This is a genomic window from Microbacterium sp. Root553 (assembly GCF_001426995.1).
GTDB lineage: Bacteria > Actinomycetota > Actinomycetes > Actinomycetales > Microbacteriaceae > Microbacterium.
Genome location: NZ_LMFY01000001.1, coordinates 171,905 through 627,820 on the forward strand (window position 1 = coordinate 171,905; position 455,916 = coordinate 627,820).

418 protein-coding genes, 9 tRNA genes and 3 pseudogenes (2 of these 430 only partly in view) are annotated in these 455,916 nt (G+C 68.4%); 171 read left to right on the plus strand and 259 right to left on the minus strand.

Features of this window, described 5'->3' with window-relative positions; all coding sequences use genetic code 11:
- Together glmS and coaA are read right to left on the minus strand one after the other, a co-directional pair.
- Nucleotides 1–415, minus strand: partial view of a glutamine--fructose-6-phosphate transaminase (isomerizing) gene (gene glmS, locus ASD43_RS00735; RefSeq protein WP_056412265.1) — the beginning only. It extends 1,433 nt beyond the left edge of the window; the window shows 415 of its 1,848 coding nt (coding positions 1–415); the start codon lies at nt 413–415; its stop codon lies beyond the left edge, outside the window.
- A gap of 78 nt (nt 416–493) precedes the next feature.
- Nucleotides 494–1,438, minus strand: coding sequence for a type I pantothenate kinase (gene coaA / locus ASD43_RS00740; protein WP_056412269.1), 945 nt, complete (start codon nt 1,436–1,438; stop codon nt 494–496).
- Nucleotides 1,439–1,474: 36 nt separating this feature from the next.
- Between coaA and ASD43_RS00745 the strand changes: the two genes are divergently transcribed.
- Nucleotides 1,475–2,416, plus strand: a complete 942-nt coding sequence (locus tag ASD43_RS00745; RefSeq protein ID WP_056412272.1) for a Ppx/GppA phosphatase family protein — start codon at nt 1,475–1,477, stop codon at nt 2,414–2,416.
- Between the two features lie 30 nt (nt 2,417–2,446).
- On the opposite strand, the gene ASD43_RS17460 is transcribed toward ASD43_RS00745, so the two are convergent.
- On the minus strand, nt 2,447–4,705 hold the full coding sequence (locus tag ASD43_RS17460) for a helix-turn-helix transcriptional regulator (protein ID WP_157550654.1): 2,259 nt from the start codon (nt 4,703–4,705) through the stop codon (nt 2,447–2,449).
- Nucleotides 4,706–4,849: 144 nt separating this feature from the next.
- Between ASD43_RS17460 and ASD43_RS00755 the strand changes: the two genes are divergently transcribed.
- Nucleotides 4,850–6,076, plus strand: coding sequence for an MFS transporter (locus ASD43_RS00755; protein ID WP_162247465.1), 1,227 nt, complete (start codon nt 4,850–4,852; stop codon nt 6,074–6,076).
- 18 nt (nt 6,077–6,094) lie between these two features.
- Here the strand turns inward: ASD43_RS00755 and ASD43_RS00760 are convergent, their stop codons facing one another.
- The 5 genes from ASD43_RS00760 to ASD43_RS00780 form a co-directional block, all read right to left on the minus strand.
- On the minus strand, nt 6,095–10,345 hold the full coding sequence (locus ASD43_RS00760) for a DUF7927 domain-containing protein (RefSeq protein WP_235563982.1): 4,251 nt from the start codon (nt 10,343–10,345) through the stop codon (nt 6,095–6,097).
- A gap of 457 nt (nt 10,346–10,802) precedes the next feature.
- Nucleotides 10,803–12,161 (minus strand): phosphoglucosamine mutase, encoded by a 1,359-nt coding sequence (gene glmM, locus ASD43_RS00765; protein WP_056412284.1) that lies wholly within the window; start codon nt 12,159–12,161, stop codon nt 10,803–10,805.
- A 14-nt stretch (nt 12,162–12,175) separates the two neighbouring features.
- Entirely contained in the window at nt 12,176–12,661 is a 486-nt protein-coding gene (rpsI, locus tag ASD43_RS00770; protein WP_056412286.1) for a 30S ribosomal protein S9, read from the minus strand.
- 27 nt (nt 12,662–12,688) lie between these two features.
- Nucleotides 12,689–13,135 (minus strand): 50S ribosomal protein L13, encoded by a 447-nt coding sequence (gene rplM / locus ASD43_RS00775; protein WP_045253410.1) that lies wholly within the window; start codon nt 13,133–13,135, stop codon nt 12,689–12,691.
- A 180-nt stretch (nt 13,136–13,315) separates the two neighbouring features.
- Entirely contained in the window at nt 13,316–13,984 is a 669-nt protein-coding gene (locus tag ASD43_RS00780; RefSeq protein WP_056412288.1) for an endonuclease/exonuclease/phosphatase family protein, read from the minus strand.
- Nucleotides 13,985–14,198: 214 nt separating this feature from the next.
- Between ASD43_RS00780 and ASD43_RS00785 the strand changes: the two genes are divergently transcribed.
- The gene (locus ASD43_RS00785) at nt 14,199–15,515 is read left to right on the plus strand and encodes an MFS transporter (RefSeq protein WP_056412291.1); all 1,317 of its coding nucleotides are present in this window, start codon (nt 14,199–14,201) and stop codon (nt 15,513–15,515) included.
- Nucleotides 15,516–15,648: 133 nt separating this feature from the next.
- Here ASD43_RS00785 and ASD43_RS00790 read toward each other — a convergent pair whose 3' ends face one another.
- The 5 genes from ASD43_RS00790 to ASD43_RS00810 form a co-directional block, all read right to left on the minus strand.
- Nucleotides 15,649–15,984 carry a hypothetical protein gene (locus ASD43_RS00790; RefSeq protein WP_056412292.1) on the minus strand — a complete coding sequence of 112 codons (336 nt, stop codon included), beginning with the start codon at nt 15,982–15,984 and terminating at the stop codon, nt 15,649–15,651.
- A gap of 19 nt (nt 15,985–16,003) precedes the next feature.
- The gene (locus tag ASD43_RS00795; protein ID WP_056412295.1) at nt 16,004–17,329 is read right to left on the minus strand and encodes a hypothetical protein; all 1,326 of its coding nucleotides are present in this window, start codon (nt 17,327–17,329) and stop codon (nt 16,004–16,006) included.
- Nucleotides 17,326–18,174: a tRNA pseudouridine(38-40) synthase TruA gene (truA, locus tag ASD43_RS00800; RefSeq protein WP_056412298.1), complete on the minus strand. Its 849-nt coding sequence runs from the start codon at nt 18,172–18,174 to the stop codon at nt 17,326–17,328. The genes ASD43_RS00795 and truA overlap by 4 nt, the downstream gene beginning before the upstream one ends.
- A gap of 41 nt (nt 18,175–18,215) precedes the next feature.
- Nucleotides 18,216–19,757, minus strand: coding sequence for an APC family permease (locus ASD43_RS00805; protein ID WP_056412301.1), 1,542 nt, complete (start codon nt 19,755–19,757; stop codon nt 18,216–18,218).
- A gap of 99 nt (nt 19,758–19,856) precedes the next feature.
- On the minus strand, nt 19,857–20,222 hold the full coding sequence (locus tag ASD43_RS00810; RefSeq protein WP_045253415.1) for a winged helix-turn-helix transcriptional regulator: 366 nt from the start codon (nt 20,220–20,222) through the stop codon (nt 19,857–19,859).
- Between the two features lie 94 nt (nt 20,223–20,316).
- Here ASD43_RS00810 and ASD43_RS00815 point away from each other — a divergent pair, with 94 nt between their 5' ends.
- Complete coding sequence (locus ASD43_RS00815; protein ID WP_056412304.1) at nt 20,317–21,162, plus strand: SDR family oxidoreductase; 846 nt, start codon at nt 20,317–20,319, stop codon at nt 21,160–21,162.
- Between the two features lie 56 nt (nt 21,163–21,218).
- Here the strand turns inward: ASD43_RS00815 and ASD43_RS00820 are convergent, their stop codons facing one another.
- From ASD43_RS00820 to ASD43_RS00880, 13 genes are all read right to left on the minus strand, one after another.
- A complete protein-coding gene (locus ASD43_RS00820; RefSeq protein ID WP_056412306.1) occupies nt 21,219–21,593 on the minus strand; it encodes a hypothetical protein in 375 nt (124 codons plus the stop codon).
- Nucleotides 21,590–22,354, minus strand: a complete 765-nt coding sequence (locus ASD43_RS00825; protein WP_082539410.1) for an Asp23/Gls24 family envelope stress response protein — start codon at nt 22,352–22,354, stop codon at nt 21,590–21,592. Before ASD43_RS00825 ends, ASD43_RS00820 begins: the two co-directional genes overlap by 4 nt.
- Nucleotides 22,351–22,917: an RNA polymerase sigma factor gene (locus tag ASD43_RS00830; RefSeq protein ID WP_056412310.1), complete on the minus strand. Its 567-nt coding sequence runs from the start codon at nt 22,915–22,917 to the stop codon at nt 22,351–22,353. Before ASD43_RS00830 ends, ASD43_RS00825 begins: the two co-directional genes overlap by 4 nt.
- Nucleotides 22,918–23,043: 126 nt before the next feature.
- The gene (locus ASD43_RS00835; protein ID WP_056412313.1) at nt 23,044–23,496 is read right to left on the minus strand and encodes an Asp23/Gls24 family envelope stress response protein; all 453 of its coding nucleotides are present in this window, start codon (nt 23,494–23,496) and stop codon (nt 23,044–23,046) included.
- 182 nt (nt 23,497–23,678) lie between these two features.
- Nucleotides 23,679–23,849, minus strand: coding sequence for a hypothetical protein (locus ASD43_RS00840; protein WP_157550657.1), 171 nt, complete (start codon nt 23,847–23,849; stop codon nt 23,679–23,681).
- 158 nt (nt 23,850–24,007) lie between these two features.
- Nucleotides 24,008–24,081: transfer RNA gene (locus ASD43_RS00845), tRNA-Met, on the minus strand.
- Between the two features lie 34 nt (nt 24,082–24,115).
- Nucleotides 24,116–24,187: transfer RNA gene (locus ASD43_RS00850), tRNA-Thr, on the minus strand.
- Nucleotides 24,188–24,256: 69 nt separating this feature from the next.
- A complete protein-coding gene (locus ASD43_RS00855) occupies nt 24,257–25,471 on the minus strand; it encodes a M23 family metallopeptidase (protein WP_235563983.1) in 1,215 nt (404 codons plus the stop codon).
- A 151-nt stretch (nt 25,472–25,622) separates the two neighbouring features.
- Complete coding sequence (locus tag ASD43_RS00860; RefSeq protein WP_082539153.1) at nt 25,623–26,417, minus strand: inositol monophosphatase family protein; 795 nt, start codon at nt 26,415–26,417, stop codon at nt 25,623–25,625.
- The gene (locus ASD43_RS00865; RefSeq protein WP_162247466.1) at nt 26,414–27,433 is read right to left on the minus strand and encodes a hypothetical protein; all 1,020 of its coding nucleotides are present in this window, start codon (nt 27,431–27,433) and stop codon (nt 26,414–26,416) included. Before ASD43_RS00865 ends, ASD43_RS00860 begins: the two co-directional genes overlap by 4 nt.
- 78 nt (nt 27,434–27,511) lie before the next feature.
- Nucleotides 27,512–28,309 carry an enoyl-CoA hydratase/isomerase family protein gene (locus ASD43_RS00870; RefSeq protein WP_056412326.1) on the minus strand — a complete coding sequence of 266 codons (798 nt, stop codon included), beginning with the start codon at nt 28,307–28,309 and terminating at the stop codon, nt 27,512–27,514.
- A gap of 46 nt (nt 28,310–28,355) precedes the next feature.
- Complete coding sequence (locus ASD43_RS00875) at nt 28,356–28,847, minus strand: FBP domain-containing protein (protein ID WP_056412328.1); 492 nt, start codon at nt 28,845–28,847, stop codon at nt 28,356–28,358.
- A gap of 42 nt (nt 28,848–28,889) precedes the next feature.
- Complete coding sequence (locus tag ASD43_RS00880) at nt 28,890–29,597, minus strand: FadR/GntR family transcriptional regulator (protein ID WP_056412329.1); 708 nt, start codon at nt 29,595–29,597, stop codon at nt 28,890–28,892.
- A gap of 136 nt (nt 29,598–29,733) precedes the next feature.
- Between ASD43_RS00880 and ASD43_RS00885 the strand changes: the two genes are divergently transcribed.
- Together ASD43_RS00885 and ASD43_RS00890 are read left to right on the plus strand one after the other, a co-directional pair.
- The gene (locus tag ASD43_RS00885; RefSeq protein WP_082539154.1) at nt 29,734–31,143 is read left to right on the plus strand and encodes a GntP family permease; all 1,410 of its coding nucleotides are present in this window, start codon (nt 29,734–29,736) and stop codon (nt 31,141–31,143) included.
- Between the two features lie 10 nt (nt 31,144–31,153).
- The gene (locus ASD43_RS00890; protein ID WP_056418811.1) at nt 31,154–31,669 is read left to right on the plus strand and encodes a gluconokinase; all 516 of its coding nucleotides are present in this window, start codon (nt 31,154–31,156) and stop codon (nt 31,667–31,669) included.
- Nucleotides 31,670–31,743: 74 nt separating this feature from the next.
- On the opposite strand, the gene ASD43_RS00895 is transcribed toward ASD43_RS00890, so the two are convergent.
- The 3 genes from ASD43_RS00895 to ASD43_RS00905 form a co-directional block, all read right to left on the minus strand.
- Nucleotides 31,744–32,217, minus strand: a complete 474-nt coding sequence (locus tag ASD43_RS00895) for a heme-binding protein (RefSeq protein ID WP_056418815.1) — start codon at nt 32,215–32,217, stop codon at nt 31,744–31,746.
- Between the two features lie 142 nt (nt 32,218–32,359).
- The gene (locus tag ASD43_RS00900; protein WP_056412334.1) at nt 32,360–33,223 is read right to left on the minus strand and encodes an FHA domain-containing protein; all 864 of its coding nucleotides are present in this window, start codon (nt 33,221–33,223) and stop codon (nt 32,360–32,362) included.
- A 15-nt stretch (nt 33,224–33,238) separates the two neighbouring features.
- Nucleotides 33,239–33,505, minus strand: coding sequence for a hypothetical protein (locus ASD43_RS00905; protein WP_056412336.1), 267 nt, complete (start codon nt 33,503–33,505; stop codon nt 33,239–33,241).
- 682 nt (nt 33,506–34,187) lie between these two features.
- On the opposite strand from ASD43_RS00905, the gene ASD43_RS17080 reads away from it, so the two are divergent.
- On the plus strand, nt 34,188–34,523 hold the full coding sequence (locus ASD43_RS17080; protein WP_157550660.1) for a hypothetical protein: 336 nt from the start codon (nt 34,188–34,190) through the stop codon (nt 34,521–34,523).
- 62 nt (nt 34,524–34,585) lie between these two features.
- Here ASD43_RS17080 and ASD43_RS00920 read toward each other — a convergent pair whose 3' ends face one another.
- Complete coding sequence (locus ASD43_RS00920; RefSeq protein ID WP_157550663.1) at nt 34,586–35,077, minus strand: hypothetical protein; 492 nt, start codon at nt 35,075–35,077, stop codon at nt 34,586–34,588.
- 275 nt (nt 35,078–35,352) lie between these two features.
- On the minus strand, nt 35,353–35,634 hold the full coding sequence (locus ASD43_RS00925; RefSeq protein WP_056412347.1) for a hypothetical protein: 282 nt from the start codon (nt 35,632–35,634) through the stop codon (nt 35,353–35,355).
- A 364-nt stretch (nt 35,635–35,998) separates the two neighbouring features.
- On the opposite strand from ASD43_RS00925, the gene ASD43_RS17085 reads away from it, so the two are divergent.
- Together ASD43_RS17085 and ASD43_RS00935 are read left to right on the plus strand one after the other, a co-directional pair.
- A complete protein-coding gene (locus tag ASD43_RS17085; RefSeq protein ID WP_157550666.1) occupies nt 35,999–36,712 on the plus strand; it encodes a hypothetical protein in 714 nt (237 codons plus the stop codon).
- A gap of 12 nt (nt 36,713–36,724) precedes the next feature.
- Entirely contained in the window at nt 36,725–37,426 is a 702-nt protein-coding gene (locus tag ASD43_RS00935) for a hypothetical protein (RefSeq protein WP_157550669.1), read from the plus strand.
- A gap of 248 nt (nt 37,427–37,674) precedes the next feature.
- On the opposite strand, the gene ASD43_RS00940 is transcribed toward ASD43_RS00935, so the two are convergent.
- Entirely contained in the window at nt 37,675–38,283 is a 609-nt protein-coding gene (locus tag ASD43_RS00940; protein ID WP_056412356.1) for a hypothetical protein, read from the minus strand.
- Nucleotides 38,280–39,437 (minus strand): DUF4236 domain-containing protein, encoded by a 1,158-nt coding sequence (locus ASD43_RS00945; RefSeq protein WP_162247467.1) that lies wholly within the window; start codon nt 39,435–39,437, stop codon nt 38,280–38,282. Before ASD43_RS00945 ends, ASD43_RS00940 begins: the two co-directional genes overlap by 4 nt.
- Before the next feature lie 898 nt (nt 39,438–40,335).
- On the opposite strand from ASD43_RS00945, the gene ASD43_RS00950 reads away from it, so the two are divergent.
- From ASD43_RS00950 to ASD43_RS16835, 4 genes and pseudogenes are all read left to right on the plus strand, one after another.
- The gene (locus ASD43_RS00950) at nt 40,336–40,791 is read left to right on the plus strand and encodes a hypothetical protein (protein WP_056412362.1); all 456 of its coding nucleotides are present in this window, start codon (nt 40,336–40,338) and stop codon (nt 40,789–40,791) included.
- Nucleotides 40,792–40,821: 30 nt separating this feature from the next.
- Complete coding sequence (locus ASD43_RS00955) at nt 40,822–41,439, plus strand: RNA polymerase sigma factor (RefSeq protein WP_056412366.1); 618 nt, start codon at nt 40,822–40,824, stop codon at nt 41,437–41,439.
- The gene (locus ASD43_RS00960) at nt 41,436–42,422 is read left to right on the plus strand and encodes a hypothetical protein (RefSeq protein WP_056412369.1); all 987 of its coding nucleotides are present in this window, start codon (nt 41,436–41,438) and stop codon (nt 42,420–42,422) included. Before ASD43_RS00955 ends, ASD43_RS00960 begins: the two co-directional genes overlap by 4 nt.
- Before the next feature lie 338 nt (nt 42,423–42,760).
- Nucleotides 42,761–43,770 (plus strand): annotated as a pseudogene (locus ASD43_RS16835) (IS3 family transposase).
- A 324-nt stretch (nt 43,771–44,094) separates the two neighbouring features.
- Here the strand turns inward: ASD43_RS16835 and ASD43_RS00975 are convergent.
- Both ASD43_RS00975 and ASD43_RS00980 read right to left on the minus strand, forming a co-directional pair.
- Nucleotides 44,095–44,179: transfer RNA gene (locus ASD43_RS00975), tRNA-Tyr, on the minus strand.
- 86 nt (nt 44,180–44,265) lie between these two features.
- Nucleotides 44,266–45,195, minus strand: coding sequence for a carbohydrate kinase family protein (locus ASD43_RS00980; RefSeq protein WP_056412374.1), 930 nt, complete (start codon nt 45,193–45,195; stop codon nt 44,266–44,268).
- Between the two features lie 86 nt (nt 45,196–45,281).
- On the opposite strand from ASD43_RS00980, the gene ASD43_RS00985 reads away from it, so the two are divergent.
- Nucleotides 45,282–45,884 carry a hypothetical protein gene (locus tag ASD43_RS00985; RefSeq protein WP_056412377.1) on the plus strand — a complete coding sequence of 201 codons (603 nt, stop codon included), beginning with the start codon at nt 45,282–45,284 and terminating at the stop codon, nt 45,882–45,884.
- 84 nt (nt 45,885–45,968) lie between these two features.
- Here ASD43_RS00985 and rpoC read toward each other — a convergent pair whose 3' ends face one another.
- Nucleotides 45,969–49,844 carry a DNA-directed RNA polymerase subunit beta' gene (gene rpoC, locus ASD43_RS00990; protein WP_056412380.1) on the minus strand — a complete coding sequence of 1,292 codons (3,876 nt, stop codon included), beginning with the start codon at nt 49,842–49,844 and terminating at the stop codon, nt 45,969–45,971.
- Nucleotides 49,845–49,929: 85 nt separating this feature from the next.
- Nucleotides 49,930–53,433, minus strand: coding sequence for a DNA-directed RNA polymerase subunit beta (gene rpoB / locus ASD43_RS00995; RefSeq protein WP_056412383.1), 3,504 nt, complete (start codon nt 53,431–53,433; stop codon nt 49,930–49,932).
- Nucleotides 53,434–53,737: 304 nt separating this feature from the next.
- On the opposite strand from rpoB, the gene ASD43_RS01000 reads away from it, so the two are divergent.
- Nucleotides 53,738–54,115, plus strand: a complete 378-nt coding sequence (locus tag ASD43_RS01000; RefSeq protein ID WP_056412386.1) for a sigma factor — start codon at nt 53,738–53,740, stop codon at nt 54,113–54,115.
- Nucleotides 54,116–54,145: 30 nt separating this feature from the next.
- Here ASD43_RS01000 and ASD43_RS01005 read toward each other — a convergent pair whose 3' ends face one another.
- The 9 genes from ASD43_RS01005 to ASD43_RS01045 form a co-directional block, all read right to left on the minus strand.
- A complete protein-coding gene (locus tag ASD43_RS01005; RefSeq protein ID WP_056412390.1) occupies nt 54,146–55,855 on the minus strand; it encodes an ABC transporter ATP-binding protein in 1,710 nt (569 codons plus the stop codon).
- Nucleotides 55,852–56,802: an ABC transporter permease gene (locus ASD43_RS01010; RefSeq protein WP_045254698.1), complete on the minus strand. Its 951-nt coding sequence runs from the start codon at nt 56,800–56,802 to the stop codon at nt 55,852–55,854. Before ASD43_RS01010 ends, ASD43_RS01005 begins: the two co-directional genes overlap by 4 nt.
- Before the next feature lie 34 nt (nt 56,803–56,836).
- Complete coding sequence (locus ASD43_RS01015; RefSeq protein WP_056412394.1) at nt 56,837–57,841, minus strand: ABC transporter permease; 1,005 nt, start codon at nt 57,839–57,841, stop codon at nt 56,837–56,839.
- A gap of 343 nt (nt 57,842–58,184) precedes the next feature.
- A complete protein-coding gene (locus tag ASD43_RS01020) occupies nt 58,185–59,858 on the minus strand; it encodes an ABC transporter substrate-binding protein (RefSeq protein ID WP_056412398.1) in 1,674 nt (557 codons plus the stop codon).
- A gap of 180 nt (nt 59,859–60,038) precedes the next feature.
- Nucleotides 60,039–60,905, minus strand: coding sequence for a MurR/RpiR family transcriptional regulator (locus ASD43_RS01025; RefSeq protein ID WP_082539156.1), 867 nt, complete (start codon nt 60,903–60,905; stop codon nt 60,039–60,041).
- Between the two features lie 14 nt (nt 60,906–60,919).
- Nucleotides 60,920–62,434 carry a glycoside hydrolase family 3 protein gene (locus ASD43_RS01030; protein ID WP_056412404.1) on the minus strand — a complete coding sequence of 505 codons (1,515 nt, stop codon included), beginning with the start codon at nt 62,432–62,434 and terminating at the stop codon, nt 60,920–60,922.
- Entirely contained in the window at nt 62,431–63,264 is an 834-nt protein-coding gene (locus ASD43_RS01035; RefSeq protein WP_056412411.1) for a carbohydrate ABC transporter permease, read from the minus strand. Before ASD43_RS01035 ends, ASD43_RS01030 begins: the two co-directional genes overlap by 4 nt.
- On the minus strand, nt 63,261–64,238 hold the full coding sequence (locus ASD43_RS01040) for a carbohydrate ABC transporter permease (RefSeq protein ID WP_056412414.1): 978 nt from the start codon (nt 64,236–64,238) through the stop codon (nt 63,261–63,263). Before ASD43_RS01040 ends, ASD43_RS01035 begins: the two co-directional genes overlap by 4 nt.
- Nucleotides 64,239–64,252: 14 nt before the next feature.
- Nucleotides 64,253–65,545 (minus strand): sugar ABC transporter substrate-binding protein, encoded by a 1,293-nt coding sequence (locus tag ASD43_RS01045; protein WP_056412417.1) that lies wholly within the window; start codon nt 65,543–65,545, stop codon nt 64,253–64,255.
- A gap of 193 nt (nt 65,546–65,738) precedes the next feature.
- Between ASD43_RS01045 and ASD43_RS01050 the strand changes: the two genes are divergently transcribed.
- From ASD43_RS01050 to ASD43_RS01060, 3 genes are all read left to right on the plus strand, one after another.
- A complete protein-coding gene (locus tag ASD43_RS01050) occupies nt 65,739–66,599 on the plus strand; it encodes a spermidine synthase (protein WP_056412420.1) in 861 nt (286 codons plus the stop codon).
- Nucleotides 66,600–66,738: 139 nt separating this feature from the next.
- Nucleotides 66,739–67,266, plus strand: a complete 528-nt coding sequence (locus tag ASD43_RS01055; protein WP_045254706.1) for a hypothetical protein — start codon at nt 66,739–66,741, stop codon at nt 67,264–67,266.
- Between the two features lie 45 nt (nt 67,267–67,311).
- The gene (locus ASD43_RS01060; protein WP_056412423.1) at nt 67,312–67,800 is read left to right on the plus strand and encodes a SprT-like domain-containing protein; all 489 of its coding nucleotides are present in this window, start codon (nt 67,312–67,314) and stop codon (nt 67,798–67,800) included.
- A 903-nt stretch (nt 67,801–68,703) separates the two neighbouring features.
- Here the strand turns inward: ASD43_RS01060 and ASD43_RS01065 are convergent.
- From ASD43_RS01065 to ASD43_RS01105, 9 genes are all read right to left on the minus strand, one after another.
- A complete protein-coding gene (locus ASD43_RS01065; RefSeq protein WP_056412425.1) occupies nt 68,704–69,201 on the minus strand; it encodes a DUF3054 domain-containing protein in 498 nt (165 codons plus the stop codon).
- A gap of 92 nt (nt 69,202–69,293) precedes the next feature.
- Complete coding sequence (locus tag ASD43_RS01070; RefSeq protein ID WP_056412428.1) at nt 69,294–69,986, minus strand: 2-phosphosulfolactate phosphatase; 693 nt, start codon at nt 69,984–69,986, stop codon at nt 69,294–69,296.
- 75 nt (nt 69,987–70,061) lie between these two features.
- The gene (locus ASD43_RS01075; protein ID WP_056412431.1) at nt 70,062–71,534 is read right to left on the minus strand and encodes an ABC transporter permease; all 1,473 of its coding nucleotides are present in this window, start codon (nt 71,532–71,534) and stop codon (nt 70,062–70,064) included.
- On the minus strand, nt 71,531–72,292 hold the full coding sequence (locus ASD43_RS01080; RefSeq protein ID WP_056412434.1) for an ABC transporter ATP-binding protein: 762 nt from the start codon (nt 72,290–72,292) through the stop codon (nt 71,531–71,533). The genes ASD43_RS01075 and ASD43_RS01080 overlap by 4 nt, the downstream gene beginning before the upstream one ends.
- Nucleotides 72,293–72,401: 109 nt before the next feature.
- The gene (locus tag ASD43_RS01085) at nt 72,402–73,037 is read right to left on the minus strand and encodes a response regulator (RefSeq protein WP_056412437.1); all 636 of its coding nucleotides are present in this window, start codon (nt 73,035–73,037) and stop codon (nt 72,402–72,404) included.
- Complete coding sequence (locus ASD43_RS01090; protein ID WP_056412440.1) at nt 73,034–74,209, minus strand: ATP-binding protein; 1,176 nt, start codon at nt 74,207–74,209, stop codon at nt 73,034–73,036. Before ASD43_RS01090 ends, ASD43_RS01085 begins: the two co-directional genes overlap by 4 nt.
- Nucleotides 74,210–74,269: 60 nt before the next feature.
- The gene (locus tag ASD43_RS01095; RefSeq protein WP_056412443.1) at nt 74,270–75,061 is read right to left on the minus strand and encodes a class I SAM-dependent methyltransferase; all 792 of its coding nucleotides are present in this window, start codon (nt 75,059–75,061) and stop codon (nt 74,270–74,272) included.
- 75 nt (nt 75,062–75,136) lie between these two features.
- Nucleotides 75,137–76,297 (minus strand): AMP-binding protein, encoded by a 1,161-nt coding sequence (locus ASD43_RS01100; protein ID WP_056412446.1) that lies wholly within the window; start codon nt 76,295–76,297, stop codon nt 75,137–75,139.
- A gap of 25 nt (nt 76,298–76,322) precedes the next feature.
- Nucleotides 76,323–77,234, minus strand: a complete 912-nt coding sequence (locus ASD43_RS01105) for a 1,4-dihydroxy-2-naphthoyl-CoA synthase (RefSeq protein WP_056412449.1) — start codon at nt 77,232–77,234, stop codon at nt 76,323–76,325.
- Between the two features lie 85 nt (nt 77,235–77,319).
- Here ASD43_RS01105 and ASD43_RS01110 point away from each other — a divergent pair, with 85 nt between their 5' ends.
- On the plus strand, nt 77,320–78,297 hold the full coding sequence (locus tag ASD43_RS01110; RefSeq protein ID WP_056412452.1) for an o-succinylbenzoate synthase: 978 nt from the start codon (nt 77,320–77,322) through the stop codon (nt 78,295–78,297).
- A gap of 34 nt (nt 78,298–78,331) precedes the next feature.
- On the opposite strand, the gene ASD43_RS01115 is transcribed toward ASD43_RS01110, so the two are convergent.
- Nucleotides 78,332–78,955, minus strand: coding sequence for a TetR/AcrR family transcriptional regulator (locus tag ASD43_RS01115; RefSeq protein ID WP_056412455.1), 624 nt, complete (start codon nt 78,953–78,955; stop codon nt 78,332–78,334).
- A gap of 122 nt (nt 78,956–79,077) precedes the next feature.
- Between ASD43_RS01115 and ASD43_RS01120 the strand changes: the two genes are divergently transcribed.
- From ASD43_RS01120 to ASD43_RS01130, 3 genes are read left to right on the plus strand one after another with little or no spacing between them, the layout of a single operon-like run.
- Nucleotides 79,078–81,867 (plus strand): MMPL family transporter, encoded by a 2,790-nt coding sequence (locus tag ASD43_RS01120; protein ID WP_056412459.1) that lies wholly within the window; start codon nt 79,078–79,080, stop codon nt 81,865–81,867.
- Complete coding sequence (locus ASD43_RS01125) at nt 81,864–83,759, plus strand: YhgE/Pip domain-containing protein (RefSeq protein WP_056412462.1); 1,896 nt, start codon at nt 81,864–81,866, stop codon at nt 83,757–83,759. The genes ASD43_RS01120 and ASD43_RS01125 overlap by 4 nt, the downstream gene beginning before the upstream one ends.
- A 45-nt stretch (nt 83,760–83,804) precedes the next feature.
- Nucleotides 83,805–84,401, plus strand: a complete 597-nt coding sequence (locus ASD43_RS01130) for a 2'-5' RNA ligase family protein (protein WP_235563985.1) — start codon at nt 83,805–83,807, stop codon at nt 84,399–84,401.
- Nucleotides 84,402–84,416: 15 nt separating this feature from the next.
- Here the strand turns inward: ASD43_RS01130 and ccsB are convergent, their stop codons facing one another.
- The 5 genes from ccsB to ASD43_RS01155 form a co-directional block, all read right to left on the minus strand.
- Complete coding sequence (ccsB, locus tag ASD43_RS01135) at nt 84,417–85,400, minus strand: c-type cytochrome biogenesis protein CcsB (RefSeq protein ID WP_056412463.1); 984 nt, start codon at nt 85,398–85,400, stop codon at nt 84,417–84,419.
- Between the two features lie 4 nt (nt 85,401–85,404).
- Nucleotides 85,405–87,249: a cytochrome c biogenesis protein ResB gene (resB, locus tag ASD43_RS01140; RefSeq protein WP_235563987.1), complete on the minus strand. Its 1,845-nt coding sequence runs from the start codon at nt 87,247–87,249 to the stop codon at nt 85,405–85,407.
- Between the two features lie 37 nt (nt 87,250–87,286).
- Nucleotides 87,287–88,066 carry a cytochrome c biogenesis CcdA family protein gene (locus ASD43_RS01145; RefSeq protein ID WP_056412466.1) on the minus strand — a complete coding sequence of 260 codons (780 nt, stop codon included), beginning with the start codon at nt 88,064–88,066 and terminating at the stop codon, nt 87,287–87,289.
- A 16-nt stretch (nt 88,067–88,082) separates the two neighbouring features.
- Nucleotides 88,083–88,736 carry a TlpA family protein disulfide reductase gene (locus ASD43_RS01150; RefSeq protein ID WP_082539158.1) on the minus strand — a complete coding sequence of 218 codons (654 nt, stop codon included), beginning with the start codon at nt 88,734–88,736 and terminating at the stop codon, nt 88,083–88,085.
- Nucleotides 88,737–88,816: 80 nt separating this feature from the next.
- Nucleotides 88,817–89,221: a MerR family transcriptional regulator gene (locus tag ASD43_RS01155; protein ID WP_056412469.1), complete on the minus strand. Its 405-nt coding sequence runs from the start codon at nt 89,219–89,221 to the stop codon at nt 88,817–88,819.
- Nucleotides 89,222–89,279: 58 nt separating this feature from the next.
- Between ASD43_RS01155 and ASD43_RS01160 the strand changes: the two genes are divergently transcribed.
- Nucleotides 89,280–90,182 (plus strand): NAD(P)/FAD-dependent oxidoreductase, encoded by a 903-nt coding sequence (locus tag ASD43_RS01160; protein ID WP_056412472.1) that lies wholly within the window; start codon nt 89,280–89,282, stop codon nt 90,180–90,182.
- Between the two features lie 37 nt (nt 90,183–90,219).
- On the opposite strand, the gene ASD43_RS01165 is transcribed toward ASD43_RS01160, so the two are convergent.
- Both ASD43_RS01165 and ASD43_RS01170 read right to left on the minus strand, forming a co-directional pair.
- Entirely contained in the window at nt 90,220–90,849 is a 630-nt protein-coding gene (locus ASD43_RS01165; RefSeq protein ID WP_056412476.1) for a histidine phosphatase family protein, read from the minus strand.
- 1 nt (nt 90,850) lies between these two features.
- Entirely contained in the window at nt 90,851–91,225 is a 375-nt protein-coding gene (locus tag ASD43_RS01170) for a DUF5684 domain-containing protein (protein ID WP_056412479.1), read from the minus strand.
- A gap of 137 nt (nt 91,226–91,362) precedes the next feature.
- On the opposite strand from ASD43_RS01170, the gene aspS reads away from it, so the two are divergent.
- The gene (gene aspS / locus ASD43_RS01175; protein WP_056412483.1) at nt 91,363–93,144 is read left to right on the plus strand and encodes an aspartate--tRNA ligase; all 1,782 of its coding nucleotides are present in this window, start codon (nt 91,363–91,365) and stop codon (nt 93,142–93,144) included.
- Between the two features lie 80 nt (nt 93,145–93,224).
- On the opposite strand, the gene ASD43_RS01180 is transcribed toward aspS, so the two are convergent.
- Nucleotides 93,225–94,052 (minus strand): sulfite exporter TauE/SafE family protein, encoded by an 828-nt coding sequence (locus ASD43_RS01180; protein ID WP_056412485.1) that lies wholly within the window; start codon nt 94,050–94,052, stop codon nt 93,225–93,227.
- A gap of 25 nt (nt 94,053–94,077) precedes the next feature.
- Between ASD43_RS01180 and ASD43_RS01185 the strand changes: the two genes are divergently transcribed.
- The 6 genes from ASD43_RS01185 to ASD43_RS01210 all read left to right on the plus strand — a co-directional run bounded on the left by ASD43_RS01185 (nt 94,078) and on the right by ASD43_RS01210 (nt 98,949).
- On the plus strand, nt 94,078–94,593 hold the full coding sequence (locus ASD43_RS01185) for a GNAT family N-acetyltransferase (protein ID WP_056412487.1): 516 nt from the start codon (nt 94,078–94,080) through the stop codon (nt 94,591–94,593).
- A 131-nt stretch (nt 94,594–94,724) separates the two neighbouring features.
- The gene (locus tag ASD43_RS01190; RefSeq protein ID WP_056412490.1) at nt 94,725–95,870 is read left to right on the plus strand and encodes an ABC transporter substrate-binding protein; all 1,146 of its coding nucleotides are present in this window, start codon (nt 94,725–94,727) and stop codon (nt 95,868–95,870) included.
- Nucleotides 95,867–96,817 (plus strand): ABC transporter permease, encoded by a 951-nt coding sequence (locus ASD43_RS01195; RefSeq protein WP_082539411.1) that lies wholly within the window; start codon nt 95,867–95,869, stop codon nt 96,815–96,817. Before ASD43_RS01190 ends, ASD43_RS01195 begins: the two co-directional genes overlap by 4 nt.
- Nucleotides 96,814–97,608: an ABC transporter permease gene (locus tag ASD43_RS01200; RefSeq protein ID WP_056412492.1), complete on the plus strand. Its 795-nt coding sequence runs from the start codon at nt 96,814–96,816 to the stop codon at nt 97,606–97,608. Before ASD43_RS01195 ends, ASD43_RS01200 begins: the two co-directional genes overlap by 4 nt.
- A complete protein-coding gene (locus ASD43_RS01205; RefSeq protein ID WP_056412494.1) occupies nt 97,605–98,684 on the plus strand; it encodes an ABC transporter ATP-binding protein in 1,080 nt (359 codons plus the stop codon). The genes ASD43_RS01200 and ASD43_RS01205 overlap by 4 nt, the downstream gene beginning before the upstream one ends.
- An 85-nt stretch (nt 98,685–98,769) precedes the next feature.
- Nucleotides 98,770–98,949 carry a YegP family protein gene (locus ASD43_RS01210; protein WP_056412497.1) on the plus strand — a complete coding sequence of 60 codons (180 nt, stop codon included), beginning with the start codon at nt 98,770–98,772 and terminating at the stop codon, nt 98,947–98,949.
- An 88-nt stretch (nt 98,950–99,037) separates the two neighbouring features.
- Here the strand turns inward: ASD43_RS01210 and ASD43_RS01215 are convergent, their stop codons facing one another.
- From ASD43_RS01215 to ASD43_RS01225, 3 genes are read right to left on the minus strand one after another with little or no spacing between them, the layout of a single operon-like run.
- Nucleotides 99,038–99,793: an amino acid ABC transporter ATP-binding protein gene (locus ASD43_RS01215; RefSeq protein WP_056412500.1), complete on the minus strand. Its 756-nt coding sequence runs from the start codon at nt 99,791–99,793 to the stop codon at nt 99,038–99,040.
- A complete protein-coding gene (locus ASD43_RS01220) occupies nt 99,790–100,587 on the minus strand; it encodes an amino acid ABC transporter permease (RefSeq protein ID WP_045254737.1) in 798 nt (265 codons plus the stop codon). The genes ASD43_RS01215 and ASD43_RS01220 overlap by 4 nt, the downstream gene beginning before the upstream one ends.
- Nucleotides 100,588–100,621: 34 nt before the next feature.
- The gene (locus ASD43_RS01225) at nt 100,622–101,437 is read right to left on the minus strand and encodes a transporter substrate-binding domain-containing protein (RefSeq protein ID WP_056412504.1); all 816 of its coding nucleotides are present in this window, start codon (nt 101,435–101,437) and stop codon (nt 100,622–100,624) included.
- Between the two features lie 197 nt (nt 101,438–101,634).
- On the opposite strand from ASD43_RS01225, the gene ASD43_RS01230 reads away from it, so the two are divergent.
- Genes ASD43_RS01230 through ASD43_RS01240 form a run of 3 tightly spaced genes read left to right on the plus strand, consistent with a single transcriptional unit; the run spans nt 101,635 to nt 107,529 of the window.
- Nucleotides 101,635–102,324, plus strand: coding sequence for a hypothetical protein (locus tag ASD43_RS01230; RefSeq protein ID WP_157550672.1), 690 nt, complete (start codon nt 101,635–101,637; stop codon nt 102,322–102,324).
- A complete protein-coding gene (locus ASD43_RS01235; RefSeq protein WP_235563989.1) occupies nt 102,314–106,243 on the plus strand; it encodes a Pls/PosA family non-ribosomal peptide synthetase in 3,930 nt (1,309 codons plus the stop codon). Before ASD43_RS01230 ends, ASD43_RS01235 begins: the two co-directional genes overlap by 11 nt.
- Nucleotides 106,240–107,529, plus strand: a complete 1,290-nt coding sequence (locus ASD43_RS01240; protein WP_056412513.1) for a M1 family metallopeptidase — start codon at nt 106,240–106,242, stop codon at nt 107,527–107,529. Before ASD43_RS01235 ends, ASD43_RS01240 begins: the two co-directional genes overlap by 4 nt.
- A 16-nt stretch (nt 107,530–107,545) precedes the next feature.
- On the opposite strand, the gene ASD43_RS01245 is transcribed toward ASD43_RS01240, so the two are convergent.
- From ASD43_RS01245 to ASD43_RS01270, 7 genes are all read right to left on the minus strand, one after another.
- Nucleotides 107,546–108,175: a 4'-phosphopantetheinyl transferase family protein gene (locus tag ASD43_RS01245; protein WP_056412516.1), complete on the minus strand. Its 630-nt coding sequence runs from the start codon at nt 108,173–108,175 to the stop codon at nt 107,546–107,548.
- 55 nt (nt 108,176–108,230) lie between these two features.
- The gene (locus tag ASD43_RS01250; RefSeq protein ID WP_056412519.1) at nt 108,231–108,530 is read right to left on the minus strand and encodes a Dabb family protein; all 300 of its coding nucleotides are present in this window, start codon (nt 108,528–108,530) and stop codon (nt 108,231–108,233) included.
- The gene (locus ASD43_RS01255; protein WP_056412522.1) at nt 108,527–108,817 is read right to left on the minus strand and encodes a glutaredoxin family protein; all 291 of its coding nucleotides are present in this window, start codon (nt 108,815–108,817) and stop codon (nt 108,527–108,529) included. Before ASD43_RS01255 ends, ASD43_RS01250 begins: the two co-directional genes overlap by 4 nt.
- Nucleotides 108,814–109,116 carry a rhodanese-like domain-containing protein gene (locus ASD43_RS01260; protein WP_056412525.1) on the minus strand — a complete coding sequence of 101 codons (303 nt, stop codon included), beginning with the start codon at nt 109,114–109,116 and terminating at the stop codon, nt 108,814–108,816. The genes ASD43_RS01255 and ASD43_RS01260 overlap by 4 nt, the downstream gene beginning before the upstream one ends.
- An 82-nt stretch (nt 109,117–109,198) precedes the next feature.
- Nucleotides 109,199–109,297, minus strand: a complete 99-nt coding sequence (locus tag ASD43_RS16840) for a 30S ribosomal protein bS22 (RefSeq protein WP_003792170.1) — start codon at nt 109,295–109,297, stop codon at nt 109,199–109,201.
- A gap of 168 nt (nt 109,298–109,465) precedes the next feature.
- On the minus strand, nt 109,466–109,657 hold the full coding sequence (locus tag ASD43_RS01265) for a helix-turn-helix domain-containing protein (protein ID WP_042538977.1): 192 nt from the start codon (nt 109,655–109,657) through the stop codon (nt 109,466–109,468).
- 305 nt (nt 109,658–109,962) lie between these two features.
- Nucleotides 109,963–110,379, minus strand: coding sequence for an ArsR/SmtB family transcription factor (locus ASD43_RS01270; RefSeq protein WP_056412530.1), 417 nt, complete (start codon nt 110,377–110,379; stop codon nt 109,963–109,965).
- 101 nt (nt 110,380–110,480) lie between these two features.
- On the opposite strand from ASD43_RS01270, the gene ASD43_RS01275 reads away from it, so the two are divergent.
- Both ASD43_RS01275 and ASD43_RS01280 read left to right on the plus strand, forming a co-directional pair.
- On the plus strand, nt 110,481–111,911 hold the full coding sequence (locus ASD43_RS01275; protein ID WP_045254745.1) for a TrkH family potassium uptake protein: 1,431 nt from the start codon (nt 110,481–110,483) through the stop codon (nt 111,909–111,911).
- Nucleotides 111,904–112,575 (plus strand): potassium channel family protein, encoded by a 672-nt coding sequence (locus tag ASD43_RS01280; RefSeq protein WP_045254746.1) that lies wholly within the window; start codon nt 111,904–111,906, stop codon nt 112,573–112,575. The genes ASD43_RS01275 and ASD43_RS01280 overlap by 8 nt, the downstream gene beginning before the upstream one ends.
- 36 nt (nt 112,576–112,611) lie before the next feature.
- On the opposite strand, the gene ASD43_RS01285 is transcribed toward ASD43_RS01280, so the two are convergent.
- Both ASD43_RS01285 and proC read right to left on the minus strand, forming a co-directional pair.
- The gene (locus tag ASD43_RS01285) at nt 112,612–112,899 is read right to left on the minus strand and encodes a DUF1905 domain-containing protein (RefSeq protein ID WP_056412532.1); all 288 of its coding nucleotides are present in this window, start codon (nt 112,897–112,899) and stop codon (nt 112,612–112,614) included.
- A gap of 1 nt (nt 112,900) precedes the next feature.
- Nucleotides 112,901–113,740, minus strand: a complete 840-nt coding sequence (proC, locus tag ASD43_RS01290) for a pyrroline-5-carboxylate reductase (protein WP_056412535.1) — start codon at nt 113,738–113,740, stop codon at nt 112,901–112,903.
- Between the two features lie 60 nt (nt 113,741–113,800).
- Between proC and ASD43_RS01295 the strand changes: the two genes are divergently transcribed.
- Nucleotides 113,801–114,772, plus strand: coding sequence for a cation diffusion facilitator family transporter (locus tag ASD43_RS01295; protein WP_056412538.1), 972 nt, complete (start codon nt 113,801–113,803; stop codon nt 114,770–114,772).
- Between the two features lie 73 nt (nt 114,773–114,845).
- On the opposite strand, the gene tadA is transcribed toward ASD43_RS01295, so the two are convergent.
- Nucleotides 114,846–115,301, minus strand: coding sequence for a tRNA adenosine(34) deaminase TadA (tadA, locus tag ASD43_RS01300; RefSeq protein ID WP_056412541.1), 456 nt, complete (start codon nt 115,299–115,301; stop codon nt 114,846–114,848).
- An 81-nt stretch (nt 115,302–115,382) separates the two neighbouring features.
- Here tadA and upp point away from each other — a divergent pair, with 81 nt between their 5' ends.
- Entirely contained in the window at nt 115,383–116,015 is a 633-nt protein-coding gene (upp, locus tag ASD43_RS01305; protein WP_045254751.1) for a uracil phosphoribosyltransferase, read from the plus strand.
- Here upp and ASD43_RS01310 read toward each other — a convergent pair.
- The gene (locus ASD43_RS01310) at nt 116,000–116,968 is read right to left on the minus strand and encodes a LysR family transcriptional regulator (RefSeq protein ID WP_056412544.1); all 969 of its coding nucleotides are present in this window, start codon (nt 116,966–116,968) and stop codon (nt 116,000–116,002) included. The genes upp and ASD43_RS01310 overlap by 16 nt on opposite strands.
- Before the next feature lie 123 nt (nt 116,969–117,091).
- Between ASD43_RS01310 and ASD43_RS01315 the strand changes: the two genes are divergently transcribed.
- Both ASD43_RS01315 and ASD43_RS01320 read left to right on the plus strand, forming a co-directional pair.
- Complete coding sequence (locus ASD43_RS01315) at nt 117,092–118,081, plus strand: putative oxygenase MesX (RefSeq protein WP_056412547.1); 990 nt, start codon at nt 117,092–117,094, stop codon at nt 118,079–118,081.
- A 20-nt stretch (nt 118,082–118,101) separates the two neighbouring features.
- Nucleotides 118,102–119,157: a methionine synthase gene (locus ASD43_RS01320; protein ID WP_056418827.1), complete on the plus strand. Its 1,056-nt coding sequence runs from the start codon at nt 118,102–118,104 to the stop codon at nt 119,155–119,157.
- Between the two features lie 70 nt (nt 119,158–119,227).
- Here the strand turns inward: ASD43_RS01320 and ASD43_RS01325 are convergent, their stop codons facing one another.
- From ASD43_RS01325 to nadE, 3 genes are all read right to left on the minus strand, one after another.
- The gene (locus tag ASD43_RS01325; RefSeq protein WP_056412550.1) at nt 119,228–120,022 is read right to left on the minus strand and encodes a hypothetical protein; all 795 of its coding nucleotides are present in this window, start codon (nt 120,020–120,022) and stop codon (nt 119,228–119,230) included.
- 32 nt (nt 120,023–120,054) lie between these two features.
- Nucleotides 120,055–123,525 carry a TM0106 family RecB-like putative nuclease gene (locus ASD43_RS01330; RefSeq protein ID WP_082539159.1) on the minus strand — a complete coding sequence of 1,157 codons (3,471 nt, stop codon included), beginning with the start codon at nt 123,523–123,525 and terminating at the stop codon, nt 120,055–120,057.
- Nucleotides 123,526–123,596: 71 nt separating this feature from the next.
- The gene (nadE, locus tag ASD43_RS01335; RefSeq protein ID WP_056412554.1) at nt 123,597–124,415 is read right to left on the minus strand and encodes an ammonia-dependent NAD(+) synthetase; all 819 of its coding nucleotides are present in this window, start codon (nt 124,413–124,415) and stop codon (nt 123,597–123,599) included.
- 111 nt (nt 124,416–124,526) lie between these two features.
- Between nadE and ASD43_RS01340 the strand changes: the two genes are divergently transcribed.
- Nucleotides 124,527–125,084 (plus strand): phosphorylase family protein, encoded by a 558-nt coding sequence (locus tag ASD43_RS01340; RefSeq protein WP_056412557.1) that lies wholly within the window; start codon nt 124,527–124,529, stop codon nt 125,082–125,084.
- Between the two features lie 68 nt (nt 125,085–125,152).
- Here ASD43_RS01340 and ASD43_RS01345 read toward each other — a convergent pair whose 3' ends face one another.
- The 5 genes from ASD43_RS01345 to ASD43_RS01365 all read right to left on the minus strand — a co-directional run bounded on the left by ASD43_RS01345 (nt 125,153) and on the right by ASD43_RS01365 (nt 132,162).
- Complete coding sequence (locus ASD43_RS01345) at nt 125,153–128,227, minus strand: AAA family ATPase (protein ID WP_056412560.1); 3,075 nt, start codon at nt 128,225–128,227, stop codon at nt 125,153–125,155.
- Nucleotides 128,228–128,281: 54 nt separating this feature from the next.
- The gene (locus tag ASD43_RS01350; RefSeq protein WP_056412565.1) at nt 128,282–129,436 is read right to left on the minus strand and encodes an exonuclease SbcCD subunit D; all 1,155 of its coding nucleotides are present in this window, start codon (nt 129,434–129,436) and stop codon (nt 128,282–128,284) included.
- Nucleotides 129,437–129,545: 109 nt separating this feature from the next.
- Nucleotides 129,546–130,991, minus strand: coding sequence for an MFS transporter (locus ASD43_RS01355; protein ID WP_056418835.1), 1,446 nt, complete (start codon nt 130,989–130,991; stop codon nt 129,546–129,548).
- 329 nt (nt 130,992–131,320) lie between these two features.
- Entirely contained in the window at nt 131,321–131,788 is a 468-nt protein-coding gene (locus ASD43_RS01360) for a DIP1984 family protein (protein ID WP_056412567.1), read from the minus strand.
- Between the two features lie 65 nt (nt 131,789–131,853).
- Nucleotides 131,854–132,162 (minus strand): GNAT family N-acetyltransferase, encoded by a 309-nt coding sequence (locus tag ASD43_RS01365; RefSeq protein WP_056412570.1) that lies wholly within the window; start codon nt 132,160–132,162, stop codon nt 131,854–131,856.
- A 326-nt stretch (nt 132,163–132,488) separates the two neighbouring features.
- On the opposite strand from ASD43_RS01365, the gene ASD43_RS01370 reads away from it, so the two are divergent.
- The 6 genes from ASD43_RS01370 (at nt 132,489) to ASD43_RS01395 (ending at nt 136,785) form a co-directional block, all read left to right on the plus strand.
- Complete coding sequence (locus tag ASD43_RS01370; RefSeq protein ID WP_056412574.1) at nt 132,489–133,190, plus strand: winged helix-turn-helix domain-containing protein; 702 nt, start codon at nt 132,489–132,491, stop codon at nt 133,188–133,190.
- A 35-nt stretch (nt 133,191–133,225) separates the two neighbouring features.
- Complete coding sequence (locus ASD43_RS01375) at nt 133,226–134,185, plus strand: DNA-3-methyladenine glycosylase family protein (RefSeq protein WP_056418839.1); 960 nt, start codon at nt 133,226–133,228, stop codon at nt 134,183–134,185.
- 50 nt (nt 134,186–134,235) lie between these two features.
- The gene (locus tag ASD43_RS01380) at nt 134,236–134,433 is read left to right on the plus strand and encodes a hypothetical protein (protein WP_056412576.1); all 198 of its coding nucleotides are present in this window, start codon (nt 134,236–134,238) and stop codon (nt 134,431–134,433) included.
- A 67-nt stretch (nt 134,434–134,500) separates the two neighbouring features.
- Nucleotides 134,501–134,908, plus strand: a complete 408-nt coding sequence (locus ASD43_RS01385) for a VOC family protein (RefSeq protein ID WP_056412579.1) — start codon at nt 134,501–134,503, stop codon at nt 134,906–134,908.
- Between the two features lie 276 nt (nt 134,909–135,184).
- On the plus strand, nt 135,185–136,354 hold the full coding sequence (locus tag ASD43_RS01390) for an RtcB family protein (RefSeq protein ID WP_056412582.1): 1,170 nt from the start codon (nt 135,185–135,187) through the stop codon (nt 136,352–136,354).
- Nucleotides 136,355–136,506: 152 nt separating this feature from the next.
- Nucleotides 136,507–136,785 (plus strand): hypothetical protein, encoded by a 279-nt coding sequence (locus ASD43_RS01395; protein WP_056418843.1) that lies wholly within the window; start codon nt 136,507–136,509, stop codon nt 136,783–136,785.
- 2 nt (nt 136,786–136,787) lie between these two features.
- Here the strand turns inward: ASD43_RS01395 and ASD43_RS01400 are convergent, their stop codons facing one another.
- Both ASD43_RS01400 and ASD43_RS01405 read right to left on the minus strand, forming a co-directional pair.
- A complete protein-coding gene (locus ASD43_RS01400) occupies nt 136,788–138,242 on the minus strand; it encodes an MFS transporter (RefSeq protein WP_056412586.1) in 1,455 nt (484 codons plus the stop codon).
- A gap of 55 nt (nt 138,243–138,297) precedes the next feature.
- A complete protein-coding gene (locus tag ASD43_RS01405; protein ID WP_056412589.1) occupies nt 138,298–139,641 on the minus strand; it encodes a M20/M25/M40 family metallo-hydrolase in 1,344 nt (447 codons plus the stop codon).
- Nucleotides 139,642–139,697: 56 nt separating this feature from the next.
- Here ASD43_RS01405 and ASD43_RS01410 point away from each other — a divergent pair, with 56 nt between their 5' ends.
- Both ASD43_RS01410 and ASD43_RS01415 read left to right on the plus strand, forming a co-directional pair.
- Complete coding sequence (locus ASD43_RS01410; RefSeq protein ID WP_056412592.1) at nt 139,698–140,708, plus strand: FUSC family protein; 1,011 nt, start codon at nt 139,698–139,700, stop codon at nt 140,706–140,708.
- A gap of 102 nt (nt 140,709–140,810) precedes the next feature.
- The gene (locus tag ASD43_RS01415) at nt 140,811–141,077 is read left to right on the plus strand and encodes a glutaredoxin family protein (RefSeq protein ID WP_056412595.1); all 267 of its coding nucleotides are present in this window, start codon (nt 140,811–140,813) and stop codon (nt 141,075–141,077) included.
- Between the two features lie 7 nt (nt 141,078–141,084).
- Here ASD43_RS01415 and thrC read toward each other — a convergent pair whose 3' ends face one another.
- On the minus strand, nt 141,085–142,488 hold the full coding sequence (gene thrC / locus ASD43_RS01420; protein ID WP_056412599.1) for a threonine synthase: 1,404 nt from the start codon (nt 142,486–142,488) through the stop codon (nt 141,085–141,087).
- 190 nt (nt 142,489–142,678) lie between these two features.
- On the opposite strand from thrC, the gene ASD43_RS01425 reads away from it, so the two are divergent.
- Genes ASD43_RS01425 through ASD43_RS01450 form a run of 6 tightly spaced genes read left to right on the plus strand, consistent with a single transcriptional unit; the run spans nt 142,679 to nt 150,358 of the window.
- Nucleotides 142,679–142,963, plus strand: a complete 285-nt coding sequence (locus ASD43_RS01425) for a hypothetical protein (protein ID WP_056412602.1) — start codon at nt 142,679–142,681, stop codon at nt 142,961–142,963.
- Nucleotides 142,960–145,170 carry a glycogen debranching protein GlgX gene (gene glgX / locus ASD43_RS01430; protein ID WP_056412605.1) on the plus strand — a complete coding sequence of 737 codons (2,211 nt, stop codon included), beginning with the start codon at nt 142,960–142,962 and terminating at the stop codon, nt 145,168–145,170. Before ASD43_RS01425 ends, glgX begins: the two co-directional genes overlap by 4 nt.
- A complete protein-coding gene (treY, locus tag ASD43_RS01435) occupies nt 145,167–147,515 on the plus strand; it encodes a malto-oligosyltrehalose synthase (RefSeq protein WP_056412607.1) in 2,349 nt (782 codons plus the stop codon). The genes glgX and treY overlap by 4 nt, the downstream gene beginning before the upstream one ends.
- Entirely contained in the window at nt 147,512–149,272 is a 1,761-nt protein-coding gene (gene treZ, locus ASD43_RS01440) for a malto-oligosyltrehalose trehalohydrolase (protein WP_056412610.1), read from the plus strand. The genes treY and treZ overlap by 4 nt, the downstream gene beginning before the upstream one ends.
- A gap of 52 nt (nt 149,273–149,324) precedes the next feature.
- On the plus strand, nt 149,325–149,657 hold the full coding sequence (locus tag ASD43_RS01445; RefSeq protein WP_157550678.1) for an ArsR/SmtB family transcription factor: 333 nt from the start codon (nt 149,325–149,327) through the stop codon (nt 149,655–149,657).
- Nucleotides 149,645–150,358 carry a cation transporter gene (locus ASD43_RS01450; RefSeq protein WP_235563991.1) on the plus strand — a complete coding sequence of 238 codons (714 nt, stop codon included), beginning with the start codon at nt 149,645–149,647 and terminating at the stop codon, nt 150,356–150,358. The genes ASD43_RS01445 and ASD43_RS01450 overlap by 13 nt, the downstream gene beginning before the upstream one ends.
- Nucleotides 150,359–150,364: 6 nt before the next feature.
- On the opposite strand, the gene ASD43_RS01455 is transcribed toward ASD43_RS01450, so the two are convergent.
- The gene (locus tag ASD43_RS01455) at nt 150,365–150,967 is read right to left on the minus strand and encodes a response regulator transcription factor (protein WP_056412617.1); all 603 of its coding nucleotides are present in this window, start codon (nt 150,965–150,967) and stop codon (nt 150,365–150,367) included.
- Nucleotides 150,964–152,184, minus strand: a complete 1,221-nt coding sequence (locus tag ASD43_RS01460) for a sensor histidine kinase (RefSeq protein WP_056412620.1) — start codon at nt 152,182–152,184, stop codon at nt 150,964–150,966. The genes ASD43_RS01455 and ASD43_RS01460 overlap by 4 nt, the downstream gene beginning before the upstream one ends.
- A 154-nt stretch (nt 152,185–152,338) precedes the next feature.
- Here ASD43_RS01460 and ASD43_RS01465 point away from each other — a divergent pair, with 154 nt between their 5' ends.
- On the plus strand, nt 152,339–152,893 hold the full coding sequence (locus tag ASD43_RS01465; protein ID WP_056412623.1) for a hypothetical protein: 555 nt from the start codon (nt 152,339–152,341) through the stop codon (nt 152,891–152,893).
- 98 nt (nt 152,894–152,991) lie between these two features.
- Here ASD43_RS01465 and ASD43_RS01470 read toward each other — a convergent pair whose 3' ends face one another.
- Entirely contained in the window at nt 152,992–154,494 is a 1,503-nt protein-coding gene (locus ASD43_RS01470; RefSeq protein WP_157550681.1) for an Ig-like domain-containing protein, read from the minus strand.
- Here ASD43_RS01470 and ASD43_RS01475 point away from each other — a divergent pair.
- From ASD43_RS01475 to ASD43_RS01505, 7 genes are all read left to right on the plus strand, one after another.
- A complete protein-coding gene (locus ASD43_RS01475; RefSeq protein ID WP_157550684.1) occupies nt 154,481–154,669 on the plus strand; it encodes a hypothetical protein in 189 nt (62 codons plus the stop codon). The genes ASD43_RS01470 and ASD43_RS01475 overlap by 14 nt on opposite strands.
- 118 nt (nt 154,670–154,787) lie before the next feature.
- On the plus strand, nt 154,788–155,171 hold the full coding sequence (locus ASD43_RS01480; RefSeq protein WP_056412631.1) for a hypothetical protein: 384 nt from the start codon (nt 154,788–154,790) through the stop codon (nt 155,169–155,171).
- A gap of 284 nt (nt 155,172–155,455) precedes the next feature.
- Nucleotides 155,456–155,713, plus strand: a complete 258-nt coding sequence (locus ASD43_RS01485) for a hypothetical protein (RefSeq protein WP_157550687.1) — start codon at nt 155,456–155,458, stop codon at nt 155,711–155,713.
- Between the two features lie 2 nt (nt 155,714–155,715).
- Complete coding sequence (locus ASD43_RS01490; RefSeq protein ID WP_056412634.1) at nt 155,716–156,522, plus strand: ABC transporter ATP-binding protein; 807 nt, start codon at nt 155,716–155,718, stop codon at nt 156,520–156,522.
- 20 nt (nt 156,523–156,542) lie between these two features.
- Nucleotides 156,543–156,836 (plus strand): hypothetical protein, encoded by a 294-nt coding sequence (locus ASD43_RS01495; RefSeq protein ID WP_056412637.1) that lies wholly within the window; start codon nt 156,543–156,545, stop codon nt 156,834–156,836.
- On the plus strand, nt 156,833–158,287 hold the full coding sequence (locus tag ASD43_RS01500; RefSeq protein ID WP_056412640.1) for a hypothetical protein: 1,455 nt from the start codon (nt 156,833–156,835) through the stop codon (nt 158,285–158,287). The genes ASD43_RS01495 and ASD43_RS01500 overlap by 4 nt, the downstream gene beginning before the upstream one ends.
- Nucleotides 158,288–158,322: 35 nt before the next feature.
- Nucleotides 158,323–159,120: a hypothetical protein gene (locus ASD43_RS01505; RefSeq protein WP_056412643.1), complete on the plus strand. Its 798-nt coding sequence runs from the start codon at nt 158,323–158,325 to the stop codon at nt 159,118–159,120.
- A 3-nt stretch (nt 159,121–159,123) separates the two neighbouring features.
- On the opposite strand, the gene ASD43_RS01510 is transcribed toward ASD43_RS01505, so the two are convergent.
- A complete protein-coding gene (locus ASD43_RS01510) occupies nt 159,124–159,798 on the minus strand; it encodes a response regulator (RefSeq protein WP_235563994.1) in 675 nt (224 codons plus the stop codon).
- 305 nt (nt 159,799–160,103) lie between these two features.
- Between ASD43_RS01510 and ASD43_RS01515 the strand changes: the two genes are divergently transcribed.
- Nucleotides 160,104–161,162 (plus strand): sensor histidine kinase, encoded by a 1,059-nt coding sequence (locus ASD43_RS01515; protein ID WP_162247468.1) that lies wholly within the window; start codon nt 160,104–160,106, stop codon nt 161,160–161,162.
- Nucleotides 161,163–161,183: 21 nt separating this feature from the next.
- Here the strand turns inward: ASD43_RS01515 and ASD43_RS01520 are convergent, their stop codons facing one another.
- From ASD43_RS01520 to ASD43_RS01540, 5 genes are all read right to left on the minus strand, one after another.
- On the minus strand, nt 161,184–161,717 hold the full coding sequence (locus ASD43_RS01520; protein WP_056412648.1) for an MFS transporter: 534 nt from the start codon (nt 161,715–161,717) through the stop codon (nt 161,184–161,186).
- 159 nt (nt 161,718–161,876) lie between these two features.
- Nucleotides 161,877–163,517, minus strand: coding sequence for a dihydroxy-acid dehydratase (gene ilvD, locus ASD43_RS01525; RefSeq protein ID WP_082539162.1), 1,641 nt, complete (start codon nt 163,515–163,517; stop codon nt 161,877–161,879).
- 77 nt (nt 163,518–163,594) lie between these two features.
- Entirely contained in the window at nt 163,595–164,248 is a 654-nt protein-coding gene (locus tag ASD43_RS01530; protein ID WP_162247469.1) for a GntR family transcriptional regulator, read from the minus strand.
- 111 nt (nt 164,249–164,359) lie between these two features.
- Nucleotides 164,360–165,343: a D-2-hydroxyacid dehydrogenase gene (locus ASD43_RS01535; RefSeq protein ID WP_162247470.1), complete on the minus strand. Its 984-nt coding sequence runs from the start codon at nt 165,341–165,343 to the stop codon at nt 164,360–164,362.
- 216 nt (nt 165,344–165,559) lie between these two features.
- Nucleotides 165,560–166,870 carry an MFS transporter gene (locus tag ASD43_RS01540; protein WP_082539165.1) on the minus strand — a complete coding sequence of 437 codons (1,311 nt, stop codon included), beginning with the start codon at nt 166,868–166,870 and terminating at the stop codon, nt 165,560–165,562.
- Nucleotides 166,871–166,965: 95 nt separating this feature from the next.
- Between ASD43_RS01540 and ASD43_RS01545 the strand changes: the two genes are divergently transcribed.
- Nucleotides 166,966–167,646, plus strand: coding sequence for a haloacid dehalogenase type II (locus tag ASD43_RS01545; protein WP_056412657.1), 681 nt, complete (start codon nt 166,966–166,968; stop codon nt 167,644–167,646).
- A gap of 165 nt (nt 167,647–167,811) precedes the next feature.
- Here ASD43_RS01545 and ASD43_RS01550 read toward each other — a convergent pair whose 3' ends face one another.
- The 10 genes from ASD43_RS01550 to ASD43_RS01595 all read right to left on the minus strand — a co-directional run bounded on the left by ASD43_RS01550 (nt 167,812) and on the right by ASD43_RS01595 (nt 179,167).
- Nucleotides 167,812–168,324 (minus strand): Gfo/Idh/MocA family protein, encoded by a 513-nt coding sequence (locus tag ASD43_RS01550; protein WP_056412660.1) that lies wholly within the window; start codon nt 168,322–168,324, stop codon nt 167,812–167,814.
- A 17-nt stretch (nt 168,325–168,341) separates the two neighbouring features.
- Complete coding sequence (locus tag ASD43_RS01555) at nt 168,342–170,039, minus strand: phospho-sugar mutase (protein ID WP_056412663.1); 1,698 nt, start codon at nt 170,037–170,039, stop codon at nt 168,342–168,344.
- Nucleotides 170,036–170,869, minus strand: a complete 834-nt coding sequence (locus tag ASD43_RS01560; protein ID WP_056412666.1) for a purine-nucleoside phosphorylase — start codon at nt 170,867–170,869, stop codon at nt 170,036–170,038. Before ASD43_RS01560 ends, ASD43_RS01555 begins: the two co-directional genes overlap by 4 nt.
- Nucleotides 170,870–170,883: 14 nt before the next feature.
- Complete coding sequence (locus tag ASD43_RS01565) at nt 170,884–172,080, minus strand: adenosylhomocysteinase (protein WP_056412669.1); 1,197 nt, start codon at nt 172,078–172,080, stop codon at nt 170,884–170,886.
- A 65-nt stretch (nt 172,081–172,145) separates the two neighbouring features.
- Nucleotides 172,146–172,634 (minus strand): nucleoside deaminase, encoded by a 489-nt coding sequence (locus ASD43_RS01570; protein ID WP_056412672.1) that lies wholly within the window; start codon nt 172,632–172,634, stop codon nt 172,146–172,148.
- A gap of 33 nt (nt 172,635–172,667) precedes the next feature.
- A complete protein-coding gene (locus tag ASD43_RS01575; protein ID WP_082539167.1) occupies nt 172,668–173,969 on the minus strand; it encodes an ABC transporter permease in 1,302 nt (433 codons plus the stop codon).
- Nucleotides 173,966–175,261, minus strand: coding sequence for an ABC transporter permease (locus ASD43_RS01580; protein WP_082539168.1), 1,296 nt, complete (start codon nt 175,259–175,261; stop codon nt 173,966–173,968). The genes ASD43_RS01575 and ASD43_RS01580 overlap by 4 nt, the downstream gene beginning before the upstream one ends.
- Nucleotides 175,258–176,775, minus strand: a complete 1,518-nt coding sequence (locus ASD43_RS01585) for an ABC transporter ATP-binding protein (protein WP_056412675.1) — start codon at nt 176,773–176,775, stop codon at nt 175,258–175,260. Before ASD43_RS01585 ends, ASD43_RS01580 begins: the two co-directional genes overlap by 4 nt.
- A gap of 25 nt (nt 176,776–176,800) precedes the next feature.
- A complete protein-coding gene (locus tag ASD43_RS01590) occupies nt 176,801–177,877 on the minus strand; it encodes a BMP family lipoprotein (RefSeq protein ID WP_056418861.1) in 1,077 nt (358 codons plus the stop codon).
- Between the two features lie 243 nt (nt 177,878–178,120).
- Nucleotides 178,121–179,167, minus strand: a complete 1,047-nt coding sequence (locus ASD43_RS01595; RefSeq protein WP_082539169.1) for a LacI family DNA-binding transcriptional regulator — start codon at nt 179,165–179,167, stop codon at nt 178,121–178,123.
- Between the two features lie 338 nt (nt 179,168–179,505).
- Between ASD43_RS01595 and ASD43_RS01600 the strand changes: the two genes are divergently transcribed.
- On the plus strand, nt 179,506–180,912 hold the full coding sequence (locus tag ASD43_RS01600; RefSeq protein ID WP_162247472.1) for an MFS transporter: 1,407 nt from the start codon (nt 179,506–179,508) through the stop codon (nt 180,910–180,912).
- Nucleotide 180,913: 1 nt separating this feature from the next.
- Here the strand turns inward: ASD43_RS01600 and ASD43_RS01605 are convergent, their stop codons facing one another.
- The 5 genes from ASD43_RS01605 to ASD43_RS01625 are packed head-to-tail and all read right to left on the minus strand — an operon-like array spanning nt 180,914 to nt 185,558.
- Nucleotides 180,914–181,519, minus strand: a complete 606-nt coding sequence (locus tag ASD43_RS01605) for a TetR/AcrR family transcriptional regulator (protein ID WP_082539171.1) — start codon at nt 181,517–181,519, stop codon at nt 180,914–180,916.
- A 29-nt stretch (nt 181,520–181,548) separates the two neighbouring features.
- Nucleotides 181,549–182,535, minus strand: coding sequence for a glycoside hydrolase family 130 protein (locus ASD43_RS01610; RefSeq protein WP_056412691.1), 987 nt, complete (start codon nt 182,533–182,535; stop codon nt 181,549–181,551).
- A 14-nt stretch (nt 182,536–182,549) separates the two neighbouring features.
- The gene (locus tag ASD43_RS01615; RefSeq protein WP_442922185.1) at nt 182,550–183,389 is read right to left on the minus strand and encodes a carbohydrate ABC transporter permease; all 840 of its coding nucleotides are present in this window, start codon (nt 183,387–183,389) and stop codon (nt 182,550–182,552) included.
- Nucleotides 183,389–184,285, minus strand: a complete 897-nt coding sequence (locus ASD43_RS01620) for a carbohydrate ABC transporter permease (protein ID WP_056412697.1) — start codon at nt 184,283–184,285, stop codon at nt 183,389–183,391. Before ASD43_RS01620 ends, ASD43_RS01615 begins: the two co-directional genes overlap by 1 nt.
- Before the next feature lie 4 nt (nt 184,286–184,289).
- Nucleotides 184,290–185,558, minus strand: a complete 1,269-nt coding sequence (locus ASD43_RS01625; RefSeq protein WP_056412700.1) for an ABC transporter substrate-binding protein — start codon at nt 185,556–185,558, stop codon at nt 184,290–184,292.
- A gap of 261 nt (nt 185,559–185,819) precedes the next feature.
- On the opposite strand from ASD43_RS01625, the gene ASD43_RS01630 reads away from it, so the two are divergent.
- Genes ASD43_RS01630 through ASD43_RS01655 form a run of 6 tightly spaced genes read left to right on the plus strand, consistent with a single transcriptional unit; the run spans nt 185,820 to nt 194,563 of the window.
- Nucleotides 185,820–187,013 (plus strand): lipid-transfer protein, encoded by a 1,194-nt coding sequence (locus tag ASD43_RS01630; RefSeq protein WP_235563996.1) that lies wholly within the window; start codon nt 185,820–185,822, stop codon nt 187,011–187,013.
- On the plus strand, nt 187,010–187,834 hold the full coding sequence (locus ASD43_RS01635) for an SDR family NAD(P)-dependent oxidoreductase (protein ID WP_056412703.1): 825 nt from the start codon (nt 187,010–187,012) through the stop codon (nt 187,832–187,834). Before ASD43_RS01630 ends, ASD43_RS01635 begins: the two co-directional genes overlap by 4 nt.
- Nucleotides 187,835–187,858: 24 nt before the next feature.
- The gene (locus ASD43_RS01640; protein ID WP_056412706.1) at nt 187,859–189,163 is read left to right on the plus strand and encodes an MFS transporter; all 1,305 of its coding nucleotides are present in this window, start codon (nt 187,859–187,861) and stop codon (nt 189,161–189,163) included.
- Nucleotides 189,136–191,652, plus strand: a complete 2,517-nt coding sequence (locus ASD43_RS01645; RefSeq protein WP_082539173.1) for a glycoside hydrolase family 2 protein — start codon at nt 189,136–189,138, stop codon at nt 191,650–191,652. The genes ASD43_RS01640 and ASD43_RS01645 overlap by 28 nt, the downstream gene beginning before the upstream one ends.
- Complete coding sequence (locus ASD43_RS01650; RefSeq protein ID WP_056412713.1) at nt 191,649–193,103, plus strand: carboxylesterase/lipase family protein; 1,455 nt, start codon at nt 191,649–191,651, stop codon at nt 193,101–193,103. The genes ASD43_RS01645 and ASD43_RS01650 overlap by 4 nt, the downstream gene beginning before the upstream one ends.
- Complete coding sequence (locus tag ASD43_RS01655) at nt 193,100–194,563, plus strand: AMP-binding protein (RefSeq protein ID WP_082539174.1); 1,464 nt, start codon at nt 193,100–193,102, stop codon at nt 194,561–194,563. Before ASD43_RS01650 ends, ASD43_RS01655 begins: the two co-directional genes overlap by 4 nt.
- A gap of 4 nt (nt 194,564–194,567) precedes the next feature.
- On the opposite strand, the gene ASD43_RS01660 is transcribed toward ASD43_RS01655, so the two are convergent.
- Nucleotides 194,568–195,179, minus strand: coding sequence for a TetR/AcrR family transcriptional regulator (locus ASD43_RS01660; RefSeq protein ID WP_056412716.1), 612 nt, complete (start codon nt 195,177–195,179; stop codon nt 194,568–194,570).
- A gap of 184 nt (nt 195,180–195,363) precedes the next feature.
- Here ASD43_RS01660 and ASD43_RS01665 point away from each other — a divergent pair, with 184 nt between their 5' ends.
- The gene (locus ASD43_RS01665) at nt 195,364–197,163 is read left to right on the plus strand and encodes a carboxylesterase/lipase family protein (protein ID WP_162247473.1); all 1,800 of its coding nucleotides are present in this window, start codon (nt 195,364–195,366) and stop codon (nt 197,161–197,163) included.
- 24 nt (nt 197,164–197,187) lie between these two features.
- Here the strand turns inward: ASD43_RS01665 and ASD43_RS01670 are convergent, their stop codons facing one another.
- Nucleotides 197,188–198,096 carry an SDR family NAD(P)-dependent oxidoreductase gene (locus ASD43_RS01670; protein ID WP_056412721.1) on the minus strand — a complete coding sequence of 303 codons (909 nt, stop codon included), beginning with the start codon at nt 198,094–198,096 and terminating at the stop codon, nt 197,188–197,190.
- A 95-nt stretch (nt 198,097–198,191) separates the two neighbouring features.
- Here ASD43_RS01670 and ASD43_RS01675 point away from each other — a divergent pair, with 95 nt between their 5' ends.
- Entirely contained in the window at nt 198,192–198,647 is a 456-nt protein-coding gene (locus ASD43_RS01675) for a MarR family winged helix-turn-helix transcriptional regulator (protein ID WP_082539175.1), read from the plus strand.
- Between the two features lie 44 nt (nt 198,648–198,691).
- Here the strand turns inward: ASD43_RS01675 and ASD43_RS01680 are convergent, their stop codons facing one another.
- From ASD43_RS01680 to ASD43_RS01700, 5 genes are all read right to left on the minus strand, one after another.
- Nucleotides 198,692–200,464: a sensor histidine kinase gene (locus ASD43_RS01680; protein WP_157550693.1), complete on the minus strand. Its 1,773-nt coding sequence runs from the start codon at nt 200,462–200,464 to the stop codon at nt 198,692–198,694.
- A 113-nt stretch (nt 200,465–200,577) separates the two neighbouring features.
- A complete protein-coding gene (locus ASD43_RS01685; RefSeq protein WP_056412729.1) occupies nt 200,578–201,765 on the minus strand; it encodes an ABC transporter permease in 1,188 nt (395 codons plus the stop codon).
- Entirely contained in the window at nt 201,758–202,585 is an 828-nt protein-coding gene (locus tag ASD43_RS01690) for an ABC transporter ATP-binding protein (RefSeq protein WP_082539177.1), read from the minus strand. The genes ASD43_RS01685 and ASD43_RS01690 overlap by 8 nt, the downstream gene beginning before the upstream one ends.
- A complete protein-coding gene (locus tag ASD43_RS01695; protein ID WP_056412732.1) occupies nt 202,582–203,622 on the minus strand; it encodes an HlyD family efflux transporter periplasmic adaptor subunit in 1,041 nt (346 codons plus the stop codon). The genes ASD43_RS01690 and ASD43_RS01695 overlap by 4 nt, the downstream gene beginning before the upstream one ends.
- The gene (locus ASD43_RS01700) at nt 203,619–204,245 is read right to left on the minus strand and encodes a hypothetical protein (protein WP_157550696.1); all 627 of its coding nucleotides are present in this window, start codon (nt 204,243–204,245) and stop codon (nt 203,619–203,621) included. The genes ASD43_RS01695 and ASD43_RS01700 overlap by 4 nt, the downstream gene beginning before the upstream one ends.
- Nucleotides 204,246–204,360: 115 nt before the next feature.
- Between ASD43_RS01700 and ASD43_RS01705 the strand changes: the two genes are divergently transcribed.
- Nucleotides 204,361–205,044: a response regulator transcription factor gene (locus ASD43_RS01705; protein WP_200946547.1), complete on the plus strand. Its 684-nt coding sequence runs from the start codon at nt 204,361–204,363 to the stop codon at nt 205,042–205,044.
- Here ASD43_RS01705 and ASD43_RS01710 read toward each other — a convergent pair.
- Genes ASD43_RS01710 through ASD43_RS01735 form a run of 6 tightly spaced genes read right to left on the minus strand, consistent with a single transcriptional unit; the run spans nt 205,036 to nt 212,345 of the window.
- Nucleotides 205,036–206,343 carry a four-carbon acid sugar kinase family protein gene (locus ASD43_RS01710; protein ID WP_056412737.1) on the minus strand — a complete coding sequence of 436 codons (1,308 nt, stop codon included), beginning with the start codon at nt 206,341–206,343 and terminating at the stop codon, nt 205,036–205,038. The two genes, ASD43_RS01705 and ASD43_RS01710, sit on opposite strands and share 9 nt — an antisense overlap.
- 2 nt (nt 206,344–206,345) lie before the next feature.
- Nucleotides 206,346–207,314 carry a PdxA family dehydrogenase gene (locus ASD43_RS01715; protein WP_056412741.1) on the minus strand — a complete coding sequence of 323 codons (969 nt, stop codon included), beginning with the start codon at nt 207,312–207,314 and terminating at the stop codon, nt 206,346–206,348.
- The gene (locus ASD43_RS01720; protein WP_056412744.1) at nt 207,311–209,194 is read right to left on the minus strand and encodes a beta-L-arabinofuranosidase domain-containing protein; all 1,884 of its coding nucleotides are present in this window, start codon (nt 209,192–209,194) and stop codon (nt 207,311–207,313) included. The genes ASD43_RS01715 and ASD43_RS01720 overlap by 4 nt, the downstream gene beginning before the upstream one ends.
- Nucleotides 209,195–209,221: 27 nt before the next feature.
- Nucleotides 209,222–210,139, minus strand: a complete 918-nt coding sequence (locus tag ASD43_RS01725; protein ID WP_082539178.1) for a carbohydrate ABC transporter permease — start codon at nt 210,137–210,139, stop codon at nt 209,222–209,224.
- Nucleotides 210,136–211,068: a carbohydrate ABC transporter permease gene (locus ASD43_RS01730; protein ID WP_162247474.1), complete on the minus strand. Its 933-nt coding sequence runs from the start codon at nt 211,066–211,068 to the stop codon at nt 210,136–210,138. Before ASD43_RS01730 ends, ASD43_RS01725 begins: the two co-directional genes overlap by 4 nt.
- A gap of 2 nt (nt 211,069–211,070) precedes the next feature.
- Nucleotides 211,071–212,345, minus strand: a complete 1,275-nt coding sequence (locus ASD43_RS01735) for an ABC transporter substrate-binding protein (RefSeq protein WP_082539180.1) — start codon at nt 212,343–212,345, stop codon at nt 211,071–211,073.
- A 146-nt stretch (nt 212,346–212,491) separates the two neighbouring features.
- Here ASD43_RS01735 and ASD43_RS01740 point away from each other — a divergent pair, with 146 nt between their 5' ends.
- The 3 genes from ASD43_RS01740 to ASD43_RS01750 are packed head-to-tail and all read left to right on the plus strand — an operon-like array spanning nt 212,492 to nt 215,248.
- Entirely contained in the window at nt 212,492–213,508 is a 1,017-nt protein-coding gene (locus ASD43_RS01740; protein ID WP_056412748.1) for a LacI family DNA-binding transcriptional regulator, read from the plus strand.
- Entirely contained in the window at nt 213,505–214,386 is an 882-nt protein-coding gene (locus tag ASD43_RS01745; protein WP_056412751.1) for an MBL fold metallo-hydrolase, read from the plus strand. Before ASD43_RS01740 ends, ASD43_RS01745 begins: the two co-directional genes overlap by 4 nt.
- Nucleotides 214,376–215,248 carry an SMP-30/gluconolactonase/LRE family protein gene (locus ASD43_RS01750; RefSeq protein WP_056412756.1) on the plus strand — a complete coding sequence of 291 codons (873 nt, stop codon included), beginning with the start codon at nt 214,376–214,378 and terminating at the stop codon, nt 215,246–215,248. The genes ASD43_RS01745 and ASD43_RS01750 overlap by 11 nt, the downstream gene beginning before the upstream one ends.
- Before the next feature lie 21 nt (nt 215,249–215,269).
- Here ASD43_RS01750 and ASD43_RS01755 read toward each other — a convergent pair whose 3' ends face one another.
- Nucleotides 215,270–216,073, minus strand: a complete 804-nt coding sequence (locus tag ASD43_RS01755; RefSeq protein ID WP_056412759.1) for an alpha/beta fold hydrolase — start codon at nt 216,071–216,073, stop codon at nt 215,270–215,272.
- A 276-nt stretch (nt 216,074–216,349) separates the two neighbouring features.
- On the opposite strand from ASD43_RS01755, the gene ASD43_RS01760 reads away from it, so the two are divergent.
- From ASD43_RS01760 to ASD43_RS01770, 3 genes are read left to right on the plus strand one after another with little or no spacing between them, the layout of a single operon-like run.
- On the plus strand, nt 216,350–217,690 hold the full coding sequence (locus tag ASD43_RS01760) for a cation:dicarboxylate symporter family transporter (RefSeq protein WP_056412761.1): 1,341 nt from the start codon (nt 216,350–216,352) through the stop codon (nt 217,688–217,690).
- Nucleotides 217,687–218,580, plus strand: a complete 894-nt coding sequence (locus tag ASD43_RS01765) for a LysR family transcriptional regulator (RefSeq protein WP_056412765.1) — start codon at nt 217,687–217,689, stop codon at nt 218,578–218,580. Before ASD43_RS01760 ends, ASD43_RS01765 begins: the two co-directional genes overlap by 4 nt.
- Nucleotides 218,577–219,800 carry an alkaline phosphatase family protein gene (locus ASD43_RS01770; protein ID WP_056412768.1) on the plus strand — a complete coding sequence of 408 codons (1,224 nt, stop codon included), beginning with the start codon at nt 218,577–218,579 and terminating at the stop codon, nt 219,798–219,800. Before ASD43_RS01765 ends, ASD43_RS01770 begins: the two co-directional genes overlap by 4 nt.
- Before the next feature lie 164 nt (nt 219,801–219,964).
- On the opposite strand, the gene ASD43_RS01775 is transcribed toward ASD43_RS01770, so the two are convergent.
- The 6 genes from ASD43_RS01775 to ASD43_RS01800 form a co-directional block, all read right to left on the minus strand.
- Entirely contained in the window at nt 219,965–220,963 is a 999-nt protein-coding gene (locus ASD43_RS01775; RefSeq protein ID WP_235563998.1) for a nucleoside hydrolase, read from the minus strand.
- The gene (locus ASD43_RS01780) at nt 220,914–221,738 is read right to left on the minus strand and encodes a ribokinase (RefSeq protein ID WP_327043705.1); all 825 of its coding nucleotides are present in this window, start codon (nt 221,736–221,738) and stop codon (nt 220,914–220,916) included. The genes ASD43_RS01775 and ASD43_RS01780 overlap by 50 nt, the downstream gene beginning before the upstream one ends.
- A gap of 8 nt (nt 221,739–221,746) precedes the next feature.
- On the minus strand, nt 221,747–222,652 hold the full coding sequence (locus tag ASD43_RS01785) for a nucleoside hydrolase (protein WP_056412776.1): 906 nt from the start codon (nt 222,650–222,652) through the stop codon (nt 221,747–221,749).
- Between the two features lie 28 nt (nt 222,653–222,680).
- Complete coding sequence (locus ASD43_RS01790; RefSeq protein ID WP_056412779.1) at nt 222,681–223,544, minus strand: carbohydrate ABC transporter permease; 864 nt, start codon at nt 223,542–223,544, stop codon at nt 222,681–222,683.
- Nucleotides 223,541–224,392, minus strand: coding sequence for a carbohydrate ABC transporter permease (locus ASD43_RS01795; RefSeq protein ID WP_200946548.1), 852 nt, complete (start codon nt 224,390–224,392; stop codon nt 223,541–223,543). Before ASD43_RS01795 ends, ASD43_RS01790 begins: the two co-directional genes overlap by 4 nt.
- Nucleotides 224,393–224,472: 80 nt before the next feature.
- A complete protein-coding gene (locus ASD43_RS01800) occupies nt 224,473–225,765 on the minus strand; it encodes a sugar ABC transporter substrate-binding protein (protein WP_056412785.1) in 1,293 nt (430 codons plus the stop codon).
- 156 nt (nt 225,766–225,921) lie between these two features.
- Here ASD43_RS01800 and ASD43_RS01805 point away from each other — a divergent pair, with 156 nt between their 5' ends.
- Nucleotides 225,922–226,950, plus strand: coding sequence for a LacI family DNA-binding transcriptional regulator (locus tag ASD43_RS01805; RefSeq protein ID WP_056412787.1), 1,029 nt, complete (start codon nt 225,922–225,924; stop codon nt 226,948–226,950).
- A gap of 27 nt (nt 226,951–226,977) precedes the next feature.
- Here the strand turns inward: ASD43_RS01805 and ASD43_RS01810 are convergent, their stop codons facing one another.
- Complete coding sequence (locus ASD43_RS01810) at nt 226,978–227,838, minus strand: alpha/beta fold hydrolase (protein WP_056412791.1); 861 nt, start codon at nt 227,836–227,838, stop codon at nt 226,978–226,980.
- Nucleotides 227,839–227,924: 86 nt separating this feature from the next.
- Here ASD43_RS01810 and ASD43_RS16845 point away from each other — a divergent pair, with 86 nt between their 5' ends.
- Nucleotides 227,925–228,422: a CGNR zinc finger domain-containing protein gene (locus ASD43_RS16845; protein WP_082539186.1), complete on the plus strand. Its 498-nt coding sequence runs from the start codon at nt 227,925–227,927 to the stop codon at nt 228,420–228,422.
- Nucleotides 228,423–228,607: 185 nt separating this feature from the next.
- On the opposite strand, the gene ASD43_RS01820 is transcribed toward ASD43_RS16845, so the two are convergent.
- Both ASD43_RS01820 and ASD43_RS01825 read right to left on the minus strand, forming a co-directional pair.
- On the minus strand, nt 228,608–229,192 hold the full coding sequence (locus ASD43_RS01820) for a TetR/AcrR family transcriptional regulator (protein WP_056412796.1): 585 nt from the start codon (nt 229,190–229,192) through the stop codon (nt 228,608–228,610).
- 5 nt (nt 229,193–229,197) lie between these two features.
- Complete coding sequence (locus ASD43_RS01825) at nt 229,198–229,665, minus strand: nuclear transport factor 2 family protein (protein WP_056412800.1); 468 nt, start codon at nt 229,663–229,665, stop codon at nt 229,198–229,200.
- A 252-nt stretch (nt 229,666–229,917) separates the two neighbouring features.
- Between ASD43_RS01825 and ASD43_RS01830 the strand changes: the two genes are divergently transcribed.
- The 3 genes from ASD43_RS01830 (at nt 229,918) to ASD43_RS01840 (ending at nt 232,626) form a co-directional block, all read left to right on the plus strand.
- On the plus strand, nt 229,918–230,799 hold the full coding sequence (locus ASD43_RS01830; RefSeq protein WP_056412803.1) for a helix-turn-helix domain-containing protein: 882 nt from the start codon (nt 229,918–229,920) through the stop codon (nt 230,797–230,799).
- 411 nt (nt 230,800–231,210) lie between these two features.
- The gene (locus tag ASD43_RS01835; protein WP_200946549.1) at nt 231,211–231,669 is read left to right on the plus strand and encodes a MarR family winged helix-turn-helix transcriptional regulator; all 459 of its coding nucleotides are present in this window, start codon (nt 231,211–231,213) and stop codon (nt 231,667–231,669) included.
- Nucleotides 231,670–231,750: 81 nt separating this feature from the next.
- On the plus strand, nt 231,751–232,626 hold the full coding sequence (locus ASD43_RS01840; protein ID WP_056412805.1) for an NmrA/HSCARG family protein: 876 nt from the start codon (nt 231,751–231,753) through the stop codon (nt 232,624–232,626).
- 142 nt (nt 232,627–232,768) lie between these two features.
- On the opposite strand, the pseudogene ASD43_RS17660 reads toward ASD43_RS01840, so the two are convergent.
- Nucleotides 232,769–232,942: pseudogene (locus tag ASD43_RS17660) on the minus strand (PfkB family carbohydrate kinase); the annotation flags it as partial.
- Nucleotides 232,943–232,954: 12 nt separating this feature from the next.
- Here ASD43_RS17660 and ASD43_RS01845 point away from each other — a divergent pair.
- Nucleotides 232,955–233,761: a substrate-binding domain-containing protein gene (locus ASD43_RS01845; RefSeq protein ID WP_056412808.1), complete on the plus strand. Its 807-nt coding sequence runs from the start codon at nt 232,955–232,957 to the stop codon at nt 233,759–233,761.
- Nucleotides 233,762–234,348: 587 nt separating this feature from the next.
- Here ASD43_RS01845 and ASD43_RS17090 read toward each other — a convergent pair.
- Genes ASD43_RS17090 through ASD43_RS17280 form a run of 7 tightly spaced genes read right to left on the minus strand, consistent with a single transcriptional unit; the run spans nt 234,349 to nt 240,175 of the window.
- Nucleotides 234,349–235,245, minus strand: coding sequence for a hypothetical protein (locus ASD43_RS17090; RefSeq protein ID WP_157550703.1), 897 nt, complete (start codon nt 235,243–235,245; stop codon nt 234,349–234,351).
- Nucleotides 235,242–236,228: an ATP-binding protein gene (locus ASD43_RS01855; protein ID WP_056412814.1), complete on the minus strand. Its 987-nt coding sequence runs from the start codon at nt 236,226–236,228 to the stop codon at nt 235,242–235,244. The genes ASD43_RS17090 and ASD43_RS01855 overlap by 4 nt, the downstream gene beginning before the upstream one ends.
- A gap of 6 nt (nt 236,229–236,234) precedes the next feature.
- On the minus strand, nt 236,235–237,356 hold the full coding sequence (locus tag ASD43_RS16855; RefSeq protein ID WP_162247475.1) for a Mu transposase C-terminal domain-containing protein: 1,122 nt from the start codon (nt 237,354–237,356) through the stop codon (nt 236,235–236,237).
- A gap of 43 nt (nt 237,357–237,399) precedes the next feature.
- The gene (locus ASD43_RS01865; RefSeq protein ID WP_082539188.1) at nt 237,400–238,260 is read right to left on the minus strand and encodes an IS3 family transposase; all 861 of its coding nucleotides are present in this window, start codon (nt 238,258–238,260) and stop codon (nt 237,400–237,402) included.
- The gene (locus tag ASD43_RS01870) at nt 238,257–238,556 is read right to left on the minus strand and encodes a helix-turn-helix domain-containing protein (protein WP_056412821.1); all 300 of its coding nucleotides are present in this window, start codon (nt 238,554–238,556) and stop codon (nt 238,257–238,259) included. Before ASD43_RS01870 ends, ASD43_RS01865 begins: the two co-directional genes overlap by 4 nt.
- 57 nt (nt 238,557–238,613) lie before the next feature.
- Complete coding sequence (locus ASD43_RS01875; RefSeq protein ID WP_056412824.1) at nt 238,614–239,444, minus strand: helix-turn-helix domain-containing protein; 831 nt, start codon at nt 239,442–239,444, stop codon at nt 238,614–238,616.
- Between the two features lie 50 nt (nt 239,445–239,494).
- Nucleotides 239,495–240,175, minus strand: a complete 681-nt coding sequence (locus ASD43_RS17280; RefSeq protein ID WP_162247476.1) for a TnsA-like heteromeric transposase endonuclease subunit — start codon at nt 240,173–240,175, stop codon at nt 239,495–239,497.
- Nucleotides 240,176–240,643: 468 nt separating this feature from the next.
- On the opposite strand from ASD43_RS17280, the gene ASD43_RS01885 reads away from it, so the two are divergent.
- From ASD43_RS01885 to hrpB, 3 genes are all read left to right on the plus strand, one after another.
- On the plus strand, nt 240,644–241,072 hold the full coding sequence (locus ASD43_RS01885) for a MarR family winged helix-turn-helix transcriptional regulator (RefSeq protein ID WP_056412828.1): 429 nt from the start codon (nt 240,644–240,646) through the stop codon (nt 241,070–241,072).
- A 234-nt stretch (nt 241,073–241,306) separates the two neighbouring features.
- A complete protein-coding gene (locus tag ASD43_RS01890; protein ID WP_056412831.1) occupies nt 241,307–242,917 on the plus strand; it encodes an SPFH domain-containing protein in 1,611 nt (536 codons plus the stop codon).
- 266 nt (nt 242,918–243,183) lie between these two features.
- Nucleotides 243,184–245,730, plus strand: coding sequence for an ATP-dependent helicase HrpB (gene hrpB, locus ASD43_RS01895; protein ID WP_056412834.1), 2,547 nt, complete (start codon nt 243,184–243,186; stop codon nt 245,728–245,730).
- 45 nt (nt 245,731–245,775) lie between these two features.
- Here hrpB and ASD43_RS01900 read toward each other — a convergent pair whose 3' ends face one another.
- Nucleotides 245,776–246,531 (minus strand): AAA family ATPase, encoded by a 756-nt coding sequence (locus ASD43_RS01900; RefSeq protein WP_082539189.1) that lies wholly within the window; start codon nt 246,529–246,531, stop codon nt 245,776–245,778.
- A 63-nt stretch (nt 246,532–246,594) separates the two neighbouring features.
- The gene (locus tag ASD43_RS01905; RefSeq protein ID WP_056412838.1) at nt 246,595–248,097 is read right to left on the minus strand and encodes an L-serine ammonia-lyase, iron-sulfur-dependent, subunit alpha; all 1,503 of its coding nucleotides are present in this window, start codon (nt 248,095–248,097) and stop codon (nt 246,595–246,597) included.
- Nucleotides 248,098–248,214: 117 nt separating this feature from the next.
- Between ASD43_RS01905 and ASD43_RS01910 the strand changes: the two genes are divergently transcribed.
- On the plus strand, nt 248,215–248,541 hold the full coding sequence (locus ASD43_RS01910; protein WP_056418891.1) for a hypothetical protein: 327 nt from the start codon (nt 248,215–248,217) through the stop codon (nt 248,539–248,541).
- Nucleotides 248,542–248,618: 77 nt separating this feature from the next.
- On the opposite strand, the gene ASD43_RS01915 is transcribed toward ASD43_RS01910, so the two are convergent.
- On the minus strand, nt 248,619–250,349 hold the full coding sequence (locus ASD43_RS01915) for an L-aspartate oxidase (RefSeq protein WP_200946550.1): 1,731 nt from the start codon (nt 250,347–250,349) through the stop codon (nt 248,619–248,621).
- Between the two features lie 72 nt (nt 250,350–250,421).
- Here ASD43_RS01915 and ASD43_RS01920 point away from each other — a divergent pair, with 72 nt between their 5' ends.
- Complete coding sequence (locus tag ASD43_RS01920; protein ID WP_056412844.1) at nt 250,422–251,354, plus strand: LysR family transcriptional regulator; 933 nt, start codon at nt 250,422–250,424, stop codon at nt 251,352–251,354.
- A 24-nt stretch (nt 251,355–251,378) separates the two neighbouring features.
- Here ASD43_RS01920 and ASD43_RS01925 read toward each other — a convergent pair whose 3' ends face one another.
- The 3 genes from ASD43_RS01925 to ASD43_RS01935 are packed head-to-tail and all read right to left on the minus strand — an operon-like array spanning nt 251,379 to nt 254,549.
- Nucleotides 251,379–252,920, minus strand: a complete 1,542-nt coding sequence (locus ASD43_RS01925) for a tripartite tricarboxylate transporter permease (RefSeq protein WP_056412846.1) — start codon at nt 252,918–252,920, stop codon at nt 251,379–251,381.
- Between the two features lies 1 nt (nt 252,921).
- On the minus strand, nt 252,922–253,554 hold the full coding sequence (locus ASD43_RS01930; RefSeq protein ID WP_056412850.1) for a tripartite tricarboxylate transporter TctB family protein: 633 nt from the start codon (nt 253,552–253,554) through the stop codon (nt 252,922–252,924).
- On the minus strand, nt 253,554–254,549 hold the full coding sequence (locus ASD43_RS01935) for a tripartite tricarboxylate transporter substrate binding protein (RefSeq protein ID WP_056412855.1): 996 nt from the start codon (nt 254,547–254,549) through the stop codon (nt 253,554–253,556). The genes ASD43_RS01930 and ASD43_RS01935 overlap by 1 nt, the downstream gene beginning before the upstream one ends.
- A 151-nt stretch (nt 254,550–254,700) precedes the next feature.
- On the opposite strand from ASD43_RS01935, the gene ASD43_RS01940 reads away from it, so the two are divergent.
- Together ASD43_RS01940 and ASD43_RS01945 are read left to right on the plus strand one after the other, a co-directional pair.
- Complete coding sequence (locus ASD43_RS01940; protein WP_082539191.1) at nt 254,701–255,969, plus strand: ATP-binding protein; 1,269 nt, start codon at nt 254,701–254,703, stop codon at nt 255,967–255,969.
- Complete coding sequence (locus ASD43_RS01945) at nt 255,966–256,706, plus strand: response regulator (RefSeq protein WP_056412859.1); 741 nt, start codon at nt 255,966–255,968, stop codon at nt 256,704–256,706. The genes ASD43_RS01940 and ASD43_RS01945 overlap by 4 nt, the downstream gene beginning before the upstream one ends.
- Before the next feature lie 90 nt (nt 256,707–256,796).
- On the opposite strand, the gene ASD43_RS01950 is transcribed toward ASD43_RS01945, so the two are convergent.
- Together ASD43_RS01950 and ASD43_RS01955 are read right to left on the minus strand one after the other, a co-directional pair.
- Nucleotides 256,797–256,869 (minus strand) — tRNA-Arg (locus ASD43_RS01950).
- 65 nt (nt 256,870–256,934) lie between these two features.
- Complete coding sequence (locus tag ASD43_RS01955) at nt 256,935–257,516, minus strand: asparagine synthase (protein ID WP_200946551.1); 582 nt, start codon at nt 257,514–257,516, stop codon at nt 256,935–256,937.
- A 127-nt stretch (nt 257,517–257,643) separates the two neighbouring features.
- Between ASD43_RS01955 and ASD43_RS01960 the strand changes: the two genes are divergently transcribed.
- Nucleotides 257,644–258,483 carry an SDR family NAD(P)-dependent oxidoreductase gene (locus ASD43_RS01960; RefSeq protein ID WP_056412864.1) on the plus strand — a complete coding sequence of 280 codons (840 nt, stop codon included), beginning with the start codon at nt 257,644–257,646 and terminating at the stop codon, nt 258,481–258,483.
- A 5-nt stretch (nt 258,484–258,488) separates the two neighbouring features.
- On the opposite strand, the gene ASD43_RS01965 is transcribed toward ASD43_RS01960, so the two are convergent.
- The 9 genes from ASD43_RS01965 to ASD43_RS02005 all read right to left on the minus strand — a co-directional run bounded on the left by ASD43_RS01965 (nt 258,489) and on the right by ASD43_RS02005 (nt 266,460).
- Nucleotides 258,489–259,352 (minus strand): hypothetical protein, encoded by an 864-nt coding sequence (locus tag ASD43_RS01965; RefSeq protein ID WP_235564000.1) that lies wholly within the window; start codon nt 259,350–259,352, stop codon nt 258,489–258,491.
- A 10-nt stretch (nt 259,353–259,362) separates the two neighbouring features.
- Nucleotides 259,363–259,608, minus strand: a complete 246-nt coding sequence (locus ASD43_RS01970) for a hypothetical protein (RefSeq protein WP_056412868.1) — start codon at nt 259,606–259,608, stop codon at nt 259,363–259,365.
- Between the two features lie 73 nt (nt 259,609–259,681).
- Nucleotides 259,682–261,919 carry a heavy metal translocating P-type ATPase gene (locus ASD43_RS01975; protein ID WP_056412870.1) on the minus strand — a complete coding sequence of 746 codons (2,238 nt, stop codon included), beginning with the start codon at nt 261,917–261,919 and terminating at the stop codon, nt 259,682–259,684.
- Between the two features lies 1 nt (nt 261,920).
- On the minus strand, nt 261,921–262,130 hold the full coding sequence (locus tag ASD43_RS01980; RefSeq protein ID WP_056412873.1) for a heavy-metal-associated domain-containing protein: 210 nt from the start codon (nt 262,128–262,130) through the stop codon (nt 261,921–261,923).
- A gap of 91 nt (nt 262,131–262,221) precedes the next feature.
- Nucleotides 262,222–262,839 carry a GntR family transcriptional regulator gene (locus ASD43_RS01985; RefSeq protein ID WP_235564001.1) on the minus strand — a complete coding sequence of 206 codons (618 nt, stop codon included), beginning with the start codon at nt 262,837–262,839 and terminating at the stop codon, nt 262,222–262,224.
- Nucleotides 262,840–263,023: 184 nt separating this feature from the next.
- Nucleotides 263,024–263,665, minus strand: coding sequence for an NADPH-dependent F420 reductase (locus tag ASD43_RS01990; RefSeq protein ID WP_056412879.1), 642 nt, complete (start codon nt 263,663–263,665; stop codon nt 263,024–263,026).
- Between the two features lie 79 nt (nt 263,666–263,744).
- Nucleotides 263,745–264,683 carry a GNAT family N-acetyltransferase gene (locus tag ASD43_RS01995; RefSeq protein ID WP_056412882.1) on the minus strand — a complete coding sequence of 313 codons (939 nt, stop codon included), beginning with the start codon at nt 264,681–264,683 and terminating at the stop codon, nt 263,745–263,747.
- 23 nt (nt 264,684–264,706) lie between these two features.
- Entirely contained in the window at nt 264,707–265,141 is a 435-nt protein-coding gene (gene sufU / locus ASD43_RS02000) for a Fe-S cluster assembly sulfur transfer protein SufU (RefSeq protein ID WP_045254805.1), read from the minus strand.
- Nucleotides 265,138–266,460: a SufS family cysteine desulfurase gene (locus tag ASD43_RS02005; RefSeq protein WP_056412885.1), complete on the minus strand. Its 1,323-nt coding sequence runs from the start codon at nt 266,458–266,460 to the stop codon at nt 265,138–265,140. The genes sufU and ASD43_RS02005 overlap by 4 nt, the downstream gene beginning before the upstream one ends.
- Before the next feature lie 82 nt (nt 266,461–266,542).
- Between ASD43_RS02005 and ASD43_RS02010 the strand changes: the two genes are divergently transcribed.
- The gene (locus ASD43_RS02010) at nt 266,543–267,190 is read left to right on the plus strand and encodes a LysE family translocator (protein ID WP_056412889.1); all 648 of its coding nucleotides are present in this window, start codon (nt 266,543–266,545) and stop codon (nt 267,188–267,190) included.
- A 9-nt stretch (nt 267,191–267,199) separates the two neighbouring features.
- Here ASD43_RS02010 and ASD43_RS02015 read toward each other — a convergent pair whose 3' ends face one another.
- A complete protein-coding gene (locus ASD43_RS02015; RefSeq protein ID WP_082539192.1) occupies nt 267,200–268,000 on the minus strand; it encodes a DUF1206 domain-containing protein in 801 nt (266 codons plus the stop codon).
- A complete protein-coding gene (locus ASD43_RS02020) occupies nt 267,997–268,446 on the minus strand; it encodes a winged helix-turn-helix transcriptional regulator (protein ID WP_082539193.1) in 450 nt (149 codons plus the stop codon). The genes ASD43_RS02015 and ASD43_RS02020 overlap by 4 nt, the downstream gene beginning before the upstream one ends.
- A 90-nt stretch (nt 268,447–268,536) precedes the next feature.
- Between ASD43_RS02020 and ASD43_RS02025 the strand changes: the two genes are divergently transcribed.
- A complete protein-coding gene (locus tag ASD43_RS02025) occupies nt 268,537–268,929 on the plus strand; it encodes a nuclear transport factor 2 family protein (protein ID WP_056412891.1) in 393 nt (130 codons plus the stop codon).
- Between the two features lie 88 nt (nt 268,930–269,017).
- Here ASD43_RS02025 and ASD43_RS02030 read toward each other — a convergent pair whose 3' ends face one another.
- Together ASD43_RS02030 and ASD43_RS02035 are read right to left on the minus strand one after the other, a co-directional pair.
- Nucleotides 269,018–269,650 (minus strand): GyrI-like domain-containing protein, encoded by a 633-nt coding sequence (locus tag ASD43_RS02030; RefSeq protein ID WP_056412895.1) that lies wholly within the window; start codon nt 269,648–269,650, stop codon nt 269,018–269,020.
- 75 nt (nt 269,651–269,725) lie between these two features.
- Nucleotides 269,726–270,910, minus strand: a complete 1,185-nt coding sequence (locus tag ASD43_RS02035) for an ROK family transcriptional regulator (protein ID WP_056412899.1) — start codon at nt 270,908–270,910, stop codon at nt 269,726–269,728.
- A gap of 86 nt (nt 270,911–270,996) precedes the next feature.
- On the opposite strand from ASD43_RS02035, the gene xylA reads away from it, so the two are divergent.
- Nucleotides 270,997–272,184 (plus strand): xylose isomerase, encoded by a 1,188-nt coding sequence (gene xylA / locus ASD43_RS02040; protein ID WP_056412901.1) that lies wholly within the window; start codon nt 270,997–270,999, stop codon nt 272,182–272,184.
- Nucleotides 272,185–272,189: 5 nt separating this feature from the next.
- Entirely contained in the window at nt 272,190–273,476 is a 1,287-nt protein-coding gene (xylB, locus tag ASD43_RS02045) for a xylulokinase (protein ID WP_056412906.1), read from the plus strand.
- Between the two features lie 105 nt (nt 273,477–273,581).
- Here the strand turns inward: xylB and ASD43_RS02050 are convergent, their stop codons facing one another.
- From ASD43_RS02050 to ASD43_RS02060, 3 genes are read right to left on the minus strand one after another with little or no spacing between them, the layout of a single operon-like run.
- The gene (locus ASD43_RS02050; RefSeq protein WP_056412909.1) at nt 273,582–274,643 is read right to left on the minus strand and encodes a Gfo/Idh/MocA family protein; all 1,062 of its coding nucleotides are present in this window, start codon (nt 274,641–274,643) and stop codon (nt 273,582–273,584) included.
- Nucleotides 274,640–275,398: a cupin domain-containing protein gene (locus tag ASD43_RS02055; RefSeq protein ID WP_056412912.1), complete on the minus strand. Its 759-nt coding sequence runs from the start codon at nt 275,396–275,398 to the stop codon at nt 274,640–274,642. The genes ASD43_RS02050 and ASD43_RS02055 overlap by 4 nt, the downstream gene beginning before the upstream one ends.
- Entirely contained in the window at nt 275,395–276,525 is a 1,131-nt protein-coding gene (locus ASD43_RS02060) for a Gfo/Idh/MocA family protein (RefSeq protein WP_056412916.1), read from the minus strand. Before ASD43_RS02060 ends, ASD43_RS02055 begins: the two co-directional genes overlap by 4 nt.
- A 98-nt stretch (nt 276,526–276,623) precedes the next feature.
- On the opposite strand from ASD43_RS02060, the gene ASD43_RS02065 reads away from it, so the two are divergent.
- From ASD43_RS02065 to ASD43_RS02075, 3 genes are all read left to right on the plus strand, one after another.
- Complete coding sequence (locus tag ASD43_RS02065; protein ID WP_056412919.1) at nt 276,624–277,616, plus strand: LacI family DNA-binding transcriptional regulator; 993 nt, start codon at nt 276,624–276,626, stop codon at nt 277,614–277,616.
- Between the two features lie 14 nt (nt 277,617–277,630).
- Entirely contained in the window at nt 277,631–278,566 is a 936-nt protein-coding gene (locus tag ASD43_RS02070) for an NAD(P)-dependent oxidoreductase (RefSeq protein ID WP_056412922.1), read from the plus strand.
- Between the two features lie 64 nt (nt 278,567–278,630).
- The gene (locus ASD43_RS02075) at nt 278,631–279,248 is read left to right on the plus strand and encodes a TetR/AcrR family transcriptional regulator (RefSeq protein ID WP_056412925.1); all 618 of its coding nucleotides are present in this window, start codon (nt 278,631–278,633) and stop codon (nt 279,246–279,248) included.
- A gap of 124 nt (nt 279,249–279,372) precedes the next feature.
- Here ASD43_RS02075 and ASD43_RS02080 read toward each other — a convergent pair whose 3' ends face one another.
- Nucleotides 279,373–280,497 carry a Gfo/Idh/MocA family protein gene (locus ASD43_RS02080; RefSeq protein WP_056412929.1) on the minus strand — a complete coding sequence of 375 codons (1,125 nt, stop codon included), beginning with the start codon at nt 280,495–280,497 and terminating at the stop codon, nt 279,373–279,375.
- The gene (locus tag ASD43_RS02085; protein WP_056412932.1) at nt 280,494–281,318 is read right to left on the minus strand and encodes a sugar phosphate isomerase/epimerase family protein; all 825 of its coding nucleotides are present in this window, start codon (nt 281,316–281,318) and stop codon (nt 280,494–280,496) included. Before ASD43_RS02085 ends, ASD43_RS02080 begins: the two co-directional genes overlap by 4 nt.
- A gap of 158 nt (nt 281,319–281,476) precedes the next feature.
- Between ASD43_RS02085 and ASD43_RS02090 the strand changes: the two genes are divergently transcribed.
- Nucleotides 281,477–281,872 carry a VOC family protein gene (locus tag ASD43_RS02090; RefSeq protein ID WP_056412936.1) on the plus strand — a complete coding sequence of 132 codons (396 nt, stop codon included), beginning with the start codon at nt 281,477–281,479 and terminating at the stop codon, nt 281,870–281,872.
- Between the two features lie 48 nt (nt 281,873–281,920).
- Here ASD43_RS02090 and ASD43_RS02095 read toward each other — a convergent pair whose 3' ends face one another.
- Both ASD43_RS02095 and ASD43_RS02100 read right to left on the minus strand, forming a co-directional pair.
- Nucleotides 281,921–282,895, minus strand: a complete 975-nt coding sequence (locus ASD43_RS02095) for an NAD-dependent epimerase/dehydratase family protein (RefSeq protein ID WP_056412938.1) — start codon at nt 282,893–282,895, stop codon at nt 281,921–281,923.
- 61 nt (nt 282,896–282,956) lie between these two features.
- Complete coding sequence (locus ASD43_RS02100; RefSeq protein ID WP_056412941.1) at nt 282,957–283,997, minus strand: aldo/keto reductase; 1,041 nt, start codon at nt 283,995–283,997, stop codon at nt 282,957–282,959.
- A 228-nt stretch (nt 283,998–284,225) separates the two neighbouring features.
- Between ASD43_RS02100 and ASD43_RS02105 the strand changes: the two genes are divergently transcribed.
- The gene (locus ASD43_RS02105) at nt 284,226–286,847 is read left to right on the plus strand and encodes an excinuclease ABC subunit UvrA (RefSeq protein ID WP_200946552.1); all 2,622 of its coding nucleotides are present in this window, start codon (nt 284,226–284,228) and stop codon (nt 286,845–286,847) included.
- 37 nt (nt 286,848–286,884) lie between these two features.
- Here the strand turns inward: ASD43_RS02105 and ASD43_RS02110 are convergent.
- The 9 genes from ASD43_RS02110 to ASD43_RS02150 all read right to left on the minus strand — a co-directional run bounded on the left by ASD43_RS02110 (nt 286,885) and on the right by ASD43_RS02150 (nt 296,062).
- Nucleotides 286,885–286,973, minus strand: a tRNA-Ser gene (locus ASD43_RS02110).
- Nucleotides 286,974–287,046: 73 nt separating this feature from the next.
- A complete protein-coding gene (locus ASD43_RS02115) occupies nt 287,047–288,054 on the minus strand; it encodes a LacI family DNA-binding transcriptional regulator (protein ID WP_200946553.1) in 1,008 nt (335 codons plus the stop codon).
- A gap of 43 nt (nt 288,055–288,097) precedes the next feature.
- A complete protein-coding gene (locus ASD43_RS02120; RefSeq protein WP_056412946.1) occupies nt 288,098–288,775 on the minus strand; it encodes a hypothetical protein in 678 nt (225 codons plus the stop codon).
- A 2-nt stretch (nt 288,776–288,777) separates the two neighbouring features.
- Nucleotides 288,778–289,719 (minus strand): carbohydrate ABC transporter permease, encoded by a 942-nt coding sequence (locus tag ASD43_RS02125; protein ID WP_056412949.1) that lies wholly within the window; start codon nt 289,717–289,719, stop codon nt 288,778–288,780.
- Complete coding sequence (locus ASD43_RS02130; protein ID WP_056412952.1) at nt 289,716–290,717, minus strand: carbohydrate ABC transporter permease; 1,002 nt, start codon at nt 290,715–290,717, stop codon at nt 289,716–289,718. Before ASD43_RS02130 ends, ASD43_RS02125 begins: the two co-directional genes overlap by 4 nt.
- Before the next feature lie 67 nt (nt 290,718–290,784).
- The gene (locus ASD43_RS02135; RefSeq protein WP_056412955.1) at nt 290,785–292,080 is read right to left on the minus strand and encodes an ABC transporter substrate-binding protein; all 1,296 of its coding nucleotides are present in this window, start codon (nt 292,078–292,080) and stop codon (nt 290,785–290,787) included.
- A 163-nt stretch (nt 292,081–292,243) separates the two neighbouring features.
- Nucleotides 292,244–293,170, minus strand: a complete 927-nt coding sequence (locus tag ASD43_RS02140) for a hypothetical protein (protein WP_056412958.1) — start codon at nt 293,168–293,170, stop codon at nt 292,244–292,246.
- Nucleotides 293,167–294,258 (minus strand): Gfo/Idh/MocA family protein, encoded by a 1,092-nt coding sequence (locus tag ASD43_RS02145; protein ID WP_056412961.1) that lies wholly within the window; start codon nt 294,256–294,258, stop codon nt 293,167–293,169. Before ASD43_RS02145 ends, ASD43_RS02140 begins: the two co-directional genes overlap by 4 nt.
- Before the next feature lie 28 nt (nt 294,259–294,286).
- Nucleotides 294,287–296,062, minus strand: a complete 1,776-nt coding sequence (locus tag ASD43_RS02150) for an ABC transporter ATP-binding protein (protein ID WP_056412964.1) — start codon at nt 296,060–296,062, stop codon at nt 294,287–294,289.
- Nucleotides 296,063–296,128: 66 nt separating this feature from the next.
- On the opposite strand from ASD43_RS02150, the gene ASD43_RS02155 reads away from it, so the two are divergent.
- The 6 genes from ASD43_RS02155 to ASD43_RS02180 all read left to right on the plus strand — a co-directional run bounded on the left by ASD43_RS02155 (nt 296,129) and on the right by ASD43_RS02180 (nt 303,353).
- The gene (locus ASD43_RS02155; RefSeq protein WP_056412967.1) at nt 296,129–297,094 is read left to right on the plus strand and encodes a serine hydrolase domain-containing protein; all 966 of its coding nucleotides are present in this window, start codon (nt 296,129–296,131) and stop codon (nt 297,092–297,094) included.
- 124 nt (nt 297,095–297,218) lie between these two features.
- Nucleotides 297,219–297,605 carry an L-rhamnose mutarotase gene (locus tag ASD43_RS02160; RefSeq protein WP_056412970.1) on the plus strand — a complete coding sequence of 129 codons (387 nt, stop codon included), beginning with the start codon at nt 297,219–297,221 and terminating at the stop codon, nt 297,603–297,605.
- On the plus strand, nt 297,602–298,768 hold the full coding sequence (gene rhaI / locus ASD43_RS02165) for an L-rhamnose isomerase (protein ID WP_056412975.1): 1,167 nt from the start codon (nt 297,602–297,604) through the stop codon (nt 298,766–298,768). Before ASD43_RS02160 ends, rhaI begins: the two co-directional genes overlap by 4 nt.
- Nucleotides 298,769–298,856: 88 nt before the next feature.
- Nucleotides 298,857–299,711, plus strand: coding sequence for an alpha/beta hydrolase (locus ASD43_RS02170; protein ID WP_056412977.1), 855 nt, complete (start codon nt 298,857–298,859; stop codon nt 299,709–299,711).
- Nucleotides 299,708–301,744 (plus strand): bifunctional rhamnulose-1-phosphate aldolase/short-chain dehydrogenase, encoded by a 2,037-nt coding sequence (locus ASD43_RS02175; RefSeq protein ID WP_056412980.1) that lies wholly within the window; start codon nt 299,708–299,710, stop codon nt 301,742–301,744. Before ASD43_RS02170 ends, ASD43_RS02175 begins: the two co-directional genes overlap by 4 nt.
- A 211-nt stretch (nt 301,745–301,955) precedes the next feature.
- Nucleotides 301,956–303,353, plus strand: a complete 1,398-nt coding sequence (locus ASD43_RS02180; RefSeq protein WP_056412983.1) for a rhamnulokinase — start codon at nt 301,956–301,958, stop codon at nt 303,351–303,353.
- A gap of 112 nt (nt 303,354–303,465) precedes the next feature.
- On the opposite strand, the gene ASD43_RS02185 is transcribed toward ASD43_RS02180, so the two are convergent.
- Nucleotides 303,466–304,509: a M24 family metallopeptidase gene (locus ASD43_RS02185; protein ID WP_235564002.1), complete on the minus strand. Its 1,044-nt coding sequence runs from the start codon at nt 304,507–304,509 to the stop codon at nt 303,466–303,468.
- A gap of 83 nt (nt 304,510–304,592) precedes the next feature.
- Between ASD43_RS02185 and ASD43_RS02190 the strand changes: the two genes are divergently transcribed.
- The 5 genes from ASD43_RS02190 (at nt 304,593) to ASD43_RS02210 (ending at nt 309,959) form a co-directional block, all read left to right on the plus strand.
- A complete protein-coding gene (locus ASD43_RS02190) occupies nt 304,593–305,597 on the plus strand; it encodes a LacI family DNA-binding transcriptional regulator (protein ID WP_056418910.1) in 1,005 nt (334 codons plus the stop codon).
- Nucleotides 305,598–305,679: 82 nt separating this feature from the next.
- Nucleotides 305,680–307,008, plus strand: coding sequence for a Gfo/Idh/MocA family protein (locus ASD43_RS02195; RefSeq protein WP_056412987.1), 1,329 nt, complete (start codon nt 305,680–305,682; stop codon nt 307,006–307,008).
- Nucleotides 307,005–307,928, plus strand: a complete 924-nt coding sequence (locus ASD43_RS02200) for an NAD-dependent epimerase/dehydratase family protein (RefSeq protein ID WP_056412990.1) — start codon at nt 307,005–307,007, stop codon at nt 307,926–307,928. Before ASD43_RS02195 ends, ASD43_RS02200 begins: the two co-directional genes overlap by 4 nt.
- 10 nt (nt 307,929–307,938) lie before the next feature.
- Nucleotides 307,939–308,838, plus strand: coding sequence for a 5-dehydro-4-deoxyglucarate dehydratase (locus tag ASD43_RS02205; protein WP_056412993.1), 900 nt, complete (start codon nt 307,939–307,941; stop codon nt 308,836–308,838).
- Entirely contained in the window at nt 308,835–309,959 is a 1,125-nt protein-coding gene (locus ASD43_RS02210; RefSeq protein ID WP_056412996.1) for a mandelate racemase/muconate lactonizing enzyme family protein, read from the plus strand. The genes ASD43_RS02205 and ASD43_RS02210 overlap by 4 nt, the downstream gene beginning before the upstream one ends.
- Before the next feature lie 55 nt (nt 309,960–310,014).
- Here the strand turns inward: ASD43_RS02210 and ASD43_RS02215 are convergent, their stop codons facing one another.
- Complete coding sequence (locus tag ASD43_RS02215; protein ID WP_056413001.1) at nt 310,015–312,303, minus strand: glycoside hydrolase family 3 C-terminal domain-containing protein; 2,289 nt, start codon at nt 312,301–312,303, stop codon at nt 310,015–310,017.
- A gap of 93 nt (nt 312,304–312,396) precedes the next feature.
- Between ASD43_RS02215 and ASD43_RS02220 the strand changes: the two genes are divergently transcribed.
- Nucleotides 312,397–312,978, plus strand: coding sequence for a TetR/AcrR family transcriptional regulator (locus ASD43_RS02220; protein WP_056413006.1), 582 nt, complete (start codon nt 312,397–312,399; stop codon nt 312,976–312,978).
- A 49-nt stretch (nt 312,979–313,027) separates the two neighbouring features.
- On the opposite strand, the gene ASD43_RS02225 is transcribed toward ASD43_RS02220, so the two are convergent.
- The 4 genes from ASD43_RS02225 to serS form a co-directional block, all read right to left on the minus strand.
- Nucleotides 313,028–314,275, minus strand: a complete 1,248-nt coding sequence (locus tag ASD43_RS02225; protein WP_056413009.1) for an LCP family protein — start codon at nt 314,273–314,275, stop codon at nt 313,028–313,030.
- Between the two features lie 52 nt (nt 314,276–314,327).
- Nucleotides 314,328–314,412: transfer RNA gene (locus tag ASD43_RS02230), tRNA-Ser, on the minus strand.
- Nucleotides 314,413–314,453: 41 nt separating this feature from the next.
- A complete protein-coding gene (locus ASD43_RS02235) occupies nt 314,454–315,275 on the minus strand; it encodes an HAD family hydrolase (RefSeq protein ID WP_056413011.1) in 822 nt (273 codons plus the stop codon).
- Nucleotides 315,272–316,555, minus strand: a complete 1,284-nt coding sequence (serS, locus tag ASD43_RS02240; RefSeq protein WP_056413014.1) for a serine--tRNA ligase — start codon at nt 316,553–316,555, stop codon at nt 315,272–315,274. Before serS ends, ASD43_RS02235 begins: the two co-directional genes overlap by 4 nt.
- A 73-nt stretch (nt 316,556–316,628) precedes the next feature.
- Here serS and ASD43_RS02245 point away from each other — a divergent pair, with 73 nt between their 5' ends.
- Nucleotides 316,629–317,627, plus strand: a complete 999-nt coding sequence (locus ASD43_RS02245; RefSeq protein WP_056413017.1) for a diacylglycerol/lipid kinase family protein — start codon at nt 316,629–316,631, stop codon at nt 317,625–317,627.
- 36 nt (nt 317,628–317,663) lie between these two features.
- Here ASD43_RS02245 and ASD43_RS02250 read toward each other — a convergent pair whose 3' ends face one another.
- The 3 genes from ASD43_RS02250 to ASD43_RS17365 all read right to left on the minus strand — a co-directional run bounded on the left by ASD43_RS02250 (nt 317,664) and on the right by ASD43_RS17365 (nt 320,182).
- Nucleotides 317,664–318,401 carry a hypothetical protein gene (locus ASD43_RS02250; RefSeq protein WP_056413020.1) on the minus strand — a complete coding sequence of 246 codons (738 nt, stop codon included), beginning with the start codon at nt 318,399–318,401 and terminating at the stop codon, nt 317,664–317,666.
- Between the two features lie 50 nt (nt 318,402–318,451).
- The gene (cls, locus tag ASD43_RS02255; protein WP_056413025.1) at nt 318,452–319,912 is read right to left on the minus strand and encodes a cardiolipin synthase; all 1,461 of its coding nucleotides are present in this window, start codon (nt 319,910–319,912) and stop codon (nt 318,452–318,454) included.
- Between the two features lie 96 nt (nt 319,913–320,008).
- Entirely contained in the window at nt 320,009–320,182 is a 174-nt protein-coding gene (locus tag ASD43_RS17365; RefSeq protein ID WP_188042417.1) for a hypothetical protein, read from the minus strand.
- 112 nt (nt 320,183–320,294) lie between these two features.
- Here ASD43_RS17365 and ASD43_RS02260 point away from each other — a divergent pair, with 112 nt between their 5' ends.
- Nucleotides 320,295–321,413, plus strand: coding sequence for a DUF4192 family protein (locus ASD43_RS02260; protein WP_056413028.1), 1,119 nt, complete (start codon nt 320,295–320,297; stop codon nt 321,411–321,413).
- Here the strand turns inward: ASD43_RS02260 and lysS are convergent.
- Nucleotides 321,406–322,932 carry a lysine--tRNA ligase gene (gene lysS / locus ASD43_RS02265; RefSeq protein WP_056413030.1) on the minus strand — a complete coding sequence of 509 codons (1,527 nt, stop codon included), beginning with the start codon at nt 322,930–322,932 and terminating at the stop codon, nt 321,406–321,408. The genes ASD43_RS02260 and lysS overlap by 8 nt on opposite strands.
- A gap of 81 nt (nt 322,933–323,013) precedes the next feature.
- Between lysS and ASD43_RS02270 the strand changes: the two genes are divergently transcribed.
- Nucleotides 323,014–324,816 carry a DUF2207 domain-containing protein gene (locus tag ASD43_RS02270; protein ID WP_056413033.1) on the plus strand — a complete coding sequence of 601 codons (1,803 nt, stop codon included), beginning with the start codon at nt 323,014–323,016 and terminating at the stop codon, nt 324,814–324,816.
- A 1-nt stretch (nt 324,817) separates the two neighbouring features.
- Here ASD43_RS02270 and ASD43_RS02275 read toward each other — a convergent pair whose 3' ends face one another.
- The 10 genes from ASD43_RS02275 to hpt all read right to left on the minus strand — a co-directional run bounded on the left by ASD43_RS02275 (nt 324,818) and on the right by hpt (nt 333,501).
- Nucleotides 324,818–325,522: a DUF2520 domain-containing protein gene (locus tag ASD43_RS02275; RefSeq protein WP_056413036.1), complete on the minus strand. Its 705-nt coding sequence runs from the start codon at nt 325,520–325,522 to the stop codon at nt 324,818–324,820.
- Nucleotides 325,515–327,482 carry a PH domain-containing protein gene (locus ASD43_RS02280; protein WP_056413038.1) on the minus strand — a complete coding sequence of 656 codons (1,968 nt, stop codon included), beginning with the start codon at nt 327,480–327,482 and terminating at the stop codon, nt 325,515–325,517. Before ASD43_RS02280 ends, ASD43_RS02275 begins: the two co-directional genes overlap by 8 nt.
- Complete coding sequence (locus ASD43_RS02285) at nt 327,479–328,075, minus strand: PH domain-containing protein (RefSeq protein WP_056413041.1); 597 nt, start codon at nt 328,073–328,075, stop codon at nt 327,479–327,481. The genes ASD43_RS02280 and ASD43_RS02285 overlap by 4 nt, the downstream gene beginning before the upstream one ends.
- On the minus strand, nt 328,011–328,508 hold the full coding sequence (locus ASD43_RS02290; protein WP_056413044.1) for a DUF3180 domain-containing protein: 498 nt from the start codon (nt 328,506–328,508) through the stop codon (nt 328,011–328,013). Before ASD43_RS02290 ends, ASD43_RS02285 begins: the two co-directional genes overlap by 65 nt.
- On the minus strand, nt 328,505–329,044 hold the full coding sequence (gene folK, locus ASD43_RS02295) for a 2-amino-4-hydroxy-6-hydroxymethyldihydropteridine diphosphokinase (protein ID WP_056413047.1): 540 nt from the start codon (nt 329,042–329,044) through the stop codon (nt 328,505–328,507). Before folK ends, ASD43_RS02290 begins: the two co-directional genes overlap by 4 nt.
- Nucleotides 329,041–329,427, minus strand: coding sequence for a dihydroneopterin aldolase (gene folB, locus ASD43_RS02300; protein ID WP_056413050.1), 387 nt, complete (start codon nt 329,425–329,427; stop codon nt 329,041–329,043). Before folB ends, folK begins: the two co-directional genes overlap by 4 nt.
- Before the next feature lie 4 nt (nt 329,428–329,431).
- Complete coding sequence (gene folP / locus ASD43_RS02305; RefSeq protein ID WP_056413053.1) at nt 329,432–330,232, minus strand: dihydropteroate synthase; 801 nt, start codon at nt 330,230–330,232, stop codon at nt 329,432–329,434.
- Nucleotides 330,229–330,831 carry a GTP cyclohydrolase I gene (gene folE, locus ASD43_RS02310; RefSeq protein ID WP_056413056.1) on the minus strand — a complete coding sequence of 201 codons (603 nt, stop codon included), beginning with the start codon at nt 330,829–330,831 and terminating at the stop codon, nt 330,229–330,231. The genes folP and folE overlap by 4 nt, the downstream gene beginning before the upstream one ends.
- A gap of 3 nt (nt 330,832–330,834) precedes the next feature.
- On the minus strand, nt 330,835–332,835 hold the full coding sequence (gene ftsH, locus ASD43_RS02315) for an ATP-dependent zinc metalloprotease FtsH (protein WP_056413059.1): 2,001 nt from the start codon (nt 332,833–332,835) through the stop codon (nt 330,835–330,837).
- Nucleotides 332,836–332,949: 114 nt separating this feature from the next.
- A complete protein-coding gene (gene hpt / locus ASD43_RS02320; RefSeq protein WP_045254858.1) occupies nt 332,950–333,501 on the minus strand; it encodes a hypoxanthine phosphoribosyltransferase in 552 nt (183 codons plus the stop codon).
- Between the two features lie 134 nt (nt 333,502–333,635).
- On the opposite strand from hpt, the gene ASD43_RS02325 reads away from it, so the two are divergent.
- Nucleotides 333,636–334,169, plus strand: a complete 534-nt coding sequence (locus tag ASD43_RS02325; RefSeq protein ID WP_056413062.1) for a DUF937 domain-containing protein — start codon at nt 333,636–333,638, stop codon at nt 334,167–334,169.
- Between the two features lie 60 nt (nt 334,170–334,229).
- On the opposite strand, the gene tilS is transcribed toward ASD43_RS02325, so the two are convergent.
- Nucleotides 334,230–335,216, minus strand: a complete 987-nt coding sequence (tilS, locus tag ASD43_RS02330; protein ID WP_056413065.1) for a tRNA lysidine(34) synthetase TilS — start codon at nt 335,214–335,216, stop codon at nt 334,230–334,232.
- A gap of 77 nt (nt 335,217–335,293) precedes the next feature.
- On the opposite strand from tilS, the gene ASD43_RS02335 reads away from it, so the two are divergent.
- Nucleotides 335,294–335,935: a TMEM175 family protein gene (locus ASD43_RS02335; RefSeq protein WP_056413066.1), complete on the plus strand. Its 642-nt coding sequence runs from the start codon at nt 335,294–335,296 to the stop codon at nt 335,933–335,935.
- Between the two features lie 88 nt (nt 335,936–336,023).
- The gene (locus tag ASD43_RS02340; RefSeq protein WP_045254862.1) at nt 336,024–336,515 is read left to right on the plus strand and encodes an inorganic diphosphatase; all 492 of its coding nucleotides are present in this window, start codon (nt 336,024–336,026) and stop codon (nt 336,513–336,515) included.
- Between the two features lie 73 nt (nt 336,516–336,588).
- On the opposite strand, the gene ASD43_RS02345 is transcribed toward ASD43_RS02340, so the two are convergent.
- Complete coding sequence (locus tag ASD43_RS02345) at nt 336,589–337,968, minus strand: peptidoglycan DD-metalloendopeptidase family protein (protein ID WP_056413069.1); 1,380 nt, start codon at nt 337,966–337,968, stop codon at nt 336,589–336,591.
- A 209-nt stretch (nt 337,969–338,177) separates the two neighbouring features.
- Between ASD43_RS02345 and ASD43_RS02350 the strand changes: the two genes are divergently transcribed.
- The 3 genes from ASD43_RS02350 to ASD43_RS02360 all read left to right on the plus strand — a co-directional run bounded on the left by ASD43_RS02350 (nt 338,178) and on the right by ASD43_RS02360 (nt 338,495).
- Nucleotides 338,178–338,250: transfer RNA gene (locus tag ASD43_RS02350), tRNA-Glu, on the plus strand.
- 29 nt (nt 338,251–338,279) lie between these two features.
- Nucleotides 338,280–338,353, plus strand: a tRNA-Asp gene (locus tag ASD43_RS02355).
- A 69-nt stretch (nt 338,354–338,422) separates the two neighbouring features.
- A tRNA-Phe gene (locus ASD43_RS02360) sits at nt 338,423–338,495 on the plus strand.
- 44 nt (nt 338,496–338,539) lie between these two features.
- Here the strand turns inward: ASD43_RS02360 and ASD43_RS02365 are convergent.
- The 3 genes from ASD43_RS02365 to ASD43_RS02380 all read right to left on the minus strand — a co-directional run bounded on the left by ASD43_RS02365 (nt 338,540) and on the right by ASD43_RS02380 (nt 343,465).
- Nucleotides 338,540–339,691 carry a tyrosine-type recombinase/integrase gene (locus ASD43_RS02365; RefSeq protein WP_235564003.1) on the minus strand — a complete coding sequence of 384 codons (1,152 nt, stop codon included), beginning with the start codon at nt 339,689–339,691 and terminating at the stop codon, nt 338,540–338,542.
- Nucleotides 339,692–339,968: 277 nt separating this feature from the next.
- Nucleotides 339,969–341,119 (minus strand): IS3 family transposase gene (locus ASD43_RS02370; RefSeq protein ID WP_157550709.1). Its coding sequence is split into 2 segments (ribosomal slippage): nt 339,969–340,852 and nt 340,852–341,119, totalling 1,152 coding nucleotides; the frame shifts between segments, so codons are not numbered across the junction.
- 165 nt (nt 341,120–341,284) lie between these two features.
- Entirely contained in the window at nt 341,285–343,465 is a 2,181-nt protein-coding gene (locus ASD43_RS02380) for an acyltransferase family protein (protein WP_082539195.1), read from the minus strand.
- Between the two features lie 574 nt (nt 343,466–344,039).
- Here ASD43_RS02380 and ASD43_RS02385 point away from each other — a divergent pair.
- From ASD43_RS02385 to ASD43_RS17095, 4 genes are read left to right on the plus strand one after another with little or no spacing between them, the layout of a single operon-like run.
- Complete coding sequence (locus ASD43_RS02385; protein WP_056413077.1) at nt 344,040–344,306, plus strand: hypothetical protein; 267 nt, start codon at nt 344,040–344,042, stop codon at nt 344,304–344,306.
- Nucleotides 344,303–344,542, plus strand: a complete 240-nt coding sequence (locus tag ASD43_RS02390; protein ID WP_056413078.1) for a zeta toxin family protein — start codon at nt 344,303–344,305, stop codon at nt 344,540–344,542. The genes ASD43_RS02385 and ASD43_RS02390 overlap by 4 nt, the downstream gene beginning before the upstream one ends.
- A complete protein-coding gene (locus ASD43_RS02395; RefSeq protein WP_056413081.1) occupies nt 344,488–345,165 on the plus strand; it encodes a zeta toxin family protein in 678 nt (225 codons plus the stop codon). Before ASD43_RS02390 ends, ASD43_RS02395 begins: the two co-directional genes overlap by 55 nt.
- A gap of 13 nt (nt 345,166–345,178) precedes the next feature.
- Nucleotides 345,179–345,574 (plus strand): hypothetical protein, encoded by a 396-nt coding sequence (locus ASD43_RS17095; RefSeq protein WP_157550715.1) that lies wholly within the window; start codon nt 345,179–345,181, stop codon nt 345,572–345,574.
- On the opposite strand, the gene ASD43_RS17665 is transcribed toward ASD43_RS17095, so the two are convergent.
- From ASD43_RS17665 to ASD43_RS16870, 3 genes are all read right to left on the minus strand, one after another.
- Complete coding sequence (locus tag ASD43_RS17665; protein WP_442922189.1) at nt 345,501–345,794, minus strand: ParB family protein; 294 nt, start codon at nt 345,792–345,794, stop codon at nt 345,501–345,503. The two genes, ASD43_RS17095 and ASD43_RS17665, sit on opposite strands and share 74 nt — an antisense overlap.
- Nucleotides 345,770–346,153: a plasmid mobilization protein gene (locus ASD43_RS02400; protein WP_162247478.1), complete on the minus strand. Its 384-nt coding sequence runs from the start codon at nt 346,151–346,153 to the stop codon at nt 345,770–345,772. Before ASD43_RS02400 ends, ASD43_RS17665 begins: the two co-directional genes overlap by 25 nt.
- 96 nt (nt 346,154–346,249) lie before the next feature.
- Complete coding sequence (locus ASD43_RS16870) at nt 346,250–347,515, minus strand: DUF3631 domain-containing protein (protein ID WP_157550717.1); 1,266 nt, start codon at nt 347,513–347,515, stop codon at nt 346,250–346,252.
- A 287-nt stretch (nt 347,516–347,802) separates the two neighbouring features.
- On the opposite strand from ASD43_RS16870, the gene ASD43_RS17100 reads away from it, so the two are divergent.
- Complete coding sequence (locus ASD43_RS17100) at nt 347,803–348,534, plus strand: hypothetical protein (RefSeq protein ID WP_157550720.1); 732 nt, start codon at nt 347,803–347,805, stop codon at nt 348,532–348,534.
- 293 nt (nt 348,535–348,827) lie between these two features.
- On the opposite strand, the gene ASD43_RS02415 is transcribed toward ASD43_RS17100, so the two are convergent.
- The 5 genes from ASD43_RS02415 to ASD43_RS02435 form a co-directional block, all read right to left on the minus strand.
- Nucleotides 348,828–350,009 carry a serine hydrolase domain-containing protein gene (locus tag ASD43_RS02415; RefSeq protein WP_056413090.1) on the minus strand — a complete coding sequence of 394 codons (1,182 nt, stop codon included), beginning with the start codon at nt 350,007–350,009 and terminating at the stop codon, nt 348,828–348,830.
- Between the two features lie 15 nt (nt 350,010–350,024).
- Nucleotides 350,025–350,876 carry a carbohydrate ABC transporter permease gene (locus ASD43_RS02420; protein ID WP_056413093.1) on the minus strand — a complete coding sequence of 284 codons (852 nt, stop codon included), beginning with the start codon at nt 350,874–350,876 and terminating at the stop codon, nt 350,025–350,027.
- A complete protein-coding gene (locus ASD43_RS02425) occupies nt 350,873–351,712 on the minus strand; it encodes a carbohydrate ABC transporter permease (protein WP_045254866.1) in 840 nt (279 codons plus the stop codon). Before ASD43_RS02425 ends, ASD43_RS02420 begins: the two co-directional genes overlap by 4 nt.
- A gap of 174 nt (nt 351,713–351,886) precedes the next feature.
- Complete coding sequence (locus ASD43_RS02430; RefSeq protein ID WP_045254867.1) at nt 351,887–353,224, minus strand: ABC transporter substrate-binding protein; 1,338 nt, start codon at nt 353,222–353,224, stop codon at nt 351,887–351,889.
- A 152-nt stretch (nt 353,225–353,376) separates the two neighbouring features.
- Entirely contained in the window at nt 353,377–354,603 is a 1,227-nt protein-coding gene (locus ASD43_RS02435) for an alpha-L-fucosidase (RefSeq protein ID WP_052677788.1), read from the minus strand.
- Nucleotides 354,604–354,776: 173 nt separating this feature from the next.
- Between ASD43_RS02435 and ASD43_RS02440 the strand changes: the two genes are divergently transcribed.
- Nucleotides 354,777–355,808, plus strand: coding sequence for a LacI family DNA-binding transcriptional regulator (locus tag ASD43_RS02440; protein WP_045254868.1), 1,032 nt, complete (start codon nt 354,777–354,779; stop codon nt 355,806–355,808).
- Nucleotides 355,809–356,040: 232 nt separating this feature from the next.
- Nucleotides 356,041–358,107 carry a BNR repeat-containing protein gene (locus tag ASD43_RS02445; RefSeq protein ID WP_056413096.1) on the plus strand — a complete coding sequence of 689 codons (2,067 nt, stop codon included), beginning with the start codon at nt 356,041–356,043 and terminating at the stop codon, nt 358,105–358,107.
- Between the two features lie 201 nt (nt 358,108–358,308).
- Here ASD43_RS02445 and ASD43_RS02450 read toward each other — a convergent pair whose 3' ends face one another.
- Genes ASD43_RS02450 through ASD43_RS02460 form a run of 3 tightly spaced genes read right to left on the minus strand, consistent with a single transcriptional unit; the run spans nt 358,309 to nt 362,322 of the window.
- A complete protein-coding gene (locus tag ASD43_RS02450) occupies nt 358,309–359,817 on the minus strand; it encodes a sulfatase family protein (RefSeq protein ID WP_056413099.1) in 1,509 nt (502 codons plus the stop codon).
- A 26-nt stretch (nt 359,818–359,843) separates the two neighbouring features.
- Nucleotides 359,844–360,905 carry a LacI family DNA-binding transcriptional regulator gene (locus ASD43_RS02455; protein WP_056413102.1) on the minus strand — a complete coding sequence of 354 codons (1,062 nt, stop codon included), beginning with the start codon at nt 360,903–360,905 and terminating at the stop codon, nt 359,844–359,846.
- A gap of 4 nt (nt 360,906–360,909) precedes the next feature.
- Complete coding sequence (locus tag ASD43_RS02460; protein ID WP_056413106.1) at nt 360,910–362,322, minus strand: MFS transporter; 1,413 nt, start codon at nt 362,320–362,322, stop codon at nt 360,910–360,912.
- A 130-nt stretch (nt 362,323–362,452) separates the two neighbouring features.
- Here ASD43_RS02460 and ASD43_RS02465 point away from each other — a divergent pair, with 130 nt between their 5' ends.
- From ASD43_RS02465 to ASD43_RS02475, 3 genes are read left to right on the plus strand one after another with little or no spacing between them, the layout of a single operon-like run.
- Nucleotides 362,453–362,809 (plus strand): YidH family protein, encoded by a 357-nt coding sequence (locus tag ASD43_RS02465; RefSeq protein ID WP_056413109.1) that lies wholly within the window; start codon nt 362,453–362,455, stop codon nt 362,807–362,809.
- On the plus strand, nt 362,806–363,159 hold the full coding sequence (locus ASD43_RS02470) for a DUF202 domain-containing protein (RefSeq protein ID WP_056413111.1): 354 nt from the start codon (nt 362,806–362,808) through the stop codon (nt 363,157–363,159). Before ASD43_RS02465 ends, ASD43_RS02470 begins: the two co-directional genes overlap by 4 nt.
- A gap of 8 nt (nt 363,160–363,167) precedes the next feature.
- The gene (locus ASD43_RS02475) at nt 363,168–364,043 is read left to right on the plus strand and encodes a formylglycine-generating enzyme family protein (RefSeq protein ID WP_056418920.1); all 876 of its coding nucleotides are present in this window, start codon (nt 363,168–363,170) and stop codon (nt 364,041–364,043) included.
- A gap of 28 nt (nt 364,044–364,071) precedes the next feature.
- On the opposite strand, the gene ASD43_RS02480 is transcribed toward ASD43_RS02475, so the two are convergent.
- The gene (locus ASD43_RS02480) at nt 364,072–364,575 is read right to left on the minus strand and encodes a hypothetical protein (protein ID WP_056413114.1); all 504 of its coding nucleotides are present in this window, start codon (nt 364,573–364,575) and stop codon (nt 364,072–364,074) included.
- A 131-nt stretch (nt 364,576–364,706) separates the two neighbouring features.
- On the opposite strand from ASD43_RS02480, the gene ASD43_RS02485 reads away from it, so the two are divergent.
- Nucleotides 364,707–365,357 carry a hypothetical protein gene (locus ASD43_RS02485; RefSeq protein WP_157550723.1) on the plus strand — a complete coding sequence of 217 codons (651 nt, stop codon included), beginning with the start codon at nt 364,707–364,709 and terminating at the stop codon, nt 365,355–365,357.
- An 85-nt stretch (nt 365,358–365,442) separates the two neighbouring features.
- On the opposite strand, the gene ASD43_RS02490 is transcribed toward ASD43_RS02485, so the two are convergent.
- A complete protein-coding gene (locus ASD43_RS02490; protein WP_056413120.1) occupies nt 365,443–365,829 on the minus strand; it encodes a cupin domain-containing protein in 387 nt (128 codons plus the stop codon).
- 105 nt (nt 365,830–365,934) lie between these two features.
- Between ASD43_RS02490 and ASD43_RS02495 the strand changes: the two genes are divergently transcribed.
- The 3 genes from ASD43_RS02495 (at nt 365,935) to ASD43_RS02505 (ending at nt 369,066) form a co-directional block, all read left to right on the plus strand.
- On the plus strand, nt 365,935–366,993 hold the full coding sequence (locus ASD43_RS02495; RefSeq protein ID WP_082539198.1) for a cation diffusion facilitator family transporter: 1,059 nt from the start codon (nt 365,935–365,937) through the stop codon (nt 366,991–366,993).
- Nucleotides 366,994–367,102: 109 nt separating this feature from the next.
- Nucleotides 367,103–367,822, plus strand: coding sequence for a GntR family transcriptional regulator (locus tag ASD43_RS02500; RefSeq protein WP_082539199.1), 720 nt, complete (start codon nt 367,103–367,105; stop codon nt 367,820–367,822).
- Nucleotides 367,823–367,914: 92 nt separating this feature from the next.
- Nucleotides 367,915–369,066 carry an ROK family transcriptional regulator gene (locus tag ASD43_RS02505; RefSeq protein WP_056413125.1) on the plus strand — a complete coding sequence of 384 codons (1,152 nt, stop codon included), beginning with the start codon at nt 367,915–367,917 and terminating at the stop codon, nt 369,064–369,066.
- A gap of 9 nt (nt 369,067–369,075) precedes the next feature.
- Here ASD43_RS02505 and ASD43_RS02510 read toward each other — a convergent pair whose 3' ends face one another.
- Complete coding sequence (locus ASD43_RS02510) at nt 369,076–370,416, minus strand: aspartate aminotransferase family protein (protein WP_056413129.1); 1,341 nt, start codon at nt 370,414–370,416, stop codon at nt 369,076–369,078.
- 22 nt (nt 370,417–370,438) lie between these two features.
- Complete coding sequence (locus ASD43_RS02515) at nt 370,439–371,500, minus strand: phosphotransferase (protein ID WP_056413132.1); 1,062 nt, start codon at nt 371,498–371,500, stop codon at nt 370,439–370,441.
- 130 nt (nt 371,501–371,630) lie between these two features.
- Between ASD43_RS02515 and ASD43_RS02520 the strand changes: the two genes are divergently transcribed.
- Genes ASD43_RS02520 through ASD43_RS02540 form a run of 5 tightly spaced genes read left to right on the plus strand, consistent with a single transcriptional unit; the run spans nt 371,631 to nt 376,005 of the window.
- Nucleotides 371,631–372,305, plus strand: coding sequence for an HAD-IA family hydrolase (locus tag ASD43_RS02520; protein WP_056413135.1), 675 nt, complete (start codon nt 371,631–371,633; stop codon nt 372,303–372,305).
- Between the two features lie 34 nt (nt 372,306–372,339).
- Entirely contained in the window at nt 372,340–373,617 is a 1,278-nt protein-coding gene (locus ASD43_RS02525; protein ID WP_235564143.1) for an NAD(P)/FAD-dependent oxidoreductase, read from the plus strand.
- Between the two features lie 3 nt (nt 373,618–373,620).
- Entirely contained in the window at nt 373,621–374,724 is a 1,104-nt protein-coding gene (locus ASD43_RS02530) for an alanine racemase (RefSeq protein ID WP_056413141.1), read from the plus strand.
- Nucleotides 374,725–374,755: 31 nt separating this feature from the next.
- A complete protein-coding gene (locus ASD43_RS02535; protein WP_056413144.1) occupies nt 374,756–375,268 on the plus strand; it encodes a RidA family protein in 513 nt (170 codons plus the stop codon).
- Entirely contained in the window at nt 375,265–376,005 is a 741-nt protein-coding gene (locus ASD43_RS02540; protein WP_056418923.1) for an SDR family NAD(P)-dependent oxidoreductase, read from the plus strand. Before ASD43_RS02535 ends, ASD43_RS02540 begins: the two co-directional genes overlap by 4 nt.
- A gap of 97 nt (nt 376,006–376,102) precedes the next feature.
- Here the strand turns inward: ASD43_RS02540 and ASD43_RS02545 are convergent, their stop codons facing one another.
- The 6 genes from ASD43_RS02545 to ASD43_RS02570 all read right to left on the minus strand — a co-directional run bounded on the left by ASD43_RS02545 (nt 376,103) and on the right by ASD43_RS02570 (nt 385,422).
- Nucleotides 376,103–377,605, minus strand: a complete 1,503-nt coding sequence (locus ASD43_RS02545; protein ID WP_082539202.1) for an aldehyde dehydrogenase family protein — start codon at nt 377,603–377,605, stop codon at nt 376,103–376,105.
- Nucleotides 377,606–377,643: 38 nt separating this feature from the next.
- Nucleotides 377,644–378,921, minus strand: coding sequence for an NAD(P)/FAD-dependent oxidoreductase (locus ASD43_RS02550; protein WP_235564144.1), 1,278 nt, complete (start codon nt 378,919–378,921; stop codon nt 377,644–377,646).
- Between the two features lie 85 nt (nt 378,922–379,006).
- Nucleotides 379,007–380,521, minus strand: a complete 1,515-nt coding sequence (locus ASD43_RS02555; protein WP_056413146.1) for an ABC transporter substrate-binding protein — start codon at nt 380,519–380,521, stop codon at nt 379,007–379,009.
- A 132-nt stretch (nt 380,522–380,653) separates the two neighbouring features.
- Entirely contained in the window at nt 380,654–382,567 is a 1,914-nt protein-coding gene (locus ASD43_RS02560; RefSeq protein ID WP_082539203.1) for an ABC transporter permease subunit, read from the minus strand.
- A 20-nt stretch (nt 382,568–382,587) separates the two neighbouring features.
- Nucleotides 382,588–384,237, minus strand: coding sequence for an ATP-binding cassette domain-containing protein (locus ASD43_RS02565; RefSeq protein WP_056413149.1), 1,650 nt, complete (start codon nt 384,235–384,237; stop codon nt 382,588–382,590).
- A gap of 129 nt (nt 384,238–384,366) precedes the next feature.
- On the minus strand, nt 384,367–385,422 hold the full coding sequence (locus ASD43_RS02570) for an isocitrate/isopropylmalate dehydrogenase family protein (protein ID WP_056413151.1): 1,056 nt from the start codon (nt 385,420–385,422) through the stop codon (nt 384,367–384,369).
- Nucleotides 385,423–385,582: 160 nt separating this feature from the next.
- Between ASD43_RS02570 and ASD43_RS02575 the strand changes: the two genes are divergently transcribed.
- Together ASD43_RS02575 and ASD43_RS02580 are read left to right on the plus strand one after the other, a co-directional pair.
- Nucleotides 385,583–386,866, plus strand: coding sequence for an aminotransferase family protein (locus ASD43_RS02575; protein ID WP_056413154.1), 1,284 nt, complete (start codon nt 385,583–385,585; stop codon nt 386,864–386,866).
- Nucleotides 386,863–388,353: an NAD-dependent succinate-semialdehyde dehydrogenase gene (locus ASD43_RS02580; RefSeq protein ID WP_157550726.1), complete on the plus strand. Its 1,491-nt coding sequence runs from the start codon at nt 386,863–386,865 to the stop codon at nt 388,351–388,353. Before ASD43_RS02575 ends, ASD43_RS02580 begins: the two co-directional genes overlap by 4 nt.
- Nucleotides 388,354–388,356: 3 nt before the next feature.
- On the opposite strand, the gene ASD43_RS02585 is transcribed toward ASD43_RS02580, so the two are convergent.
- The gene (locus ASD43_RS02585; RefSeq protein WP_056413157.1) at nt 388,357–389,067 is read right to left on the minus strand and encodes a GntR family transcriptional regulator; all 711 of its coding nucleotides are present in this window, start codon (nt 389,065–389,067) and stop codon (nt 388,357–388,359) included.
- Nucleotides 389,068–389,144: 77 nt separating this feature from the next.
- Here ASD43_RS02585 and ASD43_RS02590 point away from each other — a divergent pair, with 77 nt between their 5' ends.
- Entirely contained in the window at nt 389,145–390,404 is a 1,260-nt protein-coding gene (locus tag ASD43_RS02590; protein WP_056413160.1) for an MFS transporter, read from the plus strand.
- On the plus strand, nt 390,397–390,747 hold the full coding sequence (locus tag ASD43_RS02595; protein WP_056413164.1) for an ArsR/SmtB family transcription factor: 351 nt from the start codon (nt 390,397–390,399) through the stop codon (nt 390,745–390,747). The genes ASD43_RS02590 and ASD43_RS02595 overlap by 8 nt, the downstream gene beginning before the upstream one ends.
- Before the next feature lie 118 nt (nt 390,748–390,865).
- Here ASD43_RS02595 and ASD43_RS02600 read toward each other — a convergent pair whose 3' ends face one another.
- Nucleotides 390,866–391,330 carry a BLUF domain-containing protein gene (locus tag ASD43_RS02600; RefSeq protein WP_056413166.1) on the minus strand — a complete coding sequence of 155 codons (465 nt, stop codon included), beginning with the start codon at nt 391,328–391,330 and terminating at the stop codon, nt 390,866–390,868.
- On the minus strand, nt 391,330–391,584 hold the full coding sequence (locus ASD43_RS02605; protein WP_056413171.1) for a hypothetical protein: 255 nt from the start codon (nt 391,582–391,584) through the stop codon (nt 391,330–391,332). The genes ASD43_RS02600 and ASD43_RS02605 overlap by 1 nt, the downstream gene beginning before the upstream one ends.
- A 110-nt stretch (nt 391,585–391,694) precedes the next feature.
- Here ASD43_RS02605 and ASD43_RS02610 point away from each other — a divergent pair, with 110 nt between their 5' ends.
- The 3 genes from ASD43_RS02610 to ASD43_RS02620 all read left to right on the plus strand — a co-directional run bounded on the left by ASD43_RS02610 (nt 391,695) and on the right by ASD43_RS02620 (nt 394,078).
- Complete coding sequence (locus ASD43_RS02610) at nt 391,695–392,132, plus strand: hypothetical protein (protein ID WP_056413174.1); 438 nt, start codon at nt 391,695–391,697, stop codon at nt 392,130–392,132.
- A 62-nt stretch (nt 392,133–392,194) separates the two neighbouring features.
- On the plus strand, nt 392,195–392,818 hold the full coding sequence (locus ASD43_RS02615) for a GntR family transcriptional regulator (RefSeq protein WP_162247481.1): 624 nt from the start codon (nt 392,195–392,197) through the stop codon (nt 392,816–392,818).
- Nucleotides 392,819–393,157: 339 nt separating this feature from the next.
- Nucleotides 393,158–394,078, plus strand: coding sequence for an AEC family transporter (locus tag ASD43_RS02620; RefSeq protein ID WP_056413180.1), 921 nt, complete (start codon nt 393,158–393,160; stop codon nt 394,076–394,078).
- On the opposite strand, the gene ASD43_RS02625 is transcribed toward ASD43_RS02620, so the two are convergent.
- Entirely contained in the window at nt 394,059–394,817 is a 759-nt protein-coding gene (locus tag ASD43_RS02625; protein ID WP_056413183.1) for a DUF2071 domain-containing protein, read from the minus strand. The two genes, ASD43_RS02620 and ASD43_RS02625, sit on opposite strands and share 20 nt — an antisense overlap.
- Before the next feature lie 67 nt (nt 394,818–394,884).
- Between ASD43_RS02625 and ASD43_RS02630 the strand changes: the two genes are divergently transcribed.
- From ASD43_RS02630 to ASD43_RS02655, 6 genes are all read left to right on the plus strand, one after another.
- On the plus strand, nt 394,885–395,397 hold the full coding sequence (locus tag ASD43_RS02630) for a hypothetical protein (protein ID WP_056413186.1): 513 nt from the start codon (nt 394,885–394,887) through the stop codon (nt 395,395–395,397).
- A 154-nt stretch (nt 395,398–395,551) separates the two neighbouring features.
- On the plus strand, nt 395,552–396,979 hold the full coding sequence (locus ASD43_RS02635; RefSeq protein ID WP_056413188.1) for a hypothetical protein: 1,428 nt from the start codon (nt 395,552–395,554) through the stop codon (nt 396,977–396,979).
- Nucleotides 396,980–397,123: 144 nt separating this feature from the next.
- A complete protein-coding gene (locus ASD43_RS02640; RefSeq protein WP_056413191.1) occupies nt 397,124–398,026 on the plus strand; it encodes an ABC transporter ATP-binding protein in 903 nt (300 codons plus the stop codon).
- Nucleotides 398,023–398,856: an ABC transporter permease gene (locus ASD43_RS02645; RefSeq protein WP_056413194.1), complete on the plus strand. Its 834-nt coding sequence runs from the start codon at nt 398,023–398,025 to the stop codon at nt 398,854–398,856. The genes ASD43_RS02640 and ASD43_RS02645 overlap by 4 nt, the downstream gene beginning before the upstream one ends.
- 55 nt (nt 398,857–398,911) lie before the next feature.
- Nucleotides 398,912–400,108 (plus strand): sensor histidine kinase, encoded by a 1,197-nt coding sequence (locus ASD43_RS02650; RefSeq protein WP_056413198.1) that lies wholly within the window; start codon nt 398,912–398,914, stop codon nt 400,106–400,108.
- A complete protein-coding gene (locus ASD43_RS02655) occupies nt 400,105–400,728 on the plus strand; it encodes a response regulator (RefSeq protein ID WP_056413200.1) in 624 nt (207 codons plus the stop codon). Before ASD43_RS02650 ends, ASD43_RS02655 begins: the two co-directional genes overlap by 4 nt.
- A gap of 72 nt (nt 400,729–400,800) precedes the next feature.
- Here ASD43_RS02655 and ASD43_RS02660 read toward each other — a convergent pair whose 3' ends face one another.
- From ASD43_RS02660 to ASD43_RS02675, 4 genes are all read right to left on the minus strand, one after another.
- The gene (locus tag ASD43_RS02660; RefSeq protein WP_056413203.1) at nt 400,801–401,919 is read right to left on the minus strand and encodes a fatty acid desaturase family protein; all 1,119 of its coding nucleotides are present in this window, start codon (nt 401,917–401,919) and stop codon (nt 400,801–400,803) included.
- Between the two features lie 167 nt (nt 401,920–402,086).
- Complete coding sequence (locus tag ASD43_RS02665) at nt 402,087–402,371, minus strand: hypothetical protein (RefSeq protein WP_056413206.1); 285 nt, start codon at nt 402,369–402,371, stop codon at nt 402,087–402,089.
- A gap of 246 nt (nt 402,372–402,617) precedes the next feature.
- Entirely contained in the window at nt 402,618–403,616 is a 999-nt protein-coding gene (locus ASD43_RS02670) for an intradiol ring-cleavage dioxygenase (protein WP_056413209.1), read from the minus strand.
- Between the two features lie 90 nt (nt 403,617–403,706).
- Entirely contained in the window at nt 403,707–404,837 is a 1,131-nt protein-coding gene (locus ASD43_RS02675) for a low temperature requirement protein A (protein ID WP_056418932.1), read from the minus strand.
- A gap of 352 nt (nt 404,838–405,189) precedes the next feature.
- On the opposite strand from ASD43_RS02675, the gene ASD43_RS02680 reads away from it, so the two are divergent.
- From ASD43_RS02680 to ASD43_RS02710, 7 genes are all read left to right on the plus strand, one after another.
- Complete coding sequence (locus ASD43_RS02680) at nt 405,190–406,722, plus strand: sugar transferase (RefSeq protein WP_056413212.1); 1,533 nt, start codon at nt 405,190–405,192, stop codon at nt 406,720–406,722.
- A gap of 96 nt (nt 406,723–406,818) precedes the next feature.
- Entirely contained in the window at nt 406,819–407,967 is a 1,149-nt protein-coding gene (locus ASD43_RS02685) for a DUF1972 domain-containing protein (protein ID WP_056413216.1), read from the plus strand.
- A complete protein-coding gene (locus tag ASD43_RS02690) occupies nt 407,964–409,079 on the plus strand; it encodes a Gfo/Idh/MocA family protein (RefSeq protein WP_056413219.1) in 1,116 nt (371 codons plus the stop codon). Before ASD43_RS02685 ends, ASD43_RS02690 begins: the two co-directional genes overlap by 4 nt.
- 2 nt (nt 409,080–409,081) lie before the next feature.
- On the plus strand, nt 409,082–409,981 hold the full coding sequence (locus ASD43_RS02695; protein WP_235564004.1) for a hypothetical protein: 900 nt from the start codon (nt 409,082–409,084) through the stop codon (nt 409,979–409,981).
- A complete protein-coding gene (locus tag ASD43_RS02700) occupies nt 409,978–411,138 on the plus strand; it encodes a glycosyltransferase family 4 protein (RefSeq protein WP_056413221.1) in 1,161 nt (386 codons plus the stop codon). Before ASD43_RS02695 ends, ASD43_RS02700 begins: the two co-directional genes overlap by 4 nt.
- Before the next feature lie 168 nt (nt 411,139–411,306).
- Complete coding sequence (locus ASD43_RS02705) at nt 411,307–411,921, plus strand: DUF4352 domain-containing protein (RefSeq protein ID WP_056413224.1); 615 nt, start codon at nt 411,307–411,309, stop codon at nt 411,919–411,921.
- 64 nt (nt 411,922–411,985) lie between these two features.
- Entirely contained in the window at nt 411,986–416,701 is a 4,716-nt protein-coding gene (locus ASD43_RS02710; RefSeq protein ID WP_162247482.1) for a LamG domain-containing protein, read from the plus strand.
- 78 nt (nt 416,702–416,779) lie between these two features.
- Here ASD43_RS02710 and ASD43_RS17105 read toward each other — a convergent pair whose 3' ends face one another.
- The 8 genes from ASD43_RS17105 to ASD43_RS02750 form a co-directional block, all read right to left on the minus strand.
- A complete protein-coding gene (locus tag ASD43_RS17105; protein WP_056413230.1) occupies nt 416,780–419,320 on the minus strand; it encodes a right-handed parallel beta-helix repeat-containing protein in 2,541 nt (846 codons plus the stop codon).
- Nucleotides 419,321–419,485: 165 nt separating this feature from the next.
- A complete protein-coding gene (locus ASD43_RS02720) occupies nt 419,486–420,109 on the minus strand; it encodes a CDP-alcohol phosphatidyltransferase family protein (protein WP_082539212.1) in 624 nt (207 codons plus the stop codon).
- 89 nt (nt 420,110–420,198) lie between these two features.
- Nucleotides 420,199–425,532 carry a PKD domain-containing protein gene (locus ASD43_RS17615; protein WP_056413236.1) on the minus strand — a complete coding sequence of 1,778 codons (5,334 nt, stop codon included), beginning with the start codon at nt 425,530–425,532 and terminating at the stop codon, nt 420,199–420,201.
- Between the two features lie 110 nt (nt 425,533–425,642).
- Nucleotides 425,643–426,281: a hypothetical protein gene (locus tag ASD43_RS02730; RefSeq protein WP_157550732.1), complete on the minus strand. Its 639-nt coding sequence runs from the start codon at nt 426,279–426,281 to the stop codon at nt 425,643–425,645.
- A gap of 56 nt (nt 426,282–426,337) precedes the next feature.
- Nucleotides 426,338–427,615: an O-antigen ligase family protein gene (locus ASD43_RS02735; RefSeq protein ID WP_056413240.1), complete on the minus strand. Its 1,278-nt coding sequence runs from the start codon at nt 427,613–427,615 to the stop codon at nt 426,338–426,340.
- A complete protein-coding gene (locus ASD43_RS02740) occupies nt 427,599–428,924 on the minus strand; it encodes a hypothetical protein (RefSeq protein ID WP_056413243.1) in 1,326 nt (441 codons plus the stop codon). The genes ASD43_RS02735 and ASD43_RS02740 overlap by 17 nt, the downstream gene beginning before the upstream one ends.
- Nucleotides 428,925–428,983: 59 nt before the next feature.
- Nucleotides 428,984–430,192 carry a lipopolysaccharide biosynthesis protein gene (locus ASD43_RS02745; protein WP_056413246.1) on the minus strand — a complete coding sequence of 403 codons (1,209 nt, stop codon included), beginning with the start codon at nt 430,190–430,192 and terminating at the stop codon, nt 428,984–428,986.
- Nucleotides 430,193–430,241: 49 nt separating this feature from the next.
- Nucleotides 430,242–431,417, minus strand: coding sequence for a glycosyltransferase (locus ASD43_RS02750; protein WP_056413249.1), 1,176 nt, complete (start codon nt 431,415–431,417; stop codon nt 430,242–430,244).
- 172 nt (nt 431,418–431,589) lie between these two features.
- Here ASD43_RS02750 and ASD43_RS02755 point away from each other — a divergent pair, with 172 nt between their 5' ends.
- Complete coding sequence (locus ASD43_RS02755; protein WP_056413252.1) at nt 431,590–432,051, plus strand: adenylyltransferase/cytidyltransferase family protein; 462 nt, start codon at nt 431,590–431,592, stop codon at nt 432,049–432,051.
- Nucleotides 432,052–432,118: 67 nt separating this feature from the next.
- Here ASD43_RS02755 and ASD43_RS02760 read toward each other — a convergent pair whose 3' ends face one another.
- Nucleotides 432,119–432,511, minus strand: coding sequence for an SIP domain-containing protein (locus ASD43_RS02760; RefSeq protein WP_056413255.1), 393 nt, complete (start codon nt 432,509–432,511; stop codon nt 432,119–432,121).
- Nucleotides 432,512–432,620: 109 nt separating this feature from the next.
- On the opposite strand from ASD43_RS02760, the gene ASD43_RS02765 reads away from it, so the two are divergent.
- The 3 genes from ASD43_RS02765 (at nt 432,621) to ASD43_RS02775 (ending at nt 436,123) form a co-directional block, all read left to right on the plus strand.
- On the plus strand, nt 432,621–432,881 hold the full coding sequence (locus ASD43_RS02765; RefSeq protein ID WP_056418942.1) for a glutaredoxin family protein: 261 nt from the start codon (nt 432,621–432,623) through the stop codon (nt 432,879–432,881).
- A 49-nt stretch (nt 432,882–432,930) separates the two neighbouring features.
- Entirely contained in the window at nt 432,931–434,310 is a 1,380-nt protein-coding gene (locus tag ASD43_RS02770) for an MFS transporter (protein WP_056413257.1), read from the plus strand.
- A 61-nt stretch (nt 434,311–434,371) separates the two neighbouring features.
- On the plus strand, nt 434,372–436,123 hold the full coding sequence (locus ASD43_RS02775) for an aldehyde dehydrogenase family protein (RefSeq protein ID WP_157550735.1): 1,752 nt from the start codon (nt 434,372–434,374) through the stop codon (nt 436,121–436,123).
- A gap of 29 nt (nt 436,124–436,152) precedes the next feature.
- Here the strand turns inward: ASD43_RS02775 and pip are convergent, their stop codons facing one another.
- Both pip and ypfJ read right to left on the minus strand, forming a co-directional pair.
- Nucleotides 436,153–437,115 carry a prolyl aminopeptidase gene (pip, locus tag ASD43_RS02780; RefSeq protein ID WP_200946556.1) on the minus strand — a complete coding sequence of 321 codons (963 nt, stop codon included), beginning with the start codon at nt 437,113–437,115 and terminating at the stop codon, nt 436,153–436,155.
- A 10-nt stretch (nt 437,116–437,125) separates the two neighbouring features.
- The gene (gene ypfJ / locus ASD43_RS02785; protein ID WP_056413261.1) at nt 437,126–438,010 is read right to left on the minus strand and encodes a KPN_02809 family neutral zinc metallopeptidase; all 885 of its coding nucleotides are present in this window, start codon (nt 438,008–438,010) and stop codon (nt 437,126–437,128) included.
- 63 nt (nt 438,011–438,073) lie between these two features.
- Here ypfJ and ASD43_RS02790 point away from each other — a divergent pair, with 63 nt between their 5' ends.
- On the plus strand, nt 438,074–439,063 hold the full coding sequence (locus ASD43_RS02790; protein WP_056413264.1) for a malate dehydrogenase: 990 nt from the start codon (nt 438,074–438,076) through the stop codon (nt 439,061–439,063).
- Nucleotides 439,064–439,115: 52 nt separating this feature from the next.
- Nucleotides 439,116–439,586: a recombinase family protein gene (locus ASD43_RS02795; RefSeq protein ID WP_056413266.1), complete on the plus strand. Its 471-nt coding sequence runs from the start codon at nt 439,116–439,118 to the stop codon at nt 439,584–439,586.
- Nucleotides 439,587–439,703: 117 nt separating this feature from the next.
- On the opposite strand, the gene ASD43_RS02800 is transcribed toward ASD43_RS02795, so the two are convergent.
- The 3 genes from ASD43_RS02800 to eccCa all read right to left on the minus strand — a co-directional run bounded on the left by ASD43_RS02800 (nt 439,704) and on the right by eccCa (nt 444,466).
- Complete coding sequence (locus tag ASD43_RS02800) at nt 439,704–439,994, minus strand: WXG100 family type VII secretion target (RefSeq protein WP_045254914.1); 291 nt, start codon at nt 439,992–439,994, stop codon at nt 439,704–439,706.
- 19 nt (nt 439,995–440,013) lie between these two features.
- On the minus strand, nt 440,014–440,325 hold the full coding sequence (locus ASD43_RS02805) for a WXG100 family type VII secretion target (protein WP_045254915.1): 312 nt from the start codon (nt 440,323–440,325) through the stop codon (nt 440,014–440,016).
- Nucleotides 440,326–440,476: 151 nt separating this feature from the next.
- Nucleotides 440,477–444,466: a type VII secretion protein EccCa gene (gene eccCa / locus ASD43_RS02810; protein ID WP_056413269.1), complete on the minus strand. Its 3,990-nt coding sequence runs from the start codon at nt 444,464–444,466 to the stop codon at nt 440,477–440,479.
- 84 nt (nt 444,467–444,550) lie between these two features.
- Here eccCa and ASD43_RS02815 point away from each other — a divergent pair, with 84 nt between their 5' ends.
- Together ASD43_RS02815 and ASD43_RS02820 are read left to right on the plus strand one after the other, a co-directional pair.
- Nucleotides 444,551–445,906, plus strand: a complete 1,356-nt coding sequence (locus ASD43_RS02815) for a hypothetical protein (protein ID WP_056413272.1) — start codon at nt 444,551–444,553, stop codon at nt 445,904–445,906.
- Nucleotides 445,903–447,567 (plus strand): FHA domain-containing protein, encoded by a 1,665-nt coding sequence (locus ASD43_RS02820; RefSeq protein ID WP_056413275.1) that lies wholly within the window; start codon nt 445,903–445,905, stop codon nt 447,565–447,567. The genes ASD43_RS02815 and ASD43_RS02820 overlap by 4 nt, the downstream gene beginning before the upstream one ends.
- Before the next feature lie 162 nt (nt 447,568–447,729).
- On the opposite strand, the gene ASD43_RS17580 is transcribed toward ASD43_RS02820, so the two are convergent.
- From ASD43_RS17580 to ASD43_RS02865, 10 genes and pseudogenes are all read right to left on the minus strand, one after another.
- Entirely contained in the window at nt 447,730–449,124 is a 1,395-nt protein-coding gene (locus ASD43_RS17580) for a hypothetical protein (RefSeq protein ID WP_056413278.1), read from the minus strand.
- Nucleotides 449,125–449,135: 11 nt separating this feature from the next.
- Nucleotides 449,136–449,501: a hypothetical protein gene (locus ASD43_RS02830; protein WP_157550738.1), complete on the minus strand. Its 366-nt coding sequence runs from the start codon at nt 449,499–449,501 to the stop codon at nt 449,136–449,138.
- A 130-nt stretch (nt 449,502–449,631) separates the two neighbouring features.
- A complete protein-coding gene (locus ASD43_RS02835; protein WP_056413284.1) occupies nt 449,632–450,222 on the minus strand; it encodes a hypothetical protein in 591 nt (196 codons plus the stop codon).
- A 13-nt stretch (nt 450,223–450,235) separates the two neighbouring features.
- The gene (locus tag ASD43_RS17130; protein WP_157550741.1) at nt 450,236–450,385 is read right to left on the minus strand and encodes a hypothetical protein; all 150 of its coding nucleotides are present in this window, start codon (nt 450,383–450,385) and stop codon (nt 450,236–450,238) included.
- A 914-nt stretch (nt 450,386–451,299) separates the two neighbouring features.
- Nucleotides 451,300–451,489 (minus strand): annotated as a pseudogene (locus ASD43_RS17670) (DUF2510 domain-containing protein); the annotation flags it as partial.
- 232 nt (nt 451,490–451,721) lie between these two features.
- Nucleotides 451,722–452,348, minus strand: a complete 627-nt coding sequence (locus ASD43_RS02845) for a DUF2510 domain-containing protein (RefSeq protein WP_082539217.1) — start codon at nt 452,346–452,348, stop codon at nt 451,722–451,724.
- Between the two features lie 46 nt (nt 452,349–452,394).
- The gene (locus ASD43_RS02850) at nt 452,395–453,156 is read right to left on the minus strand and encodes a hypothetical protein (protein ID WP_149423968.1); all 762 of its coding nucleotides are present in this window, start codon (nt 453,154–453,156) and stop codon (nt 452,395–452,397) included.
- Nucleotides 453,153–454,016: a hypothetical protein gene (locus ASD43_RS02855; protein ID WP_056413297.1), complete on the minus strand. Its 864-nt coding sequence runs from the start codon at nt 454,014–454,016 to the stop codon at nt 453,153–453,155. Before ASD43_RS02855 ends, ASD43_RS02850 begins: the two co-directional genes overlap by 4 nt.
- A gap of 33 nt (nt 454,017–454,049) precedes the next feature.
- Nucleotides 454,050–455,777, minus strand: a complete 1,728-nt coding sequence (locus ASD43_RS02860; RefSeq protein ID WP_082539218.1) for a type VII secretion target — start codon at nt 455,775–455,777, stop codon at nt 454,050–454,052.
- A 16-nt stretch (nt 455,778–455,793) separates the two neighbouring features.
- A protein-coding gene (locus ASD43_RS02865) for a hypothetical protein (RefSeq protein ID WP_149423970.1) crosses the window boundary here: on the minus strand, nt 455,794–455,916 show its final stretch. Its footprint extends 621 nt past the window's final position; only the last 123 of its 744 coding nucleotides appear in the window; its start codon lies beyond the right edge, outside the window; the stop codon is at nt 455,794–455,796.

The window sequence follows — 455,916 nt, forward strand, 5'->3', positions numbered from 1 at the left end:
ACTCGCGGCCGAGGAGAGCGGCCGCGACCTCGGTGTCGGTCTCGCTGCGGAAGCGCACGCCGTCGGCGAGCAGCTCGTCACGCAGGACCGCGAAGTTCTCGATGATGCCGTTGTGGATGACCGCGAGCCGGTCGTCGTCCGCGAGGTGCGGGTGCGCGTTCTCGTCGGTGGGGCCACCGTGCGTCGCCCAGCGGGTGTGCCCGATCCCGGTGCTTCCGTCGGGAAGCGGGGCGTCGGCGAGGGAGTCGCGCAGCATCGCGAGCTTGCCGGCCTTCTTTCGCATGCCGAGCGATCCGTCGCGGTCGATCACGGCGACGCCGGCGGAGTCGTAGCCCCGGTACTCGAGACGGGCGAGGCCCGCGAGAAGGATCTCCTGGCTGGGCCGCGGGCCCACGTATCCGACGATTCCACACATGGGGTCAAGAATAAGCGCGGGATTTTGCGAAGGTGCCGAACGAACCCGCGGTTTCCGCGCCGACGCGGATGCCGCCGCTCAGAGCTTGCGCAACAGCACGCTCTCGACGCTGTGGTCGACGCCCTTGTTGAGCACCAGGCGCGCACGGTGCTTGGTCGGCATCACGTTCTCGACGAGGTTCGGCATGTTGATCTCGTTCCAGTATCCGAGTGCCGTGGTGATCGCCTCGTCGTCCGTGAGGTGCGCGAACACGTTGAAGTACGACGACGGGTTCGAGAAAGCCCCCTGGCGCAGGGCGAGGAAGCGGTCGACGTACCACTTCTCGATGTGCGAGGTGTCGGCGTCGACGAAGATCGAGAAGTCGAAGAGGTCGCTCACCGCGACGTCGTTCGGCGAGGCAGGCGGCTGCAGCACGTTGAGCCCCTCGACGATCACCACGTCGGGACGACGCACGACCACGCGGGCATCGGGCACGATGTCGTAGCGCATGTGCGAGTAGAACGGGGCGCGCACCTCGGCGGCGCCGCTCTTGACCTCGGTGAGGAAGTCGATGAGGGCTCGGCGGTCGTAGGACTCGGGGAACCCCTTGCGATCCATCAGGCCGCGGCGCGCGAGCTCCGCGTTCGAGTAGAGGAAGCCGTCCGTCGTCACCAGCTCGACCCGCGGCGTCCCCGGCCAGCGGCTCATCAGCTCGCGCAGCAGACGGGCGATGGTGGACTTGCCCACGGCGACCGAGCCGGCCACGCCCACCACGAACGGCGTGGTGGTGTCGTCCTCCTGCAGGAACGAGCTCGTCGCCGCCCCCAACCGCTTGGTCGAGGTCGCGTAGAGGCTGAGCAGGCGACTCAGCGGCAGGTAGACCTCGCGCACCTCGGCGAGATCGAGTCGATCGCCGATGCCGCGCAGCTCCACGACCTCGGTCTCGGTCAGCGGCTGGTCGAGCCCCGCGGCCAACCGCGCCCATTCCTCACGGCCGATCTCTCGGTACGGAGACAGCGGCAGCGTGGGATCGGCGGTGGTCACGGATACATCGTAACGGCGCGGCAGTAGTCTCTACCCGTGCGCCTCGGAGTCCTCGACATCGGTTCCAACACCGTCCACATGCTCGCCGCCGACGTCCGGCCCGGAGGGCGGCCGCTCGCGACGACCAGCGACCGCTCCGTGCTGCGGCTGATGCGATACCTCACGCCGGACGGCTCCATCTCTGAAGAGGGCGTGGCGGCTCTCGAGTCGGCGGTCGCGCAGGCTCGTCGGGTCGCCGAGGCCGAGAACGTCGACGAGCTGCTGGCGACCGCGACCAGCGCCGTGCGCGACGCACGCAACGGCACCGAGGTGATCGCCCGGATCGAGCGGGCGCTGGGCCAACCGCTGCAGGTCCTCGACGGCGAGACGGAAGCCGCGCTCACCTTCCTCGCGGTCCGCCGCTGGTTCGGGTGGTCGGCCGGCCAGCTGCTGCTCCTCGACATCGGCGGCGGATCGCTGGAGATCGCCGCGGGCGACGACGAGGTGCCGGATGCCGCAGCATCCGTCGCCCTCGGCGCGGGGCGGATGACGGTGCAGTTCCTGCCCCACGATCCCCCCGGCGAAGACGACGTCGAGCGCCTCCGGGAGCATGCGGCATCGACTCTCGCCGAGGTCCTCCCGCGGTTCACCGCCCTGCCCCGGCCGGACCACGTGGTCGGCTCGTCGAAGGCGATCCGCTCGCTCGCCAAGCTCGCCGGATACCCGGTGCCGGGGTGGTCGGGCATCCAGCGCATGGTGCTGCCCCGGGCGTCGCTGGGATCGTGGATCCCCCGACTCGCGCGCCTCCCCGCGACCGCGCGTCAGGAGCTGCCGGGGATCACGGCCGACCGCACGTTCCAGATCGTCGCCGCCGCCGTCTCCCTGCACGCCGCGATGACGGCTCTCGAGGTCGACGAGCTCGAGGTGTCACCGTGGGCGCTGCGCGAAGGGGTGCTGCTGCGCTACATCGAATCGCTCCCGTGGGGCGCCCCCTCCTGATCACGCGGTGATCATCGGCCCCCGGTCAGCTCAGGACTCGAACAGCCCCTGCCCCATCGCGACGGCGATGGCCTCATCGCGCGACGACACCCCGAGTTTGCGATACAGCGACCTGCGCTGCGATTTCACGGTGTTCTCCGAGACGTGCAGGCGCTCGGCGATCTCGGCCACGCCGGCGGTGCGTCGGAGCTCGGTGAGGACCACCCGCTCTCGCGCGGTCAGGCGGGGGACGACGGGCCGCGCACTCAGGCGCGGCGTCGCGACATCGATCATCTCAGGCCCGAACAGCGCCCTGTCCTCGGCGGGGACGAGGAGGAACGGCGTCCGGAGGCCGTAGGCGTCGGCGATCGCCCTGGCACGGCGCGCGGCCGTCGCGGCCTCCTCGGGCCGACCCGATCGTCGGAGGATCAGCGCCTCCAGTGCCGCGAGGTGCGCCCGCGCCTCGGGCGCCTCGACCTCGATGCCCGCGAGCCTGCGCTGGGCACGCTCGTGGCGCCCGTCGAAGATCTCGACCCTGGCGACCCCGAGAGTGATCATCGCCGCATCGCCGCCCTGGTCGACCAGTCTGCGGGCCGACGCCATGTCGCCGGCTGCGAGGGCGAGCGCGGAGTCGGTGAGGTCGAGCAGTCGCCGCTGGGACCGCGGCTTCCGTCGTCCTCTGCGGCGCCGGAGCGCTCGGAACTCCTCGAGTCCGACCTCGGCACGGCCGAGGCGGATGTCGAGGAGCGCGCGCAGGTGCGCGAGCGTGGGCCAGTGCTCGACCGTCTCGATGATGTGCCAGACGCTGTTGAGGGCGGCCTCGGCGCCGTCGAGGTCGTCGCGCTCGAGGGCGATCTTCGCTTCGGCGATGCGAAGCGGGGTGCCCTGGTACTCGTCGAGCAGTGCCTCGGGCCACGACCGGGCCGCGGCGATGTCCACCCAGGTCTGCGCGGCGACGAGATCGCCGGAGGAGACGTGCACCATCGCGGCCCCGCCGATGGCGACGAGCTGTCCGCTGGGTCGACGCGCGGTCGCGAACGCGCGCTCGAACTCCGCGAGCGCATCGTCGAGCCGATCGCCGTACATCAGGGTGATCGCGCTGTGGGAGTGCAGGTCCTCGACCAGGCCGTCGATCCTGCGCAGCTCGTCGGGCGAGAGGCCGCGGAGGATCCTCGCGGCAGTCAGCGCCGCGTCGACGCCATCGTCGCCCAGCCCGAGGAGACGGCGGACGACCGCCTCGATCACACGCAGCAGCGCACGCTCTGCGCCGTCCGCCGGCGCCCGCCTTGCCCCGATCAGCGCCATGCCCATGAGCTCGACCGCGCGCAGCCGGTGCTCGCGACGGGCGTTGAAGATGAGCGCCTGAGCCATGGCGATCACCGGCCAGGTGCGGAGTTCGAGGATGCGGATGTCGCGCAGCGCGGTCGAGATCGACGCGCCGTGCGCACGGATGAGGGTGAGCCCGCCGCCTTTCAGAGCCGCGTCGACGAGGTCGAGCGACCCGGCCGCCGCGCCCTCCAGCAGGGCCCCGTACCACGCTCCCTGTGCGAGCAGGATGCGCCCTGCGCGGGCGTGCACCGACAGCGGATCGGGCATCGGGTGTGCCGCCGCGGTGGCCGCGCGCACCGGGGCGGAGAGGACGAAGAACGGATGCCCGGGGTCTCCCACCCACTCCCCCTGCCCTGCGGCTTCGGCGCGGTCGAAGACACCGGAGGATCCGCCGAGCGCGGCGACGACCTCGCGGGTGAGGACCTCGGGAACGGCGAGGTGCGCGTCGGGCGCGTCGAGGGGGTGGGGATGCAGGTCTCGCAGCGCGGCGCTCACCTGCTCGGCGCGCAGGTTCTTGAGCTGTCCGATCGCCCGCACGGCCGCGGGCAGCCCTCCGGTGACCCGGTGCACGCCCGCGGCGTCGAGCGGCGATCCGATCAGCGCCAGGTACGCACGGGTCTCCTCGGCGGTGAAGCGGAGCTCCCTGACGAAGTTCGCCTGCAGGGCGGCCGGAACCGCTCTCGGATCGTGCACGGCGGCGCGCAGCAGAAGCCGAGGGTCGGCGGCGAGCAGCCCCTGGATTCTCGTCCAGTCGTCGTCCGACAGAGTGTCGGCGTCGTCCACCAGGAGCACCTCTCCTGTCGGGGCGGGGATGTCGCCGGGGACTCCCCACTCCGCCGCGCGCCCCTGCGCCCACTGCCTCAGCAGGGTCGACGCTCCCGCGCCGACGGGGCCCACGGCCACCACCGCGCGTGAGGGGACCGACAGTGCCGCGAGCAGGCGCGGGCGCGCCACGTGCTGTTCCCACCTCCCCGATGACATCTGATCACTCTAGCTAGAGTGCTGAGGGGTCATGATGAAGGGAACGGCATGCCGCGCGAGCGCTCGAATCGGCCAGAGAGACGCACCGTCCTCCTCCTCGCCGCTGTCAATCTGGTGGGGCTGGGGTCGCTCACGACACCGATCATGGCTGGCATACCGCTGAAGATCGATGCACTGTTCAGCGCCGACCAGCGCGCCGGAGCTCTCGCCCTGGTGCTGGCGATCGGCGGTGTGTCCGCTCTGATGGCGAACCCGGTCTTCGGCGCCCTCTCCGATCGCACCCGCGGCCGTTTCGGGCGCCGCAGACCCTGGATGCTGGCCGGAGCGCTCGCGGGCATCATCGGCATCCTCGCGCTGTCGGCGGCGGAGTCGTTCGCGGCGATCATCGCGGCGTGGGTGTGCGTGCAGGTGGCGTTCAACGCCACTCTGGCGGCGGCCGCCGCACTGCTGGCCGACGTCGTGCCGGAGGATCGGCGTGCGGCCGCCTCGGGGATCTTCACCGCGGCCGCGTTCCTCGGCGTTCTGCCGCCGCTCGTGCTCACCGCCCTGCTGCCGCGCCAGGTCGATCTCATCGCGCTGATAATGCCGGCCCTGGCGATCGCCGTGGTCGGGGTCGCTCTGACGATCCGTGAGTCGGCCGCGGGCGACCGCGCGCGTGTCGATCTACGGGCGGCGTTGTCGCCGACCTTCGTCGCCCTCTGGCTGCAGCGGCTGGGCATGCAGTCCGCACTGGGCCTCACGACAGCCTTCACGCTGTACATGGTGATCGACCGCATGACGGGGGACGCCGTCGGCGCCACTCCCGTCGCCATGATCGCCACGCTGCTCGGCGGCGCGGGCATCGTCGTCGGTGCGAGCGTGGGCGGCGCCTGGGCGTCGAGGCGCGGGCGGTACCTTCCGTTCCTGGTCGCGGGCGCGCTCGGCCTCGCCGGTGGCGCGACGATCCGCGCCTTCGCGGACGCCCCGGTCGCGCTCTGGACGGCGACGACTCTGGGAGGACTCGCGGTCGGCGTCTATCTCGCGGTCAACCTGGCTCTGGCCCTGCGCGTGATCCCGCAGGGCCGAGGCGGCGCATACCTCGGCGTGCTCAACGCCGCCGAGACCATCCCCCAGATCTTCGGCCCCATGGTCGCCGCGATGCTCCTGCACGTGGGCGCCGGTGATCCGATCTCGGGCGCCTCCGACGACTACATGCTCCTCTATCTCACCGGCGCGGCGGTCGCGGTGCTGAGCATGGCGGCGATCCCGGCTCTGCGTCGGGCGGCTCGCGGCGGCTCCGCCCGGGATGGCTCCGACCTCGGGGACTCCGGCGCGCCGGATGCCGCCCCGTCCGATAACGCGAACGAGGGCGCCACCTCCTCTCGGAGATGACGCCCTCGTGAGCCGCGATCAGCCGCGAGCGATACGCCTGCGCGTCAGCAGCAGACCTCCCGCGAGCAGCAGCAGCACGCCCAGGACGACGACCCACGGCGCGAGCTCACCACCCGTGATCGCGAGCGCGGGCAGAACCGGGTTCACCGTCTCGCTCGACACCGGCGGAATCGGCGTTCCGCCGGGAGGCGTCGCGGTGGCCAGCGCCACATTCCTCAGCGTGTGGCCGTCCGCGCTCTGCGAGACGGTCACCGCATAGGTGATGGTCACGGTCTCACCCTCCGCGAGCGAGCCGACCCAGCGAAGCTGCGTGCCCTCGACCGTGGGGGCAGCGACCTCGTGGTCGCCGACCGTCGCCGTGATGCCTCCGGTGAGCCGCGCCGCGTTCAGCACTCCACTCAGGTCATCGGCGATGACCACCTCGTCGAGTCCCGTCTCGCCGGTGTTGATCCCGGTGAGCGTGTAGGTGACGAGGTCACCGGGCGCCACCGCCGATCCCGATCCGGGGTCCGACGTCTTCACGAACGAGAAGCCGGGCTGTGCGACCGGGTGCTCCGTCACCGCCGGCGGAGGCGTCAGCTCGACGCCACCCGGCGGGACCGCGGTTGCCGAGGCGACGTTCGTCAGCAGCTCGCCGCCGGCATCGCCACGCACCGTCACGGAGTAGACGATCGTGACACGCTCGCCGATGCCCAGGTCGCCGACCCAGGTCAGCTGCTCATCGGTGATCGAGGGCGCGGTCGCCGGCTCGCCGCCGACCGTCGCTGACACGTCGTCGTTGTACACGGCGTGCGCCAGCACTCCGGAGAGGTCGTCCGTCACCGTGACGGGGTCGAGCGCGGTCTGGCCGGTGTTGATGCCGGTCACCGTATAGGTGATGACGCTCCCCGGTTCGACGCGGGTCCCGGATGCCGGGTCCGCGCTCTTGACGATCGCGAACCCCGGCTCGTCGACCGGGTTGCTCGTCGTGGCGGGCGGCACCTCGATCGGGGTCCCTCCGCCGGGCGGGGTGACCTCTGCGCTCACGATGTTCTCGATCAGCTCTCCCCCGGCGTCACCGTCGACGGTGACCGAGTAGACGATCGTGACGGTCTGGCCGATCTCGAGAGCGCCGGTCCAGGTGAGCTCACCCGAGTCCGCCGTCGGTCGAGCCGCCTCGACTCCGTCGATCACCGCGGTGGCGTCGTCGTTGTATGCGGCGTGCGAGAGCACATCGGACAGATCGTCGACGATCGCGACGTCGTCGAGCCGGGTCTCCCCCGTGTTGACGCCGGTCACCGTGTAGGTGATGACGCTGCCGGGCTCGACCGAGGTGCCCGTCGCGGGATCCGCGCTCTTCGAGAGCGCGAAGCCGGGGAGGTTGACCGGGTTGGTCGTGGTACCCGGCGGCGGAGTGAGGGTGTCGCCACCCGGCGGGGTCGCCGTGCCGGTCGCGGAGTTCTCCAGCACCTCGCCCCCGGCATCCGCGGCGACGCGCACGGAGTACGTGATGGTGAGGACCTCACCGGCGGCGAGCGACCCCGACCACGTCAGCATGCCGTCGACCACCGAAGGGGCCGTCACCACCCTGCCGTCGATCATCGCGGTCGCGTCGGCGCCGTAGGTGCTGTGCGCGAGGACCTTCGAGAGGTCGTCGACGACATCGACGTCGAGCGACGTCTCACCGGTGTTCGCTCCGACGAGGGTGTACGTCAGGAGCTGCCCGGGATCGACCGCGGCACCGGATGCCGGGTCGACCGACTTCGCGAACGTGAAGCCGGGCTCGTTGACCGGGTGTTCGGTGGTGACGGTCGGCGGCACCAGAGGGGTCCGCGGCGTGGTCGGGCTGTCGGGATCGCTCGGGTTCTCGGGGATCTGCGGCGTCGCCGTGGCGGACACCGAGTTCGCGATGGTCTCGCCACCGGCATCCGCGTCCACCGTGACCGAGTAGGTGATCACGACGTTCTGGCCGGGCTCGAGGGTTCCGGTCCAGCGCAAGGTGGAGGCATCGATCTCGCCCGTTCCCCGGCTGGCGGCGAGGTCGCCGTTGTAGGCCGCGTGGGCGAGAGCACCCGCGAGGTTGTCCGTGATCTCGACCGGACGCAGCACGGTGCCGCCGGTGTTCGTCCCGGTGACGGTGTAGACGATGGTGTCGCCGGGATCGACCGTGGAACCCGTCTCGGGGTTCGCGGTCTTGCTGATCGTGAAGCCCGATCCGACGACCGGATGCTCCGTGACGACGGCGGGCGGCGTGATCGTGTCGCCGGGCACCTGAGGACCGTCGGGGTCCGCAGGGTCCGGGGTCGTCGGCGTCGCGGAACCCGCGACGGTGTTGCGCAGGACCTCGCCCGCGGCGTCGTCGTGGACCGTCACGGAGTAGGTGATGGTCACGGCCTGGCCGGGCTGCAGCGAGCCCGTCCACGTGAGGTCGGTGTCGGCGAGAGATGCCGCGCCCTCATCGAGCACGGTGTCGTCGATGCGGGTCACGATGTCGTCGTTGTAGTCGGCGTGCGCGAGCACGGCCGACAGGTCATCGGAGAGCTGTACCGGGTCGAGCACCGTGGCGCCCGTGTTCGTGCCCGTGACGGTGTAGTCGACGACCTGACCGGGCTCGACGATCGATCCCGATGCGGGGTCGGCCGTCTTCTCCACGGTGAAGCCGGGTACGGGGTTGCGGGTGGTCTGCGTGGGAGGGACGATCGGATCGAACGGCGCGGGAGGCGTGCCCGATGCGGTGACGCTGTTCTCGATGCTCGCGCCCTCCGCTCCCTCGTTCACGATCACCGAGTAGGTGATCGTGACGGTCTGACCGGCCTCGAGGGTGCCGATCCAGGAGAGCTGGTCGCTGTCGACGGTCGCCGCACCCGTCGTGATCTCGGTGCCGTCGACCGCGGTGACCACATCGTCCTGGTAGGTGGCGTTCGTCAGCACGCCTGCCAGGTCATCCGAGATCTCGACCGGATCGAGGACCGTGTTGCCGGTGTTCTCGGCCTCGACGGTGTAGGTGATCGTCTGACCCGCGGTCGCCACCGTGCCATCAGCCGGATCGGAGGTCTTGCGCAGCTCCAGACCCGGGGTGAGCAGGTCATTGACGAAGACGCAGGTGACGTCGGTGCCGAGGCTTCCCTCGGGCTGGACGACCGTGTTCGTCCCGCTGAGGGCGACCGAGGAGGTCGACCCGTCTGCGTGCTGCTGCACGCAGCTCAGCGAGCTCGCGTAGCGGTCGAGCTCGGCGCTGCCCGCCGCGGATTCCGACAGCGCGAACGAATCTCCCTGGTTGGTGAAGATCGGTCCGGCGTAGTCGGGCTGCAGACCCGTCGCCGCACCGGCGGTGGTGGCGTCGGTGCGCGGCACCTGGTATCCGTCCGGCGAGTCGACCCGCAGGCCGAACTGGTCGGTTCCCGCGGAGCGTCCGCCCGGCAGGTCCTTCTTCAGCGTCAGGGTGTTCGGGAACGTGCAGCTCGACATGTCCGTGGGCGAGAAGTCGCCGAGCGGGGTGCTGTTCACCGTCACGCCGCGGGGAAGGTCGACCTCGATGATGCGGTTGCCGCCGCCCGAGACCGACACGAAGATGTGGCCGAGGTTGCCGAAGGCGATGCCGTTGCCCTGCACGCCGTCGCCCATGAAGTGCACCTGCTTGGCGCCGATGACCGCCGTGCTCGGGGTCAGGGTTGTCGGGATGTCTGCCGAGTAGATGGTGTTGTCCGCGACCAGCACGAGCTGTCCTGATGCGCTGAACGCCATGTCGCCGTTGGCCCCGAACGCGCCGCTGCCCGTCGTGGGCCGCAGCTGACCGATCTGCACGTAGGTCTGCGGGGTGACGCTCTCGTCCCAGGCGTACAGGTTGATGCCGCCGTTGGTCGTGTTGCTCGCGAAGTAGTAGACGCCCGTCTCAGGATGGACCGCTCCGCGCAGGACCGCGGAGTTGAGCCGGAAGGTCGTCCTGGTCGTCTCGTTCGTCACGCGATCGTGCTTGGCGAGCGTCTTGTCGAACGAGCTGTTCGTGACCGTGTACGCGTAGCGTCCGCCGGCCGAGATGCCGAGTCCGTTGTCGGAGTGGTCGGCGCCGAAGCTCTCGGTGCTCAGCGAACCGCCTTCACCCTCCGCGCCACCGTCGAGGGCGACGTCGAACTCCCGCACCTGCGTGGAGCTCTGCACGAAGACCGCTCCCGGCGTGCACAGGAAAGGATCAGCGGCGGCGGCCGGAGCCGCGGTCACGGCAGCCCCGACGACGACGAGCGAGGATGCGAGGACCGCAGCGCTCGAGAGGAGGCCGACGGCCTTCCTCACTCGCCCGCGCCAGCGGCGCGCGTCCGGCGCGGCCTGCGGATCCGATGATGGGTGATGGTGCTCTTGCGCAGCACGGAATCTCACGTGTGTTCTCCCCTGGAAACGAGCCCGCGGCGTTCGCGCGCGCGGGTGAGGTCCAGGAGAGAACAGAGGGACGGTTGTCGAGCGCCGTCGGGTCGTCGACGCACTGCTGTCTTCCGGGACCTCCGCCAGACTGTCCGTCGCGGCGAGGGCAGATCGGCGAAATCCGGGCTTTTCACCCCGGACTTCACCCCGTGCCTCACCCGGGCGTCGCACCCCTGCGAATCGGGGTCACGACACAGGCGCACAGGCGCACGAAAGGCGCGCACGAATCGGGATCACGAATCGGGGTCACGACACACGCCCGCGGAACGGGCTTCAGACACCGGCGCTCGACACCGGCGCTCGGAGAGCCCGTGGAACGGGGCTCCGCGGGTCAGAGCGAGAGACGCTCCCGCACCACGTCGACCAGGCGCTCGGCGTAGGTGTGCGCCGAGTCGGCGTCCGCCGCTTCGACCATCACGCGCACGAGCGGCTCGGTGCCGGACTTGCGCAGCAGCACGCGGCCCGTCTCTCCGAGTTCGGCGACGACGTCGCGAACCGCGGCCTGCACGACCTCGTCGGAGTCGACGGCATCCTTGTCGACGCCGCGGACGTTGATGAGAACCTGCGGGTACACCGTCATGACGGCGGCGAGCTCGGCGATGGACTTCTTCTGCCGGGCCATCTCGGCGACCAGGTGCAGCCCGGTGAGCAGACCGTCACCCGTGGTGGCGTACTCGCTCATGATGACGTGTCCGGACTGCTCGCCGCCGAGCGCGTAGCCGCCCTCGTTCATGTCCTCGAGCACGTAGCGGTCGCCGACCGCGGTCTGCCGCACGGTGATCCCGTGCTCGCGCATGGCGATGTGCAGCCCGAGGTTGCTCATGACCGTCGCGACGAGGGTGTCGTCGGTGAGATGTCCGCGCTCCTTCATCGACACCGCGAGGATCGCCATGATCTGGTCGCCGTCGATGTGCTTGCCCTCGGCGTCCACGGCCAGGCAGCGGTCGGCGTCGCCGTCGTGGGCGATGCCGATGTCAGCGCCGAGACGCACGACGGCCTCGGCGAGGTTGTCGAGGTGGGTGGATCCGACTCCGTCGTTGATGTTCCACCCGTCGGGGTCCGCGCCGATGACGGTGACGTCGGCGCCGGCATCCCGGAACGTCTCCGGAGAGACGCCCGATGCCGCGCCGTTGGCGCAGTCGAGAACGACCTTGAGTCCGTTCAGGCGGTTCGGCAGCGAGCCGAGCAGATGCACGACGTAGCGGTCCTCGGCGTCGGAGAAACGGTCGATGCGACCGACGCCTGCGCCGGTCGGGCGCAGCTTCTCGCCGCCCATGGCGGCCTCGATGCGCTGCTCGACGAGGTCGGGGAGCTTTCTTCCGCCGCGCGCGAAGATCTTGATCCCGTTGTCTGGTGCCTCGTTGTGCGAGGCGGAGATCATCACGCCGAAGTCCGCATCACGATCGGCGACGAGGAAGGCGAGCGCCGGCGTCGGGATGACGCCGGCCTCGAGCACATCCACGCCGGAGGAGGCGAGACCGGCCGCGACGGCGGCCGTCAGGAAGTGACCGGAGACTCGGGGGTCGCGGGCCACGACGGCCGTGAGCCGCTTGCCTTCGGCCTTGCGAGCCTCCGCAGTACGGCCCTGGCCCAGGACGACGGCAGTCGCCTGGGCCAGGGTGAGCGCGAGGTCGGCGGTGAGGATGCCATTGGCAAGCCCTCGCACGCCGTCCGTGCCAAAGATCGGCATCGGAGCGGTGGACCTTAACGCTTCGAGTACTGAGGCGCCTTACGGGCCTTCTTGAGTCCAGCCTTCTTGCGCTCCTTGACGCGCGCGTCGCGCGAGAGGAAGCCGGCCTTCTTCAGGGTCGGACGGTTGTTCTCCTCGTCGATGCCGTTCAGCGAACGGGCGATGCCGAGACGCAGCGCGCCGGCCTGGCCCGAGGGGCCACCACCGGAGATGCGCGCGATGACGTCGTATCCACCGGCGAGGTTGAGGATCGTGAACGGGTCGTTGATCAGCTGCTGGTGCAGCTTGTTCGGGAAGTAGTCCTCGAGCGTGCGGCCGTTGACCGTGATCGTTCCCGAGCCGGGGACGAGACGCACGCGGGCGATGGCCTGCTTGCGACGGCCGACAGCGGCACCCGGGACGCTGAGCACGGGGCGGGGAGCCGCCTCGACTGCGTCGGTCTCGGGAGTCGACGTCGAGAAGTTCTGGGGGGTTTCGGTGGTGTCCTGGATGTCAGCCACGAGTATGTCCTTAAGTCTTTACGGCGCTTACTGGGCGACCTGGTCGAGGGTGTACGTCTTCGGCTGCTGCGCAGCGTGCGGGTGCTCGCCACCGACGTAGACCTTGAGCTTCGACAGCTGCTGACGGCCGATGCTGTTCTTGGGGAGCATGCCGCGGATGGCCTTCTCCACGGCTCGGACCGGGTTCTTCTCCATCAGCTCGGCGTAGGTGACCGACTTCAGGCCGCCCGGGTAACCCGAGTGACGGTAGGCCAGCTTCTTCTGGAGCTTCTGACCCGTGAGCGCGACCTTGTCGGCGTTCACGATGATGACGAAGTCACCCGAGTCGATGTGGTTGGCGAAGGTGGGCTTGTGCTTGCCACGCAGGAGCGTAGCGGCGTGCGAAGCCAGGCGGCCGAGAACGACGTCAGTGGCGTCGATGACGACCCAGTCACGCTGGACCTCGCCGGCCTTCGGAGTGTAAGTGCGCGTCACGATAGTGCTGCTTTCTTGTTCGAACGGAGAAGTTCGTGAATCCCACTCCGGGGTGGTTCCTCCCTACAGGGATGAACACGCCAGTGGAGGGCTCACGTTCGTTAGCACTCGGCAGTCGAGTACCAAAGAGACAGCCTACGTCATGCGGGGCGATCTCCCAAACCGAGCGAGTCTCGGCGATCAGTCGAACCGCGTGGTGACGAGGATCGGGCGATGGTCGCTCAGCCCCTGCGGCAATGTCGTCACGCGCTGGATCTCGAACCCGACCGAGGTCGCGAAGTCGTAGTGGCCGCGGAACACGCGGTACCGCGTGTACGTGTGATCGTCGCTCATCGTGAGCGCGTAGCCGTGCTCACGCACCGTCTTGCCGAGGTTCTCCTTGAACACCGGGTAGTTGTAGTCCCCGACCATCAGCTGGGGAAGCCCCTCGCCGAGAGTGGCGAGCTCGGTCAGCGCCGCGCGGATCTGGTGACGGCGCAGCGAGTTGAGCGCGGTCAGCGGCGCGGCGTGGAAGGACGCGGCGATGAACTCCCGGCCTGCGTCGATGTCGCGCAGCCTCGCCCCCAGCACGCGCTCGTGCGCGGGCTTGGCGATGCGGTCGTGCAGGGACTTCTTCAGCTCGATCGTCCGGATGCCCTGCAGGTGGAACTCGCTGGCCCGATAGAACATCGCCAGACCCAGCCTGTTCGCCTGGGTGGCGTCGGCGAGGATCAGGTCGCCGATGGACTCCGGAAGGTCGGCCACGTCGCATTCCTGCAGACACAGGATGTCGGGATCGTGCTCCGAGACGAGAGCCACGAGTTCACTCGCGGCTCTGTGCTTCTGCAGGTTGTAGGAGATGACCTTCATCGCTGTTCACGCTAGTGCGTCAGTCTTGGATTCCGGTGAAGATCATCGACCCTTCGCAGGAATGTCGTCTCCTCGTCACCTGCCCTCCGTGCGATATCTTGCATGCGTAAACATCCTATGTTTGACTTCGGCTCGATCCGCGAGAGCGGTCGTGAAGCCCGATTTCTCGCGGTATATCACCGCATCCGAAGCTGAAACATAGGAGTTGTAGCTGATGAACGTTTCGCAGACGGCACCAACGGACGCCCCTCTCGGGCGCGACAAGAACATCCGCCGCACCGCGTGGGCCGGGATCATCGGAAGTGTGGTCGAGTACTACGACTTCACTCTCTTCGGACTCGCGGCAGCCCTGGTGTTCGGCCCGCTGTTCTTCCCCGACGCCGACCCCGCGACCCAGATCATCAGCTCGCTGCTGACCTTCGCGATCGGCTACCTGGGCCGCCCCATCGGGGGCATCCTGTTCAGCCATTTCGGCGACCGCATCGGGCGCAAGCCCATGCTGGTGACAACGCTAATGCTGATGGGCGTCGCGACCCTGGCGATAGGCCTGCTGCCCACGTATGCGCAGGTCGGGCTGTGGGCGCCGGTGCTCCTCGCACTGTGCCGAATCCTGCAGGGCATGGGAGCCGGAGCGGAGTATGTCGGCTCACTCGTCATGATGGCCGAGTCCGGAGACCGCACACGTCTCGGCCTGCGCGTCGCACTCCCCGGGATGGGCGTGTTCGGCGGAATCGTGATCGCGACCGGCGTCTTCGCCCTGATCTCCCTGCTCCCCCAGGATGCGCTCCTGAGTTGGGGGTGGCGTGTCCCGTTCTTCGCGAGCATCGTCACCCTCGGCATCGGGATGTGGATCCGCACCGGCATCAACGAGACAGAGGAATTCCTCGCGGTCAAGGCGACAGGGCGCGTCGTACGGTTCCCCCTCGCCGAAGCCGTCCGACACCAGTGGCGCGAGATCCTCATCGGCTTCGGTGTCAACGGGCCGTACTTGGCGTTCTCCTCCCTGACCCAGGTCTACCTTTTGTCCTATCTCACGGGAACCCTGGGCTACCCGGCATCGTTCGGGCTCGTCGCCAACCTCGTCTCCTCCGCGCTCGCCATCGGGATCGTGCCCCTGGCCGGCCACCTCGGGGACCGACTCGGACGCCGCCGAGTATGGCTGTTCGGGTGCGGCGTCTTCGCGATCTTCGGCTCCCTCGCCTTCCCTCTGCTCGCGACAGGAAGCGAACTCGTCATCGTCCTGACGATGGTCCTCGGCATCTCCCTCGGCCTCGCCACCCTCTACGCCACCCAGGGCGCGATCCTCACGGCGCTGTTCGACCCTCAGTACCGGCTCTCCGCGGTGGTCCTCGTACGAGAACCCACCGCCGCCCTCATCGCCGGTCCCACCCCGGCCTTCGCCGCGTGGCTCGTCCTCACCGCAGGCGGTTCTGCGTGGCCGGTCACCATCTTCTTCCTCGTCACCGCACTCGTCGCAGCTGGAACCGTGCTCTTCGCCTGGAAGCAGCTGGGACGCGTCGAGTCCCGCTGAAGGCTCGACCATGACGCTGACTGCACGAGACACCGCATGATCACCTTCTCGACAGCTCCGGAGGCGCCCACGAACACCGTGACATGCGTGGAGAGATCGCGGAGCACATCCTGAGGCGCGGCGTGCAGCTCCCTCAGGGTCTCCTCGGTCTCCCGCTGTTCCCGCTCCTCGTCGAACGGCAGCCGCGGCGGCGCCACGGGCCCAGACGCGCGGACGCGCGCAGCAGTCCGCCCAGATGTCCGCGATGCAGACCGAGGCGGTCTTCGATGCCGTCGACGACACTCAGCGACTGCGCTCCCTCGGGCTGCCGATCGCCGGAGCGCCAGTAGCTCAGCGTCGCCATCGAGACCGGGTTGCCGTCGTCGATCAGCTGGCTCCGCAGGCGAGCGAGGGTGATGCCCCGTTCCGAGATCGCCGCGCGGAGAGCAGCGGCGAAACGGCCGCCCTGATCGTCGACCCGCTCCGTCATCGTTCCCCGGCGCCGTGTGTCATCGGCGCTCCCTGCGCTCTCTGCGCAGCCGCCGCTCTCGGCGCAGTCGCCGCTCCCGTGCGACCGCCGGCGTCTCGTCGCCGAGGGGGCCGACGTCGCCGGGGAACAGCGCGTCTCGCGCGAGCTGTCGCTCTCGGCATCCGCGTCGGGCATCGGCACCTCCGATGACCGGAGCGAGCACGATCAGAGTCGTCGAGACGAGGAGCACCGCCCGCGCGTCCATGCCCTCCCACTCCGCCCAGATCGCCCCCGTGCCCACCATGAGCCCGGCGGCTCCGACGGCCGACAGCCCCCGTTGCAGGCGGACCATCGCCCGAGCGCCCGAGAGCAGCGGTTCGACCAGACTCACGTCGACACGACGGGGTGCACCATCCGAGACCCACCGAGTCAGCGCCCGTTCCCGCGCGAACTGCAGGACGACTCCTCCGGCCCAGGCCAGGATGCCGAGGGCGGCGCACACCGCGATGGCCGCACCGCTCGCCAGACTCAGCACGTCGATGCCGTTCTCGATGGGCTCGTCCCAGTAGACCGGATCGCAGGTGCGGCACTGCTGCCGCATGAAGACCGAGAGCATGAACGCCGCGAGCGAGATGAGTGTCGCAGTGAGCAGGACGTTCGCGACACGAGCGAGCGCCCGCGCGCTCGGGGCCGAGAGCCAGCCGGGCACGACGGCCCGCATCGCGGCGTCGCGTCGGTCGGCGTCCGCCGCGACTGCCGCGGGGACGAGCCGCTTCCACCGGCCCCGTTGCTCGCCGATGCGCGCCGCGTCGCGCTCGACCCATCGTCGGCCGAGCCGCCGCACGGCCGCCGCACCCGACGCGAGCACGACGAAGACGAGAAGCACGACCCACATCACCGCATCCTCGCGGAGATCTTCGGCGAAGAGCACGGCGAGCGCACAGAGGCCGCCGATGCCCACGAAGGACCAGAACAGCGCCGTGCCCGTGCTCCGCAGCAGCCCAGCGGGCGCGTCGCGGAGCTCGAGGCGCAGGGAGCGCTGCGGCACGGCATCCGGATGCCGTCGCGCCGCCGCCTCGACGGCGCGGAGAGCCGCGAAGCGCTCGATGACGATCACGAACGGGACGACGATCGCCAGCACGGCGGCCACGAGCAGGAAGACGCCCATGCTCGCGCGGAACAGCGGGTCGAGGTCGATCTGCCAGTAGAGCGAAGACAGCGCCTCCTCCCCCACGATCCCGATCACGACGATGCCGACGAACGCGTAGAGCGTGCCGACGATCAGACCGATGCACGTGTCGAGCACAGCCCGCCAGAACGCCCATCCCGGTGACGAGACCTCGACGACGGCCGCAGCGGGTCTCATGCGCTCGTCCGGTCGCGGCGAGCGCGAGTCTGCTCCGCCCTGGTGGAGAGCAGCTCGTCGGCGGGGTACCCGACCTCGGTGAGCGTCAGGCCCCTCGCTGCCAGCACCTTGAATTCGCTGGTGCGGGTGAGCGCGTCGCGCAGCACGACGAGGTCGTCGACGTCGAGGCGGCCCTCGCCCACCGCCGCGCATGCGCCGACAAGCGCTCTGACCATGCTGTGACAGAAGGCATCGGCTTTGACCTCGGCGACCAGCACGCCCTGCGCATCCCTGATCCAGCGGTAGTCGAGCAGGGTGCGGATGGTCGTCGCCTCCTCGCGCGGCTTGCAGTACGCCGCGAAGTCGTGGAGTCCGATGAGCGTCCGCGCCGCAGCATCCATCGCGCTCTCGTCGAGGATGCCGCGGTGCGACGTCGTGTCATGGCGGCGAATCGGGTCGTAGGCGGCGGCTTCGTCGGCGAGCCGGTAGCGATAGCGCCGCCACACGGCGGAGAAGCGCGCATCGAACCCCTCGGGAGCGATCGAGCTGCGTGTCACGCTCACGTCGGAGTAGGCACTGAGGACACCGCGCATGCGCCGGGCGATGGAGGCCGCCGGATCCTGCGGGGTGCGGCCCTGTCGCGACTCGATGCGCGCCCACTGCTCCTCGTCGAGGTCGACGTGCGCCACCTGCCCCTGGGCGTGCACTCCGGCATCCGTGCGGCCGGCGACCACGAACTGCACGTCGGAGCCGACGATGCGCGCGAGCGCCGCCTCGAGGGTTCCCTGCACGGTGCGCAGGGTCGGCTGCTTGGCCCACCCGCGGAAGTGGGTGCCGTCATAGGCGATGTCGAGCCGGATGCGCACGGATAAAGCCTAGGCCGTAGCCGTTCGCCGCCCGATACCGGTCAGATTCCGCCGTCGATCGAGCGGATGAGATCGCCCGGCTCGTCCGGCACCATCACCTGGGTGTCGCGGTTGAGGCTCTCGCCACGGAAGAACCGCTTCGACCGCGGGAACAGGTACCAGGCGAACATGAGCACGAGTCCGATGGCGAGCGAGCCGATGCCGATCACGAAGGTGCCGCCGATGCCGAAGAGGACGGTGTAGCCGTAGTCGACGTCCCACATGTCGATGGCCGACTGCACGAAGGCGCCCGTGAGCATGAGGCCTCCGAGCAGCGGGAATAGACCCTTGAAGAAGAAGTCGCGCGCCGACGAGGTGAGGTCCTTACGGAAGTACCAGACGCAGGCGAAACCGGTGATGGCGTAGTAGAACGCGATCGCGAGTCCCAGCGACAGGATCGAGTCCTGCAGGATGTTGTCGCTGATCAGGGTCATCCCGACGTAGTAGGCCGAGGCGACGACACCCATGACGACGGTCGAGAACGACGGCGTCTTGAAGGTGGGGTGCACCTCCTTGAACTTCGCGGGCAGTGCGCGGTAGACCCCCATCGCGAGGGTTCCGCGTGCGGTCGGGAGGATCGTCGTCTGCGTGGAGGAGACCGCCGAGATGATCACGGCGACGACCAGCATCCAGCCGAACGGCCCGAGCAGGCCGTCCTTGATCGCGAGGAAGAAGTCGTCGGCATTGGCCTCGTTGCCCAGGCCCGTCCCCGTGTCGCCGAGTCCCGCGTACATCATCGCCGCGATCGTGACGCCCACGTAGGTGAACAGCAGGATGACGGTCGTCAGCAGTGCGGCACGCCCCGGGATCTTCTTCGGGTCCTTCGTCTCCTCGTTGAGGGCGAGACAGGTGTCCCAGCCCCAGTAGATGAAGAGCGCGAGCAGGATCGCCTCGGTGAAGCCCGACCAGTCGGTGAAGGCGAACGGGTTCAGCCACTCGAGGTCGAACGGCGTGGGATCGGGGGCCGTGCCTCCGAAGAACTGCCACAGCGCGGCCACGACGAAGATCGCCAGAGCAAGGTACTGGATGCCGAGAAGGATGTTCTGGATGCGTTCGCCGATCTCGACACCGCGCCAGCTCACCCACGTCATGGCGGCGATGAAGAGCACCGCGACGAGGATGATCCGCCAGTCGTTGTTCTCGAGATCGAATCCGATCAGCGACCAGAAGTACACCGACGCGATCTGGGCGAGGTTCGCGAGCACGACCATGCCGGCGACGGCGACGCCCCAGCCGCCCATCCAGCCCACCCAGGGACCGAACGCCTTCGTCCCCCAGGTGAACGTCGTCCCGCAGTCGGGCACCGCGTTGTTGAGCTCGCGGTAGGCGAACGCGATGAGGAGCATCGGCACGAAGGCGATGATGAAGGCGATCGGCGCCTGCGCTCCGACGGCGAGCACCACGAATCCGAGCGTCGCGACCAGCGAGTACACCGGCGCAGTGGACGCGAGACCGATGACGGTGGACCCCCACAGGCCCAGCGAACCGGTGGCGAGCCCCTTGCCGTCGGGGCGTTCGAGATGGATCGGCGTCGTAGCTGACATGCTCAGAAGATACGGCCGCCACGCTTATCGCGTCAATCGTTTTCTTCGCGCGACGATTTCCGATGGTGCGGTCCCGCTACCGCGACGGAATCGGTGGAACTAGGCCCGCCCCGTCATCGCGTCGGCATGATCGGCCACCCACTCGACGAGAGGGAGCATCCGCTGCATGAGATCACGTCCGAGCGGCGTCAGGCTGTATTCGACATGCGGAGGCACGGTCGGGAACGACTCACGATGCACGAGGCCATCGTCGGCGAGCGTGCGCAGAGTCGACGCGAGCATCTTCTCGCTGATCCCGCCCACCTCGCGCCGCAGCTCGCCCCAGCGCTGGGTGCCGTCCGACAGCGACGACAGCACGAGCACACCCCATTTGCTCATCACGTGGTCAAGGACGACCCGCGTGCTGCACCCGGGCTCGAAGACCTGCGGCGTGGATTCCCGGATCTGCGCATAACTAACCGTCACGTAGGTACCTTACATCAAAGTGGGTACCCACGATCTGGAATGCCCGGTCGCCTCCCCGAGGTTGATGCACGTGTCACCTACGAAAGGACACCCCATGACCATCCTCGTCACCGGCGCGACCGGCAATCTCGGACGCCTCGTCATCGCCAGCCTGCTCGAGCGCGGAGCGGACCCCCAGTCGATCGTCGCCGGCGCCCGCGACGTCGCGAAGGCCGCCGACCTGGGTGTGCGGGTCGCTCACCTCGACTACGCGGAGCCTGCGACGATCGCCGCCGCACTCGACGGCGTCGACTCGGTGCTGCTGATCTCGGGCTCGGAGGTCGGCCAGCGCACTGCCCAGCACCGGGCGGTCATCGACGCCGCGACGGATGCGGGTGTCACCAAGTTCGTGTACACCAGCGCCCCCAAGGCCACCACGAGCGACCTCGTGCTCGCACCCGAGCACAAGGCCACCGAGGAGCTCATCGTCGCCTCGGGTCTGCCGTCCGTGATCCTGCGGAACAACTGGTACACCGAGAACTACGCCGCGGACCTCTCCCGCGCATCCGAGACCGGCGTGCTCGCCGCCGGCGCGGGGTCCGGACGTGTGGCCTCGGCCAGCCGCAAGGACTTCGCCGACGCCGCCGCCGTGGTGCTGCTCGAAGACGGCCACCTCGGTCAGGTGTACGAACTCGGCGGCGACGTCGCCTGGAGCTACGACGATCTCGCCGCGGCCATCGCCGAGATCTCCGGCCGTGAGGTCGTCTACCACTCGCTGACGCCCGACGAGCAGCGCGAAGGCCTCCTGGCCGCCGGCCTCGACGAGGGCACGGCAGGATTCGTCGTCGCCCTCGACGCGGGAATCGCCTCCGGCGCACTCGGCGACACCGACGGCACCCTCTCCCGCCTCATCGGTCGGCCGACCACGCCGCTGGTGGACGGCCTGCGCGCGATCGCCTGAGACCGCCACGCAGCACGAAGGCGCCGGCCCCTGAGGGGTCGGCGCCTTCGTCGCATTCACACGAGCGCGGCGGTCTCCGGAAGACGAGAGGACTCGCGCGGATGCACGTAGGCGACGGTGAGCACGATCGCCGTGACGGCGAGACCGTCGGCGGCGAGCAGATCGGCCACGGCCGCCCGGACCGCACGCAATGTCTCGATCGCGTTCGCCGTGTACTCGATCCCGAGGGAGGATTCGACGCGCACGCCGCCCTCGCCGCCCATCACTGCGACGAGAGGCTCGTTCGCTGCGGTCACACCCAGCGCCGCAGCGCCGGTGCCCACCAGGTTCGAGACGAGCGAGCCCGCCCGGTAGACGTTCCGCACGCCGGGAGTGCCCAGCACGGCCGCCTGAACCCGCTCGGCGAGCCCGTCATGCACCATCGTCGTCATGATCTGTCCTCCGTCGAACGACTCACCCTCTGGACGTCACGCACCGTGACGTCGATCGCGGTCACCGTGAGATCCGTGTGGGTCTGCACCCGCTCTGCCACCTCTTCGCGAAGCCGCTCGACCGCCAGCGGGATCGACTCGCCGTAGAACGCGTTGACCTCGATCGAGATCCGGATCCGCGCACCGGGAGTGGTGACGTCGCCCTCCAGCTCGGAATGACCGACGAGGATGCCGGGGACCGAGTTCTCCGCCGATCTGATCAGGCCACGGACCGCGCCCTCGGTGATCCCGAAGTCGGACGCAGGGTCGGGATCGGCGAACGGGATACGGCGTCCGGCACGCGCGTCGAGCGCGATGCCGCTGAGGATCCGGTCCACCCAGCTGTCGTCGACCTCGGGCATCGCCGCGGTGTCGGCAGCGATGAGCTCGCCGCCGAGTCCGCGGAGCTGCTCGAGAGCGTCGAGAGCCAGCTGGCACCCCGGGGATCCCTCGATGGAGGGGTCGGTGGGCTCGCGCCCGGCCTCGAGGTAGTCCGTCAGCTCTTCGAGGGTGTGCCCGTCGAGATCGCCCGGCTCCAGTCCGAGTTCGCGCACTTCGACGTCGGGAGTGCCCTGGGCCTCGGGAACCTCGGGAACGCCCTGGTCCTCGGGAGTGTCGTGGACCTCGGGAACCTCTTGGGCCTCGGGAGCACCCTGGGCCTCGGGAGTGTCGTGGACCTCGGGAGTGTCGTGTTCGTGTTCGTGTTCGTATTCGTCGGTCATCGCCATGCCTCCATTCGCACGATCATGGATTTACGAGCTCGAGCGAGGAGGCCACGTGCCGTCGACACCGAGATGTCGAGCTCGGTCGCGATCTCGTCGTAGGAGTAGCCGCCCATCTCGCGCAGCACCCAGCATTCGCGCTGCGCGGCCGGAAGCTCCTGCAGGGCCGCGCCCAACGCCGCGACCCCGGCTCGCGCCTCGGCGACGCGGTCGGGCGAGGTCTGCGCGGGAGCGGACTGCTCGACATCATCGACGTCGACCGTGGGACGCAGCGCGCGGATGCGGTCGACGGCCTTGCGGCTCACGATGCGCATCAGCCAGCTCTTGACCTTGGACGGATCGTCGAGTTCCGAGAAACGCTGCCAGGCGGTCACGAACGCCTCCTGCACGATGTCGTCGACATCTGCCGAGGCGTTCAGCATCCGTTGTGTGTATGCGCGCATCATCGGGGTGTACCTGCGCACGAGCACTGCGAACGCGGCGACGTCGCCGTCCATCGCCCTGCTGGCGACGAGCCGGTCGTCCGCTTCTTCCAGCGCAGATCGAAATCGTTCCCCGACCATCTGGTGACCCCCTCGTGTGACCCCTGTGAGAGATTCGGAGCGGACCCGCGATCGGATGGGACCCCCGTCCCCCCGATCGCGCGGTCTCCGCGTCCGAACCCTCTCATCCGTCCGCTGCCCTGCGACTCAGAGCACACGCATGTCGGGCTCGGCGGGGACGTCGTCCTCGTCGTCCGACGGGATGTGCACGTCGTTGATCGTCACGTTGATCTCGACGGCCTGCTTGCCGACGTAGTCGGACATCGCACGGGCGACCGCGGCCCGGACGTCGTCAGCGACGGTGTGCAGCGCTGCGGGGTATTCGGCGACGATGGTGATGTCCACGGCGACCTGGGTCTCGCCCACCTCGACGCGGACTCCCTGCGTGAGGTCGGTGGAGTTGAGAGCGTCGCGGATGGCGCCGACCGCACGTGCCGCTCCGCCGCCGAGGGCGTGCACACCGTTGACCTCGCGCGCCGCGATTCCGGCGATCTTCGCGACGACGTTGTTCTCGATGATGGTCTCGCCCGTGGACGCGGCCTCGTTCGTCGTGGTGCCGGCCTGTGCCTTGGCCTGGGTTCCGTTCGTGACGTTCGCCATGATGCGCTCCTTCGTAGTCAGTGTTCCCGCCGCAGGGGCGGTTCGCAGTTCAGCGACACTACTAGGACGGATCCCGGGGACGATTCGTCACAAAGAAGTGCGGATCGTCTCTCCGACGGCTCCGAGAACACGGGCTGCCGGCGGGAGGAGCCCGCACCTCGAGGGGAACGGGCTCCCGGCGCTCAGGGGAGGTCGGAGACGTCGACCTCGTCGTCGTCTCCGTCCGCGCGCTGCTCCTCGCCGGGGGTCACGTAGTCCGGCTCCGGATCACGGTCGGTGGTCACGAAGTCGGCGTCGACTCCGATCGCGTCGATCCCTGCGTTGTCGTCGGGTGCTGCCTGCGGGTCTGACATGATCGCTCCGATCTGCTGCTGCGGAATGGGAGTGCCAGTCTCTCCGCGACGGCGGCGCCGCGGCATCCCCCTTGACAGGGGCGATCCGAGGATGGCGCGACGGCGGTTCTTCCCCCGGATACGCGAAAACCCCCGGCGAACCGGGGGTTTGTCTGATGTAGCAGGAGCGGGGCTTGAACCCGCGACCTCACGATTATGAGTCGTGCGCTCTGACCAGCTGAGCTACCCTGCCGCACCGCATCCGCATCGCAGATACGAACACCGTGAGCCCCGAGTCAGGATTGAACTGACGACCCCTTCCTTACCATGGAAGTGCTCTGCCACTGAGCTATCGGGGCGTGCTGCCCCTCGCGGGGCAACCACACGAGAATACCATCACAGTGGCGTCCTCATGAAATCGAGGTGGGTCAGTACGAGTACCGGCCCGCATTCTCGCGCAACCACGGCAGCGGGTCGATGGTGCTGCCGTTGATGATGATCTCGAAATGCAGGTGCGCACCGTACGAACGACCGGTGTTTCCGGTGTGGCCGACGATGTCGCCGACCTTCACGGTCTGGCCGGCCTTGACCTGGAGCGAGCCGTACTGCATGTGCGAGTAGTGGCTCGTGACGATCTGTCCGTCGATCACGTGGTCGATGTAGACGGTCACACCGTAGGCGCCGCCCTGCTCGGTGGCGATGCGGACGACGCCGTCGGCCACCGCCTGGATGGGAGCTCCCTCGCCGGGGACGAAGTCGATGCCCTCGTGCAGACGACCCCAGCGCATTCCGTAGCCCGAGCTCATGCCCACGCCCACCTTGAACGGCCACTGGATGGCTGCCTCGGGGTCGTTGGTGAAGACTTCGTTGGAGTAGTTGATGCCCTCTTCGGACGCCACCTGGATCAGCGACACCGTCGAGAAGCTGTCGGAGCGCGTGAGCGACTCGTTCTGCACGTCGGACGAGGTGACGAACGCCTGGATCTCGTCATCGGCGGCGCCGGCCTTCTGAGCCCCGGAGGCGGCCACGAGGGAGGTCGCTGCGAGGGTCGGGGATCCCTGCACCGCGGCGACGGCCTCGGCCGGGAGGGTCATGCCGACAGCGAGGAGTCCGGCGAGGCTCATCACGCCGACGGTGGCGCCGACGGCCAGGAACTTGCGTGCCTGAGGGCGACGGCGCGCGACGTGCACGGTGGGCTCGGCCTCATCGTCGTTACGGTCCGCTGCCGCGGCGGGCATCGGGATGCTGCCGGAGGCCACGGAGCGGAACGCGCGGGACGCGCTCTCGAAGGCGTCTTCTTCCTCCGACGACGGCGACGGGTCGCTCTCGTCGGATCCGTCGGCGTCACTCGCCTCGGCCTCGGCGGCCGGGACCGGCGCTTCCGGGGCGTCGACCGCGTGCTCGAGGACATCGTCGGTGTCGGGGATCTCGACGATCTCAGCCGACTCGGCCGCCGCTGTCGCTGCAGCGACGGCGGCCGCCGCGACGATGACCTCGGCGGTGTTCAGGCGTTCGCGGGCAGCGCGACGCGACGAAGGGTTCTGAGGAGCGACGGGAGCAGCCTCGGATGCGACATCCGGTACTCCGGCCGCGGGGGCCTCGACGGCCGTGGTGCGGGTGCGGCTGGAGCGCCGTGTGGGCACAGAGGCAGCCTGGGAATTCTCGAAGGGCAAAGCAGATTCTCTCGGTCAGACGTCAAGCTCGGGGGCGCTTTGGACAGTCATCGATTCGGGCCGATGAAAGTAACGATCGGATAAACCCTAGCCTGGTCCACCTGAGAATGCCATGAATCGTTCACTTTTCGTCCTCGAGGAGTTCCCGGATGCGGTCGTGCACTGCGATTCCGCCGGCGACGAGCATCGGTCGAGGGGACCCGCCGTCGTCGATCGAGACATGCCCTCCGGCCTCGGCGACGAGGAGCGCCCCGGCCGCATGATCCCAGGGTTTGAGGCCCCGCTCGAAGTATCCGTCCAAGCGGCCGGCGGCCACGAACGCGAGATCGAGCGACGCCGCGCCGGCGCGACGCAGGTCCCTGGCCATGGTCATGACGCGTCGCACCGTGGCGAGGTCGCCGTCATGTGTCGTGGGGTCGTAGCCGAATCCGGTGGCGAGCAGCGCGCCGGCCGGCGTCTCGGTCGTGACCGCGAGCCGCTGCTCTCCCAGCCACCCTCCGCCGCCACGCGCGGCCGTGAACATCTCACCGGATGCCGGCGCATGGATCGCGGCGGCGAGCGCCTCCCACTCCCCCACGACGGCCGCGCCGCGAACCGCGGCGATACTCACCGCGTAGGAGGGGATGCCGTAGGCGTAGTTGACCGTGCCGTCGATCGGGTCGACGACCCAGGTGATGCCGCTGCTGCCCTCGTCGGCATCGGACTCCTCACCGAGGAATCCGTCGTCGGGGCGGGCTGTCTGCAGCCGTGCACGGATGAGCGCCTCGACCTCACGGTCGGCGTCGGTCACGATGTCGGCGAGCGTCGACTTGGTGGCTGCCAGGTGCACGCCTTCTGCCCGCCGCCGACGAGCGAGGTCGCCGGCTTCACGGGCGACGTCCGCCGCCAGAGCGACGAGCTCCGTCTCGATGCTCACTGCGGGGGACGCGGCGGGGCCGGCGGGTAGGCCGAGGGGGCATCGGGGGCCGGCGGGTAGGCCGAGGGGGCCTGCGGGACCGGCGGGGCCGCGGGCCCCTGGGCGTACGGGTCCGGGGCGGTCGGGAAGGGCACGGTCGGGAACGCCTGCGGCGCGGGCGGCGCAGGCAACGACTGCTGCGGCTGTGCGTGCTGCGGGGAGGCGACAGACGGGTGACCGGTGTAGTAGGCGTTCCAGTCCGGAGAACCGTCGGGAAGGGCAGGCAGCGGGGTGCGCCCGTCGGCGTAGGTCGGCCACGCGGGAGCACCGCCCTGCGCGTGGACGATCGCAGCGCTCGCGGGCCGACGCGGTGCGAACAGGGCATTCAGGAGCGGGATGAGCGTGGTGCCCACGGCGGCGAGGATCGTCAGTGCGACGACGATGCGCCAGTACAGCTCGCCGTAGTCGAACGTGTGCGGGAAGGTGAGGAAGAAGATCAGCAGACCCACCAGGCCGCCGAGGAACACGATCGTCGCGATGTAGATGATGCGCGTGAACGTCGTCACGTGGCGCTGCGCCGCAGGGGTGAAAAGCCGCACGTGCAGCAGAGCGAGCTGCAGGATACCGATCACGAGCAGGAGCTGGAAGAACCGCTCGGCACCGGTGAAGTACTGATCGTCTTCGGGCAGCCAGATCTTGACGGCGCCGACGAGCAGCGCGACGATCCAGGTCACCATGCTCGACAGCGCGAGCCAGTCCGGGCGGTTCGGGGCGAGTCCGGCTTCGAGGATCGCGATGCCGGCGAACGCCGCGAGCAGGAGGATCGTGAGGAACGCACGTCCGATCAGACCGTCCTGGTCTCCGATCAGCACCCACACGACGCACACGAGCGCTGCGGCGATCAGTGCACCGATGGCGATCCAGATCGCTCCACGGATGAGGAGGGACATGTTCTTCTTCTCGACCAGCGCCGGGGGCTGCTGGGCGATCTCCGGTTGCGACATCGCGTTCCTCTCGTAGAGCGGGGTTGCGTTCATCCTTGCACGCGTCGGCGCTGTACCGGAGTCGGCGACGCGATCCGTGCACGCAGTCCCGGAGCGGGCCGACGGTGCAGGTCAGGTGTCTCTGCGCGCGGAGGCGGCGGCGAAGGCCGTGATCCGGGCCTGCGCGTCGGCGGTGCCCATCGAGGCGCCGATGGACCGCGCCTCCTCGCTCAGCTGCTCGACGAACGAGCGCTCGGGCTGCGAACGCACCAGACGCTTCGCCTGCCCGTAGGCGTCGGCGGCGCCCGCAAGCCAGAATCGTGCGACCTCCTCGGCGCGCGCACGCACCTTCGCCGCCTCCTGCGCTGCATCGTCGCCCGCGACGAGCTCGGCGACCAGACCCCACTCCACCGCCTCCTCCGCCGTCAGCAGGCGGTCCTGGAGCACGAGCTGCAGAGCACGCCGCTGCCCCACCGCCCGGGCCAGCTGGGCCGAGACGGAGAGGTCGGGGGTGAGGCCGATGTTCGCATACAGGCTGCCGAGGCGCGATCGCGCACCCACGACCGCGTAGTCGCTGCTGAGCAGGATGCCGAGGCCACCACCCGCCGTGGTGCCGTGTGCAGCAGCGACGACCGGCACAGCGGACTCGGTGAGGGCGCGGATGCCGGTGTTGATGACCTCGGCGAGGGCCGTGATCTCGGCCCCGGACCCCATGCTCGTCGCCATCTCGATGACATCGCCGCCCGTGCAGAAGGCGGGACCGGTCGCGTCGATGAGGATCGCCTTGACGTCGCTCCGTGTGGTGGCCTCCGTGGTGGCGTCGCGCCACGCGTGGGCCAGGTCGGAGTTGAAGGCGTTCAAGCGTGACGGACGGTTCAGGGTGAGCCGAGCCATCCCTTCGTCGACCGAGAACAGGATGGCATCGTTCATGGCTTCTCCTTCGAGCGCAGGACGTATGCCCCCAGGGTAATCGTGATCAGCGCTGCTCCCGCACGCGCTCGGCGAAGGCCTCCATGCGTCGTCGCGTTCCGTCCAGGCGGAAGTCCACCTGTCCTGCCGCTCGGATCTCATTGGGCGCCAGCGGATGCGCGAGCCGCACGTTCTCGTGGCAGGAGAGGTCGGCGCAGATGTAGGTGCCGATCGAGTCGCCGCGCGCTCCCGCCTCGCCTGCTCGGCGCGCCGAGAACAGCGACACCTGATTGCCGGGCTGCATCGTGTGGCAGATGTCGCACATGCCGGAGCGGGCCCTGGCGGGGTCGGACACACGCAGGACGATGCCGGAGACCACCCCGTCGTGCTGCGTCAGCAGGTACCCGCGGCGTCCGGCACTCGGATCGCGCCAGGCGAAGAAGTCGAGGTAGTCCCAGTCGATCAGAACGAAATCGAGAGGCATCTCCATGACCCGCAGCTCGTCGTCATCGGCGTTGACGAAGGCGGCACGGACGTCGGTCTCGGTGAGCGCTCGCATCCGTCCAGTCTAAGAACTCCGCGCGGCCGGGGCTCCGCGCCGCTATCCCGCGGCCTGCTGCATCGCGTCGTCGGCCTCGGAGACGATGTCGCGCATGGCCGCAGCGGCGGCATCCGCATCTCCGCTCGCCACGGCGAATGCGACGTCGCGATGCCACTGCACGGCGTTCCGGTCGGCCACGTGCGGCATCAGGTCGTGCGCGGTCCTCCCCCGCAGCACGGCCTCGACGGTTCCGCCGAGGGCTGCGAGCATGCTGTTCCCGGATGATTCGAGAAGGAGCCGGTGAAAGCGGACATCCGCCGACAGATAGCGCTCGTGGTCGGCGTCGTGATCCTCCTGGGCCATCGCCACGACGTGCGAGACCAGCTCGACCTTCTGCTCGGAGCTCGCCGTCTCCGCGGCGAGTCGGGCCGCGAGCGGTTCGATCACGGAACGCAGCTGGCTCAGCTCCCGGAGCTGCTCATCGCGGCCGGGACCCGCGAGGCGCCACGCGATGACCTCGGGGGCGTAGACGTTCCACTGAGCGCGGGGGCGCACCTCGACGCCGGACTTCCGCCGTACCCAGACCAGCCCGAAGGACTCGAGGACGCGGACGGCCTCCCGTGCCGCCGAGCGCGACACTCCTCGTTCCTGCGCCAGCTCCACCGTGAGCATGCGGGAGCCCGGCGGGTGTCGGCCATCGACGATGGCGCGACCGAGCTCCGAGACGAGTGCGTCATGCACGGGACTGGCGGGGCCGGGGGCGCTCATACCTCGAGTATGCACCGGACACCCCTTCACGTGCGTCGTGTGGATGCATTGTGGCTGATATGTTGCGCATTACGTGGTATGCGTGCTTATTATGTACGACATAAGGACGTAGACCACGCCCGGATCAAGGAAGCTCATGGCACTCATCACACCGGTGGCCCACGCGCTCGCGACGGCGGCCACCGACACCCCGACCCTGGATCGCCCGGCAGGGCAGCTGATCACGGCCGCCGTCATCGGCATCGCGATCATCATCGTCCTGATCACCTGGGTGAAGCTGCATCCGTTCCTCTCGCTCACCATCGGCGCGCTCGCCACCGGCGCGATCGCCGGAATGGACATCGCCGCCTCGGTCACCAGCTTCTCGGCGGGCTTCGGCACGACGATGGGCGGCGTCGGCATCCTGATCGCTCTCGGGGCGATCTACGGAAAGCTGCTCGCCGACTCCGGCGGAGCGGACCGCATCGTCGACACGCTCGTCAGCCGTGCGAGCGCCCGCTCGCTCCCCTGGGTCATGGGCCTCATCGGCGCGGTGATCGGCCTGCCGATGTTCTTCGAGGTCGGCCTCGTGCTGCTCGTGCCGGTGATCATCCTGGTCGCCCGCCGCTCCGGCCAGTCGCTCATGCGCATCGCCATCCCGACGCTCGCGGGCCTCTCGGCCATGCACGGGCTCGTCCCCCCGCACCCGGGCCCGCTCGCGGCGATCGACGCGCTCGGCGCCAACCTCGGCCTGACGCTCGCGTTCGGCGTGATCGTGGCGATCCCGGCCGTCATCATCTCCGGCCCGCTGTTCGCCCGCTTCGCCGCACGCTGGGTCGACGTCCCCGTGCCCGAGCTCTTCGTCACCGAAGAGGACGAGGGCGAGACGCAGCGTCGCCGCCCGTCGTTCGGCGCGACCCTGTTCAGCATCCTGCTGCCCGTGTTCCTCATGCTCGCGAAGGCCGTCGCCGACATCTCGGCCGCCGGGTCCGATGCGCCATGGAAGGTCGCGCTCGACTTCCTCGGCACCCCCGTCATCGCCCTGCTGATCGCCGTGCTCGCCGGCTTCTTCATCCTCGGCCGTGGAGCCGGCTTCGACCGCGCGAAGATCAACGACATCGTCGGTTCGTCGCTGGGCCCAATCGCCGGCATCCTGCTCATCGTCGGCGCAGGTGGCGGGTTCAAGCAGGTGCTCGTCGACACGGGCATCGGCAACGTGATCGCCCAGTTCGTCTCGGGATCCTCGGTCTCGGTGCTCGTGCTCGCGTGGCTCGTCGCCGTGGTCATCCGCATCGCCACCGGCTCCGCGACCGTCGCCACCATAACGGCGGCCGGCATCCTGCAGCCGCTCACCGAGACGCTCGACTCCCCGATGGTCGCGCTGCTCGTGCTCGCGATCGGCTCGGGCTCGGTGTTCCTCTCCCACGTCAACGATGCGGGCTTCTGGCTGATCAAGGAGTACTTCGGCCTCAGCATCCCGCAGACGCTCAAATCGTGGACGGTGCTCGAGTGCCTCATCTCGGTCACCGGCCTCGCCGGCGTCCTCGTCCTGAGCATCTTCGTCTGAGCGCGCCATGATGACCGTCAACGCACCCGTCCTCGTCTTCATGGGCGTCGCCAGCACCGGCAAATCCACGGTGGCCGCGATGCTCGCCGGCCGCCTCGGCTGGGCCTTCGAAGAGGGCGACGACCTGCACCCCGAGGCCAACGTCGCCAAGATGGCGGCCGGCCATGCGCTCAACGACGACGATCGGTGGCCGTGGCTCGATCGCATCGCCGAGTGGATAGACGAGCGCATCGCCGCCGGCGAGCCCGGCATCGTGACCTGCTCCGCTCTCAAGCGCAGCTATCGCGACATCCTTCGGCGCGACAACGTCACCTTCGTGCACTTCGCCGGCGACCGTGAGCTGATCCTCGAGCGGATGCTGCGCCGCCAGGGGCATTTCATGCCCGCGACCCTGCTCGATTCGCAGTTCGCGACGCTGGAAGCGCTCGGAGACGACGAGAGGTCGATCGAGATCGACATCGCGCTCACGCCGGCCGAGCAGGCGGCGCAGATCGCGTCGCGCCTGCGCCTGCATCCCGACTACTGACGCGCAGTCGTCCCGCCTCAGAGACGACACGGAAGCCCCGGACGCCCTCCCGCGTGCCCGGGGCTTTCTGCGCGTCAGCCGATGAGCAGTCCGAGGCCCCGGATGCCGGCCACCACCAGATCGTGGTCATCGGCGGAAGGAAGACCCGACACCGTGACGACGGCGACCACCCCCACCCCGTCGACGCGGAGGGGAACCGCCCCGCCCGCGATCGCATAGGTCGCAGGATCCAGCCACCCGGGCTCGTGCATGTCACGGCCGCCGTTCTCGATGCGCGCCTCGAGCAGAGCGGTGCTGGTCTCGAACCGCAACGCCGTCGCTGACTTCTTCGCGGCCCAGACGTCGTTGTCGCCCGTCGCACCGGGCAGGGAGGCGTGGAACAGGATGCCGGATGCCGTGCGCACGTCGACGGCGACGGGCAGGCCGTCGGTCAGAGCTCTCTCCGCGATCGAGCGCCCGAGATGCCAGGCGTCCCGGCGATCGAACCGGCGCAGTACGAGCTCGAGGTGCTCCGCCTCCAACTGCGCGAGCCTCGCGTGATCACTCATCGGCATGCCTCTCTTCTGGATGACTCGCTTCAGACTGTAGCCGCCCCCTCACGCAGCGCACGCCGAATCTCGAGCACCCCGATGACCGCCGGCAGCGTCGTCGTCGGGCTGTGTCGTGACGCGACGGCTCGCTCAACGCGACTCAGCCGAGCTCTCCGGACCCGTAGGGCCGCACGGGCTGCTGCTTCTGGAACGCGTACTCTCCGCCCTGTCGTCCTCCGAACGGGCGCCCGTGGTCGGCGAACTCCTCTCGGTAGTACGCCATCCGCCACGTACCGATCTCGATGCGAGACCCGGTCCGCAGGATCCTGGCGTCATCCTTGCTGTGCGGGAGATTCGGCCGGCCGCCGCCGGTCGGTGCATAGGAGTAGAGGACGTATTCGTCGTCATCGTTGTGCCGGACCTCGGCGTGACGAGCTTCCAGCCCTTCCAGACGTAGATCGGCGTCCGGCCCGGAGCCGATCACGGTGGTTCCGGGAAGAAGGTCGAACTCTCGCGGCCTGCTGAGGTTCCAGTCGCCGGAGCCGACCGCGAAGATCAGTCGGGGTCGGCCGGACCCGGGGAGATAGTGAGTGGTCGTGACCCGTCGACGAACGCCCCGGGACACGGTCGGTACGAGCGGGAACAGCGTCGAGGGAGGTGACGGCAGACGGAAGACATCTCCGCGTTCGCGGTGCTGCGCCTCGGACAGCAACGTGGCGAGGTGTCCGAGTTTGATGTGGGAAGACCCGGCGATCGCCCGCCCGACGGGCCCGGACTTCACGTCGCCGAGCTGAATGAGAGTCCCCCGCGGCCCTTCGACGCGTACGGTCAGACCGCGCCGCGCGAGCCCGTCGGCCAGCGGGCCGAGCTGAGTCAGATCGCGGCGGCTCACCCCGGCGAAACGGGGAGTCGCCTCGAAGGTGACGACGACCTCTCGGCCCGCGGCTCGGACGGTGAATCGCACCGGATCACCGCCGTCAGAGCTGGACTGCTCCACGGTGAGGTCGATATCGAGACGGAGCATCGGAATCGATGCCCCTCAGGCCGAGCCCGAGTCGCCGGAGGCACTGTCGCTGGTCGTCACTCGCAGAGTTCCGTTGAACTTCCAGGTCGCCCGCGGGGCATCCGGCCCGATGTCGCGGGGCACCTCGACAGTCATGTCGTCGAACGTGTAGTTGACTGCTGCGCCGCGACCCGTGAGATAGGACCACATCTCCCGGCCGAGGTCGGTCCAGTCGGTGATCGATGCACCGGTGGGCCCGGAGGCGGAGTCGAACAGTTCCGCGGGGTCAGTCGACTCGCTCATGGGATGCTCCTTTGCTAGATCCATGTCTGTGAATACGAGTATGCGCCTGGGCTCCATGGCTGTCCAGAGCTATCTGGACAGGGTTGAGAAAGGGTGTCGAGACGCCTTCCTGCGCCTTTCCCCGAGTGGCAGAGCCGGTGTGTCACACCTCAGTGAGATCTTCGAAGATGTAGTGCTCTGCAAGAACGGTCATTGCGGGGGCGGAGCAATGGTGAAGAGGAACAGCGACAACAGCGATGGGCCCACTGTCGCAAACAGCAGCACTCCGACCGCTACGACGAACCCGGTAAGCGAGAAACCAGTGCCCCGCAGCGAATCGTCCGCTTTGAGCGCCTTCCTCGACGCGAGGGCGAACCCGATCGCCGCGCACGCCAGAAGGGTGACTGATAGCCACCACCCGCTCGTGAGCACCGCCCCCAGCGCGAGAAGGCAGCTTGCGAAGGCGTTTCGGTCGTATCGGCCTTTTCGTTGTACTTCCACGTCGATCCTTCTTCGCGTGTGTCCAGCAGGCGATGGTCAGCCTGGCGGGCACACGCGCATCGCTCGCCAGGTGGTCGTCCAGCCCCCACCCGAGTTGACACGCAATCACAGGGAGAGGTCTTCCGGGAGGCTACCGGAGCTCCATGAGCCATGGACCGTCGCCAGGGCGGGCGGTGACGACGTTGAGCTCGCTCGAATCATCGTGAGCGACTTGTCGGACACCGCTCCTACGGCGACGTTGATCTCGCCGTTGCGGGTGTTCGAGATCGCACCCTCGCTCGCGATCCGCGCTATCGAAAACCCCATGCACACCGGGATCGCGTCGGATCATCCATCTGCTGTCGCCACTCTCAGCGATGAACACATCTGTCTCGAAATCTGTAGCTCGAAGCATCGAATCCACAGGCCAACGGCACCACACAGGTCACGCGACCATCCCCCTGAAGATGGACACGGCTACGGCTCGCTCATTGTCAGACACGCCCTAGACGAGGTGCTGCGCGATGCCGAGCATGATGCCTGGGCATGGCGTTACTGACGCGTCCCCGCGGCTGCCCGCGCGTCGTCCCGGTTGCGGCGGCATCAGATCCAATCCATCGGTCAAGCGGGCGATGCCTGAGAGACGCTTTGGATAGCGTCCCGGAGTTCCTCAGAGCGGTCGCTGCGGATAACCCGCGAGCCCTCGTTCGTCAGCGTCAGCCACACAGCGGAGCCAGAGGACCACAAGACGAATCGGTCCGAACCGACGATGCGCCACCCCAGGCCACCGGCCTGCGAAGGACTCACATCTGCGGCTTCGACCTTGTCAACGTCAGTGACGGGAATGTGCATGACACGGAACAGTGAGAGATGCGCATCGATGTGCGTTGCACTCACCGAGACCCTGGTTCGCCTGTCGAGGCCGATGAGTCCGGCCCCGAGGATCAGGATGAACCCGGCGATGAGGAGCCCGATGACCCACCCGCCGATCTCCTCTCCGTTGCCGACCACGACCGGCGCTGAGATCGCGGTGATGACGGCCAGGAACACCAGCGTCGATACTCCTGCGACTGCCAACCACCGCGGACCGATGAGGGTTTCACGAAACACCACGGGATACCTCCTCCGTCGAGTCTCCCTTGTGGCGATCGTCGTGCACCACATGTTCGCCCACCGCGGTCAGGGCCTCGTGAGTAACTATCCACTAAACAGCCACGCACGCGACAAAGCGCCTCACCTGAGGTACGGGAGTACGTCGGGCGTGATGTCCACTTCGACGCCCTCCGCTTCGTACTTCTCGAGTTGGCGTACAACCTGAGCTGTTCATTGGCGATACGGTGAATCCAGGCTTCCATTGACTCATCGGTGAGGCCGACCGACGTCTTGACCTAATCCAAGTCAATGGTGAAGAGCATCTCGTGCGCGCTCTTGTTCCGGAGCCGGTTGAAGCTCCGGATTGCTCGAATCAGAGGGACGTCCACGGCAGCGGTCGCTTCGGCCAAGGCCAACTTGTGTTCAAAGCGGGCGTTGCCCCAGTCGATAGCGTCCGGCCGTTCGAGCTTGGTGCGCGTCACATATTCGAGCAGAGCCTCGATCCAGAGATGACCACGAAGCAGCACACCCCTGTCATCCGCATCCCGCAGCGCGTCAACCAACTCGGCGAAGTGCACATTCGTTCAAGTCGGCGCTCTTGATTCCCACGCATCGAACGTAGAGGACAAGACATCATCACGCATCCAGCCAGGTAAAGCGGAGGCCCGCCTGCGAGCGCATATCTTGGCTGCACTCAGTCGCTCTGCTTCCGCAACGTCGCCGCGAGCGCCAGTCTCCAGTTTTCCTGCTGACTCCGCCGCGCGGATCCAGGTCTACGAAAAGTGTGTATGGATTTCGCCGGTGATGCAAAGGGCGATCCGGGTCCCCCGAAATGGGGGACAGACGACTTGAGGCCCTCGCTCGTAGCGTCAACGAAACGCGCAGGATGGCATCAGCGCACGAACCACGTGCACCACTCTTGCTCGCAGGAAGGACGAACTCATGAGTCCGAAGGTTGTTAGCAAAAAGGGAGCAGGTCTAGCCCTTGCACTTGCTCTGCTCGCCGGCACCACGGCCGCTCCGGCGAATGCGGACACAGATTCCCCTCAGGCCGGTCCACCACCCATTGATCTCACATCACAGCAGGAAGCGTCGATCCGCGCCGAGTTCCAGCGCTTCGGCGTCGACCCGTCCGACCAGGACGCACTCATCCACGGTCTGGAGACCGGAGAAGAGTGGGACAGCTCAACGGATGTCGCGCCAGCTTCAGTCTCGAACCAGGTCATCGACGGGATCGATTACACCATCAGTCGGTACGAAGACGGATCGTTCCTCGCAGCAGGACTCGAAGTCCCGCAGACCGCGAACCCGAACGCTCGTGCGATCCAGAGCTGCGCGACCTCGGGCACCAGTGCAGGTGTGGCATACCGAACCAAGTGCCTCATCATCGTCACGAACGGGGCGACCTCCGCGCAGTTCCGAGCGAGCATCTCCTGGTGGGCGTCCGGTACCTCCATCTACGACGTAGGCGCAGGGTTCGTGAACTCCGACGTAGGAGTGGTCAGCGCGGGCAACTTCTCCTCCTCTACCGCACCGGGGACCACGAAGTGGACACAGTTCAATTGGACCACCACCATTGACGGCTGGTATCAGGCGACCAGGTATGTCCGACTGACCCTCAGCACCGGTGGACCGTCCACCTCCTCGAACTACTAAGAACGGACCAGCATGTACAAGTGGAAGCGCGGTACAGCTCTCGTCACCGCAGTCGTAGCGGCTTTCGGGGCAGGTTTTATGCTCGCCCCTGCTGCAAGCGCAGCAACGCCTTCGGCGACCATCGAGCTCAGCCAGGACGACATCGACTACTACTACTCGGTCGCCGAGCGATTCGGAGTTCCCGCGGCGGTCCAGGAGTCCCTCCTGGAGAAAGTGAAGGCGGGGATTCCTCTCGACTCGTCGACCGGCGTGGCACCAGTCTCGACAGTGACGACCGAAGTCGACGGTTTCGAGCGCACCGTCGAGACCTTCCCGGACGGTTCAGTCATCGGGACAGATATCGAGATCCCGCAAGTAATCGAGGACGGAGTATCCGCTCGCGGCGTTGCAGGCTGCGTGACAGGCGCCAGCGCTGGTGTCTATTACGGACAGGACTGCTGGGTGTATTCGTCGTCGCTGACGATGGGCGCATCGTTCTATGCCAGCTACTCGCAGTGGTCGACTGGCTCAAGCGTGTGGAACTGGCACACACCTGAAGTCAACATCGTCGGTGGCACAGTCAGCAATCAGGTCTGGAGTCACGCCACCGGAACCAACAGCAGCATCACCCTCAAGTGGAACTCTCACATCGGCGGCATCGTCACCGTGGGGACTTGGTTGCGTTTGAACGCCAGCCCTGGTGGGATTTCACAGACCCGTGGTGGAACCTGGTAACCAAGAATCGAGAGTCTCATGACACACGCACTCCTAGTTCTCGCAGTCATCGTGGTTCTGGCCGCGGTTGCGGTCGGCTTCGTGTACCTCATCGTCCGTGCCACGCGTAACCGGCGATAGCAGAGAGCGCCTGCGGCTTCGGTATGCGGCAGCTGTCAAATCGGACAGCTGCCGCATACTCGAGCGCATCGGCCGTTGACAGCCGAGGACTAGTCGAAGTGCACCTTTCGCCTGATGTGGGTGACAGGTTAGATGGCGTGCGCGAAGTCCTGAACCGCGCGAGCGAGCCGCCACGCATATTCGAGGAACTGGCTTTGCAGCGGACTCCGCCCCGCGGACACTCCCTGGCTCGCCGTCAGCATCCAGAAGGTGCTCGCGTCCATGCTCGTCTCCCCCTTGCCGCCATGGTGCGCGGCGACGCCGTTGCGGACCTGACGGAGAGCGGTCATGAAGTCTTTGTCAGTGTTGATGGGTTTGAGTTCTTCTTTGAGCTTCTGCGAGGCAGCGAGATACTTCGCCGGTGACGCGTGCGATGGAGTGCCGGGCCGGCTGATCTCACGAATGGCGTCGCTGATACGCTTCGGGACCTTCTGCAAGGCCTCATGCAGGTGCAGGGCCAGATACTTCTCCCAGACGTACCTGTCGTCCGATGACACCATCAGTCTGTGGATGAGAGCCTTCGTCTCGTAGTCGATTAGCGCCAGGTAAAAGATGAGCTCGACCACTGGTCGATGCGATGCCCAGTCGGGGCGCTGCTTGAGCGTCAAAATTACGTGGGCGGCGTCCTGCGCTGCCTCACGTGCCGCGGCGACAGCATGCTGAAAAGCCGGCTCATCGAACTCGTCCTCGAAGGTCACCCTGCTGCTGCTTCCATACGGCGCAGCGTGTTTTCCAGCGCGGCGGCCGCGTCGGGACGCGAGCACTGCACTCTCCAGTTGAGTCCCTGCACGTTGGTCAGGTCGAGGTTGCTGTAGAGCATGATGGGGAGCACGGGATTGTTGGAAAAGCGACGGTCCGGTCCACCTTTCTTGTTGACGTACTGCCAGGTCTGTCCGACCTTCACTGAGTCGCGAGGGGTGACGCCGGGCGCTTCGATGAACTGCTGCTGCCGACCCTGCACACGCAGGTGCGCGTACGAGACATCCGTGTAGGTCTTCCCGTCACGGACGAGAACACGGTCGGGCAGAAAGTGAAGACTCGTCTTCCCCGCGATGACAGTGGGCACGGCCACATTAGTCGCGAGATTCTTCGGACCGCTCAACGATGCACTCGCGTCAACCTTCTGGACGATGTTGCTCGCGCCAGCGTTGCGCTTGTGCTGATGCAGGGTGTGCACCTGGCCCGATGCCACTGTCCGCCACAGCTTCGTTGCGTCGGTGAACCATCCCCAGTTCGTCACCAGCTCATCGAACTGTTGGGCGGCGGCGTCGTTCACGTCGTAGAACACGACGGCCTTCGTCTTAGCTGCGTCACGCAGGAACAACCACCAACACAAAGGGATGGCGAGGAGCCAAACGATGAGTCCGAACGGGAGGGTCGCCGCACCCAGGAGGGCGGCGGCCGCGAGGATCCACCATGCGAGACGGGTGTGACGCGCTGCCGCATTGAGTTGCTCGACGATCTCCCCACCACCGGTGGGCTGCATGTCGATGGTGGTCGCGCCCGTCACGTCTTCGAGTACGACCGCGCCCGGGTTGTATGGCACGTATGCGGGTGCCGAAGCGAGGCCGGCCCGCAAGCCGCCGGTCGGGGTAGAGCCGAGAGAGGTGCGGTAGTAGACCCCGTTCGCGCCCATGTGGACGTAGTTGCCGCGTGGCCCGGAACCCAGCCGAAAACCGGGGACTCCCACACTGACGCCCACACCCGACTTGCTCAGGTTGAAACGGAACGGACCCGCTTTGACACTCTTGCGAACGTAGAACCCCACGGTCGTCGTCTCCCCTGCTCCACAACGGTTGCGGCGCCTTTCACTTGACGTCACGCGGCCCAGGCTGACGACGAAGACAAGCACCTCAGAATCCCTCACCCAATGCGTGAAGAATTCTCATTATGGCGTTGCTGCGAGCACTCCCCGTTCACTGGGACGTCGCCTCGTCCACCATCATCGCTAGTTTGCTCAGAACCCGAATTCCTTACACACTTTCTTCGCCCACCCGCCGGCGCGAGTGCTCGCGTCATGATGAGTCCAGTGCGTGAGACATGGGGCACAGATGTACTTCGAAGTGAGCAACGACGCCGGCGGCCACCCGACATGGAAGCTGTTCGGCGAGAACCACGAGATGGTCGCGTGGGCTGGAGAGCTTCGCGAGCACGTACAACGCGCAGCGCGCCGCGCGCCGCGCGCGCATTCCGAGCGGCAGCAGACGTCGCCCTTTACGAGGTCTATCTCGATGGCGCAGCCAAGTACAGATGGCGCGCGCTCCGCGCAGACAACAAGGTGGCGGCCTCCGGCGAGGCGTTCGCCAACCGATACAACGCCGAACGCGCGACGGAGAACGTACGCTCCGGCGCGGGTCGTGCGACGGGTCTCTGAGAGAGGACACCCCGCGCTACTAGGCGCCTTACTGTTCTAGAGGTACTCGCTTGAGGTGACTGAGCCCTCTGATCTCGAACTAAGCGACGCAGTCTTCGGCGAATGAGCGCACCTGGGCGCAGAAATCGTCATGGTCGCCCTCGCGGGGGCTGTGCTGCTCACGGCGAGGACCCTGGACTAAGCCTCTCAGGAGCCTGACCCCGAGCGCTTCGGTGCAACGTTGCGAAATAGGTGTGTAAGGAAGTCGCAGCAGGCGCAAAGGGTGCGGGATGGGACCGCTCTCCCGCGCGGATACTGAGATCGGAGGCCGAGAAGGAACTCCGACGGGGCGCACGAATGGCCCCCGGTCATCTCACATCCTGACCCGGGAGGCATCATGAAACGCACCATCACGGCCATCGCTGCACTCGTTCTCGCGCTGGTTCTTTCGCCTGCAGCGGCCAACGCGGAGACCGACGAGCTCCACCCGGACGTCGAGTACGCGTTGGAGGCCGTCCCCGGAGGTATCGCGGTCAGCGACACCGAGGTCGTGTGGCCCGCGCTCGGGATGATTCTTGAGGCTGAGTCTGCGATGCAACGAGCCGTCGGAAGCTGCGCCACCGGAACGTACTGTGCGTACGCCCAGCCTGGCCTTAACGGCACAAAGCTGACCTTCACGATCTGCGCCAATGTGAGCACCTCCGCCCTGCAGACCGTGGGATCCATCGCCAACGGTCGAACTTCGGGTAGCGTGCGCGCGCGCAACTCTTCGGGGACGACACTTGCGACGGCTGGGGCGAACGGTTCCGCGAACGTCGGCGGAGGCACCACCAACCTCCTCTGCACTCTCTGATTCGCCGGATAGCCTGAGGGGACGAGCAGGGTGAGCGAGACGGCGGTGATCATGCGGGGCAGTCTTTTCGACAACCTCCGCGTCGTCATGGACAACGGCGATTACTTCCCGTCAATCACTTCGTCACGCTCCAGCGGTTCCTCCCAGACGACCGGCCCCAACAAGGCCGTCGTATTCCGCGGCCTCTTCGACGAGTACTGGCCTGTGGTTCGGCACCACCTCTCCTGCTTCCTCGAAAGTCAGGAGGAAGCTGACGAGATTGCCGCAGAGGTATTCGTCGTCGCTTGGCGGAAGCTGAGTCCTCGGAAGCCGATGGGCCTGCGGTGGTTCATTCGCACCGCGGACAACAAGCTCCGCGATGTCGACCGCAGTGCTCGCTCGCGGGGACGGGCACTGGATGCACTCAGCCGCGGTCTCCAGAACGCGGCGGACAGAATTCACCCGCTGGAGGCGTTGGCCCTTCGCCAGGCGATGAAGATCCTCAACGCGCGTGAGCGTCAGGTCGTCGTCCTCACGTATTGGGACGAGCTCAACGCCGGGGAGGTCGCGGAGGTACTGCATTGCAGTCCGGCGGCCGTCTGGACCACACTTACCCGAGCACGCACGAAACTGCGAACGCAGCTGGTAACGAAGGAGGGCGAACGATGAACATCTCCGACGACGAGCTCGACCGACTGTTTCGCGCCTCGAAGCCCGCGTCCGCGGAGCGCTTCGCCCCACTCACCGCGCGCGAGATTGCCATTCGTGAAGGCATCATTCGACAGACCTTCGCTCCCTCTCCCACCCGTCGCCGACGCGTCGGCTGGGCATGGGGCGGAGTCACCGCTGCTGTCGCGTCCATCGCGGTCATCACCCTCATCGCGGTGAACGTCCTTGGCCCCACGCAATCCGCCGTCGCCCTCACTCCCCCACCCCTTCAATACGCCAACGCACAACCGCTGGACGCCGTGGTCGCCGACGCGCAGCAGAAACTTGACCTGTCCGCTGAGGTCGCCCAGCAGTCCGAAGTAAGAGCCATCGGCTGGGGATGGAACATCGACATCGCGAAGGAGCACGTCGAAGTGGTTCCGCAGGAGTCGCTGTTCGAGTGGTCGCCAGAAACAGGTTCGGTCAGCACCGTCATCGCCGCCGAGTCCTACTGGGCAGATGGTGAGCGACCGGAGGGCGTTACGGAGAGCCCCTACAAGCCAGGCGATGTGATCAGTGAAGTCCAGACGAACCCGGAGGATCTCGATATCCCCGCCGGGGTGATGGCTCTAAAAGGCGCAAGCCGCGAGGACCTATCCGCGGCTCTGGCGGACATCGGTGCCACGCCCGACTCCTCGTCCGGAGAGCTTCTCCTCGCCATAGGCCAGCTCCTGAGCTACTGGACCTTGACGGACGAGCAGCACGCCACCCTCATCAGCATGCTGGTCGATGCGGGCGGAGTCACCGTCCTCGGCGAGTCGAAGGACCGCTTGGGCCGAGACGTGACGGGCCTTCGCGTCGCTGACGAAAACAGTGAATTCCAGAACACGCTTCTCATCTCCCGCGACACCGGCCGAATCGTCGGCATGGAGAATGAGCTCACCAAGCCGATGGACTTCATCCCCGCCGGCGTCGTCGGATACACGCTGTGGGACGTCGAGTAACCAGCGCCGATTTTCGCCACGCCAGAGGACGCAACAGCGGACGGGCGGGCGCCCTCTGTTCCCACCCCATCTGCCGCCGTAGTGCGCGAAACACGCATTCTCGGGGCACTCGACGAGCGGGCGTCGTTGAACGACAGGGATGACCTGAGCTGTAATCGCAGCGAACCGCGGCCTCGACTGTGAGTTCGTTGACGATTTTGGGTACGCCGTCCGGGGCGATGGTCTTCGGGATGCGCAACGCGGCGGCCATGAGTGGACATAACAGAGGTCGGGACTGCTGACGGTTTGGTTGACTCCAACGCTGTGAGGATTTCGGTTCTCACGGGAGGATGGTCAATGTGCCCAAAGCATTCCCCAAGGAGTTCCGGAATGATGTCGTCGCGGTCGCGCGTCGGGGCGACGCCCCGATCAGCCGGATCGCGAAAGACTTCGGCGTCTCGGAGTCGTGCCTGCAACGCTGGCTCAAGATCACCGACATCGAAGACGGCATCAAGCCCGGTGTGACCCAGGCCGACGCAGCCGAGCTGCGAGAGGCGCGCAAACGCATCCGGTTACTCGAGCAGGAGAACGAGATCCTCCGCCGAGCGGCGGCGTATCTGTCACAGGCCTCACTCCCCAAATGATGTTCCCGCTGGTCCATGAACTGGCCGCTGACCGGATTCTTCCGGTGGCGTGCGAACCCCGTGTCGCAACGCGACTGGGACAACTGGCAGCATCGGAACGGCGCGTATGGCGGCTGTGCTCTGAACAGAAACTGTGGTCGGTGTTCTCGAAGAAACGCGGCCTGAACCGGAAAGCCGGACCGCCCGTCCACGACGATCTCGTGCTCCGCGACTTCACCGCGACACGGGCGGACCAGTTGTGGTTGACCGACACCACCGAGCACTGGACGGACGAGGGGAAGCTGTATCTCTGCGCGATCAAAGACGTCCACTCGAACCGGATCGTCGGTTACTCGCTCGATTCACGGATGACGGCGGAGCTGGCAGTCGCCGCGCTTCGCAACGCGGTTGCGCTGCGCGAACCCGTCGGAACGACGCTGCACTCGGACCGCGGGTCCCAGTTTCGGTCGCGGAAGTTCGTCGAGCTGCTCCGCCAGAGCGGGATCACGGGATCGATGGGGCGCGTCGGCGTCTGCGCGGATAATGCGGCGATGGAGTCGTTCTTCGCGCTGCTGCAGAAGAACGTCCTCAACAAGAAGAGGTGGCACTCGAGACAAGAGCTCCGCCTCGAGATCGTGACCTGGATCGAGCGGACCTACCACCGCCGACGCCGGCAACGACGACTCGGAAGGCTCACACCCATCGAGTTCGAGATAATCAACACACAAGCCGCTCACGCGGCCTGAATACCCCAAACAAGACGAGTCAACCAAACCCTCAGCAGTCCCCATCGTCGAACTCGCGTCCGGTTCGGGCCTTCGGCAAACTGAGGAACCGCCCAGTCCGTCCCGACCGAGACTCATTTGGTACTCACTACACTCGGCACCCCAGCCAGCGCACCGATCATGTGAGACTGCTTATGATCGGCAGCGGCCACGATGGTTGTCTCAAATAGGCAAGCAAAGCGTTGAAACGAAGAAGAGCCGTCGACTCCTCGACGGCTCTTCTTCGGTATTCCGGTCTAGCTGAGATACGAGAACGTAAGCCGGCTAGAACCGAGAACACCCCTGTGGTGGCGAGTGAGGGATTCGAACCCCCGAATGCTGAGCAGTCTGATTTACAGTCAGATCCCTTTGGCCGCTTGGGTAACTCGCCATTGCACACCCGTCCGACTTGGACAGCCAACCGGGGGCACGATAGATAATCATACCTGCCGGAGGCGGGGGCGAGAAATCGGATCGTCAGCTGCCGAAGACGCCCCGGTCAGCATCGGCCAGGGACTCCGGGGTGCGCAGCAGACCGCCCTCCGCTCGGCACGTGGCGGCTGCGACCTCCATGGCTCGCACGAGGACCCGCCGCCATCCCTCGGCATCCACGGGGGTGCCGTCGGCAAGGCCCGCGGCCACCGCCGCCAACGTCGCATCGCCCGCCCCGACGGTGTCGACCACTCGGCCGGGCAGCGTGGAGATCGGTGCGGTGACGACCGCGCCGTCCGTCTCGAGCGTCGCGCCGTCGGACCCCGCGGTCGCGAGGACCGCGCGCACGCCGAGGGAGCGCAAACGGGAACGCAGCGCGTCGAGATCGCCGTCATACAGGAGCCCCGCGTCGTCGACGCCGACCTTGACGATCGATGCCCCCGCGGCCACGCGCTCGAACCCGCGCACGAACTCCTCTCGATCGCTCAGCATCCCCGCTCGGGGGTTGGGGTCGATCGCCAGGCGCGCATCGCCCACGGCGTCGACGAGGGCGTCGACCTCGGCAGGGACGTCGAAGGGGAAACAACTGACGGCGACGAGTCCGGCGTCCGAGATCGCCTGCACGGCCTGCTCCGAGTAGCGGATGCTGCGCCGCTGCGCCGCCTCGTTGAAGACGTACACGGGTTCGCCGTCAGCACCGCGTTCGACGATCGCCCGGGACGAGCCGTTCGGCGCTGTGCTCGAGATCAGCGTCACGCCGTGGTCGTCGAGGTACTCGCGGATGTGGGCACCCGCCTCGTCATCGCCGACCATGGCGATGAGCGTCGTCGGAACGCCGAGGCGACGCAGCCCCACCGCGACGTTCAGCGCAGCACCGCCGACCAGCTCTCGCACGCCGCCGTCACCGCGGATCTCATCGATCAGCGCATCGCCGATCACGACGGCGCCGGGTGCTCGGGAGGATTCATCACTCATTCCGCCGAGACTACCGCGCCACGAGCTTCCGTGTCGGCACGGTCCGCCTGCGCCGCGAGGCATCGACCGCGCGCTACGGTGAGCGCATGAACGCGCGACTCGCCGCCGGCGCTGCGGCTCTCCTGCTCACCGCTGTCTTGGCCGGCTGCGGGGGCCCCGGCGGCGGGTCCGATTCCGGTGGCGCGAGCGCCTCCCCAGATACATCCGCGAGCGCAGACCCGGAGGGCACGTCGAGCCCGTCGCCCTCAGCCTCGCCGACACCGACCTCCACTCCGGTCGCCCTTCCCACCGACTGCCGCGCCATCCTCTCGGATGCCGTCCTCGCGCAGCTCGACGGCATCCCTCTCAACGACGCGGCCTTCGGCCCCTCGGGCGTCGGAGACGACGGCACCCTCACCTGCATCTGGGGCGACCCCGGCGCCGACACCACCAACCTGGTGACCACCGTGTCAGGCATGAACCGCGGCCCTGCGCTCGACATGCTCAACGCGCTCGTCACGAACGAGGGCTTCAGCTGCTTCACGCCCGACGACGGCACGCGGTGCGAGAAGACCTGGCCGAACGCACAGTATCCGGTCACAGACGGACGCACGCTGTTCTGGCGCGACGACATCCTGATCGACACGCGGTACTCCAACCTCGCGCCGGACGGCTACACCTCGAGCATCATCGCGCACCTGTTCGACTGATCCCGCCCGGGCACGACTGCTCCTGTCCGGACACGAAGAAGGCCCCGGGCGGATCGCCCGGGGCCTTCTCACTCACTCAGTACGTCAGTTGTACGTACCCGGCGTGATGTCATCCGTCGAGAACGCGTCGAAGTCGACGTAACCGAAGTCGCCATCCGCGTACGCGCCGTCGGATGCGAAGATCCGGTTCGGGTAGCGCTCGCTCTTGGCTTCTTCCGTCGCCTCGACCGTGACGTCGCGGTACTTCGAGAGACCGGTTCCGGCGGGGATGAGCTTTCCGATGATGACGTTCTCCTTGAGACCGACCAGCGGGTCGCGCTTGCCCTCCATGGCGGCCTGCGTGAGCACGCGGGTCGTCTCCTGGAAGGAAGCTGCCGACAGCCACGACTCCGTCGCGAGCGACGCCTTCGTGATACCCATCAGCTCCGGACGGCCCGACGCGGGGCGCTTGCCCTCTGCCACGGCCTCGCGGTTGATCGCCTGGTAGCGCTTGAGGTCGACCATCTCACCCGGGAGCAGGGTCGTGTCGGCGTGATCGACGACGGTGACCTTGCGGAGCATCTGACGGACGATGACCTCGATGTGCTTGTCGTGGATCGGCACACCCTGCGAGCGGTAGACGCCCTGGACGCCACCGACGAGGTAACGCTGGACCTCACGGGCGCCCATGACACGCATGACCTCCTTGGGGTCGAGCGTTCCGACGAGCAGCGGCTGACCGACGGTGACGTGCTGGCCGTCTTCGACGAGAAGCGTCGCACGCTTCAGCACCGGGTAGATGACCTCCTCGTCGCCGTTATCGGGCGTGAGGATGACCTTCTTGGCCTTGTCGGTCTCGTCGATCGTGATGCGGCCATCGGCCTCGGCGATCGGCGATGCGGCCTTCGGGGTACGCGCCTCGAAGAGCTCCTGCACGCGGGGCAGACCCTGCGTGATGTCATCTGCCGAGGCGGATCCACCGGTGTGGAAGGTACGCATCGTCAGCTGGGTACCGGGCTCACCGATCGACTGGGCCGCGATGATGCCGACGGCCTCTCCGATGTCGACGGTCTTACCCGTCGCCAGCGAACGTCCGTAGCACTGCGCGCAGACACCGACGGCGGAGTCGCAGGTCAGGACCGAGCGCACCTTGATGCTCTCGACGCCCAGGGCGACCAGCTTGTCGATGAGCACGTCGCCCACGTCGTCTCCGGCAGAGGCGAGGATCTCGCCCTTGCTGTCGACCACGTCGGAGGCCAGCGTGCGGGCGAACACCGAGTTCTCGACGTTCGCATCGCGCACCAGCTCGCCCTGCGAGTTCGGAGCGGCGATCGGGAGCTCGAGGCCCTTCGACGTGCCGCAGTCCTCTTCGCGGATGATGACGTCCTGCGAGACATCCACCAGACGACGGGTCAGGTAACCCGAGTCGGCGGTACGCAGAGCGGTGTCGGCCAGACCCTTACGGGTACCGTGCGTCGCGATGAAGTACTCCGCCACCGACAGACCCTCGCGGTACGAGGAGATGATCGGACGCGGGATGATCTCACCCTTGGGGTTGTTCACGAGACCACGCATACCCGCGATGTTGCGGATCTGCAGCCAGTTACCACGAGCACCCGACGACACCATGCGGTTGATGGTGTTGTCCTCGGGGAAGTTCGCCCGCATCGCGGCCTGGACCTCGTCGGTCGCCTCGGTCCAGATCTTGATGAGCTCCTGACGACGCTCGGTGTCGGTCGTGAGGCCCTTCTCGTACTGGGACTGGACCTTCGCGGCCTGCTTCTCGTAGCCCGCGACGATCTCGGCCTTGTTCGGAGGCGTGAGGATGTCGCTGAGGGCGACGGTCACACCCGAGCGCGTGGCCCAGTAGAAACCGGCGTCCTTGATGCGGTCCAGCGACGCAGCGGTCTCGACCTTGGGGTACTCCTCGGCCAGCTTGTTGACGATCTGCGACAGCTTGTTCTTGTCTGCCTGCTCGCGGACGAACGGGTAGCCCTTCGGCAGCGTGTCGTTGAAGATCGCCTGACCCAGCGAGGCGTCGACGAGACCGTGACGCTCGTAGCCCTCGGGGGCTTCGCCCTCGAGGAACGTCAGACCCGGGATGCGGATGCGGACCTTGGCCTGCAGGTCGAGGGTTCCCTCGTCCTTGGCCAGGATCGCCTCGCCCACCGAACCGAATGCACGGCCCTCACCGGCTGCGCCCGCCTTGACCGTGGTCAGGTGGTGCAGACCGATGATCATGTCCTGCGAAGGCAGGGTGACCGGACGTCCGTCGGACGGCTTCAGGATGTTGTTCGACGCGAGCATCAGCACGCGGGCCTCGGCCTGAGCCTCGACCGAGAGCGGCAGGTGCACCGCCATCTGGTCACCGTCGAAGTCGGCGTTGAACGCCGCGCAGACGAGCGGGTGCAGCTGGATGGCCTTACCCTCGACGAGCTGGGGCTCGAACGCCTGGATGCCGAGACGGTGCAGCGTGGGCGCACGGTTCAGCAGCACGGGGCGCTCGCGGATGATCTCCTCGAGCACGTCCCAGACCTCGGGACGGGTGCGCTCGACGGCGCGCTTCGCGGCCTTGATGTTCTGCGAGTGACCGAGGTCGATCAGACGCTTGATGACGAACGGCTTGAAGAGCTCCAGAGCCATCTGCTTGGGCAGACCGCACTGGTGCAGCTTGAGCTGCGGTCCGACGATGATGACCGAACGGCCCGAGTAGTCGACGCGCTTGCCGAGCAGGTTCTGGCGGAAACGACCCTGCTTACCCTTCAGCATGTCGCTGAGGGACTTCAGGGCGCGGTTGCCGGTACCGGTGACGGGGCGACCACGACGACCGTTGTCGAACAGTGCGTCGACGGCCTCCTGCAGCATCCGCTTCTCGTTGTTGACGATGATCTCGGGGGCACCGAGGTCGATCAGGCGACGGAGACGGTTGTTGCGGTTGATCACACGACGGTAGAGGTCGTTGAGGTCGGAGGTCGCGAAGCGGCCACCGTCGAGCTGCACCATCGGGCGCAGCTCCGGCGGGATCACCGGAACGACGTCGAGCACCATGGCGGCCGGGCTCATACCGGTCTCCAGGAACGAGCTGACGACCTTCAGGCGCTTGATCGCGCGGATCTTGCGCTGGCCCTTGCCCTCGGAGATCTGCAGACGCAGGTTCTCGGCCTCGGTGACGAGGTCGAACGCCGCGAGGCGACGCTGGATCGACTCGGCGCCCATGTAGGCCTCGAAGTACTGACCGAAGCGGTCCTGCAGCTCGTGGAAGACGTCGTCCTCGGGACGGAGCGCTCCGACCTCGAGCGTGCGGAAGTCCTCCCACACGCGCTCGAGCTTGGCGATCGCCTCGTCGGCACCCTTGCGGATGAGCGACATCTCCTTCTCGCCGGCGTCCTTGACCTTCTTCTTCGCGTCGGCCTTGGCGCCCTCTGCCTCGAGGGAAGCGAGCTCCTCCTCCAGGCGCGCCAGGCGCTCGGCGATCTTCGCGTCGCGACGGTCTCCGAGCGTCTTCAGCTCGAGACGGATGTTGTTCTCCTGCGTGCCCAGGTCGCGGTGACGAGCTTCCTCGTCGACCGAGATGACCATGTAGGCGGCGAAGTAGATGACCTTCTCGAGGTCCTTCGGCGCCATGTCGAGCAGGTAGCCGAGACGCGAGGGGACACCCTTGAAGTACCAGATGTGGGTGACGGGAGCGGCGAGCTCGATGTGACCCATGCGCTCACGACGGACCGAGGACTTGGTGACCTCGACGCCGCAGCGCTCGCAGACGATGCCCTTGAAGCGGACACGCTTGTACTTTCCGCAGGCGCACTCCCAGTCGCGGGACGGGCCGAAGATCTGCTCTCCGAAGAGACCGTCCTTCTCCGGCTTCAGGGTGCGGTAGTTGATGGTTTCAGGCTTCTTGACCTCGCCGTAGGACCAGGCGCGGATGTGGTCCGCGGTGGCCAGGCCGATGCGAAGCTCATCGAAAGTGTTTGACTCGAGCACAAATTCTCCTGTGTAGGAATTCTTCTGAAGAAATCGGGGAGGCGGGTCGCCGTCCGAGCGTCACGCCCGGACGGCGACCTGGGCCTTAGATCTCGTCGATCGAGGCGGCCTCGAAGCGGCTGGAGATGTTGATGCCGAGCTCCTCCGCAGCGCGGAAGGCCTCATCATCGGTGTCACGCAGGTTGACGAGCGTGCCGTCGGCCGAGAGGACCTCGACGTTCAGGCAGAGCGACTGCATCTCCTTCATGAGCACCTTGAAGGACTCGGGGATGCCGGGCTCCTGGATGTTCTCGCCCTTGACGATCGCCTCGTACACCTTGACGCGGCCGAGGATGTCGTCGGACTTGATCGTGAGGAGCTCCTGCAGAGCGTAAGCGGCGCCATAGGCCTCGAGGGCCCAGACCTCCATCTCACCGAATCGCTGTCCACCGAACTGCGCCTTACCACCGAGCGGCTGCTGGGTGATCATCGAGTACGGTCCGGTCGAACGCGCGTGGATCTTGTCGTCGACCAGGTGGTGCAGCTTCAGGATGTACATGTAGCCCACCGAGATCGGCGCCGGGAACGGCTCACCGGAGCGGCCGTCGAACATCTGGGCCTTTCCGCTGGAGTCGATCAGACGGATGCCGTCGCGCGTCGGGATGGTCGCGTCGAGAAGACCGGCGATCTCCTCCTCGCTCGCACCGTCGAACACCGGGGTGGCGACCTTGGTGCCGGGGGCTGCCTCGAAGGCATCCTTCGGGAGGCGGGTGGCCCACTCGGGGGTTCCCTCGACCTTCCAGCCCTGCTTGGCGATCCAGCCGAGGTGCGTCTCGAGAACCTGGCCGAAGTTCATTCGACCGGGGATGCCGAGCGGGTTCAGCACGATGTCGACCGGGGTTCCGTCCGCGAGGAACGGCATGTCCTCGATCGGGAGGATCTTGGCGATGACACCCTTGTTGCCGTGACGGCCGGCGAGCTTGTCGCCCTCGGTGATCTTGCGCTTCTGGGCGATGTAGACCACGACGCGGCGGTTCACGCCGGAACCGAGCTCGTCGTCGCCGTCCTCGGCGTTGAACTCCTTGACGGCGATGATCGTGCCCTGCTCACCGTGGGGCACCTTCAGAGAGGTGTCACGGACCTCGCGGCTCTTCTCGTTGAAGATCGCGCGGAGCAGACGCTCCTCCGCCGACAGCTCGGTCTCGCCCTTCGGCGTGACCTTGCCGACGAGGATGTCGCCGGGGCGGACCTCGGCACCGATGCGGATGATGCCGCGCTCGTCGAGGTCCTTCAGCAGCTCGGGGCTGACGTTGGGGAGATCACGGGTGATCTCCTCCTTGCCCAGCTTCGTGTCGCGGGCGTCGACCTCGTACTCCTCGATGTGGATCGAGGAGAGGGTGTCGTCCTTCACCAGGTCCTGGCTGAGGATGATCGCGTCCTCGAAGTTGTAGCCCTCCCACGTCATGAACGCGACGAGGAGGTTCTTCCCGAGTGCCAGCTCGCCGTTCTCGGTGGCGGGACCATCGGCGATGACCTCTCCGACCTCGACGCGGTCGCCCTCGTTGACGACGACCTTCTGGTTGTACGACGTGCCCTGGTTGGAGCGGTCGAACTTGCGCAGGTGGTAGTCCTGCGTGCCGCCCTCGTCGAGCATGACGGTGACGCGGTCCGCGGAGACCTCGGAGACGACACCCGGCTTCTCGGCGGTGAGCACGTCACCGGCGTCGATGGCGGTGTAGCCCTCCATACCGGTTCCGACGAGCGGCGAGTCGCTGCGCAGCAGCGGCACGGCCTGACGCTGCATGTTGGCACCCATGAGGGCGCGCTGCGCGTCGTCGTGCTCGAGGAAGGGCACGAGCGAGGTCGCGACCGACACCATCTGGCGCGGCGAGACATCGATGTAGCCGATCTCCTCCGGGAGGAACAGGTCGACCTCACCGCTTCCGCCCTTGGGGCGGGCGAGCACGTGGCTCTCGCGGAAGCGGCCGTTCTTGTCGAGCGGGGCGTTGGCCTGCGCGATGTTGAAGTCGACCTCTTCCGAGGCGGTCAGGTAGTCGATGTGCTCGGTGACGACGCCACCCTCGACCTTGCGGTACGGGGTCTCGATGAAACCGAACGAGTTGATGCGCGCGAACGTCGCGAGAGCACCGATCAGACCGATGTTCGGGCCTTCAGGCGTCTCGATGGGGCACATGCGGCCGTAGTGCGACGGGTGGACGTCACGGACCTCGACGCCTGCACGGTCACGGCTCAGACCACCGGGGCCGAGGGCCGAGAGGCGGCGCTTGTTGGTCAGACCCGCGAGCGGGTTGTTCTGATCCATGAACTGCGACAGCTGCGAGGTTCCGAAGAACTCCTTGATCGCGGCGACGACGGGGCGCACGTTGATCAGGGTCTGCGGCGTGATCGCCTCGATGTCCTGCGTGGTCATGCGCTCGCGGACGACGCGCTCCATGCGGGACAGACCGGTGCGGACCTGGTTCTGGATCAGCTCGCCGACCGCGCGGATGCGACGGTTGCCGAAGTTGTCGATGTCGTCGGTGGCGATCCGGATGTCGGCCTTCTTGCCCGAGCGGATGCCGGGGAAGGTCTCTTCGGTGCCCGCGTGCAGACGCACGAGGTACTTGATCGTCGCGACGATGTCCTCGACGGTCAGCACCGACGAGTTCAGCGGCTGGTCGAGACCGAGCTTGTGGTTGATCTTGTAGCGACCCACCTTGGCCAGGTCGTAGCGCTTCGGGTTGAAGTAGAAGTTGTCGAGGAGCGCACGCGCGGCCTCGGCGGCGACCTGCTCGCCCGGACGCAGCTTGCGGTAGATGTCGCGGAGCGCATCTTCCTTCGTGACGATGGTGTCCTTCGCGAGCGTCTCCTCGATCGAGGTGTAGCCGGCGAACTCCGTGAGGATCTCCTCGCTGGTCATGCCCAGCGCCTTCAGGAACACGGTGACGGACTGCTTGCGCTTGCGGTCGACGCGCACGCCGACCTGGTCGCGCTTGTCGATCTCGAACTCGAGCCATGCACCACGGCTCGGGATCACGCGCGCCGAGACGATGTCCTTGTCGGACGTCTTGTCGGGGGTCTTGTCGAAGTAGACACCGGGCGAGCGCACGAGCTGCGACACGACGACGCGCTCGGACCCGTTGATGATGAACGTGCCCTTGTCGGTCTGGAGCGGGAAGTCGCCCATGAAGACCGTCTGGGTCTTGATCTCACCGGTGAGGTGGTTCATGAACTCGGCCTCGACGTACAGCGGAGCGGCGTACGTCTTGCCACGCTCCTTGCACTCCTCGATCGAGTACTTCTCCGGCTCGAGGTAGGGGTTCGTGAACGACAGCTGCATCGTCTCGCCGAGGTCCTCGATCGGGGAGATCTCCTCGAAGATCTCGCCGAGACCGCTGTTCTCGTTGACGTCGGTGCGGCCGGCCTTCTTGGCCTCTGCGACACGAGCCTTCCAGGCGTCGTTGCCGACGAGCCATCCGAAGGATTCGGTCTGCAGAGCGAGAAGGTCAGGGACCGTCAGCGTGTCGGAGATCTTGGCGAACGAAAGACGGGAAGCTCCGCGTCCGTTCTTGGTGGTGGTGGATGTGGATGCGTTGGGAGCAGCAGCCAAGGGAATAACCTCCGTGAGCCCCGCAGGGCTTCTCGATTCCTTTGTCGTCAGGTGGAGTGTGCGCTCAGAAGCTCAACGAAATGCCGACCACCATATGAGGGCATGGAGAAGCGAGCGCAACTACCAACTATACGCACGATACGGCGACATGGCAAGTGCAGTCCTTGACCAATCTCGGATGCTGCGGTATTGACGCCTGGCGCTCGTGTGGGTGCACGTCCGTACCGGGCGACCGGTCTACCACTGCGAGCCTTCCCCGCGCAAGACCTCCCGGCCGCGGGCGGCCGCGTGCCAGCATCGATCCATGACTCTCCGCCCCCTCCCGCCCCGCGACTCGGACGATGCGTCCGGCATGGAGTCCGGGCTGATGGCGGACATCGCTGCAGGAAGCCAGAGCGCGTTCGCCCAGCTGTACGACGTCACCTGCGCGCAGATCTTCGGACTGATCCTCAGTGTGATCCCCAGTCGCCGTGCGGCCGAGGACGTGCTGCAGGACTGCTACCTGCACGTGTGGGCGCGTGCCGTGGAGTTCGATGCGCGCCGCGGCGACGTGCGCGCGTGGATCTCGGGGATCGCGCACCGCCGTGCCGTCGAGCGGACCCTCTCGGCGACGGCCGGCACTCCCGTGACGCCGCCGTCCGCCGATGGGCTGCACCCGGGCGGTGCCGCCGCAGTCGCGTGAGCGGCTGCGACGGCCTCCCGCCCCGAGCGATCAGGCCCCGGCCGCGCTCGAGATGTTGAGCTCGTTGCCGGGGATCGAGGCCAGCAGACGCCGCGTGTACGGATCACGCGGGTTGGTGAAGATCTCCTCGGACGAGGCCGCCTCGACCAGCGATCCGTCCTTCATCACGCACACGTAGTCGCTGATCAGCCGCACCACCGCGAGGTCGTGCGAGATGAACAGGTAGCTGAGCCCGTACTCGGTCTGCAGATCGCCGAGCAGCGTCAGGATCTGGTCCTGCACGAGCACGTCCAGCGCCGAGACCGGCTCGTCGCACACGATCAGCTCGGGCGACAGCGCCAGTGCCCTGGCGATCGCGACGCGCTGCCGCTGTCCGCCCGACAGCTCTGACGGATACCGCCGCAGCATCGACTGCGGGAGTGCGACGTCGTCGAGGAGCTTGCGCACCCGCGTGCGGCGATCCGCGCTGCTGCCCCGACGATAGAAGTCGAGAGGCTCGGAGATCAGCCGCTCGATCGTGAACATCGGGTTCAGACTCGAATAGGGATCCTGGAAGATCGGCTGCACGCGCTGACGGAAGGCCTTCGTCTCCGCCCGGCTGAGCGAGGCGACGTCCTTGCCCTCGTAGCGGATCAGTCCGCTCGTCGGCTCGATGATCTTCAGCAGCATCCGTGCGGTCGTGGTCTTGCCCGACCCGGACTCCCCCACGATCGCGACGGTCTCACCACGAGGGATCGCCAGCGACACGTCGTCGACGGCGACGAAGTCCTCCTTCTGGCCGCGCACCGGGTACACCTTCGTGAGGTTCTCGATCTCGACGATGTTGTCGGCGACGACGGCGGCGGGCTGCCCGGCATCCGTCGTCTCGTCCGAGGCGGAGGGACGGTCCTCGGCATGGAACGCCTCGGGTCGAAGCCGCGCCGCCGCGACCGACGGCGCCGCCTTCACCAGCGACTGCGTGTACGGATGCTGCGGGTCCTCGAGGATCTGCTTCGCCGGCCCCTGCTCCACGACCTTGCCGCGGTGCATCACGATCACCCGTTCGGCGCGCTCGGCGGCGAGACCCAGGTCGTGCGTGATGAGGAGGACGGCGGTGCCGAGCTCCCGCGTCATCGCGCCGATCTGATCGAGGATCGTCTGCTGCACCGTCACGTCGAGCGCACTCGTGGGCTCGTCGGCGATCAGCAGGCGTGGCTTGCAGGCGAGTCCGATCGCGATCAGCGCCCGCTGGCGCATGCCCCCCGAGAACTCGTGCGGATACTGCTTCGCGCGGCGCTCCGGATCCGGCAGCCCCGCGGCCGTCAGAGCCTCGACGACCTTCTGCTGCACGTTCTGCCGTGTGGCCAGTCCGTGCGCGAGGAGGGTCTCGGCCACCTGGGTGCCGATCTTGGCGACCGGGTTGAGGTTCGACATCGGGTCCTGCGGCACCAGGCCGATGTCGCGCCCGCGGATCGACCGCAGGGCGCTCTCGGGGGCGTGGGTGATGTCGCGCCCGTCGAGCCGGATGCTGCCGGAGGCGACGCGTCCTCCCCCGGCGAGCAGCCCGATGATGGCCATCGCGGTCGTCGACTTGCCCGACCCCGACTCTCCCACGATCGCGACGGTCTGCCCCGGCGCGATCTCGAGGTCGACGCCCTCGACGGCATGCACGACGCCGTCCATCGTGGCGAAGTCGACGGCCAGTCCTTCGACGGACAGCAGGGGTGCGTCGGGCACCGTGTTCTCTTTCGCAGCGTTCATCGTGCTCTCGTCCTCGGGTCCATGGCCTCGCGCAGCGCCTCACCGAAAAGGGTGAAGCCCAGCGCGGTCACCGCGATGCAGATACCGGGCAGGAAGGCCAGCCACGGGGCGATCGCGAGCTCCGCCTGCGCATACGTGAGCATGCGCCCCCACTCGGCCGTCTCGGGGCGACCGCCGCCGAGACCGAGGAACGACAGAGCCGCGGCATCGATGACCGCGGTCGCGAGCGTCAGCGTGCCCTGCACGATGACGGGGCCGATGGCGTTCGGCAGCACGTGCGACATCGTGATCTGGCCGCGTCCGAGACCCAGCGTCTGCGCGGACAGCACGTAGTCGCTCGAGCGCTGCTGCAGCATCGACGCGCGCAGAAGCCGGGCGAAGATCGGCACCTGCGACGCACCGATCGCGATCATCACCGCGAACGGCGTCTGGCCGAGGATCGCCGCGATCGAGACCGCGAGCAGCAGGTTCGGCACCGACAGGATGATGTCGACGACGCGCATGATGAGCGTGTCGACCCACCCGCCGAAGGTGCCGGCCAGCAGCCCGAGCACCATTCCGCCGACGAGGCCGAGGGCGGTGGAGATCACGCCGACCAGCAGCGAGGCCTGCGCACCCCAGATGAGCTTGGAGAGCACGTCGCCGCCGAAGCGGTCGAGACCGAGCGGGAACTCGGGCATCTCGCCGGGTCCGGGGATGTTCGTCGGAGTGATGAACTTCGCGCCGGGCAGTGCGGTCTCGGGATACGGGGCGAGCAGCGGCGCGAGCGCCGCGACGAGCAGGAACGCGAGCACGATGCCCGCGCCGATCCAGGCCGTGGGGTTGCGGCGCAGCCGACGGAAGACGTCGTGCCAGAAGCCGCCCGGCCCCTCTTTGAGATCGGACTGGGCGATCGAGACGGTGTCGATCAGACCGCCGCCCTGTGCGGGTGGGAGTGCGACGCTCATGACGTCACCTCTTTTCGGGGAACGAGACGGGACATCACTGCACCCGCACTCTCGGATCGATGAAGCTGTACGACACGTCGACGGCGAGGTTGATCAGCGCGTACGCGATGGCGATGAAGATGATGAAGCCCTGCAGCACGGGGAAGTCGCGCGTGAAGATCGCCCGCGCCAGGAACGAGCCGATGCCGGGGAACGCGAACACCGTCTCGGTGAGCACCGCCCCCGAGATCAGCAGCCCGGTCTGCAGACCGATCGTGGTGATCACCGGCAGCATGGCGTTGCGCAGGATGAAGCGGCTGCGCAACGTGGACGCGCCGACGCCCTTCGCACGACCTGTGCGCACGTAATCGGCGTTCTGCACCTCGAGCACGCTGGCTCTCGTGATGCGGACGATGATCGCGAGCGGGATCGTGCCGAGTGCGAGCGCCGGGAGCACGAGATGCAGGATCGCATCCCACGCGGCGTCGAACTCGCCGGTGATGATGCCGTCCCACACGTAGAACCCGGTGGGATGCGTCGCATCGATGCGCGGGTTCTGCCGTCCGTCCGACGGCAGCCAGCCCAGCTGCACCGCGAAGACGTACTTCAGGATGAAGGCCAGGAAGAAGACCGGGATGGTGATGCCGACCAGGCTCATGACCACCGATGCGTGATCGGTGAACTTGCCGTGTCGTCGCGCCGCCCAGTATCCGAGCGGGATGCCGACGCCGACCGCGAAGATCAAGGCGAGCACGCTCAGCTCGATCGTCGCGGGGAAGCGGCGGAAGAACTCCTCCACCACGGGCCGGTTCGTCTGGATCGACGTGCCGAAGTCGCCCTGGAGGAGGCGGCCGACCCAGATGAAGTACTGCTCGAGGATCGGTCGGTCGAATCCGTAGAGCTCGTTGACCCTGGCGACGGCCTCCGGGGTCGCCTTCTCACCGAGAAGCGCGACCGCGGGGCCACCGGGCAGGGCCCTGACCCAGGCGAACAGCAGGATGCTGAGCCCGATCAGGGTGGGGATGAGGAAAAGCAGTCGCCTGCCGATGGTGCGCAGCAAGAGGTCTCCGTTGATCGGTTGCGGACCCTTCGTCTCGCTCCGCTCGCTCAGGGACCGGAGTGCCGGACCGCTCAGGGACCGGGGTGCCGGCCCGCTCAGCGACCGGAGTTCCGACCCGCTCAGCGACCGGGATGCCGGCCCGCTCAGGGACCGGGATGCCGGCCCGCTCAGCGACCGGGTGTTCCGGCCCCGCTCAGGGACCGGAATGCCGGCCCGCCCAGGGACCGGAATGCCGGCCCCTGAGCGAGGAGCACGTGTTCCGGCCCCTGAGGAGGAGCGAGTGTTCCGGCCCCTGAGCGAGGAGCGGAGCGACGAGACGAAGGGCTTTCGCGTCGGGTCGGACCTACTCGGTGAGGACGATGTCCGTGAAGACCTCGTCGTTCACCGGGCTGGCGGGGTAGCTCTTGACTCGCGGGTCGAACGCCAGGGTCGGCGCCGGGTGCGCGAGCGGAACGCCGGGGATGAACTGCGCGACCATCTCGTTGATCTCCTCGTAGAGGGCCGTCTGGTCCTCGAGGTTGGAGACGCCACGAGCCTCGTCGAGCTTCTGGAACAGCTCGGGGTTGTCGAAGCCCCACTCCGAGCTCTGCTGGCCGAAGAAGACGCCGACGAAGTTGTCGGTGTCGTTGTAGTCGCCGGTCCAGCCGAGCAGGTGGATGCCGTGGTCGGACGTGCCGGTGGTGCGGTCGAGGTACTCGACCCACTCCTCCGAGACCGGGGTGGTCTCGACGCCGACCTCGGAGAGCTGCGACGACAGGACCGTGAAGATCTGCTCGGGGTCCGGCATGTACGGACGCGAGACGTTGACCGGGTAGTTGAAGGTGAGCTTCAGCGGGTTGGCCTCGTCGTAGCCGGCCTCGGCCAGCAGCGACTTGGCCTTCTCAGGGTCGTAGTCGTACGTCGTGACGTCGGGGTTGTAGCCGTTGACGGTGTCGGGGACGAACTCGATCGCCTTCTCTGTACCCTCGGGCAGGACCTGGCTGATCAGGGCGTCCTTGTCGACCGCGTACGAGAGCGCCTCACGGACCTTGGGGTCCTGCAGCTCGGGGATCGCCTGGTTGAACGCCAGGTAGAGGATCGTGAACGGAGGGCGCGACACCATGGTGAAGCCGTCGTCCTCGAGCGCCTGGGTGTCGGCGGGGCCCACCAGGTCGTAGCCGTCGATCGAGCCGGACTCGAGAGCCTGACGACGCGCGGTCGGGTCGTCGATCGTGCGGAAGATGATCTCGTCGATCTGACCCGCGTCGCCCCAGTAGTCGCCATAGGCCTTGAGCGAGACCTGCTCGCCCGGTGCCCACTCGTCGAACTGGTAGGGACCGGTGCCGACGGGGTGACCCATCGCGTACTCGGACAGCACGGGCGCCTCGGCGGAGCCGCTGACATCGTCGGCGCCGAACTCCTGCAGGGCCGACGGGCTCTGCATCCCGAACGAAGGCAGCGAGAGCGAGGCGACGAAGCCTGCGAACGGCTTGTTGAGCTCGATCGTCACGGAGTAGTCGCCGTCGGGGGTGCAGGACTTGTACACGGCGTTCGCGGGGTCGGACGCGTAGCCCTTGAAGAGCTTGTTGTAGTAGTAGCCGAACGCTTCGGAGGCGGCGAGGCCGGTCCAGTTGTACCAGCGGTCGAAGTTCGCGCAGACGGCCTCGGCGTTGAAGGGGGTGCCGTCGTGGAAGGTGACGTCCTCCTTGAGGGCGAAGGTGTGGCTCATGCCGTCATCCGATGATTCCCACGACTCGGCGAGCAGCGGGGCGGGGTCGGCCGTGCCGGGCTCGGTGCCGACCAGACCCTCGAAGATCTGACGCGAGACGCGGAAGCTCTCGCCGTCCTGCGCGAATGCCGGGTCGAGGCTGGCCGGGTCCGACGATGCGGCGAACACGAACGTGCCGTCCACATCTCCCGAGCCCTCTGCCCCGTCGTCGCCGCGCTCGCTGGCGACACATCCCGAGAGGACCAGCGCGGCGAGCGCCGCTCCGGTGACGGCGATGAGACCTCGCCGACGCATGACTTCATGGTGCATTGTGTGACCTTCCTGTCGAGCGCAGCTGTGCGCGTTCCGAAGGCGTCGTCGACTTCGGAACCGGTGTTGCCTCGACGCTACCCAGTGCACCTACCTCTGCAAAACACTTCCAGGTTGCATTCCTGTTACGGAAATTCTCGTAATCGAGCGGTCCCGCACGACCGGGCCGTGGCGTCGGACTCAGCGGCGGCGACGCGAGGCGGCGGCGTCGTGCGTCAGCTGCAGCGGGATCACCACCGGCTCGCCCCGGTGCTGGACGATCCGCACGAACAGGATGTCGACGAGCGCGAGCTGCGCGATACGGCTCGACATCGCGGCCATCCGGAACGGCGACTCCTGCGCGTAGGTCAGCAGCACGACGTCCGCCGCGAGGGCGAGGGTCGAATCCGGCACGCCGGTGATCGCCACCGAGAGCGCCCCTGCATCCCTCGCCACCTCGACCGCGCGCACGACCTCCTGCGTCTCTCCGCCGTGCGAGAACGCGATCACCACGTCGCCGGGGGTGCGCAGAGAAGCCGTCGTCAGCGCCAGATGCGGATCGGCGGAGTGAGCGACGGAGCATCCGATGCGGGCGAGCTTCTGCTGCAGGTCCTGCGCGGTGAGAGACGACGCCGCCTGCCCGAAGAGGTCGACGTGCCGCGCATCGATGACCGCACGCGCGACGCGGTCGAGCGCGTCGGCATCGAGCCCCAGGGCGGTCTTCTCGATGGCGTCGATCTCCTGCGCCGCGAGCTTGGCGGCGATGGCGGCCGGCTCGTCATGGGGGTCGATCGCGGTGGTGTCGAGTCCGAACCGTGCACGCTGCGCCTGGGCGAGGGTGACGGTGCGCGCCACCGCGACGCGCAGCTCCCGATACCCCGTGAAACCCAGTGTCTGCGCGAAACGCGCCACGGTCGACAGCGAGGTGTTGCAGAGCCTGGCGAGATCGTTGATCGCGAGATCGACGACGAGCGTCGGGTCGCCGAGGATCGTCTCCGCGACTCGGGCCTCAGCGGCAGTCAGTCGCGGGACGGATCTCCGTACCAGCGCTAGAACATCGGCGTCCACGGTGACATCCTGCCTCAGAGAGCCCGCCGGGTGTCGTCGGATGACGAAATGCGGGCAGAACTCGTGCCGCCGGTGAGCCGACGCCTGGCCTCCTGTGCGCCGATCCGGCTCGCCGCACCGACCTCGACGACGGGGAGCGCGAGCGGGCGTCGGGCCGGCAGCCCGACGTTCACCACCACGGCCGCGGGGTCGCGCTCAGCCGCCCGATCGACGAGTGACCGCTGCGCGGCGTCGGCATCGGGGCGGTCGAGCAGGATCACGGTGAGGCCTGGGGCGGCGACGGCCGCATCGAGCGCGGCGTCCTGCTCCTCCGCGCCGGCACGAGCCACATCGACGCGGCCCCGATGTCCGTCGGCGGCGAGCACCTCGACCACGTGCGCGGAAGCGCTGTCGACCGCGAGCGACGAGCGACGCCGCGCGTCGACGACAGCGAGCGCATCGGCATCCGCCGTCGCGCCGGTGACCGCCCGCGCGACGACGTCGGCCGCGTCGTACCCGAGGGGCGCCTGCGCCTCGGCGGCCCGCGCTCGCAGGGTCTCGGCGAGCGCCCGCACGCGGGCCGCGGCCTCCTCCACCCTGGCGCGGGTCAGCGAGCCATCGCGCATCGCGGCGACGATCCCGTCGCGCGCCTCGAGGAGATCGCGGTGATCCTGATCCGGCCGTGCCGCATCTCCGAGGTTGGTCGGGTTGCCGATGCACAGCAGATCGACTCCGGCCGCGAGCGCCCTCGCGGCCCCGCCGCCGATGCCCACGGTCTCGCGGATCGCCGCCATGTCGAGCGCGTCCGAGATGATCACCCCGGCGAAACCCCATCCGCGCAGCATGCCCAGCACGCGGGCGTTGAGGGTCGCGGGCTCGTCACCCCATGCCGGCACGACGATGTGCGCCGTCATGACGGTGTCGACGCCGTCGGCGACCGCGGCGCGGAAGGGCTCGAGGTGCACCCGCTCGATCTCGTCGACGTCGAGGGTGATCTCCGGGAGGGCGTGATGGGAGTCGAGGTGGGTGTCGCCGTGTCCGGGGAAGTGCTTGATGCACGCGGCCACCCCGCCGCTCTGGAGCCCCTCGACCGCGGCGCGCACGTGACGCGACACGAGTGCAGGGTCGTCACCGAACGAGCGCACGCCGATCACCGGGTTCCGATGGTCGGTGTTGACGTCGGCCACCGGGCCGAGCACGACGTCGGCACCGACGGCAGCGACGCGTCGCGCCAGTTCCGCGGCCGCGGCCCTGGTCGCGACGACGTCGTCGACGGCGCCGAGCTGCGCGGCGCCGGGCAGCGTCGAGCCCGTCGCGGATTCGAGGCGCGTGACGTTGCCACCCTCCTCGTCGATCCCGATGAGCGCGGCGGGGTTCGCACGGCGGATGGACGCACTGAGCTCCGCCAGTCCCTCCCCCATGTTCTGGCCGAAGTAGACGACCCCGGCGAGCCCGTCGCGCAGCTCGGCGAGCAGCCACTCCGGCGCCTCCGTGCCGAGGAAGCCCGGCCAGAGCACGCCGTTCGCGAGACGGGTGAGGTCGTCGCTCATCCCTTCACCGCACCCGCGACCATGCCCGCCGAGAGGCGGCGCTGGACGATCACGAAGAAGATCATGACCGGCAGGGTGATGATCGTCGACGCCGCCATGATGCTGCCCCAGTCGTTCGCGAACAGGCCGAAGAACGACTTCAGACCGATCGAGACCGTGTACTGGTCGGTCTGCGCACCGAGGATCGTCATGGCGAAGATGAACTCGTTCCATGCCGTGATGAAGCTGAAGATGCTCGTGGCGACGAGGCCCGGCATCACGAGCGGCAGCAGGATCGAGCGGAACATCCGCCACCAGCTCGCCCCGTCGATGTACGCGGCCTCCTCCAGCTCGACCGGGACCGCGGCGACGAAGCCGCGCAGCATCCAGATGCCGAAGGCGAGCGAGAGCGCGACGTACACGACCATCAACCCCAGGATGCTGTTGAGCAGCCCGAGGCTCTTGACCTGCAGGAACAGCGGGATGACGAGCGCCTCGAGCGGCACCATCTGCACGACGAGGATCATCATGAGCACCGTGGTGCGGAACCTGAAGCGGAACCGTGCGACAGCGACGGCCGCGAGCAGGCAGACGAGAGCGCTCACGAGCACGGTGACGACCGCGACGATCGCCGAGTTGCGCAGGAAGGTGCCGAAACCGCCCTCCGTCAGCACGAAGGCGAAGTTGTCGAAGGTGAACTCCTGCGGCAGCAGGGACTGCCCGCCACTGGATGCCTTCGCATCGAACGCGCTGGAGACCATCCAGTAGACGGGGAACAGCGTGAAGATCAGGACGGCCGCGACCGCGATCCCGGTGCCGATGCGGGAGCGGAGAGAGGCGCGGGGGTTCACAGCTCGTCCTCCTTCATGAGGGATCGGATGTACACGATGGTGATGCCGATCAGCACGAGGGTGAGCAGCACGGCGAGCGCGGCGCCGAAGCCGTAGCGGTTCTGACCGAACGACTCGACATATGACCAGACGCCGAGATTCAGGACCTGGCGGTTGCCCCCGCCGCCACCCGGCATGAGGTACACCTGCGCGAACACCTTGAAGTCCCAGATGGTCGACAGGATGATGACCACCGAGAACACGGGCTTGAGGGTCGGGAAGATGATCTTCCAGAAGCGCATCCAGGCGTTGGCGCCGTCGAGGGCGGCCGCTTCGAGCATCTCCTTCGAGACGCCGAGGAGCCCGGCGAGCACCGTGATCGCGACGAACGGGAACCCGTGGTGCACCACGTTGAGCAGCACGATCGCGTAGAACGACCACTGATTGGTGAACCAGTTCACCGGGTCGTCCATCAGCCCGAGGTCGCGCAGCACGCTGTTGAAGATGCCGCGATCCGCGTCGAAGATGAACGTCCACACATAGGTCCCCGTGACGGCGGGCATCGCCCAGGCCACCATGATGCAGCTGGAGACGATGGTGCGCCACACCGTGCCGAGCCGGGCCAGCAGCAGAGCGACCAGAGTGCCGACGGCGACCGTGACGAACACGGCCACGGCGGCGAAGCCCACGGTGTTCGGCAGGACGACCGTCCACAGGGTCGGATCGGTGAGCGCCTCGATGTAGTTCTGGAATCCGATCCAGTTGCTCTCGCCCGTGTTGATCTCGCGCAGACCGTAGTCCTGCAGCGAGTACACGACCACCTGGATGAGCGGCCAGAGCATGAGCACCGCGAGGATCACGAGCCCGGGAGCGAGCAGGAGCCACGGGCGGGCCGTGATCAGCGAGAGACCTCGCCGGCGGGGCCGCCCGCCGGCCACGGAGGCGGAGCGGGGCTCCGTCTCCGTGGCCGGCAGCGGCGCGTGCACCATCGACATGAAGGGGTACGGCCTTACTTGTTGAGCAGGTCGGTCATCTCGGCCGCGGCATCCTTCGTCGCCGTGGCGACGTCCTTCTGCCCGCTGAGGATGGCCTGGATCATCGAGTTCGTCGTCTTCTTCGCCTGCACGGCGCCGAAGTTCGGGGTGACGGGCACGGATGCTCCGCCCTCGACCATCTGCTGGGCGAACGGCGCGACCAGCGGGTCGGTCGAGGCGAGGGCCTCTTCCATCGCCGACTGGACTCCGGGGAAGTAGCCGGTCTCATCGGCCCACTTCTCGGCGAACTCGCCCGTGGTCATCAGCTTGACGAACTGCCACGAGAGCTCGGCGTTCTTGGTGGTGTTGAACACCGACAGGTGCGAGCCGCCGAGCACCGACGGAGCGATCCCGCCGTCCTCGCCCGGGATCACGGCCGCGCCGATCTTGCCGTCGAGCTCGGGGTTGGCCTCGATGAGCGCCTTGGGGGTCCACGAGCCCGAGAGCATCATGGCGACGTTGCCCTGGGTGAAGGAGTCGCGCAGGTCGGTCTCCTTCCACGTGGTGGCGCCGGCCGAAGAGAAGCCGTGCTCGGTGGCGAGGCCCGTGTAGAACTCGATGCCCGCCTGCGACTCGTCGCTGTCGAGCTCGCTCGTCCACTTCTTACCGTCGAGGGTGGCGACCTCGCCGCCCGCACCCCAGACCCACGGGTAGACCTGGAACTCGGCGTCCCCGGCGACGGGGAAGGGCAGCATGTCGGGCTTGGCGGCCTTGATGGCCTCGCCCGCGGTGACGATGTCGTCCCACGTCTTCGGAGCCTCGAGGCCGAGTTCCTCGAACACGTCGGTGCGGTAGACGATCGAGCGCACGCCGGCGTACCAGGGCATGCCGTAGAGCTCGTCATCGTAGGTGCCGGCCACAGCCAGACCCTCGACGAGGTCGTCGCGCAGGCCCTTCTCGGCGTCGACGTACTCGTCGAGCGGCTCGAGCGCACCCGCGTCCGCGAACTCCGCGGTCCAGGTGGTGCCGGTCTCGGCGATGTCCGGGGTGGTGCCGCCGGCGATCGAGGTCACGAAGCGGTCGTGGGCGTCGGCCCACTGGATCTCCTCGATCTTGACGGTCGCCCCGGTCTCCTCCTCGAATGCCGAGGACACCTCGTCGTAGAAAGCGCTGGCGTCGGGGTTGGTGCCCTTCATGATCCAGACGGTGAGCTCCTGGCCCTCTCCGTCGACGGCTCCACCGTCGCCGGTTGCGCCACCGGCACAGGCCGCCAGGCCCAGGGTGGCCACAGCGCCGAGCGCCACGACCGGAAGAATGCGCTTGTGCATCAGGGTTCTCCTCTTTGAAACGTCCTGGCGGCATCGGGTGCCTACCACGTAGGAAAAAGTATTCACCACTAACTAATTCGCTGCAAGTTCTTCCCAGAAACGTCATGCGGCCGTAACATCGCCTCGCAGACCGGGCTCTGCCGCCCGCGGGGCCTGTCTGCGGGAGGATCGAGGGAGCGCGTAGGCTCGGTTCATGGGCAGGACGCGAGCACGAGACACCGAGCATCCTCAGGCCCGTCTCGACCACGGCGGTCTCGCCAGGATCGTGCCCTCGGAGTTCACGACCGGGTTCGAACTCATCGTCGACGAGACGCCGCAGTCCCACGTCGACCTCGACGATCCCACCCACCTGCACTTCGAGTACATCGTGCGCATGGGCGCCGTGATCGACCAGCTCGCCGCCGGGCCTCTCACCGCCGTGCATCTCGGCGCCGGTGCACTCACCCTCCCCCGTTACATCGAGGCGACGCGACCGGGTTCCCGGCAGCAGGTCATCGAGCTCGAAGCACCCCTCGTCGCGCTCGTGCGCGAGAACCTGCCGCTCCCCCGCGGCGCCTCGATCCGGCTGCGGATCGGCGACGCCCGCGAGGGCATCGCCCGTCTGCCCTCCGCCCTCATCGAGAGCTGCGACCTCGTGGTCTCGGACGTGTACTCCGGCGCCCAGACCCCCGCGCACCTGACCAGCATCGAGTTCTACCGCGAGCTCTCGGCGCTCCTCTCCCCCGGCGGCGTGCTGCTCGTCAACGTCGCCGACGGACCCGGCCTCGCGTTCGCGCGACGCCAGCTCGCGACCATCGCGGAGGTGCTGCCCGAGATCGCCGTGCTCGCCGACACCCAGGTGCTGAAGGGTCGCCACTTCGGCAATCTCGTCATGGCCGCCTCGGCCGCACCGCTGCCCACGGAATGGCTGCCGCGGATGCTGGCCGCCGGACCGCATCCGGCCAAGATCGCCCAGGGCGCCGAGGCGCGAGCCTTCCTGCAGGGCGCACGCGTGGTGACCGACGCCGACGCCGTGCCCTCGCCCCGGCCCGACGCGTCACTGTTCCTGCGCTGATCACAGCGGCAGAGACGATCTCCTCGCGGCGGTCTCGCCGGGCGGTCTCGCCGGGCGGTCTCGCCGGTGTGGGCGTGCCGCCCCGACCAGACCGCCCGCGCGAGGCACACTGGAGTGAGGACGCTGCGGAAGGAGAGCAATGAGTTTCATCCAGGGTTATGACCCGGAGAGCCTTCGCGAGCTGGTCGACATCGGTGAGTGCTCGGCACGACTGAGCGAGATCGAGGGCCAGCGCAGCCTTCCGGCGCTGCTGGAGCGCGTGTGGCTGCTGAAGGTCCTCGATCGCCTGGACGAGGCTCTGCCGCTCGCCGACGAGGCGGTGCGCCAGTCGCGCATGGCCGGTACGCGCAAGGATGTCCTGCGCGCCCGCGTGCTGCACGCCACCATCCTCCAGTACCGCGGGGCGCACGCCGCCGCGGAGCAGGAGCTCTCCACCTGCGCGGCCGAGGCCGAGGGGCAGCGGTGGCTGTCGATCGCGGCCTTCGCCTACCACCACCACGGCAAGAACGCGTATGAGGCCGGGGACTTCGAGACTGCGCGGGAGAGCTTCAAGCAGTCGCTCTTCCTCCGCCGCGAGGCCGGCGCGGAAGATCGGGAGCTCGAGACCGTGCTGCTCGCGATCGAAGCCGCCGAACGGCGTCGCACCGCACAGCTCGTCGCAGGCTGACGCCCGCTGCGCTCCCATGTCGGTGGCATGGCTTAGCCTGATCGCATGGCGGAACTTGACCGGGTGCGCGTCTGGGGCGACGCACTGATCACGCTGCATCTCGACACGAGCTGGTCGTTCGACTTCGACCACGCCAAGCGCCGAGCAGGGCAGTGCGACTACACGAAGAAGCGGATCACGGTGTCGCGTTACCTGGCCGCGCGATTCGACGACGATGAGATCCATCAGGTGCTTCTGCACGAGGTCGCGCACGCCATCGCCGGTCACGAAGCGGCTCATGGTCCCGCGTGGAAGCGCGTGGCCCGCGACCTCGGATACGTCGGTGGCACCACCCATCACGGCGAGACCGCTGTGGAACTGGCGCCGTGGGTCGGCCGTTGCCCCTCCGGACACGTCACCTATCGGCACCGCCGTCCGACGCGGGCGACGTCCTGTGCCCGGTGCTCACGGTCGTACGACGCGCGCTACGTGTTCGAGTGGACGCGCCGCGAGATCACGGCCGACACCCGGCTCGCCGCTCAGATGTCCCGCTGAGCGCGCGTCGGCACGTGCCGCGTCGCCCTCCGCGCCGTCGCGGGGGGCCGGCGGGCGGCGTCCGGCGAGCGGCATCACGGTCCGAGCCAGCCGGGGTCAAAAACGCACGGCGCCACCCCTTTTCGGATGCGGAAGTGACCCCGCACCCCGGAGCGGATGCGGATATGACCCCGCATCCCTCGCGCAGGCGGAAGTAACCTGCATCCCTCGCGCAGGTGCGATCGATCCCATCCCTGCCCAGCACCCGCACTCTCGTCACAGCCCGCGCCAACGCTCGCACTCTCGTCGCCGCCCGATCCTGCCGGGGTCAAAAACACACCGCACCACGCCATTTCGGATGCGCAATCGACCCCGCACCCCAGCGCAGATGCGGAAGTGACCCCGCACGCCAGCGCGGATGCGGAAGTGACCCCGCATACGTTAGCTCGCACCCTCGTCGCCGCCCGATCCGGCCGGGGTCAAAAGCACACCGCACCAGGCCATTTCGGATGCACAATCGACCCCGCACCCCGGCGCGGATGCGGAAGTGACCCCGCACCCCATCCGGATGCGCAATCGACCCCGCATGCGTCAGCTCGCATCCTCGTCGCCGCCCGAACCGGCCGGGGTCAAAAGCACACCGCGCCACGCCATTTCGGATGCGGAAGTGACCCCGCGCCCCGGAGCAGATGCGGATATGACCCCGCGCCCCGTCCGGATGCGCAACCGACCCCGCATGTGCCAGCGCTCGCATCCTCGTCGCCGCCCGAACCGGCCGGGGTCAAAAGCACACCGCGCCACGCCATTTCGGATGCGGAAGTGACCCCGCACCCGAGCGCGGGTGCCGAAGTGACCCCGCACCCGAGCGCAGGTGCGCAATCGACCCCGCACGCCAGTCCTGATGCGGAATCGACCCCGCACGCGTCAGCGCGCGCGGTCGTCGTCGTCCGGGTCAGACGGCGCCGCCGCATCCGCGACGCGCCCGGCACCGGACGCCGATGCGGCCTCTCCACCGGACGCGGGGTCGACGTCCATCGTGTCGTCCGTGGGTGCGACATCCGCGCGACCGGCCCGACGACGCAGGAACGCCGCCAGAGCACGCCAACCGAGCAGGAACACGGCCAGCACGAGGGTCGCGACGATGATGAAGGCGATCTGCGCGGTGTCCCCGGAGACCACGCGAAGAAGGAGGCCCCCGACGACGGTCACAGCCCATGCCACCGCGCCCCAGGCCAGGGACCACGGGCGACGCGGGCGCGCAGGCAGCAGCGCGGCGACGAGGTGGCCGAGCAGCAGCGCGACGAGGAAGGGCCAGGCCGTGAGCAGGAACCCACCGGGGTCCTCCTCGTGCGAGGCGCGGCCGATCACGGCGAACACGAGCACCAGGACGGCATCGAGGATGAGTGCGGGAACGTACCTCATGCCACGACCCTACGTCGAGCCGGCCGGATCCGGTGTCGACGGTGCGGCCTGTTGCCGACGGGGATCCCCCGCCGAGGACGCTCCCGCTCGGCTCACTCGAACGCGGCGAAGACACCCTCGCGCAGGATCGGCACCACGTCGAGCGCGTCGACCTGCGCGGCCTCGGCGGTCGACGCCGGGACGACCCCCGCCGCCCGCATGCGATCGGTCGCGGCGACGCCCTCGGCGAGCTCCCGAGCCGAACCGCTCGCTCCGATGAGGTGTCGCAGCGCCCGCGACAGGGCGCGGAAGCCCTCGGCGGCGACCGCGGCATCCGGTGCGGTGTGATCGATGCCCAGGTCGGTCAGCGCGGAGATCACTGCGCCCGCTCCGAGCTGGTCCTCGACGGCGAAGCGGAGCACGCCGGAGGAGTCGGCCTCGCCCGCGGCGATCACCGCGACGGAGGTGCGCGCCTGTCTGCGCTCCTGCAGGGTGGCCACAGCCCTGGCGACGGCGGAGGCGTTGCGCAGACTCCCCACCAGGACGACGGGAGCATCACCGGTACCCGCCTGTGCGGCGCGGGAATCGTCACGGGCGCGCGCGGCGACCGCGGCCCCGTTGCGAGACCAGGTCACGGCATCGTCGAGCGCCACCGTGGTGCCGGATGCGACGGCATCCGCCACGCTCGAGGAGAACCGCAGCACGTCGACCACCACGACGACATCGGCCGGAGCGAGACGTTCGAGCCCCTCGACGCCCCAGTCGAGGCGCACCTGATACGTGGACTGATCGAACGCAGACGGCATCCCTCCAGCCTAGGGCGAGGCATGCGCGGCGATGCCCCGGATGACCTCGTGGGTCACCCGGGGCATCGGATGCGGTCAGTCGGCGGCGAGCGCCTCGACCGGCGCGACCCGCGTGGCGAGCCGCGTCGGTGTCGCAGCCGCGACCAGGGTCAGCACCGCCGTGGCGACGACGATGATGGCGACGGGAATCCACGGCACGTGCGGGGCCACAAGCCCGGCGGGGGTGAAGTCCGGCAGGGTCGGCGTCGAGCCGAGCAGCGACTGCGCGGCGATCCATCCGTAGACCACTCCCAGCACGAGCCCCGTCAGCGTCGCCGCGACGGTGATGTGCGTGGCCTCGAGCAGCACCATGCGGCGCACCTGAGAGTTGGAGAGCCCGATGGAACGCAGCAGTCCCAGCTCTCGACGACGCTGCACGACCCCGATGGTCAGCAGATTCACCAGCCCGACGGCGGCGATCACTGCGGAGACGGCGACGAGCACCATCATCACGGCGGCGAAGGCGTCGAACGGCGCGAAGAACTCCGGGGGTGTCTCTCCCTCGACCTGGGTGATCAGCATCTGCTTGACTGACTCCAGCGCGACCGCGAACATCGTGACGAGCGTGACCCCCATGACCACGCCGATCGCCATGCGCGACGACCGCTCGGGGTAACGCAGCGCGTTCTCGGCGGCGAGCCGTGCGGTCGCGCTCGACCCGAACATGCGACCGACGAGTCGCAGCACCGGCGGCATGAACAGCACGGCGCCGAGCGCGAGACCCGTGAACGACAGCAGACCGCCGACGAAGGCGATCACCACGCCGGCGGGACTCACCAGCCCTGCCACCACTCCCCCCGCCAGCAGCAGCGAGCCGGCGATCAGCAGCACCCAGGCGCCGACGTGACGACTGCGGCGCGAGACCTCCTCATGGGTGCGCTCCACCGAGCCGCCGATCGCCTGCAGCGGTGTGACCGCGAGAACCCGCCGCGATCCCACCCACGCGGCGGCCCAGGTGGTGAGCGCGACACCGACCGCCGGCAGCGCGATGGCGGGCTGACCGAGGGAGAACCCCTCCGGCACGTTCTCGATCAGCTGTCCTCCGATCCCCACACCGACTGCGGCGATCCCGAGCCCCGCCGCGAGCCCCAGGACGGCGCCGATCAGACCGACGACGAGCCCCTGTCGACCGACTTCCGAGCGCTGCGACCGGGCGGTCGCGCCGATGAGCCTCATCAGCGCGATCTGGCGGGTGCGGCCCGCGATGATGGTCGAGAACGTGTTGGCGGTCACGATCGCCGCGACGTACATCGCGACGGCGGTGAGCAGCACCGACAGCAGACCGATCACCACGGCGAGGGTCTCGCTCCCCCCGATGAACGGATCGGCCTGCAGCACCGCGCCGATGTACGTCGTCGTCTCGACGAGCACCACTCCGAATGCCGCCGAGAGCGCCGCGACGAGCACGCTCGCCCCCATGCCCCGATCCCGCAGCCAGGCCAGACGGGGTCCTGTCGCCGCTGTCTGCGGGACGACGGCCCTCGTCGCCGATTCCATCACGGCGCTCATGCCGACACCTCCGCCGCCAGCATGTACGCGGAGATCTCCTCGGCGCTCTGGCGCGGATGGTCGGCGACGATGCGACCGTCGCCGAGGAAGAGCACCCGGTCCGCGTGGCTGGCCGCGATCGCGTCGTGCGTCACCATCGCGATGGACTGGCCGTGCTCGCGGCTCGCGGTCGCCAGCAGCTGCAGGACCTCGCGCCCCGTCTTCGAGTCGAGGTTTCCGGTGGGCTCGTCGGCGAAGACCAGGTCGGGGGCGGTCGCGAGCGCCCGTGCGATGGCCACCCGCTGCTGCTGACCGCCGGACAGCTGGTGCGGGCGGTGCTGCAGCCGGGAGCCGAGCCCGAGGGTCTCGATGAGCCCGTCGATCCGGGCCTTCTCGATCGCACTCGGGCGACGGCCGTCGAGCTCGAACGGCAGCATGATGTTGCCGAGAGCCGTCAGGGTGGGGACGAGGTTGAACGCCTGGAAGATGAAGCCGACGCGACGCCGACGCAGGATGGTCAGGTCGAGGTCGGCGAGTCCGGTGATCTCGGTGTCGCCGATCCATGCGCGTCCGCTGGTCGGGGTGTCGAGCCCGGCCATGATGTGCATGAGCGTGGACTTGCCGGACCCCGATGGCCCCATGATGGCGGTGAACTGCCCGCGGCGGATGCCGACGCTGACGTCGTCCAGCGCGCGGACGGTGCCCTCGCCGGAGCCGTAGGTCTTCTCGAGGTGCTGGACGCGGGCTGCCAGCCCGAGGTCGGTGGTCGTGATCTCCATGTCATCGACGCTACGGAGCGCGACCGGGCACCCGCATCGCCCGTGCGGAGCATCCGTGTACATCTGCAGGATGATCCGGATGCACCAGGGAATGCCCCGGGAACGGGACTCAGGCGAGTCCGTGCTCGAAGGCGAAGACCACCAGCTGCACGCGATCGCGCAGGCTCAGCTTGGCCAGGATACGGCTGATATGCGTCTTCACCGTCGCCTCGCTGAGGTACTCGCGGGCCGCGATCTCGGCGTTCGAGAGGCCCCTCGCCGCGAGGGCGAAGATCTCCCGCTCCCGGTCGGTGAGCGCTGCGAACTGCGGCGGCACGGGCTTGGGCGCCTCGGAGAAGTGCTCGAACAGCTCCCGGGTGGCCGACGCGGCGATGACGCTCGACCCGGAGTGCACGGTGCGGATCGCCGCGAGCAGGAACTCGGGGTCGGCATCCTTCAGGAGGAACCCGCTGGCACCCTGACGGATCGCCCGGGCGGCCGCCTCGTCGAGGTCGAAGGTGGTGAGCATGACGATCCGGGGCGGCTCGGGCCGCGAGAGGATCTCCGCCGTCGCCGTGAGACCGTCCATGACCGGCATCCTGATGTCCATCAGCACGACGTCGGGACGGGTCCTGGACACCACCTCGAGCCCCTCACGTCCGTCTCCGGCCTCGCCGACGACATCGATGTCGGGCTGCGAGGCGAGCAGCATGCGGATGCCGGCGCGGAACAGCGCCTGATCATCGACGAGGACGACCTTGATCATGCGATTTCTCCGATCGGGAGCGAGGCACGCACCACGAACCGGGTGCCCTCGCGCTCCGCCTGAAGGCTACCGCCGACGAGCTGGGCACGTTCGCGCATGCCGATCACTCCGTGCCCTCCACTGCTCGACGAGAGCTCGCGACCGACCGTGTTGCGCACGTCGATGTCGACGCGATCGGGAAGCCACGCGAGGTGCACGTCGACGGCGCCGTCGCCGTGCCGGATGGCGTTGGTGAGCGCCTCCTGCAGGATGCGGTACACGGCGAGCTGGATCGCCCCCGGCGGCTCGCCCGGCGGGGTGGGGTCGACGGTGATGCGCGGCTCGATGCCCGCCTGACGCACCTGGGCGAACAGCGCCTCGAGGTCGGCGAGCGTCGGCTGCGGCCCGTCGCCCTGACGATGGCGCAGCTGGGTGAGCAGCAGGCGCACGTCGCTGAGCGCTGATCGCGCGGTCTGGGCGATGGTGCCCAGCGCCTCGGTGGCCATCTCGGGCTTCGCCGCGGCGGCGTACCGCGCACCGTCGGCCTGGGCGATGACCACGGCGAGCGAATGCGCCACGATGTCGTGCATGTCGCGGGCGATGCGCACGCGCTCCTGCTCCTCGGCCGCGAGGGATTCCGCCTGCAGCTGCGCGGAACGGGTGCGGCGGGCTCGCAGCACCACCCGCCACAGCAGACCGCACACCCAGGCGAACCCGAGGGCGAGGATCGAGAGAACGAGGAGCAGAGTGCCGATGGTCAGCTGATCCCAGCCGCTGGACCCGGAGCCGACACCCGTGACGGCCACCATGTACACGGCGGCGACGAGGCCGCCGAAGAGCGCCGAGCCGAACCCCCACCAGAGCACGGCACGCGAGCCCCAGGCCGCCGTCGCGTAGAGCACCAGCAGGATCCCGAGATCGAGAGGGAGCGGACCGAGGCTCGCCGACATCTGGACGATCGCACCCGCCCAGGCGGCGACGAGGGCGAGAGCGGGGGCGAGCCGGCCGATCGCGACACCGCCGCACATCAGAAGCCCGGCCACGACGACCGCGACGACCGAGGCGCCGCCGGCGGTCGCGCTGCCCGTCCCCGGCCCGTAGAAGGCGACGGAGAACGGGGTGAGGACGACGAAGAGCAGCGCCGCCCCGACGATGTCGAGCACGAGCGCCGTGCGGGAGAGCGGGCGGATCACTCCCCCACGCTACGCGGCCACGGAGGCGTCCCGCATCCGCCTGCAGATGTATCCGACGGGTCAGGCGCGCGCGATGATCTCTCCGTGCGGCACGAGATACCAGCCGTCTCCGTCGTCGGCCCAGCGCGTCCACGCCTCGCTGATCGCCCGCAGGTCGGCACCTGTCGCCATCTCGCTGTCGACGAGCTGCCGGGCGAGCGCGGACTCGAGGATGCGGTCAGCCCACATGCCGCCCCACCAGGCGCGGTCCTCCGGCGTTGCGTAGGTCCAGGTGGAACCGGTCGCCGTGACGTCTTCGAATCCCGCGGCCCGCGCCCAGGCGAGCAGGCGTCGCCCGGCGTCCGGCTCTCCGCCGTTCGCCCGCGCGGCTCGCCGATAGAGGTCGAGCCAGTGGTCGAGCTCCGGAAGCATCGGGAACCAGAGGAAGCCCGCGTAGTCGGCGTCCCGCGCGGCGACCACTCCGCCCGGCGCGGTGACCCGACGCATCTCACGGAGCGCCTGCACCGGATCGCCGACGTGCTGCAGCACCTGGTGCGTGTGCACGACGTCGAAGCTGTCGTCGGCGAAGCTCAGGGAGTGCACGTCCTCGACGGAGAAGTCGAGGTTCGTGAGCCCTCTGCTCGTCGCGAGGGCGCGCGACAGCGAGAGGGCGCCCTCATCGATCTCGGTCGCCGTCACATGGCCGACCACACCGGCGAAATCGACCGTGATGCTGCCCGGGCCCGCTCCGACGTCGAGAAGTCGCATGCCGGCCCCGAGATGCGGCCGCAGATACTCCGCCGAGTTCGCGATCGTGCGAGTGCTGTGCGAGCGGAGGACGGTGGCGTGATGTCCGTGCGTGTAGGTGGCCATGCCCCAGTCTCGCAGCAGCTCCCGGAGCGCACCGAATCGACCCCCGACGGAGCCGACCCGAACCCGCCCGGACGGTCAGTCCAGCTCGGCGACGGCGCGCCGGATCGCCTCTCGGTCGGGCTTTCCCGAGGCGAGCAGGTCGAGCTCGTCGACCAGGATCAGCCGCGCGGGCCTGGCGTGCTTGCCGAGCTCCTCGGCGACCACGTCGCGCGCGTGCGCGAGCTGCTCGGGCTCCGTGCGCCGCAGCGCCTCCCCACGCGGGGCGACGATCACCGAGGCCTCGCCCCAGCGCTCGTCCTCGACGCCCACCACGACCGCTCCGGTGAGCCCGGGCACGCGACGCACCAGCCGCTCGACGCGGTCGAGGGAGATGTTGAGTCCGCCGGAGACGATCACGTTGTCGGCCCGTCCGTGCACCCGCACCACGCCGTCGTCGAGAAGCCCGAGATCACCGGTGTGATACCAGCGGATGCCGTGCTCGTCCCGCGAGAAGTTCTTCGCCGTGAGCTCGCCGTCGCCGAGGTACCCCTCGGCGAGCATCGGGCCGGCGATGCGCAGCTCGCCGTCGACCGTCCGCACCCCGACGGTGTCGAGCGGCACCCCGTCGTAGACGCATCCGCCGCTGGTCTCTGTGGAGCCGTATGTGCGCACGAGCCGGATGCCGAGATCGGCCGCGCGCTCGCGCAGCGGTTCGGGCAGCGCCTGCCCGCCGACGAGGATCGCGCGATACGCCTGCAGCGCGGCGAGCACGGGGCGGTCGTCCGCAGCGTCGAGCAGGGTCGAGAGCTGCGCGGGCACGAGCGACGTGTAGAGCTCGGGGAGGGAGCTCGGTGCGCTCGAGGTCGGCCGGAGCATCGAGAGCGTCGACTCGGCGAAGGACGCGGGCGAGAACCGTCCGCTCAGCGCGACCGGCCGCGTGCCGGCGACCAGTGAACGCACGATGACCTGAAGGCCTGCGACATAGCCCGCCGGCAGGGCGAGCAGCCAGCGGCCCGCGCCGATCCGTGCCGCCGTGGCGTCTGCGCTCGCGCGCAGCGCCTCACCGCTCAGGGCGACGCGCTTGGGGATGCCGCTCGATCCCGACGTGGCGATCACGACCGCCGTCCCCTCGGAGACCCAGCTCGGGGCGTCGCCGAGCATGCCGAATCCGAGCGCGGGGCCCCCGTCGAGCGCACGCGCGAGATCGCCGAGGAGTTCGGAGGGATCCTCGGCATCCGTCGATCTCAACGCGACCATGTGAGTGCGCTCCCTCGTGTCGGGGTCAGTAGTGCCAGGGGAAGGAGGTCCAGTCCGGATCCCTCTTCTCGAGGAACGAGTCCCGACCCTCGACGGCTTCGTCGGTGCCGTAGGCCAGACGCGTGGCCTCGCCTGCGAACACCTGCTGTCCCACGAGTCCGTCGTCGACGGCGTTGAACGCGAACTTCAGCATCCGGATCGCGGTCGGCGACTTGGTGAGCACGGTGCGCGCCATCTTCAGTGCCTCGCGCTCGAGCTCCGCATGCGGCACGACGCGGTTCACGGCGCCGGCCTCGTACGCGCGCTGCGCCGAGTACTCCTCGGCGAGGAAGAACACCTCGCGCGCGAACTTCTGCCCCGTCTGCCGAGCCATGTAGGCCGAGCCGTAGCCCGCGTCGAAGCTGCCCACATCGGCGTCGGTCTGCTTGAACCGGGCCTCTTCGGCGGAGGCGATCGTGAGGTCGCAGACGACGTGCAGCGAATGCCCGCCGCCGGCCGCCCAGCCGGGGACGACCGCGATGACGACCTTGGGCATGAAGCGGATCAGTCGCTGCACCTCGAGGATGTGCAGCCTGCCCGCGCGTGCCGGATCGTGCACGGTCGTCTCGTCGTCGGAGTACTTGTAGCCGTCGCGGCCACGGATCCGCTGGTCGCCGCCCGAGCAGAACGCCCAGCCGCCGTCCTTCGCGCTCGGGCCGTTGCCCGTCAGCAGCACCGCCCCGATGCGGGGGTTCTGCCGCGCATCGTCGAGCGCGCGGTACAGCTCGTCGACGGTGTGGGGACGGAAGGCGTTGCGCACCTCGGGCCGGTTGAACGCGATCCGGGCGACCCCTCCGTCCGTGCTCACATGGGCGGTGATGTCGGTGTAGTCCTCGGCTCCGGGCGCGAGCACCCATTCGTCCGGGTCGAACAGGTCTGAGACGAATGCGCTGGTCACGGTATCCAGCCTATTCCCGCCGGGGTCGCAGACGCTTCGGCACGGCGGATGCCCCGCCGCGGTCGTCTCAGAGCAGAATGAGCACATGCTCCCACCGCTCGCAGACCTGCTCAGCTCGGCCCGGATCGTCGCACTGCCCCTGCACACCCGGTTCCGCGGCGTCGACACCCGCGAGGCGCTGCTCATCGAGGGACCGCAGGGCTGGGCGGAGTTCTCCCCCTTCCTCGAGTACGAGGACGCGGAGGCGGCGACCTGGCTCGCGGCCGCGATCGACTTCGCCTGGAACGTGCAGCCCGCGCCGCTGCGGGAGCGGATCGGCGTGAACGCGACGATCCCCGCGGTCGAGGCCGCCCGCGTCGCCGAGGTCCTGGCGCGCTTCGCCGGGTGCCGCACCGCCAAGGTCAAAGTGGCAGAACCGGGGCAGACGCTCGCCGATGACATCGCCCGCGTCCGGGCCGTGCGCGAGGCCATGGGCCCGGAGGGCCGCATCCGCGTCGACGCGAACGGGCTGTGGAACGTCGACGAGGCCGAGCACGCCGTGCACGCCCTCAACGAGTTCGATCTCGAGTACGTCGAGCAGCCCTGCGCCACGGTGCCCGAACTCGCCGAGCTGCGCACCCGCGTGAAGTACATGGGCATCCCGGTCGCGGCGGATGAGAGCATCCGCAAGTCGTCCGATCCGCTCGCCGTCGCCCGGGAGAAGGCCGCCGACCTGCTGGTGATCAAGGCGCAGCCGCTCGGCGGCGTCACGCACGCACTGCAGATCATCACGGCGGCAGGGCTTCCCGTGGTCGTCTCGAGCGCGCTCGACACGGCGGTCGGGCTCTCCCAGGGCGCGGCCCTGGCGGCCGCGATCCCGGCGCTGGACTACGACTGCGGGCTGGGCACGGCATCCCTGTTCCTCGACGACGTCGCAGATCTGCGCCCGGTCGACGGGTCGATTCCGGCCGGCCGCGTGACGCCGGATGCCGACGCCCTCACCCGCCTGGCCGCATCGACGGACCGTCGCGACTGGTGGCTCGATCGACTCGCGCGCTGCTACGCCGTGCTCGAGGCCCGCTGACCGACCCCGATCCGCCTGCCTGCCCGCCGTCGCGTCACTTCGCGAGCAGCAGCTGCACCAGCCTGCCCAGCTCCTCGCTGCCCGAGTGACGGAGCCTGTCGGAGTCCTGCCCGGCCATCGCTCCGCGAACGGTCATGCCCTCCCAGATGAGCATGAGCATGCGCGCCGCGTCGTAGGCCGGGACCTTCAGCTCGAGTGAGCTCACCGACACGATGTCGGTGATGATGGTCGCGATGCTCGAGACCATCTCACGCTCCTGGGCGAGGTAGGCGGCCCCGAACTGCGCATCCCTCAGAGCACGGATGCGGATCTCGCTCATCAGCATGACGTCGAGACGGTCCTCTTCGGCCGAATCCATGATCTGCTGCACGAGCTCAACCGGATCGCACCCCTCCGAGAGCCCTCCGTCGGCCGCGATCTCGTCGACGCGTCCGCGCACGGCGTTGATGCGCTGCTCGGCGACGCTCCCGGCGAGCATGAGGAAGAGTTCGTCCTTCGAGTCGAAGTTCGAATAGAACGCGCCCCGGGTGAAGCCTGCTCGATCGCAGACCGCCTCGACAGAGGCGCCGTCGAGACCGACCTCGGCGAAGAGCTGGGCTGCGGCGTCGAGAAGTCGCACGCGTGTGTTCTCGCGACTGCGGGTGGCGGGTGTCGTCATCGAATCCTCCTGCCTCTCATTTTCACACCCCGCACACAGGGTGCGGAGCGTCGATCACTTTACGATACATGTATGTATTGGATACAGTCGTGTATCCAAACCCGCATCTTCCGAGGAGCTCCGTGTCCACTCTCCTGTCCTCGCTCGGCCGCTGGTCGTACCGGCACCCGTGGCGCGTCCTCCTGTCCTGGCTGCTCGCGCTCGGCATCGCCGGAGCCGGAGCGCTCGTTCTCGGAGCGGGCACGGACAACTCCTTCTCGATCCCCGGCACCGAGTCGCAGGCCGGCCTCGAGCAGCTCAACCGCTCCTTTCCCGCCGTCAGCGGCACCAGCGCGCAGATCATCGTGGTCGCCGCCGACGGCGATCACGTGACCGACGCCGCATACAAAGACGACATCGAGGATGCGGTCGACCGACTCGCCGACCTCGACGACTCGGTGCTGTCGGCCACGTCGCCGTACGACGAGAACGTCAGCGGCATGATCAACGACGACGAGACCGCGGGCATCATCCGCCTGCAGTTCGACGGACAGGCGACCGACGTGTCGGACCAGACCCGCGACGACCTCCGCTCCGTGGTCGCGGACCTCTCGGACGAGCTTCCGTCGGGCTCGCAGACCTCGCTCGGCGGTGAGCTGTTCGCCACGTCCATCCCCGGCGTCACGCTCACCGAGGCCGTCGGACTGCTGATCGCCCTCCTCGTGCTGATCGTCACGTTCCGCTCCTTCGTCGTGGCCGGGCTCCCGCTGCTCACCGCCGTGCTCGGCGTCGGCATCTCCATGGCGGGGATCTTCGCGGCCACGGCCTTCGCCACCGTCTCCTCGACCACCCCGCTGCTCGCACTGATGCTGGGACTCGCGGTCGGCATCGACTACGCGCTGTTCATCATGGCCAGGCACCAGGACCAGGTCCGCGACGGCGTCGATCCCGAGGAATCGACCGCACGCGCCGTGGGCACCGCCGGCTCGGCCGTGGTCTTCGCCGGCGTCACCGTGCTGATCGCGCTGATCGGGCTCGGCTTCGCCGGCATCCCGTTCCTGACGACGATGGGCATCGCCGCGTCGGCCGCCGTCGCGGTGGCCGTCGCGATCGCCGTGACCCTCACCCCGGCACTGCTCGGGTTCATGAAGGGCCGTGTCGCCGGTCGTCCCCGCCGAGCGCCGAAGGCGAAGAAGGGCGAGTCCGCCCCCGCCCCGCGCCGCCAGGGCAGCGACCGCTGGGTCACCGGGGTCACCAAGCGCCCGATCCTCGTCTCGCTCGCCGTGATCATCGGGCTCGGCATCGTCGCCGTCCCCGCGCTGAGCCTGAATCTCGCACTGCCGAATGCCGGCGTGCTGCCTAAGGCCTCCGAAGCGCGCCAGAGCTACGACCTCGTGGCCCAGGAGTTCGGTCCGGGGTTCAACGGCCCGCTCATCCTGACCGGGACCATCGTCACCTCGACCGATCCGCTGACCCTCATGCAGGACCTCGGCGACGACGTCGCGAAGATCGACGGCGTCAAGGAGGTCGCGCTCTCGACCCCCAATGAGACCGCGGACACCGGGATCGTGCAGCTCATCCCCGAGACCGCGCCCGACGATCCCGCGACCGCCGATCTGGTGCGAGAGCTCCGCGCCCATCACGACGAGTGGCTCGAGAAATACGACATCGACCTCAAGGTCACCGGCTTCACCGCCGTCGGGATCGACATCTCCGACCAGCTCGGCAATGCTCTCCTGCCGTTCGGCATCTTCGTGATCGGCCTGTCACTGATCCTCCTCACGATCGTGTTCCGCTCGCTCTGGGTGCCGATCACCGCCGCCGCGGGATATCTGCTCTCGATCGTCGCCGGATTCGGCGTCGTCGGCGCGGTCTTCGAGTGGGGCTGGTTCGCCGATGCCCTGCATGTGGCGAAGGTCGGCCCGATCATCAGCTTCATGCCGATCATCCTCATGGGCGTCCTGTTCGGGCTCGCGATGGACTACCAGGTCTTCCTCGTCTCGCGGATGCGGGAGGACTACGTCCACGACCCCGCCGGCAGGAGCCCCGACCGGGCGACCCGCCGCGCCGCGGCACTGCGCGCCGTGCGCAGCGGCTTCACGGGCTCGGCGAAGGTCGTCACCGCCGCAGGGCTCATCATGTTCGCCGTGTTCGTGGCCTTCGTGCCCGAAGGAGACTCCTCTCTCAAGCCCATCGCACTCGGGCTCGCCGCGGGCATCGCGATCGACGCATTCCTCGTGCGGATGACGCTGATCCCGGCGCTGATGGCGATCCTGGGCGAGCGCGCCTGGGAGATCCCGGCCTGGCTCGAGAGGATCCTGCCGAGCGTCGACATCGAGGGCGAGGCGGTCGAGCGCGAACGCCACCTCGCCCAGTGGCCGGGAGACGACTCGGTGGTGGCCGCCGACGATCTGACGATCGAGGCCGCCGGCGTCGAGGGCGTGCATCTGCGCCTCGCGCCCGGGGGTTCCGCGGTGATCACGGGATCGTCCCCCGGCGCTCTGCGCGCCCTGTCGCTCGCGATCGCGGGCCGCCTGTCCGCGGACGACGGCCGGCTGCGGGTCGCCGGCCACCTGCTGCCCGGCCGCGCGGCGTGGGTGCGCGCCCACGTCGGTGCGGTCCTGACCACCGACACGACCGATCTGTCCGACGACCTCGCCGAGGCGCTGCGCGGGCGGCCGTCCGTGGTCGTGATCGACGGCGTCGACCGGCTCTCCTCCGCCGAGCACGACCAGCTCGCCGCACGCCTGAGAGACGCACGCACCTCGACCGCGCTGCTGCTCACCTCGCTCTCCCCGGAGCTCGCCGAGCGACTGCTCGCGGATGCCGGGCGCACACCCGTCGCCGTGATCGACATCGACGCACCCCGACGCCCATCCTCTGCGCTCCCCGTCGCAGACGACTCCTCCGAATCGACCGAGGTGACCGCATGACCCTCCCCATCGAGCGCGCACGTTCGCGCAAGCCCATCACCTGGCTGACGATCCTCGGCATCCTGCTGCTGCCCGCAGCCGTCGGCGGCATCCTGGTCGCCGCGCTGCAGAATCCGACCGAGCGCCTGGACTCTATGACCGCCGCGATCGTCAACCTCGATGAGCCCGTCGAGATCGACGGGCAGCTGACACCGCTCGGCAGGCAGCTCGCCTCAGGTCTGGTGGAGGGGTCGGACGACCTCGACTCGAACCTCACCTGGGTCATCTCGAACAAGGACGATGCCTCCGACGGCCTCGCCGACGGCTCGTATCAGGCGGTCATCACGATCCCGAAGGACTTCTCGAAGGCGGCCACCTCGTCTGGCCAGGCGATCTCCGACGGCGGTGGCGAGGCCGCCTCCGATGCACAGCAGGCCACCATCACGGTCACCACTCCGGAAGACGGGCTCGTGGCCGACGACCTCATCACGAGTCAGATCGCGAACGTCGCCGCCTCCAGCATGGGCACCCTGCTCTCGGAGGCCACCACCGAGAACATCCTGGTCGGCTTCACGACCATCGGCGTCCAGATCGGCGACGCCGCCGACGGTGCCGCCCAGCTCGCCACCGGGGCACGGGACGCGGCCACCGGTGCCACGGCTATCCCCGACGGCGCCACGCAGCTCGCATCCGGCGCGGCCGAGCTCGGCACGGGGGCATCCTCTCTCGCGTCCGGCCTCGACACCCTCTCGTCGAAGACGCGGGAGGCCGCCGCCGGCGCCGCGAATCTCGGGCAGGGCCTGACCGCCGGCGCGACGGAACTGCAGAATCAGGCCGCGGGCGCCCAGCAGCTCGCCGCGGGATCCGCGCAGGTCGCGAGCGGTCTGCAGCAGCTCGCCGACACGTGCGTGCCGAGCGGCTTCCCCCAGGCCTACTGCGATCAGCTCGTCGCGCTCTCGTCGGGAGCCACCCAGACGGATGCCGGCGTGCAGCAGCTCTCGACGCTCCCCGCGACCGTCGCCAGCCAGCTGAGCCAGGCCGGCGCCGGGGCGACGACGATCGCCGACGGGCTGAACCAGCTCGCCTACCAGGGACTCGATCAGTCGGCCGGCGGTGCCCGCGCACTGTCGAGCGGCGCAGGACAGCTCTCGAGCGGCGCCACCGATCTCGCAACCGGTGCCACCGACCTCGCCACGGGCCTCGACACCCTCGCGACGGGGACCGGAGATCTCGCGGGCGGACTGCGGACCGCCGCGGACTCGCTGCCGTCATTCACCGACGCGCAGTCGACCTCGCTCGCCTCGGTGATCGCCGACCCGGTGGCCTCGAAGGGCGCCGACGAGTCGACGATCTTCGGTCCGACCGCGATCCCCCTCCTCACCGCGGTCGTGCTGTGGTTCGGCGGCCTCGCCTCGTTCCTGGTGATGCGTGCCCATACGGCGCGCACTCTGACCTCTCGACGGTCGTCGGCGGGGCTGACCCTGCGCGCGTTCACCCCGGCCGCCGCGATCGGCGCGGCACAGGGTGTGCTCGTCTCGCTCATCGTGCAGATCGTCGCGGGCTACGACGCCGCCGCATGGTGGACGTTCGCCGGAACGGCCGTGCTGGCCGGAGTGGCCTTCGCCGCCGTCAACCAGGCACTGGTCGCCGTGTTCGGGGGAATCGGTCGCTGGGTGAGCGCTCTCGTGGGCGTGCTGGCGATCGCCACGGGGCTCGTGTCGACCGTCCCGGGGTGGCTGTCCGGTCTCGCCGCGGCGCTGCCCACGGCGCCGGCCTTCAGCGGACTCATCGCCGGCAGCGGAAGCGCCCTCGCCGCGCTGATCGTCTGGGGTGTGCTGTCGCTCGTCGCGACGACGCTCGCGGTGACGCTGCGCCGCACGACCTCGGCCCGAGCCGCGTTCGCCGCCGCCTGAGCGTCCGCGTATTCGGGCCGGCCCCGACGCACGTACGATCAGGAGATGCGCCGCCCCTTCATGTCCTCGCCCGCCCAGCTCGCGTCACTGGAAGGGCAGCAGTACCTCGTGCTGCGCCCGACGCGGGCCGTCTCCGACGCCTACCGCGCGGAACAGCGGTCTGCACTCGGCCGTATGGACGCGCCGCATCCTCACACCGAGCACGTCACGCTCCGCGCCTTCCACGAACCCGAGCGTCGCGAGGAGGTGCTCTCACTGATCCGTGAATGGGCCGTGGCGCAGCATCCGATCGAGGTCATCGCCGAGGCCGTCGACGTGTTCCCGTCGCCATGGCAGACCGTGATCCTGCGACTGACGCGCACGTCGTCGCTGGTGTCGGCCTATGCGAAGCTCAGCACGGCGCTCGAGGCCACCGACTTCCGTCGACTCGATGAGCGCGACACCGCGGAGTGGACCTTCCACCTCTCCGTGATCTACGCGAAGACGCTCTCTGCCGCCGCCTGGTCCGAGCTGTCGCACAAGTCCCGTCGGTCGCTCAGCAAGCGCCCGGCGGAGACCATCTCGGAGGCGGAGTTCGTCTGGTACGAAGACGGCGTCGAGCACGCCGAGGTGATCCCGTTCGGACTGCGGTCGTTCCGATGACCGGGATCCGGTCGTTCAGCTGAGGCCCGAGTAGGCGTGCAGGCCCTTGAAGAAGACGTTGACGATCGTGAAGTTGAACAGCACGGCCGAGAAGCCGACGATGGCCAGCCATGCCGACCTGTTGCCGCGCCATCCGCGCGTCGCACGGGCGTGGATGTATCCGGCGTAGAGAACCCAGATCACGAAGGTCCAGGTCTCCTTGACGTCGAAGCCCCAGAAACGGCTCCACGCGTAGTACGCCCAGATCGACCCGGCGATGAGCGTGAACGTCCAGAGGATGAAGCCGATGATCGTGAACCGGTAGGCCATGCTCTCGAGCCGCTCCGACCCGGGGAAGGTGCGCAGGAATCCCGGTCCGGTCTTCTCCGCGCCCTCGGAGATGAGGCGCTCACGGCGCGACTGCATGAGCTGAATCACGGAGAGCGCGAAGGCGAGGGCGAAGAACGCGGTGCCCAGCGACGCCACGAAGACGTGGATCACCAGCCAGACGCTCTTGAGCGGATCCATCAGCGGCGAGACGTCGACGTAGAAGTTCGTCGCCGCGAGCCCGAGGAGCACCACGACCAGTCCCGTGATGAAGGTCCCGAGGAAGCGCAGATCGACGCGCACGAGCACCGCGAGGAACACCGCGACGATCAGCAGCGTGCCCATCATCGCGAACTCGTACAGGTTGGCCCACGGCACACGGCCGGCGGCGAACCCGCGGGTGAGCGTCGCCGCGAGCTGAAAAATGAACGCCAGGACGGTGAGCGACGTGCCGATGCGCGCCATCACGAAGCGCTGCGGGGCGGAGTCGGATGCCGCGGTGCCCTTGGCGCCACGTGCCGCGGACGAGCCGCGCGCCCCGGCGCCGACGAGCTCGAACTCGCGGACGTTCGCCGAATCGGCCGACAGCTGGGACCGACGCGCGAGATCGAAGGCGTAGGCCACGAAGGCCGCCGCGTAGATCGCGATCGACGTCCAGAGCAGGATCGGCGAGATCACTTCGAGGTCGAACATGGTGTCAGTCTACTTTCGGCGTGTCGGATGCGGGGCCGTCGGCCTCGCGCTCGGAGTCTGTCTGCGCGTCGGCGTCGAGCCGGTCGTCGGAGCCGGGCTCTTCCGCGGTCCCGGGCTCTTCCTCGGGCTCGGTCTCGGGCTCTTCCTCGGGCTCGGGCTCTTCCTCGGGCTCGGGCACGGCGGCAGTGACGCCCGCTGTGTCCAGCAGTCTGGCGTGCCCTGCCACGAGATCGTCGACCGCGTGAGCGAGGGTAGGGTCCTCGCCGCGGGCGAGTCCGGCGTACTCGAGCGAGACCGCGCCGTCGGCGGCGGTCGCCTTGACCCAGACGCGGCGGCGCGGGACGAAGAGAGCGAGCATCAGGCCGCCGAGCGCGAGGAGCGCGAAGCCGAGCACCCACGGCCCCGAGGCGTCGCGGTGGATCTGCAGCGACGCGAACCGCTTGACCGACTGCGAGGCATCGGTCGCCCCCGCGGGCGACTCGTCCTCGAAGGTCACGGTTCCCATGCCGTTCGGCAGATCCGCGGTCTGGCCGGGCGTCAGCTCGATCGACTCGAGGTCGGTCGAGCGCCCGGTGACCTTCGTCATCCCCGTGGTGTCGAGCACGTACACCGAGCGCGGAATGCCCTCGTTGATCCCGAGATCACCGGTGTATACGTCGAGCGTGAGGGTCGGATTCGTGAGTTCGGGGAAGGCCGAGAAGAACGCCCCGGTGTCGAGCACCCCGGTGGTCGGGTAGAAGAAGCCGACCAGGCCGACCTGCTCGCTGAGACCATCCGGGATCTTGAGGACTCCGAGAGAGGTCATGTTGTTGTCCTGCGGCAGGAACGGCGTGCTGTTGGTGAAGACGACATCGCCCTCGGGGTTGCGCACCGTGACCGTCGGGGCGTAGCCGTTGCCGAGCAGGAAGACGTTGTCGTCCGCGACGCCGAGCGGTTCGTTGACCTTGACCGAGCCGGTGCGCTCCTCGCCGTTCTCCTGCACAGTGACGTTGGCCGAGAAGTCGCCGGCCTGACCGGATCCGGGCTCGCCGAACGGCTGATAGGTCACGTCGAAGCTGTCGAGCCGCATCGAGTACGGCGCGAGCGCCCCGTCGCCGACGAAGCGACCGCGGTTCATCGAGTCGTAGTCGAGCAGCGTGTTCGCGAACGTCTCGCCCTCGACCAGCACGCGCTGGCCGGTGTAGGCGAAGCCGCCGCCGACGCCGACCGTGATGAGCACACCGACCAGGGCGAGGTGGAACAGCAGGTTGCCGGTCTCGCGCCAGTATCCGCGCTCCGCCGAGACCGACGACGAGCGCTTGTCGTCATAGCGCTCGACCCGGTAGCCGAGAGCTCTGAGCTGCTTCAGGGCGATGTCGATCGACGCGGAGGCATCGGTCGCGGCATCCGTCGAGGTGCGCTCGACCGCACGGAAGTCGGCGAGCCGCTGCAGGCGGGCGGGGGTGCGCGGCGGCCGGGCCTGCAGCGCCTTGGCATGGTGCCTGATGCGCGGGATCACGCAGCCCACGAGCGAGGCGAACAGCAGTAGGTAGATGGCCGAGAACCACGGCGACAGGTAGACGTCGAACAGCTTCAGGCCGTCGAGGATCGGGAAGAGATCGGGGTTGTCGCGCTCCCACTGGGTGACACCGTTGGGGTCGGCCATCCGCTGCGGGAAGATCGAGCCGGGAATGGCGGCGATGGCCAGGACGAGGAGCAGGATCAGCGCGGTGCGCATCGAGGTCAGCTGACGCCATCCCCAGCGCAGCCAGCCCACCAGGCCGAGGCGGGGTTGGGTGATCGACTCTTCGCCGTCGACATGGTCGGACGGCCGGAGCGGATCGCTCGACCTCTCGGTTGTGCGGCTCACGGCATCCTTCCGATGCGTCTTCTTCCGGTCGTCCTGATCAGAGCGGGAGGATGACACTGTTCATCACCGCCGTCAGTCTCGACATGATGTCGGTCCAGAGCCCCGTGACCATCAGCAGTCCCAGGGCGATCAGCAGCGCGCCGCCGATCATGTTGACCACGCGGATGTGACGGCGCAGGAATCCGATCGCCTTCGTCGCCCAGCCGAAGCCGAGCGCGACCAGCAGGAACGGGATGCCGAGGCCGAGCGAGTAGGCGAGTCCCAGGGAGCCTGCGCGCACCGGGTCACCCGCATTGAAGCTCAGCGCGAAGATCGCGGCCAGCGTGGGACCCATGCAGGGCGCCCACCCGACGCCGAGGGCGACGCCGAGCAGCGGCGCGCCGATCAGTCCCGCCTTCGAATCGACGTGGAACCGCACCTCGCGCTGGGCGAAGCCGAAGAGGCCGAGGAACACCAGCCCCATGAGGATGATGACCCCGCCGAGGATGCGCGTGATGAGCTCGCCCCACTGGATGAGGAACACATTGGCGATGCCGCCGAGCGCCGTCAACGAGACGAAGACGAGGCTGAAACCGAGGATGAACAGCAGGACGCCGACGACCAGGCGTCCCCGCGCGGGGGCGTCGACGGCCGAGGTCGGCGAACCGTTCGCCGTGCCGGGTGCACGCCGGGGGGCGACAGCTCCCCCGAGGAATCCCAGGTATCCGGGCACCAGCGGCAGTACGCAGGGCGAGAGGAACGACAGGAGTCCCGCGAGCATCGCCACGGGGATCGCGAGCCACAGGGCTCCCGATCCGATGATCGCTTCGGGGTTCACGCCGCTCCCGGGAGGATCACGAGTCCTCCGCGAGCGCGTCCTTGACGAGCGTCGAGAGGATCGACGTGCCGTCGATGGGCCCGATGATGCGCGCGGCGACCCTGCCCTGCTTGTCGAGCACGAGGGTCGTCGGCGTCGCCTGGATCGGCACGGATGCCGCGAATGCGAGCTTCGCCTCGGCGGTGTCGACATCGATCAGGCTCGGGTAGGTCACGCCGAACTCGGCGGAGAACGCCTTGGCCGTGTCGGCCTGATCCCGCGTGTTGATGCCGAGGAAGGCGACGCCGTCGCCGCCCTGCTCCTGCCACACGTTCTCGAGGTCTTCGGCTTCGACGCGGCACGGGGCGCAGCCGGCGTACCAGAAGTTCACGACCGTGACCTTGCCCGCCAGCTCGGCACTGTCGAAGTCCTCGCCGTCTTCCGTCACGCCGCCGAACGCTGTCACGGGCTCACCGCGTTCCGCGACGGGGATCTCGACGATCGCGCCGTCGGCGGCCACGTATCCGGGGTTGTCTCCGCTGAGGAACGAGTCGTTCACGGGATCGGGAGCGCATGCGCTCAGACCGATGGCGAGCACCGCGGCGAGCGCGACACCGACCGACCGGCGGACGGGCCGGATGCGGGAGGGGCGGCCGCTGCGGATCGGAGGAACCGTCGAGGCGAGTGGCACGATTCCCAGTTTACGCGGGGGTTCCTATGCATGGGCCGGGCGCCCGTGCGGGCCCGGCGCGACTCGGGATCACGCCCCTGTCAGAAGCGTGCCAGCACGTCTTCGACACCGGCGCGGAAGCGCGGACAGCTCGTGATGTCGTGCGCCCGGCAGTTCATCGCATGCTCGGTGATCTCCCGCGAGCGCCGCATCTCCTCCATCCGACGATCCAGGTCGTCGAGGTGCCGCTGCAGCACCTCGTGCCGACCCCGGGCGCTGTCGTCGAGCAGCACCGCGATCTGATCGAGGGTCATGCCCGCAGCCTTGCTGCGCTGGATCACGGCGACCTGCACGACCTCGTCTTCCCCGTACCGCCGCCGGCCCGCGGCGTCGCGTGCGGGCCGCAGCAGGCCGACCGACTCCCAATGCCTGAGCACGTTGGTCGGCAGATCGAACCGCGCGGCGACCTCGCCGACGGACCAGGGATTCTGCGCGCTTGACTTCATGTTGACATGAAGTCACAGACTGAGCTCGAAAGCAAGCGAGCCCTCCGGAAGGACCCACATGTACGACGCGATCGTCATCGGCGCAGGACCCGCCGGCCTGCAGGCGGCACTCACACTCGGACGGATGCATCGGTCGACGCTGCTGCTGGACTCGGGCGAGTACCGCAACGGCACCGTGCAGCACATGCACAACGTGATCACGAACGACGGCGCAGCTCCTGCGGACTTCCGCGCCACCGCCAGGACGGAACTCGCCGCCTACACGGATGTCGAGATCCGCGACGTCGGGGCGCAGAACGTGACTGGCGCCGACGGGGACTTCACGATCGTCCTCACCGACGGTGACAGCGTCGAGGCCCGACGCGTCATCCTCGCGACGGGAGTCGCCGACGAACTCCCCGCCGTCCCCGGCCTGCAGCAGTTGTGGGGCCTGAAGGCCTTCGCCTGCCCGTTCTGCGACGGGCACGAGCACGCCGGCCGCCCGATCGGCATCCTCGGCCCCGTCGCGCGTGCCGAGCACCTGATCGGACTGCTCGGTCGCATCGTCGGGGACATCACGGTCTACCCGATCGACGAGCGCTTCACCGCAGAGGAGGCGCAGCTGCTCGAACGACTCGGCGCGAGGGCGAGCATGGAGCCGGTGGCCTCCGTCGCCGCGCACGGCGACGGCGTACGCATCTCGACGGAGTCCGGTGGCGCGCAGACGGTGGCAGGCGTCTTCGTGGCATCCGGAACACTCCGCCAGCGCGCGCCGTTCGCCGATGACCTCGCCCTGGGGATGCTGCCGTCGGGGTCGATCGAGATCGACGACTTCGGTCGCACCTCGCTGCCAGGGATATTCGCGGCGGGAGACCTCGCGCACCGGGCCTCGCTGCCGGGGCCGCTGGCCTCGGTGCTGCTGGCGGCTGCCGCGGGTCAGATCGCGGCGATCGGCGTCGTCCAGTCGCTCATGGCTCACTGACCTGCTCCTGCGCCACCTGGCCGACGAGAGGGCGCAGTCAGACCGCCCCGACGTCGATCGCGCCGCCGGTCGCGGCGGGCTCCGCGTAGGCGACCTCACGCCACACATCGCCGACGAGCTCGAACGAGGTGACGCTCGAGAGCGCGCAGCGCCGGGTGCGCGGGTCGTGCTGCAACGGCAGACCCGCCACCCGGAGGTGTGTGATCCAGATCGGCGCCTGGTGCGACACCATCACCAGATCTCCACCGTCGACCGACCTCCATGCCTCGGCCATCAGACCCAGCATGCGCTCGGCGATCGAGGTGTACGGCTCACCCCAGCTCGGCAGCGACGGCTGACGCAGGTGCCACCAGTTGAGCGGGTTCATCAGCGAGCGCTTCATCTGCGTGCCCTCGAACACGTTCGTGGGCTCGATCAGACGGATGTCGATCTCGGGGACCAGATCGAATCGTGCGGCGAACGGTTCGGCGGATTCCTGCGCCCGCTCCAGCGGGGAGGCGTAGAGCGTCGTCACCTCCCGGCCGAGGCCGGCGACGTGGTCGGCTGCCGCCTGCGCCATCGTCCGACCGGCCGTGCTCAGGTGGTAGTCGGGCAGCCGCCCATAGAGGACGCGCTTCGGGTTGTGCACCTCTCCGTGGCGGACGAGGTGCAGTCGCGACGCCACCATGTCAGACCTGTCGGTAGCGGGACTCGCCGAAGCCCAGGATCAGATATCCGATGTACGGGAAGACGAACAGGAGGAAGAACGAGAACAGCCCGCCCTTGCCGAAGCGCTCGCCCATCCGGATGGCGACGAAGATGCCGAAGATGAACCCCACGATCGGGATCAGGTAGAGCAGTGCGAGCCATCCCGACATCCCGGCGATCTTCACGAGGAAGATGACGTTCACGAAGGGGATGAGCGCGAGGATGCCGGGGTATCCGGCCTTCGTGAAGACCTTCCAGAGGCCGATCACGACCAGGATGTAGAAGGCCAGGACGATCAGCCCCGAGGTTCCCGAGAAGATCGATGCGTACAGGTCGGAGATTCCGTTGGAGTCCATGGGTGCCTTTCCGTCGTGGCGATCCTACTGACCGATATGCCGCCGCAGGGGGAGGCAGGACGCCCGCGCCCGAGTCCCCGCACCCGCCCACGTAGACTGGGCGGGTTCATCATCTCCCAGAACAGAAGGAATCCTCCGTGCTTCGCACCCACTCGGCAGGCTCACTGCGAGCCGAGCATATCGGTCAGACCGTCACCCTCTCGGGTTGGGTCGATCGCCGTCGTGATCACGGAGGAGTCGCGTTCATCGATCTGCGGGATGCATCGGGCATCGCCCAGGTCGTCATCCGCGACGAGGAGATCGCGCACCCGCTGCGCAACGAGTTCGTGCTCAAGGTCACCGGCGAGGTGTCGCGCCGCCCCGACGGCAACGCGAACCCGAACCTGCCGACCGGCGAGATCGAGCTCATCGCGACCGACGTCGAGGTTCTGAACGAGTCGGCCCCCCTGCCGTTCCAGGTGTCCACGGCTGTGGCGGACACCGAGACGGTGGGTGAAGAGGCGCGCCTCAAGTACCGCTACCTCGACCTGCGTCGCCCCGCCGCGGCATCCGCTCTGCGTCTGCGCTCGAACGTCTACAAGGCCGTGCGCGATGTGCTGCACGGCGAGGACTTCACCGAGGTCGAGACGCCGACCCTCACCCGCTCGACCCCCGAGGGCGCTCGCGACTTCGTCGTGCCCGCGCGTCTGCACCCGGGCAGCTGGTACGCCCTGCCGCAGTCGCCGCAGCTGTTCAAGCAGCTGCTCATGGTCGGCGGTGTCGAGAAGTACTACCAGATCGCGCGCTGCTACCGCGACGAGGACTTCCGCGCCGACCGCCAGCCGGAGTTCACGCAGCTCGACATCGAGATGAGCTTCGTCGACCAGGAAGACGTCATCACCCTGATGGAGTCGCTCATCCAGGCGATGTGGAAGACGATCGGCGTCGAGGTGCAGACCCCGCTGCCGCGCATGACCTACGCCGAGGCGATGTCGAAGTACGGCTCCGACAAGCCCGACCTGCGCTTCGGACTCGAGCTGATCGAGGCCACCGAGTACTTCGCCGAGACGCCCTTCCGCGTCTTCCAGGCAGAGTACGTGGGCGCCGTGCGCATGCCCGGCGGTGCCTCGCAGCCCCGCAAGCAGCTCGACGCGTGGCAGGACTGGGCGAAGCAGCGTGGAGCCCGCGGCCTCGCCTACGTGCTCTTCAACGAGGACGGCTCGCTCGGCGGCCCCGCCGCCAAGAACCTGTCGGAGGCCGAGCAGGCCGGACTCGCCGAGTTCGTCGGCGCCTCCGCCGGTGACTGCGTCTTCTTCGCGGCGGGATCGACGAAGGAGAGCCGTGCGCTCCTCGGCGCCGCACGCGTCGAGATCGGCCGTCGCCTCGGCCTGCTGAGCCCCGACGAGTTCGCCTTCACGTGGGTCGTCGACGCGCCGATGTTCGAGCCGGCAGCCGACGCCGTCGCATCCGGAGACGTCGCCGTCGGCGCCGGAGCCTGGACCGCCGTGCACCACGCGTTCACCGGCCCCAAGCCGGAGTTCCAGGACACGTTCGACACCGACCCCGGGTCCGCTCTCGCCTACGCGTACGACATCGTCTGCAACGGCTCCGAGCTCGGCGGCGGATCGATCCGCATCCACCGCGAAGACGTGCAGAAGCGCGTGTTCGAGGTCATGGGCATCAGCGACGAGGTCGCGCAGGAGCAGTTCGGCTTCCTGCTCGACGCGTTCAAGTTCGGCGCTCCCCCGCACGGCGGGATCGCGCTCGGCATGGACCGCGTGCTGCAGCACCTGACGAAGACCGAGTCGATCCGCGACGTCATCGCCTTCCCGAAGTCCGGCAACGGCTTCGACCCGCTGACCTCCGCGCCGGCTCCGATCACGCCCGAGCAGCGCGCCGAGGCCGGCGTCGACTACGAGCCCGAGGACGACGAGGCCTGACCCTCGCACCATGAGGCCCTCTTCCGCTCAGGCGGGAGGGGGCCTCTTCGCTGTGCGCCGCCGCGCCACGGCACGCGACGTCAACGGAGGGCAGCGAGAGCGGGAGCGATGTTCTCGTTCCACACGTCGACGCCGAGCTTCGCGATGAGCACGACGACGACGGCGAGGAAGACGATGCGGATGAACCGCGCTCCCTTCGAGATCGCCATGCGGGATCCGAGGTAGCTGCCCGCGACGTTCGCGACGGCGAGGATGCCGCCGAGCAGCCACAGCACCGCACCGTGCGGGATGAACAGCAGCAGGGCGCCGGCGTTCGTGGCGAGGTTCACGATCTTCGCCTTGGCGCTCGCCTGCAGAAAGTCGTAGCCGAGCAGCGCCACAAGCGAGATCACCAGGAACGTCCCGGTGCCCGGACCGATGAGGCCGTCGTAGAAGCCGATCACGAGCCCCGACAGCCCGGCCATGATGTGGTGCCTGTGGCCGCTGAAGCGCAGCATCGTGGCGGCCCCCATCTGCGGCCGGAAGGCCGTGAACAGCGCGACGGCGAGCAGCGCGACGACGATGATCGGCTTGAAGGCCGCAGCGGGCAGCACGGTGGCGACGGCCGCTCCCCCGAACGAGCCGACGAGGGCGATCACCGCCATCGGCAGAGCGGTGCGGATGTCGGGCTTCGCCCGCCGGTAGTACGTCACGCTGCTGGTGGCGGTGCCGAAGACGGAGGCGAGCTTGTTGGTGGCGAGCGCCTGGATCGGCGACATGCCGGGGATCAGCAGCAGCGCGGGCAGCTGCAGCAACCCGCCGCCACCCACGACCGCGTCGATCCACCCCGCGGCGAATGCCGCGACGATCACGAGGATCAGCGTGCCCCAGGTGAGCTGCTCGAGCCCGAGCACACTGCCGATGTCCATCGGTCCAGGATGTCAGACTGAGAGCATGCTCGACGCTCTCGCCCTGCCCTTCCCCATCGATTCCCGAGCGGGCGCCGCGACCCTGCGCAGAGCCGTCGTCGACGACGCGAATGCGGTGATCGCCCTGCTCTCGGACGACCCGATCAGCGCGTCGCGCGGCGACGTCGCATCCGTCGAGGACCGCCCCGCCTATGCATCGGCTCTCGAGGAGATCCTCGCCGACCCGTCGAACGATCTGCTCGTGGTCGAGCTCGACGGAGCAGTCGTCGGCACCCTGCAGCTCACCTCGATCCCCGGCATGGCGCGACGCGGTGCGAGACGTCTGCTCGTCGAGGCCGTGCGCGTGCGCAGCGATCTGCGCTCGTCGGGCATCGGCTCCGCCGTCATGCGCTGGGTCTCCGACGATGCGGCGCCGGCGCTGGGCTCGGCGATGGTGCAGCTCACCTCGGACGCCGCCCGCACCGATGCGCACCGGTTCTACGAGCGACTGGGATACGTGGGTTCGCACGTCGGGTTCAAATATCAGGTTCCCCGCGCCTGAGCCCCGCTCCCACCCGCCACGACCCGGACACCTGTCGTTCACCGACCCAGGTCCGATCGGCAACCCGCGGCTCATAGTGTCCTCTCGCAACCCGAATCCGGCGTGCAACGCCGGGCACCGAGAGGATCCTGATGACCAACTTCCACCGCCGCGCGCGCATCGGCGCGGGCATCGCCCTGTTCACCGCCGCCGCGCTCGGCCTCACCGCCTGCGCGACCGGAGCAGAGACCCCCGCCGCCGCCGGCGAGGGCGATGCCGTCGACGCCGCCGCCGCGACCTCGGTCGACGACTTCGGCTCGTTCGCCGACCTCGAGGCTGCCGCGAAGGCCGAGGGCCAGCTCAACGTCATCGCGCTTCCGCGGGACTGGGCGAACTACGGCGAGATCATCGATCTCTTCACCGAGAAGTATCCGGAGATCACCGTCAACGAGGCCTCGCCCGACGTCTCGAGCGCCGAGGAGATCCAGGCGGCGAAGACGAACGAGGGCCTGGACACCGCGCCCGACGTGTTCGACCTCGGCCTGACGGTCGCGCTGCAGAACACCGATGTGTTCGCGCCGTACCAGGTGCAGACGTGGGACGAAATCCCCGATGAGCTCAAGGAGCCGACCGGCCTGTTCGTCGGCGACTACGGCGGGTACATGTCGATCGGCTACGACTCGTCGAAGTTCGACGCCCCGAAGACCCTCGACGACCTGAAGGACGCCGCCTACAAGGGTGCGGTCGCCATCAACGGCGACCCGACGCAGGCAGGCGCGGCGTTCGCGGCTGTGGGTCTCGCGACCGTGCAGTCCGATGGCACGCTCGACGACTTCCAGCCCGGCATCGACTTCTTCGCCGACCTGCAGAAGGCGGGCAACCTGCTCAAGGTCGACGTCACCACGGCGACCGTCGCGAGCGGCGAGACGCCGGTCGTCTTCGACTGGGATTACCTGAACGCCGCGCACGCGGCCGACAACAAGAACTGGAAGGTCGTCGTCCTCGACGGCACCGGATACGCGGGCTACTACAACCAGGCGATCAACAAGGATGCCCCGAACCCGGCAGCCGCACGCCTGTGGCAGGAGTTCCTCTACAGCGACGAGGTGCAGAACCTGTGGCTCAAGGGCGGCGCCCGTCCCGCGCGCATGGAGGCCATGACCGAGGCCGGCACGATCGACGCCGACCTGGCCGCGGCCCTGCCCAAGGTCCCGAGCGAGACGGTCGTGCCGACCGAGGAGCAGTCGACGAACGCCGGCACGCTGCTCGGCGAGAAGTGGGCAGCGGCCGTCCAGTGACCACGGCCACCACGACGGGGGCGGATGCCGCGGCATCCGCCCCCGTCACCCCCACCGCTCACAGCGCAGGGCCCGCGTCGACCGCGCGGGCCCTGCGCTCGGGGCCGTCCGCCGCCTGGTTGGGGCTCGTGCCCTTCGCCGCGTATGTGCTGCTGTTCCTCGCCGTGCCGACCGTCCTGGCCATCGGCTCGGGGTTCTTCACGAAGGACGGCGCCTTCACCGTCAGCAACGTGTCGGCTCTCATCGATCCCGTCGTGCTCACCACCTTCGCGAACTCCGCCGGGCTGTCGCTGCTGACCGCCGTGGTCGGCGCGATCGTCGGGGCCCTCGTCTGCTATGCCCTCCTCGGCATGAACCCCGAGGGCGTCGTCCGCTCGACGGTGGATGCCGTCGCGGGTGTGCTCGCCCAGTTCGGCGGCGTCATGCTCGCGTTCGCCTTCATCGCCACGATCGGCATCCAGGGCGTGCTGAAGCTGTTCCTGCAGGACACGTTCGGCATCGACATCTTCGCGAACGGCACCTGGCTCTACGAGCTGCCCGGCCTGATCCTGCCGTACATCTACTTCCAGATCCCGCTCATGGTGATCACGTTCATGCCCGCCCTCGCCGCGCTCAAGCCGCAGTGGGCAGAGGCGAACCTCACGCTGGGCGGCACCCGCTCCAGCTTCTGGCTGCGCATCGGCGCCCCGGTGCTCGCCCCGTCGTTCCTGGCCAGTCTGCTGCTGCTGTTCGCCAACGCGTTCTCGTCGTACGCGACCGCCGCCGCCCTCGCCAGCCAGGGTTCGCAGATTGTGCCGTTGCAGATCCGCGCGGCGCTGACGAGTGAGACCGTGCTGGGTCGAGAGAACCTCGCCGGGGCTCTCGCGCTCGGCATGATCATCATCGTCGGAGTCGTCATGGCCCTCTACTCACTCATCCAGCGCCGCGCAGCGAGGTGGCAGTCGTGAACCGCCTCGCTCCCTCCCCCGTGACCCGCTGGATCATCGGCATCCTCGTCGGAGCCTTCTTCGCGATCCCGCTGATCTCGACCTTTCTCTACACGCTGCGCCAGACCGACGGCAGCCTCGGCCTCGAACGCTGGGCTGCGGTGTTCGATCCGGCGAGATCCGCGGCGATCCGGCCGATCTGGATGGGTCTGGGCAACTCGCTCGTCCTCGCCCTCGTCACGGTGGCGATCGTTCTCCTGCTGCTCGCGCCGACCATGATCCTGGTCAATCTGCGCTTCGGCAGGCTCCGCCCCGCCTTCGAGTTCGTGGTGCTGCTGCCGATCTCGATCCCCGCGATCGTGCTCGTGGTCGGGCTCGCGCCCATCTACCTCCAGATCGGCCGCTCCCTCGGCACCGGCACCTGGACGCTCGCCTTCGCCTACGGCATCACCGTTCTCCCGTTCGCCTATCGCTCGATCCAGGCGTCGATAGACGCCGCCGATCTGCGCACGCTCGCCGAGGCCGCACGTTCCCTGGGCGCGAGCTGGCCGACCGTGGTGCTGAAGGTCCTCGCACCGAATCTGCGTCAGGGGCTGCTGGCTGCCTCGCTGATCTCGATCGCGGTCGTGCTCGGCGAGTTCACGATCGCCTCGCTGCTGAACCGCCAGGTGTTCCAGACCGCCATGGTCGTCGTGCAGAAGCAGGATCCCTACGCTCCCGCGATCTTCACGCTGCTGGCTCTGCTGTTCGTCTTCCTGCTCCTGCTCCTCATCGGCCGCGTCGCTCGCGGCACCCGAAAGGCCCAGTCATGACCCTTCCCGAGACCGCCGACAACATGCTGCTCGCCGAGGCCGGCGAGGGCACTCGCGTGCAGCTGCAGGGCATCGTGAAGAGCTACTCCGGCACCACCGTGCTGCACGGCGTCGACCTCGACATCGCGCCGGGCGAGTTCGTGTCGCTGCTCGGCCCGTCCGGGTGCGGAAAGACGACCCTCCTGCGCGTGCTGGCCGGGCTCGAGGGCCTCGACGGCGGCGCTGTGCTCCTCGGCGGAAGCGACGTGTCCCGCGTACCCACCAACAAGCGCGACATCGGCATGGTCTTCCAGTCGTACTCGCTCTTCCCGCATCTGCGAGTGGTCGAGAACACGGCCTTCGGGCTCCGCCGCCGCGGTGTCGGCAGAGCGGATGCCGCTGCGCGCGCGCTCGATGCCCTCGCCCTCGTCGGACTCGCCGACTTCGCCGATCGTTTCCCGCACCAGCTCTCCGGCGGGCAGCAGCAGCGCGTGGCGCTCGCCCGCGCGCTGGTGACGGAGCCCAAGGTGCTGCTTCTCGACGAGCCGCTGTCCGCCCTCGACGCGAAGGTGCGCGTGCAGCTGCGCGACGAGATCCGTCGGATCCAGCTGCGCCTCGGCATCACCACCGTCTTCGTCACCCACGACCAGGAGGAGGCGCTGGCGGTGTCGGATCGGATCGCGGTGATGAACGCGGGCACCATCGAGCAGATCGGCACCCCCGAGCAGCTGTACACGTCACCGTCGACAGCGGGAGTGGCCGCGTTCGTCGGTCTCTCCAGCGTCGTCTCCGGCGTCGCCGAGGGAGATCACGTCGTGGTGTGGGGACAGCGGCTGCCCCTGCGTTCGCCGGCCGACGGTCCCGTCGATGTGTTCCTTCGGCCCGAGAACGTGCACTTCGCGTCCGAGGCGGATGCCGCGACGGACGCGCTCGTGCAGGAGAGCACGTTCCTCGGCAGCATGCGCCGCACGCTCGTGCGCACCGAGTCGGGTGAGCTGGTGCGGCTGCAGCACGCCCCCGGCATCCACCCCGCGTTCGGCGATCGCGTGCGGATCGCGGTCGCCCCCGAGCCGGTCGCGGTGCATCCACGGGGCTGAGCGAGCCCTATCGCTGGCCGGTACTCCGAGATACCGTGATGCTCGAGGGCCTCGTTCCCTCCTCACCGTCGAGAAAGGACACCTCATGGCAGGCAAGTTCGAGCTGTACACCGACAGTGCCGGTGGTCATCGGTTCCGACTGAAGGCCGGCAACGGCGAGGTCATCGCGTCGAGCGAGAGCTACACCACGCGGTCCGCCGCGAAGAACGGCGTCGAGTCGGTGAAGACCAACGCGCCGGGAGCCACGGTCGTCGAACTCGACTGACCGCGACTCCGCACCGCACACACAGACCCCCTCCTGTACACCGCGCAGGAGGGGGTCTGTGTATGGTGAGGGCCGTTCGACCGCGAACTCAGAGCACGCGAGCCAGGAAGTCCTGGGTGCGCGGATGCTGCGGGTTGGCGAGCACCTCACGCGGGTCACCCTCTTCGACGATGTGTCCGCCGTCCATGAAGATCAGGCGCGACCCCACCTCGCGGGCGAAGCCCATCTCGTGCGTGACGACGAGCATCGTCATCCCCTCGTCGGCGAGCGAGCGCATGACCTGCAGCACTTCGCCCACCAGCTCGGGATCGAGAGCCGACGTCGGCTCGTCGAACAGCATCATGTCGGGATTCATGCACAACGCGCGGGCGATCGCGACGCGCTGCTGCTGGCCGCCCGACAGGTGACCGGGGAAAGCGTCCGCCTTCTCGGCGAGTCCGACGCGCCCCAGCATCTCCTTCGCGATCTTCTCGGCCTCGGCCTTGGACCGCTTCTTCACGCGCTGCTGCGCGACCATGAGGTTGCCCATCACATCGAGGTGCGGGAACAGGTTGAAGCTCTGGAACACCATGCCGATGCGCGTGCGCACCCGGTCGATGTCGACGTCGGGGTCGGTGATGTCGATCCCCTCGATCAGCACCTTGCCGCCTGTCGGCTCTTCGAGCAGGTTCACCGAGCGCAGAAGCGTCGACTTGCCGGAGCCGGAGGGTCCGATGATGCAGACCACCTCGCCCGCGGTGACGGTGAGGTCGATGCCCTTGAGCACCTCGTTGTCGCCGAAGCTCTTCACGAGCCCCTGCAGGTCGATCGCCGGAGCGTGGACATCAATCAGATCGGTGATCATCGCTGCTTCGCCATCCGTCGTTCCAGGTACGCGCTGAAGCGCGTGAGGGGGATCGTCACGATCAGGTACAGGATCGCCGCCATGATCAGCGGCGTCGCGTTCGTGTTCTGCGTCGCGGCGTCACGGGCGAAGTTGGTGAGCTCCTTCGACCAGATGAACGTTCCCGCGACGAAGAGCAGCGACGTGTCCTTCAGCAGCAGCACGAACTCATTCGTGAGCGGCGGGATGATGATGCGGAATCCCTGCGGCACGATGATCCAGAACGTGGTCTTCATGGGAGACATGCCGAGCGAGCGCGCAGCCTCGGTCTGCCCCTTCGGGACCGCCTGGATGCCGGCGCGGATCGTCTCGGCCATGTACGCCGACGCCACGAGGATGAGGCCGACGAGACCGAGCACGACCGGGCCGCCGAGGTCACGCCCCGAGATGCCCAGTGCGATCGGCAGGATGAAGGCCACACCGAAGATCGTGAGGATCGCGGGAAGCCCGCGGAACAGCTCGATCCAGGCCGTGGCGATCCATCGGAACGGCCCGATGCTCGACAGCTTCAGCAGTGCGAGCACGACCCCCAGCAGGAGCCCGGCGACGAACGCGACAGCGGTGAACCACAGCGTGTTGACGAGTGCGGTCGTGATGATCCCGGGGAACATCTTCGCCGCGATCTCGGGGTTGAAGAACAGCGGCCCGATCTTCGCCCAGTCGGTGCTGACCGCCGCCCAGACGACGATCGCGATCAGCACCGCATAGACGGTGTACCGGTACAGCTTGCTCTTCGTGGTGCGCCTCAACGCCATTGTCAAGGTCTCCCTGCTCTACGTCGCTCGCCGATTACTTCGCGGTGAAGTAGGTGTCGTAGATGGTCTGGTAGTCGCCGCTGTCGCGCAGATCCTGCAGCGCACCGTCGATCGCCTCGCGCAGCTTGTCCTTCTCGCCCTTCGCGAACGCGAAGCCGTAGGACTCGCCCGTCTCGTACTCCTCGACGATCTTGTAGGCGTTGTCGGCCTTCTCGTGCTCGAGGTTCACCGGCTGGTCCTGCAGGATGGCGTCGATCTGACCCGCCTGCATCGCCGGCCACAGCTCTCCGTCCGAGGGGTACTGCACGAGTTCCGCGCCTGTGGCGTTCTCGGTCGCGTACGCCTCACCGGTCGTGCCCTGCTGCACGCCCACGTTCTTGCCCGACAGGTCGTCGATCGACTCGATGCCGGAGTCGGTGCGCACGAGCAGCGACTGCAGCGACTCGTAGTACGGCTCGGAGAAGTCGATGTTCGCCTTGCGCTCGTCGGTGATCGTCATCGCCGACGCCCCGACATCGCAGGTGCCGGCCGCGAGCGTGGTGCCGGACTGCAGCGCGTCGAAGCCGACGTCCTGCACCGACAGCTTGAGGTCGAGCTCCTTCGCGATCGCGTCGAGCAGGTCGATGTCGAAGCCCGTGTACCCGGTGCCGTTGTCGCCGCCCTCGAACTCGAAGGGCGCGTACGGGATGTCGGAGCAGACCGTGAGCGTGCCGGCCTCGACGAGGTCGTACTCGTCACCCGCCGCCGGCTCACCGGATCCGCCGCTTCCTGCGCCGCCCGCACAACCGGCAAGGGCGATGGTGGCGGTCGCGGCGAGCGCGATCCCGGCGATGATGTTGCGACGCTGCATGTCAGCTCCTGAAAAGTGAGGGGTGTGTTGCTCACGGGCGGGTAGGAGAACATCTAAACACGCGCGCTCCTGCCGAGCCCGCCCCGGGCAGTGTTCTGCGGATCACATTTGTGTTGCAAGTGTGACCGAATATGACGGCCGTGTTACAGCTCGGATCGCGACGCCGATCGCGGTACCTGCAGCACCGATTGTTCACCTTGCCTGAGTATCCTCTGTGCCGAACGCGTGAGCCTCTGTGCTCCGGATTCCGAGGAGACCCGATCATAGCCAAGAAGACCGCAGCCCGCCGCGACGCCGAGGCGGCCATCGATGCCGCCGCACGTGCCGCGAAAGACGCCAAGAAGCTGATCAAGAACCTGCCGGGAAAGTCGGCGAAGAAGCTCAAGCCTCTCGTCGAGGACGCGAAGGACGCCTCCAAGGTCTCGAAGAAGAAGGTCGCCGACCGGCCGAAGAAGGTCGCGAAGTCCGCCGTCGCCGCGACGGAGCGACTGCAGAAGGCGAGTGCGAAGCTGCACGCCGCTGCCGAGGCGAAGGCGGCGCCCGTGAAGAAGAACGAGAAGACGAAAGCTCCCGACAAGAAAACGCCCGCGAAGAAGGCGGCGCCCAAGAAGTCGGCGGCCCCCGCGAAGAAGGCGACTCCCGAGAAGAAGGCACCCGCCGCATCCGCCCCCGTGGAGTCGGCACCCGCCGCATCCGCCCCCGTGGAGTCGGCACCCGCCGCATCCGCCCCCGTGTCGCCGGCCCCGCAGACGCCGACCGAGAACGCCGCCGCGCACGACCTGAGCGCGCGGACAGTCGTCGAACTCCGCGCGCTGGCGCGCGCTCAGGGCCGCACCGGATACTCGCGCCTGACCAAGGCCGCGCTGCTCGATCTCCTTGCGCACTGACGTGCAGGAGGCGCTCGATCGCGGCGCATACGCACCGCTCCCCCGCACACTGATCGACGTCCTGCGCGACACGACGGCGCGGTATCCCGATGCCTCCGCGGTCGAAGACGGCGACGGCGCGCTCAGCTATGCCGAGCTGCTCGCGCGGGTGTGGCGCACGGCGGCCATGCTCCACGAGAACGGGGTGCGGCAGGGCGACCGGGTCGGCATCCGGATGACGTCGGGGCGCCGCGAGCTGTACATCGCGATCCTCGGCACGATGGCGGCCGGCGCCGCCTACGTTCCGGTCGACGCCGATGACCCGCAGGAGCGCGCGGACCTCGTGTTCCGGGAGGCGGGCATCGCCGGCACGATCACCGATGCGGGCTATCGCCCTGCCGAGGGCGTCGAATCCGCCGCGCTGTTCGCCAGCGGGTCTCCGCACCCCAGCACCTCCGCGATCCCGGTCGTCGCCCCGCCGACCACCGAGGACGACGCCTGGATCATCTTCACCTCGGGTTCGACCGGGGTGCCCAAGGGTGTGGCGGTCTCTCATCGATCGGCCGCGGCCTTCGTCGACGCCGAGGCGCGCCTCTTCCTGCAGGAGGCACCGCTCGGGCCGGGCGACCGCGTACTGGCGGGGCTGTCGGTCGCGTTCGACGCGTCGTGCGAGGAGATGTGGCTGGCCTGGGGGCACGGCGCCTGCCTCGTGCCGGCGCCCCGGGCGCTCGTGCGCTCCGGCGAGGACCTCGGTCCCTGGCTGCTCGGCCACGGCATCACGGTCGTGTCGACGGTGCCGACCCTCGCGGCGCTCTGGCCGCAGGACGCGATCGAGAACGTGCGGCTGCTGATCTTCGGCGGCGAGGCGTGCCCTCCCGAGCTGGTGGCGCGGCTGGCCTCCGAAGGGCGCGAGGTGTGGAACACGTACGGGCCGACCGAGGCCACGGTCGTCGCCTGCGCGTCTCTCATGGACGGCATCGGCCCCGTGCGCATCGGTCTGCCGCTCGACGGCTGGTCGCTGGCCGTCGTCGACGCCGAGGGGCATCGGGTCGCCGACGGCGAGGCGGGCGAGCTCATCATCGGGGGTGTCGGGCTGGCGCGCTATCTCGATCCCGCCAAGGATGCCGAGAAGTACGCGCCCATGCCGACACTCGGGTGGGAGCGGGCCTACCGCTCCGGCGACGTGGTCCGCATGGAGCCCGAAGGACTGATCTTCCAGGGCCGCGCCGACGACCAGGTCAAGATCGGCGGCCGCCGCATCGAGCTGGGCGAGGTCGAGACCGCACTGCAGGCCCTCACCTCGGTGTCCGCCGCCGCCGTGGTCGTGCAGAAGACCGATGCCGGCCTTCCTCTCCTCGTCGGCTACGTGGTCCCGGACGAGGGCTTCGACCGGCAGACCGCCCGCTCCGAGCTCGCCGCGCTGCTGCCCGCCCCGCTGATCCCGCTGCTCGCGACCGTCGACGATCTGCCCGTGCGCACCTCGGGCAAGGTCGACCGCGCCGCACTCCCCTGGCCGCTGGACTCCGGCGACGCGGGAGACTCCTCGCTGTCCGGCACCGCCGCGTGGCTCGCCGAGCAGTGGTTCGCCGTGCTCGGCATCCGCCCGGACGACGACGATGCCGACTTCTTCCAGCTCGGCGGGGGCTCGCTCGCCGCCGCTCAGCTGGTGTCGCGCCTGCGCACCCGCGCCCCCGAGTTCACGATGACCGATGTCTACGACCTGCCGCGGCTGCGCCAGATGGCGGATGCCGTCGACGAGGAGGCCGACGACGACGACACCGAAGAACGGGTCTTCAGTCAGCCTGTTCCCACACCGCGGCGGATGCAGTGGGTGCAGACGATCGCCGGCCTGCCGCTGTTCGTGTTCACCGGCATCCGCTGGCTGCTCTTCCTCCTCGCCGCGAGCTGGATACTGCGGCTCTCGCCCGGATTCGAGTTCCTGCCCGATGTGCCCGTGTGGACCGTCATCGTCGGGCTGCTCGTGTTCGTGACCCCGCTGGGCAAGATGACGATCGCCGCGGTCGCCGCCCGACTTCTGCTCGCCGGGCTGCGCCCCGGCGACTACCCGCGCGGCGGCGGGGTGCACCTGCGGCTGTGGCTCGCCGAGCAGATCGCCCAGCAGGTGGATCCGGTCGGACTGGCCGGCGCCCCCTGGGTCGTCTACTACGCCCGAGCCCTCGGCGCCCGCATCCACCGGGATGTGGACCTGCACACGGTGCCGCCGATCACGGGAATGCTCGACATCGGTCCCGGCGCCTCGATCGAACCCGAAGTCGACCTCACCGGCTATTGGATCGACGGCGACACCGTGCGCATCGGCGGCATCCGCATCGGCGCCGACGCGACCATCGGCGCGCGCAGCACCCTCGCACCCGGCACGAAGATCGGTCGCGGAGCGGAGATCGCCCCGGGGTCGGCGGTGTTCGGTCGCGTGCGCGCGAAGCAGCGGTGGGCGGGCTCCCCGGCGGCTCGGATCGGTGGCACCTCGTCGCCGTTCGCCCCCGACCGCCCACCGACCAGGGTCCGGTGGCTGTGGGCGTACGCGGCCTCGTCGGCGCTTCTCGGCCTCCTCCCCGTCATCTCGCTGGCCGCCGGGGCCGGGATCCTGGCGCTCGGCATCCGAGGCTCCGACTCGCTGCTCGCGGCGGTCCCCGGCATCCTCGCGCTGCTGGTGCCCGCGGTGCTGCTGGCCGGTCTCGTGTTCGCCGGCCTGGTGCTGCTCTTCGTGCGCGTGCTCGGTCTCGGGCTCGCCGAGGGCGTGTACCCGGTGCGTTCGCGAGTCGCCTGGCAGGCATGGACGACCGAGCGCCTGCTCGATTCCGCCCGGACCTTCCTCTTCCCGCTGTACTCCAGCATCGTCACCCCGATCTGGCTGCGTGCACTGGGCGCCGACGTCGGTCGCGACGTCGAGGCGTCGACCGTGCTCCTCATCCCGACGCTCGCGACGATCGCCGACGGCGCGTTCCTCGCCGATGACACCATGGTGGCGACCTACGAGCTGCGGGGCGGGTGGATGCGGTTGCGCAGAGCGCGGATCGGCAAGCGCGCCTTCCTGGGCAACTCGGGCATGGCCGCAGGGGGCCACAACGTGCCGCGCGACGGCCTGGTCGCCGTGCTGTCGGTCGCTCCCCCCAAGGCCAAGGCCGGATCGTCCTGGCTGGGATCGCCGGCGGCGCGCCTTCGTCGGGTGGTCAACGACTCCGACCTCGAGCGCACCTATCGGCCGCGCGCGAGCCTGCGCCTCGCCCGTGCACTGTGGGAGTCGTGCCGCATCATCCCGGTGTTCGTCACCTGCGCGATCGGCCTCTCCGTGATGCTCGCTCTGGCCGCTGTCGTCGAGAACGGGGGCCTGGGCTGGGCCGTCGCCCTCTCGAGCGTCGTGATGCTGGCGGCCGGCGCGGTCGCCGCTCTCGTCACGACGATCGCCAAATGGCTCATCGTCGGGCCGATCCGCGCGGGCGAGCATCCGCTGTGGTCGAGCTTCGTGTGGCGCACGGAGGTGTCCGACACGTTCACCGAGATGGTCGCGGCCCCCTGGTTCGCCAATGCCGCCGCCGGCACGCCCGCTCTCGCGATCTGGCTGCGCTCGCTCGGCGCGAAGATCGGACGCGGCGTGTGGACCGACAGCTACTGGCTGCCCGAACCCGACCTCGTGACGCTCGGCGACGGCGCGACGGTCAACCGCGGATGTGTGGTTCAGACGCATCTGTTCCATGATCGAGTGATGAGTATCGACGCAGTGACCCTCGAGAACGGTGCGACCCTGGGTCCGCACAGCGTGATCCTGCCCGCGGCGACGATCGGGGCGGATGCCACGGTCGGCCCCGCCTCGCTCGTGATGCGGGGTGAGTTCGTGCCGGTCGGCAGCCGGTGGAGCGGCAATCCCATCGGTCCGTGGCGAGCGGTCAAGGTGCGCTCGTACCAGGCGACCGACGCATGACCGTCGACCCGTACACCCCGCACAGCGGCGATCGACGCTACGGGGTGCTGCACTACGACCTCGCGATCGACTACCGTGTCACGACCAATCGTCTGGTCGGCACGGCCACCATCCGACTGCGGATGCAGGAGTCGGCCGCGCACATCTCCTTCGACCTGATCGGCCTCAAGGCGACGAAGGTGCGCGTGACCGGAGACCGCGCCGCGTCCTTCCGCCAGGACGATCGGCGGCTGAAGGTGATCTTCGGGGCGGAGCGTGCCAGCGGCCGGGAGGTCACCGTGTCGATCGACTACACCGGAGCACCGGGGCCGCGGCGCACCCGATGGGGTCTGCTCGGCTGGGAGGAGCTCGAAGACGGCGTGATCGTCGCCTCGCAGCCGACCGGCGCACCGACCTGGTTCCCGTGCAACGACATCCCCTCCGACAAGGCGACGTACCGACTCGCCTTCACCGCCGACCCCGAGTACACCGTCGTCAGCGGCGGTGCCGCCACCCGGTCGACGCAGCGCGGTCGCACCCGCTGGACGTTCGAGCAGCCGGTGCCGACGGCCACCTATCTGATGACGGTGCAGATCGGCCAGTACGACGACGACAGAGTCGCCCTCGGGGACACACCGGGACGTCTGTTCCACCCGCGCCCTCTGGCCACACGCGTGCGAGCAGACTTCGCCGATCTCCCGGCGATGATGTCGGCGTTCGTCGAAGCCTTCGGCCCCTACCCGTACGAGTCCTACAAGGTGGTCATCACCCCCGATGCCCTCGAGATCCCTCTCGAAGCCCAGGGCATGGCGATCTTCGGCGCGAACCACATCGACGGGAGGGGCGGCAGCGAGCGCCTGATCGCCCATGAGCTCGCGCACCAGTGGTTCGGCAACAGCGTGGGAGTCGCCCGCTGGCAGGACATCTGGCTCAATGAGGGGTACGCCTGCTATTCGGAGTGGCTGTGGTCGGAGGCAGGCGGTGGTGCGACGGCGCACGCGAACGCCGTGGAGCATCACGCCCGGCTCCGGGCACTCCCGCACGACCTCGTGCTCTCGGACCCGGGCGCGGACGACATGTTCGACGACCGCGTCTACAAGCGGGGCGCGCTCACCCTGCACGCCCTGCGCCTGACGGTCGGCGACGAGCTGTTCTTCGCCCTCACCCGCGAGTGGACGAGTCGGTTCGCCGGTCTCGCGGTGACGAGCGACGACTTCCTCGGGCTGGTCGACGAGCTCGCCGGCTGGCAGGCACGCGAGCTGGTCCGCTCGTGGATCGACGAGCGCGCACTGCCCGCACTCCCCTGAACCGGGCGAGCTCCCGTCAGCGGGGCGATCCGATGGCGAGGCTCAACGCATGGCCGGTGGGACCGCCGAGCGTGACGACGTCGATCGGGTCCCTGCGATCCCGAAGGACGGCCGACCACACCCCGGGGGCCGACGCATCCGATCGGACGCGCAGAGTCACCTCGGCGGGGTCGATCGCGAATCCGCGCCCATCGGCCTTCACCGCCGCCTCGATGCGCGTCCAGGCCGCGAGATCGGGCGCGTCCGCAGGGAAGAGCGGCGCGATCTCGGCGAGACGGCTCGCGTGGGTCAGGGGTTCGACGTCGACCCCCAGAGACACGGATGCCGGGCCCACCGCCACCGCGACGAGATCATCGCCGTGGGTCACGCTCAGCGAGGATCCCGCGGTGCGCGGCCTGCCGTGCGGCCCACCGCATCGTTCGCAGGTGCTGTCGAGGGCCACGACACGCTCCCCGTCGTCGCGACGGAGGAGGTCGCGGATCAGCGCTCTACCGGCGAGGAACCCCTGGCGCTGCGCACCACCGAGCTGGAGCAGACGGTCGTGCTGGCGCCGCCCCATCGCGAGGACGTCGGTCGCATCGAATCCCTCGAGCCGTGACGGAGTCGTCCATGCCACGGTCACGCCCTGCCAGGCGAGCTCCCCCATGGTGCCTCCGCCTGCCTCCGCCTGCCTCTGCCGACGACGCCCCCGGGGCGCCGTCTCAGATCTCGATGTCGACGGCGGCCCGTGCGGCGACGACCGAGCGCACGTACGCGACGACCTCTTCGTGCGCGGGGTGCACCTGGTACTCCTCGAGCGCCGCGATCGAGTCGAAGTCCGCGACGAGCGTGACGTCCCAGTTGGTGTCGGGGTAGGCGACGTTCGCCCCGGCGGAGATCGCGCGCAGCTGCGGCACCACGCCGTCGAGGGCGTTCAGACGGCGCGCGACATCGGCGGCCTGCTCCGCGCGGAGGTCGGCGTCCTCGACCGCGAGCTTCCACGAGACGATGTGACGGATCATCGGGGCTCCTTCTTCAGGGCGTCCTCGTTGACCGCGGCTTCGAGGGACTCCTTGAGGCGATCGGCGGAGAGACGCCAGTGCGCATGCAGCTCTCCGTCGATCAGCACGACGGGGATCTTCTCCCACCACAGCGCGTAAAGGGCCGGGTCATCGGCGATCGACGCCTCGACGACCTCGATGCGCTCAGCCGCGGCGTCGGGAAGCTCGGCCACGACCGCATCGATGATCTCGGAGGCCACGTCGCACAGATGGCAGTCGGGCTTGCCGATGAGGGTCAGCGTGGTCACGCCGAGGGCATCTCGATGTCGCGGCCCTGGGCGATCCACTCGCCGGTGCCGCCCTCGACGTTCGTGGCGTCGTATCCGCGGGACTCGAGCGCCTCGACGACACGCGCCGAACGGCCGCCGGCCTGGCAGATGACGTCGAACGACTCGGAGGGGAGTTCCTCGAGCCGGTTGCCGATCTCCGACATCGGGATGTTGACGGCGCCGGGAACGTGGCCCGCGGCGAATTCGTGCACCTCCCGCACATCGATGAGCGGGGTGTTCGAGCGCTCTGCGAGCTCGGTGACGGTGATCGACTTCATGGCATGCTCCTGCGACGCGGGGGAAACCGGGGGTAGAGACACAAAGCGCCCGTCCGGAGACAGGCGCTCGTGTCTGGTCGCTTTACTTCTTGTTGCGACGCTGGTGGCGAGTCTTACGAAGCAGCTTGCGGTGCTTCTTCTTCGCCATGCGCTTGCGGCGCTTCTTGATGACAGAACCCACGGAAACCTCACTAAGTCAGTGGCTGGGTGTCGTCGGTGACGGACACCCGGGTACGGGCACGGAAAAAATGCCTCGGATCAGTCTAGCAAACCGCGGCGCCTTCACTGTACGCGATGCATCGTCGTCGATCGACGACGCGCAGGCGTGCTGCGGAGGGCCTCGATCCGATCAACCGACGTCGGCGATCGGTCGCTGCAGCGCATCGGCCACAGCGGATTCAGGAACGCGGAAGCTGCGACCGAAGCGGATGGCTGGCAGCTCACCCGCGTGCACCATCCGATAGACGGTCATCTTCGACACGCGCATGAGCTCGGCGACCTCGGCCACCGTCAGGAACCGGACATCAGGAACCTCGGGCATCCCACGTACCCCTTTCTGGATTTGTGCACACTCTATGGGTTATCTGGGACGCATGTAAACCCGTGTGGCCCGTGTGATCAATGAGGCCCGCGGAGGCCGGCCATCGCCAGCGACCGTCCTCGTCTCAGCCCAGACATAGGATGTATGGCGGATCCGCCCAGTTTCGTCTGGGAACCTCTGATCACGACTCACGATGGCACCGTCAGAGTCGACGCGGGCTGGGGCCCGCGGCCTCGCCCCTGACGAAGAGCCCCCCGATTCGTCGGGGGCGATGTGCATTCCGCCGCAGGTCCGCGGCAGCGCTGTCAGCCGCCGAAGCGCTTGAGCGCCGAGTCGACCACGTGCTTGGCGGACGCGACCGCGCGGCCCACCACCTCGGCCGCGTGCGCGGCCCCGTCGGGGAGCGGCTGGCCGGGGTACTCGATGTCGGGCGCGTCGTTCCCGTACGCGTCCATGAGGAAGGGGACCAGCCAGTCGTCGACGGCCTCGAGGGGCTCGACGGCGAGGCTGTAGAAGCGGCGCTGGCCGTCTTCGCGGACGCTGACCAGCTCGGCTTCGCGCAGCACCTTCAGATGCTTCGAGACCGTGGGCTGGCTGATGCCCAGATCGGCGACGATATGGCTGACGCTGGTGCCGGCATCCCCTTCGGTCGTGCGACGCAGGAGAAGCTGGAGGATGTCGCGCCTCGTACCGTCTGCGATCACGTCGAAGATGTCCGTCATGTGATCAGGGTAGTCGTCCCCGGCACGGAGTACCATGACGAAGGCTCGGCGAACGACGTCGTGCTGCCACGCACCGCACGGAGAGAACGAAGGGGGACGCGATGTCGGGCATCGTTTCGGCGTCGTCGCCTCGACAGCGGCTCCAGAACGCCGCATCGTGGAGCAAGCACATCATCACGTCGTCGCCCTCGCGCTTCGCGATCGTGATCTTCGCGATGCTCATCCTCGTCTTCACCGTGCTGCTGTCGCTGCCGATCGCCTCCGCGACGCGCACGGTCACCCCGCTGGCGGACGCCCTGTTCACCGCCGTGTCGACGATCTGCGTCACGGGACTCGCGACGGTCGACATGGCGACCCACTGGTCTCCGTTCGGCCACGTGCTGATCTTCATCGGGGTGAACATCGGTGCGCTCGGCGTGCTGACGCTCGCCTCGCTGATGGGGATGCTGATCTCCAAGCGCCTCGGTCTGCGCGCGAAGCTCATGGCCGCCGGCGACACGAATCCGATGCGCGCACACGGCGGCGTCGTGAACGAGAGCCAGACCGTGCGACTCGGAGAGGTCGGTCAGCTGCTCACGACCGTCGCCCTCTCGGCCCTCATCATCGAAGGCGCCCTGGCGATCCTGCTCTACCCGGCGCTCGTCATGGCGGGCGTCGAACCGATCGCCGCTCTGTGGGAGGCGCCGTACTTCGCCGCGATGGCGTTCACCAACACGGGCTTCGCCCCCAACGCGGGTGGCGTCGCGGTGTTCGCCGACGACTACCTCGTGCTCTCCCTGCTCATGGTCGGCGTGTTCCTCGGCAGCATCGGATTCCCCGTGATCTACACGCTCGCCAAGCACGTGTGGCACGTCAAGAAGTGGTCGCTGCACACCAAGCTCACGCTCGTCACCACCGTGCTGCTGTTCGTGCTGGGTGCCGTCGTCTTCCTCGTGCTCGAATACGCCAACCCGAAGACCTTCGGGTCGATGGACGCGGCCGACACGACCTTCCAGGCCTTCTTCCTGTCGGCGATGACGCGCTCCGGCGGCTTCAACGTCATCGAGATGGACGACTTGAACGGCTCGTCGCTGCTCGCGGCCTCGATGCTGATGTTCGTCGGCGGCGGCTCGGCATCCACCGCCGGCGGCATCAAGGTGACGACGCTCGCCGTGCTCGCCATCGCGGTCTGGTCGGAGGCGAAGGGTCGCCAGTCGGTCGAGGCGTTCGGCCGCCGCATCCCCAGCGACGTGCAGCGGGTCGCGCTCAGCGTCGTGGCGTGGGGCGCGACGATCGTGGCGCTGTCGACGATCATCATCTCCCAGATCACCAAGGCCGACATCAGCCATGTGCTCTTCGACGTGATCTCGGCCTTCGGCACCGTGGGACTCTCGACCGGGTTGACGGCAGAGCTGCCCGATTCCGCCTCGTACGTCCTCGCGACCACCATCTTCATGGGGCGCGTTGGTACAGTGACTCTCGCCGCGGCCGTCGCCGCGACATCGCGAACGCAGTACTACTCACTGCCCGTGGAAAGGCCGATCGTTGGTTGAAGTCCTCCGGGGGGACGCTCCCGTCCTCGTCATCGGTCTCGGTCGGTTCGGCGCCGCGTGCGCGGGCGAGCTCGACCGCCTCGACCGCGAGGTGCTCGCGATCGACGACAACCTCGAACTCGTGCAGAAGTGGTCGGACCGGGTCACCCACACGGTGCAGGCCGACGCCAAGAACATCGACGCCCTGCGCCAGATCGGCGCGCAGGACTTCCAGGTCGCGGTCGTCGCGGTCGGATCCTCGATCGAGGCATCGGTGCTGATCACCGCCAACCTCGTCGACCTCAAGGTGCCGCAGATCTGGGCGAAGGCCGTCTCGCAGTCGCATGGGAAGATCCTGGCCCGCGTGGGCGCGAACCACGTCATCTACCCCGAGCGCGAGGCCGGCGAACGTGTCGCCCACCTCGTCTCCGGCCGGATGCTCGACTTCATCCGCTTCGACGACGACTTCGTGCTGGCCAAGATGTACCCGCCGAAGTTCATCCGCGGCGTCGGCCTGAACGAGTCCGGCGTGCGCACCAAGTACAAGGTCACCGTGGTCGGCGTGAAGAGCCCGGGCAAGCCGTTCCGCTACGCCGAGGCGAACACCATCGTGACCAACCACGACCTCATCATCGTGTCGGGCACCAACAGCGACATCGAGCGCTTCGCGGCCCTCGACCGCTGAGCCGCTCCCCGGCGTCTCGGCGTCGGTCGTCGCCGGTCAGGCGTCGATGTCGAGCGTCAGGTCGACGATGTCATCGATCGTGACGCTCTCGCGGTCCTGCAGCAGCTTCTTGATAGGCACGATGTAGCCGCCGTCCTTCGGCCAGAGCGCGGTCGTCACCGTGGTGCCCCCGATCGTCACCGATGCCGGGATCATGCCCCACCCGTAGGTGACGAGGCTCGCCACCTCGCCGATCATCGCGCTCTCCTCCGGCGGCACGGTGACGAAGTGGAAGGGCGCGGGACCGCGCCAGAACCAGATCGCCCCCGAGAACCGCACCCGCACGTCAGGCTCCGGCGGCGAGCTCTCGTGCGCGCGCGAGGGCCGCATCGGCCGCTGCGGCGAACGTACGGTCCAGGTGCGCGTCCTGCAGCACGGCGACCGCCCGCTCGGTGGTGCCCTTCGGGCTGGTGACCCGACGACGCAGCTCGGACGGCTCCTCCCCCGAGGCATCGAGCAGCGCGGTGGCCCCGATGAACGTCTGCTCGGCCATCAGGCGGGCGTCGGCCTCGCTGAACCCCATGCCGACAGCGGCCTTCGTGAGCTCCTCGATCAGCAGGTAGACATAGGCGGGCCCCGAGCCCGAGATGGTCGAGAGCGCGTCGATCTGCGACTCGGGAACCTCGACGACCGCGCCCACGGTCTCGAAGAGGCGGTGCACGAGGGCGAGATCGTCTGCGGACGCCGCCGCCCCCGCGGCCAGACCGGTGACACCCTTGCCGACCGTCGAGGGAGTGTTCGGCATCGAGCGGATCACCCGCACCTCTGCGCCCAGGTTGTCGGCGAACGTCTGCAGGGTGACCCCGGCGGCGAGGCTCACGACGATCGCGTCGTCGGCCAGGTGCGATGCGATCTCCCGCAGCAGATCGGGCACCATGGCGGGCTTCACGCCGACCAGCACGATCCGGGCATCGGCGACCGCCTCGGCGTTGCCGTCGGCGGTCTCCGACAGCGCGATGCTCCTGACGCCGTCGAGATCGGCGAACGCCGCCGCCTTCTCGGGCGTGCGGTTCGTGGCGGTGATGCCACCGTCCACCGGAATGCCGGAGGCCACCACGCCGCGGAGGATCGCACCTCCCATCGAACCGGCACCGACGAACGCGAGGGAGGGAAGGGAGTCAGCCATGTCGTCATCCTACGGCGGGCTCTTCCGGCGTCCGCGGACCAGCGGATCTAGACTCGTCGCATGAGTGCATCGGGTGGCGGCAAGGCGATCATCGCGGCGTTCCTGGCGAATCTGGGCATCGCTCTGGCGAAGTTCCTCGCCTGGGCGCTCTCCGGCTCGGCATCGATGCTCGCCGAGGCGATCCATTCGGTCGCCGACTCCGGCAATCAGCTGCTGCTCATGCTCGGCGGCCGCAAGGCCCGACGCGAGGCCGACAGAGCGCACCCCTTCGGCTACGGACGCGAGCGCTACGTCTACGCGTTCGTGGTGTCCATCATCCTGTTCTCGGTCGGCGGCCTGTTCGCCATCTACGAGGCCATCGACAAACTCACCCACCCGCACGAGCTCGACAAGACCTGGTGGTGGCTGCCGATCGTCGTGCTCGTGGTCGCGATCGGACTGGAGTCGTTCTCGCTGCGCACCGCGGTCAAGGAGAGCAACCTCGTGCGCGACCGCGACCAGTCGTGGGTGTCGTTCGTCCGGCGCGCGAAGGCGCCGGAACTGCCGGTCGTGCTGCTGGAGGACGTCGGGGCGCTGACCGGGCTCAGCTTCGCCCTGCTCGGCGTCGGCCTCACGATCATCACCGGCAACCCCGTGTTCGATGCCCTTGGGACGCTGATGATCGGCATCCTGCTGGTGCTCATCGCGATCGTGCTCGGAGTCGAGACCAAGAGCCTGCTCGTGGGTGAGGGCGCGACCCCCGCCGACCACGACCGCATCGTCGACGCCATCAACGCCGGCGACGAGATCGAGAAGATCATCCACATGAAGACCCTCTACCTGGGTCCGGATGAGCTCATGGTGGCGGCGAAGATCGCTCTCAACGCCGACAAGCCGCTGCGCGAGGCCGCCGACGACATCGACGCGATCGAAGCCCGCATCCGCGAGGCCGTGCCGATCGCCAGGGTGATCTACATCGAGCCGGACGTCTACCGCCCCGCGATCGATCCCGAGCCGTCGACCGACGTGTTCGTGCTCAAGTCCTCCGACTGAGTCCGGCGCCACGGCGCCACGGCGCCACGGCGCCTGTGCGCCTGTGCGCCTGTGCAGGGTCGGCGCCCGGCGGTCAGCGCCGTTGCTCGAAGAAGTCGCGCAGCAGCGCCGTGGCGGCCGCCGCCTCGACCCCGCCGATCACCTCGGCGCGGTGCGGCAGGCGCCGATCGCGCAGCACGTCGTACATCGACCCCGCGGCTCCGGCCTTCTCGTCCCAGGCGCCGAAGACGACGCGCGCGATGCGCGACTGCAGGATCGCACCGGCGCACATGACGCAGGGCTCCAGGGTCACGACGAGTGTGTGCCCCTCGAGGTTCCAGGTGCCCGCGGATGCCGCAGCCGCGCGCAGCGCCTCGACCTCGGCGTGTCCGGTCGGATCGTGGGTCGCCTCGCGGGTGTTCCGCCCCTCCGCGACGATCCGCCCCGAGGGATCGAGCACGACGGCGCCGACCGGGATCTCCGCGGCGTCCGCCGCGTCCGCCGCGAGCGCGAGGGCACGGCCCATCGCGGTGAGGTCGGCGGCGGTCATGCGTCGAGCCTACGACAGCGAGCGGCGGCGGCCACGGCATCCGATGTCGTGCGCGGGCGTCCGGCGCATTAGCCTGTATCCATGCGTGTCCACGTCGCCGACCACCCTCTCGTCACCCACAAGCTCTCGGTCCTGCGCGACCATCGCACACCGTCTCCCGTCTTCCGGCAGCTGACGGAGGAGCTCGTGACCCTTCTGGCGTACGAGGCGACGCGAAACGTCAAGGTCAGCCCCATCGAGATCACCACACCGGTGACGACGACGATGGGCGTGAAGATCTCGGAGCCGCGTCCGATCGTGGTCCCCATCCTGCGTGCGGGACTCGGGATGCTCGAGGGGCTCGTCAAGCTGCTGCCGACCGCCGAGGTCGGCTTCCTCGGCATGGTCCGCGACGAGGAGACCTTCGAGCCGACGACCTACGCCGAGCGTCTGCCCGACGACCTCAGCGACCGCCAGTGCTTCGCCATCGACCCGATGCTCGCCACCGGCGGCTCGCTCGCGGCGGCGATCCAGTTCCTGTTCGACCGCGGCGCCAAGGACGTCACCGCGATCTGCCTGCTCGGCACCCCTGAGGGCGTGGCGGCGATCGAGGCGCTCGTCGGCGACCGCGACGTCACTCTGGTGCTCGGCGCTCTCGACGAGCGACTCAACGAGAAGGGGTACATCGTGCCCGGACTCGGCGATGCCGGAGACCGCCTCTACGGCACGGTCTGAGTTCCCGCAGGCTGGTCGAGCAGCGCGACGCCGAAGCCCGCGACGACGTCACGCACCTCGGCGAGGTAGCGCTGCGCCTGCTCGGTGAGGGGGATGGCCGTGCGCCCGACCCACCCGATCTCGATCCGCTCGTCGACATCGAGCGGCACGGCGACGATCTCGGGGTCGAGGTCGTCGCTGATGATGCCGGTGGAGATCGTGTAGCCGTCGAGGCCGATCATCAGGTTGAAGATCGTCGCACGATCGGACACCCGGATCTCCTGCGCGCTCGAGAGGGTCGAGAGGATCTCCTCGGCGAAGTAGAAGGAGTTGTTCGCGCCCTGGTCGAAGGTGAGTCGCGGCAGTCCGACGAGATCGTCGAGGGTCGCGCGCTCCCTCGCAGCGAGCGCGTTGCGGCGCGAGACGAAGATGTGCGGCTCCGCGAGGAAGAGCGGATGGAACGCCAGGCCCGAGTCGCGCAGCAGCTTGTCGATGACGTTGCGATTGAAGTCGTTGCGGAACAGGATGCCGAGTTCGCTGCGTAGAGTCCGCACGTCCTCGATGATGTCCCACGTGCGGGTCTCCCGGAGCGAGAACTCGTACTCCGCCGCATTCGTGCTCTTCACCATCCGCACGAAGGCGTCGACCGCGAAGGAGTAGTGCTGGGTCGACACCCCGAGGAGTCGCCGCGACGGCGGTCGGCCGAGGTATCGCTGCTCGAGCAGTTCCGCCTGCTCGACGACCTGACGGGCGTAACCGAGGAACTCCACGCCGTCGCCGGTGAGCGTCACTCCGCGCGCCGAGCGCGAGAGGAGCGCCCGGCCCACCCGGGTCTCGAGGTCCTTCATCGCCGCCGACATGGTGGGCTGGGCGACATAGAGCAGATCGGCCGCGGCCGTGATCGATCCCTCCGCAGCGACCTCGATGAAGTACTGGAGCTGCTGCAGCGTGATGCCGCTCGGTCGTCTTGGCATAGCCCAATCCTATAGGAACGCATAGTGGAGCCGAATTACCCGATGACCGCGCTCCCGCTGCACGATGAGAGCACAGCTCCTGAGAGGCCGACCCCGGCCTCACCCCCTTCGGATTGGCTTCTCATGGCGAACGACATCACGTTCAGCATCACCACCACGCGTTTCGACGAGGACTATGCACCGTCGGATGCGTCCCGGATCACGACGAACTTCGCCAACCTCGCGCGCGGCGAGCGCCGCCAGGAGAACCTCCGCAACGCGCTCGCGATGATCGACCGTCGATTCAACGACCTCGCGCACGAGGACAACCCCGACGGGGACCGGTATACGGTCGAGCTCGACATCATCTCGGTGCAGCTGCGCTTCTCCGACGGCGCGGACGAGGAGTTCCCCGTCCTCGAGGTGCTCGACGTGCACATCCTCGACCGACTCACGGGCGAGCGCCACCAGGGCATCGTAGGGAACAACTTCTCCTCCTACATCCGCGACTACGACTTCAGCATCGTCCTGCCCGCCGCCAACGCGGGCGGAGGGGGCTTCACGACGCCCGATGACTTCGGCGCGCTGCACGGCAAGCTGTTCCAGCACTTCGTCGAGTCCGACGCGTATCGGGAGCGGTTCCCGCAGTCGCCGGTCATCTGCATCAGCGTGTCGACGAGCCGGACGTACCGACGCACCGGCGAGGAGCATCCCGTGCTCGGCGCCGAGTACGTGCAGGATTCGTTCTCGCTCACCGACGAGTACTTCGGCAAGATGGGTCTGCAGGTGCGGTACTTCATGCCGCGCGGCAGCGTCGCCCCCCTCGCCTTCTACTTCCGGGGCGACCTGCTGAGCGACTACTCCGATCTGCAGCTCGTCGGCACGATCAGCACCATGGAGACCTTCCAGAAGATCTACCGCCCCGAGATCTATCACGCCGACGCACCCGCCGCGGAGGTCTATCGTCCGAGCCTCGAGCACGAGGACTTCCAGCGCACGGACATCACCTACGACCGCGAGGAGCGGAGCCGACTGGCGGTGACGCAGGGACGCTACGCCGACGAGCACTTCGTCACCCCGCACCGTCGGGTGCTGGACGAGTGGGCCGCCTCCTACCCCGCCCTGGTCCGATGAGCGGCGCGGGATCGACGGCCGTGAACACGCTGCTGCCCACCTCGATCGTCGGAAGCCTGCCCAAGCCGGCGTGGCTGGCGAAGCCCGAGGTGCTCTGGTCGCCGTGGGAGCTGCAGGGTGACGCGCTCGTGGAGGGCCGGCAGGATGCACTGCGCGCGGCGGTGCACGAGCAGCAGCGACGCGGCATCGACATCCTCAGCGACGGCGAGCAGACCCGGCAGCACTTCGTGACCACCTTCATCGAGCACCTCGACGGGGTCGACTTCGAAAAGCGCGAGACGGTCCGCATCCGCGACCGGTACGACGCGAGCGTGCCGACCGTGGTGGGCGCGGTGAGCCGACGCCAGCCGGTGTTCGTCGCGGACGCGGCCTTTCTGCGCCAGCAGACCGATCGGCCGATCAAGTGGGCGCTTCCCGGCCCGATGACGATGATCGACACCCTCTCCGACCACCACTATCGCAGCCGCGAGAAGCTGGCGTGGGAGTTCGCCACGATTCTCAACCAGGAGGCCAGGGAGCTGGAGGCCGCGGGCGTGGACATCATCCAGTTCGACGAGCCTGCCTTCAACGTCTTCTTCGATGAGACCAAGGACTGGGGCATCGCCGCACTCGAGCGCGCTGCCGAGGGACTGCGTGCGGAGACGGCGGTGCACATCTGCTACGGATACGGGATCAAGGCGAACAACGACTGGAAGGCGACGCTGGGTGCGGAGTGGCGACAGTACGAGGAGTCGTTCCCCCTTCTGCAGCAGTCCTCCATCGACATCGTCTCTCTGGAGAGTCACAACTCCCACGTGCCGATCGATGTCATCGAGCTCATCCGCGGCAAGAAGGTCATGCTCGGAGCCATCGATGTCGCGCGCGAGCAGATCGAGACTCCGGAAGAGGTGGCCGGCACCCTCCGGCGCGCCCTCGAGTTCGTCGATGCCGACCTGCTCATCCCCAGCTCCAACTGCGGCATGGCCCCCCTTCCGCGAGGCGTCGCGTTCGACAAGCTCAGCGCATTGTCGGCGGGGGCTCGGATCGTCCGACAGGAGCTCGGCGTCGGCGTCGGCGCAGAGGTGGGCGTGGGCTGACACCGGGTCTCGACACGGTGACGGCCGACGACGTCGGTGCGGCGCATGTTCCGACGAGGACCGGCTCTGATCACACCGTCAGGCGGTATCCGCGCTCCTCGCCGAGACGGAGGAAACCCGAACGAGCGAGTATCGGAGCCGATGTCGCGGTGCGTCCCTTGACAAGCGCCGTCTTCGCCCCGAGAGACGCGCTCACCCGCAGCCGTTCGGCGAGCACCGCACGATAGGCGCCCCTGCCTCGGGCCCGCTCGATCGTGGCGGCGCCCCACAGACGAGCGAACCCCTCGACGATCGTGCACCCGCCGGTACTGACGGCCTCCCCGTCGAGGCGCGCGAGCACGCGGACGTGCGTTCCCGCCTCGAACGTCGAGGTGACCTCCTCGAACTCGACCCTCAGACCCTCGTCGTCGAGTGGCTGCTGCTGCCACACCGGCACATTGATCGCATCGACCTCGCGGACCTGATCGAGCGTCCGCACGACCTCGGCGGTGACGCCGTCGGGCACGTCCACGGTTGCTCCCTCGACCGGACAGGCGAACACCGCCACCGTGTCGATGTGTTCGGCACCGCGTCGGCGCAGCTCGGGCTCGAGGTCGGGCTGATCCGACGCGTTCGTCCAGAAGACGAGCTCGCTCTCGCCCCATGCCCGGGTACGGGCGAGGGCATGATCGAGGACGTCCGCGGCATCGGCCTCCGACTCGACCTGAGATCCGCGCACGCCACCGCCGAACCGCTCGGGGTGGCGCACCAGCTGCAGGTCCGTCTTCTCCTGCTCGCTGCCGCGCGGGAACCACACCCACTGCGCCGATGCGCGCAGGATCTCCTCGGTCGTGTGCAGGAGCTGCGCCCCGTGACCACCTGTCATGTCGTGACCACCTGTCATGTCGCGACCGCCTGTCAGCTCGCGGCGCCGACGAGGCGGGCGAACGCGCTCATCCGCGCGACTCCCTCGGGAGTGCGCGGAAGGTCGTCGAGGAGCGCCGGAGAGTGGATGAGGTAGGCCGCGACCTGTGCTCGCGAGATCGCGACGTTGAGCCGGTTCTGCAGCAGCAGGAACTCCGGCCCGCGGGGAGCGTCCCGTCCGCTGGACGCCGCGAGCGTCGTGATCGAGACCACTGCCTCCTTGCCCTGGAAGTTGTCGACGGTTCCGACCGGCACGTCCGGGAACCCGGCCTCGGCGAGTGCGTCGTGCACCAGCTGACGCTGTGCGTTGTACGGCGCCACCACGATGATGTCGCTCTGGGCGAGCGGACGCACCGTCGCCGTCGCGTCGTTGTCGGTGAAGGCACGGCCCACCAGGTCGGAGACGAGCGCGACGACCTGGGCCGCCTCCTCGGGCGACTCGGTGGCGTTGCCCCGATGCCGCAGAGGGACGACATGCAGACCGGGATCGACCCCCTCGAGTTCCCGCCGCTCGGTGCCGGGAGCGGATGCGAGCTGCCCGGCGTAGGCGAGCGTGGACACCGGCTCGGCGAGGAGAGGATGCATCCGCCAGGAGCGCGCCAGGAAGTAGCCCTGCTCGGGCCGGACGACCGCATCGCCGTCCATGACCCAGCCGAGGGCCGAGGTGTCGACCGGCTCAGGATGCGCGCCCTGGCTGACCTGGGGAAGCTGCTGCGGGTCACCGAGCAGCAGCAGGCGTTGCGCGCTCGCGGCGACGGCGATCGTCGAGGCGAGCGAGAACTGGCCGGCCTCGTCGACCACCAGCAGGTCGAGTCCTCCTCGATCGACGCGAGCGGTGTTGCTGAAGTCCCAGGCCGTCCCCCCGACGACGACACCGTGGTGCGCATGCTCGCCGAGGAACGCCGCCATCCCGCTCTTGGGGATCGCGGTGTACGACGGGTCGATCGACGGATCCTTCGGGGACTTACCCACCTGCGCCGCGGGAACGCCGTCTGCCACCACGCGGTCGAGCAGGTTCTCGATGATGGCGTGCGACTGCGCGACCACCCCGATCCGGAAACCGTGGTCGGAGACCAGACGGGCGATCACCTGCGAGCCGGTGTAGGTCTTACCGGTCCCGGGTGGCCCCTGCACGGCGATGTAGCTGCGGTCGAGGTCGAGGATGCCGCGAACGATCGCATCGATCGTGTCGCCGTCGCCCGTCGGCAGCGGCGCACCCGAGATCGTCCGAGGAGGGACACGACGCAGGATGTCGGTCGCCGCATCGCGCGGGAATGCCGGAGCCTCGGCGTGCACGGCGTCGGCCCACTCGTCGATCGCCCCCTGCAGCGACACGACCCGGGGCGGGGCGGCCGGGGTGAGGGCGAGCGGCACCTCGCTCCAGGTCTGTCCCTGGATGGCCGTCTCGGTGATCAGGAAGCCGTCGTCGAGCACCTCGGCGACGGTGACCGTGTGCGGCACATGGACCGCGCGCGAGGGCACCTCCGTGTCGAAGGGAGCCGGCACCGCGTAGAGGGCGAAAGGCTGAGCCCCGGCACCCACCGTCGTGCCGGGCGACACCTCTCCCCTGATCTCGACATCGCGCGACATCACCCGTCGGCCCTCGGGCACGCTCCAGTCGCGCACCACGCGCGACGCACCCCTGTCGATGCGCACCACGTCGCGCGTGCCGTCCCACATCGTGACCGGCTCGCGCAGCCGCTGGAAGTGCGACACCCAGAAGCTCTTCGCCTCACGGGGGAAGTAGTCGATCGCCGCGGCGGCGATCCTGTGCACGAGTCCGTCGCCGCCGTCGTCGATGGCGCGCTCGGCGTCGGCGAGCAGAGCGACCGAGCGCGGAGACGGCTCGTAGATGACCTCGTCGGCCTCGTCGGGCGGGGCGGGGTTCACGCCCTCCTTCTTGGCGATCTCGATCAGCCAGTTGCGCAGACGCCTCGTCGACACGCAGTCGTACCGGTTGTAGTCGGCCAGGTCGGCGAACACCGCATCCGCCTCCGCACGCTGCCCGGCGGCGGCGAGCTCACGGGCGGCGACGTACTGCACGATCGAGTCGTCGCCCTTCTGGACATCGCTGGTGCGGACGTCCGCACCCATGTACAGCGGCTCGAGCTTCTTGATCGAGTACGACCTCGACCCCACCCGCACGGTGCGCAGCACCAGCGGGTAGAGGTCGACGAACACTCCCTCGCGCAGCAGCCGATCGATCTCCGCCTCGCGCACACCGTGACGCGCCGCCATCGCCACCAGGTGCGAGGTCTCATAGGGCGCGTAGTGGTAGATGTGCATGCCCGGGTGGGCGGTGCGGCGGACCTTCACGAAATCCAGGAATCTCTCGAACGCCTCCCGCTCCGCGGCGAAGTCGTGCGCCCAGAGCGCGGTGTACTGATCCGCGTTGTCGACCCATCCGAACAGATAGTCGATGCCCCAGTGACCCTGCCCATCGGGCGCGGGCTCTGTGTAGAGCGGGTCGCCCTCGAAGTCGAAGAAGATGTCGCCATGACTCGGCACGGGCAGTGTGTGGATCGCCGCGGCGTAGTGCACGTCGTAGGTCGGCACACCCTCGGCATCCGCCCGGATCTGCAGCCGCGCCTGCGCCCGCAGCGTCTCGAACGTGTCGGCGTTCATGCCGTCGGGCGGCGCAGCGGCCTCCGCCAGCGCGTCGATCGTCTCGATCCCGCCGGCACGCAGACGCGCACGCTGCACGGGGCGCATACGCGCGACCATCAGCAGATCGCGGTGCGCGATCACCTGCTCCTCGCAGGTGGCGCACCGGCCGCAGGCCACCACCTCGAGGTCGCCCCGATCATCGCCCCACGCCAGGGCGGCCTCGGGAGACGGATCGTCGATCCGTCTGTCCGCGATCAGCGCTCGGAGGCGGGCACGGCGCACCTGGAACAGCGGGAGCAGATCGTCGACGGCATGCGTGCTGAGGGAGCCGTCGCCGAGGATGAGGTCGACGGAGTCGGATCGCGGAACGCCGAGCCGGTCGAGCTGGTCGACATATGCCGCCAGCTGCATGAGGGCTGTGACCCGTGCGGTGCGGGCGAGCTTGGAATCCTGCACGCGCCAGCGGCCGTCGTCGTCACGCTTCAGGAAATCTGCGAACCCGACGAATTCGGGAGTCGCGAACGCCGCCTGGAAGACGACCGCCGCGTCGGAGGCGAGCGCCTGGATCGTCTCGTCGACGGCCGCCGCGAGCGCCTCGGCATCGACCGACGACACCTTCTCGATGCGGTGGACCCGATCATCGCCGAGGTCGTCGATGTACCGGGACAGGACGTTCTGCTCGTGCACGTCTCCGAGCTCGGCGGCCCGGGCGAGCGTGGCGTTCTCAGGCTCGACGACAGCGGGGACCCGCCCCAGCTTGGCGTCGATCGCCCGACACCAGGCGAACTCGCATTCCGCAGCCGCCTTGAGGTCGCTCGCGCTCCAGATGACGCGCTGCGCCTGAGTGTCGATCCGCACGATTCTCCCGTTCCTTCGGATGCTTCGACACTAGCCGCGGCATCCGACACGGGATCACGACCGAGCCGGCGTCAGCGCCACCAGGTGTCGTCGGGGGTGACCGGGAGGCTCCGCTTGTGCTGGGTGGCGAGGTAGCGCGACTCGATCCGCCCTGCGACGTCGGGGTCCACCTGCCGCCCTTCGAGGAAATCGTCGATCTGCTCGTAGGTGAGCCCCAGCTCGTCCTCGTCGGCGCGGCCGGGCTGACCGTCCAGGAGGTCGGCGGTCGGCACCTTGAAGGCGAGGCGATCGGGGGCCCCGAGACGCAGCAGCAGCGAGCGCCCCTGGCGCTTGCTCAGGCCGGAGAGGGGCAGGATGTCGGCGGCACCGTCTCCGAACTTCGTGTAGAAGCCGGTGACCGCCTCGGCGGCATGATCGGTGCCGATCACCAGGAGCCCGTCATGACCGGCGAGCGCATACTGCGTCACCATGCGCACCCGGGCCTTGATGTTGCCGCGGTTGAAGTCGCTGATGTCACTGGTGACGGCGAACTCGATGTCCTCCTCGACGCCGTCGACGCCGTTCTGGATGTTCACCTCGACAGACGCGTCAGGGGCGATGAACTCGAGCGCGGCCTCGGCGTCGTCGGCATCCTTCTGCACCCGGTACGGCAGCCGTACGGCCAGGAACTTCGCCTCGCCTCCCTCGGCTCGCACGCGTTCGACCGCCATCTGGGCGAGCCGGCCGGCGAGGGTGGAGTCCTGGCCGCCGGAGATACCGAGGACGAACCCCTTCGCACCGGTCGCACCGAGGTAGTCGACGAGGAACTGCACACGGCGCTCCACCTCGACCTCGGGGTCGATCTCGGCCACGACACCGAGTGCTTCAGAGATCTGCTTCTGCAGGGACACGTGTTCCTCCGGTCTATTCGACGTCAGTATCCTCCTCCAGTGTTACATCGGGATGAACCGAGCGCACGCGCACGGCTTCGCGCCCCGCGATCCACCTGGCAGGATGGCGGGGTGAAACTTCTCGTCGCAGCCATGGCCTCCGAACTCGCAGCCTTCCCGGAGGACCTCGAGGGATTCGACCGGCTCGTGACGGGAGAAGGCAAGATGCAGGCCGTCTACGCGCTCACACGCGCGCTCGACGCCGCCGAGTACTCCGAGGTGGTGGTGGTCGGCACCGCGGGCGGCATCGACCCCGACCTCGAGGCCACCGTGCACGAGATCGGCAGCGCTCTGCAGCACGATGTGTTCGACCTCGACGGCGTCGCCGGCCAGCACGTATCGCTCCCCGCCCGGGTGTCGACCGGCCGGGAGGGCGTGCTGATCGCCACCGGTGACAGCTTCGTCGGCGATGCCGGGATCACCGCCGTCATCCGCCCGTCCGGTGCGGGGCTGGTCGACATGGAGACCTATGCCTACATCTGGGTCGCTCAGCAGTTCGGCGTGCCGATCCGGGCTTTCCGTGCGATCTCCGATCACGCGGAGGACGGCGCTCTCGTCGACTTCCGCGAGGCCATCGCGCGGTGCAGCGTGCAGCTGCGCGAGGTGATCCGTCGCGAGTACGGCGTCTGACGACACGCACTGAACGCACGCGCCCGCGACCGTGGCGTGCGCATCAGCGCGACTCGATGACGCTGGAATCAGCGCGACTCGATGACGCTGGGCCCCTCCGAGGTGGCGCGCACCCGGAGTTGCGCCGGGATCTGCTCCTGCATCGCCTCGACATGGCTGATGACCCCGACCGTGCGTCCGCCCTGGCGGAGCTCGTCGAGGGTGCGCATGGCGACCTCGAGGGTGTCGCCGTCGAGCGAGCCGAACCCCTCGTCGATGAAGAGGGTGTCGAGACGGATGCCGCCCGCCCGCGCCGTGACGACCTCGGCGAGGCCGAGAGCGAGAGCCAGGGAGCTCAGGAAGGTCTCGCCTCCGGAGAGCGATTGCGCGGGCCTCGTCTGCCCGGTGAAGGCGTCGAAGACGACGATCCCGAGACCTGAAGCCGCCCCGCGCGCTGCGAGAGCGTCGGAGTGGCGGAGCTGATAGCGCCCGGTCGACATGTCGCCGAGGCGACGATTGGCCGCGTCGACGATCTCTTCGAGCTCTGCGGCGAGGACGAAGGTCTCGAGCGTCATCTTGCGCGTGTTCGCCCCGCGCCCCGCGATAGTGTCGGCGAGATCGCGGAGAACCTCGTATTCCGCGGCATCGTCGGCCGTGCGTGCGTGCTCCGAGGCGGCCGCGTCGATCGCTGCCCCGAGCTGCTCGGCCATCGCGGTCGCGCGGCTGGCCTCGTCGACGGCCGTCATCCATCGTCGCCGTGCCGCCTGCGACTCCTGCTCGGCGGACTGAAGGTCGATCGGCTCCTCCGGCAGCGTGCGCAGCTCGAGGTCGAAGAGGATCTCCCGCTCCTTCTCCCGGCGCACGGAGTGGGCGGTGACCCGAGCCTCCAGCGCCTGCTGATCCGACGCCGAGCGCAGCGCTCGCTCGACCGACGCCACGTCGTCGAACACGGAGTCCTCGATCGCCGCATCCCGCTCGGCGGTCGCGGTCGATGCCGTCTCGCCGCGGCGCGTGCGTTCGGCCGCGGCCTCGATCAGGGCATGCGCCGCCGCCACCTCGGCGATCGTCGCGGCCAGGCGCTCGGCCACCGACGCGAAGCCTCCGCGGGCCTCCGCGATCGCCGCCCGCGTCTCCTCGACCCGCTGGGTCAGCAGGGCGTGCGTCTCGCGCGCAGAGGCGAGAGACGCCTCGTCGGCCTCGCGTTCCTCATCGAGGCGACGGATCCGCTCGGTCAGTGCGTCACGGTGCTCCTCCAGCTGGCGCATGCGCTCCGCCGCCGACCGGCTCTGGGCGAGGGCGTGCGCCGCCTGCGCCTGCTCGGAGGAGGCGGTGTCGACATCACGACCGTCGGCCTTCGTGAGAGCCGCCGCGTGCGCGAGACGGAGAGACGCCACGACATCACTCGCGGTGCGTTCCCGCTCGGCCAGGCGGTCGCGTTCGGCCTCGGCCCGATCGATGTCCTCGGCGGAGACGGGGTCGGCGTGCTCGGCCGGTGCCGGGTGCTCGAGCGAACCGCAGACAGGGCATGCCTCGCCCTCGTGCAGCGCGGTCGCCAGCTCGCCGGCGAACCCGTCGAGACGGCGCTTCCGCAGCTGCGCAAGCGTCGACTGCGCGGTGGCCAGCACGGCGCTGGCGTCGGCGAGGGCGCGATCGGCGACGACGAGCTCGGCGTCGAGACGCACCACATCGAGTGCCGCCGCATGACGGTCCGCCGCCGCACGCTCCGCGGATGCGAGGTCGTCGGCACGGTCGGCGAGGCGCCTGGCCTCATCGCGTTGGATCGTGAGCTCCTCGAGTCGGGCGGGCACGGCCCGCCGCTCCTCCTCGCTCTCCTCCCTGCGGGCGAGGAGTGCGTCGAGCTCCTCCCTCGCCGCAACGAGTTCTGCATCGAGCTCCGGTGCCGAGAGCTCCCACTGCGATGCGCGCTCCCAGGACCCGGTCTGCCTGGTGCGCTCCTCCGCCCACTCCGCGAGGTCCGGCGCATCGATGCCGTACGCCTCCCAGGCCGTGTGCGCGCGCGATTCCGCATCTCGGGCGAGTGCCGACGCCGCCACCGCCGTCGCCGCCGCGTTGATCGGCGCACGCAGGATCTCGGCGGCTCTCGCGTTCTCCCACTCGGAGCGCGCCTGGGCGATCTGGGGTTCTTCGGCGTCGAGGCGCGCGAGCGCCGCCCGTGCCCGATCGCGCTCGACCTGTGCGCGCTGGTCGTCGCGGAGAGCCGAGAACGCGGCATCGGCAGCGCTCGACAGCCTCTCGGCCTCGGCATGCTCAGCCACGCGGCGTTCGGCCCGGTAGTCGGCTCTGGCCTTCGCCTGACGCAGTCGAGCCAGGCGCTCCTGTGTGGTTCCCGCCACCGCGACGGACTCGGCGGGATCTCCCGCACCGTCGACGATCTCGCCGACGCGCTCACCGCTGAGCTCACCGCCGAGTTCACCGCCGAGTTCATCGGCGGGTTCATCGGCGGGTTCACTGCCGATTGCATCGCCGAGTTCAGCGGCGAACACGATCCGTTCGCCCTCGTCGAGACGTGCGGCCACCGTCGCCAGGCGGGAACCGAGCGCGCGTTCCGCCTCTCTGCGCCTCTCGTCGAACCGCGCCTGCACGTCTTCGAAGCGTTCGGTGCCGAACAGCCGTCGAAGCAGTGCCTGGCGATCCTTGCTGCCGGCGAGCAGGAACTCCGAGAACCGGTTCTGGGCCAGCAGGATCACCTGCAGGAACTGTTCCCGGCTCAACTGAAGAATCTCATCGAGCTCGTGTGCGGCCTCGCGTTCTTTGGCCGCGAGGCCGATCCATTCCCCGCCGACGAGCACGTCGAGCTGCACGGCTGCGGGCTGGACGGTGAGCCCGCCCCCGCGCTTCTTGGGCCGCTCGTACTCCGGAGACCTGGTGACCCGGTAGCGGCCGGCCGAGGTGCTGAACTCGACGACGACCTGAGTCACGTCATCGGGTTCGCAGTGGTCGCTCCTGAGCCTCTTCTCACCGCCTTCGTACCGAGGGACGCCGCCGTAGAGCGCGAAGCACACGGCATCGAGGATGCTGGACTTGCCGGCTCCGGTACGTCCGGCGATCAGGAAGATGCCGTCGTCGGCGAAGACGTCGAAATCAACCAACTGACGCGCACGGAAGGGGCCGAATCCCTCGACCTCGAGACGGTGCAGCTGCATCAGAGGGTCCTCGTCGCCGTCCGGACGTCGTCTTGGTGGGAGTTCATCGCCGGATCAGATCAGCGCGTCGGCACGGACGCGGTCGTCGAGCACCTCTCGGATCAGCTCSCCCTCGCGCTCGGTCGGGCCGTGTCCGGAGCGGACGTGCTCGAGGAAGGCCTCGATGCGCTCGGGGTCGGTGACCGCACCGCGCAGACGGTCGGCGTACGACCGCTCGATCACCCGCTCGGTCTCGGCAGGCTGGTGCATCACCATGGCGCAGTGCGGGTAGCGCTCGCGCAGACGCCGCATGGGCTCGGTCTGGGCGAGGGAGTCGGTGTAGACGGCGCACACCCAGTCGTCGGCGTGCGCTGCCACGTTCTCGGCGGAGAGGATCTCGTCGAGCGCGCCGGTGAGCGTCACGAGTCGGCGGGGCACCGGCAGATCGAGCCACGTGACCGAAGCCAGACCTGCCGCGTCGAGATCGACCACCCACGACCCGCGCGGCTTGCTCTGCTCGCCGAAGCTGTAATGCAGGGGCGCACCCGAATAGCGCACGCGCTCGCTGATCTGCTGGCGTCCGTGGATGTGGCCGAGCGCCACATAGTCGGGGCCGTCGAACACCGAGAGCGGCACGACGTCGAGACCGCCCTGCCTCACCTCGCGCTCGAGGCCGATCGTGGCGTCGACGCCGGCGGAGAAGCAGTGGGCGATCGCGACCGACCGACCGGGGTGCTCGGCCATGCCCGCGCGGACCAGATCCATCGCGTGGGCGAGGGTCTGCGCCTGCGTGCGCAGCTCGACCCCGTTCCAGTGCTGACGGACGATCGCGGGTTCGAGGTACGGGATGCCGTAGAACTGCACCGGACCGTCCGCATCCGTCAGCGTCACCGGGGTGCCGATGGCGCGGGGATCGGTCAGCACGTGGATTCCGTCGCGCAGCAGGCGTGCCTGGAATCCGAGGCGAGCGGCGGAGTCGTGGTTGCCGCTCGTGACGATCACCCGTGCGCCCGTCTCGTGCAGCGCGACCAGAGTGTCACCGAGCAGTGTGTACGCGGCGCCCGCCGGGGTCGCGGAGTCGAAGACGTCGCCAGCCACGATCACCACGTCGACCGCGTTCTCCCGCACCTGCTCGGTGAGCGCCTCGAGCACCTCGGCCAGCGCGTCCATGGTCGAGTTGCCATGAAAGGTGCGGCCGATGTGCCAGTCGGAGGTGTGCAGGATTCGCATACTCACACGCTACGAAGTGCCACCGACATTCGGTCCGAGGCGTGCCGCAGCGCCCGTTCCTGACCGTCGATCTCTTCGGATCCGGTCGGGAACGGGCGCCACGAGCGCGTCAGCGGGCGCCGACGGACGTTCCCGGACGCACCGGTGTCGGCACGTCCTTCGTGGTGCGGATCATCAGGGCGGCGATCACCGCGGCGGCGACCATGAAGATCGACGCGACGATGAAGATCCAGCCGTACGCGTCGGTCAGCTGCCGGGCGGACAGGTCCGCCTGCGCGTGCCCGCCGACGGATGCCGCGTACACCGCGGTGAACACCGACAGGCCGATCGACCCGCCGATCTGCATCGCGGAGTTGGTGACGGCCGATGCCACGCCCGCATCGTGCGGCGCGACTCCCGTCAGCGCGACGTTCTGCAGCGGGATGAACACGAACCCCATGCCGATGCCGAGGAGCACGAGCGCCGGGGCGATCTGCACGAGGTAGGCGCCGTCCGGGGTGATTCCCGAGAGCAGGAACAGACCGGCCGCCGCGATCAGCGGTCCCACGATCAGCATCGGACGCGGGCCGATCACGGCGAGGAGCTTCGTGGCGATGGGGGCGATGATCATCGTGGCGATCGGCAGCGGAAGCGTCGCGGCCCCTGCGGGCAGCGCGCCCATGCCGAGCACGAACTGGAGGTGGAAGGTCAGGTAGAGCGTCGAGCCGATCATGATCGCTCCGGCGACCCCCTGGATCAGGAACGCACCGCCGCGCACTCGGTCCGCCACCACGCGCAGGGGAAGCAGCGGCTGCGCGACCCGACTCTCGACCCACACGAACACGCCGAGCAGCACGACGCCGAGAGCGAGGAACGCGATCGTCAGAGGATCACCCCAGCCGTTCTCCGCGAGGCTGAATCCGTAGACGAGGGCTCCGAGGCCCAGGGTCACGGTGATCGCGCCCCAGACGTCGTAGCGGTTGTCTCCCTCGGCGCGGCTCTCGGTGAGGAAGAGCGCACCGCCGACGAGACCGACCGCGACGAAGAAGAGGTTGACCAGCAGGCACCAGCGCCAGTCGGTGAACTCGGTGAGGAATCCGCCGAGCAGCAGTCCGATGGCTGCACCGGTTCCCGCGACCGTTCCGAAGACCGCGAACGCGGTGTTGCGCTCCCGACCGGACGGGAAGGTGACGGTCAGCAGAGCGAGCGCCGCCGGGGCCAGGAGCGCCGCGAAGACGCCCTGCAGACCACGCGCGAGGATGAGCTCCCATCCCTGCTGCGCGAGCCCGCCGAAGAGGGATGCCGCGCCGAACCCGACCATGCCGATCATGAACGTGCGCTTGCGGCCGAGGTAGTCGGCGATGCGACCGCCGAGCAGCAGCAGCGCGCCGAACGCGAGGGCGTAGGCGGTGACGACCCACTGCCGCTGACCGTCGCTGAGGCCGAGAGCGGCCTGGGCGCGCGGGAGGGCGATGCTGACGATGGTGCCGTCGAGCACGACGATCAGCTGGGTGAGGGAGATGACGGCGAGCGCCCACCATCTGGTCTGGGGGCGGGCGCGCAAGGACGATGACATGGAAGAACCTCCGGTGTCGGGGACGATGCCGGAGGTTTCGAGCCTCGGACCAGCACGCTTCGAGCGCCTGACCACCTCAGCCGACGGGGCTGAGCAGAAGATCCATGATACCCGAGGTGAGACTCGGCGACTGCGAGCGGAAGGTCCCCTGACCCACCCTCGTCACGATGATCGGCACGTGGTGATGCGACATGCGCGATGCGCGGTCACATGTGCGGGGTGCGGGGCTGCGCGATGCGAATCAGGGCTGCCCTCCGCCCGACATGTGCCGGAATTGCCCCTCCGGCTGGGGGTGTGCCCGCCTCCTCGTGACTACCGACTTCCGCTCGTTACTCCTTCAGCTCATGCAGCCAGTTCGCCTGCTGGATCCGATTGTCGAGTTCTCGCAGCTCCTGCGCGACGGCGTCCGCGCGCGAGCGCAGCTCGGCGACGGGGAGCGCGGAGATCTGCCGCAGCTCCGAGCGCATCTGTCGGAGGAACTGGTCGTTCGCCCCGGATGCTGCAGCGGCGGCGTCGGCCAGCAGCGAGTGCCGCAGTCGGAGCACGTCGCGCGCGGCGAGCGCATCCGTCATCGTCCCGTCCGCACCGAGGTCGAGCGCCGCGTTGGTCGCGTTGATCCGGCGGATCAGATCCCGCAGCTGCACGAGGGCGGCATCGGCCTCGGCGAGGAGGGCCGCCGCATCTTCCGCCGGCTCCTCGCCTTCCTGATACCTGGCGTTCGCGGTGATGCGGGTCCGCAGCTGCTCGATACGACGCTGCAGATCGGCACGGGCGGCGAGGGCCTCGGCGAGTTTCATGCCATCATCCTGTCAGGGCGCCGTCGTGTAACACAGCGTCACACGGCGAGCGTCGCACGAACGCCTCAGCGCACCCGCAGGAGCGAGGCGTGCTCGGGGTGCGCCTCGAACCAGTCCGAGACGTACCAGCACACGGCATCGACCTTGCGGTCCCCGCGCTGCTCGATGTCGGCGACCGCACCCTCGACGACGACCGCTGCGTAGCCGTGTCCGCGGAAAGTCGGGATCGTGAAGGCCCGTGTCAGCGCGATCGTGTGTCCGTCGTCGCGATAGTCGAGGACGCTGACGAGCTGGCCGTCTCGCGTCAACGAGTATCGCGAGGCGTCTTTCTCGTCAGTGAGGATGAAGCCGGCTGCGAGGCTGGAGGAGGTCACACTCCCACGTTAAGCCCGCCGCCCGCACCGACGGCCGTTTTGACACGCGCGGACTTCTTCGGTCATAATCCCCCCATGACTACCAACGCAAGCCCTTCGTCCGCCCAGGAGGCGAACAGGACTGCCGGGATGATGATGCCCGGTCGCGTTGGCATGTGTTGCCGAATGTGTCGCTGAACGAACAGCCACTCCGTCTGACCTGACTCCTCGCGATCTGCGAGGACTGGTCTCCGAGCACCCACCCTTGCTCGCTTCCCGGCTCGCCCGGTCATTCATGCAACGCATCAGAGCCTCTCTCCGGCTCACGTCCTGAGGACTTCATCATCATGTCGAACATCGCACTTCTCGAGCGTCCCGTCGCCACCTCCGCACGCCCCGCCCCGCAGGCTCCTGTCGCCGCGCCGCTCGACGCGGATCTTCCCGCCGTCCGATCGCCCCGCGGCTTCGCCCTCTACGTCGGTCTCGACGAGATCAAGGCGGCCGAAGCAGGCGTCAGCCTTCCGCTCCTCGTCGATGCCCTGCGCCGCACCCTCGCCGAACTGGCACCGGGGGCCGAGACGCACGCCACCGTCGCCCTCGCCCCGCACGGATCGGGGGGCCGCGACCTCGATGTCGTCCGTCTGGCGCTGCACGAGCCCGGCGCGATCGCACGCACGAAGGCGGCGGCCGAAGAGGACATCACCGACGAGGAGGGCGGTGTCGTGGTCGACATCTCCCGCAAGCGCGTGCTGATCGACGGCGAGTCCGCCGCGTTCACCTACAAGGAGTTCGAGCTGCTGCAGTACCTCGTGCTCCGAGAGGGACGCACGATCGAGCGCAGCGAGCTCGTCTCCGCCCTGTGGCAGGCGCAGGACGACGAGACCCCGGGCGAGCGCACGATCGACGTGCACGTGCGGCGACTGCGCGCCAAGCTCGGCCGCTACGAGGACATCGTCCGCACCGTGCGCGGCATCGGCTACCGCTTCGACCGTCACGCCGACGTCGTCATCCGCTACGGCCACGGAACGCCCTCGCCCGACCGCTTCTGATCCGAGTGTCAGGACCGCCACGTATGGTGGGCGGCATGACCCTGACCGCGGATGCCGGAGCTGCCGACGCAGCCTCTCGGGAGCATCCGCGAGAGAGCGTCTACCGACCTTCCTCACCGCTCGATCTGCGCGCGACGGTGGGGATGCTGCGACGCGGCCCTGGCGACCCGACGATGGTGCACGACGGCCCCGTCATCTGGCGCGCGGTGCGCACCCCGTCCGGCCCCGCGACCGTCGCGCTCCGAGCACAGGGCGGCGAGATCAGGGCGAGCGCATGGGGCCGCGGCGCGGATCACGCCCTCGATGCGGTGCCGCGGCTGTGCGGGGCCGACGATGATCCGTCGGGCTTCGATCCGTCGCATCATCCGTTCATCGCCGAGGTCGCCCGCCGCTCCCCCGGCATCCGTCTGTCTCGCACCGACGTCGTCTTCGACGCTCTCGCGTGCGCCATCCTCGAGCAGAAGGTCACCGGGCTCGAGGCGTTCCGCGCCTGGCGTCTGATCGTCACGAAGTACGGCGAGCGTGCACCGGGCCCGACCCCGCGACCGATGTTCGCCGCTCCGACGGCGGAGCAGTGGCGGCGCATCCCCTCGTGGGAGTGGCATCGGGTGGGCGTGCAGCCGCCGCAGTCGAAGACGATCGTCCGGGTCGCCGAACGGGCCGAGAGCATCTCCCGCGCCCTGCGGGCCGCGCAGGACGGCGCCGACCGTGACCGCATTCTCACCAGCCTGCCCGGCGTCGGGGTGTGGACCTCCGCCGAGACCCGCCTCCGAGCGCTCGGCGACCCCGATGCGGTGAGCGTCGGCGACTACCACCTGGCGCATGAGGTCGGGTACGCACTCACCGGGCACCGGACCGACGACGACGGGATGCTCGAGCTCCTCGCGCCGTGGTCCGGTCACCGGCAACGGGTGATCCGGCTGATCTTCGCGAGCGGCGTCAGCGAGCCGCGCCGTGGCCCGCGACTCTCGCCCGAAGACCACCGCTCTCGCTGACCGCGCCGCGACCGATCCGCTCGCGGCTCGATCACCTCTAGGCTGAGGCCATGTCCCGCACTGCTCTCCGCTTCTCCGTCACCGCAGGACTCCTGATCCTCGGGATCGTGATCGGTCTGATCTTCCAGAACGTCTGGCTCGGCATCCTGCTCGCGGCGATCGTCTGGCTCGGCTGGTTCATCGGCTACGAGTCCCGCCGCGGACGCAACGCCGGGGTCAACGACGAGGATCACGGCATCGAGCTCTGACCGCCCTCGGGTGCGCCCGGTTGCGCGCCCCTGGCGCGACGCCGAAACCTCCTGCAAGACTGGCGGCATGGCACTTGTCGATCACCTGGGCATCACCGTCGACGACCTGGAGCAGGGGCGGGCGCAGTTCCACCCCGTGCTGACGGCGCTCGGGTACGAGTTCGGGAGCGAAGCCGAGGGCGGTATCTCCTGGCACCACGGCGACGAGACCGAGATCATCATCTTCGCCTCACGCGGCGAGAACACCGGCCCGCACGTGCACGGACGCGCCGGATGGCAGCATCTCGCGTTCGCGGTCGACTCCCGCGACGAGGTCGAACGCCTGCACGCCGTCGCCGTCGCCGCGGGGTGGACCGTGGTGCGCGAGCCCCGGATCTTCGAGCGTTTCAGCGAGAGCTACTACGCCTCGTTCGTCGAGGACGCCAGCGGCATCCGCGTCGAGTTCATGCACAACCCGCCTCACACCCGAACTTGACGCCCGGGCGTGTCGCACCCTAGTGTGGCAAAGCTGTGCCGATCGCGCACAACATTCATGCCGAGGAGACGACGGATGCCCGCTTCGCGGAACTTCCCCTTCACCGCGGTCTTGCCGCTTCAGCCGAAGCGCAATGACCGCTATGAGTCGTACCCTCCGGCGCGCGCCGTGTGACAGCATCCGCTGCCCTCTGCCCCGCACCGTCAGGTCCGGGGCACTTCTGTCTCTCACCAGATTTCCCGACCTGTGGCTGACCATCACACAAGGAAAGGAATCATGGAGAGGCTCTCCACACGGCTGCTCTCGTGGGCGTCGATGATCGATGAGAAGACACTCGATCAGGCGCTCACCACCGCCCGCATGCCGTTCATCCACCCGCACCTGGCACTGATGCCCGATGCCCACCTCGGCAAAGGAGCGACGGTCGGCTCGGTAATCCCGACGCTCGGCGCGATCATTCCCGCCGCCGTCGGCGTCGACATCGGCTGCGGCATGATCGCCGTCCGCACCCAGTTCACGAGGAGCGACCTGCAGGGGCGTGCGCTCGCGGAGCTGCGCGAGCAGATCGAACGCGCCATCCCGCTGTCCGCCGGCCGCTACAACAACACGGTGGTCGCGACCGCCGCTCCGCGCATCGCCGAACTCGAGGCGCTCGCGGAGAAGAGCGGATTCGACCCAGAGACGTACGCCGAGAACTGGCGCCTGCAGCTGGGAACGCTCGGCTCCGGCAACCACTTCATCGAGGTGTCGGTCGATGAACTCGACCGGGTCTGGCTGTTCCTGCACTCGGGGTCCCGCGGCGTCGGCAACAGGATCGCGGGACACCACATCGTCGTCGCGCAGAGACTCGCGAAGCAGTGGTGGATCGACCTTCCCGACCGCGATCTGGCATACCTGGTCGAGGGCACACCAGAATTCACCCGGTACATCAGCGAGCTGCGGTGGGCGCAGCACTTCGCGCTGCTCAACCGGGACGAGATGATGGACCGCGTCGCGCGGCAGGTGTCCGAGTTCCTCGGCACGCCGGTCGATGAGCAGGAGCGCATCAACTGCCACCACAACTTCACCGAGTCGGAGAAGCACTACGGCGCGCAGGTCTGGGTGTCGAGGAAGGGTGCGATCCAGGCGGATGCCGGGCGCCCCGGGCTGATCCCCGGGTCGATGGGAACCGCGTCGTACGTGGTCGAAGGACTCGGCGACCCCCAGTCGCTGAACTCCTCGCCGCACGGCGCCGGGCGGGAGTACTCGCGGTCCGCGGCGCGCCGCACGTTCTCGCACGAGCAGCTGCGCGAGGCGATGACCGGCATCGAGTTCCGCGACACCAGCGCCTTCATCGACGAGATCCCGCAGGCATACAAGCCGATCGATCAGGTCATGGCGGATGCCGCGGGTCTGGTGTCGATCCGGCACACGCTGCACCAGCTCGTCAACGTCAAGGGCGACTGAACAGAGGAGGAGCCGGTGGACGATCGTCGTCGGCTCCTCCTGCACAGCTGTGCTGTCGCGACAGTTCTCCCCGCAAGATGGGATGACGGTATACAGCGACGTGGATCCCGAGGCGCAGTCTGGAACGATGCGAGGATGACACGGTGCACCTCATGAACGACGCTCAGATCTGGACGATGATCGGGTGCTTCACCGCTCTCATGTTCGGGATGCTGACGGTCGTCTCGACGCTCTTCATCCGCGTCGTCCGGGCCGAGATCGGCGGACTCCGCGGGGAGGTCGGTGGGCTCCGCGGGGAGATGAACGCCCAGATCGGCGGGCTCCGCAACGAGATGAACGCCCGCTTCGACGCGGTGAACTCGCGCATCGACGGGCTCGATCGTGACATGCAGGCCGTCGTGAAGCGCACCTTCGGCCTCGACCGCGACTGACGTCAGACGATCGGGGCGGCGACCGCCTCGGCGTCCGCCCGGTCGGTGAACGCCTCCTTCGGGACGAACACGAGGATCGCGGCCGCCACGAGTGCGGTGACACCGCAGACCACCCAGACCGTGATGTAGCCGGCGAAGGATCCGGCTGTGCCCTCGACCGCTCCGCTCACGCCGTTCAGCAGCGCGATGCCGAAGACGCACGACGCGATCGCCCCGCCCACGGTCTTGACCGAGTTCGTGAGTCCCGTCGCGACGCCGGTCTGGGTGGCGGGCGCGGCCGAGGCGGCCGCCGCGGGAAGAGCCGCCACGAGCGCACCCGATCCGAGTCCGACGACGGCCATGTTCGTGACGACCTGCAGATACGAGTCATGGAACGGCAGGAAGAGGAGGAAGCCGATGCCCACGAGCAGCGACGCACCCATGAGAGTCACCCGCGGGGTGAGCACCCGCGCGATCACCGGGAACAGCAGGGCGCCGACGATCATCGCGATCAGATACAGCCCGATGATCAGGGAGGTCGCGAACCCGGTCGTGCCCAACCCATAGCCGTACTCGCCGGGGTCGGTGCGGGCGAAGGTCGACAGCGGCGCCTGGGCTCCGAGCACGCTCACGCCGAACAGTCCGGCGGTGAGGAACACCGGGCCGAGCGCGGGCGAGCGGAACATGCGCACGTCGATGAGCGGATCCTCGCAGCGCAGCTCCCAGAGCACGAAGGGGATCACGAGCAGGATGCCGAGGAGCACCACCGCCCACGACCACGGGTTCGCGAGTCCACCCTCGAGGCGCAGCAGGCTGAGGCCACCGGTGAAGCAGATCAGCGCCATCGAGATGAGCACGACGCCGACGGTGTCGAAGACGCCGCCTGTCGGGTCGGGCGATTCCTTCACCCCGAACAGGATCACGAAGAAGCAGACGACGATGAGCACGGCCGGGATGAGGAGCACGACCGTCAGCGGCAGCACGTCGATGAGAGCCCCGCCGACCAGCGCTCCGATGATGGCACCGCCCTCGAGCGCCGCGACGAGGAGTCCTGCCGCCTTCGCCGTGATCGACGACCGTCCCTCCATGCGCCGCGAGCGCGACCAGATCAGCGCGATCTCGAGCGGCAGCCACACGACGTAGAAGCCCATCAGCGTCCAGCCGATGAGGAACACGGGAAAGGAGTCGGTGAAGGGCAGCACCAGGGCTGCCGCGGCGGTCAGCGCGGTGGATATCAGCAGCATCCGCTTGTGGCCGACCATGTCGCCGAGCTTCGCGAACGCGGGCACGACGAGCGCCGACAGCATGAGCTGCGTGCCTTCGAGCCAGTTGACGTCGGCGTCGTGGATGCCGAGATGACGAGCGATGTCGGTGAGCATGGGCGTGTAATAACCCTGCAGGACGCCGCTGGTGAATTCGACGAACGCCAGGAACCCGACGACCGTGGCCAGAGTGCCCAGAGTGCGGCTGCGCGTCATCGCGGCTCCTCGATGAAAGGGATGACCGGGCGCTCGAGCACCCGGCGGGGTGAGATCACCCTAGCCCGAGGATGAGGGCGCGGTGGAACCGCTCCCCCCGCTCGAGGGCTGCGATCTCGACGTATTCATCGACCCCGTGGATCGACGCGCGCTGCGCGTTCGACATCTCCAACGGTGCGAAGCGGTAGACGGCGGGCGCGAAGCGATGGAAATGCCGCGAATCCGTCGCCGCCATCATCACGTACGGCACCGCTGCGACCCCCGGATGCGACACCGCGAGCGCATCGGCCAGCAGCGCGAACTGGGCGTTGTCGGTCGCGGACTCGGGCGACGGAGCACTCGCCTCCTCGACCGTCACGGTGACGAGCGGATCGCGGATGCGCCTGCGGACCCGCAGCACGGCCTGCTGGGGCGTCTCCCCGAGCGCGATCCGCAGGTTGAGAGTCGCCGATGCCTGCGACGGGAGGACGTTCGCGGCCGTGCCGCCGGACTGCATGGTCGGTGCCACCGTCGTGCGCACGAGAGCCGAGGACTCGCCGCCGAGAGCGGCGAACAGGCGACCGGTGAGCCACGGCGCGGATCCCAGCAGTCTCAGCAGATGACCTGCCTGCCCCGGGGTCTGCGCCCCGAGCTGCGACAGCATCCGACCGACGGCCCTCGACGGACGGGGACGGAACGTCGACGGCCCCAGACGCTCGAGAGCGCGGGCGATCCGGCGGACGGCCGTGCGCGTCGGAGGCGCCGACGCATGCCCGCCGTCGCCGCGTGCCGAGAGCGTGAGGGTCATCAGGCCCTTCTCCCCGACCCCGATCATGGCGGCTCGCCCAGGGACGAACGGCAGCGGAGCGTCGACGACGGCGCCACCCTCGTCGACCACGAGCCAGGGCACGATGCCGCGCTCGCGGAACGAGCGGGCGATCTCCCTGGCGGCATCTCCGTACGTCTCCTCATTGCCGCCGAACGAGAGATAGACGTCGCGAGCGGGCACGACGCCCTCGGCGAGGAGGTTCTCGACCGCTTCGAGCACCACGAGCAGCGGCCCCTTGTCGTCGAGTGCGCCCCGCCCGTGCACGAGACCGTCGGCGATCACACCGGCGAACGGCGGGTGCGTCCACTCGTCGCTCTCGTCGACCGGCACGACGTCGTAGTGGGCCATGAGCACCACGGGGCCACCGGGCGCGGCGCCACTGCCCGCCCAGTGGAAGAGCAGTCCGAACTCGGTGTGCCTCTCGATGGTGAGCCGCTCGTGCACGAGCGGGTAGAGCTCGGCGATCAGTGCCACGAAGTCCTCGAACGGACCGGTTCCCCGCTGCTCGAGTTCTGCCGAGACGGTCGGCAGCTGGATCATCTGCGCGAGGCGCTCGGCGATTCCGGGGCGGGGTGCGGTCACGTCGGCCATCGTATCGCCGGCCCTCCGTGTCACGGGCGGCGAGCGAGGCGCGAGACAATGGAGGGATGAGTCTGTTCGCTCTGGCCCCCACGCGCGGTCCGCGCTGGCACCTGGCGACGCAGGCCGCTCTCGGCATCGCCGTCCCGATCGCCGTCATGACCGTGCTCGGCGCGCCGTCGCTCGGCTACATCGCGGCGTCCGGGGCCTTCACCGTGCTCTTCGCGGGCGCCGCGCCGGTGCGGGATCGGGCGCGGATCCTGCCGTTCGTGGCCGCCGGCCTCATAGTCAGCGCCCTTCTCGGCGTCCTGGCCTCCGCGAGCCCGTGGCTGGTGAGCATCGGCGTGGTCGTCGTCGCGATCGTCGGCGCGGCTCTCTCGTTCGGGTTCCGCCTCGGCCCGCCCGGCCCCCTGTTCTTCGTGCTGGTGTTCGGTCTCTCCGCCCACGTGATCGCCAGTTCGCCGATCCCGCCGACCGGCTACATCGCGGCACTCGCGGCAGGCTGCACGTTCTCCTACGCGGTCGCGATGGCGCCGCTGCTCCTCCCCCGCGCACGGGCGGTAGCCCCGACCCCGCTGCGACGGCTCTTACCCGGCCCCGCGTTCACGGCCGACACACGCATGCTCGTGCTGCGCGTGGCGATCGTCGCGGTCCTCGGCGTGCTGCTGGGCCTGCTCGTCGATCCGACACGGACCTATTGGATCGTCGGTTCCGCGGTCGCCGTGGTCGGGGTCGCCGCCGCGCGTCGCGCCGCCCTGCAGCGAGGACTCCACCGGATGCTCGGCACCGTGGTCGGAGCAGGCGTGTACGCACTGCTCGCGCTGCTGCATCCGTCAGGTCTCTGGCTGGCGCTGCTGCTGGGCGCGCTCCAGTTCACGATCGAGCTCGTGGTGGTGCGCAACTACGCCCTGGCGCTCGTGTTCATCACTCCGCTGGTGCTGCTGCTCACCGGCGCGGCGACCGGCGAGATCGGATCGATGCAGGTCGCCGGGGAGCGGATCATCGACACCCTGGTGGGTGCGGCGCTCGGCGCGGCCTCGGGAGTACTGCATCCCCGAGCGGCCCCCGCAGCCCCCTGACCCGGGCTCTGCGCAGGCGGGGACACCGCCCCCGGGAACACCGCACCCGGGAACACCACACCGAGCCGATCGGTTGCATCGGGAGGATCGAGAAGGAGCCCGATGGAACTGACGCTGGTCACATCCGCGTTCTGCGGAGCCTGCTCCCGCACGCGCGCGGTCCTCGCGGATGCGGTGCGATTCCTGCCGGACGCGACGGTGACCGAGATAGACGTCGCCCGGGAACCGGATGCGGCCGAAGCCCTCGACATCCGCTTCACACCGACCGTCATCATCCGCGATGCGTCCGGCGCCGAGGTGTTCCGCGCCGAGGGCGTGCCGACCGTGCCTCAGGTCCTCACCGCGGCGGTGAAGGCCCTCCCGGCCTGAGCACCGGTCAGCGCAGCGCGTTCGCCTCGATGAACGCGCGCAGCTCGTGCTCGTCGTCGGCCATCTCGCTGGTGCGCTGCGGGGCATCGAGCATCGCGCGCAGCTCCGACGGGTACTCGAGCTCGACACCGATCGCCTCACGGATCGTCTCGGCGAACTTCTGCGGCTTCGCGGTCTCGAGCACCAGCATCGGCACTCCGGGCTCCACGTACTCCCGCGCGACCTTGACGCCGTCGGCGGTGTGCGGATCGATGATGTCGCCCGAGGCGTCGTAGACCGCTTCGATCGTGGCGAGCCGGTCGGCGTGCGTCGAGGTGCCGCTCACGATGCCGAACTCCTCGATGAACCGCGAGAGGTCCGCGGTGAAGTCGAAGTGCCCCTTGTCGTCGAGGTCCTTCCAGGCGCTGACCACGCGCGAGGCGTCTCGCCCCACCAGCTCGAAGATGAAGCGCTCGAGGTTCGACGCCTTCGAGATGTCCATCGAGGGGCTCGAGGTCGCCAGGGTCTGCGCGGCGCTGCGGGGACGGTAGACCCCGGTGCGGAAGAACTCGTCGAGCACGTTGTTCTCGTTCGCGGCGAGGACGAGGCGACGGATCGGCAGCCCCATCTGCTTCGCGAAGAACCCGGAGAGGATGTTGCCGAAGTTGCCCGACGGCACCGTGAACGAGACCTCGGTCCATCCGCCGACGTCCGTCGCCCTCAGCCAGGCCCAGAAGTAGTAGACGACCTGCGCGGTGATGCGCGCGAGGTTGATGGAGTTGACTGCGCCCAGGTTCTGCGCGCGCTTGAAATCGAGGTCGCCCGCCAGCTTCTTGACGAGGTTCTGGCAGTCGTCGAACACGCCGTCGACGACGATGTTGTGGATGTTCTCATCGTCGAGCGAGAACATCTGCGCACGCTGGAACGCGCTCATGCGTCCCTTCGGCGACAGCATGAAGACCGAGATGCGATCCTTGCCGCGCAGGGCGTGCTCGGCCGCAGATCCGGTGTCTCCCGAGGTCGCGCCGAGGATGTTCAGCACCGAGCCCTTGCGTTCGAGCGCGTACTCGACGACCTGGCCGAGGAACTGCATCGCCATGTCCTTGAACGCCAGCGTCGGCCCCTCCGAGAGCCCCACCAGGGTGAGGTCATCGTCGATCGCCCGCAGCGGCACGACCGCCTCGGGGAACGGCTCGTAGGCCGCCGCCGTCATGCGCGCGAGGTCGGCGCGGGGGATGTCGGTGGCGAAGAGACCCAGCACCTCGGTCGCGAGCTGCGGATAGGTCAGTGCGCGCCAGCGCTCGAGGGTCTCGCCGTCGACCGTCGGCATCGTCTCGGGCACCGCGAGACCGCCGTCGGGGGCGAGTCCTTCGAGCAGCGTCTCGCAGTACGGCAGCGGCTGCATGCCGCCTCGGGTGGAGATGTACTGCACGGAAGCTCCTCGGTTCGGGATCGGCGCGGGAACTCCATTGTCGCAGGTGCGGCCGCCCTGATTTCACGGGTCGGCCACGGGCGCGCGGGCACGACTCGAGACATAGCGCGTGATCGCCCTGCTGGCAATGGGATATCCCAGATTCACCCCCGCTCCTATCGTGAGAGCATCAAGAGAATCAGGAGCCATCATGACTGCGAAGACCCATGCCGCACATGACCGGGAGTCCCCGCGGGACCAGGCTTCACAGGGAACCACGACTCCGGTCGAAACCCTCTACGAGCGCGTCGACCTCGATCGTTACGTCGTCATGCACGACGGCCCGATAGGTTACATCGAACACGTTCATCCGGTCTTCGTCTGCTACGTCGGCCACCCCTACCCGAAAGCCGACGAGGTGGCGCAAGTGCACGACTTCCACGATGCTCTTCAGACCGTTCTGCACCGTGCAGTCGCGATGCGGCACGCGCGGTGAGCCACGACGTCTGGCCTGGATCCCCTTACCCGCTCGGCGCGACCTTCGATGGTCAGGGCACGAACTTCGCCCTGTTCAGCGAGGGCGCCGAGAAGGTCGAGCTGTGCCTGTTCGACGACGAGGGCACCGAGGAGCGGGTGCCGCTCGACGAGGTCGACGCGTTCGTATGGCACGGCTACCTGCCGTCCGTGCAGCCGGGCCAGCTCTACGGGTACCGCGTGCACGGCCCCTACGATCCCGCGCAGGGTCAGCGCTTCAACCCGAACAAGCTGCTGCTCGACCCGTACGCCAAGTCCGTGTCGGGTGAGATCGACTGGGGTCAGCCGCTCTTCGGCTACACCTTCGGCGACCCCGATTCGCGCAACGACGAGGACTCGGCCGCCACCATGGCGAAGGGCGTCGTCATCAACCCCTTCTTCGAGTGGGCCGGCGACCGCCTCCCGAAGACGCCGTATGCGCAGAGCGTGATCTACGAGGCCCACGTCAAGGGGCTCACCCAGCTGCATCCCGACGTCCCCGAGGAACTGCGCGGCACCTACGCGGCGATCGCGCACCCGTCGGTCATCGAGCACCTGGTGCACCTCGGGGTCACCGCACTCGAGCTCATGCCGGTGCATCAGTTCGTGAACGACTCGACGCTGCAGGAGAAGGGCCTCTCGAACTACTGGGGCTACAACACGCTCGCCTTCTTCGCCCCGCACAACGACTACGCCTCCAGCGGCGAGCACGGCCAGCAGGTGCAGGAGTTCAAGGCGATGGTGCGCGCGCTGCACGCGGCGGGCATCGAGGTCATCCTCGACGTGGTGTACAACCACACCGCCGAAGGCAACCACATGGGCCCGATGCTCTCGATGAGAGGCATCGACAACGAGGCCTACTACCGGCTCGAAGAGGACCGTCGCTACTACACCGACTACACCGGCACCGGGAACAGCCTCAACGCGGGCAACCCGCACGCGCTGCAGCTCATCATGGATTCGCTGCGGTACTGGGTGACCGAGATGCACGTCGACGGCTTCCGCTTCGACCTCGCGTCGACCCTCGCGCGGGAGTTCTACGACGTCGACCGGCTCGCGGCGTTCTTCGAGCTCGTGCAGCAGGACCCGATCGTCTCTCAGGTGAAGCTCATCGCCGAGCCGTGGGACGTCGGCCCCGGCGGCTACCAGGTCGGCAACTTCCCCCCGCAGTGGACAGAGTGGAACGGCAAGTACCGCGACACCGTGCGCGACTTCTGGCGCGGGGAGCCGCAGGCCCTCGGCGAGTTCGCCTCGAGGCTGACCGGCTCGGCCGACCTCTACGAGCACTCGGGCCGTCGCCCTGTCGCGTCGATCAACTTCGTCACCGCGCACGACGGGTTCACGCTGCGTGACCTCGTCTCGTACAACGAGAAGCACAACGAGGCCAACGGCGAGGACAACAACGACGGGGAGTCGCACAACCGCTCGAGCAACCAGGGCGTGGAAGGACCGACCGACGACGAGAGCGTCAACCGGGTGCGCGCCCGGCAGCAGCGCAATTTCCTTGCCACCCTTCTGCTGTCGCAGGGCGTGCCCATGATCGCCCACGGCGACGAACTCGGACGCACGCAGCACGGCAACAACAACGGCTATGCGCAGGACAACGAACTGACCTGGATCGACTGGGAGGCCGCGGATCGACCCCTCGTCGAGTTCACGGCCGCCGTCGCAAGACTGCGTCGTGCGCACCCGACCTTCCGGCGCAGCCGATTCTTCGACGGACGCCCTGTGCGGTCGGAGGACGGCGAGCGCGTGCCGGACGTCGTCTGGCTGCGCCCCGACGGCGGTCGGATGGAGCCGGAGGACTGGGATTCGGGCTTCGGGCTCGCGATCGGCATGTTCCTGAACGGACAGGGCATCCGGGAGAAGGATCGCCGCGGCCGGCCCGTGTCGGATCAGAACTTCCTCGTCTACTTCCACAGCGGAGCGGATGCGATCGACGCGATGCTCCCCGATGACAGGCACGGTCGCGCCTGGGAGGTCGCCATCGACACCGCCGGCGATCGCGCAGGCGGACCCGCGATCGACGCCGGCGCCCCGGTGACGCTCGAGGCCCACTCGATGCTGGTGCTGCGCGAGGTCGACCAGACCGAGGTGCCAACCGACGATTCCGTGGAGGCGTCGTTGCGCATCCAGACCGAACGCGCGGAGGCCCCGGCGCCCGCACCGAGCCCGGAGCTGCCTCGATGACGCGACGACCTCTCTCGACGTACCGGTTGCAGATCCGACAGGGGTTCACCCTCGACGATGCGGCGGAGGCGGCGGGATATCTCGCCGACCTCGGCGCGTCGTGGGCGTATCTGTCGCCGCTGCTCGCAGCGGTGCCCGGATCCGATCACGGGTACGACGTCGTCGATCACTCCCGTGTCGACCCGGAGCGCGGAGGGCCGGAGGGCCTGACGCGATTCGCCGCTGCGGCGCGCGCGGCGGGTCTCGGCATCCTCGTCGACATCGTGCCGAACCACGTCGGCGTGGCCCTGCCGCGCGCGAACCACTGGTGGTGGGATCTGCTGCGCCTCGGCACCTCGTCGCGGCATGCGATCGCCTTCGACGTCGACCGGCGGGTGTCGGCGGGTCGGGTGCGGCTGCCGATTCTCGGCTCGTCGCCCGCCGAGGTGCTCGCCGCCGGTGAGATCACGATCGACACCACCCCCGCAGACGACGCCCCCGACGGCACGCTGCACTACTTCGACCACGAGCTTCCGCTGGCCCCCGGCACGGCCGCCCTCGCGGACGATCTCCCCGCCCTCCTCGACGCCCAGCACTACGAACTGCGCTTCTGGGAGGACCAGAACACCGACCTCGACTACCGCCGCTTCTTCGCGGTCTCGGAGCTCGCCGGCATCCGTGTCGAGATCCCCGACGTCTTCGAGGAATCCCATCGGGAGATCGTGCGGTGGATCACCGAGGGCCTGGCGGACGGCCTGCGGGTGGACCACCCCGACGGGCTCGTCGACCCCGGCACCTACCTGGAGCGCCTCGCGGATGCGACCGGCGCCGCCTACACGGTCGTCGAGAAGATCCTCGAGCCCGGCGAGGAGCTGCCCTCGTGGTGGCGCACCGACGGCACCACCGGGTACGACGCTCTCGTGGAGTTCGATCGCGTGCTGATCGACGGCGACGGCGTGCGCGCGCTCGACGAGCTCGACGCACGCCTGCGGGAGGACTCGGGCCTCCCGCCCGCCGCATCCTGGCAGGATCTCATCCACTCGACGAAGCGGATGATCGCCGACGAGCTGCTGCGGTCCGAAGTGCGACGCCTGGTGCGCTCCCTGCCGTTCGGGGTCGTGGACGCCGAGGAGGCGCTCGCCGAGATCATCGCGAGCTTCCCCGTGTATCGCGCGTACCTGCCTGCCGGGCACGAGCATCTGCAGAATGCGCTCGATGATGCGGCCGCCCGGCGACCCGACCTCGCGACCGCGATCGCCGAGCTCGCTCCCCTGCTCGTCGACACCGACCTCGAGATCGCCGAGCGATTCCCGCAGGTCACCGGCGCCGTGATGGCGAAGGGCGTCGAGGACACCGCCTTCTACCGCTATACGCGCCTCGGCACCCTCACCGAAGTCGGCGGCGATCCGTCGATCGCCTCGATCACGGTCGAGGCCTTCCACGACGCCCAGCGCGCGCGACTCGCGTCGTGGCCGCACTCGCTGACGGCCCTGTCGACCCACGACACGAAGCGCTCGGAGGATGTCCGGGCGCGGCTCTCGGTGCTCGCCGAGATTCCGGGGCGCTGGGCCGAGGTCCTCGCGGAGCTCCGCAGCATCGCCTCCACCGGACACGGCCCCCTCGACGCGCTGCTCTGGCAGGCGGCGGTCGGCGCCTGGCCGATCACCGCCGAGCGGATGAGCCAGTACGGGCTCAAAGCCGCCCGAGAGGCCGCCGAGTCCACCGCCTGGCAGCATCCCGACGAGGACTTCGAGAAGGGCGTCATCGCGATCGCGGAGGCCACCGAGGGTTCCGCCCGCGAGGTGCTCGACGCCTTCGTGGCCGAGATCGTCGACGCCGGACGGGTGAACTCCCTCTCCGCGAAGCTCCTGCAGCTCACGACCCCCGGCGTCCCCGATGTGTACCAGGGCACCGAGCTGTGGGATCACTCCCTCGTCGATCCGGACAATCGGCGGCCCGTGGACTTCGGCGCGCGCGCCGACCTGCTGCGTCGGATGGATGCGGATGCCGTACGCGGCGTCCTCCCGCCGATCGACGACTCGGGCGCCGCGAAGATGCTCGTCACCTCTCGCGCGCTGCGCCTGCGCCGCGACCACCCCGAACTCTTCGACGGCTACCGCCCCGGCACCGTGGCGGGCGAGGCGTCCGCACACGCCGTCGCCGTCGACCGGGGCGGCGTCCTCGCCGTCGCGACCCGCCTCCCCGTCGGCCTCGCCGACCGGGGCGGGTGGGGCGACACCGTGCTGCTGCGGCGTGAGATCCCCGCGACCGACGTGCTGACGGGGCGGCGGATCGCCGCGGGTCCGGTACGCCTGTCCGAGCTTCTCGACACGTACCCCGTCGCCCTGCTGGTGGAGGACCGATGATCTCCGTCTGGGCGCCGCGCGCCGAGTCCGTGCGGCTTCGCCGACTCACCCCGGCCTGCGTGACCATCTCGGAGCACGATCTCAGCCGTGACGGACAGCCCGACGGGTGGTGGAGCTCCGACGTCGCCATGGCCGAAGGCGAGCGCTACGGATTCCTGCTCGACGAGAGCTCGATGCTGCGCCCAGACCCGCGGTCGCGTCGACAGCCCCGAGGCGTGCACGGACCGTCGGCGCTCTACGATGCGTCCCGGTTCGAGTGGACGGACGACGACTGGGCAGGGCGCGAGCTCGCCGGGGGCATCGTCTACGAGCTGCATGTGGGGACCTTCACGCCGGAGGGGACCCTCGACGCGCTGATCGGACGACTCGACCACCTCGTCTCCCTGGGCGTCACCCATGTCGAACTGCTGCCGGTGAATGCGTTCAGCGGACGATGGAACTGGGGATACGACGGAGTGCTGTGGTACGCCGTCCACGAGGGCTACGGCGGGCCCGCCGGGTACCAGCGACTCGTCGATGCCGCGCACGCCCGCGGGCTCGCGGTGATCCAGGACGTCGTCTACAACCATCTCGGCCCGAGCGGCAACTACCTTCCCGAGTTCGGTCCGTACCTGCGCGACGGCGAGCACAACACGTCCTGGGGGGACTCGCTGAATCTGAGCGAGCCGACCGTGCGCGAGTACATCCTCGAGAACGCGCTCATGTGGCTGCGCGACTTCCACGTCGACGGTCTGCGCCTCGATGCCGTGCATGCGCTGCACGACGAGCAGACCCCGCACATCCTCCAGGAGATGGCGGAACGCGTCGATGCTCTCGCCGCCGAGCTCGGCCGACCGCTCACCCTCATCGCGGAGTCCGACCTCAACGACCCCACCCTCGTCCTGCCCAGGGACGAGGGCGGATACGGACTGACCGCGCAGTGGTCGGACGATTGGCACCATGCGGTGCACGTCGCCCTCACCGGGGAGACCGAGGGCTACTACGCCGACTTCGCCGCCTCGGATGCCGTCGCGAAGGTGTCGCAGAGCGGTTTCTTCCACGACGGAACCCACTCCTCCTTCCGCGGCCGCGCGCACGGGCATCCACTGCCGGCCGAGGTTCCGTCCTGGCGCCTGGTCACCTTCACCCAGGACCATGATCAGATCGGGAACCGCGCGGCGGGCGACCGGCTCTCGGCATCGCTGTCGGCGGATCGCCTCGCGGTCGCCGCCGTGCTCACGCTCACCGCGCCGGGCACACCGATGCTGTTCATGGGCGAGGAATGGGGGGCGACCACGCCCTGGCAGTTCTTCACCTCGCACGAGGAGCCGGAGCTCGCCAAGGCCACCGCCGAAGGTCGCATCGCCGAGTTCGCGCGCATGGGGTGGGACCCCGCCCAGGTGCCCGACCCGCAGGATCCGGCGACCTTCGAGCGCTCGCACCTCGACTGGGCCGAGCTCGACCGCCCTCGGCAGGCGCGCATGCTCGATCTTCATCGACGACTGATCGCGCTGCGCCGGGAACTGCCCGATCTCACCGACCCCGATCTCGCGCACACCCGTGTGACCGTGATGCACGAGGATGCCGCCCCCGATGCCCGCGCGTACCGCCTCGATCGCGGCGACGTGTCGGTGCTGGTGAACCTGACCGCCGGCGAGATCGAGTTCGAGCTGGCGCCCGACGCCCGGGTGCTGCTCGAGACCACGCCTGTGCGCATCTCCTCCCGGACCATCGCGCTCCCCTCCGAGTCGGCGGTTATCGTCGGGCCGGCCGACTAGGGTCCATCGATACACGATCCGCTGAGTTCAGTATTTTGTGTACAGTTGGCGTGTGACGCTGACCGCCTCCCCCACCCACACCGCCGCCGTGGCTCGCCTCGGGCATGCCCTCTCCGATCCGACGAGGGCGGCGATCCTCCTGGCGCTCCGCGAGACTCCGGCATACCCCTCCGATCTCGCCGACGAGCTCGGAGTCAGCCGCCAGCTCCTCTCGAATCATCTGGCGTGCCTGCGCGGATGCGGTCTCGTCGAGGGGATCCCCGACGGACGCCGCAGCCGCTATCACCTCGCCGACCCGCACCTCGCCCCGGCACTGGACGAGCTGATGCGTGTGATGCTGATCGTCGAGCCCGACTGCTGCGACTCCGACGGATGCACCTGCTGATGTCGACGCTCACGATCACCCCCGACCGACGAGCACGGCTGCAGCGACGCATCCGTCTCATCGTCGCGTTCACCATCGTCTACAACCTCATCGAAGCCGTCGTGGCGATCGCCGCAGGCTCCGTCGCCTCCTCCGCCGCCCTGATCGGCTTCGGGTTGGACTCGAGCATCGAGGTGCTCTCGGCCGCCGCCGTCGCGTGGCAGTTCACCCGGCGCGACCCCGAACGGTGGGAGAAGCCCACGCTGCGGGTGATCGCGGTCGCGTTCTTCGCACTGGCGGCCTACGTCACGGCGACCTCGCTGTGGGCGCTGATCGGCGGGGAACGACCGGAGCACAGCACGGTCGGTCTCGTGCTCACCGCTCTGAGTGTGGCGATCATGCCGATCGTGTCGCTCGCCGAGAGGCGTGCGGGCCGCGAGATCGGCTCGGCCACCGCCGTCGCCGACTCGATGCAGACACTGATCTGCACCTACCTCTCGGCCGCGGTCCTGGTGGGGCTGGCCCTCAACAGCCTGTTCGGATGGTGGTGGGCGGATGCGGTCGCAGGACTCGTGATCGCGGTCTTCGCCGTGCGGGAGGGCGTGGAGGCCTGGCGCGGGGACGCGTGCGCCACCTCGGTCGGCATGATCCTCGAGGACGATCACGACGGCGATCACGATCACGACCACGACCACGACCGCGACGGCCGCGCGCACCGCTGACGCGACTCAGATCCAGCCGCGCGCCTCGGCCATCAGCACCGCCTGCTGCCGCGTGCCGACCCCGAGCTTCGCCAGCACCGCGGAGATGTGGTTGCGCACTGTGCCGGGGGCGAGCGAGAGGCTCCGGGCGATCTGCCCCGTGGTCTCGCCGCGGCGCCCCGCGCGCAGCACATCGAGCTCACGATCGGTCAGCGGCGAGCGCTCGTCGCTGAGCGCGTCGGCGGCGATCTCGGGATCGACGTACCGCGCGCCCGCGGCGACGCGGCGGATCACGTCGGCGACCTGGTCGGCGCCCCGCGACTTCGGCAGGAACCCCGAGACGCCCGAGGCGAGGGCGCGCCGCAGCACTCCGGGGCGCGCGTGGCGGGTGACGACCACGCACCGCGTGGCGATCGCCCTGCCGAGCTTCTCGGCGACCTCGACCCCGTCGAGTCCGGGCATCTCGAGGTCGAGCAGGCACACGTCGGGCTTCAGCTCCAGCGCCCGGGCGAGGGCCTCCTCGCCGTCGACGCACTCGGCGACGACCTCGATGTCCCCCTCGAGTCGCAGCAGCGCGGCGAGCGCGGAGCGGATCATCCCCTCGTCGTCGGCGAGCAGCACCCGGATCATCGCATCGCCCTCTCGTCGGATGCCGCGATCGCGGCGGGCACCGTCACGACCACGACGAACTCCCCCTCATCGTCGCGGATCTCCAGTGTGCCACCGGCCTCCGTGATACGCCGCCTGACGCCGTCCAGCCCGGAGCCGATCGGCTGCACCACGGCATCCGCGCCGACGTCGTTCGCCACCTCGTAGCGCCATCCCTCGGGCGCGCGCCCCAGGGCGAGACGCGCGTGCCCGCCCGCTCCATGGCGCAGCACATTCGTCGTGGTCTCCCGGATGACGGGCCCCAGAGCCGAGGACGGCGCGTCATCGGCATCCGGGGCGATCTCCGCCTGCACCTGGAGACCGGCGGCCGCGAGCAGATCGCGGGCATTCGCCACCTCGTCGCCGAGGGGCACCGAACGGAACCGGGTCGCGAGGTCGCGCGTGCCCTGGCGTGCCTCGTCGACGCTCACCCGCGCGGCCCGCAGCTGCTCGAGGGCGGCATCCGGGTCGAGGGGCAGCAGACGCTCGGCGAGCTCGAGCTGCAGGGCGATCACCTGCAGGTGGTGACCCTGCAGGTCGTGCACGTCGGTGGCGACGCGCAGGCGCTCCTGGGTCGCGGCGAGACGCGCCTCCGAGGCCCGCGCGCGATCGAGGGTGACGAGAACGTCCCACCACCAGAGCGAGCTCACCGACATCGCCGGGATGAGGATCGCGTAGAACGCGGCGATCCACCCCGGCCCTCCCGGCTGGACCGCTCCCCTCACTCCGTCGACGAACGCGGCGCCCACGAGCAGGGCGGTCATCAGCGCCACGACCCGGAGCCGGATGCCCTTGGGCCAGTTGAGCAGCACCACCGATTGCGCGACCGGCATCAGCGCGAGCAACCAGCTGTCGACCACCACCCCGGCGACCACCCCGTAGACGACCGCGATCAGCAGCGGCGGGGCGATGCGCGTCCACGCGATGCCGGGCTCGGCGTCGACCCGATGCCGGTAGGCCCACAGCAGCACGATCGTGGACAGCCACCAGACGAGTCCGCCGACGCCCACGACGATCCACCCTGCACCCGGACCCGGCACCGCCAGTGCCTGCAGTGCCCACACCAGCACGAGGAACAGCTCGAGGAATACCACGGCCGAGAACGTGTACCACCAGGTCGCGGTGATGCCGCGGGCGAGCTGCCGCTGACCGGGAGGGGGATCGACGAGCGGATCGACCGGGCGGGAGGAGGGGCTCATGCCCCCACGATACGGGCGTGACAGATGTCATGGATGCCGCAGGCGAACCACCCGGAAAGCGGTGACGACCCGACACTGCCGTCGACGCACGATGCGCGATGGACTGTAGTCATCGCGGCGGAGAGACCGGCGCACAGACCAACGGGAGAGATCCATGAACCTCATCGAGACGTTCCAGGGCTTCGTCGCCCAGGTGCCCGAACTCATCCAGCCGCTCATCATCGCGCTCGCCGGCGCGATCCCGTTCATCGAGGGCGAGGGGGCGGTGTCGATCGGCATCATCGGCGGCATCCATCCGGTGATCGCCGCGATCGCCGCGATCGTGGGCAACTTCCTCTGCGTCGCCATCCTCGTGATCGCCGGCTCCGGTGCCCGCTCGGCGATCGTGAAGCGCACGCGGAGCCGGGAGGCGGTCGCCGCCGGCGGCGCGGGCAGCGCCGGAGGCGGTGTCTCGGAGACCGTCGACGCCGGCGGCTCCGACCGTGGCAGTGCCCGCCGCGAGAAGTTCCAGCGTGCGTTCGAGCGCTACGGCGTTCCGGGCGTCAGCCTGCTCGGTCCGCTGCTGCTGCCGACCCACTTCACCGCGACGATGCTCGCCGCCTCCGGCATCGGCAAGGCACGTATCCTCATCTGGCAGGCCGTGGCGATCATCGGCTGGACGACGATCGTCGCCGTCATCGTCGGCGGCGCGGTCTCCGCGATCCGCTGACCCGTCGCGGCCCGTCCCCGGATGGGACTTCGCACGGCACACGACACGAGGCGGTCACCCCTTCGGTGACCGCCTCGTGTCGTCTGTGTCCCGTCTGCTCAGAGCTGTTCGGCGCTCGCACGGCGCCGGGCCGCGACGCCGGTGGCGATGCCGCCACCCGCGATCAGCGCGACGGCGAGCGCCAGGAACCCGTACCCGATCTCGCCTCCGGTCAGCGCCAGCCCGCCGGGAGGCGGAGTCCGCACGCCCGGAGGCGGCGTCGGGGTGGGGGGCACAGTCGGCGGCACAGACGGCGGGGGCGTCGTCGGCGGAACGGATGGCGGCGGCGTCACCGGATTCGCGGTGTTGGTGAGTGTCAGCGCCACCCCCGCGTTCGACGACGGCGTGACCTCGAAGGTTCCGTTGCCGACGTCGACGACGCCCTCACCGGTAATCGTCCAGGGGCCCCAGGTGACGCCCTCGATGCTCGGCAGGTCGACCTCCTCGATCACGAATGTCGACCCCAGAGGTGCCCTCGTGCTGGCGACGGATTCGCCGACCGGCACCGTCATGGCCGTGGCGGGGGCATCGGATCCCTTCACGGAGTACCGCACGGTGTACGTCGCCGAGCGCGCGGCCTCTGCCAGCGGGCCGGTGAGCTGCTTCATGATCGAGAACCGGGTGAATTCGACACCGGTGCCGCCTCCTCCGCCCGACTCGGTGACGGTGTGCGTGGCCGACGTCTCGAAGGTGTTCACGACCGCCTTGTTGCCGAAGACGTCGCCCGGCGCCACCGGGCCGTCGGCCTGCGTGTAATAGATCAGCTCGTAGGCGAAGCCGCTGTGCGGGAGCCCGGATGCCGTGAATCGGAAGGAGCCGCCGTCGTCGGCGAACACCGTCTGGTAGCTCTCGGGACCGAGGACGGTCCAGCCGCCCACGAGCTGTCCGTTCTCCACCGCCTGCTGCCGCAGCAGCACCTCGCCCGTGTAGTGGTGTGCGCTGTGGGTGCCGTCGAGGGTGTCGGCGATCGTGAAGGATCCGTCGGTGACGTATCCGCTCGGGACTCCGACGACCCACTTCAGCCGGCCGTCGGTCGTGGTCTGACCACCGAACTTGTAGGGCTTCGCCTGCTCCGTGGGGTTTGTGGGCACGATGCCGCCGTCTCCGGGGAGGTCGACGATCTCGATCGTGTCTCCCAGGTCGAACTCGACCGTCTCGTCGGTCGTGGACTGCGATGCCCTGGCCTGCATCCAGAAGGTGCCGCCCACGTCTTCCTTACCCTCGACGGCGTCGGTGAGCGTGCACACCATGTCGGGCCCCTGCCCCGCGGCGACGACGCATGTCGCCATGACCTCGTTCGTCTCCGGGTCGAGGATGTCGAACGTGCCCGCGGCCTGACGGCTGAACTCGGCAGGCAGGGTCATGCCGAAGGTCTCCCCGGCGTGCGCCCCCTCCGGCACGCTCCAGTCACCGGAGATTCGCACCGTCTGCCACTGCTCGAGCGGACCGCCCCCGTTCTGCCCCTCGAGCACCACGTTCGAGATCGCACCGGGGTAGGTCACCGTCGGCGCGGCGGCCGCAGGCAGCGCGCCCCCGAGCAGACCCGCGATGCCCATGAGCATCGCCACCACGATCGCGACGACGCGTCGCCTCGGCGATACGGCCCCCGTTCCGTTCTCGATCCGTCTCTCCGACGTCTCGTCGCCGCTCATCGTTCTGCGTGCACGCACGACATCACACTCCCCAGTCATCATCTTCGGCATCTACTCGGACCACTCCCAGTCGTGGTCCTCCTAAGAGATCAGGAAAGGGGCCTCCCATTACGCGCATCTCGGAATACACCTGCGGTATTCCGGCACAGCGCGTATCGAGCCGCTGTGCCGCCGATGCCTCAGGACGTCTCTACGATGAAGGCATGCACCCCATCGACACCCTCGCTCTCGTCGCCGAGGTGCTGTCGTGGATCGGGCTGGGGCTGGGCCTGCCGCTGCTGATCGTGGCTGCGCTCATCAGAGTCACCGAAGGCCCGTGGATGCCGATCGAGATCGCCGTCATCGACCGCGACGGCGAGCTGCTCGCCCGCTGGTTCGCCGGCGACGACTTCCGAGAACGGAGGCTGCGACGCAGCGAGCCGTCGACGGTCGGCTGGACCACCGGCGTCGTCAGCGCGAACGACCCGGCGAGGGCGCGGATCGGCGAGCCTCCGCACTTCCGCCGCGTCGTGCGGACGCTCGGGATCGTGTTCACCGGAGTCGGCGCGCTCGGCCTGATCGTGTCGCTGGTGCCGCTGTTCCTCTGACGCGCGACCGCAGCCGCGGTCGCGGGCCGGGCTCGACCGCGCTGAGGGCTCATGGTCGTCGATCTCTCCGGGGACGAGCAGGTGCACCCTCGAAGGCACTGATCAGCATCGTCAGGACCACCAGCGGAACGTCGAGGGGATCACCCCCTCGACGTACGGATGCAGCCCGCCTCTGGCCGAAAGTCAGAAACACTGACTCATCGTTGGTCGAGACCGAGAGGCGCTCTCACATACCTTCGCGGTGAGCCGATGATCATCGGATACCATCACGAAGGAAGACATAGATGTCGAATGCAATGACGCACCTTTACTCACTCCCACAGGCGCCCGCGAGGGCCCTCGAGGCGCTCCAGCAGAAATACGAGACGAGCGACAACCCCGTGATCGTCGTGGCTGTCGCGGCGGCGATCGTGCTGGGAGTCGGCTTCATCGCCTTCCTGACGGCCATGTGCATCAGCCGCGGCTACAGCGGGTTCGGCGCGGTGGTCGACATCACCTGGACCAACCCGTTCTCCGCGAACGTCACGTTCAAATGCATCTAGAGATGACGCATGCCACCGAGGGTGCGGGCGCGAGTGTCGCGCCCGTGCTCTCCGTGAGCGCTCTGACGAAGCGTTACCGGGGCGGACAGGGAATCACCGACGCGAGTATCGAGGTCGCGCCCTCCGCCCTCCTAGGGGTGATCGGCCCGAACGGCTCCGGCAAGACGACTCTCGTGCACAGCATCGTCGGACTGCTCGAGCCCGACGCCGGTGAAGTGCTGATCGATCGGTCTCCCGCCGCGGATCTCGACGCCAAGAGCAAGCTCGGCTTCGTGCCGGACGAGCTGCCGCTTCCGTCGAGTCTGAGCGGAAACGAGTTCATCGACTACCTCGCCCGCCTGCAGCCGGGATTCGATTCCGAGTGGAAAGACTATCTCTGCGAGATACTCGGCCTCACCGACCACCTGGCGCGGTTCATCGGCGACTACTCACACGGTATGAAGAAGAAGATCCAGTTCGTCGCCGCCCTCGCCCATACTCCGCGGCTCCTGGTCTTGGACGAGCCGTTCCGCGGTCTCGACCCCGAGGCCGCCATCTGCATCCGTGCGCTCATCGACGCACACAGGGCGCGTGGCGGCGGGGTGCTGGTCGCCACACACGATCTCCTCTTCGCCGAGCAGTTCTGCACCAGCGTCGTGATCCTCGCGGATCAGAGAGTCGCGGCCTCCGGGCACCCTGCCGCCTTGCGCGAGGAAAGCGGCGCCGCGTCACTCGAAGAGGTGTTCCTGCACGTGTCGGGGCTCGCCTCTCAGGTGCTCACGGTGGAGTCCGGTATCGCTGCCCGATTCCCCGTACACGTCCGACTCTGATCCAACGAAAGGCTTCTCTCATGTCCTCCGCGCTCCGCCAGCTCGCCCTCATCCTCTCGGCGCTCCTCCTCGCGCCGATCGTCTGCTTCCTCCTCTTCCTCGGCAGCATCGCGCTCACCGTCGCCACGGGCACCGCGGTCTCGGTGCCGGGTATGACCGAGAACGGCAGCGGCGTGGGCGCCGAGCTCGCCAGCGCGCAGTTCGTGTTCCCGGGTTCTCTGATCTGGCTCATCGCGACCGCCGTCGTCATCTACCTCGTCGGATTGCTCATCGTGCGACGCAGCTCCCGGGCGAGCGAACCCGCTCTCGCATGATCGCCCGGCCGGCGGGATTCTTCGGCCAGTCCCGCACGATCGCGTCCTTGACGCTCAGGGTGTGGTCGAACGAGTTCACCCGTCAGTTCGGCGGCAGTCGAGCGACCTCACGGGCCATGATCGGGGTTCTCGTCGCGCTGCTCGCCGGATGGCAGCTGCTGGGCGTCGTCCCCCTCCTGATGGGGCAGACCGCGGTCGTCCCCGCTGCTCTTCAGGTGCAGATGGTGTCGGAGCAGCTGACGATGGCCGCGGCGATGAGTCTCTGCCTGCTGACCATCGTCCTGGTCGTGTCTCCCTCGCGGACGGCTGTGGACGATCTGCTCGCGCCGTATCCCGTGAGCGCCGCAGCCCTGCGGTTCGGGTCGCACGGAGTCCTCCTGGGGTCGGCGTGCGCCGCCGGGCTCCTGTTCACGCTGCCGTTCATCGTGCCGGCCGTGCCGCTGATCAGCGAGAAGATGCGCGTGCTCCTCGTGCTCGCCTGGATGCTCGTCTGCTGCGCAAGCATCGCCGCAGGCTGGGCGCTCTTCCGCGGTGCGACCTGGCTGTCTCGGACGGTCCTGCGAGTGCCGTCGGCGTTCGGCCGCTCTCTCGCCTCGTTCGCACTGATCGCCGGTGTCATCGCGATCCTGGCTCTGCGCGTTCGCCTCCCTTGGGCCGATTCCGTCCTCGTGGGCTCGTCCGTGGCTCTGGGCGCTGCCGCGGTCTGCGTGCTGTGTCTGCTCCTGGGAACGGGAATCCCCTCCGACGTTCGCGAGGCGGGCGACGGCGCGATCATCCCGATCGCCGCCAGGCTGGGGCGCCGCGTCTCCGTGCCCGGGCGGGAGCGCACGATCGTGCGCATCGAACTCACCCAATGGATGCGCTCCTCGCTGGTCGTCGCCGCCGAGACCCTCACGGTGCTGGTCGCCGTGGCCATCGCCCTCATGATCGGTCTGGGAGTGCTGCTGCCCGCGTCGGTCGGCTTCGCTCTGCTCGTCGCAGCCGCCGGCGGAAGCGCGATGTTCGGATTCGGTGTCACCGCCCCCTACCGATGGATCAGGGCGGCGGTCGCGGGGCGGAGAGGTCAGGCGTCGGCGACGCGCGTCTCGCTCGCCGCGGCGGTCGTCGTCGCATCGGTGATCACGCTCTGCGTGATGGTTCTGCTCGTCGCAACCGGCATGCTGAGCGTGTCCGACGTCATCGCGGCCCTCCCGGCTATGGTCCTGAGCTTCTGCGCGGCCTTCGCAGCGGGAGTGCTCTTTCCGGTGAGTCCGCGGCAGAACATGTCGAGTCTGTTCACCCTGCTGCTGGCACTGCTCCTGACCGTGGGTGCGGGCGTCGCTCTTCAGCAGATCGCCTCTGATTGGGGGCGCGCTCTGTCGATGGTCGTCGTGGGGGTCGTCGCGCTCGCGCTCGCATTCACTGTGGTGCGACGCCGCGAGCCGCTCGCCCACGCGGCTCTGGCCGCATGACGCCGTCGGACACCACGACGACAGGAGCCGTTCGCGTGTTGCGACTCCACCCCGGAGTCCGACTCGATCGTGGCGTCGACGGTGCATGGCTGCTCTCCGACGACGCCCGAGCGCTGCGCGGCGTCCCGCTCACGACCGCGGATGCCGAAACCCTCGACACCGTCTGCGTCGACGGCTCAGACGGGGAACGTCGAGAGCTGGGATGGCCGGTCGCGATCGATGTGCTTCTGCACGGCGCCGCGAGCGGTGATCGTCGATTCATCGAAAGCCTTCGAGGGGATGCCTCCCTGTCCTCACCGGAGCGGGCTCTGCTCCGGTCGCTCGCTCGGTCTCGACGCATGCGCCCGCGTCGCTTCGACGCCTTCTCGGTCTGCGGCTTCGTCATCGGTGCGGTGGTGCGCCAGTTGACCGTTGTTCTGGTCGTGACCTCGCTTCTGCTCGGCGCGATGGCGATCGCTCTCGACCTCCCGGCTCGCCAGATCCCCATGATCCTGGTGCTCCCTCTGCTGATCCCCGTCGTGATCGGAACGCATGAGGCCGCGCACTGGATGACGATGCTGAGGCTGACCTCCGCGCGGGCATCCGGCGCGCTGCTGGTCCGCGGCCGGCAGATCGCGGTGCTGACGCCGGACCTGGACACGAGCACGATGCGCAGAGTGGCGGCTGCGGGGCCGTGCGCGGGCATCGCGGTGTGCGCGATCTGGACGGGTATCTGGGCGTTCATCGGAGATCCGTTCGGGATCGCCGTCGGCGTCCTGTTGAGTGTCAGTCAGCTGCTGGGGTTGACGCCGCTCTCGAAAGACGGACGCGCTCTGCTCGGCATCCGGACGTGATCGTCAGACGTCGATGAGACCGGCCCGCACCGCGAAGATCAGAACCTGCAGCCGGTCGCGTGCGTTCCACTTGCGCATGACGGTGCTGAGGCACGCCTTGACGGTGCCCTCCGAGACGTTCAGCCTGGCACCGATCTCAGGGTTCGATCGGCCATGCGCCAGCTCTTTCACGATCGCCAGTTCGCGTCCGGTGAGCTCCATCCCCGGGGAGAACCGGGCGATGGGCTCGGACGCGTTGGAGAGCACCGCGCCGATCAGACGCTTCGTCACGGCGGGCGACACGATCGTCATGCCCGCGTGTACCTGTCTGACCCCCGCGATGACGTCCTCCGGCTCGGAATCCTTCAGCAGGTACCCCGACGCTCCGGCACGAAGCATCGGCAGAACGGCGTCGTAGGAGCCGAGTGCGGTGACCGCGAGGATGCGCACCTGCGGGTGCTCGGCGAGGATCCGCTCGGTCGCGATCACCCCGTCCATGTTCGGCATGTGAACGTCCATGATGATGACGTCCGGACGGTGCATCATCGCCAGGTCGACGGCTTCCACCCCGTCCTTCGCCGTGGCGACGACCACGACGTCGGCCACGGTGGCGAAGAAGAGACTCAGAGCACGGCGAACGAGAGCGTCGTCATCGACGACCATGACCCGGATCGGCTCCATGCTGACAAACTTACTCATTCGAACAAGAGGCTCTTCCATCTTCTGGCCAGAAGTGCAGATCGTGATCCTCCACTTTCGACCAAGATGTCAGAAGGTCCGAAAAAAGGAGATCACCATGTTCCGCATCCTCATCCCCGCCGCATACGCAGATGGCGTGTGGGAGGACATCTGCCGCATCCTGCAGTTCTGCAGCTGAGCGAGTGAGCGATCCGGCGCGCCGTCGCCTGCTCGGACTCCTGCGCGGTGATGCGTCGGAGCGGGTTCCAGCGACCGGCGACACCGGGTTCGCGGATTTCATACCTCTCGTACCAGCGGCGAGGGTCGTGCTCCTCGTCGCAGCAGTCGTCGGGTGCATCGCCACTCTTGTCTCCGCCGCGAGTTCAGGGTTCCCGCCGACGGCAGCGCTGCAGTTCGGGGTCACGGCGGCCTTCGCCCTGTTCGCTGTCAACCCGATCGCTGCTGCCGCGGCGATCGCTGCAGCCATGTGCCTCTCCTTCCCCCTCGACATCGAGAGGCCGATGCTGCTGGCGGTGATCGTCGCCGTCGGATTCGTCTCCCGCATCGGATCGCGCACGCTTCTCCTCGCTTACGGGGGTTTCGTCGTCGTCGCCATCGCAGGGATCGTCTGGATGGACGGCAGCTCGATCCCGGCGATGAGCGTGCTGCTGTACGTGGTCTTCGCGGTGATCGCGGGGTCCCTCGGTCTCCTGATGCGTGCGGGAGCCACGCGCGAGCAGCGCCTGGCGGTTCAGCTCATCGCCGAGGAGCGGAGATCCACAGACATCGTCAGGGACGAGCGCGCGCGGATCGCCGCTGACCTGCACGATGTGATCGCGCGCGATCTGGTCGTGATCGTCATGCACGCCAGGGCCCTCGATCAGCTCGACCGGCCCGCACTGACGCAGGCCCAGGCCGAGATACTGAGCGCGGCCAAGAGCGCGCTGTCCGACATCCGAGTGATCGTCGCGGCGGTCGACCCCGTTCCGCTGACATCCGGAGTGGACGCACCGGCGCTGGCCGAGGAGATCGCCCAGGCGCACCATCTCCTCGATGCCCCGGGACGCACGCTCCGAGTCGGAGGTGCGATCCCGGAACTTCCCAAGCACATCGACGGGGCCCTCGGTCGGATCCTCCGCGAGGCCGCGCTGAACGCCTCGAAGCATGGAGCACCCGGCGAGACGACGCTGGAGGTGCAGTCCCGCGACGGCGAGGTGCGCCTCGAGCTGCGCAACCCGATTCACCCCGAGGGCACGGACGTCCCCTTCGCGCTCGGAGGGCACGGGATCACACGCATGCGAGAGCACGCGCAGATGCTCGGCGGCGACGTCGAGACATCGTGTGATCACGACGTGTGGACGACGAGCGCACGACTCCCGCTCTGAGGTGGTCGTGAGCCGTCTACATCAGGACGGAGGCCGCGCGGCGTTCGCCGCCCCGACCGCCCACACGAAGTCGGGAACCCGGTCGTTCACGGCAAGCGGCGCTGCCGCGATGGCGATCGCCATGATGCGCCCGCGATGAGTCGTGGGAAACCAGGCGGCGATGTAGAAGATCAAGGCGGGGAAGAACCCGGCCTCGGCGACGCCCAAGAGGAACCGGAGCACGAAGAACTGCGTGGGCGACTGAAGCGTGGACATCAGCAGAGCGATGACGCCCCAGACAACCATCAATCCGCCCATCCAACGTCGAGGACCGACCTTGGTGAGCAGCACGTTCGCTGGCACTTGGAACGTGACGTAGGCGATGAAGAAGATGCCGGCCCCGAAGCCGTACGCGGCGTCGGTGAGGCCAATGTCATCGTTCATCTCGAGGGCCGCGTAACTGATATTGACGCGGTCGAGGTTGCACACGAAATACATGAAGAGAATCAGGGGAACGATTCTTCTCGTGGTCTTGCGAACGACGGATCGTTGCAGGTCACTCTTGCTGGCGCTCATGGCAGAGCCTTTCCGCAGGCTCCATCCCCGGCGTTCGGGTATCGCAGTGTGATCGATCGAGTCGACCTGGCGACGAGCAAGGGCTGTCGTCGGGTGTGGCTTCACGGTTGGCCTGGATGTCGGTGCTCACCGTCACCCAGGCCAACCGCATGGGTCTGACTAGTTGAGGACGGCACCCTTCGAGGCGCCGGATACGGTGCGTGCGTACCGGGCCAGCACGCCGCCGGTGGGCTTCCAGAGCGGTTCCGCTGCCGGGCGTGCTGCGAGCTCGTCAGCGTCGACTCGAACGTCGAGTATGCCGTTGTGCAGGTCGAGCACGATGATGTCCCCATCCCGAACGCGACCGATCGGGCCGCCGGCGGCCGCCTCGGGGCAGGCATAGCCGATCGCAGCGCCATGAGAAGCGCCCGAGAAGCGACCATCGGTGACGAGGGCCACTGTCTCAGCCAGTCCCATTCCCACGATGGCAGCGGTCGCGCCGAGCATCTCTCGGAACCCCGGACCACCTCGCGGACCTTCGTTACGAATGACGACGACGTCGCCCGGCTGAATCGATCCGCCGTGGATAGCGGTGATCGCCGTCTCCTCGTCTTCGAAGACGCGCGCAGGTCCTTCATGGGACAGGAGAGCTTCCGGCACTCCCCCGATCTTGACGATCGCCCCCTCGGGCGCCAGGGATCCGCGGAGGACCCGCAGGCCGCCGGTCGCCGAATGGGCAGAGTCGACGGACCGGATCACGTCGGCGTCGACGGCAGGCATCCCCGTGGGCTGCGAGATGCGAACCGGGGTCGGTTCGAGCTGGCCTGCCAGGGCGTGCAATACCGACTGGACGCCCCCGGCTCGATGGAATTCCGGCAGCGACACCTCACCCGACGGGCGAAGCTTCACGAGCGTCGGCGTCTCGAGCGCGAGGCGGTCGAACTGTTCCCAGCTGAACTCGAATCCGGCCTCATGGGCGATGGCGGGAAGGTGCAACGAGATGTTCGTGGACCCGCAGACGGCGAGCGCGACCCTGGCGGCGTTTCGCACAGCCTGCGGCGTCACGATGTCGCCGATCCGCGTGCCCTCCGCGAGTGCTTGCATCACACGGACACCGGAATCGAACGCGAGACGCAGCTGCTCCGCGGAGCCTGCCACGACCGATCCGACACCGGGGAGTCCGAGCCCCATCACCTCTGCGCACAGCGCCATCGTGTTGCCGGTGTAGGCACTCGCTCCACCGCCGCTCGATGGCATCTGCGCCAGTGTCAGCTCCTCGAGCTGCGCCTCGGTGATCTGCCCATCGTGGAAGCGACCGATCGCCTCGAACACCGTCTCCCAGGAGACAGCCTCGCCCTCGTACCGACCGACCTCGGTCGTTCCGGTGTAGACGTACACCGTCGGGAGGTCGACGCGCAGCGCACCCATGATCATCCCCGGGGTGACCTTGTCGCCGCCCGCGATGATGACCATGGCGTCGAAAGCATGCGCTTCGATCATGATCTCCACCGAATCGGCGATGGTCTCGCGTGCGGGCAGCACGTAACGCATGCCGGCGCTCGCCTCGCTGAGAACGTCTGTCGCATGGATGACGTTGAACTCCATCGGCGTACCGCCGGCAGAGATGATGCCGTCCTTCACACGTCGCGAGACGCGGTCAAGATGCACGTTCTCGTCGGCGATCTCGTTCCAGGCGTTCACCACTGCGATCAGGGGACGATCGATCTCATCGAACGTGCGTCCTGTGCCGTACCACCATGCTCGGGCGAACGCTCGATCTGGTCCTTGGTAGCGCTCCGCGCTTCTCAACGTCGTTGTCATGCCTTCACGGTAGAGGGCAAATGTCGGAATGTCAACATTCTTTCAATGGACCGCATCGCCCACTAATTCAGACGCAATCAACCGGAGATGTGCAGCGAGCGGCGGTTCTCGTCGATGTGCGCGCGGACGGCGTCGATGAGCGCGGTGACGTCGCGGCGGGCAAGTGCATCGATCAACGGAAGGTGTGTGTCGGCGATGGAGCGATGCCTGCGGAACTCTTCGTCTCCGCGGGAGATGAAGAGCCTGATCTGGCTGGCGAGCGTGCGCCAGACGCGCTGTGCGGTGGCCGAGGCTCCCACCTCGAGGAAGCGCACGTGGAAGAGGTAGTCGCACTCCATCGTTTCGAGGAGGTCGTCGCGCTGTTCGGCGAATCGCATGCGCTCGACCAGGCCGCGGAGCTCGGCGATGTCGTCATCGGTGACCCGCTCGCAGATGGCGGGGACGGAGAAGGTCTCGACGTGCTCGCGGAGTTGGAGAGACAGCAGGATGTCGGCTTCGGTGTATGCCGCGACGCGGACGCCTTTCTGGGGCTCGCTCGTCACCACCCCTTCCTGCTCGAGGACGCGCAGCGCTTCGCGGATCGGCCCCCGAGACAGTCCGAGCTCTTCGGCGACGAGGACCTCGTTGATGCGCTCTCCCGCGGCGATGTCTCCGCGATAGATGCTCGCGCGGATCTCGTCTGCTGCCCGTTCGTGCAGGAGCACACCGCGCACGGTCGTCATACCCGTCATCGCCATGCCCTTGGGGGCGTCTGGCCGGCGGTGATCCTCTGGTGCATCATGTTCCTTCAGTGTTGCCATCGAAGCGGGAGTCGCGTGTCCGGGTGCCGAGCCGGGGCATGTCTACAGCGTAAGAGTCTGCGGGGGCGTCGTCACGTAGCCTGCTTTCTTGTCGACAACGTTCGCCAGCACGTCGCCCTTCTCGAATCGGCGGAGGTTCTCGAGGAATTGCATCGTGACGTCTCGCTCATAGCCGCGATAGTCACCCGAGATGTGGGGCGTGAGGAGCAATCCGGGAGTCGACCACAGTGGGCTGTGGGAGTCGAGAGGCTCGCGCCGGAAGACGTCGAGCGCAGCGCCGGCGATGGTGCCGCGGCGAAGTGCGGCCATCAACGCGGTTTCGTCCACGCTGCTGCCGCGGCCGACATTCACGAAGCGGGCAGTGGGTCGCATGGCTGCGAACTCTTCGGCACCGAAGTACCCCTCGGTCAGCGGGGTGTCTGGCATCACGCTGATGACCCAGTCGGCGTGTCGTAACAGTTCGAGACGGTCGGTGCCACCGTGGATCTCTCCGAAGATGCCGTCGGTGCTGCGCGCCTGACGGCCGACACCCGTGACGTGAACGCCGGCGGCTTGCAGAAGCGCACCGATTCGATGCCCGATGGCACCGACGCCGAAGATGACGGCCCGCGTGCCGTCGACGCGCTCCGCCTGGCCGGGCCGCCAGCGGCGGTGTCGCTGGTCGCTCGCCATCGCCGGGAGCCGAAGGGCGAACGAAAGCACGATACCCAGCACGTATTCGGCCATGGCCCGGTCGTGGATGCCGCGGGTGTTCGTGAGTACGACATCGCTGTCGACGAGTGCGGGAAACAGGGCCGGGCGCACCCCGGCGCCACACCAATGCACCCACTGGAGTCGCTGAGCGGACGGGAAGCACTGCTCGAGTCCGGAGTCGCGATAGCTCCAGCTCACGAACACGTCGGCATCGGGGAGACATCGCTCCAGACTTCTCCCGTCTGGAGCGAATGCGATCTCGTGCCGAGCACCCACCGCGTCAAGACCGGGCACTTCGGAGCTGCTCGCGGCTCCCCCGATCACGATCTTCACGCGAAGCCGCCTCTCGTCGATCTCACGCAGACGCGACGTTCCGTCGTCGACATGTCCTGCGAATGTCAACATTCTACTTAAACGGTCGCCGACGAGGGCACCCCACGTCCATACATCGCCACTCGCCGCGAAGCCCGAGTGATGGGCTCCGCGGCGAGTCGCGCTTCCGGCATGTCGGACAGGGCGCGTGCAGGACGTCGTCGTCGCGATCGGCGGTCAGTCCCGGTGCACGTCCTTGAGGAACGCGGCGCATACGAACGAGATCGCGGCCATGGCGACCATGTACCAGGCGATGGGAACGTAGCTCTCCGTGAGGCCGAGCAGGTACGTGGCGATCAGTGGTGCGATCGCGCCACTGGCGATCGTGCCGAGGGTGTATCCGAGCGAGAGGCCGGAGTACCGCACGGCCGGCTCGTACACCTCGGCGAAGAATGTCCCCAGGACCCCGAAGGAACACGAGAAGGCGAGGAAGAACATCACATACCCGAGCAGGGCCAACGGATACTGACCGGTCTGCAGGAGCCAGAACCAGGGGAAGGCGAGGAGTCCCATCGCCACGGTCCCGCCGAGGTAGAGCCGCTTGCGCCCGAAGCGGTCCGAAAGCCTGCCGAAGACCGGCAACGTGATGGCGCAGGTTGCCGCACCGACCAGCACGAGAGAGAGTGTCGCCGTGCGGTCGAACCCGATCTGAGTGGTGACGTAGCTCGCCCCGAAGACGCTGATGATGTAGAAGGTCACGCCGCAGACGATGTAGCTGCCGGCCGTCAGGAGCAGCTGCCGAGGGTATTTGCGAAGCAGGAGGACAAGGGGCACCTTGACGGTTGCCGACGCGTTCTTGACCTCGGAGAAGCTGGGGCTCTCACTCACCTTGAGCCGGATGATCAGGCCCGCGATCGCAAGACATCCGCCGAGCCAGAACGGGACTCGCCACCCCCAGGAGAGGAACGCTTCGTCAGCGAGAGTCGCCCCGAGCGCCAGGTAGATGGTGTTGCCGAGGATGAGACCGAGCGGGACGCCGACCTGTACCCACCCGCCGACAAGCCCTTTCCGGCCTCGGTCAGCATGCTCGACGGCCATGAGGATCGCCCCGCCGTACTCGCCGCCGAGAGACAGCCCCTGAATGAAGCGCAGCAGCACGAGCAGAAGAGGCGCCGCCAACCCGATCTGCGCATACGTGGGGACGAATCCGATCAGGCCGGTCGTGATCCCCATGAGCGTCAAGGTCAGGATCAGCATGGACTTGCGGCCGACCTTGTCGCCGAAGTGGCCGGCGATGATGCCGCCGAGTGGTCGTGCGATGAACGCGACCGAGAACGAAGCAAGTGACAGCAGGGTGCCGGTGGTGGGGTCGAGCTGGGGGAAGAAGAGTTGATTGAACAGGAGCGCCGCGGCAGTCCCGTAGATGAAGAAGTCGTACCACTCCAGAGTCGTTCCGACCAGACTGGAGAGGCTCGCGTTCCTCCGCTCCCGTGACGTTGAGGATCCGCGTTTCCGCTCGTTCGATTGCAACTTCGTCGTTGAGGTCATGAGCGTGACTCTAGACAAATTTCCGTAATAATGTCAACATTAAGACACTTATCCATTCGGGGACACACCCTCGCAACCGCAGCGTCAGGAGTGGAATGACCAGCCTTGGCAGTATCGACACGATCGTCTTCGACATTCTCGGGACTCTCGTAGATCACAATGCGGGTATCCGTACACAGCTGGGCGTCTTCGGTGCGACTCCCGATGCGGCGGATGAACTCACCTCGCAATGGCACAGCCTCGTGGGCGCAGAGCACGCCCGAATCGTTCGAGGCGAACGCGACTACGCGGCCGGAAAGGTCCTCGACCGGGAAGCTGCGCGCACCATCTGCGCTGCCGCCGGCATCTCCGACCCGGCAGCAGTGGACTCGTTGGTCGATGCGGCGGGATTCCTGCCCCCCTGGCCCGACTCTGCCGACGCGCTTGCCCGGTTGAGCAAGGAGAAGGAGATCATAGGCTTGTCCAACGCCGACACGACGGCGCTGCTGCGCATGAACGCACGCGCCGGGCTCCGCTGGCATTCCGCCCTGTCAACTCAAGCCATCAGCACATACAAGCCCGACCCGGCGGTCTACCAACTGGCGACGCGTGTGGCCGGCCGTGACCCCGATCGGATACTGATGGTCGCCGCGCACTCGTGGGATCTCCGTGGAGCACAGGCGGCGGGCCTGCGGACGGCGTATCTGAACCGTCCGACCGGAGACCCGCCGACGAACGAGGACATGTTCGATTTTCGATTCGAGGCGCTGAGCGAACTCGTCGACGCCATCTGTTGAGTCACCCGAGGTGCAACTCAAGCACCGAGAAGAACGGAAATGCTCCTGATTGCGAAGCGAAGACATCAAACCGATGCCCGGAGGCAGATTGGTAGCGACCCGCGAGGGCGGGACGTCCGGCGACGAACCCATGGCTGAGTGGTCTCCATGTCCCGCCTTCGTGTTCTAAACGCTGACAACTTGTGGGGCCGAGCTTCCGTCATGCTGCAGCGGGTTCGGGTAGTTCACCCAGCCAGGCAGTCGAGAACCCGCCGGAAACGATCGTTTTCGGCAGGGCCGACCGAGCGTGCGTTGAGGTTTCGGCCGCGACCGCCGGAGACTCGCCCACAAGCGCGCGACCTCCCGCGACTGTTCGGTGGTCAGCCCGAGCGGCTTCTCCACGAGCACGTGACACCCCGTGCGTATCACCTCCTCGACGGCGTGCACCTGATCGCCGGGCTGCGCCACGATCACCGCACCCCCGACAGCCGCGTCGGCAAGAATGGAGGCGGCGCTGTCGTAGGTTGCGACGTCTCCGCCGAGCACACGCGCCGCACGCCCGGCACTGGGAATGCTGCGCGCCGCGGTACCGACGACCGGGACGTCCGGGAGCACGAGCGCCGGGAGCACGTTGCTCCGCGCATGGAACCCGGCACCGATCACACCTATACCCGTGCTCTTCATCTCAGAGTGGGCCATTGTGCCTCTTTCATCCGTCATTCGTGTCCTTCGCGCAGCAGGATACGCACGTCATCCGCGATCTCGGCGACCCGTGCGCGTGCGTGCTCCAACCGCTCCGCCCCGGTACCGCGATCATCCCGCACATCGATGTACGCCTTGAGCTTCGGCTCGGTCCCGGATGGCCGGATGATCACGCGCGCGCCGCCGGCGAGAGTGAAGCGGAGCAGGTCGCTCGGCGCGAAGCCGTCGTGACCGTTCGCGAAATCGCTGGCCGTCTGCACCGGTTCCGCGGCGAGAGCGGTGGGTGGCACGGTGCGCAGCCGGTGCATGATCGCCCGAATGCCGTCGGTCGATTCGACCCGGATCGAGACCTGCGCCGACGCATGGCCGCCGATCCTCTCGGCCAACTCCTCTAGGCACTCCTCGATGCCCACCCCGCGATCGCGGGCCTCGGCGGCGAGCGACAGGAACTCGACCGCGGCCGAGATGCCGTCCTTATCGTGCACCTTATCGGGATCGACCAGGTAGCCGAGCGCCTCTTCGAAGCCGAAGAGAAGATCGGGCACCCGCGAGATGTACTTGAACCCTGTGAGGGTCTCGACGGCGGACAGCTCGTGGAGCCGCGCCACCTCCGCAAGTCCGGGTGAGCTGACGAGAGAGGCGACCAGCGATCCACCCCGCCCGGTAGTCCGAGCGGCGGCGCGCCAGCCGAGCAGGAGACCGATCTCGTTGCCCGTGAGGCGTCGCCACCCCGCATGTGCGGGGATAGCCACCGCCAGCCGATCGGCATCGGGATCGTGGGCGATCACGAGGCCGGCACCTTCGCTGTGCGCAAGCTCGATCGCGAGATCGAGCGCCCCCTCCTCTTCCGGGTTCGGGAACGGCACGGTCGGGAAGCTCGCGTCAGGGTGTTCCTGTGCCGGCACCACGATCGGGTCGCCGAAGCCTGCCGCCACGAACACACGACGCGCAGTGCGTCCGCCGACTCCGTGCAGCGGGGTGTAGACGAATCGGAGCGGTTCCGCCCCAGGGACGCCACGCCGGGCGGTCGCATCGACGTAGAAGTCGACGACGTCATCCCCGGCGATCCGGAACGCCGAGGCCCGCGCATAGGTGGAGATGTCCTCGTCGGCCGCCGCAGCGATGGCAGCGGCGATGCGCTCATCATTCGGACTCACGATCTGCGATCCGCCGTCAGCGCCTCCGAGGAACACCTTCACCCCGTTGTCCTGGGCGGGGTTGTGACTGGCCGTCACCATGACCCCGGCGGATGCGTCGAGGCGGCGGACCGCGGTGGCGAGCACTGGAGTAGGAAGCGCACTGGGCAAAAGCGTGGTGCGGATGCCGTGTCCGGCCATGATCTGCGCGAGGTCCTCGGCGAAGACGCGCGAGTTCGTGCGAGCGTCGTACCCGACCACGATGCTCGGATCGCCTCCTTCTCCGCGGAGGTATCGCGCGAGGCCCGCGGCTGTCTGCGCCACGACCACCCGATTCATTCCGTTCGGCCCCGCTTCCAGCGGGCCGCGAAGACCTGCGGTGCCGAACTGTAGCCGCCCGTCGAACCGGCGGGCGAGCTCACCCGCTGCCTCGTCGCCACCGGCGGCTTCGGCACGGCCGATCAGGTCCTCGAGCTCGGCGCGCGTTCGCGGATCCGGATCCTGCGCCAACCATCGCGTCGCAGCCGCGAGCACTTCGGCGAGCACGATCGAACGGCGTGTGACACCGCCGCTCATGAGCGGATCTCGCCGATGCGGCGCACGACTCTGGCCAGCAGGGGGCCCAGACGCGCCTCAGCATCGTTCCCGGATTCGAGTACCTCCTCATGGCTGAGAGGGCCATCCTGGATGCCCGCTGCCAGGTTGGTGATCAGCGACAGGCCGAGCACCTCCAGCCCGGCGTGGCGCGCGGCGATCGCCTCGAGTGCCGTCGACATGCCGATGATGTCGCCACCGAGGGCCTTGACCATGCGCACCTCGGCGGGTGTCTCGTAGTGCGGCCCCGGCAGCTGCGCGTAGACGCCTTCATCGAGGGAGGGATCAATCTCGCGCGCGAGGTCCCGCAGACGCTGGGAGTACAAGTCGGTGAGGTCGACGAAGGTCGCACCGGTGAGCGGGGACACCGCGGTCAGGTTGATGTGGTCGCTGATCAGCACCGGCACCCCGGCGGTCCATCCGTGCTTGAGACCACCGGCGCCGTTCGTGAGTACCATCACCGAGGCGCCGGCGGCGGCGGCGGTGCGCACACCGTGCACGACCGCATCGGTGCCGTGGCCCTCGTAGTAGTGGTTGCGAGCACCAATGACCAGTGCGTGCGCTCCGTCGGTCATCCGCACCGAACGGATGGTCCCCGAATGTCCGACGACCTTCGATGCTCGGAACCCCGGGATCTCGTGGGCGGGGATCTCCGCGATCGTCTCACCAAGATGATCCGCCGCGGTCTTCCATCCACTGCCGAGCGTGATGGCGATCTGATGCCGCGCGACCCCGCTGGCGTCAGCGATGGCATCAGCCGCTCTCCGGGCGAGATCGAACGGATCCTGAGAGGAATGCGATGTGTACGTCATGTTCGTGTGCGCTTTCAGCCGAGAATCTCGACGAGTCCGGCGGCGAGCGTCAGATTGATGTCGCTCGGCACCGGGTACGCGCCCGTGAAGGCGGCCCGACCGCGTGCGATCGACCCGAGGCTGGCGGCCTGCAGGGACAGCCCGAGGTCCATGGCCTCGATCGGGTTGCCCTTCGCGGCCGTGAGGTTGATCATCTTTGTGCCCTGCAGGACGACGATCTCCGCTCCGTCCTCGCGCTGATAGGCGATTCGCGCGTCGACGTCGCTCGACGACGCAAGGCTGCGCGTGTGCGCGGCGACCGAGGCGAGCCCTGCGACGTCGGCCTCGTTCGGCTCATGACCGACGCCGACCAAGATGGCTCCGTCGGGCAGTCGCAGCAACTGGTCGAGTGGCAGCACGTCGGGTCGGCCCGTCGAGAGGAAGACCGCCTGGGCAGTGGGAACCGCATCCTCGAGGGAGGTGACACGATGACCGCTCATGATCGCTTCCAGTGACCGGAACGGATCAACGTCCACGACTGTCACCCGCGAGCCGAGGTGGCGCAGCGTGTCGGCCACGCCCTTGCCGCAGGGCCCGAAGCCGATGACGACGGCCTCCAGCGCTGGCAGCATCCGGTTCGTGGCGTTCATGAAGCCCTGCACGATGCTCTGCCCAACGCCGTACTCGTTCTCGACCAGGAGCTTGAGCGGGCTGTCGTTGATGACGATCACCGGGAAGTCAGGCTGCACTGGAAGGGCGCGTACACGAGCCCCACCGGTGGTCGTCTCCTCGGTCGCCCCGAGGAACCCCGACGAGCGTGGGACGCCCTGAGTGAGCCGTTCGATCAGCTCACCCCCGTTGTCGAGGATCAGGTCGGGCGTGCTGTCGAGGATCGCATCAAGATTGCGAGAGTGAGCGGCGGCATCGTCGTGACGACCGCCGATCACGTTCGCGCCGAGACCGCGAAGAACCTCTGCGGTCCTCGGGTCGGTCGTGCCGAGGTTGCCCGTGATGGTGACGGCCGCGCCGTACCGGAGCAGCCACTGTACGAGCACGGCGGTCTTGGGCTCGAGGTGCAGACACACGCCGATGTGAAGGCCGGCAAAGGCCAAGCCGAACTCCTGCATCGTGCGCTGCAGCAGCGGCATCGACCGGGCCGCCCAGTCGGTGTCGGGATCGCCGGTCGGGGGCAGTGGCACGAGAGCGATCTCGTCTTGGGGTGAAGCAGTCATGTCTGAGGTTTCCTCGGGGTTGAGATTCAGAAGCGGGCGGGGTGCCGCCGCGCGGGTCGGTCCGGTCAGTAGGCGACGCGATCGAGCTTGTAGCGCCATGCGTCGAAGGGGGCGTTGCGGCCGTCGACGGGCGCCGCCTCGATGGCCGTCGACCAGGTGGCGCGGTCACGGGCGAAGAGTTCGTAGAACTCGAGGTCGTCGAATCCTCCCGAGGCCGCGTCGAGGCGATCCGCGGCGTAGACGACACGGTCGACTCGTGCCCAAAGTGCACTGGCCATGCACATTGGGCACGGCTCACAGGAGGAGTACAGGGTGAGACCCGAGAGGTCGAAGCTCTCGATGATCGAGCCGGCCCTGCGCATCGCGACGACCTCTGCGTGCGCGGTGGGATCGTTGTCGCGGGTCACGCGGTTCTGTCCGACGGCGACCCTGGTGCCGTCTGCTGCGACGAGCACCGCTCCGAAGGGGCCGCCGCCGTCTGCGACGTTGGCAGTGGCCAGATCGATGGCCTCGGAGAGCCAGGTGCGGTCATCGGCTGAAAGGAGAGAAGTCATGAAAGTCCTTTTTTCGTATGGCGGAGAGCCTCGTCAGGCAGCGGGATACGGCTTGCCGACCGCAGCAGGTCCTCGGGTCTGGCTGATGAGACCGGCGATGGCGACCAGGGTCACCAGGTAAGGAAGCATAAGCAGGAACTGGGTGGGCACGGGCGACGGTGCCGCAAGCTGTCCGAGCACGTACTGGAGGTTGGTCGCGAAACCGAACAGCAGCGCGGCGAACGCCGCACGCACCGGGTTCCACTGGCCGAAGATCACCGCAGCCAGGGCGATGTATCCCGCCCCGCTCGTGATGTCCTTCGAGAAGGCGCCGACCGATCCGAGAGTGAAGTACGCGCCCCCGAAACCGGCGATCGCACCGGCGAGCATCACGTTCCAGAAGCGGGTGCCGCTCACGTTGATACCGACCGTGTCGGCGGCCTGCGGATGTTCGCCGACCGAACGGAGCCGCAGCCCCCAGCGTGTGGAGAACAATCCGAAGAAGATCACAGCGACGCCCACATACATCGCGTACACGATGATCGTCTGGGTGAAGAGCACAGGGCCGATCACGGGAATCGCGCTCACGATCGGGATCGCGATCGGCACGAACTGCGGCGGCGAGTTGAGGGTCGCGGCATTGACGGCCAGCAGGTTGGAATAGAGGAAGCTTGCGAGCCCGATGACGAGCACGTTCAGCACGATCCCGACGATGACCTGGTCGACGAGGTAGCGGATGGAGAACGCCGCGAGCACGAACGAGACGAGCGCTCCCGCGACGAGGGCGCCGAGGAGTCCGGCGACGAGGTTCTGTGTGAGCGACGCCACCAGCGCGGAGGCGAAGGCTCCGGCCAGGAGCTGGCCTTCGATGGCGACGTTGATCACGCCGACGCGCTCGGAGAGTACCCCGCCCAGCGCTCCGAAGATCAGAGGGACGCTCAGCGCGAGCGACCCGGCCAGGAGCCCGACCACGGGAACCGTGTTCCCCGCTGTCGCCCAGGTAAGGAAGCCAAACAGCTGGATGAGTGCGAAGGCCGTCAGGTACCAGACCGGCGTGCGACGCCCCGACTTCGTCTGCAGCGCTGCTCCCAGGGGGAGGAGAACGGACAGCACGGCGACGACGACGCCCGTTATCCTGCTGCTGACGGTGATGAGCGGGAGGCTGACAGCGTCTGTGGCGCCGCCGGAGTTCAGCGAGTAGGCGACGTCGCCGTCGCGACCGAAGCCCACGAGCAGGACGACGGAGAGGAGCGAGAAGACGGCGAGCACGATCGGCGTCTTCCACGCACGCAGCGCCGCAGGAGAGCGCCGCGCGCGCGTCGACGAGGCGGGCACGAGTGCAGCTGCGGATGTCATGATGCCGATGCTCCTTGCGAGGTGGATGCGATTCGTGTGCGGTGCGCCCCGGGGGCCGGGAGCCGGAACACGGCGCGGACCAGGGGCGGGGCCGCGACCAGGAGCACGATGACCGCCTGTATAACCGACACGAGATCGATGTCGATGTTCTGAGCAGCCTGCATCGTGTACCCGCCGGCCTGCAGCACTCCGAACACGATCCCTGCTATCAGCACGCCCAGAGGCCGGGATCGTCCGAGCAGGGCGACGGTGATGGCCGTGAAGCCAATGCCCGCATCGAGGGTGCTCGTGAATCCTGAGGTGACCTGCCCAAGCACCTGATAGGCACCGGCGAATCCGACGAACGCCCCCGAGATCAGCATCGCGACGACATACGTGCGCTTGACGTCGATGCCCGCCACCCGCGAGGCCCGCGGGTTCATGCCGACCGCGCGCACCCGGAAGCCCAGCGCCGAACGGTTCAGCAGCCAACCGAAGAGCAGCACCCCGAGCACGGCAACCGGTAGCCCGACGTTCACGGCGAAGGAGGATCCGAACAGCGGCGTGAGCACGGCGGTCGGCAACGCAGGGGGCGACACGGGGTTGCTCCCCGGGGCCTGCAGCACGGGAGTCGTCAACAGGTACGCAAGCAGGTACAGCGCGACGTAGTTGAGCATGATCGTCGAGATCACCTCGTGGGCGCCGGATGCCGCCTTCAGGAGGCCGGCGATGCCGGCCCAGAGCGCGCCGGCGATGATCGCGCCGAGGACGGCGACGATCACGTGCAGCACGGGGGGCAGGGGCCACGCGTACGCGATGTACCCGGCGGTGGCGGCGCCGACGAGCATCTGCCCCTGGCCGCCGATGTTGAACAGACCTGCGCGGAAGCCGAATGCGATGCCCAGACCGGCCGCGATGAGCGGTGTCGCGAAGCCCAGGCTGGCGAGCAGCGGTGCTATCCCGGTCGCGAAATCCCCGGCGGTGTAGTCGTAAACGCCGCCCTGGAACAGGGAGAGGTAGGCCCCGGAGACTGCGTTCCACACGGCAGTGAGGGCGTCGCCCGGTCGGCTGAAGAAGTAGGCGGAGGACTGCTGCACCTGGGGGTTGACCGCGGCGATCAGGATCGCGCCGACGAGCAATGCGAGCACGACAGCGAGCATCGAGATGAGGGTGCTGCTGCGGAGGATCTCGTTGAGGATCTCACCGGCGCGGGACCGCTCGGTTCGCGCGCGCGAGGAGCGCTGATCTGCGGGGATGTTCGTGGTTTCGAGGGTGCTCGTCGCGTCCCCCGACGCCGCGGTGCGAATGCTCATGCTGTGAGCTCCGTTCCTGCGGGAAGTTCGCCCGCCATCATCAACCCGAGGACATCCCTCGGGGTGTCGCCGGGAACGATCCCGACGATGCGTCCGTGGTACATCACCGCGATCCGGTCGGCGAGGGCGATGACCTCATCGAGTTCGGTCGAGATGATGATGACCGGAACGCCCTCGTCTCGCGCCTGCACGATGCGTTCATGGACGAACTCGATCGATCCGACGTCGAGCCCCCTGGTGGGCTGCGCGGCGACGAAGAGGCGCAGGGGTCTGCTCAGCTCGCGGGCAAGCACGACCTTCTGCGCGTTGCCGCCGGACAGACGTCCGACGTGCGTCGCCGGACCCTGAGCGCGTACATCGAACTCGTTGATCTTCTTCTCGGCGAACTCCTGCACCGCGTGCAGCTGCAGGCTGCCGTTGCGCACGAACGGACGCTCGAACGACCTGTTCAGCATTAGATTTTCCGAGATGGAGAACTCCCCGACCAGCCCGTCCTCGTTGCGGTCTTCGGGGACCAAGCCGGCACCTGCATGCAGCACGCGGGCGACGTTGATCCCGCGGATGGACTTCCCGTTCAGACGGATGTCGCCCGTCACCTGTGGCTGCAGGCCGAAGATGGCCTCGGTGAGTTCGGTCTGCCCGTTGCCCTGCACACCGGCGATCGCAAGGATCTCTCCCTCATGCACGTCGAAGGTGACATCCTCGACGGTGGCACGTCCATCGGATCCGAAGACGGAGACACCGGAAAGCTCCAGCGCCGGCCGTCCGGGTGACGCCGCGCTCTTGACGACGACGAGGCCGACGTCGCGTCCGACCATCAGCGAAGCCAGCTCGACGTTGGTGGCAATGGGCGACGCGGTGCCGACGATCTTGCCGTGGCGGATCACGGTGATGCGGTCCGCCACCTCGCGCACCTCCCTGAGCTTGTGCGTGATGAACACGATCGCGGTCCCCGACGCCTGCAACTGTCGCATGATGACGATCAGCTCGTCGGTCTCCTGCGGCGTCAGGACCGCGGTGGGCTCGTCGAAGACCAGCACCTTCGCATCTCGAGAGAGCGCCTTGATAATCTCCACGCGCTGCTGGGCTCCCACCGAGAGGTCGCCGACGAACGCATCGGGGTCGATGTCGAAGCCGAAGCGCTCCGAGATCTCGGTCACTCGACGTCTCGCGCTCTTCAGGTCGAGCTTTCCGTGGCGGGACTCCTCCTGCCCGAGCATCACGTTCTCGGCGACCGAGAAGACGGGGATCAGCATGAAGTGTTGGTGCACCATGCCGATCCCGGCCCTCATCGCGTCGCCGGGACCGGCGAAGCTCTGCACGACCTCATCCAGGACGATCTCGCCCTCGTCTGCGCGCAGGAGCCCGTAGAGCACGTTCATCAACGTGGACTTGCCCGCGCCGTTCTCGCCCAGGAGGCAGTGGATCTCCCCGGGTTCGACGACCAGATCGATGTGATCGTTGGCCACCAGGGTGCCGAATCTCTTGGTGATGCCTCGGAGTTCGAGTTTCACAGCAGACCTCTTTCGGAGCCGACGGTCAGCGGTTCGCGGACGGGCTGTCGACGGCGATGCTGCCGTCGAGGATCCCGGCCGTGATCTTCTCGAGCTCCCCGGCCAGCTCCGGAGCGACGAGGCCGTCGAAGTCATGGAAGGGAGCGAGACCGACGCCGTCGTTCGTGAGCGTCCCGATGTACGGGGTGTTGTCGAAGGTGCCGTCCGCTGCCTCAGAGACGACCTCGCCCACCGTCACTCGCACGTTCTTGAGCATCGAGGTCAGGATCAGGCTCTGGAGGTCGTTCTCGTCGGTCTCGTAGGTGTCGGCATCGACGCCGACGAGCACGGCCTTCTTGCCGGACGCCGTGATCGCGGCGCCAGCTCCCTGGTACAGGGTTCCCGCGATGGGGAGGATCACATCGGCGTCACTGTTCAAGAAGTTCGTGGTGATGGTCTTCGACGCGTTCTGGTCGGTGAACCCTCCGACGAAGGTGCCCTGCTGCGCGTCGACGTCCCAGCCGAGCAGCTGGACGTCGGTGCCCCTCTGCTCGTTGTAGTAGTCGATGCCCTGGGCGATCCCGTCCATGAAGATCGTCACCGACGGGAACTGCTGGCCTCCGTAGGTCGCGACGATGCCGGACTCGGTGTAGCTCGCCGCGGCGTAGCCACCGAGGAAGCCCGCCTGGTCCGTGTCGAAGACGATCGGCTTCACATTGGGCGCGACGATCGAATTGTCGTCGACCATCACGAAGTTCACGTCGGGGTACTTGGCGGCCGCCTCCTGGATCGGAGCGACCAGAGAGAAGCCAGCTCCGACGATCACGTCGCACTTCTGGCTCACCAGAGCCGCGATGTTCGAGGTGAAGTCGTTCGGCGACTTCGACTGCACGGACTTGAAGTCTGCACCGACCTTCTCGGCAGCATCCTGGACGCCCTCGTAGGCCAGCTGGTTGAACGAGCGATCGTCGAATCCGCCCTGGTCAGAGAGGATGCAGGGCAGGAAATCGGAGGATGCCGCGTCGCTGGGCGCGTCCGGCGCGGGGGCGCAGGCGACGAGTGCACCGGCGGCAGCGATCACGATGAGGGTTGCAGTGGAGAGTCGTCGAGTGGAGCTGGACATCATTGTTCCTTTCGTAGGCCGTAGCCTGGGCTCGCCGTCAGCGCGGTCGACGGCGCGGTATTCCTGCGGAGAGGCGCCGCCGTCCCGATCTGACCGGGGTGACCTGAGTCAGTATGCACCAACGTTAAGCGCTTGACAAGCGCAGATCGCAAGATCCGCATTCCTGTCAGATGCACGTGTCGAGCGCTTAACCTTCTATGCGAAGGTCATGGCCTCCTTCGGGCCCCGCGACCCTGAGGGGCCTCAGGAACGCGGAGGCCGGGGCCCGACGGAGGCCCGTGGAACGTACGCCGTCGCGAGCTCGATCCTCGCCGGTTCACCGGAGCGGATGTGCTCGGCGAGAGCGTCGCCTCCGCGCTCTCCCATCTGGGATGCCGGGAGCGAGATGGCGGCAAGCGGGGGGTCGATCACGATGTTGGGGTCGAGGTCGTTGAACCCGACCAGGGAGAGATCGCCGGGGATGTCGACCCCGAGGGCGCGCGCGCCGGCGATCACGCCGTACGCGTGGCGATCGTCGGCGCAGATGACGGCGGTGACACCGCTCGCCGACCACGAGGGCCAGACTTCGGTGAACGCATCCAGGGTGTCGGAGACTCGCAGAGTGCTCAGCAGCAGGTCATCCGGCACCATCCGAATGCCGAGGGCCGCAAGATGACCGCTGACCTGGGTGCGGCGGGAGGCGAGGCTGAGCGATTCCGCGACAAACGAGACGTACGCCACGGTGTCATGCCCGAGTGAGGCGAGATGTGCGGCGAGGTCAGCGATGCTCGGCTCCAGCGCCATCGACACCAGCGAGGTGTGCGCGGGAGCGTTGGGAGCATCGATCACGACGGTGGGAACCGCGACGCGCTCGAGGCCGTCGAGGAGCTGCTGCGACGGTGCGGAGACGACGAGACCGGAAGGGTTCGAGCGCAACGCCCGCTCCAGCGGAGATACGCCTCCCCCACCCGCCGACGGTTTCGCGTCGACGAAAGCGACCTCCCAATCCGGTCCGAGGTGCGAGGAGACACCATCGACGACACTTGCGATGAAGTCACCGTAGAGGGCACCGGGAAACAAAAACGATACAGATTGCGACGAGCCGAGCGCGAGCTTCTGCGCCGCCCGGTTGGGGACGTAGCCGAGCTCCTCGACGGCTTTCGCGATCCGCTCGACATTCTCCGCGGTGAGGCGTCCGTCGCTTTTGCCGTTGACCCACAACGACACTGCCGCCGCCGAGCAGCCGGCACGCCGACCGACGTCAGCCAACGTGACGCGAGGATGTCCACGCAATGCCGTAGTGGGCGCCATGAGGTGCCGTGCCTCTCGATATCGCTTTACGCATGCTCGCGCGGAGTCGACTTGAGCCTAGCCCTGCCGGCCGAGCCCCACCACCTGCAAGTCCGTTCCCATACAGCGCATCGACATCCTCGACCAAAGTTCGGGCGACATTCGCGCGCACGGCCCTGGTACTGAATCGCACCTGCACCTCCTCCTGAGTCGCGATCACCGCCGGTCAGGGGTTAGGGCATTGCGTCCGCGATCGGACAGCCAACACCGACCTCGACAGCTACAGGTTCGTCATCGTCGCCGTGCTGCTGCTGGCGCGGGGAGTCAGCTAGGCGCTGGCACGGCCGCGGGTTGGGTCGGTGGCCCAGTGGCAACCCACGAATGGGGCCGGAGGCGCGTCGCCTTGCTCTGACGCTAACCACTCCCAGCCCCGCTGGCGAGTAGACGGGCGGCATTGTTCGGGCGCGCCGGGTTGCGCAGAACCGCCAACCCATCGCGAAGACGCGGGAGGCGGCGGGGGCCGGCGGGCGCGTCGCGCCGTAGACAGCAGTCTTCTCCTGGTTTCGTCCCGATTCGGAGACCGACTCGGCCCGAGAGCGACACTCGCGGCAGGAGCGGCCGGCTTCGCTGCATCCTCCGTCCTGGGCGGGTTCTCCGCTGAGTTCAGTCTCCTCGTTCTGGCCAGAGTGATGCAGGGCGCGTCAGCGGCGCTCATCGCCCCCGCCGCTCTCGCTGCACTATCGCTGACGTTTCCCTCCGGGAGGGGGAGGACTCGAGCCTTCGCAATCTACGCGGCTGTCGGAGTGGCGGGCGCGGCGGTCGGCCTGTTCGCGGGTGGTGCGCTCACTCAGATGCTCTCCTGGAGGTGGACGTTGCTTGTCCTGGCCGTCCTCGCAGGGGTGGTCCTGGCGATGACGCTGATTGCATTCCCTACCCGCAGGAGCTCCGAACATCGCTCGACACGCCCGCTCAGCGGCATACTCATCACCGCTGGCCTGTTCTCTCTCGTGCTCGCGCTGTCAGTGTTCGAGTCCGGAGATCTGAGGACGGCTGTGCTGCTCATCCTGGGCGGCGCAGGCGCCGTACTGGGCTTCATCTTCGCGGAACGGCGCACGTCCGACCCCCTGGTGCCGGCCCGAGTTCTGAAGGATCGAACACGGCTCGGTGCGCTCGTCGCTCTCGGGCTCGGTGCGGCCGGACTCTTCTCGGTCTTCCTCTTCGTCGTCTACTACTCCGACGTCGTCCTGGGGTTCGACGTGGCCACCACCAGCATCGCGCTGATCCCGTTCCCTGTCGCCGCGGTCGCGTCCTCGTTACTCCTCGCACCCCTCCTGCAGCGTTCAATCGGCGAGAGAGCAGGTCTGCTCATCGGACTCGGCCTCGCCGGCGCAGGGATGGCGTGGGCCGCGTTGACCGCTCCCGCAGCAAGCTACGCCTTCTCGACACTGCCGAGCATCGTGATGGTCGCCGCAGGGATGGGACTGGTCTTCGCGTCGGCTCAGGATCTCGCCACCCGCGGGCTCTCGGCGGCAGACGAGAGCGTCGGGGCTGCTCTCGTCCACGCCTTCCAACAGATCGGAGGCGCGATCGGGGTCACCGCTCTCAATGCGGTCTCCGTTGTCGTCGCGAGAGTGTCATCCGACCCGGTCGCGGGCTACACCGCCGTGTTCGCCGCGACAGGGGCGATCTATGTGATCGCGCTCGTCGGCACGCTCCTCATCTGGATGCCGGCACGCCGGTCACCGCGCCCCCTCCTCGCGCGTTAGCTCAGCTCTCACCGAGCATGGAGCGGGCGATGCGCCGCCAGGCCGGAAGGTGCGGGTCGGTGGCGGGATCATGCGCGGCGAACGCGTAAGTCAGAGCGACGCCGCGCATCGCGTTGTGGAGCAGTGAGATGAGGTCTGCGAAGCCTTCGTGCGATGCATACCGCTCTCCGAAGAGCCGGACGATGCGCGCGCGGTTGCGCTGGCCGAGCGCTCCTTCGGCGGGTCGCAGCGCCGCAGCGAGATCGGGATTGTGCTCGGCGTTGACCCACAGCTGCAACGCTGCTCGGAACAGCGGTCCGTGGAAGGTCGACCACATGACGGTGACGGCCTCGTCGAGATCGTCGACAGGCACCAGATCATCATCGAGCTCGAGTCCACCCTCGCGACGATCGGCGAGGTACTGCACCGCCGCCACGAGAAGCGTGTCACGCGAGGGGAACTGGTGCAGCACGCTTCCGCGCGAGACCCCGGCGATCTCCTGGATGCGCGTGGTCGTCGTCGCCACGTAACCCTCCTCGGCGAGGCAGGTCACCGCGGCCGTCAGAATGCGTTCGCGCGTGTCCCATGCCCGTTGCTGGACCGGTATTGCGGCGACGTGAGACGACATGCGAGAAAGCCTAACGTCGCTGAGGTCTGTCAGGCGAGCGGGTCGGGATCCCGCAGAGCGCGGCCCCAGGGCTCGGCGGGGTCGTGGGTCGCGACGGCCAGGGTCGTGTCGGACTGGCCGTAGTAGGCGAACCACTTGCCGTGGAACTTCACGAGGCCCTCGACGAAGGTCACGTTCGAGACGAGGCCGTTCCTGTCCTCGAAGGTCTGCGGACGCAGCCACGGGTTCTGCATCTTGGCGATGACCTTCGTCGGCTCGTCCGGATCGATCGCGATCTGCCCGCAGCGGTAGTCGACGCCTGTCGTTCCGTCATCACGCACGGTGACCGTCGCGCCGTTGGTCAGCATGACGAGCAGGCCGTTGTCTGTGACGACGGGCGAAGTGCCGATCTCGACGAGCGTCTCGTCCCATGCGCCGGCCGTCGGCGAGTACATCGGCTCGGTGTCGGGAGCGCCGGGCGTCCAATGGATGAGGTCGTCGCTGGTGGCCCAGTAGATCGCCCCCTCACCGAAATACATCCACCACTTCCCGTGCATCTTCTGTGGCACGATCACCCCGGCCTTCGACCATTTCCGGCCGCGGGGGAAGGTGGTCTTGAAGGTGTCGAAGCCGTCGAAGAGCGGTCCGTGCCTGGTCCAGTCGCGCAGATCGGTCGAGGTCGCGAGGCACAGCTGCGCGCTGCGCCGATCCCACCCCGTATAGGTGAGGTAGTAGGTGCCGTCGATCAGCGCGATGCGCGGGTCCTCGCATCCGTAGCACTCGTAGTCCTCGGCGGGCGAGAGGATCGGCGCGTCCTCACGGGTGAAGTTCACGCCGTCGCTCGATCGGGCGAGACCGATGTGAGAGATGATGTCGTCGGCGTGCGCCCGGTACAGCAGCAGCACCTCGTCGCCGTCGACGAGCGCGGCCGGGTTGTAGAGGTTGCCGGACTCCCAGCTGTCGCCGCGCGGGCGGAGGATGGGGTTGCCCTCGTAGGGGGTGAACGGTCCGAGCGGGAAGGATGCTCCGGTGAACATGGCGTCCTTTCTGACTAGCCCTTGACGGCCGCGCCGAGGTCGGTGGCCGTGAAGAAGCGCTGGAAGAAGATGAACAGGATGACGACGGGGAAGGCCAGCGCCGTCGCGCCGGCGAGGATTGCTCCGTTGGGGTTGGCTGTGGACTGTGCGGCGTTGGAGATGTAGTTCGCGAGCGAGACGGCGAGCGGTTGCAGCGCCGCATCCTTCGTGATGAGGAACGGCCAGAGGAACTCGTTCCATGGGCCGATGAACGTCACGAGGATGACCGTGACCAGGGCGGGCCGGATGAGAGGGATCGCGATCGAGAAGAGCAGGCGGAGCTCCCCCGCCCCGTCGATGCGCGCTGCCTCGAATATCTCCACCGGCAGCGCGCGGAAGAACTGCGCGAAGATGAACACGGCGGTGGTGTTGATGATGAACGGCAGGACCATTCCGAGGTACGAGTCGCCGAGTCCGTAGTTGCGCGTGATCTGGATGTACAGCGGGATCATGAGCAGCTGGAACGGCACCATCTGCACGAGCAGCATGAGTACCCAGATCATGCCGCGACCACGGAAGTCGAGCCGGGCGATCGCGTAGCCGGCGAGCACTCCGAACACCACCGTGCCCAGCAGCACCGCCCCGGTGATGATGACGGAGTTGACGAGCGAGCCGACCAGATCGATGCGCGAGTCGATCGCGAGGAAGTTGTCGACCGTCCATCCGCTCGTCGGGAACAGCGACGTCGGGGAATTCGTCGGATTCTCCTGGAAGGCCCCGACGAGCATGAAGTAGAAGGGGAAGGCGAACCCGATGGCCGCGATCGTGAGCAGGGTCGCACTCACGACGCGGGGGGCTATCTTGCTGCGTGTCATCATCGCTCCTTCGTCGCACGCTGCGCGGCCAGCGACAGCAGGCCCACCAGGATCACGAGGATTATGCCGATCGCCGCCGCGGTGTCGGGGTTCTGCTGCTGGATGCCCAGCTGATAGATGAGCAGCGCCGGTGTGGTCGAGGCGCCGTCCGGGCCGCCGCCGTTGGTGAGCAGGTACGGCTCGGTGAACAGATTGGCGCCGGTGATGATCGAGAGGATCAGCACGAGCGTGGTGGCGTTGCGCACGCCGGGGACCGTCACGTGACGGAAGCGCGTGAAGATGCTCGCCCCGTCGGTCTCGGACGACTCGTAGAGCTCTTTCGGCACGTTCTGCAGTGCCGCGAGGTACAGCAGGATGTAGAAGCCCATCTCCTTCCACGTGACGTACAGCGCGATCATCGGCATCGCCAGAGCGCTGTTCACCAGCCAGGACGGATCGGGGGCGAACGGCCCAAGGATCGTATTGACCAGACCGTTGCCTGAGAAGAGAAGCATCCACACGCCGACGAGCGAGACGCTCGCCGTCAGGTACGGAACGTAGAACGCCACCCGGTATGCGGCCGCCCACCGGATGCCGTTGTTCAGCGCCACCGCCAGCACGAGCGAGAAGACGGCGGTCAGCGGCACGTTGATCACGAGGAACAGGAGCGTGTTGCGCAGCGCGTCGAGGACTCTCGGATCCGTGAGCACGGTGGCGAAGTTGTCGAAGCCGACGAACGGCCGATCGACCTCGACGCCCGGAGCGGTGAAGAAGTAGTCGTGGAACGCGATGTAGACCGCGAACCCCAGAGGGTAGGCGAAGATCGCGATCACGAAGATGAGATAGGGCAGCGCGAAGAGGCCGCCGATCGGCTGCGCACCCAGCCATCGGGTGCGCAGCCGCCGGTTGTCGGTCATGTGATCACTCGGCGACGAGGTCGTCGATCTTGGCCGCGGTGTTCGTCAGGAAGTCGTCGACGGACCCCTTGCCGAAGATCACCGCAGACGAGTACTCGTCACGGAAGGTCTGCCACGCCTCCACCGAGTTCGGGATGCTGGGCACTCCGCGGGTCGCCTCCGACTGCTCGGCGAAGTAGACCGACTCGGGATGCGCGTCGAAGTAGTCGGGATAGGTGTCCATCAGCGCCGTGCGCATGGGCATCTGTCCGCTCAGCTCCAGAAGGGTTCCGTCGGCATCCTCGCTGGTCGAGAACTTCAGGAACTCCCAGGCGGTGCCCTGGTTCTCGCAGGCCGTGAACATCGACACCCCCTTCGAGTCGGCGAACGAGATCGGATCCTCGCGGCCGTCGCTCGTCGGCACGGGCATGAAGCCCACATCGACGGCGCCCGCGTAGGTCGGAATGGCCCAGGGGCCGCCGATCTGCATCGCGGTGGTGCCGACGACCATCGGGTTGTCGGTCGAGGTCTCGGTGGGGGCCAGCTTCTCGTCGTACATCGTCGCCCAGAACTCGGCCACTGCACGCCCGGCGTCGGAATCGAAGGTCGACGTGCCGTCCTCGACGAGCATCGTGCCGTCGGTTTCGGCGAGGTACAGCGGGTAGAAGTCACCCCACGCCCAGTAGAACTCGCTGGTGGGCTTGGGCCAGATCGCACTCTGCACTCCGGAATCGACGAGCGTGCGCGCGCCCTCGAGGAACGCCTCGTGCGTCTGCATCTGCGGGTCTTCCGGATCGATGCCGGCCTGGGCGAACAGCGTCTTGTTGTACATCACGACGATGGGGTTCGACTTCCACGGCAGCTGGTAGAAGCGTCCGTCGACAGCATAGGAACCCACGTCACCGCTGCGCTGTTCGATGTAGTCGTCGCCGCCCTCGAGGGAGCTCAGGTCGACCAGACCACCCTGCTTGACCCAGTCGGACACTGCAGCGGGCGAGATGTTGTAGACGAGGCACGGTGCTGTTCCCCCGGTGATGGCGGCGGTGATCGCCTCCTCCGACGTGGACCCGGCCGGCAGCGGCTGCGCGGTGACCTGCTCGTCGGGATGGTCGGCGTTCCAGGCGTCGACCATGGCCTTTCCCCACGCCAGCTCCTGTTCGTTGTTCGACAGCCAGATGTCGATGGGACCGGTGGCGGCGGATTGCTCGGTGCCGGCGGGGCTTGCGCCGGCCGAACAGCCGGTGGCGACGAGCACTGTCGCACTGATCAGTGCGAGCGATCGGATCTTCTTCATGGGTGTCCTCCTTGACACGAGGGGCGCGAGGACGCGCGGAGTCTTTCGGATGGCGTGAGGTCAGGGTCCTCATCGCCCCGATGCGGCGGGCCTCGTGGGCCTGCTGGAGATCAGAGTGACGGAAAAGTTTTAATTAGTCAAGAATGACTAATTACTGATTCGCTTCACGAGCATCGACCCTCTCGCCGTTAAACAGTCAGACTTGACTAATTTTTTGGATGCGGTCATAGTGAGGTCGTCGGAACACAACGAGGAGTTCATGTGGCCAATCGAAATCAGGTCGTCGTCGCGGGAGTGGGCATGGTGCCGTTCACCAAGCCGTCGGCGGGGGCGTCATACGACACGATGGGCTCGGAGGCGACCGTTCTGGCGCTCGCCGACGCCGGCATCGACTACGGGTTGATCCAGCAGGCGTATGTCGGATGGGTCTACGGCGACTCGACGGCCGGGCAGGTGGCGCTCTACCGCGTCGGACTGTCGGGGATCCCGATTGTCAACGTGAACAACAACTGCGCGACTGGGTCGACCGCGCTCTTCCTCGCCCGCCAGGCCGTCGAGAGCGGCGCCGTCGACTGCGCACTCGCGCTCGGCTTCGAGCAGATGACCCCGGGTGCCCTCCGAGAGACCTTTCAGGACCGCACGTCGCCGATGACCGCGCTGATCGACGCGCTCCCCCCGGGCTCCGGGGAGAACGGCATCGTCGGCCGACTCTTCGGCGGAGCGGGCCTCGAGCACATGGAGCGCTACGGAACGTCCGCGTCGACGTTCGCCAAGATCGCCGTCAAGGCGAGATCACACGCCGCGAACAACCCGTACGCCGTGTTCCGGACTGCTCTGACGGTCGAGGAGGTCCTGGCATCCGCCCCGGTGTCCGACCCGCTGACGCGCCTGATGAGCTGCCCGCCGACGTGCGGGGCCGCGGCCGCCGTCATCTGCACGCCGGAGTTCGCCGCGGCGCACGGGCTGTCGACCGCCGTGACGATACGCGCTCAGGCCATGACCACCGACACGCCCCAGACCTTCTCCTCGGGGGATCGCCGCGAGCTGGTCGGTGCGGGCATGACTCGACAGGCGGCACAGCAGGTCTACGAGCAGTCCGGCGTCGACCCGGCCGACATCCCCGTCGTCGAGTTACACGATTGCTTCGCGACCAACGAGCTGATCAGCTACGAGGCGCTCGGCCTGACGCCGGAGGGCACGGGCGCGGCGTTCGTCGACGACGGGGAGAACACGTACGGAGGGCGCGTCGTCACCAACCCCTCCGGGGGACTGCTTTCGAAGGGACACCCGCTCGGCGCGACCGGACTCGCTCAGTGCGCGGAGCTGGTCTGGCAGCTGCGCGGAACCGCCGGTGCGAGGCAGGTCGAGGGCGCACGCCTCGCTCTCCAGCACAACATCGGCCTGGGCGGCGCCGCCGTCGTCACACTTTACGAGCGACAGGGGACACAGCGATGAAGCTGCTCGACAGGACGGCCATCGTCACCGGCGCGGGGCGCGGCATCGGCCGCGAGATCGCCCTCGGCCTCGCTCGAGAAGGCGCGCGCGTGGTCGTGAACGACCTCGACGCCGGCCCGGCCGACGAGACCGTGGCGGCCATCCACGCCGCCGGCGGCTCCGCCGTCACGAGCGTGGGCTCGATCACCGACGCCGACGCTCCCGATCGCATCGTCGACACCGCGGTCTCGCACTTCGGCGGCCTCGACATCATCGTGAACAACGCCGGATACACGTGGGACTCGGTCATCCAGAAGACCGGCGACGAGCAATGGGAGGAGATGCTTGCGCTGCACCTCACCGCGCCGTTCCGTCTGCTGCGTGCCGCGCAGCCTGTGTTCGCCGCGGCGGCGAAGACCGAACAGGCCGAGACGGGGAGTGCGCGCTGCCGCAAGGTCGTCAACGTGTCCTCGGTCTCCGCCCTGTCGGGAAATCCCGGCCAGGTCGCCTACAGCTCGGCCAAAGCGGGGATCAGCGGACTCACGAAGACACTCGCCCGCGAATGGGGCCGCTACAACGTGACGGTCAACGCCGTGGCGTTCGGGCTCATCGCCACCCGCCTCACGGCTCCCGCAGACGACGACGTCGAGATCGACATCGCCGGCTCCGCCATCCGCGTGGGCGTGAACCGTACCGTGCTCGACCGAGCCAGGGAGAGCATCCCCCTCGGTCGGGTCGGCACGCCCGTCGACGCCGCCGGCGCCGTGCTGTTGTTCTGTCTGCCGGAGTCGGACTACGTCACCGGCGAGACCCTCGTCTGCGGCGGCGGCTGGCGTGGCTGAACGGATCGGATCGAGATGAACCCCATGGATATCCCCCAGCCCGCCGTCGACGTCGACGGCCCCAAGGCTCCCCCCACCCCGACCGTGACCACCCCCTTCGGGCGGGTGATGGCGGCGATGATCGCGTCATACGTCGGCGGCATCGTCGCGCTGGCCGTGCCGGTGTCGGTGCTGTTGACACTCAAGCTCGTCGAAATGGTCGGCCAGGACGGGGTGCCGCTGGCACTCGGCCTGATCACCGGATGCGGCGCGGCGACCGGCTTCTTCGTCAATCCGATCGCGGGTCGCATCAGCGACCGCACGCAGCTGCGTTTCGGACGCAGACGCACGTGGATCCTCGCCGGCGGACTGGCGGGGGCGTGCGCGCTGTCGGCGATCTGGGTGACGACCGAGGTGTGGCAGATCGTCATCCTCTGGTGCCTGGTCGAGATCTTCATCGGCTTCCAGATGTCGGTGACCGGTGCGCTGATGGTCGACCAGGTGCCGGCGGCGAAGCGCGGATCGATCTCGGGCGCGCTCGGCCTGATCGTCGCCACGGGCCCGTTGATCGGACTGGCCATCATCACTCCGCTCAGCGGCGCCGCGCAATGGGTCGTCCTCGCCGCGCTCACGGCGATCGGCGCGCTGATCGCCGTGAGCCTGCTGCGTGAGAGTCCTCTGCTGCAGAAGCCCTCCCCGATCGGTGTCCGCGAGCTGCTGTCCTCGTTCTGGGTGAGCCCGCGTCGCCATCCGGCGTTCGCCTACGCCTGGATGGTGAAGCTCTTCGTCGGAGCCGTCGGAGCCGCCGGCGCGTACAACGGCGTCTTCCTGCTGCAGCGCATCGGAACGACGACGGAAGAACTCGCCTCCACTGTGCTCGGCATCTCCGTCATCTTCGTCGGCGTGGGAGGCACGGCCTGTCTGATCTCCGGCATCGTCTCCGATCGGCTGCGGGTGCAGAAGCCGTTCGTGATGGCGGGCGGCTTCCTCGGAGCGGGCGGACTCGTGGTGCTCGCCTTCGCCGACGCACTTCCCGCCGTCTACCTGTCGACCGCGATCAGCGCCGTCGGCGCGGGCATCTTCCTGTCCGTCGACACCGCGCTCAGCTCGCGGATGCTTCCCCGCGCGGAGACCATCGGCAAGGACCTCGGCGTGATGAGCCTGGCGGGAACGATCCCCGCCTCGGCCATCCCCTTCATCGCGCCGCTCCTGCTCGCCATCGGCGGCTTCACCCTGCTGTACCTGCTGCTCGCCGTCCTCGGCGTGATCGGCGGCCTGCTGGTGATGCGGCTGCCTGACCTCGGAAAAGAAGGAGACCCGCGATGGGCACAACTGACGGTGACACGATGACCCTGGTGATCGGCGGGTGGGAGCTGCGCGACACCGCCGAGGGCGTCGGCGATGCGCTGGCGCTCTCGACCGGCGACTCGCAGGAGTGGCTCGCCGCAGTCATCCCCGGCGGTGTGCACCCCACGCTCATCGCGGCGGGGCGCCTGCCCGACCCGTTCGCGGATGACAACCTCTCGAAGCACCGATGGATCGAGAACCGTGACTGGTGGTATCGCGCGCGCTTCGACGCCGAGGCGGGTGACGTCCGGATCACAGCCGACGGGCTGGACACGATCGCCGAGCTCTTCATCGACGGACGGTCGATCGGTCATCACGCCAACCAGTTCCGTCCCGCCGAGTTCGACGTGACGCTCGAGACGGGCGGCGAGCACGTGATGCTCATCCGCTTCTCGCGCCCCCTGCCTCACAGCTCCGAAGCGGAGGAGAACGGCAACAAGGGGGCCGCGAAGGTGGCGGCGGGTCTGCGCAAGGCGACCTTCTCGTGGGGGTGGGACTTCGGTCCTCGTCTGCCCTCGATCGGCCTCTCCGGTGACGTCATCGTGGAGCGCGCCGCACGAACCCGGCTCGCCGCGCCCCATGCGCACACCTCTTTCCTGGCGTCCGACCACTCGCGGGCGCGCGTGGTCGTGGGCGTCGAGGTCGAGAACCTCGGGGCCGCCGGCGCTGTGCCGCTGTCGGTCGACGCGGTCCTGACCTCTCCCGGCGGCACCGCGCACGCGCAGTCCGTCGCCGTCGTCGACGGGATCGCCTCGATCGAGCTGGTCGTCGACGACCCCGACCTATGGTGGACGCATGACCTGGGCCGACCCGCCCTGCACGACCTGCGCGTCGACCTGCGCAGCGCCGAGGGCATCGTCGACACGCATAGCTCTCGAGTGGGCATCCGCACGATCGACCTGTCACGTCCCATCGATCCTGTCGACGGCGGGCGACTCTTCCAGTTCGTCCTGAACGGCGTGCCGGTGTTCGCCCGCGGCGCGAACTGGGTGCCGCCGAGCCCTCTCGTCGGAGTCGTCGACGCGCCCCTGCGGCGCGAGCTGGTGCAGCGCGCCGCCGAGGGCGGGATGTCGATGCTGCGCGTGTGGGGAGGCGGCATCTACGAGCACGACGTCTTCTACGACGCGTGCGACGAGCTCGGCATCCTCGTCTGGCAGGACTTCATGTTCGCCTGCGTCGCCTATCCGGGCGACGACCCCGCCTTCGCCGCGGAGGTCGAGAACGAGGCGCGGCATCAGATCCGACGCCTGCGCAGCCGGGCATGCCTGGCACTGTGGTGCGGCAACAACGAGACAGAGGCCCTCGCGGCCATCTTCGAGCACGAATCCGGCAGCTCGGCGGGCGAGTGGGGGCACCATCTCTTCCACACCGTGCTCCCCCGGGCGCTCGACGGACTCGACGACGTCACCCCCTACTGGCCGGGAAGCCCCTGGGGCGAGACAACCGACGAGCTCAACGGCTTCCGAGACGGTGACCGGCACTCGTGGGAGGTCTGGCACGGACGTGACGGCGCCCCGTTCTTCACCGAGCTCGCCGGCCGCGATGACCGCCCCGGCCATGCACGGCATTGGCGTCGCTACGCCGCCGACACGGGCCGGTTCATCGCCGAGTTCGGCGTGCTGTCCGCTCCCAATCGCGAAACGTTCGACAGATGGATGCCGGGAGCCCAGTTGCACGATGACGTGTTCGACACCCATCTCACCGATCGCCCCGGCGACAAGATCGAGCAGATCATGGAGATCGCCACGGGCCTTCCCGGCGAACTCGACCAGTACATCGACTCGACGCAGAGCGTGCAGGCCGAGTCGGTGCTGTTCGCGGTCGAGCACTTCCGGCGCCGGCAGCCCCGCACCGCCGGCACGCTGGTGTGGCAGCTCAACGACTGCTGGCCGGGAATGACGTGGTCGCTCATCGATGTCGACGGCACACCCAAGGCCGCGTACTACGCGATGGCTCGGGCCAGCGCACCCCTGGCGGTCAGCATCGCCGAGGACGGTCAGGGGGGCGTGGAGGTCTGGCTCGTCAACAACACCCGACGGTGCCGGCAGGTGCCCATCGACGTCGAGATCGGCACCTTCGACGGCGCGGATCGTGACCGTCAGCAGATCATCGGAGAGGCCGAGGCCGGCACGTCCGTGCTCGTCTGGTCGACGACCGTTGCCGCCGACGAGCGGCACTACGTCTGGGCGTCGAGTCCCGACGACGCGTTCCCCATCGCCCGCAAGCACTTCGTCGACCCCGGCGCCCTGCAGATCGATCCGCCGCGCCTCTCGTGGAGCATCGACGGCCCCTACCTCGACCTCGTCTCGACGGGCTACAACTACGGCATCCGCATCTCCCACCCCGAACCGACGACGCGCCTGAGCGACAACTGGTTCGACATGCGCGACGGCGATCGACGACGGATTCTCGTGCAGAACGTCGACCCGGCCTTGCTGCACGTCGGTCCGAGCCGATTGCATGGACTCGAGCACCGGAAAGAGGACGCATGAGCGAGACGATGACCACGACCGCCCGCATCAGCACGGGTGACCTGCGGGGTCGGCGCACCGGAGGCGTCGACAGCTACCTGGGCATCCCCTACGCCGCGCCGCCGATCGGAGAGCTGCGGTTCCGCGAGGCCGCACCCGTCGCGCCCTGGGACGACGTGCGCGACGCGACGACGATGGGACCCACCGCTCCGCAGAACGAGCTGTCTGCGTTGTCGGCGCGGTACCTGCCGAACGTCGTCGCACTGGGCGACGAGTATCTGAACCTCAACGTCTGGGCACCCGCCGACGCGGTGGACTGCCCGGTGATGGTGTGGATCCACGGCGGATCCCTCCGTCACGGCTCCAACGCCCTCGACGGATACGACGGCACGGCGTTCGCTCGCGACGGTGTGGTGCTCGTGAGCATCAACTACCGCCTCGCCTTCGAAGGCTTCGCGGTGATCGAGGGCGCTCCGCTCAATGTGGGATACAGCGACGTGGTCGCGGCCCTGCGCTGGGTGCAGGCCGAGATCGCCGCGTTCGGCGGCGACCCTGAGTCGGTGACGATCTTCGGGGAGTCCGCGGGCGCGGTCATCGTCAGCAACCTGATGGTCGGCGCTCACGCCGGCAGTCTCTTCCACCAGGTGATCGTCCAGAGCGGGATGCCGGCTGCGGCGAAACCCGCCGAGTCGGTGCGGGCCACGCGCGCACTGAGTCGCGTCCTGGGCATCCCTGCCACGCGGGACGCGTTCTCCGCCGTACCGGTCGAGCGCATGATCCAGGCGGATCGCGAGACCAAGAACCACCCCGATCGGCGGATCAAGGAGGCCGGCTGGAACGCCACCATCGGCGGCCCGTCCGTCGAGCGCGACCCGATGGACGCCGCCATGACCGACGTGGCCGATGGGCTGCGAGTGCTCGCCGGGTGGACCTCGGAGGAGCACACGTTCTTCCGCCTCGACACCCCCGTCGGGCGCGTCCTCTTCGCCCTGGCCTGCGCGAAGGTCGGCGCGGGCCCCCGGGTCGTTCGCGCCTACCGTCGCGCCTGCCCCACAGCGACACGAGCCGAGCTGATGGTCATCATGACCATCGACAGGATCCTGCGTCTGCCGATGAACAAGGTCGCGGACGGGCGTCTCAGACGAGGTGCGCGCACCTGGTTCTACGAGTTCGACTGGGGCAGCCCCATCGACGGTCTCGGTGCCACACACGCGGTCGAGCTGCCGTTCGTCTTCGACACGCTCGCCTCGCCCGACTGGACGAACTTCATCGGAACCGAAGCCCCCCAGCGCCTGGCCGACGAGGTGCACGCCGCCTGGGTGCGCTTCGCGAAGACCGGCGATCCCGGTTGGCGAGAGTGGGATGCCGACCGACCGACGATGGTGTTCGGAGCCGAGCGCTCCGAAGTGGTGGACCGCCGACGCGATGCGCAGCTCGCCGTCTGGCGCGAGCGTGAGGGCGATCGACGATGAGCGACCACGAGCCGGTGTTCGACGCGGACACCCCCTTCGTCGAGGTGCTGCGGTGCTGGGCCGAGCACGACCCCGACCGCGCGGCCGTATCCGATCCTGATCGCACGCTCACGCGTGCCCAGCTCGACGCCGACAGTGACGCTCTCGCCGACGCCTTCGCTGAGCAGGGTGTGCGCGCGGGTTCCTTCGTGACGATCGCGCTGCCGAACGAGGTGGCGTTCTTCACCGCCGTCGTCGCCGCTTGGAAGCTGGGCGCGACGCCTCAGCCGGTGTCGTCGCGCAGCCCGGATGCTGAGCTGGCACGCGTCCTCGAGCTGGCGAAGCCCGCGCTGGTCGTGGGCCGGCGGGTCGACGGTGTGCCGAGCATCCTCCTCCCTCTCGAGAGACGCGACGACACGGGCCGCCGCTCGCATGAGGCCGTCGCGGCATCCTGGAAGGCACCGCTCTCGGGCGGCAGCACTGGCGCCCCGAAGCTGATCGTCTCGACTCTGCCGGCACGGTACGGCAGCCTCGCCCCGTTCGCACCGCTGGTGCGGATGAGGTCGCAGGGGATCAGCGTCATCCCGACACCGTTGTCACACAACATGGGCCTGCTGTTCGGGACCCTGACGCTGCTCACCGGCGGTGAGGTGGTCATCCTGCCGCGATTCACACCGGAGTCGTTCGTGCGGGTCATCGACGAACGACGGGCGACCTGGGCGATCGCGGTGCCGACCATGCTGCACCGGACGGAGCGTCTGATGAGCGAGGGCGGTCTCGCAGATCTGTCGAGCCTGGAGGCCGTCGCCGTCGGCGCCTCGGCATGCCCTCAGCGTCTGAAGGAGTTCTGGGCCGACCGTCTCGGCCCAGAGCGGATGATCGAGTTCTATTCGACGACCGAGAATCAGGTGATCGTCCTCGCAAACGGACACACCTGGCGCTCGCACCCGGGCTCGGTCGGCCGCGTCGTGCTGGGAGAGCTCGAGGTTCGCGACGACACCGGAGCCGGGGTTCCGGAGGGGACCGTCGGTGAACTGTGGATGCGGCGCGGCGCCACGGAGCCGATCCCCTACCGATACCTCGGTGCCCAGGCACGACGAGACGACGACGGATGGGACTCGGTCGGTGACCTCGGCAGCATCCGCGACGGATACGTGTACCTCGCCGATCGGGCCTCGGACATGATCATCGTCGGCGGAAGCAACGTCTACCCCGCTGAGGTGGAAGCCGCCCTCGAAGAGCATCCGCTCGTGCAGTCGAGTTGCGTGGTCGGCCGCCCGGACGACGAATACGGCAGTCGCCTGCACGCCATCGTGCAGGCGACATCCCCTCTGACCGGGGAGGAGCTCATCGCGCATCTGCGGGAGCGACTGACGCCGTACAAGATCCCTCGCACGTACACCTGGACGGCCGATGCCATCCGAGACGACGCGGGGAAGGTACGTCGCAGCGCCTGGCGAGAAAAGGTCCTCGCAGAGTGACGCGTCAGGCCGACGCGTCGAGGATCCGGTGCGCGATCGATCGCCACACCGGAAGGAGGGGCTCGTCGTCCGCAGGACGCGGGTCGAACAGGTAGGTCATCGCGACGCCGCGCATGCTCGTGTTGATGACGGCCACGAGACTGTCGAAATCGGGATGCGCTGCATGCGCGGGTCCGAAGACCTCGGCGATGACCTCGCGGATGCGGCGACCGAGCTCGCGCTCCCGCGGCTTCAGAGCGGCGGTCAGTTCTGCGCTGTGCGGGGAGGCGACCCAGAGCTGCATCGCCGCTCGGAACAGCGGCCCTTGAAAGCTCTCCCACATGAGGCCGACCGAGCTGTCGATGTCGCGGGCCGGCGCCCCGGGCTCCGGTTCTGCGATCCCGCCCTCCCGCCGGCGCGCGAGATCTTGAACGGCCGCGACGAGCAGGTCTTCGCGCGAGGGGAACTGGTGCAGCAGACTGCCGCGGGACACTCCCGCCATCTGCTGGATGCGCGAAGTAGTCGCCGCTGAATACCCCTCGTCGGCGAGACAGGTGACGGCCGCATCGAGGATGCGACGGCGCGTCTCTCGCGAACGTTCCTGGACGGGAAGAGCAGGACGTGCAGACTCTGTCATCCTCCGAATTTAGCCCGCCCGTGACGATCGCGACGCAAATTCGTCCTGAATTAGTCAAATTTGACTAATTATTGGTGCGCGGTAAAGGTGGAGGTATCCGTCCCTCGCTACCGGAGGTCTCATGCTCGCCGAGGAAGCTCTGCCACACACGCCTTCGACGCCACGGGCGACCACCCGTACCATCGTGGGACGATCGATCGCCATCGCCGTGCTCACTGCGATCGGGGGCCTGTTCGCCTGGCTGAACGACTCCCCGTGGTGGGCATGGGGGCTCGCCGGTGTGCCCGTCGCGCTGACCGCGATCGTGCTGGCGCTTCCCCTCATGCGCCGTCGGTGGCTGCGCGCCACGGCATGGACGCTCGGAGCAGCACTCACCGTGACGGCGGCGATCAGCGCGGGACCTGCCGTCCAAGCGATGGCAGCGGTCAGGAGCGGTGTCCCGTCGACATCGACCGTGGACACGACGGAGGGTCCTGTTGCCGGCGTCATCGACGGCAACAGAGCAGTCGAAGTCTTTGCCGGCATCCCATATGCGAAGCCGCCGGTCGGCGACCTGCGGTGGCAGGCGCCGGAACGCCCGTCCGTCCGGAAGGGCATCTTCCACGCTGACCACTTCTCCGATATCGCGATGCAGGATGGCTCGGACTTCCTCACCCGAGCGCTCCCGAAGATCATCCCCTTTCCGTTGCGGCCCGGACTGCGGAACACCTCACCCATGAGCGAGGACGCCCTGACCCTGAATATCTGGCGGAGCACCCGGCCTAGCACGGAAAAGCGTCCGATACTCGTCTACATCCACGGCGGCGGGTTCCGGAGCGGATCCAGCGCCGTACCGCTGTACGACGGTGCGAACCTCGCGTCGCACGGCGATGCGATCGTCGTCACCATCAACTACCGCCTCGGCGTCTTCGGATACCTCTCGCACCCCGACCTCGCGGCGGAGTCACCCGAGGGGGTCTCGGGCAACTTCGGCACGCTCGACCAGCTGGCGGCTCTGCGCTGGATCGACGAGAACGCCGCAGCCTTCGGTGGCGACAACACCCGTGTCACGATCGCCGGGGAGTCAGCCGGCGGCGAAGCGGTCTGCATCCTCGGCGCGACACGCCTGGCCGCCGGACTCGTCGACGGGATCATCGGTGAGAGCGGCGCGTGCATGGGAACCACCGGCGATGTCAAGGCCGGCGACCAGGGTGACACGCGTGCTGTCGCGGAGCAGGCCGGCGAGCGCCTCTCGGATCAGCTCGACATGAGCATCGCCGAGATGCGCGAGCTGCCCGCCGAAGAGCTGCAGCGCGCGGCCGCGGATCTGGCGGAACACTGGCGGCCCTCGGTCGACGGCCACGTGCTCACTCGTTCCCCGGTGGAGATCTACGCGCGGGGCGAACAACTGGATGTCCCGCATCTGCTCGGCAGCAACGCCGATGAGGCATCGCTGGGACTCGCAGTACCGCTCGGAGGCTCCCTGGAGGACTTCCGGCGCTCGGCGCACGAGACGTACGGCGACGACGCCGAGGAGTTCCTGCGTCTGTATCCGGCGACGGAGGAGAATGCGCCGGAGGTGCAGGCGCAGGCCGACACCGACCGCGTCATGACGGCGGCGATGTACCGGTGGGCCCAGCTGCACGGAACGCACACGTCATCCCCGACGTTCCTCTACTTCTTCTCGCACGTTCCGCCCGATCCGCGCCTCCAGCATTTCGGCGCGTACCACGGCGCCGAGGTGCTGTACGCCTATGACAATCTCGAGGCGGGCGACGACGCACGCTACGGCGCCGATGACTATGCGCTGCGCGACCAGATGAGCACCTACTGGCTGAACTTCGTGAAGACGGGCGATCCGAACGGCGACTCACTCCCCGCGTGGCCACGCTTCACCGACGCCCCGGACCAGGTGATGGAGTTCGACCACGGCAGTCGGGTCGCTCCGCGCCCGCAGCCGGAACAGGTCGACTTCTGGATGAAGTACACCGGACCCGTCGCGTAGCGACCGAGTGTCAGTGCGTCAGCGTCATGGGAGGACGGGGTTTCCCAGGATCGTCTCGATCTCGGCCCACAGCGCTGCGCCGACTGCCTCATCGGAGCTGCTGGGCACGGGTGTGGCGAAATGTGGTGAGCCTGACGCGCCATGCCGGGGGCCGATGTACGGACGCGCACCCAGCGACGGCGTCGCCACGGCGGCGATGGCCGACTGGGCTGCGGACTCCTTGCCCTGCACGAGACGCGCGAACACGGGCGCGACGGCAGGCGCCAGCAGGCGGACGATCCGTGATCGCTGGTGGAGCGGCGGCCTGTCGGGCGTGAGAGCGTCGATGGCTCCACCCGGATGCGAGACGACGGACCGCAGGCGCGAGCCCGATGCGATGAGGCGCCGGTCGAGCTCGAATCCCAGGATCTCGGCGGCGTGCTTCGACATCGCGTACGCGACTCGGGGGCGGTACGAAGTCTGCGCACGCCAGTTGTCGAGGTCGAAGGGGATCGCTTTCGTGAGCATGCTGCCGGTGCTGACTATGCGCGCGGCGCCAGCCCGCTGGAGCGCGGGCAGCGCGAGGCGCAGAAACTCCATGTGCGCCACGACGTTCACGTCGACGGTGGATTCGACCCCGAAGGCGCCGGTCGTGGAGGTGGGGGACGCGGCGATGACTCCGGCGTTCATCACCAGCCCGTCGAGCGTGCTCTCTCCGCCGATGAGGGCTCCGGCAGTTCGGATCGATTCCCGGTCGGACAGGTCGAGTTCCAGGTGACGATGTCGGCTCGGTTCGGGCAGCAGATCGATGGCGGCCTCCGCCCTGGTCGTGGAGCGCGCGGCGACGATGAGGCGTGCGCCCCGGCGAGCGAGCCCTTCTGCAATGAAGTAGCCGATGCCGCCGCTGGCGCCGGTGACGAGGATCGTGCGTCCGTCGAGTAGCGATATGTCCATGAGAGAGGGTTCTCGATTCAGTGAATTTTGTTCAGCACTTGAAGCTTTCGGACCGATAGTACAGCACTTGAAGTGAAGAGCGTTACGCTGAGTGCATGGCCTCTTCGCGAGAACAGCAGTTGTCGGAGGCGCTCTTCGCCGTCTACGACGTCGTCGCACGCACCGAGGAGGCTCTTGCGCCCGCCCTGCGCGAGTATGGGATCACCGCGACGACCGCGCATGTGCTCTGGACGATCGACCCCGGCGAACCGGCCCCGTCCATGCGCACCGTCGCCCAGCGGGCGCACTGCAGCCCCCAGAACGTGACGTTCATGTGTCAGCAGCTCGAGGCCAGGGGGCTGGTCGAACGTCGGACATCGCCGACCGACAAGCGCCAGCGCGTGATCGAACTCACGGCGCGCGGTCGCACGGCCCGCGAATCGATCGTCGCGCTCGTCTCGACCGACTCACCTCTCGCGAATCAGCCGGGTGCGGCCCTCGACGCCATCACCGACCTCCTGTCGGCACGCTCTCGCGCAGTCGAGCAGGGCGCACCCCACATCGACGCGTAGAGTCCGCCTGCGAGGCCGCGCATCAACAGCGAGCGGCGTTCGCGCTAGGCGTGCGTGGGCAATGCGACCTCGAACCGGCTCCCTTCGCCGAGTGTGCTCTGCGCGTCGAGCGTGCCACCCAGTGCTTCGGCGAGGCCGCGAGCTATCGAGAGGCCGAGACCGGTGCTCTGTCCGGCGCGGGCCCGAGACGGCTCGCCGCGCCACAGCCGATCGAAGACCCGCGGCAGGTCAGCCGGAGCGATGCCCTCACCGTCATCGACCACAGCGATGCGCACCCGACCATGCGATGCCTTCGCCTCGAGCGCGACGTGCCCGCCGGTCGGGGTGTGACGGAGGGCGTTCGCGAGCAGGTTGTCGAGGATCTGGCGCAACCGCGCAGGGTCCGTGTCGAGCGGCAGCGCGTCCGGGGTCGCGAGGGTCAGCAGGATTCCGGCGGTGGCCGCGTGCGCGCGGTGCGCTTCGACGACCTCCCGTACGATCTCCGCCGCATCGCAATCCCTGCGCTCGAGCAGAAGGTCGCCGGCCTCGGCGAGCGCGAGAAGCTGCAGGTCGCCGGTGATGCGCTCCATCCGTCCCGCCTCGTCGAGCACCAGTCGGCGCAGCTCCGCGTCATCGAGACCGAGGCCGTCGTCGGCTGCCTCGACCCAGCCGCGGATGTTCGTGAGCGGGCTGCGCAGCTCGTGAGCGATGTCGCCGAGCAGACGCCGACGTGATGCTTCGTGTCCGGCGATCTCGGCGGACATGCGATCGAAGGCGGCACCGACGTCGGCCAGATCGTCTCGGGCATGCAGACCGGTGCGGGCGTCGCGATCGCCCGCACGAAAGCGATCGACAGCTGCCTCGAGGCGGCGCGCGCTGCGCCGGGTGGGCACGATGATGAGCGCCGCCGCAGCCGCGAGGAGTCCCAACAGCGCGGCGACGACCACGGCGATGCGGGCGATCGACCCCGGACTCGCGTCGAGCGGCCCCCGCTCGTCGCCGCGCTGGTCGGTGATCACCAGATGCACGGCAGGTGCCGTCGTCGCCGCGGCCTGGGCGCCGCGCGCCCGCAGGAGGCAGTCCCCGGTGGTGTCGTCTGCGGCGGTGTCGTCTGCGGTGGCGCCGCCGGTCGGGACGCTGCGCAGCGTCAGATACGACGGCACGTACGACGGAGACAGGTCGAGCTCGACGGCCGAGACGGGAGCCGCGCCGGCGGCGAGCAGACAGACGTTCATGCGGTCGCGGACGTCGTCGAGAGCGACTCTCTCGCTCGGCAGCGGACTGTTCAAGGCTGCACGGCCGCAGTCCGGAGCATCGTCGTACCCGGCGACCACGGGCCGGCCGCTCCCCCAGACCGCCGTCTCCACGACCGCATCCCCTAGGCACTCGACGACGGCGCTCGCCTGGCGCGTGAGCTGCTCTCGCTGCGCGTCATCGAGCAGGAAGGGACCGTTGACGCCCTCGTGCAGGCGCGGCTTCAGCGTCAGCGGATCGGCGAGGATCTGCAGCGGGTCGAGCAGCCAGGTGGCGCGTTGCGGACGAGGCAGACCCGGTGCCGTGTCGGCGATCACCTTTCCCGTGCCGTCGACGAGCGCGATGCGACGCCCCGTCTCCTGGCTGAGCCGGAGGAGCACCGGACCGACGTCGTCCCAGTCGGCGTGGCTCCCGGCCCAGATGGTGAGCGCGTCGATCACCTGCTGATCGCGGGCCAGATTCAGATCGGACACCTGCTGGTCATATCGGTATTCCGAGGTCTGGGCCAGCCAGACGGTTCCACCCACCGAGGCGAGGACGAGCAGCAGGCACGCGGCCAGATATCGGATGAGCAGCCGTGGCACGCGTCGACCGCCTCCGGCTGCGCGTCTCGTCGTCTCACCCATCTCGCCTGCAATGCTCTCATCGACTCCTCCCGCAGCGCGCATCCGTCCCTCGCTTCCCCGACCTCGCTCGCTCACGTCGCCGCGAGTGCCGCTGTCGGCGACTGCCGGGCGGCGCGGACCGACGGAGCGAGTCCGGCGACAGCGCCCGTACCGAGCGCGGCGGCCATGCCCGACAGCACCGTCGCCATCGGAACGACCAGCGGCCACCCCTGGACGCCGCTCCAGGCAGCCGTCGCCAGCAGGCCGAGCATCACTCCGCCGGCTCCGCCCAGCGCGCAGAGCACGATCGCCTCCACCAGGAACTGCGCCTGGATCTGACCACGGTGCGCGCCGAGCGCCCGGCGCAGTCCGATCTCCCTGCGCCTCTCGAGCACGGAGACGAACATCGTGTTGGCGATGCCGATCCCCCCGATCACGAGTGCGACCGCCGCGAGCGCGAGGAACAGCCCGTCGAAACTGGAGCGGGCGGCATCCTTCGCGGCGAGCACGGCGGAGGGCTGACTCACCTGCACGAGTCCGCTCGCCCCCGGCGAGAGGGTGGCCGCGATCACAGGACGCAGCGCGTCGATCGACGCCTCGAGACCGGTGACGTAGGCGACGGTGGGCACACCGTCGAAGCCCAGCCAGCGCCGCGCAGCAGCATCGTCGACGAGGACCGCCGACTGCAGGTCTGCCGAAAGCGGGGTCTCCGCCAGCACCCCGACGACAGTGAACGCGACACCCCCGAGGTCGATCGTCACCGGCCGGTCCGGAAGCTGCGACAGGCCGAGTCGTTCGGCGGCGTCGATGCCGAGCACCGCGGTCGGCAGGTCGCTGCCGTCGAGCCAGCGACCGGAGGTCACGTCCGCGCGCACCACGCCCGCGAGATCACCGCCCACCGCGAGCGTGGTGATGCCACTCTCGGGGTAGCCGCGGAGTTCGTTGCTGCGCACGGGAGAATGCGTGTTGCCGACCGATGCGGCTCCGGTGACGGTGCCGATGCGCTCCAGCATGCCCACAGCCTCGGCCGGCAGCGGCACCGGATCACCGTCGGCGCCTGCCCGAGGATCCGCGCGCAGCAGGTCGGCGCCGAGCGCGGTAAGCCGCTCCTCGAGAGCAGCCTGAGATGACGCGGGCACCGCCGTGACGGTCACCAGCGTGGCGATGCCGATGGCCACTCCGATCGCCGAGAGCACGGCGCGGAGGGGGCGGGTGCGGAGCCCGACGGTGCCGACCCCGAACAGATCGCGGATGTCGAGACGGGGGCGACGCTCACGCATGCGCGACCTCCTCGGCATCGGTGCGGGTATCGACATCGGTGCGGGTATCGGTATCGGTGTCCGTATCGGTGTCCGTGTCCGTGTCCGTGTCCGTGTCCGTATCGGTGTCCGTGTCCGTGTCCGTGTCCGTGTCCGTGTCCGTGTCCGTGTCCGTGTCCGTGATGATCCGACCGTCGCGCAGCTCGATGCGCCGCGGCAGTCGTGCGGCGAGCTCTACGTCGTGTGTGATGACCACGACCGTTGTACCCTCGTCGTGCAGTTGCTCGAGAAGAGCGAGCACGCGTTCGCCGTTCGCCGTATCGAGAGCGCCGGTCGGTTCGTCCGCGAGGACGACGAGTGGGTCGGTCACGATCGCGCGGGCGATGGCGACCCGCTGCCGTTCACCGCCGGAGAGATCCTGTGCCGCGTGCCCGATGCGATGACCGAGTCCGACGCGCTCCAGAGCCGCGCGCGCGAGCCCGCGGCGCTCACGCCGAGGGACTCCGTTGTAGAGCAATGCGGTCGCGACGTTCTGCTCGGCGGTGACGCCGTCGGTCAGGTGGAAACCCTGGAACACGAACCCGATCGTCTTGCCCCGCAGGGTCGAGAGCTGCCGATCCGTGAGATCGCGGGTGTCAACTCCTCCGATCCGCACGGAGCCCTCGGTCGGGCGGTCGAGAGTGCCGAGGACGTTGAGCAACGTCGACTTGCCGGCGCCGGAGCGCCCGACGATCGCGGTGAGCTCCCCCGCGGCGATCTGCAGGGAGACATCGTCGAGGGCCGCGACACCGCCGGGGTGGATGCGGCTGACGTGGTCGAGTTCGAGCGCAGGCGTGGTCACTTCGCCGTCACCACCGTCATGCCGGCGTCGATTCCCGCGCCGCTCACCTCGACGAAGTCATCGGCGATGAGACCGATCTCGACGCCGTGGAGTGCCCCCTTCTCGTCCTGCAGCGCATAGCCGCCCTCCGCGAGGGCCACGAGCGAGGCGACCGGGACGATCAGCACGTCTTCCACGCTCCTCGTCACGACACGGACCGTCACGGCTGCGGCATCGATGCCGTCGACCGCCGCTTGATCATCGATCGAGACCACCGCCCGGACCTTGGAGTCGGTTCCTTCTCCCGTCGTCGTCACCGAGACGAGGGAACCCTCGACGGTACGCCCGTCGGGCAGTTCGATCGTCGCTCTCGCGCCCGCCCCGACGGCTCCGGCATCCTGAGCAGGTACCGATGCCTCGACGATCCTCGCCGTGGCCGTGACCGTGAACGGCTGGCCCGCTGCCCCGTCGCCCGGTCGTGCCGACACAGCGGCGATGCGGCTCGGCGCGCTCAGGACGATCACGTCGGCGGGGCCGAGGGCACCGGTGCGTTCCAGATCGAGTGACTCCTGCCAATCGCGCACGGCCTCGGCGAACTGCGGTCCCGTCGTGAAAGTCGCCGGGTCGCTCCGACGAAGGTGCCCGAGCTCCATGAGATTCGCGGCGATCATGCTGACATCCGCGCCTTTCAGCCCGGAGCCGTCGACAGCACGGTAGAGCGGCACATCGCCGATCAGCACCGGCACCGCACGCTCGTTCGCGCGCAGTGCCACGGAGCCGCGGTCGAGCTGCGCGCCGACAGCGGGCAGCTCGGTGATGATGCCGTCGGCCTTCACCGTCACCGGCGCCGCGGCGCCGAAGCCCACGGTGCCGTCGAGGCGCGCGGACTGCGACAGCACGCCGCGCTCGACGACGACCGTGGACGGAGCGGCCGCCTCCTCGACGGGGGCGGCGTCAGCGGGATGGAGCAGCAGGACAGCACCCGCGCCCCCCGCGGCCAGCACCAGGCAGAGCGCGACGACGCTGACGATCACGGTGCGACGCCGCGACCGCGTCATGGGGCGACCTCGTCGGATGCCGACGCCATGCAGGCGTCCATGTGCTGCATCCCCAGCGAGACCGACGAGGAGTCGTTGCCCTCACCGCCGAGATCGATGCCGATCCTGCCGAACTGACCGGCGTCTCCGATCTCGACCTCGCGGACGCCGCGTTCGCGCAGGCAGTCCACGACCTGCTGCATGAACCGCGGCGCATCGGGGTTCTTGACGTCGACCTCCCACGGGGGCAGCGGCGCCAGCGGCAAGCAGATCGCCTCTGCCTCGGCGGCTTTCTCGGGGTCCCCGGTGGCCGCTCCGGTGGCACTGCTGCTGCCACCACCGCCTCCCTCCTCCGAGGGTCCCTGCGGTGAGGAGTGGTCTGCGACACAGCGATCACGGGGCGCCCATGCGGCCAATGACTCCTCGTCTGTCATGTCCAGACGCTCCCGGACGGGCTCGCCGTATTCGGCGAAGAGCGGATCGACGCTCTCCGTCGGCGCCGGAGCCCCGGTCTCCAGCGTGGCGACCTGCGGGTCGCCGTCGGCGCCCTGCTCCGCCGCGGGCGCGGAGCAGGCGGCGAGCACCCCCAGAAGCGCGATCGCGCCTGCTGCGGCCATGAGGGGTCTGCGGGTGGTGCGGAACACGGTTCCTCCTGATGTCGAGTGCGGCTGCCATCCACACTCGGCCTCGAATGTGAGGGACTTGTGAGGGATCGGTCCAGAGCCCGACCGCGCGTCCACCCGTGCATAGGATCGAATCGTGACCCGAGTCCTGATCGTCGAGGACGATGCGCTGCAGTCCGAGCTCGTCCGCCGCTACCTCGAACGCGAGGGCCACGAGGTGACGGTGCTCGCCGACGGTGCCGACGCTCTCGCCGCGGTGCGTCGTTCCCCGCCCGACCTGCTCGTTCTCGACGTGATGCTCCCCGGCGCCGATGGGCTCACGGTCTGCCGCACCCTGCGCGAGGAGCAATACGAGATCCCGATCCTCCTGCTCACTGCCCGCTCCACCGAGAACGATCTCCTGCTCGGACTCGAGCTCGGTGCCGACGACTACCTCGCCAAGCCCTACAGCCCGCGCGAGCTCGTCGCCCGCGTCCGTGCACTTCTGAGACGCGCTCGCCGCGCCACGCCGACCTCCACGGTGATCACCGTCGGCGATCTCGAGATCGATCCGGAGCGACGGCAGGCCACGATCGCAGAACGGACACTCGACCTCACCCGCGCCGAGTTCGACCTCCTCGAAGAGTTCGCCGTGCAGCCGGGAATCGTCCTCAGCCGCGCCCGTCTGCTCGATCGACTCCACGGCACCGACCGCTGGATCGGCGGCCGCACGATCGACACCCACGTGAAGAACCTCCGCGCGAAGATCGAGGACGACCCGCAGAACCCCGCTCGTCTGATCACCGTCTACGGGGTCGGATACACGCTGCGCTCAGCCTGAGAGGCGCTCAGTCCGGGCTCGCGCTCGATCGGTCCAGCAGACGGCATCCACCAGGATCTCCGGGTCGCCCATGTTGCCGGGGACGATGACGCAGTCGAGGGTCCCGTCGATCGAGGCGTGGGCAGGATCGAGGCCGGAGCGGGATACGCGCCAGACGCTGATTCCCGCGCGCACCTGCCCGAGCACGCGAGCCTCACGAGCGCCGAGGCCGCGGCCGATCACCTCCGCGGAGGTGATACCCCCCTTGGTGACGACTGTGGTCACCTCGTCGTCGGCGAGACGCCGCGCGGCGGTGACGAGCGCCCGCATCACGGCAGCGCCGTGGTCGAGACCGCCGTGGTCCCGCCGTCGATCTCTCCCGGTGGCGAGGAATCGCACGCCCCCCGGGCGTCGCCGTGCGGCTTCTTCGGCCGCCGCCCGCTCGCCTTCGACGTCCGGGTCGCGCACCGCACGCACCGCGTCGATGACGGAGGGGGCGCCGATGAGCTCGGCGAGCCGCGCCACCTGCGCTCTCGCGCCATCGGTGTGCGAACCGCAGACCACCAGCGTCGAGCCAGAGCGGTGGAGGGTCGACGGGTCCAGTCGGCCGACGCTGACGACCCCCGCGAGACGCGCGGCGAGCGGAGCCGCGGAACGGACGATCACCGGCCTGCGGTTCCAGACGCCCGCGACGCCCACGGCGATCGCGTCGATGTCCGTGTCCGTCTCGGCATCCGGCAGCACCACCGCGCCCGAGGGCGCGTCGAGAATCGCCCGCTCCGTGCCCCCCGCTCGCACGACGTCGAGCGGCACCCGCACGCAGTGCACATCACTCCGAGAACGCTCGCGGACGAAGGCGACGAGGTCGCTGGTTCCGAAGCCGAAGACCGGATCGCGGGCGTACTCCGTCTCGCCGACCGGGACCAACGTCTCGCGGGTGCGGAGGTAGTGCACCCCATCACGGGTGACCCGGCCCCCTTCGGGGAAGGCCGGCGCGAACACCATCACCGCCTCGTCGCCGCCGATCTCCCTGGACTCGGCCACGACGTGTCCTCGGAGCGTGGAGTCCCCGCGGAGGACGATGTGGATGCGGACGCCGAGCCGCGTCGCCGCGTCGTCGGCATGCGCGCGGATCTCGCGCGCGAGAACCACCGCGTCCTCCTCGCTCAGCGCCCTGCTGTTCGTCTGGATGTAGACGCTGTCCGCCTGGCGCAGAGCCTCCGTCAGAGCCTCCGCGTCGATGCTCAGGAGCACGGTGACATCGCTCGCCGCCTGTGTGCCGGTGGGGTCGTCGTCGAGCACGACGACACACTGCCTCATCGTCACCACACTCCGGCGACGAGCTTTCGCGCCAGTCGGTAGGCGTTGCGCGTCGAGTCCAGGCTGGCACTGCCCGTGCCGACGATGTCGAACGCCGTCCCATGCGCGGGAGTGCAGATGGGTAGGACGAGCCCCGCTTCGAGCGTGACTCCCCCGTCGAACGCGGCCGTCTTCAGAGCGATCTGCCCCTGGTCGTGATACATCGTCACGATGCCGTCGAAGGTCCCGTCGAACCCTCTCCGGAACAGGGTGTCGCACGGGAACGGCCCCACGACGTCGATGCCCGTCTCGGCGGCGAGCGCGACGCCGGGAGCGATCGCGGTGATCTCCTCGTCACCGAACAGACCATGTTCACCGGCATGCGGATTGAGTGCGCAGACGGCCAGGCGAGGCGACGCGACTCCGGCTGCGACGAGCAGCCGATGCAGCAGCAGGGCGGACTCGCGCACCGATTGCGGGGTCACCAGGTCTGCCACCTCCCGCAGTGCGACGTGCGAGGTCACGCGAGATGTCCAGAACGTGGTGCTCACGTTCACTTCGGAGACCGCTGCGGCGGCACCGAGGCGGTTCTCGAACCACCGCATCTCGTCGGGCTCGGTCATGCCGGCCAGATGCAGCGACGTCTTGTTCAGCGGGCCGAAGACGAGTCCGGCGACCTCACCCGCCTCATGCAGCGCGAGAGCTCGCTGCAGCCCCTCGAGCGCCCAGCGCCCCGCCTCTGCGCCGACCTCACCGCGCGCCGGCGGCCAGGGGCGGTCCATCTCGATCAGCCGCACATGCGCCGGATCCAGCAAGGCGTCCACATCCGTGTCGATTCCGGAATCGGCGACCCCCGCGGCGAGCTCCTCGCGCGAAGAGATGACGACGACGTCCTCCGCGGGGTCGACGCGCAGCTCGACGAGCAGCCTGACGAGAAGCTCGGGACCCACGCCGGCGGGGTCACCCGCGGTGAGGGCGATTGCCTTCGTCATCGCCCGAACTCCGCCGGCATCTTCGCCCCGACCACGGGCACCACGGTGGGGAACTCGGTGATGCGGATCGTCGCACTGCCGTAGGGAACGAGCGGCACGAGGTTGATCCATCGCGCGGCGACCGGGCTGTCCGGCGGATTCCCGGCATTCGCGCCGTCACGCTGCCACTCCGCCAGGTCGCGAACGCCCGCGGCCTGGATGGATACCGGGACGCCGTCCCGCCCGAACGGCACGTCCGGCACGTCGGAGCGCAGCACTGACCACTGCTCCAACGGCACCGTGGCGTCCGGGTAGAGCGCGAAGTTCCAGCTGCGTCGAGGGAAGACCTCCCACTCCCCCATCCCCTTCGCATCGGGAACCGGGTACCAGTTCTCCCCGCCGGTCGCGACCATGACCAGGGGTCCGAGGCGCACGCCGACCGCCTGACGCTCCCGCTTGACGCGGCGGGGCCGCATGGGCAGCGTCAGTGCGACCTCATCGCCGGCGCTCCACCGACGGGAGACGAGGACGTACCCCGAAGGATCCGCGTCGACGGAGATCTTCGTCTCGTTCACTGCCAACGTCGCATCAGAGGCCCACTCGGGGATGCGCAGCCGCAGGGCGACGTCGCGCTCCGCCGTGGAGGCCTCGACGCGGAACACGATCGTCTCGTCGAACGGGTAGTCCGTCTCCTCGACGATCGTCAGCACGCCACCGCCGACGGGGGCCTCGACCCTGCTCGGTCCGTACGCGGTCACCGACAGGGCGTCGTCCGCCGTCATCCACAGCGCGGCGACGAACTTCGGCCACCCCTGGTGGTAGTTGGCCGTGCAGCATCCGAAATGCGGCTCCAGTCCGAAGACGTTGGCGCCGTTGGTGCTGTACGCCCAGTTCCGGTCCGCGGTCGACGCCTCGATCTGGTTGGCCTGCTGATGGTATTGATGCGCACGCATCAGAGGGTCGGACGACGCGGGGAGCAGGTTGTACGCCGCCCCCTCCAGCAGATCCGAATAGGCGGCCTCTCCGGTGACGCGGGCTGCGATCTCCATGGTGAACATGTACTCGACGACCTGGCAGGTCTCCACACCCCTGGCGGCCTCGCGGCCTGCGAGCCATTCCTCTCCGGAGAACATGCCGTGCACCATGCCGTGCCAGCGGTCGAGGTTCGCCAGTGCGCGCAGGGTCTCCGCGTGCGGCTCGCCCTCGCCGAGCATCATCGCGCGCACGACCGGATTCTTCAGCGCCATCGCGACATTCGGCCCGTGGGTCCGATGGTCGAAGCCCATCGCGCGCCCCGTGATGAGACCGTCGCCCAGCGCGTCGTCCCAGTCCAGCCCCTGAGAGAGAAGGAGACGGGTGAGTTCGATCCACTCGGGGCGGGGACTCCGTTCGTGCACCCAGGCCAGAGCGAGCACGTTGTCGATGGCGCGCGCCTGCGCCCAGCTCTTCAGCGGACGGCCGGGAAGCTCGCGCAGCTGGAACTCGTAGTAGCGCTCGAGGAACGGCAGCACCCGCTCGTCGCCCGTCGCCTCAGCGTGCTGCTGCAGCACCTTGGCGGCGACCATGCGGGTCCACCAGTCGTCGTTGCTGGAGGGGCCGAACTGGCCGCTGGGCTGCTGGCTCTGCAGCATCCATTCGATCCACTTGCGCCCCTTGGCGATCAGCGCCTCGTCGCCGAGGACGTGAGCGAGCGGGATCAGACCGTCGAGGTAGTACGGCCCGCGCTCCCAGCTCTCGCCGTCACCACCGAGCCAGCCGGAGTCGGAGCCGAGGTCGTCCCACAGCTCTTCGATGGAACCGGAGAGTCCGTCGGCCTGGATCTGCAACTGGCGGCGGAGCCAGCCCGAAGGCGTCACGGCGCCGAGCGGCAAGGGTGAGAATGCGGAGTGGATGGATGACATGGATGTTCTCCCGGATCGAGACGAAGGTCAGCCGCGCAGCGCGCCCTCGGTGAGCCCACCGATGTAGAAGCGCTGAAGCACGAGATAGAGGACGAGGCAGGGCAGGATGGCGACGGTGGTTCCCGCTTGCAGCAGGCCCCAGTCGATCGAGCCGTAGGCACCGCTTCGGATGTTGACGAGCATCACCGACAGAGTGAAATTCGAGCCGTCGTTGAGCAGGAGCAGCGGAATGAAGAACTCGTTCCACGACACCAGGAACGCGAACAGCGCGACCGTCACCACCCCCGGCAGCACCAGAGGCAACGAGATGCGCAGGAACACTCCGAACGAGCTCGCTCCGTCGACCCTGCCGGCTTCTTCGAGCTCGACCGGGATGGCCTCGAAGCTGTTGCGCATCAGGAAGATGCTGAACGGCAATTGGAACACGGTGAGCACGAGGCCGACCGCGACGAGGCTGTCCTGCATTCCGGCTCTCGCGAACATGAAGTACAGCGGAAGCACGAGCGTCGCATGCGGCACCATGAGCACGGCGATGACCGCCAGGAAGACGATGTTCTTGCCGCGGAACTGGAAGCGGGCGAAGCCGTAGCCGCCCAGCGTGGCGATCACGATGGTCAGCAGCACCGAGACGCCGGCGACGACCAGCGAGTTGCCGACGTATTGCCCGAGTCCTTCGCCGTTCGCGATGAGCTCTTCGTAGTTCTCGCCGCTGAGCTGCTGAGGCCACAGCGTCGGAGGGGAGGAGCTCGCCTCGGCCGGGGTCTTGAACGAGTTCAGCGTCGACCACACGAGGGGGAACAGGAACACGAGCGCGAGCACGATTCCCGTGATGTGGTACGGGATTCCCCGCAGGGTGTGCCGCGTGCTCGATCGACGGCGCCCACTCAGGGTCGTCAGGAGCTGCGTGTCCGTGGTGGAGGTCGGAGTCCGGTTGAGGAGAGTCATTTGTCAGAGCCCTTCACGAACTTCATCTGGAGGCCGTTGATGACCACGAGTGCGATGAGCATGATGATCGACAGCGCGGCCGCCTTGCCGAGATCGAACGAGGTGAAGGCCGTGTTGTAGATCGACATCACCAGCGTGACCGTGGAGTTGTCCGGACCTCCCTGGGTCATGACCACGAACTGGTCGAACGCCAGCAGTGATCCCGTGACGGAGAGGACCAGCAGGAGTGCCAGCGTCGGACGCAGGAACGGCAGCGTGATGCTGAAGAAGCGCTGCCATGAGGAGGCGCCGTCCATCATCGCCGCCTCGTTGACGCTGGCCGGGATCGACTGCAGCGCCACGAGGAGGATGATGACCTGGAACCCGACGAACTTCCACACGATCATGACCGTGACGGCGAGCGTGGCGCTCAGAGGGGTGTCGAAGAACCCGACGGGGCCGTCGACGATGCCGAGCCAGCGCAGTGCGTGCGCGTAGATGCCGACCTGGTCGTTGTAGTTGACCACCCACATCAGGCTCGCCGTGGACAGACCGACGACATAGGGGGCGAAGATCGCGATGCGGTAGAACTTCGACCCGCGTCGCGAGGAGTTCAGGAACGCCGACAGCAGAAGCGCCAGGACGAAGATGGCCACGGTCGCGAGCAGGGTGTAACCGAGCGTGAACAGGATGGCGCCGATGTACCCGGGGTCGCTGAAGATCTCGACGTAGTTCCCGATTCCGATCACCGTGGGAGAACCCAGCAGCGGCCAGTCGCTCAGCGACATGAACAGCACGATCGCCAGGGGAAGGAGAAAGAGGATCAGGATGGTGACGGCGGTGGGTGCGATGAACGCCCATCCGGCGAGCTGATGGCGGATGCTGCCGCGGCTCCGGTCGGGCCGGCGCGTGCGCGCCGACCCGACCGGAGCAGTGGTGACGACGGACACGGTCAGTTCGCTCCATCCAACAGTGTCTGCACGGCCTTCTGTCCCTGGGCGAGAGCATCGGGGTCGTCGTTGAAGACGACGCCGCGCATCGCGGTCAACCACGGTCCGTTCGGGGAGTTGATCGCCTCGCCGTAGGGGAGCGTCGACGGCGTGTAGCCGTTCTCCATGCCTTCGGTGATCTCCGTAAGACGAGGATCGGCCGCGGTGTATTCGTTGTCGGAGAGGTCGACGCGGACCGGGAGGTTGCCGTCCTTCGCGACGATGTCGACCTGCGCTTCGTCCTCGAGCGTCCATTCGATGAAGTCCCAGGCGGCATCCGCGTTCTTCGTCGTGCTGGAGATTCCGATGACGTCACCTCCGACGAATGTGCCGGTGGCCGAGCCGTCCGCGGTCGCCAGCGGCATGTAACCCCATTCGAAGTCGACGGTCTCGTTCACGGTCGGGATCGAGTACGAGCCGTTCGGCCACATGGCGACCTTGCCCTGCAGGAAGGGTTCCTGCTGGGTGGTGGTGTCTCCCGTCGTCGCACCGGAGGGGACGAGCCCGTCAGCGAAGAGCCTCTGGTACAGACCGAACCACTCCGTCAGAGCGTCGCTGTCGATGTCGGCGGTCTTCCCGTCCGTGCTGATGGGGAGTTCCTCCGCGGCGCGAGCCACGCCGAACGAGGTGTAGGCGTTGCACCCTGCGCAGTTGCCGGGGAAGTAGAAGCCGTAGGTGTCGCCACCGAGAGCGGTGACGGCCTTCGCCGCCTCGTAGATCTCGTCGTAGGTCGTGGGCGGGCTCTCGGGATCGAGACCCGCGGCGGCGAAGAGATCCTTGTTGTAGAAGATGAAGCTGGAGTCGACCTTGTGCGGCACCGCATAGGTCTTTCCGTCGAAGGTCGATGCTTCCACGTGCGCCGAGACGAGGTCGTCCGCGAAGGGCAGCGAGGCGATCCGGTCGGTGATGTCCATGTAGACGGACTGCTTCGCATAGTTCGGCGCGTAGACGACGTCGGAGGCGAGGATGTCGGGGAGCGACCCGGCACCGGCTGCGGCACCGACCTTCTGCTGGAAGCTGTCTGACGCGACGATGGTGAGCGCGATCTGCGTGTCATGAGTCTCGTTGTACGCATCGACCAGCGCCTGCGTGTAGTCCTGGGTGGAAGACCGCGCCCACATCGTGAGTTCGTCGACATCCTCCGACCCCGACGTCGATGCGCCGCCGCATGCGGTCAGGATCAGGGCGGCAGTCATCAGACCGGCACCGCCGACGATAACCCTTCGTACTGCAGTCATTTTTACTCCTCATTGAGATGGACCGGCTGTGATGTCAGTTTCGGGCCACGCTGACCTGAGCACCAAGCTTTTTCCTCTACTTTCCCAAAAATGAGGATTGACTCTTTTGTGAATAGAGAGAAAACTCTTGCGCAAGGAGGGCAACGATGCCGGATCTTTCTCATCCCACCATCTCGGATGTCGCCCGCGAAGCAGGCGTGTCCATCAGCACCGTGTCCAAGGCGCTGGGCGGAAGCGGCCGGATGCGCGAGGACACTCGAGCGCGGATCGTCGACGTGGCGCAACGCCTCGGCTACTCGGCTCGACCACGCCGCCGGGAGCCCCGCGCCACACGGTCGTACACGATCGGCCTCCTGACGACGGACAGCTTCACGCGCTTCGCCATCCCGATGATGCTCGGCGTCGAAGATGCGCTGAGCGCGGGACGCATATCCGTGCTGCTCGCCGACGGGCGCGGAGATCCGATCCGCGAGAACCATCACCTGCAGACCTTTCTCGCCCGCCGTGTCGACGCGATCATCGTCACCGGTCGACGCGCGGAGGCACGGGCACCCATCGGAATCCCCACGCGTGTGCCGGTCTGCTACGTGCTGTCCCCCTCACAGCGGCCGGAGGATCTCTCCATCGTCATCGACGACGAGCAGGGCGCACGCCTCGCCGTGACACACCTGCTGTCACTCGGTCGCCGGCGGATCGCCTACGTCTCGGGCCCACAGAAGCACCTCTCGGCGCGGCTGCGTCACGCGGGGATGACGGCGCAGCTCACGGAGGCGGGCATCGAACACACCGAGGGCGCCGTCATGTGGGGCGAATGGAGCGAGGCGTGGGGACGCCAGGCCGCGAGCATCCTCGCGCGGTCCGACACCCCCTTCGACGCGGTGTTCTGCGGCAGCGATCAGATCGCGCGCGGCGTCGTGGAGCAGCTTCAACAGGAATCGATCAGGGTGCCGGAGGACGTGTCGGTGGTCGGCTTCGACAACTGGGACGTCATGGCACTCGCCTCGCGCCCGATGCTCACGACGATAGATCCGCGGCTCGACGAGCTCGGTCGGGTCGCCGCGCAGGCGGTGCTCAGCATCCTCGAGGGCAACGACCTCCGGGGCGAGATCGCGCACGACTGCGAGATCGTCGTCCGCGAATCGACGTCGGTGCTGCCCTCATGACGGTGTCGGGCTGGCCCGCTCCCCTCGTGCGGCCGGAGAACCTCGTGCAGTTGACCGAGCACGTGCATGTCATCCCCGACGAGAGCGTGCCGGGGGTTCCGAACGTCGGGGTCGTCGTCGGCGACAGGGCCGTCCTCGTCATCGACACCGGAATCGGAGAACGCAACGGATGCCGCGTGCTCGACGCCGTGATGTCGGTCGCGCCCGGCCGTCCTCAACGACTCATGACCACGCATGTCCATCCGGAGCACGACCTCGGAGCAGGTGCCTTCCCCACCGAGACGGTGATGATCCGGACGCGCAGCCAGGTCGCGGAGATCGCGGAGGAGGGCCTGCGCATCGCGGCCGACTTCCGTCGGCGATCGAGCGACTACGCCGACCTGCTCGAGGGTGCCGCCTTCCGCGACGCCGACATCGTGTTCGACGATGCTCTGGAGCTGGACCTCGGAGGAGTTCGCGTCCTGCTGAGGTCGATGGGTGCGAACCACACGCCGGGTGACACCGTCGCCCACGTCGTCGAAGACGCGGTGCTGTTCTCCGGCGACATCGCCATGAAGCCGCCGCCGGCCTTCGCGAGCTCCCGGTCGAGCATGCGCCATTGGGTGCGGAGCCTCGACGTGCTCGGGGAGATGTCCGCCAGGATCATCGTGCCCAGCCACGGCCCCGTCGGGGGCGGCGAACTGATCGAAGGGTACCGTCTCTACTTCCGCGACGTGCATCGGCGCACCTCCGCTGCGCTCGCGGCCGGCCGCACGGTCGAGGACACCGTGGCAGAGATCACCGATGCCCTTCTCCCCCACTACCCCGACGCCGGTCGCATCGCCGGCGCCGTGCGAGTCGCCTACACCGAGATCCAGGAGAACACCGATGACGACTGACACCGATCTGATCCGCCCCGGCGCGGCCATCGAGCTCCTGGGCTCGGGGGCGACCTGGAGCGAGGGACCGCTCTGGATCCCCGACGAGCGCGTGGTGCGGTGGAGCGACATCCCCGGGAACCGCATTCTGCGCTGGCATGCCTCGACGGGATCGGTCGAGGTGCACCGCGATGAGGTGGAGTTCACCAACGGGCGCGCACTCGACCGTGACGGCAGTGTCGTGCAGTGCTCGCACGGGCGACGACGCCTGGAGCGGGAGGCTCCGGACGGAACGGTCACCGAGATCGTCGCCCGGTGGGGGGAACACCGCCTCAACTCCCCCAATGACGTCGCCGTCGCGCCCGACGGCTCGTACTGGTTCACGGATCCCGACTACGGGATCGTGCAACCGCACGAGGGGCATCCCGGCGTCCGCGAGTACGGCGACTGCCGTGTCTTCCGCTGGTCGGCGCAGGACGGTCTCACGGCAGTGATCGATGACATCGATCGCCCGAACGGCATCGCGTTCTCGCCCGACGGACGCACGGTGTACGTCACCGACACCGCCGCAGGTCTCGGTGACGGGCCAGGGCACTGGATCCGCGCCTACGACGTCGACGGAGCACGAGCGAGCGGGGGTCGGCACTTCGCCTCGATCGAGGTCGGTCTGCCCGACGGGATCGCCGTCGATGTGGAGGGTCGGGTGTGGTCCTCTGCCGGCGACGGTGTGCATGTGTTCGACAGAGAAGGCACGGAGCTCCTCTTCATCGCCGTGCCGGAGGTCGTCGCCAACCTCTGCTTCGGCGGCGACGACGGCACAGACCTGTTCATCGCAGCCACGAGCAGTCTCTACCGCATCCGCACCTCGACCAGAGCAGCGTGAGCCCGTCCGCTCGACGTCGGGTCAGCGGGCGAGGAGAGAGCGTATCGCGTCGACGAATGCCGACGGCGCTTCGAGCGGCACGAAGTGCCCGCTCCCGTCGACGGGTCGGAGGGCGATGTCGGTGAAGTGGTCGCTCAACCGGTCTGCCCACTCGATCGGGAACAGCGGGTCATCCGTCGGCCAGAGCATGAGCGTGGGTGTCTCGATCGTCGGAGGATCGCCTGCATACCCACGGTTCGCGAGGTACCACTGAATGCTCGCAGCGAACGCTCCCGGTCGCGAGTAGGCCTCGATGAGGTGCTCGCGGTGCGGGTGGGCCGTCGGCGCAGCGGGGCCGCTCCAGGCACTCCAGAGATGGTCGAGATACCGAGCCACCGCGTCGGGGTTGCCGTCGATCAGCTCGACGGCGATCGGCTCGCGATGGAAGTGCTGGTACCAGAACACCGGCGCGAGGGCCGGCGCCGCAGCTCGGTCTCCGATACCCGGATACCCCGGAGTGAGCACGGCACCGTCGAAACGCGACGGGTCGAGGCGGAGGGCCGCCTGAGCGATGCGGCTGCCGATGTCGTATCCGGCGATGACGGTGCGACCACCCGCACCGTCGCTCTCGAGCGCCTCGAGCGCCTCGAGAAGACGACGCGCGTGCGCGTCGGCCGTGGCCTCCGCCAGCGGAAGGTCGCCGTCGAATGCCGCTCCGAATCCGCGGAGATCGGGCACGATGACCGTCGCGGGCTGAAGCGCACCTCTCACCGCGTCATGGTCCGACGCAAGCCCCGGCCACCCGTGTACGAGGATCACCCGATCTTCGCCTCTCGCACCGTCCATCCGCGCTCCCTCCCCCCATGCCCCCGCCGAGGCAGTCTATCCACGAGCCTCGTCGACGACGTCGGACAGGCGAGACGCCCGCGGAATCGCCGCTGGCGACCATGCGGATCATCGCCTCAGCCGATGGGAGACAGCAGCGGTTCGCAGCACGTTCACCTTTCGTTGATCGACGAGCTGTCCCGCGTACTCCTCCATGCCTCGGCGTCCGCAGATCCTGGGTACCGCCCGAACGTCTCGGGTCGAATCCTTCTGGGGGTAGCCGTGTCTCGTGAATCCGTGTCGCCGAAGCGGTCCCGATGGTTCCAGCATCTGTATGTCTGGGTGGTCGCCGGGATGCTCGCCGGCATCGTCGTCGGATTTCTCGCCCCGGAGTTCGGGGCGTCTCTCGAGCCGATCGGAGAAGCGTTCATCGCGCTGATCACGATGCTGCTCGGCCCGATCATCTTCTGCATGGTCGTCGCAGGCATCGCCGCCGTCAGTGATCTGCGAAAGCTCGGCGCGGTGGCGATGCGCTCCCTGATCTACTTCGAGGTGGTCACGACGATCGCCATGATTTTCGGGCTCGTCGCTGTCAACGTCGTGCGTCCCGGTGCGGACCTACGGGTGGACCCTGCGTCCCTCGAGGTGTCGGCGGACGCCGCGGAGCGGATCGACGCAGCGCAGGGAATGCGGTGGTCGGACTACTTCACCCCGCTTATCCCGTCGAACATCGTCGAGAGTTTCGCGACCGGCTCGATTCTGCAGATCCTCGTCTTCTCCGTGCTGTTCGGTATCGCGCTCACCGTCGTCGGAGAGCCGGCGAGGGTCGTCGCGCGGGGTGTCGAGCGACTCAGCACCGTGCTGTTCACGATCGTGCGCTTCGTCACCTATCTCGCACCGATCGGCGTGTTCGGAGCGATGGCGTACACGGTCGGCGCCCACGGTGCGGCGGTGATCACCGGACTGCTCAAGCTCATCGGCACGTTCTACGCGACCTCCGCACTCTTCATCGTGATCGTCCTGGGCGGCGCCCTTCTCCTCACCCGCCTGAACCCGCTGCACACCCTGCGCTACTTCCGCGAGGAGGTGCTCCTCGCACTCGGCGCCTCCTCATCGGAGGTCGCCCTGCCGGGAATCATCCGCAAGCTCGAGCGCGTCGGCGTCGACAAGGGCACAGCGGGCGTCAGCGTCAGTGCCGGCTACTCCTTCAACCTCGACGGCACCTCGATCTACCTGTCGCTCACGACGGTGTTCATCGCCCAGGCACTGGGCATCGACCTCGATCTGGGACAGCAGCTGCTCCTGCTGGCCATCATGCTGCTCTCGTCGAAAGGCACGGGAGGTGTGACCGGCGGCGGCTTCGTGATGCTGAACGCGACGGTGGCATCGACCGGTCTCATCCCCGTCGCCGGGACCATGCTCGTGCTCGGCATCGACCGCTTCATGTCGGAATGCCGCGCCGTGGTCAACTCGCTGGGCAATGCCGTCGCCGGTCTGGTGATCGCTCGCTGGCAGGGAGAGATCTCCGCATCCGCGGCCAACGCGATCATGAGCGGCCGGGAGATGCCGGTCTCGGACGATCAGCTCGACGATCCCGCCGCGCGCGGACCGGTTCTGGTCGAGAGGATCTCGCAGTGACCCTGAACCTGCAGCGCCTGCAGACCTTCATCCGCGTCGTCGATCTCGGTGGTGTCACGGCCGCCGCACGCGCGCTGGGAATAGCGCAGTCATCCGTCTCCGCGGCGGTCAGCCAACTCGAGACAGACGTCGCGGCGCGTCTCATCGAACGCGATGCACGACGGTTCCAGGTCACCGATGCAGGACGCACGCTCGTCGATCACGGCCGAGCCCTGCTGGCGAGCGCGGACGAGGTGCTCGACGGTGTCGCCAGGGCCCGCGACGCGCCCGTCGGCGGCATGTTGCGTGCCGGAGCGACCACCACAGCCACCGAACATGCCCTCCCCCGCGCGCTGGCGGGCTTCCTCACGAGCTACCCGGATGTCGATGTCGATGTCGTCGTCGCCCGCACCGAGCACATCGTCGCTCAGGTCATCGACGGTGCTCTGCCGTTCGCCCTCATCGCAGGTGTCAGCGATGATCCGCGCCTCGTCTGCGAGCCGATCGCGATGGAGCAGCAGGCGGTCATCATCGCGCCGGACCATCTCCTGGCCGGCCAGAGGGTCGACCCGGCGACACTGCACGGCACTCGTCTCCTGCTCCGCGAACGCGGATCCGGCACCCGTGAGCACCAGCTTCGACTCGCCGAGCAGTGGCAGATCCCTGCCGCGCAGCACAGCACGCTCACGGGCACCTCCGCGATCCTCGCGGCCGTGTCGCACGGGCTCGGGATCACCTGCCTCTCCCGATCCGTCGTCGAGATCCACCTGCGGGCCGGCGCCGTCGCCGAGATAGAGCTCCCGACCCCGGTTCCGGCGCGCCCCATCTCTCTGATCCGCCGTCCGAACCGCACACCGCACCTGATCGAGGAGCTCTTCCTCGCTCACCTGAAGAAAGGCAGCTCCGTATGAGCACCGTCACCGTCAACGACCGCACCTACACGATCCCAGAGCGCACGACCGTCGTCTTCACCGTCGACGGCGGAGACCCGCGCTACTTCGATGACGCCCTCAGGCGGGACATCATGCCTCGCCTGGCCGCGATGCTCGCGTACGGGGGCTCGTACGCCCTCGGCGCCTCCGAGATGCCCAGCCTCACCAACCCCAACAACATCTCGATCGTCACGGGCGTCTCTCCGGCGATCCACGGCATCCCCGGCAACTACTGCCGACTCCCCGACGGCACGCTCGAACTGCTCAACGACCCTCGATTCCTGCGATCCCCGAGCATCCACGCGGCGTTCGAGGCGGCCGGCGTGCCCACGCTGATGGTGACGACCAAAGACAAGTTGCGCCTGCTGCTCGGCAACGGAGGCGTCCCCTCGGTCAGCGTGGAACGCGCTGCCGGCGCCAGCCTCGCCGCCTACGGCATCGAGGACGTAGAGGAGCTCGTCGGCGAGGCCGCACCCGGCGTCTACGAACCGCGCGCAAGCCACTACGCGATGCGCATCGGCCTCGCAGCTCTGCAGCGCGCCCCGCAGCTGAAGCTGATCTACGTCTCCCTCACCGACCGCGTTCAGCACGCGTCCGCGCCGGGTGAGGAGCTCGCGGACGACTTCTTCATCGAGTTCGACCGGCTCCTCGGCGACTACCTCGATGCGGGATGCCTCGTTGCGATCACCGCCGATCATGGCATGAACAGCAAGCACGATGACAACGGAGAGGCGCGGGTCATCTACCTGGAAGACGCGCTTCGCGACGCGGGCATTCGCATAAATGAGATCGTGCTCCCGATCACCGACCCGTACACCAAGCACCATGGAGCGCTCGGTTCCTTCGCCTGGATCTACCTCGACGACGCCGATCGCGAACGCGCCCGCCAGGCCCTCGCCGCGATCCCTGGCATCGAGGAGGTCTGGGACCGCGAAGCCTCAGCGACGATCTACGAACATCCTCTCGATCGCATCGGCGACCTCGCCGTCACTGCCGCGGCGGACACCGCACTCGGCCGCACCGCGTCCGCCCACGATCTCACACAGCTCCACAGTGCCCTGCGCTCGCACGGCGGCCGCTATGAACAGCTCGTCCCTCTGATCATCAGCGAACCCGTGACGGGACCGCTCGCCGAACGCTATGCCGCGAACGTGCTGCGCAGCCGCGACATCCACGATCTCGTCCTCAACAACACCTGATCGGACAGACGAGTTCGCGAGGTCCGGTCTGAAACGAGGGCGCGTCATCTTCCTGCGCCTGCAGGCAGTGACGGGTTGTGCTGAGCGACGGGCGGGTGAAGCGACCCTCTTCGACGTCATCGATCCCGATCACCGCGAGCTGCAGCCGCCTGAGCCTGACGCGGTCACTCCTCCGGCCAGGAGTGGGCGCTCAGCGTTGACAACAGACACTCCGCGCCTTCTCGATCCACCTTCAACACGATCTCTCGTTCGTCAGAGGGGGGCGCAGACTGGAGCACTGTTCGGCCGCGGTCTGCGCCGGTGAGCAGCGTTTCGACACCGCTGTTCACCGACTCGGTGACGCAGAGCGCACCCGAGAGGATCATCGCGGCCAGCGGGTCGTGCAACGCACACTGGCGAGTTCCGTACACGCCGGCATAGAAGTCCAGGTACGTCTCGAGCATCTGAGCGAGCGTCGCGGGGATGGCTCCCCGCATCGACGCCAGCTCAGTGACATGCTCTGCAGTCAGTGCGTGCCCCATCGTCACGTCGAGCGGTACGATCGTGACCGGCCAGCCGGCTGAGAACACCAGCGCAGCGGCTTCCGGGTCGTTCGAGATGTTCGCCTCCGCGACGGGGCTGACGTTGCCGGGGTGCTCGAAAGCACCCCCCATCACCACTACCCGGCTGATCGCGTCTACGACGTGCGGACGCGACTCGACGACGTCGGCGAGATTGGTCAGCGGCCCGAGGGCCAGCACGGACAGACCCGGGTGCTCGCCGACGAGGTGCTCCAAGAGCGCCACCGCGGATCCGCTTTCCAGATCTCCCGGTGGAAGACGACGGTCGATGTCGCCCATGCCGTCGCGACCGTGCACGTGGGGCGCACCTCCTTGGAACTGCCCGACGCGCGGATGCATGTGCCCGAGTGCGACGGGGATGTCCGGGCGACCCGCGTCCGCCAAGAGATGGAGCGTATTGACGGCAGCCCCCGCGGCTGACACGTTTCCTGAGACCGTGCCGATGCCGACGATCTCCACTCGTGGGTCGGCGATGAGATACGCGATCGCAAGAGCGTCGTCGATGCCCGTGTCACAGTCGATGAAGACGGGCCGAGCAAGTGGTTCAGTCGCCTCACACGGCATAAGAATCCAGCGCCTGGAGTTCCGGCTGCGACCGGTCATCGGCGACGGCAGCAGCTCCGACTGCACAAGCGCGCTGCAGCGCGGAGGAGTATGAGTCACCGCGGGCGATGCCGATCACGAGCGCTGCGGCAAAGGCATCGCCCGCTCCCACAGAATTCCGTACCTCCACGGCGTGCCCCGCTGCGCGCGCGATCTCCGTTCCATGCTCGAACAGCACAGCGCCTTCCGCGCCCAGGGTGACGGCGAGAAGCGGCGCATCATGCAGTTCCGGCAGCTGTGCGAACTCGGTCTCGTTGACGATGAAGAGATCCGTCCTCCGAAGAATGATCGGCGGGATCGCACGCACGGGTGACGCGTTCAGCGCGAACAATCCTGTCGCCTGCATCGCCGCCGCTACGACGACATCATCGCTGACCTCCAGCTGAGCGAGAACGGACTCCCCCGGAGGCACACGGAGCTCGCCGGCGTCGATACTCGCGTTGGCGCCGGGACACACCACGATGGAGTTCTCACCTTTCGCGTCGACGACGATCAGCGCCGTGCCAGTAGCCGCGGTGACGCTCTGCACGGAGGTGATGTCGACCCCTGCCCGCTTGAGCTCAGATCGCATCTCTTGACCGTCGGGGTCGTCTCCCACGGCGCCCAGAAGGCGGACAGAAGCGCCGAGACGCGCGGCTGCGACCGCCTGATTGGCTCCCTTGCCGCCCGCTTCTCGGGTGAGACGACCGTCTCCGACCGTCTCACCCCGTTCGGGCGCCCTGTCCACCCGCGCGGTGAGATCGACATTGATCGCTCCGATGACGGCAAGCTTCACTTGCCCGCTCATACGCGGTCTCCCGTTTGCGACCGACTCGACGCTGCGGCGATGCCCGACACGACCGCATCGGCGACTGCAGCCGCATCGAGTGCGGTCACGATTCGGGTATGGCCCTCCCCAGCGTGGAACCTGCTGATGCCTTCATCGCCATCGCCTCGGAGGATCTCCACCCGACCCTCCGGCGAGAACTCGAAGAGTTCCGGGTGCGTCATGGTCAGCACTGTCACGGGATCATGAGGGACGTTCCATTCCGTGCCCCAGAACTCCCACCACTGGGTGATCTCGGCCTCGATGGTCCGCCCCAGCGGCCCGGACGCACTCATCCGGGCGAGCGCATCTCGGCCTATCTCGATGAGGCGAGTGACCTCCAGTCCCGCGATCGTCATGGGGATGCCGGAGTCGAAGACGATCGATGCCGCTGCGGCATCGCTGCGGAAGTTGTGCTCCGGCTCATCATCGGAGAAGGAACCGCCCATCACCCACAGATGTCGCACGGACGAGACGAACCGCGAGTCCCTCTCGATCGCCGCAGCAATATTGGTCAACGGACCGATGGCCATGACATCAACGGTTTTCGGGACAGCGCAGACCGCGTCGATGAGCTGGCCGACCGCGTCGGTCCCGTCGAGCCGGTGGCGATCGAGGTCGTTGTAGAGCTTCGCCTCGTGTCCCGCCCACCAGACCTCGCGACCCGAGAGCGTTGCGGTCTCGCCCGCATGCACCGGCAGATCGACGCCCGCGATCTCGGCGATGCGCTTGGTCATCCGACCGCGCAGCGTCGTGTCGCCGTAGACCGTGGTGACGCCGATCAGGTCGATACTCGGTGAGCCGAGGATCAGCGCCAGGGCCATCAGGTCATCGACATCCGTTCCGATGTCGGTGTCGAGGATGACGCGGTGGGCTGCAGACATCTGGTGTGTGCCTTTCATGGATCGGGGGCTACTTCAGCCCGGTCGTGCTGACCGACTGGATGAAGTACCGCTGGAAACCGAGGATGATCGCCAGCGGGATGAGGACGAGGACCATCGATGCGGCGAACAGAACGCCGTAGTCGACTTGGAATTGTCCTTGCATGTTCGAGAGGGCGACCGGGCCGAGGATGTGGCCCTCGTCGGTGCCCATCAGGAGCGGCCACACGTAGGCCTGCCACTGGAACAGGAAGAGCATCAGGCCCGCGCCGATGAGTGCGGGGCGCGACAGCGGCAGATAGATGCGGGTGAAGATGCCCCACCAGCCGAGGCCGTCCAGACGTCCCGCCTCGACGAGCTCCTCCGGTATCGCGAGGAAGAACGTCCGCAAGAGGAAGATCGCCATCCCGTTGCCGATACCCGGGAGGATGAGGCCGAGGAAGGTGTTCTGCAGCTGCCAGTCCCGGAACATCGCGGCGAGGGGTATCGCGATCGCGTCGAAGGGGATGAGGAAGGAAAGGATGACGACCGAGAAGAGCGCCGCCTGTCCCCGGAACCGGAACGCCGAGAGGCCGAAGGCCGCGGTGGCGCACACGATGAGACCGACGATGACGGTCACGACACTCACGAACAGCGAGTTGAGGATCGCCCGGCCGAGATCGCTGTCGAGCAGCGCGGCGTAGTTGTCCAGCGTGGGGGTGGTGGTGAAGAACGTCTGCCACTGCAGCGGATTCAGATAACTGAAGGTCTCCGAGCCGGGGCGGAGAGAATTGACGAACGTCCACCACAGCGGGATGAGGAACGCGATGCCGACGGTAACTGCGAGGAGGGTCGACCAGATGAGCAGGATCGTCTGGCGCGAGAAGCTCCGTCGCGTCGAGGTCATCGTGGTCATGACTGGTCCTCCGTCTTGAGCAGGCGGAACTGCGCGGCGACGATCACGACGGTGATGAGCACGAGGATGACGACCTCGGCCTGCGCTTTGTTGATGTCACCGAAGGTGTACGCCCGCGTGTAGAGATCGTGCATCAGAAGGTTGGTGGAGCCGTTCGGTCCGCCCTTGGTGAGGATCTGCACCGGAGCGAAGACGAGGAAGTTCGACACGGTGTCGGCCACGAGCACGAAGGCGAGCGGTCTGCGCAGCAGCGGGAGCGTGATCGACCAGGTCTGCCGCCACCAGGAGGCTCCGTCGAGGGATGCCGCCTCGTAGTACGAGGCAGGGATGTCGTTGAGGCCTGCGATGAGGAACATCATCCAGTACCCGACGCCGATCCACGACAGCAGGATCATGATCGACAGCAGGGCTTGGTATGGCGAGGTGAGGAATGGCTGCGGGGGTATGCCGATGACCGCGAGGAACCCGTTGGCGAGTCCATCCGGGCGGTAGATGACACTCCAGACGACGGCGGAGACCGCGGGCGGCACGGCGATGGGGAGGATCACCATCGAGCGCCAGAACTTCGAGCCGGCCGCTCGGCGGGTGAAGAGGATGGCGAGGAGGAACGCCGCCGCGATCTGAAGAGGGTTGATGATGACCGCGAAGAGAAGGGTCACGGCCAGGGAGTTCTGGAAGTCGGCGTTGGCGAAGAGTTCGAGGTAGTTCCCGAGCCCGACGAAGGAGGTTCCCCCCAGCAGTGTCGTCCGAGACAAGCTGTCGACGAGCGCGACGCCGGCCGGCGCCAGTCTCAGCAGCAACAATGCGACCAGTGCGGGCAGGAGGAAGAGCAGGGCCACCCCGGCCACGCTCCTTCTCCGACGTCGCCCGCCCGCCCCGTGGGTGCGGGAACTGTCGTCGACAGTTTCCGCACCCCTTGTCATGATGCTCATTGCAGCTGGCTCCAGGCATCCTCGATCTGCGTCTGCGCCTGCTCGAGACGCTCCGCTGCATCGGCACCGTTGCGGATGTCCGCGAAGGCCTTGTTGATGAGCGACTCGAACTGGACGTACCCCACCGATACCGGGCGAGCGACGGCGGTGTTGTCGATCTCGAAGGAGATGAGGTCCCCGACACCGACGCCGTGATCTCCTGCCAGGCCCTCGAGCGTGGGCAGATACTCCGCGGCCGCCTCGGAGTTCGCGGGGATGATCGTCGTCGCCGCTGTGGTGGCGAGACTTCCGGTCGGGTCGAGAGCGGCGAACTCGAGGAACTCCTGCGCAGCAGTCTTGTTCTTCGATGCGGTGTTGATGCCCCACGACCATGAGCCTGTGGGAGTCACCTCTGCTCCGCCTTCGAAATACGGGTGCGGGGCGATGCCCCAGTCGAACGTCGCGTTGGCGGCGAATCCGCCGACGTCCCATGGACCGCCCACGAAGAACGCGACCTTCTGGTCGGTGAAGACGGCACTCGTCTGGAATCCGCCGACGCCGCGAGGCGACAAACCCGATTCGAACGACTCCGCGTACCAGGACAGCGCCTTCTCCCAGCCGTCGTCGGTGACGTCGAGGTCGAGCATCTCCGGTCCTGAGATGCCAGAGCCACCCCCGGCGGATTCGATGAGGGGCTGCAGCTGGTAGTACGCCTCGACCTGTTCCAGCAGAAGGCCGGACTCGGCCCCGGCCTCCTGGGCTGCGCGTGCGGCGTCGACCGTCTGCTCCCAGGTCCACCTCTCCGCCGGATCGGCGGAGGGCCCTTCGATACCCGCTGCGGCCAGAAGATCCTTGTTGTAGAACATCATCTGCGTCGAGTTCCAGATCGACAGCGCGTACATCTTGTCGTCGTAGATGTTGATGTTGTACTGCGCCTCAGACGTCGCCTCCTTCGCGTCGTCTTTCAGGGCGCTCAGGTCCTCCAGGAAGCCCTGCGCCGCCATCTGCGCAAGGTTCGGCTGGTCCACGGCGAACACGTCGATGGTGTCATCCTTGGCCGAAAGCCGCTGCTGGAGTGTGCTCGCGTACTGGTCGAAGGGCACCTGCGCATACTCGACCGTGATATCCGGGTGGCTCTCTTCGAACGCGGCGATCACCGGGGCGAACGTCTTGGGGTCTTCGGGTCCCAGGAACCTGACGACACCCGACGCGTCTTCGGAGTCCTGCGAGCCGGCGTTTGAGCCCGAGCAGCTCGACAGCGCAAGGGCGGCAACGCCCAGCCCGGCGATCAGGGCGATGTGTCGCTTCATCTGCTTTTCTCCTTCGAACATGCATGAATCTATGCGGTTAGACGATGCGGTTAGATGGACTATAGCGGCTGATTGCATCCGAATCAAGAGAGGTCAGCATGCGCGCGATGCTACGCTGACCTCTCGATATCTAACCGCTTAGTGGAGGGGGAACACGTGGTCACTGCGAAGGACGTCGCGGATCGGGCGGGCACCTCGACGGCGGTCGTCAGCTATGTGTTCAACAACGGCCCCCGCAACGTGGCGCCGACCACCCGCGAGAAGGTGCTGCTCGCCGCCACCGAACTCAACTATCACCCCAATGCGCTTGCTCGCGCGCTGAGTTTCGGTCGAACCCTTTCGGTCGGGCTGATCGTGCCCGACATCGCCAACAGGTTCTTCGGCGAGCTCGCCCGCGCGCTCGAGGAGGCAGCGGCCACCCATGGCAACCTTCTCCTGATCGGCGACTCCGGGCTCAACCTCGAACGGGAGCAGTCACACGTGGCGGCCTTCGTCGAGCGGCGGGTCGACTCGGTGGTCATGGTGTCCCTTTCCGATACACCAGATCTCCGCCCGTTCACCGAAGCAGGTATCCCGATCGCTGTCCTGCATCCCGTCGATCCCGGACAACAGACATCGTCGATATCGATCGACTACCGCGCTGCAGCGCAGGCGGCGACCGCACACCTTCTCGAGCACGGGTACCGCTCCATCGCGCTCCTCAACGGTCCACACGAATCGGCAGGCTCCCGTCAGCACCGCGAGGGCTTCTTCCGGGCGGTCCAGGCGCATGAGCAGCCCGTGGAGACGGTCGAGCTCCAGACCGAGATATCACGGGCCCACGCCGCTCAGGTCGCGCTCGACATCCTCGCTCGCCCTTCTCGACCCCGCGCCTTCTACTGCTCGACCGACGAGCAGGCGCACGGCGTCATGTTCGCCTGCCACCGCCTCGGCCTGGCCATCCCCGACGACATCGCCGTGACCGGATTCGACGGCACCGAGCACTCCGCCTACACCTTTCCCCCGCTGACAACCGTGCGCCAGCCGGTGGCCGACATGGCAGAGCGCGTGCTCACACTGCTGGCGAAGCGAACGGAGACCCCGGTGCATGAAACTGCATCGTTCGAACTCGTGGTCCGCGAGTCCTGCGGAAAGCACGACGAGAAGCTGGTCCAGGTCACGATCGCTCAGCGGCCCGACAGTTGATAGATCAAGGCGCCTCCCGCACTGTGGTCACTCGTTCCCGAGCCAGCTCTTGATCGTTGCAGCGACGCGGTCAAGATCAGATTCGAGCAGGAAGTGTCCGCCGTCAATGAGCTCGACGCGAGCGTTGGGGGCGTCGCGGGTGAACGCCCTGGCGCCGGCGGCGTCGAAGATCTCGTCGTTGCGCCCCCAGATCGCAAGAACAGGCACGTGGGAGGTGCGGAGCCAGGCCTGCACCGCGGGGTAGAGGTCTCGGTTGGTGGCGTAGTCGCGGAAGAGTGCCAGCTGCACGTCGTCTTGTCCGGGTCGGGCGAGGAGCGCGAGGTCGTGCTCCCATGCGTCCGGGTCGACGGTGGTCGGGTCCGGGACGCCGTGGGTGTACTGCCATTCGACCGCTTCCCGCCCGAGGGCGGGACGGAGCGCGTCACGCGTCTCGGCGGTCCGTTCGGCTGCGTCGGCCCAGATCGGGTTCCAGAAGCTCGGCACGAAGCCCTCTTCGTACGCGTTGCCATTCTGAGAAATGACCCCGACGACGGCAGCAGGGTCGGCAAGGGCCAGGCGCCAGCCGATAGGGGCGCCGTAATCCTGGACATAGATCGTGTACTGCGTCACCCCGAGGGTGGAGAGGAACCGGGCGGTTACTCGTGCGAGTGCCTCGAAGGTGTACTCGAACTCGCCCACCGAGGGCGCAGAGGAGCGTCCGAACCCGATGTGGTCCGGAGCGATGACGCGGTAGTGGTCGGCCAGTGCCGGGATGAGGTGCCGGAACATGTGGGAGCTGGTCGGGTATCCGTGCAGGAGCAGGAGCACGGGGGCGTCGGCAGGGCCGGCTTCGCGGTAGAAGACGTCGAGCCCGTCGATGGAGACGGTGTGGTGGTGGACAGTGACCATTGCTAACCCCTTTAGATTGTTTTACTGGTTAGCAAGACGCTAACATAGATTCATGACGCCAGGCGTCGCGAGAGAATGGAGAAGAGATGCTTCGAGACGAGGAGCTGCTGCTGGCCTTGCTCAATAGCGCGCCTGTCATCGAGGGCGTGCCAACAGACGGTCTCGAAGGAGCAGCCGGGCGAGAGCTCGCGCGCAGTTGGGGCGGAAAAGGGTCCGCGGATGAGCTAGCGCTCCTGACACGAGTGCGACGGGCGTTACAGACCATCGTCCGCGAAGATGATGGAACAGCTGTTGGCGAGCTCGCGGGCGTCCTCGACGATGCCGTGCGGACGCCGCGCATAACCCCGAGTGGCGTGGTCTGGGAACTTCACGTTCCCGAAGACGACCGCCTTGTGGCGGGGGTCGTGCTGGCCTGGTCGAACGTCATCACAGAGTTCCCCGGTCGCCTCCGTGCATGCGCGAATGACGAATGCACGCAGTTTCTCGTCGATCACAGCCGCCCGGGCACCGCAAAGTGGTGCTCCATGGCGGTCTGCGGCAACAGGATGAAGGCGCGCACGCACGCGCGCCGTGCCAAGAGCTGAACAAAGGTCCCCGCGAAGCCATTCGCCTCCCCGCGCTCGAGCATGCAGCGAGCTCGCGTCCGCCTTCGATCGAACGCGGAGGACGGGATCAGGCCACCCAGGCGTCGAAGTGTCGCTCGCCCAGTCGGCGATGCTCCTTCAGCGCCAAGGTCCCCTCTCGGACTTCGACGACGCGCCCTTCGAGCTCACGACCGCAGAGATCGACAACCACGCGGGTTCAGAGATCGCGCGGAGTTGACAGCGGTGTCGAACGCGTCCGGATCGTTGAGGGCGCGGGCGAGGATGATGCCGCCCTGAACAGTAGCGATCAGTTGAAGCGCGCGCGAGCGGGACTCCGATGCTCCCGTGGCATCCAGAGCGGCAGTGAGCACGTCGACCCATTCCGTGAAATAGCCGCGCACGGCCTGATCGAACCGGTCGCGTTCTCGACCGACGGCGAATGCGCCGGGGAGACACACCCGCCGACCGGAGCGGAAGTAGGCCCGCACCTCACCGAACATGGTGTGGATGCCCTGACGCGCGTCCTCCTTGCTGGTGCTGGTGGCGCGCAGCGGCGCGAAGATCCGCTCGTCGAACCACGCCTGGATGTCGGCGAGGACCGCCGCGGCCATCTCTTCCTTACCCCCGGGAAAGAAGTGGTAGAGGCTCCCGCGGCCGAGGCTGGACGCGTCCTGAAGAATGGCCATACTCGCCCCCTCGTACCCGTGCTCGCGGAACGCTTCTGCCAAGAGTGGGATCACGGCCTCGCGCGTCGTCGAGGGCTTGGCCACGGCCGCTATATGCCCAACTCAGTCAGTCCCGGGTGGTCGGCCGGTCGCGGGCCGAGGGGCCAATGGAGGAGCCGGTCGGTCTCGTCGATCGGAACGTCGTTGATCGCCGCAAGCCGGCGACGCATCAGACCGTGCTCGTCGAACTCCCAGTTCTCATTTCCGAACGAGCGGAACCACTGCCCAGCTGCATTGTGAGACTCGTAGATGAAGCGGACAGCGATCCGGTTGCCCTCGTATGCCCAGACTTCTTTGATGAGCCGGTAGTCCAGCTCCCGGCTCCACTTCTCGGTGAGCAGCGTCACAATTTCGGCGCGTCCGCTCACGAACTGGTCACGGTTCCGCCAGGCGCTATCGACGGTGTAGGCCAGAGAGACTCGCTCGGGATCTCGGGTGTTCCAGGCATCCTCGGCCGCTCTCGCTTTGTGTGCTGCGGTCTCTGCCGTGAAGGGGGGAAGGGGCGGACGGGCGTCCATGAGTCGCTCCTCGATGTCACCACCGGCTCTTTACCGATTGGTACAGAGCGTACTCGATCGATCAGTGCGACGATCTCGAGGGAGCGACGGCGACCGGATGTCGTCGATACCGAGCATGCAGCGGCTGACCGCAACGGAACGTTCTTTTGCGGCGGGGAGGATCGGCCCGAGGCGCTGAGCGCGGAGTTGCACCTTCCGTAGCGTCATGTGGTGCAGTGGATGCATCCCGTCCACCGAGGAAAGGCTCCACACATGTTCTCGTCATTCATCCCCCCTCGCCGAGTCGCGATCGGGGATGCCGCGACCTTTGTCGGCACCACTCCGCGGGCGATCCGTCACTACCACCAGATCGGTCTGCTTCCGGAGCCCGAGCGCGGGAGCGATGACCGCCGCCGCTACGGCTACGACGAGATGATCCGACTGCTGTGGATACGACGCATGGCCGACGCCGGCATCGCCCTCGATGACATCCGCGACGCTTTCACGTTCGCACCCGACGCTACCCACAGCGACAACGACAGCGCCGTCGACGTCGCGCGCATCCTGGACCGGCTGGAGGAGTCCCTCGTCGCCCGGCAGGCCGAGATCGAGCAGCAGCGGACCGCCGTGCAGCGAATGCGTGCGCAGGGCAGCCGATTGGGCGTGCTCTCCGATGTCGTGAGCGACCGCCTCGCAGACCTACCCGAGGACGCCCTGCGGCAGGACGACCTGGACACCCTGCTCGTGACCGAGCGGATCTTCGGCGCCCCCGTCGCGTCCGTTCAGGCATCGCGTTTCATCGCCCTGGCCACTCACCCAGACCTGCGAGAAGACTCTGACCGCATCAACGCCGCCGAAGAAGCTCTCGACGACTCGGTCGCGATCGACGACCCCCGCGTCGCGGAGGTGGCCGCCGACCGACACGCCTTCGAGACCGCCCTCCGCACGGTCATCGAGAGCGCCGGCCTGGCCCAGGCCGACCACGCCCGGCTCGACACCTGGGACGAGGCGCACCCCGCTGCCGCCGATACCGGTGCGTCGCGCGGGTCGACGACCCTCGCCGAGGCCGTCCGAATGATGCCCTACGACTTCTCCCCCGCACGCTGGCGGTGCATGGAACTCGCCCTGGAGCTCGACCTAGCCGAAACGACCTGAGTCATCGGCTTCCCAGCCAGCCGAAATGAGCGCACAGCGACCGCTCCGAAAAGGCCTTCGCGGGTGAGCAATAGGCATCGGCGGGCCGAAAGGCCACAACAGCCGACGTCTCCGCCACACGCCTCGCGGAGGAATTCGTAGCTCGCATGCGCTCGCCGCTTCACCCTCTCGTAGGTATCGGTCACGCCACCCCGGCACTCGGCCGCCCACCCAGCTCCGGCAGTCAAGCGGATAGGGCGTTGCCCGTGTTCGAGTGTTCGACGCTGAGCGGCGAGGTGGCGCGAGTTCTGCGGCGAACACGACGAGAAGGCGATCCCGACGAGCTGACCTCCGGCCGCTCGCCGATCTGCGCGGGGCGATTCGAGTGCGCCGCGATCCGCCTGCCGTGACCAGTAGGCTGATCGTTCGTCGATGAACGGGGAGGCCAACGTGGATTACGGCGACAAGCTCTTCTGGCTCTCGGTCGTGATCCAACGGAAGTACGCGCAGGTCTGCGCCGAGTTCGATCTGACCCCCTCGCAGGCCACTCTGATCTGCGCGGTCAGGAACACGCCGCGGCAGATGGCCGACCTCGCCGCGTCGTTGGGCATGACCAAGAACGCTCTGAGCCAGCTGGTCGATCGCACCTCGCGGCTCGAGTTGGTCACCAGGGCGAGCTCAGAGCAGGACGGACGGGTCGTGATGCTCAGCACGACGCCTGCGGGGAAGCTTCTCGCCGAGGCCGTGTTCGCCGAGATCTCCCGGCGCCTCCCCGAGATCGCGAAAGACCTGGACGCCGACGACCAGCGCGACTTCGCGCGAGTGGCCACCGCCATAGCGGACACCTCCCCCCTGTCACCATCGACCTCGAATCCGACCGTCGCACAGTAGAGTTCGCAAGCCTTCACCTTGACCTAGTTCATGGCATGAACTAGTTTTATTCATGCCATGAACTAGTGAAGGGTGGCAGCGATGAGCACACGGACGACCGGCAAGATCGCAGTATTCGGCGCGACCGGGCACCAAGGTGGGGCGGTGGTCGACGCCCTGCTGGACAAGGGGGCTCCCGTGCGGGCGCTCGTCCGCGATCCGCGGTCCGACCGCGCTCGCGCGCTGGCCGCCCGTGGCATCGAGTTGGCGGTCATCCGGACCGATGACTCCGGGTCGTTGGTCGGCGCACTGACGGAGGTCGAGGCGTTCTCCTTCATGACCCCGGAGGCCAACACCCTCGAAGAGGTGGAGGCCGAGATCCGGATCGGAACCGCGCTCGTCGACGCGGCGGCTGCGGCTCGCGTGCCGCACGTGGTGTTCAATTCTGTCTTCGGCGCGGACCAGGAGTCGGGTGTGCCGCACCACGACTCGAAGCGCGCGATCGAGCAGCACCTGACCGAGTCCGGCCTCAGAGTCACGGTGATGCGACCGACCCCGTTCATGGAAGTGATGTCGCCGAGCCTGGAGAACGGAGAGATCGTGCTGCGGCTGCCGTTGCCGGAGGACGTCGCCGTGAAGATGATCTCGCTCAGAGACATCGGCCGGGTGGCCGCCGCGCTCCTACTGGGGGCCGCGGAGGCGCCCGGCGGCGCCGTCGAGCTTGTCGGCGACGAGCTGACGGGCCCTCAGATGGCCGCGGCGTTCGGCGCGCACGCCGGGCTGCCGGCACGGTACGAGGCCGTCCCGGTGAGCATGCTTCCCAGCGAGCTCGACCGGGCGATGTTCCGACAGTTCGCGAAGATGGCAGAACACCCGTCGGACCTCTCGGTGGTGCGTGCGTTCGAGCCCGCCGCCCTCGACTTCGCCGGGTGGATCCGGTCCACCGGGTGGAGCGCTGGCCTGCACCCCGAGAACTGATCACTGGTTCGTCTGACGAAGCTCCGACTCCCATGGCAGATCGGCTCCGGGGCGCGAGACGGTGATCGCCGCAGCGCACACAGCATCGTGTCCGACGCGCTCGAGCACCCGTTGTCCCAGCCCCTCGGCTTCCGTGTTCGAGCACCGATCGGATCGACGAGGCCATGAAGGTGTCCCCCGCGCCGATCGTATCGACGGCCTCGACGAGCACCGGGGGGATCTCCACGTGCGCAGTGGAGTTGGCGATGACGGCTCCACGGTCTCCCCGCGCCACCGCCACGAGTGACGGCCCGAGCGCGAGCACGGCGTCGACCACCTGATCGACGCTGTGCTCCGGATACAGCCTCTTGCCACCGGAACGAGCGACGTCATCGTCGCCCTTGTACCCAACACGACGTTCGGCGCCAACTTGCAAGACGTCGTCGATGTTCTCACTGCGGAACTCGCTCGAGTCGGCCTGACGCTCGTTCTGCGTTTCTCGAGTTCGCCAGTCGAACTGCTCGAGCACTTCATCACCACGATTCGGCCGCGTGCGGTGATCGCGCCCTTCGTCGCTGCCACTGCTGCGGAGCGAGAGTCCATAGAAGCGAGCGGCGTCACCCTGATCGATCTCGCCGCAGCAGAAGATGTGAATTATCGCATCGGTCGACTCCAAGGGGAGCACCTCGCATCGAAGGGCTACCAGAACCTGGTGTATGCGCACCTGCACGACGCACGTCTTGACGTCTACGGCGACAGCCGGGAACGAGGACTCGCCGACTACTGCCGAGAGAGCGGGCGTGCAGCGCCGAAGTCGATTCGACTGTCCGTCGACCTTCTCGATGCGGTATCCGTCTTGAGCGGACTTCCCCGCGGAGTGGCCATCGCCTGCTACAACGATGATGTGGCGGTCGCGCTCCTCGCCGCTGCACGAGAAATCAAGCGCCGCGTTCCTGAGGTTGTCGCCCTGTTGGGGGTGGACGCGACGCGGATTGGCGCGCTGATGGCCCCCCGCCTCACCACCATCTCGGTTGACACGACGATCGCTCTACAGGCACTGGTCCACGACATCGTGAGCCGGTTGTCCAGTTCTGCCGCCGCCGACTCCCTCAACGATCTTCTCGCGCTCACCGTCATACCGGGGGGATCCGCGTGACGGCTCAGATCCTCGAGAGACGGCCGCCCGGCGCGCAAGCAACCATCGCGTTGATCGCATCCGCACCGCTCTTCACGGGCATATGCATGAGCTCGCTGAAGAGCCCGGCACCACCGCTCCAGCCACACGCAGGACCATTCCCGCTCACACGCGGCTGGACCGTACGAGACAGCGGGTAAGCGCTGGCTGTGTTTCCGCCCCGTGGCACCCGGGAAAGCACCACTGCAAAGTCACGAGCGGCAAACACGGGGTGCAGCGACTGAGCGCGATGAGCATCGTCTGCGTGGTACGTCAACCTCGCTGGCGGAGGGCGAAGCCTTCGAGGTCACGGTGACGGTGGGATTTGAGCCCAGATCGAGTCACCGCGTTGACAACGACGCGCCCCGCCGTCCCCCCCGCACACCTCCGAAATCTGCACCAAAAATGCACCACGCCCCACCCCAGATACGGAAAAGCCCCCGATTTCTCGGGGGCTTCCATGGCGGTGACGGTGGGATTTGAACCCGCTGTCGACCTTCGCCTCCACAGCTAAGCCGCCTAGTGGTGTGGGCACTCACGCAACTCCGGTGCACTGGAGGGCCTCGCCACTACAGCGCATCCGACGGCCTCTCCGCCCGGCGGTTCAAGTGGCGGCCAAGACCTGACCTGATCGTGGAACTGCGCGCAATCAGATGGAGTACATGATCTTCCGGCAGTGATCGATCGAGGTTCCCATCTTCACGGTAGACCGGCGCGATCATTTCCGTGAGCGCGCGCGAGTCGAGGCCGTTGGCGACACCGTAGCTCATTCGAATCAAGATTCCGGCCAATGCGCGGCCGGTCAGCTCTGTTGCCATGACTTCGGTCATTCTTGGCGAGCACAAGGCACTCACCACATCCAACAAACGCGGCAGACCCTCGATCTCGTCTCTCAAGCTGAGTTGATTCGTGGAGCGGTTACGGGGGTGCCACCAGGAGTTGATGACCTCTCGGGCAATTGCTGCGAGCGCGGTTCGATGTCCGATCGCGATGGGATGCAGCCAGCGGTCGAGTCGCCTCTGAGCTTTCAGTTGAGCCGCCCGCCCGGACACGTCGATATCGAGGCCATTCGCGTGCCAGCGCTCGTGCTTCACGCAGATCGGGCCAGTCAGCCGTTCCACGAGCACGAGTTCTCCTGCGGTGCAGCGGCGGCACAACGACAGGAGTCCACGACGCGAACCGTTGCAGAAGGTGCAGGCGCGCACCCAAAGCGTTGGATCGTGTCTGCACATGGACACAAACTCTCGGCTCCGACGAACGAGAGAACCCGGAGGCAGACCGCCAAGAGCTTCAACCAGCCGCGGAATCGACTGCGGCCTCACGGCCGTTCCTATCCGGGGATACTGCTCGAACAGCGATCGCCACATCAGGTGTTCGGCAACGCAGTTTGCCGCGCACAACCGCGTGAAGTAGCTAGTGGTCGCCTCGGCGGGATAACAGATCACACGTACCGGAAGTGCGTTCATCGTCGATCACCCATGACTCGCCTGCGTCGCTCCACTTCGCGATCGAACTCCGAAGTGTCGAGTCGTTCCGCGCCAGAGTCGATGGCCCTGAAGGCGGAAAGCTGAAGCATGTCCTTGAGGGGACCTATCTCCCCTCCAGTGAGCCAGTGCAACGACTTCGCGACCTCGAGGATGCTTCCGGGCTTCTGCTTGAGCAGGCAGAGAGAATCTTCCAACGCGAGTAAGAGATCGCCCCAGTCAGACTGCCCCTGAGCGCTCGTGATAGTGAAGGGCGATGCGGTGAAAAGCTCAAACCTCTTGCGTATCTGCCCTTCACGAGACCCGGACAGCAGGCCAGTCGCTTCGACAGCGATACCGGCGTAGACAAAAGTACCTCCGCACCGCTCGGAAAGCTGCTTGAGCATGTCGGATGCCTCTAGATTCTGCCGGTACTGCAAATCGAGGTGGTGGACGTCATCGATGAGGATCAACTCGGTTCCGCAGCGCCGAATCGCGTTGGCGACCATCTCAAGCAGCGAGTTGTAGGTCGTCCGGGCAATGGTGGGGAGCGCAAAGAACCGTACGAACTCGAGCAACATGGCTTTCGCTGTGCACTGCGCCGGCACCATTACGTACATCACGGGGATTCGCCCATCCGCAGTTGATGACCGACCCATCAGACGCCGACGCAGTTCGTGCTCCTTGCCAATCTGCAGCAAGGTCGTCGTCTTCCCCTGCCCGGGCTCGCCTGACAGGATCAGACCAAGTTTGCCGACCTGGCGGTGCGGGTTGAGGTATACCCGCTCACGAACAGCTGATTGGAAGGCCGCGTACTGAGGAGTCTTCACAAACGCCCCAGCCTGTGAATACCTAGCCCGCGCCTCGTTGTAGATCCACCGCTCGGAGGAAGGCATCCTCCGCAGCGCCGGAGGGGTGATCCTTGCGGGTCGTTCGTACGTTGAGTCAACGAACTCCCTCCACCCTTCGCTCGTGGTGATGTCCATGAACGCCTATCCCTCCGACTCTTCGGACGGTTCCGCTATCAACTCAAATCCACCCCGATTCGGCCAGGGTTCGTTCTCGCGGACGCTGTCCACGCCTCCTGCTAGACCGGCGATCACTTCCGTTCGTTCCTCAGCGGGCGCGTTACCTGCCGTGAGGTGCATTGGGTCCGCTCGTGCCGCAGAAACGCGCGCTGATCTCGAACCCGAACCCTTCGGGTTCCCTCGCGTAGAGAAGTCCAGGATTGCCCCCGCCAGATGAGGGTCAGGCGTTGCAACACCCGTCGCTCTGTACTCTTCACGAGCAAGCCGCCAGACTTCGCCGAGCATCGGCATGCGATGAATCTCGTTGGACCAATGCAACGGGATGAACTCGCCATCCGCATCGAGCCAGACCACGTGCAGGTTGTACGGATCGACACGAATCGACCACCGCCCGCTACCTTTTCTTGAGTCGGACACCCTCCTCCGATACAGATCAAGGCGCGACGAGTCGTAGACCCGATGGTCGATCGTCACCCCGTAGCGGTTGATTCGGCGTTTGACCGTAGGAAGCAGCGCGATGAAGTCCTCGCGTGTCAACGGGATATGCAGCTCGGGCACTCGACGCCGATACGCTCGGCACATCTGGTTTGGGGAGAGCGCGACGGTCGTTTCAAGCGGATCTCTCAGGCTGCTGTGGACCTTGTTTTGCCAGACCACTGCGATCCAATCTTCGAGAAGCTCTTGCATCTGCGCGATCGTGAGGAGCTGATCTGAGTTATGGGAGACGTCCTTTCCACGGTGCTCAACACTTCGGCCGGTGTAACCGCGGACGTGGCTGAGGAACATCGTGTTGATCGACTTAAATGTCCGTTCGACGTGAGGCTTGTCGGTGGGAGTGTGCGTTGAAGCCGTGATGGTGCCGATTGTCAGATGCTCACAGGCGGCAAGGAAGTGTGCGGACAGATAGTTGCTACCGCGGTCAGTGGTGATCGTCTCGGGGAAGATGAACGGCTGTTGATTACGCAGTCGCTCAAACTGCTCTTGATCCAGCAGAGCGTCCTCGACCCACGCTGTAGAGATGAGTCGCCGCGTTTCTTGCGCGCCTTCAGGACGACGTGAGTACGGTGCGAGCGCTCTCGCAAGCACAAGGAGCTGAACCCGGTTCGGTGGACACGGGTTGTGTGTTGAATTATGCCGCGATAGCGGCGTGATGGGTGTTCTCGAACTCGAGTGGTGAGACGTCTCCGATGCCGGAGTGGCGGCGTTTCGGGTTGTACCAGGCCTCGATCCATTCGAAGATCGCCTGCCCCAGTTCGTCTCGGCTTTGCCAAACGTGCTGGTCGAGGAGTTCGCGTTGCATCGTGGACCAGAACGACTCCATGAGTCCGTTGTCGACGCTGGACGCGACCCTGCCCATCGATCCGAGCAGCCCGGCTTGGCGGAGCCGGTGCCCGAACACCCACGAGGTGTATTGGGATCCGCGGTCCGAATGGACCACGGTTCCCGGCTCGGGTTTGCGTCGCCACCTTGCCATGTCGAGCGCATCGACAACGAGCTCTGCACGGATGTGATCGGCGATCGCCCACCCGACCACGCGACGGGAGAACACGTCCACGACGGCCGCGCAGTAGACCTTCCCGGTCTTCGTCGGATGTTCCGTGATATCGGTGACCCAGAGCTTGTTCGGGCCGTCCGCGACGAACTGGCGTTTCACGAGATCCTCATGCGGTGCCGGCAGCGGGCGGACCTTCCCGCGTTTGCGGCGGTGGCTGATCCCAGCGATCCCCGCCAGACGCATCAGCCGGGCCACCCGCTTCTTCCCGCATCGGATCTGCAACCCGAGCCGCAGCTCCGCGTGCACGCGCCTCGCGCCGTAGCTGGTTCGGGAGTCCCTGTGAACGCGGACGATCGTGACCGTCAGCTCCTCGTCCACCCGTGCTCGCTCCGACGGAGGGCGACTCTTCCACGCGTAGTACCCCGACCGCGAGACCCGCAACACCCGACAGGCAAGGGCCGCGTCTATCCCGGTGGCGACGAGGCGATCGATCACCGGGAAGACCCTTTTGGGCCGACCACCTCCCGCGCGAAATACGCCGACGCCTGCCGGAGGATCTCGATCTCCGCGGCCTGAACCCGGTTCTCGCGCCGCAGCCGGACCAGCTCGGCGCGTTCATCCGAGGTCACGCCTTCCTCGACGCCCTCGTCAACGTCGGCGATCTTCATCCACCGGCGCAGACACGACTCGCTGATCCCCAGATCGGCCGCGAGCTGCGCCACCGGCTTCTCCTTTGACCGCGCGAGCACGACCGCCCTCCGACGAAACTCCACCGGGTGAGCTGCAGGCATGATGACTCCTTCACGAACGACTCTCGCCGCTCAGATCAGGTGTCCACAAGACCGGGTTCAGCTCCCAACGACTAGGTCGACGCTCTTAGTGCCCTCCGGTCGAAGGACCGCAGACAGTATCGACCGCGTGGCAACGTCGATGAGAATTGTGAGCTCCGGGCGAGCGATCGTGGTTTCATCGATCCGCACGAGGACATCCAACGTCGTTGAATCGATCTGAGTCTGTTCTCCAGGGCGTAGCGCTTGGCGGCTCTTGAACGAGCGGCTGTGCCGGAGGGAAAGTGATTCTCTTGTCTTGGCAGAGCCGAATGAGCCGCGGCCGACGTCCTCTGCTTTCAGAATGCGATGGAGCGTGGCTCGACTGGGCAGTTGAACTTCCGCTCCATATTTCTGATGGGTCAGTCGTTCGATTCTGCGGATCAAGGCATCCTTGCTGATCGTGGATGCGGCCGCGCGCGAGTCCAGCACCTCATTGATCACCTCGACGACACGCGGATCCGTACGCCCAATTCCGGCAGATCTACCTGATGACGGCTTTCTACCGTCGACCAGTCCGGGCAAGCCATAACGCTCGAACTCCTCCAACCGCCGATACACGGTTCGTGGGGAGACGGTGCTCCCCAGGCGAGCGGCCGCCTCCCTCGCCGCGTCAAGAACGGCGGCCTTCTTCGTCACTCCACTCTGAACCGCATCGTCCATCGCCTTCAATACGTGCCACCAGGTCTGCGCTGCTTCGTCCTCGATCACCTCATCTCTGAGTTCCCGCAGATCAAATCGAGTTGCCAACCGGGAACTGAGGCCGGCACTCCGTTCCAGCTCATCGCGCGAGACCTCCAGCTCGACGCCGTCGCTTGAGCGCAACACTGCGAAGGTCGGGCTGATGACCATTACTTCGTAGTCGACAGATCGCCAAGAGATCCATGAACCAGCGCGCTGCCTCATTCGACTGACCGCCGAGTCAGCCGCGTCGCGGGTGTCAGAGGCAGTTCAAGGTCGAACTCGAGGTAGCCGCTCCACAACAGCCAGTAGCAGCGTTCGATCCCCCTGCCGTCCCAGTCGAGGTTCTTGCTCACGTGGTCGACTGTTCCGACATCGCCAACAGGAAGCGATAGAGGCGAGTCGAGGTCCCAGCGCGGATCGCGATAGCGCGACAAGAATCGTAGGTTCGCATCGCGCACCACCGAGTCGAGTGCATACACGGTGTACGACCACCCAAGCCGAGCGCAAAACTCCGCTGTTCGATCGAACTGAGCGCGTGCCACGTCGTCGATGCGTTTCAAAGGCCTGACGTCGACAAGCACCGGAGGACTGTCGATCATCCGAACGAAGTAGTCGGGCGTGTGCCGGCTGGTGGAGGACCCCACCCACTGAATCTCCATCGGTTGACTCGATACTGCGTCCACTCCGACCGTGCGATCTAGCTCGAGGAGGAATGTACGTTCTGCGAGCGACTCGAAGACCACGTGTCGACCTGTTTTAGACATCCAGAGCGCGCCTGAGTGGTGGCGTTTGCCCTGCCACGTCGAAAACTCACGCACGGGTGAGCAAAGTTCGAAGGGAATCTCCGAGACATCGCGAGCGTCCATCAGGCGCCGACTGTCTGCGAGCACGAAGGCCACGTCTACTCGCCCCTCAGAGGGCTGGATGTCGCTGCTTGCTCTCCAAGGAACTAAGGCCGACGGGATCACCATTAGAGACTCTTTCGAAGCCCGCGCGATGGCGATCCCTTCCCACGAAGAGCCGCGCGTGCTGACACGGTACCGCCGTACCCATCCGCGGGCAACGCCTCGTGAGAAAGTTGTCAACGGATTGAGACACTTGCCACTTGCATGAGACGTCGTGCCAAGTGTCTGAGATGTTGCCAACTTGCTTGAGATCGGACAACGATCGTGACCGACATCCCGATCTCGAACTTTCCGTGACCAAACCGTTGCATTCGTTATCTCGCCGTTATAGAGTGATTGCACGGTGAATGTTTGCTGTGGCATACACCGCATGTGATTGCAGGACACTCTTGGTGCAAGGGACAAGGGCCGGTCGGGAGCCTCTCCGACCGGCCCTTTACTGTTGCCACTAACCTGGTCTCCATGACCGATCGCAAGCTCGCCGTCCAGGCGTGGGAGAGCCTGTTCCGCGCGCAGCACGAGCTGTTCACCGAGATGAACGCCGATTTCGATCATTCCGGTCTCGGACAGGCCGAATACGACGTGCTCCTCACGGTCACGCGCTCGCCCCGCAAGTCCGCCCGGCTGCGCGACGTCACCTCCAACATGCTGATCAGTCAGCCCAGCGTCTCGCGCCTCGTCGACCGCATGGTCTCGCGCGGGCTCGTCGAGAAGTGCCCCGACCCCGACGACGGACGCGGTGCGCTGATCCGCGCGACGGATGCGGGAGTCCGGGCGTTCCGTCAGATCGCCACCGTGCACGGCCGCTCCATCGCCGACCGCATGTCGCGGCTCGATGACGACGAGCTGAAGGCGTTGCGCGACCTCGCCGAGAAGCTCCGCGGCCGCTGATCTCTGTCGGGGGGGTTCCCCTGGAAGGTTCTCCCCGTCGGGCGGATTTCTCCCCGTCGGGCGGCGAGATCACGCACAGGTGTCCTCCCGTCGAGGAGTTCGCCTCCCACACCGAAGCGGGCCCGACTCCCGGCGACGGCTGGAACCGTTTTCTGGCAGGGTGGACCGTAACCGCCCGCGCGACCGCGCGGGCATCACGGACCGCCCCCTCGGGGGGAACCAGGGAGGTCATCCATGGAGATCGCCGGAGCAGTCGGCATCCTCATCATCGTCGGCATCGCCGTCGTCGCCGCTGTCGTCATACTGCTGATCCTGCTGCTGTTCGCACGCAGCTGGATCAAGGTCGCCCGAGCCGACGAGGCCCTCGTCATCTCGGGTCGCAAGCAGAAGGTGCAGCGCGCCGTCATCGCCGCCGACGGGTCGAGCCGCGACGAGATGTCGGAATCGCCCGTCACCGTCATCGTGAACGGCAAGTCGCTCGTCAACCCGATCACGCAGCGCCACGAGATCATCTCGCTGCGTTCGCGGCAGGTCTCCCTGAACGCCGAGGCGCAGTCGCTCGACAGCGTCACGCTCAACGTCGACGGCGTCGCGATCGTGAAGATCGGCTCCGACCCCATCCTCGTCCGCCGGGCCGCCGAGCGATTCGCCTCGCAGGACAAGGCCATCGAGCAGTTCACCACCGAACAGCTCGAGGGTGCCCTGCGTGGCATCGTCGCCACGCTCTCGGTCGTCGAGCTCATGCGCGAGCGCAAGAAGTTCTCCGACCAGATCGCCGCCGACGTCTCGCAGGAGCTCGCCGAGCAGGGTCTGATCCTCGACTCGTTCCAGATCAAGGGGATCACCGACAAGGTCGGCTACATCCAGTCTCTCGGTGCCCCCGAGATCCAGGCGAAGCGTCAGTCCGCGGAGATCTCGCAGACCAACGCCGACCGTGCGATCAACCAGAAGAACATCGCCAACCAGGAAGCCAACCTCATCGAGCAGACCGCGCTCGACACCAACACGGCGAACTCCAACGCCGGCATCGGCCGAGCGCGCGCCGAGGCCGAGCAGGCCGAGAACCTCGCCCGCGAGCAGGCTCAGCAGGCCGTTCTGCAGCAGCAGGCCGAGAACCGCCAGGCTCAGCTCGACGCCGACGTCAAGCGCGTCGCCGACGCCCAGCGGTACGAGGCCGAGACCCGCGCGCAGGCCGAGCTCTACACGCGTGAGCGTGCCGCCGAGGCCGGCGCGATCGAGCAGGTCAAGCAGGCCGAGGCCCGCACCCGCATCGCCGAGCAGCAGGCGCAGGCCGACAAGGCCAAGGCCGACGGTGAGGCCGCAGCCGCGATCGCCCGCGCGAGCGGTGAAGCCGACGCGCTGCGCGCGCAGGCAGAGGCCGAGTCCGAGGCACGTCGCCTGCGGGCCAACGCCGAAGCCGACGCGATCCGCGCCGAGGGTGAGGCGCGAGCCGCAGCCGTCGAGGCCGAGGCGAAGGCCATCGCGTCCAACCAGGACGCCTTCCTGTCGCAGCGCGTGCTGGACGTGCTGCCGTCGATCATGGCCGAGTTCTCCAAGGGCTACGCCGCGATCGGCAACGTGTCGATCATCGGCGGCTCGAGCGAAGACGGAGCATCGAACCTCGTCGGCGCCGACAGCGCACGGGCTCTGAAGTCGGTGTTCGACAGCGTCAGCTCGGCGACCGGACTCGACCTCGCGTCGATCATCCAGGGCCAGGCCGTCGGTCGTGGCATCGGCGAGGGAGTCGCAGCAGCGTCCGCACCGTCCGCGGCTTCTGCACCGACGCGACGCTCGGCACCGACCACCCCGCCGCCCCCGGCACCGCCGGCTCCCGCAGCGGAGTAAGCAGCAGCACAGCAACCAGCAGCACAGCGGATGCCGCGGCCGATTCGGCCGCGGCATCCGTCATGTGCGGGCAGCCTCCCGTGCACGATTCAGCATGAACGCCGCACACCGGGCGCTATCGGGTGTGATCGGCCGAGTTCAGTGGCGCTCATGCTGAATCGTGCACGCGGTTCCCGACCGCCCGCTCGACGCCCACTCGACCGCCGCCTGACCGCCCACCCCTCTGCCGGCACCCGGATGGGGAACGGACCGGGCAGACTGGGGACATGACCGCCTTCGACCTCGATGCCATCGGCGCGGGGCTCTCGTTCGCGGCCGCTCTCGACGAGCTGTCGGCGGCACTCGACACCCGCGCCGCGGTGGTGGTGAGCGCTCCTCCCGGAACGGGCAAGACCACTCTCGTACCGCCGCTGCTGGCGTCGCGTTCGCCCGGCCGTGTGATCGTCACGCAGCCTCGACGGGTCGCTGCCCGTGCCGCCGCCCGACGACTCGCCCACCTCGACGGCACGCCGCTGGGCGCACGGGTGGGATTCACGGTGCGCGGCGAGCGCTCGGCAGGGCCCGGGACCAGGATCGAGTTCGTCACGGCGGGGGTGCTGCTGCGGCGGATGCTCGACGACCCCGGCCTCGACGGTGTCGATGCGGTGGTCCTCGACGAGGTCCACGAGCGCGCGCTCGAAACGGATCTGCTGATCGGCCTGCTCTCCGAGGTGCGCGAGCTGAGGGACGACCTCGTGGTCGTCGCGATGTCGGCGACCCTCGACGCCGCGCGCATCTCGGACGCTCTGGGCACCGACACCCTGCCCGCCCCGGTGGTCGACCACGAGGTCCCCGCCTTTCCGCTCACCGAGCGCTGGGCGCCGAGTCCCGCACCACGGCTCGACGAGCGCGGCGTGACCCGCGGTTTCCTCGACCACGTCGCCCGCACGACGACGGATGCCGCGCGTGCGCTGACCCGCGACGACCCGACGGCGGACGTGCTGGTGTTCGCGCCGGGTGTGCGCGAGGTCTCGGAGATCGCCCGGCGCCTCCGTGACGCGAGCGGTGAGGCCGACATCCGCGAACTGCACGGACGCATCCCGGCGGCGGAACAGGATGCCGTCATCCGGGGCCGCCGCGCGGATGAGGCGCCGCGCATCATCGTCACCACCTCTCTCGCCGAATCCTCGCTCACGGTGCCGGGGGTGCGCCTGGTCGTGGACAGCTGTCTGTCTCGGCATCCGCAGCGCGACGCCGCCCGGGGGATGACGGGCCTCGTCACGACCGCGGCATCGCGGTCGTCCTGCGTGCAGCGGGCGGGCCGTGCGACGCGACAGGGCCCCGGCACGGTCATCCGCTGCGTCGACGAGCGCACCTACGCGGCGGCGCCTGCCCGCCCGGTCGCGGAGATCGCCGTGTCCGACCTCGCCGACGCCGCACTGCTGCTCGCGTGCTGGGGTGCGCCCGGTGGCGCGGGACTGCGGATGATCGAGCCGCTGCCCGCTGCCTCACTCGCCGACGCGCTCACCGCGCTGCGCGGACTCGGAGCGATCGACGACCAGGGCCACGCCACTGCCGACGGCCGTGCGCTGGCGCGCATCCCCGCCGATCCGCGACTCGCCCGCGCCCTGCGTGACGGCAGCCCGATCGTCGGCGCCCGACTGACCGCCGAGGTCGTCGCGCTGCTGGGTGGTGATGTGCGGGTAGCCCAGGCCGACGCCGCACAGGCGCTCGTCACCCTGCGCGGGGGACGCACGCCGGATGCCCGGCGCTGGCGCAGCGACGCGGATCGGCTCGAGCGCCTCGCCCATCCCGCACCGGGAGTCCGGTCGGACCTCGACGGCGTCGGCCTCGTGATCGCCCTCGCCTTTCCCGACCGGATCGCGCAGCGCGTCGATCGCACCGCCGAGGGTGCGACGTTCCTGCTGGCATCGGGCACCCGTGCCGGGGTGCAGGGCCCGCTCGCTGCGGTGGAGTGGCTCGCGGTCGCCGATGTGGCACGCGCGGCGGGTCGGGCCGCGGCGGGATCGGGCGCCGTCATCCGCTCTGCGGCGGCACTGTCGGAGAGCCAGCTCGAGCAGTCCGCCGGCCATCTGATGACCGACCGGGTCGAGGCGGAGTTCACCGGTGGGCGCGTGCAGGCACGACGGGAACGCCGCGTCGGCGCGATCCTTCGCTCATCCGCTCCGGTGCGCGCGTCGGCGGAGGAGGGCCGGGATGCCGTGCGTCGGGCGCTCCGTCGAGACGGTCTCGGCCTGTTCGCATGGACCGGTGGCGCCGATGCGCTGCGGCGTCGGCTGGGTCTGCTGCACCGCGAGCTCGGCCTTCCCTGGCCCGATGTCTCCGATGCCGGGCTGCTCGACGCCCTCGACACCTGGATGGCACCCGAGCTCGATGCGCTGGCCGCCGGGACTGCGGTCGCGCGGCTCGATCTGACGTCCGCGCTCCGCCGCCTGCTGCCCTGGCCCGAGGCATCCCGCCTCGACGACCTCGCCCCCGAGCGGCTCGAGGTGCCCAGCGGCTCGCGCATCCGCATCGACTACCCGGAGCTCGGGGATCCGACGGCACGACCCGTGGTGGCGGTGAAGCTGCAGGAGTGCTTCGGCTGGGCGCAGACCCCGAGGCTGGTAGACGGACGGACCCCCGTGCTGTTCCACCTGCTCTCCCCCGCCGGACACCCGCTCGCGGTCACCGACGATCTCGCCTCGTTCTGGTCGGGTCCGTACTCACAGGTGCGCGCGGAGATGCGCGGACGCTACCCCAAGCATCCGTGGCCCGAGGATCCCTGGCTCGCTGCCCCGACCAGGCACACGAAGAAACGCGCCCCCGGCTGAGCGGCGACTGTCGCCGCCGTACCGCCCACGCCCTCTCCCGCGCCCTCAGTCCAGCAGATGCCGCAGGTACCGGGGCGGGTCCTGCAGGAACGAGCGCCAGTGGCCGACCAGCTCGAGATCGCTCCACTGCGCGGGCCGGATGCCCCAGTCGCCGACCTCGAGGATGCGCGCACCGGGCAGCGCGGCGAGCACCGGCGAGTGTGTGGCGCACAGCACCTGCCCGCCCTCGTCGACGATCCTCTGCAGCACCGCGATGAGCGCGAGCGTCGACTGGAACGAGAGCGCGGCCTCGGGCTCGTCGAGGCAGTAGAAACCGGGTTCGTCGAAACGGCTCTGCAGCACCGCGAGGAAGGACTCGCCGTGACTCATCTCGTGGAAGGGTACATCCGGACCGCTCGTCGACGGGTTCTCTTCGAGGTACGTGTAGAACGAGTGCATCGTCTCGGCACGGAGGAAGAAGCCCCAGCGGTTCGCACCGACGCCGCGCTGGATCCGCAGCCACTCCGACAGGGGCGACTCGGTCGGGCGGGTGCTGTGCGTGGCGTTGCGCGATCCGCCCTCGGGGGACAACCCGTAGGCGATCGCGACGCCCTCGACGATGGTGGACTTTCCGCTGCCGTTCTCGCCGACGAGAAAAGTCACCCCTGGCGAGAGGTCGAGCCCCTCGCGGAGCACCTGGGCGACCGCAGGGATGCTCGTGGGCCAGACCTCTCCAGGTTCCGGCGCGTCGTCATTCGCGCGGACGGAGACGACGGGCTGCTCACGCCGACGACGACTGCCCGGCATCCAGATCGACTCCATGCCCCGAGGCTACGCGCGACCGCCGACATCGGCAGGTTCAGACGCCGATCGGCGCGAGATGTCTCAGCATTCGATGACGTTGACCGCGAGTCCGCCCTCGCTGGTCTCCTTGTACTTCGTCGACATGTCGATGCCCGTCTGGCGCATGGTCTCGACCACCGCATCCAGCGAGACGTAGTGGCTGCCGTCGCCCCGGAGCGCGAGTCGCGCGGCGGTGACGGCGGTCGACGCGGCGATCGCGTTCCGCTCGATGCACGGGATCTGCACGAGCCCGCCGATCGGGTCGCAGGTGAGTCCGAGATGGTGTTCCATGGCGATCTCCGCGGCGTTCTCGATCTGCCTGTTCGTTCCGCCCATCACGGCGGTGAGACCACCCGCAGCCATCGCGCAGGCCGACCCGACCTCCGCCTGGCATCCGCCCTCGGCCCCCGAGATCGACGCGTTGGCCTTGAACAGCGACCCCAGCGCGGTGGCGGTGAGCAGGAACCGACGGATGCCGCGGCGACGGTTCGCTTCGGCGACGCTCTCGTCGCCCTCGGCGCCGTCGACAACGGGGGCATCGATCGCACGCGAGCCGTCGAAGCCGAGCAGTGCGCTGCCCACCAGCTCTCCGTACGGGGTGACGGCGTTGCCCGCCCCGAGCCCCGAATCGGCGAGGAACCGCCACCAGTACATCGCCACGGCCGGAAGGATGCCGGCGGCACCGTTCGTCGGTGCCGTGACGACGCGCCCGCCCGCCGCGTTCTCCTCGTTGACGGCGAGCGCGAACGCTCCGAGCCACTCCCCCGGCAACTCGCGGTGCCCGTCGGACTCGGCCTCTTCGAGCTGGGCGCGGATCACGCCCGCACGCCGCTTGACCTTGAGCATGCCGGGAAGCACCCCGTCGGAGTGCAGACCGGCATCGACGCAGGCGGCCATCGCGTCCCAGATCGCGTCGAGCCCGGCGGCCACGTCCTCTTCGCTGCGCTCAGCGGTCTCGTTGAGACGCGCGACCTCGGCGATCGACAACCCGTGCTCGTCGCAGAGTGCGAGCAGCGACGCGGCATCCGGATAGGAGTACGGCAGCGGCGCGGGAGCGAGCTTCGCCTCTTCGCCGTCACGGCGGATGAATCCGCCGCCGACGGAGTAGTACGTCTCCTCCGCCACGACGGCGCCGTCGGCCGACCATGCCGTCATCGTCATCGCATTCGGATGCCCGGGGAGTCTCGTGCGCGGGGCGAACACGATGTCGTCCTTCGCGAAGGGCACCTCGTGGTCGCCGTCGAGCGCGAGCATCCCTCCCGCCGGAAAATCGGTCCACGCCGAGCGGACCTCGGCGGGGTCGCAGGTCTCGGGTGAGAGGCCGCGCAGGCCCGCGACCACGGCATCCGGGGTTCCGTGCCCGATCCCGGTCGCGCCGAGCGAGCCGAAGAGCGTGCACCCGACTCGGGCGACAGGATCGAGTGATCCCTCGGCGCGCAGCCGGTGCGCGAAGTCGAGCGCGGCTCGCATGGGTCCCACCGTGTGGGAGCTCGACGGCCCCACGCCGATGGAGAAGAGGTCGAATGCCGAGACGTACGCTGTCACCCCTCCAGCGTACGTCGGCACGACACGCTCAGAGGCCCCCCGCGTGTCGTCAAGCCCCTTCCCGCTGCGCGACCGAGAGGCGAAGCTGATCGGGCACTCGATGCGAAAGGGATGATCATGACGAACAGCACACCCGACCAGGACCCGGCCGCGAACCTCGCTCCGGAGGCGCAGGCACCGACCCCGACACCGTCGTCGGGCGAAGCGGGCGAATTCGTGGAGACGGGTCAGAGCGCCGACACCGCCGACACCCCCGACGAGGCGGAGTCACCCGAGGACGCCGACCCCGCGGAGGTTCCCGACGACGCCGAGCTCGAAGAGCCGAGCACCGAGAAGGACCCCGGCGAGGAGCCGAAGGCGCCGACGCGCAACGACCCCGAGCCCGACCATGAAGCGGTCGGGATCGGGGTCATCGACGGTCCGGAGACCGACGAGGGCGACTGAGCGACTCCTACCTCGCTCCGCCACCCGGCCGCTCCCGTCGCGATGCACCCTGCGACGGGAGCGCGTTCGGATGCGGGCTACTCGACGAGTTTGCCCTCGGTGTCGACCTCCCGCATGAGTTCGGCGATCTCCGCCGGGATCTCGGGGATCGGCTCGTGCGTGACTCCGCCGGTGGGCGACCAGACGAGGTTCACCTGCAGCGTGGGGTCGGTGTCGGGGTAGTCGCTGCGGTTGTGGCATCCGCGCGTCTCGCGACGCTCGAGCGCCGCCTCGATCGTGGCGCGGGCAGCGAGCGCCGAGGCCTTGAGGTCGAAGGCGTGCGCGAGATCCTGGAAGCCTGCGATGTCGGGGTGGATGCCGATGTCCTCCATCCGTCCCTCGATCATGTCGAGGTCGGCGAGACCCGCACGCAGTCCCTCTTCCGAGCGGACGACCCCCGCATGCTGGGTCATCGTGTTGCGGATCGCGCGCTGCAGCGCCCGCACGTTCTCGCGGCCGTCCGCGGCGAGCAGGTCGTCGATCTCGGCGCGAGCCCTGGCCACGGCCTCCGGCGATCGACGCTGCGCGTCGAGCCCGGCCGCATGGGCCATCGCGGCCTGCCCGACGATGCGGCCGTATACGAGCAGCTCGATGAGCGAGTTGCCGCCGAGGCGGTTGGCGCCGTGCAGCCCGCTCGACGCCTCGCCGATCGCGTAGAGCCCGTCGACGTCGGTCTGATGATCCTCCGGACGCACCCACACGCCGCCCATCGAGTAGTGCGCCGTGGGGGCAATCTCGATCGGCTCGGAGGTGATGTCGAGCATCTGCAGCTCCATCATCGTCTGGTAGACCCGGGGCAGCCGGGTCATGATCGTCTCGCGCGGCAGGTGCGAGACGTCGAGCCAGACGCCGCCGTTCTCGGTGCCGCGCCCCTCGGCGATCTCGGTGTACGCGGCGAGCGCGACCCTGTCGCGGGTCGAGAGCTCCATGCGCTCGGGGTCGTACTTCGACATGAACCGCTCGCCGAGCGCATTGCGCAGGATGCCGCCCTCGCCTCGGGCCGCTTCGGAGATGAGGGTGCCGGCCGCGTTCTCGGGCTCGATGATGCCCGAGGGGTGGAACTGCACGAGCTCGGGATCGCGCAACCTCGCCCCTGCCTCGACCGCGAGGCGGAACGAGTCGCCGGTGTTCTCATCGCGTCGCGACGAGGTGCGACGCCAGATGCGGTTGTGGCCGCCCGCGGCGAGGATCACGGCATCCGCGTGAATGAGGTAGCGCGTGCCGTCGGACTGATCGAAGCCGTAGGCGCCGAACACGACGTTGTCGCGTACGAGCAGGCGGGTGATGTAGACGTGGTCGAGGATGGGGACCTCGAGCTGCTCGGCCTTGGCCACGAGGGTGCGCTGGATCTCGAGGCCGGTGTAGTCGCCGGCGAAGGCCGTGCGGCGGAAGGTGTGCGCCCCGAAGAACCGCTGCGAGATGCGGCCGTCGTCCTCGCGGGCGAAGTCCATGCCCCAGCGCTCGAGATCACGGATGCCTCGCTCGGCCCCCTGGGTCACGATCTCGACCGTGTGCGGGTTGGCGAGCAGGTAGCTCTCCTTGATGGTGTCGGCGGCGTGCTGCTGCCAGCTGTCGGCCTCGTCCATGGTTCCGAGGGCGGCGTTGATGCCGCCGGCGGCGAGCGAGGTGTGCGCATCCTGCCGCGGACGCTTGCCGACCGCGAGCACGTCGACGCCGTGCTCGGCGATCTCGATCGCCGCCCGGAGCCCCGAGCCTCCCGTGCCGATGACGAGGACCGTGGTGGAGATCTGCCGTTCGCGTGAGGTCATGGGCACAACGCTAGTTAGGACATCCTCATGCCGTCCAATGCATAGTCCTGCTGGTATCGATAGACTGAAGGCATGAACCTCGAGCAGCTCCGCGGGTTCGTCGAGGTCGCCCGCCTCGGCCACTTCACGCGTGCATCCGAGTACCTGCACCTCGCCCAGCCCTCGCTGAGCAGGCAGATCTCGACCCTCGAACGCGAACTCGGCGCGGAGCTGTTCCACCGCGCGCGCGGCCACATCGCGCTCACCGCCGCCGGCGAGGCGCTGCTCCCCCGCGCTCAGCGGATGCTCGCCGAAGCGGAGGCCATCCGCGACGAGATGGGCGAGCTCGCCGGGCTCCGACGCGGACGCGTGCGCCTCGGCGCTCCCCCGACCCTGTGCATCAGCCTCGTCGCCGAGGCCATCAGCGCGTTCCATGCGGCCCACCCCGGTGTCGACCTGCACCTGGATGAGAGCGGGTCACGGCTTCTCGTCGATCAGCTCGCGGTCGGCGCCGTCGACATCGCGCTGATCACCGAGTCGACGGGCCCACCCCCGTCGGGATTCAGCCTGACGCGCATGCCTCTGCTCACCGAGGAGTTGGTCGTGGTCTCCGCGGCATCCCAGCCTCCCGTCGCGATCACCCCCGCGATCGGCCTCGAGCACCTCGCCACGCTTCCGCTGATCGCCCTCGACGAGACCTACGAGCTGCGCGCGACCACCGACGCGGCCTTCCGCTCTGCGGGCATCACCCCGAAGCACGTCCTCGAGGGGGCGGAGATGGATGCCGTGCTCCGCTTCGTCGAACGAGGAGTAGGCGTCGCCGTCGTGCCCGCGATGGTGCTGTTCGACCAGCCGGCGTTGCGCTCGGTGCGCCTGACACACCCGATGATGCGGCGCACCGTGAGTCTCGCGCACCGCGCGGACGTCACCCCCGCGGTCGCCGTCGCCGCGATGCGCGATGTGATCCTCACCACCGCCGCCGACTACGCGCGACGAGACCCCGCGATCACCAGCCTGCTCGACTGAGCGCGCCGAGGCGTCCGCCCGACGTCATGCCTCGACCGACTCCTTCGCCTCGGTCCTCGCCTCGGCCTTCGCCTGTGCTCGCGTCACGATGCGCCCGCGGATCGCGACCAGCAGGACCACGCCCAGAATCACGTACAGCGTGATCGAGATGGGCCCCTGGACGAGTACCGAGAAGTCGCCGTTCGCGCTCATCGCGGCATCGCGGAGGCTGGTCTCGGCGAGCGGCCCGAGGACCATGCCGATGATCAGCGGGGCGAGCGGGTAGTCGAGAGCCCGCATCAGGAAGCCGAGCAGACCGATGCCGAGCAGCATGAGCAGGTCGAACGCCGAACCGCTCGTCGCGTAGATGCCGAGTGCGCAGAAGAGGGTGATCCCCGCGTAGAGGTATGGACGCGGGATGAGCAGTAGCTTGGCCCAGAGCATCGCGAACGGGAGGTTGAGGATCAGCAGCACCACCATCGCGATGAAGAAGCTCGCGAGGAGCGCCCAGACGAGCTCGGGGGCGCGCTCGAACAGCAGGGGCCCTGGCTGCAGCCCGTACTGACGGAAGGCGGCGAGCATGATCGCGGCGGTCGCCGAGATCGGCAGACCGAGCGCGAGCAGAGCGCCCATCGCCATGCTCGTGGTCGAGTTGCCGGCCGCCTCGGGGGCGGCAAGGCCGCGGATCGCCCCGGTGCCGAACTTCGGTCGCGCCCGGCGCGCATCCAGTCGCTTCTCGAGCCCGTAGGCGAGGAAGGTCGGGATCTCGGAGCCGCCGGCGGGAACGACGCCGAACGGAAGACCGATCGCCGTCCCTCTGAGCCACGCCGGAGTCGCTTCCTTGAACTCGCGGCGCGTGAGCCACGGCCGACCCGAAGGCCTGATCATCGCCTTGTCCTTCATGTGCCGCTCGAGGCAGGCGACATAGATCACCTCGCCCAGTGCGAGGATCGCCACCGTCACCGTGACCAGCGAGACGCCGTCGAAGAGGTTCGGCGATCCCATCGTGAAGCGAGGCGCGCCCGAGACGCCGTCGACGCCGATCACGGCGATGCCGAGACCGATGAACAGAGAGGTCAGTCCCTTGACGACGTTGTCGGTGACCACCGACGACGTCGCGACGAAGGCGAACACGGCGAGCGCGAAGAACTCCGCGGGTCCGAAACGGCTCGAGAAGTCGGCCAGCGCCGGCGCGAGGAAGACCACGACGATAGAGCCGATGAAACCGCCGATGAACGCGCCGATCGCCGCGGTCGCGAGGGCTTGTGCCGCCCGCCCGTTACGGGCCATCTTGTGACCTTCGATCGTCGACGCGATCGCCGACGCCTGCCCGGGGGTGTTCATGAGGATGCCCATGGTGGAGTCACCGAAGAGGCCGCCGAAGTAGACGCCGGCGAACATGATGAACGCGGCGGTCGGCTCGAGCGAGAAGGTCACGGGCAGCAGCAGTGCCACCGCCATCGACGAGCCGAGGCCGGGCATCACGCCGACCGCGGTGCCGAGCAGGCATCCGATCAGCACCCAGACGAGGTTCTGCCAGGTCAGTGCCCCGGCGAACCCCTCCGCGAGAAGCTGCAGAACATCCATGTCAGAACCCCCAGCCGAGAATGCCCGAGGGCAGCGACATGCCGAGCGCCATGTCGAACGCGATGTACGAGAGCGAGCTGACGGTCAGACCGACCACGAGACCGAACAGCCAGCGGGTGGAACCGAAGCCGCGCGCGATGCACCAGAACAGCAGCCCCGCGGCGATGATCCAGCCGAGGATGTTCAGCACGAGCGAGAACACGAGGAACGAGCCCACGACCCAGGCGAGGGACCTGCCGTCGACGCGGACCGTGCGCGGCTCGGCCGGCGCCTCGGGAGTGGACGCGGATGCCGGGGACACGGGTGTCGTCGCTGCCGGCTCAGACGAGACGGATGCCGCGGACGCGGTGTCGACCTCCGCACGATGCTCTCGCACCGCGCCGACGGAGAGGACTGCGGCGAACAGGTAGAGGCCGGCCATGATCAGCATCGGGAAGAACTGCGGGCCGGGGAACGCCGTGCCCTCGGGGACCTTCATCGTGATGATGCCCACGAGCAGATAGGTCGCGAACGCGACGAGCACGACCGGCATCGTCAGGTTCTTCAGCAGCGCTGCCGCCCGTCCGGGCCCGGCGCCGAACGCGAGCCGCTGCCCGACGACCGCCGACACCGCTGTCGGGTTGCTCGATGACATCACAGCCCCATCTCCTCGTACAGCTCCTCGATGCGGGAGTGCTCGTCTGCGAGGAAGGCGTCGAGTTCCTCCCCCATGATCACCCGTTCCGTCCAGCGGTAGCGGTCGATCGCGTCGCGCCACTCCGGCGTCGCGATCGAGTCCGTGATGAGCTCGCGCAGGTCGCCGATCTGATCGTCCTCCAGCCCCGCGGGGGCGGCGAGCATGCGCCAGTTCGTGAGCGAGACGTCGTACCCCTGCTCGGCGGCCGTCGGGATGTCGATGCCGTCGACCGGCTCCTCCGCGACCAGAGCCAGCACGCGCAGACGGCCCGACTCGATCTGATCGATGTTGTCGGGGTAGCCGCCTGCCGCCGCCTGGGCCGTGCCGTTGAGGAGAGCCTGGATGGCCTCCCCGCCGCCGTCCGACGAGATGTACGTCGTATCGAGCGGCGCGATGCCCGCGCTGATCGCGAGATCGGTCACCACGAGCTGGTCGAACGAGCCGCCACCCGTCCACGGCACGCTCTTCGGATCCGCCTTCCAGGCGGCGACGAGATCGTCGAGCGTCTCGTGCGGCGAGTCCGCCGGCACCACGATGACGTCGTACTCCTCGACGATCACCGCGAGGGGCGTCACATCGTCGAGCGTCGCCGCGGAGCCGAACTGGATCGTCGCCGCCATGAGACCGGTCCCTCCGACCAGGAGGTTGTTCGGCTGGCCCTCGAGCACCGAGACGTTGCCGAGAGCGATCGTGCCGCCGGCGCCCGGCATGTTGACGACCTGGACGTTGTTCACGAGCCCGTTGGCCTTCTGCGCCTGCTGGAGCTCGCGCGCCACGCCGTCCCAGCCACCGCCTGCTGCGGCGGGGGCGATGATCGTCATCGATGCGTGGATGTCCTGCCCGGCGGCGGCGGACGTGATGGAACCGAACGCGGCGATGCCGATCGCCGCTGCGGCGATCGTGCCGCCTATGACCCGCGGCAGAATCCGCGTCCCCGATGAACTCGTCGTCATCATTGCCTCCTCGTGCGGACATCGTTGTCGCCGCAAGACGGTTATTAGGATGGCAAGAGACCGAGCGCACGTCGTGTGCGCTCGGCTTTGTGCTCATAGATGCTCATAGGAGAGCGGAGCGCGGCGATCCAGCGACGGAGAGGCGGCCGAGATGAGACGCAGGGTCGGCGCACGCGCCGTGCGCCTCGGGATGCTCCTGCTGCCCAGCCTCATCGTGCTGTCCGCTGTCGGGGTGACCGCGGGTGTCGCGATCGCGGCGCAGGAACGCAGCATCCGCGCATCCACGGCGGATCGTGTGCGCGAGGTCGCCGCGAGCCTCGCCGTGCTCCCCGAGGTGCAGCGCACGCTGGAGTCCACGGTCGACAGCGGCGACGATGACGATCCCGCCGATGCGGGCGACCTCGCCGACGCGACGGAGCAGCTGCAGCCCCTCGCCGACATCGTCGCGCAGGCCGCCGGGGTGTACTACGTCGTCATCACCGACGACGAGGGTGTGCGGATCACCCATCCGCTCCCGTCCGAGCGCGGGGTGCGCGTGTCGACGACGAACGAGTCGGTGCTGGCGGGCGCGGAGTTCCTCGGCACCGAGACCGGTCCGTCCGGTCGATCGCTGCGCGCCAAGGTGCCCGTCTTCGGCGACGGCGACCGGATCATCGGCATGGTGGCCGTCGGCGTGTTGGAGTCGAGCCTCTCCGCGCGTCGCGAGGAGGCCCTCGGCGACATCCTGCCGTGGATCGTCGGAGCCCTCGTCGTCGGCACCCTCGCGAGTTCGGCCGTCGGGGCGGCGATCGAGCGACGATTCCGCCGACTCGACGAGCAGGCGGCCGAACACGAGCACCTGCGGCTCATCACCACCGCTCTCCAAGAGCAGTCGCACGAGTTCAGCACCCGCCTGCACGTGATCCACGGGCTCGTCTCGCATGGTGACGCCGAGGAGGCGCTGACGTACATCGACGACATCGTCCCTGTGCTCACCTCCGAGCTCCCAGGAACCACGCGGACCCCGATCACGAGCGTCGCGATCGAGGCCGTGCGGAGGGAGCTCACCGCGCTGGGAGCGCACCTCGAGGTCGACGTCGATGACGACATCGAGATCGACGAGGGCGTGCTGCTCATCATCGCCAACCTCTGCCGCAATGCGGGCGAGGCCGGCGCGGGCAACGTTCGCTGCACGGTGACGCAGCGCGGGCGCACGCTGATCGGCTCGGTCGAGGACGACGGGCCGGGCATCGACCCCGCCGACGTCGATCGCGTCTTCGCTCGCGGGTACTCGTCGAAGTCCGCGCGCACGGTCGGCGGTCGCGGCATCGGACTCGATCTCGTGCGCCGCACCGTGATGGCGCGCGGCGGAGTGATCGAGATCGGACGCTCGCCCCTCGGGGGCGCGCGCTTCGACTTCGAGATGGATGAGGTGCGATGAGCGAGATCCGTGTGCTCGTGGTCGACGACGACCCCGGCGCTCGCGCACTGCACGGCCGGTTCATCGCCGAGACTCCCGGTTTCGACCTCGTGGGCACGGCGGGCACCGGCGCCGCAGCGCTCGCACAGGTGACCGACGACGTGGACCTGCTGCTGCTCGACATGCGCCTGCCCGACATCAGCGGCGTCGAAGTGCTGCACCGACTTCGCGCCGTCGATGCAGCGGGCCCCGACGTGCTCGTGATCAGCTCGTCGCGCGACCAGGTCACGGTGCGACAGGCGCTCGCGGCGCACGTCGCCGGGTATCTCATCAAACCCTTCACGCAGGAAGTCCTGCGCCGGAGGCTGGAGGAGTACGCCGCACGGCGCAGCGCCCGCGATGGTTCGGAGCAGGACCGACCCCTCGCACAGGGCGAGGTCGACCGGCTGCTCGCCACCGGAACCATCCGGGTCAGCGACCGGACGGAGGAGCGTCCACCGGCACTCTCGGCCGACCCGACGGGCGGTCTGCCGAAGGGACTCGCCGACGTCACGCTGGCCCGCGTGATGGCGGCTCTCGACCCGGTCACCTCGCGGTCGGCATCCGAGATCGCCACCGCGTGCGCGCTCTCGCGGGCGACCGCTCGCCGCTACCTCGAGCACCTCGTCGCGACGGGTGTGATCGATCTGGCACACCGGTACGGCAAGCGGGGACGCCCGCAGGTGCTCTACCGCCTCGCCCCGTCCCCCGACGCGTGACCGCCTCCGCGATGCAGGAAGGGATCACCCCGCAGCGGCCCCGGAAACGGAAGATCCCCGCCGCTCTCGCGACGGGGATCTCACCTGATGTGCGCCCGAAGGGACTCGAACCCCTAACCTTCTGATCCGTAGTCAGATGCTCTATCCATTGAGCTACGGGCGCTCCTGGACCGCTCAGCGGGCCGTGGAACAGCCTACAACAGACGCGGCGCGAAAGCGAAACGAGGGTCAGTCCTCGTCCGCGCCGACCTTCTGCTTCGTCTTCCGCTTGGCCTTCGCGCGCTGCAGCGACGACAGCGCCTGCAGGTCGACGAGCCGCAGCGCCTGCATCCTGGCCTCGCGCATCCGGTCGTAGTCGGGGTCCTGATCGGGCCGCATCCCCTCGACGCGCAGGCGCCGATCGAGGTTGTGGCGCACATCGGCCCAGGCGCCCTCGCGGGCCTCCTCGACGATCACGCGCAGCGCCGCGTCGTCTTCCATCACGTCGCGCAGCTTCGCGGCGACACCGTGCGACTGCTTGGCCCGGCGGCGCAGGTTGCGCACATCGCGGTCGCGGTAGTCGTGGGTGCCCGACGGATCGGAGTGACGGCCCCTGGCGCGCTTGCGCAGCTGGGTCAGGTTGCGCTCGATCTCCTCCGACTCCTCGGCCATCGCCCGCAGCGCCTCCCGCGCGTCGGCGACGTACCGGTCGGTGTCGAACACCCCGTTCTCGGCGATCGTGCCGATGAGGATGTGATTCTTCACGGCGAGGCGCGCGGCGGCGGTCGCGATCGCAACGCCTTCGGCGACGGCATCCGCAGTTCTTCCCACCCCGACCTCCTCCATTGAGAATACCCGTATCGCTTCGTCGCGCACTCGGCCAGAATGGATCGGGATCACGCCGTCGCCTCCTTTCCGGCGCCGAACGTCACCCTCGATCCCCGTCGGGAGGAGTGCAGTGAAGCGTCTCGCCCTCGCCGGGAGCACGACGGTCATCACCGGAGCCGCGAACGGGATGGGCGCGCAGATCGCGCGGATCCTCGCCGCCGACGGCGTGCACCTCGCTCTGATCGACCACGACGCCGACGCGCTCGCGACGGTGGTCGCGGCCCTACCGCCGACGACCGTCACCGCTCACGTGGTCGACCTGCGCGACGATGAGGCCGTCTTCGCCGCCGCCGCCGACATCTCCGCCGCGCATCCTCGGATCTCCGCCCTGATCACGTGCGCGGGATCGTCGATGCTCGGCACGCTCGACCAGCTCACGATGGAGGAGATGCGCTGGCTCGCCGACGTCAACCTCTGGGGCACCGTGTCCATCACCAAAGCCCTGCTGCCCTCGCTGCGCGCGTCTCGCGCTGCGCACATCACCCACCTCGCGAGCATCTACGCGCTCGCCGCACCCGCCGGACGCATCCCGTATGCGCTGAGCAAGTACGCGGTGCGGGGCTTCTCCGAGGCCCTGCGGCACGAGCTCGAGGGGACGACTGTGACGGTGGGGGCGGTGTACCCGGCCGGAGTCCGCACCGGCATCATCCTGCACGGTCGCTACGCCGCGGCGATCGATCCCGCCGTGGCCGCACGGGCGGCGGAGGCGCAGGCGGCGATGTACCACACCGAGCCCGCGGACGCGGCTGCCGCGATCGTCCGGGCCACGGTGCGCCGTCGTGCGCGCACGATGGTGGGCCGGGAGGCCCGCCTCGTCGACGTCCTGGTGCGGCTCGCTCCTGCCGCCTATTGGCGAGTGATGCGCCGCCCCCTGCGCGACGCCGTCGACACGACGACCCCGATCGGCTGACGGGCTCAGCGCACGGCGCCGACCCAGATCCCGGAGGCCCAGGCCTGCTGATCGCCGTCGCAGCCGACGGAGCCCGGATACCCGCGCACCACCGCCATGCAGTTCGCGAGGAACTCCGGGTCGCCGCCGAACATCGACTGATACGTGTCCGAGGCGGTGAGCGCACCCCACACGCGGAACTGGTAGATGTGCGCGAGCTCGTGCGCCATCGCCCAGTTCAGTCGCTCGGTGCTCCACTGGGCGATGTCCGCGCGGTACTTGATGTACCCGTTGCTGTTCGCACAGGCGGCAGCCGATCCCCCGGCGCACGAGGCCGATTCGTACAGTCCCACCCCGCCTCCGCCCACCGTGTCGAGGGCGGCGCGCACCCGCGCATAGCCGTCGGGTCCGCTCGACGACCAGGCAGGTCCCCCGGGCGCCGCGTACTGCGCGGCCTCCCAGACCGAGACGTCCTGGCCGACCTTGTCGATCAGGGCATGCACCGTCGCCGTCGCGGCGACGACCACCGCGGGGTCCTTGCGCTCGGCGAGCACGGCCTGCTGAGCGGACTGCACCGCCGCCCGATGCGCCGCGGTGTCGACCTTGCCCTCGGCCGACGTCAGCGCCGTCTGCAGACCCGCCAGCTCGGCCACGAACGCGGCCCGCACATCGAGGACGGCCGCGCGATCGGCGATCTCCCCCTCGGTGATCTCGATCAGTCCGGTGAGGCGGTCGGTGCGCATCTGCGCCGACTGCTCGGACTGCACGAGCGTGCGCAGCTCGTCGATCACGGCGGCACGGTCGGCGTCGAGCGCCACGGCGCGACTCACGACCCCCGCGGCCAGCAGCAGGGTCGCGACCATGGTGACCGAGAAGATGCGCCGGATCACGGCGTGCCCCTCACGGCAGGAACCCGGTGGTGTCGGACAGTAGGGTCTCCTGCGCGGCGAGTGCGGTGCGCAGGCCGGTGAGCTGCTCGGCGTATCGATAGTTGGCGTCGCGGGTGGCCTCGAGCGACTGCTCGGCACGCACCACGGCGGCCTTCGCTTCTTCGAGCGCGTCGACCCGCTGCTGATCCGCGACCACGACGAGCACGGTTCCCGCGATGAGCAGCAGACCACCCGCGACGACCGCGACGCCCCTCATATCGCTCCCCAGAAGAAGATGACCATCCGGAACGATTCCGTAGGGCCAATATATCCTCGTCGCGGGCGGTCAGCTAGCGAGCAGCGGGCGACACCGCCCCGCGGAAGCGGCGGAGTCGCAGGCTGTTCAGCACCACGAACACACTGGAGAACGCCATCGCCGCCCCGGCGAGCATCGGGTTGAGCAGTCCGAGGGCCGCGAGCGGTATCGCCGCGACGTTGTAGGCCAGCGCCCAGAACAGGTTGCCGCGAATGGTCCCCAGCGTGCGCCGCGCCAGCCGGATCGCATCCACGGCGCCCCGCAGGTCGGCCCGCACGAGGGTCAGGTCCGAGGCCTCGATGGCCGCATCGGTTCCGGTGCCCATCGCGATCCCGAGGTCGGACTGCGCGAGCGCCGCGGCGTCGTTGACACCGTCGCCCACCATCGCCACGCGGCGCCCCTGCTGCTGCAGGGCCACGATCTCGGCCACCTTCTGCTCGGGCAGCACTCCGGCGCGCACCTCGTCGATGCCGACCGCGGCGGCGATGCGCCGCGCGGCGCGCTCGTTGTCTCCCGTGAGCAGCACGGGTCGCAGTCCGAGCTGTCGCAGTGCGGCGATCGCGTCTGCGCTCGAGGGCCTGACCTGATCCGCGACGATCAGCACGCCGCGCACCCGTCCGTCCCACGCCACGGCGACCGCCGTCCGCGCGCTCTCCTCGGCGTCATCGAACGCGGCGGCGAGGGAGGAGCCGAGCTGCAGCCCCCAGTCGGCGAGCAGAGAGGGCCGCCCGGCGACCACTGCTCGCGCCTCGACGACACCGGTGACGCCGCGTCCCTGCACGTTCTGGAAGGACTCGACCGCCGGCAGAGCGCCGAGTCGCTCGGTCGCGCCGCGCACGATCGCCTGCGCGATCGGATGCTCCGATGCCTCCTCCACCGCGGCCGTGAGGCGCAGCACCTCGGCCTCGTCCTCTCCCGACGCGGGAATGACCTCGAGGAGCGTCATGCGTCCGGTGGTGACGGTGCCGGTCTTGTCGAGCACGATGGTGTCGACGCGACGGGTCGACTCGAGAACCTCCGGTCCCTTGATGAGAAGGCCGAGCTGAGCGCCCCGCCCCGTCCCCACCAGCAGGGCCATCGGGGTGGCGAGGCCGAGCGCACACGGGCAGGCGATGATGAGCACGGCCACTGCCGCGGTGAACGCGGCCGCCGTGCCGCCTCCGACGAGCAGCCAGGTGACGAGCGTCACCGCCGAGATCGCGAACACGATCGGCACGAAGACCGCCGACAGCCGGTCGGCGATCCGCTGCGCCTCGGCCTTGCCCGACTGCGCCTCCTCCACGAGGCGCGCGATGCGGGCGAGCTGGGTGTCGCCGCCGATGCGCGTCGCCGTGACCCGCAGCCGACCGCCGATGTTCACGGTGGCACCGGTGACGGCGTCGCCCTGGTGCACCTCGACCGGCACGGACTCGCCCGTGAGCATCGAGGCGTCCACCGCGGACGCCCCCTCGAGCACGACGCCGTCGGTCGCGATCTTCTCGCCGGGCCGCACGATGAACACGTCGCCCACCGCGAGATCGGCGAGCGGTATACGCTCTTCGCGACCTCCGCGCACGACCGCGACATCCTTCGCGCCGAGCTCGCCGAGTGCGCGCAACGCCGCGCCCGCCCGACGCTTGGACCGCTGCTCGAGAAAGCGCCCGAGCAGCAGGAACATCGTCACGCCGGCGGCGACTTCGAGGTAGATGCTGCCCAGACCGTCGCCGCGTTCGATGACGCGGAACGGATGCGTCATGCCCCACATGCCGGCAGTGCCGAAGAACAGCGCGTACAGCGACCATGCGTAGGCGGCGGTGACGCCGACCGAGATGAGCGTGTCCATCGTGACGGTGCGGTGCGCCGCGTTCTGCACGGCGGCACGGTGGAAGGGCCAGGCCGCCCAGGTGACGACGGGAGTGGCGAGGATCAGCGACGCCCACTGCCATCCGGCGAACTGGAGGGGTTCGGCCATCGCCATCGCGATGACGGGCACCGCGAGCGCGATCGCGACGATCAGGCGCAGCCGCAGCAGCAGATAGGCCGGATCGACCTCGTCCGCCCGCTTCTCCCTCGGCAGTGCGGCCGTGTACCCGGTGCGCACGACCTCGGAGATGAGATCTTCGACGTCGACTCCGGCGGGGGCTTCGACGTGGGCCCTCTCGGTGGCGTAGTTCACCGACGCGGAGACGCCGTCGATGCGGTTCAGACGCTTCTCCACCCGTGCGGCGCACGACGCGCAGGTCATGCCCCCGATGTCGAGGTCGTAGGAGACGGGCTCCGTCGAGGTGGCCATCTCAGGCACGCGCCGCGGTGTATCCGGCCTCGTCGACGGCGGCCAGCACGGCAGTGTCGTCGACCGGAGCATCGGCGGTGATGACGAGGCTGCCCGAAGCCGCACTCACCTCGATCGCGGTGACTCCAGACAGCTTCGAGACCTCGCTGCGCACGGATCGCTCACAGTGTCCGCAGGTCATCCCGGTGACGACGTATGTGGTCGTACTCATCTCTGCAATCCTTTCGACGGTTCCGAATACCCCCCTGGGGTATTCTTCCGAGGATAACAGTACCGCTTCGAGGTCTATTCCCGAAGCGATCTCAGACCGCGGAGGGCCCACCGGCGAGGCGCAGTTCGGCGGTGGCCTGCCCACTCGCCAGATGCCGCGGGATCAGCCAGCGCAGCGTGTCGGTGTCACGAGCGGCGACCGCTTCGAGGATCACCCGGTGCTCCTCGGCCATCGCGAGCAGGTCGTCATGCTGCCCGAACAGCCAGCGCAGTCGTGTCACGAACACGCCGATCAGCTCGTCGAGCATCTCGTTGCCCGCCAGCTCTGCCGCCACGGCGTGGAACTCACCGGCAGCCATGCGGGCGGCCTCGATGTCTCCCGCCTGGGCCGCCGACAGCTCCCGGTCGAGCGCAGCCCGGAGGCGCGCGATGCCCTCGTCGGTATGACGCTCGGCGGCGAAGAGGAAGATCAGGGTCTCGATCGCTTCGCGCACCTCGCCGAAATCCTGGATGTCCCGGCGCGTGAACTTCCGCACGACCGCCCAGCTGCGTGGCCGCGCGACCACCACGCCCTCGCTGACCAGAGTGCGGATCGCCTCGCGAACAGGCAGCCGCGAGACGTGGAGTTCAGCCGCGATGTCGCGTTCGACGAGCCGCGATCCTGGCGCGCGGCGCCCGAGGATGATGTCGTCGCGGAGAATGCGCGTCACCCTCACCGACTCGAGTTCGCCTGCAGTCCCCAGCCCCACCATATGCGGATCATCTCATTCCTGGCCCGGGCCGGACAAGTTCGGTATCCCAGCGCCCGGGATCGCCGGTCGCCCCTGTCGGATCGAGATCATGCGAGAGGGGGCCGGATGCCGCAGCATCCGACCCCCTCTCGGAGCACATCGCTCAGGGCAGGCGGTTCGCCTTCGCGAGGTTCGCCTCAAGCTCTGCGGCGGTCTGCTTCACGACGTACGCCGGGCGGTCGCGCTCGACGCGCCAGGACTCGCTCAGCGGGCCGATGTTCACCGTGTCGAAACCCGCCTCGTCGTAGAACCGCGTGACGAAGTCCGTGGCCTCCGCGTCGTCGCCCGCGGTGGCGAGAGCGCGGCGGCCCTCGGTTCCGGCCGGGGTTCCGTCGGTCGTGATGTCACCCGAGGGGATGTGGTTGAACGCCTTCGCGATGCGCGACGTCGGCAGCTTCTGCTGCAGCATCTCGGAGGTCGTGGTCTCGCCCTTGTCGAGCGCCTCGATGTGACCGTCGCGCTCGAAGTAGTAGTTGTTCGTGTCGAGCACGATCTTGCCGGCGAGCTGGTCGGCGGGCAGCTGATCGATCGCGCCGAGCGGCACGGTCACGACGGCCACCTCCGCCGCCTCGGCGGCCTCCGCGGCGGTCGCCGCCTTCGCCTTCGGCCCGAGCTCTGCGATGAGATCCGCGAGCGTCTCCGGTCCGCGGGAGTTCGCGATCACGACGTCGTATCCGTTCGCCACGGCGACGCGCGCGATCTGGCTGCCGATGTGTCCTGCTCCGATGATTCCGAGAGTTGTCATGCTCGGCCCAACGTCACAGCGGGCGCACTATTCCCGCGGCGACCGCGTGTCTCCGCACCCGCTCCGAGTCGCCGGTCACTCAGACCGTGAGCAGGAAGCGTTCTTCGATGCGCCGGTACCCCAGGCTCTCGTACAGTCGGACCGCCCCGGCGTTGAACCCGAAGACGTGGAGTCCGATCGAGTCGGCGCCGAACCGCGCCGCCTCCCGCTCGGCCGCGATCATCACGTCGCGCCCGTACCCCCGGCGACGTCGGTCGCTCGCGATCTCGATGTCGAGGATGAACGCGTGCGGGCGCCCGCCGCGACGGCGGATGCCGATCCAGAGGACTCCGACCTCCTCGCCCTCGACCTCGGCGGTGAAGAGCTCCTGCCCGGCGGAATCGATGCCGTCCGGCAGCTCGAGCTGCATCTGCCGGTGCGACTCCACCGCCGCATCCTCCGCCGAATAGCGGCCGGAGGATGCGAGATCCTCGGCGAAGGCCGCCTCGGAGCTCGCCGCGAAATCGACGAAGCGGGCTGCCGTCATCGGCGTCAGCACCAGAGACGAGGGCGCATCGCGCGACGGCAGCGGTTCGAGAAGCATCTGGATCGAGGCGACCTCGAATCCGCGTCCCTCGACGAATGCACGACTCGCGGCGTCGCAGACGTAGACGGCCATGCTGATCCGGTCGACGCTCTGCCGCCGTGCGAGCTCCCTCAGACGCTCTAGCACCTGGTCGAGCAGCGCCGCATCCGGTGCGGAGTCGAACGAGAGGTCGACGACGAACAGCACGCCGTTGTTGGCGGCGAGCCACACCGTTCCGCGCCGATGCGCGCCCTCGTCGATCGTGAGGATCAGAGAGGTCTCGGTGGCGGGCCCGTGCGGCAGCAATTCGTCGAGGAACGCATCGACCCTCTCGATCGCGTCGCCCCCGACGAACATCCCCGACTCCAGGCGGAGGGAGAGCAGGCGCTCCCGCGTGGCCGCACGCCAGTCGTCGAACCGGGCGTCATCGAGCGGAGTCAGGCGCACAGGCATGTCTCCATCCTGCCCGTGCGTGCTCACGCCCGGTGGAGTGCGTCTTCGACGGCGACCCAGGCGAGCATCGCGCACTTCACCCGTGCCACGTACCGCGAGACACCGCCCAGGGCCGCCACGTCGCCGAGGAGCTCCTCGTCGGGCTCGATCTTGCCGCGCGAGCGCATGGCCTCGCGGAACGCCGCGATGCGCACCTCCAGCTCGGGCACGGTGAGTCCCTCGGCGAGCTCGGCGAGCAGCGACGCGGATGCCTGGGAGATGGCGCATCCGTGCCCCTCCCACGCGAGCGCCTCGATGCTGCCGTCGTCGGCCCGATGCACCTGCAGGGTGACCTCGTCGCCGCAGGTCGGGTTCACCTGGTGGGACTGCGCCGCGATCTCCTCGCGGAGCCCGAACCCGTGCGGGGTGCGCGAATGGTCGAGGATGAGCTCCTGATACAGGCCCTGCAGATCACTCATGCGCCCCTCCGGAAGAAGTCGATCGCGCCCTGGACGCCGTCGACGACGGCATCCACCTCGGCGTCGGTGGTGTACAGATACGTGCTCGCCCTGGTCGACGAGGTGATGCCGAGACGGCGGTGCAACGGCTGCGCGCAGTGATGCCCGACCCGCACCGCGATGCCGAGGTCGTCGAGGAACTGCCCGACGTCGTGCGAGTGGATGCCGTCGACGTCGAAGCTCGCGAGGCCCACTCGCGGCAGATCGATGCCGGCTCCGAGCACCCGCACCCCGTCGACGGCGGTGAGCCCGTCGACGAGGCGTGCGCCGAGCGCTGCCTCGTGCGCGGCGATGCGCGGCATCCCCACCGCGGTGAGGTAGTCGACCGCGGCCGCAAGCGCCACGACCTGGGACACCCGCTGCGTGCCGGCCTCGAAGCGCTGGGGCGGCGGCAGGTACGAGGCCTCGGTGGTGGTGACGGTGGTGATCATGGATCCGCCGGTGAGGAACGGGGGCATGATCTCGAGCAGTTCACGGCGACCGTAGAGCGCACCGATCCCGGTCGGGCCCAGCATCTTGTGACCCGAGATCACGGCGAAGTCGACGTCGAGGGCGTGCACGTCGAGCGGCAGATGCGGTGCGGACTGACAGGCATCGAGCACCACGAATGCACCGACCTCGCGGGCGAGGGCGACGAGCTGATCCACGGGATTGATCACCCCCAGCACGTTCGACACGTGGGTGACGGCGACGAGTCTGGTGCGCGCGGAGATGATGTCCGCGGCGACATCGAGCCGCAGCGCCCCGTGGTCGTCGAGCGGGATCACGCGCAGGGTCGCTCCGGTGCGCGCGGCGAGCTCCTGCCAGGGGATGAGGTTGGCGTGGTGCTCCATCTCCGTGGTCACGATCTCATCGCCCTCGCGCAGGCGGAGCGGCTCCGCCGCTGCTCCTCCCCGTCCGAGCGAGGCGTTCGAGAGCGAGTACGCGATGAGGTTCAGCGCCTCTGTGGCGTTCGAGGTCCAGACGAGCTCCCCGACGTCTGCGCCGATGAAGCGCGCCACGGTCGCCCTGGCGTCCTCGAAGACCTCCGTCGCCTCGGCGGCCAGCGTGTGCGCGCCGCGGTGCACGGCCGCGTTGAGGGTCGAGGCGAATTCGCGTTCGGCATCCAGCACGGAGAACGGGCGCTGCGATGTCGCCCCGGAGTCGAGGTAGGCGAGCGGATGCCCGTGCACCTCGGTCTGCAGGATCGGGAAGTCCTGGCGGAGGCGTCGCACCTCCTCGTCCGTGAGGGGACCGTCGCTCGGCGGGCTGATCGCGTCGACGTCGCGGGAAGTGCTCATCCTTCTAGCTTCTCATCCGGCGGGTCGAGACGGGTCACGATCGCGGCCGGCGACTGGCGCGCAACTGCCCTAGGCTCGCAGCATGTTCAGCGCCGCCACGCTCGTGACCTTCGTCGTCGCGGCATTCGTCATGGTCGTGATCCCCGGTCCGACCGTGCTCTTCACGATCGGCCGCGCCATGGCTCTGGGACGGGTCGGCGGCTTCCTGAGCATCCTGGGCACCGCGGTCGGGTCGATCCTGCTCATCATCGGCGTGGCGCTCGGGGTCGGCACCGTGGTCGCGCAGTCGATCGTGCTGTTCACCATCGTCAAGGTCCTCGGCGCCGGGTACCTCGTGTTCTTGGGCATCCAGGCGATCAGACATCGCACCGACGCGGCGAAGGCGATGACGGGGGCGGTGCCGACTCGCTCAGGCCTGCGACTGCTCGGCGAGGGCTTCGTCGTCGGTGCCACGAACCCCAAGTCGATCGCGTTCTTCCTCGCGATCCTGCCGCAGTTCGTCGACCTTCACTCGGGATCGGTGCCTCTGCAACTGCTGGTGCTCGGGGCGATCGTCGTCGCGATCGGAGTGGCCTGCGATGCGATCTGGGTACTGCTCGCGAGTGCGGCACGAGACTGGTTCGGCCGCTCGCCGCGACGCATCGAGGCCGTGAGCGCGACCGGCGGGAGCCTCATGATCGCTCTCGGCGCGTTCCTCCTGGTGTGGAGCGAGAAGCCCGCGAGCGTCTGAGCCGCGAGCTCACATCCGCGCGTAGCGGGCGCGGACCATAGAGAAGATGCCGTAGATCACGAGCCCTGCACCGACGACCCACAGCACGAGGCGCCCGAACGGCAGATCGGTGAGGCTGCGCAGCGCGGCATCCAGGCCGGCCGCCTTCTCGGGATCCTGCGTCCACGCCGCCACCACGAACAGCACGCCGGTGACCGCGATCGCGATGCCCTTCGCGAGGTAGCCCGCGACGCCGAGGGCGATGATGCCCGGCCGCGCAGGTCCCGTCGGCACGTCCATCGTCTTCCTGAATCCGCGCGTGAATCCGATGACGACGAACCCCACTCCGACACCTGCGACGCTGAGCCCCAGGATGAAGAGCAGCACCACCCCTCCCGGGGCGGAGAGCACCACCGCGCTGAGGGTCTGCGACGTCTTCTCGGACTCGACCGTTCCGCCGAAAGCGAAGATCAACGCGAGCCCGGCGATCACCAGGTACGCGCCGGCGATTCCGATCAGCTTCACCCGCTGACCCCACTTGCGGGGTTCCGCGCCCGAGGCGAGCATGCCGCTCGCGACCTGCCAGATCGCGAGCGTGATCAGCGCGACGGCGACCACGGCGAGCAGCAGTCCGCCGATCGGAGTCGAGCGGATCTGCTCCATCGCGCCGTCCTGATCGGCATCCCCGCCACCGCCCGAAGCGATCGAGATGGCTATGGCTCCGATGATGATGTGCACCACACCCACCATCACGAAACCCACCCTCGCCACACGGCGGAAGGCGTCGGAATGCTGGGCCGTGCGCGCGGCATCCTTCGGGGAGGAGGTCATCCCTGCAGGATATCGCCGCGTGACGAGGCATCGGCGGGGCGTGCGGCGGCGCCATCGCCCACGCCATCGCCGTCGCCGAGGAGTCGGCGGTCGGCCTCGTCGTCGTAGCGATCCTGGGCGTCGAGGACCTCGTCGACATGCGATTCCGCCCAGATCCGCAGAGCCTGCAGCGGTTCGTGCAGTGTGCGCCCGAGCGGGGTGAGCCGATAGCGTGCATGTCCGTCGTCGTCCACCGCGTGCACGAGCATGCCGTCACGGTCGAGTGCGCGAAGAGTGTCGACCAGGACCTTCTTCGTGATCCCCTCGACCTTGCGGTGCAGCTCGCCGAACCGCAGCGGCTCCTCGTGCAGGAGGATCACGATCATCGCGGTCCACTTGTTGGCCACCCGCGCCAACGACGCCCGAGACGGGCAACTCGAGGAGAACACGGTCCATTCGGGGCTCATCCGCTCGACATCCCTCCGGTGACGTTGAAGTGACCACGCCCGTATGGAGACGCTGGATGCTCAGAATACCGAGACGACGAGGAGGACATCATGTCGGCGATCGACATCGTGGGACAGTACGGGGCGGCCATGGCCGCGGGAGACATGCAGGCGCTGGCGGAGACGTTCGCCGCGGATGCCGTCTGGCACCAGCCGGGCAAGAGCCAGGTCTCCGGCGATAAGGTCGGCCCTGAGGCGATCATGGCGCACCTCGGGCACTTCATGGAGCTGAGCGGTGGCACCTTCGTCCTTGAGACCGACTCGGCGACCGAGAGCGGCGATCTCGTGTCGGCGACGGTGCGCTTCCGCGCCGCGCGCGAGGGACATGCGGATCTCGATCAGCACGGCGTCGATGTGTTCCGCGTGGCGGCCGGGCGGATCGCGGAGGTGTGGCTGATCAGTGAGGACCAGCAGGCGGAAGACGCGTTCTGGGGCCACGCCTGAGACGGAATGCAGCGGCCACGCCCGAGGCTGACGCTGAGGTCGGAGAGGCGCATCCGGCGCTCTCTGACCTCGGCGCCGGACCGGTGGGTCACCCCAGGCGCTCGACCGGCTGCCGGAGGATGGTGCGGAGCTTCGCCGGCTCGACCCGTCGGACGTCGCTGAGATAGATCTCGTGATGCAGGCCGGTCATGCGCAGGCCGCTGTCGGGGATGAACCGCTCATGCAGATAGGCGAGAACCGGAGCCTCGTCGTCGTAGGAGCCCACATGCAGGGTCTGCACACAGAGTCCCTCGTCGAGCGTCTCGAGGCGCACCGAACGCAGTGCCGCGTTCTGCTGCTTCTTCTTCGCCGCCTTCTGCTCGACCGCCTCGACGGCATCGGCGAACATCGCGGGCGTGACGTGCTCGGGAACCATGATCATCAGCGTCCACACCCACGCCGACTTGTCGCGCCGCGATGTGAACGACTCCCTGTCGGGCGCGTCCCACAGCCCCTCGAGCGGCATCACGACGGTGTCGACGCCGAGAGTCCTCTTACCCTCGAACTTGAGCGTGTAGGCCAGAGGGAAGAGCGCAGCGACCGCATCCGCGTACGCCGACGCCGTGTTCGGATCGCCTGCGCCGTCGATCATCAGGTACTGCATCGGCGGCACCTCGAGGATGCGGAACTCGCCCCGCTTCGCCGCGTAGGCGTCGAGCGTCTTCTTCGGGTCGATCGCCATCGCCGTTCCTCTCGCCGCAGAGCGCCCCTCGGGCCGCGACGACAGTGTCGCACGAACGGTCGACATCGGGCGGCGTCAGCTGCGCTCCCCCGGGTCCGCCAGCAGACCGGCGAAGGCGAGTTCCGCGGCTCCGATCAGCAGCCGGTCGACGCCCAGGTCTGCCGGGCGGATCTCGAGCCCCTCGACGCTCTCGGACATCGCGAGAGCACCGACGTCTGCCGCGATCTGCTCGGAGCGCAGATCCGCGATCGTCGCGAGGAATCCGCCCAGGACGACGAGGGACGGATTGAGCACGTTGACGGCATTGGCCAGTGCGCTCGCGAGCACATGCGCCTGGCGCGTGATCTCCTCGGACACCGCGTTGGAGGTCGAGGCGGAGAGCTCGGCGTCGAGCGTCTCGTCATCGGCGGCGTGCGGGCCGACCGCGTCGAGGCCGACAGCGTCGAGCAGCAGCCGCCTGCTCACCTCCGCTTCGAGGACGCCGTCGCCGGTGCGGCGGTCGCCGTCCGCGGAGATGCGCGGACGGTTCTGCCCGAACTCCCCGGCGTATCCGCCCGCCCCCGCCACCGCCCGGCCCTGGATGATCAGGCCGCCGCCGATGCCCGACGCGCCGCCGTTCAGGTAGACGATGTCGTCGATCCCCCGCCCCGCGCCGTAACGGTGCTCGGCGATGGCACCGAGCGTGGCGTCGTTGTCGACGAAGGTCGGCGTCCCGGTCGCAGCGCTCACCAGATCAGCGAGCGGCACGTCGGCCCACTCGAGGTGAGGGGCGTTGCGCACGACGCCGTCCGAGGTGCGCACCAGACCGGGGACGGCGACGCCGACGGCCTCGATGCGTACGTCGGCGAGGGGGCCGTCACGCCAGGCGGTCACACGGCCGGCGATCGTCTCGGCGACGGCCTCGGGGGTGGGCGTGTGACGGTTGGGCAGCCGCTCGCGCACCAGGATGCTGCGGTCGAGGCCGACCGCGGCGATCTCGATGGCATCCACCTCGGGGTTCACCGCGATCGCGACGACCCGCGCCGACGCGCTCACCACCGGCGAGGGGCGGCCCACCCGACCCGCGACGTCGGGGATCCGCTCGTCGACGAGTCCCCTTCGCACCAGCTCCCCCACGAGGTCGGCGATCGTCGAACGGTTCAGTCCGGTCTGCTCGGTGAGCGCTGCCCTCGAGCGGGCGCCGTCCTCGTGGACGACCCGCAGGATGCGGGAGAGATTGTGGGCGCGCGTGCCCGGCGCGGGGCTCGGCTGTGACGGCATCCCTTCACTGTAGGGGGTGGACGACCGCACCGACATGAGATATGTTGTGATTCACAACTTATTCGCTGACCTGCACAGGAGCAGACATGCCCACTCCCACCCGTGACGACAAGTTCTCCTTCGGCCTGTGGACCGTCGGCTACAACGGAGCCGACCCGTTCGGCGGCCCCACCCGACCCGCTCTCGATGTGGTCCACGCCGTCGAGAAGCTCGCCGAGCTCGGCGCCTACGGTCTGACGTTCCACGACGACGACCTCTTCGCTTTCGGCTCGACCGATGCCGAGCGTCAGAACCAGATCGACCGCCTCAAGGGCGCTCTCGCCGACACCGGTCTCGTCGTCCCGATGGTGACGACCAACCTGTTCAGCGCACCGATCTTCAAGGACGGCGGCTTCACCTCGAACGACCGCGACGTGCGCCGCTTCGCCCTGCGCAAGGTGCTGCGCAACCTCGACCTCGCCGCCGAGCTCGGCGCCAAGACGTTCGTGATGTGGGGCGGCCGCGAAGGCGCCGAGTACGACTCCGCGAAGGACATCCGTCAGGCGCTCGAGCGCTACCGCGAGGCCGTCAACCTGCTCGGCGACTACGTCACCGACAAGGGATACGACATCCGCTTCGCGATCGAGCCGAAGCCGAACGAGCCGCGAGGTGACATCCTGCTGCCGACCCTCGGTCACGCGATCGCCTTCATCGACTCGCTCGAGCGCCCCGAGCTCGTCGGCGTGAACCCCGAGGTCGGACACGAGCAGATGGCCGGGCTCAACTTCACGGCCGGCATCGCGCAGGCCCTGTTCCACGGCAAGCTCTTCCACATCGACCTCAACGGCCAGCGGGGCATCAAGTACGACCAGGACCTCGTGTTCGGTCACGGCGACCTGCACAACGCGTTCTCGCTCGTGGACCTGCTCGAGAACGGCGGCCCCGGAGGCGTTCCCGCCTACGACGGCCCCCGCCACTTCGACTACAAGCCCAGCCGCACCGAGGACGAGACCGGCGTGTGGGACTCGGCCGCCGCGAACATGCGCACCTACCTGCTGCTCAAGGAGCGGGCCGCCGCGTTCCGCGCCGACCCCGAGGTGCAGGAGGCATTGGCCGCCGCGCGCGTCGACGAGTTGTCGACACCGACCCTGAATGCCGGCGAGACGTACGACGACCTGCTCGCCGACCGCGCCGCCTACGAGGACTTCGACGCGGATTCCTACTTCGGCGGCAAGGGCTTCGGCTTCGTCCGTCTGCAGCAGCTCGCGACCGAGCACCTGCTCGGCGCCCGCTGATCGTCATGCCACTGGTTCTCGGGGTCGATTCGTCGACCCAGTCCTGCAAAGTCGTGGTCGTCGATACCGCGACGGGTGAGGTCGTGCGCTCCGGTCGCGCCTCGCACCCCGAAGGGACGTCCGTCGACCCCGAGTCCTGGTGGCGTGCTCTCGAGGACGCGATCGCGGAGGCCGGCTCGCTCGACGACATCGCCGCGTGGTCGATCGGCGGCCAGCAGCACGGCCTGGTCGCCCTCGACGCGTCAGGGCGCGTGATCCGCGATGCGCTGCTCTGGAACGACACCCGCTCGGCGGGCGCCGCGGCCGATCTCATCGCCGAGTTCGGCGCCTCGGTGCTGGCCGCGCGCACGGGGCTGGTGCCCGTCGCGTCGTTCACGATCACCAAGCTGCGCTGGCTGCGCGACCATGAGCCCGAGAACGCGACGCGCGTCGCGGCCGTCGCGCTGCCGCACGACTGGCTCACCTGGCGTCTGCGCGGCTTCGGCCCGCACAACCCGGTGCTCGACGAGCTCGTCACCGACCGCTCGGATGCCTCGGGCACCGGCTACTGGAATCCCGCGACCGGCGAGTACGACCGCGAGCTGCTCGTGGCGGCGCTCGGACACGACGTGGTGCTGCCGCGCGTGCTCGCGCACGACGAGTGGGTGACAGACGTCGACGAGCGCCGCGTCGGCGCCGGAGCGGGCGACAACGCGGCGGCGGCGCTCGGCCTCGGCGCCGCGCCGGGAGATGTCGTCGTCTCGATCGGCACCTCCGGCACCGTCTGCGCGATCAGCCGGACACCCGTCATCGACCCCACCGGCACCGTCGCGGGCTTCGCCGACGCATCAGGGAACTTCCTCCCTCTCGTCGCGACGCTGAACGCGGCGCGCGTCGTGGATGTCACGGCGGCCCTGCTCGGGGTCACGCACGGTGAGTTCAGCGACCTCGCCCTGCACGCCGATCCCGGCGCGGCCGGGCTGACACTCCTCCCCTATTTCGAGGGCGAGCGCACCCCGAACCTGCCTGACGCCACGGCATCACTGTCGGGGATGACGCTCGCGTCGACCACGAGGGCCAACCTCGCGCGTGCCGCGGTGGAGGGCATGCTGCGCGGCCTCGGCGCGGGCCTCGACGCCCTGCGAGAGCTCGGCATCCCTCTCGAGCGCGCCCTGCTCATCGGCGGAGGCGCGCAGTCCGAGGCCGTGCGTCGGATCGCTCCCGACATCCTCGGCCTCACGGTCGAGGTGCCCGAGCCCGGCGAGTACGTGGCGCTGGGCGCGGCGCGACAGGCGGCCCAGCTGGTCGGCTGAGCGAGCGGCACCAACCCCTCGGGAGGAGAAGTACGTGTCGGGAGGAGAGATCCCCCGCATACTTCCTCCCGAGGCGCAGTTCTCCGCCGCACGAGACGGATGCCGTCAGCCGGCGAGCACCCGAGCATCCCGCTGCGCGATGATGCTCAGCTCTGCCGCCGTGAAGACGTGCGCCTGCGTCATCGCGCGCTCGGTGCGGTCGAGGCAGTCGCGGATGAGGTGCCCGAAGAACGGGAACCCGGTCTTGCCCGTCGCATCGAACCGGAACTGCCCGTCCTGGTTGACCAGCAGCACCTGCCCGCCGCCGTTGTCGGTCGTGATGTCGGTGTACTTGCGCAGTTCGATGTACCCATCGGTACCGAGAAGAACGGTGCGGCCGTCGCCGAAGACATCGAGCCCCGCCGGGGTGAACCAGTCCACCCGCACGTACCCGGTGGTGCCGTTGTCGAGCACGACGTGCGCGTCTCCGAAGTCCTGCAGCCCAGGAGTCTCAGGGTGCGCGTAGTTCGCCACCGTCGAGCTGACGATCTCGCCGTCGGTCGCGCCCGTGTAATAGAGCATCTGCTCGAAGTTGTGGCTGCCGATGTCGCAGATGATGCCGCCGTACTGCTCCGGGTCGTAGAACCAGTCCGGGCGTCCGGCGCCGATACGGTGCGGCCCGAACGACGCGACCTGCAGCACGGTGCCGATCGCACCCTGGTCGATCAGCTGGCCGGCGAGGATCGCGGCCTCGGAGTGCACCCGTTCGCCGTAGTAGACCGCGAATTTTCGACCGGTGCGCTCGACAGCCGCGCGGGCTTCCGTGAGGTCGTCCATCGTGGTGATCGCGGGCTTGTCGGCGAAGAAGTCCTTGCCCGCATCGAGCACGCGCACTCCGAGCGGAGCCCGCTGGTTCGCGATCGACGCGCTCGCGACGAGCTGCACCTCGGGGTCGCGGAGCACCTCCTGCTCGCTCGCCGCGGCCCGCGCCTGCGGGAACCGTTCGAGGAAGTCGGCGACCTTCGCGGGGTCGTCGTCGTGGACCAGCGACAGGGTCGCACCGGCCTCGATGAGCTGCTCGACCATGCCGTGAATGTGTCCGTGCGCCAGACCGACGGCCGCGAAGACGAACTCCCCGGGGCCGACGACCGGCTCGGGCAGCGGATCGAAGGTGTACGTGCGGGTCATCGGTCGTTCTCCTCGTCGGTCGCGGCGCCGTCGGTCATGTCGTCATCTGTCACGTCGTAGGTGCGCAGGCGGCCGCACATGCCGTATCCGCGATCCCCCACCGAGGGTACGGCCTGGTGCACGCGGGCGTCGGCGAGGTGCGCCACCGAGCCGGACGCGACGGCTGCGGCGAGCGCGAGCGACTGCTCGGCCTGCGCCAGCGGACGTGCGCGCACGAGGTCGCTCCACGCCTCGGCACGATCGCGCACCAACGCACCCGCGGCGGCATGGAAGTCGTCGAGCGCCGCATGATCGCCCGCGACGACCGCATCCCGCAGGGCCTCGAACCCGGTCACGGCGAGGTCCCGACGTGCGGACGCGCGCGCGGCTCTGCCGCTCTCGCCTCCGAGGGACGCCGCCGCCGCGTAGGCCTCCTGGTCTGCCACGACCTCTGCGGGGAAGGTCATCACGGCGTCCCCCGCCTCGGGCAGTCCCGCGTTGCTCATCAGCACGACGACGCGAAGGCCGCCGTGGTTCACGGCGCGATGGACGGTTCCCGGGGTGAACCAGACGACGGATCCCGCCGACAGCGCGGTCTCTCGAAAGCCGTCCGCGTCGATCGTCTGCAGCGCGCCCTGCCCAGATATCACCACGTAGGCCTCGGTCGAGACGAGGTGCATGTGCGGGCTCCCGCCGCAGATGCCGTCGGGCGCCGCATCCGCATAGACGTCCAGATGCGACAGTGACGTGCCGCCGGGGAACGACGACCCGCTCACGACGCGGCCTCGATCAGCGAGGCCTTCTTCTCGAAGAAGTGCGGCGCGTTCGCGACGAGCCGGCCCGCCCGGTAGTACGGGTCGGATGCCGCGATCGGCAGCGCCACGAACTCGCGCTCGAAGCCCGCCTTGTAGATCGCCGTCACGACTTCCACCGCGTTGCGCCCGTCCTGGCCCGTGGAGACCGGCGCGCGTCCCTCGCGGACGGCGGCGAGCAGATCGCCGATCTGCCCTTCGTGCCCGAGGTGGGCAAGTGGTGTGCGTGCGGCGACGAGCGCCTCGATGCGGGACACGACGTCAGGATCACCGCCCGGTTCCGGGAAGCCGTCAGGGCGGGATCGCTCCGCGACCACCGAGAACGGCTGGGACACTCGCGCGTGCGCGCCCTGGATCACTATCGCCTGTTCCTGACCGTGGTGCACGACCGAGCTGGTCAGCTGCGCGAGCCCGCGGTCATAACGGAAGATCGCGACCGACAGATCCTCGACCTCGGCATTCTCGTGCTGCGCGTTCGCGAGCATCGCGGTGATCTCGGTGGGGCTGCCCAGCAGCCACAGCAGCAGGTCGATGTGGTGGATGGCGTGGTTGAGCGTGCATCCGCCGCCCTCCTTCTCCCACGTGCCGCGCCACCAGAGGTCGTAGTAGGGCAGCCCCCGCCACCAGGCCGAGTCGACGCGGACGTGGGAGATCGATCCGAGCAGACCCGAGTCGACGACGTCTTTGAGGGTCGCGAGGTCGTCACGGAAGCGGTTCTGCGCGACGACGGAGAGCACCGTTCCTGAGCGTTCCTGCGCCGCGAGCATCGCATCGCACTCCTCAAGCGAGGGTGCCATGGGCTTCTCGACCAGCACATGGAGGCCGGCATCGAGCGCCGCGATCGCCAGAGACGCGTGCGTCGACGGCGGCGTCGCGATGCTCACGAGGTCGACCAGACCCGACGAGATCATCGCGAGCGGGTCATCGAACGCCGCGACCTCGGTGAGGCCGAAGGCGACGGCCTTACCCTCGGCTCTGCCCGGCACGACGTCGGCCAGCGCCACGATCTCGCAGGACTCGGGGAACGCGCGGTACGCCTCGATGTGGGCGTCCGCGATGCCGCCGGTCCCGATGATGCCGATCCTGAGCATGACGCGACTCCTCGTTGAGCTGTTACTACGTATTACTAAGACGTAGTAGATACTATCGAGGGACACCCCGGACACGTCAACCCCGGAAGGACGGCTGCATGGATCGGCGACCGACCAGCCACGACGTCGCGCATCGCGCCGGGGTCTCGCAATCGACGGTGTCGATGGTGTTCACCGGCCGCTCGGGCATCTCCGAAGCAACCCGCGACAAGGTGCTGCGGGCCGCGGCCGAGCTCCACTACCGGCCGAACCTCGCCGCCCGATCGATGCGCACCCAGCGCACCGGCCGCCTCGCCGTCGTCGTGCCGATCGCCACGATGAACCCGCTGACTCTGCTCTCAGGCGCGATCGCCGCCGCCCGAGACGAGGGCTATGTGGTCGAGGTCGTCAGCCTGCCCGATGACGCTGAGGAACGCGAGGGGCGATTGTCCGAGCTCGTCGACTCCGGGCAGTACGAAGGGGTTCTCGCTTTCACACCGCTGCCCTTCACCGACACCACCGGAGGTGGGCCGATCGTGCTCTCGGTCGGAGAGTTCGACGACGCGATGCACATGACCGGCGAGTTCACCGACTCGCGTCCGATCACCGAGATGATCGAGCGGCTGGCGACCCAGGGCCACCGCCGGTTCATCCATCTCGCCGGGGCCCCGGACTTCCCCTCCGCACGAGCGCGCCGGGACGCCTATCTCGAGACGATCGATCGGCTCGGGCTCGAGTCCCTCGGGGTGACCGCAGGCGACTGGAGCGGCGAGGCCGGCGAGGAGGCGATCGACGCATTGCCCGATGACGCTCCCCCGCTCGCGGTGATCGCCGCGAACGATGTCATCGCCACCGGCGCGATCAGAGCAGCCACCCGGCGCGGATGGCGACTGCCGCACGAGGTCGCCGTGACCGGGTGGGACGACCATCACCAGAGCGCCTTCCTCGTGCCCTCGCTCACGAGCGTCGCGCAGGACCGGGAGCGCCTCGGCGCCTACTCGATGCACCGGCTCGTGGCTGCCGTTCGGCGCGGCGAGCCACCCGTGAAACCGGACGGCCTGCTCACCATCGTGTGGCGCGAGTCGACCGAGTCCCCCCAACGACTACCGTGAAAGTGGAGGCGTCCATGAAGATCCTGATCCCGAACACCATCGACCTGCCGGTGACCGCCGACGTCGAGGTCGTCGTCTACGACATCGACGCGGTCATCCCGACGGAGCATCGCGATGCCGAGGTGCTGGTCGTCTGGCACAACTCGTCGGCCTGGCTGCAGGATGCCGCTCGCATGCTCCCGCGACTGCGGCTCGTGCAGGCGCTCGCCTCCGGCGCGGACGCGGTGCTGAACGCCGGATTCGCCGACGGGGTGAGCATCTGCTCCGGACGCTCGCTGCACGACGGCCCGGTCGCCGAGCACACCCTGGCACTGATCCTCGGCGCCGTGCGGCGCCTCGACCGGCTGCGCGACGCGCAGCGCGAGCACCACTGGGACGACGATTTCAACGACGTCCAGAGCGCGCCCGACACGCAGGCGTCGTACACGCTCGCCGGCGCGCGTGTCACGATCTGGGGGTTCGGATCGATCGCCTCGACCCTCGCTCCCCTCCTCACGGCGCTGGGCGCCGAGGTGCAGGGCATCGCCCGCACGGCGGGCACCCGCTCGGGCGTCGAGGTGCACGCGGATGCCGATGCGACGGCGGTCCTCGCCGACACCGACGTGCTGGTATCGATCCTGCCCGCCACGGCGGAGACCACCGACCTGCTCAGTGCCGATGTCTTCCACGCGCTGAAGCCGGGCGCCGTGTTCGTGAACGTCGGGCGCGGGGCGACGGTCGACGAGACCGCCCTCATCGCCGCCCTCGAGTCGGGGCAGCTGCGGTCGGCGGCGATCGACGTCGCGAAGGCCGAGCCGCTGCCGGCATCCGATCCGCTGTGGGAGGCGCCGAACCTCCTGCTCACCCCGCACGTCGCCGGCAACCGCCCGGTCGGCGCCGCGGACCTGGTCGATGAGAACATCGCCCGACTGCAGGCGGGTGACGACCTCGTCAATCAGGTGCACCCCTGAGCTGTACGACCGCAGAATAACCTCCAATCGGAGGTTTTCGGCGCGCCCTCGCTATCATCGGAGGATGACCGATCCGACACCCCGATCGTCGGGACCGCGAGGGAGCTACGCGAAGGGCATCGCGCGGCGTCAGGAGATCCTCGACAAGTCGATCGAGGTGTTTGCGAGACGCGGGGCGAAGAAGACCAGCCTGCGCGCTATCGCTCAGGAGGTCGGCGTGACGCACGCCGCCCTCACGCACTACTTCGGCTCTCTCGAAGACCTGCTCGTGGCCGTCTACCGCGAGCACGAGCGCCGCTCCGACTCCGAGCATCCCGAGACGCCGGCGGATGTGAGCCCTGCGCTGATGATGCGCGTCTCCGCCGAGGAGAACCGCAGCATCCCCGGCCTGATCCAGCTGTACTCCACGCTCGTCGCCACAGCACTCGAGGAGGAGGGCTCCCCGGCCCACGAGTTCGCGACCCAGCGATTCGGTCGACTCCGCATCGAGCTCACCGACCGGGTGCGTCTGCTGCAGTCCACCGGGCAGCTGCGCGACGACCTCGACCCCGCGCTCGTCGCGGCCCTCGTCATCGCGGCCTCCGACGGGCTGCAGACGCAATGGCTCCTCGAGCCGTCGGTCGACCATGAGGCCGCTCTCGAGATGCTCGACAACCTGCTCGCCGGCGACCGGCGCCGATAGGCACACCCGGCGACGAGAACCGCCGGCGATGCACCCCCGATCCTGCGGCCGGACGGGTCGGACAGACCACGCCCCCGTCGACGCGGTGTCGACGGGGGCGCGGTCGGTGCAGCGGGTCAGTCGCTCAGAGCGTCGCCGCGAACGGGTCGAAGCCCTCGGGGAGCAGCGGCACCGGAGCGACCGTGCTCTCGACGACGACAGCCTGACCGGTCGCCGCCGCTTCCTGTGCGGAGAGCAGGGTGTCGAGCACGTGGAAGCCGAGCTCACCGGAGGCGACGTGCGGACGCCCCTCGGCGATCGCCCGCACCATGTCGAGCGCGCCGATGCCGCGGCCGACCACGACGTCGTCGTGCTCGATCTCGATCCACTCCTGCTCGAACGACATGCCGTCACGGATCACACCGAGCGGCTTGACGTACGCGATGCGACCGGCGAACTGGTTCGGGTCGGGGAGCACGATCGTGCCCTCGGTGCCGTGGATCTCGACGATGCCGTGGCGCTCGAGCGCGGAGTCGAAGCTCAGCAGCGTCTGCGACTGCGCACCGCCCTCGAAGGCGGTGACGATCTGGATCGTCGACGGCACCTCGACCGGGAACATGGTCCCTGCGTTGGGTCCGGTGTGGATCTCGCGCTCCTCGCGCGCCTTCGTGCCGACCGCGGCGACGTGGTCGACCGGTCCGAGAAGGCTCACCAGGGCCGAGAAGTAGTACGGCCCCATGTCGAGCAGCGGCCCCGCACCCTCCGCGAAGAGGAAGGCAGGACTCGGGTGCCACAGATCGGGCCCTTGGGTCTGGAACGTGGTCTGGGCGAACAGCGGGCGGCCGATGACTCCGCTCTCGATCGCACGACGAGCGGCCTGGAAGCCCGGTCCGAGCAGCGTGTCGGGGGCGGAGCCGATCCGCAGGCCCGCGGCGTCGGCCTCACCGAGCAGCTCGGCAGCGCCGTCGCGGTCGAGCCCGAGGGGCTTCTCCGTCCAGACGTGCTTGCCTGCGGCGATCGCGGCGCGGGAGACCTCGATGTGCACGGCGGGGATCGTCAGGTTGATGACCAGATCGACGCCGGGGTGAGCGAGGACGTCGTCGGCGGTGCCGAACGACGGCACCCCGTACTTCGCCGCCTGCGCCTCGGCGCGGTCGACCAGCAGGTCGCCGACGACGAGCACCTCGACGTCGGGGAACGACGACAGGTTCTCGAGGTAGGTGTCGCTGATGACACCGAGGCCGATGATGCCGATGCCGACCGCGCTCATCGTGCGAACCCACCCTCGATGAGGAACGAGTAGCTCGCGGCGATGTCGGCGAAGACGTCACCCGGGGCGTTGTCGTATTCGATGATGGCGTACTTCAGGTCGGATGCCGCGCGCAGCGAGTCCGCGAGGGGCACGTCGCCCGTGCCCGCGTGACGCTGGTCGAGGCTCGCCGAGCCGAACTCCGCGGCACCGGGTGCGAACGGGTTGCTGGCCGGCGCGACGCCGTCCTTGACGTGCGCGGCGACGAGGCGGTCGCCGAGGCGCGAGACCAGCGCGGTCACGTCCTGCTCCCCCACGAGCGCCCAGTACAGGTCGAGCTCGAGGACGACGCGCTCGTCGGTCAGCGCGACGAAGCGCTCGTACGCCGTCTGTCCGTCGAACTCCTCGACGAACTCCTGGGCGTGGTTGTGGTACCCGACCTCGAGGCCGAAGGTCGCGGCGGTCTCGACCAGCGCGTTCAGGCGCTCGGCGATGTCGGTGACGCCCTCGAGCGTGAACCAGCGCTCGGGAACCACGAACGGGTCGATCACGGTCTTGATGCCGACCTTGGCCGCGGCCTCGAAGACGACCTCGGGCGCGGGGGTCGGGATCGATCCGTCCGGCGTCCACAGCTCGTCCGAGAGCAGCGGTGCGTGGCCGGTGGGCGAGACGAGGCCGGAGGCGTCGAGGGCCGCGCGGATCTCATCGGGACGGCGCACGAAGTCGAACGCCTCGACGTTGCGCAGTCCGATGGCGGCGAGCTTGTCGAGCGAGCCGCCCATGTCGGCGGAGAACTCCGCGGCGAGTGTGTACAGCTGAACAGATGCTTCTGGCAGGGCCACGTTGACCTTCCTTGATTGTGCGAGTGGGCGGAGGAATCGCCCGCGGCCAGAGTACCAGAAACCTCCACGTGGAAGTAATGAGATTCTCGTATTCCCCGCGGTAGACCGCGCACCCGCACACCCTGGACATGCGCGGTGCGGCGGCGCATGCTGAACGCATGAGCGCATTCCAGACCACACGGGCATTCAGCGGGTTCAGCGTCGACGACATCGATGCCGCCCGCTCGTTCTACGGCGACGTCCTCGGACTCCGGGTCGAGACCAACGCGATGGGGTTCCTCGACATCCATCTTCCCGACGGCGGATCGATCCTCGTCTACGCGAAGCCCGACCACACTCCGGCGAGCTTCACGATCCTGAACTTCCCCGTCGACGACATCGATGCCGCCGTCGACGATCTCAACGGACGTGGCGTGGCGACGAAGATCTACGACGATTCCGAGTTCGACAGCGATCCGAAGGGCATCATGCGGGGCGGACCGGGGCGCGGGCCCGACATCGCCTGGTTCCGCGACCCGGCCGGCAACGTCCTCGCGGTGATGTCCGCCGCCTGAGCCGGAGGCCGGACGTCAGGCCAGACGTCAGACGTCAGACGCCTGGCGTCAGGCCAGAAGCGCGTCGAACAGCGCGTTCACGGCGGGATCGACGCGCTGCAGTTCAGGGTGCGCGTCGTGCCAGTCGACGATCTCGCGCGCCGCGGTGTGCAGCGCCACGACCGGGGCGAAGTCGGGCACGATGCGGCGGATCTTCGTGTTGTCGAAGACCACCGAGTGGGCCATGTCGCCGGAGAGCTGCCCCGCGCGCTCGGGGGCCGCGGCTTCGATCGCCGCGCTGGTGGCATACCGGATTCGCGGCTCGGCACCGGCCGCGCGCCCGAGGATCCCGTAGATCTCGTTCCAGGTATAGACGAAGTCGCTCGTGATCTGGAAGGTGTCCCCGTAGGCGAGCGGGTTGCCGAGCAGTCCCGCGAACCCGACCGCGAAATCGCTCGCGTGGGTGAGGGTCCACAGCGATGTCCCGTCGCCGTGCACGATGATCTCCTCGCCACGGCGGATGCGGTCGATCGCGGTCCAGCCGCCGAACGCGGGGATCGTCCACTTGTCGTACGTGTGCGAGGGGCGCAGCACCGTGACGGGGAAGGCGCGGTCCCGATAGGCGGTCGTGAGCAGATCCTCGCAGGCGATCTTGTCGCGTGAGTACTGCCAGTGCGGGTTGCGCAGCGGTGTGGACTCCGTGATCGGCAGGCGGGCCACCGGCTTCTGGTAGGCGGACGCGGAGCTGATGAACACGTACTGACCGGTGCGCCCCTCGAACCGGTCGATGTCACGCTGCACCTGCTCGGGGGTGAACGCGATCATGTCGGCGACGACGTCGAACTCCCGTCCGGCCAGCGCCGCGTCGACGGCCGCGGCATCCTCGATGTCTGCCGTGAGCACCTCGACGCCCTCCGCGGGGTCGCGACGCGACGTGCCCCGATTGAGCAGCGTGACCTCCATGCCACGTGAGGCGGCCAGCGCACTCGCCGCCGACGAGATGATCCCGGTTCCGCCGATGAACAACACCTTCGTCGCACTCATGCGATCGACTCTAGCGAGGCACCCGCCCGCGGGGGCGGGATCGCGCCCCGCGGGCGTGCCGTCAGACGACGGCGGTGCCGGGCGCGGCCGCGAACTCCTCGAGTGCGGCGACGACCTCGGCGGAGAGCTCCACGCGGCTTGCCGCGACCGCATCGTCGATCTGTCCGGTGCGGGAGGCGCCGATGATCGCCGTGGTGACCACCGGATCGCGAAGCACCCAGGCGATGGCGAGCTGTGGGATCGAGAGCCCCGCATCCTTCGCGATGCGGTCGATGCCGCGGATGCGCTCGAGGTAGTCGTCGGTGAGCGCCGACCCGTTCAGGAAGTGACTGCTCGCCGCCCGTGAGTCGGCGGGCACGTCGCCGTCGATGTACTTCGCCGTCAGCAGGCCCTGTGCGAGCGGTGAGAAGACCGCGCTGCCGACGTTCAGCTCGCGCAGCGCCGGGAACAGTTGGGCCTCCGGTGTGCGGTCGAACAGCGAGTAGCGGGGCTGGTGCAGCAGCAGCGTCACGCCCTGCTCGGCGAGCAGTTCGTAGGCGCGGCGGGCGAGCTCGGCCGGATAGTTCGAGATGCCGACGTACAGCGCCTTGCCGCTGCGGACGATGTCGGCGAGGGCCGTCGTCGTCTCCTCGAGCGGAGTCTCGGGATCGGGCCGATGCGAGTAGAACACGTCCACGTAGTCGGTGTTCATGCGCTGCAGGCTCTGCTCGAGCGATCGCACGAGGTACTTGCGCGATCCGCCGTCGCCGAAGGGCCCCGGCCACATGTCGTAGCCGGCCTTGGTCGTCACGAACAGCTCGTCACGGTAACGGGCGAGACCGCTGGCGAGCACCGATCCGAACGTCGACTCGGCCGATCCGTACGGCGGGCCGTAGTTGTTCGCGAGGTCGATGTGCACGACGCCCCGGTCGAACGCGTGCAGCACTATCTGCCGCTGGCTGTCGAAGGTGCGGTCTCGTCCGAAGTTCTGCCAGAGGCCGAGCGAGACCTTCGGGAGCTGCACGCCGCTCGCGCCCGCGCGCTGGAAGGGCACGTCCGTGTAGCGGGTGGATGCGGCCTCGTAGACGGAGGTGAGGCGGGGGTCATCAGCGGCGATGGGCATGGAGGATGCTCCTAGGCGAGGCGAGAGGAAGGGCTTCAGGATAGCGCTTCCCGAAAGACCCGAGCAGACCGGGGTGCCATACTCCGCAATCCTCGAGACGCCGGTGCGGGCGGGGTCCGCTCCCCGCTGTCAAGGACGCCGACGAAGTCGGACGGTCGGGGTAACGTGGCGCGGAGTCGGCGATCGTCGCATCCACCCCCGTCCTGCGCGGGATACGAGAAGAGGTCCATGATGGGCGGGACCCCACCGTCGAAGCTCTCCGGCACGTCGAACGCGATCGTCGTGACCGGAGCACGTGTGCACAACCTTCGCGATGTCGACGTCGCGATACCCCGCGACGCCCTCGTCGCCTTCACGGGCGTCTCCGGCTCCGGAAAGAGCTCCCTCGCGTTCGGCACCCTCTACGCCGAAGCCCAGCGACGCTACTTCGAGTCCGTGGCGCCCTACGCGCGACGCCTGATGAGCCAGGTCGACATCCCCGACGTCGACGCCATCGGCGGGCTGCCCCCGGCGGTCGCCCTCCCCCAGCAGCGCACCGCCGGCAGCGCTCGATCGACCGTCGGCAGCGCCACCTCGATCGGCAATGTGGTGCGCATGCTGTTCTCGCGCGTCGGCACGTACCCGCCCGGCGCGGAGCCCCTGTTCGCCGAGGACTTCTCGGCGAACACCGTCCAGGGCGCATGCCCGCGATGCCACGGCATCGGGCAGGTGTACGACGTGCCCCTGCACCTCATGGTCCCCGACGAGTCGTTGTCGATCCGCGACCGCGCCCTCGACGCCTGGCCGCGAGCGTGGCACGGCAAGCAGCTCATCGACAGCCTGATCTCCCTCGGCTACGACATCGACATCCCCTGGCGCGATCTGCCCGAGGAGCAGCGTCGGTGGGTGCTGTACACCGAGGAATCCCCTCAGGTGCCGGTGTTCACCGATCGTGGTCCTGCACAGGTGCGCAAGGCCGTCGCCGCCGGGGTCGAACCGTCGTACATGAGCACGTTCGTCGGCGTGAAGCAGTACGTGCTCAACACGTTCGCCCACTCGAAGAGCGCCAAGATGCGCGAGAAGGCGGCGAGCTACATGGTCAGCGTCCGCTGCCCGCTGTGCGAGGGACGTCGACTGAAGCCCGAAGCGCTCGCCGTGACGTTCGCCGGTCTCGACATCACCGAGATGGCCGCGCTGCCGCTCGCCGATCTCGCGGCGCTTCTCGAGACGGCACTCGCCCCCTCCGACAGCGGGTCGGATGCCGGCGGCTCCGAGGGCAGGGCACTCGCACCCGAGAAGCAGCTCGCGGCGCAGCGGCTGGTCGACGAGCTGCGCGACCGGGTCTCGCCCATCATCGAGCTCGGCCTGGGCTACCTCTCGCTGGATCGATCGACGCCCACCCTCTCCTCCGGCGAGCTGCAGCGCATGCGGCTCGCCACCCAGGTGCTCTCGCAGCTGTTCGGGGTCATGTTCGTGCTCGACGAGCCCTCCGCCGGCCTCCACCCCGCCGATGGCGAGGCGCTCGTGCGCATCCTCCGCTCGCTCCGGGACTCCGGCAACACGGTCTTCTTCGTCGAGCACTCGCTCGACGTGATCCGGCATGCGGACTGGATCGTCGACATCGGCCCCGGTGCGGGGGCCACCGGTGGCGAGATCGTCTATTCCGGCCCGATCGACGGTCTCCGCGACGTGGAGCGCTCCCAGACCCGGCGCTACCTGTTCGCCGATGACCTGCGCGCCGCGCAGCAGCCGACCCCGAGGCCCGCCTCCCGCGAGCCCGACGGCGAGCTCGTGCTCACCGACGTCTCGCGGAACAACCTCCGCAGCGTGTCGGTGTCGATCCCCCTCGGCTGCCTCACCGCCGTCACCGGCGTCTCCGGCTCGGGCAAGTCCTCCCTGGTGACCCAGGCTCTGCCCGATCTGCTGCAGAAGAGCCTGTCGAGCGAGGTCGACGGCTCGACGATCGACGCGTCGAACGGCGAGAAGAGCAGCACGACCGCCGATCCGCTGTTCTCCGCGCCGACAGCCCAGACGACGGGGCGGGCGTCGGGTCCTGCCAGCCGCGTGCGGCGCGTCGTGCAGGTCAGCCAGAAGCCGATCGGCCGCACGTCGCGATCGAACGTGGCGACGTACACAGGCCTCTTCGACCGCGTCCGCGCTCTGTTCGCCGCGACTCCCGAAGCACGCCGGCGACGCTACGCCGCGAGCCGGTTCTCATTCAACCTGCCGAACGGACGATGCCCCACCTGCAAGGGCGAGGGCACGGTCGAGGTGGAGCTGCTCTTCCTCCCGACCGTCCATGCCCCGTGCAGCACGTGCGGCGGCACGCGCTACAACCCGGAGACCCTCGAGATCGAACTCCACGGTCACACGATCGCCGACGTCCTCGCCCTGAGCGTGAACGACGCGCGCGTGCTCTTCGATGATGACGCCGATGTCGCGCGACACCTCGATGCCTTGCTCGATGTAGGACTGGGATACCTGCCGCTGGGGCAGTCGGCGACAGAGCTGTCGGGCGGCGAGGCACAGCGCGTGAAGCTGGCATCCGAGTTGCGACGCGCCCAGCACGGCGACACCCTGTACCTGCTCGACGAGCCCACTTCCGGGCTGCATCCGTCGGACACCGATCGGTTGCTCGTGCACCTCCAGCACCTCGTCGACGCCGGCAACACTGTGGTGATGGTCGAGCACGACATGCGTGTCGTCGCGCAGGCCGACTGGGTGATCGACATGGGCCCCGGCGCCGGAGACCTCGGAGGATCCGTCGTGGCACAGGGCACTGCCCGCTCCGTCGCCTCAGCGAGCGACAGCACGACGGCGACGTACCTCGCGGATGCCCTCGCGGCGCAGGACCGCGGAATCAGCGCCTGAAAACAGAAAATCCCCGCCTGAGCGGGGATTCCTTCTGCGGAGACGAGGGGATTTGAACCCCTGGTCCCCGTGAGGGGACTCCACCTTAGCAGGGTGGTGCACTCGGCCGGACTATGCGACGTCTCCAGGCATCCGCTCCGTGAAGACCGGATGCACCCTGCAAGCATAACGGGTTCACGGGGCAGCGACGAATCGGTGCTCAGTCGGTGACGGCACTCGACTCGCGCACGACGAGCTCGGGCTGGAATCGCACGCGGCGGTCGTGCTCCACGCCGTCCAGCTCCTTCAGCAGCAGGTCGACGCCGGTCCAGCCGAGCAGTCTCGCCGGCTGCCGCACCGAGCTCAGCGGCACGACGGTGGCCGAGGCGAAGTCGATGTCGTCGTAGCCGACCATCGCGATGTCCTCCGGCACGCGGATGGCGGAGCCGAAGCTGAACGCCTGCAGCAGACCGACGGCGAGCAGGTCGTTCGCCGCGAACACGGCATCCGGTCGTGATCCGGTGGGGCGGGCGGCGATGATCTCGCCCGCGGCCCTGCCCTGCAGGACGGTGAGGGCGGACTGCTCGAAGACCTCGAGGGTGACGTCCGGGTGCGTGTCGACCGCCGCGCGCACCCCGCGCAGACGATCGGCGACCTGCTGCACCGACGGCGGTCCACCGACGAACGCCAACCGGCGACGCCCTGAAGCCAGCAGATGCTCGGCGGCCACCCTGCCGCCCTCGACGTCGTCGACCGACACCGACGGCAGCACGCCCTCCTCCACTTCGCGGTCGACGAGAACGACCGGCATCCCGCCTGCGGCGAAGCGGTGGACGGCGGACAGGTCGTCCGACGCAGGGGTCAGCAGCACGCCGTTCACCCGCTGCTCCTGGAACAGCTCGAGATGCGCCAGCTGGCGCTCATCCCGCTCGTCGCTGTTGCCGAGCAGCACGGTCATGCCGGCATCCGCCGCACGATCCTCGGCCCCGCGCACCACCTCGGCGAAGAACGGGTTGCCGATGTCGGGCACCACGAGTCCGATGCTGCGACTGCGACCGGCGCGCAGCTGCCTGGCGGCATCATTGCGCACGAAGCCCAGCTCGCGGATCACGCGCTGCACACGCTCGACGGTCTTCGCCGACACGCGCTCCGGCTGGTTCAAGACGTTCGAGACGGTGCCGACCGAGACGCCGGCCGCAGCCGCGACGTCTTTCACCCCTACAGCCATGGCGTGCCTCCGTCCGTCTGCGCGTGCGCCAACGACTACCTTCTCATCCTGCGTGGTTGTCTCCACGCCGGCGACGCGCGGGCACGGCGACGACGGCGAGCGTCGCGCAGCCGATTCCGGCGATGAACAGCGGCGCGAGCGCCCAGGTGACGACGCCGGTGAAGATCGCGGCAGCGGCGATGTAGGCGGCTCCCGCGACATCCGCACGGACGACGCCCGGCACCGCGCGCACCGCGACGACCCAGCCGCGCGAGGGAGACCATTCGCCCGCCGCGAGAAGCACGGTGACCGCGAGAACGAGCAGACCCGCCCAGCCGATGACGGCGATGGCCTCTCCACCGGGCAGTGCGCCCGACCCCGCGAGCACGATGTCGACCGTGAGCACGGCCGCGATCAGCGCCGCCGGCACGCCGACCGCGAGAGATCGGAGGATGCCGGCACGCACGTCGTCCCAGAACAGGGAGCTGCGCGAGTCCTCGGCCGCGACGAACCGCCGCAGATGACGGATGCCGGCGGCGAGCGCGATGGGCAGCGTGACGACGCCGAGGGCGACGATCGTCATCATCAGGCCGATCGTCAGCACCTCGCCGAACAGGCCGAACTTCGCCGTCGCACCGGGGTTGGCCCCCGGTTCCACACCCGCGACGGTGGGTCCTGCGCCGGAGCGCGCCTCGCGCGTCGCGGCGCGCTGTGCGCGCCGCTCTCCGCTGATGACCGACATGACTAGCCCTTCAGACCCTGTGTCGCGACACCGTCGACGAGGAAGCGCTGGAAGACGACGAAGAACAGCAGCACCGGCACGAGCGCGACGAACGAGGCCGTGACCGTCGCACCGTAGTCCGACGACGACGTCTGGTCGTTGTAGAGCCGCAGCGCGATCGGGAGCGGGTAGTTCTCGGGACTCGTCAGGTAGAGGAGCGGCCCGAGGAAGTCGTTCCACGCCCAGATGAACGAGAAGATCGCGCAGGTGATCAGCGCCGGCTTGATGAGCGGCAGGATGATCGACCAGAAGATCCGCAGGTGGCCCGCACCGTCGATGCGCGCGGCCTCGTCCATGTCGCGCGGCATCTGGCGGATGAACTGCACGAGCAGGAAGACGAAGAACGCTTCCGTGGCGAGGAACTTCGGCAGGATCAGCGGGATGAAGGTGTCGACCCATCCGAGCTGGTTGAAGATGATGTACTGCGGGATGATCACGACGTGGAACGGCAGCAGCAGTGTGCCGATCATCGCCGCGAACAGCACGCCGAGTCCCTTGAACTGCACGCGGGCGAACGCGTAGGCGGCGAGCGCCGACGAGAGCACGGTACCGACGACCGCGGACACCGCGAGGATCAGCGAGTTGAGGAAGAAGCGCCACATCGGCACTCCCGCGATGCCCTCCATGACCTTGCCGTAGTTCTCGATCGTCGGCGCCTGCGGGAACAGACCGGGATTCTGGCCGAACTCGGAGTTCGGCTTGAACGTGGACAGGAACAGCCACAGCAGCGGGTACAGCACGACAGCGGTGAGCAGGAGCAGACCGACGAACCAGATGACCGTCTGCCAGGTCTTGCGCGTGATAGGGCGGCGAGGGGCAGGCGGGCCGACGGGCGTCGTCTGCTGCGCGGCGAACGCCGGCGTCGACGCGGAGCCGGAGGTGGTGGCCTGATTGGAGGTGCTCATTTGTCGTCTCCCGAGTAGTGCACCCACGACCTCTGGGTGCGGAACAGGATGAGGGCGATGATCGCGACGACCACCAGCAGGACCCAGGCGATCGCGGCGGCGTACCCCATCTGTCCGTCGGAGAAGCCGCGCTTGTACAGGTAGACGGTGATGAAGTTCGTCATGCCGGCGGGGCCGCCGGAGCCGTTCGAGATGATGTACGCCGAGGCGAACACCTGGAAGGCGCCGATGAGGCCCAGCAGCAGGTTGAAGAACATCACCGGAGAGAGCATCGGGATCGTCACCGCACGGAACCGTCGGTACGCGTTCGCCCCGTCCATCTCGGCGGCCTCGTACAGCTCCTTGGGGATCTGCTTGAGACCGGCGAGGAAGATCACCATCGTGGCTCCGAACTGCCAGACGGCGAGCAGGATCATCATCGGGAGCACGAGTCCCGGATTGCCGATCCATCCGCCCAGGTCGATCCCGAAGATCTGCAGACCGCTGTCGACAGGACCGTCGGAGTTGAACATCGCACGCCAGACGATGGCGACCGAGACCGAGCCGCCGATCAGCGAGGGGGCGTAGAACGCGGAGCGGAAGAAGCCGGCGCCCTTATCGCGGTAGTTCAGGAGCATCGCGACCCCGAGTGCGGCGGCGAGAGTGATCGGCGTGCCGATGAAGACGTAGACCAGGGTGATCTGGGCCGACTGGATGAAGTTCGGGTCGCTCGTGAAGAGACGGATGTAGTTGTCCAGCCCGATCCACTTGGGCGGCTGGAAGATGTTGTACTTCGTGAAGGAGAGGTACAGGGAGTAGACCATCGGCACGGCCGTGAGGCCGAAGAATCCGATGAGCCACGGGGTGAGGAACGCGTAGCCGGTCGCCGTCTCACGCCGCTGGCGCGACCGCTGGCCGGGCCGTGCGGGCTCGTTCTCTGGGCGACGGCCGCTGCGCAGCGCCTGCCCTCGTCCGGACTTCTTGCCCGTGACGATCGTCCTCGTCGCCGTCGTGCTCATGACAGCTCCTTCCGAAGTGTGCGGGGTGCGGTGGACCGGGCGGATGACGCCCGGCCCACCGACGGAATCACTGGTTGAGGACGACGTCCATCTCGGAGAAGAACTGCGTCACCGCGTCGTCGACCGTCGTGGTGCCGAAGTTCAGCTCGGTGCCCAGCACGCGGAACTTCTCCTCGAGGGTGCCGTAGCCGACGATCGGCACGGGAGGAGCGTCGCCGAGACGGTCGGCGATGGACTCCTCGTAGTCCTTGACGGCCTGGCTCATCGGGTCGAGATCAGCGGCCTCGAGGGCGGTCTCCGAGGCGGGGAGCCCGCGGTTCGTGCCGAAGATGGATCCGGCCTCCGGCGAGTTCACCAGGAAGTTCACGAGGGTCGCCGCAGCCTCGGGGTGCTCGGTCTTGGCCGAGATCGTGTGCAGCATGGAGGGCTTCAGGTACAGGTCCTTCGCCCCCTCCTCGGTGACGGGCGGTGCGACGATGCCGAGCTCGGTGTAGCTCTCGCCGAGGTTGGCGAGGTATCCCGCACCGAAGTTGTCCCAGGTCAGCTCACTGGCGTTCTTCGCGGTGTCGAAGGCGCTGAGCGGGAGGACCTCCTCGACGACCTGCTGCGGCACCACGGCACCATCGCGGATGTCGGAGCCGGACTCCCAGAACTCCTTCAGACGGTCCTCGTCGAACCCTGCCGTGCCGTCTTCGTTGAAGAGGTTCTTTCCCTCGCTGCGCAGCTGCAGCTCGAAGTTCTGGATGCGGCCGGTCCAGTCCGAGCCGCCCCAGTACTGGCCCGCGCCGGCGTCGGAGATCTCGGTGATCCAGTCGTCGTAGTCCTCCCAGTCGCCGCCGGCGAACTGCTCGACGCCGGCGGTCTCGAGCAGCACCGGGTTGGTGAAGACGGCCCAGGCATTGGTCGAGGTCGTGATGCCGTAGGTCGTGTCGTCGACCACGCCGATGCCGAGGATGTTCTCCGACAGCGGCTCGGTGTCGATGACGGATCCGAGGTAGGGCTCGAGGTCGAGCAGCAGGCCGTTCTCGGCGTACTGACGGAGGTACGAGTAGTCGAACTGCATGACGTCGGGGAGGCCGCCGCCGGCCGCCTCGGTCTGACGCTTCTCCCAGAACTCGGGGAATCCGAGGAAGGTCGCGTTGACCGTGATGTTCGGGTACTCCTCGTTGAACGCGTCGATCGCCTGGTTGTACAGGTCGGCCCGCACGTCGTTGCCCCAGAACGCGAGGTCGAGCGTGACCTTCTCGTCGGGGTCGTAGGTGGCACCGGCTTCGGGGCCTCCGCCGCCGGCGCAGCCGGCGAGCACCAGCGCTGCGCTGGTGGCGACGGCCGCTGTGGCCGCCAGACGCTTCTTGCTGAACATCGTTGTCCTCTCTGGTGAACGTCCTCGTCCGGCAATGCCGCGGAACGCCTCTGTCCATGTGGTGCGGGTGCATTCTCCATCGAGCGGGGAAAACGCTTACCTGCACGCTAATCCAGATTGAAACGTTTCGCAACCGGGAATTCGCGGGACGGGATTACATCGATTACCGCCCGCTCTCCGATCCTCTCACGACGAGGTTCCCGGCCTCGACGTCGAGGCGCACGCGGTGCACGGCGGACCGCCGTCGTTCACCCGTCGCGCCGTGCGCGGCCCCGTCCGCCGCCGTGCGGAAGAAGTAGAACCACAGGTCGTCGCCGTGGCGCACGTGCGCACCGTGGCTGCCCTGCGCGCTGCCGGGAGCGGAGGCGAGGATCACGGCATCCGGATCCCCCTGGCGCGTCCAGCCGACGCCGTCGTCAGATCTGTACACCCCCATCCCCCGCCACTCGTCGACGATCATCCACCACGATCCGCCGGACTCGAACACCGTCGGCCCCTCGTGCGGGCGCCCGCCGATCGCGACACCGTCGAGGCTCCATGCGTCGAGGTCGGTCGAGGACACGACCATGGTCACCGAGTCCGCCGCCTCGTCCTTGTACCAGAGTCGCCATGCCCCCTCCGGGGTGCGCGCCACCGCGGCGTCGATCACCCGGTCGCTGCTCAGCGTGAGCGGCCCCCGCCTGCTCCATCGCCGCAGATCGGCGGAGGTGTACTCGACGATGGTGCGCCCGAACCCGGGCCAGCGGTCGGGGATCCCGTCGATCTCGGTGAGGAACATGCGCCATCGCTCGCCGTCCCAGACCACCTCGGGGGCCCAGTGCGTCCGGTCCACCTCGGCAGGTGGCGGTCCCTGCTCCAGCACGAGGTCGGATGCCGCCGGCTCGAGGGTCCCCTCGTACTCCCACCCGAGTCCGTCGTCCGAGGTGGCGACCCCGATCCGGCTGCCGTGGATCCACGAGACTCCCGGCCCCGCGTCCTCCAGGCTCGCGCGCCGCTGGGTGTAGAACATCCACCATCGCCCGGATGCATCGACGACGACGCGGGGGTCGGTGGCACCGTCGTAGACCGGGTCGCGGTACAGCTCGCTCATCGGCGCAGGTCGGTCACCGGGCTCGCGAAGCCGGAGCGATGCGTCGGGTGCGCGCCGAGCAGCTCCGGCGTCACGACCGCTCCGTCCGCGGCGGCGGAGGCGTAGATGCCCGCCACGATCTCGAGCGAGCGGGCCGGGGCGTCGGCGGTCGGAGGCAGCGGGGCTCCGTCGCGCAGCGCGTCGAAGACGTCACGCAGCAGCGGGGCATGGGCGCTGCGCTCCTCGACTTCAGGGAACGACCACGCCTCGGCCTCGCCTTCGAATCCGGGCGCGGGGGTGATCCGCCAGTTCTCGTGACCGTGCCCGTAGACGTGATCGACCGTGATCGTCGCCTTCTGGGTGTCGATGCGAATCGAGCTCGTCTCACGCGGCGACACCGCGCTCGTGATCAGCTGGGCGACCACGCCCGCCTCGAACACGATCGTGGCGGTCGAGACGTCTTCGGTCTCGGTCTCGCGATCGAGCCGCCAGAGCCGCCCCTGCACCGACGACCAGTCGCCCAGCAGGTGCGCCAGCAGATCGATCTGGTGGATGCCGTGCCCGAGCGTCGTCCCCCCGCCCTCGGTCTCCCACCTGCCGCGCCACGGCACCGCGAAGTACTCGGGTCCGCGGAACCAGAGCGTCTGGCACACCGCGACCAGCGGACGCCCCAGTGCACCGCCCTGCAGCAGGCCGCGCACGTGCGCGGCGGCAGTCCCGGTGCGCTGCTGGAAGACGACGGCGAGCTGCCGTCCTGCGACCTCGGCGGCCGCGCGCATGTCGTCGAGCTCGTCGAGCGACGGAGCCGGCGGCTTCTCGACGATCACATGCGCGCCCGCCGCGAAGGCGGCGAGCGCCTGCTCGCGGTGCGGCGCGGGTGGCGTGCAGATGAGCACGACGTCGGGATGCTCGACCGCCAGCATCTCGTCGAGGTCGGCGTAGGCGCGGGCGATACCGTATCGATCGGCGAACTCGCCGGCCTTGGCGAGGCTCAGATCGGCGACCGCGACGAGCTCGGCGTGCGGATACGCCGCGACCGCCTCGGCATGCGAGTTCGCCACGGAGCCGGTGCCCACCAGCACGGCGCGCAGGGTCTTGTCGGATGTCATCTGTCCTCCTCAGGACGGTGAGTGCCTGTCATCTCATGCCGTTCTGCACCAGGTGCAGCCGAGCGTATCGCCCGTCGGCGTCGAGCAGTTCGTCGTGGGAACCCTGTTCGACGATGCGTCCGTGCTCGAGCACGACGATGCGGTCGGCCTGCCGGACGGTCGACAGCCGGTGTGCGACCACGAGGGTCGTGCGGCCGCGCATGAGCCGCTCGAGCGCCTCTTTGACGAGCCCTTCGGACTCGGGGTCGAGGGCACTGGTGGCCTCGTCGAGCAGGAGGATCCGCGGATCGCGCACCAGCGCTCGCGCGATCGCCAGCCGTTGCCGCTGTCCGCCCGACAGTCGCGCACCGCGCTCGCCGACCACCGTGTCCCAGCCGTGCGGCTGTGCGCTCACGAACTCCCAGGCGTTCGCATCGCGCAGGGCGCGCTCGACACGATCGGGCGTCACGTCAGGCAGGCCGTAGGCGATGTTGTCGAAGACCGATCCCTCGAACAGCACCGATTCCTGCGGCACCACCGAGATCGATCGGCGCACCGTCCGCAGGTCGAGCTCCTGCATGTCGCGGCCGTCGAGCAGGATCCTTCCGCTCGTGGGGCGCACGAACCCGAGCACGAGGTTGAGCAGGGTGGACTTGCCCGATCCCGACGAACCGACGAAGGCGACGGTCTCGCCCGGCGCGATGCGCAGATCGATCGCGGCCAGCGCGTCGTCGTCGGCATCCGCATACCGATGCGCCGCGGCATCGAGCACGATCTCCCCCTCGACGCGCGAGACGACCTGCTTGCCGGAGTTCTGCTCGACATCCGGCTCCTGCAGCACCTCGGCGATGGAGCGCACGGACTCGAGACCTCGGGCGCCCACCGGGATGAGCATGAGCAGCTGGGTGAGTCCGCCGGTCAACAGGGTGAAATAGCTCGAGAGCATCACGACCTCGCCGGGCGTGATCGGCAGGAAACCCGTCAGGGCGCACACGGCGGCGAGCATCAGGCAGGCGACGCCCAGCAGCTGCATGGCGACCCAGGAGATCGAGGCGACGCGGCCGTTGAGCAGGTCGAGGTCGAGCCCCGCACGGCGCACGCCGTCCGCTCCTCCGGCGACGCGCGTGATCGCCGTCTGCTCGAGTCCGTGAGCGCGGGTCACCGGGATCAGCGAGGCCATCTCGCCGACGCGGGCGGAGAGCGTCTCGATCTCGCGACGGAAGACCTCGTTGCGCCGCTGCGACCGGTTGCGCATGCCGTAGCGGATGCCGATGGCGATGGGCACCGCGAGCGCGTAGACGGGGAGGAACTGGGGCACCGTCACCGCGGTCATGCCCAGCGCACCGAGCATGACCATGGTCGACGAGAGCAGCGGATGGGTGACCTGCTGCAGCATGAGCTCGACGTTCTCGACGTCGCGCACCACCTTCGTCTGCACGATCGAGGAGCTGACTCTCGTGTGGTATCCGATCGACAGGCTCTGCAGACGCGCGGTGAGGGCGTTGCGGAGGTCGGCCCCGAGGTCTCGCACCACGGTCATGAAGTTCCGCGTGTAGATGATGTGGTTGGGGTAGTTCTGCAGCAGCAGCACGGCGGCGAGGGCGAACCACCACAGCACCTCGGTCACGTCGCCCTTGCTCGCCACCACGTCGATGATCGCTGCGGTGATGACGGGCAGCGACCAGAGGGGGATCTCCTTGACGGCGAATGCGGTGATCGCGAACGTCAGCCGCCAGGGACGACGGGCGACGAGACGCAGCACGGAGCGGGTCGGATGGTGCCCGTCGATGAGCGCGGCCGGATGGGAAAGCGCTTTCTGTGCCATGGTCCTATCGTAGAGTCCGAACCGTCGCCGGGAAAGTGCGACGGCCAGAACCGCGGGAGCGCACTCATGACCTTCGACGCCGCATTCGCCTGGGCCCGCCGCCACGTGCAGGCCGAGCGCCTGCCCACGGCCGTGCTCGGCATGGCCACCGCCGACGGGATCGTCGACCTCGAGGGCTTCGGGGCGGCGACCGATGCGGTCTACCCGCTCTTCTCGATCACCAAGGCGCTCACGGGCATCACCGCGGCGCGTGCCATCGAGCGCGGACTGCTCACACCTAACACCCCGCTCACCGATGCTCTGCCGGAATTCGGGGGCGACCGCGACGACATCGTGCGCCTGTGGCATCTCGCCTCGCACACGTCGGGCATCGCCGAGCCTGCACTCGACACGGCGCTGCCTCTGCGCCAGGAGCTGCTCACCAGAGGGCGGGACTTCGCGGCGGGATCCGCTTCGCGCTACTCGACACTGGCCTTCGAGGGCATCGCGGCGCTGGTCGAGCACGCGACCGGAACACCCTGGGATGACGGGACGCTCGCCTGGGCGGCGGAGATCGGCGCGATCGGCCTCACGCTCGATGCGGAGCGATCGATCGGAGTGCCCGACGCCGCCGCAGGCGGGCTCGACCTCGACCGCTTCCACGCCACCCGCGCGCCCGGTGCCGGACTGCTCGGTCGCGCCGAGGACCTGCTGCACCTCGGAACCGAGCTGCTGCGCATCCATCGCGGCTCCCGCGACGGCATCCTGTCGCCCGCGGGGCTGGAGATGATGGTGCGGCCGCTCACCGGCGACATCCCGCGCCTGGATCCGTACCCCCGCGAGCGCGGACAGGACTGGGGGTTCACCTTCAATCTGCGCTCTCGCGCCCCCGGACTGATCGATCGCGACGTGTACGGACACGGCGGATGGGCGGGCACGGAATTCTGGGTGCACCCGGGCGCCGGCATCGCCTGGGTACTGCTCACCAATGCGGCCGTCCGGCCCGGCGTCGACGCCGACGAGCTCGACAACGCGGTGGTCGCTGGCCTCTGATCGTCGCGACGGACGCGCGCAGACCCCCGCACCATCCGTCCGTCACTTGACAGCCGGGTGGTCCGTGCTAATCTGGGCCACGCCGTATGAAACGATTCAAAACCTCGATGAAGAGAGAACGACCATGACCCGCGTCGCGTTCCAGCTGCAGGTGCGCCCTGAGCTGCTCGACGAATACCTCGCCCGCCACTCGCCCGTGTGGCCCGAGATGCTGGCTGAGATCGCCGCTGCCGGACGTCGCAACTATTCGCTGTTCCTCGCGGAGGGCGGCACGCTCCTCGGCTATTACGAGACCGACGATGACGAGGCGGCGCAGGCCTACCTCGCCGCCTCCGCGGTCGCCGCCCGTTGGGAGGCCGAGATGGGCCGCTTCTTCATCGGGCTCGACGGTCGTCCCGACCAGGCGGCCGCCACACTCACCGAGGTGTTCCACCTCGAAGACCAGCTCGCCGATGCCGGCGACTCCCCCGCATCCCCCACCGACTCCGATATCGAAGGCAGCGCCTCATGAGCATCCTCTCGTCCGACAACCTCGCCGCCCTCGAGAAGCAGGGCATCGAGCTCCCCAGCTGGGCATTCGGCAACTCCGGCACCCGCTTCAAGGTGTTCGGCACGCCGGGCACCCCCCGCGACCCCTGGGAGAAGATCGCGGATGCCGCGCAGGTCAACACGTACACCGCGCTCGCTCCCTCGGTCGCGCTGCACATCCCGTGGGATCTCGTCGACTCATTCTCCGATCTGCGGGCCTATGCGGAAGACCTCGGCGTCTCTCTCGGCACGGTCAACTCGAACACCTTCCAGGACGACGACTACAAGTTCGGCGCCCTGACCCACGAGGATGCGGCGATCCGCCGCAAGGCGATCGATCACCACCTCGCCTGCATCGACGTGATGGATGCCACCGGCAGCCGCGACCTGAAGATCTGGCTGGCCGAGGGCTCGAACTACCCGGGCCAGGCCGACATGCGCGGCCGCCAGGATCGCCTGCAGGAGTCTCTGCAGACGATCTACGCGCGCCTGGGCGACGAGCAGCGCCTCGTGCTCGAGTACAAGTTCTTCGAGCCGGCTTTCTACCACACCGATGTTCCGGACTGGGGCACCTCCTACGCGCAGGTCGTCGCGCTCGGCGACAAGGCCTCGGTCTGCCTCGACACCGGCCACCATGCACCCGGCACCAACATCGAGTTCATCGTGATGCAGCTGCTGCGTCTCGGCAAGCTCGGCTCGTTCGACTTCAACTCGCGCTTCTACGCCGACGACGACCTGATCGTCGGGGCGGCCGACCCGTTCCAGCTGTTCCGCATCCTGTTCGAGGTCGTACGCGGCGGCGGCCTGAACAACCCCGACGTGGCGTTCATGCTCGACCAGTGCCACAACGTCGAGGACAAGATCCCCGGCCAGATCCGCTCGGTGCTCAACGTGCAGGAGATGACGGCGCGCGCACTGCTCGTCGACCGAGACGCCCTGGCTGCGGCGCAGAAGTCCGGCGACGTGCTCGCCGCGAACGCCGTCTTCATGGACGCCTTCTACACCGACGTGCGCCCGGCTCTCGCCGAATGGCGCGAGTCGCGCGGTCTGGCCGCAGACCCGATGGCGGCCTATGCCGACTCGGGCTACCAGCAGAAGATCGCCGCAGAGCGCGTCGGCGGAGTGCAGGCAGGCTGGGGCGCCTGACACTTCGCCCCCTGACATCACAAGACCCGTCGGGATGCGGGAGCCGATCCCCGCGTCCCGACGCCCCACCGACAGAACGGACGATGCTGTGAGCGACCAGGTGCTCGACGGACCGCACGGACCGCTGCGCGTGCGCGTGTACGAGCCGGAGAACCCCGCGGGCCCTGGGCTCGTCTGGGTGCACGGCGGCGGTTTCCTCGCGGGCGAGATCGACATGCCGGAGGCCGACTGGGTCGCGCGGAGCTTCGCCGACCGCGGCATCGTGGTGGTCTCGGTCGACTACGCACTCGCACCGTTCCCTCAGGCGTGGGCCGCAGCATCCGGAGCCCCCGAGCGCGACGGCGTGCACTACCCCGTCGCCTCCGAGGAGGTCGAGGCCGCGTTCCGGTGGGCCGTGGATTCCGATCTCGCCCGCGGCCCCTGGTCGATCGGCGGAGCGAGCGCCGGCGGCAACCTCGCCGCGGGTGCCGCGCTGCGGCTGAGCCACGGCGCGGGACCCGTTCCGGCGCTCGCCGTGCTCGCCTATCCGACCCTGCATGCCGTGCAGGGACACCCGGATGCTGCGCTGCGCGCGGCGCTCGACGCCGATCCCGACGCCGACACGTTCGGGCCCGAGCCGGTGCGGGTCATGTACGAGAACTATCTCGGCGGCCCCGTCGAGAGCGCAGAGATCTACGCCGTGCCCGGCACGGCATCCTCCGCACAGCTCTCGCGCTTTCCCTCCACGATCATGATCAACGACGAGGTCGACGAGCTGCGCGTCTCCGGCGAGGCCTTCGGTGCCTCGCTGCGGTCCGCAGGCGTCGACCTCGACATCTCGACCGAGCCCGGCACCCGCCACGGCCACCTCAACAGTCCGGAACACCCGGGTGCGACCGCATCGATCGATCGCTTCGCCGCCCGCATCCTCGCCACTTCTCCCGAGAACAAGGAACAGCCATGACCAATCCCACCGCCGCCGCCCTCATCGAGCGGTCGAACCGTCTGGGCGCCGACCCCAAGAACACCAACTACGCGGGCGGCAACACGTCGGCGAAGGGCACCGAGACCGATCCTGTCACCGGTCAGCCGGTCGAGCTGATGTGGGTCAAGGGCTCGGGCGGCGACCTGGGGACGCTGACGGAGCAGGGGCTCGCCGTGCTGCGCCTCGACCGCATGCGCGCGCTCGTCGACGTCTACCCCGGCCTCGACCGCGAGGACGAGATGGTCGCCGCGTTCGACTACTGCCTGCACGGCAAGGGCGGCGCCGCCCCGTCGATCGACACCGCGATGCACGGCCTCGTCGACGCCGCGCACGTCGACCACCTGCACCCCGACTCGGGCATCGCGATCGCGACCGCCGCCGACGGCGAAGCGCTGACCGCGAAGATCTTCGGCGACAGGGTCGTCTGGGTGCCGTGGCGCCGCCCCGGCTTCCAGCTCGGACTCGACATCGCCGCGATCAAGGCACAGAACCCGCAGGCGATCGGCACGATCCTCGGTGGGCACGGCATCACCGCGTGGGGCGACACGTCGGAAGAGGCCGAGTCGAACTCGCTGTGGATCATCGACACCGCAGCCGCCTACATCGAGGCCAACGGCACGGCCGACCCGTTCGGCGGACTCCGCGCCGGATTCGAGGCGCTCCCCGAGGCCGAGCGCCGGGAGCGCGCAGCAGCCCTCGCGGGCACCGTCCGCGGCATCGCGTCGACCGACAAGCCGATGGTCGGCCACTTCACCGACTCCGACGTCGTGCTCGACTTCCTCGCCTCGGATCGCGCTCCCGAGCTCGCAGCCCTCGGCACCAGCTGCCCCGACCACTTCCTGCGCACCAAGGTCAAGCCGCTGATCCTCGACCTGCCCGCCACGGCATCGGTCGACGAGCAGATCGCGCGTCTGCACGAGCTGCACGCCGACTACCGCGCCGACTACCAGGCCTACTACGACGCCCACTCCACCGCTGAGTCGCCGGCGATCCGCGGGGCCGACCCGCTCATCGTGCTCGTGCCCGGCATCGGCATGTTCTCGTACGGTGCGAACAAGCAGACCGCCCGTGTCGCTGGAGAGTTCTACGTCAACGCGATCAACGTGATGCGCGGCGCCGAGGCACTGTCGACGTACTCCCCCATCTCCGACGCCGAGAAGTTCGCCATCGAGTACTGGGCGCTGGAGGAGGCGAAGCTGCAGCGGATGCCGAAGCCGAAGTCGCACCAGGGCCGCATCGCCTTCGTGACCGGTGCCGCCAGCGGCATCGGCAAGGCCATCGCCACCCGTCTCGCCGCCGAAGGCGCCTGCGTCGTCATCGCCGACCTCGATCTCGAGAAGGCGCAGGCCGCCGCCGCAGAGCTCGGGAACACCGACGTCGCGATCGGCGTCGCGGCGAACGTCGCGGATGCGGATGCGATCCAGACCGCGCTGAACGACGCCGTGCTCGCGTTCGGCGGCGTCGACCTCGTCGTCAACAACGCCGGACTCTCGCTGTCGAAGCCGCTGCTCGAGACCACCGAGAAGGACTGGGACCTGCAGCACGACGTCATGGCCAAGGGGTCGTTCCTGGTGTCGAAGGCCGCAGCGCGCGTGCTGATCGATCAGAAGCTCGGCGGCGACATCATCTACATCTCGTCGAAGAACTCCGTGTTCGCGGGTCCGAACAACATCGCCTACTCGGCGACCAAGGCCGACCAGGCGCACCAGGTGCGGCTGCTGGCCGTCGAGCTCGGCGAGTACGGCATCCGCGTCAACGGCATCAACCCCGACGGCGTCGTGCGCGGCTCGGGCATCTTCGCCTCCGGCTGGGGCGCCAACCGCGCCGCCACCTACGGCGTCGCCGAAGAGGACCTCGGTCAGTTCTATGCCAACCGCACGATCCTCAAGCGCGAGGTCGTGCCCGAGAACGTGGCGGATGCCGTCTACGTGCTGACGGGCCCCGAGCTCAGCCGCACCACCGGTCTGCACATCCCGGTCGACTCCGGCGTCGCCGCGGCCTTCCTGCGATGACGATCGCCACCCTGGTGCGCGAGCGCCCTTCGTCTCGCTCCGCGGTTCCTGAGCGTCCTTCGTCTCGTCGCTGCGCTCCTCGCTCAGGATCCGACAAAGGACGTCGCTGCGCTCCGGTTCCTGAGCGAGCGGAGCGAGACGAAGGGCGCTCAGGATCCGACGAAGGGCGCTCAGGAACCGGAGCGCAGCGACACGACGAAGGGCGCACCCGATGACCGTCACCGCTGTCGCCGCGGTCGACCTCGGGGCGACCAGCGGTCGCGTCATGATCGGGCGGATCGGCGACGGCCGGCTCGATCTGGAACTCGTCTCGCGGTTCCCGAACGGGCCCGTCGAGCGCGAGGACGGCCTGCACTGGGACTTCGGCGCTCTGTACGAGCACGTCGTCTCAGGGCTCGCCGAGGCTGTGCGCCGAGAGCCGGGCATCGAGAGCATCGGCATCGACTCCTGGGCCGTCGACTACGGCCTTCTGAAAGACGGCGAGCTGCTCGCCGAGCCCTTCCACTATCGCGACGATCGCACCGTGCGGGGGGTCGCCGAGGTGCACGCCGAGGCGCCGTTCGCCGAGCTGTACCAGCGGAACGGACTGCAGTTCCTGCCGTTCAACACGCTGTACCAGTACCGCGTCGACGCGCGCATCGCCGACGCCGACACCACTCTGCTGATCCCCGACCTCATCGCGTTCCTGCTCACCGGAACGGCTGTCGCCGAACGCACGAACGCGTCGACCACCGGACTGCTCGGCGTCGAATCGGGCGAGTGGGACAGCGAGCTGGCCGGCCGGCTCGGCATCCCGTCGAGCATCCTGCCGACGCTCGTCGATCCGGGCGAGACGATCGGCATCCTCCGCGCGGACCTCGCTGAGCGCATCGGCAAGGACCTGCCCGTGATCGCGGTCGGCTCGCACGACACGGCATCCGCTGTGGTCGCCACTCCCCTGTCGACGCCGCACTCCGCGTACATCTCGTGCGGCACCTGGGGTCTGGTCGGCATCGAGCTGGCCGACCCGGTGCTGACGGATGCTGCGCGCGAGGCGAACTTCACACACGAGCTCGGCGTCGACGGCCGCTACCGGTTCCTGCACAACGTGACGGGGCTCTGGCTGCTGAGCGAGACGGTGCGCGCCTGGGAGGCGGAGGACGGATCGTCGATCTACCTGCCCGAGCTGCTGGCCGAGGCCTCCGCCGTCACGGGCGACATACCGCTGTTCGACGCGAATGACCCCACGCTCAGCGCACCGGGAGACATGCCCGCACGCATCGCGGCGCTTCTCGGCTCTGCGTCCCCTTCGACCCGCCCGGCCTTCGCCCGGGCGATCGTCGAGTCGATCGCCACGGCCTTCGCGGATGCGGTGCAGACGGCATCCGATCTGTCGGGCCGCGAGCTCGACAGCATCCATCTGGTAGGTGGCGGTTCGTTGAACCGCCTGCTGTGCCAGGCGACGGCCGATCGCACCGGTCTTCCGGTGCTAGCCGGCCCGGTCGAGGCGACGGCCCTCGGCAACGTCCTCGTGCAGGGGCGCGCTCTCGGCGCGGCGCCTGCCTCTCTCGAGGAGCTGCGCTCCTTGGTCGCCGCCACACACGAACCGGAGCGCTTCGACCCGCGCTGATCCGCACTGCCTGTGCGCGCCGGCCGGATGGCTGACCGTTCCCCGCATGGCTGCCGAGACCACCCGTTCTCGGCAGCCATCCGTACTCTCTTCAGCCATCCGTCCCTGCCGGTCAGGCCCCGTACGCCCGGGCGACCGGCCGCCGCAGCCCCTCGTAGTCGACCGACGGCCAGCGCTCGTCGAACGTCAGCACGTCCCAGCCCGTCGCGGTGCGCAGCATGGTGTCCTCGACCTTGACCCCCGGCGCGGTCGGGTTCCACGCGAACGCCTGATTCTCGACCAGCAGATCGGTCGTGGATGCCGTGGCACGCGGGTCGCGTCCGGCATATCCGGTCGGTCCTCCCTGATGATGGCGGTGCCATTCGTCGGCGTCGAAACCGAAGCGTGAGTACGCCGCGGTCCCCGACTCGAAGGCGCCATCGAGACGAGCGCCGGGAACCGAGGCATCGAGGAACGCACGTTCGACCCCGAGGATCGGCTCCTCGTCGACGGACGCGCCGACCCATCGCGTGGCATTCGCGATCAGCCCGTCCCGGCGACCGCACACCACGATCATCGCGCGATCGCCGAGCAGGCCGGCGGTCGGAAGCGGATGTCGATACCCCACCCGCGCGGATCCCGAGACGAGCACGACGAGCGGATCGATGCCCCGCGCGATGAGCTCGGCGGCGGCGACGGCCGCGACCGCGCGCTCGGTCTGCTCGGGCCCGACCCGACCGAGGACATCGGTCAGCGTCTCGGCCGTCTCCGTCCCGAGCGACCGATATCTCGCCCGTTCTGCCGGCAGCATCCTGGCCCTCGCCGCACGCAGCTGAGGCGCGACCTGAGACTCCGACACCCCGGCGCCATCGGCGGCGGCGACCGCCGGCGAGATCCACCACGGCACCCGTACGATCCGCGCGGCGTCGTCGGGCAGCAGATCTTCGGCGATCATCCGGTCGGCCTCGTTGTCGGCGATGTAGAGCACGTCTCCGCTCTCCTCCGCACGCACCGCGACGACCGGCGGACCCGCGAGCGAGACGTGCGTGCGCACACCCTCGAGGTACCACGACACGGACTCGTGGGAGGTGAGCACGAGCGGCGCCCCGTCGAACTCCCGCCGCACGCGGGCGACACGATCCTGCTTCTCGATGCGGTCTTCGGATGCTCCGACCACGCGACTCCTCCTGTAGAACGTTTTCTCGTAGTATGACGACAGCCGCGACCGATCGCGGAACGAGGCGGAGCGAAGGGATGCCGATGGCACGCGAATCGTCACGCGCCGGCATCACCGACGTCGCGAGACTCGCCGGGGTCTCGCTGTCGACCGTGTCGCGGGCGATGAACGGCAATCCGACCGTCGACCCCGCTCTCGCGGAGCGCGTCCAGGCCGCCGCCGCCGAACTCGGCTACACGGCCAATCCGGTGGCGCGCAGCCTGGTGCTCGGTCGCACCCAGACCGTCGCCGTCGTGATCCCCGACCTCGAGAACCCGACGTTCCAGGCGATCCTGCGCGGGCTCAGTCGCGCCGCGACGGCCGACGGGTACCACGTGCTCGTGGCCGACTCCCGCGAGGACCTCGACGAGGAGCACGCCCTCGCGCGGACCACGCGGCTGCGCACCGACGGCGTCATCCTCTGCGCCCCCCGCATGGCGGAACAGGACCTGGCACGACTGCTTCCCTCGCTCTCCCCCGCTGTCGTGATCAACCGCGGACCGCAGGAGACGGCCCCGACGGTCGGTGCGGACTACGGCGTGGGCATGCGCGACATCGTCGACCACCTGACCTCGCTCGGTCACCGTCGCCTCGTGTACCTCGCCGGCGCCACCCGCAGCGTGACCCATCGCGCTCGACAGGAGGCGATCGCCGCAGCGATCTCGAGAACGGCGGGCCTGGAGGTCGAGGAGATCGCCGCCGGTGTCGACTTCGACAGCGGCACCGCGGCCGCCGATCGGGTTCTCGCGAGCGGGGCGACGGCCGTGATCGCCTACAACGACCTCGTCGCGATGGGCCTGCTCTCGGCGTTGACCGTGCGACGGATCGACGTGCCCGGCGCGCTGTCGATCACCGGGTTCGATGACATCCCGTTCGCCGCCTACACGTCACCGCCCCTCACGACCGCCGCGGTTCCCGCCGTGGAGATCGGCGCGGCCGCGTGGGCCGCGATGCACGCGCAGCTCACCGGGGGCACGCCGAGGTCGACGCACACGATGACTCCGACGCTCATCGCGCGCGGCAGCACGGCCCCGCCGTCGGCTCTCTGACCGCCGCATCCTCCGACGGGACATCCGCCCTGTGATATCGTCGAGAAAACGTTTCCTGGCCGTTGGATCGAAGAGGATCACCATGACGAAGACCCGCTACGCACTCGCCGGCGCCGGAGTCCGCGCACAGATGTACGTCGGAGCGATCCTCGGTGCGCACAGCGAGCGCGCCGAGCTCGTCGCGATCGTCGAGCCGAATCCGGTCCGCGCCGCCTACCACGCCGCGTGGATCAACGACGAGGGCGCACCCGCCCCTCGTCTCGCCGCTCCGGAGGAGCTCGAGAGTGTGATCCGCGACGAGCACGTCGACCGGGTGATCATCTGCGCGCGCGACGATCTGCACGCCGAGCTGATCGTCCGGTCGCTCGAGGCCGGCGCCGACGTCGTCGTCGAGAAGCCGCTCACGATCGACGCGGCGAGCGCGGCCCGCATCGAGGACGCGGTCGCACGCACGGGTCGCCAGGTCGTGCTCACGTTCAACTACCGGTACTCGCCGCGCAACAGCGCGCTGCGCCAGGTGATCCAGGACGGCACGATCGGGGAGGTCACGTCGATCGACTTCTCGTGGATGCTCGACACCAATCACGGCGCGGACTACTTCCGCCGCTGGCATCGCGAGAAGAAGAACTCCGGCGGGCTGCTCGTGCACAAGTCGAGTCACCACTTCGACCTCGTCAACTGGTGGATCCGCTCGCAGCCCACCCGCGTCTTCGCATCGGGCGGGCTGCGCTTCTACGGCGCCGACAATGCGACGGCACGGGGGCTCGGCGCGCGTCCGGCCCGCGGCACCCACGACGACGGGGACCTCTTCGAGCTCGACCTGCGCACCGATGAGACGCTGACCGCCCTGTACCTCGACGCGGAGGAGCACGACGGGTATCGGCGCGATCTCGACGTCTTCAGCGAGGGGATCACGATCGAGGACAATCTCGCCCTCGTGGTGGACTACGCGTCGGGCGCGACGATGTCGTACTCGCTCAATGCCCACTCCCCCTGGGAGGGGTACCGCGTCGCCGTCAACGGCACGCTCGGGCGCGCCGAGCTCGAGGTGATCGAGCGCGGCGCCGTGCTCGCCGGCGAAGGGCTGCACCCGCACATCGACCCGAGTCTCGCCGGCGCCGACGGCACGACCGCGGTGCGACCCGAGGGCGAACGGCTGCTCGTCCAGCGACACTGGGAAGAGGCCTACGAGGTGCCGATCCACGGCAGCGACGGCGGACACGGCGGCGGCGACGAGCTGCTGCTGTCGGACGTCTTCGAGGGGCCGGGCGACGACCCGCTCGCGCGTCCGGCCGACTGGTCGGACGGCATCCGCTCGATCGCCGTCGGCATCGCCGGCAACCGCTCACTCGAGACGGGGCTGCCGGTGAAGGTCGACGAGCTGGGGATCGCCCTGCTGGCACGTCGATGAGGATCGTCGTCACCGGCGGATCCGGCCGACTCGGGCGCACGCTCGTGACGGGCCTCGCCGATGCCGGGCACGAGATCGTCTCGATCGACCGCCAGCCGACGGACGGCCTCGATCGCCCCGGGATCACCCAGTTCTCGCTCGATCTCACGGATGCCGCTGCCACGGCATCGGCACTCGCCGTGACGAAGGCCGACGCTCTCATCCACCTGGCAGCGATCGCGGTGCCGTTCAGCGCCCCGGAAGACGTCATTCTGCGCACCAACGGTGCCCTCGCGCAGTCGGTGCTCGGCGGAGCGGTGCGCGCCGGCATCCCCCGGGTGGTCGCGGCGTCCAGCCCGACCGTGATCGGCTACGGCGCCCCACGCGGATGGACGCCAGAGCGACTTCCTCTCGATGAGGCTTCGCCCGCGGAGCCCTGGAACGCCTACGCCCTGTCGAAGCTGCTGATCGAACAGACCGTCGACATGCTGCGGCGTCAGACCGGCGATGACGTGCGCTTCGCCTCGTTCCGCCCCTGCTACGTGATCGCCCCGGAAGAGTGGGCCGGCGCTCCGACGCAGCAGGGCCACACCGTGCTCGATCGACTGAACGACCCGGCGCTGTCGGCTCCCGCCCTGTTCAACTACGTCGACGCCCGAGACGTGGCAGGCTTCGCCCACACGCTGCTCGCCGCCCTCGACGACATCCCGAACGGCGAGGTCTTCTTCGTCGGCGCCGACGACGCGCTCGCCCGCCGCCCCCTGAGCGAACTTCTGCCCCGGTTCCACCCCGGCACCGCGCACGCGGCCTCGGCCCTGACCGGCAGCGCCCCCGCCTTCTCGTCCGCCAAGGCCGCTCGCCTGCTCGGCTGGCACCCGACCCGCAGCTGGCGCACCGAGCTCGCCTCCTCGACCGCATCCGCCACCGCATCCGTCTCCTGAAAGGCGCGACATGGACTTCGATGGAATCCTCTTCTTCCCGGTGACCCCGTTCACCGCTGACGGCACGATCGACCGCGAGCTGCTCGCCGCCCACGTCGCGACCGGCGTCGAGGCCGGAGCCGGCGGGGTGTTCCCCGCGTGCGGCACCGGCGAGTTCCACGCCCTGTCGGCGAGCGAGGCGGCCGCGGTCACGCGCACGGCGGTCATCGCTGTGGCCGGACGTGTGCCGGTGATCGCCGGTGCCGGTGGCCCGGTCGGCCACGCGATCGAGGTGGCGAAGGCGGCAGCGGATGCCGGCGCCGACGGACTCCTCGTGCTGCCGCCCTATCTCGTCGGCGGCACCCAGGCGGGACTCACCGCCTACGTCGAGCAGATCGTCGAGGCAGCGAGCCTGCCCGTGATCATCTACCACCGCGGGAGCGCGCAGTACTCGGTCGAGACAGTGCGCCGACTCGTCGCGAACCCGAGGGTTGTGGGGTTCAAGGACGGCACCGGCGACATCGGCACGATGCAGCTGATCGTCCGCGCCGTCGCCGAGGAGGGCCGGTCGGACTTCGCCTTCTTCAACGGGCTGCTCACGGCCGAGCTCACGCAGGGCGCGTATCGCGGTATCGGCGTTCCCCTCTATTCGTCAGCCGCCTTCGCCATGGCGCCCGACATAGCGAACGCCTACTACCGCGCGTACGCCGAGGGAGACGAGGCACGGCGCCTGGCCCTGCTCGACGGCTTCTACCGTCCGCTCGTCGAACTCCGCGACGAGACACCCGGCTTCGGGGTCTCCCTGATCAAGGCCGGGCTGCGACTCTCCGGCCTCGCGGTCGGGTCGGTGCGCGCACCGCTCGTCGACCCGACGCCTGCCCAGGAGGCGCGCCTCGCCGAGATCCTCGCGGCAGGACGCGCGCTGCTGTGACCACGATCCGGAGTCTGACGACGCGTCTGCAGCGAGTGCCGCTGACGCGCCCGTGGGGCGCGGAGGTCACCTCCGTCGGCATCGTCGCCACCCATGTCGTCCGCTCGGACGGCGCGCAGGGGTGGGGGTTCGCGTGGACTCCCCAGATCGGGGCGTCCGCCGTGCAGGCGCTGCTCGAACGCGACATCGCTCCCGCGGCCGTCGGTCGATCGGCGGCTCCGGGCGAGGTCTGGCAGGACCTGTGGGAGCACCTGCACGAAGCCGGAGGCGGAGGCGTCACGACGATCGCGCTGGCAGGGCTCGATCTCGCGCTGTGGGATGCCGAGGCGCGGTCGGCGGGCACCACGGTGTCCGGACTGATCGGCCGACGCCGCGAACGCGTGCGCGCCTACGGCTCCGGGGTGAACCTGCACTATCCGCTCGACGAACTGCTCGCCCAGGTGCAGCGGTGGGTCGATGCCGGCTTCGATGCCGTCAAGATCAAGGTCGGCAGACCGGACCTCGCCGAGGACCTCGAGCGCGTCGCCGCCGTGCGCGAGGTGCTCGGTCCTGACCGTGCGCTGATGATCGATGCGAACCAGCGATGGGATCTGACCGCAGCGACGACCGCCATCGAGGCGCTGTCGCGCCACGACCTCACCTGGGTCGAAGAACCGCTGCGCGCCGACGACCTCGCCGGTCACACCGAGCTCGCACGGCGCATCGACGTGCCGCTCGCCGTCGGCGAGAACCTGCACACCGTGCACCGCGTCGATGACTTCCTCCGTGCCGGCGCCGCGCAGATCGTGCAGCCCAACATCGTGCGCGTCGGCGGCATCACCCCGTTCCTGCGCATCGCCGAGCTGGCGGCGTCGCACGGGGCGACCCTGCATCCGCATCTGCTGCCCGAGCTCTCCGGACAACTCGCCCTGACCCTGCCCGACACGGGAGCCGAGCTGTGGGTCGAAGATGTCGAGGATGCCGGATTCGCCGCCCTCGGCGCCCTCGTCGACCCCTCGCCGGTGCGCATCGCCGACGGATATCTCACCGAGAACGCACACCCGGGCCTGGGGCTCCGCTTCGCGCCGCTGCTCGGCGCCGACCCGTCCGAGCCGTCCCTGCCGACTGCGCCGACCGCGTGACGCCGCCCCTCTCCGTCCGAGGATGGAGAGGGGCGTCCTGTCGCGAGGCCGAGGGTCAGGTCTGCGAGGCGACCTGCGCGTTCGCCCCGTCCAGCAGCTGCTCGATCTGCTCGTAGGTGACGTCGACCCCGGGGAACCCGATCAGGCGTCCGATCGGGAACGACGCCATCATCTTCTCCATCGCCTCGTCGTTCGGCATCATCGATGCCGCCGAGGAGTCCGCGCCGCTCAACCCGCCCATCAGGCCTCCGAGCGCCTCCATCACGATGGGCCCGGCCACCGGGTGCGCGACGACGTCTCCGATCGACGAGGCCATCGTCAGCGGCAGCACGACGACGTCGCCCTCGACCTCGACGGTCGCGGACGAACGGATGTCACGGCTCGATGCGGCGACCTCGATGCGATACGTGCCGGGCTCCACGATCCAGCGGTCGACGCGGACGTCCCAGTACGCCAGGTCCGCACGAGTGACGACGAGCTCGACGGCCGCGGTCTGCCCTGCCGCGATCGCGACGGATGAGAACGCCTTGAGCTCGCGAGGAGCCCGCTGCACGGCGGACGCCACGGGAGCGGCGTAGACCTGGACGATCTCGCGCCCGTCGCGGGATCCGGTGTTCGTGACGTCGACCGTGACCACGAGGTCGCCGTCGGACGTCGTCGAGACCTCTGCGTCGCCGTACGAGAACGTCGTGTACGAGAGCCCGTGGCCGAACGGGAAGGTGACGTCGAGCCCCTTCGCGTCGTACCAGCGGTAGCCGACGAGCACGCCCTCGCCGTAGCGGACATGGCCGAACTCGCCGGGGAAGTTGCCGAACGACGGGTTGTCCTCGAGCCGCACCGGCACCGTCTCGGTGAGCTTGCCCGACGGGTTCACCGTGCCGAACAGCACGTCGGCGACCGCGCCGCCACCGGCCTGTCCCAGCAGCCAGGTCTCGAGGATCGCCGGAACGCGGTCGGCGAACGGCAGCGCGACCACACCGCCGTTGGAGAGGACGACGACGGTCGCCGGGTTCGCCTCGATCACGGCATCCAGCACCGCGAGCTGCGCGGCCGGAAGGTCGATGTGCTCGCGGTCGAAGCCCTCGGACTCCTGGGCGGCCGGGAGCCCGAGGAAGACGACGGCGACGTCGGCGGCCGAGGCGGCGGCCACCGCCTCGTCGCGCAGGTCCTCGGCGGTGCGACCGGATGCCGCGATCGCCCCGCCCTCGACGCCGAAGCCCGCCGCATACGACACGGTGTCACCCGCGACGGCACGCAGCTCGTCGAGCGCCCTGTCGACCCTGGTCGGGTTGATCAGCGACGACCCTGCGCCCTGGAACCGCGGCTCCGTGGCGAAGGCGCCGATCACGGCGATGCGCGTGCTCGGGTCGAGCGGCAGCAGGTCGTCGTCGTTCTTCAACAGCACGATCGACCGCCCGGCGGCCTCTCGCGCGAGCTCGTGGTGTGCCTCGACGTCGAGCGGTCCCGAGACCGAGGGTCGCTGCGCGGCCTTGCGCACCAGGTCGATCGCGCGATCCGCCGCGGTGTCGAGCACGCTCTCCGACAGCTCCCCTGCGCGGACGGCCGCGACGAGCTGCGCGTCGGTGCGACCTCCGGAGGACGGCATCTCGAGATCGAGCCCTGCGGCGACGCCCGCGACGCGATCGTTGACCGCGCCCCAGTCGGAGACGACGAGACCGTCGAAGCCCCAGTCATCGCGCAGGACGCGGGTGAGCAGCCACGGGTCCTCCGAGGCGTACACACCGTTGATCCGGTTATAGGAGCACATGACCGTCCACGGCTGCGCCTCCGTGACGACCCGCTCGAAACCGCGCAGGTAGATCTCGTGCAGCGGACGCGGATCGATGTCGGAGCTCGCGCGCATGCGATCGAACTCCTGGTTGTTGGCGGCGAAGTGCTTGAGCGAGGTGCCGACGCCCTGCGACTGCACGCCGCGCACCGAGGCGGCCCCGAGGATGCCGGAGACGAGGGGGTCCTCGGAGAAGTACTCGAAGTTGCGACCGCACAGCGGTGAGCGCTTGATGTTGATGCCGGGGCCGAGCACGACCGCCACGTCCTCGATCGCCGCCTCGATGCCGATGGCCGCGCCGACCCGCTCGATGATCTGCGGATCGAAGGTCGACCCGATCCCCACGGCGGGAGGGAAGCAGGTCGCCGGCACGCTGCTGGAGAGGCCGAGGTGATCGGTGCCGCCCGCCTGCTTGCGCAGCCCGTGGGGGCCGTCGGTCATCATGATCGACGGGAGCCCGATCCGATCTATCGCCTTCGTGGTCCAGAAGTCGGCGCCGCTGGTGAGCGAGGCCTTCTCGTCGAGCGTGAGGTCGGAGGCCGAGGGCTCGGTCATGGTGTTCCTTTCGCAGGAGACAGCAGTGTCTTGCGAAAACTATATGCGAGTAGGTATTGGATTTCAAACGTCATTCAGGATTAGTCTCGGAGGATGGCACGACGAGGTTCATACGCGAAGGGCGTCGCCAGACGCGAGGAGATCCTCGAGAGCGCTCTCGACGTCATCGGACGCCGCGGGTATCAGAACGCCTCTCTCAAGCAGATCGCCGAGGTCGTCGGCGTCACCCCCGCCGCTCTCCTGCACTACTTCGGCAGCAAGGAGGAGCTCTTCACCGCCGTGCTCCGCACACGCGACGAGCACGACGGGATGGATCCGGGATCCCTTCCCCCCGATCAGGCGAAGTCCGCGTTCATCGACGTCATCCGCCGCAACACCGAGGTCCCCGGGGTGGTCGAGCTCTTCTCCCGACTGGCCGTCGACGCCGCCGACCCCGAGCATCCCGCGCATCGATACTTCCTGGAGCGCAGCGCGAAGATCCGCGAGAGCATCGCCGGCGCCTTCGAGGAGGACCCCGAGCGTCACCGGACGCTCGATCCGGAGTCGATGGCGCGAGTGATCCAGGCGGTCGCCGACGGACTTCAGCTGCAGTGGATGATCGACCCCGACGTCGACATGCCCGGGATCATCGAGGGCCTGATGGACGTCCTCTACCCACCCAGGTCCGACGCCTGACCCCTGCCGACGCGACCCCTGCCGGGTCGAGACCTCCACCGGGGGAGGGTCAGCGCACGTTGCCGTTCGAGCAGGTCTGCTGAGCGGCCGAGTTGCCCTTGATCGAATCCGGCAGCGCCACGACGTTCTCGGAGGTGGCCGAGGGATCGGGCGTCTCGGTGCCGCCCTCGATCGGCGTCCCCGTCTCGGGGTCGGTGAGGATGACGCCGTCGTTCTCGGTGTTCTGGTGCGTCACCTGCAGCTGGGCGTTCGCGTTGATCGCGTCCCACATCTCGGCCGCCGCGGACTGGTTCGCCACGACCTTGTTCGGGTTCTCCGAGTCGGTGTTGGTCGGGTACTGCAGGAACACGATGTCCTCGAACGGCACCGACTTCACCGCGAGAGCGATCTGCACGATCTTCACCGGGTCGGCGAGCGACGTGCTCGTCGTGAGGTTGCGGATTCCCGTGTTGGCGAGCCTGAGCATCGTCGGGACGTTGCCCAGCGTCTCGCTGCTGATCAGCTTGCGCGCGAGGCTCGACATGTACTGCTGCTGATTGCCGATCCGGCCCAGGTCGCTGCCGTCGCCGACGCCGTGTCGCGTGCGCAGGAACTGCAGCGCCTCGAGACCCTGGATGGTCCGCGTGCCGGCCGGGAGGTCGAGGCCCGTGTGGCGGTCCTTGATCGGGTTGGCGAGGCACACGTCGACGCCGCCGATCGCGTTGGTGATCTCGATCACGCCGCCGAAGGTCACCGAGGCCGCGAACTGGATCTCCTGGCCGGTGAGCTTGGTGATCGTCTGCGCGACGCAGTTGAGTCCGCCGTCGGTGTAGGCCACGTTCAACGGCTGCTTGCTCATCGCGGAGTGGACGTTGCCCTCGACATCCTCGCACTCGGGGATCGCGAGCATCAGGTCGCGCGGGAAGCTGACGACGGTGACGCGGCGGGGCTCCTGCGAGACATGGACGAGCAGGTTCACGTCGTTGAGGGTGCCCCCGGAGTCCTTCCCGCTGCACCGATCGCCGAAGTAGGCCGCGTACGCCTCCTCGCAGGTGTCGACACCGGTCAGGAGGAGGTTGAAGCCCTCCTTGTACTCACCGATGTCCGGCGGCACCTCGTTCTTCGTGTCGAGCTCGACCGCGTTGGCCGTGACCGTGCTGGAGAGGTCGTAGACCACGTAGCCCGCGACGCCGAAGCCGCTGACCAGGACCACGGCGAGGCCGATCGCGATGAACTTGAGGAGCTGGTTGAGCGGTCCTGGCGTGTGCAGCTGACCGTGGCGCGCGATCGTGCGACGGCGTCGGGCGGTAGGACTCACTCGGGGCCTTTCGGTTCAGCGTGCGGTGCGGGGGACACCGTGCCCAGTACAGCGGAGGGTGTGGGATTCGAACCCACGAGACATCTCTGCCCACTGGTTTTCAAGACCAGCTCCATCGGCCGCTCGGACAACCCTCCCGACAGACGAATCTGCCGACAAGCCGTGAGTCTAGCCGAACCTATTCTCCCGCGCTGACCTGGGCGGTCGCTGGAAGCGTGTCGAGTGCGGTCGCCAGCCCGCCGTCCTCGACATCGTCGGTGACCTCCCCCGCGGCGTCCTTGACCTCGTCTGGGGCCTGCCCCATGGCCACCGCCCGTCCGCCGATCCCTCGCGCCCAGCCGAACATCCCGATGTCGTTGCGGCCGTCTCCGGCGACGAGCACCCGTTCGCGGTCCATGCCGAGTTCGATGCGAACCCGCTCGAGCGCGGTGCCCTTGTCGACCCCCTGGGGTGCGATGTCGAGCCACGCCGTCCAGCCGATCGCGTACGAGACCTCGTTCAGACCGGCGTCGGAGACGAGGCGGTGGAAGTCCTCCTCGTCATGCCCGGGAGACACCACGACGACGCGCGAGACGGGCTCGGCGGCGAGCTCCTCGAAGCCGACCTGGCGTCCGCCGTCGAGCGTCCAGTCGTCGAGCTGGGCGGTGTACAGGCGCAGCCCCGAACCCAGCTCGACCATGTACCGGGCTTCGGGCAGGCGGTCCCGCAGCAGCGCGAGCACGGGCGACGGATCGAAGGTCTCGATGTGCCAGCGTTCCCAGTCGTCGCCGACCCGACGCATGGTGACCGCTCCGTTGGAGCAGACGACGAACTCCGGGGTGAGGCCGAGCTGCTCGACCCACCTCCGTGTCGCCATCCAGCTGCGCCCGGTCGCGATGGTCACCTCGTGACCGGCGTCGCGCAGGCGGGCGACGGCCTCGGGCACGCCGGGGCTCATCGACTCGTCCTGCAGCAGGATGGTGCCGTCGACGTCGAGCCCGACCAGCCAGGGGGCGGTCACGCCTCGGGCTCCAGCACCTCGAGGCCGCCGAGGTACGGTCGCAGCACCTCCGGCACCCGCACGGATCCGTCGGCCTGCTGGTGCGTCTCGAGCAGCGCGACGATCCAGCGCGTGGTCGCGAGAGTGCCGTTCAGGGTCGCCACGGGCTGCGTCTTGGACTGCACGCCCTCGACGGCCTCGGGGCGGTGGCGGATGTCGAGGCGACGCGCCTGGTAGGTCGTGCAGTTGGAGGTCGAGGTCAGCTCGCGGAACGCTCCCTGGGTGGGCACCCACGCCTCGATGTCGTACTTGCGAGCAGCGCTGGATCCCAGGTCTCCTGCGGCGACGTCGATGACGCGGTAGGCGAGGCCGAGCGAGGTCAGCATCTCCTCCTGCAGGGCGACGAGGCGCAGGTGCTCCGCCTCCGCCTCCTCGGGGGTCGTGTAGACGAACATCTCGAGCTTGTTGAACTGGTGCACGCGGATGATCCCGCGGGTGTCCTTGCCGTGCGACCCCGCCTCGCGCCGGTAGCACGTCGACCAGCCCGCGTAGCGCAGCGCTCCCTTGCCGAGGTCGAGGATCTCGTCCTTGTGGTACCCGGCGAGCGCGACCTCGCTGGTGCCGACGAGGTAGAGGTCGTCGTCCTTGTCGAGGTGATAGACCTCGTCGGCGTGCTCGCCGAGGAACCCGGTGCCCTGCATGATCTCGGGCCGCACGAGCGTGGGCGTGATCAGCGGCACGAAGTCGTTCTGCAGCGCCTTGTCGAGCGCGAGGTTCATCAGGGCGATCTCGAGACGCGCGCCGATGCCGCGGAGGAAGTAGAAGCGCGCGCCCGACACCTTCGCGCCGCGCTCCATGTCGATCGCACCGAGGATCTCTCCGAGCTCGAGGTGGTCGCGGGGTTCGAAGTCGAAGGCGGGGGGCTCGCCCACCGTCCGCAGTTCCACGAAGTCGGCTTCGCCGCCGGCGGGCACGCCGTCGATCACGACGTTCTCGATGCGGGCGAGTGCGACGGATGCCGCCTCCGACGCCTCGTTGGCGGCCTGCTGGGCGTGCTTGACGCGCTCGGCGAGGTCCTTGACCTGGGCGACGAGGGCCGCCTTCTCGTCCTTGGGCGCCTTCGCGACCCGCTTGCCGAACGCGTTCTGCTCGGCTCGCAGCTCCTCGAAGGCGGCGAGGGCCGCACGACGCGATCGGTCGGCCTCGAGTGCGATGTCGACGGTGCCCTGGTCGTTGCCACGGGCGGCCTGAGAGCGGCGGACGATCTCCGGGTTGTCGCGGAGGAGTGCGAGGTCGATCATCCACCAAGTCTATGGTGCGGGCGGGGCTCGGCCCGCGGCGGGACGGGGCGGATGCCGGGGCTAGAGTAGCGCCATGACCACGAGCGCCACCGGCCGACGCCAGGCGGCACTCGTCTACAACCCGATCAAGGTCGACGAGAAGCATCTGCGCGCACGGGTGCGCGATCTGTCCCGCGAGGCGGGATGGGAGCATCCGGCCTTCTATCCGACGACCGTCGACGACGCGGGGCAGCAGGCGACCTCGCAGGCGCTGGAGCGCGACGTCGACGTCGTGCTCGTCGCCGGGGGCGACGGCACCGTGCGTGCGGTCTCCGAAGCCATCGCCGGCTCAGGGGTGCCGCTGGCGATCCTGCCCAGCGGCACGGGCAACCTGCTCGCGCGCAACCTCGGACTCCCCCTCTCGGTCCCCGACGAGATGATCCGCGCCGCCCTCGGCGACTTCCGCCACGCCATCGACATCGGCTGGGCGCGTCTGACGCGGGCGGACGGCACGCACGAGGAGCACGCGTTCGTCGTCCTCGCCGGCATGGGGCTGGATGCCGACATGATCGCCAACACCCGCTCCGACCTGAAGAAGACGGTCGGCTGGATCGCCTACGTCGACGGCGCGGCGCGCTCGCTGGTGACAGCCGCACCGTTCCGCGCGGTGTTCCAGATCGACGACGGGCGCCTGCACTCGACCAAGGTGCACAGCATCCTGTTCGCGAACTGCGGCACCCTTCCCGCAGGGATCGCGCTGATCCCCGATGCATCGATCACCGATGCCGTGCTCGATGTCGCCGTGATCCAGCCGACGGGCGTGCTCGGCTGGCTCGGGGTGTGGCGCAAGATCTGGTGGGACAATTCGGTGCTGCGGCGCTCGCGCGCCGGACGACGCGTCCTCGAGCGCCGGGGTAGGGACGCCTCCGTGCACTACTTCCGCGGCGTGGCGGCCGAGGCCGCGGCATCCGCCCCCACCCCGATCGAACTCGACGGCGACGGGTTCGGCACCGCCGTGCGCATCACGTGCCGGGTGGATCCTCGGGCGCTGCTGCTGGCGCTGCCCGCCGACCACCCCGTCGCGGGCCTCTGAAGCACACCGCAGGACCCGGGGCCGCGGGTCAGCGTGTCAGCCGCGGACGTCGACCGTCCCGTCGAGGCCGCCGCCGACCAGTGTGAGGGTCACGCCGTCGTCGTCGACCGCGTCGTCGCCGAGCTCGATCAGCGTCGCCCGGGGAGCCATGTCCATCGTGCAGACCTGCTGGTCGTCGGTCGTGAAGGTCACCGTGGCGGTCGAACCCGCCGCCTCGACGCCCTCGACGACAGGGATGCAGCTCGACGATCCCCAGGTCAGCAGGACGAGCGTTCCGTCGTCGACCCATCCCGCGCTGGGCAGGTACTCGGTCGACGATCCCGGCGTACCGCTGAACGAGGGGTCCCCGTCGAGATCGACGTCGTCGCGCAGATCCTTGTAGGCGACCTGCAGGGTGATCTCCTTCGTCGGGTCGACGCCCTCGGGAAGAGCTCCGATGCTCGCTCGCGGAGCCAGGTCGTCCGTGCAGACCCGGTCGCCGTCGTCGGCCGGGTCGACCAGCGTCACCGAGACGGTCTGCCCGTCTGCATCGACCTGATCCACCTGCGGCACGCACGTCGACGATCCCCTCGTGACGACGGCGAACAGGCGCCCGTCATCGAGCAGCGTCCCCTCCAGGTCGTCGGAGTCGCCGGAGCTCTGCCCCGGGCCGTTCGACGGGTCGCCGGTGGACTCCGGAGCCGTGCCGACGGGTCCGGACACACACCCCGCGAGGAGCACGGCGACGGCGAACGAGGACACGGCGGCGGCGAGGAGACGCGTGGAGAAGGCCATACGTCCAGGGTAGCCTCGGCGCCCGATCTCGGGCAGGCACCCTGATCTCGCTACTGCAGCGCGGAGGTGAGCCGGGCGAGGTTGTCGAGCACGGTCGAGCGCAGCGGCTGCTGCATCCACTCGTCGAGGGTGAGCTCTCGGCTGAGCGACCGGTATCCGTCCTCGACCGCGCGCATCTCGGCGACGAACTCCTCGCCCCGCACCAGCATCGAGACCTCGAGGTTCAGACCGAACGAGCGCATGTCCATGTTGCTCGACCCGATGACCGCGACCTGGTCGTCGATGGTCAGACTCTTCGTGTGCAAAATGTAGGGCTTGGGGTACATCCGGATGCGCACCCCGGCTTTCAGCAGCACCTCGTAGTAGCTGCGCTGGGCGTGGTAGACCATCGCCTGGTCGCCCTCCTCCGAGACGAAGAGCTCGACCTGCACGCCGCGGTCGACCGCGGCGGTCACGGCCAGCAGCAGCGCCTCGTCGGGCACGAAGTACGGGCTGACGATCATGATCTTCTCTTTGGCCGCGTACAGCAGCCCGAGGAAGAGGCGCAGATTGTTCTCGACCTCGAAGCCGGGTCCGGAGGGGACGACCTGGCAGTCGAGGTCGCCCGACCCCGTCTCGGCATGCGCGATGTCGATCTCCTGCAGGATCTCGTCGGTCTCGCTGTACCAGTCGCTCAGGAAGATCGCGTTGACGCTCAGCACGACCGGACCGTCGATGCGGACCATCAGGTCGACCCAGTGCAGACCGCGCTTGATGTTCTTCGGGAGGTTGTAGGTCGAGTCGGTGACGTTCTGCGAACCGAGGAAGGCGACCTTGCCGTCGACGACGAGCAGCTTGCGGTGATTGCGCAGGTCGGGCCGCTGCATGCGCCCCTTGAACGGCTGTACGGGGAGCATCAGGTGCCAGTGCGCACCCATGCGGTCCAGCCGCGAGATCGTCGCCCGGTACTTCGGTTTCCAGCGATTCGCCCAGTGGTCCAGCAGCACGCGGACATGCACTCCGCGTTCGGCGACCTCCTCCATCGCTCGGAAGAAGTTGTCGGTCGACGCGTCGGACTGCAGGATGTAGAACTCGATGTGCACGTAGTCCTCGGCCTTGCGGATCTCGTCGGCCATCGCATCGAGCGACTCCTGGTAGTCCGAGATCAGGTGCGCACCGTTGTCTCCCGAGATGGGCAGTGCGCCGAGGCGGTGGTTCATCTCGACCAGCGGCGGGAACCAGCTCGGGGCGTCGGGGCGCAGGGTTCCGAAGTGCAGATGCTCGCTCGTGTCGGCGATGTACTCGTTGATCTGATCCTGCTTGCGGCGGCGCACGCGCGGCAGACGCGGATTCCCGATCAGCAGGAACAGGAAGACGCCGACGAACGGGATGAAGAAGACGGCGAGCAGCCAGGCCATCGCAGCGGTGGGGCGGCGGTTCCTCGGGATGACGATGATCGCCGTGATGCGGATCGCCAGGTCGAGCGCCAGCAGGAAGGCGGCGATCCACCATGCCAAGGTTTCCGGCGTCATGCCTCGTCCTCCCGACGGGTCGGCACCTCGACGGCATACGCCTCAGTGGGCACCAGCGGTGCTCTGGCTACACAGTAGCCGATGGTCCGGACGCCCTCAGGAGCGCGGAGGCAGGCCGCGCGCGGCTCGTTCTTCCGCCTCGATCCGCGCGTGCACGCGGCGTTCGGTGCGGTCGAATCGCAGAATACCCCTGAGTACGAAGAAGAACACGACGCTCACTCCGATGGTCGGGATGATCGACCATGCGGCGGCGAGCCAGAAGTTCTCCATGACCCCATGGTACGCGACCGATCACTCCTCCACACTCGACGCCTGTGGCGGAACCGGCCGCGCGACCTGTGGAATCGCGCCACGCTCACGACGTGCCGACGAGACTCCCCTGATGACCACACTCCTTCGCGCATCAGGCTCCGCCGAATTCCTCCAGATGGTGCCGTCCCTGGCCGGCTTCACTCCCCGCGACAGCCTCGTGCTGCTCCCCTTCCACGGCTCGCGCACCAGCGGCGCGATGCGACTCGACCTCCCCCACGACGACGTGCGCACCGAGGACTACGCCGACGCCGCCATCGGGCTCGTGTCCCGGGTGCGCGCTGCGGATGCCGTGGCACTCGTCGTCTACACCGACGACGACGTGCACGTCACCCCCGAGGGACTCGTCCTGCCGTTCGCCATCGCCGTAGACGAGGTGCTCCAGCGGGCCGACGACTCGGGCCTGCGCATCGTCGACGCCCTCTGCGTGACCCGGGGAGGGTGGTCGAGCTACCTCGACGACGATCCGCAGCTGCGGGTGCTCGATCCCCGGGTCCCCGCGGTGCCGGGGGTGGGCGACGTCTCGGGCGACCAGAGGTCGGGCGCCGAGCTTCCCCCGACGGACCTCGCGGAGACCGAACGGGTCGGACGCGCGCTCCGCGACATCGACGCGCTGCTCGAGCGGACTCGGGGGCAGGGGCCGACCGGCCAGGAGAACCCTCAGGCGATCGTGGCGCTCCTCCTGCTCGACGATGTCCCGGCGTTCTTCGAGGCCGCGATCACCGCGCCGGACGACCTTCCGCCCTTCGCGATCGCGGCACTCCTGTGGTGCCTCGATCGTCCGCTGTTCCGCGACGTGGCCCTGGTGCAGTGGGCCACGGACGCGGTCGGAGGCATGCGCACCCTCGAGGCCCAGCTGTCCTTCGCCGACGCCCGATCCAGCGTGCCCGACGATCTCGGAGACGTGTTCCTCGGCCGCGGGCCGACGCCCGACCCCGAGCGCCTGAGACGCGCGCTCTTCCTCGTCCGCATCGCCGCGGCGCGGGCGCCGCGGGCGTCGAGGCCCGCTCCTCTCACGGCCGCCGCGTGGCTGTCGTGGGCACTGGGTCGCGCCAGCCACGCGGCGCACTACCTCGATCTCGTCCGGGCGATAGATCCCGAATACGGACTGGCGGCCCTGCTCGAGACGATGATCGCCGCCGCGGTGCTGCCGGAGTGGGCGTTCCGCCGTGGCGCGACGCCTGCTACTTGACGAGCGGGAAGAGGATCGTCTCGCGGATGCCCAGACCCGTGATGGCCATCAGCAGACGGTCGATCCCCATGCCCATGCCCCCGGACGGCGGCATGCCGTGCTCGAGGGCGCGGAGGAACTCCTCGTCGACGGGCATGGCCTCGACATCACCGCGCGCGGCCAACTTCGCCTGTTCGACGAAGCGCTCGCGCTGGATGACGGGGTCGACGAGCTCCGAGTACCCCGTCGCGAGCTCGAAGCCACGGATGTACAGGTCCCACTTCTCCACCACGCCGTCGATCGAGCGGTGCTCGCGCACCAGCGGCGAGGTGTCCAGAGGGAAGTCCATGACGAAGGTCGGGCGCACGAGATCGCCCTTCACGAAGTGCTCCCACAGCTCTTCGATGAGCTTGCCGTGGGTCTCCTGCGCGGGCAGGTCGACACCGTTCGCCTCGGCGAACGCGACGAGATCCTCGACGGTGTCGGCCGGAGTGAACGGGCGTCCGGCGGCGGTCGACAGCGACTCGTACATCGAGATGCGGTCCCACTCGCCGCCGAGGTCGTACTCGGTGCCGTCGGCCCACGTGACGGTGGTGGACCCCGCGACCGCGACGGCCGCGTTCTGCACCAGCTCCTGGGTGAGCGAGGCCATCTGGTCGTAGTCGCCGTAGGCCTGGTAGGCCTCGAGCATCGCGAACTCGGGGCTGTGGGTCGAGTCGGCACCCTCGTTGCGGAAGTTGCGGTTGATCTCGTAGACCCGCTCGATGCCGCCGACGACGGCGCGCTTCAGGTAGAGCTCCGGTGCGATGCGCAGGTAGAGCTCGGTGTCGAACGCATTCGAGTGCGTCACGAACGGGCGTGCGGATGCCCCGCCGTGCTGCACCTGCAGCATGGGCGTCTCCACCTCGAGGTAGTCGTGGTCGCCGAAGGTCGCGCGCAGACTCGCGTTGACGGCGGCGCGGGCGCGCACGGTCGTGCGGGCCTGCTCGCGGACGATCAGATCGAGGTAGCGGCTGCGCACCCGTCCCTCTTCGCTGAGCTCGGAGTAGGCGTTCGGCAGGGGCAGGATCGCCTTCGCGGCGATCGCCCAGTCGTCGGCCATGATCGACAGTTCGCCGCGACGGCTCGAGATGACCTCACCGTGCACGAAGACGTGGTCGCCCAGATCGACGTACTCCTTCCAGTCCGCGAGCGACTGCTCGCCGACGTTGGCCAGGGAGATCATCGCCTGGATGCGCGAGCCGTCACCGGCCTGCAGCGTCGCGAAGCACAGCTTCCCGGTGTTACGGCTGAAGACCACACGACCGGCGACGCCCGCGATCACTCCGGTCTCCGCACCGGGCTCGAGCTCGCCGTACTCGGCGCGCAGCGCGGGGATCCGGTGCGTCACGGGGACGCTCACCGGAAAGGCGCCTCCGCCGGCATCCGTGCGGTTCGCAACCAGACGCTCGCGCTTCGCGAGCCGCACGGCCTTCTGCTCGTGGACGTCTTCTTCGGTGACGACCGTGGTCGTCTCGGGCGCGGCAGACGCGTCAGTCATTCGGGGCTCCTTGGAAAGTCGGGTCCAGTTTACCGAGGTCGCGCCCCTGCTCCTGCGGCGAAGTCTGGGTAGCCTCGAAGCATGGCAGCCCACAGACTCGCCCCCGTCCTCGCCACGATCGTCGCCGCGGCCGCAGTTCTGTTCCCTGCGGCGGCCGCATCCGCTTCCGTCCCTGTGCCCGCAGCGGAGGCCGACGTCGACGACTTCTCGTACGCGTCGTGGGACACGCAGATCGACCTCGGCCTCGATGAGGACGGACATGCGCGCATGCACGTCACCGAATCGCTGACCGCGCGTTTCCCCGACGTCGACCAGAACAAGGGGATCGTGCGCGGGCTGCTCACGACCTACGAGAACGCGGGAGTCGACCTGCGGGTGCTCTCGGTCACCGACGAGAACGGGGCGGAGGTGCCCTACGAGACCGACGAGGACGACGGCCTGCTGTACGTCCTCACGGGAGACGACGACTACGTCCGCGGCCTCACCACCTACGTCATCGAGTACGAGATGCGGGATGTCGTCCTCGCCGCCGACTCCGGCGTCGACGAGTTCTACTGGGACCTGCTGCCCCTCGACAGCACCCAGCGCATCGATGCGTTCCGCGCCGACATCACCGTCGATCCGCAGATGACGGAGCATCTGACGGGATCCTCGCGCTGCTACATCGGCGTCTCCGGATCGACGGAGAAGTGCGACCTCGCGATGCCCACGCCCGGCGAGTACAGCGTCGAGGCGGTCGACCTCGCTGCCGGCGAAGGGGTGACGGTCGCCATCGGCTTCGACGCCGGTACCGCCGTGCAGCCGACTGCGCGTCAACCCGACCCGGTCACCGACACCGTGCCCGCGCTCGCGGGTCTCGGCGCGGCGGCGCTCTCGGTGGGCAGCTGGTTCGCGGTGTCGGCGTTCAAGCGATCGCGCCGCACCTCGAGCGGGCTCGTCATCGCGCAGTACGACGTGCCCGACTCGCTCCCCCCGCTGGTGGCGGCCACCATCGTGCCCGGGTCGAAGGATGCGATCCCGGCCGAGATCGTCCACCTCGCGGTGCGCGGGGCGCTGCGGATCGAAGAAGGCGCAGAGTCCGAGCAGCCGCGCCTGCGTCGCCTGGACGGCGGCGCCCCCGATCCTCTGGACGCCGAGGCCCTCGACGCGCTGTTCGAGGGAGCCGCCGACGGCGTCGCCGACCTCCCGACATCCAGCGAGGCATTCGCTGCGCGGATGACCACACTGTCCAGGAGCGGCGTCGAGGCAGCGGTGTCCCGCGGGCTCACGACCAAGGCGCGCAGTCGCGTGGCCGTGATCCTGCAGTGGTGCGCGATCGCCCTCGTGCTCGCGGGCTTCGGACTCGGCCTCTGGGGTGTGATCGCGGGCCGTGTCACGGCGCTGCCCGCCTTCACCGCCATCGCGTTCGCGACCTTCCTCGTGCTGCTGTCGAGCTTCTACGGCTTCTCGAAGCACGTCGTGCTGACGGCCGAGGGCGCACGGCAGTACGAGTATCTGATGGGCGTCAAGGAGTTCATCCGGGTGGCGGAGGCCGATCGGCTGCAGATGCTGCAGTCGTACTCGGGCGCCGAGCGGCGACAGGACGGCGGCGCGAACGTGATCGTCGTCTACGAGCGGCTGCTCCCCTACGCCATGCTCTTCGGCATGGAGGACGAATGGGGCGCCGTGCTCGAGCACGTGTACGCCTACGAGCAGCGCGGCGCATCCTGGATCGGCGACCCGAGTGCTCCGTTCCTGCGAGCTCAGCTCATCGGCTTCGCCGCGACCTCCCACGCTGCCGCCTCGTACTCCGCTCCGACCACGGGGAGCTCGTCGAGCGGCGGCTCCTTCGGCGGCGGGTTCTCGGGCGGCGGCGGCGGAGGCGGGTTCTCGGGCGGACGCTGACTCAGAGCAGCGGTTCGGGACTCGACGCGTCGCGAAGCGCTCGCTCGACCGTCGACTGCACCAGCGCAGACAGGTATCCGCCGGGGTTCTCGACCCCGATCTCGCCGAGACGGCCCGTGGCCTGAGCGATGATCGAGCGCGAGAACTCCGTCACCGTCTGGATCACGTCGGCGTAGGCGGGACGATCGGCCTCGTCGATCACGATCGGTTCGCACCCCATCTCCACGGCCAGGGCCTGTGCGATCGGGAGCACCCCCGGCGGGGCGGTGACCGCCGCATAGCTCGCCTGCAACTGGCGCAGGTCGATCGTCGAGCCCGTGAACGTGATCGCGGGGTGCACGGCGAGCGGAATCGCGCCGCTCTGCGCGGCAGGACGCAGCACGCCCACGCCGTAGGCGGGGTCGGTGTGCAGCACGAGCTGCCCGAGCTGCCACCCGCCGACCTCGGCGATGCCGGCGATGAGGTCGGGCAACTGGTCGTGCGGAACCGCGATCACCACCAGCTCGCTGCGGCGCACGACCTCGAGCGGGTCGAGGACCGGGACGTCCGGCAGAACCGCGGAGGCACGGTCGTCATCGGAGCCGCTCGTGATGCCGGTGATCGCATGGCCCGCTCCGGCCAGCGCCGCACCGATCACCGGACCGACGCGGCCGGCCCCGATGATCCCGACCCCGAGCCGACCGTCGCGTCGAGACGGGTCAGTCACGGTCGGGAGCGGGCGGAGCCACCGGAGGAGCGGACGGAGCCACCGGAGGAGCAGGCGGAGCCACCGGCGGAGCAGGCGGACCAGCCGGAGGAGCGGGCGGAACAGGCGGACCAGCCGGCGCAGCCGCCGGCGGAGCAGTCGGAGCCACCGGCGGAGCAGGCGGACCGACTGGCGGAGCAGGCGGAGCCACCGGCGGAGCAGGAGGCGTATCGACCGCCGCATCCGGGGTCTGCCCGGGGTACCCCGGAACCTGCGCACCGTCGGCGTCCGTCACGTACTGACCCCACCGGTGCGTGTGATCGCGTGCCGCCGCGGCGACCGCGGCCGAGCTCACACCGTCGAGCAGGAAGAGGGCGTCGCTCCGCTCGAGTCCGGACAGGTACCCGGTGATGAGTCCCTGCACCGAGTGCACCTGCGCGCCGGAGACCCGCTGCGCCCGATCGACGGGGCCCTGCGACAGCGAGACCCCCTGGAGGCGGGCGAGCGGGAAGATCGCGAGCTTGCGCCACAGGATGCCGCGGCGCAGCAGCAGACCGAACTCGGTGAGCGCGAAGCCGTGCCGCTTCCATGACAGGGGACGGCGCCACCAGGCGCGTCGCGGCATCGTGCGATAGGGGTCGCCCTCCACCGGGCCGAGGATGCCGTGCTCCCAGACCAGCGGGATGTCGGAGACCGGCGCCTCCGGCAGGATGAGCGCGAGCACGCGCTCCACGTCTGCCCGCTTGCCGACGGGGAGCACCACGTTGAACTGCTGCGCCGAGCCCGAGGACTGCTGCGCCGCGCTCTTGCCGCTCATGCGGTTGATCCTGATGGTCCACCAGCCGAACGGCCGCCACAGCAGCGACTGCGTGACCTCGACGGCGAAGATGCGCCCGGGCGGCAGCGTCTCGGTGACGGTCGTGAGCAGCCCGTAGGTGATCCGCACGCCGTCGGGAGTGGGGGCGATCGAGTACCGCAGCGACTTCGAGATCTGCGCCCAGGTGATACCCACGATCGCGACGACCATGGGGATCGCGATACCGAGCGTGATCCCCAGCCCGAGGAATCCGCCGATCGGATCGCCGTCGATCAGGGATCCGATCGCGACGCCGCCGACGGCCACCCCGAAGATGACGCCGAAGAACACGAACCAGAGCACGCTCGAGATCAGCTGCGATCCGATCAGGCGGCCCGTGGGGATCTTCACGACGCTCTCGGGAGCGACGTCGGCGAGATCCACGCCGCTGATGAGGCCGGTGACGCCCTCGTTCATCGAGCCCACGAGCTGGGAGCGGGTGGAGGCGGGTGCGCCCGCGACCCCGTCGTCCCCGGCGCGGGCACGGGCGGCGGCATCCGCGGTGCCCTGGCGCGCCGCCCTGGCACCGGAGGCCAGGCGCAGGATGTCGGTGCGCACCGACTCCGCGCGCCCTGTCGCGAGGTACTCGAGTTCGACGTTCGAGTCGTTCCCCGCCCCCACGACCTCGAGCTTGGCGAGTCCGATGATGCGTGCGGGGAAGGGCCGGGTGAGGTTGACGCCCTGCACGCGATCGAGAGGCGCGCGCCGATGCGAGCGGAACACGATGCCCTTGCGCACCTCGACGTGGTCGCCGGTGATGCGGAACTGCTGGAACCGCCAGACGAACCAGAAGATGCCGACGAGGACCACGACCAGAACGAGCACGCCGAGCAGCACGACCAGGACGAGGTTGTTCGACAGCACCCAGTCGACGGGGTCTCCCCCGGAGTAGTCGTAGTGCTCCTCGCCCGGGGTGAAGAGTTCGACGAACCAGGCGATCAGCCGATCACGCAGGTTCGCGAACGCGATGCCCGCGACGATGATGAGCGCCAGCCCGCCCTTGAACAGCGGGGTGAGCGGATGCATCCGGTGCCATTCACCGTCGGCGAGCGTGGTGAGCCCGCCCGGCCGCTCCGTGTCCGCGCCGGGAGGTGCGGGAGGAGCGGGGGGCTGCTGCTCGCTCACAGGCCCGTCCGGCGGGTCTCGGCGACCTCGATGAGGGTGTCGCGCAGCGCTTCGGCGGCGGCCTGCGTGAGCCCGGGGATCTGCACCCCGGTGGTCGCCGCGGCGGTCACCATCTTGAGCTGGGTGACGCCGAACGCGCGATCGAGCGGGCCCTGGGTGATGTCGACGAGCTGCATGCGTCCGTACGGCACCGCGATCATGCGCTGCCACAGGATGCCCTTGCGGAAGACGATGTCGTCGGCACGCAGCATGTATCCGATCGCCTTCGCCTGACGGGGCAGGATCACCAGCGTGATCAGGGTGATCACCACGACGACCCCCGCGGGGATCCAGACCCAGGTCTGGTGCAGGACGAGCGCGAGCACCACGGCGATCGCGAGGATGAACGCGATGAAGATCACGTTCTGGAGGATCTGCGACACCACGTAGCGCGGCGAGATCTGGTGCCAGCTGCCGTCGAGCTCGAGGCGGGCGTCGTTGCGCGCGGTGCGCAGCGACGGATACGTCCCCTGGTCGAGGGCTGCGAGGTCAGTGACCTCCGCCGAGTTCAGCGGGGCCGGGGTCCCCGGCTCGATCTCTGGGTTCTGAGTCATCAGGATCCTTCGGAAGTATGCAGAACTGTTCGGCGATGAGCGCGGCGACGACGAGCGCGACCGCACTTCCGATCAGCGCCAGCATCGCCACAGTCGACCCTACCGGGGGATCGATCGGCCGGGACAGAAGGAACACCAGCAGCCCCACGCCGAACCCGGCCATGATCGCGCCGAGCAGGCTCGACGCCCGGGCGAGGGTGACGGCGCGGGTCGCGCGGAACGGATCGATACGGATGCCGCTGCGCACGCTCACGCGCACCGGCCACGCCACGCCCAGCGATGCCGCACCGATGAGCAGGAGCAGCAGGGGCAGCAGGAGCGACGGAGTGAAGGTGGTGCGGCCCATGGCCGTGAGCATGTGGTCGAGCACGTAGCCCGCGGCACCCGAGAGGAGCGCGAGGACGACGAGCAGTCCGACGGAGGTGCGCTTCATCGCTGCTCCGCGGCGCGCAGGCTCGTGACGAGGTCCGCGACCCTGCCGCGGCCCGGCAGCTCGGCGTCCGGGTCGAGAGCGAGCCAGGGCTCGAGCACGAAGAGCCGCTCGGCGGCGCGCGGATGCGGCAGCTGCAGTCGCTCGTCATCCGCACTCTCGTCGCCGTAGGCGATCAGGTCGAGGTCGAGCGTGCGGTCCCCCCAGCGTTCGTGCCGCTCTCGGCCGTGCTCGTCCTCGACGGCGTGCAGCATCCCGAGCAGGATGCTCGGAGCCAGACGCGTCGTCATCAGCGCGACCGCGTTGACATAGCCGGGCGCCTCGGGATCCGGACCGTCCAGCCTGAGCGCCACCGTCTCGAACAGCGGCGACAGACGCACGTCGCTGACCAGAGGCAGTCGCGCGATGCGGTCCGCCGCTGCCCGGATGGTGGCCTCACGGTCACCGAGGTTCGCGCCGAAGGCGACGACGGCCACGGCTTCTGCACGTCCGGGGCGGGGGCCGGGAAGGCTGGGCGGGTTCGCCAGGTTGCGACTCATGGTGTGTCCTTCTCGGTCGACCGCGCACGGCGCACGGTGACCGCGACGTCGCTGAATGTCAGGGCGATCGGAGCGTGCGGCTTGTGCACCGTGACCGTGGCGAACTGCACGCGGGAATCCGCCAGGGCGACGTCGGCGATGCGCTCGGCGAGCGTCTCGATCAGGTTCACCGGCTCTCCGGCGACGACGGCGGCGACCTCCTCGGCCAGTTCGCCGTAGTGCACCGTGTCGACGACGTCATCGGAGGCCGCGGCCGCGCGCAGCGACATGGTCAGGAGCAGGTCGATCGTGAACTCCTGACCGTTCTCGCGCTCGTGGTCATAGACGCCGTGCCTGCCGAAGACGGTGAGTCCCGTCAGGACGATCTCATCGAGGGGCTCCATGGTCCTATCCTTCCCAGGCGCGCACGACGGCGAGCGCGTCCCGTGTGGCACTCACGTCGTGCACGCGCACGGCCCACGCCCCGGCCCGGGCGGCGAGCGCACTGGTCACCGCGGTCGCGAGATCGTGGCGGGCCTCCGAGACCCCGGCGGGGTCCGCGCCCAGGGTCTCCGCGAGGAACCTCTTGCGCGAGGTGCCGATGAGCACGCGCGGGCCCAGCGCCACGATCTCGTCGAGTCCGCGCAGCACGTCCCAGTTCTGGGCACCCGCCTTCGCGAAGCCGATGCCCGGGTCGAGGATGAGCCGCGACGGGGCGATGCCGGATGCGGCGGTCTCGCCCATCCGCTCCTGCAGCTCCCCCGCGACCTCGCGGGCGGTGCGGCGGTAGACCGCTTTGGCGTACATGTCGTCGGAGAACCCGCGCCAGTGCCCGATCACGTAGTCGGCGCCGGATTCGGCGACCGCCGCGAGCATGTCCGGATCTGCGAGACCGCCCGACACGTCGTTGACGATCCGCGCCCCCGCTCGCACCGCCGCGGCGGCGGTCGAGGCGTCGAGAGTGTCGATGCTCACCGGAGCGCCCTCGGCGACCAGCCGCTCGATCACCGGCAGCACACGCCTCTGCTCCTCCTCGGCTCCGACACGCTGAGCGCCGGGCCTGGTCGACTCGCCGCCGATGTCGAGCACGGTGGCTCCATCGGCGCGCAGCTGCAGGCCGTGCGCGACGGCGCGGTCCACGTCGAAGTAGCGCCCGCCGTCGCTGAACGAGTCGGGGGTGATGTTGACGATGCCCCAGATGCCGGTCATGCGTGCGCCGACCCGGTCGATGCACCGATCAGCGCGATGAGCTCGGCGCGAGCGACCGCATCCGTGTACTCGCCGCGCGCGGCGATCGTCAGGGTCGACGCCTCCGGCTGACGCCCGCCGCGCATCGTGACGCAGCCGTGGCTCGCGTCGAGCACGACCAGCACCCCGCGGGTGTCGAGGTTCTCGGCGATCGTGTCGGCGATCTGCTCGCCGAGACGTTCCTGCACCTGCGGCCGGGCCGCGAGGGTCTCGACCACGCGCACCAGCGCGCCCAGGCCGACGACCTGCTCACCGGGGAGGTACGCGATGTGCGCCCGTCCCGCGAACGGCAGCAGGTGGTGTTCGCAGACCGAGCGGAAGCGGATGTCGCGCAGCAGCACGGCTCCCGAGGGCAGGGTGTCTGGCGCCGGACCGCGCGCGACGCTGATGGTGTGCGCGAGCGGGGCGGCGGCATCCTCCCCGACTCCGGAGAAGAACTCCGCGTACAGCTCGCCCATCCGCGCCGGGGTCTGCTTCAGCCCCGGGCGATCCGGATCCTCGCCGATCGCTTCGAGCAGCTCACGGGTGAGCCGCTCGACCCGTGCGCGGTCGACAGCCACGGATCAGGCCGTCGCGGGTCGAGCCTGACCGGCTCCCGCAGATCCGGGCTGCGTGCGCGGAGCGGTGGCGGGCGCCTCGACGGATGCCGCGACGGGCACGACCTTCTTCGGCACCTCGATGGGGGGCACGTCCGACACCGGCCGCGACTCGCTCGACAGCCACAGGGGCCGCTCGGGGAGCTTGCGCACCTCGGTGAAGATCTCGGCGATCTGGTTGTGGTCGAGCGTCTCCTCCTCGAGCAGGGCGAGGGCCAGGCGGTCGAGGATGTCGCGGTTCGCGCTGATCACCTTGTACGCCTCGTCATGCGCCTGCTCGATCAGGGCGCGCACCTCGGCGTCGACCCGTTCGGCGACCTTCTCGGAGTACTCGCGGCCGCGTCCCATGTCGCGGGCGACGAACATGTCGCCGCCCTCGGAGCCGAGCTTGACCGGTCCGACCTGCGTCGTCATGCCGTACTCGATGACCATCTTGCGGGCGATCGACGTGGCCTTCTCGATGTCGTTGGACGCACCTGTGGTCGGGTCGTGGAAGATGATCTCCTCGGCCACGCGCCCACCCATGGCGTACGTGAGCTGGTCCTGCAGTTCGTTGCGGGTGACGGAGTACTTGTCGTCGAGCGGCAGCACCATCGTGTATCCGAGGGCCTTGCCTCGGGGCAGAATCGTGATCTTGGTCACGGGATCGGTGTAGTTCATCGCCGCCGCGGCGAGCGCGTGACCGCCCTCGTGGTACGCCGTGATCAGCTTCTCGCGGTCCTTCATGACGCGGGTGCGACGCTGCGGTCCGGCGATCAGACGGTCGATGGCCTCGTCGAGAGCACGGTTGTCGACGAGCTGCGCGTTCGAGCGTGCCGTCAGCAGCGCGGCCTCATTGAGGACGTTCGCGAGGTCGGCACCGGTGAAGCCGGGGGTCTTGCGGGCGACGACCTCGAGGTCGACGCTCTTCGCGAGCGGCTTGCCCTTGGCGTGCACCTCGAGGATCTTCTGCCGACCCTTGAGGTCGGGGGCGTCGACGCCGATCTGACGGTCGAAGCGTCCTGGGCGCAGCAGCGCGGGGTCGAGGATGTCGGGGCGGTTGGTCGCCGCGATCACGATGACGTTCGCGTTCGGGTCGAAGCCGTCCATCTCGACGAGCATCTGGTTGAGCGTCTGCTCGCGCTCGTCGTTCCCGCCGCCCATGCCGGCGCCGCGGTGGCGGCCGACGGCGTCGATCTCGTCGATGAAGATGATCGCGGGGGCGTTCTCCTTGGCCTGATTGAACAGGTCGCGCACTCGGGAGGCACCGACACCGACGAACATCTCGACGAAGTCCGAGCCGGAGATCGAGTAGAACGGCGCACCGGCTTCACCGGCCACGGCGCGGGCGAGCAGCGTCTTTCCGGTTCCGGGAGGGCCGTACAGGAGCACGCCCTTGGGGATGCGGGCGCCGATCGCCTGGAATTTGGCCGGGTCCTGCAGGAACTCCTTGATCTCGTGGAGTTCCTCGATCGCCTCGTCGGCACCGGCGACGTCGGCGAAGGTGACCGTGGGGGTCTCCTTGTTCACGAGCTTGGCCTTGGACTTGCCGAACTGCATGACCTTGCTGCCACCGCCCTGCATCGACGAGAGCAGCCACCAGAACAGCAGGCCGAGCAGCACGAGCGGGAGGAGGAGCGAGAGGATGCCGTCGAACCACGTGGCACGCGGGACGGCGTCGTCGAAGCCGTCCTTGGGGTCGGCGGAGGTGATCGCCGTCACGACCTCGTCGGCCCGGGCGTCGACGTAGTAGAACTGCACGTTCTCGGAGCCCTTGAACGGCTTGGAGAGGGTCATGTCGACGCGCTGGTCGCCGTCGGTGTTCACGACCTCGGTGACGGTCTTGCCGGAGAGGAGCGTGAGCCCCTCCTGCGTCGTGATCTGCTTCGGGGCGCCGAGGTTCGAGATCAGCAGGAAGCCGCCGAACAGCAGCAGCCCGATCAGCGCGACGTAGATCAGCGGATTCCGAGTGAGCTTCTTGACATCCATGGTCGGATCAGCGTATCGCGCACGCTCTAGGTGGGCGCTGTGCGTTCACCCACGGCGTACCGGCGCTCAGACCCGGTCGTCGGGCGAGGAGCCTGCGACGGGACGAGACGCGACTCAGCTGTAGACGTGCGGCGCGAGCACCGCGACGTCACGCAGGTTGCGGTAGCGCTCGTCGTAGTCGAGTCCGTAGCCCACGACGAAGTCGGTGGGGATGTCGAAGCCGACGTACTTGCAGTCGATGACGACCTTCGCCGCCTCGGGCTTGCGCAGCAGCGCGAGCACCTCGATCGACTCCGCTCCGCGCGACTCGAAGTTCTCCAGCAGCCAGCTCAGCGTGAGACCGGAGTCGATGATGTCCTCGACGATGAGCACGTGCTTGCCGTTCAGATCGGTGTCGAGATCCTTCCGGATCTGCACGACACCGCTCGACTTGGTGCTGGCGCCGTAGCTCGAGACGGCCATCCAGTCCATGGGCGCGTGGAAGGGCAGTGCGCGAGCGAAGTCGGCCATGACCATGACCGCGCCCTTGAGAACGCCGACCAGGATGATCTCCTTGCCGGCGTAGTCGGCCGCGACCTGGATCGCGAGCTCATCGAGCTTCGCGATGATCTCCTCCTCGGTGACGAGGATCTGGGCAAGGTCGTCCTGGATTTCCGCGGCGCGCATGGATCGATGTTACGTCGTCGGAGGCGGTCTCCCCCAACCGGGTGCGGCCCGCGCGAACGGCATACCGGCGGAGCGCCACGCGCACTACCCTGGCGGTGGAACGGGCATCCGTCCACCGAGGGAAGGAATCACCCATGGCTCTTGATGACATCCTCACGCAGGTGCCGGTCGACGACATCGCCGCGAAGCTCGGCGTCTCGCCGGACGTCGCCAGGTCCGCGGTCGAGCAGGGCGGTGCCGTGCTGCTGGGCGGGCTGGCGAAGAACGCCTCGACCGCCGAGGGCTCGACGGCGATCGAGAACGCCCTCAAGCGCCACGAGGGCAGAGGCGGTGCGGCGAAGGTCGACGACATCGATCAGACCGACGGCGGCAAGATCGTCTCGCACATCCTCGGCGCCGACGAGAAGAAGGTGACGGAGAAGCTCACCGAGTCGAAGGAGACCGCCGGCATCGACTTCGGCGCGCTGCTCCCGATCCTCGCCCCCATCGTGATGGGGCTCATCGCCAACGCGACGAAGAGCAAGAGCGCACCGTCGAGCACCTCCGGGGCGCAGTCGGGCGGGGGCGGCATCGGCGACATCATCGGCGGCCTGCTCGGAGGCGGCGCATCGTCGGGCGGCGGCGGCATCGGAGATCTGCTGGGCGGGCTCTTCGGCGGCAAGAAGTAGATCGGCGCGAAGGCGATCGACGCGAGCGCGGGGCGATCGCTCCCTGCGCGGTCTGCGTCCTCAGCGCGCGGTGAAGACGATGCGTCCGCCGATTCGAGCGGCGGAGCACGAGGGCAGGTCGATGGGTCCCTGACCCGTCCAGTCCGTCGCGAGGCGCGCGACCTCCAGAGTCTGCAGCCGGGTCAGGCTCACACCGAACTCGCTGTCCACCACCAGGCGGATGATGCGGTTGCGCAGCGCCGCGGGATTCGCGGCGAGCGCTGCGACGCTGACCGAGATCCCCGCCTCCGCGTGCTCGACGATGTCCTCGATCGTCTCGTGGATCATCTCGTCGAAGGCTTCCGCGTCCTCGCGCAGCTGCTCCGCCGTGCGGGCGAGAGCCTCGGCGATGCCCGGCCCGAGTTCGGATTCCAGAACCGGCAGCACCCGCTCCCGCACGCGCACCCGAGCGAAGCGATCCTCGAGATTGTGCGGGTCGTCCCAGAACTCCAGGTCGGATGCCGCGCAGAACGCCCGCGTCGTCTCCCGCCTCACCCGCAGTAGCGGGCGCACCCAGCGCAGACCGTCGTCGTCGTCGCGCACCGGGGCCATGCCCTGCAGACTGGCGGCACCGGAGCCCCGGGCGAGGCCGAGCAGCACGGTCTCCGCCTGATCGTCGAGGGTGTGCCCGAGCAGAACGGCCGCGGCACCGGCATCCGCTGCGGCGTCCCTCAGCACCCGGTAGCGCGCATCCCGCGCGGCGGCCTCAGGGCCGCCCCCCGCACCGACGTCGACGGTGACGACGAGAGTGTCGAGGCCGAGCGAGGTCGCCGTCTGCGCGGCGCGCGCGGCGACGGCATCCGATGCGTCCTGCAGCCCGTGGTCGACCGTGACGCTGCGCACCCGCAGTCCGAGCCTGGAGCCCTCGAACGCGGCGGCCGCGGCGAGCGCGAGCGAGTCCGCTCCGCCCGACAGTGCGACGACGACGGTCGATCCTTCGTGCAGATCGGCGAGCGCGGTGCGCACGGCGAGGCGGATCTCGGCGATGGCGGGTGAGAGCGAGGGCACAGCTCCACGGTAGATCACGACGACGGATCGCCGTGCCGCGGTCGCGCGGATGACACCGATCGCCCTAACCTGACGCCGTGGCAGAACACGCATCGCGATCCCGCACCGACGGCCGATTCCCTCCCGAGCGCTTCAAGGCCTTCGTCGACGCCGTGGTGGCGATCGCGATGACGCTGCTGATCCTCCCCCTGATGGAGGCGGTGTCGGAGGCGGCGTCCGACACGCTGACCACCGTGGAGTTCTTCTCCGAGCATTCGTCGCAGCTCCTGAGCTTCGGCCTGAGCTTCGTCCTGATCGCGACGTTCTGGATGGGACACCACCGGCAGTACCGCGACGTGGAGTGGATCACCACTCCGCTTCTGTGGATCAACGTGGCGTGGATGGCGACGATCGTCTGGCTGCCGGTGCCCACGGCGATGGTCGGGCAGATGGACACCGACCTGCTGCAGCCCGTGGTCTATATCGGCACCCTGATCGCGACGCAGACGACCACCCTCGCAGGTGGGGTCTACCTGCTGCGTCATCCCGAGCTCGGCACGACGACGCCCGAGACCCTGCGCGCCGGGATCATCGGCGATCTCGCCGCGATCATCCTGTTCCTGATCGCGCTGGCGCTCGCGGTCTTCGTGCCGACGGTCGGGTACGCCGGCACCCTGGTGCTGCTGCTCAGCGGAGTCTTCTCCCGGCTGCTGGGCCGCATCACGCGGCGTCGAGGCTGAACGGCAGGGCACGACCGCCCGGACGGCGGCGGCCTCCCCGGGTAGGCTGGTGCGCGGCATCCAACCGTCTTTTCTGAGGAGCACACGCATGGGCGCACACGACGCCGTCATCGAGATCCCGCGCGGCAGCCGCGTGAAGTACGAGGTCGACCACGAGACCGGACGAGTTCACCTCGACCGCGTGCTCTACACGACCTTCGGGTACCCGGCCGACTACGGCTACTTCGACAACACGCTCGGCGAGGACGGCGATCCGCTCGACGTTCTCGTGCTGCTCGACCACGCCATCTACCCCGGCGTCGTCGTCGAGGTCCGCCCCGTCGCGGTTCTCAAGATGAGCGACGAGGCCGGCGGCGACGACAAGCTGGTCGCCGTGCTGTCGAAGGACCCGCGCTGGGCCCACATCCAGGACATCGACGACATCGCCGAGTACACGAAGAAGGAGATCGCGCACTTCTTCGAGCACTACAAGGACCTCGAGCCCAACAAGTGGGTCAAGGTCGACGCGTGGGGCGACAAGGCTGAGGCCGAGCGCATCCTCGACGAGGCGATCGTCCGTTTCGGCGAGCAGGGTCACTGACCCGAGCAGCATGCAGAAGACCCCCGGTTCCGCTCTCAGCGGCCGGGGGTCTTCTGCATGATCGGTGCGGGGATCAGACCGAGATGCCGCGGTCCGCGAGGAACGAGATCGGGTTCGTGTACTCCCCGTTGAGGTAGACCTCGAAGTGCAGGTGGCAGCCGACGGATGCTCCGGTGTTGCCCGCGTAGGCGATGACCTGGCCGGAGTTCACCCAGGCGCCGTTGCGGACGGCGAAGCCGCCGTCTCTGATGTGCGCGTAGCCCGAGGAGACTCCCCCGCCGTGCTGGATGCGGATGTAGTTGCCGTAATTGCCTCGGGGGCCGGCGTAATCGACGGTGCCGGACTGCGCGGCGTAGATCGCGGCCCCGCAGCCGTTCGCGAGGTCGACGCCGTAGTGCCAGCCGGAGCACGCCGCACAGGGCTTGGGACGCGGGCCGTATCCGGCGCTGCGGTGACCACCGTGCGGGCGGACCCAGCCGCCCGTTCCGGCGGTACCGCCTCCGCCACCGCCGCCGCCACCGCCGCCACCAGCACCGTTGTCGTTGCCCGCTGCAGCCTTGGCGGCCTCTTCGGCCTCGCGGCGCTTGCGCTCCTCCTCGGCGACGCGCACGCCCTCCTGGTAGCCGGCCACGGTGGTGGCCGTGGCGTCCTTCAGAGCGGCGAGCTGCGCCTGCATCGTGGCGAGGTTGGCCGACTGCTCGTCGAGTGCGGCCTGCGCGGCATCCGCTGCGGCCTGTGCCTCGATCATCTTCTGCTCGGCGATCTTCTGCAGACGGTCGCGCTCGGTGCGGGCGACGTTGGCCTGATCGGTCAGCGACTGCGCGGAGTTGCGCGCGGCGACCGCGTTGTCGTGCACCGTCTGGTTGTACTGGTAGACCTTGTCCATCGTGCCGAGGCGCGAGAGCAGCTCGTCGGCGTTGTCGGCGGACCCGGCGAAGAAGAGCTCGAGCGCCGTGTCGTCGCCGCCGTTGCGGTACAGCTGGGCGGCGAGCTGTGCAGCCTTCTTGGTGGCGTCGTCGGCGATGACGGCCTGAGCGTCGGCCTGCGACTGCAGCTCCTCGGCGACGGCGATCGAGTCGAAGTACGCCAGCTGGGCGGTGTTGTACTCCTCGCCCGCGAGGATGGCCTTGGCCTGCGCGTCGGCGACCCGCTGCGTGAGCGACTGGATGAGCCCCTCGATGCGCGTCACCTCCGCGGCCTTCGAGGACTGGTTGTTCATGGCGTTCTGCACGTCGTCCCAGCTGGGGTACGACGCGGCGTAGGCGGCGTTCACACCGGAGGTGACGCCGAATGCGCTGAGAGCGACGACGCTGAGCGCGCCGAGAGTCAGGGCACCGCGGCGGCTGACCGCGCCGTCCTTCCAGAAAGCGCGGCTCTCTGCGGGCGTGGGCGCGCAGCCGCAGTCGTCGGATGCCGCCGCAGCAGCATCCGTCGGAGAGTGCTTGTCGTTCACACGGCCCCTTCCGCCGGTTTCACAGATGCCACACTAACAACATCAGTCACATCCGCAACAGGTGGCGGGCGACATCAGCGGGCACAGCGATGACCCCATGTTCCTCCCGAACACGCCCGGGGGACAGCAGGCTCGCCCTCGATTCGCGTTTTGCTCGAATCTTCCCTTATGCTTGAGCGTCGGCAAGGAAGTCCCCCGGGACAGACTTCGGCCCCATCGTTTAGCGGCCTAGGACGCCGCCCTTTCACGGCGGTAGCACGGGTTCGAATCCCGTTGGGGTCACTCCTTCCGATACAATTGAAAACAAGTATGGCCCTGTAGCGCAGTTGGTTAGCGTGCCGCCCTGTCACGGCGGAGGTCGCGGGTTCAAGTCCCGTCAGGGTCGCTCTAAGCGATGGGCTCTTTTCTTCGAGAAGGGCCTTTCGTCTAGGTGCGGCAGGTTCGCCGGTCGCACGGCTCTGTAGCTCAGTTGGTAGAGCGCACGACTGAAAATCGTGAGGTCACGGGATCGACGCCCGTCGGAGCCACAAGGCTGATCATTACAATCAGCCCAGAAACCCTCGCCTAGCTTCTACATGGCGGGGGTTTTGCTTTGCCCCGGTGACGGACTTGACCACATTTTGGCCACGCCTTCACTGGCTGCCTCATCGAGACGACCAGCAACGTGGTCAAGATCGTCGTCGAACAGGTCTGCATACACATCCAAGGTCATCGCGGCCGATGCGTGACCGAGCATCCGCTGCACAGCCTTGACGTTCGCCCCCGCGGAGATCGCGAGCGACGCGGCCGTGTGACGCAGATCATGCACTGTCACTGTAGGGAAGCCCGCATCACGCTCCTGGAGACGCTTGAGCGCCGGGAGAAACACCCGTTTGCGGAAATTGCCGTTGCGCATCTCCAGACCGCGACTAGAGACGAAGAGAGACTCCTGAGGTTGCTTTCCTGCCGCTCGGGCGCGCAGCGGAGTCTCCAGGAACGCGGGGAAGGGCACAGAGCGGCGCTCGTGCGTCTTCGGTGTTCCGCGCACCAGCGTTCCGCGCACGTCGGTCAGAGCTTCCTTCACGTCGACGCGCCTACGGGAAAAGTCGATCGACGAGACCTTTAGCGCAGCCATCTCTCCCCACCGGAGCCCGGTGTAGGCGAGGAAGGCGATGAGATCCGCGTGTCCATCACACTCCCACGCGAGAGACGCCACCTGGTCGTGGGAAAGGTACCCACGGTCGGTCGCGCGCTTCCGCGGCATCTGCACACCATCGGTCGGGTCGCGATTAATCCGACCATCCCTCACGGAGTACTTCATGAGGGCCGCGAGAACGAAGTAGATCTGGCGCACAGTCGACGGAGCCAAACCCTCTGCCAGAGTCGTGATCCACGCCTGTACCTCGCCGTGACCGATCTCGACGAGCCGCCGGTTCCCCCACGTTGGCAGGATATGGCGATCGAGCGTGTATCTATACCCCGAGAGCGTGCTTGGCTTTATCTGCACTTGGCCGGCGATCCACTCCGCGGCGACGTCTGCGACACTCACCTTCGAGCGGGACGGATCGAGCCACTCCCCGCGCATCTTCGACACCTCGACCGTTGCGAGGTAGTTGTCCGCCTCGCGCTTCGTGGTGAAGCCCCGCTTCGTCGTCTGCGTCCGGTCAGGACGCCGATACCTCACCCGATATCGCTTTCCCCGCGCCGTCTCGTACGATTCCACTGATCCCATGACGACCTCCACTCCAAGAGGATCACGAACCACCGACGCTCACGCGCTCGATACATTCACCCGCTACGGACGCCACACCGCCACATCGTTGCAACCGCGGGCAGGATAGGGCGCTACTCAATCGCTACACCCCTCACACACTTCTCGCTCTCGACGTCAGAAGCCAGAAGCCAGAAGCCAGAAGCCAGAAGCCAGAAGCCAGAAGCCATCCTGGCCTTGTCACCTAGAGCCTGCTCGTGGCTGAAACGGGACTGCTGACGGTTCAGTTGACTCGTCTTGTTTGGGGTTGTCAGGCCGCGTGAGCGGCCTCTGAGTTGATTATCTCGAACTCGATGGGGGTGAGCCGCCCGAGCCTGCGTTGGCGCCTGCGGCGGTGGTAGGTCCGCTCGATCCAGGTCACGATTTCGAGGCGGAGTTCCTGCCGCGAATGCCACCTCTTCTTGTTGAGCACGTTCTTCTGCAGTAGCGAGAAGAACGACTCCATCGCGGCGTTGTCCGCGCATGCTCCGACCCTGCCCATCGACCCAATGATCCCGACTTCTCGGAGCAGCTCGACGAACTTCCGCGACCGGAACTGCGACCCACGATCCGAGTGCAGCGTCGTCCCGACCGGGTCACGGAGCGCAACGGCGTTGCGGAGCGCCGCGACAGCGAGATTCGCGGTCATCCGCGAGTCGAGCGAGTAGCCGACGATCCGATTTGAATGGACGTCTTTGATCGCGCAAAGATACAGCTTGCCCTCATCAGTCCAATGCTCGGTGATATCGGTCAGCCACAACTGATCCGGCCGGGTCGCGGTGAAATCACGAAGCACGAGATCGTCATGCACGGGAGGCCCGGCCTTGCGGTTCAGGCCGCGTTTCTTCGAGAACACCGACCACAGGCGCTGCTCGGAGCACAGCCGCCACACGCGCCGCTCCGACGCCCTCAGACCGGTCTCGGCTTCGATCTCGTCGGAGATGAACCGATACCCGAACGCCGGTTCGTCTCGGTGCAGATCGACGGCCGCATTGGTGAGGTGGGCGTTGTCCCAGTCCCGTTGCGCGACCGGGTCGGCGCGCCATTTGAAGAACGCTTGCTTGCTGAAACCCAGCATCCGGCAGGTCACCGCGATCGGAATCCGATCAGCGGCCAACTCGTGGACCAGCGGGAACATCATTTGGGGAGTGACGCCTGCGACAGATACGCGGCCGCACGGCGCAGGATCTCATTCTCCTGCTCGAGCAACCGAATGCGTTTGCGCGCCTCCCGCAACTCGGCCGCGTCGGCCTGAGTCACGCCGGGCTTGATGCCGTCTTCGACGTCCGCGATCTTGAGCCACCGTTGCAGGCACGACTCCGAGACACCGAAGTCCTTCGCGATCCGGCTGATCGGGGCTTCACCCCGCCGCGCGACCGCGACGACATCGTTTCGTAACTCCTTGGGGAATGCTTTGGGCACGTTGACCATCCTCCCGTGAGAACCAAAATCCTCACAGCGTTGGAGTCAACCAAACCGTCAGCAGTCCCCATCGACCGATAGGCCAACTCAGGCAGGCAGTCGCCATCTTTGGCGCGTCCTCACCACTCGGGATGTCAAGTTACTTCATCCGGTCCGCGGATGTCGTCATTCTTCGCCGATATTCGTCATGATTCGGTCCCCGAGAAACGAGGCGAGAGTTCTCGCGTATGTGCCGCTTACGTGGTTAGAGTCCGCGTACACAATGACATCTCCGATGACGGCGAAGCAGTCGGTTGAATCACAGAAGAAATCAGTCATGTCAACTAGGGGTAGATTGCTCGCGGCAGTTGCCGCGGTGAATTCGTCGGACGAGACTGCCGTGGAACGGTCAAGCGCGCACGGCGCTTTGACGTCATGCGTCATATCCAGACAACGCGGAATATTGACCTGCGATGTTGAGGGAACATCCCGAATGAAAAGGACCTCCTTGTCCGATGCACGCAGGCGTTCCCATGTTTCCGAAATCATCGCGGCCGAGAGCGAAACTTCCCCGGTGACAGCGTGGTCGTAGCTGCTCGAAAAACTCGAAAAGGCAACGACTCCGATGTCTTCGCGTGATTCGATTTCATCGAGAACACGTTTAGACCAGGTGGCGCATTCCTCGCGTTTCCACTCTTCACGCCCGGGTACCGCGAAAGGCACATCGGTCACGCCAGGACACCCCACTCGCAGGTAGGTGACAACTCTCCAGCCTCTCTCCGCGAAATACGAATCGAAGGCAGGTACGAGCGCCGCCGCGTGAGAGTCCCCGACGAGAGCAATCGTCTGGTCGAATCCGCTCGTCGCACCGTATTCACAGCTTCTCCACTCCTCACCAGGTTCAGCGACGCACCAATTCGGATCTAAATCGGTGGCCGCGAAGCGGGTGTTGATCCGATCGGTGACCGCGAAAGGGTCTCCGCATTGAGCTTGGGGCGCCAATGCGCTTGCGCCGAAACATGGGGACTCATCGGCCAGCTGCGTCTGCACCCACTGTCGAGCATCAAACGTTCGAGCGTCGATCATCCTCGTTCCGGCGAAAGCAATTGCCACGACGACGATGGCGCCGATCAGCGCAAGGAGGTACGACGGCCACCGCCGCACCGCCCACCATCGTGCGGTGCGAACCGGGTCCTCCACCAGAACTTTCGTCACGCAGCCGAGGGCAACACTGATGAGTCCGATCGCGAGCGCCCCCAAGAGGCCAAAAGCCTCCCCGAAAACGAAGGGGTACAAGACAATCAGGGGCCAATGCCAGAGGTAGATCGCGTACGACCAGTCGCCGATTCGCTGGACAGGCCCAACGCTATAAATCTTTCGGGTAAAAGATCTTGTGCTGACGCTTCCCGCACCGCCGATGATCAGGAGCGCCCCGGCCACCGGAAGCAGGGCGATCGCCCCCGGAAACGGGGACGCATCTGAGAAAGAGATGGCGGACCAGGCGATGAGCGCCACCCCAGCCCACGCAGCCACCTCCCCAAAAAGCGCCCGTCGTGCCGTTGAATTAGCGTCCCGCCGTGGCGAGGAGATGTGCAGAGAGAGGATCGCGAGCAATGCACCGGCAGCGAACTCCCAGGCGCGCGTGAAAGTGCTGAAGTAGGCGAGCGGCTTGGCATAACCCGTCAGGTAGATAGAGTAGGCGAGCGAGCCCAAAAATACCGCGAGGAGGACTATCGATACGGTGGTTCGCACCTGGGGCCAGGCTGTTGGAGGAGTCGAGCGTCGTACCCTCAGACGCACGATTGCGATAGCGGCCACAAGCAGCAGAGGCCAGATGAGATAGAACTGCTCCTCGACCGACAACGACCAGTAGTGTTGCACGAGAGAGGTCGGGCTGTCTGCGCCGAGATAGTCGACGGAATCTATTGCAAGCGCCCAGTTCACGACATAGAGAGCACTCGCCGCAATCTGCTGCAAATTGCTCCGCAGAAATGTGTCCGGCAACCACACGAAAGCTGCGACGACGCAGACGAAGAGCACGAGCAGTGACGCCGGTAGCAATCGACGGATTCGCCGCGCCCAGAAGCGCGTCACTGATACTGTTCCTCTCGTCCGGACTTCGGCGAGGAGGTGCGCGGTGATGAGGAAACCTGAGATTACGAAGAATACGTCGACGCCGACGTAGCCTCCTGGCAGAGCGCTGGGCCACAGGTGCCAGAGGACGACGAGCAGAACTGCAACTGCACGGAGTGCTTGAATCTCCGATCGGAATTCGCGGCTCGTGCTCGGAGAGCCGTCGCGCTTTGGTGCTGTGGCGTCTGAGTTGACAGCTGTACCGGCTTGACCCTTGCTAGTTGTCACGTTCATCTTTCGTACCTGGTTTCGCAACGCTGGTCGACGACCGGCATCTTGGTATTCTTGCACGCGCACGGTCTTCCCCCGGCGTTATAGCTCGCACACGCGATGTCGTCAGCTCAGGCCAGCGGCTCCGCCACGTAATGCTGGAGGCGTTCCATGATGGCGAGGTCGAAGTCGGCTGCGTCCTCGAAATCTTGAAGAGTGATTCGCCCTGGGTTTCGTCCCGACTTTTCTATCTGTAAGAGTTGGAATGATGTCGAGAATCTATCCAACCGAGTTCCGGGAACGCGCCCTGAGGCTGCTGGCCGAGGTCCGCGCTGATCACCCGTCCGATTGGGCGGCGTTCTCGTGGAGGCCTTCATAGTTGGAGGCTAACGGCGCGGTGGGCGACCGCAGCTGGTTCGTTTGACTGAGTTCCGGTATGACGGTCAGCGACCGTGACTCTGCGGCCGTGCGGGTGCACCGCTGCGGTGCTTTCGTTCCGAGCGCCGGCAGAGTCGGTGGGGCGATCGCGCGCATAGGTTGACCCGGCGCAGTGTCGGAGGCGCGGCGAATGCTGGAGAGGTAGGCGGAAGGGGATCTCATGGCTAAGACGGCAGTCGCTCCCGAGATCGTGGATTTCGACCCGATGGTCTACGACATCATGCGCGAGACCGCGACCGAGTTGCGTGGCGAGTGCATCTGGCTCTCGGACCACGCTGACACGGCCGCCGAGCGCGAGGAGGCCACGGCCGCGCACATCGCCCTGTGGCAGGACGTGAACAGCGTGCGCGGTTCGGACCTGGCGACGATCAAGGCGAAGACCGACGAGTACCGGTCACGTCTGCGCCATTTACGCGCGACTGCGTGAGCTGGAGGGATGATCTCAGCGCGGACGAGCTGCGCGAGATCTTCGACCGCAAGATCGCGCCCACGCTGACCGCCGGCGGCGCCGCCGCCGAGCTGCACCCGTATTTGGTGTTCGTCGGTGCCCAGCCGGGAGCGGGCAAGTCGCGCGCGATCGCGGACGTGCACAGCGAGCGGCCGGTGCGGTGCCCGTCATCGGCGACGACTTCCGCGCCTTCCACCCCGACTACCGCACCCTGATGCGCACCGACCCGCTCGCGATGCCGCACGTCACCGCCCAGGCCTCCGGCGCTTGGGTCGGCATGGCCGCCGACTACCTGCGCGCCGAGCGGCGCAGCGTCATCCTGGAGACGACGATGCGACAGCTGCCGGTGGTCGAATCCACAGCAGCCACGTTCCGCACGCAGGGCTATCGGGTCGAGGCGCACGTGCTCGCCGTCCCTGGCGCCGTCTCCGCCCTCGGAACCGTGAGCCGCTACCTCGGAGAGGCAGCCGGCAACGATCAGAACCGGTGGACGCCCTCAGCAGCCCACGAAGCCGCCTACGAGGCAATGCCCGTCACGGCGGAGCAGCTGGTGGCCGATTCCCGGCGAGTATGCCGCGAGCACGTGGCGATCGCCGAGTGGTCTCTCACACCCCTCGTTCGGCGGAGCCGTGAATTATCCGAGCCGCTGATCGATCGGTTCCAGACCGCCGGAATGGGGTACACACACGAGAACGGCCGACGAGCAGTGGGTGACCACCCTAGGCTTGAGCGGATTCTTGTTCTAGGAGCGCTTGTCTTTGCCACATCTACCGGATCTTTCTTCAACCGCTCAGATCGTCGCGCGTGCGGCAATTCGTCGAGACCTCGCTGCGCTTGACCTAGACCGTGCCATGGCTCAATCAGCTCGCTCTGAAGCGGGCGACCACGATCTTGAAGGGTGGCTGAATCGGTCTCGGCCAATCGGTTCAGGGCCTGGCTCCCGGCTGCTGGAGGGATTCAGCGGCTCGACCCCCTACGAAATCTGTGAGCGGTTCGCTGCAGGGCTCATCGAGGAGTCTCAAGTTATCGACGAGCTGGTTCGATATCCGTATGCCCCGGGCGGGACGACCGACGGTTACGACTCGCTGATCGTCGATCCTCCCGGCACCTGGTCGGAAGTGAGCACAGCTGCTCGACATGGACTGATCGGCGACAACGTCTATGAGGCTGTGTTCAACCGTCGGCATCCCTCGAGCGACTCCGAGAACCCGTCGGTCGGCCCCGAGGAACTGAATTCGGCCGGCTGACCAAGAAGGTCTCACCGGAGTTGTACCTGGCCTCGAGACGAGCGACCTCGTAGAGCACAGCGTTGCTGAGAAAATCTGACAGCGAGCGGTGCCCCTCGACCACCATCGTGCTGAGCATGGCAGCGCGCATACGCTCGTCGAGCATTGGATCTATGTAGAAAGACACCTTCTTCGGCACCGGACCCTCGGAGCTTGTCATAGCGAGAACCGTTCTACACATCGATCGATCGACTCGTAAGCGGCTTTCGCTTGCTGCAGATGCTCGCGCAACGAAGGCATATCGGTGCTTCCCGTCGAGTTAGCCACTCGCGCGATCTGATTGACGTTGCTGGCGATGTTCGAGATGAGTCGCTCGATGCGGAAGAACATCTCCAGAGCGTTCCTTCGATCGGTAGCCGTCTCGCCGGGCTCGGGAGAAAGTGCTGACTCAACCAGTAAGCGGGCAACAGTGACCCCTTGCTCGGCGGACCGAGCGACCAATGCTGCTTCCTCGTCCTCGTTGACCTTCACCTTGTGAACGATCTGTCGCGACACGGGCGCGTTCGGCCTGCGACGGCTCCGGCCTGCGTGGTCGACCATCATGCTCTCCATGCCCAGCGCAGCGAACGGGAGAAGACTCGGCCGGACAGACAAGCCGAGTTAGGGGCCCTAACGGTATAGCTTGCTCCGCAGGATTCACGACCGCACATGGGTCACCTCGTCGATGTGGGGACCTGTCGCTGCCGCGAGATGCTCCGCATCCCTTTGCCTTCCGTTCGGATCGCGGGTAGCGGCGCGTAGCGGCTGTGTAGCTTGTCGAGTGCCTGGTTCTTCCTTGTCTCTCTCCGTATGTAGCGGCGTAGCCCCTGTAGCGGACAAATGTGCAGAGGCGAGGTACCGCATCCATGCGTCACGGAGATCGACGAGTCGGTATCCCTTTCGAACGCTCTCTCCCACCCGGTGATTGGCTGGGCGGACTCCGTATGGGCGGAGCACCCGAGCGACTCCCGCGACTCCGAGCGCACCCGCGAGATCCCGATACTCCGGCACTTTGGCTAGGGCTTCGACCAGCTGGACGCTCCCGATCCATGTGCCATCCCGTTGCGAGTCAAGCACCTCACGGGTGGCTTCTAGAAGAGCCAAACCAACGTTCGCGGAACTCTCGTCCTCTCGCGCCTGCTCAACCATGGTGATTGCTGCTGTCCAAGCACGGTTGATCCACTCGTCTCCAGCGAGATGAGCCACTGCAACGAGCGGCTCCCAGAGATCCGCTGCACGGTCCTCCACCGGCAGTTCAGGGCGGACGCTGGCTATCTCATCTTGATGATCGGTCAGTAGGCGGTGCAGGCGGTGGCGTACTACCGCGAGATACTCCCCTGCGTCCCTGAGCCGGAACTGCTCAACGAGTTCATTGCCCGAGCGCCTGCGCATGGTGAGCACTATCGCTCGATCTTCGATGGTGTCCGGTAGTGCGCCGATCGAAGCGATTGCTGCCAGGGCGAAAACCCGATACTCCTTCAGTTGATTGTTGGGCTTCTCCACCCGGCCATAGACGAATCCTCGCTGAAATCCGGTGTTGAGGATCCCTCGAAGAGCTTCCGACCGTTCACTCGGCCTCCCCGCTGAGAAGATCGCATCCGCTTCGTCGAGCATCAACGTCGGCGGGGTGTCCCCTGCCTTTTCGATGCGACGGAAGAGATAGGGAACGCTGACGTCGGCAAATCGCACAGGATCATTCACTAGCAGGCTCAGCACCTCGAGTAGGCGCGTCTTGCCCGATCGCTTCTCGGCTGATCGGATCACCAACCGCGGAGCAACGTCCAGAGCTGGAACCACATGGGATGCGGCCGCCCACAAAGTCACTGCATCGTAGGACGCGGCGTCCGGCAGCACGCAGTATCGACGAATCGCTCGCTGAGCGGAATCGAGCGCGTCCGCGAGCTCAGGTATCGGAGTGACCAAGAGATTCACCTACCGCTCGCCGTCGTGCGACTCTGTCGGATCCACTCCACGACTTCAGAACGCGCGTATCGAATCGTTCGAGGTCCCAGCCTGTAGAAGTCGGGCCCCTTGCCGAGGTAGCGAAGCTGGGCCAGCGCGCCAGTCGTCATTCCGGCGATGAGGGCAGCCTCTGCGGGAGTGAGTAGTGACTCATCCATGATCATGTTCCCTTCGTTTCGTTGTGCTCGTCTGCTGTGAGCACTTGCTTCGACGATGACAACGTCTGAAGTCTGAGACACGATGGTGAGATGGATTGGTCCGAATCGGGGAAAGACTCGTTTGCTCGCTCGATCGGTGAGCGCATCCGGGAACTGCGTCTGCGCCGCGGATTCCGATCCGTTCGTGATTTAGCTGCTGCTATCCCGAACGAACGCCTCAGCGCGAAGGTCGTCAGCAACATCGAGATCGGGCGCAAGCTCGATCTGACAGTTGTCGAGCTTCTTGAGCTGTCTAGAGCGTTGGGCGTTGCACCACAGCAGATCCTTGTCGATCACCACCGTCCCTATGAGGCGACAGGGATTCCAGGAATCAGCGAGGAGATCGCGACGATGTCCGCGATCGATTTCCTCGAATGGCTCTCCCTCCCGTTCGAGGGTCACCAGCTGTTCATGAACGTGAACGCGGAGACGCCTGAAGAAACGTCTACGCTGGTCGCGATTCGAAGCTATGAGATGCAACGACGGGAAGCGGCGCACCATACGGAATTGCTGGCCCGGGCGCTTCAGGTCAACCGTAAGTTCCCCGGCTTCAACGATCTGGGGCTTCTCCGCAACCGCGCGGCCGAATCCTTCGCTGAGCTTCGACGCATGGCGAGCTTCCTGGAACAACATGGAGTTCGCGTGCCAGCTGACCACCTTGACCACGGTTTGACCACAACTCTCGGCGAGATATCGCTTCAGAGAGATCACACAGATCACATAGATCACCGAGATAGCGGGGATCGGAACTTCGACGCTTCGGCCCATGAACGCGAAATCTGACTGAAAATCGTGAGGTCACGGGATCGACGCCCGTCGGAGCCACAGGGTGATCATTACAGTCACCTTAGGAACCCTCGCCTAGCTTCTACATGGCGGGGGTTTCCGCTTTTCTCCGGCAGTGGCGCCTCTCCCCCGCTACGCCCTGCAACGCCGAGACGCCGATCCCACTTGCCGGAATCACGACCTCACGAGCCGGATCGATGCTCGATGCGCGTGCGATCATCGAACCCACTGCCATGTCGAGACGTCTCGGGTGTGAGCCGGTCTCCGCCGGTCTCCGCGGGGCGTGGGACTCAGGCACCGGCCAGGTCGGCGAGCGGCTCGGACCACCCCATACGAGGGTCCGGCCGGGAGCCGTCTGACCACATCCCGGTGCACGTGTAGGCGACAGCCGTGGTCGACGCAGGATGCGCGAACGCGATGTTCCCGCCCGCGCCGGGGTGCCCGAATGTTCCCCCCGTCGCGAATCTTCCCGACGGGAATTGCGACCCCAACCAGAATCCCAGCCCGAACTCGGCGAGCTGCTGATCGGGCACGCCGGCCAGTTGTGGGACCGGACCGAGCCCCAGGGTGCGAGGCTCGGTGACGAGGTCGAGCGTCGTGGGTGAGAGCAGCTGCACGGAATCGATCTCCCCGATGGCGGCGGCGTAGACCTTTGCCACCGATCGGGCGCTCGCGATTCCGCCGGCGCCGCCGAACTCCATCCGGTGCCCCTCGGCGCTGTTGAGGAACTCGACCATGTCGGGGATCGACTGCACCTCCCTGAGGAGCTCCTGGACGACCGGGTCGGAGAGATCCACTCCGTGTTGCGACCAGAGGTCGGCCGGGCTGGCGGCAGGGTGCATCTCATTGCGATGCGTCACGTCGGGCTCGCGAGAGGTCGGGAGCCCGCCGATCCAGAAGTCGACTCCCAGCGGGGTGGCGACGTACTCGTCGAAGAGGTCGCTCACTGACTTGCCCGCGACGCGACGAATCACCTCGCCGTTGAGATACCCGAACGTGAAGGGGTGGTACCACGATGCGGTCCCCGGCGACCAGAGCGGTTCGGCGGCGGCCAGCGTCTCTGTGCACAGCGCCCAGTTCGGCAGGTCGCGACTCTGAATCCCCGCCCCGGAGGGGAAGAAGGGCAGACCCGCTGCATGGCTGAGGACGTGCGCCACGGTCGTCTGGCCCTTGCCGCCGACGCCGAATTCCGGCCAGACGCTCGACACCCGTTGCTCGGGGTCGAGCTGTCCGCGTTCGATGAGCAGCGCTGCGAGGATCGCGACCATCCCTTTGGTGGTGGACCACAGCACGAACAGGGAGTCTCCGTCGATCGCGTCGCCCGTGATCGGGTCGGTGCCCGTCCACAGATCGACCACGACTCGCCCTTCGTGATAGATGCACAGTTGGGCGCCGCCGGGATCGCCTGAGTGCCCGCGCTCGAAGGCGGCACCGACCGCGGAGAAGCCTGGGGCGACATGACCGTGGAGCATGGTCTACCTCTCCGACTAGCGGAACACGCCACCGAGGGCGACACCCTTGGTGATGCTCCGATTGAACACGAGGTACACGATGATCAGCGGGATCGTCGCGAGTGTGAGGCCTGCGAAGATGGCTCCGGTGTTGCTCGCGAACTGCCCCTTGAAGTCGAGCAGACCGACCGGGATGGTGCGGCTGTCGGGGGCCTGCAGGAGCACGATCGCCAGCTGGGTCTCACCCCATACGAAGAACGCGTTGATCATTCCCACCGCGACGATCGGACCCTTCGAGAGGGGAAGCACGATCTTCGCGAAGACCTGGAATCGCCCGAGGCCGTCGATCGCCGCAGCCTCCGCGAGCTCCGCGGGGAACCCGAGGTAGAAGCTGTGCAGGATCAGCACGCAGGTGGGGAGGCACAGCGCGATGTACAGCACTCCCAGCGCCCAGGGGGATCCCAGCAGATCGAGAGCGTTGAACGCCGAGTAGTACGGGATCAGCAGCATGATCAGCGGCAACGTCGTCGCCACCAGGAACAGTCGGACGATCATCGACCGCACCCGCGTCGATGCGAGCGTCGCGAAGTAGGCGGTGAACGCCCCGATGAGCAAGCAGCCCGTGATCGCCACGGTCGTGACGATCGCCGAGTTGATCAGGTAGACGGCGAAACCCTGACCGCCGGGGGCTCCGTTCCACGCGTCGACGAAGTTCTGCGGATACCAGTCGACGTCGAAGAGCCCCAGGGGATCGGTGTAGATGTCCGTGTTCGACTTGAACGCCAGGAGAACGATGAGCGCGAACGGGATGATCGCGAGAGCACTCCAGAGGATTGCAGCGGTGTGGCCGACGACGGTGCCGGCGCGAACGCGAGTCTTGCGGGTCATTCGTCGACCCCTTTCCGGGATCCGAGGGCTTGGCCGACGAGGCCGACGACGAGAAGAAGAAGCCCGCCGATCACGCTGACGGCGGCGGCGAGGCCGAAGTTGGCGAAGAGGAACGCATCCTTGTAGACCTGCACGGGCAGGATCGTCGAGGCGCTTCCGGGCCCGCCTTGAGTCATTCCCCACACCAGGGTGAATCCGTTGAACGCCCAGATCACCTCGAGAAGAACGATCATGGAGAGAACCGGGCGCACGAGCGGGAGCGTGATCGAGAAGAACTGCCGGATCCGGGATGCACCGTCGATCGATGCCGCCTCGTACACCGAGACCGGCACCTCCTCCATCGCCCCGAGAATCACGAGGAACGCGAATCCGACGCCCGCCCAGACCGCCACGGCGATGACGACGTACATCACCGTGGAGGGATCCGCGAGCCATGCATGTGTATCGCCGAGACCGATGGCGCCGAGGAAGGCGTTCACGGCACCCGACCGAGGCTGGACGGACAGCGCCCAGAACACGGCGACGGCAGACGGCGGCGCGATCGCCGGCAGAAACCACACGACCCGGTAGAAGGCCTTTCCTCGGATGCCGCCCGACACGAGCGCCGCAAGGACGGTGGCGATGGCGCAGAGGACCAGCGCCGCGCCGACGCCGAGGAGGACGGAGCGGAACAGAGCGTCACGCACCGCGGAACTGGTGAACGCCGCGACGTAGTTGTCGATCCCGATGTACCGGGGTTCACCGACACCGGGCCACTGCGTGAAAGACGTTCGAATCAGATCGATGATCGGGAGCCCGAAGAACACCGCGAGGATGATCAGCCCCGGGGCGAGCATCCACCAGACTTCCCGGGGCGTCCCCCGTCCTGTCGCTGTTCGTGCCGCTCGTCGGGAGGGCCCCGATTCATCGGGGAGGACTACTGTCACGGTTTCGAGTGAACTCACCATGCGCCTTTCTCGCAGAACAGGATGGTGTGCCGCCCGCCAGGGCGAACGGCACACCGTCGTGCGCTACTTGTTCTGAGACTTCCAAGCATCGAACGCGTCCTGCTCCGCCTGACCGATCTGCTCAGCAGTGGTCTGTCCGCTGACGAGCTGCTGGATGTGCGGATCGAGGAACGATTGACCGATCGCTCCCGGGAGGCTGCCGGTCCAGCCGAGTCCGAATCCGACGGTGTTCGTGAACTCGACGACGCTCTGCACCACCGGGCCGAGACCGGGAACGTCCGATGCAGCGACGGTGTTGACGGCGGGAAGAGACCCGACGTTCTCTGCGGCGAACTTCTGGACGTCGTCGGACGAGTACACGGCCAGGAACTTCTTGGCGAGGTCGATGTTCTTCGACGTCTTCGGGACCGCCAGCGTGTCACCTGCGTACAGCGACGGGAGTGTCGGCTCGTCTCCCGCTCCGGGGAGCAGCAGCCAGTCGTACTCGAAGTCGACATCGCCGAGAACGGACGGAATCCACACGCCGCCGAGGAGCATCGCGGCATCACCGGCAGCGAAGGCCGCCTGCGCCTGGTCGCCCGCGGCGCCGGCCATTCCCTCCTGGAAGACGTTGTTGTCGTTCCACTCCGCGATCTGTTGGAGCGAATCCGTGAACGCAGGGTCGTCGTACTTCTCTTTGGGCTCCGCTCCCGGCTGCCACGAGACGAGGTAGTCCTTCAGGGCATCCGGCGCGTTCGCCTGCAGCTGCGCATCCTGGAGCCAGGCGAGCTGATATCCGGCCGCCCCTCCGACGGCGAGACCGTCATACCCCGACGTGTCGAGCTTCGAAACGATGTCGTACAGTTCGTCGTTCGACGCGATCTGGTGATTGACGGGTGCGGTGATTCCGGCCTCCGCGAACGCATCCTTGTTGTAGAAAACGACGTTGTAGTACGTGGTGTCGAACAGGACGAGGTACGGAGTGTCGTTCCACTTGAGGGCCCCCGCGATCGTGTCGCCGTAGCGAGACTCGAGGTCCGCATCCGCCCACAGGTCGTCGAGGGGCTCGAGCGCGTCTGCCTTGACCAGGTCGAAGTAGGGCTGTGCGTTGACCGGCACGAGACCGATGTCCGGAGCATTCGACGACGCCATGATCTGCGTGTTGGTGGTGCTCTTCTGCTGCTCGGTCACCGTCTGGAACTCGACGGTCACTCCGGGGTTCTCCTTCTCGAAGATCTTGGCCGCGTACTCGAAGGCGGGCTGCTGGACCGACTGGACCTGCACGGTCAGCGTCTTGTCACCACCGCCCTCGGATGCTGCGCCGGACGAGCATCCGGCGAGCGCGAGCGCGGAGATGCCGACGAAGGCGCTGAGCGAGAGAACGCGTGTGCGCGCCCCCCGGTGGATCTTGATCTGGTGCATTTTCACTCCTTTGTGGTTGCTGTGCGGCGTAGACGATCCTTCAGGGTGAATCGTTTCGCTCTGCCGGGGCAAATATAGCACCAAGCGAGCGAAACGTCTCGACTTTCATCCATAATCAGGTTGAATTTCACGAATGCCCCGCGAGGGAAACGTTATGCTCGGGCAGTCATTCCCGGAGCTTCCCCTGCGGGCAGCTCAAAGACGATCGCATCGAGACCTTCATCCGTGCGGACAACGACGTGCGGATCCTCCGCCACCACGACGATCGAGTCACGGTGTCGCCATGCAACCCACCAGTCGCTGCCGGTGACGCTGACGGTGCCGGGCTCGATCGGCGACCTGTCGAGCGTGTACGGCTTCAGGTCCTGGCTCCATTCGCCGAACCCCTCGAGACTGCAGCGCTGAACGTCAGGGATCCGCCCGCTGGCCTCCGGCCCGATGTTCAGGAGCAGACGACCGCCGCGCGAGACGACGTCGGCGTACAGACGAGCGAGCTCGCGCGCAGAGAGCGTGAGGGATTCGTCTTCCGTGCGGTTGTGTCCGAACGAGAAGCCGAGCCCGCGGTTGTGCTCCCAACCGATCCCGCGCTCGTTCTGGGTGTCGTGCGAGTACTCGCTGGTCCGGTAGTCCCACACCGGCGCACCCCAACGGTCATTGACGATGCCTTCCGGCACCACGCGCTTGTAGTAGTCCAGCAGCTGCACCAGCGAGCCGTCAGCTTTTCCCGCGTCCGGCCACTCGATGTCGTTCCAGATCACCGCCGGCTTGTAGCGGTCGATCAGGTCGCGCACCTGCGCGGTCGCATACTCGGCGTACTCCGCGCCGTTGGGGCGGTATTCGGCGACATCAGCCATCGACTCGATGGGAGGGAAATCCGTGAAGGCCCAGTCGAGTCCGCCCGAGTAGTAGACGCCGAAGCGCATTCCTTCCTTGCGCACCGCCTCGGCGAGCGGCGCGAGCAGATCGAGCTTGGGGCCCCGAGCCACCGTGGACAGCCTGCCCGCTCCGGGTGCATCCCAGAGGGTCACTCCGTCGTGATGCTTCGCCACAGGGATGACATAGTCCGCACCGGCACGATGGAAGAGCCGCGCCCATTCGGACGCATCGAACTGGCTGGGGATCCACCGGTCGAGGAACGTGTCGTACGAGTTGTCCCCGTACTCAGCGACGTGGTGCAGCGCTGCCGGGGACCCTTCGATGCGCGAGGTGTTCGCGTACCACTCGGCGTACGCGTTGTGCGCGAACCACTTCTCTTCGGGGACAGCACCCCATGCTCCGGTCGGCTCCGCCCAGGCCGGAACAGAGTACGGCCCCCAATGGATGAAGATGCCCAGGGTGGACTGTCTCGCCCATTCGGGCAGGCTGGGGCTATCGGTCATTGCTCTCTCCTCGGCGTGACTCGGCGAATCGCCGCGTGGCGCACCGCCTGGTAGGTGGTTCTGCATTCGCGATACAGCGAAACGACTAAAGTTTTGCGGATCGTAGGTAGACTCCGGGCAACATCGTTGATCAGCGCGAACGGTGGCGACACTCGCGATACGAAGGACCGAATTTGTCGAAAAGCACTAGATCTCCCGCAACGTATAAGGACATCCAGCGACTGACAGGCTTGTCGTTGGCGACGATCTCGAAGTACTACAACGGGCGAAACGTTCTGACCTCGAACCGGGAAGCGATCGAGGCGGCGGCCGCAGAACTGAACTACCGACCGAACGCGTTCGCCAGCAGTCTGCGGCGCGGCGTCACCCGAACCGTCGGCGTCCTGCTGCCCTCGTTCCAGAACCCCTTCCACCTCGAGATCGTCGTCGGCATCGAGAAGTATCTGCGCACCCACGGCATCGGCGTGCTGGTGACCTCCAACGAGCAGGACGGAACACCATCCACCGTCAATGCCGTAGAGCTGCTCCTCAGCAGAAGGGTCGATGGCATCATCGGGGTTCCCGCACTGTCGGACTCGTCGGCGCTTGCGACCGCCGTCTCCATCGGCATCCCGGTCGTCACGGTGGACTGGCTCCCGCGCGGACTCGACGCCGACTCGGTCTCGCTCGACAACGTGCAGGCGGGCAAGGTCGCAACCCAGCATCTGATCGATCACGGCCATCGGACCCTCGGCGCCCTGGTCGGAGAAGAGGGAATGTGGAGCCTGCAGGGCAGGCTCGATGGTTTCCTCACAGCAGCCCGAGCTGCCGACATCGCTGTCGCCGAAGACCACATCCAACGCGGTCCCATCAGCGTCGAGGCGGGATACGCGGCGATGATGCGGGTGCTCGCGGCAGATACACGGCCGACGGCGGTGTTCGCCGGGAATTACGACCTGACCGTCGGCGCCGTGACCGCCATCAACGACTCCGGCCTCCGTCTCGGGCATGATATCTCGCTCGTCGGCTTCGACTCCGTCGACCTCGCCCAGGTGACGAGCCCGAAGCTGACGGTCTACGTGCAGCCCGTCGAGCAGATCGCGACCGAGGCCGCACGAATCATGAACTCTCGACTGGATGACCCGGATTCGTCGACGAGCCGCGTGACGCTCGAGCTTCCCGGACACCTGCAGATCGGTGCGTCGGTGCGGCGACTGAGCGACTGAGTCGCAGAGCCGGTCCGCGCACGCAGGACCGCTGGGGACGACAGAGGGACCGACCATAGACATGGGGCTCCTCGACGTCGGGGTGGCGAAACGATTTACTCAGAGTAAAGCGGAACGCGCTGAAAATCAATGGCAAAGCTTGCCTTGACGCAGTTCTTCGCATGTCGTAACGTTTTGCTCGATTGCGGGAGTCTCCCCGCGCGCTTACCGATCTCAAGGAAGAGAGAAGTAGATGAAGACCGTTCGACTCACACAGCGAAGGAACCGGCTGACTGCCGCGTTCGTCGCCGCGATGCTCGCGGCGGGTGCGCTCGCGGGCGCCGCCGCGGCTCCCCCCGCCCACGCCACGACCGGAAGCGCCAGCGCATCCGACGACTTCGAACGTGCGAACGGCACTTTGGGAACTGCATGGACCACGGATCGCGGCGCGTGGAGCATCGCATCGGGCAAGGCGCTGTCCTCGAGCTCACCCGGGAACAACGTCGCCACGCATCGAGCGCTGCAACTCGGCCGCTCGTACACGGTGACCGCTGACATCGACATCGTCTCGTCGGCGCCCAGCGGTACCGAGTGGTCAGGAATCGTCGCGAACGTCCAGGGCACGACCTCTCTGAGCTACTACGTGCTCCGGGCGACGACCGCCGGTGGCACCCGGCCCGCCCAGTGGCAGCTGCTGCAGATGACGAACAACGCGACCCCCACGGTCCTCACCCAGGGCACGATGACCGCTCCCTACGGAACGCGTCTGCAGCTGAGCCTGGCGCGAGACGGAGCACAGTTCCAGGTGACGGTCCGCAACGGTGCGACGGGAGCGACTCTCGCCACCGGCGCTCACGCCCTTGCCGTCGTCGACCCTGCGCGCGTCGGCGGCCACGCCGGGCTCTACTCGAACTCCGGCAACCTCCAGGCGCGGTCGTTCGATCTCACCACCTCCACTCCGGCGATCGCGCCCCCGGGCGCCGTGGCGTGCAAGCCCGCCGGGGAGTACGACTTCCCCGGCGGCAGCGGACAGGTTCTCGAGACGGTCCCGGTGGGCACCACCTTCGCTGGAGCGCCCGTGACACAGCGCGTGCTCACCGACGGCGACGACCAGTACGTCGCCTACTACAACGCGCAGCGCGGCATGACCATCGCGCACCGCAGCCTTTCGGCCGCGACTCCCACGTGGACGACGAAGGTCCTCCCCACCACCCTCGGCTGGGACAGTCACAACTACATCTCCATCGGGCTCGACCGTAACCGCAACCTCCACGTCGCCGGCAACATGCACAACGTCGGCCTGATCTACTTCCGCACCACGACGCCGGGCAATGTCAACACCCTGACACGCGTCACGAACATGGTGAGCGCCAGCACCGAGAACTCGGTCACCTACCCGGAGTTCGTGAACAGGCAGGACGGCAGCCTCGTCTTCAGCCACCGCAACGGCGGCTCCGGGGATGGCGTCACGTACTTCAACCTCTACAACGAGACCTCCAACACCTGGTCCCGTCTCGTCGACCAGCCGCTGTTCAACGGGACCGGTTCGGCCACCAACCCATCCGGCACGTGGAACGCCTACTTCGAGACCCCGCTTCTCGGGCCGGACGGCAACTTCCACATGATCTGGGTCTGGCGAGACACACCCGACGCGGCGACGAACAGCCTGCTCACGTACGCGCGCAGCGCGAACCTGGTCGACTGGTTCGACAGTGCGGGCAACCCGCTCACCTCTCCGTTCCGCTATGGCGACGCCGATGTCGTGGACCCCGTACCCAATGGCGGAGGACTGCTCAACGGCAACGCGAAGCTCGGCTTCGACGCGGATGGCACGCCCATCATCAGCTACCACAAGTACGACGACACAGGTCGCTCGCAGATCTATGTCGCCCGCGCGGACGGCACCGGTGACTGGGATATCAGCCAGGTCAGCAACTGGGAAGGACGCTGGAGCTTCGGCGGCGGCGGAAGCCTCGACTTCAAGGTCATCATGGGCGGATCTCAGGTCATGAGCGACGGGAACATCCGCGTCGACTTCCGGTGCGAGGGATCTCCCCAGAGCATCGTGGTCAACGATTCGCTGACCGGTGTGGCTCAGGCCCCGACCCCGCCGCTGCCGTCATCGGTCACCACCGTTCGAGGCACCTACCCGGGGCTTCAGGTCAATCTTCAGACCGACCTCAACGGCGCGGCCGCTACGGGAGGAACCTGGTATCTCCGCTGGGAGTCGCTGCCCAGCAATCTGGACCAGCCGCGCACAGAATGGCCCCAGTCGGGGAGCGGCATCGAACTGGTTCGCATCGGCGTCCCTGAGGAGTAGACGATTCCGAGCGCAAGACACCGAAGCCGCCCCCTGCACCCCCGACAGTGGGCGGCTTCGGTGAAGCCTCGACGATGTGGCCGAAACGTGCTGGTGGAGTACACCTCTCCTACGGTGAAGTCGCCGCCCTCGGTGTCGCTGCCGGCGCCGGTACGATCAGCGAACACCTCGACCGAGAACAATCGGATCAGGAAGTCCCTCTCAGCTGGCCGAACGCGTGCTCGCGACGTACGCCTGCAGGCGTCCGAACATCTCGTGGTCGTACGGACCCCACTCGGGTCGCGGCGTCGACGGACCCCGGTAGGGCTCGTCGTCGTACCGCTGCTGGTACTCGGCGAGCGTGACCTCGAGGTCGGCCTTGATCTGCGCGTACGCCGGATCGGCGGCGACGTTGCGCATCTCCTCGGGATCCGCCTTCAGGTCGTAGAGCTCCCATTCCGGCTCGTAGATCTCGTCCGATGCTCCGGGAACCCCGAGTCCCGCCCCGTAGAAGTAGAGGAGCTTGTACGAATCGGTGCGGATGCCGTAGTGGGCGGGAGCCGCATGGATCGGGTCGTCATGCTCCCAGTAGCGGTAGTACATCGCGTCGGGCCAATCCGCGACCTCCTCGCCACGCAGAAGCGGAAGGAAGCTGCGCCCCTGCGAGGTGGGCAGCGCCTGTGTCGCATCGACGCCGCAGATGTCGAGGAACGTCGCAGCGAAGTCGACGTTCGTGATGATCGCCTCCGACCGCGACCCCGCCTCGATCACCGCCGGCCAGCGCATCAGCATCGGCATCTGGAGCGACTGGTCGTACATGAGCCGCTTGTCGAACCATCCATGGTCTCCGAGGAAGAAGCCCTGGTCGGAGGTGTAGACGACCAGCGTGTTCTCGGCGAGCCCCTTCTCCTCGAGATGATCGAGGAGGCGCCCGACGTTGTCGTCGATCGACTGGATGCACTGCAGGTAGTCGCGCATGTAGATCTGGTACTTCCAGCGCATCCGCGCCTCACGGTTCTCCGGTCCGCGCAGCTCCTCGGGCATCGCGATCTTGAGATCGTCGCCACCCATGTCGTCGGCGATCGTCATGTGCACGCCGCGGACGGCCTTGCTGCGGCTCGCGTTGTCGTCGAAGAAGGTCTCGGGCTCGGGGATCGTGCCGTCGGCGTAGAGATGCGAGTGCTTCGTGTCGGGCACCCAGGGACGATGCGGCGCCTTGTGATGAACCATCATGCAGAAGGGCTCGTCGTCATCCAGTCCGTCGATCCACTCGAGAGAGAGATCTGTGACGATGTCGGTGGCATAGCCCTCGACGGTCGAGACGCCGTCCTCATCGATCATCTGCGGATCGACGTAGTCCCCCTGTCCGGGGAAGACCTTCCATGCGTCGAACCCCCGCGGGCGCGATACGCCCTCCTCGCCGAGGTGCCATTTGCCGAACATCGCCGTCTTGTATCCGGAATCGTGCAGAACGTCGATGAACGTGGGCACGCGATAGTCCATCTCCGTCCAGATCGACGACACTCCGTTGACGTGGCTGTACGTGCCGGTGAGGATCGACGCCCGCGACGGAGAGCAGATCGAATTGGTGCAATACACGGCATCCATCCGCATCCCCTGGTCGGCGATCCGGTCGAGGTGCGGAGTGGAGTTGACCCGGCTGCCGTACGCGGAGATCGCGTGAGCGGCATGGTCGTCGGACATGATGAAGATGATGTTGGGTTTCGGCATCCGGTTCCTTCGTCGAGATCGGTCGTTCAGTCGCCTGCTGCACCGGTGCCTGAGGCGCCGGTGTCGAGGGCGGGAGCGAGGAGGACGCACGTCGGCGCATCCTTCGCCGTGCTGGCGTCGATGATGAGACCCGCGCAGGCCTCTCCGGCCGCCGAGAGGGGCAGCCGACTGTATGTGAGGCGCGGCCAGAGACGCGGGTCGAGAGAGCCGCCTGCGAGAGCGGCGACCCTTACGCGAGGACCGTGCTGCACGGTCCAGAAGTAGGCCGCCTCGGCGTCCGCACCCCAGGAGCAGACGATCGCCGTGGATTCCGGCTCCTGATCGATCCATTCGCGAGCGGCATCCAGACGCCCGACGACGGTCGCGGCATATCCGGTGGTGCCGCCCGGGTCACGATCGAACCGAGCGAGGATCTCATCGGTGACTCCGGTGGAGAGCACGATGAGATCGAGTCCGTTGTCGCGGGCGAGCGCCTCCATCGCCGAATTCCTCGTCCGATCAGCGCGTGATGTCACATCCGGTCGAAGGTGGAGGATCCTCGACACGCCCTCGCCGATCAGATTCTGCACGAGCTGCTCCGCGCCGGCGGCGTAGTCGAAGTCGACGCTCGACCAGATGCCCGGCGTCACTGCGGGCCCGCAGTCGAGCGCGACGAACGGAATCCTGTGCGCCATGACCTCGACCGCCAGCTCGTGTGGCACGTCGAGGTCATCGTGACCGATGAACACCAGTCCGTCGAGCAGCCCGCCGCGAACATCGTCCGTGCACCGCTCCGCCGAGTCACCGTGGAGCAGAGCGAGATGGAACCCCCGTCGAGCCAGTCCCTCACTGAGCCCTTGGGCGATCTCGGCGTATCGAGGCGTCGTCAGAGGCTTGTTCAGCAGAACTCCGATGGTGCGATTCGACCTCGCTTGCAGCGACCGCGCCAAGCCGTTGGGCACGTACCCGAGCTCGTGCGCGATCGTGCGGATGCGGGTCTTCGTCGCCTCTGCCAGAGGCAGACTGCTCTTGTCGTTCAGTGCATACGACACCGTCGAGATCGAGACCCCCGCCCTGCTGGCGATGTCCTTCAGTGTCGGCCTGCCCATGCTCTCATCCCACCACGACTGCGCGTCGGCTGCTCAGCTCGGCGCTGTTCGCCTCGACCGTGCGGCGGTCGAGCGGGAACCAGAACAGCAGGATGAGCGCGACGATCGCGTACAGGACGCCAGGCACGAGTGTGGCGATGGTGTAGATGCCCTGCACGGTGCCTGCCGCCTGTGTGTCGGTGCCGGCCTCGTAGCCGATGATGGCGAGGGCGTAACCTCCGAGGCCGCCGGCGAGCGCGAGCCCGAGCTTGCGTGCCCACGTGTTGATGGCATAGACCGTGCCGTCATCGCGTTGCCCCGTGCGCACTTCCTGATGGTCGACGACGTCGGTGATGATCGCCCACACCAGGAGGTTGAACATGCCCACCCCGAACCCGGCCACGATGCTGAGCACGATGAACACCCATGGCGATGTGATTCCGAGGAAGAAGAGCAACAGATAGATCGCCGCGCTCGCGAAGAGCAGCACCACGAGCATCTCCTTCTTGCCGTAGCGGCGACCGAGTGCGGCAGCGAACGGTGCGGCGATGAGCGCGGGAACGACGTTGGCGAGCGCCGCGACACCCGAGAGCGCACCGTTGTTGAAGTAGTTGAGCCAGAGGTAGGCACCCACCGAACCGGTCAACAGCGACGACAGCATCAGCACGAGGTTGCCGCCCATGAGCGAAAGGAGGGCGCGGTTGCCTGCCAGCGAACGCAGCAGGGCGGGGAACGACGCCTTCGCACGACCCGGCACCGCTCTCACGCGCTCTCGCACGAGCGAGTAGCAGATGATGTAGAAGACGAGCGCGGCGGCCGAGAAGGCGACGCCGGTCGCGAAGAACGCCGGCGGAAGCACCTGCGACACGCCGTCGACGTTCGCATAGATGAACAGAGGCGGCACGAGGGCGACGAAGATCCCCGCGAGGTTCGCCCCCACTCCACGGAAGACCGAGAGGGACGCTCGTTCTGCGGGCTCCTCACTCATCACCGAGGCGAGGGAACCGTAGGAGATGTTGACCATCGTGTAGAAGACGGACCCCCAGAGGATGTACGTCGCTGTCGCCCAGATCAGCTTGACGGTGTAATCCCAGTCCGCCGCGAACGGCGCATACAACAGGGCGCTCACGACGACGAGGGGGATGGCCGCGCGGATGATCCAGGGACGGAACCGCCCGGCAACCGACGGAATGTGCCGATCGAGGAACTGGCCCCAGCCGACATCGGTGAACGCGTCGAGGAGACGCACCAGCAGGAACAGGGTTCCGACGTGCGCCGGGTTCAGTCCGAGGACGTTCGTGTAGAAGATCAGGAGATAGCTCGACGCCAGGATGAACAGGAAGTCGTTGCCGAAGTCTCCGAACAGGTATCCGACCTTGTCGCGCCAGCCGAACGGCCTCGCGGTGGCGATCGCTTCTGTCGTGCTCGTGTAAGTCATGGTTCTCCTCGTCGAGAGCGGGCGAGAGGACGATAACCAGTTCAAACGTTTGAAGGCAAGCAGGTCCGAAAAAGAAGTCTCGTGGCCGACGCGCCGCGCTCCCGAAGCCGGACGCAGATACGATGTCGGGATGCACCGCTTCCCCACATCCGTGTACGGCACCGGCGAGGAGCCGGATCCGCGTTTCTCACTCGCGAACGAGCGCACCTTCCTCGCGTGGACGCGCACGGCACTCGCTCTGATCGCCGGCGGCGTGGCACTCGAGGTGCTCGGTCTCGATCTGCATCCCGGCTTCCGACTCGCGGCCTCGCTGGTCCTCATCGTCGCCGGCACGGCAGTCGCGCCGCTCGCATGGTGGGAGTGGAGCAGGACGGAGCGGGCTCTGCGTCGGTCGCTGCCACTGCCCGGTGCGATATCGGCAGTCGTCCTCGGCATCATCGTGCTCGTCGTCGGCCTGCTCGTCATCGCAGGGGTCATCTGGCGATGACGGAGTCGACGCTCTTCGATCCCGGTCTGCAGCCGGAGCGCACCGAACTCGCCTGGCGCCGCACCGCCCTCGCCATCGCCGTCGGCTCGCTGCTCTCGCTACGAGTCCTCCCCGTGGCACTACCGGCCCCCGCCGCGGCGTTCGGCGTGATACCGGGTCTCCTCGGCCTTCTGGCGGCATGCGCGATCTGGATGGCTGCGCGTCGCCGTCAGATCCGGCTGACCGCGTTCCTGACCGGTACGTCATCGCGCACACCGCACGGCGGTGGCCTTCTCATCTCAGTAGCGGTGCTGGCGGCCGTCTTCGGCGCGGCAGCGATCCTCTTCGTGACGATCTCGGTGCTGACGTGACCGCCGCGATGACCCGCATCCCCGCGGGGCGGCTGCTCATGGGCTCCGTCGACTTCTACCCCGAGGAAGGGCCGGTGCACGAACGCGAGATCGAGGCGTTCGATCTGGATCCGTACCCGGTGACGAATGCGGAGTACCTGCGCTTCGTCACCGAGACCGGCTACGTGACGGTCGCCGAGCGCCCCCTCGATCCTCGCGAGTTCCCGGGCGCTGATCCGGCCACGCTCGTTCCCGGTGGGCTGGTGTTCACCCCGACCGACGGCCCCGTGAATCTGAACGAGTGGCAGCGCTGGTGGCGCTGGCAGCCCGGGGCGCACTGGCGTGCGCCCGAAGGGCCAGGATCGGACGTCGACGGACGCCTCGAGCATCCGGTCGTGCAGATCGCGTTCGAGGATGCCTCGGCATACGCCGCCTGGGCGCACAAGCGGCTGCCCACCGAAGCGGAGTGGGAGTGGGCGGCTCGAGGAGGGCTCGTCGGTGCGCGTTACGCGTGGGGCGACGAGCTGCGCCCGGACGGAGAGCTCATGGCCAACACCTGGCAGGGAGACTTCCCGTACCGCAACTCCGGAGCCGCCGGCTTCATCGGAACGTCCGCGACAGGGGCGTTCCCTGCCAATGGCTTCGGGGTTCACGACATGATCGGCAACGTCTGGGAATGGACAGCGGACACGTGGAGCGCTCGTCACAGCATGAGCCCGACGATCCAGCCCGGTGAACGCCGCAATCTTCTCGGCGTGGACGCCGGAGGTCCCCCACGTCGGGTGACCAAGGGCGGCTCGCACCTCTGCGCCCCCGAGTACTGCCGACGCTACAGGCCCGCCGCGCGAAGCTCCCAGACCGAGGACTCCGCGACCACCCATCTGGGTTTCCGCTGCGCGCGATGACGGGCGCCGTGGCGGCGCGAATCGCGGATCAGGTCTGGACGACGCGCACCCATGCCCGATCGACGTCGTCGGCGTCCGTGAGGTTCACCTGCACCACACCGGCGTACGGCAGCCGGTACGAGAACTCACCGGCCGGCGGATCGTCGCAGCGGAATCCCCCTTCGGCGAGCACCCGCCTCTCTCCGTCGGCCGTGACCACCTCGAACCCGACGCGATCGCCCTCGCACTGCCCCTCGACGGTGAACTGTCGATCCGCCACGAGCACAGCGGGCCCGGCGATGATCTCGCCCGACGGATCGCTGCCCTCCCCGTACTTGAGGGCGATGCCGACCTGAGTGGGGTCCGTCTTGTCGGGATAGGCGAATGCCCCCGCAGGAGGCGCTGACGTCGCCGACGGCGACGGTGCGGATGTCGATTCCGACGCCATCGGCTCGGGAGCGTCGCCCGAGGTGCAGCCGGCGATCACGAAGGCGAGAGCCATCAGCCCGGTGGGCACGATGGCGACGGCGCGAGTGCGATTGCGAGTGTCCATCGATCCACACTATGAACCCTCGATCACCGACCACAATGCCTTGCGGGACGCTGCAGATCTGCTATCCGCTCGATCTGGGAGTCCCGTGGGAATCGACGCGCGACGCTCGTCCCCGCCGATAGCGTCGAAGGATGGATATCGACACGACACGACCTCGGGCTCGCAGTGCACGCATCCTCACACCACTGTTCGGGATGGCCGTGACAGCTGCTCTTCTGGCGGGATGCTCGGCCCCCGTCTCGCCGACGCCGACCGTCACGCAGACGGTGACGGCACCCGCCGATCCCACGCCGAGCGCATCTCCCAGCGCGTCCCCGACCGCGGGCGCCGGCCCGTCGGGCATCGGCGACGTCGAGCTGGGCACTCCCTACGACGAGGCGGTCGCGGCAGCGGGTGCGACCCCCGCAGAAGTCTGCCCGTGGCTTGCCACGGTCGAAGCCGACGGATATACGCTGACCCTCCAGAGCCCCGAGATCCCCGAACAGGATCCGGCGGTGGTCGATCTCGTACAGGTGTCCGCCTCCCCCGCCGATCTCGAAGGCGGGCCGGCCGTCGGCCCGCTGACGGCCGAGGGGATCGGTGTCGGTTCCCGGATGGACGAGGCGCTGGCCGCGTATCCCGACGCGGTGGAGATCGAGAGCGTCGGCGATCGCCGGTACCTCGCGATCGAGTCGGAAACCGGCACCGGTTCCGTATTCCTGACTTACACGGCAGGCAGCGACATCATCTGGGCAGTCACGGCGACGACCCTCGAGAAGCCGCCGTACGAGTCCTGCGGCTGAGTGCAGCACGTCGCCTCTGCGGGCGACTCATGATGCGCGATGCCGGCGACCGTCGATGCGGTCGCCGGCATCGCGCATCAGCGAGTCACGAGCCGACTGCGCGCCCGGGGTCGGCGAGAGCGGTGAAGGGAATCACGACCCACACCTTGCGCAGAGTTTCGTGAACCGTCCACCGCCCGATCCATCCCTCGGGCGTGATGAACAACGAGCCGGCCTGCACATCGAACGTGGTTCCGTCCTCTTCCTCGATGGTGGCGGAGCCCGAGACGATCTGGCACATCTCGTGGTACTGCGGGCGGGCGCTGCGGAACGAGCCCGGCGTCACCTCCCAGACTCCGGAGCGGATGCCTTCCGGTGACTCCCACACAGTGCGGGAGGACTCGGTCTGCCCCGCGCTCTCCGCCGTGGCCTTGGCCTTGTGGTCACCGGCATCCGTAGTGGTGACGTCGTGGACGACGATTGCTCTGGTCATGGTGTCCGCCTTCTCGATACTCCGGCGCGCGAGGACCGCGCACTCTCAGTATTTGGATCGACAATCAGATTGTCAACAATCCTACCTTCCTGTTACTGTCTGTCCATGACCTCCTCACACCTTCACGAGCATGGCGACCACGAGCACTCGCATGAAGAGCGCGGCCACGGGCATGACCACGGGCATGCCTTCAGCGACGGCCACCCCCGCCGCCCGGTGGCGGAAGCATCGGGCGGCCACGGCCACAATCACGACCACGGCCTCGAGGGTCACTCGACAGCGGGAGGAAAACACCGCAAGAAGCTGGTCCTGGTGCTCTGCATCACGTTCAGCGTCTTCGCCGTGCAGGTCGTCGGGGCTCTGATCTCAGGATCACTCGCACTCCTGGCGGATGCGGGTCACATGCTCACGGATGCTACCGGCGTGCTCATCGCGCTCATCGCCACGTTCATCGCCGCTCTGCCTGCGACCTCCAAGCGCACCTACGGGCTGATGCGCGTCGAGGTGCTCTCCGCGATGATCAACGGCATCGTGCTGAGCGTCATCTGCATCGTGATCGTCTACACGGCGATCCAGCGCATCGGCACTGAGGTCGAGATCGAGACGGGGCCGATGCTCATCGCCGCGATCGCCGGAGCCGTCGCCAATCTCATCTCGCTGCTGATCCTGCAGTCCGGCCAGAAGGAGAGCATCAACGTCCGTGGTGCATATCTGGAGGTGCTCGGCGATCTGATCGGCTCCGGCGCGGTCATCGTCGCCGGCGTCGTGATCCTCTTCACCGGATGGAACTGGGTCGACCAGGTGGCGGCCTTCGCCATCGCGCTGCTGATCGCTCCCCGCGCATACAGCCTGCTGCGAGACGTCGTGCGGATCCTCCTCGAGAGCACACCGAAGGACGTCGATCTCGACCAGACCCGCGAGCACATGCTGTCGGTGCCCGGCGTGGAGAAGGTGCACGATCTGCACGCATGGACGATCACCTCGGGCGTCAACGCGATGTCGGCGCACGTGGTGATCGATCAGGAGTCCCTGGATTGGGATCACTACGATCGCATACTCGACGAGCTGCACGCCTGCCTCGGCGAGCATTTCGACACGAGCCACTGCACCATCCAGCTCGAGCCGGCAGACCACGCCAACCACGAGAACGACGTGCACGCCTGACACTGAATCCGATCCGCGACGCCACAGCCCGAAACGCCAGTGTAGATTGTCTACAATGCAGGTGATGACGGCGGCGAACGGAACGCCGATTTCACGACGGGGGATATCGATGAACGGCGTACAGACACTCTCGGCGATCAACAATCGACCGACGGCGGTCGTGATCGCCGATCAGCTTCGCGAGAGCATCATCAATGGCGGCTTCTCCCCCGGCGACCAGGTGAACGAGGCACAGGTCGCCGGACAGCTGAACGTGTCTCGCGGCCCGGTCCGCGAAGCGCTTCACCGCCTCGTGCAGGAAGGGCTCCTGCTCTCCCGTCCGAACCGTGGCGTCTTCGTGCAGGAACTGACCGTCCGCGATGTCGCAGAGGTCTACGAGGCGCGCGAGGTCATCGAATGCGCCGCCGCCGAGATCATCACCAAATTCTCCCCCGAGCGCCGCGCAGCCACCACGGATCGGCTCACGGCGATCGTGCAGAAGATGCAGTCGGCTCTCCAGGATGAGGACTGGGCGCGACTCGGGCGCATCGACCTCGAGTTCCACACCGCTCTCGTGCAGGACGCCGGCAACACCCGCCTCGTGCGCGCCTACGCCACGCTCGCCACCGAGGCGCTCATCTGCCTCTTCCACTTCCCTGACGCATACCCGAAGCCCGACCGCGTCGTGCCGGGCCACCAGGAGATCGCCGATCTGCTGAAAGACGGCGAGATGGAGGAGCTGCATCACGTGCTTCACCAGCATCTCTCGCTGAGCAACTACCAGCTGCACAGCCACGAGGACGAGGGCGCACTGCGGCACGGACGCAACGAAGAAGGCGACGAGTCCTGAACCGGCCGCCGGCCTCGCCGAACGCGGCGAACCTCACCGAGCGCTCCCGTAACCTGGCGAGCGTCTTCGATGCTGCGCTCGCCCGCGGCACGATGACCCGGCGGGAGCTCATCGCCGACACCGGCCTCAGCAAGGCGACGATCAGCCGCGTCGTCGACGACCTGGAACGCCTGGAGCTGCTCGCGCCGGCATCCCCCGCAGGTTGCGACGCGTCAGCCGACGCGGTCGACGCCTCCGCCGCCGCCTCACGCGGGCGGCGGCCCACGGCCCTCACGGTTCCGTCAGAGGTCGGCCAAGTGGTCGGCATCAGTCTCGGTCTGCAGCGCACCGGAGTGCTGGCGGTCGACCTCGCAGGGCGCGAACTCTCGTGGAGCACTCTCGCCACTCCCCTGCACGCCGATGCGGGCGCGGCGGTCGAGTGGCTCGGCGGCCTCATCGACCGGGCCCGCGAACGCACGGCCGCTCCTCTGCAACGGGTGCTGGTGGCGGTACCGGCCCGGGTCGTGAACGGCGTCGAGGTGCCGCATCCGCCCTCGGCGATGCCTGCGATCGGGGGAACGGTCTTCGCCGAGAAGCTGGCGGCGGCGGTCGGCGCCGAGGTCGAACTCGATACCGACGCGAACATGGCACTCGCCGGCCTGACGGTCGAGGGCTTCATCCCCGGGGGCGCGCTCCCGGTGCTGCTCAACATGAGCACGGTACTCACGATGGCCATGCTGCGCCGCGACGGTTCCTCGGCGCACGGCGTCACCGGTTCATTCGGGAACTTCTCGGTGCTCCCCTTTCCTGCGGGGGATGGAGAGAGCACGATCGGCGAGCTGCTGAGCACCCACGGCCTGATGCAGTACTGCCGACGCCAGGGGCAGGCGCTGGCGCACATCTCCGAGCTGTGGGGCGGCGACGACGAACTCGGGCGGTTCGAGACGACCCTGCCGTCCGCCGAGCGAGACGCGATCGTACAGGTGTACACCGAGGCCCTCGCTTCGGCGCTGTTGATGATCTCCGTCATCTCGGACCCGCTGCTCATCGTGCTCGCCGGGCGCCTCGCCCCGCTCGCCGAGCGCGTGCTGCCCCGTCTCACCGAGACGCTGGCGGACCATCTCGACGAGCCACCGCAGATCCTGATCGCCAACGCTCGCACCCGCGCCCACACCACGTCTCTCGGCGCGGCCCACACCGCACTCACCGCCGTGCAGCGTCGACTGCGCGAGCGCCTCACGAACGGCACCTGGTCGATCGACTGACCCACGCGGTCAGAGGTGCAGCTCCGCCACCTCTGCGAGCCCCTCGAGGAAGCGCGCCACGTCGGCCTCGTCGAAGGCGAGCGGCGGACGGATCTTCAACACGTTGACGTCACGTCCTGCACCGCTGATGAGGATCCTGCGCTCGCGCATGCCGTCGATGATCCTCGTGGTGCGCGCACGGTCGGGCGTGCGGGTCTCGCGATCCTGCACGATCTCCACGCCGACGACGAGCCCCGCGCCACGAACCTCGGCCACGTGCGGCGAATCGGCCAGCAGGTCGCGGATGCCGGTGCGCAACAGCTCGCCGATGCGTTCGACCCGTGCGGGCACGCCTTCCTGCTCGAACACGTCGAGCACGGCGGCGCCGGCGGCGATCGGCACCGACGATCCGCCGAAGGTGTTGAAGTAGCGCACCTTGTCGCCGAAGTCACTCGCCACCTCGGGCCGGAAGACGACGGCGGAGAGCGGGATGCCGTTGCCCATGGGCTTGCCCATCGTGACGATGTCGGGCACCACATCCTGCATCGCGAAGCCCCACATGCACGTCCCGAGTCGCCCGAATCCCGCCTGCACCTCATCGGCGAGGAACAGCCCGCCGTCGGCATGCACCTCATCGACCATGCCCTGCAGGTAGTCGCCGCGCTCGGGGAAGATGCCGTCGCTCATGAAGGACAGGTCGAGGACGAGGGCCGAGATCCCGAAGCCGTGGCGGGCGAGGTCGTCGATCGCACGACGGACTTCGGCGCGCATGTGCTCGGCGAGCGTCATGCCCTCGGGCACGAGCTTCACATCGGGCGGGTCGATCTCGCGCACGTGCGGCCCGAGGGGGGAGCCTTCGCCGAGCGCCGGCGAGATCGCCGCGACCGCGCGAGTGATGCCGTGGTACGCCCAGCGATTGACGATGATGCCCTCGTTGCCGGTGTGATGCGCGGCCACGCGCAGCGCCAGGTCGTTGGCCTCGGAACCGGAGCACGCGAAGGTCACTCGCCGCAGCTCATCGGGGAAGTACGACACCAGGCGCTCGGCGTAGTCGACGAGCCCCTCCTGCGCGTAGCGGGTGTTGGTGTTCAGGGTCGCGACCTGCCGGTTCACCGCCTCGACGACATGCGGATGGCAGTGGCCGACCGAGGGCACGTTGTTGTACGCATCGAGATAGTCGGCGCCGTCGGCATCGTACAGATGGGCGCGCTCGCCCCGCACGAAGGCGACCGGGTCGTTGTAGATGAGCAGATAGCCGGGCCCGAGCACGTCGAGACGACGCTCGATGTTGCCTCTGATCGCCGGATCGACCTCGTCGAGTCGTGCGGGATCGAAGCGGCTGGGGTAGCGGGATGCGCCGAGTGAGACCATGTGTCGTCCTCCGTGATCGGGGTCAGTGTCGGTGAAGCAGGTGGGCGCGAGCCGCGTCGAATCCGAGGTCGATCACGTTCGCGACGCGATCCCAGTCGTTCCGGGCGTGCTGACGGATGTAGTCGCCTCGATCGGTGCCCCGCTCGAGGCGCCAGGTCGCGATGAGGGCGCGCAGCGCCACCCGCGCGACGCTCGCGACGGACACGAGCTCGACCTCGTCGTCGGTGAGCGGGAAGACCTGCCGGTAGCCGTCGAGCAGGTCGCGGGCGACCTCCCACGGATGCCGGGGCGCCGCCTGCAGGTGATTGCCGAGCAGCACCGCCGGGTCGAACACGACCGGTCCGCGCAGGGTGTCGCCGAAATCGATCACTCCGGTGACGTAGGGGTCGCCGGAGCGATCGACGACGACGTTGTAGGGGCTGAAGTCACCGTGGATCATCTGCGTGCGGGCCGTCTCCAGCTGAGGTTGCACGCGGTCGCGGAACGCGTCGAAGACCTGATGAGCGAGCCCGGCGCGACGCGCATCCGCCTCGAGTTCGACGAGGGGCTCGAAGGCGAGGAACCTCTTGAGGTCCCAGGCGAGCACAGGGCTCTCCCCGGGGTGAGCGAACCCGCCCAGCGCCTGATCGACACGTCCGAGCATCGCCCCGACCGCGCGGCGCTGATCCACCGAGGGCATCTCGTCGGCGAGCAGCACCCCCGGGAGGAACCGGTACACCCGGAGGATCCCGGCGAACCGGCCTGTCTCGTCCTGCAGCCGGCGCCAGGTGCGCCCGTCGAGAGCAGAGCGCACGGACTGGGTGGGGATGCCCGGATCGACGGCCTCGATCCAGGCGATCACGTCGATCTGACAGCGCACGACGTCAAGGGGCTCCTCGGGGTGCGAGACCTTGACGAGCAACTCGTCGTCCCCGGCATCCGGTCTCAGGCGGTAGGTGGCGTCCTTCTCGGTGTCGAGACGGGTGAGTCGTCCGCTGAGCCCGTAGGCCTGGTCGAGTACGCGGGCGAGCCACTCCTCATCGACTCGGTGTGCGGCGCCCGCGAGGCCGGTGTCGCGGAGCAGCGCTTCGGTCTCGGCATCCATCGGCTTCTCCTCGGTCTCGATCGCAGCGTCGTCGGCTGATCCACGACGACCCTAGCATTTCGTCTCAGCATGAGACAATATGGAGGCAGGCGAAGATCCATCGCCTTCCCACCACAGCGAAAGGCAGCACGTGTCCATCGAACTCCCCCGTCCGAAGTACATCTCGTTCGACGTCATCGGCACCCTCATCTATTTCGAGATGCGCAAGACCGTCGAGCCCCTGCTTGCAGACCGGATCACCGGCGACGACTTCGAAGCGTTCTACGACCGCTTCCGCCTCGACCGCTACGACGAGATCATGGAGTACCGCCCGTACGACCAGATCATCGACCGCGCTTTCCGTCGCACCGCCGCACGCTTCGACGTCGAGGTGCGCGACACCGATGTGGCCACGATCATCGACGACATGCGCGGATGGGGCGCACACCCCGATGTGCTCGAGCCCCTCGCGACGATGGCCGAGCATTTCCCGCTCGTCGCCCTCTCGAACGCCGACGACAGTCACCTCGCCGGCTTCATCCCTCGCCTCGGCGCCCCGTTCCACGCCGTGATCACCGCTGAGCAGACGCGCGCCTACAAGCCACGCCACCAGGCCTTCGACCACATGCTGAAGGTGCTCGACGCGAAGCCCGAAGAGTTCCTGCACATCTCCTCGCACCAGCTCTACGACCACATCCCGATGGCCGAGCTCGGCTTCACCAACAAGGTGTTCCTCGACCGCGGCTACGACCCCGACCTGCCCCACTACGGCGCGGTCCGCATGACCTCGCTCGACGAGGTCAACCGCGCCCTCGGCATCGCCTGACCCGTCCGATCGTCTGAGAGGCTCCCCCGTGAAGATGCACTCCTACTGGCTCGACACTGCGACTCCCAGCGGTGACCACACGCAGACCCCGATCCCGCGCGAGGTCGACATCGCGGTGGTCGGGGCGGGCTTCACCGGCCTCTCGACCGCCTATCACGCGGCGAAGGCCGGGCTGTCGGTGGCGGTGCTCGAGGCCAACACGGTCGTCTGGGGGGCCTCCGGGCGCAACGGCGGCATGGTCACGAACGGCCTGGCCATGGGTTTCCGTGATGCGGTGGACCGCTACGGCGAGGCCAAGGCCAAGGAGTACATCGACCTGTACAACGATGCCGTCGATCTCATCGAACAGCTCGTCGTCGACAATGGACTCGACGTCGACTTCGAACGCAACGGCAAGCTCATCCTCGCCGCGAAGGAGTCGCACCTCGACGGCGTGCGCAAGAGCAGCGAGGCGCTCAGCCGCATCGCCGGCCACGACACGCACGTGCTCGACCGCGACGAGATCCGTGCGGAGGTCGGCAGCTCGGCGTTCTTCGGCGGGTTCACCGAGACCCGGTCGGCTGCCGTGCACGTGGCGAAGTTCGGCCACGCCCTTGCGGGCCTTGCCATGCGAGAAGGTGCGACGATCCACGAGAACGCCGAGGTCGTCGACCTCCACCGCATCGGATCGGGCACCATGCATGACCTCGTCACGACCCGCGGCACCGTGCGCGCCGGCAAGGTCGTGGTGGGCACGAGCGGCTACACCGGTCGTCCCTTCGGGTGGCTGCGGCGTCGTGTCGTGCCGGTGGGCAGCTTCATCACCGTCACCGAGCCCCTGGGAAAGGACCTCGCTCGCGAGCTGCTGCCGACCCGCCGTGTCGCCACCGACACCTTCAACCTGTTGCACTACTTCCGCCTCACGCCCGACGATCGTCTGCTCTTCGGCGGCCGCGCGCGTTTCGCCCTCTCTGACCCGGCATCCGACCGCAAGAGCGGCGAGATCCTCGTCGCAGCGCGCAACGCGATCTACCCTCAGCTGCGCGACGTGAAGACCGACTACATGTGGGGCGGCCTCGTCGACATCTCCATGGACCGCATGGTGCATGCAGGGCAGCGCGACGGGCTGTTCTACTCGATGGCGTACTCGGGTCACGGCGTGCAGATGGCGACCCACATGGGCAAGGTCATGGCAGAGGTCGTCGGCGGGCGCCACGAGGCCAACCCGTGGCGCGACCTCAAGAACCCATGGATCCCCGGCTACTTCGGCAACCCGTGGCTGCACCTGCGCGCCGGCGGCGCCTGGTACGGCCTCAAAGACCGGATGAGCTGACCGGTGCACGATTTCCCCGGCATCCTGCGCGCCCTCGGCACGGCCGTCAGCACCCCCGCGCCCGTGGTGCTGATCGACGTCGTCGCCGAGAACATCGCCCGCATGCAGGCCTTCGCGAACGCGCACGGCAAAGCCGTGCGCCCACACGTGAAGACCCACAAGAGCGTGCGGATCGGACAGATGCAGCTGGATGCCGGCGCCATCGGCCTCACTGCCGGAAACCTCAGCGAGGCCGAGATCTTCGCGGCGGCAGGGTGCTCCGACATCCTGCTCGCCTATCCCCTCTGGGTCACCGGCGCGAAGGAGGAGCGCCTCAGGCGCCTCGCGCAGGTGACGCGCCTGAGCATCGGCGCGGAGAGCGCATCGGCGATCGACCGGATCGCCGATGCCCTCGGAGATCGCGCAGGCACGGTCGGCATCGTGGTCGAGATCGACTGCGGAGCCCGCCGCTCGGGTGTGCGCCCGGAGGATGCCGGAGCGCTGGCCGCCCATGCGGCGGCGCGCGGGCTGCGCCCGACAGGTGTGTTCACCTACCCGGGCCACGGCGGCTCGATCGGCGCACGGGAGGGCGCGGCCCGCGATCAGGCCGAGGCCCTGCGCGCAGCCGTCGCCTCGCTGCGCGCACACGGCATCGAACCCGAGATCGTCAGCGCCGGGTCGACGCCGACCGCCGAGTTCAGCATCGATCCGGTGATCACCGAGATCAGGCCAGGCGAGTACGTGTTCAACGACTGGGACAACGTGCGTCTCGGCGACTGCGCGCCCGAGAACATCGCCCTCTTCCTCGCCAGCACGGTCGTCAGCGACCAAGGCCATGCGCACGTGATCATCGATGCGGGCACGAAGGCACTCGCCCGCGAGGGCAACCCCGACCGAGGGTACGGCCAGGTGCCGAGCGTCGACGGGTACCTCCGCCTCCTCAACGAGTACCACGGCTTTCTTCAGCTCCCCGACGGCGGTGCGCGCCCCGCCGTCGGCGACCCCGTGCCGGTCGTACCGCACCACGTGTGCCCGGTCGTGAACAGCTTCGACGAGCTCATCATCACCGATCGCACCGGTACCCTGCTCGACCGCTGGCCGGTCGACGCGCAGGGCCGACTCAACTGACACCCCGCACCTCCGCCGAAAGGACCCCGCGATGACCGTCGCCCCGATCCCCTCCGTCGCCGACCCGGCCGCCGCGCTCGACGAGCTCGGACTCTCGCTGCCTGTGATCCCCGACGACCCGAAGTACATCAACTGGCGTTCGTCGCAGGGCGGACAGATCTTCATCTCCGGCCAGCTGCCCTACCGCGACGGCATCCTGCCGGTCACCGGCACCGTCAGCGACCGCGCGGATGCCGGCACCGACCCTGCCCTCGTCGACATCGACACGGCCCGCGAGATGATGCAGCAGGCGACGCTGAACGCCCTCGCCGTCGCGGCGGATGCCACCGGTGGCCTCGACCGCGTGCGTGTGGTGCAGTTGCTCGTCTTCGTGCTCAGTGCCCCGGGCTTCGGCCAGCAGTCGAAGGTGGCGGATGCCGGCAGCGAGATGCTCGTGCACGTGCTCGGCGAGGAGGGGCGCCACGCGCGCACCGCGATCGGCGTCGCCGGACTCCCGCGCAACAGCCCGGTCGAGGTGCAGATGGTGTGCGAGGTCCGCGCGTGAGCGCCGACCGCCCTCTCGCCGTCCTGATCACCGGCGCCTCCAGCGGCATCGGCGCCGCCGTGGCCGCGCGCTTCCGTGCGGCCGGGGCACGACTGTTCCTCACCGGTCGGCGCGCACAGGCCCCGGCCGACCTCGCTGACGGCGAGACCTACCTTCCCGGCGACCTGAACGACGAAGGATTCGTCGCGCAGCTCATGGATGCCGCAGTCACCGAGTTCGGCGCGATAGACACCGTCGTCGCATGCCACGGACTGCAGGCCGATGGCGCCCTCACCGAGATGCCGCTGGAGACCGCGTCGCGCGTCCTCGATGCGAACATCCTGAGTGTGTTCTCCCTGCTCCAGCATGCCGTTCCGGCGATCCGCGACGGCGGCGGGCAGATCGTGCTCGTCAGCTCGCGGCTCGGCATGGTCGGCATCGCCGACCAGGTCGTCTACACCGCGGCCAAGGGCGGCCTGATCATGCTCGGCAAGGGCGCGGCGATCGAACTCGCCGCACGCAACATCCGCGTGAACGTGGCGGCACCCGGCCTCACCGAGACCCCGGTGATCGAAGCCGGCTTCCAGCAGAAGGACGACCCGGAGGCGTATCGCGCCTCTCGCGCGGCGACGATCCCGATGCAGCGCCTGGCGCGCCCCGAGGAGGTCGCCGAGGCGATCTTCTTCCTCGGCTCGCCCGCCTCGTCATACATCACCGGGGCGGTGCTCCCGATCGACGGCGGCTACACGGCTGCCTGACACTCCGGCACATCTGCGCATCAGACCGCAGCGACGCAGAGGGCCGGTGGCGGGGTGGGAACCCCGCCACCGGCCCTCTGTTCCCGTCAGCCCGCTCTCACCCCATGCGGTTGAGGATCACGTTCTTCGGCTCACTCATCTCGCGCACCGCCTCGGCCACGCCCTCGCGTCCGACACCCGAGCGCTTCGACCCGCCGAACGGCATGGCGTCGATCCGGAAGTCGCTCGTGTCGTTGATGAGCACGCTGCCCATGTGCAACCTGTCGACGGCGTGCATCGCGGTGGTCAACGATGCAGTGAACACGCCTGCCTGCAGTCCGTACTCGGTGTCGTCGATCGTTTCGAGGGCCGCATCGACGTCACTGAAAGGCTCGACGAAGACGACCGGCCCGAAGACCTCATCACGGTAGATACGGGCCGTGCCCGGCACATCGGCGAGCACGGTGGGCCAGTAGAACGACCCTTCGCGACGACCGCCGACGACGACGCGGGCGCCACCGGTGACGGCCTCGTCGACCCAGGTCTCCACACGTCGGGCCTCCTGCTCCGAGATGAGAGGACCGACATCGGTCATCGGATCCTTCTTCGACCCCACGATCAGTCGCTCCGTGTCACGTGCGAGGAGCGACAGCATCCGCTCGTAGTGCGATTCGTGCACGAACACGCGCTGCACCGACAGGCAGTTCTGGCCGGCGACGCCGAAGGCGCCGTCGACGATCCCTGCGGCCGCCGCCTCGACGTCGCCGTCTTCGCACACCAACACGGCGTTGTTCCCGCCCAACTCCATGAGGATACGACGGGCCCCGACGAGTCGCGCGATCGCATCGCCGGTCGTCGGCCCTCCCGTGAAGCTCACGGCGGCGATGCGCGGGTCGCTCACCAGCGCGGAACCCGCCTCTCGACCGGCCGCGAGCACCGCCATCCGACGCGGCGGCATCCCCGCGCGCAGCAGGATGTCGTGCAGCGCGAGCGCCGAGAGCGGGGTCACGGCAGCGGGTTTCAGCACGATGGCGTTGCCCGCGAGCAGGCCGGGGCCGACCTTGTGGGCGACGAGGTTCATCGGGTCGTTGAACGGGGTGATGGCAGCGATCACGCCGAGCGGCACCCGCCGGTAGTAGCCGAACTTGCCCGAACCGCGCGCCGTGTCCTCGAAGGGCAGCGTCGATCCCTCGAGCAGCGCGGCGGAGTGCGCCGAGATGCGCAGCGTCTCAGCGGTGCGGGCGACCTCGCGAGTCGCTTCGGTGATCGTCTTGCTGCCCTCGGCGGAGATGATGCGAGCAAGGCGCGGGCCCTCCTCGCGCACGAGGTCGGCAGCGCGTTCGAGCACCTCGCGGCGCTCCCACAGCTCCCAGCGCTCCTCGCGGAGGCTGCGCTGCACATCGGCCACGGCCCGATCGACATCGTCGACACTCGCCTGGTAGACGGAGGCGACGAGGCTCCCGTCCTCCGGGTCCGTGACCTCGAGCGTCAGCGGCCCCCGCACCCACTCGCCCGCGATGTATCCGCCGCCCCGGAGGCCGAGCGCGCGGAGAGTCTCCTCGGCCGGATCGGATGCCGTCGACACCGTCTCGCATTCGCACACGGTCGCGTGGTCGCTCATGTCTGTCATTCCTGTTCTCTGATGCTCTGTCGCCGGGTTCAGCTGAACTTGTCCTGCAGCCCGAAGTAGGCGCCGCCCACTCGCAGGTGCAGCCAGGGCTGACCGAAGTAACCGGGGATCCACGGGTTCTTCAGGTCGCGCCAGATGTTCGCCTCGGGCTTGCCCGAGACGGCATCCGCCATGACCTTGCCCATGTAGTTGGCCATCTGCACGCCGTGACCGGAGTAGTTCAGCGAGTAGTGGATGCCCTTGCGCTCGCCTGCGTGCACCATCTGGTCCATCGAGATGTCGACGAGTCCGCCCCACATGTAGTCGATGCGCGCGTCGCGCACCTGCGGGAACACCCGGTGCATGGCCTTCGTCAGGATGTCGCCGCTCTCCTTGTCCTGCGAGGGGTCTGACAGCGCGAACCGCGCACGGCCGCCGAACAGCAGGCGGTTGTCGGGCGTGATGCGGAAGTAGTAGATGAAGTTCTTGCTGTCGGATGCCATGCGACGGTTCGGCAGCAGCTCGTCGACCACGCTCTGCGGAAGCGGCTCGGTCACGACGATGAAGCTGCCGACCGGGATCACGCGACGCTGCTGCCAGCCGAACGGCTTACCGGTGTACCCGCTCGTGCCGAGCACGACGGCACCGGCACGCAGGTTGCCGCGTGTGGTCTTGAGGTCGTGCACGGTGCCGCTGCCGACGCGTTCGACGTCGACGACCTCAGCCTTCTCGTGGATCGTCGCACCGGCGTCGATCGCGAGTCCGGCGAGGGCGTGCCCGAACTTGCCCACGTGCATGCCGGCGCCGAGCGGATCGACCATCGCGCCGTGGTAGACATCGGAGCCGATCTCGCTGCGGATGTTCGCGCGGTCGACGAGCTCGACGGGCTGGCCGACCAGGCGCTTGAGCGCCTCGGCCGTGTGCTTCATGCCCTCGAAGTGCGAGGGCTTCCAGGCGAGGTTCATCTTGCCGGAGCGTTCGTAGTCGACGTCGAGCTGGTTCTCCTCGACCAGGTCCTCGATCAGGTCGATCGCCTTGTTGTACTCGCGGAAGTAGCCGACGGCCCGCTGCTCGCCGTAGCGCTTTATCGCGTCGCGGAAGCCGATCGCGAGGCCGGTGGTGGCCATACCGCCGTTGCGCCCTGAGGCGCCCCAGTTCACGGTGTTCGCCTCGAGCAGGGCGACCGACTTCCCGGCCAGCGCCGCGTGATACGCCGTCGAGAGGCCGGTGAAGCCACCGCCGACGACGGCCACGTCGACCTCCTTCGGCACCTCGGTGCGGGTGTAGTCGCCGCTCGGGGTCGCGGTGTCGAGCCAGTAGGAGTGCATTTTCACGATCGGATGCTCCGTCATTTCTTCGTCGGGATGGTGGGCGGTCGACGCGCGAGGCGTCGACCGCCCGTGAGGGTTTTCGTTACTCGCCGCGCGTGGTGAACTCGGTGATCAGACGGCGCTCGAGGGGATCGCGGATGATGTTGGCGAATCCACCGGCCTCGGCCTGCACGACGCGTTCGTGCACGAGCGGCACGACGGCGTCGAGCTGCAGCACGGCAGCCTCGGCGTCCATGGTCGCCTGGCGGCGTTCGTCGCCGGCTACCTGCATGCCATTGGCGATCAACTCGTCGACATCGGTGTCGCAGAACTGCGCGATGTTGAAACCGCCCTCGCAGGTGAAGTCCTGCGAGAGGAACGACAGCGGGTCGCCCATGTCGAGCAGGATGTTGCGGGAGACGACGACCGCATCGAACGCGCCGTCGAGCATCTCGCCCTCCATCGCGACGTACTCGCGCACGTCCTGCTCCACGATGAAGCCGGCGTCTTCGAGTTGCTTCTCGAGCTGCACCGCGATCTCCGGGTTCTCCGCACGGTCCGTGTACGTGGCGAGCGTGATCTTGACGCCGTCGACCTTCGCCGGCTTCACCGACGACTCGACGTCGCCGCGCAGCTTCTCCGCCCACTCGATCGCCGGGCCGAGGAGACCGACGGCCGGGTCGGCCTGGCCCTCGTAGACCGTGTCGACGATCGTCTGGGGATCGATGGCGGCTCGGGCTGCGGCGCGCACAGCCGGATCGGCGAACGGTCCGCTCTCGGAGTTCAGCGTGAGGAACGACGTGCGCGGCATGAAGACCTCGTGCGCATCGTCGGGATCGAGCAGGGTGACCTGCGAGACCGGGATGCTCTCGGCGATGTTGACCTCGCCCGAGCGGATCGCACCGGCGCGTGCTGTGCCGTCAGGCACGAAGTCGACGTCGATGCCCGCGAGCTTGGCGACATCTCCCCAGTAATCGTCGTAGCGGTCGAGTGTCGCCGTCGACGTGCCGTTGAGCTCGACCAGCTCGAAGGGGCCGGTGCCGGTGCCCACGGGAGTGACATTGCCATCCTCCAGGTAGGCCGCGTCCGAGAGGATCGACATCTGGGGGCTGGCCAGGCGGTTGACGAGCAGAGGGTCCGGCACGTCGGTCGTGATGGTGACCTCGTTGTCGCCGGTCACCTCTGTCGCGATCGTGACGCCCTTGATGACACGCGGCGGCCGGGCGGCGGCGACGGCGTGATCGATCGAGTTCTTCACGGCATCCGCATCGAAGTCGGTGCCGTCGTGGAAGGTGACACCCTCACGCAGGGTGAACACCCAGGTCAGGTCGTCGACCCGCTCCCACTCGGTGGCGAGCAGCGGCTCGGCCTCGAGAGCGTCGTTGATGCGCACCAGCGTCTCGCCGGTGCTCCAGCGCGAGATCTTCATGACGTCATCGCTGTAGGGGTTGAGTGCCGCGGTCGGAGGCTGCATCATCGCGAGCTTGATGCGATCGTCGTCGGGGGCGCCGCCGGCAGCGCCGTCGGCGTCACCTCCGGCACAGCCGCTGACCACCAGGGCGGTGGCGGCGAGGAGCGCGAACCCGGCAGTCGCGGTGCGACCAGTGTGCTTGCTCATATCTCGGTTCCTTTACATAGAAGAAGGGGCGGAGCACCCATCGGGAGGTGTTCCGTGTGTGTCGGGTGGTGCGGAGTTTTCCGGAGGCAGGGCTCCTCGTGGGAGTCCGGGCGAACGGGCGGCGGATCGGGGTCAGTCGGTGTCCTGTGTCTGGAGCGGTCGTGCAGGATCGGAGGAGGTCGGGGCGATGGGAAGGATGCCGGTGTCGGTCGCGAGCGCGGAGCGCAGGGTACGGCGGCGGCGGCTCGGCCACGCGCGTCCGCCGCGGAGGTCGAAGCTCAGGCTCGACAGCGACACCGCGAAGATCGAGAGCAGCACCAGCGCCAGTGCGGGCACGAGAACCACGAGCGGCGCCCGCTCGACGTACGGCATACCCTCGCCGAGGACCAGGCCCCAGTCGGGTGCCGGCGGCTGCGGGCCGAGGCCGAGGAAGCCGAGCGCTGCGAGGCCCAGTGCGATGCCGGGAAGCCGCAGGCACGCGTGGCGGAAGACGGGGCCGATCACGCTCGGCATCACGTACCGGAGCATCAGTCGGGTCTTGCCGACGCCGAGCACCGGCGCGATCTGCACGTGTGGTTGCGCCTTCACCTCGGAGACGAGGGCCGCGGTGTGCGCCGCGAGCGGCGCCCAGCTCACCACCGTCACCGCGACGGCGGCGCCGAAGGCGGAGGGTCCGAGGATGGCGGCGACGATGAGGCCGGCGATGATCGTCGGTGCCGCGTTGGTGACCTCGATCGGACCGGCGCCGAGGTTCGGAAACATGCCGACGAAGAGGCCGAGCACCAGACAGATGGCGGTCACGACCGCGGCAACGCCGATGGTCGACATGGCTCCGTGCGAGATGCGGGCGAGCACGTCGCGTCCGCTCGCATCCGCGCCCAGCGGCAGCTCCCAGCTCGGCGGCTGCAGACGCGTGTAGTCGAGGGCGAACGGGTCGCGCGGCAGCCCGGCGACGATCATCAGCACGAGCAGCAGCAGCATGGTCGCCGGCAGCACCAGCGCCCACTTCGAGCTCGGCGTCTTCGGCACCGCGGCGGGCAGGGAGTTCGAGCGCAGCGCCGGCCCGAGCAGCAGCCGGCGGATGAGGCTCGCACCGATTCCGAGTGCGACGGCCAGCAGCATCAGCAGGATGACGGCGGCCTGCAGCGTCGGCAGGTCCTGCGACTGCGCTGCACCGAGCGCCGCCCGGCCGATGCCGGGGATCGCGTAGACCTGCTCGATCACGACGGCACCCGCCGTGATGCCGACGAGGATGAGGGCCATGGGTGCGGCGACGCCCGGGAGCGTGCGACGGATCGCGGCGAGCACGATGCGGCTCTTCGAGTAGCCCGCGACCTGCCAGGTGGCGACCCACCGCTCACTGAACGTGCTCGCGAGGGAATCGGACATCAGGCGTCCGAGAAATCCGCCGGCCGGGAGACCGAGCGACAGTGCGGGGAGCACCGCGTAGATCGGACCACGCCAGCCGAACGGCGGCAGCCAGCCGAGCCAGACCGCGAAGACGACCAGCAGCACCGAGGCGAGCAGGAACTCGGGAAGCGCCGTGAAGGCGGCAGCGAGTCCTCCGCCGGTCCGATCCGAGCGCCCGGCGAGCCCACGGCGGAAGGTCGGGATGGTCAGGAGAGCGGCGAGGATGACGGCGACGACGAGCGCGGCGAGCATCACCAGGAGCGAGTTGCTCAGCGAGACCAACATGTCGGGGAGCACCGGACGGTTGCTCGACCACGAGGTGCCGAGGTCACCGCGCACGGCGTTGCCGAGCCACGCGAAGAAGGCGCCGAACACGCCGTTCTCGAGGCCGAGCTCCTGGCGGATGGCCTCGAGGGCCTGCGGGTCGATCTCGCCCTCGGCGTAGCGTGCGCGGTAGACCGAGGTCGCGATGTCGCGCCCAGAGAGCAGCGGCAGGATGCCGAGCATGAAGATGACGAGGAAGATCATCACGACGCGGGAGGCGCCGGCGATGATCGCGCCCTTCGAGCCGCTGATGAGGGAGTTGCGGCGCTGCGTGCGGCCGAGTGCCGGCACAGCCTGTGTGGAGAGAGCCATTCGCGTGTCCTTTCCTTGCCTCAGACAGCCGGCTCGAGCTCGGCGGGTTCGACCTGCAATACCGGGATCGCGTCGACGAGCTCCTGGGTGCGCTCATGGCGCGGTGCCGCGAGAAGTTCGCGCGTCGGCCGGTCCTCGACCACGTGGCCGCCGTGCATCACGACCGTGCGGTCGCAGAGGCTCGCGACCATCGACAGGTCGTGAGAGACGACGACGATGCCGGTGCCGCGCTCCTCGGAGATGCGACGGAGCAACGCGACGATCGCTTCGCGCATCGGCAGGTCCAGTCCGCTCACCGGCTCATCGGCGAGCAGGAAGTCGGGGCGCGTGGCGATGGCCCTGGCGATGGCGAGGCGCTGGGCCTGCCCACCGGAGAGCTCGTTCGCTCGGCGGTTCATGAACTTCTCATCCAGGCCGACCGAATCGAGTGCCTCGCGCACCATGGCGTCGTGGTCGCCGGTGACGCCGAGACGCACGAGCGGCTCGCGCACGAGGTTGCGTACGGTCATGAGCGGGTCAAGGGTGCTCGCCGGGTCCTGCGGCACGTACTGCACCTTGCGCCGGTACCACTTCAGCTTCCTGACATCGGCCGGGTACACCTCTGTGCCCTGGCAGGTGACTGCGCCGGTGTCGGTCGACTCGAGCGCGAGCATGAGGCGCAGCAGGGTCGTCTTGCCCGATCCGGAGACGCCGACGATCCCGACCCTCGACCCCTCCTCGATCACGAGGCTGGTCGGGTACAGCGCGGTCTTCGTCTCGCGCTTCGCGAACAGGCTCGTGCGCGGCATCGGGTAGGCGCGACTCACCTCGCCGATGTCGAAGAACGTGGCAGCCGTGGGCTCCGTAGGGGCGGTGATGTGGCCTGCGGCGAGTTCTGCGCGGAACCGCTCGACGTAGGGTTCGACGGTTGCGGCCCTGGCTGCTCGGATGAGCTCGCGCGTGTAGGGGTCGCGGGGCGCGGTGAAGATCTCGTCGATGCGGCCCTGCTCGACCACATCGCCGTCCTTCATGACGACGGCGTCGCTGCAGAGTTCGGATGCCACGGCGAAGTCGTGGGTGATGAACAGCAGCGCCGGGGTGTTCTGTCCGGCGGTGTACCTCTTGAGCACGTCGAGCACGCGCTTCTGGGTGACCACGTCGAGGGCTGTGGTGGGCTCGTCGGCGACCATCAGTCGGGTGTTGCAGGCGAGAGCGAGGGCGATGCACACCCGCTGGCGCTGGCCGCCCGACAACTCGGCCGAGAAGCGCCGGATGATCGCTGCCGGATCCGGCAGGCCCACAGACTCGGCGAGCTCGATCGCGGCGTGCTCGGCGGCATCACGGCCGAGGCCGCGGTGCCGGCGCAGCGGTTCGATGATCTGTTCACCGACCCGGACCAGCGGGTTGAGCGCGACGGCGGAGTCCTGGAAGACCATCGCGACGCGGGCTTCCTCCGGACGCTTCGATGCGCGCATGCCGAGCACCTCGACACCGTTGATCTTGATGCTGCCGGTGGCGACGGCATTCGCGGGCAGGCGACCGAGGACGGCACTGGCGGTCAGCGATTTGCCGGAGCCCGATTCGCCGAGGAGGCTCAGACGCTGGCCCACTCCGACGGTGAAGGTGGCGCCCTTCACGATCGCGCGGCGACCGATGGATACCCGCAGATCCGTCACTTCGAGACTGTTCATGGTCCCCCGTAGAAGGTGTCTGGGTCCGCCACCTAAGCTGACCTGTGGGGCGAGCGTAACCCTGGCTGCGTTGGATTGTCAACAATCCAACGATTATGAAACCTGTACGAAACAGCGCGGTAACCCTCCTCACACAAGGGCGAGTTCCGACACCACCGCAGCACCCACCTCGGCCGTCGTCAGCGTTCCGCCGAGATCCGCAGTCACGTCGCCCCGTTCGATCACGGCCGTGAACGCGCGCTCCACGGCATCCGCCCGCGCGGCATGCCCGAGGTGGCGCAGCATCATCGCGCCGGCCCAGATCTGACCGATCGGATTCGCGATCCCCTGGCCGGCGATGTCGGGAGCGGATCCATGCACAGGCTCGAACATCGACGGATACCGGCGCTCGGGGTTCAGATTCGCGCTCGGCGCGATGCCGATCGAGCCGACGGCTCCGGCGATGAGGTCAGAGAGGATGTCGCCGAACAGGTTCGAGGCGACGATCACGTCGAGGCTCCGCGGAGCGCGCACCGCCCGCGCCGCGAGCGCGTCGATGAGCACCGACTCCACCTGCACGCCGGACTCTGACGCGACGACCTCGGCGACGATCTCGTCCCAGAACGGCATCGTGTGGATGATGCCATTCGACTTCGTGGCCGAGACGAGGCGTCCGGAACGGGACTTGGCGACCTCCACGGCATAGCGGGCGATGCGCTCGACGCCGTGGCGCGTGAAGATCGACTGCTGGTGCGCTGCCTCGAAGGGCGTGCCCTGGTAGCTGCGGCCGCCGACCGCCGAGTACTCCCCCTCGACGTTCTCCCGCACGATGACGGTGTMGATCTCGGGGTCGCCGGCGAGCGAGGAACGCACACCGGTGAACGAGCGCACGGGACGCAGGTTGACGTACTGATCGAACTCGCGCCGGATGGGGATGAGCATGCCCCACAGGGTCTCGACATCGGAGACGTCGGGATGACCGACGGCGCCGAGGAAGACTGCATCCGTCTGGGCCATGGTCTCGAGGGCGTCCACCGGCATCATTCGACCGTGGGTGCGGAAGTAGTCGCTGCCCCAGGGCTGGATGCGCCAATCGAGGTGGATGCCGTGGTCGTTCGTCGCGGCGTCGAGCACGTCCATGGCCACCGGCATCACTTCCAGGCCGATACCGTCGCCGGCCAGTACCGAGATCGCGTGCACACTCATGTCGTCCTCCTCGAGTCAATATTGCAGAATGTCAACAATCTACAACAATGCCGAGAATGCTGGCCATTACTCCGGGTCTCATCGTAGTATTGCCCTACAATTGCTGTCGCGGCGTGGATGTCCTCCTGCCCACCGCCGACGGCCGAGACGAAGGAGAACCATGACTCACGCGAACGACTCCGGCACAGCGCTGTGGAGCGCGCAGGCGCACATGCCGTCCGTCCTCGGCCGACAGATCGTCATCGAACGCGGCGAGGGCAACTACGTCTTCACGGCTGACGGGCGACGCCTGTTCGACGGCACCGCCGGACTCTGGCACGCCAACATCGGCCACGGCCGCGCCGAGATGGCCGAGGTCGCGGCCGAGCAGATGAAGAAGCTCGAGACCTACCATGTGTTCGGGCGCTATCTCAACGATCGCGCCGTCGAACTCGCCGAGAAGGTCGCGACACTCGCCCCTGTGGCCGACTCGAAGATCATCCTCAACAGCGGCGGCTCCGACTCCATCGACGTCGCGCTCAAGCTCGCCCGCCGCTACTGGCAGGTGCAGGGCCGACCGGAGAAGACGATGATCCTCAGTCGCGATCTCGCGTATCACGGCCTCCATGCCTACGGCACGAGCGTCGCGGGCCTCGACTTCAACCGCGAGGGGTACGGCAGCGAGTCACTCGTGCCCGAGACGGCGCGATTCGACACCCACGACATCGAGCGCGTGCGTTCCACGGTCGCCGAGATCGGCCCCGACCGCATCGCCGCCATCATCGCCGAGCCGGTGCAGGGCACCGGCGGCGTGATCGCGCCGTCCGCTGGATACCTCGAGGGCCTGCAGCAGCTCGCGGACGAGCACGACATCCTCCTGATCCTCGACGAGGTCATCACCGGGTTCGGTCGCACCGGTCACTGGTTCGCCGCGCAGCGCTATGGCCTGCGTCCGCACATCGTGGCAGTCGCCAAGGGAATCTCCTCCGGCTACTCAGCGGTGGGCGGCATCATCGTCGCCCCCGAGGTGTGGGAGCCGTTCTACCGCACCGGTGCGCCGATCTACCGCCACGGTACGACCTATTCGGGGCACGCGACGTCGGCTGCTCTGGCACTCAAGAACATCGAGATCATCGAGCGCGAGGGGCTGCTCGCCGACGTGCAGCGCCTCGAAGGCGTGCTCTCGGCCGAGTTCGCGACCCTGGGCGCGGATCCGCGCATCGAGGAGACCCGCGTGGCCGGTCTGTTGGGCGGCCTTCAGCTGCGGCCGGAGTTCTCGGCGGAACAGGTCACCGACCGCATGGTCGACGACGGCTGGATCGCGCGCCCGCTGCGGGGGAACGTCGTACAGATCAGCCCGCCTTTCACCACCACCGACGACGAGCTGCGCGGCATCGTGGCAGCCACCGTCACCGCGCTCGATGCCGTCGAAGCGGCTGCTCCGGCGCGGGAGTCGGTCCGATGATCGTGCGCGAGATCGTGCGCGATGTCGAGTCGCCGCTGTCCGAGAGCGCGGATGCCGCGGTCGCCAGCATCACGCTGGATCGTCAGGGCAGCGCGACCAACGCGATCTTCGAGGTACGCGACCCCGCCAGCGAGCGTGTCATCGCGACGCCACCCGACCACTCGGTCGACGACGGACTGGCCGCGCTCGCGCGAGCCGACCGCGCCGGCAGGGCCTGGGCTCGCGAAACGGCGCGGCGCCGCTCGGACGTGCTGCACCACGCCTACGACCTGCTCATCGAGCAGAAGGACCGACTGGCCCGCATCATCACTCGCGAGATGGGCAAACCGCTCGCCGAGGCCTACGGCGAGGTGCAGTACGCCTCGGACTATGTGCGCTGGTACGCCGAGGAGGCGCTGCGCCCCGCCGGCAACTTCCGCGAGAACCCTGTGGGCGGCTCGACCATCCTCACCAGCCGCGCCCCCATCGGCACGGCGCTGCTGATCACGCCGTGGAACTTCCCGATGGCGATGGCGACGCGCAAGATCGCTCCGGCGATCGCGGTCGGCTGTGGCGCGGTCGTCAAACCGGCCGAGCTGACCCCGCTGACAACGCTCGCCGTGGCCGAGATCTTCGTGCGCGCGGGGGTACCGGAAGACCTCATCCAGATCGTCACGACCACCCGCGCCGCAGACCTCAGCTCTGCGCTCATGGCAGATCCCCGCATCCGCAAGGTGTCTTTCACCGGCTCGACAGGCGTGGGCAGCATCCTGCTCGGGCAGGCAGCGCAGCACGTCATCAAGACGTCGATGGAGCTCGGCGGAAACGCACCGCTGCTCGTGTTCGACGACGCCGACCTCGAACGCGCGGTCGAGGGCGCCGTCGTCGCGAAACTGCGCAACGGCGGCCAGTCGTGCGTCGCGGCCAACCGCATCCTCGTGCAGTCCGGCATCGCCGACGCATTCGTCGAGGGCTTCACCGAGCGGATGAGCCGGGTCGTGCTCGGCAACGGTCTCGGCGAGGGCGTCACGCTCGGGCCGGTGATCGACGACCGCGCCGTGCGCAAGTTCTCCTCCCTCGTGGACGATGCCGTCGCGCACGGTGCCGAGCTGCGCCTCGGCGGCTCCGCCCCAGACGGCGCGGGCCACTTCTTCGAGGCGACGGTGCTCGACCGCGTGCCCGAGGCCTCCGAGATCGCGCTGACCGAGATCTTCGGGCCGATCGCCGCGATCTCCCGCTTCGACACCGAGGCAGAAGCCCTGGAACGGGCGAACAGCACGCCGTTCGGCCTCGCTAGCTACGTGTTCACAGAGAACATCGACCGGGCGTTCGACGTCGCGGATCGCCTCGACGCGGGCATGGTCGGCATCAACCAGGGCATCGTCTCGAACGTCGCAGCACCCTTCGGCGGCGTCAAGGCATCGGGCCTCGGCCGCGAGGGCAGCGGCGAAGGCCTCGAGGAATACCAGGAGATCCGCTTCTACAACCTCGCCAGACGGGCGCGGTAGCCGTCAGGACTGCTGCAGGATCTGTCGGATGCGCTCGTGGTTCTCCCGCAGGTGATCCAGGAGCGCGATGCGTGCAGCATCCACGTCTTCGGCGACGGCCGTGTCGAGCAGCAGGCGATGCTGCGCGATGACGGCGTCGTCGGCGTGAGCCGGCTCGTCGTCGGCGTGCGACTGGATGAGCAGGTAGTACCCCATCTCGGTGGCCACCTGCCGGAAGAAGGCACTGATCCTGGCACTGCCGAGCCGGGCGACGAGCGTGGAGTGGAAGGCCATGTCGGCGGCGACGATGTCGCGCGGCTGGCCGTCGCGCGCCGCGGCGACCAGATCGTCGAACGCATGCTCGAGATCGGCGACCTGCTCCGGTGACGGCGGGGTCATGACCGCGAGTGTCTCGAGATGCACGCGCGTGCGGTACAGATCGTCGAGCTCGTCGATGGTGGGGGTCGCGACGACGGCCCCGCGGTGCATCTCGTAGTGCACCAGACGTCCCTGCTCGAGCAGCCGGATCCCCTCTCGCACCGAGTTGCGCGAGAGACCGAGGCTCTGCGACAGAGCGCTCTCGCGCAGCCGTTCGCCCGGTCGCAGGGTGCCGTCGAGGACAAGGGCGGTGAGCAGGTCAGCGACCTGCTCCGCGGCGCTCGTGCGCTGCAGACTCAAGGCGGCGAGCGCGCTGCCCTCGGCAGCTCCGGGTCGCGCATCCTGTCCAGTGCTCACCGCTGCACGGTACCACCAGTGTGACGTCTGTTTCGGAAGCATCTTGCTTACTTGCGCATGTGCGCAAATAATGAAGTATGTTCACCGCGCTCCGCCACCGGGCCTTCCGAGGCCTCTTCGCCGCACACATCGTCGCGCTGCTGGGAACCGGCCTCTCCACGATCGCGATCGGCTTCCTCGTGGTCGATGTCGCAGGCGGAGACGCCGCAGCGGTCCTGGGCACGCTCCTCGCGATCAAGATGTTCACGTTCCTGCTGGTCGGGCCGCTCGCTCCCGCGATCGCCCGCCGCATCGGCACCAAGCGACTCCTCGTGCTCACCGACATCACGAGGGTCCTGATCGCCGTGAGCCTCCCCTTCGTCGACGACATCGCGGTCGCCTACGTGCTGATCTTCCTGCTCCAGGGATCGTCGGCGCTCTTCACCCCGACCTTCCAGGCGACGATCCCGAGGGTCGTCACCGACGAGCGCGAGTACACCGGAGCCCTCGCCCTCAGCCGCCTCGCCTACGACCTCGAGGCGCTGGTCTCGCCCTCGATCGCTGCCGCGATCCTCGTGTTCGCGCCGTCGGCGATTCTCTTCCTCGGAACCGGTGCCGGGTTCCTCGGTTCCGCTCTTCTCATCCTGTCCGTCGCACTTCCGAACGCCGCACCGGTGGAAGGAGGCTCGGTGCGCACGGAGATCACCCGAGGGACACGCCTGATGGTGACCGTCGCCCCACTGCGCGGCGTGCTGACGCTGCACCTCGCCCTCGCTGCGGTCGGTGCCATCGCGATGGTCCTGACGGTGCCGCTCGTCGTCGGCGAACTGGACGGAACCGACGCACAGGCCGCAGGCCTTCTCGCAGCCTTCGGGGCCGGGTCGCTGGCGTCCGCGGCCCTCATGCCCAGCATCCTGAAAAGCATCCCGCCTCGGTCCTACATGCTGACCGGGATGCTCGTCTTCGCTACCGCGATGCTGTTCGTGTGGCCGGTCCTCGCCGCGGAGCCTGGCCAGACGGCGCTCCCCTGGCTCTCCGTGATCTGGTTCTTCTCCGGAGCGGGGAACTCGGCGGTGCTGGCTCCGATGGGACGGGTCTACCGCGATTCGGTGCCGGATCAGGATCTCCCGCATGTGTTCGCAGCGCAGTTCTCGCTGGCACACGGCTGGTGGCTGCTGAGCTATCCGATCGCCGGATGGGGTGCGACGATCCTCGGATTCGGACCGATCACGATGATCCTCGCCGTCACCGCCCTCCTGACGCTGCTGCTCGCCATGTGCCTCTGGAGACCCGTTTCCGAGGCGGTGGGGTCTTCATCGGGCACAATGGAGACACGAGGAGAGGGTGACCATGGGTAAGCCCAGCACGACGCCGGCGGAGCGGCAGCCCACCGAAGCCGAGATCGACCGCGCGGCATCCGTCCTTCACCTGCTCTCTGACCGCACCCGGCTCCGCATCATCTCGCTGCTCCGCGCCGACACGGAGCTGGCCGTCGGCGAGATCGCGACGCGACTCGACCGGCCGTTGCCCGCAGTCTCCCAGCACCTTGCAAAGCTGAAGAGCGGCAACCTCGTCACTGCCAGACGAGACGGCACCTCCATCCGGTATCGAGTGGTCGGCGAGCATGTCTCCCTCCTGGTGGAGAACCTGTTGCAGCACGCGGAACACGAGCTTTTCGCCGACCCGCCGCATCATCGCTGAGCGCGATCAGGCCGGCCCGCCCGAAGGCGTCTCGCCCACGCGCGCCAGGGGCCCCCGGAGCTGATTCCTCTCGCCGGCCGACGAAGGGCTGACCGGGCCTGAGAAAGAGCGAGCGGACCTACGGCGTCCGCACCGACGACCGCCCGGGCGCCGCCTCGCGGACGCGGAACCACATGGTGAGCTCCATCAGCGCCCGGCCGATCATGTCGTGGTCGCCGATGCGGAGGTCGTCGAAGGAGTCTCGGTAGCCGGCGAGCATCTCCGGCTCGGCAGCGACCAGCGGTCGGTACCCCATAGTCCACTGATCGAAGCGTCGCTCGTGCAGCGGCTCTTCGAGGAGCACGCGGACGTCGTTGTGACGCGGGTCCCCTGCGATGTCGGCCATGAGCGCCTCGACGTCGGCGCGCGCGCCTTCGAGGATCTGGATGAACTCGCGCTCGCGGTAGAGCAGCATCCCGGTGATGTTCCGCTCGGCGTTCCTCGCGCGGCTCACGGCGAGGAGGGCAGCCAGCTCGTCGTCGTCGAAGGGGCGGGTCGCGGTGCTGCTGTAGACGAGCGAGACGAGCGAGCTGTGCGGGGCCATCAGAGGATCACTCCCGGGGTCTCGACCTCGCCGGCGGGAACGGTCACCGCGCCGATCTCCGTCACCGCGGCCATCGCGCGGTGGTGGTCGGGGAAGTCGCCGACGGCGCGCGACGCCGCGTCGAACGCCCGCCATGCCCCGTCATCCTGCCGGTCGACGTACCCGAGGAAGGATCCGTCCTGACTGCCGACGTAGAAGCCGTCGGCCACGCTCGCCCACAGGGGGCGAGAGGTGGCCCGCTCAGGATCGCTCATACCTTCAGCGTACCTGCGCCCGCACCCTCCGGCTCGGATCATCCCGCAGACGGATGCCGATACCTCCGCCGCCCGATGCCGGACCGTCGCCGGGTGGCGATGCTGAGGAGATGAACACACGGACCACCCTCTTCGTCCCCGCTCTGATCGCCGTGGGCCTGCTGTCCCTGACCGGATGCTCCGCCGTCGACAGCATCGTCCACAAGCAGTCCACGTCGAGGTTCGACGACGTCGAGGCGTTCCGCGCCGGCGCCGACCTCGATGCGAGCTGGGTGCCCGCCGATGCCACCGCGATCACCGAACGCACGTCCACCATCGAGAAGGCGCCGGACGCCGTCATCCTGCTCACGAGCTCGTCATCGCTGTCCGACGAGTGCACAGAGGTCGAGCGTTCTTCCGCCCCCTCGTGGGTCCTGGACGATGCACCTGACCCCTACAAGGCGAAGACGGTCTTCGTCTGCGGCGACTGGGGCGTGATTCCCACGGACGACGGCTGGTTCGGCTGGACCCCGAACTCGGATGAGGAGCGCGCCTCCGCCGCGGGATGAGTCGTGCAGAAACCTTGGCAATCATCAGCGATTTCCAGGGCTTCGGTGCGTACAATTGCACTATGGGACCTGAATCACCTGTTGTGCCTGGGGCGCAACACAACCTCGGCGCCGAGGAGCTCTTCCGCCGGCTCGCCACCTCGATCGCCGACGGCACGTATGCACCGGGCGCGAAGCTGAGCGACAAGGCGATCGCCGAGGACCTCGGCGTGACGCGCACCCCTGTTCGCGAGGCCGTCCAGCGCCTCGCGCGCGCGGGACTCATGGAGGTGCACGCGAATCGCTATTCGATGGTCACCGACATCACCGACGAGCGCTCGCGCATCACTCGCGAGTTCGCCGCGTCGCAGGGTGGCGAGATCATCCGCGAAGCCGCGCTCGCGCTCTCCGAGCAGGACCTCGTCATCGCCTGCGAGCTGATCCACGACGCGATCGAGTCCGTCGAGTCCGGAAAGGGCTGGATCGAGACGCACGTCGAGCTGTTCGAGTTCCTCACCGACCGCGCGCTCAATGACCTCTACCGGCTGATGCTGAGCGACTTCTGGTACCTGGTCTTCCGCGACCTCTACCTCGGCGAGCCCAGGGTGAACACGAGGGAGTCGCTCGAGGAGCTCGAGTCGGCGATGCGGGCCCGCAGCGCGAACGCCGGCGTGCGCGCCGTGCAGCAGATGCTCCGACTCAAGTAGCCGATCGCCGCGGAAGATCGCCGCTGCGGAAGATCGTCGCCGCGGAAGAGATTGGTTCCGGTCCTCCCGCGCCCGAACGGGGAGGACCGGAGCAGTCGATGAGAAGGTCCGCATGCGCACCCACCCCCGATGGGCGCTCGAGACCGAGAGAAATCGAGGGCACCGTCTGGTTCGACCGACGCAGAGCGGCAGAGCCGGCTCGTCGTGGTATCAGCGTAAGACGGAAGGCTCGCGGACACTCATTTTCGTCCGTCCGTTGACGCGGGGTGACAGTGACTGCTATGCGCGGGAGAAGCGGTCGTGGCGGCAACCGGATCGCACCACGGTTACGCTCGGAGAATGATCGAGACGCTCACCGGATTCGCCGTCGTGGGGGTCGCGATCGCGCTGGGCTGGGTGCTCGGCCGCATCGACCTCCTGGGCCCGCACGCCCGGCACGTGCTGGGCCGGCTCATCTTCTTCGTGCTGTCACCGTTCCTGCTCTTCACGGTGCTCGCGCACGCGGACGCGAAGATGCTCTTCTCCTCGCTGCTGCCGGTGTCCGCCATCGCCGCGGTCACCATCATCGCGATCTACACGCTGGTCGCACGACTGTGGTGGAAGCGTCCCGTCGGCGAGACGCTGATCGGCGCTCTGTCTGCGGGCCAGGTGAACTCGAACAACATCGGCATCCCCCTCTCGCTCTACCTGCTGGGCAGCGCCGCGTACCCCGCGCCGGTCGTGCTCATGCAGCTGCTGGTGTTCACCCCGATCTCGCTGACGATCCTCGATGCGGTGACGAGCGACCGGGTCTCGCTGCGCAAGACCCTCGTGCGCACGGCGACGAACCCGATCATCATCGGCTCGATCCTCGGCACGCTCGTCTCCGTGCTCGATCTCACCATCCCGCCGATCGTGATGCAGCCCGCACAGCTGATCGCCGATGCCGCAGTGCCCGTTCTGCTCATCAGCTATGGCATCTCACTGCACGGCCAGCGGGTGCTCGGCTCCCCGGGCCATCGACGGGACATCATCCTCGCGACCGTGCTGAAGCTCCTCGCGATGCCGGTGATCGCGTGGGTCGTGGCCGAGTTCGTCTTCGGACTCTCGTCGTCCGAGGTGTTGATCGTGGTGATCCTCGCAGCACTGCCGACCGCGCAGAACGTCTTCAACTATTCACAGCGGTACGACATCGGCGAGACGATCTCGCGCGACACCGTCTTCCTCACGACGCTCGGGTGCCTGCCGGTGCTGATCGGCATCATGCTCCTGCTGGGCTGACTCCTGCGCGGCCGACTCCTGCGGCGATCGGGTCGGTGCGCGCGACGCGAGCGTCCGACAGCAGCAGAGGGAGGTCGCGCATCACGACGACGCTGTCGAACACGGCAGCCCCCTCGGGCAGCGCGTCGAAGAACGACGACCGTAGGCGATGCAGTCGTGCCGCCTCGACCCTCCACCGGTCAGACGCGAGCGCGACCGGTTCGACTCGCTGCCCGTCCCTCGCCAGCGACCAGCCCACCCGGCCGGAGCGGTAGAACTCGGACGCGGCCTCGATCGACGGGAAGAGCGTGCTCGACCACTCCCCTCCCACCTCGACGTCGGCATCGAGGCTGTGGGCGCCCGCTGCCATCGTGAGGGCGACGCGATCCTCCGATTCCGCGATCCGGAATCGCGCCCTGCGATGCACTCCGGGGAACAGGCGTCCGCCGAACAGCACGGGATGCCACGCCGAACTGTGGCGCTCGAAGATGAACACCCCGCTCTCGACTCCGTCGGGCCCGTCCCACTCGACGGCGATCCGATGGGCGGCGTTCTCAGACCGGAGGCCGATCCGACGCCGGACCCAGCGGGGACGGATGTCCTCGAGACCCAGGACGCAGACCCCGGCGACCGCGGAACCGTCGACGAGCTGCGGACGGAATCCGTCCGGGAGCAGCGCTGCGGCCACCGCCGGGTCGACGCGATAGCTGATCAGAAGTCGACGACGAAGCTGCGCGCGGACATCGCGGATGATCCTCATGATGCGAACATAGCACTGTAGCTAAAGTCCTCCAAGCGTCGATCGGCGGGCGCTCTAGGGTTGTCCCGTGGACAATCCGCTCATCTTCATCGCCGTGATCGTCGCACTGCTCGTGCTCGCGGTGCTGCTGCCGCGATGGGTGCGGGGCTCCGCGGGCGCGGCCGGACGGAGGGCCGAGCGCAGACTCGCCGACACGCAGCTCGCGCCGATCCTCGACGAGCTCGCCACGACCGTCGTCCTGCTCGCACCGGAGCCCACAGTGCGGGAGATCGTCGACGGCCTCGTCGTGCAGCAGCCGCGACGCTTCGCGATGCTCGACGGCGGCCGCTACGGCATCCGCTTCGTGGAGCCGGATGATGCGGTCATCCGGCTCGTCGCCGATGCCGAGGGGACGAGCATGCAGGTCGAAGGGTTCCGGGAGCACCTGGGCCGGCCCAACACCGCGGAGGCCTGGGCCGACCTGCGCACCCGTGCGGCGTCGGCGGCGGAGGCCAGGGGCATCGACGCGCATCCCGGACCGCCACTGCCCCACCGGCGGGGAGACGACGGATCGTGGGTCCGGTCCGACGGGAGCGAGTGAGTCGCCGGACTCGATGCCCTGTGCATCTCACAGCCGTCGCAACTAGGCTGTGGTACTGCCGACGGCGCTCTGCGCCGTGCTGCAGTCGGACTGCGACGGCACCTCTTCTCATCACAGATCCCGTGCCTGTGACCTGCGCCGGAAAGGCTGATCAATGAGTGAATCCCCCGACAACAACCGGACTCCCGACTTCTTCGACAAGCTGATCGAGGAGAACCCCCGCGAGCAGTCCGGGTTCACCGCGTCGTTCCGCGGCTACGACAAGGCGGAGGTCGACTCCGCTCTCAGCACCCTGCGCAACCAGCTGCAGCAGGCGAAGGCCGATCTCGCCGCCGCCGAGGCACGTCACGAAGACGACGTCGAGTCGCTCCGCGAGAAGGAGCGGATCGCGCGTGAGGACCTGGAGGCCGAGCTCCTCACCGCGAAGGCCAAGGCCGCCGAGACCGAGCAGCAGGTCGCGACATTGACCAACGAGCTCGTCGACACCCCGCGTGCCGATGGGCAGGAGGCCCCCTCGCGCGAGCAGTTCGAAGCCATTCTGCGGGTCGCGGAGGAGCAGGCCAACGTGCTCATCCAGAACGCGGCCGTGCAGGCGGATCGCCTCATGGCCGCAGCCCGCGAAGAGGTGACCACTCAGCGCGCGGATGCCGACGCCGACGTCGAGCGCATCATCGCGCAGGCGCAGCACGACGCGGATCAGGTGCGCCTGAAGATCGACACCGAGTACACCGCCCACGAGGCGACGATCGAGCGCGAGGCGGCGCACGCGGCCGAGAAGGTGCACCAGGCGACGCAGGAGGCCACCGCGATCCGCACCGAGGCGGAGAAGGGCGCTGCGGCTCTGCGCTCGCTCGTCACCCGCGAGACCACGCAGCTGCGCGCGGATGCCGAGCGCGAGGTGCGGGAGATGAACGCCCGCGTGCTGGAGTTCGAGGAGACGCTCACCCGCCGCCAGGACGACGCGCAGCAGGAGTTCCTGGTGCTGCACAACCAGGCCGTCGCCCACGCCGAGCGCATCACCACCGACGCCAACGAGCAGGTCGCGGCATCGCTGGAGCACGCGCAGCGCATCTCCGGCAAGGCCGACGACTACGAGCGTCTGATGCGCGCACAGGCGCAGACGATCGAAGCCGACGCACAGGTGCGGGCACGCGACACGCTCGACCGCGCCAGGGTGAAGTCGCAGAAGATCGTCGACTCCGTCACGAGCCACACCTCGTCGGTGCTGCGCGACGCCGAGGACCACGCCCGCCAGCTGCGCTGGCAGCAGCAGCAGCTCGCCAGCTTCATGGCCGAGGTGCGCGAGCTGATCCGCCCCGACGGCATCTTCAGCGACGAGGCCGGCAAGACCGCGGCGTCCTCGACAGCCGCGACGAGCGGTGCCGGCGAGGTTCTGGCGGCCGACGACGACGCCCTCGATGCGGAGCTGATCGACGACGGCGATGTCGAGGCCGACGACGCGCCCGTCTCGGAGTTCCGCGGGGACGAGGCTCTCGACGACGAGTACCTCGACGACGAGGCCGAGACCATCGACGGGAAGATCACGATCGAGGTCGTCGAGGCCGACGACACGGCTCGCTGAGCCCGCTCCGCCGACACCTTCGGGGCGCACGCGGATGATCCGCGTGCGCCCCGCGTCGTGATCCCGGCATCCCCCGATCGGTGGATGCCGGGCTCCGCCGCTCCACGGCTACCGCTCGGCGGCGCCGACGGCCACGCTGGAGTCATGACAGACAGCGTGATCGAGGTCCGCGACCTCCGCAAGGAGTACGGCGGCCATGCCGCCGTCGACGGCATCAGCTTCGACATCCGCCGCGGTGAGACGTTCGCGCTGCTCGGCCCCAACGGCGCGGGCAAGTCGACGACCATCGAGATCCTCGAGGGATACCGGCACCGCTCCTCCGGCGACGTGCGGGTGCTCGGCGTGGATCCGCAACGGGGAGGGCTGGACTGGAAGGCGCGCCTCGGCATCGTCCTGCAGTCCACCGGCGAGGCGGGGTCCTTCACCGTCCGTGAGCTGCTCACCGAGTTCGCGGGCTACTACCCCGCTCCGCGCGAGGTCGACGAGGTGATCGCGGCCGTCGGGCTCGAGCAGAAGCAGCGCACGCGCGCGAGCAGACTCTCGGGCGGGCAGCAGCGACGTCTCGACGTGGCCCTGGGGATCATCGGGCACCCCGAGCTGCTGTTCCTCGACGAGCCGACGACGGGATTCGACCCCGAGGCGCGACGGCAGTTCTGGGGGCTCATCCGAACGCTCAAGGCCGAGGGCACCAGCATCCTACTCACCACCCACTATCTCGACGAGGCGGCGCAGCTCGGCGACCGCGCCGCCGTCATCGTGGGCGGTCGCATCGCCGCGATCGGAGCCATCGACGAGATCGGCGGCGAGGACGCCCGCACCCCGATGGTCCGCTGGATCGACTCGACCGGCACACGCCGGGAGGAGCGCACATCATCCCCCGGGGCTCTGGTCGCCGAACTTCAGCGCACGCACGGCGAGCCGGATGCGCTCGAGATCGTCCGACCGACGCTCGAGGACATCTACCTCGATCTCATCCGCCGGCACGATGCCGCAGCCGCATCCCTTTCCGTCACATCCGCATCCGCCACCGCAGAGGAGCCCGCATGACCGCCGTGACCGCACCCACGGGATTCACCGCCGCCCGCACGGTGCGGCTCGGCGTCCGGCGCATCGGCTTCGAGCTGCGCCAGTACTTCCGCGCCGGCGACCAGGTGTTCTTCACCTTCCTCTTCCCCACGGTGATGTACCTGATCTTCGCCACCATCTTCACCGGTGATGTGGGCCAGGGCGCCGACAGCGTCAGCATGGCCACCTACTACCTGCCAGGGCTGGTCGCCGGCGGCATCTTCCTCTCCGGCGTGCAGGGGCTGTCGATCGAGATCGCGGTCGAGAAGAGCGATGGCACGCTCAAGCGCCTCGGCAGCACACCGATCTCCCCCGCCACGTACTTCATCGGCAAGATCGGCGAGGTCTTCGTGACCGCGATCCTGCAGATCGCGCTGCTCCTGACCGTCGCGGTGGTGCTCTACGGGGTGCAGCTGCCCGCCGATGCCGAGTCGTGGGGGCGCTTCGCATGGGTCTTCGCGCTCGGCCTCCTCGCGTGCGCCCTCCTCGGGATCGCCCTCTCGTCCGTCCCCCGATCCGGCAAGACGGCATCGGCCGTCGTCATCCCGGTCGTGCTGCTCCTGCAGTTCATCTCGGGCGTGTACATCGCCTTCACCACGCTGCCGGAGTGGCTGCAGAACGTGGCGTCGGTGTTCCCGCTCAAATGGATCGCGCAGGGCATGCGCGCGGCGATCCTGCCGGAGTCCTTCGGAGCGGCGGAGCCGAACGGGAGCTGGGAGCTCGGGCTCGTGGCGATCGCGCTCGCGCTGTGGCTCGTCGTCGGGGTGGTCCTGAGCCGCGCGACGTTCCGCTGGATCCGACGAAACGGATGACGCACGCGACGGCGCCGGGGATCCGCACGTTCGCAGGGGTGGGAGAGTGGAGGACATGAGCCTCACCATCCGCCGCGAGCGCCTCGGATGGGATCTCGCCGCCACTGCGCTGCTCATCGCGGTCGTCGCGCTCATCTTCGCCGACGGCGAGAGCTTCGCGGGATCCCGCTGGATGCTGATCGGCGTCGCCCTCGCGGTCTACCTGCTCTACGCGCTCGGCGCTCGACCCTACGTCGGCATCCACGAGGGGGTCGACGATCCCTCCCCTCTGGCCTCCGCGTTCCTGCAGATCGGGCTGGTCGCCGTGCTGGCCGCGGGTACCGCGATCGAGCCGAGCATGCTCCTGCTGCAGACGCTCGTGCTGCCGCTCATCTGGATGACGTCGCGCTCGACCATGCAGGCCGTGCTCGTCACCATCGGCAACGGCATCGTCCTCGCACTCGCCTATGCGTACGCCGGCGACTTCTCTGCGGATGCCGTGAGCGCCGGCGTCGTGACCACCGCACTCTCCGCCGCGTTCAGCCTGGCGCTGGGCCTGTGGATCACCCGCATCGCGCAGTGGGGCGTGCAGCGGCAGACCCTGCTGACCGAGCTCACCGCCGCACAGGCGGGTCTCGAGACCGCCAGCCGGGAGGCCGGGGCGCTCGAGGAGCGTGCCCGCCTCGCCCGCGATGTGCACGACACGATCGCGCAGAGCCTGACGAGCATCGTGATGCTCGCGGAGCGCGCCCGTGTCGACGGCTCGCCCGCGGCGCTCGAGCTGATCGAGGGCGCGGCGCGCGAGGCGCTGCTGGAGGCCAGGACGCTCGTCGCGGTGGCCTCCCCCGCCCCGTCCGCCGATTCTCTGGGAGATGCCCTCCAGCGTCTGGGCGACCGCTTCACCCGCGAGACCGGGGTGCGGGTCGACGTCGCGGTATCGGATGCCGTGCTGGCGCGGGAGATCCAGGTCGTTCTGCTCCGTTGCGCCCAGGAGGGACTCGCCAACGTGCGCAAGCACTCCGGGGCGACTTCCGCGCGCGTGAGTCTGACCGTCGGAGACGCCGCCGAGCTCACCGTCGGCGACGACGGCCGCGGCCTGGGCGGGGTGACCATCGACGACGACCGAGGATTCGGGCTCGCCGGCATGCGCGACCGGGTCGCCCTCGTCGGCGGCACGCTCACCGTGCAGGACGCCCGCGACGACAGCGGGGGCGCCACGGGCACCCGCCTCGCCGTCCGCATCCCCCTGCATCCGAACGAGGAGGCCGCATGATCCGTGTCATCGTCGCCGACGACCATCCCATCGTGCGCTCCGGGATCGTCGGACTCATAGACCTCGATCCCTCTCTCGAGGTGGTCGGACAGGCGGCGAGCGGCCCGGAGGCCGTGGAGCTCTCCGCGCGACTGCATCCCGACGTCGTGCTCATGGATCTGCGCATGCCGGGCGGATCCGGCATCGAGGCCACCGCGCGCCTCGCGGCCGAGCAGCCGACCGTGCGTGTGCTCGTGCTGACCACCTACGAGAGCGACGACGACATCATCGGCGCGATCGAGGCGGGTGCCGGCGGCTACCTGCTCAAAGCCGCACCGCACGAGGAGATCCTCGCCGGCATCCGTGCGGTCGCCGAGGGGCACACCGTCCTCGCACCCCGCATCGCGACGACTCTCGTGTCGCGCATGCGCAGCGATCGTCCGAGCAGGCCACCGCTGAGCCCCCGTGAGCGCGAGGTGCTGCGCCTCGTCGCGGCCGGCCGGAGCAACCCCGAGATCGCCCGCGAACTGTTCATCGGCGAGGCGACCGTCAAGACGCATCTGCTCCACGTCTTCGAGAAGCTCGAGGTCTCGGATCGCACGCGCGCCGTGACCCTCGCCCTGGAACTCGGCCTGCTCTAGACGCCGCACACGCGAAAGGCCCCATCCGGGAGGATGGGGCCTTTCGATCCGACCGCACTGCGGCCGTGGCGATCAGGCGCGGCCGAATTGCGCGACCGCAGGGCAGTCGAACGGATCAGCACCGGCGGCGAGGCCGACGCGGTTCAGGTACTGGATGACGATCGCGTACGACCGGCCGAGGCTCGTCTCCGTGTACGGAACGTCGTTCGCGGCGCAGTAGTCACGGACGATCTCGCGAGCCTTCGACAGGTGCGGGCGCGGCATGTTGGGGAAGAGGTGGTGCTCGACCTGGTAGTTCAGGCCGCCCATGAGCCAGGTCGCCCACCATCCGCCGCGGATGTTGCGGGAGGTGCGCACCTGCTTCGAGAAGAAGTCGAGGCGGGCGCTCGGGTCGATGATCGGCATGCCCTTGTGGTTCGGCGCGAACGACGCTCCCATGTACACGCCGAAGACGGCGAGCTGCACGCCCATGAAGGCGAACGCCATGCCGAGCGGGAGCATCAGGAACACGGGGACGAGCACGACCGCGAAGCGGAGCGCGATGAGGCCGAGCTCGATCCAGCGACCCTTGGCCTTCTTGCTGGTGACCAGGTGCTTGACGCCCAGGTAGTGCAGGTTGAGTCCCTCGAGCGTGAGCAGCGGAAAGAACAGCCACCCCTGCTTGCGGGTGATCAGACGGACCAGGCCACGGGACTTCGCGGCATCGGTCTCGAGGAACGAGACCGTGTCGACCTCGATGTCGGGGTCTTTGCCCACCTGGTTCGGGTTGCCGTGGTGCTTGGTGTGCTTCGAGTCCCACCAGGAATAGCTGATGCCGACGACTCCGGCGGCGAGGATGCGGGCGAGACGGAAGTTCGCCGGGCCCGAGGAGAGGATCTGCCGGTGCGCGGCCTCGTGTGCGAGGAAGGCGACCTGCGTGAGGATGATGCCGAGCGCGCCGGCCATCAGGAGCTGGAGCCAGCTGTCGCCGAGGAGGATGAAACCCGTCACCACGCCGCCGAGAGCGACGGCGAGGCCGGCTCCGACGAAGATGTAGAACCAGCCGGCCCGCCGCAGCAGTCCGGTTTCTTTGACGACCTGCGACACCTGCTTGTAGGCCTGTGCCATCGGGGGGAACTCTGCGTTGCCGGAGTACGTCTGACGTACGGGTCCGAGCTGGCCTGCGGTCTTTTCGACCTGCGAAATGGAGATGTTGCTCTCCTGTCGATTGGAGCCCTTGGGCTGTGAAAGCCCAAGGCGGATCGCCCAACGCTTACCTCAGGCTAGCCCGCACCCCATGCGCCTTGGGGAATACTTCGGCATCCCCGGAATATTCACAGAACCCGGAGGGGAACCGGTCAGGTTCGCCCGTTCCAGGCTCAGGCGCGGGCGCGGCGCGGACGGCGCCGGAGGGCGCGAGGAAGCGACACGGTGAAACTCCACGGGCGGACTTCGACGGGGATCTGCCCATCGAGAGCATCGCGCGCGTCATCGAGCGACACGAACGAGCCGAGGTCGATGCCGCGGTTGTCGCGAGCGAGGTACGCGGTGCCGTCGAACTCGACGAAGCCGGCGAACTCACCGGCGCGGGTCGCGACGTGGACGTCGGTGTCGGCCTGCTTCCAGGTCAAGGGATCGGAGGGCGGAAAGGTGGTCATGGTCATGCTGGTACTCATTGCTGTGCGGCGGGCGCGCGATGTCGCGACCCGCAAGATGTGAGATCGTGGGCGGATGCCGAGCGCATCGATGCGCGTGGTCCGTGATGGCCCTGATCAGTGGCTGCGCGGTGGCCGAGAGGGCGGCCAGAACACACGAAGCTCGTCAAGCCTAGCAGAGTCGACATCCGGCCGCGACGGCGCAGTCCTCGGGAGCCGGGCGATGAGGATCGCGACCCCGTGCGAGCAGTGCGATCAACCGGTCGGCGGCGTGCCGCCGCCTGGACCTCCGCCGCCGCCGGGCCCGCCGTCGCCGCCAGAGGGGGCGGAGCCTGCGGTCGGAGTGGTCGTGGTGTCGAGGCCGACCACGAGGGTCGTCGCGTAACCGCGGGTCACGTCCCCTGTGATGGTGGGCAGCTGGATGGCGGCGGAGTCGTCGCCGAAGACGTTGTCGCCGGCGAGGCTCGTCTGCGACAGGTTCCGCGAGGAGCCGTCGTAGCGGGAGTCCGCATACACGGCACTGCAGGCGTCTTCCGGCAGGGCCAGCTGCGAGGTCGCGATCGCGGAGGTCGAGTCGCTGATCGAATCGACATCCGGATAGACCTCGAAATGGATGTGCGGCCACCGGCCGGAGTAGCACCCGGGGAAGATCGACATGAACGAGACCTTCCCCTCGGCGTCCGCGACCTGCACACCGCGCAGGTAGGTGACGTCCTCCAGGCCGGAGGAGTACATCGAGTACTCCCCCTGGGCGGTGCAGTGCCAGGCGTAGACGGCCACGCCCGCGAACGGCACCCCGCCGTTCGCCAGATCGAGCACCTGGAACTCGAAGGTGAGCGGGATGCCCTCGGCCGTGGCCGAGCCGTCGATCGAGGTCGTGATGTCCTGACGCACGATGCCCGACTCCTCGAGCACGTCCGGGCCGTTGGACCCGTCACCCGGGTAAGGGCCGGCGGTCTCGTCGGGGATCTCTCCCGCCGCGGTCGCGGTGCCGGTCGGTGTGCCTGCGTCGGTGCTCGCCGTCGGGTCGCTGCTGCTGGTGCTCGATGTGCCGGTCGCGATGGGGGCGCAGGCGGCCAGGACGAATGCTCCGACGCCGAGACCGGCGAGACCGAGCACTCCGCGGCGGGTCACGAGGGTGCGGATGTCGAAGGCGGCGCCCTGATCGACGACCTCCTCATCCGCCCGGTCGAGCAGGCGCCCTTCATAGGTGGGGCCCTCAGGGGTCTGGACGGGTTCGGGGATGCGGCTCATGATCGTGCTCCTCTCGAGGAGTTCGGGATGTCGATGTACCCACGGTCACGGAGGAGGCGATCAGGAGCCCATGCGTCGTCTATGCGAAAGCTATGGACTCTTGTCGACGGGTGGATGCAGCACGAGCACCGCGACGATCGCGACGAGCACCAGCGCGGTGATCGCCACCGGGATCGGCAGGACCGGATCGAGGAGCACGACCAGCGCGCCGAGCGGGACCACGGTGTTGACCAGGCGGTCGGCGTTGGCGCGGATGGCGACGACCCAGATGCCGAGCAGGAACACGGCGATCGGGATCGTGACGGTGAAGGATGCCGCGATCTCCGACAGGTGACTCTCGCCGGTGAGGACGTCGAGCTCGACCTCGATCCCTGCGGAGAACGCCGCAGCAGCCCCGAACACGACATAGTGCGTGTATCCGTACCGGAGCGAGCTGGCGAAGCCGGTGATCGCGCGGTGATGCGGCGCCCAGAAGTAGATCCACCACAGCGACGCCGTGACCACCAGCGTCAGCACGGAGATGGAGATGAGGGGCACGAGGGATTCCAGCTCGTGGCTGGCGTCGATGATGGCGTTCGCCGAGGCCAGCAGGCTCTCGCCGAGCACGATCAGCGTGAACAGCCCGTAGCGCTCGGTGATGTGATGCGGATGCCACGGCGTCTGCCTGCGGTACTCGGCGAACACGGGCACGCTGACCTCGATCAGAGCGAACGTCACGAAGGCGATCAGTTGGAGCGCTCCCGACGGGATCAGGAGGAAGAGCACCCAGAGCACCTGCACCGCCGCGATGCCGGCCGCGTAGCGTCTCGTCGCCGCGCGGAGCTCACCTGCGCCGCGAGAGGCACGCAGCCACTGCGCGACCATCGCGATGCGCATCACGATGTAGCCGATCACCGGCATGGTGAAGTCGCCGCGCTCGAACGCCGCAGGGATCCCCGCCGCGAAGGCGAGCACACCGCCCATCTGGACGATCGTCGTGAGCCGATAGAGCCAGTCGTCGGTGTCGAACGACGTGGCGAACCAGGTGAAGTTCATCCACGCCCACCACACCGCGAAGAAGACCATCGCGTACGAGGTGATGCCGTGCACGAAATCGCCGTGGCTGAGAGCGTGGTGCAGCTCGGCCGAGGCGATGCTGACGGCGACGACGAAGACGAGATCGAAGAACAGCTCGAGCGAGCTGGCGGTGCGATGCGGCTGCGCAGGGTCGCGGGGCAGCATGCGCTGCAGCCGGAATCGCGGCACGGAGGTGGTGGTCACGCGGTCAGAGTACCGGCGTCACGCGACCCCTCGGAATGACTATCGGAATCTTGGTTCGTCCACTCGCCGGAATTACCTTCCGTTGAACGGAAGGTTCCGCTACAGTGAACGATGTCTGCAGTTCCTGCTGCCAGAACCACCGTGTGGGACGGTGTGGGCAACCCGTGATGTGGGATCACGAGTGCAGCAGGACCCGAGGGGTCGGGTATGCGGACGATGCCATGGACGTGGGGTCCGTGGTCTGGGGAAAATCTGGGGATGATATGGCGCACTGGGGAATTCTGCGTACATTCGTGACGCGCGAGGCACGAGCATGACCTCCGTCGAGGATGCGCTGAGCATCACTCGCACGGGTTCGGTCTTCACACCGGTCGCGGCACCGCGGGCGACGAAGTCGATCATGCAGACCGTCGTCACGCCACGCGTGTCGGCCACGCTCGAGCGACGTCGACAGTGGGAGCGCCGGTACCGGCTGCGACTGCGCATCACGGATGCGAGCGTCATCCTGGTCGCCATGGGAGCCACCGCGGCCGTGCAGCTGCTGACCGGCGTCGTGGGGGAAGAGGCCCTGCGCAACGGTCTGCTGCTGTCGCTGGCGTGGTTCGTCACGCTGTCCGCACTGGGCACCAGGGCGGGCACGATCCTCGGATCGGGTGCGACCGAGTACCGTCGCGTCGCGCACGCCGCAGGCCTGGCCTTCGGCATCATCGCGATCCTCGGCGTCCTCCTGGAGTGGGAAGGACTGCAGCCGCTGTTCTTCGTCGCCCTCCCGGTGGGCACTCTGGGACTGCTGTTCGGACGGTGGAGCTGGCGTCGCTGGCTGCAGCACCGCCGTCTGCGCGGCGAGTACGCGTCGAGGACTCTGGTCGTCGGCGCGACGGACGATGTCGAGTACGTGATCAACTCTCTCCAGAAGGGTGGAGAGAACGGGTACAACGTCGTGGGGACGACGCTGTTCGATCGCGAAGCCGGCACGTTGACGCTCGGGGAGAGCACCTACCCGAGCGTGGGCAACCTGAACACCGTCGCTGGGGCGGCGGTGGAACTCGGGGCGGACACCATCATCGTGGCGAGCCGCCCCGAGGGGGACCCCGAATTCGTCAAGCATCTGAGCTGGCAGCTCGAGGGCACCGCTGCGGAGCTCGTGCTCTCCAGCCGCCTGACCGACGTCGCGGGACCGCGTGTCTCGCTGCGTCAGGTCGACGGACTGCCGCTCATCCAGGTGAAGATCCCGACGTACGAGGGTGGCGTGCACGTGCTCAAGCGTGCGCTCGACATCATCGTCGCCGCTGTCGCGCTGATCCCGATCGCGCTGATCACCCCCGTGCTCGCCGTGCTCGTGAAGCTCGACTCGCCGGGTCCCCTGTTCTTTTCGCAGGAGCGCGTGGGGCGCGACGGCCGGACGTTCAGGATCATGAAGTTCCGCTCGATGAAGACCGACGCCGAGCAGCAGCTCACTGCACTGAAGGAGCAGAACCAGGGCGCCGGGCTGCTGTTCAAGATGAAGGACGACCCTCGCGTGACCCGCGTCGGCCGGATCCTGCGCAAGCTGTCGCTCGACGAGCTGCCGCAGTTCTGGAACGTCCTCATCGGCGACATGAGCGTCGTCGGCCCGCGGCCTCCGCTGCCTTCGGAGGTCACCTCGTACGACGGCACCGTCTTCCGCCGCCTGTACATCAAGCCGGGCATCACCGGACTGTGGCAGGTCTCCGGCCGCAGCGACCTGTCGTGGGATGAGAGCGTCCGCCTCGACCTGCGCTATGTCGAGAACTGGTCGGTCATGAACGACCTCCAGATCATGTGGCGCACGGCCAAGGTCATGGTGCAGCCCAGCGGGGCATACTAGTCACAGAATGCTGTGGGTCCGATTCGCCGGGGAGGCGGAGGAGACCGCGACGCAGCGAAGGGATGCGCGAGCATCCGCAATGAGGGGAAAATCAACGTGCCATCAACCGTGCGGATCCTGGGCACCCACGGCGTGCCCGCCGCCTACGGCGGATTCGAGACCGCGGCCGAGAACGTCGGCCTCTACCTGCGCGATCAGGGTTGGAACGTCATCGTCTACTGTCAGATCCCCGGCGAGGGGCCGACGACCGTCGACGACTGGAACGGCCTGCAGCGGGTGCTGATCCATGAGCCCCGGGAGGGCTGGAAGGGCACGTCTGCCTTCGACCTCACCTCGATCCGCCACGCGATGCGCGAGCACGTCGACGGCGACGTCTGGCTCACCTTCGGCTACAACACCGGCGTGTTCGACATCGTGCCACGGCTCCGCCGCATCCCGAACGTCATCAACATGGACGGCATGGAGTGGACGCGAAAGCGCTGGGGGATCCTCAAGCAGGGCATCCTGCTCGCCAATGAGCGCCTCGCCGGCCTCGTCGGCGACGTGCTGATCGCCGACCATCCCGTCATCGCGACCTATCTGCGCCGTCACTTCGGCCGCCGCCGCGTGCAGACGATCACCTACGGCGCCCATGAGGTCGTCGATGCACCGACCGCCGCCGTCGAGGAACTGGGCCTGACCCCCGACCGATACGGGATGGTCGTGTGCAGGCCGATCCCCGAGAACTCGGTGCTCGAGATCGTCCGGGCATGGTCCTCCGCACGACGCGGCATGCCGCTGGTGATCGTCGGGCCGTACGGCGATGACGACCCGTACCACGTGGCCGTGCGCGAAGCCGCCTCCGACGAGGTGCTGTTCCCCGGGGCGATCTTCGACGCCGAGCGCCTGCAGTCGCTGCGTTTCCACTCCGCCCTGTACCTGCACGGGCACACGGTCGGCGGCACGAATCCCTCGCTCGTCGAGGCGATGGCCGCCGGGAACCCCGTGGTCGCTCACGACAACCCGTACAACACCTGGGTCGCCGGCGAGGACAACGCCTACTTCCGCGGAGCCGACGATCTCGCCGGCCTGCTCGACGAGCTGCTCTCCGACGAGGACAGACGACGTCGCATGGGAGCCGCGAGCCGCGATCGGTTCCGCGCCGAATTCACCTGGGCCAAGATCGGCTCGGAGTACGAGCATTCACTCCGCACCGCGCTCGCGCGGCGCGGACATGCACAGCAGCAGACAGGGGTACACGCATGATCGATGTCGCAGTGGTCGGACTCGGGAAGATGGGGTTGTCTCATCTGTCGATGATCAAGGCGCACCCCGACGTGAATCTGGTGGGGGTGTGCGACGCGACGGGATACCTGCTCGACATCCTGGCGAAGTACACCGGGGTGAAGACCTACAAGGATCTCGACAAGATGCTCGACGAGGCGCGCCCGCAGGCCGTCATCATCGCGACCCCGACGCACCTGCACGCCGGGATGATCCGCAACGCGCTGCAGCGCGGCATCCACGTGTTCTGCGAGAAGCCGCTCGTGATCGATCCCGCCGACAGCATCGAGCTCTCCGCCCTCGCCGAGCAGAAGGGCCTGGTCACCCAGGTCGGGTACCACAACCGCTTCGTCGGGGCGTTCATGGAGGTCAAGCGTCTGCTCGACCTCGACGCGATCGGAACCGTGAACACGGCACTCGCCGAGGCCTACGGCCCCGTCGTCCTCAAGCCGGCCGGGCGCACCTGGCGCAGCGAGCGGGCGACGGGCGGCGGCTGCCTCTACGACTATGCCGCGCACCCCCTCAACCTGCTCACCTGGTACCTCGGGACACCGGAGTCGGTCAGCGGAAGCCAGCTCACCAGCATCTTCTCGGCCCAGATCGACGACGCGGTCGCGAGCACACTGCACTACGCCGACGGCACCGCGCAGATCATCTCGAACTGGTCCGACGAGTCGCAGCGCAAGATGACGACCAAGATCACGCTGTGGGGCACGAACGGGCGCATCTACGCCGACCGCCAGGAGATCCACGTCTACCTGCGCGACACCGCCACGATCCCCGAGGGATACCGGGCCGGCTGGAACGTCCGGTACACCACCGACCTCACCGAGGCCCCGTGGTTCTACCTGCGCGGCGAGGAGTACAGCGCGCAGCTGGACGCCTTCGTGCAGCGCGCTCAGGCCGGCTCGTCTGCCGGCACCAACGACTTCGCCTCCGCGGCGGTCACCGACCGGGTGATCTCCATGATCAGCGAGGACGCGGTGCGCGAGGACTCGCGGCTCACCGCCGAGGCAGCATCCGATCTCGCCGTCCAGGCGGCACCGAAGGGGCGCATCGCGGCAGCACTGACCGCCCTGCGCGGAGGGAAATGACCATGACGACATCCACCCGCACCATGGACCGACTGCTGTTCGGAGACAACCAGTTCTTCGGCGTGAACCACATGTCCGAAGAGAAGGCGCGCGCCCAGCAGATGCGCTTCCAGGACACCGACGCGATCATGAGCGTGCTCGACGCGGCGTACGACGAGGGCGTGCACACCTTCATGTGCACGACCCACGACCGGATCGCCGAGGTCACCGACCACGTCCGCACCCAGCCGGAGCGCTACGCGGACATGACGTTCTTCCCGTGCATGCCCTACGCGCACAAATACGCGAATGCGGTGACGGAGGACGGCTTCCTCGGCGCCGTCCGCAAGTTCCTCCCCGAGGAGGGACTGCTCGACAGCATCGCCCGCGGCACCTCCTCGCTCGCCCGCAAGGACATCGAGGGCATCACGACGCTGCTGATCGACGCCGAGATGAAGATGTTCGAGGGCCTGTCGACACCCGTCATCTGGCTGCAGAACGTCGTCGTCGACCTGCTCTCCGGACTCGGCTTCACCGACGCGTTCCGGATCTTCGCCGACCACGTGCGCAAGCGCTACAACGCGGAGCCCGGTTTCATCACGATGAATCTGCCCCGCCTGCTCGACGACCTCGACAAGGCCGGCGTCGAGAACCCGATCGTGTGCTCGAACATCAACAAGCTCGGATTCCGCATGTCCGGCGGCGTCGACGCCTACCGTGACGCGATGGAGAAGCGCCCGTTCCGCGCGGTCGCGATGTCGGTGTACGCGAGCGGTGCGATCCCGCCGCGCGAGGCCATCGAATGGGTGACCTCGCTGCCGAACCTCGAGTCGATCGTGTTCGGCGCCTCCAGCCGCGCGAACATCGCCTCCACGGTGAGCCTGGTCGAGGAGTTCTGGCCGCAGGCGGGCGCGCGGGCGTGACGCGCGACAGGCGCACGGTACTCCTCGCCAACCCCGGCGCCGACCTCTACGGCTCGGACCGGATGGCGGTGGAGACCGTGCGCGGGCTCGTCCAGCACGGTCGGCGCGTCGTGGTCACGGTGCCCGGCCCCGGTCCCCTCGTCGCCCTGCTGGAGGCGGCGGGCGCCGAGGTCGTCGAGTGTCCGACGCCGATCATCCGCAAAGGGCTGCTGAGTCCGCGGGGGCTCCTGACTCTCGTCGGCGAGACGATGCGGTCGATCCTGCCGAGTCTTCGGGTGCTGCGGGAGTCCGGCGCGGGGACGGTCATCGTCAACACGATCACCCCTCCCCTGTGGTTGGCGCTGAGCCGCCTGGGCGGTCGTTACACCATCTGCCATGTGCACGAGGGCGAGGCCTCGGTCACCGGGCCGCTGCGTCGGGCGCTCTACGTGCCGCTCGTCTTCGCCAACCGGGTCCTGATCAACAGCAGGTTCAGCCTCGACGTGCTCGAGGACGCCGCACCCTGGCTGGCCGCGCGCACGCACATCATCTACAACGCCGTCAGCGGCCCCGAGACGGTGGTCCCCGCTCGCGCTCACCTCGACGGACCGGTCCGGCTGCTCTACGTCGGTCGACTCTCGCACCGCAAGGGACCGCACGTCGCGGTCGAGGCCCTGAGCGAGCTCACCCGCCGGGGCATCGATGCCCATCTGTCGCTCCTCGGCGCGGTCTTCCCCGGCAACGAGGCATACGCCGACGAGCTGCAGGCGCTCATCGAGCGCCACGGGCTGCGGGATCGGGTCGACAGCCTCGGGTTCAAGGCGTCGGTATGGGATGACATCGCGCAGAGCGACATCGTCCTCATCCCGTCCACGGTCGACGAGCCCTTCGGCAACACCGCGGTGGAGGCGGCCCTCGCCGGAAGACCGGCGATCGTCAGCGACGTCGGCGGCCTCCCCGAGGCGAGCGGCCACTCCCGCAGCAGCATCCTCGTTCCGCCGAGCGATGCCGGAGCGCTCGCAGACGCCGTGGCCCGGATCTCCGACGGGTGGGACGAGTACCGCGAGAAGGCCGCATCGGATGCGGTCACGGTCGCCGAGGCGTTCTCCTCCGAGAGGTACTCACGGGAGATCGCGGCCGCGGCCTCCCGCCGCCGCGAGGAGAGCGTCGCGATCTAGAAGTTCCCGTAGCGCTCGCGAGCGCGACACGCTAGGATCACCTCATTGGGGAGTGCGCCATAGGGGTATGGTGTCACGCGGTCTGGTCGGTCTCGGCCTGACGCAGCTCCCCGCTGGGGAAACTGGGGAATGACAATCGTGGGGATTGTTCGAGCATGCGCGCCCATCGTGGCGCTGGCACTGTGCGTGGGTCTCGTGGCCTGTTCGGCCGAGGCGACGACGGATCCGTCCGAAGGGACGAAGCCGGCGGCGACGTCGTCGGCGTCGCCTGACGCCTCTCCGACCGTGGGCACCGCACCGACGCCGAACGCGGGATCGACCGATCCCGATCAGCCGGTCGTCAAGGTCGAGCGCGCAGGTCAGTCGGAGGCGCCGTCGGTGACGGCGGACCCCGCAGACACCGACGAGCCCGTCGAATACGGCGACGACGTGAGCGTCCGCATCGATGACGTCTCGTTCGCCGCCGAGACGTCGCAGGGGCCCGGCAGCTTTCCCGGCCGCGAATACGCGCGTCTGACGCTGTCGATCGAGAACGGCTCCTCCGACCCGATCGACCTGGGCACCTCGGTGCTCACCGTGCTCGACGCGAGCGGCGCCGCCGCGGTCCGCGTCTACGCCGCCGAGGCCGACACGGTCGACTTCGCCGGCGCCCTCGCCCCCGGCGACACCGCCACCGCGAGCTATGCGTTCGCCATACCCGCCGATGCCCGTGACGAGGTCACCGTCGTCGTCGACTTCGACGGCGAGCACACCTCCGCCGTCTTCCGCGGAGGGCTGGACTGACATGCGCACCGCCCGCACTCCCGACACCGCCCGTCCCGCACGACTCTCGACACGAGGAACCTCCATGACACGCACCACCCGCGGGACGAACCGTCTCCGCCGCGTGCTCGCCACGATCGCCACGGCGGCGACCGCACTGGCCACCATCGCCTTCGTCGCTCTGCCCGCCGACTCGGCGAGCGCCGATACGCCCGGCCAGCCGGAGACGGTCACGGCCGACGTGCTGCCCACCTGGCAGATCAACGGAGTCGTGTGGAGCCAGGCCGTCGTCGGCAACACCGTCTACGTCACCGGCAGCTTCACGAAGGCCCGCCCGCCGGGGGTCCCGGTCGGCGGCACGGGTGAGATCGATGCGAACAACGTGTTCGCGTTCGACATCACCACGGGCAACCCGGTGCCGAACTTCAGCCACTCGTTCGACGGACAGGGTCTCGTGGTCCGCGCGACCCCCGACGGCAAGACCGTCTACTTCGGTGGAGACTTCACCACGGTCGACGGACAGGCACGGGCCCACGTCGCCTCGTTCGACGTCGCCACCGGCGCGATGCTCGACTGGGCCCCGCGCGCCGACGGACAGGTCCGCGGGTTCGCCTTCGCCGGCGACACGGTCTACGTGGGCGGGAACTTCCGCTCCAGCGGCGGTCAGCCGCGCAGCGAACTGGCGGCATGGAACTCCACGACGAAGTCGCTCACCGCCTGGGCGCCCTCCGCCGCCGGCGACGGCTTCGTGTGGGACATGCTCACGAGCCCCGATTCCTCCCGCGTGATCATCAGCGGATCCTTCACCACGCTCAACGACGCGAGCGCGTACGGCATGGCCTCGATCGATGCCGCGACCGGTGCGACACTCCCCTGGGCCGCCACCGACCGCATCAAGTCCGCCGGCCTGAACGGTGCGATCTCGAGCCTCACCACCGACGGCACCCAGGTGTACGGCACCGGCTACGCGTTCGGCGCCGGTGCGTCGTTCGAGGGCACGTTCGCCGCCGATCCGTACTCGGGTCAGATCACCTGGCTCAACGACTGCCTCGGCGACACCTACGCGAGCTTCCCGCAGGGCGGGGTGCTGTACTCGGTCTCGCACAAGCACGACTGCAGCGTCGTCGGTGGATTCGGCGACACGAACCCGCGGTCGCGCTGGCAGAAGGCGCTCGCGGAGAGCACGACGCCCACCGGCGTGATCACGCAGAAGGACGCGTACGGCTGGGACTTCACGGGCCTGCCCTACACCGAGCAGCTGAACTGGTACCCGGACCTCGAGTTCGGCACGTACACCAGTTCCCGTCAGGCCGCGTGGTCGGTCACCGGCAACGCGAACTACGTCGTCCTCGGAGGCGAGTTCCCGAAGGTGAACAATGTGGCCCAGCAGGGTCTGGTGCGCTTCGGCAAGGCGAACGTCTCCCCGCACGCGGTCGGGCCCGTCTACAACGCCGGACTCACCCCCTCTCCGTACTCGAACGAGTCGGGCGTCGTGCGCGTTCCCTTCAACAGCGCGTGGGATCGCGACAACGCGACGATCACGTACGACGTGTTCCGCAGCCCCTCGGTCAAGATCGCCACGGTCACCCGCACCGACGGTCGGTTCTGGAACCTCCCGAACATCAGCATCACCGACAGCGGACAGACGCCGGGCGCGCAGGTGCGTTACCAGGTCAGGGCGAAGGATGCCGACGGCAACGTGCAGTGGAGCGCCTGGTCGCCCTACGTGACCGTGTCCGGCACACCCACCTCGGCCTACCGCGCTGCGGTCCGCTCGAGCGGGGCCAACCACTACTGGCGCCTCGACGAGGCGACCGGGACTCGCCTCTCCGACGACGTCGGCGACGCACCGGGCACCGCCAGCGGGCTGACCCTCGGAACGGGCGGCGCCCTGCAGAACGAGAGCACCGCTGCGATCACCTCCGCGGGCGGGAGCTCCCCGAAGATGACCACGCAGGATGTCAGCGCCGCGCCCGCGGCGGTCACCGTCGAGGCCTGGGTCAAGACGACCAACACCCGCGGCGGACGCATCGTCGGATTCGGCGACTCCGCGACGGGCACCTCGACATCGGGGAACACCGACCGCGTGCTCTACCTCGACACGTCGGGGCGCGCGAACTTCGCGATCAACGACGGTTCGTACCGCACGGTCCTCAGCCGCTCCGCGGTCAACGACGGCAACTGGCACCACCTCGTCGGCACGGTCGACAGTCAGGGCATGCAGCTGTTCGTCGACGGCAAGCGGGTCGACCGCGACCAGGCGCGCACGTCGCCGAAGATCTACAACGGCTTCTGGCGCATCGGCGCCGACCAGACGAACGGCTTCGCCAACAAGCCGACCAACGCCGGTCTCGCAGGTTCGATCGACGACGTCGCGGTCTACCCGACCGCGCTGAGCCCGGCGGACATCCGGTCGCACTACCTCTCCAGCGGGCGTTCCGCGGCCTGGAGCGCGGCGCCGACCGATGCGTACGGCGCTGCGGTGTCGACCGACAAGCCCGACGTGTACTGGCGTCTCAACGAGACCGCGGCGGGCACGATCGCCGACTCCGCGGCGGGCGGCTCGACCGGCAATCTCGGCGGCACGGTGACCCGTGGCCAGACGTCGGCGATCGGCACCGGTACCGCGACGACCTTCAACGGATCGAACGCTCTCGTGGTCGCCCAGGAGAGCTGGAACGCTCCGACGACGTACAGTGCCGAGCTGTGGTTCAAGACGACGACGACCAGGGGCGGCACACTGATCGGCTTCGGCAACACGTCGAGCGGTCTGAGCACGCAGTACGATCGGCACGTCATCATGCAGAACGACGGCAAGATCCAGTTCGGCAGCGGCCAGCCGCAGACCACGCTGCTCACGCCGACGGCGTACAACGACGGCCAGTGGCACCACGTGGTCGCCACGCAGGGCGCTTCCGGCATGAAGCTCTGGCTCGACACGCAGCTCGTAGGCAGCAACTCCATGGCTGCGTCCGAGAACTACCGCGGCTACTGGCGGATCGGGGGCGACAAGACCTGGGGCAGCACCTCCAGCAACTACATCGCCGCGACGCTCGACGAGGTCGCCGTGTATCCCACGGCGCTCTCCGAGCAGAGCATCCGCGATCACTTCGCCGCAAGCGGTCGCACCGTCCCCGGTCGGGCACCCGTCGCGGCCTTCACCTCCGCGGCGAACAAGCTGAAGCTCGACGTCGACGCGAGCACCTCGACGGACGCCGACGGCGGCCCCCTCACCTATGCGTGGAACTTCGGCGACGGCGTGCTCGCGACGGGCGCCACGGCCTCGCACACCTACAGCACGGGCGGTACCTACACGGTCACTCTCAAGGTCACCGACAGCACGTCGCTGGTCAACGTGGTGTCGCGATCGGTGACAGTGGTGCCGAACCAGGCGCCGACAGCGGCCGTCAGCGCGACGGCGGCTCACCTGGACGTCGCCTTCGACGGCTCGGCCTCGGCCGACGCCGACGGGACGATCGCGAGCTACGCCTGGGACTTCGGCGACGGAGCCACGGGCACGGGGGCGACCGCATCGCACACGTATGCCACCGCGGGCGAGTTCACGGTGACCCTGACGGTGACCGACGACAACGGGACGACCGCGAGCACGACCCGCGCGGTCACGACCACGCTGGCTCCGAACCAGGATCCGACGGCGGCCTTCACGACCTCGACGGACCTTCTCGCGATCAGCACCGACGCCACCACCTCCACCGATCCCGACGGCACCATCCAGTCGTACGCGTGGACCTTCGGCGACGGGGCGACCGGCACGGGGGTCACGGCCGCTCACACGTACGCGGGAGCGGGCACGTACACCGTGACGCTCACCGTGACGGACAACCGCGGCGGCACCTCCACGCTCACGCACGACGTCACCGTGGCTCCGAACCAGGCGCCGACCGCGGCCTTCACGACGGCGGCGACCAATCTCGCGCTGAGCGTGAACGCCGGCGGATCCGCCGACCCCGACGGGGCGATCGCCTCGTACGCCTGGGACTTCGGCGACGGCAGCACGGGTACGGGCGCCACGGCGACCCGCACCTACACGGCCGGTGGCACCTACACCGTCACTTTGACGGTCACGGACGACCGGGGCGCGACGGCCACTTCGACGAAGACGGTCACGGTCACCGCAGCTCCGCAGGTGTGGGCGCAGGACGCCTTCACCCGCACCGGGACCAACGGGTGGGGCACAGCGACGACCACGGGTGGCGCCTGGACGACGTTCCCGAACACCTCGACGGCACTGAGCAAGTTCGCGGTCAACGGCACCGGCGGGACCGTCTCGCTCTCGGCGGGGAACAACTACACCGCATCGTTGGCGGGCTCGACGGCGTCGACGAACACCGAGGAACGGTTCACGCTCGCGTTCTCCCAGCCCTCGACCGGCGGAGGATTCTACTTCTCGGCGATCGCACGTCAGATCGACAGCGCGAACGACTACCGAGCGAAGGTGCGTGTCGCCTCCAACGGCGTCGTGACGCTGTGGCTGACGAAGACCACCGGCGGCACCGAGACGATCCTCACGACGACCACGGTCAGCGGCCTCTCCGTCACGGCCGCGGACCAGCTGAGCGTGAGGTTCCAGGCGACCGGGACCAACCCGACCACGCTGAAGGCGAAGATCTGGCGCACGTCCGCCGCGGAACCCGCGGCATGGACGGCCACGACGACGGATGCCACCGCCGCCCTCCAGGCCCCCGGGTACGTGGGCGTGAACAGCTACCTGTCATCGAGCGCCACGGCGGTGCCCGTGGTGTACACGTACGACGACTTCTGGGCCGGCCCCGCGCAGTAGGCGCGGTCCGGGACGACGCGTGAGGGGCCGGGGTGCATATGCACCCCGGCCCCTCACGTCATCCCGTGCGGACGTGGATCAGGGGAACCGCGCCCCGATCGTCGGCGTCGAAGAGCCGAGGATGCTCGCGACGATGCCCGGGAGACCACGGGTCGCCGCCGTGACTCCCGCGAGCAGTCGCCCGGAGGAGTCGGTGACCGGTCGCCCCTCGACGGCCGTCGAGTTCGCATCCTGTCCGGTCGTGGAGCGGTAGCTCTGCCAGGTGGTGAACACATAGGGGTCCACGTTGGCGGTGCCGCGCGACCACACGACGAACCAGGTCGGTGCGCTGGCGCTGTTGCGCTGGATCACGTTGCCGTCCGAGCTGATCCTGAGCTCGGCGGGAGTGTACCGGTGGGTGTAGTCCTCGATGCACACCGTGCAGTTGCCCGAGCTCTCGCCGATCACGTTGTTGCCGATCGAGATGTCGCGGATGAGCCAGGGCATCGTCGCGTCCGGGAACGGACGTCGCGAGTTGTGACCCGGCACAGCCGCATCCGTCGAGCTGCGGCTGTCCTGCACGATGTTGACCGCGCGATCGCCGCCGATGATCGTGTTGTTCCAGAGGTTCACAGCGCCGGTGTTGTTGATCTTGACGCCGTTGCCGACGTTGCGCAGCACCAGGTTGTTCACGAAGTCGATCTTGTTCGAGAGCTCGAGGAACGCTCCCGCTCCCCTGTTCTCCACGAAGTCGGAACCCGCGATCCGCACGTCGTACACCGACTGGTCGAGCCAGAGTCCCGGTCCGTCGTTGCGGAGCATGGCGGAATCGGTGACGGTGACGCCACGCGACTTCGTGATCTTGACGCCCCCCGAGACGGGTGCGGTGTTGAAGTGCTCCGCATTGTTCTCGAGGGAGAGCAGATCGTCGATGACGAGGGCGTCGGCGTAGTTCGCTCCGAGACCCATGAGGCCGTTCCGCGCCAGGGTGACATCACGGATCGTCGCGTTCGCGGCACCCACGAAGAGCCCGGTCGTCGCGGTGTCGTAGATGACGACGTTCTCGAGGGTCGCCCGCGGCGCTTCCACGGTGACCGCACCCATCATCCAGACCGACGTCGCGTAGTTGCGCACGCCGATCCCGCGCACGACCGCACCCTCGCCGCGCAACGACAGCGCCTTCGTGAGGGTGGAGGTGCGTACCGTGCGACCGGTCGGATCGCTGCCGAGGTACAGTCGGTCGGCTGCGACATCGGTGAAGAACGTGCCGGCCTTGAGCGCTGCGAGCGACGCGACCTCGGCCTGGGCGACGCCGTCGATCCACACCTGCTCGGGGTGGGCGGCCATCGGGTACGCCGGGTTCAGCCACTTCCACCCGGCGGCGGTGCCGTCGGACTCGCCCCGGGTGAAGGACGGCGTCGAATCGAAGTCGTACTTCCAGTCGGCGCTGAACCAGCGACCACCGGAGGACTGCCAGTTCTTCAGCGTCGTGGCGCCGTCGAACCAGACGGCCTCACCGGGGTACGACTGGATCGTGATCTTCTTGCCGGAGGGGACCACCACCGACTCGGCATACGAGCCCGCCCGCAGGACGAGCGTCGCTCCGGAGGCGGCCCGGTCGACCGCCGCCTGCACCGACGCGAACGGCGCCGCCGATGTACCGGTGCCGGCGGACTTGCCGGTCGGGCTCACGAACAGCGCGCCCGCGGGCACGGGGTACGTCGTCGTGCCCACCGCCGCGGATCCCGCTCCGGTTCGCGCGCCCGTCACGTTCCACGCCGGAGCGTTGCCGGCGGGAGTCGTCGGCGGAGTCGGCGGAGTCGGCGGAGTCGGGTTGGTCGGCGGTTTCGGCGGTGTCGGGTTGGTGGGGTTGGTCGGGTTGGTGGGGTTGGTCGGAGGCGTCGGCGTCGTCGCCTTCTTCGTCGTCACCCGCAGATCGTCGAACAGCGTCGTGAGGGTCGGCGTGCTTCGCGACACGTACACGCGAACCCCCATCCGCCCGCTGGCGGTGAGGCGCTTCGCAGAGCGATCCGTGACGGAGAGCTTCCAGGTGGTGGGTTTCGCGCCGACCGCACTCACGCGCGCATCGACGGCGACGGCCGTCGACCCCGAGAGCCGGGTCTCGAGCACGAACGGCATGCCCGCCTTGACGCGCAGCTCCGGCACGGTGGTGTGCCCGAGCGTCGTCTGCACGCCCGCGTTGACGCGCTGCGTCTCGAGCAGCACGACGCCCTTCGGATCGATGCGGAGCTGCGTCTGATAGAAGCCGCCGGTGGTCACTCGCGACTGCAGACTGAGATAGACGCCGGCACCCGACTTGGGCAGCTGCGGCAGCGTGAAGACCGTCGATTGCGTGGAATCCGCGGCCGTGATCCCGACCGGGCGGGCCGTCGCTGTGGCGCCGGCCGCCACCGCTCCGATCTTCGCCCTGCCATTGGCGACCGAGAAGGATGCCGTGCTGGACACCTCGTACGTGGTGCCGGTCGCCGCGGCGCCGAGGCCCTTGACGACCGTACGACTCATGGCGTCCTGCAGGAGGACGACGTCGGCCGGCTCAGCGGCCGCGACGGGGGACACGGTCGCGACGGACAGAAGGAGTGCGGACAGCGATGCGACGAGCGGGAGGGTACGTGAACGCATGGGGGAGCTCCGATGTGCTTCTCTTCACTGCAAGGGTCGGGTGTAGCAGCGCAGACATCCGACGTCGGTGGCGGATGATACGGCGGACTATAAAGATATGCCCTGAATGATACCTGTGCATCAACTGAGAGCAACCCGGTCCGCGAAGAGAAGAGCCCGACTCCGTCAGCCGAGCGCGGACATCTTGCGGAACCACACCGCGAGCGCCGCCGCCAGATACAGGAGCGCAGCGAGGGCGAGCAGGCTGTAGACCACCACGAACCCCGGCGCCCATCCCCAGAACACGAAGGCGACGCAGAGGACGCCGTAGTCCGTGGGCAGTCCGAGCAGCGACCTGACGAGCGAGAAGCCGCCTGACTCCGCCGCCTGCGGGACACCTCGCTTGCCGCGGAGCAGATCGTTGAGGATCATCCCGAAGAAGGTCACGGTCGAGACCACCGCGAACCCCAGCGGAACCAGCAGCCAGAGTTCGGAGGTCAACGGGAAGAACCGGTACCAGCCGATGGCCACGGCGATCGGCAGAGCCACGAGCTTCGTGGAATCCAGCACGTGATCGAGCCACTCCCCCGCGAGAGAGCCCCCGCCGCGCAGCCGAGCCACCTGTCCGTCGGCGCTGTCCCAGGCGTAGCCGATCGCGAGCAGCAGCCACACCACGACGCCCAGGACGATCGACGGCGGGACCGTGGCCAGCAGGACGATCCCGGTGAAGGTGAACGCCGCGCTGATCAGCGAGACCTGATTGGGCGTGAGCCCGACCGTGTACGCCGCGGCCGCGATCACACGCCCCACGGGGCGGTTGACGAAGACCGAGTACGCGGGGGCCCCACGGGCCCGGCCCTTCTGTGCGGCGGCCAGGCTCCGGTAGGCGTCTGAGAAACTCAGGGGGTCACTCCTCGTGCGATGAAGTTGTCGAAGGTGACGGCGTACGGGACGCTGGTGAAACCGGATCCCGCGTAGGTCGACAGTCCGACGTAGCCTGCACTCTGCAGCGCTGCGGTGGAATCGGTCGTGGAGACCTGCCAGGTGGCCGGTTCCGGCGATCCCGCCGCCCAGATCTTACTCTGGACCGTCGTCGTCCCGGTGCCGAATGCCTGCACTCGCACGTTATATACCGTCCCGGGGACGAAGGTGAACCCGGTCAGGTTCTGCGACACCAGCGCCGTACCGCCGCGGGCGAGCTGCGCCTGCACCGATCCGTCTGCGGCGATGAGCCACCGGGCGCGGTAGTCGTCCGAGCCGACGACCCTCGCGAGAGCCGTGACGTAGACGCGGGCGCCCGTGGGCAGAGCCGGAGCACTCACCGTGAAGGTCATGTCCGTGTTGGTCGAGGTGGCCGAGTTCAGCGTCGCGGTGCGGGTCTGCCCCGCGGCCTGCGTCGTGAACTTCGCCGCACCGTTGTCGATCGACACGTTCGCGACACCGCTGGTCTGCGTCCACACGCCGCCCGTCTGCGCCGTCCCCAGCGTGCCGTTGGCACGACCGAAGTCGTCGGCGGCGAACCCGGCGGCGCCCGCAGCCACCACCGTGACCGCCTTGGTCGAGACGTTCACCGCGCCGGCGTTGTCGGTGACGGTGAGGGTCACCGTATAGGTGCCCGCCGCAGCGTACGGGTGCGAGGCAGTGACCCCGGTGCCCGTCGCGCCGTCACCGAAGTTCCAGGCGTACGAGGCGATCGTGCCGTCCGGATCCGTGGATGCGGAGGCGTCGAGCGCCACCGTGAGGGCGGTCGGGGTGGCGGTGAACGAGGCGACCGGGTTCTGGTTGGTCGGAGCAGCCGTCACCGTGACCGGGTTGGTCACCGTGGCCGTCGCGCCCTTGTCGTCCGTCACGGTCAGCTTCACCTGGTAGGTGCCCGCGGCGGCGTACGTGTGCGCTGCCGGCTTCGCTCCCGTCGCGGTGCCGCCGTCGCCGAACTCCCAGGCGTACGAAGCGATCGTGCCGTCGGCGTCGGTCGACGTCGAGCCGTCGACCGTGGCCGCCAGACCGCTCACCGCGCTGGTGAACGCCGCGACCGGTGCCTGGTTCGCGGGAGGCGTCGGGCCACCCGCCGTCGATCCTGCCCAGAAGTTGTCGAACCTGGTCTGGAACGGCACGTTGGTCACGGAGCCGCCCAGGTAGACGCCGATTCCGACGTGTCCGGCCGACTGCAGTCCCGCGGTGGAGTCCGTCGTGGTCGAGGTCCAGGTGGTGGGCTCGGTCGTGCCGACCTTCCACACCTTCGCCCGTACAGTCGTCGGCGAGGTGCCGGTGGCCTCGGTGCGCAGGTGCAGCGCATCGCCCGCGTTCACGGTGAGGCCGGTGGCCACGTTCGTCAGCACCGTTCCCGTGCGCTGCAGCTGCAGCTGCACGCCGCCGGTGGCCGAGACGATGATCCGCGACTTGTAGTCCTCCGTGCCGACCCTGCGGGCCGAGGCGGTGTAGTAGGCGCTGCCGCCGGTCGGCCGCTGCGGCAGGACCACATCGACGTCGACCGCGGTGTCCGTCGACGAGACGCCGGTCAGGTACGCGTACCTCTGGGCTCCTCCGGCGGGCTGCTGGAAGGCGGCGTAGGCGCCGCTGACCAGGTAGTTGGATGCCGTGTTCGACAGAGTCCATGCACCACCGGTGTCGGCGGTACCCAGTCCGCTCGCCGCCGTGCGGTTGAACGAATCGGAGGCGTACGTGGTCGCTCCCACGGGTGCCGTGACGGTGACGGACGCGGTCGTCTGCGAGGTGGCTCCCTCGTCATCGGTCACCGTGAGGGTGACCGTGTACGTGCCGGCGGCGGCGTAGGTGTGCGATGCCACCGTGCCGGAGCCTGCGGGGCTCGCGTCGCCCCAGTTCCAGGAGTACCCGGCGACGGTGCCGTCGGAGTCCTGAGAGGCGCCGGCGTCGACGTCGACCTTGAGGTCGCTGACCGCCGAGGTGAACGACGAGACGGGAGCCTGGTTGGCCACGGCCTGGACGATCGTGGACTCGGTGTCCGTCGCTCCCTTGTCGTCGGTGACGGTCAGGGTCACCGTGTACGACCCGGCCACCGCGTAGGTGTGGGTCGCCGTGGCGCCCGTGCCGTCAGGCGATCCGTCGCCCCAGTTCCAGCTGTAGCCGGTGATCGTGCCGTCGGTGTCGGTCGAGGCCGAGGCATCGACCGACAGGCCGAGCTTCGTCACCGCCGAGGTGAAGCTGGCCGTCGGCACGACGTTCGCGGGTGCACCCGTGGTGCCCAGCGCGTAGTGCTGGGCGACCGTCCCCGCCGCGAGCGGCGAGAGGTAGACCGCGACCTCGTCGATCGATCCGTCGAACTCCCAGTCGCCGGGGCCCCAGGTGACATCGCCGCCGACGTGCCAGTAGCCGGTGTAGTCCTGGGCGCCGGTCTGACCGTTGGATCCCTGCTCCACGCCGTCGACGTAGAGCCGCATGCCGGTCGCGCCCTGTGTGGCGACGACCTGATGCCACTGGTTGTCGTTGTACGACGCGGAGGTCTGCAGGGTCTCGGCGAACCCGACCCAGACACCGTAGATCAGCTTGCCGTCCGGCGTCATGTAGACGTGACGGTCGTAGCCCGAGGAGTTGCCGTCCGGGCTGTTGCCGAAGCCGATGATCTTGCCGCCGGTGGTGGTGCCCGTCTTGAACCAGGCCTCCAGCGAGTACGACCGCGGGTTGGTGAAGGCGTTCCGGCTGATGACCTGGCCGCCCTCGAACGACGCCGAGGTGTTGGCGACATCGGCGAGTGCGCCCGGCGCACCCTTGCTCACGCCGCCGACGTAGTTGCCCTTCTGGTTGTAGCCCGAGGCGTCCGCCGCGACGGTGCCGGTCGACTCGCCGAGTCGCCAGTACAGTGCGGGGTCGGAGCCGTAGACGGCTGCACCGTACGCGTCGGCGGGCGCGGTCGCGCCCTCGAGCTCGCGACCGGATGCCGTGTAGTGCGACGCGACCTGCTCACGGGTCAACGGAGCGCCGTAGACGGCGACGTCGTCGATCTGACCGGGGAAGAAGGCCGCACCCGCCCAAGAGGTGTCGCCGCCGACGCGCCAGTATCCGTTGTAGGCCTGTCCCGACGTGACGTCGGTGCGCTGCGCCACGCGGACGCCGTCGATGTACAGCACCATGCCGCCGTCGCTGAGGCCCGCGGACATGTAGTGCCACTGACCGTCGTTGAAGGACTCCGCCGAGCTGATCGTCTGCGACGACCCGGGGTACACGCCGAAGGTGACCCGTCCACCCGGTTCCATGTAGACGTGACGGTCATAGCTGCCGGACGCGCCGGTGGAGCTGCTGCCGAAGCCGACGATCTTGCCGCCGTCGGTCGCCGTGGTCTTGAACCAGGCCTCGAGGCCGAAGGTGTTCGGACCGGCGATCGCCGTGGTGGTCGAGGCGAAGCCCTCACCCGAGCCGTCGAACGACGAGGCCGGTCGGGTGTCGGACAGCATCGCGCCCGAGGTGCCGCGGGTCACGCCGCTGCGCACGGCGAGGTCGGATGCTCCGGCCCAGTCGTACGAGAGCGTGGCCGAGGAGTCGTCGAGCGGCCAGTAGTTCAGCGGCGCGTCGTCGAGGACCGCGGTGCGGTAGGCGCTCGGAGCCGCGGAGCCCGTGGCCGTCACGGTCGCGGTTCCACCGAGGATCGAATGTCCCTCGTTGTCCGTGGCTCTGACCCGGTAGGTGTAGCTCGTGCCGTTCGTGACGGTGGTGTCGACGAAGGCCATCGGGGGCAGTCCCCAGTCGGCCGACTTCGACCGCACGTTCTCGAAGGTCTTGACGACCACGTTGTCGCGCAGCACCTCGTACTTGAGGAACTCGCTGTCGCGGTCGAAGTTGAGGGGCCAGCTCACGCGGATCGATCCGCCGGTGAGCGCCAGCGCCGAGGCCGGCCATGCCGTGTTCCACAGGGTCGGGCCCTGGGCGTTCGTGGACTTCTCGGTCACCGCGAAGCGGGCGAGGCCCTGCTGCCCGGTGAAGTTGACGCGTGTGAACTCGCCGCCATAGACGAGGTACTCGCTGTTCGAGCTCACCGACCACGGTCCCTGCGATGCGCCGCTGACGTTGCCGGCGTTGAAGGAGGGGAACCAGTGCAGCAGCTTGGGGGCGGGGTTTCCGCCGAACTCGTGGTATCCGAGGTTCAGGCCGTACGGCGTGGTGCGCGCGACGTCCTTCGACACGGCGATGCCGCGGTAGAACGACCACGGGTCACTCTGCGGGAAGCCGTCTTCGAGGCTGCCGCAGTAGTGCGAGTGGCCGGCCGCGTAGACCGTGTCGCCCATGGGCTGGACGTCGTAGGTGTCGCCGTGGCAGTCGTTGACCCACACGAGGTCGCCGCTGGCCCAGGAGGCACGGAAGGACCCCTCGAGGTTGCCGCCGTTGCCGAAGACGTATCCGGTGCCGTAGATGTCGTCGCCGCTGGACTTGAGCGAGAGGATGGCGGCGTCGAGTCCTGCGTTGCGCACGACGTTGTTCGCCGCGAAGGGCAGCAGCGTGGCGTCGGATGCCGACACCATCGCCAGGCCGTATCCGGGGTTGGAGCTGCCGTTGACCGTCTGGAAGTTGCCGCCGAGCACGACCTTGTCGCCCGCGGGAGAGACCGTGACGACCTTGCCCTGACGCTGCTCGAGGACCGGCGCCCAGGGCAGCAGCGATCCGCTGCGGGTGAACGCCGCCGCACCCGAGCGGTCGTTGCCGGAGATGCGTCCGAATGTGCCGGTGATGTACACGGCGTCGTTCGTCGCGGCGACGCCCGACGTGACGCCGTTGGAGTTCGGGTTGAACGTCGAGAGCGTTCCGCTCGGAAGATCGAACGCGGCGACGCGGTTGCGCGTCTGGCTGTTCACGGTCGTGAAGTCGCCGACGATGTACAGGCGTGTGCCGTCGGGCGACGCCTCGATCTGGCGCACCTGCCCGTTGATCGAGGGCGCGAACGACGTGATCAGCACACCGGTGCGGATGTCGTAGGCGAGGAGGTTCGACCGCGGCGTCTCGTTCGTGCCGGCGGCGGCCCCTGCGGGGCGGGCGCTGGTGAACTTGCCTGCCGCGTAGACCACGTTGCCGACGACGGCCTGATCCCAGACGATGCCGTTGATCTGCACGGTCGGCAGCGAATCGGCGGTGACCGTCTTCGCCTCGCCTGCCGGCGGACTCACGTCCGCCTGTGCCGGCGCGATCGCGACCAGCGATCCGAATGCGACGGCGAGCGTCATCGCGATCGCGACGAAACCCCCACGTGCGCGGCGTCCCCAAGACATTGCTGTAGTGCCCATCGTTCATCTCCCCAGATGATGGACCGTTCGTGCGCGACCCCTACTTCGGCACAGAACGATAATTCCCCAGTGAATCGTCGTTCGGAAGAGGTGACCTACGGTCGCGGTCCGACGAAGACGACGTTTGGCGCAGAGGCCAATATATCGACGATAACACGGACGTCCCCCTCGGGAGAAGAGGGAACGGCAAACTGGAACACGGCGTCAGCGCTGCCGCCCGCGGCGATCGTCTGCGGCCAGATCGAGGTGCCTTCGCCGGTGATGCCCGACGCGGGCAGCCGGTCGTCGCCGCCATAGGTCATGGTGACGTTCGCCCCGGCGGTGTCGACCGCCTGATCCGAGCCGTTCACGAGTCGCAGCGTGACCTGCACGGCCGGACCGCTGGGTTCTCCGGGGATGTCCCCTCCGGCGGTGACGGACTCGATGGCGACGACCTCGGCCACCACTCCCTCGACAGCGGGGGCGGGCTCGTCGAGCGGCACCTCCGCCGCGTCATCCGGCTTGGCCACCGTGTCGGTGGCTCCCGGGGTCGGCGTCTCGAACTCGGTCGGCTGGGGCGTCGGCGTCGCGGCCGGCCCGGAGCTCGCCCCGGCACCGGGACCGGCCTGTCCTGAGCCGCCGTTGGCGATCACCCCCCAGACGATCCCGCCGACGAGGAGGGCGCCGATCAGCGCGACCAGGGCCCAGCCGCGCCAGCCCATGCGCCGCTGCGATTCCGTGCGTGATTGCGCCACAGGTCTCCTCCTCCGCACGCCGATGCCCTGCGTCGAGGACGCGGACATCCGTCATTCTAGGTCAGAGCCGTCTGCCGGGAGCGGGGCTCTTCGACCCGATCGAGACGCAGACCGTCCGGGTCGTCCGAATGTCGGGAGCGATGGGTGAGCAGCGAGGCCACCGTGAAGAAGAGGATGAACGCCATCGCGCTGTCGACCAGGCCGCTCTCGGTGATCGATCGGACGATCACCAGGGTGAGCAGCGGAGTGAGCAGCCAGCGACGCCGCGCCGAGATCAGAGCGCTCGCGACGCACCACACGACAAGCGCGGCGATCAGGGCGGTGCCGATCAGGCCGGTCTGCGCGAGCAGCGAGACCCAGCTGCTGTCGAGCACCTGGGTGTCGCGCCATTTGATGTCGACCGGGATCTCCTTGGCCGAGAGCCCGATCCCGATCCACTTCTGCCACTCGGACCAGTCCCAGCCGAGCACCACCCGCCACACGTCGAAGCGCGAATCCAGGGCCGTCGACGTGTCGTTCGAGCCTGCTCGCGTGGCCAGGCTGCCGAAGACGTCGGTGAACGAGCCGATGGCGTAGCCGAGGGGCAGGGCGCCGAGGAGCAGGTAGAGCACACTGCGATCGCGGATGCCGTTGACCAGCACCGCCGCGACGATGCCGATCGCGATCGCGAGCAGGCCGATGCGCGATCCGGTGGCGACCGCGATCCCCACCAGCACGACGGTGGCGACCAGCCGCCACGCGCGCACCCCGTCGCGGAGCATCAGAATGACCAGCCCGACGAGGGGCGCTCCCACGAGTCCCGCCAGCTCGTTCGGATGGATCTCGGGAATGCCCCCGCCCAGCCTCCCGCTCGCGGCGAGCGTCGGCACCCCGGTCACGGCGGCGACGAGGGCGACGGCGGCCATGGCCGAGAGCAGGCACACGATGCTGGTGACCCACGGCACGGTCGTGAGCAGGAACAGGATGGTCGCCATCACCACGAACATCCTGCCCACCAGCACGATGGTCGACGAGTCGTTGCCCGCGAGGGTCGAGCCGAGCGCGCTGACGAGCAGAGCGACGGCGATGATCCCGGCGGGCGCGATGCCGACGGACACGCGTTCGCGCGTCCTCGCGGCGAGCATCACCGTGGCACCGAGCGCGATCATGGCCAGCAGCGCCTTCGCGATCACCACCGTATCGATGCCGCCGCTGTAGATGGTCGCGCTCCGCCACGGGATCACGCTCACGATGAGCACCGCGTACAGCCCGCCGACGGCGACCATGCGCGCCGTGCTCGGGTGATGCGCGGACTGCTGCCGCGGCGCTCGCGAGGTGTCAGTCGGAGCGGACATGCGAGTCTCCCGCACCCGCGATGGCCGGGTCACGGTCGGAGATCCGCCAGGACTCGGCGATGGACCCGAGCGACTTCGCTCCCGCATTCACGATCACCACTCCGACGGGGTGGATGCCCATCACGCGCAGACGCGTGGTCACCGAGACGAGATCGGTCGCCGACGTCGAGTTGTTGCGCACGTTGAGGATCACTCCCGCGCCGGGTCCGACCAGCCGCTCGATGAGCGCGGATGCACCGGGCTCGCAGATCACGATCACCACGTCGAACCGGTCGTGCAGCACGGCGAGAGCCACGGGCATCTCGGCGGCGAGGGTCTCGAGCGAGAGGGCGTCCGCGGCGACGAAGACGGCATCGCCCTCTTCCCCGTCGTCGATGGAGACGTCGTCGAGCACCTCGTTGAGCGTACGGCCGTGCCCGGTGACGTGCGTCTCCCTGGTGTCGATCACGCAGACGGTGGCGCCGATCAGGCGCTGCGCCTCGAGCATCCCGGCGACCGCGTCGTCATCGATCGAGCCGTCCGAGGTGGGCAGCACGATGTGGGTGCGCACGCCGCCGCCGGCGAGGGCGACGAGGTTGCCCGCCGCCTCTTCGTACGCCACGATCGCGGCCGAGTTCGAGTCCGGATGCAGGCGGCTGCGCCGCGGGATCTGGCCGATCACGGGCAGACCGGAGTAGCGGCGCACATCGGAGATCGTGCGCAGCCTGCGGTTGGTGGTGGTGCGGTAGACCGCGACGATCGCACCGAGGGCGAGGCCCGCGATGCCGCCGAGGCCGGTGATGGCCGTGACCTGAGGAGAGATCGGAGCAAGCGGGGCGACCGCGGGCAGCACCTGGTCGAGCGCCACGGTGTACCGCGAGTCGTCCTCGTCGTTCTCGGTCTCGCCGATCAGCTCCGAGAGGTGCGTCGCGGCGGAGTTGGCGATGTCGGTGGCCAGCGCGGCGGTCGGGGCGTCTGCGCGGACGACGAGGAGCACGGTGTCGGCCGTGTTCTCGGCCGACAGCATCCGTCGGATGTCACGATCCGGGTACTCGTCCTCGTCGAGGTCGAGGTCGTCGCGCACGGCGTCGATGACCTCAGGGCTGTCGACCAGCGGCGGGTACGACTTGATGCGCGCGAGGCTGAACTGGTTGCGTTCGAACAGCGAGGCCTCGGTCGAGTCGACCCGCAGCAGCAGGGTCGACGTCGCGGCGTACGTCTCGGGGAGCATCTTGGTGACGAGCCACCCCATGCCCGCACCGAGCACGGCGAGCACGACGATGACCACCCATCCCTCGCGCAGGATCCGTCCGTAAGGGACATCTTCCATCGCCAACCCCCTCAGTCGAAGACAGGGCATAAACCTATCACTGGCCGCCGGGGCGACCGTTACGGGGCAGGGCGCTCGGGGCGGCCGCGCGAGACCACGAGCGCGCGCAGACCGAGACCGCCGAGCATCGATGCGACGGCGAGGGCGAAGGGCAGGGTCGATGCCTCGGCGCCGAGCGCGATCATCACGACGGCGGCGGCGATCGCGAGGATCGTGTCGGAGAGGCGGATCACGAAGACCGCGATCTGCCGCCCTCCCACCGCGCCGAGTGCTCCGTAGGGGGTGACGATCGCGACCGACATCCCGTACGCGAGCCAGGCGATGACCGCGAGCGGATCGACCTGGACGTCGAACAGGAGCGGGCTCACCCAGGGGATCAGCACCACGGCGGCGACGCTCATCAGCACGGTGCCCAGCAGCAGGAACAGCACGACGCGATCGGCCTCGCGCACCGAGCCGCCCGCACCCGCCTTGTGCTGGTCGGCGAAGCGCACGAAGAGGAACGACGACAGTCCGCTGATCACCAGGATCAGCGGCGACGTGTAGGTGCGCGCGGCCTCGAGCAGACCGACGGCGGTGAGCCCCGCGCCGGCGAGCACGAGCAGTCGCAGCACCGTGAACAGGCTCGGTCGCAGCACCTGCTGCAGCCCGCGCCACATGCCGTAGCGCCAGACGGCGGCGAGGTCGGCTCCGCGCAGACCCACCAGGTGGCGTTCGCTGCGGGGCATGAGCCGCCAGCCGAAGAAGGCGGCGGCGACCTGACCGGCCGCGATGCCGCCGAGGAAGGCGGCGAGCGTCAGGGTGCCCGTGACATGCACGGTGAGGATGACGGCGAGCGCGACGACGAAGCCCGCCAGGTCGGTGAGCGCCGTGCGCACGAACGACAGGTGCGCGATGAGCATGCGGCGCACGATCTCCTCCACCGCGAACGCCGCGAGCGCCAGGGCGAACAGAGCAGATTCGAGCACGTCGGAGAATCCGGTGAGCCAGGCGATGAGGAAGGACCCGACCGCGAGCAGCACTGAGGTGATGAGCAGCATCAGCTCGAGCCCGGCGCGGATCGCCCGCTGCGACCGTTCGAGCACGACGAGCGAGTCGCCGACGAGACCGGTCACGACGGCGGTCGCGACGATGACCACTCCGTACAGGATCGCGAAGCGACCGTACTCCTCGATGCCGAGCAGGCGCGCGACGAGGATCTGCAGCAGCAGACCGATGCCGGCCTGCGCGGCCTGTGCGATCACGGCCCCCAGAGCCTTGCGTTTCATCTCGCCTCCCCGCCGAACATCCTTGCACGCGAGCAGAGGTGCGCGAGTCCTACAGCTCGCCCGGCTTCATCGCCTCGGAGTCGATCGCGCGGATGATGCGGATCGTCGCCGTGTCGGGCTTCGCCTCGGCGGCGGGATCCGTCGGGCGTGACCTGCGGGGCGCGTAGACGACAAGGGAGTGGAACAGGAACCTCGCGAAGAACGCGACGATGAGCGACAGTCCTGTGGCGAGCACGCTGGAGATGTGCCAGGTCTCGACCATCAGCGCCATCACCGGGATGCGCAGAGCGGCCTCGGCGTTGTTGAAGGCGAACGAGGCGGCGAACCTGCCTCCGAGGCCGCGGGCGTCGGTGCGCATGTCGGCGAAGACGAACCGCTCCTGCAGCAGGAAGTTGCCGATGATGGTGACCTCGGCGCCGATGATCGCCGCCCAGATGTAGGGGACCCCGGCCAGGGTCAGCAGCCACATGATGCCCAGGTTGGCGACGGCGCCGATCACACCGATCAGGGCGAACAGCGACATCTTGCCGAACCGCAGTCGGGCGAGGTGGGCGATGAAGGTGCCGCCCTGACGCAGGCTCGCCTTCGACGTGCCGTGCCTGCGCTCGCCGAACTCCATCGGCACCTCGGCGATGCGCAGATCCGTGCGGGCGAGGATCTCGAGGAGGATCTTGAAGCCCTGCGGCTTGAGCGCCGCCAGGTCGAGTCGGCTCCGATCGACGAGGAAGAATCCCGTCATCGGGTCGGTGCTGCGGGCGAGACGGATCGGGAACATGGCGCGAGTCAGCCAGGTCGCCGCCCGCGACACGCCGAAACGCACCGCCGTGCCAAGACCGCTGGTGTCACCGCCGCCCACGTACCGCGACGCGGCGACCACGTCGGCATCGCCGTCCGCGTGACGGGCGAGCAGGGCGGGCAGGAGCTCGGGCGGATGCTGCAGGTCGCCGTCCATGACGATGCAGAGGTCGGCGGCCGCGGCCTCGAGCCCGACCAGCACCGCCCCACCGAGACCACCGGTGTTGTGCTCACGGTGGATGACCCGCACGGGCAGCGGAGCATCCGCCGCGACCCTGGCGATCTCGGATGCGGTGTCGTCGCCGCTGTCGTCGACGAAGAGGATCTCCGCGTCGTACGCGGCGAGCGCGACCGCGGTGCGCGCAACGAGTTCTGCGACGTTGTCGCGCTCGTTGTAGGTCGGCACGATGACCGTGACCGGTGTCGCCACGAGCCTTTCCCTTCCCCCTGTGCAGACCGAAGAGCCCGCGTTGCGGGATCCATCGTTCCACGGGTTCCTGTGCGGGAGGAAACCGGCACCTGCTACACTCGCTCCGGTGCGGCTGTGGGAGTCGCTGGCGGATGGGGATCCGCCTCTGGGGAATTACTGATCTGGGGAGATCATGGGGACGCGCATCGGCTATGCCGTGGGTGCTTTCGACCTGTTTCACGTCGGGCATCTCAACCTTCTTCGTCACGCCAAACAGCACTGCGACGTCCTCGTCGCGGGTGTCGTCAGCGATGAGATGCTGCGGCAGGTGAAGGGCATCGAGCCCGTCATCCCGACCGCCGAGCGCGCGGAGATCGTGCGCCACATCTCGTTCGTCGACGACGTGTACGTCGAGACCACTCCGTCGAAGATGGACTCCTGGCACGATGTGCGGTTCACGCACTTCTTCAAGGGAGACGACTGGCGCGGCACGGAGAAGGGCCTGCGCCTCGAGCGTGACTTCGCCGAGGTGGGTGTCGAGGTCGTCTACTTCCCGTACACGGCGCACACGTCGAGCTCGTCGCTGCGGCGCGCGCTCGACGCGATCTCGGCGGGCGCCACGGTCGGTGGCACGCCCGTCCTCGCGACGCGCTGACACGCGGATCCGGCGCCGGCGCGTCCGTTCCCCCGACGATGTGGGCGCGGACGCGACGGCGTCGCTCTCAGTTGGCGACGCCGAGCAGGCTCCGCGCCATCCGTGCGACGTGCGCCGGTGTGTGCGCGCCGAGCCAGACCGTCCACTGCAGCGGCGGCTCCGCGCACGTCCATTCGACGCACCATGAGTGCACGGCGTTGGCCAGTCGTTCGCCCTTGGCGTGCTGTCGCGCGCCGTCGCCTCTGAGGAGCCAGCGCACCGACATACCGTCGGGCACGTCGATGTGCCGGAACTGGATGCGCGCCGCGGCCTCGATCAGGACCACGCCCTCCGCATCCCACGGCAGCCGTGCGGTGATCGCGGCGATGGCGGCGGCGTCGGTCGAGTCGCCCGCGATCAGCACCACGCCGTCGATGTTCTCCCAGTCCGGATCCTCGAGGTGTTCGCAGCCAGTGGTCATGAATCAAGCATAGGTAAGGCTACCCTTAGTGCGCAACGCCTGGCGCGCGATCGCGCTGCCCGATGCCCGTTTCGGCGCCCGCTCAGCCGAGCGGACGTACGCTGGAGGCATGACCTCCGCAGAATCCACGATCACCCTCTTCGGCGCCGACTGGTGCCGCGACTGCATCCGCACCAAGAAGCAGCTCGACTCGCTCGGCATCGAGTACACCTACGTCGACCTCGTCGCGGAGCCGGCGGCAGCCGATGTCGCCAAGGAGATCTCGGGGCGCACCAACATCCCCGTCGTGGTCTACCCGGACACCTCGCACCACGTCGAGCCGTCGAATGCCGACGTCGAGGCGAAGCTGCGCGAGCTCTCCCTCATCTGACCGGAGGCTCCTCCTCTGCAGGGGAGTCCCCCACCGCTACACTGGCGCGATGAGCTCCGTGGCTCGGCCGGAACGCGCGTCCGTCCGTCTCTCCCCGCGAACGATCGCGCTGTACGCGGTGGGCTCGCTCGGCACCGGCGGCTACGCCACCCTTCCCGGGCTGGTCCTCACCTACTTCCTCACCGACAACCTCGGTGTCGCGGCCCTCGTCGCGGGCCTGATCGTGACGGCGGCGAAGGTGTGGGACGTCGTGATCGATCCGCTCATCGGCGCAGCCTCCGACCGCCAGTACGCACGGATCGGCTCGCGTCGCGGGTTCATGGTCGTGGGGGCGCTCACGCTTCCGCTCTTCTTCGCGCTGACCTTCGCGGTGCCTCCGTCCTGGGGGCCCACCGCGGGAGCGATCTGCGTGTTCCTGGCGTTCCTCGCCACCGCCACCTCGTTCAGCCTCTTCCAGGTGCCCTACGTGGCGCTGCCCGCCGAGCTCACCCGCGGCTACGACGAACGCACGCGCCTGCTGGGCTGGCGGGTCGTCGTGCTCACCGCCGCGATCCTGCTCTTCGGAGCAGGCGGTCCCGAGCTGCGCCGTGCCGGCGCGGACCCGGTCGCCGGGTACCTGCTGATGGGCGTCGTCGCGGGCGTCGCGATCGGGGTCGGGATGCTCATCGCCTCCCGCACCGCGGATGCCGCCCCGCTGCCCGGCGCGGATGCACCGCCCGAGGCGGCCGTCGCCGCCACCGGGTTCCGCGCCCCCTACGCGGCCGGCCTGCAGACGCTGCGGCGCAGTCAGCCCTTCCGCGCGCTGCTGGGCACGTTCCTCCTGCAGGCTCTCGCGACCGGGACGATGCTCGCCGCCGCCCAGTATGTCGCCACCTGGGTGCTGCGCAGCGAGGATGCGGTCACCCTCGTGTTCCTGTCGCTGGTCGGCCCGGCCCTGGTCGCGACCCCCGCATGGACCGCGGTCTCCCGGCGGATCGGCAAGGAGCGGGCGTTCGCCGTCGCGAGCATCCTGTTCACGGCGGCCTCGGCGACGCTCGTGATCGCCGCCTGGCTCCCCGGCGGGTGGATGTACGGCTCGATCGGGATCGCGGGCATCGCGTACGCGGGGCTCCAGTCCCTGCCGATGGCGATGCTGCCGGACGTGATCTCGCACGACGAGCAGCGCAGCGGCAGGGGCCGGGCCGGCACCTTCACCGGCGTGTGGACCGCGGGCGAGACCATCGGCTTCGCCCTCGGTGCGACGACGGTGTCCCTGATGCTCGCGGCCACCGGGTACATCTCGACCGTCGCCGGCACGACCGCGCAGCAGCCCGACGCCGCCGTCACCGGCATCGTGATCAGCTTCAGCGTCCTGCCGGCGGTGCTGATGCTCGCGAGCCTGCTGACGCTGCGTCGATACCGGCTGCGCCGCTCCGACATCGACGCGTGAGGCATCGACGCGTGACTCGCGGGTGCGGCCTAAGCTGGGATCCCGCCAGAAGGAGACGCCGATGACTTCCGCGACCGCACCCACCGGATCGATGAGCCCGGAGCTGGACGACGGAGAGCGGGCCCGCCTCGATGAGGCGATCGGCGAGCTGCAGGCGGGCAGCCGCACCTGGGCGGCGCTGACCCTCGCGCAGCGCGTCACCCTGCTGCGCGGCGTGCGTACCGGTGTGGCCGCCGCCGCCGAGGACTGGGCCAGGACCGCCGCCGCGTCGAAAGGGCTCGGCGGACGCCATCCGCTGCGCGGCGAGGAGTGGCTCAGCGGACCGTACAGCGTGCTGGGCGCCCTCGACGCCTGCATCGAGACGCTCTCACGGCTGGCTCACGGGACGAATCCGCTCGACGGCGTGCGCATCGACCGTGCGCCCGGCGGACGCACCCGCGTGCACGCGTTCCCCCTGACCGGGATCGACCGCATCCTGCTCTCGGGCTACACCGGCGAGGTGTGGCTGAAGCCCGGCACCACCCCGAGCCGCGCCAGGGCGACGGCCGGACTCGCGCAGCGCACGCCGTCGGAATCCGGGGGCGTCGGGCTCGTGCTCGGAGCGGGCAACATCACCTCCATCCCCGTGCTCGACGTGCTGTACGAGCTGCTCGCCCACAACCGCGTCGCCCTGCTGAAGGTCAACCCGACACAGGACGCCCTCGTGCCGGTGTACAAGCGCGCACTCGCCCCGCTGATCGGCCTCGGACTGCTGCGCATCGTGCGGGGCGGCCCGGCGGTCGGCGCCTACCTGACCGGGCATCCCGAGCTGGTGCACGTGCACATCACGGGTTCGGCGGCGACCTTCGACGCGATCGTCTGGGGGACGGGGGCGGATGCGGTCGAGCGCCGTCGCGCGAACACCCCCCGACTGCAGAAGCCCATCACGGCGGAGCTCGGTGGAGTCTCGCCGATCATCATCGTTCCGGGCGAGTGGACGGATGCCGACCTCGCCTATCAGGCGGAGCACGTCGCCACCATGCGCCTGCAGAACAGCGGCCACAACTGCATCGCCGGCCAGGTGGTGATCCTGTCGTCCGACTGGGCGCAGGCAGACGACTTCCGCACGGCACTCCGACGGGCGTACGCGAACGCCCCCGAGCGGCCGACCTGGTATCCGGGCGCGACGTCGCGGATGGACCTCGCGACCGACGCCTACCCCGACGCTCTCGTTCTCGGCGATCGGCTGCTGGTCGAGATCGCGGCGGGCGAGGATGCGGCGGCGCTGCAGCGCACCGAGTACTTCGCGCCCGTCCTCGGCGTCGTCTCCGTTCCCGGCACCGGGCAGGAGTTCCTCGACACCGCCGTCACCTACGCGAACGAGCAGCTGCAGGGCACGCTCGGCGCGAACCTCCTGATCGACCCGGCGACCGAGAAGAAGCTCGGCGCCGGGTTCGACCGCTCCGTGGCGGCGCTGCGCTACGGCTCGATCGCCGTCAACGGCTGGACGGCCTTCGGCTTCCTCACGCCGACCCTCACCTGGGGCGCGTTCCCCGGAAGCACGATCGACGATGTCGGCAGCGGGATCGGCGTCGTGCACAACGCACTGCTGCTCGACGACGTCGAGCGGTCGGTCGTCCGCGCTCCGTTCCGGCCGTTCCCGCGATCACTGCCCCTCGCCAACGGCGGCGGACGCTTCACGATCCTTCCGAAGCCGCCGTGGTTCGTGTCGTCCCGCACCGGCGCGGCGGTCAGCGAAGGACTGACCCGCTTCCGTGCCGACGGCGGCATCCTCGGACTCCTGAAGACGCTGACGGCGGCGCTGCGCGCCTGACGATCGGCATCAGCCGGCCGATGTCGACGTCAGCCGGCGAAGCGATCGGTCGCTGCCCGCAGCGCACGCTGGATGCCGGGCTCGGTCGCCGAGTGACCGGCATCGTCGACGACCACGAAGTCCGCCTCCGGCCACGCCGTGTGCAGATCCCAGGCGGTCATCATCGGCGTGCAGACGTCGTGACGCCCCTGCACGATGACGGCGGGGATGTGTCGGATGCCCTCGACGCCGGCGATCAGCTGCCCTTCCGTCCACCAGCCGCGATTCACGAAGAAGTGGTTCTCGATGCGGGCGAACGCCGTCGCGGAGCGAGGGTCCGACATCGCCTCGATCTGCGCCGCATTCGGACGCAGCGTCACCGTCGACGCCTCCCACCGCGACCACGCGACGGCGGCGGGCTCGTGCACGGCGGGGTCGGGATCGAACAGCCGCCGGTGATACGCCCGGATCAGGTGCGAGCGCTCCAGCACCGGGATGGGGGCGATGTACTCCTCCCACAGATCGGGGAACAGTGCCGCCGCGCCGCCCTCGTAGAACCACTCCAGCTCCTCGCGACGCAGCGTGAAGATGCCGCGCAGCACGAGTTCGCTGACGGCATCCGGATGCGCCTGCGCGTAGGCGAGGGCGAGGGCGCTCCCCCACGACCCGCCGAACACCTGCCACTGCTCGACCCCGAGATTCCTGCGCAGCAGCTCGATGTCGGCGATCAGGTGCGCGGTCGTGACGAAGCGCAGATCGGCGTCCGGCGCGCTCGCATGCGGGGTGCTGCGGCCGCAGCCGCGCTGGTCGAACAGCACGATCCGATACACGGCGGGGTCGAAGAACCGCCGCTGCCAGGGCGAGGTGCCGCTCCCGGGCCCGCCGTGCAGGAACACCACGGGCTTGCCCTCGGGGTTGCCGCTGACCTCCCAGTACAGACGATGCCCGTCGCCGACGAGCAACTCGCCGGTCTCGTGCGGCTCGATCGGCGGATACAGTGCGTCCAGGTCCATCGCCGTCGCCCTAGAGCTCTGCGCCGGACACGGTCAGCGGATCGGCGCACACGTCGAGTCCGTACTTGTAGCCGCTGGCGAACCACCCCTGCCTCTGCGCGCTGGTGCCGTGCGTGAAGCTCTCGGGGTTCACCGACCCTGACGACTGCTGCTGGATGTTGTCGTCACCGACGGTGTTCGCCGCATTCAGAGCATCGGTGATCTCGGCCTCGGTGGGAGTCTGCAGGTAGGGGACGCCGTTCTTGTCCTTCTCCTCGGTCATCCGTCCGATCCAGGCACCCGCGTAGCAGTCGGCCTGCAGTTCGATGCGCACGCCGTTGCTGTCCGGGCCCGTGCCGTTGTTCGGGTACCGGTCCATCACGCCGGTGATGTACTGGATGTGGTGGCCCCACTCGTGGCCCACGATGTACAGCTGCGCGAGATCCCCCGCGGATGCTCCGAACTGCTGCTGCATGAGGTCGAAGAACGTCGGGTCGACGTAGACCGTCTCTTCGGGCGGGCAGTAGAACGGCCCGACCGCGTTCGACGCGGTGCCGCAGGCGGTCGAGGTCGCGCCGTCGACGATGATGAGCTGCGGAGCCCGGTACTGATCGATGCGGTCCTCCCAGAACCCGTCGAGCGCGAGCTGCGCGCTCGCCACCCGGCAGTCGACGTCCTCGTTCGCGTCCTCACCGGTGAGGCAGTTCTCGATCACGCTGCCGCCCTCGGGCTCGGAGCCACCGCCGGTCGCGCCCGTGCCGCCGAGCAGACCGGTCAGATCGATGCCCAGAAGAGGCCCGGCGATGAGGGCGATGAGGCCGAGCAGGCCGACCCCGCCCGCCCCTGCCACGACGGCCCCGCGGCCCCGTCGGCGAGCGGTGTTGCCGGAGACGTCGGCGTCTGGGTTGAAGGTCATGCCACGAGGGTACTCCGCACGAAGCCCCGCCCGGACCGCCTCGCCCGGACGTAGGCTCGGGTCATGACGACCACGATCACACTGACCGGCGCCGGCGGACAGATCGGATACGCGCTGCTGTTCCGCATCGCCGCCGGCGACCTCCTCGGGCCGGAGGAGAAGGTGCGGCTGCGACTGCTGGAGATCCCTCAGGGGCTGGGTGCAGCCGAGGGGGCGGCGCTCGAGCTGCAGGACGGCGCCTTCGGCCTTCTGGAACACGTCGAGGTGACCGACGACCCCGCCGTGGGATTCGACGGCGCCGACCTGGCGCTGCTGGTCGGCGCCCGCCCTCGCGGCCCCGGCATGGAGCGCGGCGACCTCCTCGCCGCGAACGCCGGCATCTTCGGACCGCAGGGTGCCGCGATCGCCGCGCACGCCGCCGACGGCGTGCGCGTCACGGTCGTGGGCAACCCGGCCAACACGAACGCGCTCATCGCCGCGGCCTCGGCCGACGGCATCCCCGCCGAGCGCTTCAGCGCCCTGACCAGACTCGACGAGAACCGCGCGAGGGCGCAGCTGGCGCAGACCCTCGCCGTGCCCGTCGACACGGTGCGCCGAGTCCCGATCTGGGGCAACCACTCCGCGACGCAGTTCCCCGACGTGTCGTACGCGACCGTCGCCGGCCGGCCGGTGACGGAGGCGCTCGAGCGCATCGTCGGCGACGTCCCCTCCTGGCTCGAGGAGACCTTCATCCCCCGAGTCGCGAAGCGCGGGGCCGAGATCATCGCGGTGCGCGGATCGTCGTCGGTGGCGTCGGCCGCGAACGCGACGATCGAGCACGTGCGCGACTGGGTGCACGGCACCGACGACTGGACCTCGGCGGGCGTCGTGTCGCACGGCGAGTACGGCGTGCCCGAGGGCCTGATCTCGTCGTTCCCGGTGCGCGCGGTCGACGGAGAGTGGCGCATCGTCGAGGGCCTCGACGTCAGCGACTGGGCACGATCGCGCATCGACGCCTCCGTCGCCGAGCTGGCCGAGGAGCGCGAGGCGGTACGAGCCCTCGGGATGCTCTGAACGGTCGCCACGGACGGATCCGGCAGGGCAGAATGGATCCCGGAGGTGCGCGATGAGCGAGACGATCGATCCGATGAAGGCGACGGCATCCGTCGACGAGGCCCTGACGAGTCCGCTGCACCTGCCGCACGCGGCCGCGGAGTGTCCGAAGTGCTTCACCGAGCTGCAGCAGAACCGCGACTTCTGGGTCGCGCGCCCGGACGGGTCGCGCCTGGTCGGGCTCGTCGTCTCGCGAGAGGGCATGCCCTCGGTCGTCGAGCAGCGTGAGGACCTCACCCGGTTCGGGGTTCCCATCGAGGGATTCCGTCACCCGGCCCCCGACATCCTCGAGTCCTGGAGCGACCGGCTCTCGCGCCTGATCGCGACGCTCAAGCCCGGCGACGTCCTCGTCGTGGCGAACATCAACGCCCTCGGGCGCGACGCAGAAGAGGGTGCCCGCACCGCCAAGGAGCTGCGCGGCCACGGCATCATCGTCAAGGTGCTGAGCCACGACGCTCGCCACCTGGCCGACGCCGCCCGCTGAGCCGCGCGGCACATCACCCCGGGCACAGCCGCCGACCCGCAGCCCCGTAGACACAGAGAGAGCCGGCTGTCACCCCGTGAGGGGCGACAGCCGGCTCGAACTCTCACCGGGTGATGATCACCAGCGGTTCATGTTCCTGTTCTCGTTCGCCTGACCGTCCTGCGAGTCCTGCGAGACCTGACGTCCGATGTCGTTCAGGAGCGCCTTCATCTCGGTCAGGGCCGCGTTCCACTTGGCCTTGGCCTGGATGTACGCCTCGGAGGCCGAACCGGTCCAGTCCGCCTGGAGCGGCTTGAGCGCGTCCTCCATCTGGGAGAGCTTGTTGTCGATGTTGTTCGCGCCGCGAACGAGGTCGGCACCCGCCGTGTCGACGGCGCCGAACTGCATCTTGTATCCGTTACCACTCATGATCTTTTTCCCTCCGGTCTCAGCCGAGACGGCCCATGAACTTGTTCTGCGACTGCGCAGACGTGTCGTCGGTCTGCGTGTAGGCCGACTGCGAGTCGCGCAGGTTCTGCTCGAACTCGTCCAGAGCGTTCGTGATGCGGCGGGACTTCTCCTGCCACGCCTGGAAGGTCTGCGTGAACGCCGCGGCCCCCGCGCCCTGCCACGACGATCCGATGCTTGACAGCTGAGACTGAATCGAGTTCAGCTCGCCGATGATGTCCTGCTTCGAGCTGCTGACGATCCCGGCGCCCCGCTGCAGGGCCCCATCCGCTGCAGAAATCTCTCCGCTCACGGTCACCTCCTGGTCGTATGGGCGAAACCGCCCTGTGTGAGTCAGCCCCGGAGGGCCGTGCCGCCGATGTTTCGGTGACAAGTAACACCATACGGCGCTCGTGCGCGTATGCCCATGGGTAGCTCTGCCCACCCTGCATGCTGACTGCTCGCTACGGGTGCGACGACGGGGCGAAGGCGAGCTGCATGGTCTGCAGCCCGCGTTCGCGGGTGATCACCCTGGCGCGCCCCGGCACCGCCGGCGTCGCCTTCACGTTGCCGATCAGCGGCCCCTCGTCGGGGCTGCCCGAGAGCAGGATGCCGGGAGCCGCGAGGTCGCGGAGCGTCTGCATGACCGGCTCGAACGTCGCCCGTGACGCGCCACCCGAGCGGCGGGCGATGATCAGGTGCAGTCCGACGTCCGTCGCCTGCGCCAGAAGCGGCTGCAGCACGGCGATCGGATTGCCGGACTGCGTGTTGACCAGGTCGTAGTCGTCGACGAGGACGTAGACCTCTGCGCCCGTCCACCACGAGCGGTCCCGCAGCTGCTGAGGCGTGATGTCGGGCCCCGGCATCCGCCCTCGCAGGTACTCGGCGAGGCCGCCCAGCTCCTCCGACGCCTGCTGCGCGGTCGTGTAGTACCCGGCGAGGTACTCCTCGGGGATCTCCGACAGCAGCGCACGCCGGTAGTCGACGACGAAGATCTGCGCCGACTGAGGAGTCGTCGTGCGCATCACCTCGTGCGCGAACGTGCGCAGGAAGCTCGACTTGCCCGACTGGCTGTCGCCGAACAGATACAGGTGCGGGTTGCGCCGCACGTCGAACGCGGAGGGGGCGAGCGCCGCCTCGTCGACGCCCAGAAGCACCTGGTTCTGCAGCGGGGTGCCGGCAGCCAGCTGCTGCAGTGCCGAGAGCTCGAGCATCTCGGGCAGCAGACGCAGCTTGGGGCCGCGAGGACCCTTCCACGCCGCGTTCACACGCTCGATCAGGTGTTCGACGCCCTCGCTGAGCGTGTCGGGATCACCGGAGCCGTCGACGCGCGGCAGAGCGGTGAGCATGTGGTGCTTCGACGGCGCGAGTCCGCGACCGGGGCGGCTGAGCGGCACGTTGACGGCGACCTTGCGGTCGATCTCCGAATCGCTGGTGTCGCCGAGGCGCAGTTCGAGCTTCGACCCGAACGTGTCGCGGATCGCGGTGCGGAAGTCCATCCACCGAGAGGTCGTCGCCACGATGTGCACACCGAAGGTGAGCGCCCGCCCTGCGAGCGACTGGATCTCGAACTCCATCTCGTCGAACTCGGCGCGGATCGTGGGCCAGCCGTCGATGATGAGGAACACGTCGCCGTAGCCGTCATCGGCCCGCCCCTGCGCGCGCAGACGCCGATAGGTCTCGATCGAATCGATCGAGTTGGCCGTGAAATAGCGCTCGCGCGCGTTGACGATGCCGACGACCTCCTGGAACATGCGTCGGAGGACGTCGGGCTGGTTGCGGCCGGCGACACCGGCGACGTGCGCCATCTTGGCGAACGGCACGAACGTTCCGCCGCCGAAGTCCATGACGTAGAACTGCACCTCCTGCGGAGTGTGCGTCAGCGCGATGCCGGTGAGCACGCTGCGGGCGAGGGTGCTCTTGCCGCTGCGCGCGCCACCGACGATCGCGAGGTGGCCGCCCGCACCCGTGAGCGTCAGCGTCAGCCGATCGCGACGCTGCTCGAGCGGTCGGTCCACGGTGCCCAGCGGAATCGTGAGAGGGCCGGCCTGCCGCCACCGCGGCGAGATCAGTCCGAGCTGCGGGTCTTCGACCAGATCGCCGAGCATCTCGTCGAACGTCGCCGGCACGTCGAGCGGAGGCAGCCACACCTGGTGGGCGGGCATGCTGCGCCCCTTCATCTGCGCGACGGCGATGTCGAAGGTCACCCGCTGCTCGGGCGCCTCGCCCCGCACGACGTCGAGGGCGGGAGCCTGATCCTCGGAGTTCTCCTGCTCGAGCACGGGTGCCGCCGTGAACGACCTGGCCTCGATCGCCCGGACCTCCGCCCCGGAACCGTCGGCCTCGGCCGTCGCCCCCGGCTTGCGCCGGCGGGTCTTGGGCGGGGCCGACACGTACGCGGCACGGAACTGCGTGAGGGTCTCGGCATCCGACTTCAGGATGCCGTGGCCGCCACCGCCGGGGAGCGTGAACGCATCGGGGACGCCGATGACCGCGCGCGAGTCGGCACCGGAGAACGTCTTCAGACCGATCCGGTACGACAGGTGGGAGTCGAGTCCGCGCAGCTTGCCCTCTTCCAGCCGTTGGGTCGAGAGCAGGAGGTGCACCTGCAGAGATCGACCGAGTCGGCCGATCGCGACGAACAGCTCGGTGAAGTCGGGCTTCGCGGCGAGCAGCTCGGAGAACTCGTCGGCGACGATCAGCAGCGCGGGGAGCGGCTTGAGGTCGGTACGACCACCCTTGCGGGCGGCCTCGTAGTCGGTGACGTTGGCGAAGTTGCCGGCATCGCGCAGCAGCTCCTGCCGCCGGGTCATCTCCCCCTGGATGGCGTCCTGCATGCGGTCGACCAGCGTGAGGTCGTCACCGAGGTTGGTGATGACGGCCGAGACGTGCGGCATGTCCGCCATGCCCGCGAAGGTCGCGCCGCCTTTGAAGTCGATCAGCACGAAGTTCAGCGCCTCGGACGAGTGCGTCATCGCGAGCGACAGCACCAGCGTGCGCAGCACCTCGGACTTTCCCGAGCCGGTGGCGCCGATGAGCATGCCGTGCGGTCCCATACCCTGCTGGGCGGATTCCTTGATGTCGAGGATCATCGGCTGGCCGGTGCTCGTCAGCCCGATCGGGACTCGCAGGCGGTCGCGAGCGGAGCGGGGCTTCCACGCCACATCCGGGTCGAAGTCCCTCACATCGGGCAGGTTCAGCAGATCCGTGAGCTCGGCGCTGATCGTGCGAGCGCCACCCGCCTCCTCGTCCTGCGCGCTCTCGCCGAGACCGGTGAGGCGCCGCGCCACCGCTTCGGCCGAGCTGATCCCGAGGAAGTCGGGCGTCGCGGGGACCATGCCCATGCTGCGGCGGGCCACCGTGAGCTTCTCCCCGTCGGCGCCGTCGAGGATCAGGCGGACGGTGAGCGGGTCGGTGAGCTCCGCCCACTCGCGAGCGATGTCGATGACCGTGACGCCGTCGACGCCGCCCTCCTCGTCGAGGAGGTTGCCCGGGGGCAGTTCGACGCCGTCGAGGATGACGACGATGTGAGGCATCGCGCCGCCGCCGCGACCGCTGACCGGACCGCGCGAGCGGATGTCGGCGATCAGAGGCTCGACCTCGGCCCACGACGATCCGATGCGGCGGGCACCGCCGACGGCGTCCTTGCGACTGTCGGACTGCGCGTGCGGCAGCCACTTGGACCATTCCCAGTACGGCAGGTCCGCCGCCGAGGCGATGACGGCGACCTGCAGATCCTCGGGCGCGGTGAAGGTGGTGAGATGCGAGACCATGGCGCGAGCCAGCCCGCGGCCCCGCACTATGTCGCCGACGACCTCGATGCGCGCACACGTGCTGATGTTGAGCCCGAGGGGCAGGTCGGGCACCTGGTCGTGGGTGAGCACGAAGCGGTGCGCCGCCGATGCGCTCACCGGGTCGAGCTGGGCGAGCGGCGGGATGGGGGCCTCGTCGAGCGTCATGGCGAGGGGCTGCGTGGCCGTGCCGACACGGGTCACCAGGAACTGCGGGTCACCGGCGGGGCGTTCCCACACCCGGGATCCCTCCTCGGCGACGAAGGGCAGGGAGTCGGGTGCGGGCAGCATCCACTCCTCGTACCGGCGCTGCCGCGAGGCCACCTCGCGCACCGCGTCTCGCGTCTCGGAGAGGTAGGCGAGGTACTCGCGTCGCGTGTTCTCGACGTTGGTCGAGTGCTGCGACTTCTGCCGCCACATCTGCCCGCCCACCATCGACAGGGCCATGAAGAGGAACAGACCGCCCATGATGTACGTGCGGGTCGCGTCTCCGCCCTGGGTGAGAGAGAGCACCGCGACCGAGCCGAGGCTTCCCACCATCGGCAGCGCCATCATCAGGGTGTTCGATGCACCTTCGGGCTTGGGCAGCTCAGGTGCCTGCTGCAGCGTGAGCTGTCCGCCTGCCGGCGGTTTCGGCGCGCGGCGGTTGCTGGTGATGCTCACGACTGGCCCTCCTCGAGTCACCTACTATTGTGTCAGGATGCCGCGCGGAACCGGCATTGTGCGTCGGAACATCGAGAGGCGGGGATGTCAGCGAAGACGATACGCCTCACCGTAGCTGATGCGAACGGGCGCAATGACCTGGTCGTCCCCGCCGATTCGACGGTCGCCGAACTGCTCACCGTCGGCGGTGTCGACCTGCGACGCTACGTCGGCACGACCACCTCCGGGGCGGCGATCGACCTCGACAGCGAAGTGTCGGTGATCCCCGGCGACGGCGGCGTGATCTGGCTGTTCGACCGCACTGCGACGGCGTCGGCCGACGGCTCCGACACGTCCGCGAAGGATGCGGCGTCCGCGGGGCAGCCGCGCAGGAACACCCTGCTGCTCGCCCTGCTGCTCGCGATCACCATCGTGCTCGTGTCGTGCGCGGTGATCATGCCCACCACGACCGTCGTCTCGGTGGCGACGGTGCTGCTGCTCGTCGGCGCGCTGACGCTGCTGGCCCAGCCGGTACGAGACTCCACCGTCTACGTCGCCTTCGTCGCGCCCGTGCTCGGCGGCGCGGCCGGCGCGGTCGCCCTCTCGGTCTTCCACGACACCGGCGCGATGATGGCCGCAGGCTTCGTCACGGGGGCCACACTCGCCTGCGTGCGTCACGCGCAGGCGCTGATGCGCGGACGGCTGGCCGCCGCGACCACCGCGGTGATCGCGGTGATGTGGTCGGTGCTCGCGGTGCTGAACGCCGCCGCGTTCCTCGCCGGTGTGCCCGCCGTGGCGATCACGGCCGTGCAGGTCGCCTGCGCCGTGCCGGTCTTCCATTTCATCCGCGCCGCCGCGCTCGACGTCGACGCGAGCGAGCTCATCGACACGCCCTATGTCATCCGCGACGCGCAGGGTCTTCGACAGACGCCTCCACGGGAGCCCTCCCCCGTCGGCGCCGACACCGCACGTCGGCAGTTCCAACTCGCTCGCCGCAGGTCCGAGGCCGGGATCGTCATCGCCTGCGCACTCGCTCTGCTGTCGACGATCTACACCGTGGTGGTCACGGCCGCGTCGATAGACACCTCCGGGCCCTCGGTCGAGACGTGGTGCGTCCTCGGCGGAGCGCTGGGCGTCGGATGCTACTTCCTGCTCACCGCACGGATGCTGCGCGACGGGGTCGCCCGGGCGGCCGCGCTCGTCACGGGAACCGTCGTCGCCGTGGCCTCTGCGGCGGCCCTGGTGATCGCACTGCAGCTGAGCGCCCTGCTCGTCGCCGTCGTCGTGATCATCGCCGGCGCCATCGTCGCCTCGCTGACCGTGCCGCTGGCTCGGGATTGGCGTTCCCTCGGCTGGTCCCGCACCGGTGACATCGTCGAGGGCCTGTTCCTCGCCCTGGCCCCCGCGGCGCTGCTGTACGGTTCCGGCATCGCTGGGCAGATCCTGGAGGTCTTCTCATGACCATCGCCCCTCCCGCCGCGCGGCTGCGGCCACCGGCGTCGCCCGTCCGCACGGCTGCGCCGGGTGTGCGCGCCACCGCGGGTCAGCGCGCCGGCGCCTATCTGATCGACATCGGAATCATCGCGGTCATCGCGACGCTCGTCTGGGTGCTCACCGGATCGCTCGTGCTCGTCGCCGTGACCGTGGTCGAGCTCTGGGCCATCGGCTGGGTGTGGGAGGGCCACACCGGGGCGACGCCCGGAAACCTGATCTGCGGCCTGCGCACCGTGCAGCGCGACAAGGATGCCAGCGTCGGTGCGCGCGGCCTGTTCCTGCGCAACCTGGTGATGGGCCTCGCGCACGTGATCCCCGTCCTGCTGCCCGTGGGCCTCGCAGCTGCAGGGGTTCTCGACGGCCTGGGGCGCGCCCGCGTCATCGATGTGCGCAAGACCCGCAGCGCCGCGACGCACGGCATGTTCCTCGCGCCGGATCTCGAGGCCAGGGTCACCGGGCCCGATGCCGCAGCAGGGGTCATCACGGCCGCGCCGGGGGTCATCAGCCAGACGCCGTTGTCGCCGTCGCAGCCCGTCGTCGCGGCACCGGTCGCCGACCCCGTCGATGCCGGCAGCGTGGCCGTGTTCGAGCTCTCGGACGGCACCGTGATCGAGGCGACCGGCCTCGGCTACATCGGTCGCGCGCCGCGTGCCCCGGAGACCATTCCCGACGCGATCCTCGTACGCGTGCCCGACGGCACCCGCTCGCTGTCGCGCACCCACGCCGCCTTCGGCGTGGAGGACGGGAAGCTGTGGGTGCAGGACCTGGGCTCGGCGAACGGTGCGGCGGTGCGGCACCTCGGCGGCAGCGAGACCGAGCTGAGCGCGCACAACCCGTACTTCCTCGTGCCGGGCGACGTGCTGGTGCTCGGCGGCGACGCGGAGCTCGCGTATCGCCGAGTGGCCGGACGCGGCGCCCGACCGTCCGCACTCCCCTCGACACCCGCGACACCCGTGACCGAGGGGCCGGCCACGCCGAGTGAGCCTGCGGTGCCGACACCCGCGGTCGTGGCGCCCGCTGTCGTGACGCCGGCTGTCGTGACGCCGGCTGTCGAATCGACGCCCCTGGGATCTCCTTCCCCCGCCGTCGTGGATGCGGTGCCGGCCGCGGAATCGGCACCGCCCGTGACCCAGGCGCCTGCAGAGAGGCCCACGACGCGATCGGCCGCGCGCCTGACGCAGGCAGGCGCTCCGGCCTCCCAGGCGCCCGCGACTCCGGCCGCCGCCGCCGCTGTTCCGCCTGCGCCGACCGATGCGCAGCCGACCGCATCCCCCGTGCCCTCCGAGGCTCCGCAGGCGGTCGTCGCCCTGCAGTTCACCGACGGCACGACCGTGCCGATCACCGGGCTGGGGTACATCGGTCGCGCCCCGCGTGTGCCCGAAGGGGAGCATGCCGAGGCCGTGCTCGTCGCAGTGCCCGACGGAGACCGCTCGGTGTCGCGCACCCACGGTCGCTTCGGGGTGGTCGACGGTCAGCCCTGGTTCGAGGACCTCGGCTCGGGCAACGGCTCGTCGCTGCGCACGGCCGACGGCCGGTCGGGGCCGATGACTCCGCACCAGCGATTCGGGCTGACATCGGGCATGACCCTGCAGGTCGGCGACTGCCTGATCCAGATCGTCGCCGTCTGACGACGACGGCATACGCTTCCGTTCGGACAGCTCGCGCACGCGTGGACGGGTCCGCTCACGCGCTGACGGGTCCGCTCACGCGCTGATACGAGAAAAGCCGCTCGCCCCAAAGGGTGAGCGGCTTTCTCTGTAGGACGTGAGGCCCCGGTCGAGAGTTCTTCGTTACCAGCCGAGCTCTTCGCGTCCGTCGGACGCCGAGCGGCCGGCAGCGCCAGCGGCGCCGAGATCGGGAGCGATCTGGTCGTCATCCGGTTCGACCTCGAAGGCGAGGAGGTCCTGTCCGCGGCGGCGGTTGCGCTTGTCGCTGCCGCCCCCGGCTCCGCCGCCGGCGGCCGCTCCGCCGACCATGCCACCGCGTCCGCCGTTCGCAGCACCCGACTGGGCGACGACGCCGCTCGCGCCTGCACCCGTCCCGGTACCGCCGACGCCACCCACTCCGCCGACTCCGCCGACTCCACCGACGCCGCCGATGAGCCCGCCGCCAGCGCCGAGACGTCCGGCGAGGCCCGCGGCCGCGCCGCCGACGACGCCACCGCCGACGAGGCCTCCTGCGCCGCCGACCGACCCGGAGGTTCCGCCGCCACCGCCACCGCCTCCGACCGTGCCGCCGACCCCACCGGTGAGGCCCGATCCGCCGCCGCCGCCGGTCACGCCGTCGGTGCCGCCGTCGACCCGCGGGGTGTCATCTCCCCCCGTGCCGTCAGGGTCCGGCCACGTCCGGTCGGGAGGCAGCGGGGGATACACCGGGGGCTCGACCGGCGGGTACACGCGCGGCGGCTCGATGACGCGAGGAGGATCGATCTTCGAGTCGTCGTCCCCGTCTCCGTCTCCGTCTCCGTCTCCGTCTCCGTCTCCGTCGTTCCCTCCGTTGTCGTCGATGCCGGGGCCGACGATGCCGGGGCCCTCGTAGTCTCCGCCGCCGCCCGAGCCCCCACCCGAACCGCCACCGGGGTAGCCCACCGGGGTGTTGCCGCCGGGGCCGTCGTGATCCATGGGATCGTCCGCCGGCGGCGTCTCGTCGTACTCGCTCGTCGGCATGCCGTCGATGATCTCCTGCAGGCGCGCATCGAGAGCATCGTTCATCTTGCGCGCCTGCTCCTCCTGCGCGGCAGCGGCCTGATCGAGGTAGTACTGCTGGGCCTGAGCGGGGGTCATCGTGACTCCGGGCCGCACCTGCACAGGGCTGTCGGTCTGCGTCGCCATGTCGATGGTGCTCTGCTGCGCCGGCGACAGACCCGCGTCGGGGATTCCGTCGATACCGCCTGCCGTGGTGTCGAGGGCGTCGTTCGCCTTGTCGATCGCCACGTTCAGCGCCTTCTGGTACTCGACGAAGTCGGCGAGACTCGCGTGGATCTGCGTGAGCTTGTGTTCGATCCGTTCGCCGAGGTCTCCCTCGAAACCTGTCGTGCGCGCCGCCTTCCGGACTCCCGCCGATACGGCACCGGCGGTCTGCGTCGCGACGGAGCGCTGCACGGTCTGCGCGATTCGAGCCGCGCTGCCGATGAAGCTGGACCTGTTCGCCTGCAGACGCCCCAGGCGTTCCATGTGCTGTCCCATGACTTCTCCTCTCAGACCGCGATCGTCTTGCTCAGGCCCGAAGGACCTTCGGCGCGGTGGAGCAGCGTCCGGAAGTTCTGCTTCGACGTCTCGTCGAGCTCGGTGGTCTCCTCGATCGCCTTCAGCAGGTTCTTCGCCGCCTCATCGAGATCGAGTCGGATCGCTTCGTACCACTTGATCGCCGCATCGTACTTCGACCTCAGCGCGGCAGCGAGTGCGATCGACTTGCCGTCGTCGGTCCACAGCGTGGCATTCTGGCTTTCGCCCAGTTTCTGCAGCAGCTCGCGCGACTCCTCGAGGGTCGCGATCGCCTTCTCGACGAGCTTCGCCTGTGCTTCGGCGGTCTGCGGGTCCATCTTGAATGGAACTGTTTTCACGGACATTGTTGGCGCCCCCTCCGACTATCCTGCGCACGATGATATTAGCCCGACAACGACGCCGGAGCCATGGGGAGATGTCCCCATGGCTCCGGCGCACGGCACGGATCCCGCCCTGCCGGGCGCCCGTTCAGAAGGCGCCTTCGCCGTTCGGGTCGCAGAAGAGGACCGCGTCGGTGATCGCCTTCTCCGCCGAGGCGCGCTCGGCCTCGAGCGGTTCTCCTCCGCTGATCACTGCGGACAGCGTCTCGTCCGACATATCCGATGCGTAGAGCTGCTCTCCCATGCACGGGTAGAAGTCCGGCATGTCGTCGTAGTTCGTCATTCCCTCTCCCTGGAACGTCTTCTGCACCTCTACGGCGATCTCCTCTGCCGAAGGCCGTTCTTCGCCGACGGGCGGTGACGAGGGGGAGGGCTCCGACGACGGCTGCGCGCTGATGCTCGGTGTGGGAGGAGCGACGGTGGGTGTCATCGGACCCGTCGGTCCGACGAGGGCGGCCGCGACGATCACCAGAGTCACGATCGTGCCGATCACACCGCCGATCACCGACAGGACCATGCCCACGATCGACGGCCACTTCGCCGTGTTCTTCTTGAACACCCCGACCAGCGACACCACGAACGCCGCGATCAGCACGACCACGCCGACGACGAACGTCACCGGAATGCACGCGAGGACCGTTCCCAGCACAGCCAGCCCGAGACCGACGAAACCCAGCACCGGCGCGACCCGGTCAGGCGACGAGGGCGGCCCCGTCGTGGCCGCCGCGTAGCCGTTCGCGCTCGGCGCGGACGGCCCGGTCGGCGGCTGAGCAGCAGCAGAGCCGCCGCTCCCATCTCTGACGCCCGGAGCCGTCGTCGTACCATCCAGCCGGCATACTCATCAGCGCACCCTCCTCGTCATCACGGCGACCGCCGTGCGAGCAACCATCTTATGTCGCCGAGATCGACGGGCCTTAGTCCTGTTCTTCATCTCGACGAGACGATCACGCGCCGCTTCCGGTTCCGCGATAGTCGACGTCTTGACATACTCCTCGTCAGGACTGGCACGAGAGAGTCGCCTGTTTGATCGCCTCTCCCGCTATCTCACGCTCCGTTTCGAGCGGATCTTCGCCCTGCACGATGAGCCGGAGGCTCTCATCTGAGACCTCCGAGTCGTACATGAATCTCCCCATACAAGGGTAGAAGTCTGGATCCCCCTCGTATCCGACGATGCCGCCTTCCTTCGCGAGAATCTCGAACTGGGCTGCGATCTCTTCAGGCGTCGGGCGCGCGTCGACGGCGTCGGAGGTCGGAGGGGATGTCGGCTGCGCGGTGGACGTGGCAGGAGGCTCGCTCGTCGGAGCGGCAGGGGGGACCGGCCCGACGAGAGTCGCCGCGACGATCACCAGCGTCACGATCGTGCCGATCACACCGCCGATCACCGACAGGACCATGCCCACGATCGACGGCCACTTCGCCGTGTTCTTCTTGAACACCCCGACCAGCGACACCACGAACGCCGCGATCAGCACSACCACGCCGACGACGAACGTCACCCACTTCGCCGTGTTCTTCTTGAACACCCCGACCAGCGACACCACGAACGCCGCGATCAGCACSACCACGCCGACGACGAACGTCACCGGAATGCACGCGAGGACCGTTCCCAGCACAGCCAGCCCGAGACCGACGAAACCCAGCACCGGCGCGACCCGCGCAGGCGACGAGGGCGGCCCCGTCGTGGCCGCCGCGTAGCCGTTCGCGCTCGGCGCGGACGGCCCGGTCGGCGGCTGAGCAGCAGCAGAGCCGCCGCTCNCAGGCGACGAGGGCGGCCCCGTCGTGGCCGCCGCGTAGCCGTTCGCGCTCGGCGCGGACGGCCCGGTCGGCGGCTGAGCAGCAGCAGAGCCGCCGCTCTGCTCGGGAGCGACATGCTCGCTCCACTTCTCGCCGTCCCACCATCTCTGACGCCCGGAGCCGTCGTCGTACCATCCAGCCGGCATACTCATCAGCGCACCCTCCTCGTCATCACGGCGACCGCCGTGCGAGCAACCATCTNCATCTCTGACGCCCGGAGCCGTCGTCGTACCATCCAGCCGGCATACTCATCAGCGCACCCTCCTCGTCATCACGGCGACCGCCGTGCGAGCAACCATCTCATGTCGCCGACCGCGATAGTCCTCCTGGAGAACTGGCGTGATCACGCGGCAGTTCCTCGCGCGACGGCCCGCGCCCTCACGATCAGGGATCGCACGCCAGAGCTCCCTGAGTGGTCACATCGATCGCGAGATCGCGCTCAGCACCGAGGATGTCCTCTCCCGCAGCCACCGCCCTCAACGACTCGTCCGACAGCTCGGAATCGTAGAAGTACTGCCCCATGCACGGGAAGAAGCCGGGCTGATCCTCGTAGCCCGTGGTACCCCCCTCGATGGCGAGTGCCTCGACGCCCGCTGCGATCTCCTCCGGCGAGGGACGCTCGCCGGTCGGTGCGGGGGATGCTGAGGGCGAGGGCTGTTCCGTGGCGGTCGACGAGGGCGTGTCCGGGGAAGTCACGGGAATGGTCGGCCCGACGAGGGCGGCCGCGACGATCGTGTTCTTCTTGAACACCCCGACCAGCGACACCACGAACGCCGCGATCAGCACCACCACGCCGACGACGAACGTCACCGGAATGCACGCGAGGACCGTGCCCAGCACAGCCAGACCGAGACCGACGAAACCCAGCACCGGCGCGACCCGCGATCCGGGCGCAGACCCGGAAGGAGCAGCCGCGCTCCCGTCAGGTGCGAGATGCTCGGTCCACCGCGCACCGTCCCACCACCTCTGACGCCCGGAACCGTCGTCGTACCATCCAGCCGGCATACTCATGTACGTCTCCCCCTGTTCACCGCACGTCGAAGTCTCGACGCGATGATCAGGATCCCACGCCCACCAGCGCGTCCTGCGCGATGAACGCGTCGAGCAGCTCGAGGTCGTCGGCTGTGACGATGCGCGCGCCCACCGCATGCTCGACGAGACGCGAACGCGCCGAATCCGGCAGTCGCCCCTCCGCGTCGCGCTGCAGGCCTCGGATGCCACGTCGGGAGAACTTGTCGCACAGACTGCTCACACGACGTTCGAGCTTCTCGAACGACCAGCGCAGCCGATGCGCCACCTGGTCGAGATCGGGCAGCTCTGCCGCGCCTGGGACGTTCAGCCGCAGCATCGGCTCGGCGAGAGCCGTCAGCAGGATGCGCTGCATCGGCGAGAGCAGATCAGCGACGCCCGCACCGCCCGACGGCTGAGACCACAGCGTCGAGACCTCGTAGAACGGCGACTCGGCGGTCAACGAGAACTCGTAGGTCGTGGATCCGGCGGTGAACATCACGACCGTGGTCGCGAACACCAGCGGCATCGACGCTCCCGGCGCCAGCCACGACTGCGCCATCCCGTCGGCCGACGCCACGGATGCCGTGAGCCCCGACCCGACGTTCGTCAGTCGCCAGATGCCCTCGCGCTGCTCGATCTCGAGAAAGCGCCGATGCACGTACTGGTTCTCATCGAACGACAGGTCGGCACTGCGGCCCAGGACGAAGGTGCTCCCCGCGGGGATCTCCTCGCGTCGATCGCCGAACTGCAGCACCAGTGCACCGCCCACCGCGGCGCCCCCCGACCCTCCCGCGTCCACCACGGTCATGCTGCCGTGTGACGGGGCCACGCCCCACCGGGGAACGCGCTGACGGCGCCGAGCTCGGCCGTCACCTGGGTCATGAAGTCGGCAGCAGCCTGGTTGGCCGTCAGGATGATGTTCACGAGGCCGATGACATCGGCGATGAACGCCAGCACTTCGACGATGATCGTCGCGACACCGCCCGGCGCCCCGAACACCGAGACGATCTCGGCGATGCCGAGGGCGACGCCGATCGCCGTGGTGATGGCCGCGATCGAGAAGGCGACCCAGAAGTCGACGATCGCGTCGGCGAACGTGTTCAGCTGCTCGTCGATCATCGTGCACTTGGCGTAGATGCTGTCGGACGCCGGGTTCTGCAGTTCCACCCGTGCCGCATAGGCATTGTGCGCCGCACCCTCCCAGTGCCCCGTGCTCGGGAGCGCCGAGAGGACGACCGTCGAGGTCGCGACGGTGGCCGGGGTGCCCACGTTCTGCACCCAGCTCACACCGGTCTGACGCAGCGTGGTGGGGCTGCCGACATAGGCGAAGATCTCGGTGGTCCGCTGGATCGCCTCGTTGACCTTCTCGAACATCCGCTGGATCAGCTGGTTGATCCGGTCGATCAGATCGCCGATGAACGGAATGTGGCTTGCGAGCTCGAGGACGCCGTTGATGATGCCGATGACCGAGTCCGCGCCGTCGACGAACTCCTGGAACTTCGAGCGCGAGCGTTCGACGTCGCCGGCGTTGTCGCGACCGCCGTGGCTTCCGGACGAGCCGTGGCTTCCGGAGGGGCCGTGGCTTCCGGACGGACCGGGCGACGAGTTGCCGCTGGGAGCGTCAGGGCGTGGGCGGGGCGGGGACGGAGGAGAGGGGAACCTAGCCATGATGTCGTCTTCTTCCAGTCGTGAGGTCGGGGATCAGCTGTTCAGCCGGGTCTGCCAGGACGGTGTCGGTTGCGGCTGGGATTCGGCGCGGACACCATCCGCGTCGAACTCCTTCAGGATCGAGGGACCGCCGTCGCCATCGATCACGGGAGTCGGCGCGTCACCGCCGATGCCGTCGACCACGGGAGTCTCGGTGCCATCCACGGCCTCGGTACCGTCCGTGCCCTCGGTCACGCCGGCGCCGTCCGTGCCGTCGGTGCCATCCGTGACTCCGGCGCCATCCGTGACGCCGGCACCATCGGTACCATCCGTGCCATCTGTGACTCCTGCACCGTCGGTACCATCCGTGACGCCGGCACCATCGGTGCCGTCGACACCGCCGTCGGTCGTCGGCGTCGAGCCGTCTCCGCCCGTCTCCGAGCCTCCGTCGGTGATCACGTCGGAGTCGACCTGCGACCCGGTGCCTGCGGAGTCGGTGCCTGCGGCTTCGTCACGAAGCTGCGCGGCCTGGTCGCGCAGGTCGGCCGCCTTGTCGCGCAGCTCTGCAGCATCCTCGCGCGCATCGGTCATCTCTTCCATGGCCTCGTCGCGGGTGTCCTCGAGCGTCTCGATCTGCTCGCGGATCTCCGCGGCCTCCGCCCGCTGGGCTGCCGCATCGGCGCGGATACCGGCCGATTCGGAGCGACTCTGCAGCGCTCCGGCCGAGTCGCCGGCCTGCTCCTGCTGCGTCGCCTTCAGATCGAGCTCGGTCGCCCGACGCTCGCCGTCCGTGGCGCTGCGGTCGAGCTCCGCGGCCCGGTCCTCGAGCGCGTCGATCTGCTTGTCGATCGTCTCGACCTGCTCCTGAGCCTTCTCGGCGTGCTGATCGGCCTGATCGGCCTGCCGGTCGAGCGCGTCGGCGCGACCGTCGATCCTGTCGGCCTTGGCATCCGCCTCGGCACGGGCCTCGTCGTCGCCGGTCTCACCGTCGGTGTCACCGTCGACTCGCGGGTCGTCGATCTGCGGGTTCTCACCGCCACCGCCGCCGACGCTTCCGCCGCCGACGCTTCCGCCGCCGCCGGTTCCGCCGCCTGAGCCCCCGCCCGTTCCGCCGCCCGAGCCGGTACCGTCTCCGCCACTCGAACCGCCGTTGGTCGACGGCACCTCGGTGCTGTCATTGGGCTGATGGTTCGCGGCCTCTTCCGCCTCGTTGTCGTCGTACGCCGTGGCGGTGAGCCTCAGCGATTCGGCGAAGCCGGTCAGAGCGCCGGGCGCCGAGCCGAGCAGCTGCGCCATGGTCGCCTGGAACGTGTTGTACGCCGCCGATGCCTGGCCTCCGATGAACGAGAAGGCGGATGCCGGGATGGTCAGCCCCTGGGCTGCAGACGTGATGCTGTCGTACGAGCTCGCTGCGGCCTCGAAGGCACTCGCGTCCTTGCGCAGGTACTCCGTCTCGACGTCGACTTCGCCCTCGGCGCCGAACGACGACGCGCTCGGCTGCGGGGGCGGCTCGGGCAGGATCGACTCGCCCCCCGTCTCGGGGAGCGGGGCAACCGTCGTCGGCTGCTGGATGCCGCCGCCCGACGAGACCCCTCCTCCGCTGCCGCCGCCGAACAGGTTGTTCGTCGCGCTGAACATCTCATCGAGCGGAGTGCTGGCATCGATCACGTTGCCGACGGCACCGATGACATCACCGTCGGCGACGTTGCCCGCGAAATCGATGATCTCGTCCGTAGGGTTGACGGCGTCGACGACGTCGCCCACTGCATCCAGAAATCCCATTGTCGTTCTCCCTGACTCAGCGGATCGCGCCCATGCGGCGCATCAGTTCCTGGGGGTTGTGCGCGAGCTGCATGAGCTGCTCGATCGCGGGGAACCCCTCGTACTTGTTCTCACGTTCGCGTGCCGACATGGCCATGAC

Excerpts from the sequence above, each read along its gene's own strand:
- ASD43_RS02115 (WP_200946553.1), bottom strand. The coding sequence starts at position 288,054 with ATGGCTGTAGGGGTGAAAGACGTCGCGGCTGCGGCCGGCGTCTCGGTC.
- ASD43_RS02525 (WP_235564143.1), top strand. The coding sequence starts at position 372,340 with ATGCACTCCTACTGGCTCGACACTGCGACTCCCAGCGGTGACCACACG.
- ASD43_RS01325 (WP_056412550.1), bottom strand. The coding sequence starts at position 120,022 with ATGACAGGTGGTCACGGGGCGCAGCTCCTGCACACGACCGAGGAGATC.
- ASD43_RS17090 (WP_157550703.1), bottom strand. The coding sequence starts at position 235,245 with ATGAACGCACTTCCGGTACGTGTGATCTGTTATCCCGCCGAGGCGACC.
- ASD43_RS02640 (WP_056413191.1), top strand. The coding sequence starts at position 397,124 with ATGACAGACAGCGTGATCGAGGTCCGCGACCTCCGCAAGGAGTACGGC.
- ASD43_RS01030 (WP_056412404.1), bottom strand. The coding sequence starts at position 62,434 with ATGAGCGACGACCTCACCCGTCTCGCGAACGGCGTGCTCTGGCCGGGC.
- ASD43_RS00785 (WP_056412291.1), top strand. The coding sequence starts at position 14,199 with ATGAACGTTTCGCAGACGGCACCAACGGACGCCCCTCTCGGGCGCGAC.
- ASD43_RS01800 (WP_056412785.1), bottom strand. The coding sequence starts at position 225,765 with ATGAAGCGACACATCGCCCTGATCGCCGGGCTGGGCGTTGCCGCCCTT.
- ASD43_RS00820 (WP_056412306.1), bottom strand. The coding sequence starts at position 21,593 with ATGACGACGATGGTGCATGACGGGCTCGCCGAGCGGGTTCAGGCGGCC.
- ASD43_RS02795 (WP_056413266.1), top strand. The coding sequence starts at position 439,116 with ATGAGCGAGACGATCGATCCGATGAAGGCGACGGCATCCGTCGACGAG.
- ASD43_RS01020 (WP_056412398.1), bottom strand. The coding sequence starts at position 59,858 with ATGCACCATGAAGTCATGCGTCGGCGAGGTCTCATCGCCGTCACCGGA.
- ASD43_RS01570 (WP_056412672.1), bottom strand. The coding sequence starts at position 172,634 with ATGACTTCTCTCCTTTCAGCCGATGACCGCACCTGGCTCTCCGAGGCC.
- ASD43_RS02710 (WP_162247482.1), top strand. The coding sequence starts at position 411,986 with ATGACACGCACCACCCGCGGGACGAACCGTCTCCGCCGCGTGCTCGCC.
- ASD43_RS01520 (WP_056412648.1), bottom strand. The coding sequence starts at position 161,717 with ATGAGCGCCAGCAAGAGTGACCTGCAACGATCCGTCGTTCGCAAGACC.
- ASD43_RS02180 (WP_056412983.1), top strand. The coding sequence starts at position 301,956 with ATGACCGTCACCGCTGTCGCCGCGGTCGACCTCGGGGCGACCAGCGGT.
- ASD43_RS01080 (WP_056412434.1), bottom strand. The coding sequence starts at position 72,292 with ATGGAGATCACGACCACCGACCTCGGGCTGGCAGCCCGCGTCCAGCAC.
- ASD43_RS01170 (WP_056412479.1), bottom strand. The coding sequence starts at position 91,225 with ATGGACTCCAACGGAATCTCCGACCTGTACGCATCGATCTTCTCGGGA.
- ASD43_RS00780 (WP_056412288.1), bottom strand. The coding sequence starts at position 13,984 with ATGAAGGTCATCTCCTACAACCTGCAGAAGCACAGAGCCGCGAGTGAA.
- ASD43_RS02445 (WP_056413096.1), top strand. The coding sequence starts at position 356,041 with ATGAAGACCGTTCGACTCACACAGCGAAGGAACCGGCTGACTGCCGCG.
- ASD43_RS02135 (WP_056412955.1), bottom strand. The coding sequence starts at position 292,080 with ATGTTCAGCAAGAAGCGTCTGGCGGCCACAGCGGCCGTCGCCACCAGC.
- ASD43_RS02510 (WP_056413129.1), bottom strand. The coding sequence starts at position 370,416 with ATGGTCTCACTCGGCGCATCCCGCTACCCCAGCCGCTTCGATCCCGCA.
- ASD43_RS02325 (WP_056413062.1), top strand. The coding sequence starts at position 333,636 with ATGGCTCTTGATGACATCCTCACGCAGGTGCCGGTCGACGACATCGCC.
- ASD43_RS01070 (WP_056412428.1), bottom strand. The coding sequence starts at position 69,986 with ATGCCGTCTGCGTTCGATCAGTCCACGTATCAGGTGCGCCTCGACTGG.
- ASD43_RS00895 (WP_056418815.1), bottom strand. The coding sequence starts at position 32,217 with ATGAGTGATCACGCGAGGCTCGCGCAGTTGGAGGCGGAGCACCTCGAG.
- ASD43_RS01645 (WP_082539173.1), top strand. The coding sequence starts at position 189,136 with ATGGGCACAACTGACGGTGACACGATGACCCTGGTGATCGGCGGGTGG.
- ASD43_RS01115 (WP_056412455.1), bottom strand. The coding sequence starts at position 78,955 with ATGACGACACCCGCCACCCGCAGTCGCGAGAACACACGCGTGCGACTT.
- ASD43_RS01650 (WP_056412713.1), top strand. The coding sequence starts at position 191,649 with ATGAGCGAGACGATGACCACGACCGCCCGCATCAGCACGGGTGACCTG.
- ASD43_RS02545 (WP_082539202.1), bottom strand. The coding sequence starts at position 377,605 with ATGAGCGACCACGCGACCGTGTGCGAATGCGAGACGGTGTCGACGGCA.
- ASD43_RS01565 (WP_056412669.1), bottom strand. The coding sequence starts at position 172,080 with ATGACTGCTTCACCCCAAGACGAGATCGCTCTCGTGCCACTGCCCCCG.
- ASD43_RS01490 (WP_056412634.1), top strand. The coding sequence starts at position 155,716 with ATGACGCATGCCACCGAGGGTGCGGGCGCGAGTGTCGCGCCCGTGCTC.
- ASD43_RS02455 (WP_056413102.1), bottom strand. The coding sequence starts at position 360,905 with ATGGGCAGGCCGACACTGAAGGACATCGCCAGCAGGGCGGGGGTCTCG.
- ASD43_RS02615 (WP_162247481.1), top strand. The coding sequence starts at position 392,195 with ATGGGACCTGAATCACCTGTTGTGCCTGGGGCGCAACACAACCTCGGC.
- folK (WP_056413047.1), bottom strand. The coding sequence starts at position 329,044 with ATGAGTCGCAACCTGGCGAACCCGCCCAGCCTTCCCGGCCCCCGCCCC.
- ASD43_RS01835 (WP_200946549.1), top strand. The coding sequence starts at position 231,211 with ATGAACGGGGAGGCCAACGTGGATTACGGCGACAAGCTCTTCTGGCTC.
- ASD43_RS02430 (WP_045254867.1), bottom strand. The coding sequence starts at position 353,224 with ATGCACCAGATCAAGATCCACCGGGGGGCGCGCACACGCGTTCTCTCG.
- ASD43_RS01460 (WP_056412620.1), bottom strand. The coding sequence starts at position 152,184 with ATGAGCCCCTCCTCCCGCCCGGTCGATCCGCTCGTCGATCCCCCTCCC.
- ASD43_RS02760 (WP_056413255.1), bottom strand. The coding sequence starts at position 432,511 with ATGACCACTGGCTGCGAACACCTCGAGGATCCGGACTGGGAGAACATC.
- ASD43_RS01425 (WP_056412602.1), top strand. The coding sequence starts at position 142,679 with ATGACTGCGAAGACCCATGCCGCACATGACCGGGAGTCCCCGCGGGAC.
- ASD43_RS02020 (WP_082539193.1), bottom strand. The coding sequence starts at position 268,446 with ATGAGCCCCGAATGGACCGTGTTCTCCTCGAGTTGCCCGTCTCGGGCG.
- xylA (WP_056412901.1), top strand. The coding sequence starts at position 270,997 with ATGCCCACTCCCACCCGTGACGACAAGTTCTCCTTCGGCCTGTGGACC.
- ASD43_RS02435 (WP_052677788.1), bottom strand. The coding sequence starts at position 354,603 with ATGACCGATAGCCCCAGCCTGCCCGAATGGGCGAGACAGTCCACCCTG.
- ASD43_RS01540 (WP_082539165.1), bottom strand. The coding sequence starts at position 166,870 with ATGACCTCAACGACGAAGTTGCAATCGAACGAGCGGAAACGCGGATCC.
- ASD43_RS02675 (WP_056418932.1), bottom strand. The coding sequence starts at position 404,837 with ATGCTGCCCCGCGACCCTGCGCAGCCGCATCGCACCGCCAGCTCGCTC.
- ASD43_RS02820 (WP_056413275.1), top strand. The coding sequence starts at position 445,903 with ATGACCATCGCCCCTCCCGCCGCGCGGCTGCGGCCACCGGCGTCGCCC.
- ASD43_RS01840 (WP_056412805.1), top strand. The coding sequence starts at position 231,751 with ATGAGCACACGGACGACCGGCAAGATCGCAGTATTCGGCGCGACCGGG.
- ASD43_RS01205 (WP_056412494.1), top strand. The coding sequence starts at position 97,605 with ATGACCCTTCCCGAGACCGCCGACAACATGCTGCTCGCCGAGGCCGGC.
- ASD43_RS01790 (WP_056412779.1), bottom strand. The coding sequence starts at position 223,544 with ATGACCACGATGACCTCGACGCGACGGAGCTTCTCGCGCCAGACGATC.
- ASD43_RS02770 (WP_056413257.1), top strand. The coding sequence starts at position 432,931 with ATGAGCTCCGTGGCTCGGCCGGAACGCGCGTCCGTCCGTCTCTCCCCG.
- ASD43_RS01625 (WP_056412700.1), bottom strand. The coding sequence starts at position 185,558 with ATGAAGAAGATCCGATCGCTCGCACTGATCAGTGCGACAGTGCTCGTC.
- ASD43_RS01400 (WP_056412586.1), bottom strand. The coding sequence starts at position 138,242 with ATGACGCGCAGCCGCACTCTGGGCACTCTGGCCACGGTCGTCGGGTTC.
- folP (WP_056413053.1), bottom strand. The coding sequence starts at position 330,232 with ATGACCGGCATCTGGGGCATCGTCAACATCACCCCCGACTCGTTCAGC.
- ASD43_RS02845 (WP_082539217.1), bottom strand. The coding sequence starts at position 452,348 with ATGAGTATGCCGGCTGGATGGTACGACGACGGTTCCGGGCGTCAGAGG.
- ASD43_RS01560 (WP_056412666.1), bottom strand. The coding sequence starts at position 170,869 with ATGACGTACACATCGCATTCCTCTCAGGATCCGTTCGATCTCGCCCGG.
- ASD43_RS02560 (WP_082539203.1), bottom strand. The coding sequence starts at position 382,567 with ATGGCTCTCTCCACACAGGCTGTGCCGGCACTCGGCCGCACGCAGCGC.
- ASD43_RS01870 (WP_056412821.1), bottom strand. The coding sequence starts at position 238,556 with ATGCCTGCAGCTCACCCGGTGGAGTTTCGTCGGAGGGCGGTCGTGCTC.
- ASD43_RS01375 (WP_056418839.1), top strand. The coding sequence starts at position 133,226 with ATGACCCTGACCGCGGATGCCGGAGCTGCCGACGCAGCCTCTCGGGAG.
- ASD43_RS00865 (WP_162247466.1), bottom strand. The coding sequence starts at position 27,433 with ATGAACGCAACCCCGCTCTACGAGAGGAACGCGATGTCGCAACCGGAG.
- ASD43_RS01225 (WP_056412504.1), bottom strand. The coding sequence starts at position 101,437 with ATGCAGCGTCGCAACATCATCGCCGGGATCGCGCTCGCCGCGACCGCC.
- ASD43_RS02555 (WP_056413146.1), bottom strand. The coding sequence starts at position 380,521 with ATGAGCAAGCACACTGGTCGCACCGCGACTGCCGGGTTCGCGCTCCTC.
- ASD43_RS01055 (WP_045254706.1), top strand. The coding sequence starts at position 66,739 with ATGAGTTTCATCCAGGGTTATGACCCGGAGAGCCTTCGCGAGCTGGTC.
- ASD43_RS02125 (WP_056412949.1), bottom strand. The coding sequence starts at position 289,719 with ATGAGCACCTCCAATCAGGCCACCACCTCCGGCTCCGCGTCGACGCCG.
- ASD43_RS01185 (WP_056412487.1), top strand. The coding sequence starts at position 94,078 with ATGCTCGACGCTCTCGCCCTGCCCTTCCCCATCGATTCCCGAGCGGGC.
- ASD43_RS01475 (WP_157550684.1), top strand. The coding sequence starts at position 154,481 with ATGCCCATGAGCATCGCCACCACGATCGCGACGACGCGTCGCCTCGGC.
- ASD43_RS02765 (WP_056418942.1), top strand. The coding sequence starts at position 432,621 with ATGACCTCCGCAGAATCCACGATCACCCTCTTCGGCGCCGACTGGTGC.
- ASD43_RS01615 (WP_442922185.1), bottom strand. The coding sequence starts at position 183,389 with ATGACACGCAGCAAGATAGCCCCCCGCGTCGTGAGTGCGACCCTGCTC.
- ASD43_RS01945 (WP_056412859.1), top strand. The coding sequence starts at position 255,966 with ATGAGCGAGATCCGTGTGCTCGTGGTCGACGACGACCCCGGCGCTCGC.
- ASD43_RS00805 (WP_056412301.1), bottom strand. The coding sequence starts at position 19,757 with ATGTCAGCTACGACGCCGATCCATCTCGAACGCCCCGACGGCAAGGGG.
- ASD43_RS01810 (WP_056412791.1), bottom strand. The coding sequence starts at position 227,838 with ATGGTCACTGTCCACCACCACACCGTCTCCATCGACGGGCTCGACGTC.
- ASD43_RS01510 (WP_235563994.1), bottom strand. The coding sequence starts at position 159,798 with ATGAGTAAGTTTGTCAGCATGGAGCCGATCCGGGTCATGGTCGTCGAT.
- ASD43_RS01240 (WP_056412513.1), top strand. The coding sequence starts at position 106,240 with ATGACCGTCGACCCGTACACCCCGCACAGCGGCGATCGACGCTACGGG.
- ASD43_RS00890 (WP_056418811.1), top strand. The coding sequence starts at position 31,154 with ATGACCGTCAACGCACCCGTCCTCGTCTTCATGGGCGTCGCCAGCACC.
- ASD43_RS02285 (WP_056413041.1), bottom strand. The coding sequence starts at position 328,075 with ATGACTCAGAACCCAGAGATCGAGCCGGGGACCCCGGCCCCGCTGAAC.
- ASD43_RS01500 (WP_056412640.1), top strand. The coding sequence starts at position 156,833 with ATGATCGCCCGGCCGGCGGGATTCTTCGGCCAGTCCCGCACGATCGCG.
- ASD43_RS01385 (WP_056412579.1), top strand. The coding sequence starts at position 134,501 with ATGGCACTTGTCGATCACCTGGGCATCACCGTCGACGACCTGGAGCAG.
- ASD43_RS02070 (WP_056412922.1), top strand. The coding sequence starts at position 277,631 with ATGAAGATCCTGATCCCGAACACCATCGACCTGCCGGTGACCGCCGAC.
- ASD43_RS01000 (WP_056412386.1), top strand. The coding sequence starts at position 53,738 with ATGACTCTCCGCCCCCTCCCGCCCCGCGACTCGGACGATGCGTCCGGC.
- ASD43_RS00960 (WP_056412369.1), top strand. The coding sequence starts at position 41,436 with ATGAACATCTCCGACGACGAGCTCGACCGACTGTTTCGCGCCTCGAAG.
- ASD43_RS02610 (WP_056413174.1), top strand. The coding sequence starts at position 391,695 with ATGAACACACGGACCACCCTCTTCGTCCCCGCTCTGATCGCCGTGGGC.
- ASD43_RS01855 (WP_056412814.1), bottom strand. The coding sequence starts at position 236,228 with ATGGACATCACCACGAGCGAAGGGTGGAGGGAGTTCGTTGACTCAACG.
- ASD43_RS02775 (WP_157550735.1), top strand. The coding sequence starts at position 434,372 with ATGACTTCCGCGACCGCACCCACCGGATCGATGAGCCCGGAGCTGGAC.
- ASD43_RS01245 (WP_056412516.1), bottom strand. The coding sequence starts at position 108,175 with ATGGGGGAGCTCGCCTGGCAGGGCGTGACCGTGGCATGGACGACTCCG.
- ASD43_RS01825 (WP_056412800.1), bottom strand. The coding sequence starts at position 229,665 with ATGGACGCCCGTCCGCCCCTTCCCCCCTTCACGGCAGAGACCGCAGCA.
- ASD43_RS01465 (WP_056412623.1), top strand. The coding sequence starts at position 152,339 with ATGAACCTCATCGAGACGTTCCAGGGCTTCGTCGCCCAGGTGCCCGAA.
- cls (WP_056413025.1), bottom strand. The coding sequence starts at position 319,912 with ATGACGCCGGAAACCTTGGCATGGTGGATCGCCGCCTTCCTGCTGGCG.
- ASD43_RS01685 (WP_056412729.1), bottom strand. The coding sequence starts at position 201,765 with ATGCGTGAGCGTCGCCCCCGTCTCGACATCCGCGATCTGTTCGGGGTC.
- ASD43_RS02015 (WP_082539192.1), bottom strand. The coding sequence starts at position 268,000 with ATGACCTCCTCCCCGAAGGATGCCGCGCGCACGGCCCAGCATTCCGAC.
- ASD43_RS02140 (WP_056412958.1), bottom strand. The coding sequence starts at position 293,170 with ATGAGCGAGCTGTACCGCGACCCGGTCTACGACGGTGCCACCGACCCC.
- ASD43_RS02850 (WP_149423968.1), bottom strand. The coding sequence starts at position 453,156 with ATGACCGTGGTGGACGCGGGAGGGTCGGGGGGCGCCGCGGTGGGCGGT.
- lysS (WP_056413030.1), bottom strand. The coding sequence starts at position 322,932 with ATGACTGACGCGTCTGCCGCGCCCGAGACGACCACGGTCGTCACCGAA.
- ASD43_RS01215 (WP_056412500.1), bottom strand. The coding sequence starts at position 99,793 with ATGATCACCGATCTGATTGATGTCCACGCTCCGGCGATCGACCTGCAG.
- ASD43_RS02385 (WP_056413077.1), top strand. The coding sequence starts at position 344,040 with ATGGCTAAGACGGCAGTCGCTCCCGAGATCGTGGATTTCGACCCGATG.
- xylB (WP_056412906.1), top strand. The coding sequence starts at position 272,190 with ATGCCACTGGTTCTCGGGGTCGATTCGTCGACCCAGTCCTGCAAAGTC.
- ASD43_RS02075 (WP_056412925.1), top strand. The coding sequence starts at position 278,631 with ATGACCGATCCGACACCCCGATCGTCGGGACCGCGAGGGAGCTACGCG.
- ASD43_RS02755 (WP_056413252.1), top strand. The coding sequence starts at position 431,590 with ATGGGGACGCGCATCGGCTATGCCGTGGGTGCTTTCGACCTGTTTCAC.
- ASD43_RS01915 (WP_200946550.1), bottom strand. The coding sequence starts at position 250,349 with ATGACCTCACGCGAACGGCAGATCTCCACCACGGTCCTCGTCATCGGC.
- ASD43_RS01935 (WP_056412855.1), bottom strand. The coding sequence starts at position 254,549 with ATGACGACGAGTTCATCGGGGACGCGGATTCTGCCGCGGGTCATAGGC.
- ASD43_RS01575 (WP_082539167.1), bottom strand. The coding sequence starts at position 173,969 with ATGACATCCGCAGCTGCACTCGTGCCCGCCTCGTCGACGCGCGCGCGG.
- ASD43_RS02490 (WP_056413120.1), bottom strand. The coding sequence starts at position 365,829 with ATGACCAGAGCAATCGTCGTCCACGACGTCACCACTACGGATGCCGGT.
- pip (WP_200946556.1), bottom strand. The coding sequence starts at position 437,115 with ATGGACCTGGACGCACTGTATCCGCCGATCGAGCCGCACGAGACCGGC.
- ASD43_RS02290 (WP_056413044.1), bottom strand. The coding sequence starts at position 328,508 with ATGAAGCGCACCTCCGTCGGACTGCTCGTCGTCCTCGCGCTCCTCTCG.
- ASD43_RS02150 (WP_056412964.1), bottom strand. The coding sequence starts at position 296,062 with ATGGCACAGAAAGCGCTTTCCCATCCGGCCGCGCTCATCGACGGGCAC.
- ASD43_RS01160 (WP_056412472.1), top strand. The coding sequence starts at position 89,280 with ATGTACGACGCGATCGTCATCGGCGCAGGACCCGCCGGCCTGCAGGCG.
- ASD43_RS02590 (WP_056413160.1), top strand. The coding sequence starts at position 389,145 with ATGTTCACCGCGCTCCGCCACCGGGCCTTCCGAGGCCTCTTCGCCGCA.
- ASD43_RS02160 (WP_056412970.1), top strand. The coding sequence starts at position 297,219 with ATGACCCGCGTCGCGTTCCAGCTGCAGGTGCGCCCTGAGCTGCTCGAC.
- ASD43_RS02515 (WP_056413132.1), bottom strand. The coding sequence starts at position 371,500 with ATGGATGCCGAGACCGAAGCGCTGCTCCGCGACACCGGCCTCGCGGGC.
- ASD43_RS02655 (WP_056413200.1), top strand. The coding sequence starts at position 400,105 with ATGATCCGTGTCATCGTCGCCGACGACCATCCCATCGTGCGCTCCGGG.
- upp (WP_045254751.1), top strand. The coding sequence starts at position 115,383 with ATGCGTGTCCACGTCGCCGACCACCCTCTCGTCACCCACAAGCTCTCG.
- ASD43_RS00835 (WP_056412313.1), bottom strand. The coding sequence starts at position 23,496 with ATGGCGAACGTCACGAACGGAACCCAGGCCAAGGCACAGGCCGGCACC.
- ASD43_RS01695 (WP_056412732.1), bottom strand. The coding sequence starts at position 203,622 with ATGACGCGGTCGCGGCGTCGCACCGTGATCGTCAGCGTCGTCGCGCTC.
- ASD43_RS01270 (WP_056412530.1), bottom strand. The coding sequence starts at position 110,379 with ATGACGGACATCTTCGACGTGATCGCAGACGGTACGAGGCGCGACATC.
- ASD43_RS17100 (WP_157550720.1), top strand. The coding sequence starts at position 347,803 with ATGGATTGGTCCGAATCGGGGAAAGACTCGTTTGCTCGCTCGATCGGT.
- ASD43_RS01485 (WP_157550687.1), top strand. The coding sequence starts at position 155,456 with ATGTCGAATGCAATGACGCACCTTTACTCACTCCCACAGGCGCCCGCG.
- ASD43_RS00795 (WP_056412295.1), bottom strand. The coding sequence starts at position 17,329 with ATGAGACCCGCTGCGGCCGTCGTCGAGGTCTCGTCACCGGGATGGGCG.
- ASD43_RS01060 (WP_056412423.1), top strand. The coding sequence starts at position 67,312 with ATGGCGGAACTTGACCGGGTGCGCGTCTGGGGCGACGCACTGATCACG.
- ASD43_RS02060 (WP_056412916.1), bottom strand. The coding sequence starts at position 276,525 with ATGCTCAGGATCGGCATCATCGGGACCGGCGGCATCGCGGACGCCCAC.
- ASD43_RS02635 (WP_056413188.1), top strand. The coding sequence starts at position 395,552 with ATGAGTGAATCCCCCGACAACAACCGGACTCCCGACTTCTTCGACAAG.
- ASD43_RS01450 (WP_235563991.1), top strand. The coding sequence starts at position 149,645 with ATGCACCTGCTGATGTCGACGCTCACGATCACCCCCGACCGACGAGCA.
- ASD43_RS02130 (WP_056412952.1), bottom strand. The coding sequence starts at position 290,717 with ATGAGCACGACGGCGACGAGGACGATCGTCACGGGCAAGAAGTCCGGA.
- ASD43_RS01900 (WP_082539189.1), bottom strand. The coding sequence starts at position 246,531 with ATGGAGTCGATCTGGATGCCGGGCAGTCGTCGTCGGCGTGAGCAGCCC.
- treZ (WP_056412610.1), top strand. The coding sequence starts at position 147,512 with ATGATCTCCGTCTGGGCGCCGCGCGCCGAGTCCGTGCGGCTTCGCCGA.
- ASD43_RS01470 (WP_157550681.1), bottom strand. The coding sequence starts at position 154,494 with ATGCTCATGGGCATCGCGGGTCTGCTCGGGGGCGCGCTGCCTGCGGCC.
- ASD43_RS17130 (WP_157550741.1), bottom strand. The coding sequence starts at position 450,385 with ATGAGTATGCCGGCTGGATGGTACGACGACGGCTCCGGGCGTCAGAGA.
- ASD43_RS02460 (WP_056413106.1), bottom strand. The coding sequence starts at position 362,322 with ATGACTTACACGAGCACGACAGAAGCGATCGCCACCGCGAGGCCGTTC.
- ASD43_RS01830 (WP_056412803.1), top strand. The coding sequence starts at position 229,918 with ATGTTCTCGTCATTCATCCCCCCTCGCCGAGTCGCGATCGGGGATGCC.
- ASD43_RS02205 (WP_056412993.1), top strand. The coding sequence starts at position 307,939 with ATGGACTTCGATGGAATCCTCTTCTTCCCGGTGACCCCGTTCACCGCT.
- ASD43_RS01495 (WP_056412637.1), top strand. The coding sequence starts at position 156,543 with ATGTCCTCCGCGCTCCGCCAGCTCGCCCTCATCCTCTCGGCGCTCCTC.
- ASD43_RS02505 (WP_056413125.1), top strand. The coding sequence starts at position 367,915 with ATGACCCGGCGGGAGCTCATCGCCGACACCGGCCTCAGCAAGGCGACG.
- ASD43_RS02080 (WP_056412929.1), bottom strand. The coding sequence starts at position 280,497 with ATGAGCGCGGTCGGCATCGGCATCATCGGCCTCGGTGTCATCAGCGAC.
- folB (WP_056413050.1), bottom strand. The coding sequence starts at position 329,427 with ATGGAGCCCCTCGATGAGATCGTCCTGACGGGACTCACCGTCTTCGGC.
- ASD43_RS17095 (WP_157550715.1), top strand. The coding sequence starts at position 345,179 with ATGGCTCAATCAGCTCGCTCTGAAGCGGGCGACCACGATCTTGAAGGG.
- ASD43_RS01125 (WP_056412462.1), top strand. The coding sequence starts at position 81,864 with ATGACCCTCCCCATCGAGCGCGCACGTTCGCGCAAGCCCATCACCTGG.
- ASD43_RS01410 (WP_056412592.1), top strand. The coding sequence starts at position 139,698 with ATGAGTCTGTTCGCTCTGGCCCCCACGCGCGGTCCGCGCTGGCACCTG.
- ASD43_RS00830 (WP_056412310.1), bottom strand. The coding sequence starts at position 22,917 with ATGGTCGGGGAACGATTTCGATCTGCGCTGGAAGAAGCGGACGACCGG.
- ASD43_RS01040 (WP_056412414.1), bottom strand. The coding sequence starts at position 64,238 with ATGTCGATGGTGCACGCGCCGCTGCCGGCCACGGAGACGGAGCCCCGC.
- ASD43_RS02620 (WP_056413180.1), top strand. The coding sequence starts at position 393,158 with ATGATCGAGACGCTCACCGGATTCGCCGTCGTGGGGGTCGCGATCGCG.
- ASD43_RS01405 (WP_056412589.1), bottom strand. The coding sequence starts at position 139,641 with ATGGCCGACGTGACCGCACCCCGCCCCGGAATCGCCGAGCGCCTCGCG.
- ASD43_RS17105 (WP_056413230.1), bottom strand. The coding sequence starts at position 419,320 with ATGCGTTCACGTACCCTCCCGCTCGTCGCATCGCTGTCCGCACTCCTT.
- ASD43_RS01640 (WP_056412706.1), top strand. The coding sequence starts at position 187,859 with ATGGATATCCCCCAGCCCGCCGTCGACGTCGACGGCCCCAAGGCTCCC.
- ASD43_RS02010 (WP_056412889.1), top strand. The coding sequence starts at position 266,543 with ATGTTCAGCGCCGCCACGCTCGTGACCTTCGTCGTCGCGGCATTCGTC.
- ASD43_RS01735 (WP_082539180.1), bottom strand. The coding sequence starts at position 212,345 with ATGACTGCAGTACGAAGGGTTATCGTCGGCGGTGCCGGTCTGATGACT.
- ASD43_RS02790 (WP_056413264.1), top strand. The coding sequence starts at position 438,074 with ATGACGACCACGATCACACTGACCGGCGCCGGCGGACAGATCGGATAC.
- ASD43_RS01970 (WP_056412868.1), bottom strand. The coding sequence starts at position 259,608 with ATGAGGGGCGTCGCGGTCGTCGCGGGTGGTCTGCTGCTCATCGCGGGA.
- ASD43_RS01990 (WP_056412879.1), bottom strand. The coding sequence starts at position 263,665 with ATGACAACTCTCGGAATCATCGGAGCAGGACACATCGGCAGCCAGATC.
- ASD43_RS01940 (WP_082539191.1), top strand. The coding sequence starts at position 254,701 with ATGAGACGCAGGGTCGGCGCACGCGCCGTGCGCCTCGGGATGCTCCTG.
- ASD43_RS01380 (WP_056412576.1), top strand. The coding sequence starts at position 134,236 with ATGTCCCGCACTGCTCTCCGCTTCTCCGTCACCGCAGGACTCCTGATC.
- ASD43_RS01155 (WP_056412469.1), bottom strand. The coding sequence starts at position 89,221 with ATGAAGTCAAGCGCGCAGAATCCCTGGTCCGTCGGCGAGGTCGCCGCG.
- ASD43_RS02120 (WP_056412946.1), bottom strand. The coding sequence starts at position 288,775 with ATGTCGGTCATCAGCGGAGAGCGGCGCGCACAGCGCGCCGCGACGCGC.
- ASD43_RS01620 (WP_056412697.1), bottom strand. The coding sequence starts at position 184,285 with ATGACCGACAACCGGCGGCTGCGCACCCGATGGCTGGGTGCGCAGCCG.
- ASD43_RS02680 (WP_056413212.1), top strand. The coding sequence starts at position 405,190 with ATGACCTCCGTCGAGGATGCGCTGAGCATCACTCGCACGGGTTCGGTC.
- ASD43_RS02415 (WP_056413090.1), bottom strand. The coding sequence starts at position 350,009 with ATGCTCCACGGTCATGTCGCCCCAGGCTTCTCCGCGGTCGGTGCCGCC.
- ASD43_RS02860 (WP_082539218.1), bottom strand. The coding sequence starts at position 455,777 with ATGGGATTTCTGGATGCAGTGGGCGACGTCGTCGACGCCGTCAACCCT.
- ASD43_RS01675 (WP_082539175.1), top strand. The coding sequence starts at position 198,192 with ATGGCCTCTTCGCGAGAACAGCAGTTGTCGGAGGCGCTCTTCGCCGTC.
- ASD43_RS01920 (WP_056412844.1), top strand. The coding sequence starts at position 250,422 with ATGAACCTCGAGCAGCTCCGCGGGTTCGTCGAGGTCGCCCGCCTCGGC.
- ASD43_RS01755 (WP_056412759.1), bottom strand. The coding sequence starts at position 216,073 with ATGGACGGTGCGAGAGGCGAAGATCGGGTGATCCTCGTACACGGGTGG.
- ASD43_RS02855 (WP_056413297.1), bottom strand. The coding sequence starts at position 454,016 with ATGGCTAGGTTCCCCTCTCCTCCGTCCCCGCCCCGCCCACGCCCTGAC.
- ccsB (WP_056412463.1), bottom strand. The coding sequence starts at position 85,400 with ATGTTCGACCTCGAAGTGATCTCGCCGATCCTGCTCTGGACGTCGATC.
- ASD43_RS17085 (WP_157550666.1), top strand. The coding sequence starts at position 35,999 with ATGAGTCCGAAGGTTGTTAGCAAAAAGGGAGCAGGTCTAGCCCTTGCA.
- ASD43_RS02245 (WP_056413017.1), top strand. The coding sequence starts at position 316,629 with ATGACCACGAGCGCCACCGGCCGACGCCAGGCGGCACTCGTCTACAAC.
- ASD43_RS01050 (WP_056412420.1), top strand. The coding sequence starts at position 65,739 with ATGGGCAGGACGCGAGCACGAGACACCGAGCATCCTCAGGCCCGTCTC.
- ASD43_RS00870 (WP_056412326.1), bottom strand. The coding sequence starts at position 28,309 with ATGAACGATGCCATCCTGTTCTCGGTCGACGAAGGGATGGCTCGGCTC.
- ASD43_RS01360 (WP_056412567.1), bottom strand. The coding sequence starts at position 131,788 with ATGAAACTCGCCGAGGCCCTCGCCGCCCGTGCCGATCTGCAGCGTCGT.
- ASD43_RS01295 (WP_056412538.1), top strand. The coding sequence starts at position 113,801 with ATGAGTGCATCGGGTGGCGGCAAGGCGATCATCGCGGCGTTCCTGGCG.
- ASD43_RS02500 (WP_082539199.1), top strand. The coding sequence starts at position 367,103 with ATGAACGGCGTACAGACACTCTCGGCGATCAACAATCGACCGACGGCG.
- ASD43_RS01545 (WP_056412657.1), top strand. The coding sequence starts at position 166,966 with ATGACCAGCCTTGGCAGTATCGACACGATCGTCTTCGACATTCTCGGG.
- ASD43_RS02565 (WP_056413149.1), bottom strand. The coding sequence starts at position 384,237 with ATGAACAGTCTCGAAGTGACGGATCTGCGGGTATCCATCGGTCGCCGC.
- ftsH (WP_056413059.1), bottom strand. The coding sequence starts at position 332,835 with ATGGATGTCAAGAAGCTCACTCGGAATCCGCTGATCTACGTCGCGCTG.
- ASD43_RS02270 (WP_056413033.1), top strand. The coding sequence starts at position 323,014 with ATGGCAGCCCACAGACTCGCCCCCGTCCTCGCCACGATCGTCGCCGCG.
- ASD43_RS00950 (WP_056412362.1), top strand. The coding sequence starts at position 40,336 with ATGAAACGCACCATCACGGCCATCGCTGCACTCGTTCTCGCGCTGGTT.
- ASD43_RS02485 (WP_157550723.1), top strand. The coding sequence starts at position 364,707 with ATGGATATCGACACGACACGACCTCGGGCTCGCAGTGCACGCATCCTC.
- ASD43_RS00790 (WP_056412292.1), bottom strand. The coding sequence starts at position 15,984 with ATGACGGAGCGGGTCGACGATCAGGGCGGCCGTTTCGCCGCTGCTCTC.
- ASD43_RS01260 (WP_056412525.1), bottom strand. The coding sequence starts at position 109,116 with ATGAAGTCGATCACCGTCACCGAGCTCGCAGAGCGCTCGAACACCCCG.
- hrpB (WP_056412834.1), top strand. The coding sequence starts at position 243,184 with ATGACCGCCTTCGACCTCGATGCCATCGGCGCGGGGCTCTCGTTCGCG.
- serS (WP_056413014.1), bottom strand. The coding sequence starts at position 316,555 with ATGATCGACCTCGCACTCCTCCGCGACAACCCGGAGATCGTCCGCCGC.
- ASD43_RS02670 (WP_056413209.1), bottom strand. The coding sequence starts at position 403,616 with ATGAGCCGCATCCCCGAACCCGTCCAGACCCCTGAGGGCCCCACCTAT.
- ASD43_RS02665 (WP_056413206.1), bottom strand. The coding sequence starts at position 402,371 with ATGACCATGACCACCTTTCCGCCCTCCGATCCCTTGACCTGGAAGCAG.
- ASD43_RS02400 (WP_162247478.1), bottom strand. The coding sequence starts at position 346,153 with ATGGTCGACCACGCAGGCCGGAGCCGTCGCAGGCCGAACGCGCCCGTG.
- ASD43_RS02470 (WP_056413111.1), top strand. The coding sequence starts at position 362,806 with ATGACGGAGTCGACGCTCTTCGATCCCGGTCTGCAGCCGGAGCGCACC.
- ASD43_RS01745 (WP_056412751.1), top strand. The coding sequence starts at position 213,505 with ATGACGGTGTCGGGCTGGCCCGCTCCCCTCGTGCGGCCGGAGAACCTC.
- ASD43_RS02065 (WP_056412919.1), top strand. The coding sequence starts at position 276,624 with ATGGATCGGCGACCGACCAGCCACGACGTCGCGCATCGCGCCGGGGTC.
- ASD43_RS01100 (WP_056412446.1), bottom strand. The coding sequence starts at position 76,297 with ATGGTCGCGTTGAGATCGACGGATGCCGAGGATCCCTCCGAACTCCTC.
- ypfJ (WP_056413261.1), bottom strand. The coding sequence starts at position 438,010 with ATGACCTTCAACCCAGACGCCGACGTCTCCGGCAACACCGCTCGCCGA.
- ASD43_RS02340 (WP_045254862.1), top strand. The coding sequence starts at position 336,024 with ATGGGCGCACACGACGCCGTCATCGAGATCCCGCGCGGCAGCCGCGTG.
- ASD43_RS00900 (WP_056412334.1), bottom strand. The coding sequence starts at position 33,223 with ATGCTCCGTCTCGATATCGACCTCACCGTGGAGCAGTCCAGCTCTGAC.
- ASD43_RS01275 (WP_045254745.1), top strand. The coding sequence starts at position 110,481 with ATGTCGGGCATCGTTTCGGCGTCGTCGCCTCGACAGCGGCTCCAGAAC.
- ASD43_RS02735 (WP_056413240.1), bottom strand. The coding sequence starts at position 427,615 with ATGTCCGCTCCGACTGACACCTCGCGAGCGCCGCGGCAGCAGTCCGCG.
- ASD43_RS17365 (WP_188042417.1), bottom strand. The coding sequence starts at position 320,182 with ATGGAGAACTTCTGGCTCGCCGCCGCATGGTCGATCATCCCGACCATC.
- ASD43_RS02475 (WP_056418920.1), top strand. The coding sequence starts at position 363,168 with ATGACCCGCATCCCCGCGGGGCGGCTGCTCATGGGCTCCGTCGACTTC.
- ASD43_RS02480 (WP_056413114.1), bottom strand. The coding sequence starts at position 364,575 with ATGGACACTCGCAATCGCACTCGCGCCGTCGCCATCGTGCCCACCGGG.
- ASD43_RS01740 (WP_056412748.1), top strand. The coding sequence starts at position 212,492 with ATGCCGGATCTTTCTCATCCCACCATCTCGGATGTCGCCCGCGAAGCA.
- ASD43_RS01550 (WP_056412660.1), bottom strand. The coding sequence starts at position 168,324 with ATGGCCCACTCTGAGATGAAGAGCACGGGTATAGGTGTGATCGGTGCC.
- ASD43_RS01875 (WP_056412824.1), bottom strand. The coding sequence starts at position 239,444 with ATGGTCATCAGCCCGACCTTCGCAGTGTTGCGCTCAAGCGACGGCGTC.
- ASD43_RS01930 (WP_056412850.1), bottom strand. The coding sequence starts at position 253,554 with ATGTCATCGAGCAACCCGACAGCGGTGTCGGCGGTCGTCGGGCAGCGG.
- ASD43_RS01390 (WP_056412582.1), top strand. The coding sequence starts at position 135,185 with ATGGAGAGGCTCTCCACACGGCTGCTCTCGTGGGCGTCGATGATCGAT.
- ASD43_RS16845 (WP_082539186.1), top strand. The coding sequence starts at position 227,925 with ATGCTTCGAGACGAGGAGCTGCTGCTGGCCTTGCTCAATAGCGCGCCT.
- ASD43_RS02215 (WP_056413001.1), bottom strand. The coding sequence starts at position 312,303 with ATGACCGAGCCCTCGGCCTCCGACCTCACGCTCGACGAGAAGGCCTCG.
- ASD43_RS01725 (WP_082539178.1), bottom strand. The coding sequence starts at position 210,139 with ATGACTCTCCTCAACCGGACTCCGACCTCCACCACGGACACGCAGCTC.
- ASD43_RS02195 (WP_056412987.1), top strand. The coding sequence starts at position 305,680 with ATGACGAAGACCCGCTACGCACTCGCCGGCGCCGGAGTCCGCGCACAG.
- ASD43_RS02625 (WP_056413183.1), bottom strand. The coding sequence starts at position 394,817 with ATGAGGATCATCCGCGATGTCCGCGCGCAGCTTCGTCGTCGACTTCTG.
- ASD43_RS01980 (WP_056412873.1), bottom strand. The coding sequence starts at position 262,130 with ATGAGTACGACCACATACGTCGTCACCGGGATGACCTGCGGACACTGT.
- ASD43_RS01590 (WP_056418861.1), bottom strand. The coding sequence starts at position 177,877 with ATGTCCAGCTCCACTCGACGACTCTCCACTGCAACCCTCATCGTGATC.
- ASD43_RS02695 (WP_235564004.1), top strand. The coding sequence starts at position 409,082 with ATGACGACATCCACCCGCACCATGGACCGACTGCTGTTCGGAGACAAC.
- ASD43_RS02090 (WP_056412936.1), top strand. The coding sequence starts at position 281,477 with ATGAGCGCATTCCAGACCACACGGGCATTCAGCGGGTTCAGCGTCGAC.
- ASD43_RS02800 (WP_045254914.1), bottom strand. The coding sequence starts at position 439,994 with ATGAGTGGTAACGGATACAAGATGCAGTTCGGCGCCGTCGACACGGCG.
- ASD43_RS01885 (WP_056412828.1), top strand. The coding sequence starts at position 240,644 with ATGACCGATCGCAAGCTCGCCGTCCAGGCGTGGGAGAGCCTGTTCCGC.
- ASD43_RS02465 (WP_056413109.1), top strand. The coding sequence starts at position 362,453 with ATGCACCGCTTCCCCACATCCGTGTACGGCACCGGCGAGGAGCCGGAT.
- ASD43_RS01480 (WP_056412631.1), top strand. The coding sequence starts at position 154,788 with ATGCACCCCATCGACACCCTCGCTCTCGTCGCCGAGGTGCTGTCGTGG.
- ASD43_RS00980 (WP_056412374.1), bottom strand. The coding sequence starts at position 45,195 with ATGAGTGATGAATCCTCCCGAGCACCCGGCGCCGTCGTGATCGGCGAT.
- ASD43_RS17580 (WP_056413278.1), bottom strand. The coding sequence starts at position 449,124 with ATGGGACAGCACATGGAACGCCTGGGGCGTCTGCAGGCGAACAGGTCC.
- ASD43_RS01250 (WP_056412519.1), bottom strand. The coding sequence starts at position 108,530 with ATGATCCGTCACATCGTCTCGTGGAAGCTCGCGGTCGAGGACGCCGAC.
- ASD43_RS00985 (WP_056412377.1), top strand. The coding sequence starts at position 45,282 with ATGAACGCGCGACTCGCCGCCGGCGCTGCGGCTCTCCTGCTCACCGCT.
- ASD43_RS02420 (WP_056413093.1), bottom strand. The coding sequence starts at position 350,876 with ATGACCCGCAAGACTCGCGTTCGCGCCGGCACCGTCGTCGGCCACACC.
- ASD43_RS01315 (WP_056412547.1), top strand. The coding sequence starts at position 117,092 with ATGGCGAACGACATCACGTTCAGCATCACCACCACGCGTTTCGACGAG.
- ASD43_RS00875 (WP_056412328.1), bottom strand. The coding sequence starts at position 28,847 with ATGCGAGCGCTCACCGAGACCGACGTCCGTGCCGCCTTCGTCAACGCC.
- ASD43_RS01455 (WP_056412617.1), bottom strand. The coding sequence starts at position 150,967 with ATGATCCGGGTGCTGCTCGCCGACGACGAGGGGATGATCCGCTCCGCG.
- ASD43_RS02605 (WP_056413171.1), bottom strand. The coding sequence starts at position 391,584 with ATGAGCGATCCTGAGCGGGCCACCTCTCGCCCCCTGTGGGCGAGCGTG.
- ASD43_RS01310 (WP_056412544.1), bottom strand. The coding sequence starts at position 116,968 with ATGCCAAGACGACCGAGCGGCATCACGCTGCAGCAGCTCCAGTACTTC.
- ASD43_RS01595 (WP_082539169.1), bottom strand. The coding sequence starts at position 179,167 with ATGGCGCCCACTACGGCATTGCGTGGACATCCTCGCGTCACGTTGGCT.
- ASD43_RS02450 (WP_056413099.1), bottom strand. The coding sequence starts at position 359,817 with ATGCCGAAACCCAACATCATCTTCATCATGTCCGACGACCATGCCGCT.
- ASD43_RS00825 (WP_082539410.1), bottom strand. The coding sequence starts at position 22,354 with ATGACCGACGAATACGAACACGAACACGAACACGACACTCCCGAGGTC.
- ASD43_RS02595 (WP_056413164.1), top strand. The coding sequence starts at position 390,397 with ATGGGTAAGCCCAGCACGACGCCGGCGGAGCGGCAGCCCACCGAAGCC.
- ASD43_RS01910 (WP_056418891.1), top strand. The coding sequence starts at position 248,215 with ATGACGAACAGCACACCCGACCAGGACCCGGCCGCGAACCTCGCTCCG.
- ASD43_RS01415 (WP_056412595.1), top strand. The coding sequence starts at position 140,811 with ATGGAACTGACGCTGGTCACATCCGCGTTCTGCGGAGCCTGCTCCCGC.
- ASD43_RS02175 (WP_056412980.1), top strand. The coding sequence starts at position 299,708 with ATGACCAATCCCACCGCCGCCGCCCTCATCGAGCGGTCGAACCGTCTG.
- ASD43_RS00880 (WP_056412329.1), bottom strand. The coding sequence starts at position 29,597 with ATGAGCGCCCCCGGCCCCGCCAGTCCCGTGCATGACGCACTCGTCTCG.
- ASD43_RS01580 (WP_082539168.1), bottom strand. The coding sequence starts at position 175,261 with ATGAGCATTCGCACCGCGGCGTCGGGGGACGCGACGAGCACCCTCGAA.
- tadA (WP_056412541.1), bottom strand. The coding sequence starts at position 115,301 with ATGACCGCCGCCGACCTCACCGCGATGGGCCGTGCCCTCGCGCTCGCG.
- ASD43_RS01750 (WP_056412756.1), top strand. The coding sequence starts at position 214,376 with ATGACGACTGACACCGATCTGATCCGCCCCGGCGCGGCCATCGAGCTC.
- ASD43_RS02190 (WP_056418910.1), top strand. The coding sequence starts at position 304,593 with ATGGCACGCGAATCGTCACGCGCCGGCATCACCGACGTCGCGAGACTC.
- ASD43_RS01220 (WP_045254737.1), bottom strand. The coding sequence starts at position 100,587 with ATGGCGTTGAGGCGCACCACGAAGAGCAAGCTGTACCGGTACACCGTC.
- ASD43_RS01210 (WP_056412497.1), top strand. The coding sequence starts at position 98,770 with ATGGCAGGCAAGTTCGAGCTGTACACCGACAGTGCCGGTGGTCATCGG.
- ASD43_RS02380 (WP_082539195.1), bottom strand. The coding sequence starts at position 343,465 with ATGAACGTGACAACTAGCAAGGGTCAAGCCGGTACAGCTGTCAACTCA.
- ASD43_RS02100 (WP_056412941.1), bottom strand. The coding sequence starts at position 283,997 with ATGCCCATCGCCGCTGATGACCCCCGCCTCACCTCCGTCTACGAGGCC.
- ASD43_RS01890 (WP_056412831.1), top strand. The coding sequence starts at position 241,307 with ATGGAGATCGCCGGAGCAGTCGGCATCCTCATCATCGTCGGCATCGCC.
- ASD43_RS00840 (WP_157550657.1), bottom strand. The coding sequence starts at position 23,849 with ATGTCAGACCCGCAGGCAGCACCCGACGACAACGCAGGGATCGACGCG.
- ASD43_RS01165 (WP_056412476.1), bottom strand. The coding sequence starts at position 90,849 with ATGGTGGCGTCGCGACTGCACCTCGTCCGCCACGGAGAGGTGCACAAC.
- glmM (WP_056412284.1), bottom strand. The coding sequence starts at position 12,161 with ATGCCGATCTTTGGCACGGACGGCGTGCGAGGGCTTGCCAATGGCATC.
- ASD43_RS01095 (WP_056412443.1), bottom strand. The coding sequence starts at position 75,061 with ATGGCCACCTACACGCACGGACATCACGCCACCGTCCTCCGCTCGCAC.
- ASD43_RS01715 (WP_056412741.1), bottom strand. The coding sequence starts at position 207,314 with ATGACGAAGGCAATCGCCCTCACCGCGGGTGACCCCGCCGGCGTGGGT.
- ASD43_RS02035 (WP_056412899.1), bottom strand. The coding sequence starts at position 270,910 with ATGCCGTCACAGCCGAGCCCCGCGCCGGGCACGCGCGCCCACAATCTC.
- ASD43_RS01010 (WP_045254698.1), bottom strand. The coding sequence starts at position 56,802 with ATGAGCGTCGCACTCCCACCCGCACAGGGCGGCGGTCTGATCGACACC.
- ASD43_RS02740 (WP_056413243.1), bottom strand. The coding sequence starts at position 428,924 with ATGGAAGATGTCCCTTACGGACGGATCCTGCGCGAGGGATGGGTGGTC.
- ASD43_RS01785 (WP_056412776.1), bottom strand. The coding sequence starts at position 222,652 with ATGTCTGCAGCCCACCGCGTCATCCTCGACACCGACATCGGAACGGAT.
- ASD43_RS01265 (WP_042538977.1), bottom strand. The coding sequence starts at position 109,657 with ATGCCCGAGGTTCCTGATGTCCGGTTCCTGACGGTGGCCGAGGTCGCC.
- ASD43_RS01085 (WP_056412437.1), bottom strand. The coding sequence starts at position 73,037 with ATGATCAAGGTCGTCCTCGTCGATGATCAGGCGCTGTTCCGCGCCGGC.
- ASD43_RS02095 (WP_056412938.1), bottom strand. The coding sequence starts at position 282,895 with ATGAGTGCGACGAAGGTGTTGTTCATCGGCGGAACCGGGATCATCTCG.
- ASD43_RS02105 (WP_200946552.1), top strand. The coding sequence starts at position 284,226 with ATGATGGGCGGGACCCCACCGTCGAAGCTCTCCGGCACGTCGAACGCG.
- ASD43_RS02815 (WP_056413272.1), top strand. The coding sequence starts at position 444,551 with ATGTCAGCGAAGACGATACGCCTCACCGTAGCTGATGCGAACGGGCGC.
- ASD43_RS01190 (WP_056412490.1), top strand. The coding sequence starts at position 94,725 with ATGACCAACTTCCACCGCCGCGCGCGCATCGGCGCGGGCATCGCCCTG.
- ASD43_RS02425 (WP_045254866.1), bottom strand. The coding sequence starts at position 351,712 with ATGCTCGCCCCGGGGCTGATCATCCTCGCGGTGTTCTTCGGGCTCCCG.
- ASD43_RS01605 (WP_082539171.1), bottom strand. The coding sequence starts at position 181,519 with ATGTCGTCTCACGTCGCCGCAATACCGGTCCAGCAACGGGCATGGGAC.
- rhaI (WP_056412975.1), top strand. The coding sequence starts at position 297,602 with ATGAGCATCCTCTCGTCCGACAACCTCGCCGCCCTCGAGAAGCAGGGC.
- ASD43_RS02495 (WP_082539198.1), top strand. The coding sequence starts at position 365,935 with ATGACCTCCTCACACCTTCACGAGCATGGCGACCACGAGCACTCGCAT.
- ASD43_RS01370 (WP_056412574.1), top strand. The coding sequence starts at position 132,489 with ATGTCGAACATCGCACTTCTCGAGCGTCCCGTCGCCACCTCCGCACGC.
- ASD43_RS02260 (WP_056413028.1), top strand. The coding sequence starts at position 320,295 with ATGACCACACTCCTTCGCGCATCAGGCTCCGCCGAATTCCTCCAGATG.
- ASD43_RS01065 (WP_056412425.1), bottom strand. The coding sequence starts at position 69,201 with ATGAGGTACGTTCCCGCACTCATCCTCGATGCCGTCCTGGTGCTCGTG.
- ASD43_RS01975 (WP_056412870.1), bottom strand. The coding sequence starts at position 261,919 with ATGGCCACCTCGACGGAGCCCGTCTCCTACGACCTCGACATCGGGGGC.
- ASD43_RS17615 (WP_056413236.1), bottom strand. The coding sequence starts at position 425,532 with ATGTCTTGGGGACGCCGCGCACGTGGGGGTTTCGTCGCGATCGCGATG.
- ASD43_RS02025 (WP_056412891.1), top strand. The coding sequence starts at position 268,537 with ATGTCGGCGATCGACATCGTGGGACAGTACGGGGCGGCCATGGCCGCG.
- ASD43_RS02650 (WP_056413198.1), top strand. The coding sequence starts at position 398,912 with ATGAGCCTCACCATCCGCCGCGAGCGCCTCGGATGGGATCTCGCCGCC.
- ASD43_RS00905 (WP_056412336.1), bottom strand. The coding sequence starts at position 33,505 with ATGAGCGAGTCGACTGACCCCGCGGAACTGTTCGACTCCGCCTCCGGG.
- proC (WP_056412535.1), bottom strand. The coding sequence starts at position 113,740 with ATGGCTGACTCCCTTCCCTCCCTCGCGTTCGTCGGTGCCGGTTCGATG.
- ASD43_RS02155 (WP_056412967.1), top strand. The coding sequence starts at position 296,129 with ATGACCTTCGACGCCGCATTCGCCTGGGCCCGCCGCCACGTGCAGGCC.
- ASD43_RS02145 (WP_056412961.1), bottom strand. The coding sequence starts at position 294,258 with ATGACATCCGACAAGACCCTGCGCGCCGTGCTGGTGGGCACCGGCTCC.
- ASD43_RS02580 (WP_157550726.1), top strand. The coding sequence starts at position 386,863 with ATGATCGTGCGCGAGATCGTGCGCGATGTCGAGTCGCCGCTGTCCGAG.
- ASD43_RS02690 (WP_056413219.1), top strand. The coding sequence starts at position 407,964 with ATGATCGATGTCGCAGTGGTCGGACTCGGGAAGATGGGGTTGTCTCAT.
- ASD43_RS01530 (WP_162247469.1), bottom strand. The coding sequence starts at position 164,248 with ATGACGGGTATGACGACCGTGCGCGGTGTGCTCCTGCACGAACGGGCA.
- ASD43_RS01005 (WP_056412390.1), bottom strand. The coding sequence starts at position 55,855 with ATGAACGCTGCGAAAGAGAACACGGTGCCCGACGCACCCCTGCTGTCC.
- ASD43_RS01710 (WP_056412737.1), bottom strand. The coding sequence starts at position 206,343 with ATGAGGCAGTGTGTCGTCGTGCTCGACGACGACCCCACCGGCACACAG.
- ASD43_RS01395 (WP_056418843.1), top strand. The coding sequence starts at position 136,507 with ATGAACGACGCTCAGATCTGGACGATGATCGGGTGCTTCACCGCTCTC.
- ilvD (WP_082539162.1), bottom strand. The coding sequence starts at position 163,517 with ATGACAACGACGTTGAGAAGCGCGGAGCGCTACCAAGGACCAGATCGA.
- ASD43_RS17665 (WP_442922189.1), bottom strand. The coding sequence starts at position 345,794 with ATGTGTAGAACGGTTCTCGCTATGACAAGCTCCGAGGGTCCGGTGCCG.
- ASD43_RS01110 (WP_056412452.1), top strand. The coding sequence starts at position 77,320 with ATGCTCCCACCGCTCGCAGACCTGCTCAGCTCGGCCCGGATCGTCGCA.
- ASD43_RS01995 (WP_056412882.1), bottom strand. The coding sequence starts at position 264,683 with ATGCCTGTGCGCCTGACTCCGCTCGATGACGCCCGGTTCGACGACTGG.
- ASD43_RS01720 (WP_056412744.1), bottom strand. The coding sequence starts at position 209,194 with ATGTCATCCATCCACTCCGCATTCTCACCCTTGCCGCTCGGCGCCGTG.
- ASD43_RS01775 (WP_235563998.1), bottom strand. The coding sequence starts at position 220,963 with ATGACCGGTCGCAGCCGGAACTCCAGGCGCTGGATTCTTATGCCGTGT.
- ASD43_RS01130 (WP_235563985.1), top strand. The coding sequence starts at position 83,805 with ATGCGCCGCCCCTTCATGTCCTCGCCCGCCCAGCTCGCGTCACTGGAA.
- ASD43_RS02745 (WP_056413246.1), bottom strand. The coding sequence starts at position 430,192 with ATGAAACGCAAGGCTCTGGGGGCCGTGATCGCACAGGCCGCGCAGGCC.
- treY (WP_056412607.1), top strand. The coding sequence starts at position 145,167 with ATGACGCGACGACCTCTCTCGACGTACCGGTTGCAGATCCGACAGGGG.
- ASD43_RS02645 (WP_056413194.1), top strand. The coding sequence starts at position 398,023 with ATGACCGCCGTGACCGCACCCACGGGATTCACCGCCGCCCGCACGGTG.
- ASD43_RS02200 (WP_056412990.1), top strand. The coding sequence starts at position 307,005 with ATGAGGATCGTCGTCACCGGCGGATCCGGCCGACTCGGGCGCACGCTC.
- ASD43_RS01355 (WP_056418835.1), bottom strand. The coding sequence starts at position 130,991 with ATGTCATCGTCCTTGCGCGCCCGCCCCCAGACCAGATGGTGGGCGCTC.
- hpt (WP_045254858.1), bottom strand. The coding sequence starts at position 333,501 with ATGCGCGCCGCGGAAATCCAGGACGACCTTGCCCAGATCCTCGTCACC.
- ASD43_RS01555 (WP_056412663.1), bottom strand. The coding sequence starts at position 170,039 with ATGAGCGGCGGTGTCACACGCCGTTCGATCGTGCTCGCCGAAGTGCTC.
- ASD43_RS02535 (WP_056413144.1), top strand. The coding sequence starts at position 374,756 with ATGACCGTCGCCCCGATCCCCTCCGTCGCCGACCCGGCCGCCGCGCTC.
- ASD43_RS01655 (WP_082539174.1), top strand. The coding sequence starts at position 193,100 with ATGAGCGACCACGAGCCGGTGTTCGACGCGGACACCCCCTTCGTCGAG.
- ASD43_RS01660 (WP_056412716.1), bottom strand. The coding sequence starts at position 195,179 with ATGACAGAGTCTGCACGTCCTGCTCTTCCCGTCCAGGAACGTTCGCGA.
- ASD43_RS02250 (WP_056413020.1), bottom strand. The coding sequence starts at position 318,401 with ATGGCCTTCTCCACGCGTCTCCTCGCCGCCGCCGTGTCCTCGTTCGCC.
- ASD43_RS17460 (WP_157550654.1), bottom strand. The coding sequence starts at position 4,705 with ATGTCATCGGGGAGGTGGGAACAGCACGTGGCGCGCCCGCGCCTGCTC.
- ASD43_RS02050 (WP_056412909.1), bottom strand. The coding sequence starts at position 274,643 with ATGACCCGCACGTACACCTTCGATCCGCTGCCCGAGCCGGTCGTCGGC.
- sufU (WP_045254805.1), bottom strand. The coding sequence starts at position 265,141 with ATGAGTGATCTGCAGGGCCTGTATCAGGAGCTCATCCTCGACCATTCG.
- ASD43_RS00935 (WP_157550669.1), top strand. The coding sequence starts at position 36,725 with ATGTACAAGTGGAAGCGCGGTACAGCTCTCGTCACCGCAGTCGTAGCG.
- ASD43_RS01045 (WP_056412417.1), bottom strand. The coding sequence starts at position 65,545 with ATGCACAAGCGCATTCTTCCGGTCGTGGCGCTCGGCGCTGTGGCCACC.
- ASD43_RS01345 (WP_056412560.1), bottom strand. The coding sequence starts at position 128,227 with ATGCAGCTGCACCGTCTCGAGGTCGAGGGATTCGGCCCCTTCCGTGCG.
- ASD43_RS01635 (WP_056412703.1), top strand. The coding sequence starts at position 187,010 with ATGAAGCTGCTCGACAGGACGGCCATCGTCACCGGCGCGGGGCGCGGC.
- ASD43_RS01180 (WP_056412485.1), bottom strand. The coding sequence starts at position 94,052 with ATGGACATCGGCAGTGTGCTCGGGCTCGAGCAGCTCACCTGGGGCACG.
- ASD43_RS02600 (WP_056413166.1), bottom strand. The coding sequence starts at position 391,330 with ATGGCCCCGCACAGCTCGCTCGTCTCGCTCGTCTACAGCAGCACCGCG.
- ASD43_RS01925 (WP_056412846.1), bottom strand. The coding sequence starts at position 252,920 with ATGGATGTTCTGCAGCTTCTCGCGGAGGGGTTCGCCGGGGCACTGACC.
- ASD43_RS02220 (WP_056413006.1), top strand. The coding sequence starts at position 312,397 with ATGGCACGACGAGGTTCATACGCGAAGGGCGTCGCCAGACGCGAGGAG.
- ASD43_RS02030 (WP_056412895.1), bottom strand. The coding sequence starts at position 269,650 with ATGGCGATCGACCCGAAGAAGACGCTCGACGCCTACGCGGCGAAGCGG.
- ASD43_RS02575 (WP_056413154.1), top strand. The coding sequence starts at position 385,583 with ATGACTCACGCGAACGACTCCGGCACAGCGCTGTGGAGCGCGCAGGCG.
- ASD43_RS01075 (WP_056412431.1), bottom strand. The coding sequence starts at position 71,534 with ATGAGCGCCGTGATGGAATCGGCGACGAGGGCCGTCGTCCCGCAGACA.
- ASD43_RS01670 (WP_056412721.1), bottom strand. The coding sequence starts at position 198,096 with ATGGACATATCGCTACTCGACGGACGCACGATCCTCGTCACCGGCGCC.
- ASD43_RS00885 (WP_082539154.1), top strand. The coding sequence starts at position 29,734 with ATGGCACTCATCACACCGGTGGCCCACGCGCTCGCGACGGCGGCCACC.
- ASD43_RS00815 (WP_056412304.1), top strand. The coding sequence starts at position 20,317 with ATGACCATCCTCGTCACCGGCGCGACCGGCAATCTCGGACGCCTCGTC.
- ASD43_RS00755 (WP_162247465.1), top strand. The coding sequence starts at position 4,850 with ATGGCTGGCATACCGCTGAAGATCGATGCACTGTTCAGCGCCGACCAG.
- ASD43_RS02005 (WP_056412885.1), bottom strand. The coding sequence starts at position 266,460 with ATGAGCACTTCCCGCGACGTCGACGCGATCAGCCCGCCGAGCGACGGT.
- ASD43_RS01610 (WP_056412691.1), bottom strand. The coding sequence starts at position 182,535 with ATGTTCACCGGAGCATCCTTCCCGCTCGGACCGTTCACCCCCTACGAG.
- ASD43_RS01770 (WP_056412768.1), top strand. The coding sequence starts at position 218,577 with ATGAGCACCGTCACCGTCAACGACCGCACCTACACGATCCCAGAGCGC.
- ASD43_RS02550 (WP_235564144.1), bottom strand. The coding sequence starts at position 378,921 with ATGCACTCCTACTGGCTCGACACCGCGACCCCGAGCGGCGACTACACC.